Source organism: Myxococcus sp. CA056, assembly GCF_013336715.1.
GTDB classification, from domain to species: Bacteria; Myxococcota; Myxococcia; order Myxococcales; family Myxococcaceae; genus Myxococcus; species Myxococcus llanfairpwllgwyngyllgogerychwyrndrobwllllantysiliogogogochensis.
Genome location: NZ_JABUMT010000001.1, coordinates 1,306,429 through 1,767,801, shown reverse-complemented (window position 1 = coordinate 1,767,801; position 461,373 = coordinate 1,306,429). Strand labels below are relative to the sequence as shown.

The 461,373-nt window shown below is 69.4% G+C and carries 374 protein-coding genes, 1 tRNA gene and 1 pseudogene; 203 read left to right on the top strand and 173 right to left on the bottom strand.

Annotated elements, in window-relative coordinates:
- Positions 1–252 precede the first annotated feature (252 nt).
- The 4 genes from HUA76_RS07245 to HUA76_RS07230 all read left to right on the top strand — a co-directional run bounded on the left by HUA76_RS07245 (position 253) and on the right by HUA76_RS07230 (position 5,024).
- A complete protein-coding gene (locus tag HUA76_RS07245; protein WP_174460372.1) occupies positions 253–891 on the top strand; it encodes a hypothetical protein in 639 nt (212 codons plus the stop codon).
- A gap of 99 nt (positions 892–990) precedes the next feature.
- Positions 991–1,632: a metallophosphatase domain-containing protein gene (locus HUA76_RS07240; RefSeq protein WP_174460371.1), complete on the top strand. Its 642-nt coding sequence runs from the start codon at positions 991–993 to the stop codon at positions 1,630–1,632.
- A gap of 217 nt (positions 1,633–1,849) precedes the next feature.
- The gene (sppA, locus tag HUA76_RS07235) at positions 1,850–3,640 is read left to right on the top strand and encodes a signal peptide peptidase SppA (protein WP_174456110.1); all 1,791 of its coding nucleotides are present in this window, start codon (positions 1,850–1,852) and stop codon (positions 3,638–3,640) included.
- Positions 3,641–3,980: 340 nt separating this feature from the next.
- Positions 3,981–5,024, top strand: coding sequence for a general secretion pathway protein GspE (locus tag HUA76_RS07230; RefSeq protein ID WP_174460370.1), 1,044 nt, complete (start codon positions 3,981–3,983; stop codon positions 5,022–5,024).
- 15 nt (positions 5,025–5,039) lie between these two features.
- Here the strand turns inward: HUA76_RS07230 and HUA76_RS07225 are convergent, their stop codons facing one another.
- The 8 genes from HUA76_RS07225 to rpmH all read right to left on the bottom strand — a co-directional run bounded on the left by HUA76_RS07225 (position 5,040) and on the right by rpmH (position 11,062).
- Positions 5,040–5,651, bottom strand: a complete 612-nt coding sequence (locus tag HUA76_RS07225) for a Uma2 family endonuclease (protein ID WP_174456108.1) — start codon at positions 5,649–5,651, stop codon at positions 5,040–5,042.
- Positions 5,652–5,728: 77 nt separating this feature from the next.
- A complete protein-coding gene (locus tag HUA76_RS07220) occupies positions 5,729–7,285 on the bottom strand; it encodes a tRNA modification GTPase (protein WP_174456107.1) in 1,557 nt (518 codons plus the stop codon).
- Between the two features lie 39 nt (positions 7,286–7,324).
- Entirely contained in the window at positions 7,325–7,552 is a 228-nt protein-coding gene (locus HUA76_RS07215; protein WP_141648817.1) for a hypothetical protein, read from the bottom strand.
- A gap of 11 nt (positions 7,553–7,563) precedes the next feature.
- Positions 7,564–8,394: a hypothetical protein gene (locus HUA76_RS07210; RefSeq protein WP_174460369.1), complete on the bottom strand. Its 831-nt coding sequence runs from the start codon at positions 8,392–8,394 to the stop codon at positions 7,564–7,566.
- On the bottom strand, positions 8,391–10,211 hold the full coding sequence (gene yidC, locus HUA76_RS07205; RefSeq protein ID WP_174460368.1) for a membrane protein insertase YidC: 1,821 nt from the start codon (positions 10,209–10,211) through the stop codon (positions 8,391–8,393). Before yidC ends, HUA76_RS07210 begins: the two co-directional genes overlap by 4 nt.
- A gap of 48 nt (positions 10,212–10,259) precedes the next feature.
- A complete protein-coding gene (gene yidD, locus HUA76_RS07200) occupies positions 10,260–10,478 on the bottom strand; it encodes a membrane protein insertion efficiency factor YidD (protein WP_141648954.1) in 219 nt (72 codons plus the stop codon).
- Positions 10,475–10,897, bottom strand: a complete 423-nt coding sequence (gene rnpA / locus HUA76_RS07195; protein WP_141648953.1) for a ribonuclease P protein component — start codon at positions 10,895–10,897, stop codon at positions 10,475–10,477. The genes yidD and rnpA overlap by 4 nt, the downstream gene beginning before the upstream one ends.
- 12 nt (positions 10,898–10,909) lie before the next feature.
- Positions 10,910–11,062, bottom strand: a complete 153-nt coding sequence (gene rpmH / locus HUA76_RS07190; RefSeq protein ID WP_141648952.1) for a 50S ribosomal protein L34 — start codon at positions 11,060–11,062, stop codon at positions 10,910–10,912.
- Between the two features lie 305 nt (positions 11,063–11,367).
- On the opposite strand from rpmH, the gene HUA76_RS07185 reads away from it, so the two are divergent.
- The 9 genes and pseudogenes from HUA76_RS07185 to HUA76_RS07150 all read left to right on the top strand — a co-directional run bounded on the left by HUA76_RS07185 (position 11,368) and on the right by HUA76_RS07150 (position 21,603).
- Complete coding sequence (locus HUA76_RS07185) at positions 11,368–12,033, top strand: LysM domain-containing protein (protein ID WP_174460367.1); 666 nt, start codon at positions 11,368–11,370, stop codon at positions 12,031–12,033.
- 36 nt (positions 12,034–12,069) lie between these two features.
- Positions 12,070–15,366, top strand: coding sequence for a DUF3626 domain-containing protein (locus HUA76_RS07180; protein WP_174460366.1), 3,297 nt, complete (start codon positions 12,070–12,072; stop codon positions 15,364–15,366).
- Between the two features lie 15 nt (positions 15,367–15,381).
- Positions 15,382–15,786 carry a hypothetical protein gene (locus tag HUA76_RS07175; RefSeq protein ID WP_174460365.1) on the top strand — a complete coding sequence of 135 codons (405 nt, stop codon included), beginning with the start codon at positions 15,382–15,384 and terminating at the stop codon, positions 15,784–15,786.
- Positions 15,787–15,789: 3 nt separating this feature from the next.
- Positions 15,790–16,074: a hypothetical protein gene (locus HUA76_RS07170; RefSeq protein ID WP_174456102.1), complete on the top strand. Its 285-nt coding sequence runs from the start codon at positions 15,790–15,792 to the stop codon at positions 16,072–16,074.
- Positions 16,075–16,332: 258 nt separating this feature from the next.
- A complete protein-coding gene (gene dnaA, locus HUA76_RS07165; RefSeq protein ID WP_141648947.1) occupies positions 16,333–17,685 on the top strand; it encodes a chromosomal replication initiator protein DnaA in 1,353 nt (450 codons plus the stop codon).
- Between the two features lie 90 nt (positions 17,686–17,775).
- On the top strand, positions 17,776–19,710 hold the full coding sequence (locus HUA76_RS07160; protein WP_371823435.1) for a HEAT repeat domain-containing protein: 1,935 nt from the start codon (positions 17,776–17,778) through the stop codon (positions 19,708–19,710).
- A gap of 148 nt (positions 19,711–19,858) precedes the next feature.
- A pseudogene (locus HUA76_RS46400) lies at positions 19,859–19,966 on the top strand (AAA family ATPase); the annotation flags it as partial.
- 12 nt (positions 19,967–19,978) lie between these two features.
- Positions 19,979–20,986: an ATP-binding protein gene (locus HUA76_RS46395; protein ID WP_217439478.1), complete on the top strand. Its 1,008-nt coding sequence runs from the start codon at positions 19,979–19,981 to the stop codon at positions 20,984–20,986.
- An 11-nt stretch (positions 20,987–20,997) separates the two neighbouring features.
- Positions 20,998–21,603, top strand: coding sequence for a hypothetical protein (locus HUA76_RS07150; protein WP_174460364.1), 606 nt, complete (start codon positions 20,998–21,000; stop codon positions 21,601–21,603).
- Here HUA76_RS07150 and HUA76_RS07145 read toward each other — a convergent pair.
- The 3 genes from HUA76_RS07145 to HUA76_RS07135 form a co-directional block, all read right to left on the bottom strand.
- Positions 21,591–22,175 carry a hypothetical protein gene (locus HUA76_RS07145; protein WP_174460363.1) on the bottom strand — a complete coding sequence of 195 codons (585 nt, stop codon included), beginning with the start codon at positions 22,173–22,175 and terminating at the stop codon, positions 21,591–21,593. The genes HUA76_RS07150 and HUA76_RS07145 overlap by 13 nt on opposite strands.
- Positions 22,176–22,301: 126 nt before the next feature.
- Complete coding sequence (locus tag HUA76_RS07140) at positions 22,302–22,787, bottom strand: DUF2267 domain-containing protein (protein WP_141648609.1); 486 nt, start codon at positions 22,785–22,787, stop codon at positions 22,302–22,304.
- Positions 22,788–22,901: 114 nt separating this feature from the next.
- Entirely contained in the window at positions 22,902–23,690 is a 789-nt protein-coding gene (locus tag HUA76_RS07135; RefSeq protein ID WP_174460362.1) for a DUF4190 domain-containing protein, read from the bottom strand.
- Positions 23,691–23,887: 197 nt separating this feature from the next.
- Here HUA76_RS07135 and HUA76_RS07130 point away from each other — a divergent pair, with 197 nt between their 5' ends.
- Together HUA76_RS07130 and HUA76_RS07125 are read left to right on the top strand one after the other, a co-directional pair.
- Positions 23,888–25,294 carry a pitrilysin family protein gene (locus tag HUA76_RS07130; RefSeq protein WP_141648616.1) on the top strand — a complete coding sequence of 469 codons (1,407 nt, stop codon included), beginning with the start codon at positions 23,888–23,890 and terminating at the stop codon, positions 25,292–25,294.
- Positions 25,294–26,811: an insulinase family protein gene (locus tag HUA76_RS07125; protein WP_174460361.1), complete on the top strand. Its 1,518-nt coding sequence runs from the start codon at positions 25,294–25,296 to the stop codon at positions 26,809–26,811. The genes HUA76_RS07130 and HUA76_RS07125 overlap by 1 nt, the downstream gene beginning before the upstream one ends.
- A 65-nt stretch (positions 26,812–26,876) precedes the next feature.
- Here HUA76_RS07125 and HUA76_RS07120 read toward each other — a convergent pair whose 3' ends face one another.
- The 5 genes from HUA76_RS07120 to HUA76_RS07100 form a co-directional block, all read right to left on the bottom strand.
- Entirely contained in the window at positions 26,877–27,176 is a 300-nt protein-coding gene (locus HUA76_RS07120) for a hypothetical protein (RefSeq protein ID WP_141648617.1), read from the bottom strand.
- 148 nt (positions 27,177–27,324) lie between these two features.
- Positions 27,325–29,043, bottom strand: a complete 1,719-nt coding sequence (locus tag HUA76_RS07115; RefSeq protein ID WP_174460360.1) for an alkaline phosphatase D family protein — start codon at positions 29,041–29,043, stop codon at positions 27,325–27,327.
- Between the two features lie 141 nt (positions 29,044–29,184).
- Positions 29,185–30,189, bottom strand: coding sequence for an alpha/beta fold hydrolase (locus HUA76_RS07110; protein ID WP_174460359.1), 1,005 nt, complete (start codon positions 30,187–30,189; stop codon positions 29,185–29,187).
- A 168-nt stretch (positions 30,190–30,357) separates the two neighbouring features.
- Positions 30,358–31,593, bottom strand: coding sequence for an MFS transporter (locus HUA76_RS07105; protein WP_174460358.1), 1,236 nt, complete (start codon positions 31,591–31,593; stop codon positions 30,358–30,360).
- A gap of 310 nt (positions 31,594–31,903) precedes the next feature.
- Complete coding sequence (locus tag HUA76_RS07100) at positions 31,904–33,331, bottom strand: CapA family protein (RefSeq protein ID WP_371823434.1); 1,428 nt, start codon at positions 33,329–33,331, stop codon at positions 31,904–31,906.
- A gap of 94 nt (positions 33,332–33,425) precedes the next feature.
- Between HUA76_RS07100 and HUA76_RS46390 the strand changes: the two genes are divergently transcribed.
- Positions 33,426–33,593, top strand: coding sequence for a hypothetical protein (locus tag HUA76_RS46390; protein ID WP_174459645.1), 168 nt, complete (start codon positions 33,426–33,428; stop codon positions 33,591–33,593).
- A gap of 437 nt (positions 33,594–34,030) precedes the next feature.
- On the opposite strand, the gene HUA76_RS07090 is transcribed toward HUA76_RS46390, so the two are convergent.
- Positions 34,031–34,537, bottom strand: a complete 507-nt coding sequence (locus tag HUA76_RS07090) for a DoxX family protein (RefSeq protein WP_141648268.1) — start codon at positions 34,535–34,537, stop codon at positions 34,031–34,033.
- 205 nt (positions 34,538–34,742) lie between these two features.
- On the opposite strand from HUA76_RS07090, the gene HUA76_RS07085 reads away from it, so the two are divergent.
- The 5 genes from HUA76_RS07085 (at position 34,743) to arsN2 (ending at position 38,080) form a co-directional block, all read left to right on the top strand.
- Complete coding sequence (locus HUA76_RS07085; protein WP_174460357.1) at positions 34,743–35,699, top strand: hypothetical protein; 957 nt, start codon at positions 34,743–34,745, stop codon at positions 35,697–35,699.
- Positions 35,700–35,795: 96 nt separating this feature from the next.
- The gene (locus tag HUA76_RS07080) at positions 35,796–36,161 is read left to right on the top strand and encodes a metalloregulator ArsR/SmtB family transcription factor (protein WP_141648269.1); all 366 of its coding nucleotides are present in this window, start codon (positions 35,796–35,798) and stop codon (positions 36,159–36,161) included.
- Between the two features lie 7 nt (positions 36,162–36,168).
- Complete coding sequence (gene arsB / locus HUA76_RS07075) at positions 36,169–37,239, top strand: ACR3 family arsenite efflux transporter (protein ID WP_217439252.1); 1,071 nt, start codon at positions 36,169–36,171, stop codon at positions 37,237–37,239.
- Positions 37,236–37,637: an arsenate reductase ArsC gene (locus HUA76_RS07070; RefSeq protein ID WP_141648265.1), complete on the top strand. Its 402-nt coding sequence runs from the start codon at positions 37,236–37,238 to the stop codon at positions 37,635–37,637. Before arsB ends, HUA76_RS07070 begins: the two co-directional genes overlap by 4 nt.
- Positions 37,634–38,080, top strand: coding sequence for an arsenic resistance N-acetyltransferase ArsN2 (gene arsN2 / locus HUA76_RS07065; protein ID WP_174460355.1), 447 nt, complete (start codon positions 37,634–37,636; stop codon positions 38,078–38,080). Before HUA76_RS07070 ends, arsN2 begins: the two co-directional genes overlap by 4 nt.
- 4 nt (positions 38,081–38,084) lie before the next feature.
- Here arsN2 and HUA76_RS07060 read toward each other — a convergent pair whose 3' ends face one another.
- Complete coding sequence (locus tag HUA76_RS07060; RefSeq protein ID WP_174460354.1) at positions 38,085–38,909, bottom strand: tRNA1(Val) (adenine(37)-N6)-methyltransferase; 825 nt, start codon at positions 38,907–38,909, stop codon at positions 38,085–38,087.
- A 75-nt stretch (positions 38,910–38,984) separates the two neighbouring features.
- Between HUA76_RS07060 and HUA76_RS07055 the strand changes: the two genes are divergently transcribed.
- The gene (locus tag HUA76_RS07055) at positions 38,985–40,049 is read left to right on the top strand and encodes a DUF2169 domain-containing protein (RefSeq protein ID WP_174460353.1); all 1,065 of its coding nucleotides are present in this window, start codon (positions 38,985–38,987) and stop codon (positions 40,047–40,049) included.
- A gap of 268 nt (positions 40,050–40,317) precedes the next feature.
- Here the strand turns inward: HUA76_RS07055 and HUA76_RS07050 are convergent, their stop codons facing one another.
- Positions 40,318–41,112 (bottom strand): hypothetical protein, encoded by a 795-nt coding sequence (locus tag HUA76_RS07050; RefSeq protein ID WP_174460352.1) that lies wholly within the window; start codon positions 41,110–41,112, stop codon positions 40,318–40,320.
- Between the two features lie 102 nt (positions 41,113–41,214).
- Between HUA76_RS07050 and HUA76_RS07045 the strand changes: the two genes are divergently transcribed.
- From HUA76_RS07045 to HUA76_RS07020, 6 genes are read left to right on the top strand one after another with little or no spacing between them, the layout of a single operon-like run.
- On the top strand, positions 41,215–42,087 hold the full coding sequence (locus HUA76_RS07045; protein WP_174460351.1) for an AHH domain-containing protein: 873 nt from the start codon (positions 41,215–41,217) through the stop codon (positions 42,085–42,087).
- Between the two features lie 17 nt (positions 42,088–42,104).
- Complete coding sequence (locus HUA76_RS07040; RefSeq protein ID WP_141648259.1) at positions 42,105–42,689, top strand: imm11 family protein; 585 nt, start codon at positions 42,105–42,107, stop codon at positions 42,687–42,689.
- Positions 42,690–42,718: 29 nt separating this feature from the next.
- Positions 42,719–43,303, top strand: coding sequence for an imm11 family protein (locus tag HUA76_RS07035; RefSeq protein ID WP_141648258.1), 585 nt, complete (start codon positions 42,719–42,721; stop codon positions 43,301–43,303).
- 29 nt (positions 43,304–43,332) lie between these two features.
- Positions 43,333–43,917, top strand: coding sequence for an imm11 family protein (locus tag HUA76_RS07030; protein ID WP_174460350.1), 585 nt, complete (start codon positions 43,333–43,335; stop codon positions 43,915–43,917).
- Positions 43,918–43,923: 6 nt separating this feature from the next.
- Positions 43,924–44,271 (top strand): hypothetical protein, encoded by a 348-nt coding sequence (locus HUA76_RS07025; RefSeq protein WP_174460349.1) that lies wholly within the window; start codon positions 43,924–43,926, stop codon positions 44,269–44,271.
- Positions 44,272–44,296: 25 nt separating this feature from the next.
- Positions 44,297–44,881, top strand: coding sequence for an imm11 family protein (locus HUA76_RS07020; RefSeq protein WP_174460348.1), 585 nt, complete (start codon positions 44,297–44,299; stop codon positions 44,879–44,881).
- 7 nt (positions 44,882–44,888) lie between these two features.
- On the opposite strand, the gene HUA76_RS07015 is transcribed toward HUA76_RS07020, so the two are convergent.
- A complete protein-coding gene (locus HUA76_RS07015; protein WP_174460347.1) occupies positions 44,889–45,995 on the bottom strand; it encodes a hypothetical protein in 1,107 nt (368 codons plus the stop codon).
- A 145-nt stretch (positions 45,996–46,140) separates the two neighbouring features.
- Here HUA76_RS07015 and HUA76_RS07010 point away from each other — a divergent pair, with 145 nt between their 5' ends.
- Together HUA76_RS07010 and HUA76_RS07005 are read left to right on the top strand one after the other, a co-directional pair.
- Positions 46,141–46,605: a DUF4150 domain-containing protein gene (locus tag HUA76_RS07010; protein WP_174456084.1), complete on the top strand. Its 465-nt coding sequence runs from the start codon at positions 46,141–46,143 to the stop codon at positions 46,603–46,605.
- Positions 46,602–47,915, top strand: coding sequence for a TIGR02270 family protein (locus tag HUA76_RS07005; protein WP_174460346.1), 1,314 nt, complete (start codon positions 46,602–46,604; stop codon positions 47,913–47,915). Before HUA76_RS07010 ends, HUA76_RS07005 begins: the two co-directional genes overlap by 4 nt.
- 53 nt (positions 47,916–47,968) lie before the next feature.
- Here HUA76_RS07005 and HUA76_RS07000 read toward each other — a convergent pair whose 3' ends face one another.
- The 3 genes from HUA76_RS07000 to HUA76_RS06990 form a co-directional block, all read right to left on the bottom strand.
- Positions 47,969–49,849, bottom strand: coding sequence for a PHB depolymerase family esterase (locus HUA76_RS07000; RefSeq protein ID WP_174460345.1), 1,881 nt, complete (start codon positions 49,847–49,849; stop codon positions 47,969–47,971).
- A gap of 424 nt (positions 49,850–50,273) precedes the next feature.
- Complete coding sequence (gshB, locus tag HUA76_RS06995; RefSeq protein ID WP_174460344.1) at positions 50,274–51,239, bottom strand: glutathione synthase; 966 nt, start codon at positions 51,237–51,239, stop codon at positions 50,274–50,276.
- Positions 51,240–51,335: 96 nt separating this feature from the next.
- Positions 51,336–53,072: a serine/threonine protein kinase gene (locus HUA76_RS06990; protein WP_371823433.1), complete on the bottom strand. Its 1,737-nt coding sequence runs from the start codon at positions 53,070–53,072 to the stop codon at positions 51,336–51,338.
- Positions 53,073–53,434: 362 nt separating this feature from the next.
- Between HUA76_RS06990 and HUA76_RS46225 the strand changes: the two genes are divergently transcribed.
- A complete protein-coding gene (locus HUA76_RS46225; protein WP_174460343.1) occupies positions 53,435–54,253 on the top strand; it encodes a hypothetical protein in 819 nt (272 codons plus the stop codon).
- Positions 54,250–55,146: a hypothetical protein gene (locus tag HUA76_RS06980; RefSeq protein ID WP_174460342.1), complete on the top strand. Its 897-nt coding sequence runs from the start codon at positions 54,250–54,252 to the stop codon at positions 55,144–55,146. Before HUA76_RS46225 ends, HUA76_RS06980 begins: the two co-directional genes overlap by 4 nt.
- Before the next feature lie 10 nt (positions 55,147–55,156).
- Here HUA76_RS06980 and HUA76_RS06975 read toward each other — a convergent pair whose 3' ends face one another.
- From HUA76_RS06975 to HUA76_RS06965, 3 genes are all read right to left on the bottom strand, one after another.
- Positions 55,157–55,453, bottom strand: a complete 297-nt coding sequence (locus HUA76_RS06975) for a hypothetical protein (protein WP_141647154.1) — start codon at positions 55,451–55,453, stop codon at positions 55,157–55,159.
- Positions 55,454–55,475: 22 nt separating this feature from the next.
- The gene (locus HUA76_RS06970; RefSeq protein ID WP_141647153.1) at positions 55,476–55,766 is read right to left on the bottom strand and encodes a hypothetical protein; all 291 of its coding nucleotides are present in this window, start codon (positions 55,764–55,766) and stop codon (positions 55,476–55,478) included.
- Between the two features lie 279 nt (positions 55,767–56,045).
- On the bottom strand, positions 56,046–56,960 hold the full coding sequence (locus HUA76_RS06965) for a hypothetical protein (RefSeq protein WP_174456078.1): 915 nt from the start codon (positions 56,958–56,960) through the stop codon (positions 56,046–56,048).
- Between the two features lie 179 nt (positions 56,961–57,139).
- Between HUA76_RS06965 and HUA76_RS06960 the strand changes: the two genes are divergently transcribed.
- Entirely contained in the window at positions 57,140–59,329 is a 2,190-nt protein-coding gene (locus tag HUA76_RS06960) for a tenascin-X (protein ID WP_174460341.1), read from the top strand.
- A 124-nt stretch (positions 59,330–59,453) separates the two neighbouring features.
- Positions 59,454–59,912, top strand: coding sequence for a VOC family protein (locus HUA76_RS06955; RefSeq protein WP_141647150.1), 459 nt, complete (start codon positions 59,454–59,456; stop codon positions 59,910–59,912).
- Positions 59,913–59,919: 7 nt separating this feature from the next.
- Here HUA76_RS06955 and HUA76_RS46220 read toward each other — a convergent pair whose 3' ends face one another.
- From HUA76_RS46220 to HUA76_RS06925, 6 genes are all read right to left on the bottom strand, one after another.
- A complete protein-coding gene (locus HUA76_RS46220; RefSeq protein WP_174460340.1) occupies positions 59,920–61,560 on the bottom strand; it encodes a DUF4166 domain-containing protein in 1,641 nt (546 codons plus the stop codon).
- Positions 61,557–62,738 (bottom strand): SRPBCC family protein, encoded by a 1,182-nt coding sequence (locus tag HUA76_RS06945; RefSeq protein ID WP_174460339.1) that lies wholly within the window; start codon positions 62,736–62,738, stop codon positions 61,557–61,559. Before HUA76_RS06945 ends, HUA76_RS46220 begins: the two co-directional genes overlap by 4 nt.
- Positions 62,739–63,379: 641 nt before the next feature.
- Complete coding sequence (locus HUA76_RS06940) at positions 63,380–64,816, bottom strand: lipopolysaccharide assembly protein LapB (RefSeq protein ID WP_174460338.1); 1,437 nt, start codon at positions 64,814–64,816, stop codon at positions 63,380–63,382.
- A 152-nt stretch (positions 64,817–64,968) separates the two neighbouring features.
- On the bottom strand, positions 64,969–65,682 hold the full coding sequence (locus HUA76_RS06935; RefSeq protein ID WP_141647146.1) for a head GIN domain-containing protein: 714 nt from the start codon (positions 65,680–65,682) through the stop codon (positions 64,969–64,971).
- Positions 65,683–65,769: 87 nt separating this feature from the next.
- Entirely contained in the window at positions 65,770–68,166 is a 2,397-nt protein-coding gene (locus tag HUA76_RS06930) for a protein kinase (RefSeq protein ID WP_254614004.1), read from the bottom strand.
- 198 nt (positions 68,167–68,364) lie between these two features.
- Positions 68,365–68,763 (bottom strand): helix-turn-helix transcriptional regulator, encoded by a 399-nt coding sequence (locus HUA76_RS06925; RefSeq protein ID WP_174456071.1) that lies wholly within the window; start codon positions 68,761–68,763, stop codon positions 68,365–68,367.
- A 195-nt stretch (positions 68,764–68,958) separates the two neighbouring features.
- On the opposite strand from HUA76_RS06925, the gene HUA76_RS06920 reads away from it, so the two are divergent.
- The 3 genes from HUA76_RS06920 to HUA76_RS06910 all read left to right on the top strand — a co-directional run bounded on the left by HUA76_RS06920 (position 68,959) and on the right by HUA76_RS06910 (position 73,463).
- Complete coding sequence (locus HUA76_RS06920; RefSeq protein WP_174456070.1) at positions 68,959–69,369, top strand: hypothetical protein; 411 nt, start codon at positions 68,959–68,961, stop codon at positions 69,367–69,369.
- A 184-nt stretch (positions 69,370–69,553) separates the two neighbouring features.
- Positions 69,554–71,449 (top strand): ribonuclease R family protein, encoded by a 1,896-nt coding sequence (locus tag HUA76_RS06915; RefSeq protein WP_174456069.1) that lies wholly within the window; start codon positions 69,554–69,556, stop codon positions 71,447–71,449.
- Between the two features lie 85 nt (positions 71,450–71,534).
- On the top strand, positions 71,535–73,463 hold the full coding sequence (locus HUA76_RS06910; RefSeq protein ID WP_174460336.1) for a tetratricopeptide repeat protein: 1,929 nt from the start codon (positions 71,535–71,537) through the stop codon (positions 73,461–73,463).
- A 6-nt stretch (positions 73,464–73,469) separates the two neighbouring features.
- Here HUA76_RS06910 and HUA76_RS06905 read toward each other — a convergent pair whose 3' ends face one another.
- Both HUA76_RS06905 and HUA76_RS06900 read right to left on the bottom strand, forming a co-directional pair.
- On the bottom strand, positions 73,470–74,204 hold the full coding sequence (locus tag HUA76_RS06905; protein ID WP_174460335.1) for a hypothetical protein: 735 nt from the start codon (positions 74,202–74,204) through the stop codon (positions 73,470–73,472).
- Between the two features lie 121 nt (positions 74,205–74,325).
- Positions 74,326–74,820, bottom strand: a complete 495-nt coding sequence (locus HUA76_RS06900) for a YkgJ family cysteine cluster protein (RefSeq protein WP_141641849.1) — start codon at positions 74,818–74,820, stop codon at positions 74,326–74,328.
- 356 nt (positions 74,821–75,176) lie between these two features.
- On the opposite strand from HUA76_RS06900, the gene HUA76_RS06895 reads away from it, so the two are divergent.
- Positions 75,177–76,742, top strand: a complete 1,566-nt coding sequence (locus HUA76_RS06895) for a hypothetical protein (protein ID WP_174460334.1) — start codon at positions 75,177–75,179, stop codon at positions 76,740–76,742.
- Positions 76,743–76,925: 183 nt separating this feature from the next.
- Positions 76,926–78,968, top strand: a complete 2,043-nt coding sequence (locus tag HUA76_RS06890; protein WP_141641851.1) for a PilZ domain-containing protein — start codon at positions 76,926–76,928, stop codon at positions 78,966–78,968.
- A 109-nt stretch (positions 78,969–79,077) separates the two neighbouring features.
- Here the strand turns inward: HUA76_RS06890 and HUA76_RS06885 are convergent, their stop codons facing one another.
- Both HUA76_RS06885 and HUA76_RS06880 read right to left on the bottom strand, forming a co-directional pair.
- Positions 79,078–82,041, bottom strand: coding sequence for a M36 family metallopeptidase (locus HUA76_RS06885; RefSeq protein ID WP_254614003.1), 2,964 nt, complete (start codon positions 82,039–82,041; stop codon positions 79,078–79,080).
- A gap of 388 nt (positions 82,042–82,429) precedes the next feature.
- Positions 82,430–83,407, bottom strand: a complete 978-nt coding sequence (locus HUA76_RS06880; protein WP_174460333.1) for an NYN domain-containing protein — start codon at positions 83,405–83,407, stop codon at positions 82,430–82,432.
- A 289-nt stretch (positions 83,408–83,696) separates the two neighbouring features.
- Here HUA76_RS06880 and HUA76_RS06875 point away from each other — a divergent pair, with 289 nt between their 5' ends.
- On the top strand, positions 83,697–84,182 hold the full coding sequence (locus HUA76_RS06875) for a hypothetical protein (RefSeq protein ID WP_174456065.1): 486 nt from the start codon (positions 83,697–83,699) through the stop codon (positions 84,180–84,182).
- Between the two features lie 78 nt (positions 84,183–84,260).
- Here HUA76_RS06875 and fba read toward each other — a convergent pair whose 3' ends face one another.
- Both fba and HUA76_RS06865 read right to left on the bottom strand, forming a co-directional pair.
- The gene (fba, locus tag HUA76_RS06870; RefSeq protein WP_174456064.1) at positions 84,261–85,355 is read right to left on the bottom strand and encodes a class II fructose-bisphosphate aldolase; all 1,095 of its coding nucleotides are present in this window, start codon (positions 85,353–85,355) and stop codon (positions 84,261–84,263) included.
- 112 nt (positions 85,356–85,467) lie between these two features.
- Entirely contained in the window at positions 85,468–86,244 is a 777-nt protein-coding gene (locus HUA76_RS06865) for an HAD family phosphatase (RefSeq protein WP_174460332.1), read from the bottom strand.
- A gap of 144 nt (positions 86,245–86,388) precedes the next feature.
- On the opposite strand from HUA76_RS06865, the gene HUA76_RS06860 reads away from it, so the two are divergent.
- The 6 genes from HUA76_RS06860 to HUA76_RS06835 are packed head-to-tail and all read left to right on the top strand — an operon-like array spanning position 86,389 to position 92,361.
- The gene (locus HUA76_RS06860; RefSeq protein WP_217439248.1) at positions 86,389–87,702 is read left to right on the top strand and encodes an aspartate aminotransferase family protein; all 1,314 of its coding nucleotides are present in this window, start codon (positions 86,389–86,391) and stop codon (positions 87,700–87,702) included.
- Positions 87,703–87,724: 22 nt separating this feature from the next.
- Positions 87,725–88,762, top strand: coding sequence for a zinc-binding dehydrogenase (locus HUA76_RS06855; RefSeq protein ID WP_141641857.1), 1,038 nt, complete (start codon positions 87,725–87,727; stop codon positions 88,760–88,762).
- 18 nt (positions 88,763–88,780) lie between these two features.
- Complete coding sequence (locus tag HUA76_RS06850) at positions 88,781–89,425, top strand: hypothetical protein (protein WP_174460331.1); 645 nt, start codon at positions 88,781–88,783, stop codon at positions 89,423–89,425.
- A gap of 45 nt (positions 89,426–89,470) precedes the next feature.
- Entirely contained in the window at positions 89,471–90,409 is a 939-nt protein-coding gene (locus tag HUA76_RS06845) for a carbohydrate kinase family protein (RefSeq protein ID WP_174456061.1), read from the top strand.
- A gap of 27 nt (positions 90,410–90,436) precedes the next feature.
- Positions 90,437–91,312 carry an SDR family oxidoreductase gene (locus HUA76_RS06840; protein WP_174456060.1) on the top strand — a complete coding sequence of 292 codons (876 nt, stop codon included), beginning with the start codon at positions 90,437–90,439 and terminating at the stop codon, positions 91,310–91,312.
- Positions 91,309–92,361 (top strand): phosphotransferase, encoded by a 1,053-nt coding sequence (locus HUA76_RS06835; protein WP_174460330.1) that lies wholly within the window; start codon positions 91,309–91,311, stop codon positions 92,359–92,361. The genes HUA76_RS06840 and HUA76_RS06835 overlap by 4 nt, the downstream gene beginning before the upstream one ends.
- A 20-nt stretch (positions 92,362–92,381) precedes the next feature.
- Here HUA76_RS06835 and HUA76_RS06830 read toward each other — a convergent pair whose 3' ends face one another.
- Positions 92,382–93,134: a pyridoxine 5'-phosphate synthase gene (locus HUA76_RS06830; RefSeq protein WP_174460329.1), complete on the bottom strand. Its 753-nt coding sequence runs from the start codon at positions 93,132–93,134 to the stop codon at positions 92,382–92,384.
- Between the two features lie 153 nt (positions 93,135–93,287).
- On the opposite strand from HUA76_RS06830, the gene HUA76_RS06825 reads away from it, so the two are divergent.
- From HUA76_RS06825 to HUA76_RS06800, 6 genes are all read left to right on the top strand, one after another.
- Positions 93,288–93,458 carry a hypothetical protein gene (locus HUA76_RS06825; protein WP_174456057.1) on the top strand — a complete coding sequence of 57 codons (171 nt, stop codon included), beginning with the start codon at positions 93,288–93,290 and terminating at the stop codon, positions 93,456–93,458.
- A 114-nt stretch (positions 93,459–93,572) separates the two neighbouring features.
- Positions 93,573–94,394 carry a hypothetical protein gene (locus HUA76_RS06820; RefSeq protein ID WP_174456056.1) on the top strand — a complete coding sequence of 274 codons (822 nt, stop codon included), beginning with the start codon at positions 93,573–93,575 and terminating at the stop codon, positions 94,392–94,394.
- Positions 94,395–94,399: 5 nt separating this feature from the next.
- Positions 94,400–94,717: a hypothetical protein gene (locus HUA76_RS06815; protein WP_174456055.1), complete on the top strand. Its 318-nt coding sequence runs from the start codon at positions 94,400–94,402 to the stop codon at positions 94,715–94,717.
- Positions 94,710–95,771: a hypothetical protein gene (locus HUA76_RS06810; protein WP_141641865.1), complete on the top strand. Its 1,062-nt coding sequence runs from the start codon at positions 94,710–94,712 to the stop codon at positions 95,769–95,771. Before HUA76_RS06815 ends, HUA76_RS06810 begins: the two co-directional genes overlap by 8 nt.
- 11 nt (positions 95,772–95,782) lie before the next feature.
- On the top strand, positions 95,783–98,887 hold the full coding sequence (locus HUA76_RS06805) for an ABC transporter transmembrane domain-containing protein (protein WP_174460327.1): 3,105 nt from the start codon (positions 95,783–95,785) through the stop codon (positions 98,885–98,887).
- Positions 98,888–98,990: 103 nt separating this feature from the next.
- Positions 98,991–100,235, top strand: a complete 1,245-nt coding sequence (locus tag HUA76_RS06800) for an HlyD family efflux transporter periplasmic adaptor subunit (protein ID WP_174460326.1) — start codon at positions 98,991–98,993, stop codon at positions 100,233–100,235.
- Between the two features lie 4 nt (positions 100,236–100,239).
- On the opposite strand, the gene HUA76_RS06795 is transcribed toward HUA76_RS06800, so the two are convergent.
- On the bottom strand, positions 100,240–100,659 hold the full coding sequence (locus HUA76_RS06795; RefSeq protein WP_174460325.1) for a hypothetical protein: 420 nt from the start codon (positions 100,657–100,659) through the stop codon (positions 100,240–100,242).
- Between the two features lie 62 nt (positions 100,660–100,721).
- Complete coding sequence (locus tag HUA76_RS06790) at positions 100,722–101,165, bottom strand: hypothetical protein (protein WP_254614002.1); 444 nt, start codon at positions 101,163–101,165, stop codon at positions 100,722–100,724.
- Positions 101,166–101,502: 337 nt separating this feature from the next.
- Between HUA76_RS06790 and HUA76_RS06785 the strand changes: the two genes are divergently transcribed.
- Positions 101,503–101,955, top strand: a complete 453-nt coding sequence (locus HUA76_RS06785) for a macro domain-containing protein (protein ID WP_174460323.1) — start codon at positions 101,503–101,505, stop codon at positions 101,953–101,955.
- Positions 101,956–102,010: 55 nt separating this feature from the next.
- Here the strand turns inward: HUA76_RS06785 and HUA76_RS06780 are convergent, their stop codons facing one another.
- From HUA76_RS06780 to HUA76_RS06770, 3 genes are all read right to left on the bottom strand, one after another.
- Entirely contained in the window at positions 102,011–103,027 is a 1,017-nt protein-coding gene (locus HUA76_RS06780) for an ABC transporter substrate-binding protein (protein WP_174456050.1), read from the bottom strand.
- Positions 103,028–103,107: 80 nt separating this feature from the next.
- On the bottom strand, positions 103,108–103,887 hold the full coding sequence (locus tag HUA76_RS06775) for an ABC transporter permease (RefSeq protein WP_371745670.1): 780 nt from the start codon (positions 103,885–103,887) through the stop codon (positions 103,108–103,110).
- Positions 103,888–103,890: 3 nt separating this feature from the next.
- A complete protein-coding gene (locus tag HUA76_RS06770) occupies positions 103,891–104,802 on the bottom strand; it encodes an ABC transporter ATP-binding protein (RefSeq protein ID WP_254614001.1) in 912 nt (303 codons plus the stop codon).
- A gap of 255 nt (positions 104,803–105,057) precedes the next feature.
- Here HUA76_RS06770 and HUA76_RS06765 point away from each other — a divergent pair, with 255 nt between their 5' ends.
- Complete coding sequence (locus HUA76_RS06765) at positions 105,058–106,743, top strand: serine/threonine-protein kinase (protein WP_174456049.1); 1,686 nt, start codon at positions 105,058–105,060, stop codon at positions 106,741–106,743.
- A 41-nt stretch (positions 106,744–106,784) separates the two neighbouring features.
- Here HUA76_RS06765 and HUA76_RS06760 read toward each other — a convergent pair whose 3' ends face one another.
- Complete coding sequence (locus HUA76_RS06760; RefSeq protein WP_174456048.1) at positions 106,785–107,492, bottom strand: tetratricopeptide repeat protein; 708 nt, start codon at positions 107,490–107,492, stop codon at positions 106,785–106,787.
- A gap of 111 nt (positions 107,493–107,603) precedes the next feature.
- Positions 107,604–108,179 carry a hypothetical protein gene (locus tag HUA76_RS06755; RefSeq protein ID WP_174456047.1) on the bottom strand — a complete coding sequence of 192 codons (576 nt, stop codon included), beginning with the start codon at positions 108,177–108,179 and terminating at the stop codon, positions 107,604–107,606.
- A 179-nt stretch (positions 108,180–108,358) separates the two neighbouring features.
- Between HUA76_RS06755 and HUA76_RS06750 the strand changes: the two genes are divergently transcribed.
- From HUA76_RS06750 to HUA76_RS06735, 4 genes are all read left to right on the top strand, one after another.
- On the top strand, positions 108,359–109,447 hold the full coding sequence (locus HUA76_RS06750; RefSeq protein ID WP_174456046.1) for a glucose 1-dehydrogenase: 1,089 nt from the start codon (positions 108,359–108,361) through the stop codon (positions 109,445–109,447).
- Between the two features lie 13 nt (positions 109,448–109,460).
- Positions 109,461–111,317 (top strand): glycoside hydrolase family 15 protein, encoded by a 1,857-nt coding sequence (locus HUA76_RS06745; RefSeq protein ID WP_174456045.1) that lies wholly within the window; start codon positions 109,461–109,463, stop codon positions 111,315–111,317.
- Between the two features lie 117 nt (positions 111,318–111,434).
- Positions 111,435–112,595, top strand: a complete 1,161-nt coding sequence (locus tag HUA76_RS06740; RefSeq protein WP_174460322.1) for an L-dopachrome tautomerase-related protein — start codon at positions 111,435–111,437, stop codon at positions 112,593–112,595.
- Between the two features lie 81 nt (positions 112,596–112,676).
- Positions 112,677–113,195, top strand: a complete 519-nt coding sequence (locus tag HUA76_RS06735; protein WP_174456044.1) for a hypothetical protein — start codon at positions 112,677–112,679, stop codon at positions 113,193–113,195.
- A 46-nt stretch (positions 113,196–113,241) separates the two neighbouring features.
- Here HUA76_RS06735 and HUA76_RS06730 read toward each other — a convergent pair whose 3' ends face one another.
- Complete coding sequence (locus tag HUA76_RS06730; RefSeq protein ID WP_174460321.1) at positions 113,242–113,676, bottom strand: DUF6209 family protein; 435 nt, start codon at positions 113,674–113,676, stop codon at positions 113,242–113,244.
- Positions 113,677–113,824: 148 nt separating this feature from the next.
- Between HUA76_RS06730 and HUA76_RS06725 the strand changes: the two genes are divergently transcribed.
- On the top strand, positions 113,825–114,958 hold the full coding sequence (locus HUA76_RS06725) for an App1 family protein (RefSeq protein ID WP_141641880.1): 1,134 nt from the start codon (positions 113,825–113,827) through the stop codon (positions 114,956–114,958).
- A gap of 365 nt (positions 114,959–115,323) precedes the next feature.
- Here HUA76_RS06725 and ppk1 read toward each other — a convergent pair whose 3' ends face one another.
- Positions 115,324–117,486 carry a polyphosphate kinase 1 gene (gene ppk1, locus HUA76_RS06720; protein ID WP_174456042.1) on the bottom strand — a complete coding sequence of 721 codons (2,163 nt, stop codon included), beginning with the start codon at positions 117,484–117,486 and terminating at the stop codon, positions 115,324–115,326.
- 192 nt (positions 117,487–117,678) lie between these two features.
- Between ppk1 and HUA76_RS06715 the strand changes: the two genes are divergently transcribed.
- On the top strand, positions 117,679–118,212 hold the full coding sequence (locus tag HUA76_RS06715; RefSeq protein ID WP_371823432.1) for a hypothetical protein: 534 nt from the start codon (positions 117,679–117,681) through the stop codon (positions 118,210–118,212).
- A gap of 161 nt (positions 118,213–118,373) precedes the next feature.
- A complete protein-coding gene (locus HUA76_RS46215) occupies positions 118,374–120,662 on the top strand; it encodes an ATP-binding protein (RefSeq protein WP_174460320.1) in 2,289 nt (762 codons plus the stop codon).
- A gap of 1 nt (position 120,663) precedes the next feature.
- Here HUA76_RS46215 and HUA76_RS06705 read toward each other — a convergent pair whose 3' ends face one another.
- The 3 genes from HUA76_RS06705 to HUA76_RS06695 form a co-directional block, all read right to left on the bottom strand.
- The gene (locus HUA76_RS06705) at positions 120,664–121,038 is read right to left on the bottom strand and encodes a cupin domain-containing protein (protein ID WP_174465237.1); all 375 of its coding nucleotides are present in this window, start codon (positions 121,036–121,038) and stop codon (positions 120,664–120,666) included.
- Between the two features lie 265 nt (positions 121,039–121,303).
- Complete coding sequence (locus tag HUA76_RS06700; RefSeq protein WP_174460318.1) at positions 121,304–122,245, bottom strand: TIGR02266 family protein; 942 nt, start codon at positions 122,243–122,245, stop codon at positions 121,304–121,306.
- Between the two features lie 69 nt (positions 122,246–122,314).
- The gene (locus HUA76_RS06695; RefSeq protein WP_141641885.1) at positions 122,315–123,667 is read right to left on the bottom strand and encodes an RtcB family protein; all 1,353 of its coding nucleotides are present in this window, start codon (positions 123,665–123,667) and stop codon (positions 122,315–122,317) included.
- Between the two features lie 419 nt (positions 123,668–124,086).
- On the opposite strand from HUA76_RS06695, the gene HUA76_RS06690 reads away from it, so the two are divergent.
- On the top strand, positions 124,087–124,428 hold the full coding sequence (locus tag HUA76_RS06690; RefSeq protein ID WP_174456037.1) for a hypothetical protein: 342 nt from the start codon (positions 124,087–124,089) through the stop codon (positions 124,426–124,428).
- A gap of 77 nt (positions 124,429–124,505) precedes the next feature.
- On the opposite strand, the gene HUA76_RS06685 is transcribed toward HUA76_RS06690, so the two are convergent.
- Together HUA76_RS06685 and HUA76_RS06680 are read right to left on the bottom strand one after the other, a co-directional pair.
- Positions 124,506–125,252, bottom strand: coding sequence for a trans-aconitate 2-methyltransferase (locus HUA76_RS06685; RefSeq protein WP_217439244.1), 747 nt, complete (start codon positions 125,250–125,252; stop codon positions 124,506–124,508).
- A gap of 150 nt (positions 125,253–125,402) precedes the next feature.
- The gene (locus HUA76_RS06680) at positions 125,403–127,178 is read right to left on the bottom strand and encodes a bacterial transcriptional activator domain-containing protein (protein WP_174460316.1); all 1,776 of its coding nucleotides are present in this window, start codon (positions 127,176–127,178) and stop codon (positions 125,403–125,405) included.
- Between the two features lie 268 nt (positions 127,179–127,446).
- Here HUA76_RS06680 and HUA76_RS06675 point away from each other — a divergent pair, with 268 nt between their 5' ends.
- From HUA76_RS06675 to HUA76_RS06665, 3 genes are all read left to right on the top strand, one after another.
- Entirely contained in the window at positions 127,447–128,367 is a 921-nt protein-coding gene (locus tag HUA76_RS06675; protein ID WP_174460315.1) for a sigma-70 family RNA polymerase sigma factor, read from the top strand.
- Between the two features lie 118 nt (positions 128,368–128,485).
- Complete coding sequence (locus HUA76_RS06670) at positions 128,486–128,776, top strand: pilus assembly protein N-terminal domain-containing protein (RefSeq protein ID WP_174460314.1); 291 nt, start codon at positions 128,486–128,488, stop codon at positions 128,774–128,776.
- Between the two features lie 89 nt (positions 128,777–128,865).
- Entirely contained in the window at positions 128,866–130,374 is a 1,509-nt protein-coding gene (locus HUA76_RS06665) for a protein kinase (protein ID WP_371823431.1), read from the top strand.
- 79 nt (positions 130,375–130,453) lie between these two features.
- On the opposite strand, the gene HUA76_RS06660 is transcribed toward HUA76_RS06665, so the two are convergent.
- The 4 genes from HUA76_RS06660 to HUA76_RS06645 form a co-directional block, all read right to left on the bottom strand.
- Positions 130,454–132,400, bottom strand: a complete 1,947-nt coding sequence (locus tag HUA76_RS06660; RefSeq protein WP_174460312.1) for a sulfatase-like hydrolase/transferase — start codon at positions 132,398–132,400, stop codon at positions 130,454–130,456.
- Between the two features lie 270 nt (positions 132,401–132,670).
- Entirely contained in the window at positions 132,671–133,444 is a 774-nt protein-coding gene (locus tag HUA76_RS06655) for a DUF4142 domain-containing protein (RefSeq protein WP_174460311.1), read from the bottom strand.
- Between the two features lie 115 nt (positions 133,445–133,559).
- Complete coding sequence (locus HUA76_RS06650; protein ID WP_141641894.1) at positions 133,560–134,018, bottom strand: PaaI family thioesterase; 459 nt, start codon at positions 134,016–134,018, stop codon at positions 133,560–133,562.
- Position 134,019: 1 nt separating this feature from the next.
- The gene (locus HUA76_RS06645) at positions 134,020–134,469 is read right to left on the bottom strand and encodes a PaaI family thioesterase (RefSeq protein WP_141641895.1); all 450 of its coding nucleotides are present in this window, start codon (positions 134,467–134,469) and stop codon (positions 134,020–134,022) included.
- A 187-nt stretch (positions 134,470–134,656) separates the two neighbouring features.
- Between HUA76_RS06645 and HUA76_RS06640 the strand changes: the two genes are divergently transcribed.
- The 3 genes from HUA76_RS06640 to HUA76_RS06630 all read left to right on the top strand — a co-directional run bounded on the left by HUA76_RS06640 (position 134,657) and on the right by HUA76_RS06630 (position 139,584).
- A complete protein-coding gene (locus tag HUA76_RS06640) occupies positions 134,657–138,052 on the top strand; it encodes an amidohydrolase family protein (RefSeq protein WP_174460310.1) in 3,396 nt (1,131 codons plus the stop codon).
- Positions 138,053–138,256: 204 nt separating this feature from the next.
- Positions 138,257–139,018 (top strand): hypothetical protein, encoded by a 762-nt coding sequence (locus HUA76_RS06635; RefSeq protein WP_371823430.1) that lies wholly within the window; start codon positions 138,257–138,259, stop codon positions 139,016–139,018.
- Positions 139,015–139,584, top strand: coding sequence for a hypothetical protein (locus tag HUA76_RS06630; protein WP_174460308.1), 570 nt, complete (start codon positions 139,015–139,017; stop codon positions 139,582–139,584). Before HUA76_RS06635 ends, HUA76_RS06630 begins: the two co-directional genes overlap by 4 nt.
- A 59-nt stretch (positions 139,585–139,643) precedes the next feature.
- Here the strand turns inward: HUA76_RS06630 and HUA76_RS06625 are convergent, their stop codons facing one another.
- The 3 genes from HUA76_RS06625 to HUA76_RS06615 all read right to left on the bottom strand — a co-directional run bounded on the left by HUA76_RS06625 (position 139,644) and on the right by HUA76_RS06615 (position 141,527).
- Positions 139,644–140,279 (bottom strand): hypothetical protein, encoded by a 636-nt coding sequence (locus tag HUA76_RS06625; protein WP_174460307.1) that lies wholly within the window; start codon positions 140,277–140,279, stop codon positions 139,644–139,646.
- Positions 140,280–140,382: 103 nt separating this feature from the next.
- Positions 140,383–140,925 carry a DoxX family protein gene (locus HUA76_RS06620; protein ID WP_174460306.1) on the bottom strand — a complete coding sequence of 181 codons (543 nt, stop codon included), beginning with the start codon at positions 140,923–140,925 and terminating at the stop codon, positions 140,383–140,385.
- Positions 140,922–141,527, bottom strand: coding sequence for a TetR/AcrR family transcriptional regulator (locus HUA76_RS06615; RefSeq protein ID WP_174460305.1), 606 nt, complete (start codon positions 141,525–141,527; stop codon positions 140,922–140,924). Before HUA76_RS06615 ends, HUA76_RS06620 begins: the two co-directional genes overlap by 4 nt.
- A gap of 186 nt (positions 141,528–141,713) precedes the next feature.
- On the opposite strand from HUA76_RS06615, the gene HUA76_RS06610 reads away from it, so the two are divergent.
- On the top strand, positions 141,714–141,965 hold the full coding sequence (locus HUA76_RS06610; RefSeq protein WP_174460304.1) for a hypothetical protein: 252 nt from the start codon (positions 141,714–141,716) through the stop codon (positions 141,963–141,965).
- 10 nt (positions 141,966–141,975) lie between these two features.
- On the opposite strand, the gene HUA76_RS06605 is transcribed toward HUA76_RS06610, so the two are convergent.
- The 5 genes from HUA76_RS06605 to HUA76_RS06585 all read right to left on the bottom strand — a co-directional run bounded on the left by HUA76_RS06605 (position 141,976) and on the right by HUA76_RS06585 (position 145,960).
- Entirely contained in the window at positions 141,976–142,464 is a 489-nt protein-coding gene (locus HUA76_RS06605) for a hypothetical protein (RefSeq protein WP_141643945.1), read from the bottom strand.
- Positions 142,448–142,654: a hypothetical protein gene (locus HUA76_RS06600; protein WP_141643946.1), complete on the bottom strand. Its 207-nt coding sequence runs from the start codon at positions 142,652–142,654 to the stop codon at positions 142,448–142,450. The genes HUA76_RS06605 and HUA76_RS06600 overlap by 17 nt, the downstream gene beginning before the upstream one ends.
- A 194-nt stretch (positions 142,655–142,848) precedes the next feature.
- Positions 142,849–144,333: a DUF1570 domain-containing protein gene (locus HUA76_RS06595; protein WP_174456024.1), complete on the bottom strand. Its 1,485-nt coding sequence runs from the start codon at positions 144,331–144,333 to the stop codon at positions 142,849–142,851.
- Positions 144,334–144,448: 115 nt separating this feature from the next.
- Positions 144,449–145,327, bottom strand: a complete 879-nt coding sequence (locus HUA76_RS06590; protein ID WP_141643948.1) for an SDR family oxidoreductase — start codon at positions 145,325–145,327, stop codon at positions 144,449–144,451.
- Between the two features lie 66 nt (positions 145,328–145,393).
- Positions 145,394–145,960 carry a TetR/AcrR family transcriptional regulator gene (locus HUA76_RS06585; RefSeq protein ID WP_217439456.1) on the bottom strand — a complete coding sequence of 189 codons (567 nt, stop codon included), beginning with the start codon at positions 145,958–145,960 and terminating at the stop codon, positions 145,394–145,396.
- Between the two features lie 166 nt (positions 145,961–146,126).
- Between HUA76_RS06585 and HUA76_RS06580 the strand changes: the two genes are divergently transcribed.
- From HUA76_RS06580 to HUA76_RS06565, 4 genes are all read left to right on the top strand, one after another.
- Entirely contained in the window at positions 146,127–147,836 is a 1,710-nt protein-coding gene (locus HUA76_RS06580; protein WP_174460303.1) for an acyclic terpene utilization AtuA family protein, read from the top strand.
- A gap of 5 nt (positions 147,837–147,841) precedes the next feature.
- Positions 147,842–149,458, top strand: a complete 1,617-nt coding sequence (locus tag HUA76_RS06575) for an acyl-CoA carboxylase subunit beta (RefSeq protein ID WP_174460302.1) — start codon at positions 147,842–147,844, stop codon at positions 149,456–149,458.
- A 14-nt stretch (positions 149,459–149,472) separates the two neighbouring features.
- Positions 149,473–151,482, top strand: coding sequence for an acetyl-CoA carboxylase biotin carboxylase subunit (locus tag HUA76_RS06570; protein WP_174460301.1), 2,010 nt, complete (start codon positions 149,473–149,475; stop codon positions 151,480–151,482).
- 215 nt (positions 151,483–151,697) lie between these two features.
- Entirely contained in the window at positions 151,698–152,774 is a 1,077-nt protein-coding gene (locus tag HUA76_RS06565; RefSeq protein ID WP_174460300.1) for a terpene synthase, read from the top strand.
- Here the strand turns inward: HUA76_RS06565 and HUA76_RS06560 are convergent.
- Complete coding sequence (locus HUA76_RS06560; protein WP_371823429.1) at positions 152,738–153,898, bottom strand: MFS transporter; 1,161 nt, start codon at positions 153,896–153,898, stop codon at positions 152,738–152,740. The two genes, HUA76_RS06565 and HUA76_RS06560, sit on opposite strands and share 37 nt — an antisense overlap.
- Before the next feature lie 411 nt (positions 153,899–154,309).
- Here HUA76_RS06560 and HUA76_RS06555 point away from each other — a divergent pair, with 411 nt between their 5' ends.
- Positions 154,310–155,332 (top strand): isopenicillin N synthase family oxygenase, encoded by a 1,023-nt coding sequence (locus HUA76_RS06555; protein WP_174460298.1) that lies wholly within the window; start codon positions 154,310–154,312, stop codon positions 155,330–155,332.
- 93 nt (positions 155,333–155,425) lie between these two features.
- Here the strand turns inward: HUA76_RS06555 and HUA76_RS06550 are convergent, their stop codons facing one another.
- Genes HUA76_RS06550 through HUA76_RS06540 form a run of 3 tightly spaced genes read right to left on the bottom strand, consistent with a single transcriptional unit; the run spans position 155,426 to position 159,274 of the window.
- Positions 155,426–155,797 carry a metal-sulfur cluster assembly factor gene (locus tag HUA76_RS06550; protein ID WP_141643972.1) on the bottom strand — a complete coding sequence of 124 codons (372 nt, stop codon included), beginning with the start codon at positions 155,795–155,797 and terminating at the stop codon, positions 155,426–155,428.
- Positions 155,798–155,799: 2 nt separating this feature from the next.
- A complete protein-coding gene (locus HUA76_RS06545; protein WP_371745667.1) occupies positions 155,800–156,900 on the bottom strand; it encodes an amidohydrolase family protein in 1,101 nt (366 codons plus the stop codon).
- A 52-nt stretch (positions 156,901–156,952) separates the two neighbouring features.
- On the bottom strand, positions 156,953–159,274 hold the full coding sequence (locus tag HUA76_RS06540) for a PAS domain S-box protein (RefSeq protein ID WP_254613999.1): 2,322 nt from the start codon (positions 159,272–159,274) through the stop codon (positions 156,953–156,955).
- A gap of 814 nt (positions 159,275–160,088) precedes the next feature.
- On the opposite strand from HUA76_RS06540, the gene HUA76_RS06535 reads away from it, so the two are divergent.
- The 5 genes from HUA76_RS06535 to HUA76_RS06515 all read left to right on the top strand — a co-directional run bounded on the left by HUA76_RS06535 (position 160,089) and on the right by HUA76_RS06515 (position 165,624).
- Positions 160,089–161,576 carry a M20/M25/M40 family metallo-hydrolase gene (locus HUA76_RS06535; protein WP_174460296.1) on the top strand — a complete coding sequence of 496 codons (1,488 nt, stop codon included), beginning with the start codon at positions 160,089–160,091 and terminating at the stop codon, positions 161,574–161,576.
- Between the two features lie 205 nt (positions 161,577–161,781).
- The gene (locus HUA76_RS06530; protein WP_254613998.1) at positions 161,782–162,804 is read left to right on the top strand and encodes a hypothetical protein; all 1,023 of its coding nucleotides are present in this window, start codon (positions 161,782–161,784) and stop codon (positions 162,802–162,804) included.
- A gap of 8 nt (positions 162,805–162,812) precedes the next feature.
- Entirely contained in the window at positions 162,813–163,589 is a 777-nt protein-coding gene (locus HUA76_RS06525; protein WP_174460294.1) for a hypothetical protein, read from the top strand.
- Between the two features lie 113 nt (positions 163,590–163,702).
- On the top strand, positions 163,703–164,269 hold the full coding sequence (locus HUA76_RS06520) for a hypothetical protein (protein ID WP_174460293.1): 567 nt from the start codon (positions 163,703–163,705) through the stop codon (positions 164,267–164,269).
- Between the two features lie 185 nt (positions 164,270–164,454).
- Complete coding sequence (locus HUA76_RS06515; protein ID WP_174460292.1) at positions 164,455–165,624, top strand: adenylate/guanylate cyclase domain-containing protein; 1,170 nt, start codon at positions 164,455–164,457, stop codon at positions 165,622–165,624.
- 7 nt (positions 165,625–165,631) lie between these two features.
- On the opposite strand, the gene HUA76_RS06510 is transcribed toward HUA76_RS06515, so the two are convergent.
- On the bottom strand, positions 165,632–167,377 hold the full coding sequence (locus HUA76_RS06510) for a DHA2 family efflux MFS transporter permease subunit (RefSeq protein ID WP_174460291.1): 1,746 nt from the start codon (positions 167,375–167,377) through the stop codon (positions 165,632–165,634).
- Between the two features lie 261 nt (positions 167,378–167,638).
- On the opposite strand from HUA76_RS06510, the gene HUA76_RS06505 reads away from it, so the two are divergent.
- The 4 genes from HUA76_RS06505 (at position 167,639) to HUA76_RS06490 (ending at position 173,318) form a co-directional block, all read left to right on the top strand.
- On the top strand, positions 167,639–169,594 hold the full coding sequence (locus tag HUA76_RS06505) for a lysyl oxidase family protein (protein WP_174460290.1): 1,956 nt from the start codon (positions 167,639–167,641) through the stop codon (positions 169,592–169,594).
- A 12-nt stretch (positions 169,595–169,606) separates the two neighbouring features.
- Positions 169,607–170,758 carry a cysteine desulfurase family protein gene (locus HUA76_RS06500; RefSeq protein ID WP_174456013.1) on the top strand — a complete coding sequence of 384 codons (1,152 nt, stop codon included), beginning with the start codon at positions 169,607–169,609 and terminating at the stop codon, positions 170,756–170,758.
- Between the two features lie 97 nt (positions 170,759–170,855).
- Positions 170,856–172,082 carry an ABC transporter permease gene (locus HUA76_RS06495; RefSeq protein WP_174456012.1) on the top strand — a complete coding sequence of 409 codons (1,227 nt, stop codon included), beginning with the start codon at positions 170,856–170,858 and terminating at the stop codon, positions 172,080–172,082.
- Between the two features lie 12 nt (positions 172,083–172,094).
- Positions 172,095–173,318 carry an ABC transporter permease gene (locus HUA76_RS06490; protein WP_141643964.1) on the top strand — a complete coding sequence of 408 codons (1,224 nt, stop codon included), beginning with the start codon at positions 172,095–172,097 and terminating at the stop codon, positions 173,316–173,318.
- A 91-nt stretch (positions 173,319–173,409) separates the two neighbouring features.
- Here HUA76_RS06490 and HUA76_RS06485 read toward each other — a convergent pair whose 3' ends face one another.
- Both HUA76_RS06485 and HUA76_RS06480 read right to left on the bottom strand, forming a co-directional pair.
- On the bottom strand, positions 173,410–173,577 hold the full coding sequence (locus tag HUA76_RS06485) for a hypothetical protein (protein WP_174456011.1): 168 nt from the start codon (positions 173,575–173,577) through the stop codon (positions 173,410–173,412).
- 176 nt (positions 173,578–173,753) lie between these two features.
- Positions 173,754–174,311, bottom strand: a complete 558-nt coding sequence (locus tag HUA76_RS06480; RefSeq protein WP_254613997.1) for a hypothetical protein — start codon at positions 174,309–174,311, stop codon at positions 173,754–173,756.
- A gap of 425 nt (positions 174,312–174,736) precedes the next feature.
- Here HUA76_RS06480 and HUA76_RS06475 point away from each other — a divergent pair, with 425 nt between their 5' ends.
- A complete protein-coding gene (locus tag HUA76_RS06475) occupies positions 174,737–175,984 on the top strand; it encodes a phospholipase D-like domain-containing protein (RefSeq protein WP_174460289.1) in 1,248 nt (415 codons plus the stop codon).
- 28 nt (positions 175,985–176,012) lie between these two features.
- Here HUA76_RS06475 and HUA76_RS06470 read toward each other — a convergent pair whose 3' ends face one another.
- A complete protein-coding gene (locus HUA76_RS06470; RefSeq protein WP_174460288.1) occupies positions 176,013–176,642 on the bottom strand; it encodes a DUF3575 domain-containing protein in 630 nt (209 codons plus the stop codon).
- 285 nt (positions 176,643–176,927) lie between these two features.
- On the opposite strand from HUA76_RS06470, the gene HUA76_RS06465 reads away from it, so the two are divergent.
- From HUA76_RS06465 to HUA76_RS06455, 3 genes are all read left to right on the top strand, one after another.
- Positions 176,928–177,464: a GNAT family N-acetyltransferase gene (locus HUA76_RS06465; RefSeq protein WP_141643967.1), complete on the top strand. Its 537-nt coding sequence runs from the start codon at positions 176,928–176,930 to the stop codon at positions 177,462–177,464.
- Positions 177,465–177,807: 343 nt separating this feature from the next.
- Positions 177,808–179,082 (top strand): hypothetical protein, encoded by a 1,275-nt coding sequence (locus HUA76_RS45140; RefSeq protein WP_254613996.1) that lies wholly within the window; start codon positions 177,808–177,810, stop codon positions 179,080–179,082.
- A gap of 37 nt (positions 179,083–179,119) precedes the next feature.
- Positions 179,120–180,340 carry a hypothetical protein gene (locus tag HUA76_RS06455; RefSeq protein WP_174460287.1) on the top strand — a complete coding sequence of 407 codons (1,221 nt, stop codon included), beginning with the start codon at positions 179,120–179,122 and terminating at the stop codon, positions 180,338–180,340.
- Between the two features lie 112 nt (positions 180,341–180,452).
- Here the strand turns inward: HUA76_RS06455 and HUA76_RS06450 are convergent, their stop codons facing one another.
- From HUA76_RS06450 to HUA76_RS06435, 4 genes are all read right to left on the bottom strand, one after another.
- The gene (locus HUA76_RS06450; protein ID WP_174460286.1) at positions 180,453–181,373 is read right to left on the bottom strand and encodes a hypothetical protein; all 921 of its coding nucleotides are present in this window, start codon (positions 181,371–181,373) and stop codon (positions 180,453–180,455) included.
- A 61-nt stretch (positions 181,374–181,434) separates the two neighbouring features.
- A complete protein-coding gene (locus HUA76_RS06445; protein ID WP_174456007.1) occupies positions 181,435–182,745 on the bottom strand; it encodes a sigma 54-interacting transcriptional regulator in 1,311 nt (436 codons plus the stop codon).
- Positions 182,746–182,824: 79 nt separating this feature from the next.
- Positions 182,825–185,647 (bottom strand): serine/threonine-protein kinase, encoded by a 2,823-nt coding sequence (locus HUA76_RS06440; RefSeq protein WP_174460285.1) that lies wholly within the window; start codon positions 185,645–185,647, stop codon positions 182,825–182,827.
- Positions 185,648–185,741: 94 nt separating this feature from the next.
- Complete coding sequence (locus HUA76_RS06435; protein WP_174460284.1) at positions 185,742–187,385, bottom strand: type VI secretion system contractile sheath domain-containing protein; 1,644 nt, start codon at positions 187,383–187,385, stop codon at positions 185,742–185,744.
- Positions 187,386–187,676: 291 nt separating this feature from the next.
- On the opposite strand from HUA76_RS06435, the gene HUA76_RS06430 reads away from it, so the two are divergent.
- The 10 genes from HUA76_RS06430 to HUA76_RS06385 all read left to right on the top strand — a co-directional run bounded on the left by HUA76_RS06430 (position 187,677) and on the right by HUA76_RS06385 (position 199,458).
- Positions 187,677–188,087, top strand: a complete 411-nt coding sequence (locus tag HUA76_RS06430) for a hypothetical protein (protein WP_141646703.1) — start codon at positions 187,677–187,679, stop codon at positions 188,085–188,087.
- Between the two features lie 252 nt (positions 188,088–188,339).
- Positions 188,340–189,824, top strand: a complete 1,485-nt coding sequence (locus HUA76_RS06425; protein WP_174460283.1) for a CoA-acylating methylmalonate-semialdehyde dehydrogenase — start codon at positions 188,340–188,342, stop codon at positions 189,822–189,824.
- A 65-nt stretch (positions 189,825–189,889) separates the two neighbouring features.
- Positions 189,890–191,137 carry a GTP cyclohydrolase II gene (locus tag HUA76_RS06420; protein WP_141646701.1) on the top strand — a complete coding sequence of 416 codons (1,248 nt, stop codon included), beginning with the start codon at positions 189,890–189,892 and terminating at the stop codon, positions 191,135–191,137.
- Complete coding sequence (locus HUA76_RS06415; protein WP_141646700.1) at positions 191,130–192,341, top strand: URC4/urg3 family protein; 1,212 nt, start codon at positions 191,130–191,132, stop codon at positions 192,339–192,341. The genes HUA76_RS06420 and HUA76_RS06415 overlap by 8 nt, the downstream gene beginning before the upstream one ends.
- Positions 192,342–192,368: 27 nt before the next feature.
- Positions 192,369–193,004: a uracil phosphoribosyltransferase gene (gene upp / locus HUA76_RS06410; protein ID WP_141646699.1), complete on the top strand. Its 636-nt coding sequence runs from the start codon at positions 192,369–192,371 to the stop codon at positions 193,002–193,004.
- A 107-nt stretch (positions 193,005–193,111) separates the two neighbouring features.
- Positions 193,112–193,651 (top strand): MXAN_0125 family MYXO-CTERM protein, encoded by a 540-nt coding sequence (locus HUA76_RS06405; protein WP_174460282.1) that lies wholly within the window; start codon positions 193,112–193,114, stop codon positions 193,649–193,651.
- 152 nt (positions 193,652–193,803) lie between these two features.
- Complete coding sequence (locus tag HUA76_RS06400; RefSeq protein ID WP_254613995.1) at positions 193,804–194,532, top strand: DUF4215 domain-containing protein; 729 nt, start codon at positions 193,804–193,806, stop codon at positions 194,530–194,532.
- A gap of 135 nt (positions 194,533–194,667) precedes the next feature.
- The gene (locus tag HUA76_RS06395) at positions 194,668–195,954 is read left to right on the top strand and encodes a DUF4215 domain-containing protein (protein WP_254613994.1); all 1,287 of its coding nucleotides are present in this window, start codon (positions 194,668–194,670) and stop codon (positions 195,952–195,954) included.
- 378 nt (positions 195,955–196,332) lie between these two features.
- The gene (locus tag HUA76_RS46385; protein WP_174460281.1) at positions 196,333–197,619 is read left to right on the top strand and encodes a DUF4215 domain-containing protein; all 1,287 of its coding nucleotides are present in this window, start codon (positions 196,333–196,335) and stop codon (positions 197,617–197,619) included.
- Positions 197,620–198,003: 384 nt separating this feature from the next.
- A complete protein-coding gene (locus tag HUA76_RS06385) occupies positions 198,004–199,458 on the top strand; it encodes an EGF domain-containing protein (RefSeq protein WP_254613993.1) in 1,455 nt (484 codons plus the stop codon).
- Positions 199,459–199,594: 136 nt separating this feature from the next.
- On the opposite strand, the gene HUA76_RS06380 is transcribed toward HUA76_RS06385, so the two are convergent.
- The gene (locus HUA76_RS06380) at positions 199,595–201,106 is read right to left on the bottom strand and encodes an ABC transporter substrate-binding protein (RefSeq protein ID WP_174455998.1); all 1,512 of its coding nucleotides are present in this window, start codon (positions 201,104–201,106) and stop codon (positions 199,595–199,597) included.
- A gap of 220 nt (positions 201,107–201,326) precedes the next feature.
- On the opposite strand from HUA76_RS06380, the gene HUA76_RS06375 reads away from it, so the two are divergent.
- The 7 genes from HUA76_RS06375 (at position 201,327) to HUA76_RS06345 (ending at position 212,200) form a co-directional block, all read left to right on the top strand.
- Positions 201,327–201,752, top strand: coding sequence for a hypothetical protein (locus HUA76_RS06375; protein ID WP_174460279.1), 426 nt, complete (start codon positions 201,327–201,329; stop codon positions 201,750–201,752).
- 282 nt (positions 201,753–202,034) lie between these two features.
- Positions 202,035–202,400, top strand: a complete 366-nt coding sequence (locus HUA76_RS06370; protein ID WP_174455996.1) for a VOC family protein — start codon at positions 202,035–202,037, stop codon at positions 202,398–202,400.
- Between the two features lie 194 nt (positions 202,401–202,594).
- Positions 202,595–203,935, top strand: coding sequence for a CapA family protein (locus HUA76_RS06365; RefSeq protein ID WP_174460278.1), 1,341 nt, complete (start codon positions 202,595–202,597; stop codon positions 203,933–203,935).
- A gap of 120 nt (positions 203,936–204,055) precedes the next feature.
- On the top strand, positions 204,056–206,353 hold the full coding sequence (locus HUA76_RS06360; RefSeq protein ID WP_174460277.1) for a membrane dipeptidase: 2,298 nt from the start codon (positions 204,056–204,058) through the stop codon (positions 206,351–206,353).
- Positions 206,354–206,562: 209 nt separating this feature from the next.
- Positions 206,563–208,926 carry a putative metal-binding motif-containing protein gene (locus tag HUA76_RS06355; protein WP_174460276.1) on the top strand — a complete coding sequence of 788 codons (2,364 nt, stop codon included), beginning with the start codon at positions 206,563–206,565 and terminating at the stop codon, positions 208,924–208,926.
- A gap of 116 nt (positions 208,927–209,042) precedes the next feature.
- Positions 209,043–209,912, top strand: a complete 870-nt coding sequence (locus HUA76_RS06350; RefSeq protein ID WP_174460275.1) for a tetratricopeptide repeat protein — start codon at positions 209,043–209,045, stop codon at positions 209,910–209,912.
- On the top strand, positions 209,909–212,200 hold the full coding sequence (locus HUA76_RS06345; RefSeq protein ID WP_174460274.1) for a putative metal-binding motif-containing protein: 2,292 nt from the start codon (positions 209,909–209,911) through the stop codon (positions 212,198–212,200). The genes HUA76_RS06350 and HUA76_RS06345 overlap by 4 nt, the downstream gene beginning before the upstream one ends.
- Here the strand turns inward: HUA76_RS06345 and HUA76_RS06340 are convergent.
- Positions 212,185–213,492: a chloride channel protein gene (locus tag HUA76_RS06340; RefSeq protein WP_174460273.1), complete on the bottom strand. Its 1,308-nt coding sequence runs from the start codon at positions 213,490–213,492 to the stop codon at positions 212,185–212,187. The genes HUA76_RS06345 and HUA76_RS06340 overlap by 16 nt on opposite strands.
- Before the next feature lie 221 nt (positions 213,493–213,713).
- On the opposite strand from HUA76_RS06340, the gene HUA76_RS06335 reads away from it, so the two are divergent.
- Positions 213,714–214,802, top strand: coding sequence for an SGNH/GDSL hydrolase family protein (locus HUA76_RS06335; protein WP_141644499.1), 1,089 nt, complete (start codon positions 213,714–213,716; stop codon positions 214,800–214,802).
- 93 nt (positions 214,803–214,895) lie between these two features.
- On the opposite strand, the gene HUA76_RS06330 is transcribed toward HUA76_RS06335, so the two are convergent.
- Positions 214,896–215,819, bottom strand: coding sequence for a hypothetical protein (locus tag HUA76_RS06330; RefSeq protein ID WP_174460272.1), 924 nt, complete (start codon positions 215,817–215,819; stop codon positions 214,896–214,898).
- Between the two features lie 95 nt (positions 215,820–215,914).
- Between HUA76_RS06330 and HUA76_RS06325 the strand changes: the two genes are divergently transcribed.
- The 5 genes from HUA76_RS06325 (at position 215,915) to HUA76_RS06305 (ending at position 220,570) form a co-directional block, all read left to right on the top strand.
- Positions 215,915–216,571: a hypothetical protein gene (locus tag HUA76_RS06325; protein ID WP_174460271.1), complete on the top strand. Its 657-nt coding sequence runs from the start codon at positions 215,915–215,917 to the stop codon at positions 216,569–216,571.
- A gap of 2 nt (positions 216,572–216,573) precedes the next feature.
- Positions 216,574–218,202: an apolipoprotein N-acyltransferase gene (lnt, locus tag HUA76_RS06320; RefSeq protein WP_174460459.1), complete on the top strand. Its 1,629-nt coding sequence runs from the start codon at positions 216,574–216,576 to the stop codon at positions 218,200–218,202.
- Positions 218,203–218,551: 349 nt separating this feature from the next.
- Positions 218,552–219,715, top strand: coding sequence for a bestrophin family protein (locus tag HUA76_RS06315; RefSeq protein WP_174455987.1), 1,164 nt, complete (start codon positions 218,552–218,554; stop codon positions 219,713–219,715).
- A gap of 98 nt (positions 219,716–219,813) precedes the next feature.
- Positions 219,814–220,224 carry a hypothetical protein gene (locus tag HUA76_RS06310; protein ID WP_246137334.1) on the top strand — a complete coding sequence of 137 codons (411 nt, stop codon included), beginning with the start codon at positions 219,814–219,816 and terminating at the stop codon, positions 220,222–220,224.
- A 202-nt stretch (positions 220,225–220,426) separates the two neighbouring features.
- Entirely contained in the window at positions 220,427–220,570 is a 144-nt protein-coding gene (locus HUA76_RS06305; protein WP_174455985.1) for a hypothetical protein, read from the top strand.
- 60 nt (positions 220,571–220,630) lie between these two features.
- Here the strand turns inward: HUA76_RS06305 and HUA76_RS06300 are convergent, their stop codons facing one another.
- Positions 220,631–222,157 carry a GMC family oxidoreductase gene (locus HUA76_RS06300; protein WP_174455984.1) on the bottom strand — a complete coding sequence of 509 codons (1,527 nt, stop codon included), beginning with the start codon at positions 222,155–222,157 and terminating at the stop codon, positions 220,631–220,633.
- Between the two features lie 166 nt (positions 222,158–222,323).
- Between HUA76_RS06300 and HUA76_RS06295 the strand changes: the two genes are divergently transcribed.
- Complete coding sequence (locus HUA76_RS06295; RefSeq protein ID WP_174455983.1) at positions 222,324–223,229, top strand: alpha/beta hydrolase; 906 nt, start codon at positions 222,324–222,326, stop codon at positions 223,227–223,229.
- A gap of 9 nt (positions 223,230–223,238) precedes the next feature.
- Here HUA76_RS06295 and HUA76_RS06290 read toward each other — a convergent pair whose 3' ends face one another.
- The 20 genes from HUA76_RS06290 to HUA76_RS06195 form a co-directional block, all read right to left on the bottom strand.
- Positions 223,239–224,696 carry a reverse transcriptase family protein gene (locus HUA76_RS06290; RefSeq protein WP_174455982.1) on the bottom strand — a complete coding sequence of 486 codons (1,458 nt, stop codon included), beginning with the start codon at positions 224,694–224,696 and terminating at the stop codon, positions 223,239–223,241.
- Positions 224,697–225,104: 408 nt separating this feature from the next.
- Positions 225,105–226,949 carry an SWIM zinc finger family protein gene (locus HUA76_RS06285; protein ID WP_174455981.1) on the bottom strand — a complete coding sequence of 615 codons (1,845 nt, stop codon included), beginning with the start codon at positions 226,947–226,949 and terminating at the stop codon, positions 225,105–225,107.
- Positions 226,946–233,476 (bottom strand): HEAT repeat domain-containing protein, encoded by a 6,531-nt coding sequence (locus tag HUA76_RS06280; protein ID WP_174460270.1) that lies wholly within the window; start codon positions 233,474–233,476, stop codon positions 226,946–226,948. Before HUA76_RS06280 ends, HUA76_RS06285 begins: the two co-directional genes overlap by 4 nt.
- Positions 233,477–233,517: 41 nt before the next feature.
- Positions 233,518–236,247, bottom strand: coding sequence for a hypothetical protein (locus HUA76_RS06275; protein ID WP_174460269.1), 2,730 nt, complete (start codon positions 236,245–236,247; stop codon positions 233,518–233,520).
- A 108-nt stretch (positions 236,248–236,355) separates the two neighbouring features.
- A complete protein-coding gene (locus HUA76_RS06270; RefSeq protein WP_174460268.1) occupies positions 236,356–237,174 on the bottom strand; it encodes a phospholipid scramblase-related protein in 819 nt (272 codons plus the stop codon).
- Positions 237,175–237,228: 54 nt separating this feature from the next.
- Positions 237,229–240,573: a carboxypeptidase-like regulatory domain-containing protein gene (locus tag HUA76_RS06265; RefSeq protein WP_174460267.1), complete on the bottom strand. Its 3,345-nt coding sequence runs from the start codon at positions 240,571–240,573 to the stop codon at positions 237,229–237,231.
- 59 nt (positions 240,574–240,632) lie between these two features.
- Positions 240,633–241,319 carry a 1-acyl-sn-glycerol-3-phosphate acyltransferase gene (locus HUA76_RS06260; RefSeq protein WP_141644511.1) on the bottom strand — a complete coding sequence of 229 codons (687 nt, stop codon included), beginning with the start codon at positions 241,317–241,319 and terminating at the stop codon, positions 240,633–240,635.
- 111 nt (positions 241,320–241,430) lie between these two features.
- A complete protein-coding gene (locus tag HUA76_RS06255; protein ID WP_174460266.1) occupies positions 241,431–242,987 on the bottom strand; it encodes a cyclic nucleotide-binding domain-containing protein in 1,557 nt (518 codons plus the stop codon).
- Positions 242,988–243,201: 214 nt separating this feature from the next.
- Entirely contained in the window at positions 243,202–246,426 is a 3,225-nt protein-coding gene (locus HUA76_RS06250; protein WP_174460265.1) for a carboxypeptidase regulatory-like domain-containing protein, read from the bottom strand.
- 141 nt (positions 246,427–246,567) lie between these two features.
- Complete coding sequence (locus HUA76_RS06245; RefSeq protein ID WP_174460264.1) at positions 246,568–249,633, bottom strand: carboxypeptidase-like regulatory domain-containing protein; 3,066 nt, start codon at positions 249,631–249,633, stop codon at positions 246,568–246,570.
- A 267-nt stretch (positions 249,634–249,900) separates the two neighbouring features.
- Positions 249,901–253,149: a carboxypeptidase regulatory-like domain-containing protein gene (locus tag HUA76_RS06240; protein ID WP_174460263.1), complete on the bottom strand. Its 3,249-nt coding sequence runs from the start codon at positions 253,147–253,149 to the stop codon at positions 249,901–249,903.
- Between the two features lie 127 nt (positions 253,150–253,276).
- On the bottom strand, positions 253,277–256,483 hold the full coding sequence (locus tag HUA76_RS06235) for a carboxypeptidase-like regulatory domain-containing protein (protein WP_174460262.1): 3,207 nt from the start codon (positions 256,481–256,483) through the stop codon (positions 253,277–253,279).
- A 72-nt stretch (positions 256,484–256,555) separates the two neighbouring features.
- Positions 256,556–259,774 carry an AAA family ATPase gene (locus tag HUA76_RS06230; RefSeq protein WP_174460261.1) on the bottom strand — a complete coding sequence of 1,073 codons (3,219 nt, stop codon included), beginning with the start codon at positions 259,772–259,774 and terminating at the stop codon, positions 256,556–256,558.
- Positions 259,771–261,027 (bottom strand): DNA repair exonuclease, encoded by a 1,257-nt coding sequence (locus tag HUA76_RS06225; protein WP_174460260.1) that lies wholly within the window; start codon positions 261,025–261,027, stop codon positions 259,771–259,773. Before HUA76_RS06225 ends, HUA76_RS06230 begins: the two co-directional genes overlap by 4 nt.
- Positions 261,028–261,114: 87 nt before the next feature.
- Positions 261,115–264,372: a carboxypeptidase-like regulatory domain-containing protein gene (locus tag HUA76_RS06220; RefSeq protein WP_174460259.1), complete on the bottom strand. Its 3,258-nt coding sequence runs from the start codon at positions 264,370–264,372 to the stop codon at positions 261,115–261,117.
- A gap of 71 nt (positions 264,373–264,443) precedes the next feature.
- A complete protein-coding gene (locus HUA76_RS06215; RefSeq protein WP_174455969.1) occupies positions 264,444–264,641 on the bottom strand; it encodes a hypothetical protein in 198 nt (65 codons plus the stop codon).
- A 118-nt stretch (positions 264,642–264,759) separates the two neighbouring features.
- A complete protein-coding gene (locus HUA76_RS06210; protein ID WP_174460258.1) occupies positions 264,760–265,629 on the bottom strand; it encodes a cyclopropane-fatty-acyl-phospholipid synthase family protein in 870 nt (289 codons plus the stop codon).
- The gene (locus HUA76_RS06205; RefSeq protein ID WP_174460257.1) at positions 265,626–266,363 is read right to left on the bottom strand and encodes a hypothetical protein; all 738 of its coding nucleotides are present in this window, start codon (positions 266,361–266,363) and stop codon (positions 265,626–265,628) included. The genes HUA76_RS06210 and HUA76_RS06205 overlap by 4 nt, the downstream gene beginning before the upstream one ends.
- The gene (locus HUA76_RS06200) at positions 266,360–267,715 is read right to left on the bottom strand and encodes a HAMP domain-containing sensor histidine kinase (protein ID WP_174455966.1); all 1,356 of its coding nucleotides are present in this window, start codon (positions 267,713–267,715) and stop codon (positions 266,360–266,362) included. The genes HUA76_RS06205 and HUA76_RS06200 overlap by 4 nt, the downstream gene beginning before the upstream one ends.
- Positions 267,712–268,029, bottom strand: a complete 318-nt coding sequence (locus HUA76_RS06195) for a hypothetical protein (RefSeq protein WP_217439477.1) — start codon at positions 268,027–268,029, stop codon at positions 267,712–267,714. Before HUA76_RS06195 ends, HUA76_RS06200 begins: the two co-directional genes overlap by 4 nt.
- Positions 268,030–268,454: 425 nt before the next feature.
- On the opposite strand from HUA76_RS06195, the gene HUA76_RS06190 reads away from it, so the two are divergent.
- The 3 genes from HUA76_RS06190 to HUA76_RS06180 all read left to right on the top strand — a co-directional run bounded on the left by HUA76_RS06190 (position 268,455) and on the right by HUA76_RS06180 (position 271,014).
- Positions 268,455–269,354: a halocarboxylic acid dehydrogenase DehI family protein gene (locus HUA76_RS06190; RefSeq protein WP_174460256.1), complete on the top strand. Its 900-nt coding sequence runs from the start codon at positions 268,455–268,457 to the stop codon at positions 269,352–269,354.
- The gene (locus HUA76_RS06185) at positions 269,351–270,256 is read left to right on the top strand and encodes an alpha/beta fold hydrolase (RefSeq protein ID WP_174460255.1); all 906 of its coding nucleotides are present in this window, start codon (positions 269,351–269,353) and stop codon (positions 270,254–270,256) included. The genes HUA76_RS06190 and HUA76_RS06185 overlap by 4 nt, the downstream gene beginning before the upstream one ends.
- An 80-nt stretch (positions 270,257–270,336) precedes the next feature.
- On the top strand, positions 270,337–271,014 hold the full coding sequence (locus HUA76_RS06180; protein WP_174460254.1) for a hypothetical protein: 678 nt from the start codon (positions 270,337–270,339) through the stop codon (positions 271,012–271,014).
- 19 nt (positions 271,015–271,033) lie between these two features.
- Here the strand turns inward: HUA76_RS06180 and HUA76_RS06175 are convergent, their stop codons facing one another.
- Positions 271,034–271,768: an SAM-dependent methyltransferase gene (locus HUA76_RS06175; RefSeq protein ID WP_174455962.1), complete on the bottom strand. Its 735-nt coding sequence runs from the start codon at positions 271,766–271,768 to the stop codon at positions 271,034–271,036.
- 192 nt (positions 271,769–271,960) lie between these two features.
- Here HUA76_RS06175 and HUA76_RS06170 point away from each other — a divergent pair, with 192 nt between their 5' ends.
- Together HUA76_RS06170 and HUA76_RS06165 are read left to right on the top strand one after the other, a co-directional pair.
- Positions 271,961–272,746: an alpha/beta fold hydrolase gene (locus HUA76_RS06170; protein WP_174460253.1), complete on the top strand. Its 786-nt coding sequence runs from the start codon at positions 271,961–271,963 to the stop codon at positions 272,744–272,746.
- A gap of 24 nt (positions 272,747–272,770) precedes the next feature.
- Positions 272,771–273,211, top strand: a complete 441-nt coding sequence (locus HUA76_RS06165; RefSeq protein ID WP_141646985.1) for a hypothetical protein — start codon at positions 272,771–272,773, stop codon at positions 273,209–273,211.
- 37 nt (positions 273,212–273,248) lie between these two features.
- Here the strand turns inward: HUA76_RS06165 and HUA76_RS06160 are convergent, their stop codons facing one another.
- The 4 genes from HUA76_RS06160 to HUA76_RS06145 form a co-directional block, all read right to left on the bottom strand.
- Positions 273,249–273,830, bottom strand: a complete 582-nt coding sequence (locus HUA76_RS06160) for a GNAT family N-acetyltransferase (protein ID WP_174460252.1) — start codon at positions 273,828–273,830, stop codon at positions 273,249–273,251.
- 24 nt (positions 273,831–273,854) lie between these two features.
- Positions 273,855–274,220, bottom strand: a complete 366-nt coding sequence (locus HUA76_RS06155) for a hypothetical protein (RefSeq protein ID WP_174460251.1) — start codon at positions 274,218–274,220, stop codon at positions 273,855–273,857.
- A gap of 144 nt (positions 274,221–274,364) precedes the next feature.
- Entirely contained in the window at positions 274,365–275,084 is a 720-nt protein-coding gene (locus HUA76_RS06150; protein WP_174460250.1) for a molybdopterin-dependent oxidoreductase, read from the bottom strand.
- Positions 275,077–275,736 carry a cytochrome b/b6 domain-containing protein gene (locus HUA76_RS06145; RefSeq protein WP_174455958.1) on the bottom strand — a complete coding sequence of 220 codons (660 nt, stop codon included), beginning with the start codon at positions 275,734–275,736 and terminating at the stop codon, positions 275,077–275,079. Before HUA76_RS06145 ends, HUA76_RS06150 begins: the two co-directional genes overlap by 8 nt.
- A gap of 221 nt (positions 275,737–275,957) precedes the next feature.
- Between HUA76_RS06145 and HUA76_RS06140 the strand changes: the two genes are divergently transcribed.
- Positions 275,958–278,567, top strand: coding sequence for a right-handed parallel beta-helix repeat-containing protein (locus HUA76_RS06140; protein WP_174460249.1), 2,610 nt, complete (start codon positions 275,958–275,960; stop codon positions 278,565–278,567).
- 33 nt (positions 278,568–278,600) lie between these two features.
- Here HUA76_RS06140 and HUA76_RS06135 read toward each other — a convergent pair whose 3' ends face one another.
- Complete coding sequence (locus HUA76_RS06135) at positions 278,601–279,446, bottom strand: class I SAM-dependent methyltransferase (RefSeq protein ID WP_174455956.1); 846 nt, start codon at positions 279,444–279,446, stop codon at positions 278,601–278,603.
- A gap of 75 nt (positions 279,447–279,521) precedes the next feature.
- Between HUA76_RS06135 and HUA76_RS06130 the strand changes: the two genes are divergently transcribed.
- Positions 279,522–280,646, top strand: coding sequence for a serine hydrolase (locus tag HUA76_RS06130; RefSeq protein ID WP_174460248.1), 1,125 nt, complete (start codon positions 279,522–279,524; stop codon positions 280,644–280,646).
- On the opposite strand, the gene HUA76_RS06125 is transcribed toward HUA76_RS06130, so the two are convergent.
- Both HUA76_RS06125 and HUA76_RS06120 read right to left on the bottom strand, forming a co-directional pair.
- Positions 280,627–281,532 carry an SRPBCC family protein gene (locus HUA76_RS06125; protein ID WP_174455954.1) on the bottom strand — a complete coding sequence of 302 codons (906 nt, stop codon included), beginning with the start codon at positions 281,530–281,532 and terminating at the stop codon, positions 280,627–280,629. The genes HUA76_RS06130 and HUA76_RS06125 overlap by 20 nt on opposite strands.
- Positions 281,529–281,888, bottom strand: coding sequence for a helix-turn-helix transcriptional regulator (locus tag HUA76_RS06120; RefSeq protein WP_141641724.1), 360 nt, complete (start codon positions 281,886–281,888; stop codon positions 281,529–281,531). The genes HUA76_RS06125 and HUA76_RS06120 overlap by 4 nt, the downstream gene beginning before the upstream one ends.
- Before the next feature lie 106 nt (positions 281,889–281,994).
- Here HUA76_RS06120 and HUA76_RS06115 point away from each other — a divergent pair, with 106 nt between their 5' ends.
- The 8 genes from HUA76_RS06115 (at position 281,995) to HUA76_RS06080 (ending at position 292,831) form a co-directional block, all read left to right on the top strand.
- On the top strand, positions 281,995–283,473 hold the full coding sequence (locus tag HUA76_RS06115) for a TIGR02996 domain-containing protein (protein WP_174460247.1): 1,479 nt from the start codon (positions 281,995–281,997) through the stop codon (positions 283,471–283,473).
- A 400-nt stretch (positions 283,474–283,873) separates the two neighbouring features.
- Positions 283,874–285,010, top strand: a complete 1,137-nt coding sequence (locus tag HUA76_RS06110; RefSeq protein WP_174460246.1) for a porin — start codon at positions 283,874–283,876, stop codon at positions 285,008–285,010.
- A 106-nt stretch (positions 285,011–285,116) separates the two neighbouring features.
- The gene (gene kdpF, locus HUA76_RS06105; protein WP_141641721.1) at positions 285,117–285,206 is read left to right on the top strand and encodes a K(+)-transporting ATPase subunit F; all 90 of its coding nucleotides are present in this window, start codon (positions 285,117–285,119) and stop codon (positions 285,204–285,206) included.
- Positions 285,207–285,216: 10 nt separating this feature from the next.
- Positions 285,217–286,935 carry a potassium-transporting ATPase subunit KdpA gene (gene kdpA, locus HUA76_RS06100; protein ID WP_174460245.1) on the top strand — a complete coding sequence of 573 codons (1,719 nt, stop codon included), beginning with the start codon at positions 285,217–285,219 and terminating at the stop codon, positions 286,933–286,935.
- Positions 286,936–286,938: 3 nt separating this feature from the next.
- Positions 286,939–288,999: a potassium-transporting ATPase subunit KdpB gene (gene kdpB / locus HUA76_RS06095; RefSeq protein WP_141641719.1), complete on the top strand. Its 2,061-nt coding sequence runs from the start codon at positions 286,939–286,941 to the stop codon at positions 288,997–288,999.
- A gap of 20 nt (positions 289,000–289,019) precedes the next feature.
- Entirely contained in the window at positions 289,020–289,664 is a 645-nt protein-coding gene (kdpC, locus tag HUA76_RS06090; protein ID WP_174460244.1) for a potassium-transporting ATPase subunit KdpC, read from the top strand.
- Positions 289,665–289,826: 162 nt separating this feature from the next.
- Complete coding sequence (locus HUA76_RS06085) at positions 289,827–290,990, top strand: sensor protein KdpD (RefSeq protein WP_141641717.1); 1,164 nt, start codon at positions 289,827–289,829, stop codon at positions 290,988–290,990.
- Complete coding sequence (locus HUA76_RS06080) at positions 290,987–292,831, top strand: ATP-binding protein (protein ID WP_174460243.1); 1,845 nt, start codon at positions 290,987–290,989, stop codon at positions 292,829–292,831. The genes HUA76_RS06085 and HUA76_RS06080 overlap by 4 nt, the downstream gene beginning before the upstream one ends.
- Positions 292,832–292,893: 62 nt before the next feature.
- Here HUA76_RS06080 and HUA76_RS06075 read toward each other — a convergent pair whose 3' ends face one another.
- Both HUA76_RS06075 and HUA76_RS06070 read right to left on the bottom strand, forming a co-directional pair.
- Positions 292,894–293,358: a hemerythrin domain-containing protein gene (locus HUA76_RS06075; protein ID WP_174460242.1), complete on the bottom strand. Its 465-nt coding sequence runs from the start codon at positions 293,356–293,358 to the stop codon at positions 292,894–292,896.
- A gap of 171 nt (positions 293,359–293,529) precedes the next feature.
- Positions 293,530–295,260, bottom strand: a complete 1,731-nt coding sequence (locus tag HUA76_RS06070; RefSeq protein WP_174460241.1) for a hypothetical protein — start codon at positions 295,258–295,260, stop codon at positions 293,530–293,532.
- Between the two features lie 146 nt (positions 295,261–295,406).
- Here HUA76_RS06070 and HUA76_RS06065 point away from each other — a divergent pair, with 146 nt between their 5' ends.
- On the top strand, positions 295,407–299,189 hold the full coding sequence (locus tag HUA76_RS06065) for a DUF4157 domain-containing protein (RefSeq protein ID WP_174460240.1): 3,783 nt from the start codon (positions 295,407–295,409) through the stop codon (positions 299,187–299,189).
- A 19-nt stretch (positions 299,190–299,208) separates the two neighbouring features.
- Here the strand turns inward: HUA76_RS06065 and HUA76_RS06060 are convergent, their stop codons facing one another.
- Positions 299,209–300,561, bottom strand: a complete 1,353-nt coding sequence (locus HUA76_RS06060) for a sigma-54 dependent transcriptional regulator (RefSeq protein ID WP_141641731.1) — start codon at positions 300,559–300,561, stop codon at positions 299,209–299,211.
- Positions 300,562–300,803: 242 nt separating this feature from the next.
- Here HUA76_RS06060 and HUA76_RS06055 point away from each other — a divergent pair, with 242 nt between their 5' ends.
- A complete protein-coding gene (locus HUA76_RS06055) occupies positions 300,804–301,169 on the top strand; it encodes a hypothetical protein (RefSeq protein ID WP_174455943.1) in 366 nt (121 codons plus the stop codon).
- Between the two features lie 158 nt (positions 301,170–301,327).
- Positions 301,328–301,693 (top strand): hypothetical protein, encoded by a 366-nt coding sequence (locus HUA76_RS06050; protein WP_174460239.1) that lies wholly within the window; start codon positions 301,328–301,330, stop codon positions 301,691–301,693.
- Here HUA76_RS06050 and HUA76_RS06045 read toward each other — a convergent pair.
- Both HUA76_RS06045 and HUA76_RS06040 read right to left on the bottom strand, forming a co-directional pair.
- Complete coding sequence (locus HUA76_RS06045) at positions 301,690–302,874, bottom strand: hypothetical protein (protein WP_174460238.1); 1,185 nt, start codon at positions 302,872–302,874, stop codon at positions 301,690–301,692. The two genes, HUA76_RS06050 and HUA76_RS06045, sit on opposite strands and share 4 nt — an antisense overlap.
- Positions 302,874–303,767: a YncE family protein gene (locus tag HUA76_RS06040; protein WP_174460237.1), complete on the bottom strand. Its 894-nt coding sequence runs from the start codon at positions 303,765–303,767 to the stop codon at positions 302,874–302,876. The genes HUA76_RS06045 and HUA76_RS06040 overlap by 1 nt, the downstream gene beginning before the upstream one ends.
- A 238-nt stretch (positions 303,768–304,005) precedes the next feature.
- Here HUA76_RS06040 and HUA76_RS06035 point away from each other — a divergent pair, with 238 nt between their 5' ends.
- From HUA76_RS06035 to HUA76_RS06015, 5 genes are all read left to right on the top strand, one after another.
- Positions 304,006–304,362, top strand: coding sequence for a hypothetical protein (locus HUA76_RS06035; protein WP_174460236.1), 357 nt, complete (start codon positions 304,006–304,008; stop codon positions 304,360–304,362).
- An 82-nt stretch (positions 304,363–304,444) separates the two neighbouring features.
- On the top strand, positions 304,445–304,939 hold the full coding sequence (locus tag HUA76_RS06030; RefSeq protein WP_174455938.1) for a PTS sugar transporter subunit IIA: 495 nt from the start codon (positions 304,445–304,447) through the stop codon (positions 304,937–304,939).
- A gap of 339 nt (positions 304,940–305,278) precedes the next feature.
- Positions 305,279–305,773 (top strand): PTS sugar transporter subunit IIA, encoded by a 495-nt coding sequence (locus HUA76_RS06025; RefSeq protein WP_141641705.1) that lies wholly within the window; start codon positions 305,279–305,281, stop codon positions 305,771–305,773.
- 95 nt (positions 305,774–305,868) lie between these two features.
- Positions 305,869–306,945, top strand: coding sequence for a saccharopine dehydrogenase NADP-binding domain-containing protein (locus HUA76_RS06020; protein WP_174460235.1), 1,077 nt, complete (start codon positions 305,869–305,871; stop codon positions 306,943–306,945).
- Between the two features lie 297 nt (positions 306,946–307,242).
- Positions 307,243–308,403, top strand: coding sequence for a methyl-accepting chemotaxis protein (locus tag HUA76_RS06015; RefSeq protein ID WP_371745647.1), 1,161 nt, complete (start codon positions 307,243–307,245; stop codon positions 308,401–308,403).
- A gap of 57 nt (positions 308,404–308,460) precedes the next feature.
- Here HUA76_RS06015 and HUA76_RS06010 read toward each other — a convergent pair whose 3' ends face one another.
- The 9 genes from HUA76_RS06010 to HUA76_RS05970 all read right to left on the bottom strand — a co-directional run bounded on the left by HUA76_RS06010 (position 308,461) and on the right by HUA76_RS05970 (position 320,866).
- Positions 308,461–310,116: a formate--tetrahydrofolate ligase gene (locus HUA76_RS06010; protein ID WP_174460234.1), complete on the bottom strand. Its 1,656-nt coding sequence runs from the start codon at positions 310,114–310,116 to the stop codon at positions 308,461–308,463.
- Positions 310,117–310,183: 67 nt separating this feature from the next.
- Positions 310,184–311,077: a sulfite exporter TauE/SafE family protein gene (locus HUA76_RS06005; RefSeq protein WP_174460233.1), complete on the bottom strand. Its 894-nt coding sequence runs from the start codon at positions 311,075–311,077 to the stop codon at positions 310,184–310,186.
- Positions 311,074–311,667 (bottom strand): rhodanese-like domain-containing protein, encoded by a 594-nt coding sequence (locus HUA76_RS06000; protein ID WP_174460232.1) that lies wholly within the window; start codon positions 311,665–311,667, stop codon positions 311,074–311,076. The genes HUA76_RS06005 and HUA76_RS06000 overlap by 4 nt, the downstream gene beginning before the upstream one ends.
- A gap of 132 nt (positions 311,668–311,799) precedes the next feature.
- Positions 311,800–312,507 carry an MBL fold metallo-hydrolase gene (locus tag HUA76_RS05995; RefSeq protein WP_174455932.1) on the bottom strand — a complete coding sequence of 236 codons (708 nt, stop codon included), beginning with the start codon at positions 312,505–312,507 and terminating at the stop codon, positions 311,800–311,802.
- 169 nt (positions 312,508–312,676) lie between these two features.
- Positions 312,677–313,975 carry a sigma-54-dependent Fis family transcriptional regulator gene (locus HUA76_RS05990; RefSeq protein WP_174460231.1) on the bottom strand — a complete coding sequence of 433 codons (1,299 nt, stop codon included), beginning with the start codon at positions 313,973–313,975 and terminating at the stop codon, positions 312,677–312,679.
- A 46-nt stretch (positions 313,976–314,021) separates the two neighbouring features.
- Positions 314,022–315,293: an FAD/NAD(P)-binding oxidoreductase gene (locus tag HUA76_RS05985; RefSeq protein ID WP_174455930.1), complete on the bottom strand. Its 1,272-nt coding sequence runs from the start codon at positions 315,291–315,293 to the stop codon at positions 314,022–314,024.
- A gap of 159 nt (positions 315,294–315,452) precedes the next feature.
- Positions 315,453–316,028: a hypothetical protein gene (locus HUA76_RS05980; protein WP_174460230.1), complete on the bottom strand. Its 576-nt coding sequence runs from the start codon at positions 316,026–316,028 to the stop codon at positions 315,453–315,455.
- Positions 316,029–316,192: 164 nt separating this feature from the next.
- Positions 316,193–318,913, bottom strand: coding sequence for an AsmA family protein (locus tag HUA76_RS05975; protein WP_174460229.1), 2,721 nt, complete (start codon positions 318,911–318,913; stop codon positions 316,193–316,195).
- 348 nt (positions 318,914–319,261) lie between these two features.
- On the bottom strand, positions 319,262–320,866 hold the full coding sequence (locus tag HUA76_RS05970; RefSeq protein ID WP_174460228.1) for a hypothetical protein: 1,605 nt from the start codon (positions 320,864–320,866) through the stop codon (positions 319,262–319,264).
- A 337-nt stretch (positions 320,867–321,203) separates the two neighbouring features.
- On the opposite strand from HUA76_RS05970, the gene HUA76_RS05965 reads away from it, so the two are divergent.
- Positions 321,204–322,892 (top strand): DUF885 domain-containing protein, encoded by a 1,689-nt coding sequence (locus HUA76_RS05965; protein WP_254613992.1) that lies wholly within the window; start codon positions 321,204–321,206, stop codon positions 322,890–322,892.
- A gap of 21 nt (positions 322,893–322,913) precedes the next feature.
- Here HUA76_RS05965 and HUA76_RS05960 read toward each other — a convergent pair whose 3' ends face one another.
- A complete protein-coding gene (locus tag HUA76_RS05960; RefSeq protein ID WP_254613991.1) occupies positions 322,914–323,372 on the bottom strand; it encodes a fibril protein in 459 nt (152 codons plus the stop codon).
- A gap of 348 nt (positions 323,373–323,720) precedes the next feature.
- Here HUA76_RS05960 and HUA76_RS05955 point away from each other — a divergent pair, with 348 nt between their 5' ends.
- Positions 323,721–324,149 carry a hypothetical protein gene (locus tag HUA76_RS05955; RefSeq protein WP_174460227.1) on the top strand — a complete coding sequence of 143 codons (429 nt, stop codon included), beginning with the start codon at positions 323,721–323,723 and terminating at the stop codon, positions 324,147–324,149.
- 12 nt (positions 324,150–324,161) lie between these two features.
- Here the strand turns inward: HUA76_RS05955 and HUA76_RS05950 are convergent, their stop codons facing one another.
- From HUA76_RS05950 to HUA76_RS05935, 4 genes are all read right to left on the bottom strand, one after another.
- Positions 324,162–326,738, bottom strand: a complete 2,577-nt coding sequence (locus tag HUA76_RS05950; RefSeq protein WP_174455924.1) for a carbohydrate binding family 9 domain-containing protein — start codon at positions 326,736–326,738, stop codon at positions 324,162–324,164.
- 93 nt (positions 326,739–326,831) lie between these two features.
- Entirely contained in the window at positions 326,832–328,001 is a 1,170-nt protein-coding gene (locus tag HUA76_RS05945; protein ID WP_254613990.1) for a 4-hydroxy-3-methylbut-2-enyl diphosphate reductase, read from the bottom strand.
- A 161-nt stretch (positions 328,002–328,162) separates the two neighbouring features.
- Positions 328,163–330,226 carry a M56 family metallopeptidase gene (locus HUA76_RS05940; protein WP_174460226.1) on the bottom strand — a complete coding sequence of 688 codons (2,064 nt, stop codon included), beginning with the start codon at positions 330,224–330,226 and terminating at the stop codon, positions 328,163–328,165.
- Complete coding sequence (locus HUA76_RS05935; protein ID WP_141641690.1) at positions 330,223–330,621, bottom strand: BlaI/MecI/CopY family transcriptional regulator; 399 nt, start codon at positions 330,619–330,621, stop codon at positions 330,223–330,225. The genes HUA76_RS05940 and HUA76_RS05935 overlap by 4 nt, the downstream gene beginning before the upstream one ends.
- Before the next feature lie 402 nt (positions 330,622–331,023).
- Between HUA76_RS05935 and HUA76_RS05930 the strand changes: the two genes are divergently transcribed.
- Positions 331,024–331,947, top strand: a complete 924-nt coding sequence (locus tag HUA76_RS05930) for a hypothetical protein (protein ID WP_174460225.1) — start codon at positions 331,024–331,026, stop codon at positions 331,945–331,947.
- Between the two features lie 62 nt (positions 331,948–332,009).
- Positions 332,010–332,657: a hypothetical protein gene (locus HUA76_RS05925; protein WP_174460224.1), complete on the top strand. Its 648-nt coding sequence runs from the start codon at positions 332,010–332,012 to the stop codon at positions 332,655–332,657.
- A gap of 62 nt (positions 332,658–332,719) precedes the next feature.
- Here the strand turns inward: HUA76_RS05925 and HUA76_RS05920 are convergent, their stop codons facing one another.
- Positions 332,720–333,544: a sterol desaturase family protein gene (locus HUA76_RS05920; protein WP_141641687.1), complete on the bottom strand. Its 825-nt coding sequence runs from the start codon at positions 333,542–333,544 to the stop codon at positions 332,720–332,722.
- 254 nt (positions 333,545–333,798) lie between these two features.
- Here HUA76_RS05920 and HUA76_RS05915 point away from each other — a divergent pair, with 254 nt between their 5' ends.
- On the top strand, positions 333,799–334,131 hold the full coding sequence (locus HUA76_RS05915) for a hypothetical protein (protein WP_246137061.1): 333 nt from the start codon (positions 333,799–333,801) through the stop codon (positions 334,129–334,131).
- A 10-nt stretch (positions 334,132–334,141) separates the two neighbouring features.
- On the opposite strand, the gene HUA76_RS05910 is transcribed toward HUA76_RS05915, so the two are convergent.
- Both HUA76_RS05910 and HUA76_RS05905 read right to left on the bottom strand, forming a co-directional pair.
- Positions 334,142–335,284 (bottom strand): hypothetical protein, encoded by a 1,143-nt coding sequence (locus tag HUA76_RS05910; RefSeq protein WP_174455919.1) that lies wholly within the window; start codon positions 335,282–335,284, stop codon positions 334,142–334,144.
- A 19-nt stretch (positions 335,285–335,303) separates the two neighbouring features.
- The gene (locus tag HUA76_RS05905) at positions 335,304–336,731 is read right to left on the bottom strand and encodes a VWA domain-containing protein (protein ID WP_174455918.1); all 1,428 of its coding nucleotides are present in this window, start codon (positions 336,729–336,731) and stop codon (positions 335,304–335,306) included.
- Between the two features lie 342 nt (positions 336,732–337,073).
- Between HUA76_RS05905 and HUA76_RS05900 the strand changes: the two genes are divergently transcribed.
- The 3 genes from HUA76_RS05900 (at position 337,074) to HUA76_RS05890 (ending at position 341,191) form a co-directional block, all read left to right on the top strand.
- Entirely contained in the window at positions 337,074–338,585 is a 1,512-nt protein-coding gene (locus HUA76_RS05900) for a M91 family zinc metallopeptidase (RefSeq protein ID WP_174460223.1), read from the top strand.
- Between the two features lie 434 nt (positions 338,586–339,019).
- Positions 339,020–340,534, top strand: coding sequence for a M91 family zinc metallopeptidase (locus tag HUA76_RS05895; RefSeq protein ID WP_174460222.1), 1,515 nt, complete (start codon positions 339,020–339,022; stop codon positions 340,532–340,534).
- 12 nt (positions 340,535–340,546) lie between these two features.
- Complete coding sequence (locus HUA76_RS05890; protein WP_174460221.1) at positions 340,547–341,191, top strand: hypothetical protein; 645 nt, start codon at positions 340,547–340,549, stop codon at positions 341,189–341,191.
- A gap of 7 nt (positions 341,192–341,198) precedes the next feature.
- Here HUA76_RS05890 and HUA76_RS05885 read toward each other — a convergent pair whose 3' ends face one another.
- Positions 341,199–341,855, bottom strand: a complete 657-nt coding sequence (locus HUA76_RS05885; protein ID WP_174460220.1) for a hypothetical protein — start codon at positions 341,853–341,855, stop codon at positions 341,199–341,201.
- A gap of 6 nt (positions 341,856–341,861) precedes the next feature.
- Entirely contained in the window at positions 341,862–344,723 is a 2,862-nt protein-coding gene (locus HUA76_RS05880) for a PAS domain S-box protein (protein WP_174455913.1), read from the bottom strand.
- Positions 344,724–344,949: 226 nt separating this feature from the next.
- On the opposite strand from HUA76_RS05880, the gene HUA76_RS05875 reads away from it, so the two are divergent.
- A complete protein-coding gene (locus tag HUA76_RS05875) occupies positions 344,950–346,695 on the top strand; it encodes a HAMP domain-containing sensor histidine kinase (protein WP_174460219.1) in 1,746 nt (581 codons plus the stop codon).
- Positions 346,696–346,713: 18 nt separating this feature from the next.
- Here HUA76_RS05875 and HUA76_RS05870 read toward each other — a convergent pair whose 3' ends face one another.
- Both HUA76_RS05870 and HUA76_RS05865 read right to left on the bottom strand, forming a co-directional pair.
- Positions 346,714–349,236: a sensor histidine kinase gene (locus HUA76_RS05870; protein WP_254613989.1), complete on the bottom strand. Its 2,523-nt coding sequence runs from the start codon at positions 349,234–349,236 to the stop codon at positions 346,714–346,716.
- Between the two features lie 100 nt (positions 349,237–349,336).
- The gene (locus HUA76_RS05865) at positions 349,337–349,852 is read right to left on the bottom strand and encodes a GreA/GreB family elongation factor (RefSeq protein ID WP_141641679.1); all 516 of its coding nucleotides are present in this window, start codon (positions 349,850–349,852) and stop codon (positions 349,337–349,339) included.
- A 191-nt stretch (positions 349,853–350,043) separates the two neighbouring features.
- Between HUA76_RS05865 and HUA76_RS05860 the strand changes: the two genes are divergently transcribed.
- The 3 genes from HUA76_RS05860 (at position 350,044) to HUA76_RS05850 (ending at position 352,899) form a co-directional block, all read left to right on the top strand.
- Positions 350,044–351,546 (top strand): hypothetical protein, encoded by a 1,503-nt coding sequence (locus HUA76_RS05860; RefSeq protein WP_174460218.1) that lies wholly within the window; start codon positions 350,044–350,046, stop codon positions 351,544–351,546.
- Between the two features lie 81 nt (positions 351,547–351,627).
- Positions 351,628–351,909, top strand: a complete 282-nt coding sequence (locus HUA76_RS05855) for a rhodanese-like domain-containing protein (protein ID WP_174456228.1) — start codon at positions 351,628–351,630, stop codon at positions 351,907–351,909.
- A gap of 81 nt (positions 351,910–351,990) precedes the next feature.
- On the top strand, positions 351,991–352,899 hold the full coding sequence (locus tag HUA76_RS05850) for a DMT family transporter (RefSeq protein ID WP_174456227.1): 909 nt from the start codon (positions 351,991–351,993) through the stop codon (positions 352,897–352,899).
- A 13-nt stretch (positions 352,900–352,912) separates the two neighbouring features.
- Here the strand turns inward: HUA76_RS05850 and HUA76_RS05845 are convergent, their stop codons facing one another.
- The 3 genes from HUA76_RS05845 to HUA76_RS05835 all read right to left on the bottom strand — a co-directional run bounded on the left by HUA76_RS05845 (position 352,913) and on the right by HUA76_RS05835 (position 354,851).
- The gene (locus HUA76_RS05845) at positions 352,913–353,848 is read right to left on the bottom strand and encodes an alpha/beta fold hydrolase (RefSeq protein ID WP_174455909.1); all 936 of its coding nucleotides are present in this window, start codon (positions 353,846–353,848) and stop codon (positions 352,913–352,915) included.
- 201 nt (positions 353,849–354,049) lie between these two features.
- Positions 354,050–354,529 (bottom strand): peroxiredoxin, encoded by a 480-nt coding sequence (locus tag HUA76_RS05840; RefSeq protein ID WP_174460217.1) that lies wholly within the window; start codon positions 354,527–354,529, stop codon positions 354,050–354,052.
- Between the two features lie 76 nt (positions 354,530–354,605).
- Positions 354,606–354,851 carry a hypothetical protein gene (locus HUA76_RS05835; RefSeq protein ID WP_174460216.1) on the bottom strand — a complete coding sequence of 82 codons (246 nt, stop codon included), beginning with the start codon at positions 354,849–354,851 and terminating at the stop codon, positions 354,606–354,608.
- A 266-nt stretch (positions 354,852–355,117) separates the two neighbouring features.
- On the opposite strand from HUA76_RS05835, the gene HUA76_RS05830 reads away from it, so the two are divergent.
- On the top strand, positions 355,118–356,419 hold the full coding sequence (locus HUA76_RS05830) for an NAD(P)/FAD-dependent oxidoreductase (RefSeq protein ID WP_174460215.1): 1,302 nt from the start codon (positions 355,118–355,120) through the stop codon (positions 356,417–356,419).
- 3 nt (positions 356,420–356,422) lie between these two features.
- A complete protein-coding gene (locus HUA76_RS05825) occupies positions 356,423–357,382 on the top strand; it encodes a sigma-70 family RNA polymerase sigma factor (protein ID WP_174455905.1) in 960 nt (319 codons plus the stop codon).
- 96 nt (positions 357,383–357,478) lie between these two features.
- Here the strand turns inward: HUA76_RS05825 and HUA76_RS05820 are convergent, their stop codons facing one another.
- Complete coding sequence (locus tag HUA76_RS05820; RefSeq protein ID WP_174455904.1) at positions 357,479–358,273, bottom strand: prolipoprotein diacylglyceryl transferase family protein; 795 nt, start codon at positions 358,271–358,273, stop codon at positions 357,479–357,481.
- Between the two features lie 634 nt (positions 358,274–358,907).
- Here HUA76_RS05820 and HUA76_RS05815 point away from each other — a divergent pair.
- The 4 genes from HUA76_RS05815 (at position 358,908) to HUA76_RS05800 (ending at position 364,230) form a co-directional block, all read left to right on the top strand.
- Entirely contained in the window at positions 358,908–360,335 is a 1,428-nt protein-coding gene (locus HUA76_RS05815) for a S8 family serine peptidase (RefSeq protein WP_141646416.1), read from the top strand.
- Positions 360,336–360,398: 63 nt separating this feature from the next.
- Positions 360,399–360,812 (top strand): hypothetical protein, encoded by a 414-nt coding sequence (locus HUA76_RS05810; protein ID WP_174460214.1) that lies wholly within the window; start codon positions 360,399–360,401, stop codon positions 360,810–360,812.
- 317 nt (positions 360,813–361,129) lie between these two features.
- The gene (locus tag HUA76_RS05805; RefSeq protein WP_174460213.1) at positions 361,130–361,588 is read left to right on the top strand and encodes an SRPBCC domain-containing protein; all 459 of its coding nucleotides are present in this window, start codon (positions 361,130–361,132) and stop codon (positions 361,586–361,588) included.
- 287 nt (positions 361,589–361,875) lie between these two features.
- Positions 361,876–364,230, top strand: a complete 2,355-nt coding sequence (locus tag HUA76_RS05800; RefSeq protein WP_174460212.1) for a transglycosylase SLT domain-containing protein — start codon at positions 361,876–361,878, stop codon at positions 364,228–364,230.
- 223 nt (positions 364,231–364,453) lie between these two features.
- Here the strand turns inward: HUA76_RS05800 and HUA76_RS05795 are convergent, their stop codons facing one another.
- The 6 genes from HUA76_RS05795 to HUA76_RS05770 form a co-directional block, all read right to left on the bottom strand.
- On the bottom strand, positions 364,454–365,200 hold the full coding sequence (locus HUA76_RS05795) for an SDR family oxidoreductase (RefSeq protein WP_141646412.1): 747 nt from the start codon (positions 365,198–365,200) through the stop codon (positions 364,454–364,456).
- A 213-nt stretch (positions 365,201–365,413) separates the two neighbouring features.
- On the bottom strand, positions 365,414–366,631 hold the full coding sequence (locus tag HUA76_RS05790; protein ID WP_141646411.1) for a PLP-dependent aminotransferase family protein: 1,218 nt from the start codon (positions 366,629–366,631) through the stop codon (positions 365,414–365,416).
- The gene (locus tag HUA76_RS05785; protein WP_141646410.1) at positions 366,628–367,110 is read right to left on the bottom strand and encodes an Lrp/AsnC family transcriptional regulator; all 483 of its coding nucleotides are present in this window, start codon (positions 367,108–367,110) and stop codon (positions 366,628–366,630) included. Before HUA76_RS05785 ends, HUA76_RS05790 begins: the two co-directional genes overlap by 4 nt.
- Before the next feature lie 297 nt (positions 367,111–367,407).
- Complete coding sequence (locus HUA76_RS05780) at positions 367,408–367,677, bottom strand: hypothetical protein (RefSeq protein WP_174460211.1); 270 nt, start codon at positions 367,675–367,677, stop codon at positions 367,408–367,410.
- A 184-nt stretch (positions 367,678–367,861) separates the two neighbouring features.
- Complete coding sequence (locus HUA76_RS05775; RefSeq protein ID WP_254613988.1) at positions 367,862–368,800, bottom strand: TraB/GumN family protein; 939 nt, start codon at positions 368,798–368,800, stop codon at positions 367,862–367,864.
- 75 nt (positions 368,801–368,875) lie between these two features.
- On the bottom strand, positions 368,876–369,286 hold the full coding sequence (locus tag HUA76_RS05770) for a hypothetical protein (protein ID WP_174460209.1): 411 nt from the start codon (positions 369,284–369,286) through the stop codon (positions 368,876–368,878).
- 692 nt (positions 369,287–369,978) lie between these two features.
- Between HUA76_RS05770 and HUA76_RS05765 the strand changes: the two genes are divergently transcribed.
- From HUA76_RS05765 to HUA76_RS05740, 6 genes are all read left to right on the top strand, one after another.
- Positions 369,979–370,716 carry a TetR/AcrR family transcriptional regulator gene (locus tag HUA76_RS05765; protein WP_141646404.1) on the top strand — a complete coding sequence of 246 codons (738 nt, stop codon included), beginning with the start codon at positions 369,979–369,981 and terminating at the stop codon, positions 370,714–370,716.
- 11 nt (positions 370,717–370,727) lie between these two features.
- On the top strand, positions 370,728–371,723 hold the full coding sequence (locus tag HUA76_RS05760) for a 3-oxoacyl-ACP synthase III family protein (protein ID WP_174459402.1): 996 nt from the start codon (positions 370,728–370,730) through the stop codon (positions 371,721–371,723).
- 15 nt (positions 371,724–371,738) lie between these two features.
- Positions 371,739–373,292, top strand: coding sequence for a long-chain fatty acid--CoA ligase (locus tag HUA76_RS05755; protein WP_174460208.1), 1,554 nt, complete (start codon positions 371,739–371,741; stop codon positions 373,290–373,292).
- A gap of 121 nt (positions 373,293–373,413) precedes the next feature.
- Entirely contained in the window at positions 373,414–374,013 is a 600-nt protein-coding gene (locus tag HUA76_RS05750) for a hypothetical protein (RefSeq protein WP_174459404.1), read from the top strand.
- 176 nt (positions 374,014–374,189) lie between these two features.
- Positions 374,190–375,848, top strand: a complete 1,659-nt coding sequence (locus HUA76_RS05745) for a hypothetical protein (RefSeq protein WP_174459405.1) — start codon at positions 374,190–374,192, stop codon at positions 375,846–375,848.
- Positions 375,849–375,850: 2 nt separating this feature from the next.
- On the top strand, positions 375,851–377,032 hold the full coding sequence (locus HUA76_RS05740) for an alpha/beta fold hydrolase (RefSeq protein WP_174459406.1): 1,182 nt from the start codon (positions 375,851–375,853) through the stop codon (positions 377,030–377,032).
- A gap of 377 nt (positions 377,033–377,409) precedes the next feature.
- On the opposite strand, the gene HUA76_RS05735 is transcribed toward HUA76_RS05740, so the two are convergent.
- Positions 377,410–378,432 carry a lipase gene (locus tag HUA76_RS05735; RefSeq protein WP_174459407.1) on the bottom strand — a complete coding sequence of 341 codons (1,023 nt, stop codon included), beginning with the start codon at positions 378,430–378,432 and terminating at the stop codon, positions 377,410–377,412.
- Positions 378,433–378,584: 152 nt separating this feature from the next.
- On the opposite strand from HUA76_RS05735, the gene HUA76_RS05730 reads away from it, so the two are divergent.
- The 7 genes from HUA76_RS05730 (at position 378,585) to HUA76_RS05700 (ending at position 388,118) form a co-directional block, all read left to right on the top strand.
- Positions 378,585–379,622 carry a medium chain dehydrogenase/reductase family protein gene (locus HUA76_RS05730; RefSeq protein WP_174460207.1) on the top strand — a complete coding sequence of 346 codons (1,038 nt, stop codon included), beginning with the start codon at positions 378,585–378,587 and terminating at the stop codon, positions 379,620–379,622.
- Positions 379,623–380,562: 940 nt separating this feature from the next.
- Complete coding sequence (locus tag HUA76_RS05725) at positions 380,563–381,246, top strand: hypothetical protein (RefSeq protein ID WP_174460206.1); 684 nt, start codon at positions 380,563–380,565, stop codon at positions 381,244–381,246.
- 153 nt (positions 381,247–381,399) lie between these two features.
- Positions 381,400–382,389, top strand: coding sequence for an LVIVD repeat-containing protein (locus tag HUA76_RS05720; RefSeq protein WP_371823445.1), 990 nt, complete (start codon positions 381,400–381,402; stop codon positions 382,387–382,389).
- 52 nt (positions 382,390–382,441) lie between these two features.
- Positions 382,442–383,962 (top strand): long-chain fatty acid--CoA ligase, encoded by a 1,521-nt coding sequence (locus tag HUA76_RS05715; RefSeq protein ID WP_174460204.1) that lies wholly within the window; start codon positions 382,442–382,444, stop codon positions 383,960–383,962.
- A 224-nt stretch (positions 383,963–384,186) separates the two neighbouring features.
- Positions 384,187–385,719, top strand: coding sequence for a S1 family peptidase (locus HUA76_RS05710; RefSeq protein ID WP_174460203.1), 1,533 nt, complete (start codon positions 384,187–384,189; stop codon positions 385,717–385,719).
- Positions 385,720–386,004: 285 nt separating this feature from the next.
- Positions 386,005–386,733 carry a response regulator transcription factor gene (locus tag HUA76_RS05705; RefSeq protein ID WP_174459413.1) on the top strand — a complete coding sequence of 243 codons (729 nt, stop codon included), beginning with the start codon at positions 386,005–386,007 and terminating at the stop codon, positions 386,731–386,733.
- Positions 386,730–388,118: a cell wall metabolism sensor histidine kinase WalK gene (locus HUA76_RS05700; protein WP_141642025.1), complete on the top strand. Its 1,389-nt coding sequence runs from the start codon at positions 386,730–386,732 to the stop codon at positions 388,116–388,118. The genes HUA76_RS05705 and HUA76_RS05700 overlap by 4 nt, the downstream gene beginning before the upstream one ends.
- Positions 388,119–388,145: 27 nt before the next feature.
- On the opposite strand, the gene HUA76_RS05695 is transcribed toward HUA76_RS05700, so the two are convergent.
- Positions 388,146–388,748: a DUF2378 family protein gene (locus HUA76_RS05695; protein WP_174460202.1), complete on the bottom strand. Its 603-nt coding sequence runs from the start codon at positions 388,746–388,748 to the stop codon at positions 388,146–388,148.
- 105 nt (positions 388,749–388,853) lie between these two features.
- Positions 388,854–390,494 (bottom strand): methyl-accepting chemotaxis protein, encoded by a 1,641-nt coding sequence (locus HUA76_RS05690; protein WP_174460201.1) that lies wholly within the window; start codon positions 390,492–390,494, stop codon positions 388,854–388,856.
- A 614-nt stretch (positions 390,495–391,108) separates the two neighbouring features.
- Here HUA76_RS05690 and HUA76_RS05685 point away from each other — a divergent pair.
- A complete protein-coding gene (locus HUA76_RS05685; protein ID WP_141642028.1) occupies positions 391,109–391,474 on the top strand; it encodes a helix-turn-helix transcriptional regulator in 366 nt (121 codons plus the stop codon).
- A 48-nt stretch (positions 391,475–391,522) separates the two neighbouring features.
- On the opposite strand, the gene HUA76_RS05680 is transcribed toward HUA76_RS05685, so the two are convergent.
- From HUA76_RS05680 to HUA76_RS05665, 4 genes are read right to left on the bottom strand one after another with little or no spacing between them, the layout of a single operon-like run.
- Entirely contained in the window at positions 391,523–393,049 is a 1,527-nt protein-coding gene (locus HUA76_RS05680) for a response regulator (protein WP_141642029.1), read from the bottom strand.
- Complete coding sequence (locus HUA76_RS05675) at positions 393,042–395,087, bottom strand: hybrid sensor histidine kinase/response regulator (RefSeq protein WP_174460200.1); 2,046 nt, start codon at positions 395,085–395,087, stop codon at positions 393,042–393,044. Before HUA76_RS05675 ends, HUA76_RS05680 begins: the two co-directional genes overlap by 8 nt.
- Positions 395,084–395,788: a hypothetical protein gene (locus HUA76_RS05670; RefSeq protein ID WP_174460199.1), complete on the bottom strand. Its 705-nt coding sequence runs from the start codon at positions 395,786–395,788 to the stop codon at positions 395,084–395,086. The genes HUA76_RS05675 and HUA76_RS05670 overlap by 4 nt, the downstream gene beginning before the upstream one ends.
- A 9-nt stretch (positions 395,789–395,797) precedes the next feature.
- On the bottom strand, positions 395,798–396,457 hold the full coding sequence (locus HUA76_RS05665) for a B12-binding domain-containing protein (protein ID WP_371823428.1): 660 nt from the start codon (positions 396,455–396,457) through the stop codon (positions 395,798–395,800).
- 291 nt (positions 396,458–396,748) lie between these two features.
- Here HUA76_RS05665 and HUA76_RS05660 point away from each other — a divergent pair, with 291 nt between their 5' ends.
- The 3 genes from HUA76_RS05660 to HUA76_RS05650 are packed head-to-tail and all read left to right on the top strand — an operon-like array spanning position 396,749 to position 398,661.
- Positions 396,749–397,234: an RNA polymerase sigma factor gene (locus HUA76_RS05660; RefSeq protein ID WP_141642033.1), complete on the top strand. Its 486-nt coding sequence runs from the start codon at positions 396,749–396,751 to the stop codon at positions 397,232–397,234.
- The gene (locus HUA76_RS05655; RefSeq protein WP_174460197.1) at positions 397,231–398,040 is read left to right on the top strand and encodes an ActD-like protein; all 810 of its coding nucleotides are present in this window, start codon (positions 397,231–397,233) and stop codon (positions 398,038–398,040) included. Before HUA76_RS05660 ends, HUA76_RS05655 begins: the two co-directional genes overlap by 4 nt.
- A gap of 6 nt (positions 398,041–398,046) precedes the next feature.
- Positions 398,047–398,661, top strand: a complete 615-nt coding sequence (locus tag HUA76_RS05650; protein ID WP_174460196.1) for a peptidase — start codon at positions 398,047–398,049, stop codon at positions 398,659–398,661.
- 7 nt (positions 398,662–398,668) lie between these two features.
- On the opposite strand, the gene HUA76_RS05645 is transcribed toward HUA76_RS05650, so the two are convergent.
- Positions 398,669–399,172: a DUF6748 domain-containing protein gene (locus HUA76_RS05645; RefSeq protein ID WP_141642036.1), complete on the bottom strand. Its 504-nt coding sequence runs from the start codon at positions 399,170–399,172 to the stop codon at positions 398,669–398,671.
- A gap of 266 nt (positions 399,173–399,438) precedes the next feature.
- Between HUA76_RS05645 and dnaN the strand changes: the two genes are divergently transcribed.
- Positions 399,439–400,545, top strand: a complete 1,107-nt coding sequence (gene dnaN / locus HUA76_RS05640) for a DNA polymerase III subunit beta (protein ID WP_141642037.1) — start codon at positions 399,439–399,441, stop codon at positions 400,543–400,545.
- A gap of 308 nt (positions 400,546–400,853) precedes the next feature.
- Positions 400,854–402,071 (top strand): hypothetical protein, encoded by a 1,218-nt coding sequence (locus HUA76_RS05635; protein WP_174460195.1) that lies wholly within the window; start codon positions 400,854–400,856, stop codon positions 402,069–402,071.
- A 24-nt stretch (positions 402,072–402,095) separates the two neighbouring features.
- Here HUA76_RS05635 and HUA76_RS05630 read toward each other — a convergent pair whose 3' ends face one another.
- Positions 402,096–403,358 (bottom strand): DUF1990 family protein, encoded by a 1,263-nt coding sequence (locus tag HUA76_RS05630; RefSeq protein ID WP_174460194.1) that lies wholly within the window; start codon positions 403,356–403,358, stop codon positions 402,096–402,098.
- Positions 403,351–404,049, bottom strand: coding sequence for a DUF1990 family protein (locus tag HUA76_RS05625; protein WP_254613987.1), 699 nt, complete (start codon positions 404,047–404,049; stop codon positions 403,351–403,353). Before HUA76_RS05625 ends, HUA76_RS05630 begins: the two co-directional genes overlap by 8 nt.
- Positions 404,050–404,115: 66 nt before the next feature.
- Between HUA76_RS05625 and HUA76_RS05620 the strand changes: the two genes are divergently transcribed.
- Positions 404,116–404,406: a hypothetical protein gene (locus HUA76_RS05620; RefSeq protein ID WP_141642040.1), complete on the top strand. Its 291-nt coding sequence runs from the start codon at positions 404,116–404,118 to the stop codon at positions 404,404–404,406.
- Between the two features lie 21 nt (positions 404,407–404,427).
- Here HUA76_RS05620 and HUA76_RS05615 read toward each other — a convergent pair whose 3' ends face one another.
- Positions 404,428–405,540 (bottom strand): DNA alkylation repair protein, encoded by a 1,113-nt coding sequence (locus HUA76_RS05615; protein ID WP_174460193.1) that lies wholly within the window; start codon positions 405,538–405,540, stop codon positions 404,428–404,430.
- A gap of 177 nt (positions 405,541–405,717) precedes the next feature.
- On the opposite strand from HUA76_RS05615, the gene HUA76_RS05610 reads away from it, so the two are divergent.
- Both HUA76_RS05610 and HUA76_RS05605 read left to right on the top strand, forming a co-directional pair.
- Positions 405,718–407,688 (top strand): ATP-binding protein, encoded by a 1,971-nt coding sequence (locus HUA76_RS05610; RefSeq protein WP_371823427.1) that lies wholly within the window; start codon positions 405,718–405,720, stop codon positions 407,686–407,688.
- A gap of 61 nt (positions 407,689–407,749) precedes the next feature.
- Complete coding sequence (locus HUA76_RS05605; RefSeq protein ID WP_174460192.1) at positions 407,750–408,892, top strand: DNA replication/repair protein RecF; 1,143 nt, start codon at positions 407,750–407,752, stop codon at positions 408,890–408,892.
- Position 408,893: 1 nt separating this feature from the next.
- Here HUA76_RS05605 and HUA76_RS05600 read toward each other — a convergent pair whose 3' ends face one another.
- On the bottom strand, positions 408,894–409,292 hold the full coding sequence (locus tag HUA76_RS05600) for a hypothetical protein (protein ID WP_174459021.1): 399 nt from the start codon (positions 409,290–409,292) through the stop codon (positions 408,894–408,896).
- Between the two features lie 395 nt (positions 409,293–409,687).
- Between HUA76_RS05600 and HUA76_RS05595 the strand changes: the two genes are divergently transcribed.
- From HUA76_RS05595 to HUA76_RS05570, 6 genes are all read left to right on the top strand, one after another.
- Positions 409,688–410,188, top strand: coding sequence for a hypothetical protein (locus HUA76_RS05595; protein ID WP_141642044.1), 501 nt, complete (start codon positions 409,688–409,690; stop codon positions 410,186–410,188).
- Positions 410,185–410,997 (top strand): ABC transporter permease, encoded by an 813-nt coding sequence (locus HUA76_RS05590; protein ID WP_141642045.1) that lies wholly within the window; start codon positions 410,185–410,187, stop codon positions 410,995–410,997. Before HUA76_RS05595 ends, HUA76_RS05590 begins: the two co-directional genes overlap by 4 nt.
- Positions 410,998–411,003: 6 nt before the next feature.
- Positions 411,004–411,825 (top strand): ABC transporter ATP-binding protein, encoded by an 822-nt coding sequence (locus HUA76_RS05585; protein WP_141642046.1) that lies wholly within the window; start codon positions 411,004–411,006, stop codon positions 411,823–411,825.
- The gene (locus HUA76_RS05580) at positions 411,822–413,051 is read left to right on the top strand and encodes an MlaD family protein (protein ID WP_174460191.1); all 1,230 of its coding nucleotides are present in this window, start codon (positions 411,822–411,824) and stop codon (positions 413,049–413,051) included. Before HUA76_RS05585 ends, HUA76_RS05580 begins: the two co-directional genes overlap by 4 nt.
- Positions 413,052–413,152: 101 nt before the next feature.
- On the top strand, positions 413,153–415,372 hold the full coding sequence (locus HUA76_RS05575; RefSeq protein WP_174460190.1) for a peptidase domain-containing ABC transporter: 2,220 nt from the start codon (positions 413,153–413,155) through the stop codon (positions 415,370–415,372).
- Positions 415,369–415,554: a hypothetical protein gene (locus HUA76_RS05570; RefSeq protein ID WP_141642049.1), complete on the top strand. Its 186-nt coding sequence runs from the start codon at positions 415,369–415,371 to the stop codon at positions 415,552–415,554. The genes HUA76_RS05575 and HUA76_RS05570 overlap by 4 nt, the downstream gene beginning before the upstream one ends.
- 72 nt (positions 415,555–415,626) lie before the next feature.
- Here the strand turns inward: HUA76_RS05570 and HUA76_RS05565 are convergent, their stop codons facing one another.
- A complete protein-coding gene (locus tag HUA76_RS05565) occupies positions 415,627–416,580 on the bottom strand; it encodes a RimK family alpha-L-glutamate ligase (RefSeq protein WP_174459024.1) in 954 nt (317 codons plus the stop codon).
- Positions 416,581–416,632: 52 nt separating this feature from the next.
- Positions 416,633–416,797, bottom strand: a complete 165-nt coding sequence (locus tag HUA76_RS05560; RefSeq protein WP_174459025.1) for a hypothetical protein — start codon at positions 416,795–416,797, stop codon at positions 416,633–416,635.
- Between the two features lie 159 nt (positions 416,798–416,956).
- Here HUA76_RS05560 and HUA76_RS05555 point away from each other — a divergent pair, with 159 nt between their 5' ends.
- The 4 genes from HUA76_RS05555 to HUA76_RS05540 all read left to right on the top strand — a co-directional run bounded on the left by HUA76_RS05555 (position 416,957) and on the right by HUA76_RS05540 (position 421,428).
- The gene (locus HUA76_RS05555) at positions 416,957–417,868 is read left to right on the top strand and encodes a zinc metalloprotease (RefSeq protein ID WP_174459026.1); all 912 of its coding nucleotides are present in this window, start codon (positions 416,957–416,959) and stop codon (positions 417,866–417,868) included.
- A gap of 113 nt (positions 417,869–417,981) precedes the next feature.
- Positions 417,982–419,277 carry a M20/M25/M40 family metallo-hydrolase gene (locus tag HUA76_RS05550; protein ID WP_174459027.1) on the top strand — a complete coding sequence of 432 codons (1,296 nt, stop codon included), beginning with the start codon at positions 417,982–417,984 and terminating at the stop codon, positions 419,275–419,277.
- Between the two features lie 109 nt (positions 419,278–419,386).
- Positions 419,387–420,547 (top strand): alanine--glyoxylate aminotransferase family protein, encoded by a 1,161-nt coding sequence (locus HUA76_RS05545; RefSeq protein ID WP_174460189.1) that lies wholly within the window; start codon positions 419,387–419,389, stop codon positions 420,545–420,547.
- A gap of 269 nt (positions 420,548–420,816) precedes the next feature.
- Complete coding sequence (locus HUA76_RS05540; RefSeq protein ID WP_141642054.1) at positions 420,817–421,428, top strand: TIGR02265 family protein; 612 nt, start codon at positions 420,817–420,819, stop codon at positions 421,426–421,428.
- A gap of 51 nt (positions 421,429–421,479) precedes the next feature.
- Here HUA76_RS05540 and HUA76_RS05535 read toward each other — a convergent pair whose 3' ends face one another.
- Both HUA76_RS05535 and HUA76_RS05530 read right to left on the bottom strand, forming a co-directional pair.
- A complete protein-coding gene (locus HUA76_RS05535) occupies positions 421,480–422,205 on the bottom strand; it encodes a ferritin-like domain-containing protein (protein WP_174460188.1) in 726 nt (241 codons plus the stop codon).
- 14 nt (positions 422,206–422,219) lie between these two features.
- Entirely contained in the window at positions 422,220–422,921 is a 702-nt protein-coding gene (locus tag HUA76_RS05530) for a ferritin-like domain-containing protein (RefSeq protein WP_174460187.1), read from the bottom strand.
- A 606-nt stretch (positions 422,922–423,527) separates the two neighbouring features.
- On the opposite strand from HUA76_RS05530, the gene HUA76_RS05525 reads away from it, so the two are divergent.
- From HUA76_RS05525 to HUA76_RS05515, 3 genes are all read left to right on the top strand, one after another.
- Positions 423,528–423,896, top strand: a complete 369-nt coding sequence (locus HUA76_RS05525; protein WP_141642057.1) for a response regulator — start codon at positions 423,528–423,530, stop codon at positions 423,894–423,896.
- Positions 423,897–424,027: 131 nt separating this feature from the next.
- On the top strand, positions 424,028–426,172 hold the full coding sequence (locus tag HUA76_RS05520; RefSeq protein WP_174460186.1) for a cation:proton antiporter: 2,145 nt from the start codon (positions 424,028–424,030) through the stop codon (positions 426,170–426,172).
- Positions 426,173–426,177: 5 nt separating this feature from the next.
- A complete protein-coding gene (locus tag HUA76_RS05515) occupies positions 426,178–426,996 on the top strand; it encodes a helix-turn-helix domain-containing protein (protein ID WP_141642059.1) in 819 nt (272 codons plus the stop codon).
- A 10-nt stretch (positions 426,997–427,006) separates the two neighbouring features.
- Here the strand turns inward: HUA76_RS05515 and HUA76_RS05510 are convergent, their stop codons facing one another.
- Positions 427,007–427,759 carry a GNAT family N-acetyltransferase gene (locus HUA76_RS05510; protein WP_174460185.1) on the bottom strand — a complete coding sequence of 251 codons (753 nt, stop codon included), beginning with the start codon at positions 427,757–427,759 and terminating at the stop codon, positions 427,007–427,009.
- 100 nt (positions 427,760–427,859) lie between these two features.
- Between HUA76_RS05510 and HUA76_RS05505 the strand changes: the two genes are divergently transcribed.
- A complete protein-coding gene (locus tag HUA76_RS05505) occupies positions 427,860–428,318 on the top strand; it encodes a hypothetical protein (protein WP_141642060.1) in 459 nt (152 codons plus the stop codon).
- Between the two features lie 157 nt (positions 428,319–428,475).
- Positions 428,476–430,929, top strand: a complete 2,454-nt coding sequence (gyrB, locus tag HUA76_RS05500) for a DNA topoisomerase (ATP-hydrolyzing) subunit B (protein ID WP_141642061.1) — start codon at positions 428,476–428,478, stop codon at positions 430,927–430,929.
- Between the two features lie 139 nt (positions 430,930–431,068).
- On the opposite strand, the gene HUA76_RS05495 is transcribed toward gyrB, so the two are convergent.
- Complete coding sequence (locus HUA76_RS05495; RefSeq protein ID WP_174460184.1) at positions 431,069–432,103, bottom strand: hypothetical protein; 1,035 nt, start codon at positions 432,101–432,103, stop codon at positions 431,069–431,071.
- A 134-nt stretch (positions 432,104–432,237) separates the two neighbouring features.
- Between HUA76_RS05495 and HUA76_RS05490 the strand changes: the two genes are divergently transcribed.
- The gene (locus HUA76_RS05490) at positions 432,238–432,867 is read left to right on the top strand and encodes an FMN-binding negative transcriptional regulator (RefSeq protein ID WP_141642063.1); all 630 of its coding nucleotides are present in this window, start codon (positions 432,238–432,240) and stop codon (positions 432,865–432,867) included.
- A 763-nt stretch (positions 432,868–433,630) separates the two neighbouring features.
- On the opposite strand, the gene HUA76_RS05485 is transcribed toward HUA76_RS05490, so the two are convergent.
- A complete protein-coding gene (locus HUA76_RS05485) occupies positions 433,631–436,516 on the bottom strand; it encodes a serine/threonine-protein kinase (RefSeq protein WP_174460183.1) in 2,886 nt (961 codons plus the stop codon).
- A gap of 438 nt (positions 436,517–436,954) precedes the next feature.
- Here HUA76_RS05485 and HUA76_RS05480 point away from each other — a divergent pair, with 438 nt between their 5' ends.
- The 3 genes from HUA76_RS05480 to HUA76_RS05470 all read left to right on the top strand — a co-directional run bounded on the left by HUA76_RS05480 (position 436,955) and on the right by HUA76_RS05470 (position 440,194).
- Entirely contained in the window at positions 436,955–438,412 is a 1,458-nt protein-coding gene (locus tag HUA76_RS05480; protein WP_174460182.1) for a hypothetical protein, read from the top strand.
- Complete coding sequence (locus HUA76_RS05475; protein ID WP_174459040.1) at positions 438,409–439,518, top strand: metallophosphoesterase; 1,110 nt, start codon at positions 438,409–438,411, stop codon at positions 439,516–439,518. The genes HUA76_RS05480 and HUA76_RS05475 overlap by 4 nt, the downstream gene beginning before the upstream one ends.
- A 157-nt stretch (positions 439,519–439,675) precedes the next feature.
- Positions 439,676–440,194: a hypothetical protein gene (locus HUA76_RS05470; protein WP_174460181.1), complete on the top strand. Its 519-nt coding sequence runs from the start codon at positions 439,676–439,678 to the stop codon at positions 440,192–440,194.
- Positions 440,195–440,344: 150 nt separating this feature from the next.
- Here the strand turns inward: HUA76_RS05470 and HUA76_RS05465 are convergent, their stop codons facing one another.
- The 8 genes from HUA76_RS05465 to HUA76_RS05430 all read right to left on the bottom strand — a co-directional run bounded on the left by HUA76_RS05465 (position 440,345) and on the right by HUA76_RS05430 (position 450,846).
- The gene (locus tag HUA76_RS05465) at positions 440,345–441,724 is read right to left on the bottom strand and encodes a hypothetical protein (RefSeq protein WP_174460180.1); all 1,380 of its coding nucleotides are present in this window, start codon (positions 441,722–441,724) and stop codon (positions 440,345–440,347) included.
- Between the two features lie 26 nt (positions 441,725–441,750).
- Positions 441,751–444,897 (bottom strand): TonB-dependent receptor domain-containing protein, encoded by a 3,147-nt coding sequence (locus HUA76_RS05460; protein WP_371823444.1) that lies wholly within the window; start codon positions 444,895–444,897, stop codon positions 441,751–441,753.
- 323 nt (positions 444,898–445,220) lie between these two features.
- Complete coding sequence (locus tag HUA76_RS05455; protein WP_174460178.1) at positions 445,221–445,652, bottom strand: biopolymer transporter ExbD; 432 nt, start codon at positions 445,650–445,652, stop codon at positions 445,221–445,223.
- Positions 445,653–445,661: 9 nt separating this feature from the next.
- Positions 445,662–446,066, bottom strand: a complete 405-nt coding sequence (locus tag HUA76_RS05450; protein ID WP_174459044.1) for a biopolymer transporter ExbD — start codon at positions 446,064–446,066, stop codon at positions 445,662–445,664.
- The gene (locus HUA76_RS05445; protein WP_141642072.1) at positions 446,050–446,802 is read right to left on the bottom strand and encodes a MotA/TolQ/ExbB proton channel family protein; all 753 of its coding nucleotides are present in this window, start codon (positions 446,800–446,802) and stop codon (positions 446,050–446,052) included. The genes HUA76_RS05450 and HUA76_RS05445 overlap by 17 nt, the downstream gene beginning before the upstream one ends.
- Positions 446,803–446,845: 43 nt before the next feature.
- Positions 446,846–447,619 (bottom strand): energy transducer TonB, encoded by a 774-nt coding sequence (locus HUA76_RS05440; RefSeq protein ID WP_174459045.1) that lies wholly within the window; start codon positions 447,617–447,619, stop codon positions 446,846–446,848.
- A gap of 82 nt (positions 447,620–447,701) precedes the next feature.
- Positions 447,702–448,964, bottom strand: a complete 1,263-nt coding sequence (locus HUA76_RS05435) for a glycosyltransferase family 87 protein (RefSeq protein WP_174460177.1) — start codon at positions 448,962–448,964, stop codon at positions 447,702–447,704.
- A gap of 490 nt (positions 448,965–449,454) precedes the next feature.
- Complete coding sequence (locus tag HUA76_RS05430; RefSeq protein ID WP_174460176.1) at positions 449,455–450,846, bottom strand: NAD(P)/FAD-dependent oxidoreductase; 1,392 nt, start codon at positions 450,844–450,846, stop codon at positions 449,455–449,457.
- Between the two features lie 645 nt (positions 450,847–451,491).
- Between HUA76_RS05430 and HUA76_RS05425 the strand changes: the two genes are divergently transcribed.
- From HUA76_RS05425 to HUA76_RS05395, 7 genes are all read left to right on the top strand, one after another.
- The gene (locus HUA76_RS05425; protein WP_254613986.1) at positions 451,492–451,917 is read left to right on the top strand and encodes a ribosome-binding factor A; all 426 of its coding nucleotides are present in this window, start codon (positions 451,492–451,494) and stop codon (positions 451,915–451,917) included.
- Positions 451,914–453,071: an RtcB family protein gene (locus tag HUA76_RS05420; RefSeq protein ID WP_174460174.1), complete on the top strand. Its 1,158-nt coding sequence runs from the start codon at positions 451,914–451,916 to the stop codon at positions 453,069–453,071. The genes HUA76_RS05425 and HUA76_RS05420 overlap by 4 nt, the downstream gene beginning before the upstream one ends.
- 222 nt (positions 453,072–453,293) lie before the next feature.
- Positions 453,294–453,364 (top strand) — tRNA-Gln (locus tag HUA76_RS05415).
- A gap of 66 nt (positions 453,365–453,430) precedes the next feature.
- Positions 453,431–453,958, top strand: coding sequence for a non-proteolytic archaemetzincin-like protein (locus HUA76_RS05410; RefSeq protein WP_141641118.1), 528 nt, complete (start codon positions 453,431–453,433; stop codon positions 453,956–453,958).
- Positions 453,959–454,068: 110 nt separating this feature from the next.
- On the top strand, positions 454,069–455,043 hold the full coding sequence (locus tag HUA76_RS05405; RefSeq protein WP_141641119.1) for a PD40 domain-containing protein: 975 nt from the start codon (positions 454,069–454,071) through the stop codon (positions 455,041–455,043).
- 72 nt (positions 455,044–455,115) lie between these two features.
- Complete coding sequence (locus HUA76_RS05400) at positions 455,116–455,592, top strand: ankyrin repeat domain-containing protein (protein ID WP_174460173.1); 477 nt, start codon at positions 455,116–455,118, stop codon at positions 455,590–455,592.
- Positions 455,593–455,708: 116 nt separating this feature from the next.
- Positions 455,709–456,263 carry a DUF2378 family protein gene (locus tag HUA76_RS05395; protein ID WP_174460172.1) on the top strand — a complete coding sequence of 185 codons (555 nt, stop codon included), beginning with the start codon at positions 455,709–455,711 and terminating at the stop codon, positions 456,261–456,263.
- A gap of 73 nt (positions 456,264–456,336) precedes the next feature.
- On the opposite strand, the gene HUA76_RS05390 is transcribed toward HUA76_RS05395, so the two are convergent.
- Entirely contained in the window at positions 456,337–458,550 is a 2,214-nt protein-coding gene (locus HUA76_RS05390; RefSeq protein ID WP_174460171.1) for a (Fe-S)-binding protein, read from the bottom strand.
- Between the two features lie 575 nt (positions 458,551–459,125).
- Between HUA76_RS05390 and HUA76_RS05385 the strand changes: the two genes are divergently transcribed.
- The 3 genes from HUA76_RS05385 (at position 459,126) to HUA76_RS05375 (ending at position 461,314) form a co-directional block, all read left to right on the top strand.
- Positions 459,126–459,290, top strand: coding sequence for a hypothetical protein (locus tag HUA76_RS05385; RefSeq protein WP_174460170.1), 165 nt, complete (start codon positions 459,126–459,128; stop codon positions 459,288–459,290).
- Positions 459,291–459,516: 226 nt separating this feature from the next.
- Positions 459,517–459,840: a hypothetical protein gene (locus HUA76_RS05380; RefSeq protein WP_174460169.1), complete on the top strand. Its 324-nt coding sequence runs from the start codon at positions 459,517–459,519 to the stop codon at positions 459,838–459,840.
- 220 nt (positions 459,841–460,060) lie between these two features.
- Positions 460,061–461,314, top strand: a complete 1,254-nt coding sequence (locus HUA76_RS05375; protein ID WP_174459053.1) for a VWA domain-containing protein — start codon at positions 460,061–460,063, stop codon at positions 461,312–461,314.
- The last annotated feature ends 59 nt before the right edge of the window (positions 461,315–461,373 follow it).

Below are 461,373 nucleotides of genomic sequence, written 5' to 3'. Positions count from 1 at the left end.
CACGGCGCTTCTAACCCGGTACGGGTCATCCGCCATCCCGGAAGCCAGCACTTCCTCCTGGCGGGCGTCCACCGTGAGACAGGGGAGGGAGCGCCCGGACCCGCCCCTCGGCCCCTCGACACACGGGTTCGTCTGGATTTCCCATGACAACCTCATGGGTTGTTTGTCTGATTGCCACCGTGTCAGATTGGTTTGGTAGGGTGTCTTCAACCTTGGAAGCGGCATGGGGCCGCTCGGAGGGAGGCAGGCGGGATGGCGAGATATGACGGTGGGGGAGTGGACGCGGCGCTCAAGGACCTCTCGAAGGTCATGGAGCGCACTCGAGTGCGTCTGGATGCGCTCGACCGGAGCCACATGGAGCTCAAGGAGGCCATCCGGGACGGACGGAGGGCCTCCCAAGAGGCCACGGTTGCAGTCGGGGAGCTGCGACGAGAGGTCACGGAGTTCAGGCAGGACGTCACGGAGGTCAGGCAGGACGTCCGTGAGTTGAAACATGAGGTGAGTGCGCTCAAGCAGAAGGTGGAGGTCCTGGACAGCAAGGTGGATGCCCTGGACAGCAAGGTGGATGCCCTGGACAGCAAGGTGCATACCTTGGACAACAGGGTCCACACGCTGGAAGACAAGTCGAAGGCCTCGGACCATCGGCTCCTGGTCGTCGAGGAGAAGGTCGACGTGTTCTCCCGTGACCTCCAGGTGGTCCGAGCGGGCTTCGAGCAAGCCGTCGAGTCCCTCGCGAAGTTGAGCGAACACGTGGGTGCCTCGACCTCGGAGCTGCGTCGGGGACTGTTCCACGTCAACGGGAAGGTCGCCCGGCTCACCGTCGACCGGGAAGACACCGAGCGGCGGCTGCAAGCCCACGAGAGCATCTTGAACAAGCTGCTCAAGAACTGAGTCACTGACTCCCGAGCGAAGTGCCGCGAGGAAGGCCCTCGTGCCGGTGTAGCGTCCCCTCCAGCCTCGGACTTCCACGCCCGAAGCGAAGGGATTCGTATGAGGCTGGTGCTCATCTCCGACACCCATCGACGGCACGAGGAGCTGGAGGTCCCCGCGTGTGACGTGCTCATCCACGCGGGTGACTTCTCTCGCCGGGGAAAGCAGCCGGAGCTGGAGTCCTTCCTCGCCTGGTTCGCCAGCCGCCCGGCCCGCGAGAAGGTGTTCGTCGCGGGCAACCACGACTTCATCTGCGAGACGCAGCCCGAGCTGACCCGGACCCTGGCGCGAGATGCGGGCGTGCACTACCTCGAAGACGAGGAGGTGCTCGTCGGGGGGCTTCGCCTCTGGGGCTCCCCGGTGACGCCACGCTTCGGAGGCATGGCCTTCAACCGCGAGCGGGGCGCCGACATCCTCACCCACTGGAACCGCATCCCCGAGGGCCTGGATGTGCTCATCACCCACGGTCCCCCCAAGGGCCTCGGGGACCGCACGTTCCTCGGGGCGCACGTGGGCTGCGCGGATTTGCTCGCGCGCGTGCGGCAGGTCCTCCCGCGCCTCCACGTCTTCGGCCACATCCACGAGTCACCGGGCGAGCACGCGCTTCCCGACGTGCCCACCCGCTTCCTCAACGTGGCCAACTGTCACCTCCACCCGTTCGGGATGCGGCCTCCCGTGGTGGTGGAGCTGGACGCGCGCTGAGCCGGGTGGCTCCACCCGCGCCAGGGGGGAACGAGCGCCCCGTCCCCCGGCGAGGGGCCAGGAAGACCCGTGCGTCCAGTCTTCATCCTCCGGAATGTCGCTCGGGCGGCGGGGAGGCGTGGGGAGACGTGCAAGCATCGGCACCCTGGCCCGTTAAGTAGTAAGGACCGCGTGCCGGATTCGTGGCCCGTCTCCCAGGTACCAGGAGCTTCTTCGGATGAAACGATTTCTCATCGGCGCGCTCGCCTTCATTGGCGCGATGTCCGTCCTCTTCATGCTGGGCCTCATCGCCCTCATCGTGATGGCCTCCACGAGCCGCCCGAGCGTGCCGTCCAACCTCGTGCTGGAAATGGACCTGTCGCAGCCGCTGCCGGAGCACGTGTCGGGCGACTCGCTGGCCGGGGCCTTCGGTGAGGACCCGCTCACGGTGCGCGACGTGGTGGATGCGCTGGAGAAGGCCGGAGAGGACTCGCGGGTGAAGTCGCTGGTGGTGCGCGTGGGCACCAGCCCCGGCACTCCCGCGACGACGCAGGAGCTGCGCGACGCGGTGAAGGCGTTCCGGGCCAAGGGCAAGCAGGCCATCGCCTTCACCGACTCCTTCGGCGAGGAGGCCAACGGCACCAGCGCGTACTACTTCGCCTCGGCCTTCGATGAAATCTACATGCAGCCGTCCGGCGCGGTGAACATCATCGGCCTCGCGTTCGAGACGCCGTTCGCTCGGGATGCGCTGGCGAAGCTGGGCGTGAAGCCCCAGTTCGACAAGCGCTACGAGTTCAAGAACGCGGTCAACAGCTACACCGAGCAGGGCTACACCGGGCCGCACCTGGAGGCCACCGAGCGCTTCGCGGGCAGCCTCTTCGGGCAGATGGTGCGTGGCATCGCCGAAGGGCGCGGGCTGACGGAGGACGCGGTGCGCGCGCTCATCGACCGGGCGCCGCTGCTCGCGCCGGAGGCGGTGGACGGCAAGCTGCTGAACGGCCTGCGCTACCGCGACGAGGTCTACGCCGAGCAGAAGAAGGCGGCGGGCGACGGCGCGGAGCTGCTGTACGTGAAGAAGTACCTGGAGCGCGCGGGCCGGCCGCACACCACGGGGGAGACCATTGCCCTCGTGTACGGGGTGGGCGAGGTGGCGCGCGGCAAGAGCGGAGGCAGCCCATTCGGCGAGGGGGCCATGGGCGGTGACACCGTGGCGGCGGCGCTGCGCAAGGCCTCCGACGACTCGCGCGTGAAGGCCATCATCTTCCGCGTGGACAGCCCCGGCGGCAGCTACGTGGCCAGCGACACGGTGCGCCGCGAGGTGCAGCGCGCTCGCGAGGCGGGCAAGCCCGTCATCGCCACCATGGGTTCGTACGCCGCCAGCGGCGGGTACTACTTCGCCATGGAGGCGGACAAGATTGTCGCCCAGCCCGGCACGCTGACGGGCAGCATCGGCGTGTACACCGGCAAGTTCGTCACCAACGGCTTCTGGGAGAAGCTGGGCGTCAACTTCGACACCGTGGCGCTGGGGCGCAACGCCACGCTCGCCAGCTCGGACGCGGACTACACGCCGGAGCAGCAGGCGCGGGTGGACGCGGAGCTGGACCGCATCTACACGGACTTCACCACGCGCGCCGCGAGCAGCCGGAAGATGCCGCTGGAGAAGCTGCAGGGCCTGGCCAAGGGCCGCGTCTGGACGGGTGAGGACGCGCTGGAGAACGGACTGGTGGACGCGCTGGGCGGCTATGCCAAGGCGCTCGAGTTGGCGAAGGAAGCGGCGAAGCTCCCCGCGGATGCCCGGGTGCGCATCGAGGAGTATCCGCGCAAGAAGAGCCCCGCCGAGGTGCTCTCCTCCGTGCTGGGCGAGACCGGGGACAACAGCGAGGACACCTCCGCCACGACGGCGGTCGTCACGCCCTGGGCGCCGCTGGTGGAGGCCACGCGTGTGGTGCATGGCCTGGGGGTGCGGCTGGGTGTCTTCGCACCCGAGCGCGGCTCGCTGTACGCGCCCATGCCCCAGACGCGCTGGTAGCGGGGCTTCCGTTTTACGCGGCCCCGCGTGCCTTCCGGACGCAGGGGCGTGATGTCGGAACGCCGTGGATCCAAGGGCTTCGGGGCTCGCTGCACGCCTCGAAGCCCTTTTCGCGCCGTCACAACCCTGGACGCGCTCCGTCTCCCAGAGGAGACGTGACGACGCGGCACGGTGGGTGGGCGCCCCTGGGCCCCTGCCTTGCAGATGTCGTGGACGCGGAACCGTCTGTCGTCGGCGAGGAAGCCGAAACGGCCGGTGCGAGCGTAGAACTGTTTCAATTTTCCGGGACGAGTGCGTTCCCAGGGGTAGTGGCCGCCGTGGGGGGCCGGAGGAGCCGGGTATGAAGAAGCGACTGGGGGACATCTTGCTGGCGCGCGGCGTGATTGATGAGCTGCAGCTCCACTCCGCGCTGGCGTATCAGCGCAAGTGGGGGGTGCCGTTGGGGCAGGTGGTCGTGGATCAACGCTTCTGCTCGGCGGATCAGGTGCTGGAGGCGCTGGCGGAGCAGGTGGGAATGCAGACGGTGGACCTGTCGGCGCAGGCGCCCGAGCCCGGCCTGGCGCGGCTGATTCCGGAGCGGGTGGCGGAGGCGCACCGGGTGGTGCCCCTGCGGCTGGAAGGACACGCGCCCAAGGACACGCTCGTGGTGGCCATGGCCGCTCCGGCGAGCCTCGCGTCGCTGGACGCGGTGAAGAGCGTGACGGGGCGGACGCGGGTGGTGGCGAAGCTGGCCACGGATGCGTCCATCCGCCGAGCCATTGGCCGGATGTACCGGGGCGAGACGGACGTCGTCGCCCGGCGGCCCGGCATGGAGGGGTTCTCCCTGCCCGAGGCGGACGAGCAGATGACCATGGTGCTCGGCGCCAGCATGGTGGAGCTGACGAACATGGAGGCGCCGCCCGAGGAGGCGCTGCCGCTCCTGTCCTCGCTGGAGGAAGAGGCGGCGCGGCCCCAGCCCGCGGTGAAGGTGCCCGCGCCGAGGGCGCCCTTGCGCTCGAAGCTGCCCACGCTGACGGCGGCCCGTCCGGAGCCCATGGCCCAGGTGCTGGTGTACGGCTGGGGCGTGGACGCGGCTGCGGGGCTGGTGAAGGTGCTGGCGGGCGCGGGACTCACCTCCCGCGTGGCGAGCACCGAGGAGCTGCTGGCTTCGAGCGAGATGCAGGTGGTGGTGACGCCGCTGCCGTCGCTGGAGGCCCTGGGGTGCAAGGTGCCCGCGCAGGTGGTGGTTGCGGGCAAGACGCCCGAGGTGGACCTGCCTCGCGCGCAGGCGGTGGGGGCCCGAGGCTTCCTGGCCGCCCCGGTGGATCCGGACCTCTTGCTGCGTGCGGTGCGCAGGATGGTGCATCCCGCGGGTGATGCCACGTTTCTCCGCCGCGCCAGCTGAAGGGCGCGACGGGAGTCAGGGCACGGCGGAGAGCAGTGAGGTCTCCCCGCACAGCGAGGACTCGGGGAGCCACAGCGTCTCGAGTTCCACCGGTGCGGAGGTGAAGGGCTCGGCGCGCACCAGCGCGTCGGACTCGTAGCAGCCGGTGAGGAGCCAGCCTCGCTTGACGCGCTGGTACGTCTCCAGCGTGCGCGCGAGGGGGTCCACCAGCCAGACATGGGAGACGCCCTGGCGCGCGTAGACGGGCAGCTTGCGCGTGCGGTCCAGCGCGGCGGTGGAGGGCGCAAGCACTTCGCACACCCAATCCGGGGCCAGCGTGAGGAAGGGCACGTCCGGGTCGATGGGGGAGGCGACGCGGTCTCGACGCCAGCCGGCCACGTCCGGGACGAGCACGTCGTGACCGAGCCGAAGCTCGGGGGCGCGCAGGAAGCACCAGCGGCCACTGCCACCCCGGCGTCGGTCGAGCTGTTCGCCCAGTTCCACCCCCAGCATGAAGGCGGCGCGAGTCTGCGCGGGAGTCAGCCTGGGTGAAGCGACGAACTCCTCGTCGAGGACTTCTCCCACCCAGCCCGAGGGCAGGGCCGAGAGCATCGAGTGGTTCGCCAGGTGGATGATGCCTTCCGTCACAGCGCCTCCGAAGGTGCGGCGGTTGAGGGCGGCATTCTAGGAGGGGGTCTGACACGTCCCCGACTGCTCGGAACGCGTCACTTTCCGATGCAGAATCGCTGGAAGATTGCGTCGATGAGTGCCTCGGAAGCGGAGGTTCCGGACAGTTCGCCGAGCGCCTCCAGGGCGAGGGCCAGCTCACCGGAGACGACTTCCAGGGTGGACAGGCGCGACGCGGACTCCGCGCGAGAAAGTGCCTCGGCGGCGCGACGCAGGGCATCGGCGTGGCGCTCGGACACGAGGGCTACCGCGGAGGGCGTACCGCCACCCCACAGCCGGGAGAGGAGGGACTCGCGCAGGGCGTCAACGCCTTCGCCCGTGAGCCCGCTGACACGCGGGCGGGGTGGGGAAGCCGACGAGGGTGCTTCGACGCCGAGCCTGCTATCGCCCTCGCCGGTCAGCCCGCTGACACGCGGGCGCGGTGGGGAATCCAACGAGGGTGCTTCGACGCCGAGCCCTCCATCGCCTTCACCGGTCAGCCCGCTGATGCGGCGACGCGGCGGGAGTGTCCCTCCCGCCGTCGTCTCAGCATCGGATGCTGCCTCGGCTTCGCTGACACGGGGGAGCGGCGCACCGAGGGTCTCCGGCCCCACGTCGCACTTGCCGTCGATGACCAGCACGTCCGTCGCGCCCGCCTCGGCCCGCCAGCGCTCCGCGTCAGACTCGGAAGTCCCTGGAGGCAGCACGAGCACCGTCAGGTCCACGCCCGCCAGCAGCTCGCGCGTCCGGGCGATACCCAGCGCCTCCACGCGGCCCGGCGTCTCGCGCAGTCCCGCCGTGTCGAACAGCGTGACGCCCAGGCCGTTCCACTCGACACGGGCCTCCAGTGCATCGCGCGTCGTCCCAGGCTCGTCGTCCACCAGCGCGCGCGCCTCGCCCACCAGTCGGTTGAACAGCGTGGACTTGCCCGCGTTGACCGGGCCAAACAACGCCACGCGCGCGCCCCGGCGCACCAGTCGACCCTGTCCCGCCTCGGAGAGCAGCACCTCCGCCCGAGCCCGCAGCACCTGGACTCGCGCCTCCGAATCCTCGTCCGCGCCCTCCGCCTCGTCGGGGAAGTTGAGCACTCCCTCCAGGTCCGCATGCAGCGAGCGCAGCGGCTCCTCCAGCGCACGCACCCGCTCCGTGAGCGCACCCGAGAGCCCCGCCGCGGCGGCACGCACCGCGGACTCCGAGTCGGCCGCCACCAGGTCCGCCACCGCCTCCGCGCGCGTCAGGTCGATGCGGCCATTCAGGAAGGCGCGCCGGGTGAACTCACCGGGCGCCGCGGGACGCGCGAGCCCGTCCTCCAGCGCACGCGCCAGCAACAACTGAAGCAATCGCGGACTGCCGTGCGCCTGGAGCTCCACCACGTCCTCGCCCGTGAAGGAGGAGGGCGCGCGGAAGTAGAGGAAGAGGCCCTCGTCCAGCGCCCGGCCCTGCGCATCCACGAAGCCCGCGAGGTACGCGTGGCGAGGCGTGGGCTCCACGGGAATGCTCGGCGCCAGGCGGCGACCCACCTCCAGCGCGGCGGGGCCCGACAGCCGGAGGATGCCCACGGCCCCAGCGGTGGGTGCCGTGGCCAGCGCGACGATGGTGGAAGTGGCTGAAGTCATCTCGGCTGGGGAGCGATGCTCCCCTCCGCGCGGGAGAGACTACCGGGGCCCCATGGGGGGCGTGGAACCACGGGCGGCCTTCTCGACGGCCTCGCGATTCTCCTCGATGTACTTCTCGACCGCTCCGTCTTCGATTTCCAGGTCCCGGAGCACTCCCGGGTAGACGAAGCGGAAGGCGGGAGACTCCTCATCCCCGCGCAGGCGGAAGCTCATCTTCAGCACCGCCGCGCCGTACAGCTTGTCCTTGAGACCCTTCGCCTTGCCCATGCACCGCCCTCTCACTCGTCGAAATCGTCCTCGTCATCATCCGGGAGCAAGCTCCGCTTGGGCAGCGGCGCCGGCTTCTCCGGAGTGAACACGACACGGCGGTTGCGACCCTCGCCCTCGGCCGTCACCTTCAACCCCGCCACACCTTCTACCGCCTTCAAGACGCGCGCGCGGTCATCCTGTTTCATCGCGGCGAGCGCGTAGAAGCGCCCCAGGCTGGCGGACTTCTCCGCGAGCCGGCGGACCGCCTCTCGCAGCGCCGCATCCTCTTCCACGGCCACCGAGCGCTCATCCGACTCGCCGCCCGCCCGCGCGGGCGCCGCCGCGCTCCGAGGCGCCGCGGCCTGAGCCGTCCCTCGCTGCGCCTGCTTCCCGGGAGCCTGCGACTGAGCCACGGGAGCAGGCGCACGGGGCGCCACCGCGGGAGCGGGAGCCGTGGCCGCCGCCGCGCCGGCCACGGGGGCGGGCGCCTGCGCGGGGGCCTGCTGCTGCGGCTCGCGACGCTGACGGGGCTCCGGGTGCGCGCCACAGCCCAGCACCACCCAGCGCCGCTCGACGCCGGGACGGTGCAGCATCTTGTTGAGCAGGAACTGGAGCGAATCCAGCACCTGACTGCGGCGGCCCTGCTCCACGCCGGGAGGAGGGCCCGCCTCGAAGTGCAGCGCGACGGACAGGCTGCCATCCGCCGCGTCCTGCATGTCCAGGCGCGCGGGGAAGCCCATCAGCCCGAGGATGTCCCCGAGGAGCTTCTCCACGCGCGGCCGGAAGTCCGGGGCCGGAGTCCCGCCCGAGGCGGGAGTGCCGCCCACGGGGGCCTGCTGAGGAACCTGCTGCTCGCTCACTTGCGTTTTCCTCCCGCTGTCGCCACCGCGGGCGTTCCGCCCCCTGCCTGGGGCTTGTTCTTCCGGTCCAGCCACTTCCGGAGCCCGTACTGCTGCGCGATGGAGAGGATGTTGTTGGTGAAGATGTAGAGCGACAGGCCCGCCGGGTACTGGAGCAGCGTCAGCGTGAAGATGCCGGGCACGAACCAGGTCATGATCTTCGCCTGGGTCGCATCCATCATCTGAGGCTGCATCTTCTGGGTGATGATCATCGAAATGCCCAGCGCCAGGGGCAGCAGGTACGTGGGGTCCTTGTAGGTCAGGTCCCTCCAGATGGGACCGAAGAAGGGCTCACCGTACAGGTCGAAGCTGTTGCGCAGCGCCGTGAAGAGGGCAATCCAGACCGGCATCTGGATGAGCAGCGGGAGGCAGCCGCCGAGCGGATTGACCTTCGCCTCCTGGTACAGCTTCATGATTTCCACGTTCTGCTGCTCGCGGTTGTCCGCGAACTTCTTGCGAATCTCCTCCATGCGCGGCTGGAGCTTCTTCACCTCTTCCATGCTGACCATGGAGCGGTAGGTGAGCGGCAGCAGCACCAGCTTCACCACGACGGTGAGCAGGATGATGGCCACGCCCCAGTTGCCGGTGAGGCCGTGGAAGAACTTCATGATGCCCAGGAGAATCTTGCAGATGACCGCCCAGATGCCGAAGTCGACGGTGTCCTCGAGCTTCGGGTGGAACACGGCCTCGCCCAGGCCCGCGGCCTGACGCAGCTCCGGACCGGGCACCACGGCCATCAGGTCCGGGTCCTTGGGGCCCAGGTAGCCGCCGAGCCGCAGCGTCACCGTCTCGCCCGCGCCCACGCTCAGCGGGAAGGCCGCCGTCACCTGCCGCGCGGTGGGCGTGGCGGTGAGGATGCAGTGGCCGGGGCGCGGCCCGTCCAGCGGGTAGAGCGCGGACAGGAAGTACTGCTGGTTGATGCCGAAGAAGTGGATCTGCCCCTTGGTGTCCTCGGGCTTGTCGTCGCCCGGGTTCATGTTGTGGAGCTTCTCGTCCACCCAGCACGCGGAGCGGCTCAGGTTGCCCACGCCGCCGAAGAAGGACGGCGCGTGCTCGAAGTTCGGGTCGATGGCGCGGCCGTAGTGAACTTGAAGCTCGCCGTTCTGAGGCTGGCCGGAGGTGTTCTTCACCTGGATGGTGTACGTGAGCTCGAAGCCCTCGTGCGGCCACTGGAGCACCTTCACGACTTCCCACGGGCCCTGGCGGCCGGTGAAGGTGACGGACTCAGCGCCGCCGCCCTTCTTCTCCTCCACCGTGTAGGGCACGTTCTTCGGCAGGGGGCTTGAGCCCTCGATGGTGACGGACAGGGGCAGCGGCTCGTTGGGCACCGGCTGCGCCAGGTTCATCTGCGGCGCGGGAGGCACCTCCTTGCCCACCAGCAACTGCCAGCCCTGGGCCAACGTGAGCGAGTGCTGCTCACGCAGCTTCACGCCCTGCAACTGGGCCTCCGTCAGGCCCGCCCCCAGCGAGGAGAAGCGGTAGACGGAGTCCTTGCGCATCATCTCCACCTGCCGCGCGGGCGGGGGAGGAGTGGCGTCCGAGGGAGTTCCGGTGGGCGGCGGCGTGCCCTCACCGGACGGCGGAAGGGCGGCCTGGGCCGTGGTGCCCGCATCCTGCGTCGTGCCGGTGGTCGTCGCACCCGCGTCGTCGGCGCCGGGGGCGGCCGGCGGGGGCGGGAAGAGGAACATCCATCCGGCGGTGACGGCGAAGGAGAGCAGCAGGGCGACCAGCAGCCGCTTCTGGGAGTCGTTCGACTGGGGCGAAAGCGGATCGTTCATAGAGGTCCCTCCCCTCGGGGGAGGGTGCGGCAAGGGGTGGAAGCCCCGTCACGGCACCGGGTCGATGCCACCGGGGTGGAAAGGCTGGCAGCGCATCAAGCGCCACAGGGTGAGCCAGGAGCCCTTGAGGCCTCCGTGCTTTTCCAGCGCCTCCATGGCGTAGGTGGAGCAGGAGGGGTGGAAGCGGCACACCTTCGGCAAGAGCGGCCCGAGGAACTTCCGGTAGAACCGGATGGGCAGCGAGATGGCGAAGGCGAGCGGGCTCATCTGGGAGGCTCCTTCGGCTTCGGCTCGGCGGCCGGCGGGAGCCGCTGCAGCTTACGGGTGACACCGTCGAAGGCGCGGGACAGAGCCACGAAGGAGGCTTCCTTCGCGGACGAGCGCGCCACCAACACAACGTCCAGGCCCGGGGGCCATTGCATGCGGCGCTTGCGGAACAACTCCCGCAGCACCCGCCTCAGGCGCGCCCGTACCACCGCGTTTCCCACCTTGCTCGACACGGTGAGGCCAACACGGGAGTACGTCCGGCCATTGCGCTTGTAGAGAGCGAGGAGACAGTCGGAGGGGAGCTTCTGCCCACCGTCCTGTACCTCGAGGAACTCACGCCTGCTGAGCAGGCGAAGGGCCTTGGGGAAGCGCTGGTCTGCCGGGCCCTGCTGCCCCGGCGTCGCACCCTCGGCCCTCACACGCGGACTCGCTTACTTCTTCGCAGCCGACACGACCAGCCGCTTGCGGCCCTTCGCGCGGCGGCGCTTGAGGACATCCCGGCCGGACTTGGTGGCGTTGCGCTTGCGGAACCCGTGGGTGCGGTTGCGGCGCAGCTTCGACGGCTGGTACGTGCGCTTGGACACGGCTCGAACTCCTTGATGATGAAGGCGGCGCCTCCTGCTGCTCCGGCGCGACCTGAACTAGGGAAAGGGCCGGGGGCATACCCCATTTCCAGGGTAAGTCAACGGAGGATCACCTCCACCCGCCCCATTTTCCCGATCCTGGGAACGAAACCGTCGCCCCCTGCCCACAGAGGGGGCGCCTGCCTGCCTACATGGGTCCGGAAACGGAAGTCCAGGCCGCCGGGCCGATCACCCCGGGGCTCGGAACTTCCGCCAAGCCCTGCAATGCGCTCAAACGACCTTTCGCGCCGCGTTAGAGTCGGGCGATGCCCCAGGTGCATGTCGCCCAGGAACATGAGTGCTTGAATGACATCGCGGCTCGCTACGGCCTGCTCCCCGAGGCCATCTGGAATGACCCGGGTAACGCTGAACTCCGTGAGCTGCGCCAGGACCCCAATGTGCTCCTGGCCGGCGATGTCCTGACGATTCCCGCCCTCCAGCAGGTCCGCCACGCCGCCCAGACGGGCAAACGCTACCGCTTCCGCCGCAAGGGCGTGCCCGTGCAGGTCCAGGTGCGGCTCCTGAGCGGCTCGGAGCCCCGAAAGGACGCCCGGTACCTCCTGGAGGTCGACGGTGAGGCCCTCTCCGGCACCACCGGGCCCGCCGGGGACGTCACGTTCTGGGTCATGCCGGGCAGCCAGCAGGCCACGCTCGAGCTGGAAGGGGAGGAGCGCTACGAGTTGAAGCTGAGCCGGTTGGACCCGGCCACGGAGGCCAGCGGCGTGCGCCAGCGGCTCATCAACCTGGGCTACCTGGACGTCGAAGGGGACGAGGACGAGCTCGCCGTCGCCGTCATCGCCTTCAAACGCGAGCACTGCGGCCTGGAGCTGACGCCGGAGGACCTGCTCGCGTGTGACGACGACGCGTACGAGCGCGTCACCACCGTCGACGACCGCACGCGCACCCAGCTCATCGCCATCCACGGCTCCTGACCTTCACCGTCCAACATCGCGCCCGCGAAAGCCCTCATGGCCCACGAGTGGATTCTCTACATCGACAGTGACGCAACCGTTCTGCGCGCCACGCGGAACCTCCTGAGCCGCTACGACCTCTTCCAACTGCGTGAAGACACCGGCTGGATGACGGACACCCTCATCGACCACGGCGTCACCGGCTACGACGACGGGCTGGGGGCGCTGAACGCCCACCAGGTGATGTGGATTTCCCCCTCCGTGGTCAAGGCGGGCAAGGACGGGGATGACGAGGCCTTCGGCAACTCCCTGGGCGCGGAGCTGGGCGCCGCGCGGCACCTGGACCTGGCGACCACCCGGCTGCCGAAGGACGCGCCGGTGCTCCTCTTTCCCGTCAACACCGAGGAGACCCACTGGAGCCTGCTCGTCTTCTCCGCGGCGACCCGCGCCTTCGTGCACTACGACTCCCTGGGGGAGAGCAACGCGGGCGCGGCCCGGGCCCTCATCCAGAAGCTCCACGCGAAGGGCTATCTCTCCCGGGCGCTCGACTTCACGACCTCCGCGGACGTCGAGCGGCAGGAGGATGGCTACAACTGCGGCCTCTACGTCATCCAGTTCGCCCGGGCCCTGATGCGCGCGGGGCAGACGCTCTCCGCGGACCCGCTCGGCCTCATCACCAGCGCGAGCTGCGACCTGCTGCGGGGACAGATGTTGAGGGCGCTCGAGCCCCTCTTTCCGCCCGCGCCCCTGGCCCAGCCACCGCCTCCGCTCGGGGGCGAGTCGTCTGCCCGGAAGGAGCGCAAGTCTCCCGAGCCCACGAAGAAGAGCGACTCGGACGTCATCCTCAAGAAGTCGCTGATGAGCACGAAGAGCAGCCGGAAGAAGAAGCTCAAGACGGCCCTGCTGCTCGCGACGAACAACGACCGGGACTTCACCAAGTGCTTCATCCACACCAGCCCGAGCGCGCTGACGGTCATCAACGGCGAGCGCGCCGAGAGCCTGATGACCCTGGTGGACGAAGGACGGACCCTCTGGGAGGTGCTCGGTGAGTCGTCGAGCGTCCCCTCACCTCGGAAGCCCAAGGGGGGCGGGTTCGTCTCCAAGTACTCCACCTATGTGGAGAAGGGCGGCTTCACGCTGGAGCCCCGACTCCATCCAGACGACTCCGAGGCCATCCAGACGGACCGGACGCAGAGCCTCCTCAAGCGCGTGCCCGCGGAGGGCTTCCAGCCCACCTTCTTCCAGTTCCAGCGCCAGGACATGAACACGCTCCTGGCGCACTACGAGCAGAACGTTCCCGACTTCCACCACAACCACCAGCACATCGCGCGCAGCCTGATACTCGGCATGGCCATGGCGAACTTCTACCTGCGCCATGGCCAGCCGCGCTTCCTGCCCGGGGACACGCGACCGGAGAGCTTGCGCACCAAACCAGCCAATGACGACGGGCAACGCGACGAAGCCCTCGCGCGGATGCCCGAGCCCGAGCTGGATGAGGTGGACATCTCCGCCATCGCCTACGGCATCGGCATGCATGACTGCGCCCGCGCCAGCTCAGGCAAGGACGTCTGGGAGCACGAGAGCGCGCGCAACTGCTTCTACTACCTGCGCGAGTCCGGCTACGGGAACGAGTACGCCGCCTACGTCGCGAGGATGATCGTCAAGAACGAGCAGAACGACGACGAGCGAAAGGAGAAGCCGAAGCCCCCGGAGGAGAAGGGCGTCTCCGTCGCGAAGGTCCTCACCGTGAGCAAGGTGGACAGCCGCTCCGCGAAGAAGGGCGACGCGAAGAACACCGCGCGCACGGATGAGCCCAAGCCTCCGAGGCTGGGGGACCTCAACGAGCAGATTGTCCACGACGCGGACACGCTCGAAATCCACCGCGTCCTCAACAACAAGAAGTTCCTGCCAGAGCGACTGCTGTTCCTGACCGATGAGCGGCTGGACAGGGTGAAGCTGGCGGAGGGACGCAAGCAGGAGTTCCGCGAGCAGCTCATCGCGGACGCGGCCTGGTTCGTCCACATCACCGAGAAGATCGCCGTGCCGCCCGAAGACGGAGACGACGGCAAGCCCGGAGGGCCAGGGAGGGTCCACTTCGAGGAAGGGCTCAAGTCCTTCCGGGGCGTGACGAAGCAGTTCGGCGGCTACTTCGAGGCCCACGAGTCGGTGCTCATCGAGGCCATCGTCCAGAAGCCTCGGTCCTTCCCCTTCTTCTACCAGTACTACTTCCACGCCTGCTTCGACCCGAAGGACGCCCAGTTCCTGAAGCTCACGCCCGAGGAGCGCCTGGTGCTGGTCCGCGCGCGCATCAACACCATCGAGCGCGTGACGCGCGACCACGCCCTCGCCACCGAGGCCCTGACGGCCTTCAACACCACGGGCTCCACGGACTACACCGTCGAGAACTTCGGCCGGGATTTGGTGCAGTTCCAGCTCACGGCGAACCTCAACTGCGATGACCTGGAGAAGGTCATCGACGCGGTGGACCGGGGCACGAAGCTGCCGGCGCACCTGGCCCAGTACTGGGAGATCTTCTTCAAGACGGGCAAGCAGCGCGTGGGCGCGAGCACGGACTCGGTGCCTCGCGACAACGCCGAGCGCTTCAAGGTCCAGTACCAGACCCCCTGCGAGTCCCCTGGCTTCGACCGCGCGCGCCGGCCCAAGTACGCCGCCATCAACCTGGCGCAGACGACGTCCGGCGCGTGCCCCAAGTACGGCGACGCGGCCTACATCCTCAAGCCCCACCTCTGGCGGCGCATCACCCTCACGCACAACGACACCTTCAGCGTGGGCGTGTTCCCCGACGACCTCTGCACGCCCACCCACCCGTTCACCCTCTTGAAGCAGATCAGCGGCCTGCGCTTCCAGGAGGACCACCTGAAGCTCTACGCCGCCGGGCGGGGACAGAACGACGGCCTGCGCAGGGCGGCCCAGAAGAAGGCCGCCATCCCCTACATCGAGGCCCACATCCACGGGCTCGTCGAGTGGGCCCACGACGTGGAGGAGATCCGCATCAGCGTGAACCCGGCGAGCCGCGACGCGTACAAGAGCGAGGAGAAGGTCTGGGACTGGGGCGCCTTCGACGCGAAGCTGCTCGCCTTCGCTCAACTGTGGGCCACCGACGAGCGCCCCGGCGGCATCCCCGTGCGCTACGTGAGCGACGAGAGCTTCGAGGTCTTCGCCACTCGGGACGACGCGATGAAACAACAGAACCCCCTCGGCGCGCGGACCGTCACCGGAAAGCTCTCCGGCGCGCAGCACCACAAGGCGCCTCCAAAGCCGAAGCTCCCCGTGTCCGACTCGAAGCCTCCCGACTCGAAGTTCCCCAGCTCCGAAGCGGAGTCCACGCTCTAACGGATGCCCTCGCCCATGCTGACCATTCGAAAGAACCAGCTGAGCGCGCTCGGCGCCGTCTCGGAGCAGCGCTTCGAAGCGGACTTGCGCGAGCACTTGCGGCGCCACTTCCCCGAAGAGCTGCGAGCCTTGGACGACGCGGCGCTCGCGGCGCACGTGAGAGAGGGCATGAGTCAGGCGAAGGCGCGCTCGCTCACGTCCAGGCAGGGCCTCACCTGGTACCTGGAGGTGACGGCGCTGCACGGGCTCGACTTCGAGTCACGTCCCGAGCTGCGCTGGGCCGCACAGATGCTCGATGACGCGGACGTCACCGAGCCGCACGAGCGGATGCGCCGCCTGCACCTGGAGGCGACGCGTAGGAAGCAGCGCGAAGAACGCAACGCCCAGACACGACAGCGCTTCAGGAACGGAGGGACCTAGGACATGGGCCTCGAAGACAACAGTGCCGCGGTGCAGGCGTGCCCCCTGGAAGAGGGCTGGGTGGAGCTCGAACTCGTGGGAGAGAACGACATGCCCATCGCCAACGAGCGCTTCATCGTCATCCTCGCGGACGGCACCCAGCGAAAGGGACGCACGGATGCGCGGGGCTTCGCGCGCGTCGGCGGACTGCCCCCAGGGCCGTGTCACCTCTGCTTCCCGGAGCTGGATGCCCAGAGCCACGAAGCGCTGGGCGTGGTGCCCTCCAGCGGATCCACCGGGAGCCCCTGAGGGCGCGTGCGCGCGAAGCCGCGCCCTTTTGCATTCCGTACCCACAGTCAAGTCGGGACAGGGGAACCCCAGCGGTTGGGGGGCGTCGGGCGGATCTCCACAATCGCGCCGGGGCGGCATGGCCGTTGCCGATCATCCGGACCCGGAAAAGATCCTTCAACGGCGCCGCTTTGGGTCGGTAGCTTGATCCACCCGGAAGCGTCTGTTAGCACCGCCAGACGCTCGCAACTCCCTCCGCTTTGCACGGTTGAGACACACTTGAACGCCCTCGCTCAGGCCGCACCCTCCATTCCAAGTGCTGGAATTCTCTGGAACAAGATGCTGGAGGCCATCCGTCAGGAAGGCCGTCAGTACGCGCTCCAGTGGTTGGACCGGGTTCGCGCGCTGGAGGTCCGTGACGGGGCGCTCGTCCTCGGTGTTCCGGATCGCTTCTTCCGCGACTGGGTGGATGACCACTACCGCGGATTGCTCGAAGGACACCTGGCCCGGTTGGGTGACGGACTCGTCTCCGTCGCCTACGAAGTGGTGGAGGGACTTGTCCCGGAGGGCTTCTTCCCGCCCACACCCACCGTGAAGGTGAGCATTGGCCGTCCTTCGAGGCTGAACAGCCGCTTCACGTTCAACACCTTCGTGGTGGCGGACAGCAACCAGCTCCCCGCCGCGGCGGCGCAGGCCGTGTCCGACAAGCCGGGCCACCACTACAACCCGCTCTACATCTACGGCGGCACCGGCCTGGGGAAGACGCACCTGCTGCAGGCGGTGGGCAATCACATCTGGGAGAAGGACCCCACGCAGCGGGTGGTGTTCCTGTCGAGCGAGCAGTTCACCAACGAGTACGTGGAGAGCGTTCGCGAGCACCGCATGACGGACTTCCGGCGGAAGTTCCGGGAAGAGTGCGACGTGCTGCTCATCGACGACATCCAGTTCCTGGGCAAGCGCGAGGAGACGCAGAAGGAGTTCTTCTACACCTTCAACACGCTCTACGAGCTGGGCAAGGCCATCATCCTCACCAGCGACACGGTGCCCGCGGAGATTCCGGGCCTGGAGGAGCGGCTGCGCAGTCGCTTCACCATGGGGTTGATGACAGACATCCGCGAGCCCACGTACGAGACGCGGGTGGCCATCCTCCAGAAGAAGGCCCTGACGGAGAACCTGGACCTGCCGGACTCGGTGGCGCACTTCATCGCCAAGCACATCCAGAAGAACGTGCGTGAGCTCGAAGGCGCGCTGGTGAAGCTGTCCGCGGTGCACAGCCTGACGCGCCAGCCGGTGACGGAGGAGTTCGCCGCGGAGGTGCTGCGCGACATCCTCCCCGCGCAGAACGTGGTGGACGTGGAAGCCATCCAGCGCGAGGTGGCCCGCTTCTACAAAGTCACGGTGGAGTCGTTGAAGGAAGACCGCCGTCACAAGGCCCTGGCGCATGCGCGGCAGGTGGCCATGTACCTGAGCCGCAAGCTGACCAAGAGCTCCTACCCGGAGATTGCGTCCCGCTTCAGCAAGGACCACTCCACCGTCATCTCCGCCGTGCGCAAGGTGGAGGGGCTGCGGGAGTCGGACCCCACCGTGAAGCGGGAGCTGGCGGAGCTGGAGCTGCGGCTCGGCGGTCAGTGAGCGTTCGGTCTTCCTCCTCCCCGGGTTGAGGCACCGCGTCACGCCGGGCCGACGACCAGGAATGGGGGGTGGCTCCGTATCTCAGGTGCCGTGTCCCCTCGCCTGAAGAGCCTGGTGCCCCTCATCGTCTTGCTGGCGGTGATGGCCCTGTGGAGCTTCGAGGCGCAGCGAGGCTGGAAGCCGTCCGCGCCCACCCAGGTCATCTCGGTGAGCCACCCCGCACCGCGCTCCGACGAGCCCCTTCCCACCGCTGTCCCAAAGACAGTCCCACCCGGGAAGCGAGGCCGCCAACGCGTGCTGACGCCCGGACTGGAGCACCGGTACTCGTTCGACCTGGATGCGCGTTCGGCCGAGCAGCTCCCCGGCGCGGAGACGGGACGCACCTGGCGGCACACCGGCTGGAGCGGAGTGCTGGAGCTGACGTATCTGGGCGAGGAGGGAGGACAGCACTTCTTCTCCGCTCGGGTGGAGCCCTCGCGGGTGGAGGAGGAAGAGCCACTCGGCGAGGACGAGCTGCGCGCCTTTCGTTCGCGCTTCGAGCGGCCCGTGTACGTGGCCCAGGACCCCCGTGGACGCGTGCTCTCGGTGCACTTCGACGGGGAGCTGGCCGCGCGGGAGAGGCGGTTCGTGCGCTTGCTGCTGGCGGCCACCCAGTTCGTGGCGGAGGACGGGCGGAGCTGGAGCACGGAGGAGACGGACACCACTGGGGACTACGAGTCGGAGTACCGCACGGGGGGCAGCGCGAACACGTACGTGAAGACGAAGCGGCGCTACCTGCGGACGGCGCTGCCGTTGTGGGCGCCGACGGGGCCTCGGGGTCCGGGCCTGGTGGTGCCTCGGCTGCGGGGGCACCTGGACTTCATGCTCGACGAGGACGGGCTCTTGCGAGAGGTGACGGGCTCGGACGTGGTGGAGCTGGGAGGCGGCGCGACGGGACTGCCCCAGACGCGCGCGGAGACCCGGGTGGCGCTGACACGACTGGAGACGCCGCGTCGGACATCGCTGTCGATGCGAGTGTTTCGAGAGTCCCGGAGCCGGCTGCACGCGGAGCCCCTGTCGGCGATGGAGTCCGCGCGCATGGGGGCGGCGACGGTGGAGGGGGACCGTCGGCTGGTGGGGGATGCGACGCTGGAGGTCCTGCTCGGCGTGTTGGAGACGGAGACGCGGGAGCAGGAGTTGCTTCAGGCCCGGGATCGACTGGCGGCGCTGTTCCGACTGCTGCCCACGAAGGCGGTGCTGGCGGCGCGGCGCGTGCGGCGGGTGGCAGCGGCTCAAGGCAGCGGGGTGGCGCAGGTGCTGGACGCGCTGGGGAGCGCGGGGACTCCGGAGGCACAGCGGGAGCTGGCCCGGCTGCTGGGGGAATCACGGCTGAGGGTGACGACACGGGCGTTGGTGGCCACGGCGGCGGGGAAGGTGGCGCGGCCGTCGGCGGAGTTGACGCAAGCGCTGGCTCGGGCCGTGGGAGCGACGAAGGAAGGCGAGCTGAAGCGCGCGGTGGTGCTCGCGCTCGGTTCGGTGGCGAAGGGGTTGGAGCGCTCGGAGCCCGGACGTGCGCTCGGGGTGCTCGATGGGTTGATGGGGCGCTGCGAGGCGAAGCGGCTGGATGTGGAGACGTGCTTGCGGGCGCTGGCGCGGACGGGCTCGGCGCGGGGGTTGGAGTATGCGCGCGCGGCGCTGGCTCACCGCTCGGCGGAGGTGCGCGTGGTGGCCACGGAGGCGCTGGGGGCGATGGCGGGTGCGGACGTGGATGTGTTGTTGGACACGGTGCTGCTGGAGGACCCGGAGGCACGGGTGCGCGTGCAGGCGGCGGTGATGATTTCGCGGCGTGTGGCTGGTCCTCACCTGCGCGCGGTGGCGCAGGTGTTGCGAGCGGAGCCCGAGCCCCAGGTCCGCGCCGAGGTGGTGCGGATGCTGGGGACACTGCTCACCGTGGAGCACCTGGCCGGTGAGCTCTTGCGCGACGTGGTCGCCCGCGATGACTCCGAGGACGTGAGACGTCTGGCTTCATCACTCCTCGCGGAGTAGGGCGTCTCTCGAGGAAGTGACGTGACAGGTTGTTTGTGATATGAGGACCTGGCGCATCAGTAGTGTCGCAACCTGGTCGGACTTTCACTCACCCGTTCACGGCACGGCAACCGCCCGCTCACGGGAGGACCCGGCCTAGACTGGCTTCATGATTCGGTCCATCACGCTCCAGAACTTCAAGAGTTTCGGCACTCTGCAGAGGGTTCCCCTGGAGCCCATCACCGTGCTGGTCGGTCCCAACAACTCGGGCAAGTCCAGCTTCATGACCGTGGGCCGGTTCGTGTCCAATCTGGTCGTCGGTCAGGGACAAGATGCCGTGATGCAGGAAGGAGACTCTCACTTCCTCTTCCATCGCCCATACATCCACGCTCCCAAGCACGGCGAAAACCTTGCCCTGGGCTGGGAGACGGATCTCGGGAGCACTTACATCCTTGAGCTATCACGATCATCCCGCGTCGGAGCCATTCCCTCCTTTGAGGAAATCAGCGCATCGGAAGCCGACCTGACCATTCGGTTCCGGTACCCCAACGACTTCATCGTCCGAGGAGTCCAGACCCAAAACTCCACTGGGGACCTCGCACCAGCTCTCAGATTCGTTGTCGCGGGCGAAGACAGAAGGATGCTGAGTTTCTGGCAGCCCCTCGCTCACTCACGGATGGTCAAGCTGTCGCTCCGGGCTCTGCGCGCGGACTCCGAGGTCGTCCCCGAGCCAAAACTCACTCCCGAGGGAGCAGGGCTCGCGGCGGTGCTTGGACTCTGGCGTGGCTCCCGCCCAGAGAAGGTCGAGGAGCTGGAGTCCTTTCTCCAGAAGTGCCTCCCTGAAGTCCGCAATGCGCTCGTGCGCCCAGCGCCTACGCCCGGACACCAGCGCCTCTGGCTGCGTCAACGCGACGGAGAGGAGTTCGACGCCGAGCACCTCTCCGACGGTGTGCTCTGCTTCACCGCGCTCACCATGCACGCCATCGAGGCAGGCCCCGGACAAATCATCTTCATCGAGGAACCCGAGCACTCCATCCACCCACGTCGCCTGCGCGAGCTGGTGGACCTGCTCAAGGAACTCACCCTCGCGAAAAAGTGCCAGTTCGTCATCGCGACCCACTCCCCCGTGCTGCTCAATGCCTTCCGTGACGAGCCAGAGGCCATCGTCCTCTTCCGCCGCTCGGAAACAGGGACACGTGTGAACCGCCTTCAGGACATCCCCCTCCTGCGTGAAGCCCTGACAAGTGCGCCTCCAGGCGAACTGCTGGAGAGCGGTTTCTTCAACCAGGACTTCTAGGCCACCACGACATGCTCACTGTCGCCATCGCTAGCGAGAACGATGAGATGGACGCGGAGGTCTATCGCGTCCTTCTCGCCCGAATGCTCAGTGTCGAAGTCCAGCGCTGGTCCACCCAGATCAGCTTCCACGGCGGCGGATTCCGGCGGGTCCGCAAACTCTCGGAGGCATTCCTGGAAACCGCTGCCTCGAACGGTGTCAATCGCGCACTCGTAGCCGTCGACAACGACGGTGGGAGCAAAAAGTGCCCGGAGCATGAGCACTCCCACACGCCCGAACAGCACGGTGCCAAGGAGGACGACTGTCGGGTCTGCTGGCTCTCCCAGGCCGTCCCGCCATCCTGGAAGGGAACGTCTCACCGAGCATGCATCGTGGTGCCCATCCAGACGCTCGAAACCTGGTTGCTCCAGCTCCGCGGTGACGATTTCGGGGGACGGCCTCCCGAGACGCGCTACCACCGGTCTCAGCTCAAGAAGCAGTTCTACGGACATCCTCTCCCGCCCAATGCCCGCTGCACCCAACTGGCACTGGAGCAATTGGCGCGTCCCGATGCACTCGACCGCCTCCGCGAGCGCAAGAGCTTCCAGCACTTCGCCGCTCAGCTTCAGGACTGGTGAGGCGAGGGCACGCTCACGAAGCGCTCCAGCACCGCGTCGAGAGTCCCCGCCACCTGTGCCTCGTCGTACTTGAGCCCGGTGCCCAGGTCCTTCACGAGCGTGGTGATGACCCCTTCCACCGTGCGCATCGCCTGAAGGCGAGCCCGCCCCTCGGACAGACTGTGTACCTGACGACCCGAGAGGCTCGCTTGAGCCTTCGGTGGTCCCAGCTCCCGCACAACCTCGACGAGCACTCCCTGAAGAGAGCTCCGTCCCAGCTCCGCCTCCACCACCTGGAGCCGCTCTCGCAACAGCAGGGTGAACCGAGCCACCTCGTCCTCGAGCGTGGCCATGCGCACCCCGGCCTCCAGTGACCAGCGGGTGAAGCTCTCGGAATGAGGAACCCGCAGCTCCGAGAGCTGCCGGTCCAGGGACAACACGACCCGATAGCTGGGACCTGGTCCCGAGTCCTCGAAGTGAACCCGGACGACCTGTCCCCCCGAGCGCAGCCGCTCGCGGAGCATCCGCACGTGCGGGTCGTCGGCCACACCCTCCAGCGCTTGATGGATGAAGTGCCGCCAGCCCTGTCTCACGGAGCCACCCTGCCGCGCGTTCAGTTCCAGGTCAACGATGCCACCCCTGAATCCTCGGACACCCGAGCCTCAGCGTCGAGTGTCCGACCGGGTCCCTGTTCCATCACCGACGGTAGCTCCCACCCCTCATGCCTCCGGAACCCACAGCGCGCGCAGGTCCGCGGGGAGCTGGCCAATCACATCCTCGGCCTCTCCCTCGGAAATATGCGCTCGCACCGTGGCGAACACTGCGCGCGTGAGGCGCTCCGCTTCGTTCGGCGTCGTGTCCAGGTCGTCGGAGACCATCTGGAGGAACTCCAGCATCTTGAACTTGCGGGGAGGCAGGCCCTCGTGTCGCGGGCAGCGCTGCAACAAGTCCCTCACCTTCTGCGGCAACTGCGCCTCCAGGTGCTCCACCTCCTGGCCCATCAACCGCTGCTCCAGCGTGCAGAGCACCGACTCCGCGGCCCGCTCCGCGAGCGGACGGTCGACTCCCGCCTTCGCCTCCAGGTCCCTCAAGAAGAGCGTGTACGTCCGCGACGTCCTCGACTCGCGCCGCTTCGCTCGCAGCTCCTCCGTCGACGTGCTCGGGCGCTCGCCTGCCTCTGGTCGTCCCTCGTTTTCATTCGCCATGTCGTGGCCCTCCCCTGTCCGGGTGTGGTGGCTGACTCCCACCCACTCACCGTGGACACCTCCCTCCCAGAAGACAGCATGCCCCCGCCGCGCGCCGGGGCGGCGGGCCGGCACTCAGGCGGGAAGCCGCTCCAGGAAGCCCTTCACGAGCGGCCCGAAGAGCAGCAACCACAGCACCGTGCCCCCGACCCCCAGCAGGATGCCCGCCACCGCCTGCCACCCCTTACCGATGGGAGGCCGCGCTCGCGAATCCACCTTCCGCAAGGCGATGAGGCCGAAGACCACCGCCACGGGCCCCAGCACCGGAAAGATGAACGTCGTGAACCCCAACGACAGCGCATGTCTCGCCATCGGGTTGTTGACCCGCAAATCCCACAACCGTCGCAGCTCCTTCTCCGACACGTCCACGCGGAAGAAGAGCCGGTTCCTCGTGTCGAGGAAGATTTGCAACGCGGTGACGAAAAGCAGGAACCCGCCCACGAGCAGCGCGGGGCCGAACATCGCCGCGCCCGCCACGCCCGCGACCACCGGCGTGAAGACCAGGGCCGTCCTCGCCCAGCGCTTTCCCAGGTAGAACGCCCCACCCACGACCGCGGCGCCGAGCAGCACCAGCGCCATGGGCCAGACGCCTTGCAACAAGGCCGTCAGCACGCCCGCGAGCACCGCCAGCGTCCCGACTCCCACCAGCCACGCATTCGTGTCGCGCCGCCCCCAGAGCTTCAGCCGGAAGGTCTCCAGGTAGTTCACTTCCGGGCGGAGGGAGCAGGACGCGCAATACAGCACGCCCATCACCCACGTGGAGCACTCCTCACAGACGAAGCCGCCGCAGCGCTGACACGTCCCCCCCGCCTCCACCTCCGGGTGGAGAGCGCAACGAGGCGTGACACCGACCAAGGAAACCATGCGCTCCAGTGTCTCATGGAGCGCCGCGCGCTTGGGACGCGAGTCAACGGACACCTCATCCCGCTCGGAGCCGGCCCTCAACAGTTGCCACCCGCCGCCCATTCCGCTTGTCATTCCTTGCCCACCCGGCGAGGGACGCGTGCTAAGCGCGAGAGGTGAGTCCCTGGCACGGAAGCCCCGGAGGAACCTTGTCCCGAATGAAGGCCCTCGTCGCCGCAGCCCTCGTCGTCTTCGGGCTCCCGGCACTCGCCCTCTCAGCACAAGAGGCGAAGCCGCTGGAGCCCGGTCGCGAAGCGGTCGCCATCCCCTACGAGAAGTACACGCTGCCCAACGGCTTGGAGGTCATCCTCTCCGTCGACCGCAAGCTGCCCGTCGTCTCCGTCAACGTCTGGTACCACGTCGGCGCCTACCACGAGCAGCCCGGCCGCACCGGCTTCGCCCACCTCTTCGAGCACATGATGTTCCAGGGCTCGCGCAACGTGGCCGATGACGTGCACATCTCCATGCTCGAACAACTGGGCGCCACCGACCTCAACGGCACCACCAGCTTCGACCGCACCAACTACTTCGAGACGGTGCCCACCCACCACCTGGAGACCGCCCTCTGGCTGGAGAGTGACCGCATGGGCTTCCTGCTCGACGCGCTCTCCCCGGAGAAGCTCGCCACCCAGCGCGAGGTGGTGAAGAACGAGCGCCGCCAGGGCACCGAGACGGCGCCCTATGGCCTCGCCCGCGAGGCGGCCTGGCACGCCCTGTTCCCGCTGCCGCACCCGTACCACGGTGACGTCATCGGCTCGATGAAGGACCTGGACGCGGCCACGCCGGAGGACGTGAAGGACTTCTTCCGCAAGTGGTACGCGCCGTCCAACGCCACGCTCGCCGTCGTCGGTGACTTCGACGTGGCGAAGACGAAGGCCCTCATCGAGAAGTACTTCGGCTCGCTGCCCAGCCACCCCAAGCCGACGAAGCCCGAGGTCGCCTCGGTGAAGCTCGCGCAGCCCGTGGTCATCCGCCACGAGGAGCGCGTGGCCACGCTGCCCCTGCTGTCCATCCAGTGGCTGTCGCCCGGGTACTTCGAGGACGGGGACGCCACCGCGGACGTGCTGGCCACGGCGCTCGGCACCGGCAAGGCCAGCCGCCTCTACCGCCGGCTGGTGTTGGACAAGCAGCTGGCCCAGAGCGTCAACGTCACCCAGCAGAGCCAGGGCGCGCAGTCGGTCTTCACGCTCGACGTGGTGGCCCGGCCCGGCGTCTCCACGGACGCGCTGCTCAAGGAAGTGGACGCGGTGCTGGAAGACATCCGCCGCAACGGCATCACCCCGGAGGAAATCCAGCGCGCCCGCACCCGCTATGACACGCGCACGCTGGCGGGCCTCCAGTCCATCGGCGGCTTCGGTGGCAAGGCGGACGTGCTGCAGAACTACAACCACTTCGTCGGTGAGCCCAGCTACGTGGCGCAGGACCTGGCGCGCTACGAGACGGTGACGCCCGAGTCCGTGAAGCTGTTCGCCCGCGACACGCTGCGCCCCGATGCTCGCGTCATCCTCCACGCCGTGCCTCCCGCCCGGAAGCAGGCACCCGTCGAACCGAAGGAGCGCCACTGATGCGCCGCCTCATCACCGCCCTCGTCGCCGTCTCGCTCGCCGGCTGTGCCAGCCAGCAGAAGCCCGCCTCCAGCGAGCCCCAGGGCACCGCCGCGCCCCAATCCCCGAACCCCGCGACGCCCGCCGACGCGGAGGCCTTCCGCGCGACGCCGCCCCAGCCGGGCAAGCCTCCGGAGCTGGTGCTGCCCACCTTCCAGAAGGCGACGCTCGACAACGGGCTGACCGTGCTGGTGAGCACCCGGCGTGAGCTGCCGCTCGTCTTCGCGGGTGTCACCTTCGCCGCGGGCAGCGCGCAGGACCCGGTGGGCAAGAAGGGCCTCGCCGACCTGACGTACCGCATGCTGCTGGAGGGCGCGGGCACCCGCGACACGGTGGCGTTGGACAACGCCTTCTCGGACCTGGGCGTGTCCGCCTTCCAGGAGGTGTCTCCGGATGGCGCGCAGGTGGGCGTGCGCGTGCTGACGCGCAACGTGGATGCCGCGCTGGCCCTGCTGGCGGACGTCACCCTGCGGCCCACCTTCGCTCCCAAGGCCTTCGAGCGGCGCAAGAAGCAGCAGCTCGCGGACCTGGTGCGCCGGCTGGGTCAGCCCAGCGCGCTGGGGCAGATTGTCTTCCTGTCCTCCGTCTTCGGGAGCACGCACCCGTATGGGCACACGTCCGCGGGCATGCCCGACACCGTGCAGGCGCTCTCGCTGGAGGACATCCAGGGCTTCTACAAGAAGCACGTGGGTCCGGCCGCCGCGGCGCTCGTGCTGACGGGTGACATCTCGCTGGACGAGGCCGTGGCCTTCGCGAAGCAGCACTTCGGTGCATGGAAGGCGCCCGCGACCCCGCCCGCCGCGCCGCCCGCGCCGTCCACTCCCGCGCGCCAGATGGTGTACGTGGTGCCCAAGCCCGGCCTGGACCAGACGGTGATGATGCTGGGCCGTCCCGCCATCGCCGCGGGCAATCCGGACGAGTACTCGCTGGAGCTGGCCACCACCGTGTTCGGCGGCTTCTTCGGCAGCCGGCTCAACATGAACCTGCGCGAGGCCAAGGGCTACAGCTACGGCGCGGGGGCGAGCACGGATGCGCGCCTGGGCGTCGGTCCGCTCACGGCCTATACGTCGGTGCGCGCGGACGTGACGGGCCCCGCGCTCAACGAGACGATGGGCGAGTTGAATGGCCTGAAGTCGAAGCCCATCACCGAGAAGGAGCTGGCGGCGGCGCGCGAGGGCCTCATCCGCGCCTTCCCCGGCGCCTTCGAGTCGGTGGAGGGGCTGGGCTCCAGCGCGTCGCAGTTGTACCGCAAGCGCCGGCCGCTGGATGAGTTCAACCGCACCGTGGAGGGGCTGCGCACCGCCACGGCGGCCGACGTGCAGCGCGCGGCCGAGAAGTACCTGGACCCGGCCACGCTGCAAATCATCCTCGTGGGAGATCCGCTGCTCATCCAGGAGCAGGTGTCTCCGCTCAACCTGGGCAAGCTGATGCCGGTGGAGCCGGACACGCAGCCGGGCAGCGCGAGCGCGCGCCCGTAGTCGTCAGTCCAGCAGCGAGCCCGGCGCGTCGACGAAGGACGCGTCGGGCCTCTTCAGCGAGGGCATCAGTCCTCTTCCTCGACCTGACGCTCCAGGGCCCGTTCGCGTCCCTGCCGCTCGCGCTCCAGTTCGTCCGCCTCATCGATGGGGCTGCGGATGTCAGGCACGTCGCCGCCGACGGGGCCGTCGCTGTCGAGCGCGAACTTCTGCTCCCGCGTGCTGCGGATGGAGTCCGCGGCGTAGAGGGGCAGGGTGTCATCCGCCTCCAGACCTCGCTCCACGCGGTCCTTCGCGAAGGTCGGCTTGTGGTGGCCCCCAGCCCCGCCACCCTTCGAGGGGTCGTTCTTCTTGTTGCCCGTGCCCATGTCGCGCTCCTCGTCGAAGGGCGCGGAGTGCATCCCCACGCCGACTCCACACAGGGCTCAATGTCGGAGCGACAACCACGGGCACCAAGCTCCGTGCGACGACAGCGGGGCCCGCCCGCCTGGGTGGTGGGCGAGGTGGCCCGGGTCGCTAGGTCTGCGTCGAGACGAGCGGCGGCGGCTCCACCACCACCTGCATGGAGAGCGAGGTGTGCTCGGCCTCCCAGCGCAGCCACAGCTTCGGACGCGAGACTTTCGAGCGCGCGGGCTCCACCTTCAATGACAACCAATTGCGCTCGCGCAGATAGCGGCTCTTGCCCACCGGGAGCATCTCCGTCTGCATGTACGACGGCAGGTCATCCACCGACTCCTCCGACAACAGCCGCATGCCCATGAACTGGAGAATGTTGGGCGGCGGGTGGACGATGCCCGAGGACGTCACCTGCTCAATCGCGGCCTCCGCGAGCCCCGCCGGGATGTGCTCCGGATTGCGCGAGCGGATGAGCCCCCGCGCCCCCACGTGAACGTCCCCGGACACCACCGTCACCGCGCAGTGCGACACCTTCGCCAGTTGGAGCAGGTCCACCATCAACCGGATGCGCTCGCCTCGATGCGCGACGGACTCCCACTGGTCCAGCATGTCGTCGTGCAGCGCCGTGTCGCCGCCCAGCGTCTCCACCGAGGGACCGAAGCGCAGGTGCACCAACGGAATGGAAGACAGCACGATGACGTGCCTGGACTTCTTCCCCGCGTCCTTCCCGTGCTCCTGTCGCCACGCATCCAACGTGTCCCATTGCCCGGCGCTCATCACCTCGTGCGCCATCTTCCCGTTGACCTGCTTGCGGTACGTGCGCCCGCTGCGCAGGTCCAACGCCACCAGGTCCACGTCGCACTCCATGCCCACGAAATGCAGCGTCTGGAGATAGTGCGCGTCACAGGGCCTGCGCTTCGCGGGCTTCTTCTCCGCCGTCTTCAGCTCGCCCAGTTGGAAGGCCTCGAAGGCGAGCGCGGCGGCGCTGTAGATGGACTCGAACCACTCGCAGGACTGCAGCGATTCGTGCGAGCCCCAGCCGTCGAAGATGTCGTGGTCATCCCAGGTGAACAGGCCTGGCACCCGCGCGAGCATGGGCGCGAGTCCCGCCGAGCCGCTCCACCGCTCGCAGTACAGCTCCACGTAGCGCGCCAGCATCTCCTCGTGGAAACCCGGAGGCGGCCCGAAGTCCCGGTTGAGCTTCTGCTCCAGCTCCCGCTTGCGGAACTCCACCAGCGGCTCATGGTCCAGGAGCGAGTCCGCGTACACCTGGTCTCCACCGCCGAGCAACAACTCGAAGCCGCCTTCTCTTGGCTCCTCGTGCTGGGCCAACATGTCCGCCCAGCAGCCGAAGGGACGCTTCATCCGCATCACCGAGCCCCACGTCTTCGCGTCGCTGGCTCCGTTGCAGGAGAAGAAGGCCGCGCGAGGCAGGGCACCCTTCGCGGGCACCACCACCGTCTTCACGTCCTCCTCGCCCCAGGGCTTCACCGGATGGCCCCGCGAGGAGAAGTCCACCTGCTCCAGCGCGGCACAGCCCTCCCCGGGCTCGAAGCGGTACGTCACCCGCCGGGGCGTGGCCTCGCGAGTGAGCGTCACCTCCCACCGCCACAACACACCTGCGGCCGGGCTGTTCAGCGAGGAGAAGTCCGCGACCGACGTCGGCGGAGTGGAGACAGCACCCGCCACCTCCACGCCGTCGAGCCCCTGGAAGCGAAGCCGCAACGGAGGCGGCCTCGTGGGGTCCGAGTCAGAGAGGTACAGGTTCACGAAGAACGACCACGTGTCCTCGGATGGCTGGTTCCTCGCGTACAGCATCGGCCCGAGCAGCTTCTTCATGTGCTCCCCCCGGTCTGCACCAGGGCCGTAAGCCCCGGATTCACGGACTCTAGTCCGGAACCCGGTAGCCGGGAGCCCATGCGGGGAGTGTGTCCTGCGTCCCCAAGTTGCCCACAGGCTCGGAGGAGGGGCGAGGCGGGCCTACTTCGCGAGGAAGTCGAGCACGGCGGCGTGGAACTTCTCGGGGGCCTCGAAGTGGGGGATGTGGCCCACGGCGGGCAGCTCCACCAGGGTGGCCTGGGGAATGGCCTGGGCGGTCTTCTTCCCCAACTGGGGATACTGGCCGAGCGTCGCGGCGACGTCGGCGGGCACCTTGCCCCGGCCAATGAAGGTGCGGTCCTCCTGGCCGATGACGACGAGCGTGCGCGGCTTCACGAGCGGGAACTCGTGGGACACGGGCTGCTCGTAAATCATCTGCGACGTCTCGGCGGCCACTCGGGCCAGGCGGGGATAGTCGCCGCTGAGCGTCTGGCGATAGAGCACCTGGACCCAGACGTCATACTCGGGCTTCCACTTCACGTAGTACGTCTGGTGGTACTTGCGCGTGGACGCCTCCGTCACGGCGAGCTGCTCGCGGTAGTACGCCTCCGTCGGCTGCCAGGGGACCTTCTCGCGGTAGTCCTCCAGGCCGATGGGGTTCTCGAGGATGAGCCGCTCGGTGGTCTCCGGGTACATGAGGGCGAAGCGCGTGGCCAGCATGCCGCCCATGGAGTGGCCCAGGATGACGGCCTGCTTCACGCCCAACGTGTCGAGCAACTGCTTCGTCAGCGAGGCGAGCGTGTGGAAGCTGTAGTGGATGTCCGGCTTGGACGAGCGGCCGAAGCCGAGCTGGTCCGGCGCGACGACGCGATAGCCCGCGGCGGTGAGGGCGCGGATGGTGGCCTCCCAGTACGCGCCGAAGAAGTTCTTGCCGTGCAGCAGCACCACGGTGCGCCCGTTGGCGCGCGCGGTGGGCTTCACGTCGAGGTAGGCCATGCGCACGTCCTGGCCCTCCACCGTCAGGGGCAGTTTCTGCACGGGAAAGGCGGAGGGAAGGCCCTCCAGCGCGGTGCCGAGCGGCTCGACGGCGCCCTTCGTCTGGGCGAAGGCGGGCGGGGCCGACAGCAGCAGGGCGGTCAGGGCCAGGAGGGACGGACGGAAGGACATGAAGCGGGCTCCTCGCAAGGGGTCGGTGTCTCGCGGCGACAGCGTCCGTGTGTAGCGCGAGGGGCGCGAGGACGCAGGGCCTTCGACACCTGAACCGGCCTTCATGTCCGGAGGTGGACCGGGGCACGCCCTCATCGTGGAGGGCGTGGGCACCCCGGGTGCGGGAGGTCAGTTGGGGGAGCGCTCGAAGCTGCGCGGGCTGAGCAGCCGCAGCGTCAGCACCATGGCGAAGAACAGGACGCTGGCGCTGATGGTGACGAAGCGCACGCCCACGCGGTCCGCGAGCGCGCCCAGGGCCCAGACACCCACCGCGTACCCGCTGCCGAGCACCATGCTGTACAGGCTGCTCACGCGCGCCTGGAGTTCACGGGGGACGCGCGAGGTGGCGAAGGCGTGCAGGCCGCTCATCAGCGTGAGGTAGTTGGCGCCGAGCACGAAGATGGCCGCGGCGGCCACCGTCAGCGTGGGCGACATCCAGTAGAGCGCGGACACCACGCCAATGGACATGGCGGCGAAGCCCAGGAGCTTGCGATGACCGAGCGCGTCCGCGAGCGTGCCCACGACGACGGCGGCCACCACCGCGCCCGCGCCCTGACAGGCGACGAGCAGCGACGTGGCGGCGGCGCCCTGACCGAAGACGTTGATGGCGAAGACGGGCACCAGGCCGATGAAGGGCGCCACCAGCGCGGCGACGAACAGCGTGCCCCACAGCACCAGGGAGATGTCCTCGTCCCCGCGCGCCACGGAGACGCCTCGGGTGATGCCGGCCCAGAGGCTCTCCTTCGTGCGAGAGGCTTCTCGCGTGGGCATGCGCACGCGCGACAGCGCCACGAGCACCGCGACGAAGGACAGCGTGTTGACGAACAGCGCCCACGGCGCGCCGCCCATCTGGAGCACCAGCGCCGCGAGCAGCGGGCCCATGATGCGACCCAGGTTGAACTGCGCCGAGTTGAGGCTCATGGCGCTGTGCAAGTCACGGGGCGGAACGAGCTCCGCGAGCATCGCGGAGAAGGCCGGGTTGGTGAGCGTGCTCGCGCAGCCGTTGAGCAGCGTGACGACGCCGACGATGGGCACGCTGAGGTGGCCGGTGAAGGCGAGCACCGTGAGCACCGCGGCCAGCGCGAGCTGCACGCCGGTGCCCAGCGCCACGTAGGCGCGCCGGTCGAAGCGGTCCGCGAGCGCGCCGCCCAGGGGCGACAGCACGACGGAGGGAAGGAAGGCGAGGGCGACGATGCCGCCAGTCCACTCGGCGCGGCCCGTCTCCTGCGTGACGTACACGCCCATCGCCACCGTCTCCATCCAGGTGCCGATGTTGGAGATGAGTGCGCCCAGCCAGACAGCGAGATAGCCGGGGTGTTCGAAGGCGCGAAGCGAGGAGAGATGGGGCAGTCGAAGTGCGCGCACGGCGAAACCCTTGTACCGCACGCGTCTGCGATGCGCTTCCACGAGACGCGTCATGCTTGGTGCCGCAATCACGAGAGGCGCAGTGGGCCCAGCAGTCAGCCTTCAGCGTGCGATGGATGACGACGACACGGACGATTCGCTCGACAGGGCTGTGACACAGCTCACGCGCGCGGCGTACGGCACAGTCGCTCAGGCATGTCCTGATACGACGCATTTCATGAAAGCCCTGCGAGGAATTGCGTGGGCGCGGGTGTGTGATTGTCGGGGCATCGGTGCGCGCGTGCGGATTCGAGCGCGCGCCCGGGTGACGTCAGCGTGAGGAGACGGGGCCCTTGCCGGCGGGTCGGAGGGTGCCGTCGTCGGAGATGCGGGCGCCGGAGTCGGGGAAGTCCACGGCGGTGAGGTCCTTCAGCAGTTGGATGACGGCGCCCTTCTCGTCGGGGACGGCGATGCCCTTGTCCACCTGCTTCGTGGCGAGGACGCGGCCGGAGGTGAAGTCACCCGCGTTGTTCAACTCCACCTCCAGCACCATGCCGAGCCCCTGCGGACCCTTGAGGTTGAAGCGGCCGTAGGTGGCGAAGTTGCCCAGCGAGTACGCGATGAGGCGGCCCTTGTAGAACTCCAGGCCGCGCACGACGTGGGGCCCGTGGCCGATGACGACGTGGGCGCCGGCGTCCACCACCGCGTGGGTGAAGGCGCGCAAGTCACCGCGGTCCTCGCCGAAGAACATCTCCCGGCCGTTGGGGACGTGGAGCGCCTTGCCGCCCTCGGCGCCGCCGTGGAAGGAGACGAGGACGATGTCGTGTTCGGCCGCCGCCGCGCGCACCAGCGCCGTGGCCGTGGCCAGGTTGTTGAGGTGGTTGCACGAGGGCGACGTGTGGAAGGCCACCATGCCGATGCGCAGGCCGTTGCGGTCCACGGTCGCCACGGAGCCCGGAGGTCCGCTCCAGGCGATGCCGAGCGCATCGAGCGTGGCCTCCGTCTCGCGACGGCACAGCTCGCCGAAGTCACCCGAGTGGTTGTTGGCGGTGGAGGCCAGGTCCACGCCCGCGTCCTTGAAGAACTGGCCGTAGGCGGTGGGCGAGCGGAACGCGTAGCAGTTGCCGGACGAGCGGCACTTGGTGGTCTTCCCGTTGTCGCAGAGGGGGCCCTCGACGTTCGCGAAGGTGAGGTCCGCGTCCTGCATCAAGGGGAGCACACCCGCAATCACGCTACCGCCGCCATCGGGTGGCAGGTTGTCTTCGGGGATGGTGGTGCCGAGCATCATGTCGCCCACGGCGCGGATGCGCACCTTGGCGTCGGCGGGCGGGGGCGGGCGATTGCTGGCCAGGGGGGACTGGGAGAGCCGGGCCTGGAGGGCGGCCTGGCCTCGGGCCTGGGCGAGCGCGGTTTCCAAATCAGGGTGCTCGGGCGCGAGCTTCTGGACCTCGGTCCACTGCGCGAGCGAGTCCGCCCAGCGGCCTTCGACGGAGTAGGCCCAGCCCAGCTCCCAGCGGCAGTCCACGCGGGAGGGAAGGCCCTTCACGCAGGAGGAGAGCTCGGTGATGGCGGTGGCGGTGTCCTTCGACTTGAGGGCTTCGAGGCCTCGGGCGTAGTGGGCCTCGGCTTCGGCGGGGGAGGGGATGGCCGAGGAGCCCGAGCCTAGGGCGAAGGCCGCGGCACGGAGGGCGCCTGCGCCGGCTCGGGCCGCCGCGCTGCCCAGGTCGGTGACGGTGCCCTGCGCGGGAGCGGGTTGCACGGTGGGCGGGGTGTCTGACGAAGAAGCCAGGGCCGGCTGCACCGTGGCGACGGGAGTGTTCCGGACCAGCGCGGTGCTGACGGCCTGAGTCCCCGTGCGGAGCGCGGCGGAGGCCACACTGGATGGGGACTGGCTCGCGACGGCGCTCACGGACCCCGAGCCCGTGCTCAGCATGGCGGTGGCCACGCTCGACGGAGACTGGCTCGCGACGGAGCGCACGGAACCCAAGCCCGCGCTCAGCATGGCGGTGGCCACGCTCTGATGATCCGCGCTCATCACCGCTCGCGCGGATCCATCTCCCGCACTCATCGCGGCTGAGGCCACGCTCATCACCGCTCGCGCGGATCCATCTCCTGCGCGTTTCGCGACCGCATCCATGGATGCCTCGGCACCCATCGCGGCGCGCACGGACCGTGAGCCCGCCGAGGACAGCAGGTCGGCGCTCTCGGTGACGGACGCTGTGGAGAACTTGTGGGCGGGGGCGGGCTCGTGCGCCGGGGAGGTACCCGGCGAGGTGGCGAGCGCCAGCAGGACGAAGGCGGACGGAAGCATGGGCCCGCGCATCTTACGAGGCTCCGGGCCCTCCAGGGACAACCCACATGTGCCCGGCCCATCAGCAGCCGGGCAGGCGACACACGCCCCCCACCCCCGGCGCTGGCATGTGCGTCACCGGGCACCCTCACTCCCCCCACGGGCCCCCTAGCCGAGCAGGTCCAGGAGCCAGGAACGACGGCGCTGGCGAGGCAGCAGCCTCAGCCGACGCAGCTCCTTGCGCTTCACCCGCCCCTCCACGGCGCTGTGCACCGACAGTTGCCCTGGTCCACGCAGCAGCAACCCGAGGGCGATGGCACACAGCGCGACGTTGAACTCGTACCCGCCCTTGGTGTTGTCGAAGCCCTTGGAGCCATGCACCTTGGCGATGGCGAAAGCCTGGGTGACGAGCACCGCCAACGCGGCGGGCCGGGTGGCGAAGCCCAGGATGGCGCTCACACCCGCGAGCACCTCCGTCACGCCCGTGGCCAGCACCAGGGGCCGGGCGGGAGTGAGTCCGAGCTGCTCGAAGAAGCCCGCGTGCTGCTCGGTGCCTTCCTTGCGCAGCTTGGCCAGCCCATGGACCACCATCGTCGAGCCAAGTGACAGGCGCGGAGGCAGCAAGGCCGCCGCCTTGAGGATGTCGGGTTGCTCGGTCAGCATCACCGCGTTCATGCCCTGTTCTCCTTGCTGGAGGGCCATGCATGGGCCCATCCGGGAAACCTGGGTACGTTGGGAACGGACCGCGCGCGTCGCACGGGTGGCCCCCTTCCCCTCCCTCGGAGGGCAGGCGGACCCACGGCCGCTCCGCTCCGCCCTTCACGGCCACCAGTCAAGGCGGCTCGACCCGGAGCACGGCCGGCGCCAGACTGGCGAGTCCATGGCCCTCCGCGACGTGTTCCTGTCCCTGGCGTTGTCGCTGTCCGCTCCGGCCCTCGCGCAAGAAGGCGTCACCGTGAGCGTGCGCTGCACGGAGACGTGCACGGTGGTCTTCGACGGGAAGCGAGGGCGTCGAGTGAACGAGGCCCTCTGGGAGTTCCAGGGCATCGCCCCGGGAGCGCGGCGAGTGGAGGCCACGGGTGTGCTGGGCCGGCCCCTGGCGAGCGGCTTCGCGGACATCCCCGACACGGCCCTGGCGACCGTCTATCTCGTCAGCAACCAGCGCATCGTCGTGCGGAAGGAGAGCACCTCCTCACCCGGCACGCCTGAATGGGTGGAGGGAAGCTCGCGAGTCACACGTGTCTCCGAACACACCCCGAGCCCGCCGCCTCCTCCACCTGCCACCGCGAAGAGCGTGGCCATCGTGCGCTGTCTGGAAGACTGCGCGGTGATGCTCGACGGGCGCAGGGGAACGCGTCGAGACGAGCGGACCTGGGAGTTCCGGAACGTGGAGCCCGGCAAGCGCCGCGTGGAGGGCACGGCCGAGTTGCTCCAGCGGAAGCTCTTCGCCAGCTACATCGACGTGCCCGCGGGCACGGAGGCCAGGTATCAGGGTGACTCCAAGGGCCGGGTCATCCTCACGGAGCACTGGGCGCTCGCGGACGTCGAAGAGGCCCGTGAGAAGGCGGGACTCGCGGACGCCTCGCGTCTCCATGTCCGCTGTCTCAAGTCCTGTGATGTGTCACTGGACGGCGCTCGCAAGGGTGACGAAGGAGGCTCGGGTGGAGTCATCCAGGACGTGAAACCAGGGCGGCGTGAATTGAAGGTGATGTTCACCCTGGGCAAGCAGCAGCGCCGCCTGACACTCGACGTGCCGGCGAGGAGCGAGGTGTTCATCACCGCGTCGGAGGGTGGCGGCCTCCAGGTGACGAACACGAAGCCCCTGGGCGCCGAATAGCCAAGTCACCTGTCCGAGCACCCAGGCACGCCTCCCCCGCCTGACACGGGAGTTTCGATTGCCGACATGACGATATTCGAATATTATCATGTCATCATGCCAGTCACAGCCTCGACTCTCGAAGTCCGTCCACTGAGTCGGACCCTCAAGGCGCTGGGGGACGAGACGCGCCTGCGCATCATCGCGCTCCTGTCGCATTCGGAGCTGTGCGTCTGTCACCTCGAGCGCGCGCTCGACCTCCCGCAGTCCAACACCTCTCGGCAGCTCGCCGTCCTCAAGGCCGCGGGCCTCGTCGAGTCACGACGGGAAGGAAGCTGGGTGTACTACCGGCTCTCGCCTCAACTGGATGCGCTGTGCGACTCCCAGGTGAAGGCGCTCGTCGCGGCCTTCGCTTCACGGGAGGCGATTCGCCGTGAAGTGGCGCGACTGCTCAAGGCGTGTGGCCCCGATGCATGCACCTGAGGCCCCCATGAGTTCGCCGACAGTCCCCGTCGGTGTCGCCAGAAAGCTCTCCCTTCTCGACCGGCTGCTGCCCGTATGGATTATCGCGGCCATGGTCCTGGGCATCGGCCTGGGCCGAGCATTCCCGGACCTGGGCACGCGGCTCGACACGGTGAAGCTGGACACCGTCTCACTGCCCATCGCCCTGGGGCTGCTGTGGATGATGTACCCGGTGCTGGCGAAGGTGCGCTACGGCGAGCTCGGGCAACTGAAGACGCGGGGCAAGCTCTTCGCCACCTCGCTGGTGCTCAACTGGGTCGTGGGCCCGGTGCTGATGTTCGCCCTGGCGTGGTTGTTCCTCCCGGACCTGCCCCACTATCGCAACGGCCTCATCCTCATCGGACTGGCTCGCTGCATCGCCATGGTCCTCATCTGGAACATGCTCGCCTGTGGAAGCAACGAGGTGGCCGCCGTCCTGGTGGCGCTCAACTCGGTGTTCCAGATTCTCTTCTACTCGGTGCTCGGCTGGCTCTTCCTCACCGTCATCCCGGGGTGGTTCGGCCAGACGGGAGCGGTGTTCGACGTGTCGATGTGGAGCATCGCCCGGAGCGTGCTCATCTTCCTCGGGGTGCCACTCATGGCGGGCGCGCTGACTCGCGGGGTGCTCACGAAGTGGAAGGGCGAGGCGTGGTACGAGCAGCGCTTCCTCCCGCGACTGGGGCCCACGGCGCTGCTGGGGCTGCTGTACACCATCGTCCTCATGTTCGCGATGCAGGGCGAGAAGATGACGCGCCTTCCCCTGGACGTCGTTCGCATCTCCCTGCCGCTGCTCGTCTACTTCGCCGTCATGTTCACGAGCGCCTTCTTCGTCTCGCGAAAGCTGGGCTTCAACTACGAGGAGACGACCTCGCTCGCCTTCACCGCGGCGGGCAACAACTTCGAGCTGGCCATCGCCGTCGCGGTGGGTGTCTTCGGCATGGCCTCGGGCGAAGCGCTCGCGGGCGTGGTGGGGCCCTTGATTGAAGTGCCCGCGCTCATCTCCCTCGTCTATCTGTCGCTGTGGCTCCGGCGCGGATTCTTTCCAGAGGCCTCGACATGAACCTCGTCATCTTCGCCTGTGTCCACAACGCGGGGCGCTCGCAGATGGCGGCGGCCTTCTTCAACGCGATGGCGGACCCCACCAAGGCACGGGCCCTCTCGGCGGGAACGAACCCGGGAACGCAGGTCCATCCCGAGGTGCGCGCCGCCATGGCGGAGGTAGGCATCGACCTGTCGACGGCTCGGCCCCAGCTCCTCACGGACGCGCTGGCGCAAGACGCCCAGTGGCTCGTCACCATGGGGTGTGGCGATGCGTGTCCTGTCGTCCCGGGGTTGAAGCGAGGCGACTGGCCGCTGGAAGACCCCAAGGGCAAGCCCGTCGAGCGGGTGCGCGAGATTCGAGACGAAGTCCGTGCCCGTGTGGTCGACTTCCTGTCCCGAGAGGAGTGGTCACGATGACTGTCACGCTGCGGCCTGCCCGACCCGAGGACCTGGGCCCTGTCGAAGCCCTGTTGACCTCGGCGGGACTTCCGCTCCAGGGAGTCGCACGCCACCTGCCCGCGTTCCTTGTCGCCGAACACGAGGGAGCCATCGTCGGGGCCGCCGGTCTCGAGGTGTACGCCACCGGCGCCTTGCTCCGCTCCGTCGTCATCGCCCCCGCGCGGAAGGGACAGGGGCTGGGCGCAAAGCTGATTCACCGGCTGGTCCAGAAGGCGGAGGCAGAGGGAATCGGCACGGTGTTCCTGCTCACCACGACGGCGGAGGACTACTTCCCGCGCTTCGGGTTCACTCGCATCGAGCGAGCCAACCTCCCTCCCGAGTTCCAGGCCTCCGAAGAGCTTCGAGGCGCGTGTCCCGCCAGCGCCGTGGTGATGCGCCGCACCGCACCTCCGGTCGGGTAGCCGCTCAGTCGCTCTCGTTCGGAGGCGGTGCCTGCTCCGCGAGGGGCGGGTCCATCAGCGCGGCGACCTCGGGGGCGTAGCCTCCGGGTCCTTCACCGTGGACGACGAGCGGTGGGCGCACGGTGAGTCCCCTGTCCCTGTCACGCACGGCCTGCACGAGAAACCGCGTCGCGGGGGCATCCACGCGCGAGTGGACGAAGCGCAGGACGCGAGGATGCAGCTTCGCCTGGGCCAGGAACCCAAGGACCTCGGCCGCGCGCGCCGCGGGATACACCAGGCTCACCAGGCCCCCGGGAGCGAGTGCGTAGCGTGCCGCCGTGATGACGGCCTGGGCATCACAGGCCACCTCGGACTTGGAGATGGCGCGCTCGTCATCCGGGCTGCGGACTCCCGCGTCGGCGACTCGGAAGGGAGGGTTCGACACGACATGGCCGTAGGCACCACCGGTGACGAACTCTCGGATGCGACACAGGTCTCCGAGCATCGGCCGCACCCGGGCCTCACAGGCATTGAGCGCCACCGCGCGCGTGAGCCGAGCGAACACGGCGGGCTGGAGTTCGAGGGCATCCACGGGCCCCAGGCCGAATTGTTTCACCAGGAGCAATGACACCACACCGCTGCCCGCGCCCAGTTCGAGGACAGGACTCGCGGGGCTCGGGGTAGACTCGGTGGCCGCGAAGTGCGCGAGCAACACGGCATCCAGCGTGAAGCGGTAGCCATTGCGTCGTTGAAACACGCGCACGCCCGCCGTACCGATGGAGTCGAGCGTCTCGTCCGGGCCGGGCTGGAGGTGGGAGGGTGTCACGGGGTGAGTCCCCCAAGCTTGCATCCGCGTCGCACACGCGTCCACTGGGGTGGCGCGGGTGTCCTGTCACGGGCTCACGAGGACTGATAGAGATGAAACATGGGGCACCCGTCCACCGAGAATCGCACCCCCTTCATCTTCGAGCCCCTGTTCCTCACCGATGAGGTGTTGCGGCCCCTGTTCGTGCCCGTGGTGAAGGCCACGTTCGACTTGAAGCCTCGCGGTGCGCCGGTGCTCGCGGAGGAGCAGGCGCCCTTGATGGTCGCGGGCGAGCGCTGGGACGGAGCAGCGACCTCCAGTCCGCGCCTGGAGCCCGAGAGCGCGTTCACCAAGGTCGGCACGGACGTGGTGCTGCTGGGACACGCGCATGCGCCCAAGGTGGGGACGCGCGAATTGCTCGCGGAGTTGCATGTCGGGCCCATCCACAAGCAGGTGCGCGTGGTGGGAGACAGGACGTGGTTCAAGAGCCTGGGTGGCATCGGCATCACCCAGCCGCTGGCGTTCGAGCGCATCCCCCTGCGCTACGAGCGGTCCTTCGGGGGTTGGGACAAGAGCGCGCAGGACGCCGCGAAACACACGTTCGAGCCTCGTAATCCACTGGGCACGGGCTTTCGAGCCAAGGGGAGTCGGTTCGAGGAAGGGCTCCGGCTGCCGAATCTGGAGTCGCCCACGGATGTGTTGAAGATGTGGGGCCAGTGCCCGACGCCCACGGGGTTCGGCTTCATCGAGCCGCACTGGCAACCGCGCGCGTCCTATGCGGGGACGTATGACGACGCGTGGCGCAAGTCGCGCAGCCCGCTGTTGCCGAAGAACTTCGACCGGCGATTCTTGAATGGGGCGCCCAAGGACCAACTCGTCACGGAGTACCTGCGGGGCGGTGAGTCCGTGTTGCTCGCGCACGTAGCGCCCGGAGGGGTGATGGGCTTCAAGCTGCCCGCTCTGTCACCGCCACGGGTGCTGGCACCGCGAGCGCGGGGACTGGATGACGCGGACCTGGAGTTGAAGTTGGACACGGTCGTCATCGACACGGATGCGATGAAGCTGTTCCTCGTGTGGCGAGGGACGTTCACCTTGCAGCGCGAGCCGACAGAGCTGCGTTCCATCCAGGTGACGTGTGACGGCGCGGAGGGGCTCGTTCCCGGACAAGCCGTCGGGCCGGGGTGACGTCCGAGGGCGCGGCGGGGCTCGTTCCCGCGCGACCCGTCGGACTGGGGTGGTGTGCGACGCGCGGCGAGGGCTCGTTCCCGAGAACCCGTCGGACTGGGATGACGTGAGACGCGCGGCGAGGCCTCCCTCGCAGTCAATCTGTTGGGCTGGGGCGACGCGCGACGGCGCGGCGGGGCTCGTTTACGCCATCACGTCTGCCCGGGGTGACCACCGAGGGCGGGGTGCGGCGCGGCGCCGGGCAGCCCATCGCCCGAGATGACGCGGGCTACCCAGCCGGAGTGGTCTGGAGGGCCCAGTCGCCGGTGTAGCTCACCGTCATGGGGACTCGGGCGAGGGGAGGGCAGTAACGGAAGCTGGTGTCCTCGGGAGCGATGCCGGCGCGCTCGGCCAGCCGCAGCAGGGCGAGTCCTTCCAGCCAGATGAACCGATGTGGCGCGAAGGACGTCACGGGCGTCGACAGTGAGCGGGCACGCTTCTCGGTGGAGAGGCCGTACTCGAGACACGCGGTGGCGAAGGCCTCGGCGAAGGCGGTCCGGTCCGTGGAGGCCAGGGCCCGAGCGACGGCGACGCGGCTGGCGTAGGGCTCCTTGCCCACCTTCTCCAGGGGAACGAGCACGCGCTCCAGGGCGACGGACGGGGCGGGTGGGGTGCGCGCGAGGAGTTGGAGGGTGGAGGCCCAGAGAAACTCGTCCTCGTACTCGGCGCCCTGTTGCCACTGGGTGCTGGAGCTGGCGGCGACGGCCTCCGCGAGGGGGAAGTGGCCTGCGGCGAGGGCACCCAACAGGGGGGTATTGCGCCGGGCGGGGGGATGAGGGAGTCCGCGAGTCTCGAGGAGGAGGTGGAGGCGGCGAGCGTTCTCGGCCATCCGGCAGAGGTTGAGGAAGAACCCCTGGGGGTTGCCGTCGACGAGCAGGGTGGCGACGGCGATGAGGTGCAGGTCGAGGGTGATGCCATCGAGCCGGGTAATGAGACTGGGGCGGTCGGCACCGGGGTCGAACCGGCTCAGTTTTTCACCCAGTGAGTCAGCCGCGTCAGCGCGAAGGGAAATCAGGCGAGCCATGGGAGAAGTGCGGGCAAGCGTAGCCTGGAAACGAGCCTTCGGGCAGCATTGACGTCAAGAGGTGGCGACCTTGCGCCAGCCTCGCTCCAGGTGGGTGTGCGCATGAGCAACCTCAGTGCGAACGAGATGAACACGGCGCTGTCGCAGCGACTCTTGTCCATCTTCGAGCGAAGCCGGGACCGGAAGTACGCAGCGGCCAAGGAAGCGAAGAAGAAGAAGCCGAAGCCAGCGGAGGAGTCCGCGGACGACGCCGACCATGTCGACAGCAACGCGCCACCGCGCGGGGTGCTCGGCAAGGATAATTACTATGCGCAGAACGGCTCGAACTACATCGCGTCGTTGGACGGGCGCGGCGTGTACCGAGTGTTCGACCATCCGCACCTGGATGAAATCCGGGACATGGTGCGCGAGACAGCGGAGTTCCCGGGAGGACCGCCGGAGAACTTCAATCCAGGGGCGAAGGACAAGGAGAAGAAGCCCGCGCTCCAGAAGTACCCGTATGCATGGGAGGCCCACCACATCCTCCCGGGCTCGGCGTTCTATTACGAGTTGGAGGATGGGACGGTCTTCACGTACCAGCAGCTCCGGCTGATTCTCCAGTCCGAGTACAACCTCAATCACGGCCACAACATCATCATGCTGCCAGACCAGGCCTGGGCGGTGCCAGTCCATGCACTCCTGCAACACCCGGGCGACCATCCCAATTACACGCAGCAGGTGATGCGACAAATGAAGGTCATCGCTAAGGATATCCAAGCAAAGATTGATTCAAAACAAGCCCACGAAGCCTTACTGGAAGACATCTTCAAACAGTTACAGCAACTCGAGAACAGGTACTGGATCCTTCTCGTAAAGCTGAGTAGGGCAGTGGTGGCGTCTGTCACCCAAGGCAAAGAATATAAACACGCCCTCGTTCGCTATGCGCCCAAAGACTTAAAAGCCAAAAGTCGCTACGAGTGGGGCGCCCTTTACTAATAAAAGGATTTAAGACTATGAAATACTTCGTACTTAAAGTCATGGCAGAAGAAGCTGGCTTCATCGAGAAGTATCCTCGTGGCAGTCCTACCGATTGGAAATTCGATAGAGGAATCAGTCTCGCCAAAGAGTTCCCCTCGGGCGGCGAGGTCTCCTTCTCAAAAAATTACCCCGACGACCGGAACCTCTACGACTTCCAGCCCAACCTGATGAGCGATCTCCTGGTTTCAGGGCGAGCACGCAAGCTCATCGACTCGCTGGAGGTCACCAACGCCGAGTGGCTCCCCGTCGTGGTCAAGGATCACAAGGGCAATGTCGTGGGTCCCGACTATGCCTTCCTCAACTTGCAGGGTGCCGAGCCGGCCATCGACATGGACCGCTCCGTCTACGAGATAAATCATCTAGCAAAAGACCAGATTGGCCTCATCGAGAAGCTGGTACTCAAACCCGATGCCATCAGCCCTCGGGCCAAGATATTCCGCTGCACCACGGAAACCCGCCTCACTCTCATCCGAGAAGACGTCCTTGCTGCCTTCGAAGAAGCTGGGCTAACAGGCTTCAGGGTCTATGATGCCGAAGGTTGGGACGGCGTGGAGATCTGAGTCTTCTCAAGCAGAAGGCTAACAGTTCCATGAACTACTTCGTCTTCAAGATCAGGGCAACAGAAGCGGGCTACATCGAGGAATACCCTCGTGGCAGTCCTGCGGACTGGAAGTTCGACAAAGGCATCAGTCTCGCCAAGGAGTTTCCCATGGGTGGCGAGGTTTCTTTCTCAGACAATTATCCCGACGACCGGAATCTCTATGACTTCCAGCCCAACATGATGAGCGACCTCCTGGTTTCAGGACGGGCTCGCAAGCTCATCGAGTCGCTGGAGGTCACCAATGCCGAGTGGCTCCCCGTCGTCGTCAAGGACCACAAGGGGAATGTCGTGGGCCCTGACTACGCCTTCCTCAATTTGCAGGGCGCCGAAGATGCCATCGACATGGAGCGTTCCGATTACAGAATGGATGCCATTGCCAAGGACCAGATTGATCGCATCAACAATCTTGTCCTCAAGCCTGGAACCATCAGCCCTCAGGCCAAGATGTTCCGCTGCAAAGGATATCTCCGCCTCATCCTCATCCGTGAGGATGTCCACGCTGCCTTTGAGCAAGCAGGATTGACTGGCTTCAAAGTCTATGAAGCCGAGGGCTGGGACGGTTTCGAGCTCTGAGCCGCTCAAGACCTACGGCCATTACCCCCATGAAATACTTCGTCTTCAAGGTCATGGCGGTAGAAGCAGGGTTCATCGACGAGTATCCCAAAGGGAGCCCTACTGACTGGAAGTTCGATGAAGGCATCAGCCTCGCCAAAGAGTTTCCCATGGGTGGCGAGGTCTCCTTCTCCAAGAACTATCCTGATGACCGGAACCTCTACGACTTCCAGCCCAATCTGATGAGCGATCTCCTGGTCTCAGGGCGGGCTCGCAAACTCATCGAATCGCTGGAGGTCACCAACGCCGAGTGGCTGCCTGTCGTCGTCAAGGACCACAAGGGAAATGTCGTGGGTCCCGACTACGCCTTCCTCAATTTGCAGGGCGCCGAGCCCGCTATCGACATGGAGCGCTCGGTCTACAGGATGGATTCCCTGGAGAAAGACCAGATCGGCCGCGTCAAGAATCTGGTGCTCAAGTACGACGCCATCAGTCCTCAGGCCAAGATGTTCCGCTGCACCATGGAGCGCCGCCTCATCCTTATTCGCGAGGATGTCCATACCGCCTTCGTCGAGGCGGGACTGACTGGTTTCAAGGTCTACAACGCTGAAGGCTGGAACGGCCTGGAGCTCTGAATCTATATGTTCGAAGCCAACTGCATCGAAGAACAGCCCGCTGACATCGTCGCTCGCATCCTCGAGGAACAGGTGCCGTGCTTCGTCACAGCGCGCGAGGGAGTCCGTGGGGTTCTGCTCCCCCTGGACGAGGTCTACACCGAGGTCCTGGAACTGCATTCTCGCGTCATCGACGCGCGGATGAAGGACCTGGTCCGACCCGGCAAGGACATGGCCATGTACTGCATTCAGGTCAGCCTGTCGGACGAACATGACGCCATCCGCTTCAGTGATGAAGAGGGGGAACCCGTCCTCGCACTGGTGGGCGCCATGCGCTTCCTGCGTTGGATGGAAGAGTCCGAAGAGGAAGCATGAAGCGCGCTCAACCACGGGACCTGCTGTGAAATACTTCGCCTTCGCCGTCATGGCCGAGGAAGCAGGATTCGTCGACGAGTACCCTCGTGGCAGCCCGACGGATTGGAAGTTCGACAAGGGCATCAGCCTCGCCAGGGCGTTCCCGATGGGCGGGGAGGTTTCCTTCTCCCGTAACTACCCCGACGACCGGAACCTCTACGACTTCCAGCCCAACCTGATGAGCGGCCTCCTGGTTTCAGGGCGGGCACGCAAGCTCATCGAGTCGCTGGAGGTCACCAACGCAGAGTGGCTCCCCGTCGTGCTCAAGGACCAAGAGGGCAACGTCGTCGGTCCTGACTATGCCTTCCTCAATCTGCTCGGCGCCGAAGATGCCATCGACATGGACCGCTCGGTCTACAGGATGAATGCCATCGCCAAGGACCAGGTCGGCCGCGTCAAGAATCTGGTGCTCAAGTACGACGCCATCAACCCTCAGGCCAAGATGTTCCGCTGCACCACGTATCTCCGCCTCATCCTCATTCGCGAAGACGTCCTCGCCGCCTTCGAACAGGCGGGGCTGACGGGCTTCAGGACCTATGAGGCCGAAGGCTGGGATGGCCTGGAGCTCTGAGCCCCGCCTACGTGCCCCGCTTGCGCCCCGCCGTCAGGTGGATGACGGCTCGCTCTCCCGCATCCGCCGAGGAGAGCACCAGCACCATCGGCGCCGGCGCGTAACCCCGCTCCAGTGCCCGAAACGTCAGCGCCGTCGCCACGGCCCCTGATGCCACTCCCGTGTGCCCGAAGCTCTTCGCCGGCATCCACACCGCGCTTCGCTCGAAGCGGGCATCCGTGTCCCTCAGGCGCACCTGGAGCATCCCCCACTCGAACGCCCTCGCGTACTGGCCATCATGGTCCGACACGAGCAACGGCGCGGACACCTCCGCCCCCCATGGCCCCAGCGCCGCGAGCACCTGCCGCGTCAGCTCCTGACCGTCCGGCGGCTGTTCTCCATCCAGCGTCGCCGCATCACGCCCCTGCGTCACCCTCACGACGGCCAGGCTCGGCTCCACCGGCGCCTCACGCACCAGCAACAGCGCCACCGCGGCCTCTCCCGCCATCAGCCCCGTGGCCATCCCCGGCGTCTTGAGCCGCTCCCGCTGGTGCAACGACGTCAGCGTCTCCGGCGAGACGAAGCTGTCCACCGCGCACAAGAGCGCACGCTCCACCTTCGAACCTCGCAGGTCCTCTCCCGCCGCCGCCAACGCCTGCGCGAAGGCCACGTTCCCCGCGTGGAACGCCTTCACGGAGCCCCTCCACGCCGGCAGGCCCAACGCCTGCCATGTCCCCTTCACCAGCCGGTCCACCAGCAACGCGATGCGCTCCGATGCCTCGTCCGGGTCCTCCTCGAACGGGTCCTTCTGGGTCGTGAAACCCCGAGCCTCCGGATCCGGCAACACCAGGTAGAGCCCCACGTGCGGCCCCAGCGCCCGGAGGTCCTCCCGCGCTCCCAGGTCCACCAGCGCCTCCGCCAGCAACGCCACCAGTCGCCCCACTCCGGAGAAACCCAGGGTGGCATCTCCCGCCGCGTGCACCGTGACGGGGCTCGGCTCCTCGTCACCCTTCAGGAAGACCTCGAAGTCGGGCGCCGCCGATGGCCAGGCCATCCCCGCTCGAAACGCCGCCGAGGCGGGCACCAGCCCCCCCAACGACGACGACATTCCCATCACCTGGACCCATCCCACCATGCGCGCCTCGGCCTCCGTCGCCTGAAAACAGAGTCTTCCACGAGGCGTCACCACGAACCACCACCCCCGCTCGTACCAGCGCTCCGGGAGCGATACACTCGGCTTGAGACACACGAGGCCCCGGCCTCGTCAGGAGTCACCCGTCATGAGCGCGACCGTCGGTGTCAACAAGCTGTCCGTCGTCCACAAGGATACCAACGGGAACACCATCGCCTTCCCGGACGTGTGCAAGACGCCCAGCCCCGCCGGCCCCGTCCCCATCCCGTACCCCAACATCGCCATGTCCTCCGACACCGCGAAGGGCACGAAGAAGGTCTCCGTGGACGGCAAGCCCGTCTGCGTCGAGGACTCCAACTTCAGCACCAGCAGCGGTGACGAGGCTGGCTCCGCAGGCGGCGGCGTCGCCTCCAGCAAGACCAAGGGCAAGGCCGAGTTCGTCAACTACTCCTTCGACGTGAAGTTCGAAGGCAAGAGCGTGGCCCGGACCTTCGACCTCATGCTCCACAACGACAAGAACACCCCGCCCGCGCCGCTGCTCCAGGGGCCTGTCGTCGCGCTCGGCCAGGACGAGATGAAGGCCAAGTGCCTGGTCTGCGAAAAGGAGCTGTGAAGATTCGCCGGCCCACCGTTCGCTGGGAGCTGCTCGAACATCACCTCGAAGAGGCCGAGTTCCTCTGGACGCAGTGGGAACAGGCCCTCTGGAGTCCGGAGTTCACCCTCTCGGAAGTCTCGGACGGAGACGAGGGGCGCCTGCTCGCCCATCTGGATGCGCTCGTCCTGGGCGGTCCTCCCGCGGCCCGACGCTTCCTCGTGCCCGCCCTCGCCTCCGAGGAGCCCGCTCGCATCGCCGTGGCCACCTGGGTGCTGCTCTCCTCCGAAGACCCGAGCGGGCACGACGCTGTCTTCAAGTCCCTCGAAGCCACTCCCGATGAAGCGGGTCCAGGCATCCTTCGCGCGCTGGAGCTGCTCGCGCGTGATGACCTCCACGCGGCCTTCCTGAAGCGACTGCCGGGACTTCCCCCCGAGGTCCAGGCGGGAATCGTCCGAGCGAGACGACTCCAGCGGCTCGCCTTGCCCGACACGTTGAACGGGGATGACGCCCTTCAGGCCGAGGTCCTCCGCGCCCTGCCTTACGTGCCTCGGACCGCCCTGGGCGACACCCAGGTGAAGCGCGCGCTAGGCCACGACAGCGCCCTGGTGCGAGACGCCGCGCTGGAGGTGGGCCTGCTGTTCGGTTCACGTGACGCCTGGACCGTGGCTCGTGAGCGGGCCGCGTCCCAGGAGCCCACTCCGCGCGCGGGGCTGCTCTCGCTGGCCGTGGCGGGAGACTCGAAGGACCTCGCGGACCTCGTGGGTCGGCTCGCGGATGAGCAGGTCCGCGAGGAGGTCATCTGGGCACTGGGCTTCAGCGGCAAGCCCGCCGCGGCGGAGGCCTTGCTCCCCCTGCTTCATGACGAAGACTGGGGACTGCTCGCCGCCTCGTCGTTCGCGGCCATCACCGGCCTTCCGCTCGCACCGCCCTTCATCCTGGAAGAACTCTCCGAGGAAGACGCGTCCGAGGAGGAAGAGGACGCCGAGGCTCCCGCGCCAGATGACCTGCGCGAGACGCTGCCCGGGCCCCGAGTCCTCCCTGGGCGCGTGGATGCGCACGCCGTGGAGCACTGGTGGGCGGGGCGACGTGCGAGCCTGATTCAGACGGAGCGCTACCTGCGGGGTACTCGTCTCACGGCGGAGGGACTGGCCACGGCCCTGGAGACAGAGCCGATGCGACGCCGTCCCGCGCTCGCCTGGGAGGTCGCCCTGCGCAGCGGCGGTGCGCTGTTCATCGAGCCCCGACTGTGGAGCCTCTCGCAGCGACAGCAGGCGCGGACGCTGGTGGCACAGCTCACACGCGGCTGGAACCGGCTGCAGAGCCGCTGAATCCACGGCGGAAGAGGGGACAGTGGGCACACCACCGTCCCCTCCGTTTCACGCTACGGCGTGTACACGACGGTGAGCACGGCGTTCGTCGAGTCCTTCACGAACAGGTACTGCGTCGCCGTCTGCTCCAGGCTGAAGCGCAGCCGAAGCTGCGTCCTCCCCGTCCGGTTGATGGAGGCCAGGCCCGCGCCGCTGAAGTCCGCCGAGGCCTTCGCCCCACTCGCGAACTTGTCGATGCTCGCCACTGCGGTCGCATCGGCCGCCGCCGCCCAGTCCGTGACTTCCGTGGACGCGGCGTTGAACGTCCCCGCCTTCACGTCGATGACCACCGTGTTCCCCGCCGGCGTCGACCACGCGTCGCCCGAGCCCGACGAGTAGCTCACCGTGAGATACGCCCGCGTCACCGTCGCCCCATCCGGCAGGCTCGACGTGTCGAATGAGACGAAGGAGCGGTTGTACTTCCCATCCGTCCCACGCCCCAGCGCCAGGTTCGTCAGCGTCCCCAGCACCGCCGCGCTGCCGTCCGCGTTCGCCTTCAGGTAGCCATCCTCCGCCGCGATGCTCGTGAAGCTCGCCGTCGTGGGCGTCGGCGTCCCCGTGTTGTTCACCGTGACGCTGGTATCGCTGTCCGTCGCCTGGTTCCCCGCGGCGTCATACGCCCGAGCCCCCAGCGTGTGCGCCCCGTTCCCCACGCCCTGGCTGTTCCATGTGAATTCGTACGGCGCCGCCGAGGCCGTCGCCACCGGGCTGCCATCCACCAGCAGCTCCACCCGCGCGACACCCACCGCGTCCGAGGCACTCACCACCACCTTCACCGCGCCGCTCACCGTCGTCCCACTCGCCGGAGACGTCACGTTCACCGTGGGCGGCGTGGTGTCACCGCTCGGCTCGCCACCGCCTCCGGTGAGGCCGAAGAACTTCGCCTGGTGATACACGGCGCAGATGTTCGCGTCCGTCACGTACGCGCCCGTGGAGCCACACGCCGTGGTGCTCCCGGGGAAGTTGTACTGCGCGTCGAACGCCACCGCGTGACCCATGCCGGTGATTTCCCACGTCTCGACGAGCGCCCGGCCCGCGCCGTCGCGGTAGACCTTGTGCGGGAAGCCAGACACCGTCTCCGTCGTGTCCGGCGTCTGGTCGATGCCGTGAACGTTGGTCCACTGCTCCATCGCCTCCGTGCCGTTCATCGGCCGGACGGTGAAGTCGCTCGTCCCGTACCAGATGGACACCGGCGGACGCGGCCCCGTGTAGCCCGCGTAGCCACTCCGCGCCAAATCCCCCCACGCCGCGGGCGTCTTGTCCGTGCCCGGGCTCATGCACGAGAACGCCGCGTTCATCGACGTGGCGCACTTGTACGGCCCTCCCGCGTTGATGGCCCCCGCGGAGAAGACGTCCGGATACACGGAGAGCAGCGCCGGAGCCATGTACCCACCGGCCGAGAAGCCGACGACGTACACCCGCGACGCGTCGATGGAGTACGCCGCCTTCATCGCGTCCACCATCTGCTTGATGGACAGCGCCTCGCCCGAGCCACGCGCGATGTCACCCGGCTCGAACCAGTTGAAACAACTGGTCGCGTTGTTGCCGCTCGCCTGCTGCGGATACACCACGTAGAACTTGTAGACGTTGGCCGCCGCCGTCCAACCACTCAGCTCCATGCCCGTCGCGTTCTGCGTGCAGCCGTGGAGCACCACCACCAGCGGCGCGTTCGCCGCCACACCCGTCGGCACGTGGCGATACATCGCCAGGTTGCCCGGGTTGCTGCCAAAGCCCGTCACCTGCGTCAGCCCCAGCTCGGACTGTCCCAGCTCCGGCTCGGCCTGCACGGAGGGCTCGGCGTCGAGCCCACCACAGCCCACAGCCCCCGCGAACAACCACGCGGCGAGGGTGAATCGAGAACACGTCGAAGTGAAGCGGGAACGCTGCGAGGACATGGTGCCTCCCGGGCCGCCGGGGGGAAGAGACGGCCACGGGCCGCAACGTGACTCCCCCGCATCTCCCGGGTTCAAGGCGCGCCGCGTCGCCTCGACGGTGAAATATGAACCAGGATTCATTTTATGCACTGCGTCGAATTTCCATGAAACATGAACCATTCTTCAGTTCACGTTCCGCTCGGGAATCCGACCCTGGCCGCCGTCACCCGCGAAACACCGAGACAACGTCCTCCGTCAGGCTCACGGCAGCCGACCTCCACCAGGACGACTCCGGGGCCTCTCGGCGCGCCACCCGGTGACAGGACCGCCTTTCCCCAGCCGAGCGCGGACCTCTGGGGTCCACGGTCCGGCGGGGCAGGGCACCTCATGCCCTGTGCTCTTCGTCAGAGCACCAGGCGCCGAGCGCCGAGCACCGAGCTCGGACTCAGGACGCGGGGCGCTCGGCGGCGAGGCGTTCGGCCACGTCGATGACTCGGGCCTCCACGCACACGCCATCCAGGTGGTTGGCTTCCACCAGGCCCGTGGGGCTCGTCACGTTCACCTCGGTGAGGTAGTCGCCGAGCACGTCGATGCCCACGAGCAGGAGGCCGCGCTTGCGCAGCTCGGGCTTGAGCCGCTCGCAGATTTCCAAGTCGCGCGCCGTGAGCACCGCCTTGTGCGGCGTCCCACCGGCGGCCATGTTCCCGCGGTGGTCATCTCCGGACGGCACTCGCAAGACGCCGCCCACCGGCTCGCCATCCACCAGGAGGATGCGCTTGTCGCCCAGGCGGCTCTCCGGGATGTACGCCTGCGCGACGACGGCCTCGCGGCCTCCCTGGGTGAGCAGCTCCACGGCCGAACGCGCGTTCCTGTCACCCCGCGACAGGAAGAGGATGCCCTTGCCGCCAAAGCCGTCGATGGGCTTGAGGATGGTGCCCGCCTCGTTGCGCGCGATGAAGTCCAGCAGCACCGGCAGCTCGCGGGTGATGCGGGTGTCCGGCATCAGGTCCGGATAGCGCAGGGCGAAGAGCTTCTCATTCGCATCCCGGATGCCCGCCGGGTCGTTGATGTAGACGGGCTTGCGGCCCTGACATAGCTCCACCAGCTGTGTCGCATGGAGAAATTCAGAGTCGACGGGCGGGTCCTTGCGCAGGAAGAGCACGTCCAGGTTCGACAGCGGATGCGTCGCCTCGTCGAGCACGTCGAAGTGCCGGCCCAGCTCCCGGCGCACGGTGACATGGCGCATGCGCGCCTCCGCGCAGCGCCCGTTGAACCGCAGCCAGCCCTGCTCGAAGTAGAGCACCCGGTGGCCGCGCTTCTGGGCCTCCAGCATCAGCGCGAAGGTGGAGTCATGGTCCACTCGCACGGTCTCGAGCGGGTCCATCAGGAAGCCAATGGTGAGCGCGGCCATAGTCTCGTCGAAGGTGATTGAAAGGGTGCGCGAAGATAACAGGACCGCGTGTCACATCCCCAGCTTCATGGGGGGCGCGAGCGAGCCCGCGTCGCCCTACGGCAAATCCTGCCAGCTATCGAATCTGCGGGTCGTCGCTTCTCCCGCGACGATGTCCACCCTGAGGGTGCGCCACTTCCCCTGAGGGTCGCGAACCTTCAGGGTGCGCGTGCCCGCCGGCAGGGACAGACCCAACACGGGGATTTCTCCCGCATCCTTGCCGTCCACCTTGAGGGGCGCCTTGTCGCCATGCACGCTGAACGTCAGCTTGCCCATCCCCCGCGAGGACTTCACGACGGCGGGCTCCGGCTTCCTGTCCTCGTCTTCGTCCTCACGCGATGAGGTCGTCCGGACCTTCTCCGGCTTCTTCACCGGCTCCGGCTTCTTCACCGGCTCCGGCGCCTTCGCCAGCGCGCCCCCATCTCCCGGCTCCGGAAAGATGGGCAGCCCCGAGTTGTACGGCTTCAGCTCCACGACGGGCTCCATCGTCGCGTCCAGCGCGCTGCTCAAGCGCAGGGCGCCGTAGCCACCGCCCCCGAGGATGCCGAGCAGCACCAGGCCCCACAGGATGTTCGAGCCCCGGCGTTGTCCAGGCGTGAGGTCCGTGTCCGCCGGGGGCTGACCTGCCCGGGGCTTCACCGTCGACACCTTGCGAGAGACCTTCTTGGCTCCCGGCACGGAGGGGTTGCCCGTCCTCGGCGTGGCCTGGTTCTCGCGCACCGGCAGGTACGGCCCGTCGTCCCCACGCAGGGCGCGCTTGGCGGCCTCCAGCATGAGGCTGTTGGCGGTACCGTCCGCGCTCTCCAGCAGGGCGCGCGTGGCCGCCATCCGCTCCGTGAACAGCTCCTTCATCAGCGAGCCGCGGTGGTCCGCGTCCTGAATCAGCGAGCCCGCCGCCGCTTCAATCGCCCGCGCCATGTCCCGGCCGTTGGCGAAGCGCTTCTCACGGCTGCGCTCCAGGGACTGCATCACCACCTTGGAGACCTGCTCGGACACGTGCGGCGTAACGTGCGAGGGCCAGGGGATGGGCGCCTCGAGAATCTTCATCATCTCGTCGCGCTCCGTCTTGCCCGCGAACAGGCGCGCGCCGGTGAGCATCTCGTGCATCATCACGCCCACCGAGAACAGGTCGCTGCGGCCATCCAGCTTGTCGCCGCGCACCTGCTCCGGGGACATGTACCCGGTGGTGCCCTTCACCGTGCCCGCGTGCGTGCGCTCCAGGCTGCCCTTCGCCTTGGCGATGCCGAAGTCGAGCAGCTTCACCATGCCGTCGTACGTCACCATGATGTTCTTCTGGGCGACGTCGCGGTGGATGACGGGGCTGGGCTCGCCCGAGGGCGCGGTGAAGGTGTGCGCGTAGTGCAGCGCCATGCAGACGTCGCGCGCCACCGACAGCGTGAAGCCCAGCGGCACCGGCTGCTGGCTGCGCAGACACGCGCTCGTAATCTGGTTCAGGTTCTGCCCGGCGATGAACTCCATCGCCAGGTAGAGGCCGTCCTCCTCCTGCCCCAGGTCGAACACCTGCGCGATGTTCGGGTGGTTGAAGGCCGCGGTGATGCGCGCCTCGTCCAGGAACATCCGCTCGAACTGCTCGTTGTCCCGAGCGTCCGGCAGGATGCGCTTGACGACGACGTATTTACGGAAGCCACCCGGACCCGAGGTGAAGCCGAGGAACAGCTCGGCCATGCCACCCACGGACAGTTGTGTGACGACCTCGTACTTCCCGATGCGCTCGCCCCGATAGAAATCGATGGGTGCAACCTCCACGACAGCGCCCCGACACCGGAGCAGCACCGCAACGGAGGATAACAGGCTTGTAGGGCGCGGACGTGCGGTGAGAATGCGCCGTCACGCACGGTCGCCCCCTCATCCACCGGCGACCTGTGGATGGCCTGTGGATAGCGGGGGGTGGGTTGTGGAGAAACGGTGGCGTGGATCAGCGCCTGTGGGAAGCCGGGGGAAACCGCCAGTTTACCCACATGTAGCATCGGCCGAATTCGTCAGTCATCCCGCGAGCTTGCTGACTTATCCCCAAATCCGAGCCCTCTACTGCTTCCACTATTTGATCAATACCTACATAAAGCTTTTCTAGAAGCAGCAGGCCGCTGGGGACAACACCTGTGGACGGGTGCAACACGGTTGTAGACTGATGGGCCGTGCGCGCGTGGACCTTCATGTTCTGGCTGTTCGCCTCCCAGGCCTGGGGCGCGGAGCCGCCGCTGGTGCGCGCCGAACAACAATTCGACGCCCTGGAGTTCGATGCCGCGGCCACGTCCTTCCTGGAGGCCCTGGAGGGCCCTGGGACGCGCGTGGAGCGTCTGCGGGCATGGCGGGGGCTGGCCATGGCTCGCGCCTTCATGGGACAGCGCCAGGAGGCTCAGGCGGCCTTCGAGTCCTTGCTCGTCCTGGAGCCCTCCGCCCAGGTGAAGGACTCGCTGGGGCCCAAGGTCCAGGTGCCGTTCCTCGCGGCGCGGGCGGCGGTGGAGGGCCAGCGGCCCACACTCACGGTGACGCGGCTGGCGGATGGCCGGGTGGTGGCCGTGCTGGAGCAGCCCCGGAAGGTGGCCACGGAGGTGATGGTGGCGGTGCGCCTGCCGGGCGCGGCGGGCTTCTCCGCGGCGGTGGGCCCGCCTTCGGGGCCCGTGGCGGTGAAGGCGCCCGCGGCGCGGGCCGTGGAGGCCTATGCGCTGGCTCGGGATGCCGGAGGCTTCGTCCTCTTCGAGCAGGGCAGTCCGCGCGCGCCGCTGCGGCTGGAGGCCACCGAGCACCTGCCGCCGGCGGTGGCCTCGGCGCGTGACGCGGCGACGTCCCCCGCGGCCGAGCCGTCGTTGGAGGAGGCTCCCCGGCGCGCGTTCTGGCCCTATGTCGTGGGGGGCGTGGGACTGGCGGCGGCCGGGGTGGTGCTGGGCGTGGTGCTGACGCGGCCGGAGTCCCTGGCGCTGCCGGCGGCGGACCGCACGGAGCGTTTGCCATGAGCCTGGGGACGTCGCGGTGGGGGCTTCTCCTCGTGGTGCTGGGCGCGCTCGTCATGCCAGGCGGCTGCGAGCAGAGCACCCCACTGGTGCCGCCCGAGTTGTGCACAAGCGTGGTGTGCCCGGACAGCCAGGCCTGCGTGGAGGGCCGGTGTCTGGCCACCACATGTCAGGGCGTGGCCTGTGGCGCGGGGCGCGTGTGCGAGCGCGGCGCGTGCGTGGATCCGTCGTGTCTGGGGACGAGCTGCGCGGCGGGCGAGGTGTGTCGCGAGGGCACGTGCCGGCGCGTGAGCTGTGGTGGCACCGCGACGTGTTTCCCCACGGAGCGCTGTGTGGGCTCGGAGTGCGTGAGGGACGGATGTCTCGGCGTCGCCTGTCCCCAAGGCACGGTGTGCCGGTCCGGAGGGCAGTGCCGGAGTGTCGCGTGCTCGGCGGACTTCGCCTGCGCGTCCGATGAGCGCTGTGGCCCAGAAGGCCGCTGTGTGTCGAGCGCGGGTTGCGCCGCGGTGAGTTGCCCCGCGCAGCGCGTGTGTCGCGAGGGCGCGTGCCTGGCGCTGTCCTGCACCACCGGGGAGCAGTGCGGCCCGGGCGAGGTGTGCCGCGCCGGTGGATGCCTGTCCGCCACGGAGGCCTGCGCGGCGGTGGGCCCGTGTGCCTCCGGACAGGTGTGCCGCGCGGGCGTGTGTCAGGCGGTGGTGTGTGGCGCGGGCAAGCCGTGTCAGGGGCTGGAGGGTTGTCGCGCGGGGGTCTGCGAAGGCCCGGTGCGCGCCGAGCTGGGAAACCTGGTGCCCGCGGGAGGCGTGCTTCCTCCCGGGCCTGGCTCGGTGGGAATGGGCCTGGGGGGCACTCCCGCGCGGGGGCCCACGCACACGCTCTATCCAGGGGCCACGCCGTAGGGCGGACGGCTCAGGCGTGCGCTTCGCGCAGGCGTTCGAGGAGTGCTGGTAGTCCCGCGAGCAGCTCGCGGTCCGTGCGCTCCAACGCGTTGCGGAGGATTTCGAGGTCCTCCGCGTCACGCTCCGCGTTCACCATGCGCTGCAGTCCCCGCAGACGCTGGTTGCGCAGGACGAGCCGGGCCAGGGTGTCCTCCAGCTCCTCCGCGAGCGCCTCATCCAGTTGGAGGTCGCGACTGATGAGCTCGCGCAACTGCTCCACCAGGTAGGTGAGGTCCCAGGATTCTTCGTAGCCGGCCCGTCGAGACATCGCTTTTCACGTATCGCCGGGCTCAGCCCAGCGCTCGAGCGCGCGTGAGCCCCGAGAGGGTCAGCCGCGAGCGGGATGGATCCATCTCCACGACGACGTGGCATCCATCCAGGTCCAGGTTCAACGCGTAGGGCTCCGACATGGGCAGCAGGCCGCGCTCCTGATGCGCCAGCGAGGCCATGCGAAACAGCTCCGAGAGCAGGGCCTGCCGTGTCTCCGGAGACAGTCCATCCACGCTGCCCTGCAGGCTGCGTGGGATGAGCACGGTGAAGGCCTGGGATGATGGTGAGCCCGCGGTGGAGACGGAGGTCATGCCGTTTCCGACTGCTAGAACCGTACCCTTCTCGGATCCAACCATTCCGCGCGGTTGCAGTGGGTCCGAAGAGACCGTCTGAAAAAATCACAGGGTTTCGTCACCCGACGCCTGAAGGGTTCGCGAGGAGGCGAGGGCTTCGTGTGCTCGTTTGGCTCACTTACCCGAGCGGATGGGGATTCCGTTCGACGTTCAGCTCTCTGACGAGACTGCGATTTCGCGCGGGTGGATGAGGTCAAACGCGCCGTCGTGTTCGACGTGCTGACGCTCGGCTTGTCATCAGGGGATGCGACAACAGATGGCGTAGGCGGTGGGGGCGGTGCTGCTGGTGAGGTGGCCTCGGCAGCGATAGCCGGGCACGCCCGGGGTCTGCGTGAGGCCGTTCTCGAAAGTGACGCCCGCGGGCTGGAAGGCGACGCTCACGGGCGCGGGTCCGTCCTCGAGTCCACTGCAGCCGCCGCCCATCAGCGTCTCCCCCATGCCGCACCACGCGGTGGCGGCGCGAGGGTCGAGCGTATCGTTGCCCGTGGCACTCTTGTAACTACATGTCAGTGGGGGCCTCGCGTGGGTGTGGTCGGAGCGGGCCGCGATGCGCGCCGAGCCATTGGTGCCGCCCGCCGTCGGGAAGCTGACGCGCACGGCGAGGGGCGTGCCGGAGGCGATGAGCCCGTCTCCATACGTGGGCGCGGGCGCGTCCAGCTTCACCTTGTCGGCCGCGGACATGAAGCCGGGGGCCGTGGTGGTGGCGTTTGTATGGGTGTGGCTCGTGGGCGCGAAGGTGGAGGCGGCGCGGCCCTCCAGTCGGATGCTGTCGCTGGCGCGCAGGGCGAAGGGCACCGAGGCCAGTCGGAAGCGCGGCGTCAGCTCCGACTGGCTGGCGAGCGCGACGCCCAGGTGCATCTCCGAGCGTCGCACCAGGTCGTCCCCCAGCGGCGCCGAGGAGCCCAGCACCACCGCGTAGTACCCATTCGTCACCGGCACGGCCAGGTGGTTCTCCTGCCACAGCGGGGAGCCGCCGGTGGGCGTGGCGTAGAGGGCGAAGGCGAGGTCCTGGGGAGAGTTCTCGGGCGTGCCGTCCGCGCGCACCAGGCGCCCCTGGAAGGTCATCGTGCGCGGCACGTCCTGCGCGGCTGCGGGGAGGGCCCACTGCGCGAGCACGGCCAGGACGAGCACGAAGGTGGGACGCGGGGACATGGAGGACTCCAGTGGAGAACGGACGCCGGGAGTCTACAGGCGCGAGCGTTCAGCAGCCGAAACGCAAGCATTCCCGGAGGGTCTTGGGAGGGAGGGTGGCCGACAGCGCGGTGAGGTGCACCCCTCGCATCCTCCGGGCGCGAGGACTATACGCCAGGGCTGGAGCACGGGAGGCACCCATGGCACGCGCGACGAGAGCAGGCGGGGTGGGGTGGGCATTCATCCTGTGGGCGACGGTGCTCGGCGCCTGTCTGACGGCGTGCCGCGAGGACCCTCCCCTGGTGGGTGCCGAGGGCCGACTGAGGTTGTCGCTGTCGCGGCTGGATTTCCCCCCTGCCTTCCCGGGCGGTGTCCGCGAGGCGGAGGTGCGGGTGCTCAACGCGGGGCGCGCTCCGCTGGACGTCACCTGGACGTCGGTGGAAGCGCCCTTCTCGCTGGTGGATGCGTTGCCCTCGCGCGTGGGCGCGGGCGAGGTGCCGGTGCGGCTGCGCTTCAGCCCCCAGGCCATGGGCACGTACGAGGCCCGTCTCATCGGCACCGCGTCGGATGGAGGTCGCGCGGAGCTGGTGCTCGCGGGTGAGGCGCGGCAAACGCCGGAGTGTCAGGCGGTGACGTGCTCCACCGCGGTGTTCGACCCCGTGTCCGAGCGCTGTGTGGAGACGGTGCTCCCGGATGGCACCGGGTGTGACCCAGGCAATGCCTGTCTCACCACGGCCATGTGTCAGCAGGGACGGTGCAAGGGACTGGAGCGTCCCTGTGACGACGCCAACGCCTGCACCACGGACGTGTGCCATGCGCTGGACGGCTGTCGCGCCGTGCCCGCGCCGCCGTGTCCCGGAGCGGGGGCTTGTCAGGTGGGCACGTGCGACCCGAAGCTCGGCTGCGGCCTGGCGGATGCGCCCGATGGCACCTTCTGTGGAACGGAGCGCGGCTGTGATGCCGCCGACGTGTGCGTGGAAGGCGCGTGCGCGCGGCGCAACCTGCCGGATGGCTTCGTCTGCGCGGCGGCCAGCCCGTGTCAGGCGGAGGGACGCTGCAAGGGGCCCGTGTGCGAGCGGCCCGACGCGGTGTCGCTCGCGCCGGACTGGGTGCTGGACGCGCGGGTGCGGAGCATGAACCTGCATGACCTGCTGGTGGGGCCGGAAGGTGACGTGACGCTGGCGGGCTTCTACGAGTCAGCCCTGCTGGACGCCGCGGCGCCCGTGCCCATGCTCAGCGGTGACGCGGCCCGGCGCTGCATGCTGTGGAACGACAGGCTGCTGTGCATGGACCTGCCGGATGACGGCACGGTGTCCCTGGTGGAGCGCTACACGGGCGCGCCCCGGTGGACTTTCACCCTGGCGAGCGCGCGGCCGGATATCGCGCAGCGCACGTCCAGCCTCTTCCTGGCGCGGCTGGCGGTGATGGCCCCGGACCGACTGGCGGCCCTCTTCGAGGCCTACCCCGTGGGGCTGAACCGCGAGACGTTGTGTCGCATGTATTTCCTGGTGGTGCTGGATGCGTATGGACAGATGGTGTCCGCGCAGGAGCTCACGGACCCCCTGCTGTCCGAGTGCAACCACCCGCACCCCTTCGGAGTCGTCTCCGACGCGGTGGGGGATTTGTATGTCTCCTTCTCGCAGACGTTGAACGTGGGGGCTCCGCTCCAGGCGGGGGCCCCTTCGCTGCTGATGGCCTTCTCGTCGGACGGCGTGCCGCGCTGGCGCAAGTCACAGGCGCAGCGCGCCGGTGAGCTGGCAGTGGTGAACGGGCTTTTGTTCCCGGAGCGGGGCACGCAGGCGCTGAGCACGGCGGACGGCTCGGTGGCTGGGACTCTTCCCCAGCAGTTCGGCCGCGCGGTGGCCACGCGCGAGTGGCTGGTGCCCAGCGCACCGGGGACCACGGTGAACGTGAACGAGGGCGGCGTGCTGCCCGTGGCCACGGAGCTGAAGGGCTACGGCCTGCCCGCGCTGAGTCCCGCGTGGACGTACTCCCTGCGCTCGGGACAGCTCCTCACCTCGAAGGAGCTGCGGCTCGCGTCCTGGCCGGATGCGCCCGGGTTTCCTCCCCGGACGCTGGTGCTCACGACGGCCACGGATGGCGACGACAGGCAGTTGCTGGTGGGCGTGCGCATGACGGACGGCGGCGAGGCGTTCCAGTGCGAGCTCGACTACGCGCCCCGCTCGATTCCGCAGTTGCTGGAGCTGGCACCCGGGGCCCTGCTGCTGATGGACGGGGCCACCACCTGTGGCGAGTGTGACCCACCGTTTGCCTACAGCCAGTCGCGATTCCAGCGCTTCCCCATGCCGGGCCTGTTGCCCGCGAAGGAGCCGTGGCCGGGGACTTTCGGCGGGCCGGGCCATGACCACCACGAGGGGGCCGACCACTGAGGTTGGGACGGGGAGCGCCCTTTTCTTGAAGAAAACACGGGGGGCGTGTCGAAGTGCCGGGCGCGGTTCCGACGTAGGGCAAGGCCGGCGCCATCCAGGTGTCGCACCCACCAAGGACTTCCCCATGCAGAAAATCACCCCGTTCCTGATGTTCAACAACCAGGCGGAAGAGGCGGCGAAGCTCTACACGTCGGTGTTCAAGAACTCGAAAATCACCTCGGTTGCGCGGGGCCCTGACGGCGCGGCCATGTCCGTCACCTTCGAACTGGAAGGTCAGCCGTTCATGGCGTTCAACGGCGGGCCGCGGTTCAAGTTCACCGAGGCGATTTCGCTGTTCGTCAGTTGTGAGACGCAGCCTGAGGTGGACTCGCTCTGGGAACAGCTCACGGCGGGGGGCGGAAAGGACAGCAAGTGCGGCTGGCTGGAGGACCGGTTCGGGGTGTCCTGGCAGATCATCCCCACCACGTTGATGCGACTGATGGGAGACAAGGACCCGGCGAAGGCGGGACGCGTGGTGCAGGCGATGCTCGGGATGCAGAAGATTGACATCGCCGCCCTGGAGCGCGCCTACCAGGGAAGCTGAGCGGTCCTCAATCCGTCGTCACCGGAGGCACGGCGTCGCTGTGCCTCCAGGCCTCGTAGTGGATGCGGCCCAGGGGGGCTCCAGCCGTGGGTCCCCCGCCAAACGTGCCGATGATGTCCACGCGCTCGGTGGCATCCGAGGTGGGATGGATGCGGAACTCCACGCCTCGGCCGAACGGTGGCAGCACCAGGCCGTGCCAGCGCAGCGTCCCACCTCGCAAGCGGATGCCGCCGTCCTCGAGGACGGACACGTCCAGCTCCAGGTCCAGGCCGTGCTCGACGAAGACCTCGTGGAGTCGGCCGTCGCGCAGGATGAAGTCCGAGTCGAACCTGCGCAGCACGCCGTCGCAGTACAGCTCCCGGACGAAGTGCATGGAGCCATCCGCGCGGCGGAAGGTGAGGAAGCGTCCGGGGAAGGTGCGTGCCCCGTGCTCGGAGAGGCCCTGGCCGGACAGGCGCGTGGCCATCCAGGCCAGCAGCCGGGCCGTGCGCGAGGCGAAGGTGACGGAGGCTCGGGCGCTCCATGCACCGGGGTTCGCGTAGAAGCGCATGACGCGCGGGTCCACGCGGGACATGTCCGGGCCCAGCACGGTGGCGAGCAGGGGCCAGACATCCGAGGGCCTCGCGCGCTGGCCCCGGTGCACGGCCTTCACACCGCGACGGTAGACACTGGCCGCCGTCCACGCGGTGATGAAGCTCGTGAGCAGCAGCCACGCCGTGCGCCGTTCGTCGACGAGGCCGGTGTCGTGGCGCCAGCGCGGCAGGCACAGCGCGCGCACGGTGGCGAAGGCGTAGTGGCGCAGCAGGCTCCAACTGGCGCTCAGCATGCGTGACAGGGACAGCGCCAGGCCGTGGGCGATGGCCGTCTCACCCGGCACGGCGCCCGCGAGGGCGGGCTGGTCGAAGAGGCGCGCGCCGAGCGTCATCTCCACGTGCTGCACCAGCAGGCGCCACAGCGGCTCGTTCCCGTGGACGCGGGCCTCTTCGAGAAAGGCGGCCTCGTACCCGACGTCACGGGCCCGGGCCACGTCTCGCATGTGGGCTTCAATCCAGCGCTCGTCCCGGACTTCGAGCGGGAGCTGGTCCTCGCAGGCGCGCGCGTAGGACGCCCACTCCCGGGTGCGGGGAAATCCACGCTCATCCACTGGCATCACCGCGGCGCCCAGTCGCGCGAAGGGCTCCGACACCCCCCAGAAGCGGCCGAGTGTCACCGCGCTCGCGGCCAGCAGGTGCACCTTCGCCATGCGGCACGGATGCGCGCGGTAGAAGTCCGCGAGCAGGCCCAGGGAGAGTCGGCAGGCGCGGTGACGGATGGCGAAGTCCCGCAGCTCCCCGAGTGGCGCATCAGGCAGGGCCGTCCGCGCTTCGTCGAGCTCCTCCGGGTGGAGCCGGGCCTCCCGCTTCGCGTCCATCGGGAGCAGGGCCTCCAATTGGGAGTCCCCCGGATGCAGCTCTCCCGACCGCCGCAGGGCCTCCAACTGCGCGTCCGCCAGCGGGGAGCCTTCCGAACGGAGCAAGGCCTCCAGTCGCGCATCCTGGTGCGGTGATGCCATCGAGTTCAGTTGGAACACGGTGTTCTCCACTCGCGTCTCGAAGCGGGTCCGCGGCGGCTTCCGTCGCGGATACGTCTCCACGGCTTCGGCGCTCATGAAGAGACCTCCACAAGTTCTCCACAGGGATACGCCATGGCGGACTCATGGTCCTCGACGCCTCGGCCGAGCCAGCTCCTCGCCGCACCCGGCGCTGGCGCCCTTCCGAGCACCCGCGCGAGGATGAACAGCCCGAAGCGCCACCGCGAGCGCCCTCGCGTCGGAGCGTGTTCATCCCCGGCGCACCACTGGCGCAACGTCTCGAAGCCCCACTCCGTGCCCAACCGCATGACGGGACGGAACAGCACCGCGTCGAGCACCTCCCCCACCACCCCATACCGGGCGCGGTAGTCGAACACCGTCTTGAAGAACGTCCCCCCGGGCCGCTGCTCGTAGAGCCATACGCCGCGACCGCGCAGGATGATGCTCCGCCAGTCCTCCGAGCCGAACTCGAACGTCGAGCGCAGGTGCGGCGTGTTCGCCAGGTAGCGACCCCAGCCGATGATTTCGAGCCCGAAGCCCAGGTGCGTCCGGTAGTCCATCAGGTGGAACCCCCGGGCATCGGCCTCCGGCAGGTAGCGGATGGACGTGAAGCGCACGTCCCACGCCGTGTGCAGCGCTGGGTCCTGCGTGCGCTCCCACACCACCTCGACGGGCGCGGGGATGAACACCTCCGCGACAATCCTTTGGAGCCGGGGTTGTCGGAATGGAGTGGCCACCGGCCGCCGCCGGAACGCGAACCACCGCGCCAGGTCCTTCGCGAAGACGATGAGCGCCGTCACGCCCATCACCGTCATCAGCGCGCGCAAGGCCACGGGCACCAAGGGCGGGTCCACGCGAAGCCCCGTGGGCAGCAGCCTGTCCGCCCACACCGCGTGGAAGGTCGCCATGAGGTAGAGCCCCACCAGCACGCTCAGCACCACATGCATGAAGTACTCACCCCGGGGAACACCGCCCTGGGACGCTCGGCTGTCGCGCTCCTCCCAGACATCCGCGAGGGCGACGAAGACATCCGCGGCGTACAACACCCCGAGCAACCCCAGCGCCCACCCCTGGAAGCGCACGTGCGGCACCCAGAGGAACTGGAGCGCGTAGATGAGGTGGCGCGCGGTGTGCCAGAGCACCTCGCGCTGACACTCGGGGCGCTCGTGGAGCCGGCCGCGCCAGAGGTGGAAGTAGAGGACGTCGAAGGCCCCCAGGAGGCCGATGGCGAGCAACAGGTAGAAGGCGACGTGCATGGCCGGGCCTCAGTGCAACGGCACGGCCAGCGCCTCCCGGGGATGCAAGCCTTTGGAACGCCAGGGATTCAGCGGATTCGACGCGAGCCTCCCGTCAACTCCGTGGACAGCGCCGACAACCCGGGTTGTCGTCCCCAACTTCTCCACAGGGCTTCTGCGTGCGGGTGGGTTTCACCGGGCCTCTGAGTCGGCGGCCTCGGTGCGTCATGAATCACGCGTCAGGTGTCATGACGGGTGTCGCGCACGGGCCGAAAACGGCGCTCGGGCGCGCTGTCAATCGGTCGTCCTCGAATTTTCCTGAAAGATTTCCAGGACGGGTGGTGAACGGGACCCGCCCTGGAACCTGGAGAAACCCGGCCTGACACGGCACACCCCGCGTCACCGACCCTGCGGGTGGACATGCCCCGCGTACCCGATATTCTTCGGCCATCGTTGCGTTGAAAGACGTAGACGTGTTCCACATTGCCCACGCGAGGCCTGCCCGGGATGCACCCCTTGGTCCCGGCGCTTGTGTGGAAGGAGTGCGGTTGCCCGGACGACCTTGGAGGTCCGGCGTGCGGCGGCTCCGTTGCATCGTGGGGGGCCCGCTCGGGCCCCGGGGAGATGCGCGTTCCCTGGGGCCCGAGTCACCTCGTCACTGACTAGGGCCCCATCCGGGCCGCGCCCGCGGGCGCCTTCGCCCCGAAGGATTGCAGGTAGCGCAGCTCGTCCCGGGTGCTCTCCTCCAGCAGCTCCTCCGTGAGCGAGTTCAGCGGCCACCGCTCCATCGCCGTCTGCTGGAACACGGCGATGGCCTGCTCCAGCTCCTTGATTTGATTCATCGCCAGCGTCCGGCCCGCGTCGTCCTCCAGGTCCTGCGAGCCGCCACGCACCAACTGCAGGCCCGTCATCCGCTCCACCACGGTGGTCTGCTGGACCAGGCTGGCGCCGATGTCCCGGGTGATGCGACCCAGGCGCTGACGTCCCTCCGGAGAGAGCGCGCCGCGCGTGGCCACGTTGCGCGTGCGCAGAATCCACGTCCCCCGCTCGTTGATGCCTCGCAGGGACACCGCCATCGCCAGCGCGCTGGCGTCCGGCACGCCTGCTTCCTTCAAGAGCCGGCGAGTCTCCCGGTAGCCATCGTGAAACGAGGTCTCTCGCCACGCGGGCAACGTGGCCACGCGCTCCAGCGCGTCGATTTCCGCGGCCGTCAGCTCCGTACCGGACTCGGTGTCACCCAGTAGCAGGAGCAACTGGAGCTGCATCGAGCGCGGGTGCGCCGCGGCCAGCGACTCCAGCTTCTGGCGGAACGTCTTGCGCGCCCGCTCGTGCTCGGACTCCGGCAGGGACTCGCCCCTCAGCGCGTCCCGCACCGCGAGGTAGAGGTCCGGGTTCTCCAGTCGGGGCACCTGCGCCAGCAGGAAGAGTGACTTGTCCGCGTCCAGCTTGCGAGAGGCGAGCGCGAGCCTCAGCTTGACGTCGTCCGAGGGGGCCCGCTCCCACGCGAGCTTCTCCCAGTCGGAGGCGGTGGGGTCCGGCGGCAGGGGCGTGGCGCCTGGAAGCAGCTCGCTCTTGCCGAGGTTGGGGCGGCCCAGCGTCACCCACGCGTCCCGGAAGGCCTGCTGCCAGGAGACACCCGGCGCGCGCCGCAGCTCGCGCAGCGTCTCCAGCAACTTCAGCTCCGGACTCCCCGGCGCCACGGCCTCGAGCTGGCCCAGCACGGTGGCGGCCTCCGCGTCGTTGCCTTCCTCGAGCGCCAGACAGGCGTGCACGAGCAGGGCGGGTGCGTGCCTGGGCGCCAGCATCAGCGCCTCGCCGAGCGACTCGCGGGCCTTCTTCAACTCACCCGTGGCGGCGGCGCGCGCGGCGCGGTCCGTGTGGCGCAGCACCTCCGGGGACACGGTGGGCTTCGCGGCGCCCTGTTTCTTGGGGGAGTGCTCGCCGTGGTCATGCGCGTCATGGCCTGGAGGCGACTGCCTGCCCCGGAAGAACAGGGCACCTCCGGCGACCAGGGCCACCACCAGTCCCACGCCACTCCACAGTGCTGCCTTGCGTCCCGATGAGCCCTGCGTGGAAGGAGGAGGAATCGGGTCCGTCATGGTGTGGCGTCTCCGGCGGGTGGGGGAGCCGCATTCCAATCGTCCGCGACGACTGGAGCAAGGTGGCCCGCGCCCTGGGGACAGTGTCCGTCCCTACCCAGGGGGGCCCCCACCCGCGTCCGGGACGTGCCCGGACGCCTGGGGCGCCGCGCTCAGTCCTTCAGGTAGACGACGCGGGTGCCACCGCGCGCCTTCACCTCGGTGCGGGGAGGACGGGAGACGCACTGGACGGTGGTGCCGCCCGTCGCGTTGACGGAGAGGCTCTCCGAGGGGTCCGCTTCCACGTGGACTCCGCCGCTGGCTTCGACCTCCAGGGACTTCACGCCCTTGAGGTCCATGGCCTTGATGACGGCGCCGCCGCTGGCCTCGATGTCCAGCTCCTGGGCGCGACCCGCCAGGTTGACGGCGGCCCCGCCGCTGGCCTCGACCTCCACCTTCTTCGTGTCCACGCCCCGGACCGTGAGGGCCGCGCCGCCGCTGGCCTCGGCGGAGAATTCGTCCCCGGAGGGGGAGACTTCCGCCTCGACATTCCCGCCGCCGCTGACGTCCACGCCGTCCAGGTGGGGGTTGGAGACGTACAGGCGCACCTTGCCGCCCTGGAATTGGCTGAAGAGGCCGTCGCGCTCCACCTGGGTGGTGAGCTGTCCGTCCTTCACCACGAGTCGCAGGCGGGACAGCAGCTCCGAGGGCCCTTCGACGCGGACCGACTTGGGGCCGACCTTCACCTGGGCCTTGATGCCGTGGCCCACCGCGAGGCTCTCGAAGTCGGGGACATCTCGCGCCTCACCCTTCTGGGCGCCCTCCGCGAAGGAGGTTCCCGCGAACATCAGCAGCGGGACGAGCAGGGACATCCGGGCGGTCTTCATGGCGCGCTCCCAAGGCATGGGACCCGGCAGGGGCCCCGTCATGGCGGCTACGCGCGGCGCTCCGAGCGATTGCCACCCCTGGGGCAACTACTGGCGGGAGAGCATCTCCAGCGGGACTCGCACGGCGGTGGTGTCGCCGGGCTTGATGTCGACCGACAGCTTGAGTGCCTTCCCATCGCCGTCCACGAGCTTCAGCGTGTGCTTGCCGGAGGGCAGGCTCACCTTGAAGAGCGGCGTATCACCCAGGGACTGTCCGCCCAGATACACCTTGGCGTAGGGCTCGGTGACCAGGGTGAGGAAGCCCGGCTCTCCGGTGGGCGTGGCCGCACTGTCCTCACCCGAGTCGAACGTCGCGCGCTTGCCGTTCCGGGTCGTCGACTCCTTGGTGGTCCGCTTGCCCGTGGAGCGACCCGGCTTGCGCGCGGGCTTGTCCTCCACCTCGTCCAGGGTGGGAGGGGCGTTGGAGGGCTCCGGGTCGGGGTCGACGGTCTCCGCCAGCACTTCGGGTGGGGGCGGGACCTTCTCCACGACGACGGGTGGGACGATGACGGGTGGGGCCTTCGTCTGCTCCCGAGGGAGCGGGACGCGTTGCCTGGCCGTGTCTCCGAGAGGCGCCGGCGGCGGCGGCTTCTGCTCGAGCCCCAGCAGGGGAGCGGCCCAGGCGGACACCACGCCTCCATCGAGCCCCAGTCCCACCACCGCGGCGGCCACCGCGACGAGGACGAGCACGCCGGCGAGGACCTTGCGCCCGCCTCGGGATTCGGAGCCCACGGCGGGGACTCCGCGCAGGGTGTGGACGTGGGAGTCCTCGTCGTCGGGGACCTCGTCCTCGGGTTTGCGGCGGTTCTCCTGGAAGCCGCGCGAGGGTCGGGTGGTGACCTCGGCGTCGGGGAAGGCGGCGGGAAGCTGGGGCTGGGGCCGGCGACGGGCGGGTCCGGCGGCGCGTCGGGAGGGAACACCCGCGTGGCTGCCGGGCTCGGCGGAGAGCGAGGGCACGCGGACCATCGCCGTCTCCTCGTTGCGCTCGGGAGGCTGCGGGGGAGGGGCCACGGCGCGCAGCGTGTCCACGGTGCGGCCGGTGCGAGGGCGTGCCTCGCTCCGGGGCACGGGCTCCTCCGACACGGGCACGGCGCGCGGGGCCGGCGCGGGAGCGCGGACGGTGTGCCCCGAAGGAGGAAGCGCGGGCCGCCCCGGCAGGGTGCGGGCCAGGTGCGGCGCTTCCTGCGGCGGCGGCGGGGGCAGGGCGTCCGGTGGGGGCGGCGGTGGTGGACGCGCGGACTCCGAGGGGGCGCCGCGTCCCGCCAGTCGCTTGTGGGGCGGCGCCTGGAGCACGGCCTTGCGCGGCTGCGGGTCGGGGGGCGGCGGCGGGGGAGGCGTCGTCGCCGGTTGCATGCTGGTGGCGCGCCGAGGCGTCGCCGCCGGAGCGGGCTGCTTCGCCGCCGTCGCCACGGCGGAGCGACGGGATGGCGGGGAGTCCGGGGGGCCGGAGTTGGTGTTGACGGTGGGCGGCTCGGGGGCCTCGGGGACGCTGTTGGAGCCGCCCATGGCCAGCATCGCCGCCACGCTCGTCTCGCCCGTGGTGTCGCCCGTGGGGCCCGCGATGAGCAGCTGGCGCGTCTGCTCGCGCCGGTCGGCGAAGAGGCGGCGCATCACCTCGCTGCTCTGCTCGGGGTGCCAGATGAGCGGGCCCACCGCGCGCTCCAGGGCGCGGGCGAACTCCAGCGTGGAGGCGTAGCGGTCCTCACGGCGCTTCGACAGCGCGCGCAGGACGATGGCGTCCAGCTCCGGCGGTATCTGCTTGTTGGCGCGTGAAGGCGGCGTCACCTCGCACTTCAGCACCGCGTTCATCATCGCCTCGGCCTGCTTCGCGTAGAACAACCGCATGCCGGTGAGCAGCTCGTGCAGCACCACGCCCAGGCTGAACAAGTCGCTGCGGGCATCCAGGGGCTCGCCCATGATCTGCTCGGGCGACATGTAGCCGCTGGTGCCCTTCACCATGCCCACTGCGGTGCGGCTGGCGCGCGCCAGGCTCTTGGCGATGCCGAAGTCCAACAGCTTGGTGACGCCCTCGTACGTCACCATGATGTTCTTCTCGGCCACGTCCCGGTGGATGACGGGCGAGGGGTGGCCGAGCGGGTCCGTGAAGGTGTGCGCGTAGTGCAGCGCCACGGCCGTGTCCCGCACCGCCATCAGGCTGAAGCCCACGGGGATGGGGTGGCTGGCCTGCCGACACGCGCGCGCCACCTCCACCAACGTGGCTCCCGGCACGAACTCCATGGCCAGGAACAGCTCGCCCTCGGCGATGTCCAGGTCGAACACCTGGGCGATGTGCGGGTGGTTGAACGCGGCCGTCACCTTGGCCTCGTCCAGGAACATCCGGATGAACTCTTCCTCGCCTCGGATGTCCGGCAGAATCTGCTTGAGCACCACCAACTTGCGGAAGCCGGCGAGTCCCCGCTGCGACGCTAGGAAGATCTCCGCCATCCCGCCCGTGGATAGGCGGCTGAGAACCTCATACTTACCCAGCGACCGGCCCTTGGAGGCATCCGGCGCGAGCGGCAGCGTCGTCCCACTCATCGGAAGGTGCCCAATCTACACTGGCACCCGGACGGACGCGAAAGTCAGGGTCGAAGAAAAGTCCACGAATATCGACATCTCTGACTTTTCTGTGAATTCGCGATGTCACTCCTCGGGTGGGGAGCGGCGGCGTGCGGGGGAGGCGGGGAGGGTGACGGCGAGGGCGTTGAGGAGGCGCAAGTCGGAGCGGGACAGGCCGCGCAGGTTCTTGCGGAGGTCGACCAGGGCGGTGGGCTCGGTGCGGGCGGGTTGGGGTGGGCGCTTGCGGCCGGGGGGCGTTTCGATGGTGGCGTCCAGGGCGAGCAGCGCGTGGGGTGGGACGTGGAGCACGGTGCACAGGCCGCGCAGGGTGTGGATGCTCGGGAGCATGTGGCCGCGCTCCAGGCGGGCGTACACCTCACGGGCCACACCGAGGCGCTCGGCGACGGCGGCCTGGGTCAGTCCCAGGTTCCTTCGGGCCATCCGCGCGGACAGGCCCAGGTGGACTCCAAGCTCGGTCTTCATTCGTCGCCCGTCGGGAAGGACGCGGGGCTCGCTCGCCACCGCAAAAGGGCACCCTACTCCGCGCTCCTCGCGGGACGCACCCTCCGTGAAGACTCTGTCGCGGCGCCATGTGTGACGGAGGTGTACCCGTGAGGCCGTGGACGAGGGCCGGGGCTCGTGGTCCGAGGCCTGGGTGGCACCTCGGAGAACACCTGTGTGAGAACGGACCGACGGCCGCTGGAGGGAGTGGCCCGGGAAGAGGGCTCGGCGATGGGTGTGAAGACGGTGCGGTTCGACTTCGAGAACACGCGGGACACGTCGGTCGACGTCTGGTTCGAGCCCTCGGGGATGCCGTTCAAAATCCCGCCGGGAGGCCGCCTCGACGTCATCTGCGAGGGACCGGAGGAGGGAGAGCTCGAGGTGGAGCGTCACCCCGAGGGCCACGTCACCCTGTACGCCTGGTGGGGCGCGTGGTTCCGGGTCGTCGAGGAGGGACGCGTGGTCTACACGGAGGAGGGGATGCGCGCCCCGCCCCTTCCTCGGGGTGTCTCCATGAAGCAGATGGTGGAGACGCTGTTCGGCCCGCTCGAGAATCGACAGGCGATGCTCGACAAGCCCAAGGAGTAGGGGCGTCAGGAGAGACGGTGGCCGCGCGTCCTGGCCGGCGTTCATCTCAGGTTTCCGCGCCCCGGCGAGCACAGGCTCCTTACGAGAGTCGGCCCCGGAGCTGCCCCCCTTTCACTTCACACTCCGCGCGTCCCTCCTGCCCGTCCCTCGGTGGACCTGGGCTAAGACGCGCTCCCAAGGTTCCATGGATACTTCTGTTTCTCCCCGCGCTGTCACCGGCCGTATCGACGTTCACCCCCGGGGCTTCGGCTTCCTCACCGTGCAGGCGCCCGGCACGCAAGAGGTGCTGTCCGCCTTCATTCCTCCCCCCGACCTCAACCCGCTGCTGGCCGGAGACATCGTCACCGGCACCGTGACGGCGGGCGCGGACGGGCGCTGGACGGCCAGCGGGCTGACGCTGGTGGAGCGGCCCCGCACCCGCGTCTACGGTGAAGTCGTCGCCCGCAAGGGAGCGTTCTTCCTGCGCATCGACCGCGAGGTGGGCAACGCGGACTGGGTGCTCGACCCGGGCACCACCCGCGTCCAGCACGGCGACGCGGTGGTGGCGAGCATCACCGACGGCAAGCTCTCGCTGCTCTACCGCATCGAGCCTGGAGAGGACCGCTCGCTGGAGCGCATCATCGCCCGGCACGCGCTGAGCAAGGACTTCTCCCCCGAGTCGCTGGAGGACGCGCGAGTCGCCCGCGAGGTGCCGCACGAGGTGGGCGCGCGACGTGACTTGCGCGACGTGCCGACGGTGACGGTGGATGCGCCGTCCACGCGAGACATCGACGACGCGATTTCCGTGCTGCCCGCGGGGCCGGATGGAGCGCTGCGACTGCTGGTGTCCATCGCGGACGTGAGCGAGCTGGTGAAGGAGGGCACCGCGCTGGATTCGCAGGCGCGCGAGCGGGCCACCAGTGTGTACATGGCGGGGCGCGTGCTGCCGATGTTGCCGGAGTCGCTGTCCTCGGACTGGCTGAGCCTGGTGCCGGGCAAGGAGCGACGCTGCCTCACGGTGGAGCTGCGCATCGACCCGCAGGGCCGGGTGACGGCGGCGGACGTGTACGAGAGCGTCATCCGCTCCTGGGCGCGGCTGAACTACGAAGAAGTCGCGGCCTTCCTGGACCGGGGCGAGGTGTCCGCGCCCATGGAGCCGGTGCGGGACGTCATGCCGTGGTTCCGGCTGGCGGCGGCGCGACTGGCCGTGGCGCGCGGCGCTCGTGGCGGCATGGAGTTCGCGCGAGATGAAGCGCGGTTCACCTTCGACGCGGCGACGGGCGAACTCTCCGGACTGGTGAACGAGCAGCCCACGTCCGCGCACGGGATGATTGAGCGCTTCATGGTGGCGGCGAACGAGGCCATCGCCATGTGGATGCTGGTGCGCGGCCTGCCGGGCGTGTTCCGCGTGCATGAGCAGCCGGACCCGCTGCGCGTGGCGGACCTGAATGCGTTCGCGGAACACTCGGGCTTCGCGGCGGGCTTCGGACGCGAGCTGACGCCGCTGGCGCTGACGGCGTTCGACCGGCAAATCGCGGGTGCGGCGGCGGAGCCCGCGCTGCGCTCGGTGTTGCGGCGCTCGCTGGGCCCGTCTCGCTACACGGTGAAGCCGGGGCCGCACTTCGGACTGGCGGCGCCGCTGTACCTGCACTTCACGTCGCCCATCCGTCGGTACGCGGACCTCGCGGTGCATCGCACGCTGAAGGGCTACCTGCACGGCCGCCGCGACTACCTGGACGAGGACCCGGAGATGGAGGCGCTGGCGGTGCACATCAACGCGCGCGCCCGCGCCGCGAATCGCGCCGAGGCGGACCGGCACCACGTGCTGGAAGCGCGGTGGTTGGCGGGGCACGTGGGCAGGGAGTTCTCCGCGCGCCTCGTCCGGGTGCGGCCTTTCGGGCTGGTGGCACAGCTGGACGGCATGTTGGTCGAGGGGATGTTGCCGGCGGAAGGACTGCCGGGCGGCCCCTTCCGTCCGGATGCGCGCGAGCTGTCCCTCGTCGGCAAGACGCGGACCTTCACCGTGGGCATGCCGGTGAAGGTGAAGGTGGCCGCCACCGACGAGCAGCTTGGCCGCGTGGAGCTGTCCCTGGTCGAGTAGGCGGACGCACGGCGGGCTTCCCGCTCGCCCCCCGAGGGAAGGTCGCCGCCCTTCGAGCGGGGGGCGATAGACTCCCGCCCTCTTCATGAGCGAACCCTCCCCTCCCGTCGTCGAGGACGCGCGCGCCCGCTTGCGGCGCCGGGCCGTGCTGCTGCCGTTGCTGCTGGTGGTGCTCGCGTACGGCAACGCGGTGCGAGGCGGCTTCGTCTGGGACGACCACTCGCTCATCGAGGAGCAGGAGGTGGTGCGCGAACTGGCGCCGCTGCCGGACTACTTCACGCGGATGTTCTGGAGCGACCCGATGGGCGTCTCTCGCGGCTACTACCGGCCGCTGGTGACGCTCGGCTACGCGGTGGAGTACGCGCTCTTTGGAGGCGCGCCCGAGGGCTTCCACCTGATGAACCTGCTCTTCCACCTGGTGGTGGTGGCGTGGGTGTTCCTGCTGTGCCGGCGTACGGGTGCCTCGCCCTGGGGCGCGGCGGTGGGCGCCGCGGCGTTTGGTGTCTTCCCCCGGTTGACGGAGTCGGTGGCGTGGATTGCCGGACGCACGGATGTGCTGGCGGCGGTCTTCACGTTGGGGGCGCTGCTCGTGTACCGCGCGGACACGGCCTCACGGCGATGGGGCGCGGCGGCGCTGGTGCTGACGGGCCTGCTCTGCAAGGAGGTGGCGGTGGCCGGCGTGGTGGGGCTCGTCGTGCTGGAGCTCACCGCCGTGCGCGCGCGGGAGCGCCGCTTCGGACAGGCCGTGCGAAACCTGCTGCCCATGGGCGTGGCGCTCGCGCTGTATGGCGGCCTGCGGCTGAACGCGCTGCGCTCGGACGTGCGGGAGCTGGACGCGGGGACCTCGTCGGGGCTGTCCCTGCTCGAGCGCGCCGAGGCGGGGCTCGCCGCGCTGGGGCACTACGCGGTGATGCTCGTGGATGCGCTGCGCCCGCGTCTCCAGCAGGGAGTCCTGGGCGAGCATCCCCTCGCCTGGGTCCTCTTGGGCGCGGGGGTCCTCGTCGCGCTGGGGCTGTCCCTGTGGAAGTGGGGAGGCCGGCTCACGCCGCTGGAGAAGGCCGCGTTGGCGACGGCCGCGTGCGCGCTGGCGCTGGTGCTCCATGCCATTCCCCTGGGCCTGCACACGTTGGCCTCGGACCGCTTCCTCTACGTGCCCGTGGCGATGGGCGTGGTGGCGCTGGTGGCACCGCTCGAGCGAGCCGCCCGGTTGCGTCCGAGGGCGGGGCTGGCCGTGGCCGTCGTGACGCTCACGGCCTTCGCCGGTGCGACGCACCTGCGCAACCGCGATTGGATGGACGAGCTTCGGCTGTGGCGGGTGGCGGAGCAGGTGTCTGGCCCCGATGACGCCTTCGTCCAGCAGCAACTGGGCGGGCTCTACATGGAAGCGCACCGATACGAGGAGGCGCTCGGACACCTGCGCCAGTCGGTGCGCCAGAAGAGTCGCTTCACGGGCATCAAGGGCTACAACAACCTGGCGCTGTGCCTGACGAAGCTGGGTCAGCACGCGGAGGCCATCACCCTTTTTGAAGACATGGTGCGACAGCAGCCCGGTTACCGGAGAGGGCATCTCAATCTGGCCATGGCCTTCGCGCGCGCGGGGCGCTTCGACTCCGCGCTCACACAGCTTCAGCGCCTGGAGTCGATGTCCCCGGGTGACACCGTCATCCCGGAGCTGCGCGCGTTGTTCGAGCGCTCGCGTGACACCCTGGCCCGGCTCCCGCGCGGGACGCCGGGTGGGGTGGAGGCCGCGTCGGTGGCGGAGACACGGGCGAAGTTGTTCCAGGAGCTGGGCGCGCCCCATGAGGCGGCGCTGAGCTGGGAGGCGGTGCTGGGCGCGAAGGATGCGACGGCCGAGCAGCGCTTGCAGGCGACGGGCTTCCTCGTGTTCGAGGGAGACCTGGGCCGGGCGAAGCGCGCGCTGGAGTGGCTGCGTCAGGCCCGGCCCGAGGATGAGCGCCTGCCCTTGCTGGAAGAAGCCCTGCTCGCGCGCGCGTCGCTCGACGCGTCACGGTGAGCGGGACTACCCGGCGACCGTCAGTCCCTCGGTCTTCGCCAGCAGCGTGTCGTGGCTCACCCAGCCGAGCAGCCCGGTGGAGGACTTCACGAGGTAGACGAACGACGTGGAGCGTCCGCCCTGCACGGAGACGGGCGCGGCGGCGAGCACGAGAATCTTCGATGCCGCCGCGAGGGTGGCCACGGGCTTCTTGTCGGTGCGCGAGTGGGTGATGGGGAAGCCCTCTCGCACGGTGGCTTCCTGGCCGACGTAGTACAGCTCCTGCGGCACCAGGGAGAGCTTGCCGGCCTTGGCATCCAGGGCGAACTTGTCGCGCCGGTTCCAGAACTGCTCCCAGCTGTCGGAGAGGATGATGCCGTTGCCCTTCACCTCGGTGAGGGCGTGGACGCTGCCCAGTGCCTTGAGGCTCTTGCCATCGAAGGCGTAGACGGTGGTGAGCCGGTCGTTGTCCGTCATGCCCGTGTGCACGGCGACTTCCTTGCGCTTGTCGCCGCTGTCCACGTCGATGATGGAGAGGCCGAGGACCTCCGAGTCCGTCTTGCCGCGGAGCGTGGCGGTGCCGGCGGTGAGGACGAACTCCTCGTCGCCCTCCTTCCACTTCACGGCGATGGCCTCCGGCTTGCCGTCGCCATTCAGGTCGGCGGACGCGGACTGCGTGGGGAGCTCGTCACCGGCCTGGGCCAGCGGCGCGCCGAGCAGCGCGAAGGTCGTCACGGCGAGGGCGGGAAGCTGCGTCTTCATGAAAGGGACCTCGTGAGGGCGCGGGTGCCGCGTGCATGCGAGCGCGTGACAGTCCCGGGCGCGGAAGCGGATGCGCATCGTATCCACGCGGGCCCACCAGGCACCTGGATTCCCACCGACGTCAGCCGCGACGGCCGAAGCGTCCGCGGAAGTGCTTGTCGAGGTAGTACTCGGCGCTCGCGTAGGCGTCCTGGGCCTTGGAGGACAGGGGTTGCTCTGGGTGGGCCTTGGCGGCGCGGCGGGCTCGCTGCATCACCGAGCGAGGCTCGCCTTCGGTGGCGGGAGGCAGCTCGCGAGCGATGGCGTCCACCCATGCGTGTGCCTGGTCGACGATACCGAGCGCCTCGTCGAGCGTGACTTCCTTCTCCGACAGCGCGGCGAAGAGCTGGCAGTGGTAGCGGCGGCAGCTCCCCGGGCGGTCCGCATAGACGGTGCACGTGCGCCCATCCAGCGCGGAGCAGTGCTGCGCGAGCGCGGGAACTCCGTCCTCGCGCCGGTCGAGGGGCACTCCGCGCCGCTCCAGTGCCTGGGCTTCCTCTGGTTGGAGCGAGACGTGGGTGAAGAGGGTTCCGTCGCAGCACATGCCGCAGCGCAGGCAGAGGGTGGACAGGGGCATGGGGCCTCGGAACGGGAAGGAATCCCTCCACTAACCCGTCGCGCGACGACGTTCCATCGCGGCGAGGCGGGGAAGGCACGCACGCTCCCTCGTCCGCGAGGCGCCCGCACGTCAGATGAGTCGTACCGGGTTCGAGGGCGGCACTCTCGTGGGGGCCGGTCCGGTCCTGGCTCGAGGAGGCAGATGCTTTGTCGAGAGAAGTCGAACCGGGTTCGAGGGCGGCACTTTCGCGGGGGCCAGCTACCAGACCGAGGAGGCAGATGCTCTCGTGAGAGAGCCTGTGCTGTCCCGAGGGGCACAACCCTCTCGCGAGGGGGGCCCTCGCTCGCGCGCCGTGCTGCACTACAGTGGGGCAAATGCGTGCCGCGTTCCGAGTCCTGACGCTCGCTCTGCTGTCGACGCTGCTCGCGTGCGAGAAGACGCCCGGTGGCGTCCATGTGGTGGTCGACGGTCCGCTGACGCCTGTCGTGGACTTCGACCGTCTGTCCGTCATCGCCTCCCTTCCAGATGGCACGCCCCTCGCCGTGGCCACGCTGGAGGGCGCCGCACTCCGCCTCCCCGCCACCTTCAACTTCGAGTCCGGCCCCGCCACGCCGGAAGGCACCCGCGTCTTCGTGCGCGCCACCGCCGAGCGCTCCGGCATCATCCAGTCCACCGCCTCTGGCGAAGCCGCGCTCACTCCCGGCTCCGGCGCCAGGCTGTCGCTCACCCTGCCCGCCGTCCCCGAGCCGCCAGACGCCGGTCCTCCCGTGGAGTCCTGCGACAACGGCGTGGACGACGACGGTGACGGGCTCGGTGACTGCGCGGACCCCGACTGTGTCGGCGCCAGCTGTCAGCCCGGAGGACTCGTCTGCGCGAACAGCGTGTGCGCCTGTCCCGGTGGCGTCACGGGCGTCATCACCGAACGCCCGGGCTTCGCGCGTCGCTCGGACCCCCTGGTCGTCGCGCCCTCCACGGGCCCCCATGCTGGAGCGCTGGTGATGCTGGGAGGCCGCGATGGCGCGGGCAAGCCCGTCTCCACCGTGGAGATCTTCTTCCCCGAAACCGGCCGCTTCATCGCGAGCGACCTCGCCGTGGGCCGCGCGGAGGCCGCCGCGCTGGTGCTGGATGACGGCGCCGTGGTGGTGCTCGGCGGCGTGCGAGAGGGAGACGTGCTCGAGCCGAGCGCCGAGTGGCTCGACACCGATGGCGGCACCACCCTCATCCCCTTCTCCCCACCCCTGGGCTTTCGCCGCGTGCTCGCGGGCCGGCTCGGAGCGGATGGGGTGATCGCCGGAGGAGAGCTCACCGCGGGGCTCGGCAGGCCCACGACGGACTCGGCGATCCGCATGACGCTGCGCGGCGAGAACGCGGGGGCCTGGGAGAGTCTGGGCAGGCTCTCCCTGAAATGCCCCACGGGAGGCGCGGTGCTGGGAGACGCCTTCGTGCTCGCGGGAGGCTGTACCAGCCTCACCCCCTCCGAGCGGACGGATGTCGTGGCACCCCCAGGACTGCTCGGCGCCGGGCCGCTCCTGCCCACCTCGCTGATGTCGCCCGCGGTGGTGGAGCTGAAGTCGGGACGGGCGCTCATCCTCGGCGGACGCGAAGGCGGCATCGTCCCGTCCTCGCGCGCATTCCTCCTGGAGCGGAATGCCGGGGTGGTGAGGGCGCGGGAGCTGTCCTCCATGGACGCACCTCGCGCCGCGCCGCGTGCGGTTCTCGCGGGCAACGGTTGGGTGTACGTCGAGGACAGGGAAGGGGCTTCTGCCGCATGGTTCGACCCCGCGTCGGAGCGCTTTACTCCTGCTGCGTCAATGTCGACGCCCCGTCTGGGCCATACCCTCGTGGGAGGCGCCGACGGACGCGTTTATGCCGTGGGTGGAAGCAGACCCGACGCCGGTCCGGACGGTCTGTCCTCGTTCATCGAGCCGCGCTGTCCTTGAATCCCAGGGGTGGCCCGCACCCAATGTGGTTCCGCCACGCCTGTACCGAGGAACAAGTTTCCGGCCTGTTGAGAATGGTCAGGCTATATGAACCCCGGTTCACCCTGGTGGTACCCATACCGGGGGACTGCTTCCTTTCGCCCGAAGTCGTACACTCGTCTCCATTCACACAACGGAGCTGGCATGCAGGCGGACACACGGGACGGGACGCGCGGCCGGGAGTCGGTGCTCGGCTACCGGGTGGGGACGGAGCTGACTGCGGTGGCTTCGTTCGGCAACAGCGACACGCCGGGCCGGCTGATTCAGCTCTCGCTGGAGCACCTGACGCTGCACCTGGACTCGAACGCGCTGCCGCGTCCGGGGCAGGCCGCGTCGGTGGTGCTGGGCCAGGGTGAGCGCTGGGCGACGTCGCTGGACGCGGAGGTGATGGAGGTGCGCGGCACAAGGCCGGAGGTCAGCCTTCGCTTCGTGTCGCCGCCGCTGGACGCGGGCCGTCGCATCGTCACGGTGCTGGAGGCGCTGCGCGACAACGGCCTCTTGTTGCCGCCGGAGACGCGGCCGGTGTGGAAGGAGCGCATCGACCGCAAGGAGCGCGTCGCGCGCATCTGCGAGGCGCTCGCGGGTCGTCAGGCGCGAGGCATGGCGCGCACCGCGGACGGGCAGAAGGTCTCCGTCACGGCGGTCTTCTTCGACGCGCTCAACAACCGCATGGGCTGGCGCTTCGATGGCCCCATGCTCCAGGGCCCCTTCGTGCTGGAGGCGTTCGGCTACAGCAGCGTGGTGCACCTGGACGTGAGCGAGGCGCGCGAGGAGGACGGCTGGGTGGTGATGCCGGTGCCCTCGGAGCTGGTGCGCTACCGCCACCGCTGGCTGCGTCGCGCGCCGCCGAGCAGCCCGTGCACGCTGTCCTTCAACCACCCCATGTGGCCGCAAGTGCATGTGAAGCGGCCCGTGCTCGACTTGTCCTACGAGGGCCTGGCCTTCATGACGGAGCCGGGCGAGGACCTGCTGTACCCGGGCCTGCGTCAGCCGGTGCTCGAGGTGGCCATGGAGGGCCTGGCGCCGGTGCGGCTGCGCGCGGAGGTGCGCAACATCTCCGGCACCGCGGCGGGACGTCGGTGCGGCATGTCCGTGCGGCCGCTGGACGCGGAAGGTGCTCGGGCGTGGCGCGCGCTGGTGGAGGCGCAGATGCACCCGTCCACCCGCGTGGAGGGCGACTGGGGCGACGCGACGTGGAAGCTCTTCCAGGGCTCCGGCTACTTCGGCCTGCCGGGCAAGTCGCCCGAGGACTTCGTGGAGGAGCGTCCCTGGTTCGACGCCACGCAGGAGCGGCTCGAAGGCCGCACCAAGCTGGGCTACCGGGTGGTGCGCCCGTCGGGTGACTCGCTGGAGGCCACGCTGTCGGTGGTGAAGCCGTACGAGGGGACGTGGATGGCGCATCAGCTCGCGCGCCAGGCCGTGCCCGGTCAGCGCTCCTCGGCGCGCGAGGCGCTGCGCGACATCTACCTGCGCGGCTACGAGCCCACGCAGGTGGACCCGGACGTGAAGTGGTTCATCGCCTTCTGCGAGGCGAACGTGCGCTGGGTGCGCTTCACCAAGTTCGACTTCGCCCACTGGTACGAGCACACCGGCCAGGCGTCCCTCACGCCCTTCCGGCTGATGGAGGCGGAGGTGGAGCGCCAGTGGGAGGTGCCCGCGGACGTCGACGTCGGAGTGCCCACCGACGCCGAGCGCGCGCGCTTCTTCCAGGAAGTGGAGCGCACCCGTCCGGTGGCCTACCGCGAGGCGCTCGATTTGGTGGAGGAGCGCTTCGACCTGTCGCGCGCGCGGACGAAGTGGGGCGAGGCGGGCCTGGGCCGTGAGCGCGAGCTGCGCGTGGCCCGTGTCGACGGCCGCGCGGTGGCGCTGGCGGTGCTGGAGTCCGCGCAGCCGGGCCTCAACCTCTTCAACGTGCTGGACGGCGTGCGCCTGTTCCCGCTGGTGGATGACGCGCTGCCGGAGGCGCAGCGGGCCATGCTGGCGCTCCTGGCTCACGCGGCGGAGTGGTACCGGCCGCGCGGCCGCCGCGTGTTCGTCCACTACGTGGAGTCCACGTGCGTGGAGTACGTCGAGCGCGCCGCCCTGGCCGACCTGGGCGAGGGCAAGCTGTGGATCATCTCCTCCGCCCTGCTGCCCGAGTTCCTGGAGCACCTGTGCGAGGCGACCACGCCCCGCGCCGCGTCCTGAGCGGGCCGACGGAACGCTGACCGCGGGCCTGGGTCGGCGGACATGAAAAGGCCGGGTGGCCCGAACGGCTCCACCCGGCCTCATTCATTTCAAGCGGCTGGCGAGGCGCCTACTGCTTCGCCACGCGCAGGTAGTACGTCACGCCGCCGATATCGCGGGTCTTCCCCTCGGCCGCCGGGTCTTCCAGCACCGCCGCGAAGTCGAACTGCTCGAAGTCCTCCGTCTGCTTGCCGGTGAACTCGTTGTCCTTGAACTCCAGGCCGACGTTGAACTCCTGCAGCGGCTGCAGGGGAATCTGGAACACCGCGCGGGTCGGGTCGGCGACGCGGAACTGCGTCTCACCCACGCGCTCGATGCCCTCGGCCTTGCCGCCGTTCTTCTCCCACAGCGCCGTCAGCTCCTGGCCCAGGTCCACGACGATGGTGCCGCGCCCGATGAACGGCCGCTTCACGTCCACGTTCAGCTCACGGAAGCGCACGTTGAACTGGCGCGCCTCGCGCAGCGTGTTGCGCAGGATGAACGTGGCGTTGGAGAAGCCGAACGGCACCATGTTCACCACGTTGGTGTTGCGCCAGATGATGTTGTTGTTCTGGCGGGTGTTGTAGTCCGGGTTGCCAATCTCCACGGTCGTCATCGGGTCCGCCGGCGTCACCAGCCGCGCCAGCAGGCAGTAGTGGCCCTGGACGGCCGGGTTCCACTCGACGACGACTTCGTCATCCGCGCCGCCCGGCAGGTACACCACCGTCGCCTGGCCCAGCTCCGTCCAACCGGCCGGCCACGAGGTGCTGGTGGCCGCGTTGGTGCCGTACACCTTCACCACCACGTTGTGCGCGGCCACCGTGCTGCGGTTGCGCACCTTCACGTGGACGTAGTTCGTCTGACCGAACTCCGGGTTCTCGTGCGGACCGTTGGTGGTCGAGTTGCGGACCCAGATGTCCTCGCTCTCCCACATGCCGTTGGACGCGGTGGCGGCATCCGGCTCGTTGCCCGTGTCCCACGGCTTGTCCTTGCCCCACACGTCCGTCTCGCAGGCGGCGGGCACGGCGAAGCCGTTGGTGGGCGAGGTGCTGTTGGCGGTGCCCGACACCGCGTTCGAGCCGAGTCCGAAGCCAGCGAAGGCCGTCCACAGCCGGCACACGTCCTCGCCGCCGTGCAGCGTCGTCGCCGCGGCGATGATGCCGTCGCGCACCTGGGTGAAGGTGGGGCTGCAGGGCGTGTTCTTCAGGCCCTCGGTCAGGTACAGCATCATGCGCTGGTTACCGGCGCTGCCCGTCGCGTTGTAGAGGTTGCTGTTGAAGCCCCAGCGGTCCACCAGGGCCCAGTACGCCTCCCACGCCGCCTGGGCGAAGACGGAGCCCACGCCGTGCGGAACGGCCATGCCGCTGATGCTCGCGTACGTCCAGTTGTTCACCGTCTGGTTCGTGCTGTAGCGCTTCGCGCGGATGCCCAGGCCGGTGGTGGGCTGGCCCAGCGCGTAGGTGCCCATGCCGCGCCCCTGGGGGCCCGTGTGCGTGGGGCGCGCGGTGTAGACGAGCGCGAGGAAGTCGCTGATGCCCTCGCCCGGCGCCTGGTTGTTGTTGAGGCAGGACACGTTGCTGGGGCCGCCGACCAGGCGGTTGGAGATGCCGTGGCCGGCCTCGTGGACGATGATGCCGCTGTCCAAATCACCATCCCGACCCGGGGAGGTGGTGGTCCACGTGTACATCTGCATGCGCGGACGCTGGCCATCCGGCGGGGTGTAGAAGTTGGCGTTGTTGACGTCCTCGCCGTCCTGCGCCTCGGCGCGCACGTAGTCGTTGCCCAGGCCGGGGTTGCCGTAGTTGTTGACCTGGAAGTTGCCGCCCGCCTCGTCGAAGCCGTACTGGTACTGGATGTCGTGGATGATGTTGTTCCAGTAGAACAGGTTGGTGACGGCCGCCGACGTGTACGCGCTCGGGCCGAGGCTCAAGTCCAACAGGAAGCTGCAGGTGAGCGCCGTCCCGCAGTCGGGCTCCACGGCGGGCGGCAGGTTGTTGTCGTCGATGTCGTCGTAGGCATGGACGTTGTTGCCGCGGTGGAGGGTGTACTCGGCGCCGACGACGCCGTCGGTGTCATGCCAGCCGAACGGCGACGCGGTGGTGTTGGCGGGATTGAGGAGGCTGAGCCGCGCGTCCATGGGCGGCAGCGGCGTGGTGTGGATGGGGCTCTCCACGGGGCGCGGATAGACGGAGTAGGCGTCCGAGGCAATCCAGTCGAAGCGCGTCCACACCTCGCCCGTGGTGGCGTCCACCGTGAGGTCGTAGACGTGGCGCCGGTCGGGCGTGTGCACCTGGAAGTTCCACACCAGCCGGGCGTCGCCCTGGTTGACGGGCAGGAGCGCCAGTTGCGCTTCGATGGGCTCGGTGGACACACCGGACTGCTCCACGCGGGTGCGCTGGCGCGGGCCTGTGTCCTTCTCCAGCGCGCGAGGCGCCGTCAGCGGCTTCAGACCCAGGTGACGCGCGGCCCCGGAGACGGCGGCGGCGGCGTCCAGGCGGGGCTGGGTGCTCGGCACGGCGCGAGCCAGCGAGGGCAGGAAGTCGCTGTGCACGCTGACCACGCGGCCTTCGCCGTCCACGTTGATTTGCAGCTGGCCGTTGTAGAGCGGCAGGCCCTGGTGCGTCTGGCGCAGGTACAGGTGGGTGACACCGCTCTGCCGCGAGTAGACGCGGTCGGTGACCTCCAGGTTCGCCAGGTCCGTCAGCTCCAGACCCAGGAGCTCCCGCTGCGACTGGACGAAGGAGAGGCCGATGGCGAGCGCGTCACCGCTGCTGCGGCCGGACAGCGCGCCCACCGGGTTGACGAGCGAGCGGACCAGACCCGTGGAGGCGTCATGCTCCACTCGCAGCTCGGGCACGTTGCGGCGCAGCGAGGCTTCCCGGTCCTTCTGCAGCGCGCTCACGGCCTTCTTCACGCCGACGTTGTGGGCGATGCGGGCGTCGTGGTTGCGAGCGCCGTGAGAGTCCTGCACGACGGCGAAGGCGGAGGGAGCGCTCAGCGCTCCCATCAGCACCAACGCCTGGGTGAGGCGGCGGCGGAAATAACCCTGTGACATGTGTACTCCTGCTCTGGGGATGAAGCCGGCGGGGGACAGAGAACCGGCTACCCCGCACAGAGCAGTGGACGTGCCAATGAAGTCTTCCGAGCAAGAGTCGGAAGCGCTGTAGCGCCCGCCGTTACAACAGCGGGGCGCTTGTAGCGTCGCGTGTTACAGACGACGTCAGGAACGTCGCCGTAACTTCTTGGATTTCTTCAGCTCCTTGAAGAGCTCCTCGGAGACCTCAATCAGCCGCCGCTGGGTGAGCACGGGACAGTGCCAGTCCTGGGCCCGCATGTGCTCCAGCAGGTCCTGGGGCAGCGCGGGCCCGACCTTTGCCCTGGGCTCACACCTCCCCGAGGTTCTACTCAGGGGAGGCGGAGCGGGAGCGACGAAGCAACGACGACTAGAGCCCGTCGTCCTCTTCGGGGTCCGGGTACGACTCGAGCTCGTCTTCCTCCTCGGTGCGGCCCCGGCCGTGCTTCTTGCCCTTGCCTTCGCTCTTGGCCTCGCTGCCACCGGCGAGGTCCGCGTCCGGACCGACGACGTACCACTGGCGGCCCTGCTGGATGCGGCGCAGCACGCCCTCCGTCTCCAGCGCGGCGAGCAGCTTGGCGAACGTGGGGAAGCCGTGCTCGCGCTCGTCGAAGTCCGGCTCCTTGCGGACGATGGTCTCCTTGATGAGCGAGGGATTGACCGGGCCGGTGGCGCGGGCAATCAGGTTCTGCACCACCTCGCGGGCAATCTCCGGGACCTCCGTCTTGGAGTGGCCCTTGCCACCCGAGGGCGCGGCCTTCTCCACCTCGGCCTTGCCGGCCTTGCCCGTCGCGTCGCGGCCATGGCGGCCCCGCTTGCCATGCCCCGCTTCCTCGGCCGCCGCGCCATGACGGCCCTTGTCGCCCTTCTCCGAGCGCTGGCGCGTGGTGCGCAGGTAGATGAACTCGTCGCACGCGTTGACGAAGAGGGGGGAGGTGGACTCCTTCACCGCCAACCCGATGACGGTGCGCCCGTTCTCACGCAGCTTGTAGGCGAGCGGGCAGAAGTCGCTGTCGCCGGAGGCGATGACGAACGTGTCGATGCTCTCTCGCGCGTAGCACAGCTCCAGCGCGTCGATGACCAGGCGCATGTCCGCGCCGTTCTTCCCCGCGCGGGTGGAGGGGGGCACGTCGATGAGCTCCACGCCGAACCGGTGCAGGCCCATCTTCGCTTCGTTGAAGCGGGACCAGTCGCAGTAGGCGCGACGGAAGACCACCTTCCCCTTCTCCAGCAGCCGGTCGAGCGAGGGCTGGAGGTCGAAGTTGGAAGCGCTGATACCGGTGTTGGTGACGAGGTTCTCGAAGTCGAGAAAAAGGGCGATGCGGTGCTCGTTGGTGCGACCGTTCACGTGCGGCCTCTGCGATAGGCGCCGGTGTACGGCGCGATAGGGCGCCGATGTGCGGCGCGGATGGAGCCCCGGCGCTTCCTCCGTCAGGAGGGCGCCCGCCGGGCCCTGCGGGTGCACCCTAGCCTGTTCCCGGCCCCCTGGGGCGGTGGCGTTCGACGGCTGAACACTCGGCGGGAGCGGTGGCCCGCCTCGCTGGGAGGTGGCCGGGGCACGGTCCAGGCGTGAGCGTCACGTCGTGGCCTACCTTCGGGGGAGACGGGTCCAAGGACCCCCAGCCGGAGTACGAGTCATGACGCGAAAAACGATGTCCAGTCGGTGGAAGCGCATCGCCCTGGCCGCCCCGGTGTTGGCGGCACTGGCGGCGCCCACCGCGGGTCTGGCGAGGGACCCCCAGCAGAACACGGCGGAACAGGAGCAGTTGGAGATAGATTTGGACCGCACGGGCAACCTCGCCGGCAACGTCCCCCCGCTCAACGTGGGCGGCATGATTGGCGCCGACGTCACGCCCACCCAGGGCATGACCCGCATCGTCCAGGGGCCCGACGTGGACCTGACGCCAGACCCCAAGCGCACCCGTCAGATTGAGGGCGACGTCGTGGCGCTGGAGGGCAGCGTCCTCTACGTCCAACCCGACGAGGGCGCGGTGGTGCCCCTGAGCCTGGAGGCACTCAGGCTGAAGCAGACTCCCGAGGAGGGCCGGCGTGTGATTGCCGACTACCAGGTGGAGAACGAGACGCAGAACATGGCGACGGCGCTCGCGGGCGAGAAGAAGTGAGCCACGGTCGCCTCATGAAGCAGTTCGGGGGAGCCGCCACGGCAGGCGGTCCTCCCCCGAAGCTCCCGACGCGTTGAACTACTTCTTCTGGGCGCCGACGACGGTGTCGGGCCGCGCGTTCTCGCCGAACTTGCCGGCCGTGTAGTCGCGCGCCATCTGCTCCAGCGTGACGTGCGGCACCTTCTTCGCGTGGCCGGCCTGACCGAACTGCTTCATCCGCTCCTCGCAGATGGCCTGCATGGCCGCGCGCGCGGGCGTCAGGTAGTAGCGCGGGTCGAACTCCTCCGGCTTGGCGAAGAAGGCCTTGCGGATGGCGCCGGTGATGGCGAGCCGGTTGTCGGTGTCGACGTTGATTTTGCGCACGCCCGCGCGGATGCCGCGCTGAATCTCCTCCACCGGCACGCCGTAGGTCTCCTTGATGCGACCGCCGTTGGCGTTGATGATGTCGCACAGCTCCTTGGGCACGGAGCTGGAGCCGTGCATCACCAGGTGGCAGTTGGGGATCTTCTTGTGGATCTCCTCGATGCGGCTCATGGCGAGCACATCACCACTGGGCTTGCGGGAGAACTTGTAGGCGCCGTGGCTGGTGCCCATGGCGACGGCGAGCGCGTCGATGCCCGTGCGGTTGACGAAGTCCACCGCCTGGTCCGGGTCCGTGAGGAGCTGCTCCAGCGTGAGCTTGCCCTCGGCGCCGTGGCCGTCCTCCTTCTCGCCCATGCCGCTCTCGAGCGAGCCCAGCACGCCCAGCTCACCTTCCACCGACACGCCGAAGCGGTGGGCCACGTTGACGACTTCGCGCGTGACGGCGACGTTGTACTCGTAGGTGGAGGGCGACTTGCCGTCCTCTTCCAGCGAGCCGTCCATCATCACGCTGGTGAAGCCCATGCGGATGGCGCTGATGCAGGTCTCCGGCGAGTTGCCGTGGTCCTGGTGCATGACCACCGGAATCTCCGGGTAGAGCTCCACCGCGGCCTGCATCAGGTTCCGGAGGAACAAGTCATTGGTGTACTTCCGCGCCCCGCGCGACGCCTGGATGATGGCCGGGCTCTGGGTGGCGCGAGCGGCCTCCATGATGGCCTGGATCTGCTCCATGTTGTTGACGTTGAGCGCGGCGACCCCGAAGTTGTTGGCGGCGGCGTAGTCGAGCAGGGGACGCAGGGCGATGAGCGGCATGACTGTGTCTCTCCGTGGCGGTTGTTTCGAGTAAGTGCGGCGCCTGAGTTAGCACGGACGCGCCCGAGGGCGCCGCCAAAAGCTCGCCGGACGCGTTCCCCAGCCGACGCTGTCAGCGGGTGGTCACTGGGTGCAATTGGACCAGCGGGGGCAGGCGGTCCGCGCGCTCCAGCAGGCGGGGCTTGGGACGCACCGCGACAGGCACCCGGGACTCGGTGAGCAGCTCCAAATCGAACACGTTGTCCCCGAAGGCGGCGTACAAGGGCCGCTCGGTGCGCGCTCTCAGACACGTCACCTTCCCGGGGCCGTAGGGGATGGGGGCGATGACGTCCGGCAGCACCGTGCCGCCCGAGGACTGGGGGGTGCTGGCGATGACGTGCTCGGAGGGGATGCCCACCACGCGCGCGGCGGCCTCCACGACGGCGAGCGGCGAGGCGCTCACCACGTAACAGGGGACGTCATTCTCACGGGCCCAGTCCACCACGCGGCGCACCTCCGGGTGGACGCGCTCGGCCACGCCGTGTGACTCCACCACGCCGCGAGCGAAGGCGCGCAGCTCCTCCACCTCCCAGCCGGCGAACAGCCACGTCGCCATCTCGCAGATGTCGTGCTCGGCGATGCGGCCGGCCTGGAAGGCGGTGAACAGCCTGCGGGCCAGCGTGCTGTTGCTGCCCTCCAGCTCCAGGCCGTGCGCGGCGGCCACCTGCTCCATCCGGGGGCGGGCCGCGTCGCGCACGGCGTCGCGCCCCGTCACGGCCATGAACAAGTCGTCCCCGACGTCACCGCTCCACAGCGTGCCGTCTCCGTCGAACGCCAGGAGGCCCCCCGGCGTGGCCCGCGCCTCGCGAGCGATGCGCTCCAGCGTCTGCTCCACGTGCTCCATCTTCATGGCGTGACATCCTGGCCGGACGCCTTCGCGTGGCCAACCCCCGTTGATTCACCGAAGGATTTTTCGAGGCTCCGTTCACTCTCCAGCAGCGCGGGGAATTGAAACGTCCAAGGGGGGACGTTTCACGCCGTTGGGGGAACACGCTTGTCCAATCTCAACCTGAAGGTCCTTTCTGGGGAAGGGCCGGATGTACGAGAGGGTGCGTCCGAAGTCGCGTCAGGAGGGGCTCGCTCGGGGGAGGAGTTCGTCCGGGGGCGGGGCATCCGGTTGATCCGCGAGGATGGCACGGCCTTCCTCGACGCGGCTTCCGGCACCTTCAACGTGCCTCTGGGGTACGACCATCCGGAGGTGACGAACGCCGTGATGGAGCAGCTGCGGCGCATGGCGCACGCCAGCTCTTCGCTGATGGCGGGGCAGGCGAAGCAGGTGCTCTCGGAGCTGCTCGCGCATGCGCCCGCGCACCTGACGGCCGGGTGGATGCGAGACATCACCGGCTCCACCGCCAACGAGTGCGCGGTGCAGGTGGCGCAGAAGGCCACGGGGAAGACGGACATCCTCAGCCTCTTTCTCTCCCACCATGGACAGACGCAGTTCACCACGGCGATTTCGGGCAACGCGTTTCGTCGCAAGGGCTTCCCGGAGTCGGTGTCACCGCACTCGGTGAAGGTGCCGGCACCGTACTGTTATCGCTGCTTCTACAAGGCGAAGTACCCCGGCTGCGGGATGCTGTGCGTGGAGCGCATCAGCGACTTCGTCGAGTACGCGAGCAGCGGCTCGGTGGCGTGCATGCTGGTGGAGCCCGTGCTGGGCAACGGCGGCAACGTGGTGCCTCCCCCTGGCTACTTCCAGGCGCTCAACAAGCTCTGTGAAGAGAAGGGCATCCTCCTCATCGCGGACGAGGTGCAGACGGGGATGGGGCGCACCGGGCACCTGTTCGCCTCGGAGGCGCTCGGCTTCAAGCCGAACATCGTCACCCTGGCCAAGGGCCTGGGCGGCATCGGCATCCCGGTGGCGGCGGTGCTCTTCGAGGGCGCGCTGGATGTGATGGAGAGCCACGAGCATTCCTTCACCTCGGGGTGCAATCCGCTGGCGCTCACCGCGGCGTCCGCGACGTTGAAGGCGATGACGTCCGGCCACCTGCTGGCCAACGTGCGGCGCAACGGAATCGTGTTGGGAGAGCTGCTGGGGCAGCTCGCCACGCGCTATCCGTGCATCGGCGACGTGCGGGGCCTCGGGTACATGTGGGGCCTGGAAATCGTGCGCGCGGATGGCTCGCCGGACGTGGAGAAGACGCTGGCGCTCATCCGCGTGGCGGGTGAGCGACACCAACTGGTGCTGCGTGGCTCCCGCTACAGCTTCGGCAACGTGGTGAAGGTGCGGCCTCCGCTCATCGCGACGCAGGACGACCTGGAAGAAATCGTCGCGCGGCTGTCACGCGCGCTCGCGGACGTGGGCTGAGTCGGGACTCGAGGGGGAGCACATGAGGGCAGTGGTGTACACGACAGCCTGGGAGCTGGAGCTGCGCGAGCGTGCCGAGCCGTCCGCGCCCGTGCACGACGAGGTGATGGTGCGCGTTCGCGCCACCGGCATCTGCGGCACGGACCTGGGCATCATTGGCGGCGAGTACGCGGCGAAGCCCGGTGTGGTGCTGGGCCACGAGTCCGCGGGCGAAGTCGTCGCCGTGGGCCCCTCCGTGCGCCACGTCCAGGTGGGGGACCGCGTCGTCATCGACCCGACCTTCCACTGCGGCCAGTGCCGGCTGTGCCGCACCGGACGGCAGAACCACTGCCAGCGCAAGGGTGAGACGGAGACGGGCGTCAGCGCTGACGGCACCATGGCGCCGCTGCACAAGACGACGGAGCGCTTCCTCTACACGCTGCCCGCGCACGTGGGCTTCGAGGAGGCCAGCCTCACCGAGCCGCTGAGCTGCGCCGTCACGGGCGCCAACCAGCTGCGCCTGCGTCCGTCGCTGCGCACGGTGGTGCTCGGCGGTGGGCCCATGGGCGTGTTGTACGCGTGGGTGCTGGCGGGCCTGGGGTTGACGGGCACGTTGGTGGAGCGCTCGGCCGCGCGGCGGGAGCTGTGCCGCGAAGTGGTGGACCGGCGCTGGACGGTGGCGGAGTCCCTGGACGAGGTCTGCGCACGCCACGCCTCGGATGCGACGCCGCTGGACGTGGTGGTGGACACCACGGGGCGACTGGCGGGTGAGGCGCTGACGAAGCTGTCTCGCGGCGGGCAGCTGTTGCTGGTGGGCCTCAAGCGACACGAGGTGGCGCTGGACGTGGGTGGTATCGCGGACCGCAGCCTGTCCGTGCAGGGCTCCATCGATTCGCTGGATGGCAGCTTCGCCACCGCGCTGCACCTCATCGCCTCGGGCGTGGTGCCCGCACGCCGACTGGTGTCGCACCGCCTGCCGCTGGCGTCGTTCCGCGAGGGACTGGCGCTGGTGGGCTGTGACGTGGGCGCCCGGCGTCAGGGCCCTCCCGCCGGCGCGCTGAAGGTCGTCCTCCAACCCTGAAGCCCGAGCGAGGCGCACATGATTCACGGACTGCTGATTGAAGGCACGGACTACGCGGGCAAGACGACGGTATGCAAGCTGTTGGGCGCGCGCCTGTCGGCGGCGGGACTGCCGGCGCGGCTGGGGCATTGCTACGTGTTCGACATGCCCATCCTCGACCACTTCCTGGCCGAGGCGAAGCGCACGCCGGACCTGCTTGAGATTGACTGGTTCTACTCGGCGAACATCCTGCTCGACCTGGCGCGCTGTCACCGCGGGTTGCCGTCGGGCTTCCTCGTCCAGGACAGACACTGGCTCAGCCAGGTGGGGCGCAACCGCTTCTTCCACCCGGATGTGTCGGGGCTGCCCAGCCAGCTCATCTGGGATGAGCACCTGCCGTTCGCGTTCAACTACTACCTGACGTCCACGCCGAAGGCGAAGCGGGAGCGGGCGCTGCTGCGTCCCTCCAAGTCGGTGCGTGACACGTACCTGCGCGACAACCCGGAGCGGCACCAGGCCTACGACGAGTACCTCGTGTCGCTGCTGCCCGCCGAGGAGCGCTGGACGGTGGTGGACACCAGCGAGCTGCGGCCGGAGCAGGTGGCGGAGCGCATCGCGACGGACGTGCTGCGCCGACTGCATGCGGAGGCCCCGGCGCAGGTGCGGCCGGTGGTGGCTCGCTAGGTGGCCAGGGCGGGGGAGCGGCGCAGCGCCAGGAAAGGGCAGGCAATGCAGGCACGGGAAGGCACCATGGAAGTGCTCGTCATCGGCAACAACACGGTGGACATCGTCTTCTCCACGCGCGACGCGCTGGTGACGGACGGCAAGGTGCAGGCGGACGGGCTGCGCTTCTTCGGCGGCGGGCAGGGCGCCAACGTCGCGGCGATGCTGGGCGCGCTGGGCGTGCGCACGCGCTACTTCGGCGTCTTCGGGGGCGGGGACTTCGGACGGCTGGCGCGCGGCTCGCTGGTGGAGTCCGGCGTGGTGGTGGAGGGCAGCCTCACGGTGGCGGACTGTCCGCAGCACTCGGCCGCCATCATCGTGGACACCACGCACGGCACGCGCTCGCTGGTGATGCACAAGGACGCGCGGCTGCGCATGGACGGCATCCCCGCGGACGCCGCGCCGCTGGAGCAATGCGGGCTGGTGTACCTGGACGGGCACGAGCCCGCCTTCTCGCGGGCGCTGGCGAGGCGCGCGCGGGCCCAGGGACTGCCGGTGCTGGCGGACGCGGAGGTCGCGGAGGAGGCACGGCCGCTCTTGCCGTACCTCACGAGCCTGGTCGCGCCGGGCAAGGTGCTGCGCGAGCTGACGGGGGAGCGCGAGCTGTCCGCCGCCGCGCGCACGCTGCTGGCCGGGGGACTGCGCGTGGTGGTGGGGACGCTGGGCGCGGAGGGCTGCGAGGGGTGGACGGCGCAGGGTGAGCACCACCGCGTCGCGGCGGAGCGCTGCGAGGTGGTGGACACGACGGGAGCGGGGGACGCGTTCCACGCGGGCTACATCGCGGCGGTGCAGGCGGGGCATGGCTTTGGTGAGGCGCTGCGCTTCGCGACGAAGGTGGCGGCGGTGAAGTGCGGCGTCCCGGGGCCGCGCGCGGGAGTGGACCGGCTGGCGCTGCTGGGTGTGGGACTGGGCACGAGCGGGGGCGCGTCTCTGTCGCTGCTCTAGCGGCGGCGGGGACACGGGGGGCTGGCCATGAAGGTCATCGTCACGGGGGCGAGCGGATTTCTGGGGCGCAGGGTGATGCGCGCGCTGTTGATGGAGGGCGTCCAGGCCCAGGGGACCTGGAGCACGACGCCGCGCCAGGGGCTCATGCGCCTGGACATCACCGACGCACGCGCCGTGGACGCGGCCTTCGTGGAGGGCGGCTTCGACGTGTGCATCCACGCGGCGGCGCGCTGCAACCTGGACGACTGCGAGCGTCACCGGTCCGCCGCGACGAGCATCAACGTGGGAGGCACGGGCCACGTGGTGGAGGCGTGCCGACGCACGCGCACGCGGCTGCTCTACGTGTCCACCGACCATGTCTTCGATGGTGCCCCCGCCCGCACGTACGTGGAGACGGACGCACCCCGGCCGCTCCAGCACTACGGCGTCACCAAGCGCGAGGGGGAATTGCTGGCGCTGACGCTGGAGGACGCGCTGGTGCTGCGCGTGCCGTTGCTCTACGGCCTCACCGGCCCGGACGAGAAGTCCACCTTCGTCACGTCCACGCTGGAGCACTTGTCCACGGGCCTGCCCGTGTACGTGGACGGCGAGCAGGTGCGCTACCCGGTGCTGGTGGACGAGGTGGCGGGACTGCTGGCGCGGCTCGCGGGCGGCGGCGTGCGCGGCGTGCTGCACTTCAGTGGCGCCGAGGCCACCACCAAGTACGCGTGGGCGCGGCGGCTGGCCCATGCCTTCAACCTGGATGTGTCGCTGGTGCGCGCGCGCAAGGAGTCGTCGCTCGCGGTGCGGCCTCGGGACAACCGCCTGGTGTCCACGCGACTGACGGCGCTGGGACTGAAGACGCCATTCTCTCTCTCCGAGGGACTGGATGTCCTCCGGCACCAGCGGGAGGCGGGCCTGTGAGCGGCGCGCGAGCAGAGGGCGACTGGCGCGGGGTGGTGCGCGACGTGCGCGTGTCGGGCAGTCGCGTCACCAAGCGCGCCACGCATGGGCGCGACAAGCTGCTGCGTGAGGTGGCGTGGCTGCGCGAGCTGCCTCCGCGCGCGGCAGAGCGCTTCCCTCGAGTGCTGGAGGTGCGCACCGGCGCGGACTGGGCCGAATACGACATGGACTTCTGTCCGTGGCCGGAGCTGTCGCGCGTGCTGGTGGACGGCACGCTGACGGTGGGTGAGGCCGTGAGCGGCACGCGGAGCATCGTGTCCTTCGCCTTCGACACGCTCTATGCGGACCACCACCGTCCCGCGCCCGAGGGCTTCTTCCACGCCAGCTATGTGGACAAGTACTGGCGTCGCGCGAGCGCGGGCCGGGGGCTGTCCGCCCGCTTCGACCGGCTGTGCGCCGCGGGGAGCCTGGACCTCAACGGCCGGCTTCACCGGAGCGCGGCCGAGCTGGTGCGTGAGCTGGAGCGAGACACGGCGCTGCTCGCGCGATTGCATCCTCCCCGGGTGGGACGGTTCCACGGCGACTTCAAGTTCGACAACGTCCTGCTGGAGCCGGCCACGGGTCGCTTCCTGTTGTTGGACCCGAGGGGCTCGACCGCCACGGGGGACTCCGACAGCGACTACCTGGAGGACCTGGCCAAGCTGCGCACGTGCACGAGCGGCCTCTACGATTTGGCGCGCGCTGGCGCGGCCCGGGTGTCCGAGGAGGAAGGGCGCCTGTCGTGGGAGTGGGCCTTGTGGGCGCGTCCCGCCCTGGAGCGCTTCGCCGCGCTGGATGTGTGGCTGGGTGAAGAGCTGCCCGCGCGGGCACTGGCGCGAGGGGACACGGATTGGCGCGTGCGGTGGGACTTCGTCACGCCGCTGCTGCTTTTGGCCAACGCGCCGTTCCAACTGGCGCCGGTGACTCCTCGCACCGAGGACATCGCGCAGGTGCTGCATGCCACGGGCGTGCGGCTGCTCGCGGAGGCGCTGGAGCGTCACGGCACCCGGGGTGCGGAGGTGTCGCGATGACGCGCGTCGCGAAGAAGCGCTCAGTCCTGCGAGGCCGCGTGGAGGAAGCCGGGCAGCACCGCCCGCAGGCCCGCGATGACGGCGGCGGCCACGAAGGCGTGCCCCACGGAGACGAGCGTGGGGCGCACGGCGCGAATCAGCGGAGACAGGTGGCGGCGGTCCAGGTCATGCGCCGCATTGACGTCCAGGCCGTGCTCGCGTGCGCGGTCCGCGGCGCGCGACAGGGCCTCCAGCGCGCGCTCCTGCGTGGGCGTGCCGAAGCCCTCCACATAGTCGCGACAGTTCAGTTCCACGGCGGCGACGCCGGCACGCGCGACCAGGTCCACGGCCTCTGGCTCCGGGTCCACGAACACGGAGATGCGCGTGCGGCCTCGCAGCGTCTGGGCCCAGTGCGCCAGCCGGGGCTGGTCGTCCTCGGGGCGCCAGCCGCGCTGGGTGGTGAGGTGTTGGGCCTCGAAGGGTGTCACCACCCAGCAGCCGACGCCGGGGGTGCGCTCCAGCAGCGCGCCGAGGTCCTCGCGCAGGTCTCCGCCGACATGCAGCGTGGCGTGGCCTTCGCGCACGGCGTCCAGGGCGGCGAGCGCGGTGATGTCGTGGGGCTTCACGTGCCGGTGGTCGGACCACTGGTGGACCATCAGCGCGCGGCAGCCGCCTTCGATGAGCGTGCGCGCGGCCTCCGTCAAATCAGGCACGGCGCCGCCGCGCGACGAGCGCAGCAGGGCGACCTTGTTGAGACCCACGCGCAGCAGGGGTGTCGGCACAGGGGCACGCATCGACGGACCTCCGGGTTCCAGGGGCCCATCCTCGCATGGCCGCCGTGTCGTGTGTCTCCCACGTCTCTTCCGATTCAAGCGGCCCGAGTCCTGGCCGCGCCAGGTGCAGCACGCAGCACGTAGTGAAACGCAGACACCTCAAGGAGCAACACCATGAACAAGCCCCGTAGCGTTGCCATCAAGCTGTCCGCCGACACCATGAAGTGCGTCGTCGGTGGTTCCATCTCCACCATCCCGGGTCCCGTCGTCACGCTGCCCGGCCCCATCGTCACGCTGCCCGGTCCCATCGTCATCGGGCCGGGCCGCGTCTTCCCGGTGCTGTGATTGCCGGGTGAAGGCTGACCGCGTGAGCCGTTGAGGCTCATGCAGGGGAGGCGCGGGCCACTGAACCCGGCTCGCGCCTTCCTTCCTCTTCTCGCTTCTGGTGTCGCCGCCCTCATGACTCAGCCCTCGCGTGACGAACTGATGAACCTGCTTGGCGTGGACCTTGGCCACCTGCTGGCGCTGGAGTCGCTGACGCCCGCAATCGAGGCCGCCGTGTTCCTGTCCGGCTCCCTGGTGGAGGGCATGGGCAATGCCTTCTCCGACATCGACGTGTTCGTCGTCGGCGGAGGCGAACCGACGGGCACCAGCCTGCACAAGGCCGGGGACGCGCTCTTCTCCGTGCACATGCTCGGCAAGCGCCGCGTGGACTTCGAGTACTGGAGCGAGGCGTCGGTGGAGGTGCTCGCCGCGAAGCTCGCCGCGTTGGACCTGAAAGAAGGCGGGCGGGACAACGTGATGATGGAGCGGCGGATGACGGAGGACGAAATCGTCTTCCTGCACCGTGTGCGCACGGGGGTGGCGCTGATGCATGACGGCCGGCTGGACAGGCTGCGCTCGCGCTTCGACTTCCGTCGCCTGTCGCGGTGGCTCTTGGAGGTGAAGATTCGCGAGGTCGACGACGCGCTCGAGGACCTCTACGGGATGATGGAGCAGCCGGACGTGGCGCTGATGCGCGCGCGGGAGTTGCTCAACTCCACCTGCGACGCCTTCTGTCACTACCGGGGTAGCACGAACATCCGGCGCAAGTGGCGCACACGCATCCTGGGGCAGTTCGTCGCGAGTGGAGACGAAGAGGCGCGCAAGTTCGAGCAGCGCTTCTGGGAACTCCAGTTCCCGGATGGCGCGCGGCTGCGTCAGCGTCCGGAGGATTTGAAGACCTATCTGGAGACATGCATCCGGCTGTGCAACCAGCTCACGGATGTCATCGAGGAATGAGCGCCATGGATTTGGACACGCTCGTTCCCGTCACGCACCTGCGTGTGCGGCGCCGTCGAGCCGAGGGGCAGGTGCACCTCATCCTCGACAACTACTACTTCGATTTGGACGAAGGCACCGACGCCGTCTGGCGCGCCTGTGACGGCGTGAGGACGGTGGCCCAGGTGGCGGAGGCGCTGCACAGCGAGCGGGGCTGGGCGCTGGAGCTGGCCCGGTCCATCACCCGCGACACGCTGAGTGCCTTCGCCGAGCAGGAACTCGTCTCGCTCGTCGCCCACCCTTCCACAAGCAACCCATCCGCAGGCGGTGAAACCCATGAGTGACAACAACGGCCACCTTCCCATCATCGGACGTGCCTGGCATCCCTCTACCCGTGAGCCGGGGCCGCTCTTGCCGGCGACTCGACTTGCCCTGGCGAACTGGGTGCGCCCGGAGGGACTGGCGCGGCGCGAGCTGGTGCTCGGCGCGGCGGAGGGTGAGCCCTGGGAGGTGATGACCATCGACAGCGAGAGCGCCGACCAGGCGTGGCGCGTGATTCAGTTGTTGGATGGCAAGCGGACCCTGGCGGACATCGCGAAGGAGACGCGGCTGGGGCTTGAGCTGGTGTCGTCGGTGGCGCAGGACCTGTATCACCGCGCGGTGCTGGTGCAGACGAGCGGGCTGGAGGTGGATGCGCTGACGTACTACGAGCACCTGCGCTCGCTGGCGGGCATCGCGCAGCAGCGCTGGGGGCCGTCGTCGATGCTGCGACGGTTCTGGACGGGGCCGGTGTCGCGTCGTCTGGCGGTGGGCTACCTGCTGGAGAACTACCACTTCGCGGCGGCGGCCTCGTCGCACCAGAGCGCGGCGGTGGCGTCACAGCCGACGGAGCGGCTGAAGACCATCCTGAGCGAGCACCTGTCGTTCGAGTACTGGCACCACGCGTGGTTGAAGCGCGGGTTGCTCGCGGCGGGGTTGACGGAGGCGGACCTGGAGCGCGCGTCGCCGCTCATCGCGATGCAGGCGCTCATCAACCACCTGCGCTGGCTGGGGATGGCGGACCCGCTGTCGTATTCGGCCTGCATCGGCGTGGGTGAGGGAGACCCGACGGCGCTGGCCACGGTGGGGAAGTTCTGGGAGCGCTTCACGGAGCACGCGGTGTTGCCGGTGGAGGCGTTCGGGCCGTTCAGGGACCACGACGTGGGGGATTGCAGCGACGACCATGACCAGTTCGGTCGCGAGCCCTTCGCGGACGCGGGCCCTCTCACCGCGGCGGACCAGGCGCGCATCCGGCGACGGCTCATCACCTTCTGCCGGCTGACGATGGCCTATCACCGCGAGCTGCTCGACTTCTACGGCCCGGAGGAAGGGCCGACGGTCTTCACCGTGGAGGACTGAGTCCACCCGAGATGAGTGTGCTCGCGGACTCCGTTGAGGTCTCCCCGCTGGACGCGCGCCGCGTGTCCGGCGTGCTGCGCATTCTGCCGGATGAGGTGCGCCGACACTTGATGAAGACGGGCCGCGTGCGTGAGTACGTGTCGCAGGAACTCGTCGCGAATCGGGGTCAGCCTTGCGACACGGTGCGCCTGGTCCTTGAGGGCATGTTGGTGATGGGGCACCTGGGTGCCAATCACGGGGCCTTCCTCCGGGTGACGCATGTGGCGGCGGGCGAGCTGTATGGCGCGCATGCGCGTGAAGACGGAGCGACGCACGGCTTCGACGTCGTGACGGGTGGAGGGACGCGCGTGCTGGAGGTGCCCGGCGCGGACTTCCGGGAGGCGTTGGCGCTGGACGAGACGGGTGGGCTGACGGCGCTGCTGTGTCCCGCGTTGCGCCGGGCGCTGCTCGACTTGTTCGGGGACGATGTGGAGCCGGAGGGTGTGTTGCGGCTCGCGGCGTGCTTCCGGGAGGGCGCGGTTCCGGAGGGCACGGTGTTGATGCCGGCGGGAGCGACGGCGGCGGAGTGGTGGGTGTTGAGGCAGGGCTCGGTGCGCTATGGCGAGCGGGCGCTGGGGCCGGGCGAGGACTTCGCGTTGGATGCGCTGCTGCTGGACGCACCCGTCTTCGCGGCGGCGACAGCGCTGGAGACCAGCACCCTGCTGTCCGCTCCCAGAGGCGCCGCGGCGGAGGTGTTGCTGCGCTTCCCGGGCGTGCGACGCGCGCTGGGTCGGCGTGTGGCGAGGAGCAGCGCGCAGTTCAATCGCTGGCCGCACGTGGTCCTCACGGACGTGAATGCTCCACCCGAGGCACCTCCCGAAGAGGAGTCCTCGATGGAGCTGCCGGAGCGCCCCACGGCCGCGTCGCCGTGGAAACAGGTGCCGTTCTATCGACAGCAGGAGCACATGGACTGTGGTGCCGCGTGCCTGCGGATGGTGGCGCGGTACTACGGGCACGAGCTGGACTACCCGTCGCTGATGAAGCTCGCGGGTGTGAGCCGGTATGGCACCAGCCTGTTGGACTTGTCGCGCACGGGTGAGCAGCTCGGGTTCATCACCACGGGCGTCCAGGCGGACTGGGAGCTGTTGCGCTCGGTGGACCTGCCGGCCATCGCGCATCTTCAAGACCGGCACCACTTCGTCGTCGTGTGGCGAGTCACCCGGAAGGGTGTCGTCGTGGGTGACCCGTCGTTCTCCACGCGCTTCATTCCGAGGGAGGAGTTCCTGCGCTCCTGGCGTGGGGTGCTGTTGTTGCTCAAGCCGTCGGACCGGATGGCGACGGCGGTGGCGGCGCTTCCGCCGAAGCAGCAGGAGAAGTCCGCGCTGGCGCGCTTCTCCGTGTTGCTGCGACCGTACCGAGGGGTCATCGCGGAGTTGGTGGGTCTGTCGTTGTTGTTGCAGGTGCTGGCGTTGGCGTTTCCGCTGGGAAGTCAGGTGGTCATCGACCGGGTGTTGATGCGGGCGGATGCGCAGCTGCTCGATGTGTTGTTGGCGGGGTTGGTGGGCACGGCGCTGTTGTCGGGAGTGCTGGCCTTCGCGCGGAGCTATCTGGTGCTGGAGGTGTCCACGCGAATCGAACGCGACGTGGTGGAGACGCTCTATCGACGGGTGCTGGATGGGGCGTCGGGGTTGTTCCAGCGCTTCACGACGAGCGACATCCTGAACCGGTTCATGGAGGTGGGGCTGATTCGAGGCTTCATCGTGGACAACGCCATCGCCATCACCATCGATGTGGCGCTGGTGTTGAGCACGGCGGGGGTGTTGATGATGTACTCGCCCACGCTGGCGGTGCTCGCGCTGGGGTTGATGCCGCTGCACCTCTTGGTGTCGGCCGTGGTGGGCCGCTGGGTGCGGAACCACACGGTGGCGTACCTGTCACAGCATGACCTGTACCAGACGCACCTGATGGACTCGTTCAAGGGCTTCGAGTCGCTCAAGGCGCATGCGCTGGAGTTGCCGTTCCTGCGCACGATGCAGCGCTTGCTGGCGCCGTCGCTGCAGCATGGCTTCAAGGCCTCGATGCACGGGGCGATTGGCGCGAGTGTGTCGCAGACGTTGGACCTGGTGGGCAGTGCGTTGGTGTTGTGGGTGGGCTCGCGCGCGGTGTTGCGGGGGGAGCTGACGGTGGGAGCGCTCATCGCGGCGACCTTGTTCGCAAGGCAGATGAGTGGGCCGGTGGTGCGACTGGCGACGCAGTGGCGGGACTACCAGCGGGTGCAGGCGCATCTGGAGCGAGTGGGTGCGGTGCAGGACGTGGCGGGGGAGGGGGACAAGCGGGCGTCGGCGGTGCTGGAGCTGCCGCAGGTGAAGGGGCACATCCGCTTCCGGGGGGTGAGCTTCCGCTATGGGCTTGGCCGTGAGTCCAACACATTGGAGCGGCTGGACCTGGAGTTCGCGCCAGGGGAAGTGGTGGCGCTGGTGGGGCCGTCGGGGTGTGGAAAGAGCACGCTGGTGCGGCTGCTGCTGAGGTTGCATGACCCGAGCGAGGGGACGGTCTCGATTGATGGGTACAACCTGCGGGACGTGACTCCGGAGTCGGTGCGTGGGCAGATAGGGATGGTGACGCAGGAGACGCAGCTGTTCTCCGGAACGGTGTTCGACAACATCGCCTGTGGGCGTCCGGTGACGGAGGAAGCGGTGGTGCGGGCGGCGAGGCTCGCGGGGGCGTATGACTTCGTCACGGAGCTGCCGTATGGGTTCCAGACGCTGGTGGGGGAGCGTGGGTTGACGTTGTCGGGGGGACAGCGTCAGCGGGTCATCATCGCTCGAGCGTTGGTGACGGACCCGCGCATCCTCATCTTCGACGAGGCGACGGCGGCGCTGGACCCGCTGGCGGAGCAGGCGATTCATGACCGGCTGCGCGACATCGTCCGAGGGCGCACCACGCTCATCATCAGTCACCGGCTCCAGACGTTGCAGCACGCGGACCGCATCGTGGTGATGAACGAGGGACATATCTCCCAGATGGGGACGCACGAGTCGCTCATGTCCGCGCAGGGCAAGTTGTACAGCGCGCTCGCGCAGGCGACACCGAACTGGAAGCGCCATGGAGCGGAGGGTGCTCATGGCGGTGATTGAGAATGGGGCAGGGACGCGCCATGGAGCGGAGGGTGCTCATGGTTCTGACTGAGAACGCGGCGGGGAAGCGGCGCGGGGAAGCTCCATGGAGCGGAGGATGCTCATGGCGGTGATTGAGGACACCTATCGGGAGTTGTTGCCGGTCCTCGACTTTCCTCGGACGCGCCGCGTGCTGCGTGGGTTGTATGCGGTGTGCGCGGGGCTGGCGCTGCTGGGTTTCGGTGCGCTGTTCTTCGTCGAGATGGATGTGGTGGTCCGGGGCCAGGCCGTGGTGGCTCCCGTGGGGGAGACGGCGCGAGTGCAGGCGCCGCGCTCCGGTGTGGTGCTGGACATCGCGGTGCGCGAGGGACAGCAGGTGGAGCAGGGCGCTGTCCTGTTGCGCCTGGATGACGCGCAGGTGCGCTCTCGGGTGAGGTTGCTGGAGCAGCAGGTGGTGGAAGCGCGCTCGCGGGTGGTGATGCTGGAGGCGCTGGTGGCGTCGCGGACGGAGTCGTTCGGGATGCAGGTTCGCGTGCGCAAGGCGACGGCGTTGGAGACAGCGGCTCGGCTGGAAGCCGCGCGAGCGCTCATCCACGCGAAGGAGCGTGAGGCGGAGGCGCGCTCAAGGGATGCTCGGAACGCTGAACACCTGCGGGAGAAGGAGTTCGTCGCCTTGGTGGAAGCGGAGAACGCGTCCGTGCAAGCGGAGGTGGCGCGCTCGCAGGTGGTGGCGGCGCAGGCCTCCGTGCGCGAGCTGGAAGCGAGCCTGGGGCGATTGGAGTTGGAGCAGCGTGGGCTGGAGGGTGACTCGCGCGTGGCTTCGCTCTCGGATGGAGCTGCGCTGTCGGCGGCGAAGGTGGAGTTGGAGCGCTACACGGGGGAACTGGAGGAGACGCGATTGGAGGCCGCGCGGCTGGAGGTGGTGGCGCCGCGAGCGGGCACGGTGCAGGGGTTGACGGTGTTCGACCGAGGGGACGTGGTGCAGGCGGGGACTGTGCTTGCGCTGGTGGTGCCATCGGAGGATGGGCTCGTGCTGCGCACGGTGGTGGCATCGGAGGGCATCGCCTTCCTGCGAGACGGGCAGCCGGTGCGCATCAAGCTGGACGCGTATCCCTTCCAGGACTTCGGCGTTCTGTTGGGGGAGCTGTCGCGAATCGCGGGGGACACGACGCGGCGGCAGGAGGACACGCTGGGCGCCGCGCCCTATCGCGTCGACGTGAAAGTCCCCGGTGAGCCCCGCTCCACGGCGGGAGTGCCCGTGCGGCTGCGTCCGGGGATGACGGGCACTGCGGAATTCGTCGTGCGACGCGAGCGGCTCATCTCCGCGCTGATGCGCCCACTGCGCGGCGTGGACAGCCTGGGTCACTGAGTCGCTACTGCTGTACAGAGAGGATCCGCCAGCCAGTGACATCAATGGCGTAGGTGGCGCCGATGTCCAGCAGCGGAGGGCCGCCGACGTCGCAGACCTCCGGGTTGGGAACGATGCTGACGAACACGACACCGTGAGGACCCGGTGCGGCCACGACATCGTAGGCCTCGCGGCGAGCGAGGCACTGCTGAAGAGGAGTCGCCGTTCCGGGGAGTTTGTAGTCCCAGGGCAGGTAGTCCTCCATCGCGAGCTGGATGGCCCTCAGCGTTGTTCCGGGGATGATCTGACGCCCCTCTTCAGGAAACGCGAGCGGGATCTCGACCTTTGCTGCCTCTGCCTGGGACGCGTGAACAGGGCGAGGAGGGCGTTGGAAGAGAGCGCAGGCGGGCAGGAGGAATAGAAGAATCATCAACGCGCGCGTCATGGGGTCCTCGTGGCTGCGGTGCCTCTTGTGTCACGAACCTGGGTCGTCCGCACGGTACGCCTTCAGTTCTGGTCTACCGCGGTGACGATGCCATACCGCTTGTCGGCGGGCCTGATGATGCCGACCAGACTCCACTGCTTCTCCGTCCGCACGTAGACTTCTCCTGGCAGCGAACTGCCCAGATGAGGAACCAGCTTCATGACGGTGCATGCATTGTCGAATTGGATGCGGATGCTCCAGACCTGAGTCGCGGCAATCCGGTCTGTCGCAGACATGGGAGAGGGTGCCCAGGGATGGCTGTGGAAGTCCGCGAGGACGACGGGGCGGCCTCGCGCATCGACAACGTAGCGAGGGGGAATGCACTTCTTCTGTTTCGAGGGACCGACAGGAACGGGCTCTCCCAAGGGAGAAGGCATGCTCGCGTAGTACTGGCCATCGCTCAGAGAGTAGATGACGCCGCAGTACTCCTGGCCGTAGTCACGGTCCCGTGCGCGTGGTTGCGACATGATGGCCGGGCAGAGTTGGTCGATGACCTCATCTACGTCCGTCGATGGGGTAACAGCGGTCCAGGGCCCACGAACATGCACATGGGGGCCTTCTCTCCAGTAGTCGCGTTCTCCACCAGGAACGGGCGTGCTCGTGGAGCAGGCCAGGAATACACAGAACGCTGCGGCACATCCGAGTCGAACGCTCATGAACGTTCCGTTGAAGGGGCTTCGGTAGTGCTCCCTCTTCGATGGCAGGAGTCGTACTTCTAGCATCGCTGACGCCAGAGGCATGCGAGTGGTGCGCCCGACAGGAAGGTGTCGCTCCCGCCGCGAAAACCCATCAAGAGGAACACCCATGATTGAACTCGCCGAAGGCAATCTCCTTCAAGCGGACGTCCAGGCGCTCATCAACGCCGTCAACACGGAAGGAGTGATGGGCAAGGGCATCGCACTCCAGTTCAAGCGAGCCTTCCCCGCGATGTTCAAGGAGTACGAACGCGAGGCGAAGGCGGGTCGCCTCGAGACGGGCCGCGTCCATGTCTTCGACCTGGGAGCGCTGAAGGGCCCGCGGTGGATCATCAACTTCCCGACGAAGCGGAGCTGGCGCCAGCCTTCGCGCCTGGAGTGGATTCGCACGGGCCTCGAGTCCCTCGTCGAGGAGGTCCAACGCCGGGGGATTCAATCACTGGCCGTTCCCGCCCTGGGCTGCGGAAATGGAGGCCTGGCGTGGACGGAGGTCTTCCCCTTCATCCAGGAGTCCTTCGCGCGAATCTCCTCCGTTCGGGTGCTCGTCTATCCCCCCGGCTGACGCACCCGTTCCCTGAGGTCCCGCGCGGCCCTTCGTGTCGGACCAGAGCAGTCCCTCAGTTCTTCGCCCCGCTCCCGCGCGCCTCATTCAGTGCGCTCAAATCCACCAGCCCGTTGATGTCCGAGGTGGGGATGAAGCCCAGCTCCTGCGCATGCTTCGCGGCGGTGCTCAGCGCAGTGGGCACCGGGTCCAGACTCGGCTCCAGTCGTGAGAACGCACCCTGCAGAATCGCCGGCTGCAATGGCTTCTGCGTCAGCTTCCCGAACGCCTGGTTCACCTCCGCCGTGAAGCCCTTCGGGTTCTGCTGCCACCGCTCGGTCAGCTTCACGTGCGCGCGCAGCAGCGCCACGATGCGCGGACGCTGCGTCTCCAACACCTTGCGCGTCGTCACTATCACCGTGGTGGGAAAGCGCCCCTCCGGCCACAGCGTCTTCTCATCCACGAGAATCTGCCCGCCGCCCTCCGGCTCCAGCAGCATCCGCGTGCCCCAGGGCTCCGGCACCCACGCGCCCTCGATTCCTCCCCGCAGGTACTGCACCAGGATGTCCGAGTTCGTCAGCGGCACAATCTGCACGTCACCCTGTCCATCCAGGTTCGTGCTCAAGCCCTGTTGCTTCAGCCAGTGGCGCAGCGCGATGTCCTGCGTGTTGCCAAGCTGGGGCGTCGCGATTTTCTTCCCCTTCAGCTCCGCCGCCGACTTCGCCGTGCGCGTCACCAGCACCGCCCCGCCATTCACCGCGCCCGCGATGATGCGCAGGTCCTTGCCCGCCTTGAGGTACGTGTTGATGGCGGGCCCCGTGCCCACGTACGACACGTCCAGCGAGCCGCCCACCAGCGCCTCCATGGCCGCGGGCCCCGCGTTGAACTGCTTCACCTCCAGCTTCCCCACGCCAGGCTCCGCCGCGAAGGCGCCCTCGGCGTTGCCCACCAGCGCCTGCGCATGCGTGATGTTGGGGAAGAACCCCATGCGCAAGGGCGCGTCGGCACCGCCAGACGCGTCACGCTTGCAACCGACCCCCAGCCCCATGAGGCCAGCGAGCACGAGGACAGCCAGGGAACGAAACGCGCGCATAGGCACCCAGAAGAGGGACGGCGGGACGGGTTGGCAACGGGTGTCGAAGCACAAGCGTCGGGCGCTTCACGTCCCACGCCTCACAGCGTGCCTTCCAGCCCCCACCGACGCCGCAACCGCCCCTCCACCGTCTGGAAGAAGACACGGTCCACGGTGATGCCAATGAGGATGATGGCCACCATCACCGCCATCACTTGAGGAACATCCATCAACTCACGCCCCACCGTGAGCAGTTGTCCCAGGCCCCCCGAGACGAACAGCAGCTCGCCAGCCAGCAACGCGCGCCACGCGAAGCTCCACCCCAGCTTGAGCCCCGTGACGATGCCCGGCAGCGCCGCCGGCAACAACACGCCGAACTGGAAGCGCAGGCCGCGAACGCCCAGCGTGCTGGCCACTCGCAACAACTGCGGGTCCACGCCCTGCACGCTGTCCTCCGTGGCGATGGCGATGCCCAGCACACTGCCCATCACCACGACGAAGAGGATGGACGTGTCCGTCAGCCCGAACCACAGGAGCGCCAGCGGCAGCCAGCAGATGGACGGCAGCGCCTGCAACCCCATCACCACCGGCTTCACCGCGTTGCGGAAGAATGCCAGCCGCGCCATCAGCAGGCCCAGGGGAACGCCGATGGCCACCGACATCAGATAGGCACGGCCCAGTCGCCCCAGGGAGCGCAGCGTGGCATCCAACAGCCGCCCGTCGACCGCCATGCTCCACAGGCTCTTGGCCACCGTCACTGGCCCGGGGAAGAGGTACGGAGACCAGATGCCCAGCCGGGACAGGCCCTCCCAGGCGCCCAGCAGCAACAGCATCAGGCCCAGCTTCTGCCCGTAGTTCTTCAAGGGGGCATCGCGCTTCATGGCTCACCTCACGGGCCGAGGCAGTCCCGACGCGGGCAGCGTGTGGGTCGACGCCGTCGTGGACGAGGTTGCCCTCGGCGGTGTCGCTTCCGGCAGGGCGTTTCGCTCCACCTCGCGCAAGAGGCCCTGGACATGGCGGACCATCTCCGTGAGCGCCGCGTCCTCCGGGTGGCGCGGCATGGGCAGGTGGACCTCCAAATCCCTCACGATGCGTCCCGGCCTCGGCGCCATCAGGACGACGCGGGTGCCCAGCATCAGCGCCTCGTGCACGTCGTGCGTGACGAACACAATCGTCTTGTGGGTGCGCATCCAGATGGACTGAAGCATCTCCTGCATGTGGATGCGCGTCTGCGCGTCCAGCGAGCCGAAGGGCTCGTCCATGAGCAGCACCGTCGGGTCCACCGCGAGCGCCCGCGCCAGGCTGGCGCGCATCTTCATCCCGCCGGAGAGCTGGTGCGGCAGCGTCTCCTCGAAGCCCTGGAGCTGCACGCGTCGGATGTACTGGTCCGCGCGCTCCTTGCGTTGGGAGCGCGGCACGCCTCGCGCGGCCAGGGCGAAGGTGATGTTTCCGCGCACCGTGAGCCACGGGAAGAGGGCCGCCTCCTGGAACATCAGGAGCCTGTCCGGCCCGGGGCCTCGGATGCGTTGTCCATCAATGGACACCGTGCCGCCGGTGGGCTGCACATGGCCGGCCAGCGCGTAGAGCAGCGTGGACTTGCCGCAGCCCGAAGGACCCAGAAGGCAGACGAGCTCCCCCGAGCGGACGTTCAGGTCCACGTCCTGGAGCGCCACGACCTTGTTGGCGTAGCGGTGGCCCAGCTGGGTGACGGAGATTTTCGCGTGGTCGGCCTCCACGTGCGCTGGCCGGAGCAGGCGCAGCGAGCTTCGCCATCGGCCAAGGAGGGCACGCAGCATCGGCCACAAACTAGGCACATGTGGGCAGGGCGGAAGGGGGTGGCGAGCCGCTTCGAGAGCGCTCGCCATCCTGCTTCCTCGTCCAGCAACCAGGGAGGCCCGGTGCTTGGACGTGGGTACAAGCACTTCGTGACCTCGGCTTCTGAAACGTAGGGACTCCGGAGGCGCTTGCTTCCGGTGCCCGCCCGGCTGTCCCGGACCGGAGGGCAGGTGTGGGGGTTCCCTTGGAGAGAGACCTGGGGGAATCTCCCGCCAATGCACCTGGGGAAATACGAACTCGTCCGCAAGCTGGCGACCGGAGGCATGGCGGAGGTGTTCCTGGCGAAGGCGGCCGGGCCCGGGGGCTTCGAGAAGACGCTGGTGCTCAAGCGCATCCTCCCGCATCTGGCGGAGGACCCGTCCTTCGTGGAGATGTTCCTCGGCGAAGCGCGGCTCGTCGCGGGGCTCAACCACCCGAACGTCGTCCAGATTTTCGACTTCGGTGAAGCCGAGGGCAGCTACTTCCTGACGATGGAGCTCATCGACGGGCCCAACCTGCGGCGCTGGCAGCGACAGGCCGCGACGCGAGGGCAGCCGCTGGCCCCCGGCATCTGCGCCAAGGTCGTGGCGCAGGCGGCGGAGGGCCTCGCCTTCGCGCATGAGTTCGCGGACCCGACGACGGGCCAGCCGCTCGGGTTGATTCACCGCGACGTGAGCCCGGACAACATCCTGGTGTCCCGGCAGGGCGCGGTGAAGGTGGTGGACTTCGGCATCGCCAAGGTGGCGGGACAAAAGCACCGCACGCAGACCGGCATCGTGAAGGGCAAGGTCGCGTACATGCCGCCCGAGCAGGTGCGGGCGGACCCGCTGGACCGGCGCGTGGATGTGTATGCGCTCGGCGTGGTGCTGTACGAGCTGCTCACGGGACGTCTGCCCTTCGATGGGCCCTCGGAGCTGGCGATGATGCAGGCCATCGTCTCGAGCGAACCGGTGCCCGTGAGCCGTCATCGCAAGGATGTTCCCAGCGCCCTTCAAGCCATCATCACCCGGGCGCTGCACAAGGACCGCGAGGACCGCTACGCGGACTGTCGCGCGCTTCATGCGGACCTGGAGCGCTTCGTGTTGTCCCTGGGCGAGCCGGTGGGCGCGTATCAGATTGCCCAGGCCGTCGGGCAGGTGGTGGAGGAGCGCCTCGTTCCGACGCCCGCGCCGATGTCGTCTCGGCCCGAGCTGCGGGACGCTCGGGTGGAGACGCCCGAGCGCACGGTGCCCTCCGGCCCCTCACGAAGGCAGCACCCCGAGACACAGGACCCGCCCGCTCCCTCGGTGTTCGAACAGGACACGGAGCAGCGTCCTCGCTCGGAGGCGGGCGCCGCGCGGAAGAAGAGGCTCGTGCCGGTGGCGCTCGTGGGTGCGGCGCTGCTCGTCGCGGGGGGTGGTTACGCGCTGCTCGGAGGAACTCCGTCCCCTGTGCCCCAGGCTCAGCCGGGAGCGGCGACGCAGGCACCAGGGGCTACCGCGCTCGTGGCCGCCGCGCCCACGGTCCCCGCGGACACGAAGGACACGAAGGGCGTGGAGGAGAAGCCGGACGAGGCCGAGTTGGAGGCCCAGCTCGCGGTGAAGCGGGAGCAGGACGAAGGGCCCCCCGACACAGACGACTTCGACCTGCTCGCGCCCGTGGTGCCTCCCGCGAGTGACAATCATGTGGAGAGCAAGGAGCCCGCGTCACCAGCGGTGAAGCGCGCGCTGGGCTCGGTGGAGTTTCGCATCCGCCCCTATGCCGTCGTGTATCTCGACAAAAGGCTGCTGGGCGAAACACCGCTCGCCGTCATCGACGTCCCGGCGGGCATCCATACCGTGACGGCCTCCAACCCGCGATTGGGGAAGAAGGTGACGCGCAGCTTCGAGGTGAAGGCGGGCGTGGCCAATGTCTTCAAGCTCAATCTGTTGCAGGAGGACTGAGCCGAGATTCATCCCGCGTGGCGGGCGGCGGGACGGAGCGCTTACGGCTCATCTTTCGCGGCGGCGGCGGGCTGCTCGGATGGTGGCGGAGTCGCGGGCTTGTCTTTCGGGCCCATCACCGTATCCAGCGCGGAGCCCAGCGCCGAGCCGACATTCTTTCCCAGCGAGGAGCCCGCGGCGCCCAGGCGCGAACGCAAGCCTGGCTTCGACTCGTGGATGGGCAGCGGCTTCGGCTCGGGCGTGGCGTCCGCCTGCTTCTCCACGGGCGCGGGCGCGACGGCCTTCGGCTCCTCGACGACGGGAGGAGGGGCCTCCACGGGCGCGGCCTTCGCGGACTCGGTGCCCTGCTTGAGCTGCACCTGCTTGCGCACCGACTCGAAGTCCCGCTCCACCTTGGGCGCCGCCGCGACAGGCAGCTTCGCCAGGGGCCGCAGTGTGAGGCCGGTGCGGAACTCCTCCAGCGCCTGCTTCCTGCGGCCCAGGTCCGCGAGCACCAGCCCCCGATAGAGCGCCACCTCCACCTGCTCGTCGGTGGTGGACGCGACCTGCTTCGCCTGCGTCAGCCAGTTGAGCGCCTTCTCGTACTCCAGCGACTCGTACAGCGTCCCCGCGCGCTCGATGCGGTGGCGGAAGAGCCCTGAAGAGTTCTCTGCGTCGGGGGGATTCGCGGTGGCCAGTCCCGGCGCGAGCCAGGCCCACAGCACCACCACCCAGGCCCCCCAGCTTCTCGGGTTCGTCGAAGCTTCCATGTCTGGCAAAGCTAGCACGGAGGCCGTGGACAGGAATCCACCCCCCTGGGGCGGCGAGCCCACGGGACACGCGCTGGATGTCTGGGGTTGACCGGGTGCGGAGTGACCGTGTCAGGCCGCTGAAGCCTGAGCGGCCCGCTCGACGCGGCGGTGGGTCCGCGTGCGCCACGCCAGCCACAGGCTGAAGATGAACAGCGCCACGCCCACGCCGGTGAAGGCGCCGCCCACGCGCAGGGACGCGCGCCGGTCATCCCGGGTCACCTCCAGCGGTCCCGCGCCCGGCGCGGCGAGGTAGCGCTCCACCTGCTCCTTCACGGCGGTGGCCTCGGCCTCCTCGGTGGCCCACTGCGCGAAGAGGGGCAGCTTGCCCTGCGTCGTCTCCAGTTGGGGTCGGAAGATGGGCACGGACGCGCGGCGGGCGCTGCGGCTGCGCTCCACCTTGACGGCCTGAATCGCGTCCAGCGGCAGCGTGGCCAAAGGCTCGCGCGTGAGCCACCCGGAGCGAGTGAGGGTGCAGGGCCCACCCGGCTCACAGCGGAGGTCCATCCGCGACTTTCCGTCCAGGAGCCACAGGCCGAACACCAGGAAGGGCAGGGCGAGGAGGAGGAAGGCCGCGGTGCCAATGGCCGTGGAGCGGCTGGCGAGGGGCGTGTCGTCGGTGGGGGCAGCGGGAAGGGGCTCGCTCACGGTCACCACTCATAGACCGGGAGCCTCCGGCTGGCAGCGGTTTCGTGCACTCGTCGACAGCCGCCCCCGGTCAGCGGGCGACCGGGCGCTGTGTACCCCCCAACCCTTGACCCTGGTGTCCCAGCCGCGCGGTGAACACCTCAACCAGGATTCGGCACTCGAATGGGCAGGAGCCGCGCATGAAGGCCGTCGCCGTCTTTCCCGGGAAGAAAGAGGTGCGCGTCATCGACGCGCCAGAGCCCCAGCTCCAGTCTCCCACTCAGGTGAAGGTGCGCACCCGCGAGGTGGGCGTGTGCGGCACGGACAAGGACATCGTCTCGTTCACCTACGGCTCGCCGCCTCCGGGCTCGGACTTCCTCATCCTCGGCCACGAGTGTCTGGGCGAGGTGGTGGAGGTGGGCTCGGCCGTGAAGGGGCTTCAAGTCGGGGACCTCGTCGTCCCGCGCGTGCGCAGGCCGTGTCCTCACGCCACCTGTCCCGCGTGTCGCGGCGGTCATCCCGATTTCTGCATCACCGGGGACTTCACCGAGCGCGGCATCAAGGAGGCCCATGGCTTCTGCTCGGAGCACTTCGTGGAGGACGTGGCGTATGTGCACCGAGTGCCCACGGAGCTGCGCGAGGTCGCCGTGCTCACCGAGCCGCTGACCATCGCCGAGAAGGGCCTGCGCCAGTGGGAGCACATCCAGGAGCGCCTGCCGTGGCGGCCCGCACCGGGGCGCGCGGTGGTGCTGGGCGCGGGTCCGGTGGGACAGCTCGCGGTGCTGACGCTGCTGCGGCGGGGCTTCGCCACCACGGTGTACTCGCACAGCCGCAAGCCGAACCCGAAGGCGGACGCGGCGGAGGCGGTGGGCGCGCCCTACCTCTCCACCCAGGACGTGTCCCCGGCTGAGCTGGTCCGCCGCGTGGGTCCCGCGGACGTCATCTACGAGGCCACCGGCGTGGTGAAGCCGGCGTTCGACGCGCTCGAGGCGCTGGCGAACAATGGCGTCCTCATCTTCACGGGGGTGCCGTCGGACAAACAGCCGCTGACGCTCGAGGGCGCGGAGTTCCTCAAGCAGGTGGTGCTGCGCAACCAGGTGCTGCTGGGCACGGTGAACGCGGCGGCCACGGACTTCGACGCGGCGCTGGAGGACCTGGCTCGCTTCCGTGCGCGCTGGCCGGGGGGGCTGGAGCGGCTCATCACCTCGCGCCATCCGCCGGAGGCCTTCCTCGACGTGGTGACGGGCAAGGCGGGCAAGGGAATCAAGCAGGTCATCACCTTCAGCTGAGGGCGAGGTGCGTATGCAGGGAGGCAGACATTCGGTGGCGGGGGGCTCGGTGCCCATCGAGGACCACGGCGTCATTGGCGACCTGCGCACGGTGGCGCTGATAGGCAACGAGGGCACCATCGACTGGATGTGCTACCCGCACTTCGACAGTCCCAGTGTCTTCGCCGCGCTGCTGGACCCGGAGAAGGGTGGCCACTGGCGCCTCCATCCCCAGCCGGACGGAGTGATGTGCAAGCAGTTCTACTGGCCGGACACCAACGTGCTGGTGACGCGCTTCTACACGCCGGACGGCGTGGGGGAGCTCATCGACTTCATGCCCATGGGGCGGGATGACGAGAAGGACGTGCGCGAGGTGCTCCGGCGCGTGCGCGTGGTGCGCGGAGAGATGGCGTTCGAGATGGAGTGCTTCCCGGCCTTCAACTACGCGCGGGACACGCACACGACGCACCTCATCGCCGGCGGGGCCGCCTTCGAGTCGGAGAAGCTCCAGCTCACCCTGGCGTCCTCCGTGCCCATGCGGCGCGCGGAGCGGGGTGTCACGGCGAGCTTCGTGCTGCGGGAGAACGAGTCCGCCGTCTTCACGCTGCGCGAGGGGATGCGGGTGTCGTGCGAGGAGCTGGTGCACAGCCACGACTCGGCGGAGAAGGTCTTTCGCGCCACGGTGGAGTACTGGCGCCACTGGCTGTCGGGCTGTCAGTACACGGGGCGCTGGAGGGAGACGGTGCAGCGCTCGGCGCTGGCGCTGAAGCTGATGACGTTCGCCCCGACGGGCGCGATTGTCGCGGCGCCCACGTGCAGTCTGCCCGAGTCACCCGGTGGCACCCGCAACTGGGACTACCGTTACTGCTGGCTGCGGGACGCGGCCTTCACCGTCTATGCGTTCCTGCGCATCGGCTTCAAGAAGGAGGCGGCGGCCTTCATGCGGTGGGTGGAGGCGCGGTGCGCGGAGCAGGGGGACGGGCCGCTGCCGCTGATGTTCTCGTTGGATGGCAGCCGGGTGCCGGACGAGGTGGAGCTGCCGCACCTGGCGGGCTATGGCGGCGCGAAGCCGGTGCGCATCGGCAACGGGGCCGCGGACCAGCTCCAGCTCGACATCTATGGCGAGCTGATGGACTCGGTGTACCTGTTCAACAAGTACGCGGCGCCCATCTCCTACGACTTCTGGCGGCACCTGCGGAGGCTGGTGGATTGGGTGTGCGAGCACTGGAACCAGCCGGACGAGGGCATCTGGGAGGTGCGCGGAGGGCGGCGGCACTTCGTGTATTCGAAGCTGATGTGCTGGGTGGCGGTGGACCGGGCCATCCGGCTGGCGGACAAGCGCAGCTTCCCGGCGGACCGACCCCGGTGGCTCGCGACGCGCGACGCCATCTTCGAGGACATCATGGCGCGGGGCTGGAGCGAGGAGCGCGGCTCCTTCATCCAGGCGTATGGGAAGGACACGCTGGATGCGGCGAATCTGCTGATGCCGCTGGTGTTCTTCCTGTCGCCGGTGGACCCGCGGATGATCTCCACGCTGGACCACATGCGCCAGCCGCCATCGAAGGGCGGGCTGACGTCGGACGGGCTGGTGTTCCGCTACGACGTGGAGGCCACGCTGGACGGCATCGCCGGCAGCGAGGGCACCTTCAACCTGTGCAGCTTCTGGTTGGTGGAGGCGATGACGCGAGCGAACCCGGTGCGGCCGGATTTGCTGGAGGAGGCGCGGCTCACCTTCGAGCGGATGCTGGGCTACGCCAACCACGTGGGGCTGTACGCGGAGCAGACGGGCATGTCGGGCGAGTCGCTTGGCAACTTCCCGCAGGCGCTCACCCACCTGTCGCTCATCAGCGCCGCGTACAACCTGGACCGGACGCTGGGGCGCAAGGACTGACGGGACGCAGAACCACTCGTCGTCGGCCTCCGTATTGAGGGAGAGTGAGGCTCCACCGCGTCAGGTGGGCTCACCTCTCCGGTTCCCTTCATGGCCGCTCCGCTTCCGTCCGTCCCCGTGTCCTCCCCCGCACCCGGCGCTCGTGTCCTCCGCGTCCTCAAGGGCGTTGTCGCCGTCGTGGGGTTGCTGGTGCTCGCGACCCTCGGCGTGCGCCTTCGCTACGGGGGAGGCGAACCGTACCCGGACGTGACGGGCATGCCCCTGTTGCCGGACAGCGCGCTCGAAGAGGTGGTGCGCAGCGCGGAGCCCATCGGCAACGTGGCGGTGTCCTCGACGGGGCGCCTGTTCTACACGCTCCACCCGGAGAGTCGGCCGGAGGGCGCGAAGCTGTGGGAGTGGGTGGACGGCAAGGCCGTGCCGTTCCCCGCGGAGGCGCTCCAGAAGAGGCTCTTCGACACGGTGCTCGGCATCACCATCGACCGGCGTGACTGGCTGTGGACCATCGACCATGGCAATCACGGCCTCGGCGTGCCGCGACTGCTCGCCTTCGACCTGGCCAACGGGCACCTCGCGCACGAGTTCGACTTCCCGCCGCAAGTCGCGCCGCCAGGCTCCTTCCTCCAGGACCTGCGGGTCGATGCCCAGGGCGGCACGGTGTTCATCGCGGACGTGGGCTTCTGGCGCCGCTCGCCCGCGCTCATCGTCTACGACGTGGCCGCGAAGCAGGCGCGCCGCGTGCTGGAGAAACACGAGTCCGTCTTCCCGCGCGACTTCGTCATCCGCAATCCCATCAAGGAGATGGTGTTCTTCGGCGGGCTCGCCGCGCTGAAGTGCGGCGTGGACGGCATCGCCCTGGACCCGAGCGACGAGTGGCTGTGGTTCGCCGCGATGAACCACGACACCATGTACCGGGTGCGCACCCAGGACCTGCGCGACGCCAGCCTGGATGACGAGGCGCTCGCCCAGCGGCTCCAGGCCGTGGGCCGCAAGCCGCTCAACGACGGGCTCAGCGCGGACGCGCAAGGCAACGTGCTGATGACCGACGTGGAGCACGGGGCCGTGCTGCGGATGAGTCCGGAGGGACGGCTGGAGACGCTGGTGAAGTCCCCGCGCATCCGCTGGGCGGACGCGCTCAACCACGGGCCGGACGGCTGGCTCTACGTGGCCGACAGCGCCATTCCCCACCACATGCTCCAGTCCAAGGCGCACATCGCGGCGAACGGCCCCTACTTCATCTGGCGCTTCAAGCCCGGCATCGGCGGCATCGCCGGCATGTGAGGCCCGGCGCCCGGCGCGTCTCCACCCGTGTCAGCCGCCCTTGTCCGCCCGCGTCCGGCCGGCGCACGAAAGGACACGGCCATGGGAGACCCACGCAATCCGAAGCGGGCGAACGAGCCCTGGAACCCCGAGCGACTGCGCGTCAGCGAGGAGGAAGTGCTCGCGCTGGCGCCGTGGGTGACGGTGTCCGGCGGTTGGGCGTGGCACTTCATGGCGCCCCCGCATGAGGAGCTGAAGCTCTACCACGACCACAAGGACGTGGACCTCTTCGTGGAGCCCTCGCGCTTCCCGGAGGTCGTCCCGGTGCTCACCGCCCGGGGCTACCACCGCATCTGGACGCGCTTCGACGCGACGAGCACGCACTTCTACCGCTACGCGCGGCATGACGCGGGCGGCAAGGTCATCCTCGACGTCTTCGTCCGGAGCGTCCCGTCGGTGGAGGCGCGCGGCGTGCGCGTGGTGGACCCGGCCACGCTGCTCACCTTCTACGGCGACATCCACAGCACGGAGGATTGCGTGTCCGTGCTCGCCGCCCGCGCGCTGCTCGCCAAGGGAGAGAGCCCCATCGGCCGCGCGGAGCTCGTCACCCGGCCCTCATGACTTTGGAGCGCGCGAGGCCCGTGAAGCCTCGCGCGCTCGAGTCACGTCACTGCACGTTGAAGTGGTAGTTGTTGCCGAAGTTGGAGTCCCACGCCTGGCAGCCCCAGCGGCTGGTGTTCTCGAACCAGATGGCCAGGTCGCCGCGCGTGTTGAGCGGAATCGACGGCGCGGGCGGGTTGGGCGTGGACGAGAAGCCCGCCACCCAGAAGCTCTGCACCGGGCCGTTGTTGAACTGGTAGTGGCCGGTAATCGTCCACCCCGGCGTGTTGGCGTTGATGTTGCCCCGGCACTGCGTCAATCGCGAGGCGTCGTAGACGATGCTCACGGCGCCGCCGAAGGGCAGCGGGTTGGAGGAGGCGAAGACATTCCAGCCCTGGGACGGGGACTGGAAGGTGATGCTCGGCGCCGTTTGAGACACGGCCACCGAGGCGACGAGCACGGAGACAGCGGCCAGCAACCACCGGAAGTGACGACGCAGCAAGGCAGGACTCCTTGTCGAAAGAGGCACGGCACCAGGGATACGCGGGCCGACGGCTCCACGGGCCACGGCGACTTCCTCGCGGCTTTGCCCCGCGAGCCGCCCCGGAGTCTTCTACAGTCGGGCTCCCCCACTCCTTACGCTCCGCGCCATGGCCGACCCAAGACTCGCCTTCTACCGACTCGCCGTCCGCGTCGACGCCCACTATGACGCGATGAGCCGGAGCTTGCGCCGCTCGCTGGGCATCGCCCCGCCGCTGCGCATCCTCCCCTACCGGGGCCATGGCACCTCCGAGCGCGCCGTCATCAAGGCCCGCGTCCTGGAGGACCGCCACATCCGCCCGCAGAAGCAGCGCCACACGCTGTGGAGCAGCGCGGTGGCCTCCTACAAGCGCTACATGACGCGCGAAATCGCGGGCGCCCACGTGGCGGTGCGCTGGGGCGACAAGCGCTGGGAGGGCACCACCGACGAGGAGGGCTTCCTGGAGCTGTGGGTGACCCCTCCGGAGGGCGTGCGCTCCGGCTGGCACATGGTGGAGCTGGAGCTGTTGTCGCCGGAGCCGGAAGGAGTGCCTCGCGTGGCGGCCCCCGTGCGAGTGGCCGGCGCGAGCGCGAGCTACGGCGTCATCAGCGACATCGACGACACCGTCATCGTCACTGGCGTGACGGACCCGCTCAAGCGCGCCTGGGCCCTGTTCCTCACCGAGCACCGCGTGCGCCTGCCCTTCCCGGGCGTGGACGCCTTCTACGCCGCGCTCCAGGCGGGCGCCGAGGGGACGGGCGACAACCCCATCTTCTACGTCTCCAGCAGCCCGTGGAATCTGTACGAGCACCTGGACGAGTTCCTCGCGCTGCACCACATCCCCACCGGCCCGCTGCTGCTGCGCGACTGGGGCCTGTCCAGCCAGGGCTTCGCGCCCGGCGGCGGCCACGGCCACAAGCTGGACAAGATGCGCGGGCTGCTTGGCGACTTGGAGCACCTGCCCTTCATCCTCATCGGCGACAGCGGCCAGGAGGACGCGGAGCACTACCGCACCATCGTCCGCGAGTTCCCCGGCCGCGTCCTCTGCGTCTACATCCGCAACGTGCCCGGCCACCCCGACCGCGCACGCGAGCTGGAGCGCATCGCCGCCGACATCCGCGACGCCGGCAGCCAGCTGCTCGTCGTGGACGACACCACGACGGCTGCCCGCCACGCGGCCCGCTCCGGGTGGATTCAGTGGAAGGAGGTCCTCGAGGTGGAGGCCCATCGTCGTGAGGAGGTCTCCAGGGACCTCGGAGGCTGACTTACGAAATTACAGCGTCGGCATCATTTTATGAGTAATGCTTGAATTCCAACCTTCAGTTGTGGCACAGGCGCACCTGATTATCCGGTCTGTCCGTTGTTTCCACATCCCTGAGGGAAGCGAGTTCTCGCGTGGCCACCTGGTGCATCCGTTTTGCTGGTCACTCACCGCGCTGGTCCCAGGCGCGTGGGGTCTGGCGGTGTTCGAGGACGCCCAAGCAGGTGTGTGCGCCGAGGGCGCGTCAGCGTCCGCCCCTGCGCACCCCGCGCCGCAAGGCGAAGTGCTCGTGGTGGACGACGCGGCGGCCCTCGTCGGCGCGCTGAAGCGGGCTGTCGGTGGGGCTCCGGACGTCGGGGCCCCGTGGTTCAAGGCAGGGGACGGCCGCCCTGGAACTGGGCCAGGCGGGTGGCGCGCTCCATGACTTCGCCCTGGGCCCAGCGCTTCTCCGCGCCCGCGGGAGGCGTCAGCCGGCGCCAGGCGCCGTCGGCCTGCAGCTCCCACGCGTGGGTGTTGTCCGCGAGGCTGCGCTCCAGCGAGTCACGCACCTGCGCGGCCAGCGTGGTGTCCTCCACCGGCGCGAGGATTTCCACACGGTGGTCCAGGTTGCGAGGCATCAGGTCCGCGGAGCCGATGTAGCAGCGCAGCTCCGTGCCGCGCTCGAAGATGTAGACGCGCGCGTGCTCCAGGAAGCGGCCCAGCGTGGACACGACGCGGATGTTCTCCGAAATGCCGGGGACGCCGGGGCGCAGGCAGCAGATGCCTCGCACGTTGAGTTCGACCTTCACTCCGGCGCGCGACGCGTCGTAGAGGGCGCGGATGATGCCCGGGTCCACCAGCGCGTTCATCTTCATCTGGATGCGCGAGGGGCGCTCCAGCGTGTGGGCGACGACGGTGCGTTTGATGTGCTCCAGCAGGCCCTCGCGCATGGTGAGGGGCGCCACCAGCAGCTTGCGGAAGCTCTTGGGGCGTCCGAAGCCGGTGAGGTAGTTGAACAGGTCCGCCACGTCCGCGCCGATGTCCGGGTCCGTGGTGAACAGGCCCATGTCCGTGTAGAGGCGCGCCGTCTTCGGATTGTAGTTGCCGGTGCCGATGTGCACGTAGTGCCGCACCCGCTCGCCCTCGCGCCGGACGATGAGGATGGCCTTCGCGTGTGTCTTCAGCGAGGGGATGCCGTACACGACGTGCACGCCCGCCTCTTCCAGCGCGTTGGCCCACTTGATGTTGGTGCGCTCGTCGAAGCGGGCCTTCAGCTCCACCATGCACACCGCCTGCTTGCCGTTCTCCGTGGCGGTAATCAGCGCGGGCACCAGCGGCGAGCTGTCGGACGTGCGGTAGACGGTCTGCTTGATGGCCAGGACATCCGGGTCCGCCACCGCCTCCGTGACGAAGCGCTCCACCGACGAGGCGAACGAGTCGTAGGGGTGGTGGACGAGCAGGTCCCCGCGCCGCATCGCCGCCATCACCGTGACGCCCTCGGGCGAGTCCGTGTCCGGACGCAGCCGGGGCTGGGTGACGGACACCCACGGCGGGTCCTTCAGCTCCGGGAAGCCGGGCGCGAAGGCGATGGCCTGCACGTCCCCCAGGCCCAAGAGGCCCTGCTCCTCGTACACCTGCCGCGACTCCAGCCCCAGCGCCTCCACCAGCGGCTCCAGCAGCTTGGGGCTCATGCCCGCCTGCACCTCCAGGCGGATGACGTCGCCGAACCGCCGCTGCCGCAGCTCCGTCTCCACCGCCTTGAGCAGGTCCTCCGCGTCCTCGGACACGGTGAAGTCCGCGTCGCGGGTGACTCGGAACAGGCTCCAGCTGAGCACCTCCATGCCGGGGAACAGGTCTCCCAGGTGCTGGGCGATGACCTCCTCCAGCGGCACGAAGACGTTGTTCTTCAGGGGCAGGAAGCGGGGGAGCAGCTCCTTGGGCACCTTCACCCGGGCCACGCTCTCCTCGCCGGCCTCCGGGTCTCTCAGCAGCACCGCCAGGCTGAGCGACAGGTTGGAGATGTAGGGGAAGTGCCGGCCCAGGCCGATGGCCAGCGGGGTGAGCACGGGGAAGATTTGCTCGCGGAAGCGCTGATCCACCTGGGCGCGCTGGTCGGCGTCCAGCTCCTTCGCGTTGAGGATGCGCAGGCCCTTCTCCGCGAGCGCGGGCCGCAGGAGCTTCTCGAAGATGGCGCTGTGGCGCTTGCTCTGCTCGAAGATGCCCTCGTGCAGCTTGTCGAGCGTGTTGCCCGGGGCCGCGCCGTCCGGCACCAGCCGAGCCACGTTGGCGCGCACCTGTTCGTGCAGGCGCGCGACGCGAATCATGAAGAATTCGTCCAGGTTGCGCGCGTAGATGGCCACGAACTTGAGCCGCTCCAGCAGCGGCTCGTCCGCGGACTCCGCCAGCTGGAGCACCCTGTCGTTGAAGGCCAGCCAGGACAGCTCGCGATTGAAGAAGAGCCCCTCATCCATCTCCGCCCCCGCTGGCAGGGCATCCCGCTCCAAGGACTTCTGGGGGGGGACGCTGCGTCCGGCGGCGCCTCGCTTCGCCATCTTTCACGACTCCTGGTTCCTACCTCGGCGGGGATGTAGCAGGCCGGCCTCCCACCGATTGTGAACTTCGATGTCACGAAAGGAAGCCCTCCAGCGCACGGTACACGCCCGGGAAGTTGCCGGGCGGGCGTTACCGGAAGGCCCGCGTGGAGTTTCTTGCATCCGCGCTGTTGGAACGGCATGTCAGTCGACGTGAGCCCGACAGAGAACCCCTTGAATGCCTCCCTGGTCTCCGCGCCGACGGACGCTGGCAACCTCTTCACGGCCTATGACAAGGAGGACCGCAAGGCGTCCCGAGGCCGCTGGGCGCTGGCGCTCCTGGCCGCCCTGGTGCCGGTGGTGCTCGCGGTGGTGTTCTGGACGATGGTGCGCGAGCAGCGCCCGACGTTCCAGGTCGTCACGCCCCATGGCTTCAAGTCCATGCACGGTGGCATGACGACGGACCAGGTGATGGCGCTTTTGGGCCGCCCCATGACGCGCGAGCGCGACGCGACGGGCGCGGACTGCTACCGCCACGGCGCGCCGTCGGTGGAGAAGGAGTTCTTCCTCGTCTATTCGGTCTGTTACGAGGACGGGAAGCTGAGGGACGTGAAGCAGCAGAAGTTCTCCGCGTGGTCCGTGGAGCCGGAGACGGGCAGCTTCAAGGCCCCGTCCGGCGACGTGGCGCCCGCGCCCACCGGCGCCCCGGAAGCGGCGGCCCCGTCGTCCACCGCGGGCTCGCGGTAGTCCCTCCGCTCCAGGCACTCCCCTGACTCGCGGCGGGCCCGACTGCCCGCCACCCGACGCCAAGCCGTCCCATGGGCGGGGGTGTGGGCTCATGGCCGGCAGCGCCACCTTGTGGGCTGGGTGAGGTTCGGGCTGGAGGCTGATGTCCGGAGGGGGGCGGCGTGGGGCGGCCGTGGACGTTCTCACAGCGCGTCGGCGCTGGCTTCATCGCGTCCCTGCTCGTGGCGCTGGCGCTGGCGGTGACGTCGGCGGTGGCGCTGCTGTCGGTGCGCTCCGGCCACAAGGCGAGCCTGCTCGAGTTGTCCATGGACCTGCTGGAGGTGGAGCGCCTGCGCCGGGCCTTCAGCGACAAGGTGTCCAGCGAGCGGGGCTATGCGCTGTCGGGTGACGCGCTCTTCGCCGAGGAGATGGTGGCGTCGCGCGAGCGCTTCATCGCCACCTATGAGCGGCTGAAGCCCCGGCTGGGCACGGAGCCCTCGGCGTCGCTCCTGGAGTCCGTGATGCGCGCGGAGCAGGAGCATGAGCAGGCCGTGCGGGAGCTGGTGGTGGCGCATGCCAGCCAGGTGCCCCGCTCTCGGTTGGAGACCCTCTTCGAGGAGCGGGTGGGGGACACGCGCCTGCGCGCCTATGAATCGCTCCAGCAGCTCTCCGCGAGCGTGGAGGAGCGGCTCGCGCTGGGCATCCAGGCGGCGGTGGAGGTGGACGAGCGGGTGCTGGTGCTCACCCTGGTGGCGGCGAGCCTGGGCCTGGCCCTGGCCGGGGTGCTGGCGTGGGTGTTGTTGCGGCGGCTGCGTCCCTTGCGGGAGGAGGCCGAGGCCAGCACGAAGCGCTTCCAACTGCTCGTCGAGGGGGTGCAGGACTACGCGCTGCTGCTGCTGGACGAGCGGGGCCGGGTGGCGAGCTGGAACCCGGGCGCCACGCGCATCACCGGCTATCAGGCGGCGGAGGTCGTGGGCGAGTCGGTGGACCGCTTCTACCCTCCGGACGAGGTGGCGCTGGGGCTTCCGGAGAAAGATTTGGCGCGCGCGCGGCGGGACGGGCGGCTGCGCACGGAGGGGTGGCGCACGCGCAAGGACGGCACGCACTTCTTCGCGGAGGCCCTCATCAACACGCTGCTCGACGACGACGGCGAGGTGCGGGGCTACGCGGCGGTGACGCGCGACATCACCGAGCGACAGCGCGCCGAGCGCACGCAGCGATTGTTCGCGGAGGCCGGCCGCGTCTTCCAGCAGTACCTGGACCCGGACCTGATGGTGGCGGAGCTGGCGCGGATGATGGTGCCGGAGGTGGCGGATGTCTGTCTGCTGTACATGCTGACCCCGTCCGGACAGCTGCGGCCCCGGGCGGTGAAGCATGTGGTGGCGCAGAAGGAGCCCTCGCTGTGGGAGGCGGTGCGGCGCTATCAACCTCCGCCGGATGTCCCCCAGGGCCTCTGGCAGGTGGTGCGCACGGGGCGCTCCCAGTGGGTGCCGGACGTGTCGCCGGAGATGCTGACGCAGGGAGCGCAGGACGCGGAGCACTTGAGACTGATGGAGCAGGTGGGCGTGCGCTCGTACCTGGCGGTACCGCTGCGCGCCGGAGAGCGGACGCAGGGGGTGCTGGTGCTGCTGATGTCCCTGCCGGAGCGGCGGCTGACGCTGTCGGACCAGGTCTTCATGGAGGAGCTGGCCGGGCGCGCGGCGCTGGCGCTGGACAACGCGCGGCTCTTGCGCGAGGCGCGTGAGGCGGTGGAGCTCATCGGCGTGGCGGCGCATGACCTGGGCAATCCGCTCAACACGCTCCAGTTGCTCTTGCGCAGGCTGCTGCGCACGGACCAGGCGGTGGAGCGGGAGAAGGTGCGTGACGGCCTGGGCACGGCGCTGAAGCAGACGCAGCGGCTGGGGCAATTGCTGCTCAACCTGCTGGACTTGTCGCGACTGTCCTCGGGGCGACTGGTGCTGGACGTGGCGCCGGTGGACCTGGCGGACCTGGCGCACGAGGTGGTGGAGCGCTTCGCCGCGCACGCCGCGGAGGTGGGCAGCAAGTTTGTCTTCGACGCGGAGCTGGGGCTGGTGGGCCAGTGGGACCGGCTGCGATTGGACCGCGTGGTGACGAACCTGGTGTCAAACGCGCTGAAGTTCGGCGCGGGACATCCGGTGGTGGTGCGGGTGGAGCGCGCGGGGCTGGCGCGGGCGCGACTGGTGGTGCGCGACTTCGGCGAGGGCATCGCCCTGGAGTCGCAGCGGCGCATCTTCGACCGCTTCGAGCGGGTGCCCTCGGCGGGCCGCCACGCGGGCTTCGGACTGGGGCTCTACATCGTCCGGCAACTGGTGGACGCGCACGCGGGCTCCGTCCACGTGGACAGCACGCCGGGCGAGGGCTCCACCTTCACGGTGGAGCTGCCATTGATGGAGCTGGGCGCGGAGCTGGAGGACGACGCCATGGAGCCGGCGCCGCCCGGGGCGACCTAGGCTAGAGCTTCTCCATCGTGTCCGCGGTGCGCTCCTCGCGGACGTTGCCGGTGTTGAGGGTGGTGGCCGGCTCGAAGAGGAGGACATGGACCTCCTCCTCCGCGACGGGCCGGTGCTCCACGCCCCGGGGGATGATGATGAACTCGCCGGGCTCCACCTCCACGGTGCGCTCGCGCAGCTCCATGCGCAGCCGGCCGTGGAGGACCAGGAACAGCTCGTCCTCGTGCTCGTGGTGGTGCCAGGTGAAGGGGCCCATCAGCTTCGCCAGCCGGACGTGTTGTCCGTTCAGCTCACCCACCACTTTGGGGGACCAGTGCTCGGAGAACAGGGTCAGCTTCTGGGCAAGGTTGACCTTGTCCACGCTCGGCGATGCCATGTGTGTGCTCACTTCATTCGTTTCCGCCTCCGCGGTGTCGGACTCGACGCGGCGGCGGGAGTCCCAGCGGGGCGGGCGCGCGCAACTGGTGCTGGGGCTTCGGGGAGGTGCGCTCATTCCGGGGTCTCTCCTATCAGGACGCGGAGTCTTGAATCCACCATGCACGAGGCCCGGGACGGATGTCTGTCTTTCCATCCAGACACCGCCGCTCATGGACACCTCGCGCGAGGTTGGGTCGACTACCCGACGAAGGGTGAGGCCTGACTCAGTCTGGATAGAACATCGGGTCCCGCGTGATGACGAACGAGGAGATGACGGAGGCCACCTCGTGCGGCAGTCCGGTGAACTGCACGCCCACCCCGGGCATCAGCTCCGGCATGCGGGGATTGGACTCGCGCACCCAGCGCACCACGCCCGTCACCTTCATGGGCCGGCCACCCGGCAGCGTGAAGTCCAGCTCCACCTGTGTGCCGCGAGGCACCGCGTCCACCGTGGCGATGAAGACGCCGCCCTCGCTGATGTCCATCGAGAAGCCGGTGAAGAAGTTGGAGTCGCTGCGCATGTCGATGGACGTGTGCATCCGCACGCGCCCGTTGCGCCGGGCCTCCTGGCCGTCCGCGCTCGCCGCTCCCCGCGCCGGAGGGGAGGGTAGCGCCAGTCCCTGGGACTTCACCGTGGCGGCGGCCTGCGCCAGCTCCGCCTGACGCACGCGAGCGGCCTCCTGCTGCGCGCGCGTGGCGGCCTCCTGTCGGGCCCGGGTCCGCGCGGCGCTGGCCTCCACCTGCTGCTTCAGCGCGGCCTCCGCGTCCGCCACGGCGCGTGACACCTGCGCGGTCTGCTCCTGCTGGATGCGCAGCGCGGCCTGCACCTCCGTCCCCATCCGCTTGCGCGCCTCCAGGGCCTTCTCGCGCGCCTCCAGCGCCTTCGCGCGCGCGGCCTCCACGTCCAGGGACGGCACGCGAGCGGCCTGGAGCCTGGCCGCCTGCTCGCCCACCTGCGGGTCGGCGTCGGGTTCCTGGTGGGCACGGGCCAGCGCGGCGCGCACGCCGTCGAGTCGGGAGGTGAGGGCGGCGGCGTCGGCGAGGGAGCGCGTCACCTGCTCCGCGAGGCGGGACTCCTGGGCGGACAGCTCGCTCTCGGCGCGAGCCAGCTCGGCCTCACGGGGGCCCGACGGGGGGACGCGGGCGGCAGGGGACGGCGAGGTCATTCTTGGGACTCCAGAGGGCCGGCACTGTAGCAGGCTCCCCGGGAAGTCCACGCGCCCCTCGCGTGTGGGTCAATCCGCGCCCTTGATGCAGGCGACGGGCTTGAGGCGCCGGGCGACTCGGGCGAGCCCCGCCATCTCCACCGTCTCCAGCACGTCGTCCAGGTTCTTGTAGCAGGGGCCGGACTCGTCGAGCGGCGTCTGGCGGGTGTTGAGGATGATGCCGGACTCCGCCATGCGCGCGTCGGTGGCGCCCTGGTCCAGCACGCGCCGGGCCTCGCCTCGGGACAGGCGCCGGCCGGAGCCGTGGTTCACCGAGTAGATGGACTTGGACGCGCCCTCTTCCGCGAAGAGGATGGCGCTGCCGGTCTCCATGGAGCCTGGAATCAGGATGGGGTGGCCGGTGTCCTCCCACGTGGTGCGCTTGAGCGCGGGGTGGCCCGCGGGGAACGCGCGCGTGGCGCCCTTGCGGGCGACGAACTTCCCGGCCTCCTTCTGGATGAGGTTGTGGGAGATTTCGTAATAGACGCTCGCGGTGCCGCCGAAGACGTCCTCCAGCGCGGCGCACACGGCCTCACCGATGATGAGCCGGTTGGCCACGGCGAAGTTGGCCGCCATGTTGTGCAGGTTCCAGTACTCGCGGCCCATCGGGCTGTCGGCGTCGAGCCAGACGAAGTCCTCGCTGCGGCTCTTCAGGCCCAACTGGGCGGCGCCCTTGACGAAGAACGTCTTGGCGATGTTCCACCCGAAGCCCCGGCTGCCGGTGTGGAGCATCACCCAGACGCGGCCCTCTTCATCCACCTGCATCTCGGTGAAGTGGTTGCCACCGCCCAGGCTGCCCAACTGGCCGCGCTTCTCGTAGGCCCGGTCGGGGATGTCCACCCGGTCGTCTTCCACGGGGATGAAGTCGCGCTCGGTGATGGCGGAGCCTCGGCCCAGGGCCTTGGCGCCGTGGCGGACGACTTCCGCGAAGGCTCGGTCGGACACCTTGCGCTGCGCCTGCACGCGACTGGCGCCCACGCCCACGGCGATGCGGCGGGTGACCTGCTCAATCCACTGGCGGCGCTTCGCCGGATCCGCCACGTCCTCCGCGTTGAGGGACGTCTGGAGCTGCACCATGCCGCAGCCGATGTCGTAGCCGGCGGCGGTGGGCAGGAGGATGCCGTCGGTCTCCACCACGGTGCCGATGGGGACGCCGTAGCCCACGTGACAGTCGGGGGTGACGGCGACGCGGGTGACGCCGGGGAAGGACGCGGCGTTGACCACCTGGTCGAAGACGGCGTCCTCCATGCCGGGAAAGTCGGGGCCTTCTCCCCACAGGAGCTTGTCGGAGAGGAACAGGTCCGCGTCGACCTTCATGGTCTTGGTCTTCGGCAGGACGTAATGGCCTTCGGCGGCCTTTTCCAAACGCTGCTTCCAACTCATGGCTTTGCCTCCCCTGACGCCCCTGGACAGGGGTGAACACGCGCGAGGGACGGGAGCGTCCGAAAGAAGCTGACCCTGGCGCCCGGGTTTCTCCGTGCCTCCGAGGATGCTGGGAGAGCGGGCGGGAAAGCGAGCGAATTTCCGGGGTTTTCCCTCGGAGAACGGGGGAGGGCGCCAGGGCGCGACGCGGTGCGTGGGTGGCGCCTGCCCCGGACCTTGGGACGATGAAGAAGGGCGGGTGCTGTTGCCGTCTCGACGTCGGCAACGCATCCTCGTGGTGGCCCCGAGGCCTGGTTCGCACACCCGGACAGTCGACCGAAAGTCGGCTCGCGTGCGAAGCGCGGGAATTGGATCGGCCGAGGACTTGCCGCATTCCGGCTCCAGGCCCATCCATCTCCCATCCAGGCAGGGGGTGGGCGATGGGTTTCCTCGGTGGGATGTTCCTGGCGGTGGCGTTGCAGGCGGTGCCGGCGGATACGTTGGCGGGGCCGGTGTTCAATCCGTCGATCTGCGCGAAGAAGCGCGTCGATGCGTGCGGTTGTCACCACGTGTATGGGATTCGGCACTGCCATCCCAACCGGAAGGGTGAGCACTGCGAGGCGCCGGTGAAGGCGCAGGTGTCGGAGGAGAAGGCGGAGGCTCCGGTGCTGGAGAGCCGCGAGTCGGAGCCGGCGAAGACGACGGAGCAGGAGAAGGCCCCGCAGCCTCCGGCGACGCACGAGAAGAAGCGCTTCGACCCGAAGAAGTCCGTGCCGATGTAGTCCGCGCGCGCGGCGCAAGTCCTGGTGTGAAGGCTGGATGCGCCTCCGTGTCGTGGAGGCGCTCCGCCAGACGCGTGTCAGCGACGGTGGGCGAGGATGCGCAGGCCCACGGGCTGGAGCGAGTGCTCGTCCAGACGACGTTGCTCGACGGTGAGCAGGTGCTCGGCTACGCGCTCACCGGAGACGGTGTTGTCGTGGGCCTCGATGGCGCCTCTCGCCAGATAACGGAACAGATAGGGACCGCGAGTCACCTGGGAAACCTCGAAGCCCCCGTCGCGGAGCGCGGTGAGCATCGCGGCTCCGGTGTGGAGTGGCTCGTCGTGGTGCTCGTGCTCGTGGTGCCAGCGCTCCAGGGGTGGCTCGGAGGGGGCGCCGTGGACGGCCTCGGCGGGAAAGCGTCCGGCGACGGCCAGCAGGTCCTGGGTGTCGTAGTACCAGCGCGCGGTGGTCTCGTCCGGCGCGGCCAGGTCGAAGTCATCCACGACGAGCACACCTCCGGGGACGAGCAGCTCGCGCAGCCTCGCCACATTCGCGTCGAGCGGAGTGAGGTGGTGGAGGACGGTCACCGCGACGACGGCGTCGAAGGGCTGCTCGGAGGTGAAGCGCAGCAGGTCTGTTTCCTCGAAGCGGACGCGCGGTGAGCGTGGCGTGTCGCGCAGGCGAGTGTCGATGGCGACGACGTCATGGGCCTGGGCGGCGAGCTGGCCCGCGAGGGAGCCGTCACCGCAGCCGACTTCCAGGACACGGCGCCGAGTGGAGAGGGCGGGAGCGACGAAGGCGAGCGTCTCGCGAAGGGTGAGGGGCGTCATGGCGGTGACGTGCATCGTGGTCGGCGGGGACCGCGAGGGGCAAGCGTCAGCGCCAGGAGTCACGGCTGGGACCGGCGCACCGTGGAGTCGCGAGCGCGAGGGCAGGTCGGTTGCCAGGAGAGGTCGCCGAACCCGTTCGTGCTGCGCGGGTTGGCGGTGTCCGTGTCAGTGCGCGATGAGCGGCGTGCCGTCCGAGATGGGTTCGTCGCGGGGGTGTGAGGACACATCTCGAGGGGGCAACGGGAGGGACTCCGCGCGGCTCAACGACAGCGGTCCCTCGGCACGGATGATGACCCAGTGGGACTGAGGCGAGACTCTCATCGCCACGCTGTTGGGGCTCAGCCATCGAAGCTCGGGCCGATAGGTTGCCACGGGCGTCACCGTCACGGGGCCCCCGGTGGTCCAGAGACTCGCGCTCACCTCGACCTTGGGTGTCTCGCGAGGCACGGGAGCCGACGCGCTCACGGTGGTGTGTAGCGCCTGGGCGGGAGACATGGACGCGCTCGCGGTGGTGTGCAGCACTGTCGTGCGAGACAGGGGCGGGCTCGCGGTGGCGTGCAGCGCCTGGGCGGGAGACCGGAGTGCGTTCGCGGTGGCCGTTGCTGCCTGCGCGGGAGACAGGGGCGCGATTGTAGTGGTGCGTGGTGCCTGGGCGAGAGAAAGGGGCACGCTGCCGGTGGTGTGCAGTGCCTGAGCGGGAGACAGGGGCGCGATTGTAGTGGCGCGTGGTGCCTGGGCGGGAGACAGGGGCACGCTGCCGGTGGCGTGCAGTATCTGAGCGGGAGACAGGGGCGCGATCGTAGTGGTGCGTGGTGCCTGAGCCGGAGACACGGCCGCGCTCATGGTGGCAGTTGCTGCCTGCGCGGGAGACAGGGGCGCGATCGTACTGGCGCGTGGTGTCTGAGCCGGAGACACGGCTGCGCTCATGGTGGCAGTTGCTGCCTGCGCAGGAGACAGGGGCGCGACTGTAGTGGTGCGTGGTGCCTGGGCAGGAGCCCGAGGTGCGCTCGCGGTGGCAGGCAGTGTCTGAGCGGGAGACAGGGGCGCGATCGTAGTGGCGCGTGGTGCCTGAGCGGGAGACAGAGACGTGCTTGCGGTGGCGTGAGGTGCCTGCGTGGGAGACACGGCCGCGCGCATAGGTGTCGTTGATGCCTGCGCGGGAGACAGGGGCGCAATCGTAGTGGCGCGTGGTGCCTGAGCGGGAGTCGGGAGCACGCCTGTCCGCGGAGCCGTGGTGTCCCGTGCCGCGACGAGCGTCCCGCGCACCACGGGCACGGCGATTTCACGCGGCGCCTCCACCTGTCGTGGCGCGACCGCACCGCGCGGCGGAAACGAACTCGGCATCGTCGGTGCGGAGGGCACGGGTGCCCGAGTCGCGGGCCCAGGAGGCTTCACCTTCACGGGCGCAATGGCCGGCGCCGAGGGCAGCGGCCCCGGCACTCGAGTCTCTTCCGCGGCTCGCAGCACGAAAGGAGGCGGCGGAGGAGGCGGTGTCTTCACTCGCGCGTCCGTGGTGCGCGGAGCCACCGCCACCGGGGCCTCGCTCACTGTGACGAGCCCCGCCGCGTGACTGTAGAGCCGCTCGTCCTCCAGCGCCGTCGAGGGCGGCAGCGACGCCTGTCCCATGCGCGTGAAGTCCGACAGGAGCACCGGGTCCCTCGGGTCCAGCTCCAGCGCCGCGCGAAGCGACGCGCGGGCCCGCGCCTCACAGCCCTGCGCGAGCAACAGCTCCGCCGCCGTGCGATACGACGCGATGGCGGCCTGCCGGTCCCCTGTGCGGCGACAGATTTCCGCGTGACGTACCCGAGCGTTCGGGTCCTTGGGCACCATCCGAAGGATGCGCGAATGGACCTCCGCGCATTCGGCGTACCGCTCCTGGACGAACAACAACTGCGCGGCTTCCTTCAACGCTCTCAACTGGGCCTGTGCGCGCTCGCTCATCGTCCTGTCCTCCGGAACGGATGCCCTGCGGGGGAAAGCAGGCGGCATGCCGTGGCGCCCGCGCACGCTCGAACGGTCCACTGTCCACCGGAGACACTGGCTCATGGCGCGAAAGCCCGTCTTCGAGCGAGCATCCACCGGAGACTCCAGGGCGAGGCGAGACGCGCATCGAGGCTCGCGACCTAAGGGAGAGCCTGTAGAAAAGGCGCCCCGCGCTGTAACAATGAAAGCCCGGTGTGTACCGGCGGTGGCCCGTTCCGAGGTGTGCATGTCGAAGCAGCACAGCCGCTCGCACCTCTTCGTCCAGCACCTGCCACCCGCCGCCCGTCGCTGCGCGGAGGTGCCCGGACTGGAGGCCCTGCTGGAGTCGTGGGTGTCCACCGGACGACACACGTGGCCGGACGTGGTGCTTCCCGAAGAGGACTTCCTCCGCCATGTCGCCCAGCGGCTCGTGCCGGGCCAGGAGCCCGTGGACACGCTCGCCGCCGTGCCCGTGTCGGACCTCTATCTGGCCTGTGCCTGCGCGCGAGGACTGCCCGCGGCCCACGCGGCCCTGGAGCGGCACTTCTTCCCCAAGGTGGCCAGTGCCATCTCTCGGGTGCGGGGTGGCGGCGTGGACGCGAAGGAAGTGCTCCAGCAACTGCGTCAGCGACTCCTGGTCCCCGCCCAGGACGGCGCCGAGCCGAGAATCGCCGAGTACCAGGGAGGAGGTCCGCTGGCGGCCTGGCTGCGCGCGGCGGCGGTGCGGACGGCGCTCAACCTCCAACGCGCGGAGGGCCGGCGTGCGCGCGCGGAGGAGGACGGGGACGGGACGATGTTCGAGCGGGTGGGCGAGGCCGGCCGGGACATCGAGCTGGACTACCTCCGCCGACGTCACCAGCAGGACTTCCGTGACGCCCTGTCGGGAGCGCTGGCGACCCTGTCCGCCCGGGAGCGCACCGTGCTGCGGCTGCACGTCGTGGACGGGGTGAGCCTGGAGTCCATTGGCGTCATGTACCGGGCGCACAAGTCCACGGTGTCGCGCTGGATGTCGCAAGCGAGGCAGACGGTGCTGGTGGGCGTGCGGGAGCGGCTCGCGGAGCGCCTCCAGTTGTCGTCGGGCGAGCTGCACAGTCTGATGCACGCGGTGCGCAGCCAGCTCGACATGAGCCTGTCGGGGTTGCTGCGCGGCGAGCCCGGGACCGGATAGACCCAGAGGCCCTCTCCACTTTTTTCGCGGTCCGCGTGCAACACGCCACGGGGAGCGGTGTCACCGGAATGAAGGCGGGGCAAACGCGCCTCGGTTCACTCAAGGAAGGACACACCTCATGCGGAACGGACTGGTGGGATTCACGTTGATGGCGCTGGTGGGCACGAGCGCGGCGGCGGAAGAGCGCATCGAACTCAAGCCGGGCGAGCAGCGAGTGCTCGACCTGAAGGACCTGACGCGGGTGGCGCTGGGAAACGTCAATACGGCGGAGGTGAAGACGCTGGGCAAGGGGCAGCTTGAAGTCACCGGCAGGGAGGCGGGCACCACGAAGCTGCTGGTGTGGAAGAAGAGCGGCGAGCGGCTGGAGTATTCCATCGTCGTGACGGACGGCGCCGCGAAGGAGAAGTAGGCCGCGCGGCGGGTGTGTCGTGGCGCATGGGGAGGAGGGCCCGAGTCCTTGCCGGGCCCCTCTCTCCTTCCTTCTAGGGGGGCGAGGTGGTGAAGTTGCGACGCACGCACATGAGCCCGCTGCCCACTTCCGCGTCCCCGGCGTGTCCGGATGAGAACGCGCTCGCCGGCTTCGCGAGTGGCGTGTTGCCTCCGGCGGATGTCCCGGGGATGGCCGCGCACCTGGACGTCTGCGAGGACTGTCGAGCGCTGGTCGCCGCGGTGGCGGCCGAAGCCTCCGCGCCGAATCCAGGCGGGCTGTCCCAGGGGCCCACGCGGCTGGACTCGAGGGTGCCATCCCTGGAAGGGGAGAAGCCGGGCGCCGCGGGAGAACTCCTGCTCGAAGGGACGCGACTGGGGCCCTATGTCCTGCGCGAGCTGCTGGGCGTGGGAGGCATGGGCGTGGTGTACGCGGCGGAGGACCCGAGGCTGGAGCGAAGGGTCGCGGTGAAGCTGCTGCGTCCCCTCCGCGAGGGCATCGAGGGTGAGAATCGGGTGCGCCTGTCGCGAGAGGCGCAGGCGATGGCGCGCCTGTCCCATCCCAACGTGCTGCCTGTCTTCGAGCTGGGCTCGGTGGATGGACGGGACTACCTGGCGATGGAGTGGGTGGAGGGAACGACGCTCGCGGGCTGGCTGCGCGAGCGGGAACGTCCCTGGCGTGACGTGCTGGAGTTGTTCCTCGCGGCCGGAGCGGGGCTGGTTGCCGCGCATCAACAGGGGCTGGTCCACCGCGACTTCAAGCCGGCCAACGTGCTGGTGGGCAGGGATGGACGTCCTCGTGTGACGGACTTCGGTCTCGCCCGTCGGTGGCGGCGCGAAGACAGTGATGCACGCGCCGCCGCCGAGGTCTCCACGACGACGCTGCCGCTCGCGACGGACCAGGAGGAGACGGCGCTCACGCGAGAGGGCACCACGCCGGGCACGCCCGCGTACATGTCACCCGAGCAGCGCCAGGGCAGGACCGTGGACGCGCGAAGTGACCAGTACAGCTTCTGTGTCGCGCTCTACGAAGCCCTCCACGGCGAGCGTCCCGTCAGGTTGTCGAAGCGGACTTCCGTCGAGGCTCGCGGCAAGAAGGGCCCCAGGTTGCCGGCGCACGTGCGGGCCGCGCTGGCGCGAGGGCTCGCGAGTGAACCGGAGGCACGCCACCCCTCGATGGAGGCCTTGCTCCAGGCGCTCTCCGGGCCCTCGTCCGTGAGCAAGAAGTGGCTGGGGGGCATGGCGCTCGTGCTGGTGGTGCTCCTCGGAGCGGGCACGTGGGCGCGGGCGTGGCTCCAGCCGGAGTTCGCTCCGAAAGAGAGCGAGGCCTTCCTGTCGGAGGTGGAGTCCGTGCGGAAGGCCAGCGGCAACGTCTTCTTCCCGATGCTGCTTGGGGAAGCGCGCAAGCTGGAGCTGCCCGGACTCAGTCGCGTCGCCATCGGGCGCTCGGACCTCGTCGAAATCCAGTCCGTGGAGAACGGGTTGTTGCTCGCGCCGCTCTCCACCGGCGCCACCCACCTGCTGGTCTGGACCCGCGATGGGAAGAGGGGGCTCTACACCGTGTCTGTCACGAGCCCCTGACCCACGCTTTCAAGGTCACGCGGTGACACGGGCCCGACGGGAACACCGTCGGGCCGCATCGTCACAGCCTTCGCGGAAGCTACGCGGGCCACGGTGACAGCATCTGCGTCTCGTACTTCCCGAGCAGGGCGTGCGTCGCGCGCGCCGCGGCTTCGACCTCGGCGTGGCCGAGTCCCTTGGGCAGCGTCGAGCTGACCGTGGGGAACGGCCCGTCGAACACGAGCAGGTTCTCCAGCTCCAGCGGGTCGTTCTGGAGGTCGTAGAGCTCCCACTGGTCGGCGTGCTCGCCCGACGGGTCCCACGTTCGAGAGAGCTTCCAGCGCGGCGTGCGCACGCACCGGACGTGGTTGGGCTGGCACACCGCGCCGGGCTTGAGGTCCGGCACCTTGCCCGTCTTCGTGGTGCCTTCGCGCAGGGCGTCGACGGAGCGCGTGAACACGGCGAACAGCGCATCATCGTGCGCCTGGTGCGGGTCGCCGGTGTGCGGCAGCGTCTCCGTAATCTCGTCGTCGGTGATGAAGAGCACTCCGGCGCGAGGCGTGCCATCGGGCTCCGTCACGGTGTCGGTCTCTCCGCGCGCCAGCGGGCTCAGGTCCGCGCCGACGAAGGGAGGCACCGGGCGGTGGAGGCGCAGGTCGGTGCGAATCGCGTCGAGCGCGGCGCCTTCGATGCCCGCGAGCCCCAGGAGCGTGGGCAGCACGTCCACGTGGCTGCTGAGCGCTTCAATCTGCCGCGTCTCCGGAGCGACGTCCTTCTCCACGGGGAACTGGACGACGAGGGGCACGTGCAGCGCCTCCTGATAGGCGGTGTGCCACTTCTCCATCATGTAGCCGTGCGAGCCGGCGTACTCGCCATGGTCGGAGAGGAACATCACGAGGGTGTTCTCGCGCAGGCCGCTCTCGTCCAGCGTCCGCAGCACCTGGGCGATGTGCGCGTCCACCACGTGGATGAGCCACGTGTAGTACTGGTTGAAGCGCAGCGTGGACACGTCCGGGGCGGCCGTGAGCTGGAAGGGGATGCCCGAGTTGAGGGTGACGGCGACAGGGTCGATGTTCTCGTTCGCCTGATGCAGGACGAGCCCCGTCTTGGCCGCGAGCGCCAGGCCCATCTTGTATGCGTAGTCGCGCTGACAGCTCGGCTTGTTGACGAGCGAGTCGTGCACGTTGGGAGGCAGGTGCGCGTTCTCCTGCGGAAAGTCCTGGGGATTGAGGAAGAAGGAGAGGCTCCCCGAGACAGGAGTCACGGAGCGCGCCGTCTGTGTCGGCACGTGCAGCGGGCCCAGCGGGCGCGATTCGGAGTCCAACTGCCGGGGCAGGATGGGATACGTCGCGATGTCGTGGGGGTTGGTGAAGGACGCGACGGCGAGCCACGGCTGCGGCTCGGTGGAGGGCGCTTCGCCGAGCGGGGCCGTATAGGACTGCTGGGCGAGCGCGCGGTTGTAGGGCTGACCCAGCGCCATCCTGCGCAGGAAGGTGCAGGCCAGGTCCGCGAAGCCGATGTCGCGGAAGGTGCCCAGGTTGTTGACGGAGGAGCCGTGCGGCTCCGGATACGACAGCTCCCAGTCATCGAAGCCGTACTGCTTCAGCGAGTGGTCCGGTGGATTGCTGACGTGCCACTTGCCGAAGTAGTGCGTGTGGTAGCCGGCCTTCTGGAACCAGTGGCCGATGGTGGGAATCCCATCGGGCTCCAGCCAGGGGAACGCCGAGGCGTCGCCGCTCTTGAACAGGCCGTCCGTCTGCGTGACGCCGGTGCGCGTGCCGTACTGGCCCGTGTAGATGGCGGCGCGGCTGGGGATGCAGGCCGAGGTCGCGATGGTGTGGTTGCGGAAGACAGCGGCGTTCTTCCGCAGCGCGGTGAAGCCGGGGAAGTACTTCCGGTAGGGATTGTCCTCACCGCCCTCGTCGATGAAGCCGAGGATGTCCTTGATGCCGGGAAGGAAGCCTCCCTCCGGGCCATAGGCGAACCGGGGGAACATCAGCTGGTCCACCGTCAGCAGGAGGATGTTGGGGCGCGAGGCTTGGGTCATGGGTTCTCCGGGACGCCAGGAGGGAGCAAGGCTGGCGCCCGGAGTTGCACCCACCGTGCCCGTGCGCGCGGAGCGGCTTGCTGTCCAAGGTCCGGGGGCCTCACCCGACGCGCGGCGTAGCGATGGAACGCGGCTGCGTTCGCCTCGGACGCGGCGCGCGGGAGAGGAGGGGACTCACGCCGTCGAAGCCTCGGTGCGGCGGTGGCCCGCGAACGGAAGCTCGGCCCGGTGACACGTCGTCCGTTCGCGGTCTTCGAGCCCGTGGTGCGGTCAGCGTCCGCCGCGCGGAGCCTGTCGCGCCTGACGCGGCGTCTCCTGGCCCAGCAGGCGGTATGCGCTCTGGCGGTGTTGCTGGAGCTGGGGCAGCAGGTTGTCGAGCATCGTCTTCAGCGCGGTGTTGTCGACGAACTGCTGTTGTCCGGCCATCACCTTGGCGATGACCACGTCATGGTCGCTCACCATGGCCGCGAGGAACGCGCGGTCGAACGCGGGGCCCTGGAGCGCCTGGAGCTTCTCCATCGTCGCGTGCTCCGCGCCCTGCATCGCCTTGGCGAGCGACGAGTCCGCCTTCGGCTCTCCCAACTGGAGCTTCTTCGTCTTCGCGAACGCGAGCAGGTTCTCATCGGCCTGTCCGTGCTCGCGCTCCATGCGGGCACCAAAGTCCTTCACCGCCTGGGAGCCGCCGTTCTTCTGCGCGAGCTTCCCCATCTGGACTTCCATCTGGTTCGCGTGGTGCAGCTCCTCCAGGAAGGCCTTCTCCTCGGTGGGGATGGGCAGCAGGCCCTCGCGCATCCACTTCGCGGCCTGCGCGTCGGGCTGCCCGGAGCCGCCCGTGCCGGGCCAGGCGCTCGGGTCCTTCTGGATGTCTTCTCCATGGTCGATGGCGTCCGCCTCGCCCATGCGAATCATGCCCTGGCTGTCACCGGTGCCATTGTTCTGCGTCGTCGGTGTGTCCGACGCCTTCGCGTCCTGGTTGTCCTGCGCCCCCGCGGTGCCACCCAGCACCAGCGAACCCACGAGCATCCAACCGTGCCATCGCATCATCGCCAGCCTCCCGAGAGTGGAACTCCAGGAGGCAAGGTGGCGATGGGGAAGCGCCGGTGGCCAGGGAACACCAGGGGAGCGGACAGGGGCTCCGTCCCCGGAAGGGCCCCGAGCCTCAGGGCTCCGCGAGCAGGAACAGGGCGTGCGCGCTGGCGATGGGACGGGTGCGGTCGTCCTGCCAGGCCTCGACGCGGACGTTGGCCACGCGGCGGCCCTGGCGGGTGATGAAGGCGCGCGCGAAGGTGTCCTGCGCCTTGCCCGAGCGCAGGAAGTCCACGGTGATGGAGATGACCTTGGGCACGCGCGGCGTCTCCGTCTGGAGCAGCAGCTCGAAGATGGCGGACGACTCCAGGAGCGCGCCCAGCGTGCCGCCGTGCAGCGCGGGGATGAAGCTGTTGCCGATGAGCTTGGGCGTGTAGCGCATCCGGCAGAGCATCTCCCCGGCCAGGTTCTCCACGCCGATGCCCATGAAGCGCGTGTAGGGGATGGCGTCGGTGAGCTGGCCGTACTCGCGCGTCTTGCGCACGTGGTGCACCAGCTCGGCGAGGGCGGAGGGGGACTTGGCGTCACTCACGTCATTCCTCCAGCCGCATGAAGGTGCCCTGCGCGGAGGCCACCGGATTGCTCTTGTCACCCTGGTGTACGAGCGCGCGGACGAAGGCAATCTGTCGCGTGCTGCGATAGCACTCGGCCACGGCGATGAGGGAGACGTGGGGGCGGGCGGGGCGCAGGTAGTCGATGCGCAAATCCAACGTGACGAGCGGCTGGATGCGACCCAGCTTGAGGATGACGGCGGAGCCGCAGGCCGCGTCGATGAGCGTCGTGACGGCGCCGCCGGCGATGACGCCCGTCTCCGGGTTGCCGACGAGGAAGTCCGCGTAGGGCAGCTCGACGGTGGCCTCGGCGGGGCCGATGTCCAGGAGCTTCAGGCCCAGCGCGTGGTTGTGGGGGACGATGTCCGAGTAGAACAGGGCGGCGCGTTCCATCCGCTCGGCCTTGTCTTCGGGAAGGGTGAAGTCCGACATGGGGAGCGGATAACAGAATCAGGTCCGGATGGCGCGTGACGTTTCGCGTCGAGCCTTTGTCGGCCGCTCAGGAAGAGGGCTGCCCGGTCCCCTGTTCACGCTCGTCGAGCCTGTCTGCCCTGGGCCGGGTAGTCTCCCCGCCCCGCACGGCCGTGTCTCGCGCAGTCCCCCATCACGAGGACCTCCGGTGAAACGACTGACCTCCGCCCTCTGCGTCGCCCTGCTGGTACCGGGCACGCTCTTCGCCGCGCAGCCCGTGGCGACCCCTCCCTCCGCTCGGCAGGATCCGCTGCCTGCTCCCCAGAAGAAGGACGAGGCCGCGCGCGAAGCCGGCCGCGCCGTGGAGGTGGACCCCAACGCGCCGTCCGCCGAGCCGGGTGCGAAGGAGGACAAGGAGAAGGACGCCTGGAAGGTGGACGCTCCCGGCTTCCCCGCGAGGCAGGTGGACATCGACGTCACCGAGGGGACGTGGATGAACGTGGATGTGAGCCCGAGCGGGGACGAGCTCGTCTTCGACCTCCTGGGCGACATCTACGTGTTGCCGCTGGCGGGCGGCGAGGCGCGCGCGCTCACCTCCGGTGTCGCGTGGGACATGCAGCCGCGCTTCAGCCCGGACGGCAAGTCCATCGCCTTCACCAGCGACAGGGGTGGCGGCGACAACATCTGGGTGATGAAGCGGGATGGCTCGGACGCGAAGCCGGTGACGCAGGAGAAGTTCCGCCTGCTCAACAGCCCCGCGTGGAGCCCGGACGGACAGTTCCTCATCGCGCGCAAGCACTTCACCTCGCGGCGCTCGCTGGGCGCGGGTGAGGTGTGGATGTATCACCGCTCCGGCGGCGAGGGCGTGCAGCTCACCGAGCGCGCCAACGAGCAGAAGGACCTGGGCGAGCCGGTGTTCTCTCCCGACGGCCGCTACGTCTACTTCAGCCAGGACGTCACGCCGGGCAAGACGTTCGAATACAACAAGGACCCCAACGGCGAGATTTACGCCATCCAGCGGTTGGATGTGGAGACGAAGGAGATTGACCCGTTCGTCTCCGGGCCGGGTGGCTCCATCCGTCCGACGCCGTCGCGGGATGGCAAGCAGCTGGCGTTCATCCGCCGGGTGCGGACGAAGTCGGTGCTCTACGTCACGGACGTGGCCTCCGGCGCGGAGCGCCCGCTGTACGACGGGCTGGACAGGGACATGCAGGAGACGTGGGCCATCCACGGCGTGTATCCGACGCTGGCGTGGACGCGGGACGACAAGGCGATTGTCTTCTGGGCGGGCGGCAAGCTGCAGCGCCTGGATGTGGCGACGAAGAAGCTGACGCCCATCCCCTTCCACGTGAAGGGCACGCGGACGATTTTCGAGGCGGTGCGCTCGCCGCAGGCCGTCGCGCCGGAGCGCTTCGCCACGAAGATGCTGCGCTGGGTGCAGGTGTCTCCGAAGGGAGACCGCGTGGTGTACCAGTCGCTGGGCAAGCTCTACGTGAAGGAGCTTCCGGGCGGCGCGCCGAAGCGGCTGACGAAGCAGGAGGACCACCTGGAGTTCTATCCGTCGTTCTCTCGCGACGGGCGCTCCATCGTCTACACGACGTGGGATGACGAGAAGCTGGGCGCCATCCGCGTGGTGTCCGCGACGGGCGGCGAGGGCAAGGTGGTGACGTCGAAGCCGGGCTACTACGTGGAGCCGTCACTGAGCCCGGATGGCAAGTCGCTGGTGTACCGCGCGACGGGAGATGGCTACCTGATGCCGGGGCAGTGGAGCCGGGAGACGGGCCTCTTCGTGCAGCCCGCGTCGGGTGGCACGCCGCGCAGGCTGGCGCGGGATGGCGAGCAGCCGCACTTCGGGGCGCGCTCGGACCGCGTGTACTTCCTGCATGTGGAGCACAAGGAGAAGGAGGACGTGCGCTCGCTGAAGAGCGTGGGCCTGGATGGCGGCGAGGAGCGCACGCACGTGACGAGCGCGGAGGCGACGGAGCTGCGCGTCTCGCCGGATGAGCGGTGGGTGGCGTTCCGGGAGAACTTCAACGCCTTCGTCACGCCCTTCCCGAAGGGCGCCAAGGCGGCGACGGTGGGGCCCGAGGCGAAGGCGCTGCCGGTGGCGAAGGTGAGCCGCGACGCGGGTGAGTACCTGCACTGGTCCGGCGACAGCAAGAGCCTGCACTGGGCGCTGGGGCCGGAGCTCTTCACGCGGGAGCTGAAGCAGTCCTTCTCCTTCGTGGACGGCGCGCCGGAGAAGCTGCCCGCGGTGCCGGAGAAGGGCGTGGACCTGTCCTTCCAGGTGAAGGCGGACGCGCCGGAGGGCACGCTGGCGCTGGTGGGCGGCCGGGTCATCACCATGAAGGGTGACGAGGTCATCGAGCAGGGCGTGGTGGTGGTGCGCGGCAACCGCATCATCGCGGTGGGACCGGTGGGCAAGGTGCAGGTGCCCGCGGGTGCGAAGGTCGTGGACGTGAAGGGCAAGACGCTGATGCCGGGGCTGGTGGATGTGCACTGGCACGGGGCCATGGGCGTGGAAGGCCTGATGCCCGAGCAGAGCTGGGTGCAGGCGGCGTCGCTGGCCTTCGGGGTGACGACGCTGCATGACCCGTCGAACTCCTCGGAGGAGGTCTTCGCGGCGAGTGAGCTGGGCCGGGCCGGAGCGCTCATCTCTCCGCGCATCTTCTCCACGGGCACGATTCTGTATGGCGCGGCGGGGGTGGGGTACCGCACGCCGATTGAAACGCTGGACGACGCGCGCTCGCACCTGCGGCGGATGAAGGCGATGGGGGCCTTCAGCGTGAAGAGCTACAACCAGCCTCGGAGAGACCAGCGGCAGAAGGTGCTCCAGGCGGCGCGGGAGCTGAACATGTTGGTGGTGCCGGAGGGCGGCTCGCTGCTCCAGCACAACCTGACGATGGTGGTGGATGGGCACACGGGCGTGGAGCACGCGATTCCGGTGGCGCGCATCTACGCGGACGTGAAGCAGCTCTGGGGCAAGAGCGGCACGGGCTACACGCCGACGCTCGGCGTGGCGTACGGCGGCAACTGGGGCGAGAACTACTGGTACCAGAAGACGAACGTCTGGCAGGACGAGCGACTGTTGTCCTTCGTGCCGCGCCGGGTGGTGGACTCGCGCAGCCGTCGGCGGACGATGGTGCCGGATGACGAGCTCAACCACGTGGACGCGGCGAGGACGGCGCGCGAGCTGAACGACGCGGGCGTCAACGTGCAGTTGGGCGCGCATGGTCAGCGCGAGGGCCTGGCGGCGCACTGGGAGCTGTCGATGTTCGGTCAGGGCGGGATGAAGCCCTTGCAGGCGCTGCGCGCGGGGAGCCTGGGCGGAGCGCGCTACCTGGGCATGGATGGGGAATTGGGCTCGCTGGAGGAGGGCAAGCTCGCGGACCTCATCGTGCTGGACAAGAACCCGCTGGAGGACCTGATGAACAGCCGCTCGGTGCGCTTCACCATGGTGAACGGCCGGCTGTTCGACGCGGCCACGCTCAACGAGGTGGGGACGCGGCAGCGGCAGCGCGCGAAGTTCTACTTCGAGAAGGACGGCAACGAGGGCTGGAGCCCCAAGGCCACCGCGCACACGCACACGCACGAGTGCGACTGAGCGTCGGGTGATGTGACTCGGGCTCCGGGGGCGAGAGTGTCCCTGGAGCCCGAGACCGCTCCGGCCGGAAAAGGCCACCCGCGAGCGCTCCCGTGCTTTCCGTCTATTCGCGGTTTGTCGGCTTTGTCTTGAAGATAGGTGTAGTCCTTCCTAGATTGCCCGAGCACCGTCGGTGGGCACCTGGGGAGGCCGTGGAAGATGTGGGTGAACGCGCAAGGGCCAGGGGTCGCGCTGGCCATCGCCGCCCTGGGGGTGTGCGGGTGCTCGTCGCCGCAAGTGGCTGACCCCGACATCGTGCGTCCCGCGCCGGGAGCGCCGTTCCTGGACAAGCTCCCGGGGCCAATGCTGGGGCCGTTCAGCTCGCCCTCCAGCGCCCTGCTCGCGGCCTGCCGGAAGATTCTCACGAAGCCCCACTCGAGCGCGGGTGCTCGGGACCACCAGGACTTCGATATCCGGTGGCGTGTCTCCAGTGAGTACTGCGCCTGGATGTATTACACGCCGGACCAGCAATACGTCGTGAGCAAGCTGACGGACCAGTCGCGAGTCGACCCGTTGCAGCGGAGCAAGAGCTGTCTGCTCCCCTCCTGGGTGGATGACCCCCGCTATCCGCCCGACGCCATCCGATACATCTACGCCCTGCACAACCATCCCTATGGCAGCAGCCTGACGGAGAACGACATCCGGTTCATTGTCTCGGAGGGGCTCGCGCATGGCTTCGAGAGCGAGACGAAGGATGGGCGCTTGCGGCTCTCCGTCGTCGCCTTCTTCTCCCGGAACGCAGCGGAGCCTTCGTGTGACGGCTTCCACCAGTACATCCCGCTGACCGGGCAGTTGTTGAAGTGGTCTCGCAGTGGGGCGAACTGGCAGTGCGAACAGACGGGCTCGGTGCGCTGGTCGGACGCTGATACACGAACGTTCTCGGTCCAGAAAGGAAGCGCGCCGTGCGAAAGGAGCCATACACCATGAAACATCTGCTCCTTCCGCTGCTGGTGCTCCTGTCGAGCTGCGTCCGGCATGCGGGCGCGCGCACCGCGAATCCGCCTGAGGACCCGTCCATCCAGTTCCCGGAGGCGCTGGGACAGGACGCCATCTCCCTGGGCGCGGAGGGACAGGCCTATGTCCTGGATGGCGCGATGCTGGGCGCGCTCTCGATTGCCGCCGAGGACCTCCTGCCGTTGGAGTCGCGCGGGCGCTCGTGCTGGAACCGGCAGGAGTCGTACCTCTATCGCGTGCTCCGACAGGGGGACGTGTTCTTCGTGAGCATCTCCGCGAACCCCTCCGCGTGCGGAGCGGAGCCCCGGATGTTGGATGGCGGCGCCGCGTACGCCATTGGAATGGATGGGCGCATCCTCCGACGCCGCTTCGACGGAGCGCAGGAGCCGTTGTCGCCGGATGCGGGAACGGAGCCTGATTCGGGCATGTCCCCGGACGCCGGTATCCCCGTGGGCGATACGACGTGGGGCAAGCCGCTCCAGCCTGTTCCCTCCTGGTGGACGGATGGCGGCACGGATGCGGGAGCGGCGCCCCGCTGAATCGGGCGTGACGGCCCCGGGGAGGCGTGTGGCCCCCGGAGCCGGTGTGCTGCCGCGAGTCAGGGGATGAGGGTCAGCGCCAGCGTCTGGAGGGCCGTGTACTGAGGAAGCCCCTCAGGGGAGGCGCAGGCATTCTCCAGGTCGGCGGTGACGAAGGTCAGGGTGCGCACGGCGGTGGCTCCCGCGTACTTGCCGGAGACGACCGTGCCAATCTGGGCTGTCTCCTTCACGGAGGAACCTCCGCTGATGACGACCTGGGTGAGCGAGAGCTGAGACGTCTCTCCGGTGTTCCAGACGATGTTCACCGTGCCGCCGCGGATGCCGAGCAGGTCATCGCAGGCGAGGCCCGGTCGGAGCGCGGCGGGGAAGTTCGTGGTGCCGGACGTCACGGGGCTGGTCAGCAGGGAGATGCAGTTGGTGAGGCTGCCGACGCCTGAGACAGTCGTGTCCTGCGGGGTGTTGGTGAGGGGCGGTGAGAAGGAGATGGTCGTCGTCCCAAGCAGACATGTCACGGTGCCGAGGAGCGGCGCCTCGCTGGACTCCAGCGTGGATTCGAGCGGAGGCGTCGGTGGGGCGTCGGTGCCACAAGCAGAGAGGGTGCTGGAGATCAGGAAGAACGTCGTGAGCCACAGCCAGGATTGTCGTGCGAGCATGTCCGCCTCGGGGTTGGAGGTGGAGACACCGTAACGGTGCATCGCACGGCGGTCGCACGGGGCTTGGGGACCCTATCGGTTGTGAGTCATCGCGCTTGTACATTCGTCCAACGCGCGGAGCCCGCAGCGTACCCCGCAGGGTGTTTCACGCGGTGGCGCGGGCCGCGAGCTTTCGGGACAGCAGCGCATCGAGCGAGAAGCGCCCGGGCCCCGCGGAGAGCAGCAGTACGGAGACGGCGATGTACAGCGTCGCCAGCTCTGAGGAGCCGGAGCCTCCCGCGCTGCGTCCTCCCGCGCGGACGAGCCAGGTGGGCAGTCCACCGAACGGCTCACCGGGGCCCGTGGTGAGTCCCATCACGCTGAGCCGGATGAACGGGTCGCCAAAGGGAATGTGCGCGATGACGATGCCCACGAGCATCGTCACGGCGACGCCGAGCGTGGCCAGCGGTGTCGCGACTCCCACCATCCACGCCAGGCCTCCGAAGAACTCGGCGGCGGCGCCGAGGAACTGGAGCACGCCGGGCACGGGCGCGCCTTCGCCCATCCACGTGAAGGGTGTCACCATCTTCCCCGCGCCATGCAGGGCCATGAGTCCACCGGTGAGGACCCGCAGCACGAGCAGGCCGGTGGAGAGAGCGCGGTCCGCGGTGCGCGGGTCGACGAGGATGCGAGACAGGGTGTGGGTCATCGGGACTTCTCCGGGGAATCGTTTTCCAGCAGCGACAGGGCGAAGCGCAGGGAGGAGCGGACGAGCGCGGAGTCGGGCTCCGTCTTGCCCACCACGCTCATCCCCTGCACGAGCACGACGAGGTGCGCGGCCAGCTCCCGCGCGTCATGCCGTCGACTGAGGAGTCCCTGCTCCTGGGCTTCCAGGATGGCGGGCACCAGCGCGGCGGCGAGCTTGGCGAAGGATTGTCCGACCACGGCACGAACCTCGGGGTCATGCGGCGCGACCTCCGCCGCGGTGTTGGCGAGCAGGCAGCCACGCGTCCGTCCTGGCCCTGTGCAGCCCTTGCCGCGCACGCGCAGGTAGTGCTCCAGGCCGGCGCGAGGGTCGGCGCCGTGGGACAGCAGCTCTCGAATCTGCACGGCGCTCTGGTCCGCGTAGCGGCGCAGCGAGGCGAGGAACAGCGCGCGCTTGTCACCGAAGGCTGCGTAGAGGCTGCCCTTCAGGACACCTGTTCCCGCCTCGAGGTCTCGGACCGACACGGCGTGGTAGCCGGTCGTCCAGAATTGCTCGATGGCGCGGTCCAGCACCGCGTCCTCGTCGAAAGTCTTGGGTCGCCCCATGCCTGCTCCTCGCGAGACCCGGAGGCCCCGCGCGTTCTTGGACGCTCGTTCAAATAATGATTGTTGGACGAGTGGTCAAGTTCAAGTGGAGTCGGATGGAAGGCAAACGGACTCACGGGGGGGAGGTGTCGAAACAGCCCACCCTGGATGTGGGCATGTCCGAGAGGGGTTTACACATGTGGGTGGGTGGGCCCGGAGGGGCACGGCACGAGCTGCCTGCTGCCGTGGAGGCTGGATGACCCGCGCTATCCGCCAGGGTCATCCAGGAGCACGACGGTCCTGTACAGCGGTGTCCATGGACGTGAGTTGTCGGAGGACGTGCTCTACTTCATGGTGTTGGAAGGGGAGCGCCACGGCATCGAGACCGAGCCAATCCGTGCGAGTGCGTGGCTCTCCATCACGCTCACCATCGCGAGGAATGCCAGGACGCTCTCGTGAAGTGGTGGAGTCAGCGCGGCTTCGTTGCCTGACGGTCACGGAGCGCTAGTAACTCACGTGCAACCATGCGGTCCTTGTCGCGACCCACGTGCTGCTTGATGGCGATGAGATCATCCAGACCGATGATTCGGCACGGATGCCCGTACAGCTCCATGGACACGGCTTTGGATGCCACGTCGTCATACGTGCCAACAGGCTGCGCCGTGGAGAGGATGTCGAGCCTCCCCAGGTCCGTCAGCAGGTAGAGGTTCTGGTAGGTCGCAAGCTCCGTGGGTGGCTCCGTCACAGGGCGCTTGGGAACGGCCAGGGCATAGCGAGGATGGTACGGAGCCAACGCATCGAACAGCTTCGTGAAGTTGTGCTCGGTGAATGGCGCGACGATGTCGAGGTCCAGGGTAAAGGTGGCCGACCCGTGGGCAACCGCCGCGACGCCTCCGATGATGACGAACTGAACCTGTGCATCGAGCAACAGCGTCAGAATCTCAGGAGTCCGCTGCATCGCTGCTCGCATCCTTGGGGCGGAGTGCTTCGTACAGCTCCGTCATGCGCTGTAACTGCTCGATGCGCTCCGTCGGAGTGAGCTCGAGGTTCTGTAGCAGAAGGGACACGTCCACGCCCGCATCGATGGCGGCGTCCCAGTGAGGGCCATAGCTGGGAAAAGACTGCCGGAGCAGGTCCCGCATATCCATGGCCCTACTCTAGGTCGGGAGCGTTTTGTCTGCAGCACTCCTCGACTCTCTGCTGGCCACCTCACAGGAGGACCTGGCGGGCCATTGCTCAGAGGGCCCGCTTCTCTCCTCGCTGTCCGAGACGCTACTTCTTGGATGCGAGGCGCCGCCGCGCGGTGGAAGTGAAATACGAAGGACGGCCGCGCTTGTCGTGCTCAGGGCGCAGCGCCGCGGGTGTTGGTCCCGCACTTCGCTTCGAAGAGCTGGAGCCTGTCGCGCAGTTGCTTGCGGTAGGAGTCCGGGGTGGACTCGTGCAGCATGTCCAGCGCGCGACGCTGGAGTCCGAGCGCCTCCTTGCAGCGGTCCAGTTGGAAGGACATCGCCGCCTGGAGCGTCAGCGCGTAGGGGTCTCCCGGTGCGAGCTCCACCGCGCGACGGGCCACGGGGAGGCCCTTCTCCGGCTGCTGGGTCTGCTGGTAGTGCGCCGCGAGGCTGGCGAGGATGCGTGAGTCGTTGGGCAGCAGCTCGGCGGCGCGCTGTCGGGCCTGCTCCAGCGCCTGGCGTTCGCTGTTCATGTCCAGGTGCTCCGCAAGCAGGTCCCAGGCGCGACCATCGTCGGGGTGTGCCTGCACCAGCGTGCGGGCGCGAGCCAGGTGCTCCTGGGGGTTCTGCTGGAGCTGCGCGGCGAGCACGGCGACGCTCACGCTGACAGGGTCCTCCTTCAGGCCCTGCTCCACCTCGGCGCGCGCCTTCTGGATTCGCTCTTCCTGGGGCCGCGCGCCAATGCCATGCAGGTGCAAGCGCCCGCGCAGAGCGTGGACGTCCGCGGAGTCCAGCTCGCGCACGGTGACGTCTCGGGGCACGGGGGGCAGGGGCAGGGTGAGGATGGCGGAGCGCCCGCTCCAGACAAACGTGCGCAGGTCCCCTCGCAGGTCCCCCGCGTCCTTGAAGGCGATGTCCCAGGCGGTGCGCGGGTCCTCGGCGCGGGCCAGCCGGGTTTGAAGCTCGTCGAAGCGCTCGGTGTGCATGTTGATGAGGTAGTGAACCCAGACCCAGGCAGAGGCGTAGTGCTGCTGCGTCTCCGCCGCGCTCATCGACTCCTTCTGGTCCCAGGCCCAGAGGTCGTCGACGTCGAGCCAGCCGTGCTGCCGCACATAGGCGAGGCTGTTCTTGTTCGCGCGGCCGAGCACGGCCTCCTGGGTGCTGACCTTGACGTGGGTGGTCTGCAGGTACTGGGCGAGCCCCTCCGCCAGCCACCGGGACTGGCGCAGCAGCACGTGCCGGCTCAGCTCATGCGCCAGCTCGTGCGTCTGCAGCTCCTGCTCGGGCCCGTCGTCCAGCACGTAGCCCTCGCCCGACATGACGAGCAGCGTGCCCTGCTGCGTCGGCGCCACGAAGCCCACGTAGTCGCCCTGGATGAACTCCTTCAGCTCGTTGGTGTTGCGCAGGAGGATGACGTCCACGGAGCCGGGGGGATTGAAGTCCGTTCCCCACGCCAGCAGCAGGGCGCGGCGGAGCTTCTCCAGCTCGAGCGCCGTCGTGGTGGCCGACTGGGGCGTCAGGTTCGTCTGGATGCGGAAGTGCTCGCTCTGGACTTCGGACCAGGTCCGCCCGCCTTCACGGGGACACAGCGCGCGGGAGCCCGCGCAGCCGGTGGAGAGCGCCAGGACCAGACTCATCAAGACAACGTGGAATTTCATGCGCGGGGTTCTGGCATGAACGCCAAGAGAAGGAGAAGAGACGCGCCGAGGGGGGACGCGTGAGTCCTCCCCGTGAAGTTCGGCATCCCCGCGGGAAGTCCCGAGGTCTCCGCCGCTACTTCTTCTCGTCGCCCGCCAGGATGCGAGGCGCCGCCGCGCGGTGGAAGCCCTCGTACGGCTTGGACGCGGAGGTCTCCTCCAGCGGGAAAATCTTGGTGTTGCACGACGCGCCACCGTCAATCTTGATGACCTCGCCGGTGATGAACGCCGCCACGTCCGTGAGCAGGAACACGATGGCGCCGCTCACCTCCGCCTCCGTGGCCAGTCGCTGCAACGGCACTTCCTTCTTCAACAGCGGGATGAGCGCCTTGACGCCCTCGTCCTGGTAGCTGTCCATGCCACTGGACGCGACCCAGCCCGGCGCCACCGCGTTGACGCGCACGCCCGTCGCCGCCCACTCCACCGCCGCCGTCTGCGTCAGGTTGAGCATGCCCATGCGCGCCGCGCCCGAGTGCCCCATCCCCGGCATCCCGCCCCACGCGTCCGCGAGCATGTTGACGATGGACCCGCCGTGGTTGCTCATCGACTGGAGATACACCTCGCGCGCCATCAGGAAGCCGCCCGTGAGGTTGGTGGCGACCACCGCCTCGAAGCCCTTCTTGGAGATGGCCGCGAGCGGTGACGGGAACTGTCCGCCCGCGTTGTTCACCAGGCCGTGGATGCGCCCGCGTGCCGCGACGATGCGTGCCACCGTGGCCTTCACGCCCTCCTCGTCACGGATGTCCACCGTCTCCAGTGAGCACTCGCCGCCGTCCTCGCGCAGCTCCGCGGCGACCTTCTCCAGCTTGTCCAGCTTGCGGCCCACCAGGACGACGTGCGCGCCGAGCGCCGCCAGCTCGTGCGCGGTGCAGCGCCCGATTCCGCTGCCGCCTCCCGTCACGACGATGTTCTGTCCCTTGAAACAACCCGGTGCGAATACAGAGCGGTAACCCATGTCGTCTCCCGAAGTGGCCCCGTGCGTGGCGAGAGGGCCCGTGGTGTCCGTGGTCGCCTCGCGGCGTCAGTCTCCCGCTTTCCGCCCGCGCCGGGAACGCAGCGCGTCCTCCAGCGTGAGCGCCCAGCGGTGGAGAATCTTCTTCCTGCGCGCGCTGTCGTCCCGCAGCAGGTTGGCGAGCCCCAGGCCCCGGATGAGGTCCAGCGTCGCCTGCACCAGCTCGCGCGTCTCCGGCTCGCGGTCATCCACGCCGAGCAGCGCCACCGTGAGCCGGTGTACCTCCCGCCCCACCTTCGCCTCCACCGGCAACAACTGCGCGCGCAGCTCCGCGTCCGCGCTCGCCGCCACCCAGAGCTGCGCTGCCGCGGCGAAGAGCGGCTGCGTGTAGAAGCCCGCCAGCATGTGCAGGATGCTCTCGGTCCGCCGCACGTCCGCTGGCAGGCGGGCCGCTCTCCGACTGAGCTCCTCCACCTGCTGGTGCCCGACGTACTCCACCGCCGCCGCGACCAGGTCGCCTCGCGTGGGGAAGTGGTGCTGGCACGCGCCGCGAGACACGCCTGCTCGCTCGGCGATGACCGTCATCGTGGAGCCAGCCCACCCCAGCTCCGACAGGGCGCCAATGGCGGCCTCCATCAAGCGCTGCCGTGTCACGCGGCTGCGCTCCTGTTCCTGTCTGCCCGGCGGCGGTGCGTCGCTCACGAAGTCAGCTTGAAAGGCACCCTCGAAAAAAGCAAGCGCGCTTGCTTTTTTAGGCATGGGCTCCCAGACTGCCCGCATTCAGGCTGGACGTGGAGAGCGCATGAGCGAGTCCCCCCTCCGTATCGGCAATGCCTCGGGCTTCTATGGAGACCGGTTCTCGGCCGTCCGGGAGATGCTCGAAGGCGGCCAGTTGGACGTCCTCACGGGCGACTACCTGGCGGAGCTGACGATGTTGATTCTTGGCCGGGACCGGATGAAGGACCCGTCCACCGGCTACGCCAAGACGTTCCTCCGGCAGATGGAGCAGTGCCTGGGGCTCGCGCTGGACAAGAAGGTGAAGGTCGTCGTGAACGCGGGCGGGTTGAACCCGTCCGGCCTCGCGACGGCGCTGCGCGAGCTGAACGACAAGCTGGGCCTCAAGGCGCGCATCGCGCACGTGGAGGGGGATGACCTCTCCGGCAGCGCGGACGAGCTGGGCCTCGGCTCTCCCATCACCGCGAACGCGTACCTGGGCGGCTGGGGCATCGCCGAGAGCCTGCGCGCGGGCGCGGACGTCGTCGTCACCGGTCGCGTGACGGATGCCTCGCTGGTGGTGGGCCCGGCCGCCGCGCACTTCGGCTGGAAGCGGGACGACTGGGACAAGCTCGCCGGGGCCATGGTGGCCGGCCACGTCCTGGAGTGCGGCACGCAGGCGACGGGCGGCAACTACTCCTTCTTCAAGGAGCTGGATGTCCGCCGGCCCGGCTTCCCCCTGGCGGAGCTGTTCGCGGATGGCTCGTCCGTCATCTCCAAGCACGCGGGCACGGGCGGCGCGGTGACGGTGGACACGGTGCTCGCGCAGCTCCTCTATGAAATCACCGGGGCCCGGTACGCGGGGCCTGACGCGACGGCGAGGTTCGACTCCATCACCCTGGCGGCGGAGGGGAAGGACCGCGTGCGCATCTCGGGCGTGAAGGGTGAGCCGCCTCCGCCCACCGTGAAGGTCTGTCTCAACCACCTGGGTGGCTACAAGAACGAGGCGACGTTCATCCTGGTGGGGCTCGACATCGAGGAGAAGGCGGCGCTCATCCGAGGACAGATGGAAGCGGCGCTCACGCGCAAGCCGAAGGAGACGCACTGGACGTTGGTGCGCACGGACCGCGAGGACGCCGCCACGGAGGAGCAGGCCGCGGCCTTCCTGCGCGTCGTGGTGAAGGACGCGGACCAGAAGCTCGTGGGTCGCTCCTTCAGTGGCGCCGCCGTGGAGCTGGCGCTGGGCACCTATCCTGGCTTCACCATGACGGCGCCGCCGTCGGATGGCGCGCCTTACGGTGTCTACACGCCGGCCTATGTCGATGCGACGCGCGTGGAGCACGTCGCCGTCCTGCCGGATGGCGCGCGCACGGTCATCGCGCCCACGGAGCAGTCGCTGAAGCTGGCTCCTGTCGAGAAGCCCGCGTTGCCGGAGGCGCTGCCTTCGGGTCCCACGCGGCGGGCACCGCTGGGGCGCATCGTCGCGGCGCGCAGTGGGGACAAGGGCGGCACGGCGAACATCGGCGTGTGGGCGCGGACGGACGCGGCCTGGCGGTGGCTTGCGCACTTCCTCACGGCGGAGAAGCTGCGCGAGCTGCTACCGGAGACGGCGGCCTTCGCGATTGAGCGGCACGACTTCCCCCAGCTCCGAGGGGTGAACTTCGTGGTCGACGGGATTCTGGGCGAGGGCGTGTCGTCGTCGACGCGCTTCGACCCGCAGGGCAAGGCGCTGGGGGAGTGGCTCCGCTCGCGCCACGTGGACATCCCCGAGTCGCTGCTGCGTGAAGGAGAGGGTTGAGGCCGATGCCAAGAATCACATCGCGGGTGAACACGGGCTCGGAGTCGTTTCAGGCACAGCGCACGGACATGCTCGGGCGCCTCGCTGAGCTGCGGAGTGTGGAGGCGAAGGTCCGCGCCACCGAGAACAAGGCGACCGAGAAGTTCCACAAGCGCGGCCAACTGCTGCCTCGCGAGCGACTGATGATGCTGCTGGACAGGGGCTCGCCGTTCCTGGAGCTGTCCACGCTGTGCGGGTACGGCTACCACGACGACAGTGACGGCTCGCTGGCGGGCGGCAACAGCATCGCGGGCATCGGCTACGTGTCCGGCGTGCGGTGCTTCGTCTTCGTCAACAACTCCGCCATCAAGGGTGGCACCGCGTCTCCCTGGGGTGTGCAGAAGGCGCTGCGCGGGCAGGCCATCGCGCTGCAGAACAAGCTGCCCATGGTGTCGCTGGTGGAGAGCGGCGGCGCGAATCTCATGTACCAGCAGGAGATCTTCATCCCGGGCGGGGAGACCTTCTACAACCAGGCGCGGATGTCGGCGGCGGGCATTCCGCAAATCACCGTGGTCCACGGCTCCAGCACGGCGGGTGGTGCATACCTGCCGGGCCTGTCCGATTACGTGGTGATGGTGAAGAAGAAGGCGAAGGTGTTCCTCGCGGGCCCGCCGCTGCTCAAGGCGGCGACGGGCGAGGTCGCCACCGACGAGGACCTGGGTGGCGCGGAGATGCACGCCACCGTCGCGGGCACCGCGGACTATCTGGCCGAGGACGACGCCGACGCCATCCGCATGGCGCGGGAAATCGTGTCCAAGCTCGGCTGGAACGAGCGACTGGCGGCGGCCGCGCCCACGCTCTACGAGGAGCCGCGCTACTCGCCAGATGAGCTGTGCGGCGCCATCCCGGCGGACTACCGCAAGCCCTACGACTGCCGCGAAATCATCGCGCGCTTCGTGGACGGCTCCGACTTCACGGGCTTCAAGGACGCCTATGACGCGCACACCGTCTGCGGGTGGGCGAACCTCTTCGGCGCGCCCATTGGCATCATTGGCAACAACGGCCCCATCAGCCCGAAGGGCGCGACGAAGGCGGCGCAGTTCATCCAGCTCTGCTGCCAGTCGGGCACGCCCATCATCTACCTCCAGAACACCACGGGGTATCTGGTGGGGACGCAGCCGGAGCAGGGCGGCATCGTCAAGCACGGCGCGAAGATGATTCAGGCGGTGGCGAACGCCACGGTGCCGCAGGTGACGCTGCTGGTGGGCGGTTCGTTCGGCGCTGGCAACTATGGAATGTGCGGCCGACCGTTCCATCCGCGCTTCATCTTCGCGTGGCCCAACGCGCGCACGGCCGTCATGGGCGGCGAGCAGGCGGCGAAGGTGATGTCGATTGTCTTCGGCGAGAAGCTCGCGCGCGGCGGTGAGGTGGTGGACGAGGAGGCCATCCGCGCCTTCACGCAGCCCATCGTCGACCAGTTCGACAAGGAGTCGCACCCCTTCAACGCCTCGGCGCGGCTGTTCGACGACGGCATCATCGACCCGCGCGATACGCGACGGGTGCTCGGGTTCGTCCTGTCCATCTGCCGCGAGGCGGGGCGACGCGAGGTCAATCCCAACAGCTTCGGAGTCGCACGCCTGTGAGAGGAGCGAACGGGATGGAGCGTTTCAGCAAGGTCCTCGTCGCGAACCGGGGCGAAATCGCCGTGCGGGTGATTCGCACGTGCAAGCGGCTGGGCTATCGGACGGTGGCGGTGTTCTCCGAGGCGGACCGGGGTGCGCCGCACGTTCTCGCGGCGGACGAGGCGGTGCCGATTGGCGCGTCGCCCGCGAAGGAGTCCTACCTCGTCATCGACAAGCTCATTGGCGCGGCGAAGGCGTCGGGGGCCCAGGCGATTCATCCGGGCTACGGCTTCCTCTCCGAGAACGCGGCCTTCTCTCGCGCGTGCAAGGAGGCGGGGCTCGTCTTCATCGGCCCGGACGCCGAGGCCATCACCCTGATGGGCAACAAGCGTCAGGCGAAGCTGCGGATGATTGCCGCCGGCGTGCCGTGCATTCCCGGCTACGAGGCATCGGATGCGGACGACGAGGCGCTGGCGGTGGAGGGCGAGCGCATCGGCTTCCCGCTGATGGTGAAGGCGGCGGCCGGTGGTGGTGGGCGCGGCATGCGACTGGTGCACGAGGCGTCGCAGCTCCGCGCCGCGCTGCGCGGGGCACGCTCGGAGTCCACCAACGCCTTCGGCAGCGGTGAGCTCATCCTGGAGCGGGCCGTCATCAACGCGCGGCACGTGGAGATTCAGGTCTTCGCGGACGAGCACGGCAACGTGGTGCATCTGGGTGAGCGCGACTGCTCGGTTCAGCGCCGTCACCAGAAGATTGTCGAGGAGAGCCCGTCCCCCGCCGTCAGCGCGGAGCTGCGAGAGCGGATGGGACAGGTGGCCGTCACCGCGGCCCAGGCGATTGCCTACAAGGGCGCGGGCACCATCGAGTTCCTCCTCGCGCCGAGCGGCGAGTTCTACTTCATGGAGATGAACACCCGTCTCCAGGTGGAGCACCCCGTCACCGAGGAGATTACCGGCCTGGACCTGGTGGAGTGGCAGCTCCGCGTGGCCTCGGGCGAGGTGCTGCCGCGCGAGCAGAAGGACATCACGTGGAAGGGGCACGCCATCGAGGTGCGCCTGTGCGCCGAGGACCCGGCGAAACAATACGCACCGCAGGCGGGGAGGCTGTTGACGTGGCGGCTGCCCTCGCGCGAGGGCGTGCGAATCGACCATGGCGTGCGCGAGGGGCAGGACATTCCGCCCTTCTACGACTCCATGCAGGCGAAGGTGATTGCGTACGGCTCGGACCGGGAGCAGGCGCGGCGGCGACTGGTGGAGGCGCTGCACGAGCTCACCGTATTCGGTGTCACCACGAACAAGGCCCTGCTGCTCCACGTGCTGCAGGACGGGACATTCCGCTCCGGCGTCTACGACACGGGCTTCATCGGGAAGCACGCGGACGGCGCGACGCTGGCGCGGCTGTACGAGACGACTCCCCGTGAGCGGGCGCTGGCGGCGACGGCCCTCTTCCACGATGAGGCGCAGGTCCTCGCGAAGAGGAGCGGGCTGGATGGCTCGCTGGTGAACTGGAACACGGCGTACACGCATCCGGTGGCGATGACGCTGGAGGACCGGAGCGGTGAGTCGAAGGTCTCCGTGCGGCCGGTGTCTCCATCGCAGTACGAGGTGAGCGCAGGCGGCGAGTCGCTCGAAGTCGGCGTGTTGGGGTTGGCGGACAGCGTGTTCGACTACTCCGTTGGCGGGGCGCGAGGCCGTGCGCGCTATCTCCGGAGCGGGGACTCGCTCTGGTTGGATTTGGGCGTCGGGGCACGCCGCCTCACGGACGTGACGTTTCGTCCGGCGAAGTCGTCGGAGGGGGCGGGCACAGGCCGACTGCTCGCGCCGATGGACGGACGCATCCTGCGCGTGGATGCGAAGCCGGGCGACGTGGTGAAGCCGGGTGACGTCCTCCTCGTGCTGGAGGCGATGAAGATGGAGTTCCAGCTCGCGGCGGACATTCCTGGCGTCGTCGAGGCGGTGAATGCCTCGGTGGGCGGACAGGTGTCCGCGAAGCAGTTGCTCGTGGTGCTCACGCCGGAGGCGAAGCCGAAGGAGCCGCCGGCCTGAAGGTGCGGGCAACATCGCGCCCCGCATATCGCTTGTCCCGGAGTGCGTGGGGAATGTCCGTGACGGGACTCCCACCTGTTCTGGGGTCCATGACGTTCGTGGACTGATGAGCAGGTGCGGGCGCCCCGCGGGACGGTGCGACCTTCCGGTTTCGGAACGAGGTGCTTTCTCTTGGGGCCATCGTCGTCAGGAGACGGTGGACCCGGAGTCGTGACGTGGACCCCTCGGAAGCGCGTGAGAAACTGTCGCTGTACTGCCCCATCTCCCCGGAGCTCCATCCTCGCGCGGAGGAGGTGGAGGCGCGGAGCGTGGAGTGGATGACGCGTCAGGGCATCTACCCCGATGAGCAGGAGCGGCTGCGCCTCTCCCGGATTCGTGTGGGGGAATTCGTCGCGCGCATCATGCCTTCAGGCACGGAGGCATCGCTCCAGGCCGCCGCCGACTTCGTCATGTGGCTCTTCGCGTTCGATGACGCCTTCTGCGACGAGGGCCGCTTCGGACAGCGGCCTCACGGGATGGCTGTGTATGCCGGTTGGTTGGGGCATCTGCTGGACTCGCCCCACGCGGAGGTGCTTCCCGACGACCCGTATGCCCAAAGCCTGCGGGACTTGCGGCTGCGGATGGAGGTCCATGCGAGCCCGGTGCAACTGCGTCGCTGGTCCGACGCGGTCCGCTCCTATCTGTACTCGCAGGTCTGGGAGGCGGCCAACCGAGACGACCAGCGCGTCTGCGACGTCGACAGCTACACGGTGCTCAGGCTCTACAGCGGCGCGGCGATGGTGTGTCCCACGCTCATCGACATCGTCAACCAGCACGAGGTGTCCACCGAGGAGCTGGCGCGTCCCCTGGTGCGCGCGGCGGGCGAGGTGGCGGGGACGATTGTCGTCTGGGACAACGACCTCATCTCCCACGGGAAGGAATCGCGCCGTGGCGAGGACCAGCACAACCTCCTCTCGGTGTTGATGCACGAGCGCGGCTGCTCGATGGAGGAGGCCACTCGCGAGGCGGTGAGGATGCGGGACGCGGTGATGGCGCTGTTCCTGCGATTGCTGGCGCAGGGACAGTCCAGTGCGAGTCTGGAACTGTCGCTGTACCTGAAGGGGCTGGGGAACTTCGTGCGCGCGAACATCGACTGGAGCAACCGGTCCGGTCGCTACTTCGAGCGAGAGGTGCGCTCCTCCGCGGAAGGCGTCGTGGCGCTCGAGATGCCTCTCGTGGACGTCACGACGCTGGAGCCGCTGCCCGTTCGCTCGATTCAGTGGTGGTGGGGCTGTGTGTCGTCGGAGGGCTGAGCGTTGTTTCGGCTCAGTCCGAGCACGGCGAGTCCCACGAGGCACAGGGCCGCGCCCGACGCGCATACGCCCGCCCAGCCCCAGTGGGTCCACGCGGTGGTGCCCAGCCAGGAGCCGCCCGCGCCGCCCGCGAAGTACGTCACCATGTAGAGGGTGTTGAGGCGGCTGCGAGCCTCCGGGCGCAGGGCGTAGACGCGCGTCTGGTTGGAGATGTGGTTGCCCTGGGCGCCCAGGTCGAGCAGCACGACACCCAGCGCGATGCCCCACAGCCATTGGCCCAGCGGCCACATCAGCACGAAGGACAGGAGCAGCACGCCGATGGCCAGCATGTTGATGCGCCGTCCCCCGTGCGAGTCCGCGTAGCGGCCCACGAGGGGGGCGATCAACGCGCCCACGACGCCGACGACTCCGAAGAGACCGGCGACCTGGGGTCCGTAGTGCTGGGGGAGGCTCTGGAGGTACAGGGCGAGCGTGGACCAGAAGACGCTGAAGGCGCCGAAGGTGAGCGCGCCGAGGACGGAGTGGATGCGCAGCACGGGCTCGGTGCGAGCCAGATGGACCAGCGAGCGCATCAGCTCCGGGTAGGGCATGGCGGCCACGGCCGGCTGCGAGGGAAGGGTGAAGCGCAGCAGCAGCGCGAGCAGGAGCATCATCCCGGCGGCGATCCAGAACATGGAGCGCCAGCCCAGGTGGGTGCCCACGAAGCCGGCGGCGGTGCGCGACAGGAGGATGCCGATGAGCAGGCCGCTCATGACGGTTCCGACGACACGGCCGCGCTGTGCGGCGGGGGCCAGGTGCGCGGCGAAGGGCACGAGGAGCTGCGGGACGATGGTGGTGGCGCCCACGATGAAGCTGGCGAGCACGAGCCACGGAAGGGTGGGCGCGAGCGCGACGCCGACGAGGGCCAGGCTCACCAGCGCGGACATGGTGACGATGACGCGCCGTCGCTCCAGGCTGTCACCGAGCGGGACGATGAGCAGCATGCCCGCCGCATAGCCGACCTGGGTCAGCGTGGGCACGAGGCCGAGCGAGCTGCCGGAGGCGTTCAGCTCCCTGCCGATGTCTCCGAGCAGGGGCTGGTTGTAATAGAGGTTCGCGGCGGTGGCGCCGGAGGCGGCGGCCATGAGCCACACCAGCCCGGAGCTGAGGGTGGTGTGAGACGGTTCCGAGGGTGCTCGTGTCGACATGGGAGGCGCGGCGCACTCTCTTCCTGGAGTGCGCTCAGGTCCAGCGGCGTGTGAGGCGCGTCACGCCTGCTTGCTGGTGGGCACGGAGTGCGTGGGAGCACTGCGCGCGTGGATGCCGTGAGGTGGAGGGGGTTCCTGGAGTGCGCCCGGGTTCAACAGCACGTGAGGCTTTAGTCAGCCTGTTTGTCCTGGTGGTCGAGGGGAAAGCGGGAGCACCGCACGCGTGGAAGCCGCGAGGTAGATGGGTGCGAGGGAAGTAACGCCGGGCCAGGGAGTGCGCAGGGGTTCTCGTGGAGGACAGGTGTGAGGTCGGGCTCCACGAGTGCGGGTCGGTGTAGGCTTCCGGGTATGGCTGGAGTCACCACCGCGCCGGAGCGTCTGCCCGTCATCGACATGTCCCCGCTGTTCGACGCGTCCCCTTCCGAGGCACGGAAGCGGGTGGCGCGTGAAATCGAGCAGGCGTGTCGTGACACCGGCTTCTTCTATGTCTCCGGCCACGGGGTCTCGGACGAGGTTCTCGCGCGGCTGGAGGATGAGAGTCACCGTTTCTTCGCGCTGCCGCGTGAGGCGAAGGAGGCCATCGCCATGGCGCACGGCGGGCCTGCGTGGCGTGGCTGGTTCCCGCTGGGAGGCGAGCTGACGTCGGGGAAGCCGGACCGCAAGGAAGGGCTCTATCTGGGCACGGAGCTGGGGCCCGAGCATCCTCGAGTGAGGGCGGGCTGGCCGCTGCACGGTGCGAATCTGTGGCCGCCGGAGGTGCCGGGGCTGCGCGCGGTGGTGCTCGACTACATGGCCGGTGTCACTCGCGCGGCGCATGCGCTGATGGAGGGCGTGGCGGAGAGCCTGGGGTTGGAGCGGGACTACTTCCACCGGACGTACACGGCGGACCCCACGGTGCTGTTCCGTGTCTTCCACTACCCCGCGGAGCCGGAGCCCGCGGATGGCGAAGAGCGCTGGGGCGTGGGGGAGCACACGGACTATGGGTTGCTGACGTTGCTCGCGCAGGACTCGAATGGTGGGCTGCAGGTGAAGTCGCGACGCGGGTGGGTGGAGGCGCCGCCGCTGCAGGGGACGCTGGTGTGCAACATCGGCGACATGCTCGACCGGCTGACGGGTGGTTGGTATCGCTCCACGCCGCATCGGGTGAAGAACGTGAGTGGGCGAGACAGGCTCTCGTTCCCGCTCTTCTTCGACCCGGACTTCGCGGCGGAGGTCCAGCCGCTGCCGAATGTGGCTTCGGCGGATGTGGACGAGGACCGGGCTCGGCGTTGGGACGGAGCGAGCGTCCACGCGTTCGAGGGCACCTACGGTGACTATCTGCTGGGGAAGGTGTCGAAGGTGTTCCCGCAGCTCGTGCGGCGGGTGCTGTAGTTCACGCGTGGCGTCGAGGCGAAAGCCTCTCGCCTCGACCTCACCGCGCGCCGCGACGAGCGGACCCTCGGGCCCGCCGCGCGTCCGCGTCGCTCAGCTCCCGCTTGTCGCCGGTGCTTCCGTGCGCGGCAACAGGCGCCCACCCAGCATGGTGATGCGCCGAGCCGCCAGTCGCTCACGCGCCTCGGGCTGGATGTCCTGCGGCGTCCACTTCAGGTCGTGGTCGAACTCCACGTGCACCGACTCGACGCCCTCCTGACCCGTGAGGCGCTGCTCGATTTCCCGCATGAAGTACGCCGCCATCATGCACATGGGAGACGTGATGTGCAGCCGCACCGTCACCTTGCCGTCGCGGTGCTCCACGCTCTGGATGAGCCCCATCTCTCCAATGCCCAGCGGCACCCCCGTCGCCAGGCTGCACGGGTCCGGAATCGACTGGATGCGCTCGCGCAGCGCCGCTTCCATCGTCACGGCCGCGCCTCCTGCTGGTAGCTGTAGGGCTTGATGTCGCCCCTGGCGCGCTTGCGCGAGAACGCATCGTTCTCGATGCGCTTCTTCACCGCCTCGATGTCCACCCCGGCGTAGCGCGCGTAGTTGTCGCAGAGAATCATCCGCTTCACCTCTGGCGTCACCTGCATGCCCGCCATCTGCACCAGTTCCTCGGGCAGTTGGAAGTCGTGCCAGAACTTGTGCAGCGCCGGCTGCGGGTGGCTGAACACCGTCCCGGAGCCCCACATGATTTTCGACGGGCCCGCCCACTTGAGCAGCGCGGCCAGCGACTCCGCGAACCAGCGCTCCCGCTTCACCAGCAACGCGCCCGTCACCTCCAGGTTGACGTACACGTTGGGGAACAGCGACAGCTGCATGCCCGTCTCGTCCAGGAACGCCATGCCGCCGTGGACGATTTCGAAGTTCAGGTCCGGGAACGCATCCGCCGCGCCGCCGATGTCGTCGACCTTGTACGGCTCCAGCGGCACCGCCCCCATCGGCAGGCCCTTGTGCACCGCGATGTTCTTGATGCCCAGCTTGCGCGCCCGCTCGAACAGGGGGAACGCGATGCTCGGGTCATCCATCCGCCAGCCGGTGTGCTTGAACGAGTCTCCCAGCCACGCGGCCGGATAGAGCTTCAGGCCCGTGGGCTTGAGCTCCTCCGCCTGCCGCTCCAGGTCCTCCAGCGCCGCCGTGCCCCGCAGCGGGTCCACGCCCGCGTAGACGAGGAAGCGGTCCGGGAAGCGCCGCTTGATGTCCACCGTCTTCTCGTACGAACACAGCCCATCCGTGTAGAGCGTCTGGAGCGGCAGCACGTGGTGCACCGCCAGGTCGATGTCGCTCTCCACGAAGAGGATGTGCGCCAGCTCGTCCACGGACCAGTCCTTCATGAACTGGTCGGCCTGCGGGACGCGGTGCGAGTCGTTGGACAACCCGCTGTGCAGTCCGAAGATGAGCTGTGCCAGGGACTCGGCGTACTTCCCCGCGCGCCAGTTGGACGGGTGCAGGTTGTACGCATGCGTAACCGCATCGATGACGAAACCGCCGCCAATCACCAGGAACTCCCTTCGGATGCGCACCGGGAAATCCGGCGCGGTGAAGTCTCACTCATTCGTGGCAAGCCCGGCGACGTCAGGCGTCGACCGCCAGCACTTCTCCGACGATTTGTTGAATCATCTGCGCATCGAAGGGCTTCTCGATGCGCGGGTTCGGAATGCGCTCCAGGAACTGGCGCGCCCGGGTGGTGTACGAGCCACCGGTGATGAAGATGAAGCGCAGGCTCAGCCCGGGCTCCCGCTCCCGCACCCGCTCGTAGACATCCATGCCGGTGATGCCCGGCATCATCAGGTCACAGAAGATGGCGTCGAACGGGCCGCCGGAGGTCAGCTTCGTCAGCGCCTCCTCGCCACTTCCCACCACCGTCACCTGGTGCCGCTTTCCGATGATGCGCGCCAGTGAGCGGCCCACCGCGGGCTCGTCGTCAATCACCAGCAGCCGGCCGCTGCGCTCCGAGGACGGCGCGGCCACGGAAGGCACCTCGCGAGGCGCCGCGTCCGCGGGCGCGGGTGGCAGCTGCACCGTGAACGTGGTTCCTCGCCCCGGCTCGCTGCGCACGGTGATTTCACCGCCCAGCCCCTGGATGATGCCGTGGCAGATCGACAGCCCCAGCCCCGTGCCCGAGCCCACCGCCTTCGTCGTGAAGAACGGGTCGAAGATGCGCGCGAGCACGCTGGGTGGCATGCCGGAGCCGGTGTCGCTCACGTCCACCGCCACGCCGCCATTCACGCCGGGGCGAACCCAGAGCGTCACCTGCTGGTTCGCCGGGTCTCCCTCGGGGATGGCCTGCGCCGCGTTCACGACGAGGTTGAGGAAGACCTGCCCCAGCCGGGACGCATCCGCGTGGACGAGCGGCACGTCCTCGTAGCGCTTGACGATTTGGGCTCGGGGCTTCAGCTCGCTGGAGGCCAGCTTGAGGGAGAACTCCAGCGACTCCCTCACGTCCAGCAGCTCCCGCCGCTCCTCCTCCTGGCGGGAGATGTACTTCAAGTCCCGGACGATGTTGCGCACGCGCGTGGCGCCCTCGAGCGCCTCCTTGAGCAGCTCCCCGGTGTCCTTCAGGGACACGGACCAGCCCGGCGCGAGCGCCCCATCCGGCAGCATCCGCCCCAGCTCCCCACCCAGCCGCACCATGGACTCCATGGCCGACTCCAGATTGGCCATGACGTAGGTGAGCGGGTTGTTGATTTCGTGCCCCACGCCCGCCGCCAGCGTGCCGGCGAGCACCATGCGGTCCGACTGGAGGAGCTGGGCCTGCATGCGCTTGCGCTCGGTGATGTCGCGCGCCATGACGACCACCGCGCCCACGCCGTCGAAGTCGACGGGCAGGCCCGCGCTCTCCGCGTCGAACCAGGTGCCGTCGCGGCGCATGTACCGAATCTCGCGCAGCGGAGCCAGCTCACCCCGGGCCACCACGGCGTGCACGCGCTGGCGCACCACGTCCAGGTCATCCGGGTGGACGATGGTCCAGATGGGCCGGCCCATCAGCTCGCTGGCGTGGTCGTACCTCAGCGCGCGCAGCAGCGTCGGGTTGACGTAGATGAAGCGCTGGTCCCGGTGGACGAAGATGGCCTCGGGCGCCGTCTCGATGAGCTTGCGGAAGCTCTGCTCGGAGCGGTGCAATGCTTCCTCCGTGCGCTTGCGCTCGGTGACGTCCTCGAAGGCGAACAACCGGTAGCGCGACTCGTCGCCGCTGGCGCCCATGGGCGTGGAGAGCCGACGCAGCATCCGGCCGTTGGCGAGCACCGCCTCGTCCCCGTGCAGCGGTGGCGGGGCGTCCGACTCCGCGGTGGTGGGGTTGAGGCGCAGGAAGGCCGCGGCCTCACCCGCGCGCAGGCAGTGGCCCAGCACGTCCTCGTGGGAGACCTGGCCCTTGCGCATCGCGCCTTCCAGCGACTCGATGCCCCACAGCTGGCAGAAGCGGTGGTTGGCGTAGAGGACGGTGCCGGAGCGGACCTCCACCACGTACAGACCCAGCGGCAGGCTGTCGCTCATCGCCCACGGTGGCACCGGGCCATTCGCCTCCGCGACGGCGCCGCGCTCCTTGTCGAGCGCGGGAGGCGACTCCAGCCTTCTCACCGTGCAGTACAGCGGCCCACCCGCCGCGGAGCAGGCCGCGCTCCACACGAGCCACGCCCACGTGCCGTCCCGACACCGCCACCGACAGGAGAAGCGCATGGTGCCCGTGGTACGCGCCAGCGACTCCAGCCGCGCCTCCACCGCCGAGAGGTCCTCCGGGTGGATGAAGCCCCGGGAGCCTTCGAGTCGCAGCTCCGTGGGAGACCAACCCACCGTCACGTTCCAGGCCGGATTGGCTTCCAGAATCCGACCCTGCGCGCCCAGCACCACGAACAACTCGGTGGAGAGCTCGAAGAAGCGGTGAGCCCACTGCTCCATCAACATTGCGTTCCTTCAACGCCCAGGGGCGCGAGACGCCACGGCCCTGGGGGGAGGGGGCCGTACGTCGCTTGGTGCATGACGGGGATAAACGAGTCTTCACGGACATAGACACCATTTCAGGAAAAAATGCATGTCCGTAATTCGTTGGGCCGAGCGCGCGGACGTGTGCCCGGGTGCTGGGCAACCACGGAGCCGAGCGGTGACGGCGCGTGCCAATTCCTGTCGCATTGTCGAAGCGCTGTTCAGGTTGCCAAGGGGGGTGCGAATCCACCGCAGGCTGGGTGCGCAGGGCTTCAGTGCGCACCACGTCTGTCTTCCAGGACGGCAACCCATATCCACCACGTCAGGGAAGGGTGGAGGTTTGGGCAGACGTCGTGGGGCGGAGGCGCGCGTCCGGATGGCAGGCTTTGATCTCCCCGCCAGCCCAGAACACACTTCCACACCCTCTTTTTGTCAGCGGTGCTGTAAAAGTGAACCTTCACCCGGGAAATTATGTCCGCTTGTACGCTGAGTGAGGTACCGGGCTTGACGTCGTTGAGAATGATCTTCAACATGCCCGCCACGTTTCCTCCCAAAGAGTGAGACGCAGCGGCGGTAATCGCCTCCCCCAAAAGCGATATCGCCGTATGAAGTCCCAGTTGAGCCCCGCGCGCCGCGTTCCCCCTCTCGGCGCGCGGTGGCCCCTGGGATTCCCGGCAAGCTCCTCGAAATCACCAGGCAGGCACGCCTCGCTCGCACCCCGCGTGGAGCGCATCTCGCTTGCGAGCCCCCAGGGCCGGGCGGAGAGTGGGCGCCTCTTTCGGAGGTCCTCTTGCCCGTCTCCACGTTCATCCTGTCTTCATCCCTCGCGCTGCAACTCGTCTCGGGGGCCGCGCAGGTTGCCACGAAGTCCGCGCCCACGAAGCCCGCCCAGACGGCGAAGGCTTTCACGCCGCCCCTGGCCGTCGCGGAGAAGCTGGTGGGGCCCGCGCTGACGGAAGGCCATTCCTATGCGCGGCTCGCGGAGCTGACGGATGGGATTGGACCGCGCCTGTCGGGCTCCGAGGGCGCGGCGGCCGCGGTGCAGTGGGCGCTGCGGAGCTTCAAGGCGGACGGCGTGAAGGCGTGGACGGAGCCCGTGAAGGTGCCGCGCTGGGTGCGAGGGGAGGAGCGGGGTGAGGTGCTCGCGTCCGAGCGCACGCGTGGCCATCCGCTGTTCCTGCTCGCGCTGGGCGGCAGTCCTCCCACCGCGCCGGAGGGGCTCACGGCGGAGGTGGTGGAGGTGACGTCGCTGGAGTCGCTCGCCGCGCTGGGCGACGGGGTGAAGGGGAAGATTGTCTTCTTCAATCACACGATGTCGGTGGCCGCGGACTACGGCCGCTTCGCCGGGTTGCGTGGCCGAGGCCCCGCGCTGGCGGCGAAGGCGGGCGCGGCCGGAGCGCTGGTGCGCTCGCTGGCGACGGCGTCCCTGCGCACGCCGCACACGGGGTCCACGCGCTTCGAGGACGAGGGCCCGCGCATCCCCGCGGCGTCCATCACGACGGAGGACGCGGATCTGCTGCACCGCCAGCTCGAGAAGGGAGCGGTGCGCGTGAAGCTGGTGCTGGGGTGCTCGGAGCTGCCGGACGCGGACTCGCACAACGTCGTCGCGGAGATTCGGGGCCGGGAGAAGCCGCAGGAAATCGTGCTCATCAGCGCGCACCTGGACTCGTGGGACGTGGGCACGGGGGCGCATGACGATGGCGCGGGGGTGGTGATGGTGATGGAGGCCGCGCGGCTCATCGCGAAGCTGCCGCAGGCGCCTCGGCGCACGGTGCGGGTGGTGCTCTACATGAACGAGGAGAACGGGCTGCGCGGTGGGCGCGCGTACGCGGAGGCGCACGCGGCGGAGCTGTCCCGGCACGTGGCGGCCATGGAGATGGACGCGGGCGGTGGGCGTCCGGTGGGCGTGAGCCTGCGCGCGGGCGCGGGTGGGCAGGAACTGCTCAAGCCCTGGCTGTCGCCGCTGGTGGCGCTGGGCGCGGCCAACTTCTCCACGCGTGAGGCGGGGGGCGCGGACATCAGCCCGCTCTTGCCGGCGCGGGTGCCGTTCTTCGGCGTGGAGGTGGACTCCAGCCGCTACTTCGACGTGCACCACACGCATGCGGACACGCTGGACAAGGTGGACCCACAGGACCTGGCGCGCAGCACCGCCGCCACCGCGTGGGTGACGTACGCCCTGGCCGAGTCCCCGGACACGCTCGTCCGCCCGGAGGCACCCGCCGCGCCGCCCGGCTCTGCGCCCGTGGCCGCGCCCCAGAAGGCCAGCGCGGGGCACTGAGGAGCGGACTCGCGGTTCGCTGCGCGTGGAAGCGCTCAATTTTGTCGATATCGGGCGGTTTGCTGTCAATCTGCTGCCAGATTGCTGTCAAAACCGCCAATATCGACAAAATTGAATGAAGCCTGAGCGACCTCATTTCAGGGAAGAATTCTGGGAAAATCCGCCCGCACTTCCACGAGGCGTGGAGCTGGTCCGCCAGGAGGCGTTGGTCGTTCCCCGAACGGGGCCGGGCGGCGAGTCCACCTATGACCTCGCGGAGGTCCGGTTGCCGGAGGCCCGGGTGCCGGTGCTGTTGAGCTACCGGGCACCGCTGTTCCCCGTGGATGTGCTGGCGCAGCGGGAGAAGCTGGCGGATCTGCGCGAGCAGCTCCGGCGAAGAGAATCCGAGGCTCACGGACTGCCCGCCTTCCGCTTGCCGATGCTCGTCACGGACTCGGCGTCTCCCCGTGTGCTGGATGCGTGCGCGGAAGCGGAGATGGCGCTGGTCGACTCACGGGGAACCTTCTTCCTGCGCACCGGGAGCACCTTTGTCCGAGTCCAAGGGCGAGGAGTCTCGAGTCGTGTTCCCCGGGAGCCCGTGTTCCACGGCAAGGGGAGCCGCATCGTGCGCGTCCTGCTCCAGTCGCCCGAGGAGACGTGGACGGTGCGCGCTCTCTCCGAGCGGACGCAGACGAGCTACGCGTATGCCCATGGCGTCATCAAAAAGCTCATCCAGTCCGGATATGTGGAGGGAGGCCGAGGCGTCGGCTTCCGGCTGAGAGAGCCGGCGGGATTGCTGAAGGAGTGGAAGAACAGCGGTCGGCCAACGGCCATCTCGAAGGAGGGGTTCAACGCACCGTCCACGACGCCGGACCGGCTCCACGATGGGTACTTCAAGCTGGCGTCCCAGGGCATTCGCGCCGTCTTCACACTGGCCAGTGCATTGGCGCCGGAGGAGCGGTTCGTCTCGGGCGTACCCCATGGGCTCTACCTCTCCGGCTCACTGGATGCCGCCATTAGCGCCTTCGGCCTGCGCAGGATGACGCCGCACAACTTCTTGATTCATCGCGCGGACCCCGCCGCGGAGACAGAAGAGGGGGGCATCTACTTCGCCCAGCGACACCTGCGGCACGGCCCTGGTGTTGCACTGCCCCAACTGACGGTGGACTTCCATCACAGTGGTGGAAGGGGACCCGAGCAGGCGGAGGAACTCCTCAAACGCTTCGCGCGGGCGCTGCCTGTCTCCTAAGAGGCACGGTGACGGACGAAGAGCGCTTCGATGAAATCCTGGAGGAGTTGAGAGAACTGCTGCTCGACCTGGGGGACCTCTCCTTCAGTGTGATGCTTATTGGAGGGCAGGTGCTCGCGATGGAGTCTCGTCTGCGAGGTGGCACCGGAGTCATCTCTGTCGAGACGGACACCGGTACGGTGGTCGAGCGAGGTTTCTCTTTCGAGCCAGACCTGTTGTTCGACTTGGATGGGTCGGAGTTCATGGCGGGGCGGCTTCTGGAGGTCCTCAGGGAGCGGGGCTTCAAGAGGGAAGCGCGAGACTTCCGCTGGTCGAAGACCATGCCGAGTGGACAAACCATGGACCTGGACCTCTTCGCGCCTGACGGCAGCGAGGTCTCGGAGCTCCTCACGCGGATGACGCCGCTTCCAGATGCACGTATCGCGCTGGGTCGGCGTCGGCTCGTATCGCTCAAGGTGGGTGGCAAGTCCTTGTCGATTCTATTGCCCGACGCCGCGGGCTTCCTCTCGATGAAGGAGCGCGCCAAACGCGAGCTTCGACCCGAAAAGGCCAAGGACAGCTTCGACATGTTCGTATACGTCAAGCTGGTGGGGACCGAGGCTGTCCGTGCTTCGCTCCAGGCTGCTGGAGAGGACGGGCGAGCACTTCGCGACAGGTTGCTGACGCTCTTCTGGAATGCTCACTCGAAGGGTGTCCAGGATGTCCTCACGTATGCCGCCAGCCATGAAGACGAGGAGCGCGCCTTGCTGGCCCAGGCCGTCGTCGACCTGTTCGCGGAGCTCTGACCCTGAGGCTCGTTCGCGCGGGTTCTCTCGAATGCTGTGTTACTTGCTTTTGTATCCAGGTGGCAATCGTGACCTAGGATGCCGCCCCTGCTGACTCATCCCGGAAGGGGCTCATGTCCGAGGCGTTCTACGTTCGAGTGGGGAAGGTCGAGGAGCGGACGGTCACGTTCCAGTGTCTGACGGGGTTCGCGGGAGGTCTGGCGGACTACGCCAACACCCGGTCCTTCGCGCTGATGCTGCTCCTCGATGCGAAGGAGCGCGCGGGGGACACCCGCTATCTGGTGAGGAGCGCGCCGCCCGCCGTGGCTAACGCGCACCTCGCGTTGGCGGAGAAGACCGCCAAGGCGCCCTCGTCGCTCCACAAGGACGCGGGCAATGCCAACGTCTTCGAGGCGAAGTGGCATGCCCGGCATACGCCCCGCTTCGTGGAGCGCACCTCCGTCCTGGAGCGGTACAACGACGTCGGCGAGGAGAAGCTCCGGGAGACCTTCGAGGAAATCTCTCCCCTCCAGGACCAGGGGCGGTGGCTGTTCCTGGAGGCCGCCTGGGCGCGCATGCACCGCTTCGACCTGGCCGTCGAGGTGACGGACGCGAAGTACCTGGAGCACCTCGCGGAAGGTCATCTCTTCGCGACGACCGCCTTCGACGTGTGGCTCGAATCGAGGCCCCTTCCTTCCTGAGTCCGGGATGGGGCGAGGACGGGCACCTGTCTGCCCGCTCCCCTGGCACGTCGTTGACGCCCTGGTGACGTCATGGTTCCGTGACGCTTCTCCCGGCACGGCCCCGCCGGGGAAGTGGTGAGTGCTTCGTGACTGTGACTGCTGGAGACTCGCGGCCTCGCCGTGATACCCCTGCCGGGGAAGTGATGGACTGGCTCACCTCGGAGGCGAGGCGGCTGGCGAGTCCCGCCCCGCTGCTGGAAGGCCTGTGTGAGCGCCTGTTCGCGCTTGGCGTGCCGCTGTCCCGGGTGTCCATCGTCCTCTTCACGCTGCACCCCCTCCTCCACGCGAAGAGCTTCCGCTGGCGCCCCGGTCAACACGGCACCACGGAGGTCCACCCCCACGGCCTCCAGCACCTGCCCGCCTTCTCGCGCAGCCCCTTCAAGGCCCTGCAAGAAGGTCTGCCCATCATCGACCGTCGGCTGGAGGCGCCTCTGGGCGAGGACGACTTCCCCATGTTCGCCGAGCTGCGCGCGGAGGGCCTCACCGAGTACCTCGCGCTGCCCGTCTGCTTCAGCGACGGCTCGCGCCACGCGGTCTCCTGGTCCACGTCCGTGCCCGGAGGTTTCACCGACGCACACCGCGCCATGCTCCAGGCGCTGCATCCGCTGCTCGAACTGGTGCTGGAGGTCATCGCTCGCAGGGACATGACGGGCGTGCTGCTCGACACGTACCTGGGCCGCGACACCGGCCGACGCATCCTCCAGGGACAGATTCGACGCGGTGACGGAGAGACCACGTCCGCCGTCATCTGTCTGAGTGACTTGCGCAGCTTCACCGCGCTGTCGGACGCGCTGCCTCGCGATGCGCTGCTGGAGCTGCTCAACGCCTACTTCGAGACGATGGTCAGCGCCTTCCATTCGCACGGCGCGGAGGTGCTCAAGTTCATGGGCGACGCGGTGCTGGCCATCTATCGCATCGACGAGAACTCGCCGGTGGAGGAACGGTGCGAGGCCGCCGCGCGCACCATCCATCAGGCGGTGGCCGTCTGCGCGCGCGACAACGCCAACCGCCGCCGCGAGGGCCTGACGCCCTACGAGTTCGGCGCGTCGCTCCACGTGGGCGACGTGATGTACGGGAACATTGGTGCCTCGGACCGGCTCGACTTCACCGTCATTGGCCCCGCGGTGAACCTGGCCAGCCGCATCGCTGGCCTGTGCGCGGGGCACAACGTGCCCGTGCTGCTCTCCGAATCCTTCGTCGCCCACTACCGCGGCGGCGTGAAGGACCTGGGCCACCAGCCCGTCAAGGGCGTGCCCCACCCCGTGCACATCTACACGCTCGAGTCGGAGTCCTCCGCGCGCACCTTCGCGTGAGCGCGCTTCACTTCGCCGGTGTCCGCACCCTCCCGCGTTGCAGCGGCTGCTCCGGCAGTCGCAGCGTCACCAGGAACGCGAGCAACGCGACGAGGATGGCGCAGCGGTACACCGCCTTCACCGCGCGCGTGAAGGACTCCTTCAGCGCCCGGTCCGTCCGGTCCACGGCCTCCAGCGCGCGCTGCTCCTGGGCATCCACACCCGCCACGGCGCTGTCCGACGCCTTCACCCGTTGACGCTCGGCTTCCAGCTCCGCGCGCACCCGCTGCTTCACCTCCTCCGCGTGGAAGGCCGTTCGCGCCGCGCCCCCTTCGCCTCCCGCGCCAGGCACCTCGGACACCAGCTCCGCGCGGAGATGGGGTGGAAGTCCCTCGGTGGCGCTGGCCACGCGGGTCCCCAGTTCATGGGACAGCGTCGTCGCGAACACCGCGCCCATCAGCGCCACGCCCAGCGTCATCCCGAGCTGTCGGAAGAACGTCGCCGCCGACGTGGCCACGCCAATCTGTTGCGGTGACACCGAGTTCTGGATGGCCAGGGTGTAGAGCGGAATCGACGGCCCCAGGCCCACGCCCACGAGGACCATCTTCACCGTGACTTCCGCCTGCGTGGAGTCCGGCGTCAGCGTGAAGCCCATCACCGTGAAGCCCACCATCAGCAACACGAGCGAGCCGAGCATCAGCCCCTTGTAACGGCCGAGGCGCGACACGAGCTGTCCACTCAGCACGTTGCCCGCCACCACGCCCAACGTCAGCGGCGTCAGCGTCAGCCCCGAGTGTGTCGCCGACAGCCCCACCACGTTCACCATGAACAGCGGCAGGAACACGACGCCCGAGAGGAACACCGCGCCGATGATGAACACCGCCGCGTTCCCCAGGCCGAACGTCCTCTGCCGGAACAGCTTCAAGTCCAACAGGGGTTCCCGCGCGCGTCGCTCCTCGCGGATGAAGAGCGCCGTGCCCGCCGCCGCCAGCGCGAACATCCCCAGCACCTGCCATGAGCCCCACGCCCAGCCGCCCCCATGGGCCACCTGGTCCGAGCCCCGTCCCAGGCTGAGCGCGAGCAGCAGCGGCACCACCGCCAGCGCGAGCAGCACCGCGCCTGTCACGTCGAGCTTCCCCCGGGACACGCCCTCCGGCCGCAGCTTCGGCATGCGCAGCAGCACGAGCGCGAGCGCCACCGTGCCCACCGGCAGGTTGATGAAGAACACCCAGTGCCAGCCCAGCCGGTCCGTGATGAAGCCACCGGCGAGCGGGCCCACCACGCTCGACAGGCCGAACATCGCGCCGAACAGGCCCTGGTACTTGCCGCGCTCGCGGGGCGGGAAGAGGTCGGCGACGACCGACAGTGCGCCGGTGAACAGCGCCGCGCTGCCCAGCCCCTGCACCGCGCGGAACAGGACGAGCGACACCGTGGAGCGCGACACGCCACACAGGAAGCTGCCGAGCAGGAAGACGACGATGCCCGCGGCCAGCACCGCGCGGCGGCCGAGCAGGTCAGACAGCTTCCCCCACACGGGCACCATCATCGTCGAGGCGACGAGGTACGACGTGGTGAGCCACGGGTAGAGCGCCGGAGAAATCCCCAGGTCCGCCTGGATGGCCGGGCCCGCGGTGGCGACAATCGTCTGGTCCAGCGCCGCGAGCAGCAGCCCGAGCAGCGCGCCCAGCATCGTGAAGACCTTCTGTGCGCGGGTGAACGCGGGGAACGCGGCGGGCGCTGCATCCGGAGACGTGGGCGCGGCGGACGGAGCCATGTTCGCGAGAAGGCCCTTCGGTGCGAAGGGTTCGCGCGAACTTGGGCGCTGTCCGCGTGATGTGCCAGCGCTCCCACAGGTCGCGTTGGCGAGATGACAGACGCCTGGCGCGTGGAGAGATGCTGGTCATGGGACAAGCATCTGGCAGCAGTCGCGGGGCCGCGGGAATAGCCTTGGGCCCCTCTACCCCCCCGGCGCTCGAGAGGAACGCCCGCGATGCGTCTGCCTTCAATCCTGTTCCTGGTCACAGAGGAGTCGCTCATGCGTGTGTCCTCGAGGTCGCTGGTCGTCGTGTGCCTGCTGTCGTCGCTGGTGGGTTGCAAGGACGAGGAGCCGCCTCCTGTGCCGAAGCCCACGCTCTCCGAGACGCCGCTGTGGCAGGTGAAGGCGGACCCAAGCTTCCCCGACGAGTGCTTCGGCAGCTCCGTGGCCCTCGCGGACTTCGATGGAGATGGTCGCAAGGATCTGGCGGTGAGCTCGCAGGCTTGTCAGGAGCTGCTCGTCAGCTCACGCAACCCGGGACGCCTGTCCATCTTCGTGGGGCAGGAGAAGTTCTTCTCCACGCAGGCCGTGTCCGCCGCGCTGAGCTGGCAGAACACGCACCCGAACGCCTCCGGACAACAGCTCCGCGTGGAGTCCGGCGAAGTGAATGGAGATGCCTACGCGGACCTGCTCGTGTATGGCCGCTACGGCGTCTCCGTCTTCCTGGGCCAGGCGGACCTGGCGGCGATGCTGTCCGCGCCGTCCTTTCGCGTGCCAGGCAATGGCACCTTCCAGAACAGCCTGTTCGTGGACCTGAATGGCGACGGGCTCGACGACCTCGTCGCCAATCACAGCGCCTCGCAGCGCTTCTACCTGTCCACGCCAGGGGCGGGAGGAGAGGGCGGTCTGTTCACTCTCGCTCGCACGCGCACGGGGTACTTGAGGGCCTCGTTCGTGGGAGACCTGAACAAAGACGGGGCCGAGGACGTGTCGCTGGGGTTTGGCGGTGGCAACCTGGGCTACTTCCTGGGCTGCAAGCCCGGGAGCGCCTTCGCGTGCGACGGCCCCATCTCCGCCGAACCCTGGCGAATCGAGACCCTGGTCGGACGCGGCAACCTCCACCCGGACCTGAATGGCGACGGACATCCGGAGACCTTCGCGTTCTCGGAGTCGGGCCCGTTCCAGTTCCACTTCTCCCAGCCGGACGGCACCTTCTCCCCCACGCCCGCCTGGTCCACCCAGGGCGACCCCGCGTTCCCCTACGTCAGCAGCTTCGCCGGTCTGGCCTCCGTGGGGGACATGGATGGGGACGGCGTGCGCAACGACTTCGTGCTGCACTCCTCGGGACGGCTGTACCTCTTCTCACCGAAGGACGGCATCTCCCAGTCGATGCACCCCGTCTGGGCCTGGCCGCGCGCGGACGCGGTCCCCAGCGGCTATGGGACCTACCGGCGCTACTCCATCGCGGTGCCCGGGGACCTGAACGGCGACGGTTACGATGACCTGGTGGTGGCCACCACCGAGTTCGGGGACATCCTCGACGTGCCCATGGGAGAGGTGTCCATCCATGCCGGAGGGCAGGTGCCCGCGACGCCCGCCACGCCACCGCACCTGCCGTCGCCCCAGGCCTGTGGACTCCAGGTGGACGAGGTGAACGGCAAGCCGGACCTCACCGTGGACCAGGACGTGCTCGAGCGCACGGTGCATGTGGTGTGGAGGAACTTCGAGGAGGAGGATTGCGAGGTGAAGGAGCAGTGCGTGCTCGCGCCGGGTCGCCGCAAGCTCCTGCGCTTCAGCACCTCCATCCAGAACCTGGGCAACAAGGCCGCGGTCCTCCCGCCCATCGAGGAGAACCCGGACCTTTACGTCTTCGACGAGTGCCACGGGCATGACCACCTCACCAACTTCGCCGCGTACGAGCTGCGCGACTCGGCGGGCAACGCGGTGATGACGGGGCGCAAGCAGGGTTACTATCTGGTGGACGTCCAGAGCTACTGCTCGGACGCGGCGGCCTCGACCTTCCACGAGCCCATGGGCATCTCCGCGGGCTGGTCGGACATCTACACGCTCGACACCCCGTGCCAGTGGGTGGACATCACCGACGTGGCGGACGGCACGTACTCGTTCCAGGTCAGCGTGGACACCCGGGACATCGTCGAGGAGGGAACGGTCCACCCCAACACCGTGGCCTTCCCGGTGCGGTTGGAGGGAGACACCGTCACGGTGCTGCCGTAATCCTGCGGGGCCATGAGCCCCGAGCGCCCGCTGTACCTGGACCACAACGCCACCACCCCCGTGGACCCGGAGGTGGTGGACGCCATGCTGCCGTACCTCCGCGAGCACTTCGGCAACCCGTCCAGCGCGCACCCGTATGGACGCCGCGCCCATGAGGCACTGGAGATGGCGCGCGCGCAGGTGGCCGCGCTCATCGGCGCGAAGCCCTCCGAAATCCTCTTCACCTCCGGCGGCACGGAGGCCAACAACCTGGCCATCCGGGGCACCGCCGAGGCCCGCGCGGAGCGGCGCCACCTGCTCACCTCCACCATCGAACACCCGGCCACGACGCTGCCCTGCGACGCGCTGGAATGGCGCGGCTGGCGCGTGACCTGGCTGCCGGTGGACGCCGAGGGCCGCGTGCGCGTGGAGGACGCCGAGCGCGCGCTCGCCGCCGAGGGCGAAGAGACCGCACTCGTGTCACTGATGTATGCCAATAACGAAACGGGCGTGTTGCAGCCGGTGGCGGATGTCGCCGCGCGGGCCCACCGTCACGGCGCCACCGTGCACACGGACGCGGCGCAGTCGGTGGGGAAGGTGCCGGTGGACGTCAATGCGCTCGGCGTGGACCTGCTCACGCTGGTGGGGCACAAGCTGCGAGCCCCCAAGGGCGTGGGCGCGCTGTACGTGCGCGAGGGCACGCCGCTGCGCGCGGTGACGCTCGGCGGAGGACAGGAGCGCGGGCTGCGGCCGGGGACCCAGAACGTGCCGTACGCGGTGGGGCTGGGCGTCGCATGTGAGCTGGCGGGCAGGCGGCTGGCGCGGGGTGGGAGCGCGGCGCTCGGGGCCCTGCGGGAGCGGCTGTGGACGGGGCTTCGCGAGGCGGTGCCGGGCATCGTCTTGAGCGGGCAGGGGGCCGAGCGGCTGCCCAACACGCTCCATGTGCGCTTCCCAGGGGTGCGGGGTGGAGCGGTGCTGGCGGCGACGCCGGAGGTGGCCGCGTCGACGGGGTCGGCGTGTCACGACGGGGGTGAGTCCGCCTCGCCTGTCCTGCGGGCGATGGGAATCCCGGAAGCGGACGCCCTGGGCGCGGTGCGCCTTTCCCTGGGGCCCGACACTTCCCCGGAAGAAGTGGATCAGGCGGTGGTTGTACTGGCGCGCGGGTGGAGACAGGTGGCGGGCTGAAATCTCCGTGCAATCATCGCCCCGCTTCCGGCGTAGGGCGTGGTACCGGAGCGTGCCGCCGGTGCGGCGCCACCGCCGACGCGAGAGGGTGTTTCACGTGAGCATCAGGGTCGACGTGTGGGAGGGCGGGCGCATCGCGCTGTTTTCGCTGCGAGCCAACCGCCTGCGAACGGTGCTGACGACGGTGGGGATTGGCGTGGGTGTCTGCACGTTGCTGGCCATCGTCGGCATCATCCAGGGCATCAACCAGTCCTTCGCGGACCAGCTCGCGCAAATCGGCGCCAACACCATCCAGGTGTCCAAGTTCCCCTGGGCCATGGGCGGTGACTGGTGGGAGTACCGCAACCGGAAGAACCTGACCGTGGACATGATACCCGCCATCCTCCAGTCCTCGGAGCACGTGGTGGCGGCGGCGCCCATCTTCTACGACAGGGCGGAGGTGCGCTTCCTGGACCGGCGCATGACGGGCGTGCTGGCCGCGGGCACCACGGCGGACTACTCCATCATCTCCTCCTACACCGTGGACAAGGGTCGCTTCCTCACCGACGCGGATGTGAACACGCGCTCGCCGGTGGTCGTCATTGGCGCGGAGCTGACGCGCACGCTGTTCCCCGGGCTGGACCCCGTGGGCCACCGCATCCTCCTGGCGGGCAGGCCCTACCGCGTGGTGGGCACGCTGGAGCCCAAGGGCACCGTGCTCGGTGAGAATCAGGACATGACGGTGCTGATTCCGTACCGCACCTTCCAGGAGCACTTCGGCAAGCGCAACTCGCCCAACATCATGGTGTCGGTGGACTCGCCCGAAAACACGCTCGACGTGGTGGACGATATGACCGCGGCGCTGCGTCGCGCACGCGGGACGCCGCCCGGGGTGAAGGACGACTTCGCCATCAACCGGCCCGAGCAGCTCGCCAACATGTACGCCAAGCTCACCGGTGCGCTGTACGGCGCGGCGACGGGCGTGGGGCTCATCACGCTGCTGGTGGGTGGCATCGGCATCATGAACATCATGCTGGTGTCGGTGCGCGAGCGGACGCGGGAGATTGGCGTGCGCCGCGCGCTGGGGGCGAAGAAGCGCACCATCATCATCCAGTTCCTGCTGGAGGCCTCCAGCGTGTCCGCCGTGGGCGGCACCCTGGGGACGCTGGTGGGGCTGGGGCTGGCGAAGACGGTGTCGTTCATCACGCCGCTGGCGGCGGCGGTGGAGCCGCTGACGGTGGTGGCGGGCGTGGGCTTCGCCGCCACGGTGGGCCTGCTGTTCGGCATCTGGCCCGCGGCGCGCGCGGCGAACCTGGACCCCGTGGAAGCGCTCCGCCATGACTGAGGAGACACCGCGATGATGGCCTTGCTGGACACGTTGCGGCTGGCGTTCGGGACGTTCGTCTCCAACCCGCTGCGCTCCTTCCTGACGCTCTTGGGCATCGTCATCGGCGCCACCACGGTGGTGGCGATGATGGGGCTCATCGAGGGCCTGCGGAACCAGGTGAACGAGAACCTGTCCGAGCTGGGCGCCAACTGCTTCCAGGTGCAGCGGCTGCCCTTCGGCGCGGGCAACCTGTCCCTGGCGGAGCTGTCGCGCCGGCCCCGGTTCACCTTCGAGGACCTGGACGCCATCCGCGAGCTGCCCTCGGTGCTGACGGCGGCGGGGGAGGACTCCAAGGGTGGACAGAAGCTGTCCACGCAGCAGCGCGAGACGCGCGCCAACATCGGCGTGTGGTCCGGGACGCCGGAGTACTTCCAGACGAACTCCGTGGTGGTGGCCACCGGCCGCGCCTTCACGGACACCGAGTACCTGGATGGCCGGCGCGTCGCGGTCATCGGGCCGGATTTGGCGGACACGCTGTGGCCGGGGATGGAGCCGTTGGGGCAGACGTTCCGCCTGCAGGGCCGCAACTTCACGGTGGTGGGGACGACGAAGCGCAAGGGCAGCTTCCTGGGCGGTGGCGGCCAGGACAACACGGTGATGATGCCGCTGACGGCGTTCCGTCCGCTGTACGGCCTGAACAACTTCCGGGTGAGCGTGCAGGCGCACTCGGCGGAGGTGCTGAAGCGGGCGCAGGACGAGGTGACGGTGCTGATGCGGCGGCGTCACGGGCTGAAGCCGCTGGAGGCGGACGACTTCTTCGTGTTCTCCAACGAGAGCTCCACGGAGATGTTCAACAACATCTCCCAGGTGATTTCCGTGGCCAGCTTCGGCGTGTGCCTGCTGTCGCTCCTGGTGGGCGGCATCGGCATCCTGAACATCATGTTGGTGGCGGTGACGGAGCGGACCCGGGAGATTGGAATCCGCAAGGCGCTGGGCGCGAAGAAGCGGCGCATCCTCGCGCAGTTCGCCACGGAGGCGGTGGTGCTGTCGCTGACCGGCGGAGTGCTGGGAGTCGCCCTGGGTGTGGGGCTGGCGCACCTGGCGCGCTGGGTGCTCGGCCTGCCCACCGAGGTGCCGGGTTGGGCGGTGGGCGTGGCCCTGGCGATGAGCAGCGGCGTGGGGCTGGGGTTCGGAATCTATCCGGCCGCTCGCGCCGCGAAGCTGGACCCCGTGGAGGCGATGCGCACGGAGTAATGCGCCACCCGCAGTCCCGCCGTGTCCCACGAAAAGGGGCCCCGCCCGCGTACAGCGGACAGGGCCCCTTTGAACGTCTAGACCCCGGGAATTACGGGCAGGGGCCGGTGCAGATGAGCTGGCCGGTGATGGGGTGCTTGTAACAGAACGGAGCGCACTCGGACTTGGGGGCCTCGGTCGTGAAACCGGTGGTCACACCAAAGACAGCGACGAGCGCGGTGAGGGCGGCAGCAACACGGAGGTTCTTGAGAGCCGACATGGGGGTGTGTCTCCAGACTGCGTGTCTGTACGGCCCGGCAAGCATGGTATTGAACGCAATTGATAACAACTAAGAAATCAAGAATAGCTCTGGGCGTGTGGCTTTGCCGGAAAGACTCGCACGCAGCGAGCCGGTGAGACATCGCTGCTCAAAGCGGTGGTGTGGCGCGCTTGTAACTATCGAGTGTGTTGGTTGGAGCGAGGCCCACCGCCGGCCCATTGGTAGCCGAGGGTCGCACCCGCGCCGATGAGGGCGAGGCCGATGAGGGCGCGTGCGCTCTTGAGGCGGGTGCTGGGCTCGGCCAGCTTGGACAGCAGGCCGTCGACAGCGGCGGCGAGCAGGGTGCCCGCGGCCGCGCCGCCGAGTGCTCCGAGGTAGGCGTCGGTCTGGTCCTGGCTGCGTCCGAAGGCGAGCTCGCCCATTCCCCAGGTGCCGAGCGCGGCGAGGGGCGGGGTGAACAGGAGTCCTCCGCCGAATGCGGCGACTTCCAGGTCCGCCCAGCGTCCTCCGCCCGGCGTGGTGGGTCGGAGGAAGAGCAGGCGTGAGGGCAGGTATCCCGCGAGCATTCCAGCGGCGGTCTCCGACGCGGTGGCGCCCAGGCGCGTGTCACCGCCGACGCGCGTCGCGCCCCACACGCCACTGAGTGGCAGCAGGGCCAGTCCTCCGTGGGCGACCCATGCGCCCGTGGACAGCGGGAGGTCTTCTGGGGCCGAGGGGACGGGGACACCGCTCATGCCGGGCAGGCGCGTTCCGTCGGGGCTTGCCGCGGAGGTGGTGTCGTCACGGCGGGAGAGGGCGCTTCGTGGGTCGTGCGGCGCGCGCGGCCCCTCGGCGTTCGTATCGCGCGGATCCGTTCGTCGCAGCGGTGCGTCCGCGGCGAAGTGGCCTGGTGACGCGGACGCGGAGGGGGTTCCGAGCAGGAGCGCGAGGAGCCAGGTGCTCAGGAGGAAAGGTGCTCTCGGAGGCGGTCTTGGCATGGGGCTCGCGGGCCGGGTGCGGACGAGGAGGGTGCTCACTCGCGGGCCCTGGCTCCACCGGGCCCATGGCCCGAGTGCCCTGCGTCGCACACTGTGCTCGTCCCGAGGTGTTGGCGGCTGGACGGCCCGGGGTGTGTCCGTTGGCAGGTGCCGACCGGGCGGGGAGCCACTAGCTTCGGACGGTGAAGCTGGCCTGCTCCGTGCTCGTCGCGTTGCTCGTCGCCGGGTGCCCTGCTCCGAACCATCGGCATGACCTCCGGCTGCGCTCTCTGCCCACCGGAGCGGGAGAGACGCGCTCGCTCGCGTTCTTCCAGTCGCTCGGTGTTCCGCTGGCCCCCGGGCATGGCGTGGAGCTGGTGGAGAACGGGCACGTGTTCGACGTGCTCGAGGCGGAGATTCGCGCCGCGCGCTCCAGCATCCACATCGCCAGCTACATCTGGCGTCCGGGAGAGCCGTCGGAGCAGTTGGTGCGCGCGATTCGCGAGCGGCATCCCGGCGTGGCGTGTCGCGTGCTGGTGGACCCGCTGGGCAGCGTCAACTTCGAGCCTGTGGGGATGGAGCTGTCGAACGCGGGCTGCGAGGTGCGCGTCTTCCGGCCGATGCAGGGGGCACTGCCGTCACTCGATGCGGCGCGCATCAAGACGCGCATGCACCGCAAGCTGGTGGTGCGTGATGGCGAGGTGGGTATCACCGGGGGCTTTGGCATCTGGAAGAGCTGGCTCGGTGATGCGGAGGGGGAGGAGTTCTGGCGGGACATGAGCGTGCGTGTCGAAGGGCCTGTCGTGCGGGACATGCAGGTGGCCTTCGCCCAGAACTGGCAGGAGGCGGGTGGGGACTTCCTTCCGGTGGAGGCGTTTCCGGAGCTCGCCGTGCGCGGTGGGGCTCGCGCGGGCTTCGTCGCGAGCACGCAGAACCGGTTCCTCTCCGACGCGCGGCGGATGACGTTGCTCACCATCGCGGCGGCGCGGCGGCGGCTGTGGATCGCCAACTCGTACTTCATCCCGTCCGAGGCCATCAGCGACATGCTGCTGGAGAAGGTGAAGCAGGGCGTGGACGTGCGCGTGGTGGTTCCCGGGCGTCATCACGACATCGCGCCCGTGCACGCGGCGCAGCGCGCGACGTATGCGCGGCTCCTGGAGGGCGGCGTGCGCATCTGGGAGTACGAGCTGTCGATGATGCACTCGAAGACGATGCTCGTGGACGAGGACCTGTCCGTGGTGGGCTCGACGAACCTGGACCCGCTGGCGCTGAGTACGTCGGACGAGTGCTCGCTGGTGGTGGAGGACGAGGCGCTGGCTGCACGGCTCGCCGCCGCGTTCGAGAAGGACCTGCGTCACTCGCGGGAGATTCACTGGGATGGGTGGCGCCGCCGCGGCCTGCTGCAGCGCCTGGGCGAACAGCTCCCTGGCTTCATCGGCGACTATCTCTGACGAACCCAGGGTGAGCGGTTTGCCCCGGTCAGAAGCGGAAGGTGGCCGCCATCTGGACGAGGGGCTCCACTGCTTCCTGCTCCTCGACCTTCTCCATCACGTCCGTGGTCTCGCAGATCATGAGGAAGCAGCGGGTGACCTCGCGCGTGGTCTCCGTCCGGGTATGCGTGGTCTGGGCTCCCGCGCTGACCGACAAGTGCCACCGGTCCCCGAATGGATGGGCGTAGCCCACGAGTCCACTCAGCGAGGTGCGAGTCCCCTCCGTGTTTTCGTCCAGGTCGAAGAGGGTGTGGCTCGCCTGCGCCGACACGAAGGCGCCCAGGAAGGACTGCTGACTGAAGTAGATGCGGCTGCCGAGCTGAAGGCCCACGGCGTTGATGTCGAGCCCCAAGTGCGTGCCGCCGAACACCGTCAAGGCCGGCTGCAACTGCTGCTCCATGTTCACCATGAACACGGGCGTCCGCGTGGGGCCCTCATCCATTTCGAAGGAGTGGCCGTGAAACCCGAAGTGGAGCGCCGTGCCCCACGACGCGGTGTCCTGTCTCGTGTCTTCGATGAGCAGGGGCTGACCGGGGGTGTCGTTCTCCTGGGCGAAGGTCGAGCCCGGCATGACGAAGAGCACCGTGAGGATGACGAGTCGACGGGTGTGGAAAATCATGGCGCCGCCCCAAGGCAAGCGGTGTGCCGGATGCAACCGCGCGAGATGACAACACCGGGGGTGCGCGGATTGCGCAGCGCTCTGCACAAGCGCGAAAGCCACCTCGCCCTGCCGCGCTGGCCCGGTGGCAGGCACGGCCCCACCCGAGTCTTCGCTCAGCGTGAAGCCGCGTCGTCGGTGTCGCATGACTCGCTCACGTGCGCTTCAACCTCCGCTTAAGGGGCGGACTGGAGCGGGACGCGGGACGGAGGCGCGTCACACGTGCGCGTGGTAATGGCTGCGCGCATGAGCATCCGGGACTTGGTGGGTAGGGCCGTCATCCGCGAGGCACGGCCCGAGGATGACGTGGCGGTGGGTGACTTGTTGATTGAAGCCTTCACCTCGCAGTACGCGAAGAAGCTCCCCGACGTCGTCTACACCGACGAGCGAAAGCGGGAGCTGCGGGACGTGGCCGCCCGTCGGAAAATCGCCACGTTGCTGGTGGCCGAAGTGGAGGGCGAAATCGTGGGCACCGTGGCCCTCTTTCCCCCGGATGCTCCTGGCTCCGAAGCCTGGCTGCCTCGCGCAGTGGACCTGCGAGGACTGGCCACCGCCGTGAAGTTCCATGGCTCCGGGCTGGCGCAGCTCCTGCTCGACTCCGCCGAGGCGATGGCTCGACGCTGGGATGTCGACGCCGTGTGCCTGCATGTCCGTCGCGGCGCGACCGGGGTTGTTCGTATGTACATGGCCCGTGGCTATCTGCGTGAGCCCTCGGGCGACCTCGACCTGCCCAGCGTGTACCTGGAGGCGTATGTGATGCGCTTCAAGGAGACCACGCACTAGCGAGCGCACCTTCGGGCTCGGAGCCGCGCGCTCGCTGCTTCGCGCCCGAGGGAGCCTGCTCCTCGCTGTATCGACTCTGGGACTCGTGCCGCGCTCACTGCTGGAGCGCGTTCGCCCAAGCCCCGTTGAGTCGCCGCCCTGATGACCACGGTCATCAGCCCCCCGACGTCTGTCATCAGGCCCGCCCCTGTTTCGGGCTCGGCGTCTCGTGCTTCCTCCGTGTTTCCGGGGGCTTGGCCCATGCGGCCCTGGGTGGAGACCCTGGCACACCATGTGCTCAAGGGTCCTGCATCGGCTGACCTCACCCGGTCCCTTCGCCACCCATCCCCCGAGGAACATCGTCATGGCGCTCTCCCCCATCTCCCGCCCCGTTGGTTCCCTCTCCGCTCCTTCGCTCCCTGCCCGCACGGAGCTGTCGTCGCAGGCGATTCCCCCGCGCACGAAGGAGTCCTCGGTCCAGTCGCTCTTCCAGAAGGATGGCTTCGAGTCTTCGGGTGGCCTCAAGAGCGCCGAGGGTCTCCAGCAGCTCGTGAAGATGCTCGCCGCGCAGGTGCAGTCCCTGGGCGAGCTGGCGCAGGCGCTCGGTGGCGACAAGGGCGGCCCGGGTAAGCTCGGCGACTCCGCTCCCCTGGGCCGGGTGGGCGGAGTGCGCAACCCTGGCTCGATGGGTGAGGGCGCGCCGCGCATGGGCGGGCTGGCGGATCAGGCTGTCGCGGGCGCTCAGCCGGCCGGGCTCGATTCCTTCGGCGGCATCCCGGACCTCGGTGGTGAGGGCTCGCAGTTCGGCGGTGTGCCGGACCTCGGTGGTGAGGGCTCGCAGTTCGGCGGCGTGCCCGACCTCGGTGGTGAAGGCTCGCAGTTCGGCGGTGTGCCGGACCTCGGTGGTGAGGGCTCGCAGTTCGGCGGTGTGCCCGACCTGGGCGCGGAGACGGGCATTCCGGACAGCATGCTGCCCCCGATGCCGGGCGCGCCCGTCCCCCAGCAGAAGGCCCTTGCCAGCACGCCCACCGAGCAGCCCGCAGCGGGCGCCACGCCGGTCGACGCGAGCCAGAAGGCCGCGCAGCCCAACGGCGTGAAGAAGGACGGCAACACGCTCACGCTCAACAACGACGGCGACAAGCCGATGACCGTGAACTTCACCCCCAACGCGGGCGAGAAGGCCGTCGACTCCGTCACCCTCCAGCCCGGCGAGAGCCGCACCGTGAAGTTCCCCGAGGGCTGGTCCGGCAACTTCCGCAGCGACGCCGGTGACGGCAAGAACGCCACGCTCGGTGAGGTGAAGTTCAACGGCGGAATGGGTCAGACCTACTACGACGTCAGCTACATCGAGGGCCACAACACCTCCATGACGATGCAGCCGGAGAGTGGTGGCCGGAAGTCGGGAACCCTCGACAACCTGCTCTCCTCCGCCCCCGACGCCGTGAAGGCGAAGGGACCGGACGGCTCCGCGTACGGCATCAAGAAGACCACCACCTCGGATGTGCAGGACTCGTCGGTGGTAGACTTCTTCCGCAAGCACGTCGGCGCGGACCAGGGCTACGTCATCCCCAAGGACGACGCGAGCACGCTGGGAAGTGGTGACAGCAACCTCGTCGTCCACCTGAAGAACCTGACCTGAGCCACCTCGACGCCCCCGCGTCGGCCCCCTCGCCCTCATGAGTGTCCGCTGGCCCCAGAATGTCCCCCGACCCGGGGTCCCCGCCCGGCAGGCCAGGGAAGAGGCCGCTCGCGAGCAGTCCAAGCCCGCTGAAGCCAGGCCCTCGAACAAGTCCGCCGCGAAGGGACCCACCGGGAAGCCAGCGACCGGAGGACGCGCCGGCGCCCGCCCCACCGAGGGCGACAAGGACAGCGCGCAGGGTGGCGTCCACCGCGATGGGATGGAGTCCGGCACCCAGCGCGGCTCCGCGGAGGGATTGGCCGGGGGCTCTCCTCGAGGGACTCCGGAAGGGCTGGCACCCGGCACCGCCCGAGGCACCACCCCCTCCGCGCCCAACCTTCCGAATCCCTCACAGGCGCCGCGACTCCCGGAAGAGAAGCTCGCGCGTCAGGCCCCTGCCGTCCCCACCGAGTCCCCGCGAGAGCGCGACGTCGCGGAAGAAGGAACCCGCGAGGACGCACGCGGCGCGCTCGAAGGCCGCGCCATGCTCCGCGGCGCCGTGCTGGAACGGCTGGTCCGAGGACTCACCGAGGTCGAACAGAAGCTGGCCACGTTCCTGGAGAACCCCGGCCGCCAGGGCGTCGTCACCCTCCCGGTGGTCCTCAGCGAGAGCTCCGTCACGTACGAGTTCTGGAGGCTCGTCAGCGTCCAGTCCGATGACCGGAACTTCCTGGCCCAGTCGCTCGGCTTGCCCGTCACCGCCGACGACGCGCTGCTGCTCCAGACGCTCCGCCAGGAAATCCACGCGGCCTTCGACGAGTTCCAGCGCGCACCTTCCGGCAAGCAGGTCCGCGTGCGCTACGAAGAGGTGCTGACCCGCTACGAGGCCGCGCGAATCCAGCCCGTCATCTCCGGCCACGACACCGGACCGCTCGCGGCCGAATGCGCCCGCCTCCAGCTCCCCTGCGAGCCGGAGTTCACCCGCTCGCTCCTGCTGTCGCCGCTGCAGCTCGCCGTCGCGCTGTCTCCCGAGGAGGGCACCGCGACGCAGGTCATGGTCGCCGGCCTGACGCTGACGCAGCTCGGCGCGCTGGTGGGCCACCTGCGCCGCCTCAATCCGATGCTCGGCAACGCGCAGGTGCGGCAGTTCCTTTTGCGCGCCGCCACGGACCTCAAGAACGCGCTGCGCAAGCCGCTCGGTGACGCGGAAGTGGAGCGCGTGCAGGAGCTGGCGAAACAGCTCCTGCGCCTCCAGGCCGTGGCGATGCTCCACGTCTGAAGCGACTCCCGCGCTCAGGCGCGGAACAGCGAGGGACGCAGCGCCAGGTCCGCCACCGGGTCGAACCGCACGGAGGTGAACAGCGCCTCGGCCTCCGCTCGCGACCTCTCCGTCAGGAGGATTCGCGGGCGAAGTTCGACTTGGACCGGGAGCCACCGCCCTCGGTGTTGCCGAGCGCCGCGACCTTGTGGCCACCCTGCTCCGCGCGCTGCGCTTCGGTGGTGCCCTCGGCCTTGTCGATGACGAGCATTCCGCCGCCCTGGTGCTCGCGCCAGCTGGTGCCCACCGCGTCTTCCAGCTCGCCCGCATCCAGGGAGACCGTCTTGCCGGTGCCAGGGTCCTTCACCTTGTACTTGCCCTGGTCGTCCTTGCCATCCACGGTGACCCAGTGCGCGCGGCCCTTGCCGGCGTCCTTCAGCGACGGGTCCACCTTGTTGGAGTCCACCAGCACGGCGGCCTTGCCGTCGCGCTTCAGGGCCTCGTCCATCAGCCCCCGGTCGAACGTGGAGGCGCTCTGCGTCACCTGCGCGCCCTCGTGGGCAATCATGTTCGACAGCTCGTGCGCCGTCGTCCCGTTGCCGTCGGTGAAGCGCGACTCCAGGGCGTCCATGGTCTGCTGGTCCGACGCGGCGGCCGTCGTCCCGGTGCCCTTCGCCTTGCCCAGCATCACCGCCACCGCGGAGCCGCAGTTGACGTCCTTGGTCTGCTCCAGGACCGACGGGTCCTTGTCCTCATCCCAGCCACCCAGCGCCGGCGCGGCCTCGGCCATGTCCTTCACGCAGCTGACAATCCGGGCCGTTGCGGGGGAGACCTCGCCCGCGGCGGTGGGAGCGGTGAAGCGCTGGGACCAGGCCTGCCGGGAGGCTTCCTGCGCGCCGTACGCGTCAGCGGGCTGCTCTTCCAGCTTCGCGACGGGGGCGGCGGGCTGCGTCTCTGTCTCCGCCGAGGGGCCGGCGACGGGCACGCGCACGACTCCGGTGCGCGACTGCTCGACGGGGGGCCTCGCCAGGTTCGGGGGCAGGGTGACACTCACGGGGGGCTCCTGGGCACAGGGAGAGCGTGGAAGGCCAACCTACCCGGAAACCGGCCGGGCGTTAAGTCTCCCGCCCCGCATCCAGCTCGTGTTTGCGCAGCAGTTTCTTCAAGTAGACACGGTCGATGTCCGCCTCGCGGGAAGCGCGGGAGATATTGCCCTCGCAGCGCTCCAGGAGGTTCTTCAGGTAGTCGCGCTCGAACCCCTCGATGAGCCGCTCCTTGGCCTCCTTGAAGGGCAGGTCCAGCTCGACCTTGGTGCTCCCCTCGCCGGAGGACTCCAAATCCGGCAGGGCCTCCTCGCCCAGGTTCATCACCTGCTCCACCACGTTGCGCAGCTCGCGCACGTTGCCGGGCCAGGGGTACTGGGCGAGCAGCGCGCGCGTCTGGTCCGACAGCGCGCTGGGCGGACGGCCCGTCGTCTGGAGCATGTGGTCGATGAGCACCGGGATGTCCTCCGGGCGCTCGCGCAGGGGCGGCAGGCTCACGCGCAGCACGGCGAGCCGGTGGAACAAGTCCCGGCGGAACTTCCCCTGCGTCACCGCCTGCTCCAGATTCACGTGCGTGGCGGCCACCACGCGCATGTTCACCGTCTGGTAGTCGTTGGCGCCCACGCGCTTCACCTGTCGGCGCTCCAACACTCGCAACAGGCGAGGCTGAAGCTCCAGCGGCAGCTCGCCGACCTCGTCCAGGAAGACGGTGCCATTCTGCGCGCGCTCGAAGGCGCCCGCGCGGTCTCCCTGCGCGCTGGTGAAGGCGCCCTTCACGTGGCCGAACAGCTCGCTCTCGATGAGCGTGGGCGGCACGCCCGCCAGGTCCACGATGACGAAGGGGCCCTTCTTGCGCGGGCTCTGCTGGTGGATGGCCTCCGCGCACAAGTCCTTGCCCGTGCCCGTCTCGCCCTGGATGAGCACGTCCGCGCCGCCGGGGGCCAGCCGCTCCAGCAGCGTGAAGGCCTCGCGCATCTTCCGGCTGTTGCCCACCAGCGCGCCGAAGCGGTCCTTCGAGGACAGCAGCACCGAGCGCTCGCGGGTGTCCTCCGGAATCAGCTTCAGCTCGGTGGTGCCCAGGGTGATGACGATGCCGGGGCGCAGCTCCAGGGACGTGAAGCGCAGCCGCTCGCAGAAGGAGCCGTTGTGCGAGTCCAGGTCCGTGGCCACCACGTGCTCGTCATGCACCTCCAGGCGGAGGTGCTGGCGCGACACGGCCTTGTCATCCAGGACGATGTCGCACGTGGGGGCCTTGCCCACGGTGTACACGCCCTGCTTGAGCGGATGCACCTTGCCGGAGTCAGGGCCCGAGAGGACCTTGAGCACCATCTTCACCTGGCCGGCCCGGCCCCGCGTCAACGTGGCCGTGGCATCCAGGTTCATCTCGTCGTCATCCGGCGGCACTGACACCCCATGGACGGTAGCACGGCCCGGAGAGGCCGCCACCCGTCAGTCGCGTGCCTCATTTCCCGCGAGGGCGAGCAGGCTTCACACGGGCGGGCTTCACACGGGCGGGCTTCACGGGTGCGGGCACGGGCAGGGCCGCGAGGAAGGTGTCCACGTCCCCCACGCGTGTGTCCAGGCCCGCTTCCGTGAACCAGCCCCGGGCGCGCGTGGCCTCGCCCCGTGCCTCCGGGGACTGACCCGATTGGACCAGGGCCTTCGCCAGCGCGAAGCCGGACTCCGCCAGCGCATCTGGCGGCGCGGAAGCGAACGTCACCGCCAGACGCAGGGGCTCCACCGACTCACCCACGCGGCCCAGGCCCAGCAGGGCCTGCCCCACGCCGTCGTAGGACGGCTGGAGCTTCTCGTCGTCCGCGGGCAGTGTCTTGCGCTTGAGCGCGAGCGAACGCTCATACGTCTTCAGCGCGTCCTCGAAGCGGCCCATGCCGAGCTGGCACATGCCCACCTCGTCGAGCGCCTCCGCGAACTTCGGGCTGTCCGCGCCGTAGATGGCCTGGAAGATGTCCGCCACGGCCTGGGCATGTGGCAGCGCCTGGGCATCCTGCTTCAGCTCGCGCAGCGTCATGGACAAGAGGCCATGGCGCCGGGCCACGTCCGGGTGCTGGGGGCCCATGGCGGCGGTGGTCTTCTGGAGCGCGTCCTCCATCAGCGCCAGCGCGCGCGTGGAGTCTCCGAGCGAGTGCACCACGTGCGCGAGGAGGAACGTCGTCCGCGCGCGCTTGGGGTGCTCGGCGGGCAGGGACTTCTCGTAGAGGACCTGGGCCTCCTCCACGCGGGTCTTCGCCTCCTCGTACAAGTCCTGGGAGATGGCGAGGTTGGCCTGGTTGACGCGCACGTCGCCCAGCAGCACCGGGTCTCCGCCCATCCGCTCCAGCGTGGCCTCCGCGAGGGAGCCCCAGCGGGCCGCGGGCTCGTAGTGCTTCAGCCCGTCCTCCACGAAGAGCAGCTTGTTGAGGGCGGTGACTTTCAGCCGGTCCGCGTGCCCTGCCTCCGCGTCGAACACGGCGCTCGACAGGAGCTTGGCGGCCTCGGGCGACTCGCCCACCTGCTCCAGCAGCCAGCCATTCAAGAAGCGCGTCTCCGCGCGCAGCGGCAGATAGCCCGTGGCCTCCACCGGCGCGACGAGCGCCTTCACCGCCTCCAGCGCCTGCGGATGCTTGCCGGCATCCATCCGCGCGCGGACGTGGGAGAGCTTCTCCTCCAGCAGTTCGATATCCGCGCGGCGCAGCGGGTCCGTGGGCATGCGCTGCCGCTCGGCCAGGGCCTCCGTGTCCTCGCATTCCCACAACGAGGGCAGGGCGAGCGCGGCGTCCAGGGACTTCTCCACCAGGGCCGCGTCCGCGCTCGACAGCAGCTCCACCGTGGCGCTGAAGTCCTTGCGGCGGCGCTCCAGACACACGAGCTGCCGGTCCAACTGCTCCTCGGGTTTGACGCCCTGCACGCGCGTGGCCTCGCACGCCTGCACGCGCTGGTGCTTCCACATGTCCGCGTAGTCACCGAGCGCCCGCGACACGCTCCGCGCCATGCCTTCCGCGAAGGGCCTGCCCGTGGCCTGGAACGCGGTGGAGAGCTTCGCTTGTGTCGTGGGCGACCACACGTCGTCCATCCGCGCCCCGGCATCCACGCATACGCGCGACTGCTGCCACGCCGCGCCGCCCGTCAGCGCGAGCGTCGCGCCCAGCGCGCTGGCGGCCGTTACCCACCGACGCCGCAGCGTCCGGCGATGCTCCTGAGACAGCGCCTCCAGCAACACGGCCATGGAGGCGAAGCGAGCGTCCGGCTCCAGTGACAGTCCGCGCAGCACGGCGTCGCGCACCCAGCCGGGCACCTTGGAGTCGCGCGGTGGCTCGCGCACGGCGGGGACCGGAATCGTCGCGGGCGAAGAGGGCGCCGCCGAGGGCCGCTGCGCGCCCAGCGACTCCGTGCGCTCCGACTCGGCGCTGACGCTGGTGCTGGAGAAGGCATACGCCCGCAGGCTGCCGGGCTCGAAGGGGCGCGCGCCGAAGAGGGCGCCATAGAGCGCGGCGCAGAAGCTGAACTGGTCCGTGCGCCCGTCCAGCGTCGTTCCCCGGAACTGCTCCGGGGACATGTAGTTGGGCGTGCCCACCAGCAGGCCGTCCTCGGTGAGCGTCGTCTCCAACATGCGACGACCGGCCGAGGACGCCAGCGCCTCCCGCGTCTCCTCGGTCAGGGGCTCCTCGTCCTGGGGAAGGTCTCCCATCGTCCGCGCGAGGCCGAAGTCCGTCACGTAGACGCGGCCCGCGCGGCTCACCAGCACGTTGGCCGGCTTGAAGTCGCGGTGCACCAGCCCCGCGGCGTGCGCGGCCTCCAGGCCCCGGCCCGCCTCCACATAACGCGTCACGATTTCGCGCCAGGAGCGCGGCGACGCCTTCAGCCACGAGGCCAGCGTGCCGCCATCCACCAGCTCCATGGCCACGAAGACCTGGTCGCCCCACATGCCCACGTCGAAGACGGGGATGACGTTGGGGTGGGAGACGCGCGCCATGGCCTGCGCCTCGCGCAAGAGCCGGGAGCGCGCCTCCTCCGAGTGGTCATGGCGACCGTCCGGATGCAGCAGCTTGAGCGCCACCTTGCGGTCCAGGTCCGGGTCATAGGCGGCGTACACCACGCCCATGCCGCCCTGGCCCAGCCGCCGCAGCAGCAGATACCGCCCAATCTGGGAGAAGGGCGGCGCGGCGCGACGTGCCTCGTCGGGCCCCGTCCCGGAGAGGTCCTGCTTGGGGCCGGTGCCCAGGTCTTGCGTACCGGTGCCCTCCGGACCCGTGCCCGCGTCCCGTCCGCCTGTGTCTTTCCTCGTCATGTCTGGCGCACCTCGGGGCGGAGTGTAGCGAAGCTCTCGCTACAACCCGAGTTCTCCTCCGCCATGCGTCAGCGCTGCCTGGCTGCCTGAACGCTCAGGCGCGCAGCGGCAGGGTGAAGGCGAGCTGGAAGCGGGTGCCGGCGTGCTCGGGCCGGACGGTGGCGGTGACGTGGACGCCGTGGCCGTTGCCGGTGGAGACGACCTCGCCCTTGAGCTGGCCGTCCTCGGTGGCGCCCCGGAAGAGGAACACCTCCGCGGCCTGCGAGAAGATGGAGGAGACCTCCGCGCTGCCGGAGCCGGGCGGGAGCTGGTCCCTTACCCATGTCGCGAAGCGGACGATTCGGCCGGTGAGCACCTGCGCGGGCAGGGGCACCGCGTAGCCGCCGCCGAACACCGTGGGGGCCCCGGCCAGCAGCACCGCGTCCGCGTTGCGCCCGCTGCCCAGGCCCAGCACGCCGTGCTCCTCCAGCTTCGCCTGCGCGCGGATGGGCAGGAAGACCTCGGTGGGGATGGACAGGCCCTTCTCGCGACCGGAGGGAATCTCCCACGTCGTCGGGGCGCGCACACCTCCGGCCTGGCCGAAGATGCGCGCGAAGGCGCTGGTGTCGCGGAAGCTGGACGCGAGCATCGCCGCCACCGCGAGCGCGGGGCTGGTGAAGGCCGCGCGCTTCGCCCGGGCCTCGCTGGCCACGACGACGCGGTTGACGACAGCGCACAGCCACCGCGAGGACTCGTCCTGACGCAGCTCCGTCCACGACTCGGAGACCTGCTCCCGGCCCTCCTCCAGGCCCAGGGACAGCTCGTCCGGGGACAGGCCCAACAGCGACGGCGCCACGGCGACGACGATGGGCAACTGCGCGCGCTCGCCCATCGCGGCCAGCCGGGCCAGCACCGCCACGTCATCGTTCGTGTCCACCACGAAGACGGCGTCGGGCCGGTCGAAGGGCTCGCTGGAGAGCGCGCCGTCCAGGACGCCGAGCAGGTCGCCGCGGCTCACGTCCAGCACCTCCACAGCCATGCCCGCGGCCGTGGGGCACTGGTCCACCAGCCACTTGAGGCCGCGCCACGCGGACTCCAGTCGGGCCACGGGCTCCGCGATGAGCACGTCCGTCGCGCAGCGCAGCACCGTCTCGTCCAGCAAATCCCTCACGGACTTGCGCGCGGCGGTGGCGGGGGTGGACGTCGACGACGCGGAGGCCGGCGCGCGCGGGTTGAGGGCCTTCAAGAACGCATCGACGGCGCGGGACGCGGTGGCCGGCGAGCCGGGCTCGGACGCGGTGAGCAGCGTCTCCATCAGGGCCACGTCATCGGGCGTGGGCGTGGGCACGGGGGCGGGAGGGGGCGGAGGCGCGGCGTCACGCAGGGCCGCGGCGACGGCTTCGGGCAGGCGGCCCGGGCCGGTGATGGCCTCCACGCGCTTCGCCGCCTCCTCCGGCGACAGGGCGGGGGTGAGCTTGTCGCGCAGCGCGTGCAGGTCACGAAGCGCGGGGATGCGGGTGAGCACGTCGGCGACGCCGAAGTCGCGCAGCCGTTCGAACGACAGCTCCAGGGCGCAGGTGTCCTCGGCGCCGAGCCGGTCCGGGACGATGAAGCGCACGTGGCTGGCGGCCTTGGCGAGCTCGCTGGCGAAGGTGTCCGAGGTCACGTGGAAGCGACGACCCGAGGGCGTGGAGGAGAAGGCCCCGGCCACCAGCCACCGCACGCGCGCACCCTCTGCACTGCTTCCGCTCTGACTCATGCACCGCCCCATCCGTGAGTAAGGCGCCGCACGTTAGCGCGAGGCAGGTGTTCTTCGCGAAGGCCCGGCGGGGCACGGGCTTATGCGAGGTCTTCGGACCCGGGGGCAGGTTGCGGGGCTTCCCTGTCATGGGGGGCCAGCGTCACGAGGCCGTGCCGCATCGGTCCTCGGGGCATGTGGGCTTCGCCACGACCTCCCGGGTGGGGCGCTCCCCTCGGCGACGGGCCCCGCCGAGTGGGCGCGCCCGTACCGCTTGCGTCGCCTCCACCCAGGCCTCAGCCTTCACCTCCCATGTCCATCCGCAAGGACTACATCGAGCGCCTCGTCGAGCAGTTCGCCGCCGCCCTGGCCCGGCTCCTCAAGGCCCGTCAGGAGAAGCGTTTCGCGGACGCGGCCCAACTCATGCGCTCCACCGCGCTCGACACGCTGGGCATGGAGTACGACGCGCTGCTGATGGTGGACGCCGCCTCCACCTCGCGGATGCTCGGAGACCCCTTGCGAGTGAAGGTGCTGGCCCGGCTCGTGGCCGAGGACGGCGAGCTGCACCAGGACCAGGGCGACACGCGGACCGCCACCGCGCGCTTCCACTACGCGCTCGCGCTGTATGCCGAATCACGCGCCCTGGGACGTCCCCACGACGACGAGGACACCGCCGTCCTCACCCGGTTGCGCGCCTGGCTCGGGCCCTCGGCTCGCGCTTGAAAGACGGCCCTCCCACCTGAGTCCACTCTCACCCTTGTTCAATTCATGACGCGTCGCGGCCTTCATGACGCCATGCATTGAAGTCCGGTGAAGCCTCGCGAGAGGCGGTCCTGTTTCCGACAGGAGAAGTGCTGGGGTGCCGGACACTCGGCCGCCGCGCTGACAGGCTTTCTGGGGGGTGGGTTGCCGATCTGTCTGCATTCCCGGATACGATGAGGTGCACGTCCTCACCTGAATTTTTTGGGGGTGCGCTTGTCGTTCGTAGAGCTTCCCGAGAGCGTCGTTCCGTGTCGAAACCTGGTGGGAGGCGAGTGGCAGCTGCCTCAAGGCTCGCCGCTGCTGGACGTACGCAGTCCGTACACCGGCACCGTCATTGGCCGAGTTCCACTCACCTCCGCCGCGGGTGTATCCCAGGTGGTGGAGGCCGCGCGTTCCGCCGCCGATTCGTGGGCCGCCACGCCGCTGCGCGAGCGCACCCAACTGCTCTTCCGCTTCCGGCACCTGCTGGAGCAGAACCTCGCGCGGCTGGCGAACCTGGCCGCGAGCGAGGCGGGCAAGACGGTGGCGGAGGCGCGCGCCGGGCTGCTCAAGGGCATCGAGGTGTGCGAGTTCGCGCTGTCGCTGCAGAACCTGGACAGCGGCGCGCACATGGAGGTCAGCCGGGGCGTCACGTGTGAGCTGCGCCGCGAGCCGCTGGGCGTCGTCGCGGGAATCACGCCCTTCAACTTCCCGGCGATGGTGCCCATGTGGATGTTCCCCATCGCGGTGACGCTGGGCAACGTCTTCATCCACAAGCCGTCGGAGAAGGTCCCCCTCACCGCGTGCGCGCTCGGCGAATTGATGCGCGAGGCGGGTTATCCCGCCGGGGTCTTCTCCATCGTGCACGGTGGCAAGGAGGCGGTGGACGCGCTGGTGGCGCACCCGGACGTGAAGGCGCTGGCCTTCGTCGGCTCGTCCGCGGTGGCGCGGCACCTCTATGCGGAGGGCAGCAAGCGCGGCAAGCGCGTGCTCGCGCTGGGTGGCGCGAAGAACCACCTCATCGTCGCGCCGGACGCGGACCCGGAGCTCACCGCGCAGGCCGTGGTGGACTCGTTCACCGGCTGCGCGGGGCAGCGCTGCATGGCCGGCAGCGTGGTGCTCGCGGTGGGCAACGTGGAGTCGCTGCTGGCGGATATCGTCCGCCGCGCGGGCAGCATCGAGATGGGCCCGGGCATGGGCGCCATCATCGACAAGGGCGCGGTGGAGCGGCTGGAGACGGCCATCGACCAGGCCTCGTCGGAGGGCGCGAAGCTGGTGCTCGACGGGCGCGGTCGTCGTCCCAAGGGCGACGCGTGGGCCCAGGGCAACTGGCTGGGGCCGTCCATCCTGGACCACGTGCGGCCGGACATGGAGGCCGCGCGGCGCGAGCTGTTCGGCCCGGTGCTGTCCATCATCCGCGTGCCCACGCTGTCCGCGGCGCTCGCGGTGGAGAACGCGTCGTCCTACGGCAACGCGGCGTCCATCTTCACCACCAGCGGCGTGGTGGCGCAGACGGTGGTGGAGGGCGTGCGCGCGGGCATGGTGGGCGTCAACGTGGGCGTCCCCGTCCCGCGTGAGCCGTTCTCCTTCGGCGGCACCGGCGAGTCGCGCTTCGGCCACGGGGATATCACCGGGCCGTCCGGCCTCGACTTCTGGACGCAGCTCAAGAAGGTCACCCGCAAGTGGTCGGCGCGCACCGACGGCTCCTGGATGAGCTGAGCCCGCGCGCCCCTCTCGTCCGCTTCGCTCGAGCTCCAAAACGCGCCCGCAAGGAGGGCGCTCCCATGGCAGACAAGAAGCCCGTCAATCACATCCGCCTCACCTCGCATCCAGATGGGGACGCCGTCTCCATCCGTTGGGGTGACCCGGACCCGACGCGCCGCGGCCCCGTGGTGGCCACGCTCACCGAGCCCGCGCATCGCAACGTCATCGGCACGCACGCCGGCTCCTACGCCGTGTATCGCGCGCTCGCCGTGGCCGCCGGCATGTTGCCGCAGGACCACCGCGCGGACCTGAAGGACACCTCGCCGGCCGCGCGGATTGGCCCGCACCCGTCCTGGAGCAACCCGGACCGGATTGTGTCGTTGGACCCGTGGGGCGCCGTCGCGCCGCAGGCGTTCAGCGCGCAGTCCGAGCAGGGCATCGACTTCCGTCCCACCATCGCCGTCACGCGCGCGCACATCAACCTGCCGGAGCTGCGCGACGCGGTGGTGGCTGGCCGCCTCAAGCCGGACGGGGACCTGCTCACCGCCAACGGCGACATCAAGGTGGTGAAGGCCGCGGTGGACCCGGTGTGGCACCTGCCGGGCATCGCCAAGCGCTTCGGCATGACGGAGAACGCGCTGCGCCGGGGCCTCTTCGAGCAGACCGGTGGCATGTTCCCGGAGCTGATTACGCGCCCGGACCTGCACGTCTTCCTGCCGCCCATCGGCGGGCTCACGCTGTACGCCTTCGGGGACATCAACTCGGTGTCCAACAAGGACATCCCCCTGGCCGTGCGCGTGCACGACGAGTGCAACGGCTCCGACGTGTTCGGCAGCGACATCTGCACCTGTCGTCCGTACCTGGCCCACGGCATCGAGGAGTGCGTGCGCACGGCGCAGGCGGGCGGCGCGGGCGTCATCGTCTACCTGCGCAAGGAGGGCCGCGCGCTGGGCGAGGTGACGAAGTTCCTCGTCTACAACGCGCGCAAGCGGCAGGAGGGCGGCGACTCCGCGGCCACCTACTTCCAGCGCACCGAGTGCGTGGCGGGCGTGCAGGACATGCGCTTCCAGGAGCTGATGCCGGACGTGCTGCACTGGCTGGGCATCACCCGCATCCACCGCTTCGTGTCGATGAGCGACATGAAGCACGACGCGATTGTCCGCTCGGGCATTGAAATCCTGGAGCGCGTGCCCATCCCCGAGGAGCTGGTCCCCGCCGACGCGAAGGTGGAGATGGAGGCGAAGAAGGCGGCGGGCTACTTCACGAAGGGGCCCGTGGCGGACGCCGCGGCGCTGACCCAGGTGAAGGGACGGGGCCTCGATGTCTGAGCGGCCGTTGGCGAGGGCGGACGTGTCCCCGGCGGTGGCGTGGCTGCGCACGCCGGCCGCCATCCGCGAGCGCTGCCATCAACTGCTGGACCTGGGACTGGCCGGCAAGCTGTCGCACTTCCGGGTGGAGCCCTCGCGGCTGCCGACGGTGGTGGACACGGTGCTGGAGGTGACGCGCGAGGCGTACCCCACGCTGGACATCCCGCTGCACAGCCGCTGGCGCCACTTCGACGCGGGCGGCGTCCAGCGCGTGGCGGAGCTGGAGGCTCGGCTCAAGGACGTCACGCCGCAGGAGCGCGCGCGGGCGAAGCTGGACCTCGCCGTGGTGAGCGTGCTGCTGGACGCGGGCAGCGGCCCCAAGTGGAGCTACCGCGAGCAGGGCGGCACGACGTGGGCGCGCTCGGAGGGGCTGGCCGTGGCCAGCTTCCGCATGTTCATGGACGGCGTGTTCTCCTCGGACCCGGACCGGCCGCTGCGCGCGGACGCGGAGGCGCTGGGCCGGCTGTCGCGCGAGTCGCTGGCGCGCGGGCTCCAGGTCTCCGACACGAATCCCCTGGACGGGCTGGAGGGACGGCTGCACCTGATGCACGGCCTGTCGCGCGTGCTGCCCCGACCCGGCGCGATACACGACATCGTCGCCGCGCAGGGCAGGAGCGTGCGCGGCTCGGAGCTGTTGGGCGTGGTGCTGGAGTCGCTGGGCCCCATCTGGCCGGGCCGCGTCATGGTGGACGCGGTGAACCTGGGCGACGTGTGGCCGCACTCGGCGCTGGGCCCGGTGGAGAGCGTGGACGCGCTGGTGCCCTTCCACAAGCTGTCGCAGTGGCTGACGTACTCGCTGGTGGAGCCGCTGGCGGAGGCGGGACTCCGGGTGGTGGAGCTGGACGGCCTCACCGGCCTGCCCGAGTACCGCAACGGCGGCCTCTTCGTGGACCTGGGCGTGCTGGTGCCCAGGGACGCGCGGCTCACCCAGGAGGCGCTGCACCCGAGCGAGGAGCCCATCGTCGAGTGGCGCGCGCTGACGGTGGCGCTGCTGGACCGCGTGGCGGCGCTGGTGCGTGGCCGGCTGGGGATGAGCGCGGAGGAGCTGCCGCTGGCGAAGGTGCTGCAGGGCGGGACGTGGACGGCGGGGCGCAAGGTGGCCGCCGAGCGACGCCCCGGAGGCGTGCCGCCGATTCGCGTGGAGAGCGACGGAACGGTGTTCTGACAACCGCTGACCAAGAGGGAGGACGCAATGGAGTTCCCCAACTGCACCGTGGTGGACCATCCGCTGGTGAAGCACAAGCTGACGTTGATGCGCCGCGCGGAGACGAGCACCGCCTCCTTCCGGGCCCTGCTCCAGGAAATCTCCCTGCTGCTGGCCTACGAGGCGCTGCGGGACTTGAAGGTCCGTGACGAGGAAATCCAGACGCCCATGGCGCCCATGACGGCGCCGGTGCTGGAGGGCAAGAAGCTGGTGCTGGTGGCCATCATGCGCGCGGGCCAGGGCATCCTGGACGGGATGCTCCAGCTGGTGCCCTCCGCGCGCGTGGGCCACATCGGCCTGTATCGGGACCCGGAGACGCTCACGCCGGTGGAGTACTACTACCGGGTGCCGGGGCAGCTCGCGGACCGCGACGTGGTGGTGTGTGACCCGATGCTCGCCACGGGCAACTCCGCGGTGGCGGCGCTCCAGCGGGTGAAGAAGAGCAAGCCCGGCTCGCTGCGCTTCGTCTGTCTATTGGCGTGTCCGGAGGGCCTGGCCAACCTGAGGGAGCACCACCCGGACGTGCATGTCTATACCGGCGCGGTGGACGAGCGCCTCAACGAGCACGGCTACATCCTGCCTGGACTGGGTGACGCGGGGGACCGCCTCTTCGGCACCAAGTAGCCGCCCCGGGTAGTTGCCTCCGGCAACGATGACTTGGCGTTGATTCCCGTCGAGCGGCAGGATGCGCGCCTCAGGGGGGCCAGGACTTCGAGACGGAGGTAGACAGGATGCGAGCGAGGACTTTCAGGCCCCGCGTTGGGGCCGCGTGGTTCGGATGGATGCTGCTGGCGGGAGTGGGTGGCGCGCTTTCGGCCCACGCCAGGAGCGAGCAGTGTGAGTGCATCACCGAGCGCCAGAGCGTGGTGTCGGAGATGCCGTGCCTCGTCATCTCCTCGCGTGCGACCTGTGGCGCGAGCACCGTCCGCAATGCCTGTGACGAGCCCGTGACGCTGAAGGGCTGGCCGCTCGTCCAGTGCGAAGGCGGGCGGTGTGACGAGGAGCTGCTGCCGGAGGAGGAGGCCTCCTTCTACTTCTCCGACGGGCGCGGGTTGTCCCTGCCCATGAAGGTGCAGCCGGAGGAGCGCTTCGAGGAGGAGACCTTCATCGTCTCCGTCGATGGAGAGGAGCGCGACCTGGTCCTCTCCGCCACCGTGTCGTGTGTGACGAAGGACGCCTCCGCGAAGGGCTGTTCCTCGTCTCCGGGAGGGATTGCGCTCGCGGGCGTGCTGGCGCTCCTGGGAGGCTGGCGCCGCTCCAGACACCGCTGACTGTTGGCGGGCCAACACTGGCTTGGACATGCGGGCTTGAACAGACGAGAGCAGGAAATCCAGGAATAGTCTGCCGCCCCACTTCGCCGGGGGAGTGAGGGCTCATGCCGAGCTCTCTCCCGCCTCGGGGATGGGGGGCTTCAATGATGCGCATGGGAAGTGGCTCTGCGTGGGTGGTGCTTTCGTGTCTGCTGTTGGGCGCGTGTGGCGTCGAGCAGGTCGCGGAGGAAGACGTCACGGGCACGGTGACGTCTTCGTTGGAGGACCCGAACTACGCGAACGCGGTGGGTGAGGGCACGACGGCGCTGGTGCTCAATCCGCAGGCGGCGGTGGGCGCGCCGGACGGCGTCTTCGCGACGCTCCCGAGCGAGGCCGGCGAAGGGTTGATGCTGGACCTGGGTGAAGGGCAGGAGTCCAGCGGCATCCTGGAAGTCTACACCCAGGGCCCCGTGGGCTCGTCCGCCCAGGCGACGGTGCAATTCCTGACGGCGGACGGGGGCTACTTCTCGAGCGGCGTGCTGTACCTGCGGAGCCGGTGGGAGGGGGTGGACATGCAGTATGTCTGGTATTCGCAGACCATTCCCTATCGCTACGTCGTCATCCGGAGCGTGGCCGGAAAGCCCTTCAACGTGGACGCCGTGGTGGCACGCCGCCGGGCCATCTGCGGTGACGGCGTGATTTACGGCACCGGGGAGCTGTGTGACGACGGCAACCAGCTCTCCGGGGATGGCTGCAACAGCATCTGCCGGGTGGAGACGGGCTACACCTGCTCGGGAGAACCGAGTGTCTGTGTGGACCGCGACGAGTGCGCGCTGGGGACTCACGCGTGCCCCGCGAACACTGTGTGTGTGAATACGCCGGGCAGCTACGTCTGCCAATAGGCCCAGGACTGGCGCGGGGCCGGATTGAAGGCCCCGCGTCGTGAGCAGCAGCAAGTCGTCAGCAGTGGTGCGATTCATTCCATGAGGGGGATGGCCCATTCCGGGTTTCATCCCATCCCTCTGGGGAGACATTTAATGAGAAGCCGTACAGGTGCGCTGTTGTCGTGGGGCTTGGGTGCGACGTTGGCGTTGTTGCTGGGCTCTTGCGGTGTGGAGTCCCTCGATGCCGGGGGAAGTGACGGTGCGTTGACGTACACGAGCGAGGAGTCCTCGCTGACGTGGGACCCGTACGCGGACGCGGTGGCATCGGGCACCACGGGGACGGTGCTCAACGCGCAGGCGGCGGTGGGTGCGCCGGACGGGCAGGCGGCGACGCTGCTGAGCCTGCTGAACACGGCGCTGGTGCTGGACTTGGGTCAGGGTGAGGAAGGCACCGGCGACCTGCGCGTCTACTACCAGGGCCTGTCGGTGGCGCTGGTGGCGCAGGTGGACTTCCTGAAGGCGGATGGGACGCTCATCGGCTCCAGCCCGCTGCACCTGGTGGAGCTGGGCCTGGGGACGCATGTGGCGGTGGCGACGTACCCGGGGAGCGTGCCCTACCGCTACGTGCGCCTGCGGGGCGCGGTGCTCGCGCTCTACCTGGTGGACGCGGTGGAGACGTCGCTGCGGCCCATCTGTGGTGACGGCGTGCCGGGTGGCGTGGAGGTCTGTGACGACGGCAATCCGCTCTCCGGGGACGGCTGCAACAGCGTCTGTCAGGTGGAGACGGGCTACACCTGCGCGGGAGCGCCGAGCGTCTGCACGGACATTGACGAGTGCGCCCTGGGGACGGACACGTGCGCGCCGGAGGAGGTGTGCGTCAACACGCCCGGAGGCTTCGAGTGCGAGGAGCCCTCGTGCAATCCGCCGCGCCTCGTCTGTGGCGAGGCCTGCGTGGACCCGAACACCGACAACAACCACTGTGGCGGCTGCGGCAACGTCTGCGGCGAGGAGAAGGCATGCGCCGCGGGCGTGTGCGTGGGAACGGGCAACCTCCAGTTCACCGCGACCTGGAGCCGGGATGGGGATGCGGACATCTATGTGAAGACGCCCACCGGGCGGATGATCTACGTCGAAAACCGAGGTCCCAACGTAGGGACAGACTTCGGCGCGCTGGACGTGGATGACACAGGTGGGGATGGGCCCGAGAACGTCTTCTGGGCTCCGAACCGGACGCCGCCGAGCGGCACCTACCATGTCTGCCTGATGGCGTTCCTCTTCAGCCCGGAGCCCACTCCAGAGGCTCCCGTGCACTACAATGTCCGGGTGCGGCGCCCCGGTCAGCCGGACGTCGACTTCTCCGGCTCAATCACCCAAGCGGTGTTCATCGAGGAGTGCATCCCAGGAGACCCCACCTACGTCGGCTCGGTTGCCTATCCATGAGACCCGAGAAATGACAGACGCCGGTCCGCGAGGGAATGGTGTCCCGCGCGGGCCGGTGGTGGATGGACGGAGCATCGCTCGTCTCGCGGAGCCATTGAGCTGCTGGAGGCAGGCGCTGGCGAGAAGTCGCGCCTGCGGGCTCGCTGGCGCTGCTCGGAGGCTGGCGACGTGCCCCGCACCGCTGATGCATGAATCATGAAACACACGGGGTTGGGTTCCCGTCCATTGTCCCTTCGCACATGTCTGCTGCTGGCCGGAGGACGTTGCCAGCCAGCATGTCGCGTGTGTGAGCTGTGGGGCGCGAGCGGTCATGAGATTCATTCCGCGAGGAAGAGTGGCCCATTCCGGGTCTCATTCAGTTCCTCGGGGAGTCATCCCATGAGTATCCGTACAAGCGCGCTGTGGTCGTGGGGACTGAGCGCGACGTTGGCGTTGTTGCTGGGTTCTTGCGGCGTGGAATCTCTCGATGGAGCGGAGCGTCCCGGAGGTGATGGGGAGGTGACGCAAACGAGCCAGGAGTTGGCGTGGGACCCGTACGCGGACGCGGTGGCGTCTGGCACGACGGGGACGGTGCTCAACGCGAGCGCGGCGCTGGGGGCTCCGGACGGGCAGGCGGCGACGCTGCTGAGCCTGCTGAACACGGCGCTGGTGCTGGATTTGGGGGCGGGTGAGGAAGGTACGGGAGACTTGCGAGTGTATTACCAGGGCCTGTCGCTGGCGCTGGTGGCGCAGGTGGACTTCCTGAGGGCGAATGGGACGCTCATTGGCTCCAGCCCGGTGCACCTGGTGGAGCTGGGCGTGGGGACACATGTGGCGGTGGCGACGTACCCTGGGAGTGAGCCCTACCGGTACGTGCGCCTGAGGGGCGCGCTGCTCGCGCTCTACCTGGTGGACGCGGTGGAGACGTCCATCCGTCCCTTCTGTGGTGACGGGGTGCTGGGAGGCGTCGAAGTCTGTGATGACGGCAATCAGCTCTCCGGAGACGGCTGTAGCAGCGTCTGTCAGGTGGAGCCGGGCTACACCTGCGCGGGGCAGCCGAGCGTGTGCACGGACATCGACGAGTGCGCGCTGGGCACGGACACGTGCGCGCCGGGAGAGGTGTGCGTCAACACGCCCGGAGGCTTCGAGTGTGAGGAGCCCGTTTGCGAGCCGCCCCGTATCGTCTGCGGCGAGGTCTGCGTCGACCCGCGCACGGACAATAACAACTGCGGCGCTTGCGGCAACGTCTGTGGCGAGGGGAATGCCTGTGCCGCGGGCGTGTGCGTGGGCTCGGGCAATCTCCAGTTCACCGCGACCTGGAGCCGGGACGGAGACGCGGACATCGCCGTGAGGACGCCCACGGGCAAGGTCATCTACTATCTCAACATAGGCCCCAACGCGGGGACGGACTTTGGACGACTGGACGTGGATTCAAGAGGGAGGGGACCCGAGAACATCTTCTGGGCCACGGGCCGGACACCGCCGAGCGGCACCTACGACGTCTGCCTGCTGACGCAGTTTTTCTTCCCCGGACCCTCGCCCGCGGCCCCCCTGGGCTACGCCATCAAGGTGCGGCGCCCGGGCCAGCCGGATGTCGACTTCACTGGCACGTTCACGGCGCGCTCGTTTGAGGAAGATTGCGCGCCTGGCCTCGCCAGCTACGTCGGCTCCATTACCTATCCTTGAGACACGAGAAATGACAGACACCGGCCCGCGAGAGGGTGTCGCCCCGCGCGGGCTGGTGGAGAGTCCAACGGGAACCCTGTCTCGCAGTGCTGGGTGGAGACCGACGCATGGCTTGTCCAGGCCCCGGGGCGCTAAGGACACCCACGTACTTCGTGTCATGCTTTGGGCGGGAAGGGTGTCGCCTGGCTTGCTCCGCGCGGCCATTCTCCGTCTGGCTTGTCGAGTGGAACACGGGTAAAGCAGGTAAATTAGGGGGCGGAACTCACGGAAAAACCTTTCATGCGTTCCATACGCAAGGCGGGTGCTCGAGGTGGATGGTTTCACCGGAGCGCTTCGTCCCTTCAGCCGGATGGAATGGAGCAGAACATGAAAGTCAGTCGCGGTATGTCTATGACGCGCTGGTTGAGCGCGGCCCTGGCGTTCGTCGTTGTCGGTGCGTTCGGTGCGTGTGGCGCCAGCTCCGATGAAGAAGTGCTCTTCGATGCTGAGACTTCGAGCGAGGTGTCCGCGTTCGCGGGCGACCCGTATGCCGATGCGGTGGTGCAGGACGGCCTGCTCGGTGTGAACAACCCCCAGAACGCGGTGGGCGCGCCGAATGGGACCACGGCCAGCTTCCTGGGGCTGCTGGGGGCCTCGCTCACGCTGGACATGGGCGCGGGCGAAGAGGGGACCGGGCCGCTGCGCATCTATTACCGGGGGCTGAATCTGGCGGTCATCGCGCAGGTGGAGTTCCTGGGGACGAACATGCAGGTCATCTCCACGGGACAGGCGCAGTTGCTGGACCTGGGGCTGGGGACGCACTCGACGGTTGTGTCCTTCAACAACCCCACGCCCTACCGCTATGTGAGGCTGCGCGCCGGGTTGCTGGCGATCTTCCAGGTGGACGCGGTGGAGGCGACGAGCATCGTGAACACGGTCGTCTGTGGCGACGGCATGGTGGGCACGGGCGAGGGATGTGACGACGGCAACCGCGCTGCGGGGGACGGCTGTAGCGCCAACTGCGCGGTGGAGCCGGGTTACACCTGTCAGGGCCAGCCCAGCGTCTGCCACGACGTGAACGAGTGCACCAACGGCACGGCGCAGTGCTCGCCGAACGCCTACTGCACGAACACGCCGGGCAGCTACACCTGCACGTGCAAGCCGGGCTACTCGGGGGATGGCTGGACGTGCAATGACATCAATGAGTGCACCAACGGGACGGCCCACTGCCCGCCGGGCCAGCAGTGCGTGAACACGCCGGGGAGCTACTACTGCCAGCCGGCGACCTGCGCGCCGCCTCGGGTCCAGTGTGGCTCGCAGTGCGTGGACGTGTGGTCGGACGAGCAAAACTGCGGCTCTTGCGGCAACGTCTGCGCGGCGGGGAAGACCTGCAACGCGGGGGTGTGCACGGGCGGTGGTGGGGGCATCGCGCTGCAGGTCACCGCGATGTGGGGCCGTGACGGGGATGCGGACCTGGTGGTCCGGACGCCGACGGGGAAGATCATCTTCTACGACAACCGCGGGCCTGGGCCGAGCACGGATGGGGGCGAGCTGGACCAGGACGCGTCGAGTGGGCGGGGGCCGGAGAACGTCGTCTGGAACCCGGGCTTCACGCCGCCGAACGGCACGTATGACATCTGCCTCAAGGCGGCGGGCTTCTCGCCGACCGCGTCGTCGGAGAACCCCGTGCCCTACTCGGTGACGGTGAAGCGCGCGGGGCAGGCGGACCAGGTCTTCACGGGCGCTGCCACCAGCGCCGACGTGGGGGCCGCGTGCTACCCGTGCCACCCGTCGTACGTCGGGTCCATCACGTACCCGTCCGGTGTCAGCGGCGGCGGCGAGCCGAACTGCCCGCTGTGAGCTGACGGTGGTTTCACGGTGGGCGCGAAGGGCAGTGCTTCGCGCCCACCGTGGTCAGTCGTACTCGAAACCCGCGGAGTCGAACGCTCGCTCGATGGATTTGAGCGGGCTCCCTTTCTCCCCAGAACTTCAGCGTCTACGGGCTGAACATGCCGGTGAGCACGCTGGCGCGGCCTCGAGGCAGCGAGCGCTTGTACGGGCTCGTCGCGAGGTCCGAGCCGGGCTGGTGCCAGCTCTGGATCTCCGCGAAGTACGTCTGGCCTGCCTGCAGCACGTCCGGGGGCAGGTACACGCTCTGGAGATCCGTGTGCAGCACCGCCACGCGCGTCGCGGTGGTGGAGCCGTTGCTCGTGCCCAGCCGGTAGATGTTCACCACGTAGTTCGTGGCCGTGCCGACCAGCGGCTTCGACCAGCGCAGCGAGGCGTCAGTCCCCACGCCCGTGAGGTTCTGGAACGCGCCGCGCGTGTTCACCAGGGGTGCCTGCACCGGCCCGACAAGGGGCTGCACGGGCGCGGCGGTGAACGCGCTCGCCTCCTGGTCCATGCGGATGTCCACGCTCATGGTGTAGGGCGTCGCGGTCCCCAGCGCGTAGCTCTTCGTGAAGCCCGCGGCGGCGAGCGCCACCTTCTGCCACGTCGCCGGGAGCGGGTTGTTGTAGGTCATGCTCCCCGTGACGATGTCGGTCCGCTGCGAGTCAGGATTGAGCTTCACGAGCACGGGCGACCCGCTGATGGACCCGAGCGCCGAGCTCAGCGCGGCCGGCCGGGCGGACATCCAGATCTCGCTGTACGTGCTGACCGCGCCCGGGTTCACCTGGGTGCGCATGGCTTCGAAGGCCGAGCGTCTCCAGTCCACCGCGAAGGTGCCTGTCGCGACGGGCTGGGTGAAGGTTCCGCTGACGGTGACGGGCTGGCCCTCCACCTGCGTCACGCTCGCGTCGAGCACCTTGTGCATCGCGCGGTAGGGCACTCCATTCGCGCTCGACTGCAACCGCATCTGCGCCAGCGAGAACACATCCCCCTGGCCGCTGTCGAGCAGCACCGGGTTGATCATGTTGGCGTAATCGAAGCTCAGCCCGGAGAGCGACGTGGCGCCCGACAGGGGGAACCCCGTGGCGTTGCCGTTGATGTGGCCGAACGCCCCCGGGTTCAACGAATACATGTCCAGGAAGTCCGCCGGCTGCCAGGGAGACAGGCCGGTGGCGGACACCATCACGGGAGTGGGCAGCGAGACGAAGGTGCCATCGCGGCCCCACTCCGTGGAGCCCAGGTCGAACGCGCGGCCGGTGCTCACCAGGTAGCGCGAGCCCAGCTTCAGGTAGATGCGGCCGGAAGGGACGTTCGGCACGGAGATGGTGCCGTCCGCGGAGCCCGTGCCCGGATAGGCCGTGAACGCCCCGGTCGTCGAGTCCCGCATGTATGCCACCACCGACGTGGCGGACTGGTTGTATGGCTTCGTCTCGTTGCCCGACATGGTGACGAAGGTGACCGGGCTGGTGCCGGTGACATGGGTGACCAGGGCATGGGTGACCTGGGAGGTCTCGTCCGTCGACACGGAGGAGTCCACCGCCTCGGCATCGTCGAGACCCGCGCAGCCGACCCCTGTCATTCCGACCAGAAGCCCGAGGGAAATCAATGACATATTCATTGTGAAGGCAATCCTTCTGGCGACGCCCTGAATGGCGCCGCGCGGGGAGATTCATACCGGGTCGGTCTGACATTTCCGGGAACGCTCCAAGTCCAATTTTCCCTCGGGGCTGTGAAGGCAAACACGCTTGTCGGCAGGTGGGCTCGGCAACGGACTCCGTGATGACTGGCGCCATCCTCACGTCCGTGGGGGTTCGTCACCTCGAGCAGGAGCAGTCGTCATGAAGTCCACCATCCTCTTCAAGTCCGTGTCTGGGTTGTTCGTGGTGTTGTCCCTGTTCGCCACGATGGAGGCGCAAGCGCAGACCGTCCTCCTCGCGTGTCTGGGTTCGGAAGTCACCGAATTCGAGCCGGGTCTGACCAACGATGCCAGGCAGACCCATGTCTCCGCCCTCGGCACCGACGGGTGCGCGGGGTTGCCGCTGAGTCTGCCCTCCGCCATCGTCACCACGGAGGGGGATGGCCTCCTCGGCTGTGGGTTCGGCCAGGGAACTTCCACGATTCACACCCAGTGGAGTGATGACACCGTGAGCGTCGCGTCGGGCACCACCGCGATGAACGTGAAGCCGGCGGGTGAGGTCGTTGTCGTCCTCACCGGGACGGTGGTGAGCGGTCGGTTCGTGGCGCGACGGTGGTGCGCACGCTGACGCTGCTCAACACGGACGTGTTGGGGTGTTTCACGGCGGAGGGCGTCACGGACGTCGCGGGCGTCGTCTCGCTGGTGCTCTGACCGACGGGGTGCGTGCCGGGGCGGGTGGTGAGGCTTGCCTCGCCTTGGTGCGCGGTCCTGTCCTATACTCGCGCCCGGTCGAAAAACGGCGGACCGGTTCGGTGAGCCCCGGTCACTCCCATGGTGGGAGCGCTTGTTCCTCCTTCACGGATGAGAACCCCCGGCCTTGTGGGCATCGCCATGCCCCGAGGGTCTCACCATGAAGCTGAACCACATCGACCTGCAGGTCCCCGACGTCCAGTGCACCGCGACGTTCTTCGAGCACTTCTTCGACTTCGAGCACACCAGCAACCGCGCCTCCCCGGCCATCGCCATCCTCACGGACCGCGAGGGCCTGGTGCTCGTGCTCCAGCGCCTCAAGTCGCCCACGGAGAAGTACCCGGAGGGCTTCCACATCGGCTTCCTCGTCGACGACGAGGCCACCGTGCTCGGGTTCCAGGAGCGGGCTCGCGCCGAGGGGCTCGAGGTCAGTGACGTCATCCGCAACAACCGGGGCACGATGGTCTACTGCAAGGCGCCCGGTGAGCTGCTCGTCGAGGTGAACGCCAGCCCACGAGCACGCTGACCGGAGGATGGCGCCGTGCGCGAAGGCACGGCGCTTCCCCTGGATGGGGCGCGCTGCATGCGACGAGCGCGAGACGCGGTGCGTGGCGGTGTCGAGACGTCACCGTGCCGGAGTCCACGGGGCGGGGCCTGTAGCACCCGGGTCAACGGCCAGGGATTCCGCGTCCGTGGAGAGGGTGGACTAAGGTGGCGGGCGTGCCTTCGCCCGCGCTGTTGCTCATCCCGCTGTTGTTCGCCGCCGCGCCCGCCACTCATGTCGAGCTCGTGTTCGGCGGGGATGTGATTCCGCACGGCGAAGTGAAGACGGTGGCGAAGCTGCACGCGCGCACCGGGTCGGTGCCACCGACGGGCGGCGTGGCGCCGTCGCTCAACAACGAAGGCTGGGACCATGTCTTCGGTCCCATCGCGGACGTGCTGCGCACCGCGGACGTGGGCGTCATCAATCTGGAGACGCCCGTCACGGACAACAAGAAGGCGGTGACGCGGGAGCTGCTCTTCAACGCGCCGTCGGCCATGGCTCGAGCACTCGCCGCCTCGGGCGTGAAGCTCGTCTCCACTGGCAACAACCACGCGAGGGACCAGCTCCCCACGGGGCTGGTGGAGACGCTGCGGCACCTGGATGCGACAGGGCTGCGCCACACGGGCACGGGTGCGACGAAGGCCGCGGCCTGGGAGCCTGTCTTCATGGACGTGCGAGGGATGAAGGTGGGCTTCCTGTCCTTCACGCGCCTGCTCAATGGCTTCAGCAATCCCAAGGACGCGCAGGCTCCGCACGTGGCCTTCGTGCCGTATCCCATTCACCGCCTGCACCGGGGGCTCACCACCGACGAGGCGGTGGAGCAGGTCCGAGCCGTGGCCGCGCGCTGTGACGCGCTCGTGGTCCTGGTGCACTGGGGAACCGAGTACGCCGACACCCCGAACCCCCAGGACCGCGAGCTGGGTCGCGCGCTGCTGGACGCCGGGGCGCTGGCCGTCATCGGTCACCATCCGCACGTGCTCCAGCCGCTGGAGGGCTACACGACGGCGGACGGGCGGCGAGGGCTCATCGCCTTCTCCCTGGGCAACCTGGTGGCGAACCAGGACCGCTTCTACCGCCACGCGCCGGGGAAGAAGGGCGAGGCGGGGGACAAGCGGGACTCCATGCTGCTGCGAGTCTCACTGGCGCGCTCCTCGCCCGGAGCGCCCGTGGTGCTGGGAGACGTGGCGGTGCTGCCGGTGTGGATTGAGAACAACGCGGTGGGGCGCAAGGCCCGGGAGCGACGAAACATCCAGCCGGTGCTCATCGACCGGGAGCTGGAGGCGGTGAGGGAGCGACTCGCGGCGCTGGCGGCCCGGCCCGCGCCGCTGGACAAGGCGACGCTCGCGGAGAAGGCACTTCTGGAGAAGCGTCTCGTCGGCTCCCAGCACCGGCGGGAGCGAATCCTCCGCATGCTGCCCGAGGGCTTCGCCGTGGCCTCCTCCGAGCTGCGCCAGCGCACGGCCTTCGTGCCGCCCGCTCCCGGGACTCGGAGCCTGGCGACCCAGACGCCGCCGTAGCCCCCAGATTTCGCGACGCGGTGCAGCACCGTTGCGTCAGTCACGGCATGGCGACGTCCGGCTTGAACTTGGGGTGTGGGCTGGCGCTAAGTGGGGGTTTCCACTTGCAGGGAGTCCCCCATGTCCCTTTCGCGTCGTCTTCGATGGTGTTCCACCTGGGTACTGGCCATGGCGTTGTCGTGCGTGCCGGTGGAGGAGGAGGGACAAGCGCCCGCCGAGCCCGTGGGCGCCCAGCAGCAGGAGCTGGGCGTACCGGGCTTCGCGGAGCTGCATCACCACATGTTCGCGGAGGAGGCGTTTGGCGGGGGCTGGTTCCACGGCACCGTCACGGACGCGCTCACGCGGTGTGACGGCGGGTGGCCGGAGAGCGACCATGCTCGGGTGCGGATGGACCTGAGCCATCTGCTCAACCTGTGTCCGAACTCGAGCAACATCGACCTGCGCGGGGTGCCGGTGTTGTCGCAGTTGTTCGGCGTCGCGGGGGCGGTGGGTTCGGAGTTCCTGGGGAAGATTGAAGGCACGCAGGGCGACACGGGCCTGCACGACGGGCGGCGCAACCCGAACACGGAGTGGCCGCGCTGGGACACGATTGCGCACCAGCAGTCGTGGGAGGGGTGGCTGCGGCAGGCGCACCAGGGCGGCATGTCGCTGGTGGTGGTGTCGGCGGTGAGCAACGGCTTCTTGTGTGAGGCGCTGCCGCCGCAGAACCGCACGCGGCCGTGTGACGAGATGATGGATGTGGAGGTGCAGTTGCAGAAGGCGCGCGAGTTCGCGGCGACTCGCGACTGGGTGGACCTGGCGCTGACGCCGGCGGACGCGCGGCGCATCATCTCCGAGGGGAAGCTGGCGATGGTGCTCTCCATCGAGACGAGCAAGCTCTTTGGCGCGAAGGACTGGCGCGCGGAGCTGGAGCGCTTCCACGGGCTGGGCGTGCGCACGTTGCAGCCGGTGCACCAGTTGGACAACCGGTTTGGTGGCGCGGCGCCGCACAACGCCATCTTCCAGGCGGCGCAGTTCCTCGAGAACTGTCACATCGACACGGACTGTGGGCTGACGGTGGGCGGGATGACGCTGGGCTTCGACGTGGACGGCAGCTGCCGCAACGTGAAGGGCCTGACGGCGGAGGGGCAGTCGCTGATGCAGGCGATGATGGACAAGGGGATGCTCATCGACCTGGCGCACCTGTCGGAGAAGAGCGTGCGGGATGCGTACTCGGTGGCGGAGCGCAACAAGTACTACCCGCTCTATGTGAGCCACGGGCACTTTCGCGAGGTGATGAACGGGAAGCTGGCGGAGAACGAGAAGACGACGCCGGCGTGGGTGGTGCAGATGTTGCGGCGCACGGGCGGCATGTTTGGTCTGCGCACGGCGCATGACGAGACGCGGACGTATACGAAGTCCGGCGTGGCGAACAACTGCCAGGGGTCCACGCGTTCGTTCGCGCAGGCGTACGAGTTCGGTCGTCAGGGCCTCAAGGTTCCGATGGCGTTTGGCGCGGACTTCAACGGGTTCATCCAGCAGACGCGGCCGCGGTTTGGAGATGACGGGGCGTGTTCGGCGGGGTTCCAGGCGGAGGCGGACGCGCAGGCGCGGCAACAGACCTTGCAGGGGCCTGGGCGGTTGGGGACGGCGTTCGACGAGCAGGGCCTGGCGCACGTGGGCCTGTTGCCGGACATGGTGAAGGATTTGCGCAACCTGGGGGTGAACACGGCGGGGCTGACGGGCTCGGCGGAGACGTTCATCCGGATGTGGGAGCGCACGGCGGTGACTCGCACGGGGATGGCGGACGCGGCGCTGGATATCGACACGACGGGTGTGGCGGCGTGGGTGAAGCCGGAGGACCGGGAGGCGGCGTACCCGACGGTGTGTGGGAAGGCCTATTCGCCGGACAGCAAGGAGATGAACCAGGAGTGCCGGTTCGACGACGAGTGCTTGAGCGAGCAGTGCACGTCGGTGTTGTGCAGCACGTTCGATGGACGGTGCGTGTGCAACGGGGACGAGGACTGCGGCGGGGTGGGGTACTGCCAGAAGGACACGCCGGGGAATCCGGCGGACAACGACTGCGTGCCGAAGAAGACGGACTGGACGTCGTGCAGTCGGGATGGGCAGTGCCAGTCGGGGTCGTGTGGTGGGTGCGCGGACGCGGTGGGGTGGTGCTTCACGCCGAGGTCGAAGGCGTACGGGCAGACGTGCAAGTCGGATAACGAGTGCACGACGGACCGGTGCAGCGCGGACTGCTATCTGAATCCGACGGGGAGTTGCCTGTGTGACAGCGACTCGCACTGTGGTGCGAGCCAGTACTGTGGCTGGGGGTTGAACTCCGGCAAGTGCCAGAACAAGAAGGGCCGAGGGGCGGCGTGCGGCTCCGGGCGCGAGTGCCAGTCGGGGACGTGTCGCTGGTCCTTCACCTGTAAGTAGGCGTCAGCCTTGGGGATGCCGGGGGCGAGGAGCCCCTGGCGTCCCGGGTGCGGGTGGGTGGGCTCGGAATCTTGGAATGCTGGGAGAGGGGGGCAGGGGCCTGTGTGCCTGGACGGCCGGGCCGGAGTTTTCCGAGAGGGGTGAGGGCGAGGGGGCGGGAAGCAAGAGGGGAGCGCGAGCGGGGGGGAGGCTGCGGTAGAGTGCGCCCCATGCGTCGCCTTGCCTTGTGCCTGCTCCCTTTGCTGGTCCTCGCGTGCTCCAAGTCGAAGGAGCAGGCGGCGGTCCGAATCCCCGTCCAGTACACCTCTGGATTCCAGAAGGGGTGTTTCAAAGTCGTCGTCCAGGATGATTCGAACCCGGACTTGAAGCTGGAGGAGGTCGTTGCTCCGAAGCAGCGGGCGACGCCCACTTCGGAAGTTCCGTCCCCCATCTTGACGGTGGCCGTGGTCAAGAAGGACGGCTGGAGTAACAAGTTCAAGGTGACAGTCACCGCGTACGAGAGACCGTGCGCCGGGTCCGGCGAGACGTTGGCCGTCGCTGGCCAGCAGGTCGATAGCGCTGAGAACGTGTTCGAATTCCCCAGCGAAGACGTCAAGGACGTGGCTGCGTTGACGCTTGTGACCGTCGATGCGGACGACGACGGTTTCGTTTCCATGGCCGGCGACAAGAAGGGAACGGACTGCGACGACACCAACCCCATGAGGAACCCCGGGCAGGCGGAGCTCTGCGACGACAAGGACAACAACTGCGTCGGTCTGGTTGAGGGTCGAGAGGCTGACGAGGGGCTCCCCAAAGTGCCCATGTTCCTTGATGGGGACAAAGATGGGGTTGGTCGCGAGGCCACCACGCACTGCGTGCCGGAAGCCGGTGTCACCGGTTATGCGGATGTTGGCGGGGACTGCAAGGACGATGATGCGAACATCGCCCCGAACAAGCCGGAAGTTTGCGACAACTTCGACAACAACTGCGACGGCAACACTGACGAGGGCCACGACAAGAACTGGTACAAAGACGTCGACCAGGATGGCGTGGTGGGTGCGAACTCGGTCGTGACCCAGTGTGATCGGCCTGACGACTCCTATCGCAACCGGCTTCAGAACGAGGTATTCGATTGCAACGACGCTGATGGCAACAACACGCCGGGCAAGGTGGAGTTGTGCGACAACGCCGATAACAACTGCGACCAGAACGTGGATGAGCTGTTCCCGACGAAGAACACGGTGTGCAACATCTCCGGTGTGAGCTGCACTGGGACGTGGGTCTGCAATGCGGCCCAGTCGGCGGTGGAGTGCAACGCGAGGGCGCCGAGGTTGTTCTACCCCGACCGTGACGGAGACGGAGACGGAGACCAGAACGCGACGGTGGACGAAGTCTGCGCGAACGAGACGCCCCAACTGGGCCACGTGGAGAACCTCCACGGAGACTGCGATGACGTGGACCCCGCAGCGAGGTCGGGCCTCGCGGAGGTGTGTGACGCCATCGACAACAACTGCAGTGGGGGCGTGAGCGACGAGCCGCTGTCGTGTGGTGGCACGCTGAGGGATGTGGTCAGCTATCACCTGACTTCAGACAGCCAGGACTGGAGGACGGTGGCGGTGGGGCAGAGTGGATATCCTGTCTGGGTCGCGGGTCACGGCGGCAAGCTGGCGGTGCGCAAGGCGGCCAACCAGAAGTTTGAGAGCTTCAGCTTCGGAGACACCCCGAATTCGTCGCCCCCTGACGGGAGCCCTCCGCTCAACACGAACCACTGTGATAACCACAACTGGACGGTCTCCTGGGTGGACTCCAGCGGCGCTGTGCTCTTGGGCGGCGAGCAAGGATGGCTGGCCAAGCATGATGGGACGACGAGTGGCGACTGTCAGCCGGGGACCTTGCCTCCCCCTCCTTCCGGGCCCACCCCCAACATCACAGGAATGGTGGGCTTCGAGTCCGGAGGGGAAACGACCATCTATGTCAGCGACACGGGCGGGCGTCTGTTCAGGTGGGTGCCGGGTGCCTCTACCCCATTCACGCTATTGAACGACAACACTCTCAACTACTACGGCCTGCATGCGCTGCGAGAGGACTTCATGCTCGCGGTGGGAGGCAGCACGGGGCCCGACAGGCAGCGGTTCGTGTCCTACGCCGTGACGACTGGGACGACCCCGACTGGGACCCCAACAACGCACACGTCCAATCCCACCAACGTGGATGGCAAGGTCATCGCGGTGTGGATGGGAGACGCGGACAAAGCCTGTGCAGTGGGTGATGACGGGGCCGTGTGGCGTTGGAACGGCGCGACGACATGGGACAAGACAGACGCCCCGTCGGAGTTCGACTTCACCAGCGTGGTGATGCGTTATGACACGCTGAACGCACAGAACCCGCTGAACGAGCAGTGCTACATGGTGGACAAGCGCACGGGCGGAACTGGCGGCAAGCTGCACCGGCTGACGCCGTATGGCTGGGCCAAGGGGCCGGACCTGACCGGAAGCCTGGCGAATGTGCAGTTGAACGACATCGCCATCACGGAAGCCGGACACCTGTGGATCGTCGGTGAGGACGGCCGGGTGTTCCACTACCCCGAGCCGTAGTCGTCTCTCGCGGTCTCCACCACGCTTCGGACTTGGACTGCCGGAGCGTGGTGACCTGGACATGAAAGTCCCGCTCGGATTTTCCGCTGGTTCCTGGTTGGACTTAGAGTCCGGGCATGTCCAAGTCATGCCTGTGGGGGGAATGCCTGGTGGTCTTCGTTTGCGTGTCAGTGGCGATGCCGCTGAGCGCGTACGGGGCCGAAGGTGAGGTCCAACGTCAAATCACAGAGGCCATCCGTCTCTACGAGGACCTCGAATACGAGCGAGCGCTGGAGCGACTGAAGCACGCCAGTCGCCTGCCGCATGGTCCTGACGAAGCGGTCTCCCTCTCCCTGCTGCGAGGCATTGTCCAAGCGGACATGGGAAGGTGGGAGGCGGCGCGCAAGGACTTCCGCGAGGCGCTCCAACGCCAGCTCGATATCCAGCTTCCCTTGCACGTCTCGCCCAAGGTGAGTCGTGAGTTCGAGACGCAGCGCACCAAGGTCCGCGCGTCAGTGGCCGGTCGACGCGCGGATTCGCCGACAGCGCCCCCGGCATCGGCGGTGGAGGTCGCGCCAGTGGACGCGAAGCTCCCGTCCAAGGAGACCGAGGTCGCCGTGACTCACCTGGTTCCTCCCAGCAAGGAGGACGGAGTCCCGGAAGCGTGGGCACCAGGCGTCGTGGAAGAAGAGTTGGCGCGAGCCTCCCAGGGGGTGAGCGTCGCAGGACGACGGGTGCCAGTGGTGAGCTGGGCGTTGCTGGGCGCGGGAGTCGCGGCAGGTGGAGTGGGCACGGTGTTCGGCCTGTCGTCGCGCAGTCAGATCGACGATGCGCGGTCTGCTCAACTCCAGGAGGACCTTGAGTCCCACCATTCACGGGCACAGAGCAGTGCGCAGACAGCGAACATCCTCTTCGGCGCGGCGACGGCTGCAGCGGTGGGCGCGCTGGCGACGTGGCTCTTGATGGACTCCTCCGAAGCGACCGTGGCCGAGGGAGGTGCGCGATGAGCCGCATGGGAAGACTGGTCGTCGTGAGCCTGCTGGTGCTCGGAGGCTGTTCCGTGCCGAGCCTCGAGGACCTCGAGGCCGAGAGGGGCGTTCGCATCACGGTCGACTACTCGCCGAGCTTCAAGACCGGGTGCATCGTGATGCGAACCCAGGATGAAGCGAATCCGGCGAACTTCACGGAGCAGACCGTCGAGAGCAGCGCGCTCTCTCGTCAGACGCCGCCATTGGAGCTGAGGGCACTCCGCAGGGGGGATTGGAGCAAGAAGGTGCGGGTGACCCTCACCGCGCACGAGCAGACCTGCGCGGGCAAGGCAGTGGACCGGGTGGAACTGGTGGGGGAGGTCGGCAGGTCACTCGCGGCGGTGCTCGCCACTCCTGATGTGGACGGTGACGGGTACGTTGCCACGCTGGGGGGGAGTAGAGGGGGGACGGACTGTGATGACGGCGACGTCAGGACGAACCCCTCACTGCCGGAGATCTGCGACGACAAGGATAACAACTGCGTCGGTGGGGCTGATGAGGGCCTGACCCGAATTGCCATGTTCCGTGATGCAGACGGCGACGGGGTTGGTGGGGAGGCCATTCAGCACTGCGTGCCGACGAGCGGTGTGTGGGGGTACGCGACCACTGGCGGGGACTGCAGGGACGATGATCCGGCCGTAATCCCAGGCAAGACAGATGTTTGCGATGACAAGGACAACAACTGCGACGGGGCCACTGACGAGGGCAGCGACAAGAACTGGTACCAAGACGGCGACCAGGATGGTTCGCTTAGTGTGGCCACGGTCAAGGTCCAGTGTGGTCAGCCTGACGCCTCCTATCGTCAACGGTTTCAGAGCGAGGCCTTCGATTGCAATGACCATGACGGCAACAACACGCCGGGCAGGGTGGAGTCGTGCGACAACGCCGACAACAACTGCGACGGGAATGCGGATGAGGTGTTTCCAACGAAGGGCACGTCGTGCAACCTCCCCAGCGTGAGCTGCGCTGGGACGTGGGCCTGCACGGGGGACCAGGTGGCCGTCGAGTGCAACGCGAGGGCGCCGAGGTTGTTCTATCCCGACCGTGACGGAGACGGAGACGGAGACCAGAACGCGACGGTGGACGAAGTCTGCGCGAACGAGACGCCCCAAGTCGGCCACGTGGAGAACGTCCACGGAGACTGCGATGACGTGGACCCTGCGGCGAGGTCGGGACTCGCGGAGGTGTGTGACGCCATCGACAACAACTGCAACGCGGGCGTGAGCGACGAGCCGCTGTCATGTGGTGGCACGCTGAGGGATGTGGTCAGCTATCACCTGAGTTCAGACAGCCAGGACTGGAGGACGGTGGCGGTGGGGCAGGGGGGATATCCCGTCTGGGTGGCGGGCCGAGCCGGCAAGCTGGCGGTGCGCAAGGCGCCCAATCTGAAGTTCGAGAGCTTCAGCTACGGGGACACCGCGAATCCGTCGCCCCCTGACGGGAGCCCTCCGCTCAACACGAACCACTGCGGGGACCACAACTGGACGGTCTCCTGGGTGGACTCCGCAGGCAGTGTGTACTTGGGCGGGGAGGGAGGATGGGTGACCAAGCATTCTGGGACGAGTGTGGTCTGCGCTCCTGGGACTTTGCCCACCACGGATAACATCACGGGAATGGTGGGCTTCGAGTCTGGTGGGGTGACGACTCTCTATGTCAGCAACTCGGGCGGGCACTTGTACAGGTGGGTGCCGGGTCCGAATCCGTTCACCGAGTTGCATAACAACAATCTCAACTACTACGGCTTCCATGCTCTGCGTGAGGAGTTCCTGCTCGCGGTGGGGGGAGGAACGGGAGGGGGCAGTGGGCAGAAGATCGTGTCTTACGCCGTGACGGCTGGGGGGCCTGCCACTCCTAGCACGCACACGCTCATTCCCAACAACGTGGGCGGTTATGCCACTGCGGTGTGGATGGGAGACGCGGACAAAGCCTGTGCAGTGGGTGATGACGGGGCCGTGTGGCGCTGGGACGGCGCGACGACGTGGGACAAGACAGATGCCCCCTCGGCGTTCGACTTCACCAGCGTGGTGATGCGCTATGACACGCAGAACCCACAGAACCCGTTGAATGAGCAGTGCTACATGGTGGACAAGCGCACGGGCGGAACTGGCGGCAGGCTGCACCGGCTGACACCGTATGGCTGGGCCAAGGGCCCGGACCTGACCGGAAGCCTGGCGAACGTGCCATTGAACGACATTGCCATCACAGCAGCAGGAGACCTGTGGATCGTCGGTGAGGACGGTCGCGTGTTCCACTACCCGGAGCCGTGACCTCCCGGTCCTGAATCCCCGGGCCCACGGGGCCCGGGGGCCTCCAGCTCCCGCAGCGGCACCCACCGCTCCAGCAGCGGCCCGCCGTGCTTCCTCCGCCCAATCCGCTGCGACGGATAAATCCCCCGGTGGCCCGTCAGCAGATACGCCACCGTCGACACAATCATCACGTGCGGCAGCACCCCCGCGCCCACCAGCTCCACCGCCATGATGGACAGCGCCAGCGGGGTATTCGCCGCCGCCGCGAACAGCGCCGCCATCCCCACCGCGGCCCCCAGGTCCACTGGCAATCCCAACACCCGCGCCAGCACGTTCCCCAGGCTCGCGCCAATGAAGAACAGCGGCGTCACCTCTCCGCCCAGGAACCCCGAGCCCAGCGTCACCACCGTGAACGCAAGCTTCCACGCGAACGCTGATACCGGCAGCGCCGGGTCCTCGAACGCTCGGATGATTCCCGGCACCCCCAACCCCAGATACGCATCCGTCCCCACCCACAACCAAAGCAACACCACCGCCGTCCCACCCATCGCCATCCGCAAAGGCAACCACCGCACCCGCCGCTCCAACAGCGCCTTCAGCCGGTGCAGCCCCTCCACGAACACCACCGCCACCAGCGCCACCCCCACCGCGAACACCAACCACTTCCCCAACACCTGCGCCGTCAGCGGCAACACCCCCGGCACCGGATACACCGTGTGGTGGATGCCCAGCCCCCGCGTCACCAAATCCCCCACCACCGAAGCCACCAGCGCCGGCAGCAGCGCCTCGTAGCCGAGCCGCCCCACCACCACGACCTCCAACCCGAACACCGCCCCCGCCACCGGCGTCCCGAACACCGAACCAAATCCCCCCGCGATTCCCGCCGCCAAGAGCTCCCGCCGCAAATCCACCCCCGCACGGAACCGGTGCGCCACCCAGTCCGCCAGGCTCCCGCCCATCTGCACCGCGGTGCCCTCGCGCCCCGCACTGCCGCCAAACAGGTGCGTCAGCACCGTCCCCACCAACACCATCGGCGCCATCCGCAGCGGCACCTGCGCATCCCCCGTGTGCACCGTGTCGAGCACCAGGTTGTTCCCCCCGCGCACCGGCCCGCCCCACTTCGCGTACACCGCCCCCAACACCCACCCCGCCAACGGCAGCGCGTACACCAGCGCGCCCTGTCGCTCCCGCAGCTGCGTCGCCGCGTCCAGCAGCCACAGGAACCCCGCAGACGCCACGCCGCACACCACCCCCACCAACGCCCCGAGCACCAACCACTGCCCCAGCACTCGCGCTCCTCCCGTCCACCTCACCGCGCCTCCCTCCGAGACTGTTGAAACATCGTGAAACACCGCGTCATACGTCGCGGCGCGTCAGGAATCAGACAACCCAAGGGCGCGACACTTTGGGTTCCATGCAATCCGCGAATTCTGACTGCTCGCGTTATTCTAGTTTGCGGGTGATTCGCGAATCGACGGCGTGTAGCGTTCGGTTTCCCCCTACATTCCCCCAGCGGGAAGAAAAGAGAGCGGGCATGTCCTTCCGTCGCAATGGGCTGTCCTTCGTCGCCGTTGTCGCGGCCGCCACGGTGAGTGGTAGCGCGATGGCGAGCACCATCAACCAGAACACGTCGTGGACCATCGACCGGTCCACGTCCACGACGAAGTATCGCGTCGTGGCTTACGGCGACTCCATCTATGCGGGCTACAACGGTGGCATCGGTGGCGTTGCGCGCCGCGCGGCCCCCGTCGTCCAGGGCGAGTACCTGGCGAAGCTGTGGAACACGGACATCGAGGTCATCCGCCGCACGAAGTCCGGCGCGCGGGCCGACGACATCTACAACAACAAGATTGTCTCCGAGCGCTCGTACATGCAGACGGCCAACACGCGCGCCGTGATGTTCGAGATGTGCGGCAACGACTACCTGCAGGCGCGCAGCGCCTTCACGGACCAGACGGGCACCTGTAACTACAGCGGCCTGGAGGCGGCGCTGGCGGCCTGCACCACGTACACGGAGAGGGCCATGCAGGCCATCAACCAGTACGCGACCTCCGCCAAGGTCAAGATTGTCTCCAACATCTACTACCCGGGCTTCGCCGCGGACAACGTCCAGACGGCCTGCAAGGACTCGGCGACGGGTGCCACCATCAACAAGCAGGTGAAGTTCCTCCCCCTGCTGGCCCGCAGCAACTGGCGCACCTGCAACCTGGCGGCGCGGTACGGCTTCCAGTGCGCGGACTCCTTCGCGGAGATGATGGGCGCGGACTACGACTCGAACGGCGACGGCCAGGTGGACTCGGCCGCCCTGCGCTACGTCGCGGGTGAGACGGAGGATGCGTATGTCGCTCGCATCACCGGCGCGCTGCGCTCCACGCTGCGCGACGCGAACACGCACTTCGTCAACGCCAGCACCAGCTACGACTACATCCAGTCGGACAACACCCACCCGACGTACTTCGGCACCACCATCAGCGTGAGCATCTTCTCCGGCTCGGGCTCCGGCACGGGCGCGCCCCAGTTCACGGACGCGCAGGTGGTCGACGGCAAGAACCCCGAGTGGAACAAGACGGGCCACGAGCGCATGGGCTGGGAGAGCGCGCGCTTCAACCCCACCGCTCCCTGATGCTCGCACCCGCGTCGGGCGGGTGAGCTTCACCTCGAGGCCTCCGACTCTCGCGAAGAGTCGGGGGCTTCGTCGTTTCCGGCGCCGCTCATGTCACATCAGGAAGCGCGACGCGGTGAAGGCCATGATGCCCGCGTAGTACACGAGCCGGCAGAGCCACTCGACGCCCCTGCGCACGCCCCGCGTCCACGACGGCGTGAAGCGCGCCGCGGCCAACGACACCAGCTCCGCCACGCCCCGCCAGAAGCACGCGATGAGCAGCAGGCTCAGCGTCACCGGCGCGTAGTAGCGACCGAACGAGAGCAGATAGGCCTTCAGCCCGTTGAGCTGGTACTCGCCGAACGGACCGCCGAAGGCGATGTACTGGTGCGCCCGGAAGAAGATGCCCGCGGGCACGAGCGGGAAGACGACGAGCTTGAGCACCAGGTGATACCAGCGCTTGCGCCACAGCTCCCGGCGCGCCCGCCCATAGCGGACCAGCGGATGTGTCACCGCCGCGCCCAGCGAGCCCTCGCGTCGAGCGAGCGCCTCCAGGAGCGGCACTGCGTCCTCGGCCTCCAGGCCGTAGCCGAGCGCGCGCCCTGACTTCAGGCGCAGCGTCAGCCCGGGCCCGGGGAGTGGCAGGCGCCAGGGACGCACGGACTCCACGGCGTCGAGCGGAATCTCCAGCCGGGCGCCGTCGCGCAGCGTGAGCGTCAGGGTGCTGGCGCCCACCTCCAGCGTGGCGCGGGCGCGCGAGCGCAGCACGGCCACCAGGGCCACGGGCAGACCTCCGCCCAGGACGAGGCTCCAGACGAGGGGCTCGGCCTTGAGCGTCTCCGCGCCCTCGAGGATGTCCCACAGCAACCAGGCGGTGAAGAAGAGCAGGCTACCCACGGTGACGAAGCGGGCCGACATCGCCACGCCGCGTCGCGCGGTCGTCCAGGCGTGGAGCGTGAAGCGCTCGGGCTCGACGGTGGGCGAAGCCGTGGGCGGCGGCGCGCTGACAGGGAGGGTGTCGACGGAAGGGGAGCTCATGGCGCGAGGGGCGGGGAGTGGTCGCCGGGAGTGGCCACATTGCCTCGGCGAGAGGGTGTCCGTAGCATACGCAGCGCGGAGGTCTCACGGCGAGCATGCGGCCGCAGCACCCATCCCCTGAACGGCGTGTCGACCGTGACGGCGTCACCCATGTCGCCCCGACTCGCGCTTCCCCTGGAGGCGGTGTCGCGCGGTGGCTGGTGGGCGGCGCGCTCGTCTTCACCGTGCTGTGCATCGCGCTGAGCGCGTGGCTGAGCGCCTCCGACGTGGAGGTGGAGGACACGCCCTATGTCGAAGCCCCGCCGCCGCCCGTCACCGCGCCTGAGCCCGTGGTGGCGCGCGCGCCCGTGCGCAGGCCGCCGGCGAAGGAGCCGCTGCTGGGGGATGCCACGCCCGTCATGGGGGAGCCCACCGCCCCGCCCGCGCCCGCCACGGAGCCCGACGTGCCCACTTCCGGCCCCACGGGGATTCAGCTCTATCGCCCTGGCACCAAGCCGCTCAAGCGTGGCCTCGTCGTGCCCGAGGGTTTCGAGCTGCCTCCCGGCTACGTGCGCCACTACCAGTCCACGGACGAGGGTGAGCGCGTGGAGGCCATCCTGATGTTCCACCCGGACCACCAGCCCGTGGATGCGAACGGGCAGCCGCTGGAGATTCCAGAGAATCGCGTGGTGCCCGCGGAGCTGGCGCCCCCAGGCATGCCCGTGCGCATGCTGGAGCTGCCGAAGTCCGACGAGTCCAAGGACACGCCTTGAAGATGCTGGGGCGTGAGGAGGCGTCATCCGGCCGGCGCTTCGTCGGGGGCCTGGGCGCCGTCCTCGCCACCACCCTGGCGTTGTGGGTGTTCTCGCTGCTCCGGATGCCGTGGACCCTGCTTGGCTGGGTGGCGCTGGTGCCGTGGCTGGTGGTGGTGGACCGGGCCCGCTCCTCGCGCGAGGCCCTGTTGCTGGGCGCGGGGCTCAGCGTCACCTTCAGCGCCGCCGTCCTCGGGTGGTTTCCGGGCGCGCTGCAGTCGTATTCGGGCGCGCCGCTGTGGCTGTGCTGGCTGTTGATGCTGCTCCTGGCGCCGGTGTTCCAGCTCCAGTTCCCTGTCACGGCGCTGGCGCGGCAGCTGGCGCGGCGCGCGGTGGGGAATCGGGCCGGGTGGTTGCCGCCCATGGTGAGCGTGCTGGTGTACGTGGGCGTGGAGTGGCTCGCGCCCAAGCCCTTCGCGGACACGCTGGGGCAGGGCTTCGTCTACTCGGAGCGACTGCGGCAGTTCGCGGACGTCGCGGGCGCGCCCGGACTCACGCTGGCGCTGCTGTTCGTCAATGAGTGCGTGTTCGCGATGGGGCGCGCGTTCAGGACGCGCGGGGCTCCGGGCGCGCTGAAGCCCCTGGTGGCGGCGGTGGCGCTGGTGGTGGTGATGCTGGGCTATGGCTCCTTCCGCCTCGCCCAGTATGTGGTGGAGCGGAGCTCGCAGACGGCGCTGGTGGTGGGCGCGGTGCAGGCCAACATCATCAACTACGAGAAGCTCAAGGCGGAGCACGGCACCTACGAAGTGGTGCGGATGATTCTCGACACGCACTACGCGCTGTCGGACTCGCTGCTGCGCGAGGCTCCGCTGGATGTGCTCATCTGGCCGGAGACGGTGTACCCGACGCCCTTCGGCGTGCCCAAGAGCGAGGCGGGCGCGGAGCTGGACGCCGAGATTTCCGCCTATGTCGCCGCGCGGAACGTGCCGCTCATCTTCGGCTCGTATGACGTGGAGGGCGGAAAGGAGTTCAACGCCGCCATGTTCCTGTCACCGGGAGACAAAGAAGGAGAGGCCCCGACGCGCAAGGTGTACCGCAAGTCGAAGCTCTTCCCGTTGACGGAGTGGGTGCCGGAGCTCATCGACTCTCCGGGCCTGCGCGAGTGGCTGCCGTGGACGGGACGCTGGTCGCCGGGCGCGGGGCCGCGAACGGTGCTGCTGAAGCGGCGCGACGGGCGGATACTCAGGGTGGCGCCGCTCATCTGCTACGACACCCTCTTCCCCTCCTATGTCGCGGACGAGGCGACTGCCACCGCGGACCTGCTGCTCACGCTGTCGAATGACTCGTGGTTCGGGGGCACGCCCGGGCCCAGGCTGCACCTCACGCACGCGGTCTTCCGCAGCATCGAGACGCGCCGGCCCCAGGTGCGGGTGACGAACTCGGGCGTCTCCGCGCTCATCGACGACACGGGCGAAATCCTGACGGAGATTGGCGATGGCCAGCGCGGCACCGCCGTCATGCGCGTGCCCTGGCACACCGCGGGTTATTTCCTGGCGCGGAGGTGGGGCAACTGGCTGGGGCCCGTGGCGCTGGTGATGGCGGTGGCGCTGCTCGGCGGCGCGGTGCTCGGTGGACGGGGCGAGCGGTACTGACGCGGTGGTGCGGTGCTCGGTGGACGGGGCGAGCGGTACTGACGCGGCGGCGCGGTGCTCGGTGGACGGGGCGAGCGGTACTGACGCGGCGGCGCGCGGGTCATCGGAGGTGTTGCTCGCGACGACGCTCGCGGACTGCATGGGTGCCCATCGCGGGCCGTGACGGGGTGAGGACGTCGCGGAGAGGGGCCACCGCCGAAGCGGCTCTGCTCGCTCCAGGACAGTGCGCCACCCGACAGCGCGTCTGCGTGACACATCCTCGCGGCGGTGCGCGGCTGGCCGTTGTCGGCCCGCACCTCCGGAATTAGACGCTCCGGGCAGGCAGTTCTCACCCTGGAGCGCTCGCGCAATGATTGTCGGCCGGAGGCTCTCCTGGCACATCATCCTCCGCTACACGGGCATCCCCGTGGCCGTGCATGTCTTCTTCGCCCTGGCCATCGTCGTGGGCTATCGCGTGTTCGGCGCGTCCTGGATGGCGGTGCCCACGATGCCCATCTCCGTGCTCGCCGCGGCGCTGGGTGTGCTGCTCGCCTTCCGCAACAACTCCGCCTACGACCGTTGGTGGGAGGCCCGCACGCTGTGGGGCGGCGTGGTGAATTGGTCTCGGACCTTCGCTCGTCAGGTGCTCACGCTGCTTCCCCGGCCCGGACGCCAGCCGGGGGACGAGCTCACGGAGCTGGAGCTGGCCGCGGTGCCCTCGCGCCTGCTGCGCAGCGCGGTGGACCGCCCCAGTGCCCTGCTGACGGTGCGCGGCACGCGGGCGAGCGACGGCGCGGTCCGAGACAGGTTCGGTCAGGCACGGGTGCCCTCCGGGGCGCGCGACACATCGGGCGAGGTCGCGGTGCTCGGCACTCCGCTTCAGGCCCAGGGCGAGCCGCGCGGCGTCATCACCCGCATGGTCGAAGACATCACCGAGGACGCACGCGAGCTGGTCTACGCGCAGATGGGCTTCGTACATGCGCTGCGCTGTCATCTGCGCCGTCAGGACCCGCTGCCGGAGATTGTCGCCTTCTTCCGGCCCGACGTCATCGACGCCCTGCGCGAGGAGCACAACGTCCCCTCCGCGATTCTGCTGTGGATGGCGACGCGCCTTCGCCGCATCTACGGCCAGGTGTCAGACCCGCAGAAGGTGCTGTTCCTCCACGTGACGATGGACCGGACACTGACCGAGATGACCAACCTGCTGGGCGCCTGTGAGCGCATCAAGAACACGCCGCTGCCGCGCCAGTACGACAGCCTGCTGTTCGCGATGACGCGCGCCTACCTGGTGCTGCTGCCGCTCGGTGTCGTGGAGGAGCTGGGCTGGCTCACTCCGGCCGTCACCGCCATCATCGCGTTCCTGTTCATCGGCCTGGACGCCGTCGGGCGGGATATCGAGACACCGTTCGAGGACGACCTCAGCGACACGCCGATGACGGCCCTCAGCCGGACCATCGAAATCAACCTGAGACAGATGCTCGGGGAGACGGAGCTTCCCCAGCCCGTGCAACCCAAGGACGGGCTGCTCTACTGAGGCCGCGAGCTTCTCGAATGGGCCCTGTCAGTGTGGCGCGGTCCGCTCCGGGCGCGCGCGTTGCGGAGGGTGCTGGCGGGGCGTATACCCGAGGCATCGTGTCTGGACTGTCGCGTCTCCTCACGCTCGTGCTGCTCCTCGGCTGGCAGGTCGCCGCCAGCGGTGTGGCGGGGCTGGGGCACTACTGCGAGAAGCAGGTCCAGACGCGCGCTTCCAAGTGCCGCTGCCATGAGCACTCGAAAGCGGACTCCTCCCACGCGGACTCCCACGGTCAGCCGACGCTCCAGTGGGACTGCTGCGAGGAGCCGCACTGGGACCTGCCTGCTCCCACCGAGGGCAGTGTCTCCAGTGCCAGTCCCTTCGTCGCGCCGCCCGTCGCCGTGCCGCCGGTCGCCTGGCTGCCGCTCAAGGCGCCCGAGTGGGGCTCGCAACGCTCCCTGTCCCTCTGGAACATGCCCCCGTCACAGGGGCCTCCTGTCTTCCTCCGCATCCGCACGCTGCTCCTCTGAGCGCTCCGGCGCACGGGGCTGGCTCGTGGTGTGTCCTCGGTTCCTGTCGAGGCCCACGACTTGCGGCTCCGTGCCCTGGGCGAGGTCGCGTCCCCGTGTCTTGGGGCAAGCGCGCCCTCGCCCCCGGAATGCATTCAGGAGCCGTGTGCGAGAGGTCTGTCGCTCCGGCATGCCGTCAGCCCGCCTTCAGTAGAGCGAGACCATGGACATGATTTGGGAGTTGATGATTGGCACCGTGCTGTTGACGCTGCTCATCGTGGTGATGACGCCCGCGATGTGGAGCTCGAGAATCAGCCTGCGCGAGAAGCCCAAGGAGCACGAGAAGCACACCAAGCCCGACGCGTGAGGCTTGCTTCGAGGACGCGGCCACGTGGAGCGAAGTGGCCGCGTCCCTCGCGTCAGGGCCCTAGAGCTTGCCGGCCTTCAGCTCGTCGACCAGGTGCGCGCTGGCTCGCACGGCGAGGGCCATCATCGTCAGCGTGGGGTTCTGCGGCCCCTGCGAGGGGAAGCTCGCGCCGTCCATGACGAGGAGGTTGGGTACGTCCCAGCTCTGGCTCCACGGATTGAGCACGGACGTCTTCGCGTCAGTGCCCATGCGGGCGGTGCCCACCTCGTGGATGGCCATGCCCGGCGTGGACAGGGTGTCGTTCACCTTCTCCACCGTGAAGCCCGCTTCCTTCATCATCTCCTGACACGCCGCCACGGCGTCCTTGCACATCCGCAGCTCGTTCTCCGAGTGGCGGCAGTCGATGTGCGCCGCCGGAATCCCCCAGCGGTCCTTCACCGTGGCGCTCAACGTCACGCGGTTGCCCGCGCGCGGCACCATCTCCCCGAAGGGGACGAAGTGACAGCTGTCCGCGAAGGTGAAGACCTGCACGCCATAGCCTCGCGCGAAGCCCTCCTCGCGGGACGTGACGTTGCGGAACTGCGGAATGTACGCCCAGCTCTGCTCGGCGCGCTGCTGCTCGGGCGGCAGGTTCATCTTCGCTTCGATGCCGAGCAGGTACGTGTGGTCCATCAGGTTGCGGCCGAGCTGCCCCGAGGAGTTGCCCAGCCCGTCCGGGAACGCCGCGCTCTTCGAGTGCAACAGCAGCCGCGTCGTCTCGATGGTCCCCGCAGCCAGAATCACCACGCGGCCGTGCGCCTCGTGCGTCTTGCCGGATTCGGTGTCGACGTAGGTGACGCCGGTGACTCGGCCCGTCTTCGCGTCGTGCAGCACCTGGTTCACCACGGCGTGGGTGCGCAGGGTGAGGCGGCCCGTCTTCATCGCGGCGGGGAGGGTGATGGGGGCGCCCGCGGTACGACGGACGACGACGCGGCGCTCGGGCCAGCGGCGCTCCACGTGTTGCTTGAGGTGCTGCTCGGCGGGGTTCATCGCGATGGAGGAGGCGAAGACGGAGTCGGGCAGCGTGTCCAGCCCGTCCGTGTTGCCGGAGAGGCCCATCCACCGCTCCACCGTCTCGTAGTGCGGCGCCAGCTCCGCCAGCGTCAGGGGCCAGTCCGGACCCTGGCCGTCGAGCCCGCCTGCCTTGAAGTTGAAGTCAGACAGCCGGTAGAACTGGCGGCCGTGCGCCTTCACCGACGTGCGCCCGCCGACCTGCCGTGCGCGAATCCACGTGAAGGGCGCGTCGCCCGGCGTCGTGTAGGGATTGTCGACGTCATCCACGAACGCGTGCGGATGGAAGGGCCACGCGAAGGTGGTGGACTGCACCGACTGGCGCTGCTTGCGCGTGGTGTCCGTCTCCGCCTGGTAGCCGAGCAGCTTCTGACGGAGGCGGTGCCACACCCAGAGCAGGCGGTCCGCCCGGTCGCTCCGCCCGGCCTCCAGCACCAGCACGTTCAACCCTGCTTCCGTGAGCTGCTTGGCTGCCCAGCCGCCACACGCTCCGGAGCCCACCACCACCGCATCGAAAGTCTTCTTGGACGTGCTCACAGCATCCCTGCGAGTGCAAAGGTGATGCGCGGTATGCGTCACCGCGAGTTGAATCACGCCAGTGTAAGCTGGCACGCGCGAGGTTGACCATGGACGCCCCCCTGTGTCGCGGGTGACTCGCGTGAAGCTGGACGGGCAGCCGGGCATGACCCGGGGAAGGTGTTTCATGAAGGGCTGGAGGGTTGTCGCGGGCGTGCTGGTGTTGGGGGTGCTCGTCGCCCTGGCCCTCTTCGGACGGGCCCTGCGCCACTCGGAGGCGTACTTCCACTATCCCCGCACGCCTCCCACGCGGCCCGCTGATTTCGCGCAGGCGCAAGACGTGCGTTTGTTCACCGAGGATGGGCTGGAATTGCGTGGCTGGTATGTGCCCTCGCGCAACCGCGCCGCCGTGGTGATGGCGCATGGGTTATCCCAGACACGCGCGGACCTGTTGCCAGAGGCGCGCATCCTGCGCGACGCGGGCTACGGCGTGCTGCTGTTCGATTTGCGCGCCCATGGCGAGAGCCAGGGTGAGACATCCACGTGGGGTGACAAGGAGCGGCTGGACGTGCGCGCCGCGCTGGCCTTCGTGCGAGCTCGCCCTGACGTGGACCCCGGGAAGGTGGCGGCCCTCGGTTTTTCAATTGGCTCGGCCGCCGTGGCGGAGGTCGCCGCGAAGGACACGGGCGTGCGCGCGGTGGTGCTGCTGTCTCCGTTCAACACGTTGTGGCTGGCGGCGGCGTATGACTTTCGCCGCTTCGGCTTCGTGTCCCAGTCCGGCGCGCTGGTGCCCTTCTGGCGCCGGGGAATCGCGCTCGACGAGGTGCGCACCATCGACGCGGTGGACCACATCCGTCCCCGGCCGCTGCTCATCGTCATGGGCACGGAGGAGTCCGGCCAGCCGCTCGCGGACGAGCTGTTCGCCCACGTGCGCGAGTACGCCCAGACATGGCGCATCCAGGGCGCGAGTCATGGAGGCTTCAGCGACGTGGAGCCCCAGGAGTATCCCCGCCGACTGCGCGCCTTCTTCGATGCGGCGCTGCTGTCGGGCGGGGAGGGTGCCGCCGGAAGCGCGGCCCCGGCGGTGCCCTGACGACGACGGTCAGGCGACCTTCGGGGTTTCCTTCTCGCGGGCCTCGAGCGCTTCCACGTCCTTGAGGAAGGCGCGGCCCTTGTCCGCGTCCGTCATGTAGACGAAGGCGGCCATGCCCTTGAGCTGCTCCAGGGACTCGCCCTCTCGGCCGGGCTTGCCCTTCTGGCGGTTGTGGATGGCGGCGCGCAGGCGGCGCACCACGTCGCGCGGGACTCGCGCGGACGCCACGCCGTCCCGGGCCTTGTTCACCACCAGCCCCGTGACTTGCTGACGCGTGCCCTTGCGGCTCACCCGCGTCTTGTTCGGGTGAACATGGAAGCCCTCGTCCTCGACGACTTCCTTCACGCGCGCGAGCAGCACCGACACCGCGGGGCCCTGCGCCCGCTTCGCCTTGGGCTGCTTCGTCTTCGTCCAGGAGAAGGTGAGGTCGTCCGCGTAGCGCGTGTAGATGAAGCCCAGGCGCTTCGACAGCGCGGACAGGCGCTTGTCCAGCTTGAGGCACAGCGCGTTGGTGATGCCGGGAGACGTGGGCGCGCCCTGCGGCAGCGCGCGGGGACCCTTGGCGACGTAGAGCGTCTTGCCGCGGAACTGCACCGTCTCGCGAGGCGCCTCGGTGGCCATCAGCGACAGCAGCGTGGCGGTGTTCTCCTGCAAGCCGCCCTTGCGCAGCAGGCCCTTCACCCGCCGCCACGTCACGGTGGGGAAGAAGTCCTTCAAGTCCACCTTCACCACCACGTCCGCGCCGTGGTGGGCGAGCGCGTTGGTGAGGATGGAGCGTCCCGCGACGAAGCCGTGCGCCGCGCCGTGCACGGGCAGCCGCTCCACCACGTTGGACAGCACCCAGCGCTGGGCCTGCTTCAGCTCCGGCTTGGGGGACGTAATCGTGCGCGTGCCGCCGTCGCGCTTGGGGATGCCCCAGCTGATGTAGTGCGAGCCGGTGTCCACCTCGCGGTGGAACGCGAACCAGCGCAGCTTGGAGACGCTGAGTCCGAGCGCCTTGGCGAGCGCGTCCACGGTGCCCAGCTCCGGCAGACCGTTGGACTTCGCGCGCTCCTCGCGGTGGGCGACGTCGAACTTGTCGGAGCCGGCGTCTTCCTTCCAGTGCACGCCAGCGCCCAGATGGCTGATGTGCGTGGCCTTCCAGGCCTCATGGGCCTGGCGGCCCAGGGCGCGGAGCTCGGCGGCCTCGGCCTTCTTCTTCTCCTTCCAGGCGGTCTTCTCCTTCTCGGAGGCGCCGGAGAAGTCCAGGTCCGCCACGGCGAGGCCGCGCGAGACGAGCTGGCCCTGGGCCCACGACTCGGCGCCGCCTGCTTCGACGATGGCCTTCCAGCGGATGAGCAGGGCTTCATGCGCGGCGCGGCGGGCCTCGCGCTGGGCGACCGCGTTGGCGGCGGGAGCCTGGGGCGCAGGGGTGGCAACGGCCTGCGGCGCTGCTGCGGGGACGAACGACTCCAGCCTGGCGGTCATGTCAGAACCTCGAGGGGGCGCGTCGGCGTCGGACGAGGCGGGCAATCATCACGAGCAGTCGAGGGAGGCCAGGAAAGCACCACCATCTTACCTGGTGCACGGTAGCCTCACCGGCTCTCCCCTCCTAGGCACTACGGCCTGCGGGGGCAAACGGCGATCGCGTCGTTGGCTCAGCTGCCCCCGCAGGCCGTAGTGCCTAGGAGGGAGAGAGCCAAGAACAGGCTACCTTGCGGAGAGTGTCCTGCATTCCAACCGGAGCGGCGCAACGCCGCTCCCGCGCTCGAGGCGCTCAGGCTGATGCACTCCAGACCTCTCTCGGCTGCTCGCGCGTGAAGCGCGTCTCATCGTGTCTTCCGTCGCACCTGCCCTTTTGGCCGCTGCGTGAGCGGCCGAGCCGTGAATGGGGGTTTACACCAAGGCTGACGCCGCGTCGATGTAGCCTTCAGCCGAAAGCTTCTCCAGGCGCGTGAAATACGCGGTCCGCGCCTCCGTGTCCGTGTCGAACCAGAGCCGCTGATGACGCGCCTCGCCAGTGCGAGGGCCCCATTCCACGGCGACGACCTGACCGTCCAGAGACACGCGATACACCATCTCCTGTCCGCTCTCCGCGTCGCGCCGCACGTACGAGCGCGTCTCCGCGCGGATGAGCTTTCGCCCCTCGGGCGTCTTGCGCAGGGCCTCTTCCTCGGTGCGGCGGCGCGCGTAGGCCAGGCGCAGCGCGAGCTGGTGCTCGCAGGGGCCTTCGCGCATGCCGGAGCGGCGGAAGTGCGGACACCCGCAGGACGCGTCCTTCACGCGGCCTTCCAGGTCCAACGTGAAGCTCGGGAAGAAGCTGCGCACCGCCTCGCGGTCCACGACTTCGCCGTGGATGCGGGTGCCCTCTCCGACGATGTCGTGAACCTTCGTCAGCTTCACCTCGCCCGCGCCCGGGCCGCCATCACCCAGCAGGCGGTGGGCCCGCGCCTCGCGCTCGCTGCCGAAGCGGATGACGGACTCGTCCACCGGCGTGGCCATCAGCTCGCGGGGGCGGTACTGGCCCTTGGCGACGTCGAAGAGGATTCTGCCGCGCAGGCACTCCAGTTGGAGCGCGGCGCGCACGTGCTCCTTCGACGCGCCACCCGCCGCGGCGACGAGGGTGTCGAAGGGCAGGGGCCCGTCCGCGCGCAGCTTGCCGCGCAGCTTCTCCGCGAGCCCGTCCGGCACCGCGCGGGGCATGAGGACATCGAAGGCCGCCGCGGAGGACCAGCCGCTCTCCGTCCAGCCCGTGAGGCCCAACGTCAGCGTGGCCGCGCCCATGTCGATGACCCAGAACACCGGCAGCCCGGGGCCCATGAGCTGCAGGCGCACCGACTTCGCGTGGGGCAACAGTCGGGCGAGCGCCACCAGACGCTGACGGCCGAACGTCCGCACCACGGCGGGCGCGGTGCCGGTGTACGTGCCGCCATGGCACTCCAGCACCAGCTCCCACGGCTCCAGCACCAGACGCGGCGGGGCGCCGGGGACCAGTTCGAAGCGCAGCGCGCGCGGGGCCTTCTTCGCCTTGCGGGTGCGCAGCGCGAAGAGGAGGTTGTAGAGGTCGATGGGCGCCAGCACGCAGGAGTTCGCCGGCAGCGTGGCGGCGGACTGCACCTGGAGGAAGCCGCGCAGCCACGCGTGAGGCACCTCCACGTTGCGAGGCTCGCGGGTTGCCTTCGCGGGCAGGGCGACGTGGGCCTCCAGCGACACGGGCAGGTAGGTGCGCAGCCGGTCCATCCGCGAGGAGAGGTTCGCGGGGACGTCCAGGAAGGTGGAGCCGTGCGCGGCCTCGCGGCCCTCGAAGAGGCTGTTGTCGAAGGACAGGCGCGCGTAGGCGCTCTCGTCGCGGGAGAAGACCTCCAGGGACACGCTGTCCGGGTCCACGGTGAGGACGGGGTCCAGCACCTCGTCCTGCTTCTCCTCACCGTCGAGCGCGTTGTCGAGGAACGCCTTCTGCGCCTCCCAGATTTGCGCGCTCGCCCGCTTCCCCTTCGACATGAGGTAGGCGAGGTACGCGGTGCGGTCCTTGCCCCGGTAGCGCAAGTCGCTGGAGAGGATGCCGAAGGCGGCGGTGAGCGCGTCGCGGAAGAGGGCGGGGTCCTTCAGCCGTCCACGCACGCCCACGGTGCCGCGCGAGCCCTCCAGGGCCAGCAGCACGCGGGAGGCGTCCGACGTGGACTCCACGTCGCTCGCGGTGGCGTAGCGAAGCTCGACGGGGTGTCGGGTGGCGGTCGTCACGACGGGGTTCCTTCCTTCCGGTTGCGCGCGCGCTCCACGGCGCGACGTGCACGTTTGTGGGCGCGCCACGCGGCCTTGCGCAGCTCCACGGACTGAGACTTGTCGAAGGCGGCCTCGTGCAGCAGCTTCGCCGCCTCTTCACCGCCGAGCCTACCCAGACCGGCCCACGCTTCCTGCTTCAATTCCGGCTTCGCATTCTCCGCCAGGGCCTTCAGCGGAGCGATGTTCCCGTGGGCCAGCAGCGCGGGCTCGGCGAGGCGACGGCCCTCGGACGTCGTGAATGCCTCCGCCGGCACCTTCGCGCCCGTGGGGCCCAGGGCCACCGGGTCGAAGGGCTTCACCTCCAGCGCCCACGCCGAGGCCTTCTCGGGCGCCAGTCGCGCCAGCGCGTCCGCCGCCGCCGAGCGCACCTGCGCGTCCGGGTCCACCAGCGCGCCCTTCAGCGCCTCCGCCGACGCCGCGAGTTCCTTGGCGTTGGTCAGCACGGGACCGGTGTCCTGGCCCACGAGCTTGAGCGTCGCACCCGCCGTGCCCAGTCGCGACAACACGCGCGCCGCCTCCTGGCGCACGGTGGCCGGAGACGCCAACTCGCCACCCTGGAGGATGGCGCGCGCGGAGTCCGCGAGGCTGGCCGCGCCCAGTCGAGAGCCCGCCCACAAGAGCCGCTCCCACGCGGTGGCCAGTGACTCGCGCTTCTTGCCCGGGGGCGAGGCCGTCCAGTCTGCCGCCGTCTTCCGCTCGGCCGACACCAGCGCGCGAGCCAGCGCCGCGACATCCACCTGATCGGCCTGACGCGCCTCACCGGTCCACGTGCCCACCAGCAGCGCGGCTTCCTGTCGCGCCTCCGGCTTGTCGTGGGCCAGCAGGGCCACCGTCTCCGTCACGGGCAGCGCGCCACGACGGGCGAGTCCCCGGCGCAGTCGCAGCCGCAGCTCCTCGTTGGTCAGCGTGGCCAGGCGGGGCACGAGCAGCACCGGGTCACCCTCGCGCGACAGGTACGCCGCGGCGGGCTCGGAGATGTCCTCGTTGATGCTGGCCACGGCGAGGAACTCGACGCGGGTGCGCTCCTTCGGGAAGAGCGCGTCCAGCGCCTTGCGCGCTTCCTGGCGCAGGTCGTCGTCGCCGTCGTCGAGGATGGTGGCCAGCGTGGCCTCCGCCTCCACGTCCTTGAGCTTGCCCAGCTCCTGCGCCGTGGTGATGCGCACCTCGTCGCGGGTGCCCGTGTCGAGCAGCAGCGCCTCCAGCTTCACTCGGGCGCGCTCGCCGCCGATGGCGCGCAGGCCCTTCACGCCCGCCTGCTGCAGCTCCGTGGTGGAGCCCTCCACCGCGGCGGCCTCCACCTTCTCCTCGACGCGACGGCGCTCCTCGCCCTCGGGCAGGCGACCGGCGAGGCGGCCCAGGCCCTCCAGCGCCGCCCACACCATGGACGGCTCCGTGGGAGCCTCGGGCGTGCCACCCGCGGCCACCGTCTCCAGCTCGCTCAAGGCGCGCGGGTCACCCAGCGTGCCCAGGGCGAGCAGGGCGCGCTCGCGCTGTCCATCCTCACCCGCGCGGGAGTACAGCAAGAGGGGCCGCAGCGCGCTGATGCCGCGCAGGTGCGCCACGCCCTCGGCGGCCGGGAGCATCAGCTCACGCGCCCCACCGCGCAGCACGTCCTCCAGCGGACCCACGGGGATGCCGTGCTCGATGACGCGCTTGGAGTACAGCGCCACCGCCTCCGCGCGCACCGCCAGGTCCCGGTCAGAGAACAGGCCCACCAGCAGCTCGGCCTGACCGGCCTCCGCGCCGTGCTCCAGCTCCTTCAGGGCCGCCAGTCGCACCGCCACGTCGTTGGACTTCACCGGCGAGCGGAGGAAGCGCACCGCGAGCGCCGCGTCCCGCTTCTTCACGTCCGTGCCCGCGATGTTCATCGCGGCGGCGACACACGCGACGCGCACCGCGCTCGCGTCGTCCTCCGTGCTTCGTCGCGCGAGCACGTCCAGCGCCTCCGCGCGCTTCGTCTGTCCGAGCGCGGCCACCAATCGCAGCCGCTCGTTCGCCTCCGTGGCGACGGCCACGCGCGCGGCCAGGGCACTCACCGCGGAGGGCGTGGCCAGCCGGGCCAGCGCCTCCGAGGCGCGCTTCGCCACGGCGGACGTCTCCGAGCGCAGGAAGGAGGCCAGCACCTCCACCGCCCGGTCATCTCCGCGCCACGCCAGGAGCTCCGAGGCGCGCAGGCGCAGGTCCTCGTGCTCGCTGGCCATGGCCCGACCGAGCGCCTCGGTGACGCGCGAGTCGTTGGCACCGGCCAGCCGCTCAATCACTCCCACGCGCAGGTCCGCGTGCTCGCTGCCGAGCGCGGCCAGCAGCGGCTCCAGGCTTCCGGCCGGGCTGAGCTTCTCCAGCAGCTCGAAGGCGTAGCGACGCACGTCCGCCAGGGGCGAGTTGAGCGCGGCGGTGATGCGCGGCTTCGCGGCGTCACCGCGCTCCGCCAGTTCGTCCAGCGCGGCGCGAGCCACGTCCGGCGCCAGCGACGCGAGGGCCAACGACAACGGCTCATCGCTGCCCGCGGGGAACAGCTCCTTGAGGCCGGTGAGGGCCGCCTTGCGCACCAGTTGGTGCGGATCTTCCAGCGCGCGCAGCAGCGCGGCGACGGCGGCGGGAGTCCCGGCGAAGCCCTCCAGCGTGAGCTTCACCACGCGGTCCACGGCATCGCGGCGGACGCGGTGGCTCTCATCGTCACCCGCGGACACCTGTCGCAGCAGGCCCACGTACGCGCCGAAGGCGAGCCGGCGCAGGTGCTGTCGCTCCGCGCTGGCGCTGGCCTCCGGCGAAGTGCCCGGCGTCCCCGGCTTCACCGCCGAGAAGAGCCGCCGCAGCCAGCTCTTGGCGGGCGTGGCCTGCACGGGCGAGGTGCCAGGGGCCGTCTCCGGCTTCCACGGGGCCTCCAGCGTGCGCGGGCGGGCGACCTTCTGGGCCTCGCGGAAGTAGTCGAGCGGCTTGTTGCGCAGCAGCAGCACCTGGGCCGCCGCGTAGCGCTGCTCGGGCTGCTCGCTGGAGAGGGCCTCGGCGAGTCCCACCATGCGCCGGGCGCGCTCGTCCTCGGCGGGCCACTCCTTCATGTCGCCGACCTTCTCCGGACGCGGCGGCAACAGGCCTTCGACGAGGTTTGTGCGGTACGCGTCCGTCTCCGTGCGCAGCTCCAGCGCGCGGGCCGCCGCGTAGCGCACCTCCGGCCTGCCGCTGGACAGGGCGCTGGCGAGCAGGTCGGGCGGCTCGCCCCGACGGCTGGCGCGCAAGTCACGGGCGAGGACGATGGCGAACACCATCTCCTGCACCTCGCGGGCGCGGTCTTCCAGGCCGTGCAAGAGGCCACCGTCGCCCTCGGGGCCCAGGGCCGCGAAGGAGAGGATGGCGCCCAGGCGGATGGGCAGGTGGTCATTGCGCAGGTTGCCGGTGAGCACGGGCAGCGCGCGCGCGTCACCCAGGCGCGACAGGCCGTCCGCGCCCCACGAGCGCACCGCCACGTTGGCGTGGCCCAGCGTGTCCAGCAGGTAGCCCTCGTCGCCCCGACGGCCCGCGGTGGCGAGGCCGCGCGCGCCCTGCTCCTGGAGGTCGCCCAGCTCGCTGGGCACCAGCACGGTGGCGAAGAACGACAGCAGCCGCCGCGAGCCCAGCGACGCCAGCGCGCGAGCGGCGCGGATGCGCAGCGGGATGAGGTACGCCGGAGTGTAGAGCCGCTCCAGGTCCTTGTCGGTGATGAGCCCGCGCATCGGCTCGATGATGTCCTCGGCGCCGCGCGGGGCGAGCAGCTCCGCGGCCCTCACGCGCACCTGCAGCTCTCCGGCGGCGATGCCCGCGAGCAGCGGCCCGTTCTCCCCGGGCACCAGCTTGTCCAGCGCCTCCAGCGCGGCGACGGCCACGACGACTTCCTCGTCCTGCACGCGCTTGAGCAGCGGCGAGCGCAGCGTCTCCACCGGGGCATGCACGGAGCCCTTGGCGCCCAGCACGCGCACCGATGGATGCGTGGAAGCGAGGGCCGCCAGGTGCGGCTCCGGCTTCTCCTTGCCGACCAGCTTCACCCACGCCTCGTACGCGGCGGTGGCCACGCCCGCGTCGCGGTCCTCCACGGACTTCTTCAGGCGCTCCTGCGCCCAGCCTTCGGTGCCGCGCTGCGAGAGGACTTCCACCGCGCGGTTGCGCAGGTCCGGGAAGCGGCCGGCGAGCGCGCGGTCCAACGCCTTCTCCGGCACCTTCTCGTTCCACGCCCACAGCGTGCGGAACGCCTCGCCGCGCACCTTGGCGGACTCGTCCTCCAGCGCGTCGCCGAGCAGCGGCTCCGCGCCCTGCGTCGCCGCGCCCAGCTTCACCAGCCGGTCCAGGCCGCGCACGCGCACGTCCTCGTGGCCGGAGCGCAGCGCCGCCTCGGCGGAGGACAGGGGCGCCTCCACGTCCAGCGTCACCACCGCGTCCAGCGCGGCGGCGCGCACGTCCGCGTCCTCGTCGTCCAGCATCCACACCAGTCGCTCGCGGGCGCGGGCATCCTGGAGCGCCTGGAGGGCGGCGGCGGCCTGACGGCGGATGGGGGCTTCCGGCTCGCGGGAGAGCTGGAGCAGCGCGCCCAGCGCCCGCGCGTCACCCAGTTGCGCGAGGCCGCGAGCACCGCGCACGGCGGTGTCCGGCGTGCGGCAGGCCATGGCGGCCAGCAGCGGCTCCAAATCACTCTCCGCCAGCGCGCCACCGACGGCGCCCTGCGCGGGCATGGTGTCGCGAGCGGCCTGGAGGTCCGCGTCAGTGATGGCCAGGGCGGCGCCGCTCGGGCCGCGCGTGCGCGCGACCAGTCGTCGGGCCACGTCCTTGACGGAGCGGGCGAAGTCCTCGTCGCGGGCTTCCAGGGCGTGGGCCAGGGCCCGGCGCTCCATCACGCGGATGGTGAAGGCCACGCGGCGCACGTCAGCGTCCGCGTCGTCCAGCGCCCGAGCCACCAGCGGCTGGAGCTGCGCATGACCCAACAGTCCCGCTCCGGCGGCGCGGATGAGCACCTCCACGCGGAGGCGCGCGGGGCCGCGCTCGAAGGCGGTGCGCAGGGGCTCGGTGTCACCGCCCGGCGTCACCTCGCAGAGCGCGTCCAGCGCGGCCAGACCCACCGCGGCCTCGGTCTCGCTCAGCTTGCCGGCGATGAGGCCGGGCACCAGCGGGGACGTGCCCCCCAGCTTCGCGAGCCGGCGCAGACCCGCCACGCGCATGTCCACGAAGCGCGAGTCCAGCGCGGCGCGGGGCGCGGCCAGGGGCGACTCCGTCTCCAGCACGTCGAGCGCCTTGAGGGCGTCCTCGCGCACCTGCGGATGGTCGTCATTGAGCCGCTCGCGCAGCTTCGGCCGCGCGGCGGTGCGACCCCTGGCGCCCAGTTCGCGGGCGGCGAGGCGACGCACCTCCGCCTCCTTGTCCGTGCCGAGCACCTGGAGCACGAACTCCAGCGCCTCCGGCTCGTCCAGCGCGGCGGCCTCGCGCACGGCGGCCTCGCGCTTGGGGCGGCCCGCCTTCACCGACTCCGTCAGGAGGTCCAGGCCGTGCTGCGAGGTGTCCTGGTCATTGCCCGGCTTGCCGTCCAGTTCGATGCCGAAGCGCAGCACGCGCCGGTCGTCGCTCGCGGTGAAGACGGAGCCGAGCGCCGTGCGCGCCGCGCGCGGGTTCGCGGGTGGCAGGAAGACCAGCGCGTTCGTGGGCTTGCTGCCGCAGTCGAACGTGCGCGGCTTGCGGCGCTCGTCCAGTCGCCACGCCTTCACCTTGCCGTCGCTGCCCGCGGACCAGACGCGGTCCGACGGCTCCTCGTCATCCTTCGCGGCGGGCGTGGGCGGGAAGAGCAGGGCGAGCACGGAGCCGGCATGGCCGGAGTCCTTGTCGCCGCGCACCTCGAACTCCACCGCGCCCACCAGGTACCAGAGGCGCAGCTTGCCGTCGTCGCCGCCGGACACGAGCCGACCGTCCCGAGGCGTGAAGGCCAGCGCGCGCACCGCGCCCTCATGGCCCACCATGTCCCGGCGCTCACCGGAGGCGCGCGTGAAGGAGCGCACCACGCCGTCGTCACCCGCGGTCGCGACATACGTCCCGGACGGGTCCACCGCCACGGCGCGCAGCGACTGGGGCGACGCCTTCCACTCGTGCAGCTTGCGCGTGGAGTCCCACTCCCAGCCGCGCACGATGCCGTCCGCGCCCGCGCTGAAGAGGACCTTGCCGTCCGGGCTGGAGGCGAGCGCGGTGACACCGCCGGGGTGCGCGCCCTCGAGCTGCCACTGCACGTTGCCGTCGGCGTGGGTGCCGAAGCGCAGCGTGCCGTCCGCGCAGGCGGCGGCGAAGCGCTCGCCCGACAGGGCCAGGGCATTCACCGCGGAGGGGAGCTCGGTGCTCCACAGCACCTTGTTGGTGCCCGGCTCATACGCGGTGACGCGGCTGGAGACGGAAGCGCGAGCGCCGCCGAGCAGCAGCACCCGGGGGCTGGCCGCGAGGGCCCGGAGCTTCTCGATGTTGCCGATGGAAAGGACGGACATGGTGTTCTTTCGAAACTCGTTGGAGGCGAGTGACGCGAGGCTCAGAGGCCCCCGAGCTGCGCGCTCGGATGCGCCGTGCGCAGCTGGACCAGGGATGCGAGACAGCTCTGCCATTCACCCTTCGCCATCGAGCCGGTGAACTCCCCCAGCACGGGCGACACGACGCGGGCGAAGTTCTCGTCATCCAGGCCCAGGTCCCTCACCAGCTCAATCACGCGGCGCTTGGCGACGCTGGCCGACAGGCGCTTCTGCACCTCGCCCTCGCGCGCTTCCTTCGCCCGGCCCGGAGGCAGACCGAAGAGCATCTTGCGCAGGAAGTCCCGCAGCGCCGCGACATCCGCGAAGCGCTCGCCGCCACCCGCCGACGGAGCCTCCTTCGCGCCCGCCGGCTTCCAGCCCTCCGGCAGGTGCGTGGGACGGTGCTTCTCCCAGAGCAGACGCACTGCGAACAGGCCCACTTCACGGTCCGCGCTCTGCATCAGCCACGCGAGCCGCTCCGCGCCGCCCAGCCGCGCGTAGTGCCGGCGGATGAGCTCCACGGCGACCTCGCGCGTGCTGCGCTTGGTGCTCTCCGTGAGGGAGAAGACCTTCACGGCGTCCAGTTCCTCCGGGTGCAGCACGTAGCGAGCGTCCGCGCCGTCCTCGCCCGCGCGCAACAGCGCGTCATAGGCCAGGTTGCGAATCTCCTTCGCCTCGGCCTCGGCCAGCTCGTACACCCGCGTGTGCCAGCCCCAGGCGCGCAGCTCCGCGCGGGTGATGGCCAGGGCGAAGCGGCGCACGTCGTCGCGCGCGTCGAACAGCGCGGGCCACAGCTTCTCCGGCGTGTACGCCTTGCGAGGCGCCTTCGGCTTGAGCTCGTACGACTTCGACTCCGGCTGCTCCGGGCCGATGACGGGGTGGTGGCAGCGCAGGTACGTCTGGGCGAACGTGCGCACGGGCACCGGCTGCTTGGCCCCCAGCGCCAGCTCGAACAGGCGCTCCAGGCCCGCCGCCGCGTCACCCGTGTCGCTGAAGTCCGCCGGCACCACGTACTCCAGCAGGTAGCGGTGGGCGAAGTCGTGCAGCGTCGGGTCCGCCCGGCGCGCCAGAGCCAGCAGCCAGGGCACCGTGAGCTGCCGCGCGGTGAACAGCTTGCGGTTGCCCAGGATGGCCAGCGCCACTTCCCGGTGCTTCGCGCTGAAGACCAGCCCCTTCACCTTCTCCACGTCCAGCCCGGGCAGGCTGTCCGCGCGCTTCAGCCACGTCGCCATCTGGTCGCCGAAGTTCGGGTTCGCCGCCTTGTCCAGCATCCACTCCGGACCGATGACCGCGGGCGTGTAGGCCGACAGCGCCTTCACCACCAACCCCTCCACCGGGTAGCGCTTCTTCTTCAGGCGCGGGTCCTCGAGCAGCTCCTTCCAGAAGGCCACCGGCATCTCGCCAGCGGCGTACTTGGAGGAGACGAAGCCCTTGGCCCAGTTGAGCTGCTCGGAGGTGCCCAGGTACATGTCCCGCAGGAAGCCCGACGTCAGCTCCGCGCGGTCGAACGACTGCTCCAGGGACTTGGCCGCGAAGGCCGCCGTGGACTTGTACGACAACAGCCGCCCCAGCAGCTCCAGCCCCAGCTCGCGTGGGTTGCGCTTCTCCAGCACCGCCGCGGCGAACGACTTCACGTCGCTTTCGCCCTGGGCCACCAGCTCCGCCAGCCGGTCCGCCGCCAGGTCCTGCGCGTGCGCCCGCGCGTACTCAATCGCGTACGTGCGCGCCTTGCCACTGGGAGACAAGAGCAACGCGAGCACCGCTTCGTGCAGGCCGAGCGCGCGCAGCTTGCCCTGGTGGAACTCCGGCGAGCCCTGCAGCGTTTCCACGAGGAAGTCGTGCGCGCTGCCCAGCGGCCGGCGGGCGAGCCTGTCCAACCACGCGGGCGTCACCTTGCGCAGCGCCTCCGGGAAGTCCTTGCGCAGGCCCTGGATGGCGAAACGCGCGGCCGGGTCCGACAGGCACGTGTCCAACAGCCGCATCAGCGCGTCCGGCGAGCGCTTCCACGCGTCGGGGAACGCGCGGTGCTTCAGCGTGTCGTTCGGTGGCTGGATGGGGAAGGCGCTGGCGGTGTAGTTGCCGCTTTCAGTGGCCCAGATGTGGTGGGCCACCCAGACGGAGTGCCAGGACGTGTCCTCGTCGTAGTGACGCAGCACCTCCACGGCGAACTGCGGGTACAGCTCCGGGACGGCGGCGCCCAGGTGGCGCAGGTAGCGCCACGCGCGGCGGCGCAGGTACTGGAGCGTGCCGCCGGAGACCTCGTGCCGGTACGACTGGCGGCGCTCCACGTCGAAGCGCCAGGCGAGCACGCCGAACAGCTCCGCGTCGTGGTTGGCCTCGGCCAGCTTGTAGATGCGCTTGAGGCCGCCCCACAGGCCGAACTTCAAGTCCGCCTTGCGCGCCAGCTCCAGGATGATGGCGCGGGAGGCGTCGGTGTTCTTCGCGTAGAGCGAGACGAGCAGGTCCGCCAGCGCGAGCCGCGCGGGCTGGGGCACGTCCTTCTGCGCCTTGAAGCGCTGCCACGCCTCGGAGGAGGCCTCGCGGCGGCTCTCGGAGCTGTACCGGGCCTGTGCCTGGGAGAGCGAGCGCAGCAGCTTCTCGAAGGTGAAGGCGTCCTTGGGCGGGGCCTTGCCTTCCTCGGGCTCCGGCTCCGACTGCTCGAGGAGGGCGAGCACGGCATCGGCCAGGTCCGGCGACTCCGCCTGGGCCAACCGCTCGAGGTCTGCTGCGTTCAGCGCATCGCTCGTCGACATGGGCCTGAGGACTTACCACAAGCCGACTGCCTGGACAGCGGGGGAGCGATGGGGTCCGGGAGTTCTCGGTTTCGGCTGTTCCGCGAGGCCACCGAGCCTGGCGCCCGGTTACGAGCCCAGGTCCACGCCCCCGCCGGAGCTGTTCTTCCGGTTGTCGAAGTACGTCAGGTCCACGAGCAGCGCGGCGGCCAGCACCATTTGACGCAGCCTGCCGTCGTTGCACGCGGGCTGGAAGTCGAGGCTGAAGTTGTCCGCGTCGCTGAAGGTCTCCTGCAAGAGTCCGCTCCACCTCTTGCGGATGACGGCGACCTCTTCACCCCGCTGGAGGATGCGGAACGTCCAGGGTTTGAAGAAGGGCCCCTCCACGGTGGCCATCACCACGCCCGCGGGCGAGAGGATGTCGAACCGGCGGCTGAAGAAGCGGAAGCGCTGGACGATGGTGCCCATGGGCCGGTCGTCCCACGCCATCACCTCCGCTCGCGCGAAGAAGATGTGCCAGGGCAGCTCCACCGCCAGGGCCAGCGTGCCGCCCACGGTCATGCACTCCAGCCGCGCGCGGTAGAAGGGCCAGAAGTTGCGCAGGAGCTGTGACGCCCAGCCATCGCCCGTCTCGCCCACGTACACGGTGTTGCGGCCCTCCGCGTCGCAGACCTCGTAGCGGTTCTTCCCCTCCCAGCCGATGAGGATTTCGAGCGCCTCCCGGAACTGGCGCATGCGCACCTGGGCCGCCGTCAGCACGGCCTCCAACGACAGGCGCAGCTCCACGCTCATGTAGCGCAGGTCTCCCGGAGGGCCCTTTCCGGCGAGCATCTCCTGGGGCGGGTCTTCCTGGGGAACACCCTGCTCGTCGGCCGTGGGACGCGGCGCGCGCGCGCCCCAGTCCAGCTCCAGCTCCGCGTCGTTTCCCGCCCAAGGCTTGTTGCCCATGTCGCGGAGCCTTAAGTGGCACCCTCGCGGGATGCAAACGGGGCGCGTCGGACCTCAGGGGTCGCTGCTCGACAGGGGAAGCCAGGTGGGCTGGATGTCCGGAGTGACAACCCCCTGCGCGGGGAGGTCCACCTCCGCGCGGTGTATCACCCAGTGCGGGGTCAGGTGGTTCCTGCCCATCAGGACGTAGGTGTAGCGGCCCGCGGGCAGGTGCTCGAACGTGGAGGTGGTGTCCGACGCGGTGGGAATCCCCAGCGTCTCCGCGAGGTGCTCCAGCTCTTCCCAACTGCCTGGCGCCGGCACGGTGCCGGCGAACAGGTGGTAGCGGATGACCGTCACGGCATGCGTCGGGTTCGTGGCGAGGGGCGAAGGTCGCAGCTTCAGCGTGGCGCCGCCGTCCAGCTCCTGGAGGTGGATCACCTTGCGCTCGCCTGGCCCCAGCTTCACGCGCAGGGGCATGAAGCGGACGGTGTCTCCCTGCTGCGTCGTCGTCTCCCTGGCGATGAGGGTGTATTCCCCGGGCGCCAGTCCCGTCGCGTGGAAGTCGCCGCCGTCCTCCTCCAACATGACGGCCTCCGCGCCAGCCGGAGACAGGGGATGCAGGTAGAGGAAGGTGCTCACGGGCCGGCCCTCGCGGTCCTTCACCGTGCCATCCAGCCGGGCGCCCGTGGACACGCGCAGCTCCAGCGTCGTCTCTCCCGGGCCCACCTGCCGGCTCAGTGGCAGGTAGTCCGGATGGGAGGCCTCCAGGCGGAAGGAGGCGCCCGACTCCATGGGAGGCAGCTCGAAGGCGCCATCGGCGGCGGTGCGCGCGTGCGCCAGGGATTGCTCCTCGGGGTCCTCCTCCCCCGCGGACGGGGTGAGGGGGAGGTACGCCTGCACTTCCACGCCAACCACCGGCGCGGACGTCGCCGCGTCCAGCACCCGGCCGCGCAGCCGACGCCCCGCCTTGAGGACCACGTCACCCAGGTCCGTGTCCTGGCCCGGCTCCACGTGGACCTCCCGCAGCACGCGCGCGAGGCCCGGCGCCTCCAGCGTCAACCACGTGCGGCCCGGCTCCTCCACGGGGATGTGGAAGGTGCCGTCCGGCTCGCGAAAGAACTCCTCGTTGACCTCGAAGCGGGTGATGGGCGTGCGGTCCTCGCGCACCAGCCGGCCCCGGATGCCCCCCTGATAGCGCAGCACCAGCTTCACGTTCGTCGACCCGGCCGCCGCGATGACCTGGGGAGTTCGCGAGCGGGCCGACTCGTCTCCCTGAAGCGGCTCCGCTATCAACTGATAGCCCTCCTTCCTGACGCTGAGCCTGCACGGGGTCGGCGACAGGTGTTCGAGCGTGAAGCGGCCCTGCTCATCCGTGATGGCGCTGGAGGCGTCATGGAAGGGAGAGCGGCCGTGGTGGAAGAATCGCGGGCGAGCGCCATCCTCGCTGGGGACGTAGGCGTGAATCTCCGCGCCGGGCATCGGCTTGCCGGCTTCGTCCACGACGAGCCCTGACAGCGACAGCCCCGGCTCCAGGCGCAGCGTCACCGTCTTCGTCTCCGCGCCCACGAGCACGACGGAGAGCGAGGCGCGGGGCGGGCCGCCCCGGTTGCGGATGGCGCGGAGGGAGTACCGGCCCGGAGCGATTCCCCGCAAGCTGAAGGAGCCGCGCGCGTCGGTCACGGCCTCGGTGGTGCCGGCGGAGTCCTTGCCGTCTTCCACCAGGGAGACCTGGATGGCGGGCAGCGGAGCGCCGTCGGTGGTCTCCACGGTGCCCTCCACGCTCGCGCCGCGTTTCATGACCAGGCGCACGTCCTGGGAGGGCACCTGGGCCTGCTGCCACTCCGTGTCCAGGAAGCCCAGGGCCTGCGCCTTGAGGCGGTGGAGTCCCGGCTCGGCCAGGTTGTGCACGAAGCGCCCATTCTCGTCAGTCGACGTGTAGACGCTCTCCGCGTTGTTGAAGGGGTCGTCCACGTCCCCTGCCTCGAAGGAGGCGGGCGTGCCGTCGCGCCGGAGCTTCGAGTCGTGGCGCGACGGCATGGCGATGACCTCCGCCTCCGTCAGCGGGTTGCCCTCCGTGTCGGTGACGAGCCCCTCCATGACGAACGCGCGCTTCAGGGTGAAGTCCAGGGGCGCCGGCGTCGCCGTCACCACCACGTCGCTCACCGAGAGGAACTGGTGGCCCACGGCGGACACCGTGAAGTCGTTGTGGCCCAGCGTCGCCGAATTGAACACGAAGCGCCCATCCGCCTCCGTGGTGACATCGGTGCTCGTGGACACGTCGCCGTGGGTGTTCAGCGTCACCAGCGCGTCCGGGATGGGCTGTCCCGCCTCGTCGCGCACCTGGCCCACCACCTTGACGACGGTGCCCAGATGCAGCGTCACCTCCACGTCGGCCTGCTCCTCCGCGAGCGTGGTCTCCGTCTCTCCCTGCTGGTCGCCCCGCCGCGCCCGCAGCACGTAGCTGCCCGGCGCCATGTCCTCCAGGATGAAGCGCCCGTCCGCGTCGGTGATGGAAGTGAGGGGGTCCTCGGAGTCGCTCTCGGGCTCGTAGTCGGAATCGTGGGCGCGGACCTGGACCCCCGGGACGGGACGTTCGTCCAGGAGCACCTGACCCAGGATGCGCCGGGGCCGGTGCAGCACCAGGTCCTCGGCCGAAAGCTCCTCCGGAACGAGGTTCGTCTGGTGCGCGGTCAAGAACCCCGGACTGGAGACGACCAGCGCGTAGTCGCTCTCGGGCAGCGGTCCGATGCGGAAGCGGCCCTCGGCGTCGGTGCGGGTCTCGAAGTAGCGCGAGTGCTCGGCGTGGAAGAGCGTCACGCTGGCATCCACCACGGGCCTCACGGCCTCGTCCACGACGCGGCTGGAGAACACGGCGCTCGGCTGGAGGAGCAGCTCCACGTCCTGCGCGTGGGTCTCCACGTCCAGCTCCAGCGCGGAGCCCTGGGGCCCCACGGCCCACAGCGCGACGCTGCCCTCGGGCAGTCCCTCCAGCACGAAGGTGCCGTCCTGGGCCGTGGTGGCGCGCGTCAGCAGGGGGGCCGTGCCCCGGCCTTCGTCGATGAGTCCTCGCAAGTCATGCAGGGCCCTCGGGTCCTCGCAGGCGGAGGAGGACAGGGGCGTCTCGACATCCTTGCCGCAGGGGAGGGCGGACAGGGACTCGCCGGGCAGGGCCCGCGACGCGGAGACCTCCACCCCCGGGGCGGGCGCTCCGTCCTCGGTGAGCACGCGGCCTCGGAGGGACAGCGAGCCGCGCGGCGGAGGCGTGGGTTCGCTGGGGCCGGGCAGCTCCCGGGAGGAGGGCTTGGAGACGGTGGGCGTGGCGTCGCCATCGTCGGGGGCGCGGAAGGTGACGACGGCGATGACCGAACTCAGGCCAATCACCCCGAGCATGAGCGCCACCACGGCTGGCCTTCGCATGGTCCCCTCCCGTCGGGGGCCCACGCTAGCAGGGCGCTCGGGGCGAAGTCGCCGGGGGCTCAGGCGCGGGCGGGGAGCGACTCCAGGCGGGCCTTCTCCGCGACGATGAGGTCCCGGACGTGGTCGCGCAGGACGGCGACGTCGTCGAACCCGCTGACGTCCACCGGGGGCATGACCTGGACGTGGCAGTGGGCGGAGGTCTGCATCACCAGTCCATGCTTGGGCAGGACGCGCGCCGTGCCGGTGAGGACGATGGGGATGATGGGGCAGCGCATCTTCAGGGCGAGCGCGAAGGCGCCATCCTTGAAGGGCTTGAGCTGGCCGTCCGCGGAGCGCGTGCCCTCCGGGAACATGAGGATGGGGACGCCGCGCTCCAGCCAGCGCTCACTCAGCCGCATCATCTTGATGATGCTCGGCTTGTCGCCGCGCACCAGGGGCACGTAGCGGTTGAGGCTCATGTTCCAGCCGATGAGCGGCAGCCGGAAGTTGGCCTGCTTGGAGACCCACTTGAAGGGGCGGTACAGGCCGAAGAGGACGAGGATGTCGCCGAGCGACTCGTGGTTGGACACGAGCACGGCGGGCCCGTGCCACGGCAGGTGCTCGCGGCCGTCCACCCGCAGGTGCCACAGCGGGTTGACGTAGAAATACAACTGCGCCCAGAAGCACGAGTACAGGTGCAGCACCCGGCCGTTGCGGTCGAACGGCGTGGTGACAGCCCACACCACGATGGCGCCCAGGAAGAGCACCAGGCTGGAGAGCGCGAGGAACGTCCAGAAGAGGATGGAGAACAGGAGTCGAATGGCGCCCGCAGTGTGCCACAGGCCCGCGAGCGGAGGGCAAGGGAGTTGGGCGAGGTGTCACGCCCGCACGTGGATGGCCACTGGCGCGGCGGGGAGCGGCAGGTGCGTCGGAAAATCAGAAGCGAGCTGATACTCCGATGACGCCAGTCGTGGCAGCACGACGAGCCGCGTGGCTTCGAGCGCCACCAGGGGCAGCGGCCGCTCCACTTCCAGGAACAGGACGCCTCGCGCCGTCAGCCGGGGTGGCGCGTGGGTCAACTCCACCGCGCCCGCCACCATGAACAGATGGGAGCCCGGCGCCATCAGCAGCTCCTGTCCTGGCGCGAGGACATGCTCCTCTCCGCGCAGCAGCCACGCGCGTCGCTCCTTCCGGGCCAGGTGCGCATAGCGGCGCTGCCCCCGCAGCATGTCGTCGAAGAGGCGCTCCGCCAGGGTGCCCCAGACCTTCCTGCTCAGGCCCGCGTCCTGCTCCAACAGCAGACGCAGCGCGGCGCCCGGAATCCGCACCACGGTGGAGGTCGCCGCCGTGCGCACCGTCGCCGAGCGCCGACCTCCCACGAGCGTGGAGAGCTCCCCGAACACCGTGCCGCTGCCGAGCTGATTCACCAGGTCTTCATCGGTGCCGTTCCGGGCGAGCACGTACGCCGCGCCCCGTGCGAGCAGGTACAGCTCGTCGCTCACTTCTCCCTGGCGGAAGACATCGTGGCCCGCGGGCAGCTCCTGTATCTGGGCCCGAGCGGCGAGCGCCTTCAGTGCGCGCGTGTCGAAGTGGGCGAACAGCGGCGACGACTTGAGCTGCCGCGCCACCTTCCCGCGCAGCAGGCGGGAGCCTCCTGGCAGCCGGTACGCCCACTTCATCGCCGTTTCCATGGGCTTGCGCAGGCCGCGCCCGCACATGACGCGCAGCACACCGACGATGTTGGCCCGAGTCACCGGAGCGAGCGTCAGCAGCCCGTGCCCCTGCGCGTAGCCGGGGTTGGCTTCGATGAAGTAGCGCGCGGAGAGCTTGTCGCACTGTCGCCAGTAGTCGCGCTCCACCTCGGAGTCGCGGGTGCACCAGCCCACCTGTCGCAAGAGCGGGTTCGTCGGGTCCACGCGGGCGAGCCCGAACTCCGAGCCGAGCTCGTCGAGGAAGGCGCGCAGTGGGGAGGGAATGGGCTGCTCGCGGCGAGGCCACAGCTCGGTGCAGTACTTGGCGAACAGGGCGTAGCTGGAGGGGTGGACCAGCGCGCCCAGGTAGTACGCGGGGCGGCCCGGGTGACGCAGCAGGTACTTCAGCATGTGGAACAGCCCGAAGCGCGTGTTGGTGTTGCCGCCCCGGTACGCCCGCAGCGAGCCGGCTTCCGCGCGGAACACCGCCGTCGTCACGCCGCCCAGCTGCTTTTCGAAGACGTGCAACGCGAAGTAGCCGACGAGCGCGCCCTCTTCGTTGCGGTGGAGCTGAATCCAGGTGTGCTCGGCGGTGGATTCCACCACGTACCTGGCGAAGCCCTCTTTCGTGACGCCCTCGAAGATTTCTTGATGCACGGCGTAGAGCGCGTCCGTCAGGTGTCGTCGCTGCTCGGCGGACAGGGACTGGGGGATGACGACCTCGGTGCTCGCAATGCGGGACATGGTGGAGCGGTTCTCCGTTCTTCTGGCAGCGGGCCTGCGCGGCGCCGTTGCCAAGTAAGTCCGGACATGACGAGCGAGGATGCCCACCAGGGGTGGATGCCGAGTCCTCAACGTCGACCGCGTTTCAGGGCACGCGCGCGCGTTCGAAGATGATGCGAGCCCTTGTACGAAGGTCTTGCTCGCGTCCACGCACGGGTGAGCGCGGGCAGGGCGCTTACGGCTTGATGGGCGTCCAGACGGGTGTCACCTCGCGCACCACCATGCCCGTCTCGGGGAGGTCGATGACCTCGCGGTAGACGCCCCGCCAGTCGTCGGTCACCAGGAAGAGCGTCGCCTTGCCGGGCGGAAGGTTCCGGAAGGTCATCGTTCCCTTCTTGCTGCCTTCGTGAGGTAGCGAGCGTTCACGCAGTTCGACGATGTCGTGGGTGAAGACCAGGAGAGGGACCTCGCCCGCGAGCAGGGCCGTCACGCGGCGAGAAGGGCCGTTCACGCGCAGCTCCAGGGTGGCTCCCGCGGAGCGGGCCTTCAAGGTGACGGAAACGTCACCGCTCGAGGGAATCTGGACGTGTTGGGGCGCGTAGGTTTCGAAACTCCCTTCAGGGGGGCTGGCTCGCGCCTGGTAGTGGCCTGGAGGGAGGTCTCGCACGACGCGCGGGCCGTTTGGTGAGACATCGACCCTCGTACGGGACAGTCTCCCGCCTTCGCGGTCCATGAAGACGGAAGCCTCGGCGGGCTGACCTCGTGAGTCCATGACGGAGATCTCCACGCGCGCGCCTTTCTCAAGGAGCACCGTGAGGTTTTCCTGGGGACCCGGGGCGAGCATCAACCGCTTCGTGGGGTACCCATGGGCCCAGACGTCCAGCGAGGTGGAGCGCTCGTCCACGTGAGGGATTGAGAACGAACCATCCTTAAGGGTGTGCTGCTCGGTCCAGTGCGGCTCCAGCGGTTCGCCTCGCAGTGTCTCCGGGTTGATTGAGAACATGGCGCCCTCCAGCGGAGCGGAGGTTTCCGCATCCAGCACATGTCCGGCCACCCTGCGCCCTGGGCTCATCCGGACCTCGCCCAGGTTCACCACCTCCGTGTCATGATGCACCTCGACCTCGCGGACCACGGGCGCCAGGTCTTTCGCCTGGAGCACGACAGTCCACGAGCCCGCGCCCTCCACGTCGAGGGAGAACTCGCCGCGGGGATGTTCCACTGTGTGATGCAGGAGCTGGAATCGGGTGAGCGGTTGACCGTCTGGGCCCACCAGTCGTCCGTGGATGCGTCCCTGTCGCGACATGACGAGGCGGACGGGCGGTCCACCCTCTCGGGCATGAACTGAGTCGAGGCCAGGCTTGCCTCCAGTGGACAGGTGGGGGGCGAGGTGGAAGGACTCCTTCATCACTCTCAACTCCACTTCCTGGCTCGGCAGGTTCCGCAGCGTGAAGCGACCATCCACCTGGGTTTGCGTGAAGGGCTCCGTGGAGCGGTGATGGCCCTCTCGCCACGCGGGAGCGGAGTCCGGAGTCCCATGGATGAAGACCCCCGCACCGGAGAGAGGTTGTCCGCCGCCGTCCTCGACCCGGCCTGACAACGTCCAGCCGGCCGCGAGGCGCAGATCCACGTGGGCCGCTTGCTGGTCGCGCAGCTCCACGTGCTGGGTGGCGAAGCGCTGCACGGCTCCGGATTCGTGGGCGGCTTCGAGCACGAAGCGTCCCTGCCGCATTCCGCCGAACGCATAGTGGCCCCGCGCGTCCGTCCGGGTCTCTCCCAGTGTGTAGTCCATCCACGGCTCACTCGTCGTGCCTTCGGGAGGCACGGTCGACAAGCGCACGAGGAGCCCGGCCATGGGCGTGTCCAGCTCATTGAAGACCGTGCCGGAGACCGTCGCTCCCCGTTTCAAGACCCAGCGGACCTTCGCATCCGGGGCTCGGACCTGGAGCTCTTCCATACTGAAGCGAGGGTCGTCCTTGATTTTGAGGAGGAAGGTTCCGGGCTCGGGGAGGTTCAGGTGGAACCGGCCCTGCTCATCCGACCGGGTCTCGTAGGGTGCGAGGAGATGTGAGTCATAGGTGTCGGACATGGCGGCGGTGTCGACATCGATGAGGACGTCTGGCACGGGGTGCCCTGTTTCATCGACGAGGACGCCATCAACCCAGCGGGGGAAGCGGAGCACGAAGTCGAGCCGCTTCGTGCCGGGGCCCAGCTTCTTGAGTGATGAGCTGGCCGGAAAATGCCGAGGCGTGGTGGCTGCGATGTTGTGGGGGATGGGGGGCAGCGGGCCGAGCCGGTAGTGGCCCATGGCATCCGTGGAGAACTCCGTGCGCCACTTGGGTTCAACAAGCTCCAGGAGGGTGATGGTGGCGCCTTCGATGGAGGCTCCGGACTCGTCGCGCACGGTTCCCTCCAGGAAGGTCGCACGACTCAACTCCAGGATGACCTCGGATGCGGGGACATGGGTTGCCATGTCGACCAGGGTCCTGGCTTGGGACTCGCCCTGGCTGGCCTCGAGATGAAGCAGATGCGAGGGGAGCGCCTCGAAGGCGAAGCGTCCTTGTTCATCCGTGGTGTCAGTTGTCCCGGGACCACGGGGGGCCAGACTCTCCCCCTTGAGGGTGAGGTCCCACAGGTGGACTGTCGCGTTGGGGACGGGGGTGCCTTGGAGCATCACTCGGCCGACGATGCGCCGGGGCCGCACGAGCTTCACGGGCTGTTCCATCCCATCGGCTCGGAGGGAGGGAAGCCACCCGTCCTTGGCGAAGGCGAGGACATGATCGTCTCCGACGAGGAGGGGCCCGATGCGATAGCGCCCGCCCGCGTCCGTTTCCCCGTCGAAGAAGCGCGTGGACCCTTTATTCACGACGGTCACCTGGACCTGGGGCAGGGGCGCGAGGTCCTCGTCGATGACCTGTCCCTCCAGGAACACGCCCTCCTCGAGCCGGAGCAGGAGCCCCTGTGTTCCCGCCGGGATTCCCGGTTGCAGGTGTGCTCCTCGCGGGCCGATGGCCCAGAGCGTGAAATCTCCCTCGGGGAGGTTGTCGAGGCTGAAGCGACCGTCCTCCGTGGTGAAGCTCTCCGCGTACACGGGCGCTTCTCCCTGACGAGAGAGGAGCAGCTCCAGGGTGAGACCCGGGTCGCGGAGGAAACACAGCGGAAATCGGCGGTGGTCTCCGCGACGGTGAGGCAGCACCTGCTCACAGGTCAGCTCGGAGAGTGTTTGACCTGCCTCGGGACGCGTGGCCGTGACGCGGACTCCGGCGAGCGGGCCTTCATCTCCGAGCACGACGCCCTGGATGCTCAGTGTTCCTTCGGGACGTGGCGCGGGAGGAGGCAGCACAATGCCCGTTCCCGTTCGAGGCGCGAATGCGCGCTGGGTGGCGGTAGGCGCTTCGGGCTTCGGGAGGAGAAGCCCACCCAGGATGCCCGCCAGCGCGAGAACTCCGATTGCGCTCGTCACCCGTCGCCGCACCCGCATACCGCCTCCGCTCGCCACGCTCGCGAATTCAGCCGCGGCTGTGTCCGGGGCACTGACACCCAGGCTGGGATTTGGTTCGCGCGGTGATGGCTTTGTCGCGAGACGTGCGCGTATGCGGGGCGCTTACGGCCTGAGGGCCTGCCAGACGGGCGTCACGTCGCGCACCACCGTGCCCGCTTCGGGAATGTCGATGAGTTCCCAATGGATGTAATCCTGGTTCGGCCTCATCAGGACGAGCGTCACCTTGCCAGGAGGCAGGTCTCGAAAAATCCTGGCTCCGGCGTCGCTGGGCTTACTGTGCAGTCCGCGGCTTTCCAACTCACTGACGTCACCGGCGCTCTTCGGCGGAGGGATTTCACCCGCGAGGAGGATGGGGCTCAGGTTGTCATCGGTCTTCACCCTCAGCTTCAAGGCAGCCCCTTCGGGCTGGGCCTTCAGGGTGATGGCCACCCTCCCGCTCGCAGGAATCTGGACGCGTTGGGGCGCGTAGGTGGCGGGGCGCTCGAAGGGAGAGATGGCTCGCACCTGGTAGTCGCCGGGCCCCAGGTCTCGCACGACGTACTGGCCGCTCTCAGGGACGAGGATGGGGTCAGCGGCCATGGCCTCGCCATCGCGGTCCAAGTAGACGGTGGCGTCAGTGGGCTGCCCCCGCGCATCCACGACGGAGAATGCCACGCTCGCACCTCGCTCGAGGAGCACCGTGAGACCTTCATGAGGACCGGGTGCCAGCGTCAGTTGCTTCAATGGGTAGCCAGGGGCTTCGACGAACAGCGTGAGGAGCTGCTCCTCCACGTTGGGAAACGAGAAGGAGCCATCCCGACTCGTCGTCACATGCCTCCCGAGCCGTTTGAGTGGCTCTCCGCGCATCTGGCCTGGAGCGACGCGAAGGCTGGCGCCCTCGACGGGGGCGGATGTTTCCGCGTCCAGCACGCGCCCAGCCACCTGTCGTCCGGGACTCATCCGCAGCTCGCCCAGGTCCACGACTTCAGACCCGTCATGCAGCTCGACGCCGCGAGACACCGGCGCCATTCCCCGTGCGCTGATGTTGATGCGGAGCGAGCCCGGACCGTCCACGTCCACGGAGAACTCGCCGCGTGGGTGCTTGACCTCCCAGGGCATTGTGAAGTGCGTGATGGGCTTTCCGTCGGGGCCCACGACGCGCCCCACGACGCGCCCCTCCCTCTTCATGACCAGACGCACCTGGGTGTCACCCTCGCGCACGAGAAAATCCCCGAAGTCGTGGTGACCACCCGTGGAGAGGTGGGGTGCGAAGCGGAAGCCCGTACTCCATACGCCCAGCTCCAATTCCGGGTGCTGGAGGTACCGCAGCGTGAAGCGCCCATCGGCCCCCGTGCTAGCGGCGGGCGGCTCGCCACAGCTCCTCCGGCGACGTCGCCACTCAGGCACCTGCTTCGAGGTCTCGAAGATGCCGACCGCGGCATCCGTGATGGGCTGGCCGGCGGTGTCCTCGACGATTCCCGACAGCATCCAACCCGCCACCAGTCGCAGGTCCACTTTCGCTTCTTCCTGGTCGCGCAACTCCACCGACTGGGAAGCGCTGCGCTCCAGGGCTTTGGATTCGTGGAGGGCTTCGAGCATGTACCGCCCCGACTTGAGTCCGCCGAGCGTGTAATGACCTTGTGGGTCCGTCGTGGTTTCGCTCACCGGGAACGCATCGGATTCCTTGCTCCACAGGCTCACCCTGACCTTGGGCAAGGGCGTTCCCAGTTCATCCCAGACCGTCCCCGAAACACTCGCCCCCTGTTTCAGGACCCAACGGACATTCGTGTCGGGAGCCTGGACCTGGAGGTGGTCCTCCACGAAGCGCTTTGACCGAGACTTCAGGGTGAAGGTGCCAGGCCGGGCGAAGTCCAGGTGGAACCGTCCCTCTTCATCCGACCGGGTCTGGAGGCTGCCGATGGCGAGTGATTCATCGACGGGCTCTTGCTCCTCCTCGTGAAGCTCGATGCTGACGTCTGGAATCGGGCGGTCTGCCTCATCGAGGACGACGCCATCGACCCAGACGGCGGTGCGGAGCGTGAAGTCGAGTTGCTTCGTGCTGGGACCCGGCTCGGGGATGGCTTGCTTGATGCGGAAGTAGCGACTCGCCTGAACCTCGACCTCATGGGGCCTGAGGGGCAGAGGGCCCGTCCGATAGTGGCCCGCGGCGTCGGTCCTTGCGCTCGCTGCTTCGTGCTGATTGACGCCACGGACGGAGATGGTGGCTCCTTCGATGCCAGCTCCAGCCTCGTCCCGCACGCTTCCGTCGAGAAGCGCCGCACTGCCCAGCTCCAGGGTGACCTCGGACGAGGTCCCGGGGACCGTCAAGTCGACCTCGGCCAGTGCGTGTTGCTCGCTCTGGCTGGCACTGAGCTGAAAGGAACGGGGAGGGAGAGCCTCGAAGGTGAAGCGCCCCTGTTTGTCCGTGATGCGCATCGCGGAGGGCGGGCTCCTGTACCACCGCAGGGTTACGTCATGCAGGGAGACCGTCACGTCGGGGACGGGTGAGCCCTGGCTCAACACCTGGCCGGTGATGCGCCTGGGGCGATGGAGTGTCAGGGGCTCCGAGAGTTCCTGGCTCACCAACGTGGGAAGCCAGCCGTCTTTCGCGAAGGAGAGGGCATATCTTCCGGAAGGAAGCGGACCGATGCGGAAGCTGCCGTCCGTTCCCGTTTCCCCGTCGAAGAAGCGGGTGAAGCCTTGATGCACGGCCATCACCCGGACCTGGGCCAGGGCCGCGAGGTCCTCGTCAATGACCTGTCCCTCCAGGAACAAGGCTTCTTCGAGCCGGAGCTGAAGTCCCTCCGTGCCCGCTGCGACTTCCTGCTGGATTCGTGCGTCGCGCGCTCCGATGGCCCAGAGGGTGAAGCGACCTTCGGGCAGGCTGTCGAGGGTGAAGCGACCCTCTTCCCCGGTGAGTGCCTCCGCGTACACGGGTGCCTCGCCCTGGCGTGAGAGGAGCAACTCCAGCGTGGTGTCTATCTCATCGAAGAAGCACTCTGAAAACTTCGAATGACTCCCGCCGGTGTAACTCCGCAGCACCTGCGAGCAGGGCAGCTCGGAGAGTGTATGACCTGCCTCGGGACGCGTGGCCGTGACGCGGACTCCGGCGAGCGGGCCTTCATCTCCGTGTACGACGCCCTGGATGCTCAGGGTGCCTTCGGGACGCGGCGCGGGAGGAGGCAGCACGATGCCCGTTCCCGTTCGAGGTGCGGATGCGCGAGGCGCAGAGGTGGCGGTAGGGGCTCCGGGCTTGAGGAGGAGAAGTCCACCCAGGATGCCCATCAGGGCGAGAACTCCGAATGCGCTCGTTGCCCGTCGCTGCACCCGCATGCCGCCTCCGCTCGCCACGCCCGCGAATGCAGCCGCGGCTGTGTCCGGAGCACTGACACCTGGGCTGGGATTTGGTTCGCGCGGTGATGACTTTATCGCGAGACGTGCGCGTATGCGGGGCGCCTACCGCCGGATGGCCTGCCAGACGGGCGTCACGTCGCGCACCACCGTGCCCGCCTCGGGAATGTCGATGACCTCGCGATAGCTGCCCCGCCAGTCGTTGGAGATCAGGATGAGTGTCAGTTTGCCGGGTGGGAGGTTCCGGAAGGTCATCGTTCCCTCCTTGCTGACTTCATGAGGAAGGGAACGTTCGCGCAGTCGCGAGAAGTCGTAGCCCTCGCGTGACCAGGAGTCTTCGCCGGAGACGAGCACCAGGGTGAAGCGCGGTGGGCTGCGCACGCGCAGCTCCAGGGTGGCGCCTTCGGACCGCGCCTTCAGCATGATGGAGACTCCGCCGCTCGCGGGAATCTGGACGCGCCGCGAGTCGTAGCTTTCCAGCCTCCCTTCGCCAGCAGCGGCGTGCATCCAGTAGGCGCCTGGCGCGAGGTCTCGCATGACGAAGAGTCCCTCGGCGGGGACCTCGATGGTGTAGGGGGACGACTCCCTGCCTTCACGGTCCAGGAAGACGGTTGCGCTCGTGGGCTGACCCCGCGCGTCCAGGACGGAGAACTCCACCCGCGCGCCCTTCTCCAGGCGCACCGTGAGGTCTTCCTGGGAACCTGGGGCCAGGTTCAGTTTCCTGGAGAGATAGCCGCGGGCCCGGACGTTCAGTGCGGAGGAGCGCTCGTCCACGCGAGCGATGGAGAAGCTTCCATCCTTCGCGGTGTACGCCTGGGTCCAGTATGTGTAGGGGTGGAGCGTCACGCTGTCGAAGTGTTCCACGTCGGGGACGAGCAGAGCGCCCTCCACCGGGGCGGAGGTCTCCGCGTCCAGTACACGTCCGGCCACCTTGCGTCCCGCGCTCATCCGAAGCTCGCCCAGGTCCACCACCGCCGTGTCGTGAGGCACCTCGACCTGACGGAATACCGGCGCCAGGCCCTCGGCCTTAAGGATGACGGGCCACGAGCCCGCGCTCCCCACGTCCAGCGAGAACTCGCCTTGGGGATGCTCCACGTCCTCTCTCATGAGCTGGAAGCGCGTGAGGGGCTTGCCGTCCGGGCCCACCACGCGTCCGTGGATGCGGGCCCGTCGCGACATGACGAGGCGGACAGGCGGTCCGCCCTCATGGGCATGCAGTGAGTCGAGTCCGGGTCTGCCGCCGGTGGACAGGTGAGGCGCGAGGCGGAAGGACTGCTTCGTCACGCTCAGTTCCACGTCCTGGCTCGGCAGGTTTCGCAGCGTGAAGTGCCCGTCTGACCGGGTGCGCGTGACGGGGTCCGCGGCGTGGTGGCGATGTCCCACGCGCCACTTGGGAGTGGAGTCCGGCGGAGACTGGATGAGGATGTCGGCTCCGGAGAGCGGTTGTCCTTGGGTGTCCACCACGGTGCCTGACAGCGTCCAGCCCGCCTCGAGGCGCAGGTCCACTTGGGCCTCCTGCCGCGCTCCCAGCTCCAGGTGTCGGGTGACGAAGCGCTCCACGGCGCCGGATTCGTGGACGGCTTCGAGCACGTACCGTCCTGGCTTCATGCCCCCGAATGCATAGTGGCCTCGCGTGTCCGTCCGGGTCTCGCTCAGCACCTCCGGCCACGGGCTGCTCGTCGTTCCTTCTTCGGGCGGCTCGGTCGACAGGCGCACGAGGAGCCCAGGCATGGGCGTTTCCAGCTCGTCGAAGACGGTGCCGGAGACAGTGGCTCCTCGCTTCAAGACCCAGCGGACCTTCGTGTCCGGTGCCTGGACCTGGAGTTCTTCCATCCGGAAGCGAGGCTCGTCGAGGAGCTTCAGGAGGAAGGACCCCGGCGCGGGGAAGTTCAGGTGGAACCGGCCCTGCTCATCCGACCGGGCCTCGTAGGGCGCGAGGAGGAGCGTGTCGTCGGTGTCCTCGGAAGGAGGATTGTCGACGGTGACGTACACGTCCGGGACGGGGCTCCCTGCTTCATCGACGAGGACCCCGTCGACCCATAGCGGGGTGCGCAGCGTGAAGTCGAGCCGCTTCGTGCCAGGACTCAGCTCCGCGAAGGATTCGCCGGTGGGAAAGTGTCGAGGGGAGGTGAGCTCCAGTTCATGGGGCGCGAGGGACAGCGGGCCGAGCCGGTAGTGGCCCATGGCGTCCGTGGTGGTCTCCACGGACTGGCGCTGTGCTCGACGTTCCTGGATGAGGAGGCGTGCGCCTTCGATGGCGGCTCCGGCTTCGTCCGTCACGGTGCCTTCCAGCATGGCTCCGGGGCCCAGCTCCACGACGACCTCTTTCTGGGTGTCGTGGGTCTTCATGTCGACCAGGGCCCTGCCGTGGTGCTCGCCCTGGGTGGCGTCGAGCTGGATGTGATGCGAGGCGAGCGGCTCGAAGGTGAAGCGTCCCTGGGCGTCCGTGGTCTGCTGCTTCGCGGACCCTGGGGGCATGATGCCCCGCTCGTTGAGGGTGATGTCTCGCAGTTGGACTGTGGCCTGGGGGACGGGGGCGCCCTGTTTCGTCACTCGACCGACGAGGCGGCGGGGGCGCAGGAGCTTCACGGACTCGGCGAACCAGGAGCCCTTGAGGTCCGGAATCCAGCCGTCTCTTGTGAAGGCGAGGGCGTAGTCTCCGGCGGGGAGCGGGCCGATGCGAAAGCGCCCGTCCGCGTCCGTCTCCACGTCGAAGAAGCGGGTGAAGCCTTGATGCACGGCCATCACCTGGACCTGGGGCAGGGCCGCGAGGGCCTCGTCGATGACCGTGCCCTCCAGGAACACGCCCCCTTCGAGCCGGAGCTGGAGTCCCTCCGTTCCCGCGAGGACTCCCGGTTGCAGCCGTGCACCTCGCGGGTCGATGGCCCAGAGGGTGAACGCTCCCTCGGGGAGCTGTTCGAGGGTGAAGCGGCCGTCTTCGTCCGTGACGGTCTCCGCGTACAGGGGCGCTTCTCCTTGACGGGAGAGCAGAAGCTCCAGCGTGGTGGCGGGTTCCGTGTAGAAGCACTGGGTGAAATCGCGACGGTCTCCGCGACGGTGGGGCAGCACTTCCTCACACGTCAGCTCGGAGAGTGTCTGATGTGCTTCGGAGCGGGTGGCGGTGATGCGGACTCCCGCGAGGGGGCCCTGGTCTCCGTGCACGACACCTTGGATGCGCAGGGAGCCTTCGGCCCGTGGCGCGGGCGCGGGGAGGACCAGGCCCGTGCTCTTTCGAGGCGCGGGGGCTCGGCGGGGGGCGGGCACATCCTCGGACTTCAGGAGGTACGGCACTCCCAGCGCGCCCACCAGCGTGAGCACCGCGAGGGTGAGTGCCACCCGTCGCGACTTCCGCATGTCGTGTCCACTCGCCACGTCCGGGAATGTAGCAGTGGAGGACCCCGGGGCGCTGACGCGAACCTCGCGTGCTCGTCACCCACGTGCGTGTCGTGCGTCGACGCGGTTCGTGAGACTCGACAATCCTCTACGGGGTGTGGCGCTTGAGTCGCCGCCATGCAGGCGTCACGTCGCGCACCACCGTGCCTTCCTCGGGGATGTCGATGAGTTCCCAGTGAATGTATTCCTGGTTCGGCCTCATCAGGAAGAGCGTCACCTTGCCAGGAGGAAGGTTTCGAAAAACCCTGGCTCCGGAATCGCTGAGCTGGCTGGGCAGTCCACGGCTATCCAGCTCACTCACGTCATTGGTGCGCTCCGGCAGGGGGACTTCACCCACGAGGAGGATGGGGCTCAAGCTGTCATCGGTCTTCACCCCCAGCTTCAGGGTTGCCCCTTCGTGCCGGGCCTTGAGGGTGATGGCAACCCTCCCGCTCGCTGGAATCTGGACGCGCTGGAGTGCGTAGGTGGCGGGGCGGTCCCAGGAAGAAATGGCTCGCACCTGGTAGTCGCCGGGCCCCAGGGTTCGCACGACGAGCAGGCCGCTCTTTGGGACCTCGATGTAGCGAGAGTTCATGACCTCGCCATCGCGGTCCACGTAGACGGTGGCGTTGGTGGGCTGCCCCCGCGCATCAAGGACGGAGAACTCCACTTTCGCACCGTGCTCGAGGAGCACCGCGAGACCTTCCTGAGGTCCAGGTGCCAAGGTCAGTTGCTTCAAGGGGTAGCCACCGGCCTCAATGAACAACGTGAGGGAACGCTCCTCCACGTTGGGAAGCGAGAAGGAACCATCCCGGGCTGTCTCCACCTGCTCCGCGAGACGGTGGAGTGGCTCTCCGCGCATCCGGTCTGGAGCAATGCGAAGTGTGGCACCCGCGACGGGCGCGGACGTCTCCGCGTCCAGCACGCGCCCGGCCACCTGACGTCCAGGGCTCATCCGCAGCTCGCCCAGGTCCATGACCTCGGACTCGTCATGCAGCTCGACCGCTCGGGATATCGGCGCCATTCCCCGTGCGCTGATGTTGAGGCGGAATGAGCCCGGGCTGTCCACGTTCACGGAGAACTCGCCGCGCGGGTGCTTGACCTCCCAGGGCATGTTGAAGTGCGTGATGGGCTTTCCGTCGGGGCCCACGACGCGCCCCTGGACGCGTCCCTCCCGCTTCATGACCAGGCGCACGTGGGTGTCACCCTCGCGGACGAGAAAGTCCCCGGAGTCATGGTGGCCGCCCGTGGAGAGGTGGGGCGCGAAGCTGACGCCCGTGGTCCATGCGCCCAGCTTCAGTTTCGGTTGCTGGAGGTTCCGCAGCGTGAAGCGTCCATCGGCTTGTGTGATGGTAACGGGTGGCCCTTCACAGGTCCTCTGATGACGTCGCCACTCCGGCGCCGACTCTGAAGTCTCGAGGAGGCCGACCGCGGCTCCCGCGATGGGGTTGCCGGCGGTGTCCTCGACGATTCCCGACAGCGTCCAGCCCGCGGCGAGGCGCAGGTCCGCTTGCGCTTCTTCCTGGTCGCGCAGCTCCATCGATTGGGATGCGCTGCGCTCCACGGCTCCGGAGGTGTGTATGGCTTCGAGCACGTATCGCCCCGACTTGAGCCCCCCGAGCGTGTAGTGGCCTTGTGGGTCCGTCGTGGTTTCGCTCATGTGGGGCGCATCGGGCTCCTGGCTCCACAGGCTCACGCTGACCTCGGGCAAGGGCGTTCCCAGTTCATCCCGGACCGTCCCCGAAACACTCGCCCCCTGTTTCAGGACCCAGCGGATATTCGTGTCGGGAGCCTGGACCTGGCGTTGGTCCTCCGCGAAGCGCTCTGACCGAGACTTCAGGGTGAAGGTGCCAGGCAAGGCGAGGTCCAGGTGGAATCGTCCTGCTCCATCTGACTGGGTCCTGGCGATAACGAATGATCCACCGCTGGGCGCTTGCGGCTTCTCATGAATCTCGATGCTGACGTCCGGAATCGGGCGACCTGCCTCATCGAGAACAACGCCATCGACCCAGACGGTGGGGCGGAGCGTGAAGTCGAGTCGCTTCGTGCCGGGACCCAGCTCAGGGATGGCTTGCTTGATACGAAGGTAGCGACTCGCCGAGACCTCGACCTCATGGGGCTCGAGGAGCAGAGGGCTCGCCCGATAGTGGCCAGCGGCGTCGGTTCTCGCACTCGCGGCTTCGTGGTTGTCGACGTCACGGACGGTGATGGTGGCTCCTTCGATGCCAGCTCCAGCCTCGTCTTGCACGCGTCCTTCGAGAAGGGCCGCATGGCCCAGCACCAGCGTGACCTCCGACGAGGTCCCAGGGACCGTCAAGTCGACCTCGGCCAGCGCGTGTTGCTCACCCTGGCTGGCACTGAGCTGAAAGGACTGGGGCGGAAGCTCCTCGAAGGTGAAGCGCCCCTGCTTGTCCGTGATGCGCATCGCGGAGGGAGGGCTCCTGTACCGCCGCTGGGTGACGTCATTCAGGGAGACCGTCACGTTGGGGGCGGGCGAGCCCTGGTTCAACACCTGGCCGGTGATGCGCCTGGGGCGAAGGAGTGTCAGGGGGTTGTCGGGCCTCTGGTTCGCCAACGTGGGAAGCCAGCCGTCTTTCGCGAAGGTGATGGCATACCTTCCGGAGGGAAGCGGACCCATGCGGTAGCTGCCGTCCGTTCCGGTTTCCCCGTCGAAGAAGCGGGTCGACCCTTGATGCACGGCCATCACCCGGACCTGGGCCAGGGGCACGAGGTCCTCGTCGATGAGCTGTCCCTTCAGGAAAAAGGCTTCTCCGAGTCGGAGCTGAAGTCCCTCCGTACCCGCCGCGACTTCCGGCTGGAGTCGTGCGTCGCGCGCTCCGATGGCCCAGAGCGTGAAACGACCTTCGGGCAGGTTGTCGAGGGTGAATCGACCGTCTTCCGTGGTGAGCGCCTCCGCGTACACGGGGGCCTCTCCCTGGCGTGCGAGGAGCAACTCCAGGGTGGTGTCTTCCTCATCGAAGAAGCACTCTGGAAACTTCGCGTGACTCCCGCCGGTGTGCCGCCGCAGCACTTGCGAGCAAGGCAGCTCGGAGAGTGTTCGACCTGGCTCAGGGAGCGTGGCCGTGACGCGGACTCCGGCCAGGGGACCCTCGTCTCCGACGACGATGCCTTGGATGCGCAGGGTGCCTTCGGCCTTTGGCGCGGGTGCGGGCAGGATGAGGCCCGTGCTCCCGCGAGGCGCGGATGCTCGGGGAACAGACGGGGCATCCCCAGGCTTCGGGAGGTGCCACATGCCCAGCGCGCCCACCAGCGTGAGCGCTCCGAGAGTGACCGCCATCTTTCGCGACGTCCGCATGCCGCCTCCGCTCGCCACGCTCGCGAGTGTAGCAGCGGACGTCCCGAGAGCCCCGAGACCCGGAGTCTCGATTCAGCCAGCTTGGAGCGCGGCGGTGGAGTCTCGGGACTCCAGCGTTTGTGTCTGCGCGCCCTCGGCCTCGAACAGCTCGCGCAGCCAGGGGTGACAGGTGAAGGCAATCACCTGCTGGTGCTCGGCGAGACGGGCCAGGAGATGGATGGCGCTGCGGGCCCGGCCGGGGTCGAAGTTCACCAGCACGTCGTCCACGATGAGCGGCAGCGCGCCTCGGGTCTCTCCGAAGTCGCGCACCACCGCGAGGCGGAAGGCGAGGTAGAGCTGCTCGCGGGTTCCCCGTGAGAGCTGGGCCGCGCTCCAGTCCCGCTCGCCGTCGCTCACGCGCAGCTCGCGCTCGTCACCTGCGGGGATGAACACGCGGCGATAGCGGCCCTCCGTCAGCAGGGCGAAGTGCTCCGAGGCGAGCTGCACCACGCGCGGCTGCTGCTCCTCCTCGAAGCGTCGACGCGCGCGTCCCAGCAGGGCCAGCGCCAGCTTGTCCTCCGCGTAGCGCGTGGCGAGCTCCGCCACCTTCGCGCGCAGGGTCTCCTCCTGGATGCGCAGGCGCGCGAGCAGGTCGTCGTTCTCCCACTGCTCGAGCTGGTTCTGCGTGGCGCCCTGCTCGGTGAGCACCTCCTTCGACTTCTCCTGCGCCTCCGCATGTCGCGCGCGCAGCTGGCTCAGCACCGTGCGCAGACCTTCTTCTCCGCCCAGGGCGCGCAGGGCTTCGCGGGCCTCGGTGTCGGACAGTCCCGTGCGAGCCTCGATGCGGTGGGCCAGCTCTCGCGCATGGCGGGTGAGCTCCGCGTGGCGGTGTGCCTGCACGGCGCGCCGACGGAAGGTCTCCTCGTCACCGCCACCGCCCTCGGAGAGCAACGCCGCGAGAGCGGCTTCTTCCGTGCGGCACAGTTCATCGAGGCGGGCCTTCTCCTCGCGCAGTTCGCGACGCCGCTCCTCCGCCGCGCGTCGCTCCGTCTCCTGCTCGCGTGCTGCCTCCAGGGCCGCGTTCACGCGCAGGACCACCAGGTCCATGGAACCTGATGACTGGGACACGGGCGCTTCAGCTTCAGGGAGGAGGCCTTCCATTGCCAACGCACGCAGCCGAGAGACCACGTCCGCGCAGGCCGCTTCATCGGCGGACAGCGCCGCCTCGTCCGCGACCAGGTCCTGCCACCGCTGCCGCAGCGCCGAGGCATCGCGCCACAGGGCCAGCGCCGCCTGCGCGGGGAGCCCCGCCGGGAAACGTCGCGCCGACAGACACGCCGTCAGCTCCGTGCTCAGTGCCGCGTGCCGTACCTCGTGCCCGCGCAGCAGTTCATCAGCCTGTCGTTTGTCGCGCAGGGCCAGGTCATGCGTGGCGCGCAGCGTGTCCCGTTCGCGTGACAGCGCCTCGCGTCGCCCCGCGTGCTCCAGTGCCTCCGCTAGCACGCTCTCGCGGGCCGTCATGTCCGAGGATGTCGCCGCCGGAGACAGCCCCGCCTCCGTCGCGGAGGCGAGCAGCTCCCGACGCGCCAGCTCCTCGCGAGCCACGTACCCAGCGAGCTCCACACGCAGCCGCTCCTCCTCCTGCTTTCGCGACTGCTGCCGAGCCTCCCGCGCCCCACGCTCCGCATCCCGCGCGGACTCCACCCGCCGCCGCGCCAGCTCCAGCAGGCCCGTCAACATCAGCCCACCCGCGAGCCCCAGCACTCCCACCACCGTGCCCCCGAGCAGCCACGCCGCCACCGCGAGCGTCACCGCCACGGCCGCCGCCACCGGCACCCACCACACTGGAATCACCGGGCTCGATGCAGTCGGAGGCTCCGTCACCAGCCCCCGCAGTTCTTCAATCCGCCGCCGGGCCACCATCTTCTGCTCACCCAGCCGCTCCAGGTCCAGGCGCGCGTCGCGCATCCGCGCCAGCCCCGTCTGCTGCTGTCGCACCTGCGCCGGACGGACGTCTGGAAGCTCCGCGAGCTCCGACTCCGCGCGCGCCAGCACCCCCTCCAGCCGCTCCCGCTCCGAGCGAGCCCGAGCCAGCGCGCCACCCACCTCGCGCCGCCCCGTCTCCTCCACGTCCAGCCGGGATGACAGCGCCTCCAACCCCGCGCGAGCCCCCGCGCTCAAATCCAGCGCCACCAGCCCCGGACCATCCACACCAAGCCCCAGCTCCTCCAGCGCCGACTCCACCTGTCGCCGCTTCATCCCCAGCGCCGCGCGCCGCGCCGGCAACGCCCGCACCAGCTCCGAGCGCTCCGAGTACGCCGCCACCGCGGCCCTCAGCGCGTCCTCCCGCCCTCGCACCGGCGAAGGAGCGGACAGCCGCGCCAGCTCCGCCTCCGTGAAGCTCAACTGCTCCGCGAGCCGGGCCACGTTCCCGCGATGCGTCCTGCTTTGATTCAGCGCTGCCTCCAGCCGCGCCTCGCCGCCCTGGGGGAACGTCTCCAGCGCGGGGAGGGACTCCAGCTCCGTGCGGGCGGTCGCCAGCGCGGCGACATCTCCCAGCGCCGACTCCAGCCGCGCCAGTCGCTCCAACTCGCGGCCGTCCTCGTGCACGCGCGACTCCAGGCCGCCCAGCTCGACGCCGAGTGACTCCAGCCGCTCCCGCTTCGCGAAGTAGAGCGCGGGCCGGTTGCCCACGTCGCGGAGCTGCTCCTGCACCTCCTCCAGCTCGCGCAGCTTCACGTTCAACTCGGACTTCGAGCCGGTGGGCTTGTAGAGCTGCTCGGCGCTCTTGCTCAGCTCGGACATGGCGACGGGCAATCGTCGCGCGCCCTGCATGCTCGCGGCGACGAGGGCCTCGGACACTCCGCGCTCCTTCGCGAACTGCTCGAACCCCGTCAGCTCCTCCAGCCGGAAGGCGAAGACATCGAAGAACAGCTCGCGTGTGACGTGGCCGCGCGCGGCGTGCAGGCGCTCCTCGGACACGGGCTCGCCCTCGGACCCGAGCACGGTCAGCGTCTCCGACTTCTTGCCCCGAGGCGCGGCCATGCGGCGCACGAGCAGCGGCCCCGATGCCGTGAAGAGTCGAAGCTCACCGCCGATGGTCGTGTCCTCGTCCAGGGCGGCATACCGCTCCGGGTTCCCCCGGCGCTCGAACCCGAACAACACGGCGCGCAGGAAGGCGAGCAGCGTGCTCTTGCCCGCCTCGTTGGGTCCGTAGAGCAGATGCAGCCCGGGCCCCAGCTCCAGCGTCAGGTCCGAGAAGTGTCCGAAGCGCCGCACCCGCAGCGTGTCGATGCGCAACCCTGGCTTCATGCCCCCTCCTCCTCTTCGTGAAGCGCCTCCACGCCGAGCAGGCTCGCGCGGGATACCCACTCCATCCGTGGCATCTCCAGCACATCCACCCCCAGGCGCTTCAGCCGCTGGCCCAGGCTGCCCAGCGCTTCCTGCTCCCACAGTCGCGCCAGCGCGACCGGGTCTTCTTCCAGCAAGCGCGCCTCTTCCAGCAAGGTGCGCGCGAAGCCGCCCTCCGTCTGGAGCGCTTCCCAGTCCAGTTCCGGACGACTTCCATCCCGCAGTGACTCCAACAGCACCGGCGGATGCCCCCGCGCCAGTCGCGCGCGCAAGTCCTCTTCCAACTGCGCCAGCGCTCCGGGCCGCGTGAGCTCGCGATGCAGCGGCCCGCGCCCCGTGAGCACCAGGCGCACCGCGTGGCCGTCCAGCTCCCGCGCGCACGCGGCGTCCACCACCTCACCCACCGTGCCCAGCAGCGCGTCCAGCGTGGCCACGCCCGTCAGCGGCACCTCCAGCCGATGCCAGCGCACCGTGTCCACCGGCACGAAGCGCCGCCGCATGCCCCCGTCCTCCACCTCGACCAGCACGCAGCCGCGCTCCCCTGTCTCCAGCGCGTGCCGTCCCTGCGGATTGCCCGGGTACACCGCCATGCCGCCACCGGGCAGCATCAGCTCGCTGCGCGTGTGCACGTGTCCCAGCGCCCAGTAGTCCAGCCCGCGCGCGCCCAGGCCCGCGGGGGTGCAGGGCGCGTAGTTGGCGTGTCCCTCCGCGCCGCCCAGGTTCGCGTGCAGCAGGCCCACGCTGAAGCCGTCCCCGGTGCGACGGAAGCGCGCGGACAAGTCGTCGCGCACCTCCACGTCCGGATAGGAGATGCCCTGCACGCGGCACAGCCGACGTCCCTCGCGCCGCACCTCCGCCTCTTCCCAGTCCGGGCCGAACACCTTCACCGACGAAGGCAGCCCCAGCGTCCCGGTGTCGCCGCTGAGCGGATCATGATTGCCGTGGACGATGAAGGACTCGATGCCCGCGTCGTGCAGCCGGCCCAGCTCGCGCCGCAGCGCCAGTCGCGCGCGCACCGAGCGGTCCTTCACCTCGAACAAGTCCCCGGCCAGGAGCAGGAAGGCGACGCGCTCGCGCAGGCACAGGTCGACGATGCGCGACAGCGCGCGAAAGGTGGACTCCTGGAAGCGTCCCAGCAGGGGTCCTTGTGCGGCCACGCCACGGAAGGGAGTGTCCAGGTGCAGGTCGGCGGCGTGGACGAACTTGAAGTGCATGTCGGGCCCCGCACCGTACCCGAAGCACGGCGAGGAGCCTGCTTTCCACCCGTGGCTCCCGCGCGCTGTCAGGCAGGCGAGAGGCGCTCACTTCTCCGCGACGTCGAGCCTCCGCCAGGACGGCTGTAGGGTGAGTGACACCGTCCCTCCCGCCGGGATGTCCAGCTCCTCGGTGTGGAACTGACCGGGCACGTCGGACGTGTGGAAGAAGACGGTGACCCTGCCCTCGGGGACATGGGTGAAGACGACCTCCGGGTTGTCCTCCCTGTACTGCCAGGGCAGGCCCTGGAATATCAGGTGGCGCAGCGCCGATGAGGTGCTGGGAGGCGGCACCACGCCGGGTACCAGCCCCAGGCCCACGCCCACTTGCGAGGGCAGGCGCAGCTTCACCGTGGCCCCTCCCGTCGCGGGCAGGAAGGCCACCGTCAGCGCTCCGCGCTCGGGCAGGTCCACGCTCAACGGCTGGAAGTCCGGCAGTGACTCGTTGCGGTGCCGCGCAATCAACTTGAGCGCATAGCGGCCGGGCTCCAGGCCGCGCAGCGTGCTCACGCCCTTGCCCATCTCGACCAGGCCTTCGTCGCCCGCTCCCTGGTAGCTGATGAACGCGTCCACCGGACGGCCCTGGCGGTCCCTGGCCGTCACCTTCACGCGAGCGCCGGACTCCATCCGCGCCGTCACCTTCTCCTGCGTGGCGGCCACTGGAACGAGCAGCTCGCGGTAGTTGCCCGGGTGGCTCATCCGGAGGGTGTGGGGACCGGAGGCCACCTTGTCCAGATAGAACTCGCCGTCGCTGTTCGTGCGCGCGCCCGCGAGCTGGCCCCGCTCACCGTCCTCGTCAGGCTCGGCGTCGAGTTCGACCGTGGCGCCCTTCACCGGCGCGCCTGTCTCCGCGTCGAGCACCAGCCCCTGGATGTAGCGCCCCTCCTCCAGCCGGATGTCCCCCAGGTCGACATCCGCCACGTCCACGCCGCCCTTCACCGCGCGCGTCGCCGTGGGCATCTCGTACACGCTGAAGAGGTACTGACGGGTGATGGGCTCTTCGTGGAGGGGGACGGCGAAGGTGCCGTCCTCGCTCTGGACCCGCGTGTGTCCCACGGTGAAGGAGTGCTGGGGCGCGCCGTCTGGTCCGAGGAGCCGTCCCCGGACGTGGGGGTGGCGCCGGAACACCAGCCGCACCTGCTTCGTGTCCGCCGTGAAGTGGACGTCCTCGCCGCTGCGCACGACTCCCGAGCAACGCTCCGGCAGCAGCTCATGGCCTGGCTTGATGGCGAACAGCGCATGGTCGAGGGGGCCCAGGCCGCGAAGGACGAAGCGCCCCTCCGCGTCCGTGAGGACACCGCGCGGTCTCTCGTGCCGGTCCCCGTGGATTTCGATGAACTTGGGGCCATCGACCCTGGCCAGGGACTGGGCTCGCACGGAGAGGCCCTGGACGGGCTGGCCGGCGGTGTCGACGGCGATGCCCTCCAGCGAGTGCTCCTCCTGGAGCCGCAGCTCCACCTTCGTCACCGTGTCCGGCAGCAGCTCCACGTCGGCCCAGACCCTCCGGTCCACGCTGGACGCCCATTGCTTGGCCTCCACGCGATAGCGCCCCGGGTAGATGCCCTTGCGGCGGAAGTGGCCCTGGTCGTCCGTGCCCTCGGTCTCCAGCAGGCGTTCCTGCTCGTCGTCGTGGTCCAGCGGGAGCACGTTCACCATGAACCGCGCCACCGGCAGGCCGCGCGCATCCGTCAGCGTCCCCTCCACCGTCGCGCCCGCGCGCAAGGTGAGCGTCACCTCGGGGCCAGGGGCTGTCGCCACCACGGTCTCATGGACGTAGTCGTCGCTGCGCGCCGTGATTTCGTAGGAGCCGCCGGCGCGCGTGGCATCCATCACGAAGCGTCCGTCCCGGTCGGAGAAGGCCAGCTCCTGCGCCTCGTACTCCTCGGGGCCTTCGGTCCCCATCAGCTCCATCGCCAGGGGCACGCCCGATATCGGCTGGCCCGCGCCGTCCACGACGCGACCGGTGATGGTCTGCGTGCGCTTCAGCGTGAAGTCCCGAGGGCCCATGCCAGCGGCCAGCTCGTGCTCCTGGCCCACCGTCAGGTCCACATGGCCTTTCGCCTCGACGGTGAACTCCCACGGGCCGGGCTCCACGGGGCCCAGGCGGTAGTGGCCGTTCGCCGCGGTGACTGCCTCCAGGGACTCCCGTCCGCCCTGTCTGAAGTGCGCCTTCACACGCGCGCCCTCCACCGCGCCGTGCGCATCATCGAACACCGTGCCCTCGACCTGGAGCGCCTCGCCCAGCTTCAACACCACCTCGGGAGGAGGCGCTGAACCCAGCACCACCCGTGCGAAGGCGTACCGGCCCCCTTGCTCGACTGTGAGCGCGTACCTGCCCGTGCTCAGCTCCAGCGTGAAGCGTCCCTCCGCGTCCGTCTTCGTCCGGGGAACCGGCGCCCCGTCGTCCAGGTCGGCGCGTGCCGCTCGGACCTCCACTCCTGGCACGGGCGCTCCGTCGGACAACACCCGGCCATGGAGCGCGCGGGGCCGATACAGCGTCACCTCCCGGAACTGGTCGCTGTACCGCTCCGGCGCGAGCGTCGGCAGCCAGCCCTCCTTCGTCGCGAGCACCTGATAACTCTGGCGGGGAAGGGGCCCCAGCCTGAAGCGGCCCTGGTCATCCGTGCTCGTGTCGAAGAAGCGGGTGTGGTGCATGCTGACCGCCGTCACCGCGACGCCCGCCAATGGCTCGCCGTCCCCGTGGACCTGGCCCGCCACGAACCACGGCGGCTCCAGCAGCAGCTCCACGTCCTGGCTGCCAGAAGGAACGGCGGGGCGCAGCGCGGTGCCCCGCTCGGAGAGCGCGAGGAGGGCTTGAGGGCCCTCGGGCAGTCCCTCCAATACGAAGGCGCCGTCGTCGCCCGACACGGTCTCCGCGTGGATGGGAGCTTCACCCTGCCGCGCGAGCAGCAGCGCGGTGAGCGTGTCCTCCACCTGCGGCAGACACCACGGGAGCTTGCGCCGACCCTGGGACGCATCGACCAGCGCCTCCCAGGAGGGAAGCACCTCCTCCGGACAGGGGAGCTCCGACAGCGTCTCGCCCGCCTCCGGCCACGACGCGGAGACGCGCGCGCCCGCCACGGGTCGACCCAGCGAGTCCACCACGGTGCCGCGAATGGACAGTCCCGCTCCCGCCTGCTCCGCCCGCGTGGGCGCGGACGTGCGCGGAAGCGAATCCCCCGAGGCGCGCCGGGGCGCTGGAGCGACTTCGCGCGCGGGCGCCATGGGCTCGGTGCTTCCGAGCATCCACCACGCCAGGAGCGCGAGCACCCCCGCGATGACGCTCCCCCACTTCCACCCGCGCATGATGTGCTCCGGCTGTCCGACGACGTCGAGTCGTCACGATAACAGCCGGAGCCCACCTGGCGCGGTTGGCGCTACCGCACGGTGCCCGCGTCCGTGCCCTTCGTCGGCTTGCCGGACCCGCCCGTGCCCTGGTGGTCCAGGGCGCCCTTGTTGTCGCCAGAGCCACCCATGGCCCCGGAGTTGTCCTCACGGCTCCGCTCACGGCACCCCGTCATCGTCAGGGCCGCCGCCACCGCCGCCACCGTCAGCCATCGCGTGAAAGTCCTCATCGCGCGCTCCTCCCTTTTTTAAGGCTCGCCCAAGGCTGGGGCCGCACCGCGCGCGGGGCATGGTGTCCCAGGGTGCTTGCTTGCTCGTCAGCCCCGGGCCGGAGGACAGGCGCGGTGCTCAGTCCTCGCGGCGCAGCACGAGCAGCGCGTACTCCAGTCCGCCATCCATCAACGCCTGCTGGAGTCGCAGGTGCTCGCGGCGGGACTCCCCTCGGGCGAGGACGCGCGCCGGAGGCTGACCGGGGGACGTGAAGCGCTCGTGAGCGAGCAGCTCCAGCGTGAGAGACCAGAAGCCCACCACGCGCGCGGACACATCGTCGCGGACCTCCAGCTCCAGTCCGGCGGCGTGCGCGGCGGACAGGTATTCGTCCAGGGAGCCGATGCGCGTGCGCCAGTACCGGTCGAAGGGCGCGGCCAGCTCGGGGCGGCCCAGGAAGCAGTCCGCGATGGCCACCACGCCTCCGGGCCTCAAGAGCGCACGCACGCGGCGGAACCACTCCGCGCGCGGCAGGTAGCTGCTGCTCTCCACCGCCACCACGGCGTCAAAGCAGGCGCGGCCCGGGACCGCGAGCGCGTCACAGTGCAGGGGCTTCACGCGCGCGCCCACGCCCTCGATTTCGGCGAACGTGCGCACCAGCTCCACGTGCGAGGGCACGTTCGTCACCGCCGTCACCCAGGCCTGATGCTCGGCGGCCCAGTACAGCGAACCGCCGCCCAGGCCGCAGCCCACGTCCAGCACGTCGGCTCCGCGAGGGAACGAGCCCACCGCGCGCGCCAGCTCCGCGAGCAGGGCCTCCTGGGAGGCGTGGACGCGCTCGCGCACGAGCGGCTCCGGCTCGCCCGGTGGAGGCACGTCGTCCACCAGCCCCACGTGGAAGTGGATGCGGGGGCCGGGCCCGTAGCGACGGAGGATGCGCTCCGTCTTCTCCTCGTAGTAGGCGGCCACCGCGTCATGGCGGGCTTCACACCGTGGGGGTTCCGCCCTCATGGCTCCACCTCCGGAAGTATCGGTTCGATGCGGCGCAGCGCCGCGTCCAGGCAGCGCAAGTCTTGTCCGCGCAGCGCCTCCGCGGCCTGCCTGCCCCACGTCACCACGGTGAGCCGGTCGCTCGGGGGCATGGAGGTGAAGCGCGGGTCCTTGGAGCGGATGTCCTCCGCCACATGGGCGGCCACACCCAGGCTCAGGCCCACCGACACCGCGCGCTCCTCCAGCCACGTCCCCGCCCAGAGCACGCGCAGGTACGCGGCCCACTGTCGCCCGGCGATGCCCTCCGCCACCCGGCGGAACAAGGGCTCGCTCCACGCCTGGGCGCGCACCTCCAGGGCCTGCGGTCCCGCGGCTTGCGCCAACAGCCGTGCGCTCTCCTCCATGGCGTTCGGGAGCACGCGGGCGCGAGGCTCCGCCAGCGTGGCCCAGGCGAGGTTCTGCAGGAGGAACTGCGCGCACGGGCCCATGCGCAGGGGCGTGTCGTAGTAGGTGCAGTCGCCGTCGATGAGGTCGTCGGCGAGGTTGCCCGCGCAGAAGATGAAGAAGAGGCCCACGCCGCGCGCCGTGAGCACGGGGCGCTCCAGTCCGGCCTCCGCGCCGGCTTCGTAGAAGAGGGGCAGGGGGCCCGGCTGGGCGGCCTCCAACGCGGCGAGCACGTCGTGCTCCGACTCCTCGGGCAGCTCCAGTCGCCGCAGCACCCGCAGGGCCTCTTGGTAAAGGGCTCCACCGCTCATCGGTACTCCCTGGGCAGAAACAGGCGCAGCAGGGCTCCGCCGTCCGGGGCGTTGCGTCGGTACAGCATTCCGCCGCTGGCGCGCAGCAGGCACTCACTGGTGTACAGGCCCAGGCCGGTGCCCTCGGGCTTGGACGTGTAGAGCTCCTCCGCGGGGACGTCGAGGAGCGCGGCCGGGAAGCCCGGCCCGTCATCCGCGATGACCACTTCCAGCCGGCCGCTGAGCGGCTCCACCCGGGCCTGGATGCGCACGCGCGAGGCGCCCTGCTTGCCGTCTCCCTCGCAGGCGTTGAGCACCAGGTTCTCCACCACCCGTCGCAGCGTGGTGGCCCCGCCTCTCATCAGCGCGCGCAGCGGCTGCCCCGGCTCCACCGCCACCTCGAAGTCCACGTCCGGGAAGCGCAGGCCCATGCTGGTGCGCACGCCCTCCAGGAGCGGCGTCAGCTCCACCGGCTCCGGCTCCGAGCCGACATAACGCCGGCCCTTCGCGCGAATCTCACCGACCATGTTCCGAATCTGGGTGAGGCTGTCGTTGAGCGTCTTGACCAGGTCCTCGAAGTCGCCTCGGGCCAGCGCGTTGCGCTGCACCCCCATCACCGCCAGCATGTCCGCCGCGGTGCCCGCCGACATGAGCGCGCTGTCCAACTCGTGGTGGTAGCCGAGGATTTCCCCCAGCGCGCGCGACAGCCGGCCCACGTCCTGTTCCTGCTGTTCCAGCAATTGCGCCTGCACGGCGGCGCGCAGGCGCTCGGCTTCCGCGCGGGCCTGGTCGTGCTGCACGGCGAAGGTGCCCAGGTACAGCTCCGCGGTGAGGGCGGCGGGGCCGATGACGCCGAACAACACCAGGTGCTCTGGGCTCTCGAGCAAAGGCAGCGCGGCCACCAGCGCCAGCGCCGTGCCCAGGGCGAGGAAGGGCTGCCGGGGCGTCACGCGGTGCAGCCGGCCGTGGAACGCGGTGGTGAAGAGGAAGAGGGAGGTGATGACGGTGGCGCCCTGCAGCTCCGACATCGCCATCAGCGCGGCGAGGAAGAAGTGCAGCGACGTCACGCCGAGCAGCAGCCACAGCCAGCCCCACGTCTCGATATGGCGCCGCTTCCGGTGGACCGCGGAGAAGAGCAGGCCGCTGACGAGCATGGGCGCCGCGCACAGCAGCCCGTCGACGAAGGAGATGCCGAAGAGGGTGCTCGCGCCCGGCGCCCACGCGACGGCGGCGAGCACCGCCAGCACGACGGTGGTGAGCGCCCACCAGGCCCCCACGCCGGCGGCGGCGAGCACCTCCGCGGTGTCCTGGGCACGCGTCCAGCGCCGGAACGAGGCCGTGACGGCGGCGCCGCCGGCGAAGCGTGTCTTCATACGGTGGTGGACAGGGTGCAGCCCGCCACTCGTTGGAGCTCGTTCACCTCGCGCGTGGCGTCCTCGACGCGCTGACGCAGCTCCTGGACGAGCCGGGAGTGTCCGCGCCGCGTGACGCGGACCTCCACCTCTCCACCGGCCAGCAGGTGGTGCAGCGCCTCCATCACCGGCTCCAGCGCGGGGTTGAGTCCCACCGCGCCACCGGGGCCTTCCACGGCGCCCAGGTCCTGGATGCGCTGCAGGTAATCGCTCACCGCGCCGACCAGGGGGACGCTGACCAGCCGGGGTCCCCAGGTGTCGTTGTCGCTGCTCATGTCGTCTCTCCCCCGGGCGCCCGCTGGCGTCCCTCGCTGCGGTGGTGGTGGTGGCGCGCGGGGCCAGACGCCTCACGCGGGGCGTCCGCCTCTCGCCGCGCACCTGGGGGGCTGCTTCGAAATGGCTTTCGATGCGACACGTGTCGAAGCCACATGCTGGTTGCCCCCCGCGAACCAGGCAGGCACGACTCCTTCGTCGCGCGAACGGAAGCAAAGCGAGCCGTCAAGGACGGAGTCAAACCGCCGGGGCCGCGAGTGTTCTTTAGTGTCCGGCGACACCGCCCCGGAGGGTGGCGAGGTGGTGGAGAGCCGACGTGATGTCCGCGAGGCGACTGCCCTGGGAGCGGGGCCTTCCAGGCGGCCGGGTGCGCTGAGGGAGGTGTCCACCGCGCCCCGCCGTTCCCACCGTTGCCGGGGGTGCCGGCATGGCCAGGGTGAGACAGGTGAGCGAGCACGGGGCGGAGGGCGGTGTCGAGCGCGTCTACCACGAGCTGCGGCGGACGATGCGCGTGACGGGCGTGGACGTGTCCTTGCGCACGTGGGCCGCATACCCGCGCTTCTTCGTGGCGATGTGGGAAGCGCTGGGGCCGAACGTGGAGACGCGCGCCTTCGAGGAGTCCGCGCTGGGCCTGTGGCAGGAGGTCCTGGACTCGACGGTGCAGTGGGAGGCGCTGGGCGCGTGGGGCGCGACGAGGCTGGGGCCCAGCCAGCGCTTCCACGCGCGCGGAGCCCTGGAGCTGTTCGAGACGATGCAGCCTCGGGTGATGTTGATGGTGTCCGCGGTGCGGATGGCGCTGGAGGGCCAGCCGGTGGGACAGCAGGGCGCCCTGGGGACGTCGGAGCGGCTGGAGCGTGGCGTCCCCTCGCGCATGGCTGCGATGGACTGGGTGGCGGAGAAGCCGGGCGACGCTGTGCTGCGGACGTTGTTCGCGGACATCGTGAAGACGGTGGGGCCGCCGGGAGTGCCGGGTGAGTACCGCGCGCTGGGCTGCTGGCCCTCGTATCTGGAGACCGCGTGGCGACGGCTGAAGCCGCGCATGAAGGACGAGGCCTTCCAGCGCGCATCGGAGCAACTGTTGGAGTCCGCGCGACGGCGGGCGCGGGCGCTGCCGTACCCGGTGGCGTTGAGTCGCGAGCGGGTGTCGGCGTTGGGGGAGAACGCGGAGGCGGTGCTGAAGGTGACGCAGGCGCTGGAGCGGCGCTCGCCGGCCTTGCTGTTGAACCTGTCGCGGCTGGTGCAGGACGTGCCGGACATGCTGCGTCAGCCGATGCCGGGAGCGTCCCGGCTGGTGCCGGACTGGGTGGCGGCGGAGGAGCTGCGATGAACTGGCGCGAGTGGCAGGGGCGACAAGAGGTGATGGAGCTGGGCAGTCGGTTCGTGAGCTACGTGGACTGGGGCTCGGGGCCGCCGGTGGTGCTGCTGCACGGCATTCCGAACTGGGGCTACCTGTGGAGCGGGATTGCGCCGGGGCTGGCCGAGTCGTACCGCGTGCTGGCGCCGGACCTGCTGGGCTACGGGTTCTCCGACCGGCGCGACAGGTTCGACCGTTCGATATCGCGGCAGGCGGAGGCGCTGGAGGCGTGGATGGACCGCCTGGGCGTGGTGGACGCGACGGTGGTGGGGCACGACGTGGGCGGCGGCGTGGCGCAGCAGCTCGCGGTGCGCTTTCCCCAGCGGGTGGGGCGGCTGTGTCTGATGGACAGCGTCTGTTACGACGCGTGGCCCAAGGGGTTGATGGCGCAGCTGGGCACGCCCGCGATGGCGCGCAGGCTGACGCCGGAGCGCCTGACGCGCTTCTTGACGCAGGCACTCAAGCGCAAGGGCTTCGCGACGCCGCAGACCGCGGAAATGCTGGAGGGGTTGCTGGCGCCGTACGCGACGGAGGTGGGGATGGTGTCGCTGTCACGCGACGCGGTGGCGCTGAACACCAACCAGACGCTGGAGCTGGCGTCGAAGCTGGGGCACCTGGTCGTGCCGGTGCTGGTGTTGTGGGGGGAGAAGGACGGCATCCTGCCCGCGAAGTACGGCGAGCGACTGGCGTGGGACATCCCCGGTGCGCGGTGGATGAAGGTCCCGAATGCGGGGCACTTCGTCATGTGGGACGCGCCGCACGCGGTGGCGATGGAGCTGTTCCGCTTCCTGGAAGGGGTGTCGCCGGTGAGTCACGCGACGACGCGCTCGGTGGCGGAGGAACTCTGGGGCTCGGAGGCGCCCGCGCCCGCATGACGGGCGCCGCGTATTGGTGCCTTGGCGGGGGCGGCGTCTTGGTGCTCGCTCCCGGGCCGTCCTCGCGCTAGAGGCGCGGTATGCGTGACCGAATCCAGGCGGTGCTTCGTCAGTTGGCCCAGGCTCCCGAGCTCGAGGCTCGCTGGCTGCACACCCTGTCCCTCATGGAGTTCATCGGGGCGCGGAAGATTTCGCGCACGGTGGCGGACCGTCATCCTTCGCTGGAAGTGCTCGGACATCTGTCCGACGAGACGCGCCACGCGTTCGCCTTCAAGCGCCTGTCTGCCGAGGTGGCCGGGAGTGAAATCACCACCTTCCTCTGTCCGGAGGCGGCGGGCCGCTACTTCCAGGGGCTGGACCACGAGCTGGCCACCTGGGCCACCGCGCACACCGGCCAGCCCGACGTGTACCTGCACTACCTGCTCACCACGACGGCCATCGAGCGCCGCGCCATGGTGCTCTACCCGCTCTACAAGGCGGCCTCGCGCAACACGAGCGTCCGTGAGGAACTGGGGCGCGTCGTCACCGAGGAGCAGAGCCACCGCCGCACCATCGAGGACGCGTGCGTGGCGCGCCTCACCGCCGTGGGTGCTTCGTTGGAGGAAGCGCTGGCCCTGGAGGAGCGCCTCTTCGGAGCGTTCCTCGCGGAGCTGGAGCCCGCCGTGGAGAGGGAGCTGGCGGCGCTGCCGTCACCCTCGGCCCTCGCGGCTTCCGACGTGGGCACCCCCGCGGTGCGGGCATCGTCCTCAGTGAAGTAGGGGCGACGCGGACCGTGGACTACGACAAGGGCTGCGCGAGGTAGTCGCTCGCCACCAGCACGAGCTTCCCCTCGCGCCACTCCGCGCGCAGGTTGCGGGCCTTGCGCGCGCGCTTGCGACTGAGCTCCACGCCCACCGCGTCCAGGCCCATGGCGTTGGCCACGGCCAGCGCGGTGCCGTGGCCACAGAACGGGTCCACCACGGTGCGCGTGGACGTGTTCTCCAGGATGAAGCGGCAGGCGAGCTGACACGCGTCGACACCCATGCCGCGCGTCCAGGTGACTTCGCCCGCGTCCGCGAGGACATCCGCGGTGGACTTCGCCAGGTCCGGGCGCACGCCGCGCGAGAAGCACAGGAAGTGGGAGTACGCGGGCCGGCCGTACGTCACCGTCCCGGGGGCGCGGCGACAGACGACCTTGTGCCAGAGCAGGCCCAGGCCTGTCTCCTCGGCGGCGCGTGAGACGAGGTAGCCCTTGTCGACCCAGAGGCCTTCGTCCTTCACGTCCGTCTGGTAGAAGATGGCGACACCGTCGTCGGGCACGCGCGTCATCACCAGCGCCGCCGCGCGGATGAACCACGCCTTCCACTCGGGCAGGGACAGCGAGGGGAACTCCGACGCGTCCGGCAGCGACGCCACCGCCGAGCACCCCGCGAGCACCGGCTGGGCCGCCAGCCACGTCAGCGCGTCCTCGCAGTGCACCGTGCGCCGAGCTTCGTGCCGCGCGCCGCCCGTCCCATCCCGTTCGTCCGCCATGAGGCGGCGGACTCTGCCAGAGCGGAACGCCGCCCGTGAGACAACCCACCACCTCCGCTCCCCGCCAACCCGACTCATACCCACCGCGAACGCCTACATGCGCCCCCTGGAACTCTCCTGAGTGTCATGGCTTGCTTTCGCTTCTGCACATTTCTTCAATACTGCTTTATCCTTTTCGTCTGAGGAGACGACATGAGCACGATTTCCGCATCTGACGGGACCTCGCTTCACTATCGCGTCATCGGCGAAGGACCGCGCACGGTGGTGTTGGTGCATGGGTGGATGGTGTCGGGTGCGGTGTGGGACTCGATGGTGGAGCGGCTGGACCTGACGGGGCTGCGGCTGGTGGTTCCGGACGCGCGCGGCACGGGTCAGTCGGGGAAGCCGGCGGGTGGGCATTCGTTGGAGGGGCTGGCGAAGGACGTGCTGGCGGTGGTGGACGCGGTGGGTGCCCAGCGCTTCTCGGTGGTGGGGCACAGCATGGGTGGGCAGTTGGCGCAGTGGATTGCGTCGCACGTGCCGGAGCGGGTGGAGGCGTTGCTCTTGCTCAACTCGGTGCCCGCGTCGGGGCTGCCGTTGCCGCCGGATGCCGCGGGGTTGTTCCGGACGTCGGCGGGAGACCGCGAGAAGCAGAAGATGATTCTGGGCCTGGCCTGCAAGAAGCTGTCGCCGGAGTCGCTGGAGTCGCTGTTGAAGGACTCGGGGTCGGTGAGCGCGGCGTCGATTGAGCAGGCGTTCGACGCGTGGACGCAGGGTGGCTTCGCGGACCGGCTGTCGAAAATCGCGGCGCCGACGTTGGTGGTGTCGACGGACGACGCCTTCCTGCCGCCGGCCTTCTTGCGGCAGGCGGTGGTGGAGCCCATCAAGCGCGCGCGCATGGCTCACATTCCGGGCCCTGGACACTATCCGCAGGTGGAGAGCCCCCAGGAGACCGCGGCGGTGTTGTCCGCCTTTCTGGCGGGCTCCGCGCCCGCCTGATTCCGGCTTCGAGGAGGCAGCACGATGGCCTGGAACATGTCCTTCGAGTACGACGCGCAGAACGACGTCGTGACGGCCTACTTCACCGACTGCGTCCTGGTGAATGAGGAGGACGTCCTGCGTTGGCGGCGGGAGGTGGAGGTGCACCTGTCGCGCTACGCGGGGTCTGGCAAGGTGGACCTGCTCATCAACCTGGATGGGTTGGTGGTGAAGTTCACGGCGGGGCGAGTGTTCGGCAAGGAGCGGCGTGAGGTGCTGGAGCGTTTCACGCATCGCTCGTACCGGTTTGGTGGGGACGACATGACGCAGATGTTCGTGCTCACCAGCGGGGCCATCAACGGCGCGGCGGTGAATCACTACGCCACGCGCGACGAGGCCCTGGCCGCGCTGAAGGCCGAGCGCGAGGCCCTGCGTCAGCGCGGGCCGTCTCCGTTCGGTGGAGGCTTCGCCGGCAGCAAGGCGTGAGGGTGGGGCCTGTGCTCGGCCCCCTCGCGCGGGTGTGTCAGGACGCCTCGGAATACGCGGCGCGGATTTCGGCCATGGGCAGGAAGAGCCGCAGGGGCCAGGGCGAGGTCGGAGGCTCGCTCTCGGCGAGCAGCGGCTCGTAGCCGAACCTCTTGTAGAAGTCGCGAGCGTGGGCGTCCTTGGCGTCCACGATGACCGCCACGGCGCCACTCTGGGCGTTGATGGTGAGCGCGCGAAGGTGGGCGTCTCCGAGGAGGTCTTCGCCATGGCCCCGGCCTCTCACGCGAGAGTCCCGTGCGAGGCGCGCGATGAGGACCGCCGGGAGCGGGTAGTGCGGCAGTCTCTTGCCCAGGTCGGGCGGAAGCGTCTCCCGTTTGAGGGTGGTCAGCGAGAGCGTGTAGTAGCCCAGGACCAGCGGTAGAGCGGGGTCGTCGGACGCGGTGCGCCGAAGGACCCAGGTCCGACTGATGTCTCGCTCCTGGTTCTGCCGGGCGGACTCACGGAAGAAGCGATTCAGGGCTTCGTGCTCACACGTGAAGCCACTGCCCGTGTCGCTCCGGGTCACCGCTTGAGTGATGGGGGCGGGAAGGACGATGTCGGACGAGGAGGGTGGTGGCATGAATCCCAGGCAAGTCCACGCGGGTTAGCGACGGCGTTGCTTGCGAACAAGTGCGCGGAGCGCGGCGGTGGGCTTCGCGGGCTTCTCGAGTCGCTTCACCACCCGGTCGAAGTCCGCATCCGGAAGGACAATCTCGACGGGGTCCTTCTGTGAGGCCTGCTCCATGTGCGTGAGCAGGGGCGTGCTGAACTCCCGCACGGTGCCCTGGGGCGTCCGTGGGAGGAACGCGAGCCGGGACCCTCGCCTGGCTTCCAGGGCGGCCTTCGTGAAGAGGGAGAGGGCCTCCTGGACCACGGTGCTCTTGTCGACCCCCAGCTCCTTGCTCAGGCGGGTGAGTTCCTTCATCGAGAAGGACGGCAGGGACGCCTGGAGACGTTCGGTCTGGGGCACGACGGGCTCCGTTCTCTTGGGGTTGCTGTGTACTGAGGTCATTAATACTCAGTTTCTACTCAGTTCAGGGTAATAGCCGAGGAGGACCGCCGCAAGAGACGGCCTGGATAGCAGGCGGGGCCGACATTGCTTGAAGGGGTGGGGCTACACGCCCGCGTACCACTCGTAGCCGCGCTCCTCCCAGTAGCCGCCGGTGGGCTCGGGGAGGAAGTTCACCTCGGTGAGGTACTTCACCATCTTGTAGCCGAGCTTCACCGCCGAGTAGAGGCGCAGCGGCGCGCCGTGCGCCGGTGACAGCGGCTGCCCGTTCATCCCGTAGGCGAGAATCGTCTGTGCGTGGAAGGCGCTCGGCCTGTCCCACGAGGACCAGTAGCCCGCATCGAACGAGCGCAGCTCCACGTAGCCAGCCCTCGGGTCCGCGCCCACGTACCTGGCGACGTCACTCACGCGCACGCCATGCCACGACGCCACCGCGCTCCAGCCCTCCACGCAGTGGTGCCGGATGCGGTACTCCGTGCGCGGCAGCCGCTGCAGGTCCGCGAGTGACAGCATCCCAGGCCGCTCGACGAGCCCACCCACCTTGAGCGCCCAACCTTGAGGCACGAGCGGCATGGACTCGGAGACGAAGTACTGGGGGAAGTCACCAGGCGGCGTGGCCTCTTCGGGCGGCAGCTCCGGAGCGAGCTGGTCCTCGTCGAAGAGAGCCCCCTGGAGCCGCTGATTGATGCGCTCCATGGCCCCGAGGAAACCCTCGCGAGGACGCGCGCTGTCACAGGCGGACGTCGTGAGCGCCGCCGCCCCGAGCAGGACGGAGCGACGCGTGAGGAGCAGAGGACGTCGCGACGGAACGAGGAGCCTAGGCATCCGGCTTCCTCCCGCCCGTCACCATCTCCCCGAACGAGCGCGGATGCAGCAACACCATGACCACGTGCCCCACCGTGAAGAGCACGAACGAGGCGAGCACGAGCAGATGGATGGCGCGCGCGGAGTCATAGCCGCCGAGCAGCGTTGCCAGCGCACCGAGCTGCACGGGCTTGTAGAGCGCGAGCCCCGAGAGCACGGCGAGGATGCCCAGTATCAGCGCGCCCGTGTACGCCAGCCGTTGCAGGCCGTTGTACAGCCCCTGGTCGGGAGGCTGTTTGCGCAGGCGCAGATAGAACGCGAGCGTGCTCACGGCGTTGCGCGTGTCGCGACGCGGGAAGAAGAGCCGCCGCCGCCACTCGCCGCTGAGGGCGAGATAGAGCAGATACACGAAGCCATTGAGCGCGAGGAACCCGCCGAAGGCGAAGTGCCAGCCTCGTGCGCCCGCGAGCCAGTCGCCGATTCGGGCCCACTCGGGAGGTGGCGTGCCCTGGAAGGGATACCAGCCATAGGGCCGCCCCTGCGTGCCGAGCATGGGATAGGCCGCGAGAATCTGCAGCCCGCTGCCCGCCATGATGACGAGCAGTGGCACGTTGACCCAGTGGGCCACGCGGATGGGCCAGGGCTGTGGGCGACGTGATTCAGGGGCTCGCACGACGCGGCAGGAGAACACCGTGCGTCAACGCCGCGCCGCCGCTCCTGACGCACTGCCCGCTTCCGAACCGCGCTGTTCACCCGATGTCGTCCGCTCGACGCGGCGCTGCCTTGCGGGGCGGCGCGAGCAGGCGGGCTTCCGGGCTGGCTCGGCCGGTTGCTTGGGCGCATGGCCGCTTGCCGGTATCGTGAGACACCGGACATCGCCGAGAGGACGTCACCATGAACCGAGCGAACGCGATGCGACTGGCCCTGCTTGCCAGCGCGCTGGTGCTGGCCACGGGGTGTCATCAGGAGGAACCGCTGGGCGTGCGGGTGGAGCCCGCGGGCTCGCTGCGGGTGGTCACCGTGCTGCCGCGCTCACTGCCGCTCGACACCGTGGCTCGCGTGGAGGTGTCCGCGACGCCGGCTCGGGGTGCTGTCGTCACCGCGGCCCTGAGCAGCTCCGAGGCGCCGCTGTGGCAGGGACTGCTGCGGAGCCTGCCTTCGGGGGCGGGAACCTCGGTGGGGGCGCGGGTGCTCGATGCGACGGGCGCTGTGCTGGGACAGGTGGACGTCCCGGGCGTGGAGTTGTTGAAACACCATGACGCGCTCGTCGTGCTGGTGCCTCGCGCGACGGACTCGGAGGCGCCCCTCACGGCGCCCGTCATCGATGCGGTGGTGGGCTCGCGGGCATCGGTGTCTCCAGGAGCCGCGCTGAAGCTCCGTGCGCTGGCGCATGCCGTCGATGCGTCGGAGGTGCTGACGTATGCGTGGAGCGCGACCTCTGGCACCTTCGACGATGCGACGGCTGTCGACGCGGAGTGGACGGCGCCGCTGCGGCGTGGCGCGGTGAACCTCACGCTCGCGGTGACGAGCGCGCGAGGCGCGGTGAGCACGCTGCGCTTCTCGGTGGACGTGGAGCTGGCGGGCGGCGGGGACCTGGTGCACACGGCCTCGCTCAATCACGCGCCTGTCCTGACGGAGCTGGGGGCCCAGCCCGTGTCCCAGGCGCGCGTGGGGCTTCCGGTGACGCTCCAGGCGGTGGGCGTGGATGACGACGGAGACGCCCTGACCTTCGCCTGGACCGCGACGTGTGAAGGGACTTTTGAGAACGCGGCGGCGGCGGCGACTCGCTTCACGCCGAGCGCCGCGCCTCAGGCCGCGTGTGACAACTGTCGGCTGACGTTGCGAGCGAGTGATGGCTTCGGGGCGCATCGTGAGCGCTCGTTGGACTTGTGTGTGACGAACCCGCTGCCGCCGAGCATCATCGACGCCTCGCAGTCGGAGACGGACGTGTCGGCGGGGAGGCCGGTGCGACTGACGGCGATGGCGGCGGACCCTCAGGGGGAGCCGCTGACCTTCGCGTGGACGACGAACACGGGCCTGCTGGGGAACGCGGTGCGCGAGAGGGACTCGGGTTCGGTGGACTGGGTGGTGCTGTCCTGTATTCCCGTGGACACGCCTCCGACCATCACGCTGACCGTCACGAACCTTTCGGGCCTGAGCGCGACGCGGGAGTTCACGGTGGAGTGGGGGGACTTGCTGTGCGGCGAGTTCCCGCCGTGCGCCGCGACGCTGGAGGACTCGAGGGTGACGCTGGCGGCGGACTGCACCACGGAGCAGACGGTGTGGATTCCCGATGGATACACGTTCGATGGAGCGGGGCATGTGCTCACGGCGGTGGACCCGCGGGGACGGCGCTTCCGAGGTGCGGTGTTGAGCAGCCTGGGAACGACGGCGCACGTGCGAGCCGTGACGGTGGCGGCGCGAGGCCTGTCGGAGCTGGCGTGTGACGGTGGCGCCGCGCGGCTGCGGGGCATCCTGTTCGAAGGGGCGAGTGGCTCCATCGTCGACAGCGAGGTGCTCGACGTGAACCAGAAGGAGGGCGAGGGCGGCTGCCAGGAGGGCGTGGCCATCGAGGTGCGGAACGCGCGTGACGCCGAGACGGTGACGAGGGTGGAGGTGCTGCGCAACCGGGTGGCGCGCTACCAGAAGGCGGGCATCTCCGGCACGGGGCGAGTGGAGCTGAACGTGGAGGACAACCAGGTGGAGGGCGGGGGACCGGTGCCCTTCATCGCGAGAAATGGAATCCAGTTCAGCGATGGTGCGACGGGGCGGGCGACGGGGAACCGGGTGACGGGGAATGCGTACTCGGGAGGAGAGACGACGGGCTCGGGCATCCTCGTCGCGGGCGGGGCCTACTACGACATGGCGCTGTGTGAGGACGTCGTCATCTTCGAGAACACGCTGGTGGACAACGACGTCGGCATCAACCTGTCCCAGGCGGAGGAGGACGGTGGACCCTTGTCTGTGTCGACGCGGCTCCGGGTGACGCGGAACACGGTGACGCATGATGGGCCGGTGGTGACGAACGGCTATCCCTATCAGGCGGGCATCTCCGACCTGGGAGGTGCCAACCTCATCAGCCAGAACCACGTCAGCGGGCCGGGGTACGCGCGCGAGACCGAGCCCGATGTGACGTTCGACGTGGACGTGGTGGCAGGGACGGCGTCTCGCCTGGATTTCCTCACACCTGACCGGGAGACAGGAGTGGGGCAGTGCTCGGAGGAGTTGGTGGTTCAGAGTCAGGACACGCTGGGGAACCTGTCCGCGCTGACGGCGCCGTCACTGGTGCTGGAGGTGGCGGGCACGGCGGCGCCGGGAGCGGTGCTCTACTCCGACGCGACTTGCACCCAGGCCCTGGCCACTTCGGGAACGGGCTGGGCACTGGCGCTGGAAGGGCCGCAGCAGGAGGCGACGTTCTACTTCCGCGCGACACAGGCAGGAGCGCTGACGCTCACGGCCACGGGCGACGGCGCGAGCGGGACGCAAGCCCACACCGTCCGGTGAAGCCATGTCGTGAACGCGGCATCTGCGCGCGGCTCACTCCGTGCGACGCCGCCCCGTGGCCGTCACCTGCCGCATGCCCCACCGCATGGGGATGGTGCCGTCGGTGCGACGCAAGGGCTCCACGGCCTGGACAAAGGCGTGCTTGAGCGAGGCTCGCGCCGCCGTGGAGAGCCGGTCCGCGTCATAGGTCGTGCTGAGCGACTCCCACGCGTGCTCCGGAGTCGCATCGCCCTGGACCTCGAGCCGGCGGATGTCCACGTGCGTGAAGCCGCCGAACAGCCCCGTCAGTCCTTCCACGGAGCGCACTCGCGCATCCCCCAGCGGAACGGGGACCCGCGCCTCCGCGGCCAGCATGGGCTTGAGCAACCCCAGATACACCTCGAACGCCTCGCCTCGCACCAGGTCGCCACCGACAACGACGGACACCCGCCCCGTCGGCTTCAGCACCCGCTGCATCTCCGTGAGCACCGTCTCCACGTCGTCCATCAACATCAGCGCCAGGTGGCTCAGCACCACGTCGACACTCGCCTCCGCGAGCGGCAGTGACTGCGCTCGCCCCTGATGCAACGTCGCCGCGCCGTTCAGCCGCGCCCGCGCCACCGCGAGCTCGTGCTCACTCATGTCGAGCCCCACCAGCGCGAGCCCGGGCTGGTTCCTCCGCGCGAGCAGCTCCAGCAGATACCCATCACCACACGCCAGGTCGAGCACCACCCGGGGCCCGTCCTCCTTCGGCACCGCCGCCTCCAGGAGCGCATAGGTGGACGGGAACACCTCACCGTCGCGCAGCACCGGAGCACCTCCGAACTCACGCGAAGTCACCCCGGCGAGGCGACGATGGAAGTCCAGCAGGTAGGACTCGGCGGGGGAGGGCGAGGACATGCCGAAATAAACCCACGTTCGCCGCATCCCTGCCACCTTCCGCAACTTCCGGAGCTGACGCGTGTTGCTACTCCCATGCCCCTGCGCGCCCTGTTTCTCTCTCTCGTCTGTGTCGTCCTCGCCTGTGCTCCTCCTGCTCCTGAGGAAGGGGCCACCGAGACGCCCACCTCTCAACCCGAAGCCACCGTGGCGTCCCCCCGGGACGTCCCGCACGGTCTGATCGCCCCCCTCGTCTTCCCCACGGATGACGCGAGCTGGCCCACGGTGAGTCCAGCCAGCGCGGGCTGGGACGTGGCGAAGCTCAACGCCGCGCTCGACTTCGCGGGCTCCCGCGACACCCGGGCCATCGTCATCCTCCAGGATGGGAAGCTGCTCGCCGAGCGCTACTGGCTGGCGAACTCGAACTTCATGCGCGACATCGCCTCCGCGCAGAAGAGCGTCGTCTCCGTGCTCGTCGGCATCGCGGTGGACAAGCAAGTGCTCTCGCTCGACGAGCGCGTCACTCCCATTCTCGGCGCCGGCTGGTCCAACACGGGCGCGCTGGCCGAGGCCCGCATCACCGTGCGCCACCTGCTGACGATGACCAGCGGCCTGAACACGTCACTCGGACTTCAGGCGGCCCCCGGAACGACGTGGCTGTACAACAACGACGCCTATCACCGGCTGCGCATGATTCTGGAGCGGCGCACGGGCCTGGGCATCGACGCGCTCTCCCACGCCTGGTTGTTCAACACGCTGGGCGCGACGCGCAGCCAGTGGGAGCAGCGCTCCGATACCGACAGCAAGGGCCTGCCCCTGTGGGGCCTGACGATGAGCGCGCGTGACCTGGCGCGCTTCGGCCTGCTGCTGCTCGCGGACGGCGCGTGGGCGGGAACCCGGGTCGTCTCCTCGGCGTACCTCAACACCGCGACCAATTCCTCGCAGACGCTCAACCCCGCCTATGGCCACCTGTTCTGGCTCAATGGCAAGGCCTTCACCCTGATACCGCCGCTGAGCGCGCGCATCGACGGCCCGCTCATCCCCAGCGCGCCACAGGACGTCTTCGCCGGACTGGGCAAGGACGACCAGAAGGTCTACGTCAGCCGCTCACTGGGCCTCGTGGTGACGCGGCTGGGCGCGCAGGCGGGGACTCGCTCGGCGGAGACGCTGTCCGACTTCGACGAGGAGCTGTGGGCCCGAATCATGGCCGCGCGGCTCTGACCCGCGAGGCGAGGTGGGCCGCGAGCCGGTCGAAGTTCTGCTCGTTCGCGGCCTCCACGAACCCGCGCACCTTCTCGACCTCGTCCTTCGATTCGAACCGCATGCGCCAGGTGAGCCGCGTCCGCGCTCCTTCGTCCGCGAAGTCCATCCGCATCTCGAAGTGATGCGTCTGCTGGTGGTGCTGGATGACGATGCGCTCGGCCGGCACCACCTCGATGAACTCCTTGTCCATCGCGTAGCGCGCGCCCTCCGCGCTCTGCATCGTGAAGCGCCACTTGCCGCCGGGGCGCAGCTCGAACTGCTCGAACGTGTTCGTCGAGCCTTGCGGCCCCCACCACAGCGTCAGCTGCTCCGGGTCGCTGAACGCCGCATAGACCTGCTCACGGGGCGCATCGATGAGCCGGGACGAGATGATGTCGCGCGAGGACTCCAGGATGAGCGCCAGCCGGTCGAAGTGCGCCGCCGTGCCCTCCTCGCGAGAGCGGGTGCCGTCTTCCCCGTCGAGGAACGCGGCCTGCTCGGTGAAGACCATCCGCGTCCCCCCGGTCTTCGTGGCGTGGAGCTCCACCGTGGCCAGGGACACGGAGAGGTGCTTGTCGCCCACGCTCATGTCGTAGGCGTAGACCATCCGCTCGTTCGGGATGATGTCGTGATAGCGCGCGGTGAAGACAGTGGAGTGCTTGCCGCCGAACTGCCCATGCAGCAGCTCCTGGCCGCCCACGCGGAAATCCAGCTCGCGCTTCACGAGCGTCCAGCGGTCCGGCGGACCGATGAACCACTGAGCCTTCGTCTCCACGTCCGACCATGCGGCGAAGACGCGAGCGGGTGACGCCTTGTAGGTGCGCTCGATGGTGAACGAGCCATGCACGACGGGAGGGGTCTTCATGTCTTGGTCTTCTTTCGAGGGGTGGGGTTCGGGCGCTCGGGCCCATCGAGCAGCTCGCCGAGTCGGTCGAAGCGGCGCTCCCAGAGTCCGCGTCGGTTCGACAGCCAGTCCTCGGCCACGCGCAGTCCACCAGGCTCGAGCTGACACGAGCGGACGCGTCCGATTTTCTCGGTACGCACCAGCCCGCTCTCCTCGAGCACCTGGAGGTGCTGCACGACGGCGGCGAGCGTGATGTCGAGCGGCTTCGCCAGGTCGCTGACCGACATGGTTCCCCGACTCAGCCGCTCGACGATGGCGCGCCGATTGGAATCGCCCAGGGCATGGAAGATACGGTCGACGGCGCCATGGTTAAGCATGGACTTGAGTATTGGCGAGGGGTCGCCGGATAGTCAAGTCGCGACTTGAGTATGGGTCGGGCCTGAATCGAAGCCGGGTTGCGGTGGCCTCGGCTATCCTGTCCGGGTGAGCCACCTGCTGAAGGAGTTGCTGGGACGCACGGAGGAGGCGCTCGCTCGGCGGGAGGATGATGCGGCCCTCACGCTCCTGTTGGAGGCGTGGAATGAGTGCCGAGCCGAGCCCGTCATCGCGCTCATCCAGCGGCTCTCGGACCACCTCGCCACGGGGCTCCCTTTCTTCGGGGTGCCCGTCCGTTGGGTCCTCGAGGAGGTCCGCAGGCATCCCACGGACCTTCCCCGGGCGCTGGGATGGCTGCGGGAACGCGCGGCGAGTCTTTCGCGCTGTGCGTTCTCCACGGACCTCGACCGGCTGCGACGATGGTGGCCCGCGGATCCGCGCATCATTCCGCTCCTGCTCACCCTCGTCCGTCTTCCGGGAGCGGAGACTCCAGGCGAGCTGAAGATGCTTTGCAGCCTCTTCATGTACGTGGGTGCGCCCTATGACGTGGAGCCCCTGCGCGAGCTGAAGGCCCGGCTCCCTTCAACGCAAGGGGAGGAGGTCGAGCGGTTCGACCTCGTCATCCGGCTGGGAGCTCGTTGGGTTCCTCCCGTGCTCGATGCGGAGACCCTGGCGCGGTGTGACGCGCTGAAGGAGGTCATCGAGGAGCGGGTGGAGAGTGCGCGCCTCGACGCGGCGACTCGGGAGGCGCTGTTCGCCCGCGTCTATGAGGCGCCGGAGGATGACTCCGCCCGGCAGGTGTTGGCCGACCAGTTGATCGAGCAGGGCGACCCACTGGGGGAGTTCATCATGCTCCAGTATGCGAAGGCGCCGGATGAGGAGCACATCGCTCGACTGCTCGTGGCGAACCGGGAGCGGTGGCAGGCGCCGTTGGGGCCTTACGTCGAGCGAGACTACACCCGCTTCGAGCGGGGCTTTCCCGTCGCGGTCCGCCCGATAAAGGGGGACCACTTCCCCAAGTCCTTTCCCAAGCCGGAGCCCGGCTGGAACACGGTGGAGGAACTCCACTGGAATCCGGAGCACCACAGCGACGGCAATGACGTCGCGCAGTGGGGGCGCATGCTCCGGCACCCCGCGTTGCGCCGTGTAACGAGGCTGCTGAATGTTCCAGGCGAGCTGGTGAGCTTGCTGTCCGCGAACAGCTCCGTGAGGCGGCTGGAGTTGAAGAGCTCATTTGAGAGCGGCCTGGCCGATGCGCTGATGGCCCTGCCCCACCTGACGTGGCTGACCATCCCCTATGCCTCGACGGACCTCTTCATCCGGTGTGCCCACTCCCGTCTGGCTTCCCAGTTGGAGTACTTCAAGGCCTCTGGGGAAGATGGATTCTGGAGGCTCGAGGTGACCCGAGGCGCGGAGGTTCCCATCCGGGCCACCGTCACGGGACCGCGCACGCGGGAGTTCGCGCCCGTCCTCCTTGCCGCCGCGAGGTTCAGCTCCCAGGGGCTCCGGATTGAATTGCGAGACGGAGCCGAGGGGGCGCCGCTGCGTGAGGCGCTTGCCGCCTACGCACGGGTCATCCGGGAGTGAGCGGAGGACTCCCGCGCATGCTCAGCGCCTGAAGTTCGCGACGATGAGCAGCAGGGGCTGCTCACGGCGTGAGTCCACGGTGAAGCCCTCGTGCCGCCTCCACGAAAGGCACGACTCCCAGTAAGCGCGACCCCTTGGAACAATCCGCGCCGTCATCGTCGCGCCGTACATCAGGCGGGATGCGAGAAGTCTTCCCCGGCTTCGTGCGAAACGCGCGGTGCTTCCAGGTGTCAGTGCGCCCGGCCTTGTCCCCACCCGCGCGGCCTCAACCTGCACGATGCCTGGAGACCTGTCGTGCAGGTTGCAATCCTGCCCCACGGGGCATGTCCGCAACCCCTCGGAACACCTAGGGTCCTCGGGGGACGGGGTTGGTACGGGCGGTGCTCAATGGGGCACACCTATGTGGCCTCTCACCACGCCTCCATTGCTGCTCTCCCTGCTGCTCCAGCAGGCCGACGCCTCCTCGCCACCACTTCAAGGACCCACGGATACCCAGGCCGAGGCGGAGGCCCCGGGCTTGCTCTCCCGCCTGAAGCCCGAGGGAGGCGTCGACGTGTACTTCGGCCACAACTTCAACCGGCCCGCGAACGCGGCGAACTTCATCCCAGGCACCGGCACGTCCGCGAAGCGCGACAGCGAAGTGGCCATCAACCTGGCCTCCATCGGCGTGAGCCTGGCCCCGGAGCCAGTGGGCTTCAAGGTGCTCCTCGGCTTCGGCACGGGCGCGGAGGTGGTCCACGCGGCCGAGCCCGAGGGCGTCGCCTCCGGGCCGGACTTGTGGCGCTACGTGCAGCAGGCCTCGCTGTCCTTCGCCACCGGCCCGCTGACGTTGGAGGCCGGGCTCTATCCGAGCCACATCGGGCTGGAGTCCTTCCAGTCACAGCTCAACTGGACGTACACGCGCTCGTGGATGGGCGAGCTGTCGCCCTACTACCAGACGGGCCTCAAGGGCACGTACGCGCTGGATGACGCGTGGAGCGTGCAGCTCCAGCTCCTCAATGGCTGGCAGACCATTGGCGACAACAACCGGGGCCTCGCGCTGGGCACCCAGGTGGCCTACGCGGGCAAGCGCCTGTCCGCGTCCTTCAACACCTTCATTGGAAACGAAGGCACCGAGGGCAGCGACGGCCTGCGGCTCTTCGCGGACGCGGTGGCGACGTACGCGGTGACGGAGTCGTTCAAGCTCGCGGCCACCGCGGATGTGGGCACCCAGCGGATTCCAGGCGCGGACCGCGCGGTCTGGTACGCGGCGGGACTCAATGCCCGCGTCCAGCTCTCCGAGCCCGTGGCGTTGGCCGCGCGCGTGGAAGCGTATCGCGACGCCGACGGGCTCATGACGGGCGTGGAGCAGACGCTGACGGGGGGCACGCTCACCCTGGAGGTGAAGCCCGCCGAGCAGCTCACGCTCAAGCTGGAGGCGCGGCATGACCGGTCAACGGCGGACGTCTTCGCCAGCCGCGCCACCACCGACGAAGGCACCCCCATTCCCAAGGACTCCGAGACGCTCGTCGTCCTCGGAGCCACCGCCTACTTCTGAACCTGGAGTCCGTCCATGGACGTCGTCCTCATCCTCGCCACCCTTGGTTTCTTCGCGCTCGCGTGGGGCTACTCCCACGGCTGCGAGCGCCTGTGAGGTCCTCCCGATGACTTTCGAATACGCCGCTGGCGCCGTGCTCGCCGTGCTGCTCACCGCCTACCTCGTCTACGCCCTGCTCCGTCCCGAGCGCTTCTAGGGACTCCGCCATGACCCTCATTGGTTGGTTGCAGATTGTGTTGTTCTTCGCCCTCCTGCTCGCGCTGACGAAGCCGCTGGGCACCTATCTCTTCCGCGTCTTCGAAGGGGAGACGCAGCCGTTGCCGCGCGTGCTCGGCCCCGTGGAGCGCGTCCTCCTACGCCTGACGGGTGCCAGCGCGCGTCGCGAGCAGACGTGGGTGGAGTACTGCGGCGCGCTCCTGGCCTTCAGCGTCGTCGGCATGCTCATCCTCTACGGGCTCCAGCGCGCGCAGCACGTGCTGCCGCTCAACCCGCAAGGCCTGGGCGCGGTGGGACCGGAGCTGTCGTTCAACACGGCGGCCAGCTTCGTCGCCAACACCAACTGGCAGTCGTACGCCGGTGAGTCCACCATGAGCTACCTCACGCAGATGGTGGGGCTGGCGTGGCAGAACTTCGTCTCCGCGGCGGCGGGGCTCGGCGTGGCGTTGGCGCTGGCGCGCGGCTTCACGCGCCGCCCGGGGCCGGAAGGAGCCAAGACGCTGGGCAACTTCTGGGTGGATGTGGTGCGCGGCACGCTCTATGTGCTGCTGCCGCTGTGCTTCGTCGTGGCGCTGTTCTTCGTCTCGCAGGGCATGTTGCAGAACTTCGCGCCGTACCACGAGCTGACCACGCTGGAGGGCGCGAAGCAGACGCTCGCCATGGGTCCGGTGGCCTCGCAGGAGGTCATCAAGATGCTGGGCACCAACGGCGGTGGCTTCTTCAACGCCAACAGCGCGCACCCCTTCGAGAACCCGACGCCGCTCACCAACCTGGTGCAGATGCTGCTCATCTTCTCCATCCCCTCCGCCCTCACGTACACGTACGGGAAGATGACGGGGGACACGAAGCAGGGCTGGGCCCTCTTCGCGGCCATGTCCATCCTCTTCTTCGCGGGCGTCACCGCCGCCTACGCCGCCGAGTCCCAGCCCAACGCCGCCGTGGCCTCCGCGCAGGTGGCGCAGGTGGGCAACCTGGAGGGCAAGGAGGTGCGCTACGGCATCACCGCGTCCGCCCTCTTCGCCACCGTCACCACGGACGCGTCGTGCGGCGCCGTCAACTCCATGCACGACAGCTTCAATCCGCTGGGCGGTCTGGTGCCGCTGGTCAACATGCAGCTGGGCGAGGTCATCTTCGGCGGAGTGGGGGCGGGCCTCTACGGCATCCTCATCATGGTGGTGCTCTCCGTCTTCATCGCCGGCCTGATGGTGGGTCGCACGCCCGAGTACCTGGGCAAGAAGATTGAGGCGAAGGAGATGAAGCTCGCGATGCTCTACGTGCTCATCTTCCCGCTGTTCATCCTGGGGATGTCCGCGGTGGCGGCGGTGATTCCGCAGGGCGTGTCCTCGCTGAACAACGCGGGACCGCACGGCCTGACGGAAATCCTCTACGCGTTCACCAGCGCCACGGCGAACAACGGCAGCGCGTTCGCGGGCCTCAACGCGAACACGCCCTTCTGGAACATCGCCCTGGGGCTGGCCATGCTCGGCGGGCGCTTCCTGATGATTGTCCCCGCGCTGGCCATCGCCGGCTCCATGGTGGGCAAGAAGGTGGTGCCGGCGGGTCCGGGCACCTTCCCGACGAATGGCGCCCTGTTCACCGGCCTGCTGGTGAGCATCGTGGTCATCGTCGGTGCGCTCACCTTCTTCCCCGCGCTCTCCCTGAGCCCCATCGTCGAGCACTTCCTCGCCGGGGCCGGAAAGGTCTACTGAGCCATGAGCTCCGCATCCTCGAAGCCGGCGTCGCTGTTCGACGTGTCTCTCCTCAAACCCGCGCTGCTGGACAGCCTGAAGAAGCTCCACCCGCGTGACGTGGCGCGCAACCCCGTCATGTTCGTGGTGTGGGCGGGCAGCCTGCTCACCACGGTGCTGGTGGTGAAGGACCTGGTCTCCCCGCGCACCGACGGCGCGCCCTTGTGGTTCACCGTCTGGGTGGCGGTGTGGCTGTGGTTCACCGTGTTGTTCGCGAACTTCGCGGAGGCCGTGGCGGAAGGGCGCGGCAAGGCCCAGGCCGGCGCGCTGCGAAAGATGCGCAAGGACACCACCGCGCGGCGACTGGTGGACGGGCGCGAGGAGCGTGTGCCCGCGCCGAACCTGCGCAAGGGCGACCTCGTCGTCTGCGAGGCGGGTGACCTCATCCCGGGTGACGGTGAAGTGGTGGAGGGCATCGCCAGCGTGGACGAGTCCGCGATTACCGGCGAGTCCGCGCCGGTGATTCGCGAGTCCGGTGGAGACCGCTCGGCGGTGACGGGTGGAACCAAGGTGCTGTCGGACCGGATTGTCGTGCGCATCGCCGTCAACCCGGGTGAGTCCTTCCTGGACCGGATGATTGGCCTGGTGGAGGGCGCGGCCCGGCAGAAGACGCCGAACGAGATAGCGCTGCACATCCTGCTGGTGGGCCTGACGGTGGTCTTCCTGCTGGCGTGTGTGTCGCTGGTGCCGCTGGCGCTCTACTCCGGTGTGCCGCTGTCGGGTACGGCCGTCGTGGCGCTGCTGGTGTGTCTCATCCCCACGACGATTGGCGGCCTGTTGAGCGCCATCGGCATCGCCGGCATGGACCGGCTCTTGCGCAAGAACGTGCTGGCCATGAGCGGCCGTGCGGTGGAGGCGGCGGGAGACGTGGACACGCTGCTGCTCGACAAGACGGGCACGATTACGCTGGGCAACCGCATGGCCACGGAGCTGCTGCCCATGCCGGGTGTCCGCATGGAGGACCTGGCGGAGGCGGCGCAGCTGGCGAGCCTGGCGGACGAGACGCCCGAGGGGCGCTCCATCGTCACGCTGGTGAAGGACACGTACAAGATGCGTCCGCGCGAGCTGCTGGCGCACCACGCGACGTTCGTCCCGTTCACCGCGCAGACGCGCATGAGCGGGTGCGACCTGGTGGACCCGCACCCGCGTAGCATCCGCAAGGGCGCGGTGGATGCCATCGTCAAGCACGTGCAGGCCCAGGGCGGCGCGGTGCCGGCGGAGCTGACCGTGGCGGCGGGCCGCATTGGTGACGCGGGCGGCACGCCGCTGGCGGTGGCGGATGGCTCGCGGCTGCTCGGCATCATCCACCTGAAGGACGTGGTGAAGGGCGGCATCAAGGAGCGCTTCGACCGCTTCCGGGCCATGGGCATCCGCACGGTGATGATTACCGGCGACAACCCGCGCACCGCCGCGGCGATTGCTCGTGAGGCGGGCGTGGATGACTTCCTCGCGGAGGCGACGCCCGAGGCGAAGCTGGCGCTCATCCGCACCGAGCAGGGCAAGGGCAAGCTGGTGGCGATGACGGGTGACGGCACCAACGACGCGCCCGCGCTCGCCCAGGCCGACGTCGGCGTGGCGATGAACACCGGCACGCAGGCGGCGAAGGAGGCGGGGAACATGGTGGACCTCGACTCGAACCCCACCAAGCTGTTGGAGGTGGTGGAGGTGGGCAAGCAGCTCCTGATGACGCGCGGGACGCTGACGACGTTCTCCATCGCCAACGATGTGGCGAAGTACTTCGCCATCCTCCCGGCGCTGTTCATGGGGGTGTTTCCCCAGATTGCTCCGCTCAACGTGATGGGCTTGTCGTCGCCGTACAGCGCGATTCTGGCGGCGGTCATCTTCAACGCGCTCATCATCATCGCGCTGATTCCCCTGGCGCTGCGCGGTGTGCGTTACCGCCCGCTGGGCGCGGCGGCCCTGCTGCGGCGCAGCCTGCTCGTCTACGGAGTCGGCGGCGTCATCGTTCCCTTTGTCGGCATCAAGGCCCTGGACGTGTTGCTCACGGCCGTGGGCCTGTCCTGAAAGTGAAAGGGCTCCTCATCATGGTCTCCACTCTTGTCACCGCCCTGCGCGCCTGTGTCGTCACCCTGGTGCTCACGGGTGTGCTGTATCCGCTCGCCGTCACCGGCGTGGCGCAGCTGTTGTTCCCCTCCCAGGCCCAGGGCTCGCTCGTGAAGGACGAGCAGGGCCGCGTGGTGGGCAGCGCGTTGATTGGTCAGGGCTTCACCCGAGGCGGCTACTTCCAGCCGCGCCCGTCGGCGGCGGGGGCGGGCTACGACGCGGCGGCGTCCTCGGGCAGCAATCTGGGGCCGACGTCCCAGAAGCTTCGGGACCGGGTGACGGCGGAGGTCGAGCGCCTGCGCCAGGAGAACCCGGACACGCCAGGGCTGGTGCCCGGTGAGCTGGTCACCACGTCGGCGTCCGGCCTGGACCCGCACCTGTCGCCGGAGGCGGTGCGCTGGCAGGCGCCGCGCGTGGCGAAGGCGCGAGGCGTGGCGCCGGAGCGCGTACTCGCGGTGGTGAACTCGCACGTCGAGGGACGGACGCTCGGCGTGCTGGGCGAGCCGCGCGTCAACGTGCTGCTGCTGAACCTGGCGCTGGACCGGCAGTTCGGTCGGCTCGCCTCGGAGCCCGCGCAGCCGATGGGCGCGGTGACTCCGGCGGTGGCACCCACGGGAACTCCGTGAGTCAACGCGCGCACCGGCGCTGTTTCCCAGGGGGCGGCGCGCGCCGTCTCGTGCTCGTACCGTGCGACGGTCCCTCATGACGGAGTCCATTCTCCCCATGCATTCGTGCGGAGGCGCGGGCATTGTCGCTCGCGCCTCCGCTGTGGAGGTCCGAGGGTGACGATGACGCGACGTTCGCGTGCGGAGGACTTTCTGGAGCTGGTGGAGCGGGGCCGGCGAGGTCGGCTCAAGCTCTACATCGGCTTCGCGGCTGGCGTGGGGAAGACGTACCGGATGCTCGAGGAGGCGCACGCCCTCAAGCGCCGGGGCGTGGACGTGGTGCTCGGCTTCGTGGAGACCCACGGTCGCAAGGAGACAGAGGCCCTGGTGGAGGGGCTGGAGGTGGTGCCACGCAAGGAGCACACCTACCGCGACGTCACGGTGGAGGAGATGGACCTGGACGCGGTGCTCGCGCGCAGGCCCCAGGTCGCGGTGGTGGATGAGCTGGCCCACACCAACCTTCCGGTGTGTCGACACCGCAAGCGCTACCAGGACGTGCAGGAACTGCTCGACGCGGGCATCAACGTCATCGGCGCCTTCAACGTGCAGCACCTGGAGAGCCTCAATGACCTGGTGGAGCGCACCACCGGCGTCATCGTGCGCGAGACGCTCCCCGACAGCTTCCTGAAGGGCGCCGACCAGGTGGTGAACCTGGACCTGGCGGTGGAGGACCTCCACGAGCGGCTGAAAGCGGGGAAGATCTACGCGGAGGACAAGGTGCCACGTGCCCTGGAGAGCTTCTTCAAGGGGGAGAACCTGTCCACGCTGCGCGAGCTGGCGCTGCGAGAGGTGGCGGAGAGCCTGGACCGCGCCACCGCCGGGCTGCCGTCGCGCGCGGGAGACGAGGGACAGCAGAAGGGCGCGTCCTGGGGCCGGGTGCTGGTGGCGCTGTCGAGCTACCCTCCGCGCGCGGCCACCCTGCTGCGGCGAGGCTCGCGCATGGCGGGGCGGCTGAACACGGACTGGTTCGTGGTGTACGTGGAGACGCCGCGCGAGGCCCCGCACCTCATCGACGCGGAGGCGCAGCGGCACCTGCTGGCCAACATCGAGAAGGCGAAGGAGCTGGGCGCGGAGGTGGTGCGGCTGCGCTCGAAGGACCCGGTGGAGGCGATTCTCGACTTCGCGCGCTCGCACGGCGTGGGCCACATCATGGTGGGCCGCTCGCATCAGCCCTGGTGGAGGCGGGCCCTGGGCCGCGCGGCGGACGTGCGGCTGCTGCGCGAAGGCGAGGGCTTCGACATCCATGTCGTGGCCTTCGACCCCGCGCCCGAGGAGAAGCGTTCATGACGCTGAGGCTGAGGTTGCTGCTGGCCCAGGCTCCCCTGGCCCTGGCCCTGGCCCTGGTGGGCGTGGTCGCCGTCGTCACGTTGGCCCGGCTGGGGCGCTCCGGGCAGCGCATCCTCCAGGACAACTACCGCAGCGTGCTCGCGACGCAGCGGATGACCGAGCAACTGGAGCGGATGGACAGCGCCGCCCTGTTCATCGTCGCGGGGGAGCTGGAGCGGGGTGAGGCACAGCAGTCCGCGCAGCGTCAGGTGTTGGAGTCGGAGCTGCGCCTTCAAGAAGGCAACGTCACCGAGCCTGGCGAGGCCGAGGCCACGCGCAGGCTGCGCGCGGGTTGGTCGCGCTACCAGGTGGCGTATGACGCGTTCCTCCTGTTGTCCTCGGAGGCGGAGCGGAAGGTGGTGTACTTCCGAAGCATCGAGCCCGCCTTCCGTGAGGTGAAGGAGGCGGCGGCATCCATCCTGGCGCTCAACCAGGACGCGATGGTGCACAAGAGCGAGGAGCTGCGGCGACAGAGCGACCAGGTGAACACGCTGATGGTGCTGGCGGTGCTGGCGGCCTTCGGTGTGGGGTTGTTCGCCTCCACGTCCCTCACGCATCGCGCGCTGCGGCCCGTGTCGGTGCTGTCGCAGGCGGTGCGGCGATTGGGCCGAGGTGACTACGCGGTGCGCGCGGTGGTGGAGGGGACGGACGAAATCGCGCAGCTCGGGCAGGACTTCAACTCGATGGCGGAGGCGCTCCAGCAGTATCGCCAGAGCAGCCTGGGCGAACTGCTCCAGGCGCAGTCCGCCTCGCAGGCGGCCATCGACAGCCTGCCGGACCCGGTGGTGGTGTTCGGCTCGGATGGGGTGTTGCTCAACGTCAACCGCTCGGCGGAGGACGTGCTGAAGCTGTCGCTGGAAGGCGGCGGGGACGTGCTGGGCCGCGTGGTGCCGGAGGCGCGCGAGGTGCTGGAGCGGGTGCGCGGCCATGTGCTGGGCGGCAAGGGCGCGTATCAGCCTCGCGGCTACGAGGAGGCGGTGCGGGTGGAGCTGGCGGATGGAGACCGGTGGCTCCTGCCGCGTGGGAGTCCCGTGTACGGGGAGACGGGCGAGGTGGTGGGCGCCACGGTGATTCTCCAGGACGTGACGCGGCTGCGTCGCTTCGACGAGCTGAAGAACGACCTGGTGGCCACGGTGGCGCATGAGTTCCGCACGCCGCTGACGTCGCTGCGCATGGCGGTGCACCTGGTGGCCGAGGGCATGGTGGGCGCGGTGACGGAGAAGCAGGCGGACCTGCTGTTCGCGGCGCGCGAGGACTGCGAGCGTTTGCAGGGCATCGTCGATGACCTGCTGGACTTGTCTCGCATCCAGGCGGGGCAGCTCCGGCTGGAGGTGCGGCGGGTGCCGGCGGAGGAGCTGGTGGAGGCGGCGCTGGACTCACAGCGCTCGGCGGCGGCGGAGCGCGGGGTGCGACTGTCGAGGCAGGTGGGGCTGGAGGTGGAGTCAGTGGACGTGGACCCGGACCGGCTGGGCCTGGTGTTGGGGAACCTGGTGGGCAACGGGGTGAAACACACGCCGGCGGGGGGCGAGGTGGAGGTGCGAGTGGCTCGTGAGGGGACGCACGTGCGCTTCGAGGTGCGGGATACGGGTGAGGGCATCGCACCGGAGCAGCAGGGCCGCATCTTCGAGAAGTTCTACCGCGCGCCCGGGGCCCCGGTGGGTGGCGCGGGGTTGGGGTTGTCCATCGCGAAGGAAATCGTCCAGGCGCACGGCGGAGAGCTGGGCGTGGTGAGCGCTCCGGGGCGGGGGAGCACGTTCTGGTTCACGCTGCCGCAGCAGGCGGCGGCGGTGGAGCCGACGTGACACTCCCGCCCGTGCTCCTTGTCGGAGGCACGGGCGGGAGCTCGTTCACCAGGAGGACTTCGTCACACGGAGGCTTCGCCCCAGTCCTTCATCTCCTCGCGGCGAATCTTGGAGGCCTCGCGGACGAGGTCCTTGCAGGACATTCCGATTTCCTTCTCGGTGACGTTCTTGGTGACCTGCGGGAGGATGTTCTGCTCCTCGTCGGCGATGTGGCGCTTCACCACTCGCTCGAGTGAGTCGACCCGGGCCTTCACGGCGTTCATGTCGTCGCGCATCCGGACGATTTCGCCCAGGAGCTTCGTCATCTCCTGATGGTCTTCTTCCGCGTGCTCGATTTTCTCGTCGCCCACCACGCGGGTGGCCTTCGGATAGACCCAGCGCTCCTCGATGGTGGTGTGCAGCATCAGCGCCTCCGCGAGCTGGATGCAGAGCTCCTTCCGGCTCGTGTCGTCCGGGGCGCGGCGGAATGCCTGGAACAAGGCGTCGACTTCGCGGTGCTGTTGAATCAAGAGGTCGATGACGTCCACGGGTGCGCTCCTTGTGTCGTTGGGGTCGCCGCACAACGGTCCGCATGCATGCGGGTCGTGGCAATCACAGGCATGGGCGCGCAAGCTCCCTCGCCATGTCCCACGTGGGGGAGTGGGCAGGGGAGCGCTCCCTCCGGGCACAAGGCGTCGAGTGCTTGAAACCGTGCGGGGCTACACCGGGGACAGCGGAAATCGCCGGAGGATGCGTGGCTCCTGTCCCACTTCGAGCAGGAACAGGGAGTCCTCGCTGGCGATGAGCAGTCGCTCGCCGGTGATATCGAAGGCGCCCGCCGAGCCCTGGAACGCGAGCCTGCGAACGGGTGCGCCATCCACCACGAGCAACCCCAGGTCCAGGAAGCGCCACCGGCCATCCGCTCCCAACGTGAATGCGGAGTCCGTTCGGCCGCCGTGCTCCTTGGCGAAGTGCTCCAGGTCCTCGGTGAAGTCCTCCTCCGTGGGCGCCGGTGTCACCGTGCCATCCGCTTGCAGCTTCGGGACGGGGGTGTCGAGCCGCCAGCCACCTCGGTCCACCCACCGCAGGCCCGTGTCCACCGAGTACACCCCGCCACGTCCCGAGCGGTCCTCCGCCCAGAGCAGCTTCCCATCCGGCGACGTGGCCTGCCGCTGGAGGTACTTGCGCACCTCGACCAGCTCCACCGTCGAGTCCACCCGTGCATTCACGAGATAGACGCTCCCCGCGCGCTCCACCGCCGCGGCGAGCGACATGCCCGGCGCATCCGTCACCCACGTCCCGTCGCGCAAATCCAACACATGCAGCTCACCATCGAAGGTGAACAGCGCATGCGCACCCTCCGGCGACACCGTGACGAGCCGCACCGGTGAAGGAAGCTCGTGCGTCGCTCGGACCTGTCCATCGTCGAGCCCGAGGATGACCGCGACCGAAGGGAAGCACACGAGCGCGGCGTCCTGACCGAGGAACGCGCAGCCCGTCGGCCTCTGCGTCTCCGCTTCCCCCTCGAACTGCGGCGGCGGGAACAGCTCCACGTCCATCCGGTCATCCCGCAGCCAGTACCGGGCCTCGCGAGAGAACGTCATCCCTGGCCGGACCGAGCGCTCCTCAGGTGGTGGCCCTCCGGGCTCCGCGCCGAGCTGCACACACAGGGCATCGAACGCGGTCTGGAGCGCGAGGTGCTCGAAGTCCGAGTACACATCCTCGCGGCCAGCCTCGCGCATCGCACGCAGCCGTCCATTGGACGCCAACAGCTCCTGATAGCGCACACTGTCGAGGCCCGGCATCCGCGCACCACCGGGCATCTGGTTCAACGGACGCTGTGCGGGCGGTGTCACGGGGACCTCATCCAGAATCAGCTCGCGCGGCGAGAAGCCCGCGGCCGACAGCTCCGCCGGCCAGTCGGCGCCCACGTCCTTCTCCGAGAGCAGTCGGCGGAGCATCGCCGGTCCGCTGTCCGCCATGCGCGGGTCACCTCCCGGCATCAGCGGAACCACTTCGCCCTCCTCGACACAGGCCTGGAAGAAGGCGACCTGCCACACATGCTCTTCCGTCCAGCCCAGACATCGAGCCACCAGTCTCCCCAACGCGCGGTGGACAAGTCCCCCCGAGGCCGCGACATGTCCCCACCGCTCCGCTCTCGCCGAGGAGGCAATGCACTCGACGTGGCAGAGGGGACACCGCGCACCCGCATGCTCCGGGCCTACGAGTTTCCCGCATGCGCACCGGAAGTCCCGCACCGGGCCGAACACGACTTCCGACAGCGCGCCTTGTGGACTCGGTGTGCCCTCGTTGTCCTCGGTCAGGAGGACACCGGTGATTTCGCCCGACGAGCGGCCTCGCAGCGCGCGCGCGGCCTCCAGGATGGCGAGCTCCGGCGAAGTGCGTGGCGGGCGGAAGAACGCGGTGGGCTCTGGGACCTGGGTCGGCATGGCAGACCTCACGGGTGGGATGTGCCCGCGCCAGTCACGCCCCCCTGGGCGCTGGCGGTTGGCACCCCGCTCCACGGTTGCGCTAGCTTATGTCGCTGCGGCGCGAGCGGGGTGTTGAAAGCTGTCATCGAAGCGGGGGACGCACGATGGCCCAGGCGAAAGCGAAGGCGCTCCAGACGCCAGCTCCATCCCGTCCGCCCCCCGCACCTGCGCGCTCCACGCAGAATACGCACGACTTCCAACCGGCCTCCGCGCGGTCAGAACTCTTTCTCGGTGCGCTCGCGGGCGGAGGCGCCACGGAGCAGGACGCTGACGCGCTGTCCCTGTCGGGTGGAGGCGCCACCTTCGACTTCGCCTCAATCCCTCTCTTCCCACCGTCACGGCCGCCCACCGCGACGGGATGGGGCATCCAGCGCAAGGCGGCGGTGGGCCCGGAAGACGACCCCTTCGAGCGCGAAGCCGACGCCATCGCCATGGAGGTCCTGGGCCTGCGCGGCGCATCGCCCGGTGGCTCGGAGGCCCTTCCCTCCGCGCCCTCGAACGCGCCTGTCCCGCCTGCCGCCAGCGTCGCGGCTGCTCCGGGCATCGCGCTTGCCGCCACTCCGCAGGCGGCACTCGAAGGTCCCTCGAATGAACCGGACGAGCGTGCGAGCGGGGCCCTCGAGTGGGAGCACGGGCTGGCTCCTCCGAGCACGCCCCCTGCGGACAGCGCGCTCCCTCCGCCTCCTGCTCCACCCCCGGCGGGTGCCGCGCCGTCCGGTGGCGACGAGGCGGGCCTCACCCTGGGCGGCAGTCCCATGCCCCAGCGGGTGCGGCGCTTCTTCGAGGAGCGCTTCGGGCATGACCTGTCCTCGGTGCGCATCCACGCCGATGGCGAGTCGGTCCGACGCAACGAGGCGCTCCAGTCCTACGCCTTCACCTATGGAAGCCATGTCTGGTTGGGCGCGGGCCAGCGCGCGGAGCCGTCCTTCATCCTCGCCCACGAGCTGGCGCACGTGCTCCAGCAGACGCAGCCGCGCGCACTCGGCGGCGAGGGCGCGGGCGGCGCACCCCAGCGCATCCAGCGTGTCCCGTATTGGGAGCCCGCCCACGAGACGGGCACCACCGCGCACCGACGGCTCATCCCCGCCATGGCGAATGCCTCCGGTGTGTTCGGCGAGGCGCCCGTGCCCGAGCGTGGCACTGGCGCGGGCGGCCTGGGGACGCGCGGTGAGGCGGACTTCTACCGGGCCTCCGGGCCCGGCGGGAACAACACCGTGGCCGTGCGCTTCAACGCCCACGACGACCCGAGGTGGTTGGGTGCGCCCGGCGACCTCGTGGCTCCCGGCGGGTATGACCATGCCGTGGGCAGTGCGCCGCAGGGCCCTCGGACGCGCGGCGGGGCCATCACGCGCGTCGACCAGGCGCCGACGCAAATCACCCTCGGCGAGATGAAGCCCGCCTTCGGCGCGGACCCCGAGCCCCAGCTCACCCGCTACGAGGAGGCCTTCCGCGCGGCGGCGGGCCACACCAACGACTACGCCAACCGGCAGCCCTCGGGGACCAACTGGAACCCGAGCATCAACCGCTTCGCTCAAGCGGACCTCACCATTCCCCCCGAGTACCAGCCCGGCAACACCAGTCAGGTGTCCCAGGACCTCATCATCAAGGAGTTCGACCTGGAGAAGCGCTCCGTCCGGCGCTACCTCCGGGAGCAGGGCTACGTCTCCGTCCCAGGACGTCTGCGCGTGAGGTTCGAGGGCAACCCGGGCTCGTGGGTCTACGCCTGGGTGCCGGACAGCATCCCCACCAATCCCCGGCTCCCCCGGAGCATCCAGGCGCTGGGGCCGCAGATCATCACCCATCTGAGAGATCCGCTGTTCCAGTTCCCCATCCGGCGCAGGACGCCTGGGCGACAACCCAAGCTGCGTCCCGCCCGGCTCGCACGTGTGCTCGGGGCTCCGCCCAAGGCGCTCAAGAAGAAGTTCGGAAAGGACTTTGGCCGAGCCATCCGGCGCCGAGGCCCGCCGCAGCTCGACCCGTTCCGCGCGCAGTATCCGCAGTGGACGCAGGCGCTCACGCGCTACTCGCAGCAGTACCGGCAGGTGTCTCGCGCGGACAAGCAGAACGCCGACGCCGCCACGGACCTGGTGAGTGCCCACCAGCGACTGTTGCGCGACGGCTGGACGACGACCCCGCTGTCCGCGGTCGAGCTGGAGTCGCGCAACACGAACAGCGCCGTGAAGATGTGGACGGGGGCGAGTGCGCGCACGTTCGGCTTCTTCCGCTACCACTTCGGCTGGCTCTTCGAGAAGGTCGCCAATGCCTACGAGTGGCTGAGAGACCGCATCCAGGGCGCGCTGAGTGCGCGCTCCACCCGCGCGACGGGCGACGGCCTCACTCGCGCTGTCATCAACGCCGCGTTCCAGCTCTTGAAGGTGGCGGGACGCATCCTGGTGGACCGCACCTTCGACCAGCTCATCCAGTCGCTCGTCGGAGGCGTGGAGGACAAGATTCAGGAGTGGACGGGCGTCGACACCGAGGAGGCGATGGACGCGCTCGCGGGTCGGATGAACGAAATCAAGGACCAGGTCCAGCGGGCCGCGATGGAGAACCTGGAGCAGTTGCTCGGAGAGTCGGTCATCAACGGTGTCATCACCGTGCTGGACCAGCTCAACGAGTTCCAGACCATGGTGGCCGACATCGGCCGGCTGGTGAGCTACGCGCGGTGGGGGCTTCGGCTCCTCGAGTGTCTGTCTCCGCCCGGCTGGGGCTGTCTGTGGATTCTCGCGCAGGCGGTGGGCGAGGCGCTGCTCGCGGAGGTGGTGGCGTCCTGCTGGTTCCAGACGAAGGCCGCGCCGTATGTCACCGCGATACCGTGGCTCGGGCGCCTCCCCACGCAATTGGCGAGCAGCGTCGTCACGTTCACCAACGCCCAGTTGCCCGGCTGGCTGAGCGGCATCCTCCGCCCCATCACCGTCTCCACGCAGGTCGCCGCCAGCGAGGTGGCTTGCCAGCCCGGAAGCGGTGGTGGTGGCGGCGGCGGTGGTGCTGGTGGTGGGCGCTCGATGCCGGACCCGGCGTTGGCGGATGCGATGATTGGGCTGGCCGAGCGCGTGGGCGAGGAGCGTCTCCGGGCCTTCGCTCGCATGTCGCGACGCATGGGCATCCCCGCGGGCCGGCCGCTCACGGCGGAGGACCTGCGCACGATAGGCGACCGCATCATCGCCAGTGGTGCGACGGCCGCGGACATGGAGCGCTTCGCGGCGCAGAGCAATCCCACCGCGACGGGAGGGCTGCTGGACCTGGCCACGTATCTGCTGGAGGTGCGGCGCACGGACCCGTCAGCGCCGGTGGACACCACGCAGCAGTGGGGCGTCACGGCATCGGACCGGGAGCGCCAGCGCCGTGAGCAGGCGGCTCGCGGCACGGGCACGCAACCCGGTGACGCAACGGCACCGAATCCTCCGGGGCCTGGAGGCGGAACGACGGCGTCGCGGCCCGAGGCACCTCGTGGAGGCACGGGACCGGAAACGGTCCCGGTGCCACAGCCGGGTGCTGGCGGCGCGCCTGACACGGGAGAGGATGACCTCGTCATCGATGCGCGGACGGGACCCGCCGTGGTGGATGCGGCGACGCGGCCGTATCCGGGACGTGGCTCGGGCAGACAGGTCGAGGATGCCCGGGTGCAGGTGCGCAACGGGAGTCCCGACCATCAGTTGAACACGGAGGTGCTGCTCTGGATTTCGGGCTTCCGTCCGCCGACCGAGGAGCAGATCGCGCTCTACAACGTCCGAGCCCGCGTCGTGGTCCGCGAGCAGCAGACGGACCGGTGGCTGCTGACCTATGAGCTCATCGAGGGCGTCTCGCTGTCTCCTGAGATTCCCAGCGGTGTGTTGCCCGCGGGCTTCCGAATCAGCGCGCATCCTCGTGTGGCGACGCCGCGTTGAGTGAGGGCGCGGGCAGAACTCAGCCTTCCCCCTTGCCTCCGGATTCGTACTTCTTGCGCTTGCGCCACAGCGTGGACGCGTCGATGCCGAGTACCTTCGCCGCCTCGTCCAACGTCGGCGCGGAGGTCATCACGCGCAGGGTGTGCTCGCGCTCCACTTCCTCCAACGTGTGCGGCCCGCCCAGCGTCACCACCGAACCCGCCGCCGCGGCGATTCGCTCCGGAAACGCCTGCGGCTCCAGCACACCCGCCGGCCATACGATGAGCGCTCGCTCCACCGCGTTGCGCAGCTCGCGCACGTTGCCCGGCCACGGATACGCCAGCAGCATCTTCTCCGTCGCGGGCGACAACTCCGGCGTCGTCGGCCGCTGCGCCGCCTTCGCGAAGAACGCCACGAACCGCCTCGCCAGCGGCAACAGGTCCTCCGGCCGCTCCCGCAGCGATGGCAGCTTCACCTCGATGACGTTGAGCCGGTAGAGCAGGTCCTCGCGGAACCGTCCCTCCGCTACGTCCTTCTCCAAGTCGCGATTCGTCGCCGCCACCACGCGAACGTCCGCCTTGCGCGTGCGGCCCTCGCCCAGTCGCTCGAACTGCTTCTCCTGGAGGAACCGCAACAACTGCGCCTGGAGCGCGGGGCTCATCTCCGCGATTTCATCCAGGAACAGCGTGCCCCCTTCCGCCTGCTCCACCCGCCCCGGCTGGTCCTTCACCGCCCCCGTGAATGCCCCGCGCACGTGGCCGAACAACTCACTCGCCAGGAGTTGCTCCGACAGCGTCGGACAGTTCACCGTGACGAAGGGCCGCCGCCGCCGGGCACTCATCGAATGCAGCGCCCTCGCGAGCACGCCCTTGCCCGTGCCGCTCTCTCCCCGCAGCAGCACCGCCGCGTCGGACGTCGCCGCGCGGGAGACCAGTCCAATCGCCGCATGCATCACCGGCGACGTCGTCTCCAGCGTCGCTTCCGGCACCGCCTGCGCCAGCTGCCCCTCCAGGCTCTCCAACTGCGACGACAGCGCCCGGTGCTCGCGCGAGCGGTCCAGCACATGCCGAATCTGCGCCGGCGTGAAGGGCTTGGGCAGGTAGTCGCGCGCGCCCCTCCGCACAGCCTCCACCGCCGTGTCGAACGTCGCGTACGCGGTGATGAGCACCACGTCCAGGTTGGGTGACTCGGCGAGCAACCGGGGCAGCAAATCCAATCCGCTCGAGGTGCCCAGCCGCAGGTCGACGAAGGCCAGGTCGGCCGGCCCCTGGGCGAGCGCGGCCAGCGCCGCCTCCGGAGTGGCCGCCTCCCGCACCTCGCAGCCGAACCCCTCCAGACACACCCTCAAGGTGTGCCGGATGTTGCGCTCGTCATCCACCACCAGCACCCGCATCGGGCGCTCCCCGGAAACGGGGGCCTGCTCCAGCCGTGCATCCATGCGTGGATTCTAATTGCATCGCCCGAGCCCGGCCGTGCGACCTGCACGACGTGAGTCCTCACGGGGACTTCCACGGCGCCCGACTCGCTCCCGCCGTGCGGTTCGCAACCCGGGCCCCGCCCTTTCGTGCAGGCTGCAACACACCCCCAGCAACCAATGCTGGCGTTGGTCCCCGGATTGCGGTGGAACAGGGGCCTATGGGTTTGAATGGGAACAACGAGGGTGGCGACGACAACATCTTCACCCGAGACAGGCCCCCCACCCGCAACGAGAAGCGCGTCCGCCAGGGAGTGACACTGGGCATCGTGCTGTTGGTGCTCGCCGGCGTGTGGGCCTATCTCCAGGGCGGAGAGAACCGCGCCATCAACGCCATGTCCCCCGCCCAGCGCGAGGCCCTCTTCGAGGAGACGCGCGACAGCTTCGACCTCATGTGCCTGGGCGACGCCGGCCCCCGCCTCCTCCGGCGCTGCCAGAAGCAGGCGGAGTTCATCCAGCGCTTCCCGGAGTGTGACGAGGCCTGCCGCCAGGAGCTCGCCCCCGTGCTGCGCAACGCCGTGCGCTGAGCACTCCGTCGCGGACTCGACGGTGGAGGCCTTGCGCGATGCACGGCCTCCCACGCGCACGCTTGCCGAATGCAACGGCCACGGGACTTCGAGGGACACGGCCCCTCGGAGGACCGACGACGCCGCGCGGCACGGGGCTTGCCCCTGGAGTCGCCGTCATGCGTCCCAATCCGCACCTGTCCGTCGTGTCGTCCTCCCCTGACTCCGCTGTCGAGCGCGAGCCCATCACCCTGGCGCGTCCGTGGTGGAAGGACCTGCTGTGGGTGCTCGCGCTGGGAGGGGCCCTGGCGGCCATGGTCGGCTGGTTGGCCTCGGAGCGCCGCGCGGTGCTGTCCCTGGAGCCCGACGCGCGCGCCGCCGTGTTCGACGATGCGTGGGCGGGCTTCCAGCGCCTCTGCTCGACCCCCATGCACACGGGGTTGGTGCCGCGCTGCCGTGAGCAGGCCCGCTTCCTGTTGCTCTTCCCCGAGTGCCAGGGCACCTGTCAGGAGCAGGCCCGGCTCCACGGCCGCGCGCTGCGCTAGTTGAAGTTCACCGTCGTGCGCGCCAGCACCAGCCAGGAGGTGCGTCGGTCCGGCTCCTCGAGCGGCGCCGTGTCGTAGCGCTGGACGTATCCCGCGACGCCGACCCCCAGGAAGGACGTGGTCCACCAGCGCACGGCGAGGGCGCCGCTCGTCCCGCCACCGGATTGCACGTCGGAGGCACCACGGCCCAGCCACAGTCGCTCGACGCGCGCGGCCACTTCCAGCGCACCCAGGGGGAGATGCCCCTCGCGCAGCGCCTGGAGTGCCTGGGCGGAGTCCTCGTTCGCTCGGGGCCAGGAAGGTCCGTCGTCGCGAGGCGTGCCCCAGGCCACCCAGGACACCTCCAGCGAGGCGCCCTGGCTCTTGAGTTCGGGCAGGGCCTCGCGCGGCGTCTCCGGGTTTCCATCCGTGTCGCGCGAGCGCCGCTCCCATGCGGCGGCGGCCTCCGCGGCCACTCGCACCGGCCCCACGTCCAGGCGCGCGTGCGCCTCCGTCACGGTGCGCGTCCCACTCACGGGAGGCGGCCGGTAGTAGACGAAGCCCTGCGGGCCGATGCCGCCGATGCCCGCGCGGTCATAGGCGCTCTCCACATGCGCCCCCGCGCCCACGCGCACGCCCCAGAAGGACTCTGGCACGCCCGCCGAGCGACCCCACCGACCATCGACCCGGGCATCCAGCGCGGGCAGTTGGTTGTCATTGCCCAGGGGGCTGCGTGAGCCGTTGCCCACGCGCACCCAGGTCTCCACGGGCAGGTTCATCGGCGACCACCGAGCCTCGAGTCCCAGGTCTCTCCGGGGCCAGAAGGACTGCGCCAGGCCCGACAGTTCGGGGATGGCGCGGGCCTGCAGGTTCTCGTCGTGCGCGCTGGGGAACAGCGGCGTCTTCGTGTAGCCGAGCGACAGGCGCACGTCGCGCAGCACCGTCACCGCGACGAAGGCGTCGATGAGGGCGGGCTTCTCCTGGGCCCACTCCGCCACGCCGCGCGCCACCAGCCAGGGGAGGGGACGGGCCTCCGCGCCCAGCCGCAGGCGCGCGAGGGTGAAGCCGTCGAAGCCCTCCACGTCCGAGGCGTGCTGGCGGTAGTCCAGCTCCCCCACGAGCGTCGGCTTCAGCCACGCCTCGTCCGCGAGCGCCGGCGCGGAGGCCAGGGCCCAGAGCAAAAACCACGGAGTGTGTCGCATCAGTCGACCGGGATGATTTGGAGGAAGTGCGTGGTGCCGTTGGTCTCGTCGTCGTCGTGGTCCGCGGCGAAGAGCCGGCGGTTGGCGGCGTCGTACGCGAGCCCGCGCACCTGCTGGAAGCCCGTGGCCAGCGCGGACGTCGAGCCGTCCGTGGTGGAGATGCGCAGCACCGAGCCCTGGCGCGTGCCGGTGAGCAGCGAGCCCCCAGGCCCGAGGGCCAGCAGGTCCGGCTCGGCGATGGTGGCGAGCGTCGTGAGCGACGACGGGTTGGACAGCGGGGAGCGGTACACCTTCCCGGCGATCTGGTCGGCGATGTAGAGCGTGTCTTCCACGGCCAGCACACCCACGGGCTTCTGGAGCGCGCCCACCAGCTCCGTCTCGGTGCCCTCCAGCGTGACGTGCGCCACCGAGCCCACGTTCACGTTGTTGTTGCGCACGAAGTAGCTGTCGAGCAGTCGCCCGTCCTTCGTCACCGTGAGGCCGATGCGGCGGCGGTTGACGGGGAGTCCCGGCACGGTGCCCGGGGTGCCATCCGGGCGCACGAACAACACCGCGCCCGCGTTGCCGAATCCGAAGCGCACGGTGACGAGGGTGCCGTCCTGGAGCCGGACGACCTCGCCCAGGTTGGGGCTGTTGGCGGGCGCGTCCGGAAGCGTGGCCGCCACCGAGACGCCTTCTCCATCGCGGTACTTGAGGAGCCGGTGGTTCTGGTCGTCGGCGATGTAGAGCGTCTGCGTGGCGGCGTCCCAGAACAGGCCGTTGGGGTCGCCTTCGAGAGGAATCGCGCGAGGGCCGCGCTCCACCTGGGTGCCCGAGTCCGGGGAGCCCGGGTCGGAGTCGTCACAGGCGCAGAGCAGCGCGCAGAAGAGGAGTGCGGAGGAGAGGGGCTTCATGGGGCGCGCATGCTGCCACACCGGGTCGGTGGGCAGGCGAGCGTGCGCGGCTTGGGACACGCGGGAGCGTCGCAACGTGCCGTGCCGCGCGGGGCTCCAGGTTGCGGTCTGCAAGGTGCCGACGCGAGCCCCTGGAAAAAGGCTCCGGATTCCGAGCGTCTGGCGCGAGCGCGGTCGGCACGGCGGATGCGATGGGGAGGGGCGTGCGCGGGCCATGAAGGCCCGGCACGGAGGACCCATGCGGCTGCCCCGATTCGTGAAGTCACTGTCGTTGTTCCACTCGCGGGCCACGCGGGAGGTCGGTCCGTCGCCTGGTGAGGCGCCGCTCAAGGCGGTGCGTGTGCTCGGCGTGGAGCGACTGGTGGAGGCGCGAGTGCGTGCGGAACATGCATTGGATGGTGCTCGGCGGTGCTCGTGCTGCCGAGGCCTGCTGGAGCACGTGTATGACCGGCTGGGCTCCACGCTGTTCCTGGATGACGACCCCGAGCTGCTCGCACGGGCGTTCGACGACGACGAGCGGGATGCCTTCACGGCGCGGGTGCTGGCCGCGTGCATCGTCCTGTCCGGGCGCGAGCGTGTGGCGGCGGCGGTTTGAGGGTCCTCGAGTCGGGCGAGTTCGTGGCGGAGCCTCGGTGCTCCGCCGTGCGGGTGGTGATGTGCCGCCCTGGGAGGAAGGCATGTTGAGGTGGACCGAGTTCCTGGACGTGGAGGCCATCCGCCCGTCGCTCGTGGCGAGAGACAGGGGGGCGGTGTTGCACGAGCTGGCGGGGCTGATGTCGGCCCGGGCCGGGGTGTCGCAGCGAGAGCTCGCGGTGCACCTGCTGGCGCGAGAGCAGCTGGGGTCGACGGTCATGGAGGGAGGCGTGGCGGTGCCGCACTGTCGCCATGCCGGCGTGGAGCGCATCGTCACCTGTCTGGGCATCCACCGGGGTGGGCTGGCGTTCGGCGCGCCCGAGGATGGGCTGGTGCGCATCTACGTGGGCATGGTGTCGCCGCCGGACACGGCGGGGCTGCATCTCAATGTGCTCTCGCGCATCGCGACGCTGCTGCATGACCCCGAATTGCGCGCGGAGTTGATGGCCGCGCCGTCGGCTGGAGTGATGCGCGCGCTGCTCGTTCGCGCGGAGGAGGCGTGCCTGCCGCTTCGCAACGAGATGTCTCTCTCTCGCTGAGTGCCGTGCGCGGATGGGCCGCCCTGGAGGGCGAGGCGGATGTCGGGCACGGAGCATCTGGCGGAGCCGGTCCAAGGGCGACGAGGCGTGGACCGGGCCGCTCCGGAGGGCGTGTCCTGGGGCGCTCGACGTTCTCGCTCGATGACGCGACGGTCCGTGGGCTCGCCTTCGACGAGGTTGAGAAGCCGAGAGGGGCGGGGTCGAAACGACTGAGCCCGAAAAACCGGAGAGAAGTGTGTAGTGGGCTCGAAGAAAGACAGCGGAGGGATGCGGAATCGCGGCGGTGGACACATCTCTGCGCCGACTCGGGAGGCAGCCGGGCGCCCGAGGAGGTGAGGCATGCTGAGGTGGACTGATTTCCTGGACGTAGAAGCTGTCCGCCTGTCGTTGGAGGCGCGCGAGCGGGTGGGGGTGGTGCACGAGCTGGCGGGGCTGATGTCGGCTCGGGCGCGGGTGTCGCCGAAGGAGTTGGCGGCGCATCTGCTGGCGCGTGAGCAGCTGGGTTCGACGGCGATGGTGGGGGGCGTGGCGGTGCCGCATTGTCGGCTCGCCGGCGTGTCGCGCATCGTCACCTGCGTGGGAGTCCATTCCCAGGGCGTGGACTTCGGCGAGGCCGACGGAGGGCGCGTGCACGTCTTCGTGGGCATGGTGTCGCCGCCGGACACGGCGGGCCTGCATCTCAACGTGCTCGCGCGCATCGGCGCGCTGTTGCGCAACGCGCGGCTGCGCGAGGCACTCCTGACGGCGCCGTCACCCTCGGCCCTGCGCGCGCTGCTCGTCTGCGTCGAGGACGCGCACGTGAATCACCGGTCCGAAGTCGCATTGGCCCGGTGAGGGCAGGGCGGCTTGCGCACGGTCGCTGACAGATAGCGAGCACAGTCCGAACCCGGGCCATCCCGCGCCCGGTGCTCCTGGTAGCGTCGCCGGCCGTGACGACGACTTCGAGCTCGACCCCCCGCTGGTTGCTGTATGGCGCCTCTGGCTACACCGGCCGCCTCATCGCCGAGGAGGCCGTGCGTCGGGGCCACCGGCCCGTGCTGTCCGGCCGCTCCCGCGAGAAGCTGGCCCCGCTGGCCGACGCGCTCGGCCTGGAGGTCCGTCCCGCCGCGCTGGACGACGCACGCCAGCTCGCCGCCGCGATGGAGGGCCTGCCCCTGGTGCTCCACGCCGCCGGCCCCTTCGTCCACACCAGCGAGCCCATGCGCCAGGCCTGCCTCGCCTCGCGCACCCACTACCTGGACATCACCGGCGAGATTCCCGTCTTCGAGGGCTCCTTCCGCCATGACGCCGAAGCCAGGGAGCGCGGCGTCTCGCTGATGTCCGGCGTCGGCTTCGACGTCGTCCCCACCGACTGCCTCGCCCGCTACGTCGCCGAACAGGTCCCCGGCGCCACCGAGCTCGACATCGCCATCTCCGCCGGCTCCCAGGCCAGCGCCGGCACCACCAAGTCCGCCCTCCTCCAACTCCCCGAGGGCGGCAAGGTCCGCCGCGACGGCGTCCTCCAACCCTTCCCCATGGGCCAGGGCGCCCGCCGCCAGCGCTTCATCGACCGCGAGCGCACCGTGATGCCCATCCCCTGGGGCGACCTCTCCACCGCGTACCGCACCACCGGCATCCCCAACATCACCACGTACATGGCCTTCCCCTCGTCCTCCGCTCGCGCCCTGCGGTGGACCTATCCCGTGCTCAGCCAGGTCCTGAAGGTCGGCCTCGTGCGCGACGGATTGATGAAGCTCGTCGAGTCCCGCGTGAAGGGCCCCGACGCCGACATGCGCCTGTCCAGCCGCTCCCAGGTCTGGGCCCAGGCCCGCGCCCCGGATGGCCGCTCCGCCCAGGCCTGGCTGGAAGTGCCAGAGGGCTACGCCTTCACCGCCCGCGCCTCCATCCACGCCGTGGAAGAGCTGCTCGCCCAGCCCTCTCCCGGCGCCCTCACCCCCGCCGGTGCCTTCGGCGCCGACTTCGTCCTCCGCGTCGACGGCTGCCGCCGCCTCGACTCCCTGGAATGATCCTTCCAGTGCGGGGGTCTATTTCCACCCAGACTGGTGGAAACCCCTCGGGTGACACTGTGGGATGACCTTCGGGGGGAGGCTTAGCAGCAAGTGTTCAGTTGGCTATCCTGCGCTTCGGCGGATCACCGGTCCGTCCGAGCTTCAGGGGGTCCTCGGGGCCCCTCGGAAGGATGGCGACATGAGCTGGCGCAGCAGGCTCCCCAGGGAGCCGCGCTTCAACTGCCGGAGCCTGGCCGGGTGGGACGGCGGCATGACGCCGGAGGGCTCCGTGGTCGCGGAGAGGGAGGGGGCTCGGTGCGTTTGAAGCTGAAGCAGAAAGTGATGCTGTCTCCGGCTGTCGCCGCGGTGTTCCTGGCGGTCATCTTCACGGTGGTGCTGGCGGGCGGGGCCTCGTGGCTGGTGGGGGCGCTGTCGCTGGTGTGTCTGGCGCTGATGGTGGCGCTGTCCTTCTGGCTGCACCGGGAAGTGGCGGTGCCCATGGCGCGGCTGTCGGCGGTGGCGCAGAAAATCGCCCAAGAGGGGGATTTGACGCAGCCCATCGACACGGCCGGGCAGGACGAAGTGGGGGACCTGGGCCGCAGCCTCCAGGTGATGGTCAACCGGCTGCGCGAGGTGCCCGCCACGCTGCGGTCCGTGGTGATGGAGCTGTCCTCGGCGGCCGCGCAACTGACGCAGGCGAGCCAGGACCAGGTGAACTTCCTCACCAACCAGTCCCGCAGCCTCACCGAGGCGAGCACCACCATCGCCGAAATCGCGCAGACCTCCAGCATGGCGGCCAGCCGCGCGGAGATGGTGCTGAAGGTGGCGGCGCAGGCGGACGCGTTCAGTTCGTCCGGCCAGCAGTCGATTGAGCAGAGCGCGGAGGGCATGCAGCAGATTCGTCAGCGGGTGGGCACGCTGGTGGGCAGCATCGCGCACCTGAGCGACCAGGCCGTGCACGCCGGGGAAATCATCAGCAGCGTGAAGGACCTGGCGGACCAGTCCAACGTGCTGGCGCTCAACGCGGCGATTGAAGCCGCGCGCGCGGGCGAGGAGGGCCGGGGCTTCGCGGTGGTGGCGCGGGAGATGCGCGCGCTCAGCGGCCAGTCCCTCCAGAGCACGCAGCGCATCGGCAAGATTCTGCTCGAAATCAATCAGGCCATCCGCCAGACGACCTCCATCGCGGAGGGCGACAGCGAGAAGATGGAGGAGAACATCGAGCAGGTGCTGGCCTCGGCCGACTCGCTGAAGGAAATCACCACGGTGGTGCAGGAGAGCAGTCAGGCGGCGCGCCAGATTGTCGCTTCCGTCACCCAGCAGAACGCGGGCATCGCGCAGATGACCGAGGTGATGACGCAACTGTCCTCGATGATGGCGGACGTGGTGACCTCCACCATGACGGCCGAGGAAGCGGTGACGCAGATCAACGCCACGCTCGGCCGGCTCCAGGAGTTGTCCACGTCGTTCCGCGTGTGAGCGCGAGAGCGGCCCGATGTCCGGGCCGCCCGTGCTCGTCGATGCACCGGGCGACGGCTACTCGCCCTGCATCAACCCGGTGATGCGGCCGTCGTCGTGGACGGTGATGCGCTTCGCCGCCGGCTCGCGAGGCAGGCCCGGCATGGTGAGGATGTCGCCCGTGAGCGCCACCATGAAGCCCGCGCCCGCGGACAGGCGCACCTCGCGCACCGTGAGCGTGAAGCCGCGCGGCCGGCCCTGCTTCGTCGCGTCATCCGACAGCGACAGGTGCGTCTTCGCCATGCACACCGGCAGCTCCGAGCCTCCCAGCTCGCGCACCATCTCCAAATCCTTGCGCGCCGACGCCGTGAAGGCCACGTCCTCCGCGCCGTACACCGTGCGGGCAATGGCGCGGACCTTCTCCTCGGGGGACTGCTTCAACTCGTAGAGGAAGCGCGGAGCGGGCGGCGCCTCATCCGTCGCGTCCAGCATCGCGAGAACCCGGTCCGCCAGCTCCAGCGCGCCCTCGCCGCCGCGCGTGAAGCCCTCGCACACGGCCATCTCCACGCCGCGCTCCTTGCCGAAGGCGCGCAGTTCGTCGAGCTCCGACTCCGTGTCCTGCGGGAAGCGGTTGACGCACAGCACGGCCGGCAGGCCGAAGGCGCGCACCGATTCCAGGTGCTTCTCCAGATGCGCGAAGCCACGCGCCAGGGCGGCGCTGTCCGGCTCGGCCACGCGCGCGAGCGGTGCTCCTCCGTGGTACTTCAGCGCGCGCAGCGTCACCACCAGTACGACGCCCCGAGGCCACAGGCCGGTGTTGCGGCACTTGATGTCGAGGAACTTCTCCGCGCCCAAATCGAACCCGAAGCCCGCCTCCGTCACGACCTCGTCCGCGTAGGCCAGGCCCATCCGCGTACCCACCACGGAGCTGCAGCCGTGGGCGATGTTGCCGAAGGGGCCGGCGTGCACCAGCGCGGGGCCGCCCTCGCGCGTCTGCACCAGGTTGGGCATCAGCGCGTCCTTCAGCACCGCCACCATGGCCGCCGCCGCGTCCACATCGCGCGCGCGCACGGGCTTGCCGTCCGGCGAGTGGCCCACCACGACGCGGCCCAGCCGCTCCTCCAAATCCTTGAGGTTCTCCGACAGCGCGAGGATGGCCATCACCTCGCTGGCGGCGGTGATGTCGAACGCGGCCTCTCGCGGGACGCCGTGAGCCTTGCCGCCCAGGCCGATGATGACGTTGCGCAGGAACCGGTCGTTCATGTCCATCGCGCGCCGCCACCGCACCCGCGTGGAGTCGATGGCCACGGGCTGGCCGTAATACACGGCGTTGTCGACCAGCGCGGCGAGCAGGTTGTTGGCGCTGGTAATCGCGTGCAGGTCACCGGTGAAGTGCAGGTTGATGTCCGCCGCGGGCTCCAGGCTGGACTGTCCGCCGCCGGTGCCTCCGCCCTTCACGCCGAAGACGGGACCGAGGGACGGCTCTCGCAGCGCGGCGACGGCCTTGCGTCCGCGACGGCGCAGGCCCATGGCCAGGGCCACGGACATGGTGGTCTTCCCCTCGCCAGGAGGCGTGGGGTTGATGGCGGAGACGAGCACGAGCCGTCCCTGCCGGTCGCCCTGCTTGCCGAGCGCGTCGAGTGACACCTTGGCGCGATTCGTTCCCCAGGGATGCACGTCGTCGGGAGCCAGGCCCAGCTCGGCGCCCACTTCTGCGATGGGTCTCAGCTTCATGCCGAGGACTCTCGATGCGGCGGCGTCACGGGTCAACGGGGGAAGTGTACGGGACGCGCGCCTGTGGTCAGTGTCCTCTTGTCGCGCGTTGTCGGACGACACGCAGCCGCCACAGGACAATGGGGAGGCCCACGCCCGTGGCCACCGCCACCCAGGGCCAGGCGCCCGCGCTGGCCAGCCCCTGTCCCAGCCGCGCGCGCAGTCCGAGGGGAAGCTGGGCCCATAGCAAGAAGGTGGCCGTGGCGAGCACGAAGACCGCGAAGCCCTTGCGCAGCGAGCCCGGCGCCACATGTCCCGCGAGCTTTCCTCCAAGCAGGCTCCCCGCCAGTGCCACCGCGAGGACCTCGCCCGTGAGCTTCCACGGCAATTCCACATGACCCAGATGTCCCACCAGGCCCGCGGCGCACTGGAGCGCGATGACCACCAGCGAGGTGGCGGTGGCCATCGGCGTGGACAGGCCCACCAGCGCGAGCGCGGGGACGATGAGGAACCCTCCGCCCGCGCCCACGAGGCCGGACAGGATTCCCACGCCCAGGCCTTGAAGGAGTATCCGCCCCACGCGGGTTGGCGCGCGCGGAGTGACCTCGGTGGACACCCGCGCGGCCTCCGTGCGCAGCAGCATGGCGATGGCCGCGGCCACCATGACCCCCGCGAAGAACAACATCAGCGTGCTCGCGGAGAAGAGGGGATTGAGCTTCCCTCCCAGGAACGCGCCCACCATCCCGCCCGCGCCGAACACGAAGGCCGTGCGCCACCGCACCCGACCTGCCCGCGCATGAAAGAGCGCTCCGCTCGCGCTGGTGACCCCCACCACCACCAGCGACATGGCGATGGCCGTGCGGGGCTCCACACCCAGCACGTACACCAGCAAGGGCACCGTGAGGATGGAACCGCCGCCACCCAACAACCCCAACAACACGCCCACGAGCAACGCGCCCGCGAGGCCCACGTACAACATCATCGCGATGCGCCCCCAGTCCGCGCGACGGCGAGCAGGTCCCGGACCTCGCGCAGCGTCCGCTCGAAGCTCGCGGTGTCCACCAGCCCCGAGGGAGTCGTGGCCTGGAGCGCGTCCAGCACGGCGCCAAGCTCCGCGCGCGAAGGCTCTCGGGGCAGCGCCTCCACGTCGGAGACACCGGGGAGCCGGGCTCGCAAGGTGTCGCGGACCTCCGCCAGGGTCGGCGTCGCACTGGAGGGCAGCCGCACCACGGGCAGCGCCTCCGTGTTCCACGCGAGCATTCCCCCGCGCAGGTTCATCACCCGCGTGAAGCCCAGCTCCACCAACTGCGTGGCGGCCCGCGCCGACCGTGCTCCCGAGCGACAGATGAGCAGCACCTCCGTGTCCCTGGGCCACAAGGCCGCCGCCTCGCGCACCGTGGCCAGCGGTGCCGCACGCACGCCATCGAGGTGTCCCAGAATCCCATCCAGCTCGGACGGCTCGCGCACGTCGACCAGGTGCAGCCCCGAGGGGCGCTCCGCCGCGAGCTGTCGTACGTCCACGTCGCGGTATCCGGCGGGCTGGGGATGGGCGCTGTCGAAGAGGTGACTCAAGACGGTGACTCCTTCTCTCGTCCTCCCAATGAGGGAAGGACGCGGGCAATAGGGTGCCGTCCCGTTTCTCGGGGTCGGACACCAGGGTTCTGGGATGACGGCGCGGACGCCCGTGCCCGAGGGCACGTCACGTCATGCGGAGGACGGTGACAGGGGCTCGGGGTCCAGACCGCAGGCGCGGTTGGCGGGGACGGCCACGTCCAGCTTGCGCGGGGGTGGAATCCGCCGCTCGTTCATGAAGGTGATGAAGTCCTCGCGAGACTTGCCCGCCAGTCGCGGATTGTGTCGCTTCTCCTCGCCCACGGAGGACGCGGTGAAGCCCGCGTAGTCGTGGCCGGGATACAGCTCCGTCGCATCGGGCAGCGTGAAGAGCTCGCGGGTGATGGAGTCGTAGAGCTGCCCCGAGTCGCCGTTCTGGAAGTCGGTGCGGCCCGTGCCGCGAACGAGCAGCGCGTCGCCCGTGAAGAGCCGCCCGTCACACAGGAAGCTGAGGCTGTCATCCGTGTGCCCGGGGGTCTCCAGCACGCGCAGCTCCAACCCGCCCACGCGCACCTGGTCCCCATGCACCAGTTGTCGGTCCACACAGGGCGCCCCTCGGGCGGAGGCCATCACCTGGGCACCCGTGCGCGCGCGCAGGAGTCCCGCCGAGGTGATGTGGTCCGCGTGGACGTGGGTCTCCATCACCACCGTCAGCTTCAGCCCGAGCTCCGTCAGCAGCCGCAGGTCACGCTCCACCTGCTCCAGCACCGGGTCGATGAGCACGGCCTCTCGCGTCGCCGGGTCCGCCAGCAGGTACGTATAGGTCGAGGACTCCGCGTCGAAGAGCTGTCGGAAGAGCATCGCCCGTTTCCCTGAAGAGATGACCGCCATGCGCCCCCGACGATATTGCGAGTGCCGTGCCAGTGCCCCTTCTCCGAGCAGGGCCCGGGTCCATTTCGGAGGGGCCGCCGTCCCCGGGGAAACATCTGAAACACCCTGGTGAAACAGTTGTCGCCCCAGTGGAACAGGTTCAGTGCCCGGCTTCGCCCAGGGCGCGCAGGCGGCGCCACAGTGTCACGCGACTGACGCCGAGCAGGCGTGCGGCCTCGGAGCGGTTGCCGCCTGCTCGGGTCAGGGCCGCTCGCACCTTCTGTTCGTCGAGCAGGACACCTGTCGTCGGCGAGAGGGCGACACCGGGGGATGAAGCAGTCCTCCCTTCGGAGAACTCCGGGGGCAGGTCCACCTCGCGCAGCACCGCGCCCTCGCCGATGACGTAGGCGTACTCCATGACGTTGCGCAGCTCGCGCACGTTGCCGGGCCAGGTGTGGGCCTCCAGCAGTCGGCGCGCGCCCGGGGCGATTCGCTCCACGCGCCGCGTCCCGCGCTGGTGCAGCTCGCCCAGGAAGCGCAGGGCGAGCGGGAGGATGTCCCCGCGGCGCTCCCGGAGCGTGGGCAGGAAGATGGGCACCACGCGCAGGCGGTACATCAGGTCCGCGCGGAAGCGGCCCGCCTCCACCTCACGTCGCAGGGCCCGGTGCGTGGCGGCGATGATGCGCACGTCCACCGGCACCGGCTCCCGGCCTCCCACGGGGATGACGGTGCGCGTCTCCAGCACGCGCAACATCTTCGCCTGGAGGTCCAGCGGCAGCTCCGCCACTTCGTCCAGGAACAGCGAGCCCCCGTGGGCCAGCCGGAAGTGTCCCGGACTGTCGCGCACCGCGCCGGTGAAGGCCCCGCGCACGTGGCCGAACAGCTCGCTCTCCAGCAGGTTCGGCGGCAGCGCCGCGCAGTTGATGGCGCGGAAGGGCCCCTTGCCACGCGCGGACAGCGCATGCAGCGCGTGGGCGATGTTCTCCTTGCCCGTGCCCGACTCGCCGCGCACCAGCACGCTCGACTCCGCGCGCGCCACCTTCTCGACGATGCGGAAGACCCGTCGCAGCTCGGCGTCCTGGGTCCACAGGCCGTGGAACACCTCGACGCCCTCGGCGCTTCGCGCGGTGGGCTCCCGGGTGACGGTGAGCGCCCAGCCCTCTTTCTCCAGGGCCACCGCGCGCACGCGCACCGCCTGTGTCTCCGCCCCCGCGCGCAGCCGCGCCGTCGTCTCCCGCCCCGTGGTGAGCACGGCCTCCAGTCGCTCGACGCCGCCCTGCGGGATGAGTACCTCCGAGAGCAAAGTCCCCTCGCGCACCGGGGCGCCGAGCTGCGCCTCCAGCGCGGAGGTCAGGCCCACCACGCGCCGACTCGCATCCACGAGCAGCACGGCGCCCGCGAGTGCATCGAGCGCGGACAGGGCGAGCTGGGACGAGCGCGGAGTTCGGGACGTGGGCATCTGTCGCTGCATAGCCCGGTGCGCGGCGGCTCGCACCTGGCCCGGCTCAGGCCCGGCCGCGCATCATCAACTTCCAGTACAACTGGGGCAGGCCGTACTTCTTCATCAGCCACATGTCCCGCCGCTCCTGGAGCGTGTCGATGAGGGGGAAGCTGGGCGTGGGCTTGCCGTCGTAGTCGAACTCGGCCAGCAGCAGCTTGCCGTAGCCCGTGGTGAGGGGACAGGACGCGTAGCCGTCATACCGCGCGGTGGGGATGCGGCCGGCCATGACGGCCCGGAGGTTCTCGACGAGCACGGGCGCCTGCTTGCGGATGGCCGCGCCCGTGCGGCTGGTGGGCAGGTCGGAGGCGTCTCCGAGCGCGAAGACGTTGGGGAAGCCCGGGTGCTGGAGCGTGTGCTTGTCCGCGCGCACCCAGCCGACACACGCGCCGTCGCGCGATGACAGCGGGCTGTTCTTGATGAAGTCCGGCGCGCTCTGGGGCGGGGTGACGTGGAGCAGGTCGTAGCGAAGGGTGACGCGGTTCTTCTGTCCGTCCCGCGTCGTCTCGAAGGTGGCCTCGCGGCGGGCGCCGTCCACCGCGACCAGGTTGTGTTCGAAGTGGGTGTGGATGCCGTAGCGCTTCACCACGTCTTCCAGCACGCGGGCATAGGGCTGCACGCCGAAGATGGTTTTGGCGCCCGAGCCGAACACCACCTCCGAGCGCTCCATCACTCCCGTGCGGCGGAAGTGGTCGGCGGCCAGGTACATGATTTTCTGCGGCGCGCCCGCGCACTTCACCGGTGTGGCCGGGTGGGTGAAGAGGGCGGTGCCTCCCTGGAAGCGCTGGAGCATGCGCCACGTCTTGGGGGCGAGCTTCACGTCGTAGTTGCTGCTGACGTGTTCGGTCTCCAGCGCGTCGCGAAGGCCTGCCACCTTGTCCCAGTCGAGCTGGATGCCGGGCGCGACGACGAGGAAGTCGTAGCCCACGCGCAGCCCGCCCCGGGTGCGCACTTCACGGCGGACGGGGTCGACCTCCTCGGCGGCGTCCTTCAGCCACTTCACGCCCCGGGGGATGAAGTCGGCCTCGTCGCGCACGGTGTCCTCGATGCGCGCTTCACCCGCGCCCACCAGCGTCCAGAGCGGCTGGTAGTAGTGCCGCTCGGAGGGCTCCAGAATCGCGACGCCCTTCTGACCCAGCCGAGCCAGGCGCGCCGCCACGCAGATGCCGGCCGTGCCTCCGCCGATGATGAGGATTCGGTGGCGCTCGCTTACCGGAGCCACGTGGGGCATGGGCGTGGTCGCCGGGTCCGTGCAGCCGCAGTCCTCGCTCGGGTTCATCGCGCGCTCGCTTCCTGTCTGACGTGGGACGTCGACAGGGGGCCTTAGCAGGGCGCGTGCCACCATCGTCCCCGAGGGTGACACGGGTGTCGCTCGGGGACGAGAGCTGTTTCACATCGTTTCAGGCCGTTTCATGTAACAGGGGCCCGGGGATGTGGCTCAGAGCAGTCCGAGGAGGGTGATGGTCATCGGTCCGGAGATGCTCGTGAGTCCCTCGGGAGAGTCACAAGCGGCGAGGTCGGTCGCGAGCAGGGTGACGGTGCGCACGAAGGTCGCTCCCACGAACTTGCCGGAGAGGACCGTTCCGGTCTGCGTGACGACGATGGCGTTGCCATTGACGGCCGTGGTGGTCTGCGTCTGCCGCACCGTCGAACTCTCACCGGTGTTCCAGGTGAGCAGCGTGGTTCCAGAGCTGATGTCGAGCAGGTCCGTGCAGGAGTAGCCCTTCATGAGGAATGAGACAAACGACGTCGCGGACGTCACGCTGGAGCCCAGCAGGGAGTAGCAATTGCTCGCCTGCCCCGTGGACGTGAAGACGACGTCCTGAGGCTGGGTCCGCAGCGGCGGCGAATACGTGACGTGGGTGGCTCCAACGGGACAGGTGACGAGCGCCAGCAACCGCTGCTCCGACTGGCCCACCTCTTCCGGTACCGCGGGCGACGACTCCGGCGCGCCACATCCCGCGAGCCCCACCGCCACGAGAATGACCCACGACTTCGACGAGAAACCAGACATGAGACCTCCCTTGCTGACAGGGAGCGTCTCCAGGCCCGACACTTGAGACAACGGCCCGGCTTCAGGCCGGGCTCATTGCAAACACTGTCATCGGACCAACGTACAACCAGACAGGCAATCCCGGACGCGAGCCAGGGAAGCTCCCTGGCCCGCACGCGACGGGACTACTTGCCGAAGATGCCGCGCAGGCGCTTCTTCGCCTCATCCTCGGCGCGCTTCTTCGCCTCGGCCTCCAGCCGCGACTTCTCCTCGGCGGCCTTGGCCTCCAGCTCCTTGCGCTTGGCCTCGGCGTCGGCGCGCAGCTTCTCCTCGCCGCCTTCGATGACCTGCTGCACCTGCTCGCCGCGCTTGCCGCCAATGAGGTTGCCCGCGAGCGACGAGGCCGCGAGCTTCGCGAGCGTCGTCACCGCCGGCTTCACGTCCACGCCCGTCACTTCGGGCTTCCACGCCGGACCCGTCAGCTTCAGGCCCACGGGGATATCCGAAGGCGGCGTCACCTTGCCCAGGGTCAGCGTCTTCACCGTCGACGGCGTCAGCGCCACCGAGCCGATGAGGTCCAGCGTGCCGTCAAGCTTGATGCCACCGTCGAAGCTCATCGCGGCTTCCGGCCGCGTCCAGGTGATGGGCTTGGACAACTGCGCGACGCCGTTCTTGATTTGAACGCCGAAGGGCAGGTTCTCACTCAGCGACGTCACCTCGCCGCTCTTGAGCGCCTTGGAGGCGAAGGGCAGGGCCTTGGCGAGCGGCTCGGAGACGGACGCCACCAGGTCCTTGCCCAGCAGCGTGCCGCCCAGGATGTTGCCGCTGATGCCGCCCAGCAGCGTCTCCTTGAGCTTCTCCGGCGTGTAGCCGATGCCCTTCACGTCCACGTTCCCGTTGAACGTCCCCGTCATCACCTTCTGCGGCGTGGCCTGGGCCAGCGCCTGCGCCACCTGCACGCCGTCCACCTTCACCTTCGCCTCGAAGGGCCGCTGCGCGGCGGCGGGGCCCAGACGAATCGTCGTCCCGTCCGCCGCCACCTTGCCGCCGAAGACGCCCGAGGAGAACTTCTCCACGGAGATGAGGTCGTCCGTCATCTTGATGACGCCCGTCACGTTGCTCAGGTCCATCTCGCTGTAGCGCAGCGCTCCCACCGCGAAGCGGATGTCACCCCGGTAGCCGTTGAAGCGCGCCGGGTCCTCGGGAGGAAGCTCCGCTGACTCCGGCGCCGGCACCGTGCCGCCGTTGCGCGCCGCCAGCTCCTTCTCGTCGAACAACAGCGCGTCCGCGTCCAGCTTGTTCGCCTTCACATCCGCGGAGAACGTCGTCGTCTGCTTCTTGCCCTGACCCGCGAGCGCGAAGGACGCGCTGCCCGTCACCGTGTCCTCCAGGACGTGCGCGGTCATCTTCGGCACCTCCACCTTCATGCCGGCGCCGCCCTTGCCGGGCGCGTAGGTGCCGGCGACGGCGAAGTCCATCCGCTGGCCGGGCGACTTGTCCACCAGCAGGCCGGGCCGCAGGTCCACGCCAGACAGGTCCGCGTTCGCGTCGAACTTCAGCGCACCGCCGCTGGCCGCCGCCCCCGCCACGCGCGCGGTGAGCTTCATGGCGCCGCCCGCGTTCTTCGTGAGCTGCGCCGGCACGCGCAGGCGCACCGGCGTCAGGTCCACGTCCACGTTGATGGCCTGCGCGTCCTGCGTGCCGCTGCCGCGCACCTCCAGGCCGATGGGGCCGGCAATCATGCCGTTCAGCTGCTTCTTCAGCGGCGGGTAGTACTCGGCGAGCACGGCGGGGTCCAGGTTGCGGCCCACCAGCTCGAAGCCCTGCACCGACGGCTTCTCCGACAGCAGGCCCTTCACCTGGCCCTTGCCGGTGATGTTCGCGGGGCCCAGGTCCAGCTTCAGCTTGTCGAGCGACAAGTCACCCGTGGCGATGTCACCCGCGACGTCCGTGTCGAGCACCACGTCCAGCGCCTTGCCACCCTCGGAGCCCGCGAAGCGCAGGCCCAGCGCGGAGATGACACCCACGAGCCGCGTGGGGCCCTTGCCACCGGGCACCGCGCCGCCCAGCTCCGCCTTCCAGTCCGCGTCCACCGTGCCGGCCTGGAGGCCCACGTCGGGAGGCAGGAAGGGACCCAGCGGAGACAGGTCGATTTTCTGCGCCTTGAGCGTCACGCGCTCCGGCGTGGGAATCAGCGTGGGCGGCAGCGGCGCGGCGTGCAGCGACAGTTGGAGGTTCTGCTTGTCCGCGAGCACCGCGGCGGCCAGGTCCACCACCAGCGGCTTGCCGGCGCGCAGGTCCTTCACCTCGATGTCCAAATCCTTCACCGCCAGCTCCCGCGCGGCCTGTCCCCCCGAGCGGTCCACGAAGCGGATGGTGCCGTCGGTGAGCGCGGCGCGCTCGACATGGACGCCGGAGAGGTCCGTGGGCCGCGACTCGTCCTCGGACGGCTTCTCTTCCTCCTTCGGGGTCTGCTCCTCCAACCGCTGCAGCAGGCGCTGCACGTTGGTGGTGCCGTCGGCCAGCCGCACCACGTTGACGGTGAGGCCGGACAGCTCGGCGTTCTTCACCTGGATGTCCTTGCCTCGCGAGGACAACAGGGGGCCGGCCGCGACGCTGATGTCCAGCGAGGCCATCTGCGCGAGGGGCAGCTCCTCACCCTCGGCGGCGCCGATGGAGACGTTCTCCACCTCCACGCCCACGGTGGGGAAGAGCTGGGTGGAGATGTCCCCGATTTCAATCGGGCGACCCAGCTTCTGCGAATACGTGGCGGCCTGCTCGCGCGCTGTCTTCAGCAGGATGGCGTCGAGCCGCCAGAGGACCCCGAGCACGACGACGACGAGGAGCGCGAAGACTCCTCCGAGCACGTAGGGCCAGCGGCGCTTCTTCTTCACGACGTCAGACATTGCTTGGTACCTCCTCCAGCGAGCGGGCCCCGGGGCTCGGCCCGGCGCGGGGCCAGGACCGCGGTGAGACGCTTAGCCCAGCCAGGACCTTGCCGCACGCGTCAGGCGCAAGAACCCCCCTGCATGCGGCGGAAGACCTCATCGCATCCCGGGACGGGCGAGGGGCGTGGAAATGCACGCGACCCGCGCGGTGGGGTCGTCCGGCCGTCCCAGGGGCGAGAAACGGAGGCGCCAGCCGGCCCTCTGGCGCCTCCAGCCACCCAACACGCTCCATGTGCGCACGGAGCAGGCGAGAGGGAAGGGGCCTTCACCTCCGTGGTCGCTATCAACCCCCGGAAAACGCGCGGCTCAGGGGCCGCTCGGAGAGGGAGCGGCGGAGGTATTCCCGGGTGGGCTCGTGGGTTTCACGGAGGGATTCACCGCGGGCTCCCACTTCACGGGGCCCAGGGGCACGGTCTTCTCGGGCTTGGGGTCGGCCCATGCGGGGGCGGCATGCGTGTAGCGCAGCGCTCCGCCCCGCGTGTCGATGGCCAGGGGCGCTTCGGTGACGGGACCCAGCACCTGGCCGGTGCCCAGGTCCATCAGCCATCCCATGTAGAGCACTCGCTCTCCCGCCCTCTCCTGGAAGTCTCCACTGGCCTCGCCGACCAGACGCTTCTCGCCGGTGTCCGCGTTCCACAGCCACAGTCGAGGCCTCCCACGCTCTCCGCCGTCTCCCGTGGGGTCCTCCCGCAGCAGCGCATGGGAACCCTGTGCATGAACCCAGGTGCTGGCGGGGATGGGAGGAGGCACGAGCGTGTGGCGCTCCATGTCCAGGATGAAGACGGCATAGGTGCGCTCGGTGTCCTTGCTGGTGAGGACGAAGGTGGGCAGCAGTCGAGGACGCTCTTCGTTGGAGGACCTCCTCACCGGTGCGTACGGAGACACCTCGCGCTCCAGGGACAGGTGCAGCTCGGGGCCGTGCAGCTCCAGCATCGTCCCCAACGGGTCCCTCGTCTTGCAGCCGACGACGAGCAGTCGACGGGGCTCGTCCACGGCGTACAGCCGGGCCCGGCAGCTCTCGGGCACCCACGTCTGCTGGTTGCCCCGCGCGTCCTCGAAGGCGATGGCGCCATGCGGCAGGGTGCGAAGCAGGCCGTCACCCAGCGGCTGGAGGATGTCCCTGCCCTCGACGAGCGTGCCGCCGTCCACGCGCAGGAAGCGGCGCACGGGACTGTCGCCCTTCCGCTCGCCCTGGGAGGCGGAGCTGACCGGTCCCCGGCATCGCGCCGGAGCGAGGGACGTCTGTTGATGAGGCCAGGTCAGCGTGCCGTCCTCGTCGGTGTCCTGCGCCACCACGTCGAAGACGGCCCAGAGTCCGTTCTCATGCAGCCTCGCCTGTCCGAGCAACCCCGGGCCCGCGTCCAGCACGCGCTCCTCGCCACGCGCGACGTCCCGCAGCACCGCGACCTTCTTCCCAGCCTCGGTCTTCAGATAGAGCAGGCGCTGGCCGTCGCGCGAGAAGCTGGCGCGCACGGGCGGCTGGGACGCGTTCGTGCCCACGTCGTCGGTGGTCCAGGTCGCGAGCACCTGCTCCGTGCCCGTCACGGTGTCGAGGAGTCGGAGCGCGCCCTCGCGCACCAGGACGATGTGTCGTGCCAGGGAGTCCACGGCGAGCACGTCGTCGACGGCGAGGCCCGCTCCTGGCTCCCGGAAGAGATACAGCCGCGCCTCGTCACCGCCGAGATCTCCATGGCTGCCCACCTTGACCGCGATGGTTCCATCCTTGTTGGTGTCCTCGCGCGCCTGACACGCGAGCAGCCACCGGCCATCGGGCGCGGCGGCCTGGAGGAGGAAGGGGTGCGGAGTTCCGTACTCCGCTGGAGGAGGTGGGGTGCTCGGGAGGTGCCCACGCGAGGCACACGCACTGGACAGCCACACCAGGGACCACAGGACACAGGCGCGCGGAGTCATGTCGTCCCAGCCTGCGTCACGTCGTCATCGGTGAGCAAGCAGGCGTTGCGCGCGCGTCATGAGCGTCCGACTCAGGACGGACCCACGGGGGCGTTCGCGCAACGGTGAGTCAGCGCACGTCAAGGGTGTCCTCCGGGGCGACCCGACGGGTTGAGCGCACGACGGCGTCTTGCGAGCGCGCTTGTTTCCGCCTACCCCTTGCCCACACGAGTGCCGAGACTTCGGCCCGTCATCCTTGAAGAGAGCCCTCATGCGCATTCGTGTCGCAGTCATTTTGCTGGCCAGTCTCTCCGCGTGCGCGTCGCGCTCGAAGGACGGGTCGGAGTCCTCCTCCTCCTTGCCAACGCCCTCTCGCGCCGCCACCGCTTCCTACTCGCACTTCATCCGCGAGTATCTGGACTGGTTCTCCGCGGCCAACCCCGTGCGCGCGACGCGGCTGGGCTTCCACGCGCACGACGCGCACCTGCAGGACGTCTCCAAGGAAGCGCTGCAACGCAAGGCGGAGGCGCTGCGCGGCTGGCTCACCCGGCTGGAGCAGGTGAACTGCTCCGCGCTCTCCGGTGACGACGCCGTCGACGGCGTGGTGCTGCAGAACGCCATTCGCGCGGAGCTGCTGGAGCTGGAGGAGGAGCGCATCTGGGAGAAGAACCCCGGCGCCTACGTGGGCCTCGTCTCCGGGGGGCTGTCGAGTTTGTCCTCGCGAGACTTCGCGCCGCTGAACGAGCGGATGCGGGACATGCGCTCGCGCATGGCGCGCATCCCTCAAGTCCTGGAGGCGGCGAAGGCGAACCTCACGGGTGTGCCCCGGCTGTGGGCGGAGCAGGCCATCCGCGATGCGCGCGGCACGCAGGTGTACCTGCGCTTGGACCTGCCGCGCGCCCTGGAGGCCCAGGGCCTGGACAAGGTGCCTCCGGCGGAGCGCGAGGCCTTCCACGCCGCGCGCGCGGACGCCCTGCGGCAGATGGAGGGCTTCACCGAGTGGCTGGAGGAGGAGCTGCTGCCCCAGGCCAACGGCGACTTCCGGCTGGGCCGCGAGTTGTTCGAGAAGAAGCTGGCGCTGGAGGAGCACATCTCGCTGAGCGCGGACCAGCTGCGCGACATCAACGAGCGGGCCATCCGTGAGTACAAGGCGTGGGTGGCGCGCGAGACGGCGAAGGTGGACCCATCGAAGACGCCGGAGCAGGTGATGGCGGTCCTGGTGAAGGACCACCCCACCTCCGAGGAGCTGATTCCCCTGGCGCGCACCCAGCTGGTGGAGTTGCAGCGCTTCGTGCGCGAGAAGGACATCCTCACGCTGCCCTCGGACGCGCTGCCGTCCGTGCGCGAGACGCCGCCGTACGAGCGGCTGGGCTTCGCGTCCATGGACACGCCGGGCCCCTTCGAGAGCAAGGCCAAGGAGGCGTACTACAACATCACCAACGTGGAGGCGGAGTGGTCCACCGAGGAGAAGTCGCAGCACCTGACGTACTTCAACCGCGCGGGCCTGTTGGGCATCACCGTGCATGAGGCCATGCCGGGCCACTTCGTGCAGCTGCTCTACGGGTCCAAGATTCCCACGGACGTGCGCAAGGTCTTCACCCCCGCCTCCGTGGTGGAGGGCTGGGCCCACTACGCCGAGCAGATGATGGTGGACGAGGGCCTGGGGCAGGGTGACCCGTCGGTGCGCCTGGGCCAGTTGCGGCGCGCGCTCCAGCGGCACGCGCGGTGGTACGCGGCGCTGGCGCTGCACGTGTACAACGAGCCGGTGGACGTGGTGGCGAAGCGCTACGCGGAGATTGCGTACTTCGAGCCCTTCCCCGCGATGCGCGAGGTGGAGCGCGGCACGTCCAACCCCACGTACCTGTACTACGCGGCCGGCCGCATGCAGATTCTGAAGCTGCGCGAGGACTACCGGAAGCACCTGGAGGCGAGCGGGAAGAAGTTCGTCCTGAAGGACTTCCACGACCGCTTCCTGCAACTGGGCCTGCCCGTGTCGCTCGCGCGCAAGGTGCTCATCCCCAACGACGAGTCACCGTCGCTGGAGTGAGCACCCCGCGCGCGCGCCTGGCTACAGCTCGATGACGTCCGACGGAGTCGTCGGCGTCTCGCGGGACGTCAGCCCCTCGATGGTGAAGCCCCGGGGCGCGCGGATGGCGGCCCCGTGGTTCGGGTCGATGAACAGGCGCACGGGGAGCTCCAGCCCCTCGTAGCCCACCTCGAACACCTCCAGCCCCGCGTACTCGAGCGAGGGCGTGGGGCCGGTGTCACAACACGGGCCCAGACGCTTCCACGCCACGCGCTGACCCTGGGGGCCGCGCAGCAGCTCGAAGAAGGCCATGACGCCCGGGTTGCCCCAGCCCACGCGCACCGGGTCCTCCGCGCGGTAGCCGTAGGTGCCGCCCTCCTCCTGGAGGCCCACCACCGGAGGCGCCTCCTCGCGGGGGGCCCTCACCACGGCCGGATTCGACGAGGCACACGCCGACAGTGCCATCAGCAGTCCGAGACAGGCGATTCGAAGCGAAACCATTGCACCCTCCTCCTCCACGCCACCCGCGGCGAAACTGGGACCTGCCTTTCTCGCGTGCACGCACTCGCCTGCCCGAGTCGTTCGCCAGCCGACGCTCCCAAGCCCTCGCGGCGGGCCCCCGCCTGCCCGTGCCTCTAGGACCGCCGTGCGCGCGTCTTTTCAGAACCGCGCATTTGCGCGTCGCGACCCCCGGAAGAGCCGCCCCGCGCGCCCGGGCTTTTCGCCCCGCGACACCGGCTCCCGGCTGGAATTGACAGCCCCGGGTTGCACGCCGAGCGTGGGTGCGTGCGCCTGTCTCCACGCCCATGTCGCGCCAGGTGGCCTCGGCTCTCGGGGCCGGGTCGCCGTGTGCTCGTGTGGGGGCTGGCGGCGGGGCTCGTGGGCCTGTCCGCGTGCCAGACGCGCAAGAAGGAGACCTGTGCCTCCGTGCAGGCCCTGGTGCTGGAGGAGCTGCGCGTGACGGATGGCTTCCGAGACAGGCAGCACAACTCCCACTCGCTGGCCTTGAACGCGAGCCAGCTCGAGGAGCTGTCCTCGCGGGTGAAGTCCCTGGAGGTTCGTGACGCCCAGCTGCGCGAGGCCGTGCGGCGCTACGGCGCGGACCTGGATGTCCTCGCGCGCGCCTATGCGCATCATGCGCGTGCGCGTGCGCGGCCGGCGCTGGAGCCCGCCGAGTCGGATGACGGGCACGTGGGGCCCGGCCTCTCGCTGGCCACGCATGAGGGCGTGGTGAACGAGGCGCGCTCCGCCGTCTCGCGCCTGTGCGCCCTGCCGTGAGGCCCCGTCACCTCACACGCCCCAGTAGTAGCTCCACTTGAGCATCACCGCGTCGTTGGCCGGACCCGCCAGCAACTGTCGCGGACGCAGCGTCGCGGAGGGCCGCTCACCTTCCGGCTCCGGCAGCCCCTGCTGCGAGCGTGAGTAGATGAGGAAGAGCGTGGAGCCCAGTTGGTACTCCCACCGCGCGACGACATTCACGTTCAGCGCGGTGTCGTAGAAGCTGCTGTCGTCGTCGTGCGCGACGGCGGTCAGCGAGTCGAGCCGGATGCGCGACCGCCGCGCGTCGGACGTCGCCGTGAAGAAGGGGCCGTAGGTGCCGTGCGCGGTGAAGAGCTGCGCGTAACCCTGCAAGGTGAGCCGGGGCGTCAGCACCCACTGCTGTCTCAGCGTGAGCGACAGGAAGCGCGAGTCCAGCGAGCCCAACAGGAAGCGGCCCTCGTCCAGCGTCTCCACGTAGCGCGGCCCATGGTCCGTCTTGTCGTTGCCCACGGAGAGCTCCGTCTGGAGCGAAGGGTGCGGCCTCGCGGACAAGGTGACCTCCCCACCCCAGTCCCAGGCCGGAGCGCTCGGTCCGCCCTGGAAGCGGTGGCCGAGCGCGACGTACCCCTCCACCGACACCTTGCGGTTGGGGTTCGTCTCGCCGCTGAGGCTCACGAACATCCGGTCCGGTCGCTCCAGCGGGATGCCTGTGTTCGCCAGCTCCCGCACGTCGTAGCCGTTGAGGTCCAGGCCCGTCTCCACGCTCAGCGTGTCGAAGCTGGGCAGGGTGGCGCTCGCGTAGAGGTTGAACCAGGTGACCCGGTGCTCGCTCCGGTCATCCGCCGTCCACTTTCCACCGGCGTGGGCATTGGCGAACAGCGCCTTGAACGGGCCCAGGCCGTTGGGCCGCGCGTAGCGCAGCGAGGCTCGGGGGGCCACCTCGTTCTGCGAGCGCTGGAAGCCCGTGGCCACCAGCGACAGCTTCGGCGTGGCGACATCCACGCCGACCTCCGGACGCAGGCCCTCGCCACCGAAGCGTCCCGCGCGCAGATAGCCGCCCACGCCCGAGTCCCCGGTTTGCAACCGCGTGCCATCCGCGAGCACCCGCTCCGGCGGGCCGCCATCCACGCGTGAGGCCACCATCATCCCGTACACGCCCCAGGTGCTGTCCGCCGTCTTCAGGTCGAAGTCGAGCGCGCCCGCGAGCCCGCCGCGTCCCCGACACGACGCCGGTTGCTGTGAGTCTTCCAGGGCCGCGTCCTCGGCGGTGCAGGTGCCCGACAGCGGGTTGGCCATGGCCACCGCGCCGCCCACGCGCGAGCCCGCGCCCACCTTCCCTCGTGCCACCGCCACCAGGTAGTGCGTCGTCGCGGAGGGCTCGTCCGGCAGCTCCAGCCCCGCGCCCAGGTGCAGCGGCCTGCGCCAGTCGAAGCGCAGGTTCCGGTCCGGGCTCGCCTCGTCGCGCGCCTGCCAGGGGCCGGTGACGAGCGCGTCCAGCACGCCCACCTGCACGCCGCCCACCGAGCCCGTCACCTTCGCCGCGCCGAGCAGCGGCGTATCCAGGCCGATGCGCCGCGAATAGAAGAGCGCCAGCGGCGCGCCGCCCACGTCCATGCCCACCGGTTGGAACAGCTCCATGCCCTGCGTGAAGAAGGGGCGCCGCTCCGGGAAGTACGCCTCGAAGGTGCTCAGGTTGAGCAGCAGCTCATCCGCCTCCACCTCGCCGAAGTCCGGATTGAACGTCGCCGCCAGCGCCAGTTGGCTGGTGAGCGCGGCGCGCACGTCCAGGCCCACGTCCATGGACGGGCTGAGCAGACGCGGCGCGGGCCGTGACGCGTCCGAGAACTGGGGCCGCGCCAGGCCCCGTGCCGCCAGGTACGGCATCAGCTCCCACCGCCCGCGCGGCTGGAGGTTCTCCAGGCCCGTCAGGTGTCCCAGCCGCGACACGTTGGCGTTGTGGTTGCGCGGGTTGTCCACCGACTCCAGCTCCTCGTTCTTGCGCGCGATGTCCCGCCGCACCGAGAAGCCCCACGTCTGCACCGGCGCCTCCGGGAAGCGCAGCAGCGAGAGGGGAATGGCGAACTCCGCCACCCAGCCGTCCTCCACGCCGTCCGAGGCGCCCGCCCAGATGCCGCTCCAGTCCTCCGTGTAGTAGCGGTCGTCGTAGTAGAGCCCGTCGCTCTGCACGCCGCCGGCGGTGACGGAGAAGCTGTACGCCGTGCGGTGGTCATGCGTCGGGTCGATGAGGACGTGAATCGTGTCCGAGTAAGGCGCGCTGTCCCGCCGCCCCAACCGCCGGTCGATGCGCGAAGGCTCCGAGTCGCGCGCCACCACGCCCACGTACAGCATGTCTCCGTCGTAGAGGATGCGCAGCTCCGTCTTCTCCGACGGCGTCCGGCCCGCCGCCGGATAGCGCTCCACGAAGCCGTCGAACACCGGCGCGCGCGCCCAGTCGTCCTCGTTCAGCTTCCCATCCACCTGAATCGAGCCCGTGGCCCGCGCCGCCTGGAGAAACTGCTCCTTCCCTGGCCCCTCCACCGCCGCGCTCGTCGCCAGACTCCACAGCGACACTCCGAGCGCGACGGCCCCTCTGATACCGGATGACATGACCCATTTCCCTCGTGTCCCGCGAAGCGGGGACACCGGGCTCCCTCGGTAAAGAACGTGAGTAGGCGGAGTTTCCTGAATGACCCTGGAGTGCTACTTGCCGCCCGCGTCGCCCTTGCCGCCGCGAGACATGGAACGCATGAACGTCTCGTCGATTCCATGGATGCGCAGGCGCACCAGCTCGTCCGGGGTGATGTTCTTGTAGCCCGCGTCGCGCAGCTTCTTCACGAAGTCGGACGTCACGCCGTGGATGCGGAAGGAGACCAGTTCTTCCTGCGTGATTTCCTTGAAGCCCAGCTCTCGCATCTCCTTCACGAAGGGCATGGTGACGCCGTGGATGCGCATGGCGACGAAGTCGTCCGAGTCCAGGTCCTTGAAGCCCAGCTCGCGCATCTCCTTCACGAAGGGCGTGGAGACGCCGTGGATGCGCATGGCGACCAGCTCGTCGGCGTCCAGGTCCTTGAAGCCCAGGCCGCGCATCTCCCGGGCGAACTCGGTGGTGATGCCGTGGATGCGGAAGGCGACGATTTTCTCGGCGTCCAGGCCGCCGTAGCCCATGGCGCGCACGTCGCGGATGTACTCCGCGGTGACGCCGTGGATGGACATGGCGAGCAGGTCCTCCCAGGACAGCTTGGGGAAGCCCGCGGAGCCCAGGTCCTTCACGCGCTGGGACGTGACGCCGTGGATGCGGCCCTGCACCAACTGCTCCAGCGTCAGCTTCTCGTACCCCAGCTTCGCCAGCTCGCGGATGTACTCGGGTGACACGTTGAAGATGCCCACCGTGAGCAGCTGCTCCAGCGGGATGTCCTTGTAGCCGAGCGCCCCCAGCTCCTTCACCCGCTGGGTGGTGACGTTCGTCGCGGCGAGCTGGAACTGTTGAAGCTCGGTGAGCTTCGGGTAGCCGAGCGTGGCCATGGACTTCGCGTAGGTGTCGCTCGGCGCGAAGCGGTAGTGGCCCGCGCCGTCTCCGGCCTGGAAGGTGCCGGTGAAGGTGAAGACGCCGGCCTCGCGGGAGAGCGTGAAGGTGGCCGGGCCGTCCGCCGTGGGCAGGCCCTGGAAGGCCGCGCGGGGCTCGGAGAAGCCCATCTGCCCGTTGCCGCCGTCCTCGTCGTCGGGGTGGATGAGGCTGATGTGGAAGTTCTCGGCGGACTTCTCCCGGGAGGAGGACGTCCAGGTGCCTCGCAGCTCCTTCGCGGCGGAGGCGGTGGTGGCCACCAGCAACAGGGCACAGCAGGTCAACAGCGACGACACGCGACGCATCATGGTGAGGCTCCTTCGGTTCTGGACGGAGCCCTGCCGTCCGGCTCGCGTCCGGTGTGGACGCGTCCGAGGGGAAGGGCGTGAGAGGGGCGGGGTGTCACGGGGCCGGGGAGCGAGCGATGCTCCCCGGGCCACTCTGTGACAGGTGTTTCGGTGTGACGGTGTTACTTGGAGTCGCGCAGGCGCCGGACGAAGTCGGCGTCCACGCCGCCGGCGCGCAGGCGCACCAGCTCATCGGGGGAGAGGTTCTTCAGGCCCGCGGCGTTCAGCTCGCGCAGGAAGTCCGGGGTGATGCCCAGGGCGCGCAGCTCGGTGAGCTCCTTCGGGTCCTTGGTCTCCACGCCGGCCGAGCGCATCTGCTCCATCCACTCCGGCGTGACACCCACCGCGCGCAGCTCCTGGAGGTCATTCACGGAGAGCTTGGGTAGGCCCATCTTGCCCAGCGCGCCGATGTACGCCGGGTCCACGCCCACCGCGCGCAGCTCGGAGATGTCCTCCAGCGACATGCCGGAGTAGCCCGCGGCCTTCAGTCCGCGCACGTACTCCGGGTCCACGCCCACCGCGCGCGCCTCCACCACGTCGTCCGGGTTCGTCGTGTCGAAGCCCGCGTCCTTGAGCGCCGCCACGTACTCCGGAGTGATTCCCAGGGCGCGCAGCTCCACGAGCGCGTTGGCCTCCAGCTTGCGGCCGAAGCTCGCGGTCATCTGCTTCATGTACTCGGAGGTGACGCCCATGTGGCCCATCTCGACGAGGTTGGCGACGGTGGGCTCGTAGCCCATCGACTCCAGCTCCCGCACCCGCTCCGGCGTCACGCCCGCCGTCTTCAGCGCCACCAACTGGTCGACGGAGAGCGACTGACCGGCGCCCACCTTCGTGCGCTCGTCGAGGTCCGAGTCCTCGTTGTCCTGGCGCGTGGACACCTTCACGTTGGGCGCCGCGGCCAGCTTCATCGGGAGGGCCACCTTGACGTCTCCGGGCGGCCTCGGCGCCGTGGGGAGGCGGGGGAGGGCCCGCGGGCTCGGCGGCGCGGGAGGCTCGGAAGCCTCGGGCGGCGCGGGGACGGCGGCGTTCGCGACGCCCGGCCTGGACACGTCGGAGGTGGGGGCCTGGCCCAGCACCAGCGACGTCAGGGGCGCGGCCACCGCGAGGCTGCTCACGAGCGTCAGCACCGACGCCCCCGCGACCCAGCGGGAGGAGCAGCGCGGCGCGGGCGGAGAGACCAGGCGGCGCACGCGCTCGGGCAGCGAGCCGCCCAGCGCGGACATCGCGTGGCTCGGCTCCGACGAGGGCAGCACCCGCAGGGACTCCAGCGCCGTGAGGGCCCGAGCGTAGGAGACGGAGTTGCCGCTGGCGCTCACCGCCACGTCGTCGCAGCAGTGCTCGCGCTCCACGCGGATGACGTTGGACATCCACCGCACGGCCGGGTGGTAGAAGAAGAGCGTCTCCACCACCACCTGCGCCAGGTTCACCGCGAAGTCATGCCGGCGGATGTGGGCCAGCTCGTGCGCCAGCACCATCTCCAACTGACGGGTGGGCAGGCCGGAGAGAGCGGACACCGGCAGCAGCACCACCGGAGACAGCCAGCCCACCGTCGAGGGCACGTCCACCTCGGTCGTCTGGAGCAGCCGCACCGCGCGAGAAAGGCCCAGGCGACGCGACAGCGTGTCGAGCCGCTCCTGCCACTCGTGGGGCGCGGGCAGGGCACGGCGCGCGAGCCGGCGCAACTGCACCCACTCCGCCGTCAGCCGTCCGGAGCTCAGGCCCACGCCCGCCACCCACGCGAGCACCACCCAGCGCAACAGGTCCGCCAGTGACTCGCGCACCCGCTCCACCACCAGCGTCAGCAGGCCCGCGGGCTCCATGCGGGTCCAGTCGGAAGTCGCGGCCCGCGCGGGCTCGCGCTCGGAGACCCCGGTGTGAGCGGAGCGGTCCCACCGCGCCATGGCCCGGGTCCGCGCCGCGACGAGCGACTCCTGGCGGAGGTCCCGCGTGGACACGGCGTGCTCGGCCGCCCGCGTGGCGCGTGCTTGCGTCGCGTGCCGCCACCCCGTGGCCACTGGCAGCACCACGGTCAGCACCAGCGCGCCACACGCCAGCGCATACCGCGCGTTGGCCGCGCGCCGGCCCACCGTCATCAGCGCGACCGCCAACCCCAGCGCCACCAGCGTGCCCTGCCAGAGCGAGTGCACCAGCGCCCATCCCATCGACTCCATCACCAGGCTGCTCATTCGTCCGCTCCTTCCATGGAATCGAGCAACTGGCGCAACTGGGCCAGCTCCTCCGGGCTCGTCTTGCGCGAGGACAACGCCTGCATGGCCAGCCGGGCCGGAGAGCCGCCGAAGGCGCGCTCCACCAGGTCCGTCACCAACTGCCGCTGCGTGCGCTGCTCCGTCGCATGGGCCCGGTACACGTGCGCGCGCTGGGACTCGTCGCGCGCCACCAGGCCCTTGTCCGTCATGATTTGCATCAGCTTCAGCACCGTCGTGTAGCCCGTGGCCTCCGCCGGCTCTCGCCGGTGAAGCGCCTCGTGCACCTCTCGCACCGTGCTGTCACCGCGCTCCCACAGCACCCTCAGGATGGCCAGCTCGCCATCCGTGGGGCGCGGCAGCTTCGACTCGCTCATGGCTTCCTCGCATCCAGCATCCACGAACTCATCATACGAATGGGTTCGTAGATGTCAACGAAGGTCTTCGTAGATGCTCCCCGTGACGTCGGATTCGCTCGGGAAGTGCGGGCCAGTCCTCAGCCTGGGAACGAGAGGCCTCACTTCCGTGCCTGCCTGCTCCCGGGATTTTCCCAGGAGGAGAAGTCATCGCCTTTTCGAGTCGGAAGCGTCGTTCCCACCGAGGGGAACGCGAGTTCCACGCAAGGGGCCCTCGCGTCGCGCCTGCTCGGCCTCCAGGGAGGTGGGTTCGTCGGCGTGGAGGCGACCTGACACGTCCCTCGCGTGGCACATCCGGTGAAAAAGGTCCCCCCGACACGAGTCATCCCGGCTCGAGAAGACGAAGCAGGACGGGGCAAGAAAATGAAGGCGTTGAGCGGTTGGATGGGTGCGGCGTGTGCCGCCGTGGTGGGGTTGGCGGGTGTGGCGGAAGCGCATGATTTGACGTGTTCGAAGCTGGTGAACGGGCAGGCCTCCGTGGAGGTCTCGACGTATCCCTTCACTGCGAACTTCAGCTTCCAGGTCAACAACGTCCACCCGACGTTGCCGTCCATTCTGTTGACGGCCGCGGACCCGCTGCTGGTGTTGGAGGGCTTCTCCTTCATCCCGCCGCCGCCGGTGGTGATTCCGGTGGGCCAGTCGGTGACGTCGAACTTCGCGCTGACGATCAACAGCTACGACGACTGCCGGACGCTGGCGCTGCTCGATGGGCTGGTGGACGACCACATCGACAACGTGTTCACCTCCGGGTTCGACCTGGGCTCCTCGCTGTGCACCGCGCGCATCACCTGCGTGCAGCCGCCGCCGGAAGTGTGCACCGCGACGCGGACGCTGGGCTTCTACAAGAGCCACATCTCCGCGGTGCAGCAGTGCCTGGCTGGCGGCCCCATTCCCCTGGGCAGCATCGGCATCGTCGCCACGCTGCCGGGCGCGGAGGGCCTCCTGTGGGGTGACCCGGCGAAGTATCCCATCACCGGCCTGCCGCGCAGCCAACTGGACCGCATCCGCTTCCTGGTCGCCCGTCAGATGCTGGTGGCCACCTGCAACCAGCGCCTGTTCGGCGGCCTCACCGTCCCGCCCAACCTGCTCGCGCTCGTGCTGACCGCGCTGGGCTCCGTCGACTGCACCACGCTCGAAACCCTCAACACGCAGTTGGACGCGTACAACAACTCCTGTGACGCCGGTGCGTTCCCCGGGGGCTTCGACCCGGGCCCCGCGACGCCCCAGGCCGCCCAGGCGCTCGCCGTCGACTTCACCATTCCCACGGGCCTCATCTGCATTCCCTGAGCCCCGTTTCACACACACCTTCCAGACATCGATTCACTCAAAAGCTTTCGAGGAGACACGTCATGAAGAAGTTCCTGCTGTCCACGCTGGGGGCCTCGGCCCTCGTGCTCGCCGCCTGCAGCGGTGATGACTCCGTCCCGTTCCCGGGCGACGACCCGGGTGTGGAGACGCCCGTGCCTGGTGGTGAAGACCCCGCTCCGGGTGGTCAGGACCCGGGCCCCGTTCCCGGCGGTGAAAACCCCGGCCCCACCCCCGGCGGCGGGCAGGGTCCCGGCACTCCCTCCACGCAGAGCTTCGAGCTGCGGGTGAGGGGCGAGGGCCTGACGGACTACACCTCGCTGAAGGTGCCCGTCTCCGACGTGCTCATCACCACCGCCGAGGGCAAGCCCGTGCCGGTGCAGGTGATGTCGAACATGCTGGAGCTGGCGACGCCGGGCCACTCGCCGCTGGCCGCGCGCTTCACGGTGCCGCCGGGCGTCGACAAGGTCAAAATCACCGTGCACTTCAACGCGCTGGGTGACTTCGCCCGGAATGGCGCTCAGGCGTCGGAGCTGGACGCGCGGGTGGCGCCGGTGACGTTCGAGGCTCGCGTGAGGGACTTGTCCGTGCGTGGCCGCGCGGTGCTCGTGCTGGACATGGCGCGCTCCATGGTGGCGCTGCAGAAGTCCAACTCGACGCTGATGCTGCCCAACGGCTCGGTGAAGTACTAGCCGCGTCGGGCGGGTGAGCTCTTCCGGCGAGCCTCTTCAGGAGGCTCGCCGCTTCCCTTCGTCTACGGCTCGCCGCCCACTCGCGCCGAAGCGTCTTCCGGCTGCGTGCCCTGGCCTTCCTTGCCCTGCCAGAAGCGGCGCGGGTGGTCATCACCGCGCGTGCCGTTGGAGAGCTTGTCCACCCACGGGTAGCGCTTGGCCTCCTCGGCGGTGTAGCCCAGGTTGAAGACGGTGGGGCTCTTGGGCTTCTCACCGGCCTTCGAATAGAAGGTCCCGAAGAGGCGGTCCCAGAAGTAGTTGGTGATGCCGTAGTTGCCCTGCTCGTTGTGGTAGTGGTGAGACAGGTGCAGGCGCTTGATTTCCTTCAGGAAGCCCAGCTTCGGCGTGTAGTTCAGGTGCTGGATGCAGTGGCAGAACTCATAGAAACACGTAACCACCATCGCCCAGCCCAGCGCCGCCGCCGCTCCTGACTTCCCGCCGATGAGATAGCCGATGGGCGCGATGACTCCGCCCACCGTCGGCAGCACGTTGGCCAGCGCGCCGAAGAGCACGCGCAAGTCATTGGGGTCCTGGTGGTGGTCGAAGTGGATGCGCTTCCACGTCGCCGCGGTGAAGGGCGTCTTGTAGAGGAAGCGGCTGTGCAGGATGTTCTTGTGGACCAGGTACCAGCCGAACGGGAACACCACGCTCGCGGCCAGCATGGCCAGCAGCATGCGCACCGGGTTGTCGAACCACTTCACCGCGTACACGAGGCTGACGATGCCCACGGTGATGTAGGCCAGGACCGCGTAGTACGTGAAGAACGAGTAGACGAGGTCGCCCAGCGTCATCCGGTCCAGGTTGTGCTTCCGGTGCTTCAGAAATGAAAAGGGTTCGCTGACCGCCACGGTATCCCTCGCAATTGGACGCTGCCCGCCCATGCGGCGTCGCTGTGAGTAGCAGGGGCCCGGCACCCTTGCGCCACAATCATCCGGCCTGCTTTTACGTTTTTCTGCGATGCAAGAGAAGCACCGCTGCTTGCCGGTCCGCCGGCTGGGTGCCTGCCCTCCCGCCTGGATGGGGGCCGAGTTGAGCGGCGGACTTCCCCGACAGGAGACCACGGCCCACTTTCGACGGTAGGGATCAGCGCGTGGAGGCTCCCATGGCGGAAAAGGCAGGGGAAGACAAGTCGCGAGGGAGCAGGGCCCGGGGGCAGGCAGCGGTGGCGCGGAGCGTGGAGCCGGCGGACCGAGGGACACTGGCCCTACGTCGGACCACCTCGGAGTACCGAGCCGCGGCGGAGGAGCAGGCGGCGCGGGTGCGCGAGGAAATCGAGGCGGCGCTCATCGTCGCGCGAGACACGCGAGAAGCCATCGAGCGGAGAATCGCCGACGAGCTGCACGCGCCCCCCGGCAGCTTCCGGGCGAAGACCCAGCGCAAGCAGCCGGCCCGCGTCGCCGTGCGCAAGACGCGGAGCAAGGCCAAGAAGAACTAGGGGCGCGGTGTCAGCTCCGCAGGCGCGTGGCCTCGGAGGTGGGACGCGGCGTGTCCTGCGCGTCCTCGGGGGCGGGAGGTTGGGTGGAGTCGTCACCCAGGCCCTTGAGTCGTCGCGCGAGCTGCGCGGCCTGCTCGCCCTTGGAGCCCAGCTCATGGCCCTGCACGCCGATGAAGGACACGCGGGCGCGCTCCAGCAGCGCCACCTGCGCGTGGAGCTGGGCGAACAGCCGCTCGCGCTTGCGGCTCAGGGCATCCAGGTGGTTGAGCTCCTCGCCCAGTGAGGACGCGGCGAGCTCCAACTGGCGCCGGGCGATGGTGTCCTGGATGGCGGCGGCGCGTGCTCGCAGCTCCTTCACCTGCGCGTCCACGTCATGGGCGACGACGGAGTCCAGCTGCGCGGTGAGCGCCGCGTGGGCCTCCGCGAGCGAGAAGCTCTCCGACGCCATCTTCTCCAGCACGCCCACCAGCTCCTGCCGCCCGGTGCTCGCGGGCATGCGCAGCACCGCCGTCTTGCACTGCTGGTACAGCCCGAGCGCGCGCGCGGCCAGCTCCCGCGCCTCGCCCTTGAGCGTGTCGCCGAGCGCCAGGCCCCGGGCCTCCACCGTGTCGGTGTGCAGCACCAGGTGCGAGGGCAGCGTGCCGATGCTCCAGAAGAGGGCCACGCAGGCGAAGCCGACCACCAGGGACACCAGGTTCATGTCGCCCAGGAAGCGGGCATCCAGCACCTGCTGCACGTACAGGCCCACCGGGGCGAGGATGCCGGCGGCGGCGGCGCTCGCGGCGACGGCGGTGGAGCTTCCCGCGGCGTCACGGCCGTTGCCGAGCCACGTCACCAGCGCCGCGGCGATGCAGGCCGCCAGGCTCTGGGGCAACGGGTGGGGCGCGGAGAAGAGGAAGGGGAAGACGGGCAGGACGGTGAGCGCCGCGCGCAGGCCCAGCCCGTAGCCTTTCAGGGGCCTCGCGGCGGCGAGCGCGGCGGCCACCACCGCGAAGTAGCCCGGCTCCAGCGTCAGCCGGACGATGGGCGTGAAGGGCTCCCAGACGCGCAGCGCGAGCGCCGCGAAGATGCCCATGCAGGCTCCTCCCCCCAGCGCGCGAAAGGTGCGGGATTCAAACTCCTCGCGGTGGAGGAACTGCAGGGAGAGGGCCATGGGGGCTGCACCGTCCTGACTAATAGGCGTTGTTCTCGCCGAAGTTCTTCATCGTCTTCTTGTAGAGGTTCAGCGACTCGCGGCGAACGTCACCGTCATTCGACGCCCGCCCATAGGCTGCCTCTGTCTGGTCCAGCTCCGCAAGCTCCCCCGACAGCGCGGAGGGGGACGAGCCAAAAAGCTTCTTGGCGTTGCCCAGCAGACCGACGGCGGCCTTCCGGTTGCCCCGCTTCATCTCCTCCACGGCGGCGCGCATCTGCTGGGTACCCAACGCTCGCACCGCGTGCACGCGCACGTCCCGGTCCAGGTGGGCGCGCACCAGGGCGGCGTCCTCGGTGACCTGGGCGGTCAGGGGCAGCGTCGCCTCCGCCGTCGCGTCGCGGGCCACGTCCAAGTAGCGCACGGTGGCGTCGAGCAGCCGCACGGGCTCGGTGGAGGCTGTCGCTCGCAGCGTCAGCTTCACGACGACACGCACGGACTGCGCGCTGGCCAGGTCGTACAGCGGCACCTTCACGACGTTGCCCTCGCGGGTGGTGGGCAGGCCCATGACCTCCACGTCGCGAACGCCCGGGGGCAGGGTCAGCCGCAGCTCCACGCGGCGGGCGACGGTGCTGGTGGCCTGGTCCAGCTCGCGGGAGAAGACCTCGGCCAGCCGGGCGGAGTTGTCGATGAAGCCGGAGAACCCGCCGCCCTGCTCGGCCATGCCGCGCATGAGGCTGGCCTGGAAGTCCTCGCCCACGCCGAGCGCGCTGACGGTGATGCCCTCGTCGCGCAGGCTGCGCGTGAGGTTGAAGAGCTCCGGCTCCGTCACGAAGCCCGTCGTCGGCTGGCCGTCACTCAGCAGGATGGCGCGGCTGACGCGGTACTGGGCGAGGTGGCCGCGCAGCGCGGTGGCCGCATCGGAGAGTCCGCCGCTGATGTTGGTGGAGCCATCCGCGCGGATGGCGCTGATGGCGGCGAGCAGCTCCTCGCGGAAGGCGTCCGTGACGAGCCGGCTGGCGATGACCTTCGTGTCGGTGCCGTAGTGGATCAACGCCAGACGGTCCTCGGGGGTGAGGCGGCTCACCAGCTCGGCGGCGGCGCGCTTGGCGTCCGTGAGCTTCTGCCCCTCCATGGAGCCGGAGCGGTCCACCACCAGGGCCATGTTCACCGGGACGCGGCGTCCGCTCTCCACGGGGCGGGCCTTGATTTCCATCCACGCGAAGGCCTCGCTGGCGCCCGGCTGGACATAGGCGCCGGACAGCTTTCCGGAGAGGGTGAGGGCGCCATCGGAGGGCTGGGCGACGATGAGCGGCAGCACGGCGGTGGCCGGCTGCTCATCCGGCTGGGCCACGGTGTGGCTGGTGTCGGTGACGGGCGGCGGAGGGGGAGGCGGAGGCCTGCCCAGCGAGAGCGCGCCCAGGGCGAGCAATCCAGCGGCGGACAGCAGCAGCAGGGTGCGGTTCATGCGGTTCCTCGGGGTGTGAGGGCTGACGTGGACGGCACAGTCTCCCGTCCGCTCCCGGGCCGCATCGGTCACCGGGAGGAGGGTCCCCCCGATGACCGATGGAGCGATGTCAGGCGTTGCGGTGGCGGGCGCTGGAGGGTGGAAGTAAACCCAGACGTCTGTCCTTGCGCGGGGGGCTTGCGCCGGCCTCGGCCACGCGGATCCACCGATTCGCTCCCAGGATTCAAGAAACGAAGCAACTCCGACCTGGGGACCCCGATAATCGGGGAGGTCGGCGTTCGTCCGCCCCGGCATTGGCCGCTGGGACTGTACCGGGTGCCTCGTTCTCAGGGAGAAGTCGTCATGACCACGATTGGCAAGTCCGGTTCGCGTCCCACCACGTCCGTGAAGCCCGAGCCGAAGCCGGAGCCGGTGAAGCAGCCCGCCCAGGCCCAGCGTCCCGACGCGGTGAAGACGGCCGTCGCGCAGCGGATGCAGGACGGCTTCGAGGCGGCCCCGCGCACGGGTTCGGCGTCCCGTCCGGTGCTCTCGGAGATTCGTGGCGAGGGTGCGCCGGTGGGTCCGGGGTCGGCCGTGGGCAAGGCCGTGGCCAAGGTCGCCGAGAAGATCAAGGACGCGGCTGCTGCCGCGGGTCCCCAGGTGAGCACCAACGCCAGCGGCCAGACGGTGGTGGACCTGGGAACGGGGAACAACACCGCGACGGTGTCGCAGGGCAAGGACGGTTCGCTGACCGTCACGTCGGGCAAGGACTCGGTGACGTTGACGGCGGAGCAGGCCAAGGGCGCCATCATCCAGGGCGGCGATGGAAACGACAGCATCACCCTGGACGCGAGCGTCACGCAGGACGTCACGGTGGACGGCGGCGCGGGCAACGACAAGCTGACGGGCGGCGCGGGCAACGACACGCTCATCGGCGGCGCGGGCAACGACGCGGTGCTGGGTGGCGCGGGCACCGACACCGTGTCGGGTGACGACGGCGACGACTACGTCGAGGGTGGCGCGGGCGACGACCTGGTGAACGGTGGCGCGGGTCGCGACGTGCTCTACGGCCTGGACGGCAATGACCTGGTGAACGGCGGCGAGGGCCGCGACTACATCGACGCGGGCGCGGGTGACGACACCGCCACGGGTGGCGCGGGTGACGACCAGGTCATCGGCGGCCGGGGCGATGACTCTCTGAGTGGTGGCGAGGGCAACGACGCGGTGGCCGGTGGCGCGGGCAAGGACACGGTTAACGGCAACGGCGGGACGGACAAGCTCTACGTCGAGGAGGGCGAGGAGAGCGCCGACTCGGCCGGAGATACGCGGACCATCGTCGACATGACGGACGCGGACAAGCGGGGCAGCTCCGTGTCGGTGAAGGGCACTCCGGAGTTCCAGGCGCGCGTGCAGTCGGACCTGGACGCGATGCGCTCGCTGCCGTCGGGTCAGGACCTGCTGCGCTCGCTGGATGGCAGCGGAAAGACGACGACCATCTCGGAGACGTCCGGTGGCAACACGGCGTCCGGCACGGCCTTCAACGACGGCTTCTTCAACAAGGACGGCACGCCGGGCAAGGGCACGGACGCGACGGTGAACTACAACACCTCGCGCATCTCCCTGGGCGCTGACGAGTGGATGAACCGTCCTCCGATTGTCGGCCTGTTCCACGAGCTGGTGCACGCGTCCGACATGAACAACGGCACGCTGGCGAACGGTTCGAAGGACGGCACGCGCAACCTGGAGACGTCCGCGGTGGGTCTGCCCGTCGACCTGGACCAGAACCCGGCCACGCCGGACGTGGTGCAGGGTGGCCGCCCCGGTGAGAACGTCCTCCGCGACGACCTGAACCTGCCCACCCGGCCGCACTACTAGCCGCTGCGTAGCAGGTGAGTGCCGCCGGCCGCTCCGCCACAGCGGAGCGTTGCCGGCTGCGTCGCCGCATCCGAGCCGCACGGGCCGCTCCGTCACATCCGCGCGTTGCCGGACGCTTCGTCACATCCGCGCGTTGCCGGCTGCTTCGCCGCATCCGAGCCGCACGGGCCGCTCCGTCACAGTGGAGCTGTGCCCGGCGTGCGGCTGCACGGAGCCCTGCACCGTCGTACCAGTCAGCCGAAGCTGGTCAGAGAGGACCCGCCAGCAGGTGCTGCCCGTGGTCCCGTCCCTGAGCGGATGATCCGCTCCCGGCTTTCGAGAAGCGACGCAACTCCCACCTAGGAGCCCCGATAATCGGGAAGGTCGGCGTTCGTCCGCCCCGGCATTGGCCGCTGGGACTGTACCGGGTGCCTCGTTCTCAGGGAGAAGTCGTCATGACCACGATTGGAAAGCCCGGTTCGCGCCCCACCACGTACGTCAAGCCCGAGCCGAAGCCGGAGCCGGTGAAGCAGCCCGCCCAGGCCCAGCGTCCCGACGCGGTGAAGACGGCCGTCGCGCAGCGGATGCAGGACGGCTTCGACGCGGCCCCGCGCACGGCGTCCCGCCCGGCGGCGTCCGCGCAGGGCAGCGACTTCGAAGGCGCCCCCCCGAGCACCCCCGGCTCCGCGGTCGGCAAGGCCGTGGCCAACGTCGCCAACAAGATCAAGGACGCGGCGGCGGCCTCCGGTCCCCAGGTGAGCACCAACGCCAGTGGCCAGACGGTGGTGGACCTGGGAACGGGGAACAACACCGCGACGGTGTCGCAGGGCACGGATGGTTCGCTGACCGTCACGTCGGGCAAGGACTCGGTGACGCTGACGGCGGAGCAGGCCAAGGGCGCCATCATCCAGGGCGGCGATGGAAACGACAGCATCACGCTGGATGCGAGCGTCACGCAGGACCTCACCGTGGACGGCGGCGCGGGCAACGACAAGCTGACGGGCGGCAAGGGCAACGACACGCTCATCGGCGGCGCGGGCAACGACTCCCTCATCGCGGGCGAGGGCAACGACTCCGTCTCCGGTGACGACGGCGACGACTACATCGAGGCCGGCGCGGGCGACGACCTGGTGAACGGTGGCGCGGGTCGCGACGTGCTCTACGGCCTGGACGGCAATGACCTGCTGAACGGCGGCGAGGGCCGCGACTACATCGACGCTGGCGCGGGGAATGACACCGCGACGGGCGGCGCGGGCGACGACCAGGTCATCGGTGGCCGGGGCGATGACTCGCTGACGGGTGGCGAGGGCAACGACGCGGTGGCGGGTGGCGCGGGCAAGGACACCGTCAATGGCAACGGAGGGACGGACAAGCTCTACGTCGAGGAGGGCGAAGAGACCGCTGACGCGGCCGAGGGCGAGCGGACCATCGTCGACATGACGGACGCGGAGAAGCGCGGCCGCTCGGTGACGGTGGAAGGCAGCCCGGAGTTCCAGGCGCGCGTGCAGTCGGACCTGGACGCGATGCGCTCGCTGCCGTCGGGTCAGGACCTGCTGCGCACGCTGGACGACAGCGGCCACTCGACGACCATCAAGGAGACGACGGGTGGCAACTCGGCGTCCGCCAAGAACAAGGATGACGCCTGGTTCAACGCGGACGGCACGCCGGGCAAGGGCACCGACGGCACGGTGAACTACAACACCTCGCGCATCTCCCTGGGGAGCGAGGAGTGGATGAACCGCCCGCCGGTGGTGGCGCTGTTCCACGAGCTGGTGCACGCGTCCGACTACGCCAACGGCACGCTGGCGGTCGGCGAGAAGAACGGCACCAACAACCGCGAGACGTCCGCGGTGGGCCTGCCCATCGACCTGGACCAGAACCCGGCCACGCCGGACGTGGTGCAGGGCGGACGCCCCGGCGAGAATGTTCTCCGCGACGACCTGAACCTGCCGACCCGGCCGCGCTACTAACAGCCCTCTCTCATGAGAGCCCTGCTCCAAGCTGGCGCCTGCTGCATGGCGCTGGCGATAATCGTGGGCTGCACGCGGGCTTCGAATCAGCCCGCGCATCCGGGAGGACGCGTGGCCCAGGCGGAAGTGGAGCTGAAGGTGGAGTCGGTGACGAGCGGGCCCGAGGGGCTCGCCGTCGCGTACGCGGTGCGCAACGCCTCTTCCCACGCGGTGCTGCTGGTGGACGGGCTGCCGGAGTGGGGCCCCACGGGCTACGTGGGCCTCGCGCCCGAGCGCGCCTATGTGGACCTCTCCGGTGACGGCGCGGTGCTGCTGCGTCAGCTCGTGCCCGTGCCGGAGAACCTGGACGTGGAGGCCCCCGAGGTCCCCGCCCTGAGCCGCGTGGAGCCCGGAGCCACCGCGTCCCGCCGCCTGCTCGTGCCCCTGCCGCTGCGCACGTCGATGCCCTATGCCACGGGCCCCGAGGTGACGCGCGAGCTGTCCGCCGTGCGCGAGCTGCGTCTGCGCGTGGGCTACCTGCCCGCCGCGGACGACGTGCGCCTGCACGGGACGACGGAGTCCGGAGGCACCGCGTACAGGACGGCCGAGTACGGCCAGGTGGTGACCCGCCAGCAAGTCCTGGACAGCGGGCCGCTGCCGCTGGACGGCGTGAAGTAGGACGCGCTCAGGGCTCGTGGGGCAGCACGAAGGACGGCTCGTCGTGTCCTGGCGTGGCGAAGAATCGGAACGACTCCTCGTGAGGCAGCTCGCGGAAGGCCTCTGACTTCACGGCCTTGCGCACGGCCGCGTGTGCGCACTGGAGCGTGCGCACCAGCAGCAGTTTCTTGAGCGGGACGAACACCTCCAGCTCGTTCAGCGCTTCGTCCTCGGCCAGCTCCACCAGCGTCGCTCCGGGCGCGCCCAGGTCGAAGCCGCCAGAGGAGTCGAAGTTCGTCGCGCCGAACTCCAGCACGTTCTCCGACGCCGTCTCCTCGTAGTGGTGGCCGACGAGTCCCGTGCCCCACACCACCTGCGGCACGTAGGGGCTCACGTCCCCGCCCGCCCAGTAGAGGAGCAGGGCGGACAGCGGCCGGATGCGCGCCGTGCGCACGCCGTCCCGCTCCTCCCAGGCATATGCCTCCGGACGCAGGTAGCGAGGCTGGCGGTACATCCCGAAGCTCTTCACCAGGCCCGCCGTCATCTCGGTGACGAGCCCTTCGTCCACGGCCTCGGCTTCGGCCGCCTGTTCGCGAACGAAGGCGAACCCGTCCGCCCGGCGCACCTCGTCCAGCAGCCGCGCCGCGCACGCCGGAAGGTCTCTCAGCTCCACGTCATTCCACATGGGTTCTCACGCCTCCGCGGTGGGACGTCGCAGCCGGACCAGGTCTTCCACCACGCGCCGCACGCGGCCCTCGTCGAAGGGCTTCTCCAGCAGGAGGTTCGGGATGCTGGCGAGGAACTCCCGGGCGCCGGTGGTGAAGGCCCCGCCCGACACGAAGACGAAGCGTCCCTCCAGGCCCGCGTGCTCGCGCCGCACGGACTCGTAGACGTCGCGGCCGGTCAGGTCCGGCATCATCACGTCACACAGCACCGCGTCCGGCTCCATGCCCTGCTCCAGCAGCTCCAGCGCCTGGCGTCCGCTGCAGGCGACCTCCACCTCGTGGCCCCGGAGGATGCGCTGCAACACGCGTCCCACCGCGGGCTCGTCGTCCACCACGAGCACACGTCCACGGGGCTGGACCAGGGGCCGGGGCGTCACGTCGAGCGCCGCCGCCACCGCGCGCGTGTCCTGCTCCATGGTGGGCAGGCTGACGCGGAAGATGGTGCCCTTGCCCGGCTCGCTCTCCACGGTGATGTCACCGCCCAGCCCGTGGATGATGCTGTGACAGATGGACAGGCCCAGGCCCGTGCCCACGCCCACCGGCTTCGTGGTGAAGAACGGGTCGAAGATGCGGTCGATGACCTCGCGCGGAATCCCCACGCCCGTGTCCTGCACCTCCACCACCACCCGCGAGCGTCCGTCACGCCGCGTCGCCAGCCGGATTTCATGCCGGTGCGCGGAGCCCTCCGGAATCGCCTGCGCCGCGTTCACCACGAGGTTCAGGAACACCTGACTCAGCTTCCCCTCGTTGGCCATCACCGAGGGAATGTCGCCGTACTCGCGCCGCAGCTGCGCGCGGTGGCGAATCTCGTTCGCCGCCATCATCGCCACCGACTCCAGCACCCCGTGCACGTCCAGCGGCGACACATTCTCCTCGTCGGGTCGGGAGAATGTCTTGAGCTGACGGACAATCTGCCGCACCCGCTCCGCGCCCTCGCAGGCCTCGTGCAGCACCTCCACCCATTCGCCCAAATCAGGCTCGCCCCGCAGCCGGGCCTGGAGCGCCGTCGCGCCGTCGCCCGGAGGCAGGTTGCGGCGGAACTCGTCCGACATGAAGCTCAGGTTGGACAGCACGAAGGCCAGCGGGTTGTTGATTTCGTGCGCGATGCCCGCGGCCAGCGTACCCACCGACGCCAGCCGGTCCGCCAGCGTCAGCCTCGCCTGGAGCTGCCGCTGCTCCGTCACGTCGCGCGCGATGGACACCACCGCGGGCTGGCCGTCGAAGCGCAGGGGCAGGGACACGACCTCCGCCACACGCGTGCGTCCGTCGCGCCGCACCAGCCGCCGCTCACCGGTGAGCGCGCCCGCCCTCACCGCCTCCGTGCCGCGCATGTCCTTCACGAACTCAGACAACTGGCGGCCCACCAGTTGCTCCGCGCGCTCGAAGCCCAGTGTGCCCACCAGCGCCGCGTTCGCGTAGACGATGTGCCCGTCCCGCTCAATCGCCGCCGCGTCCGGCACGCCCTCCAGCAGCGCGCGGAAGCTGGCCTCGGACAGGCGCAGCGCTTCCTCGGCCTGACGTCGCTCGGTGATGTCGCGCGCCAGACCCTCCACCGCCACCATGCGCCCCATCGGGTCCGTCACCGGGACGACGACGTGCTCCAGCCACAGCGTGCGCCCATCCGGATGCAGGTAGCGCACCGTCACCGGCGCACCGGCCGAGGCGCGCGGGGCCTCCAGCAGTCGCTCCAGCGCGTCCCGGTCCTCTGGATGCACGCGCCGGTACCACAGGTCCGCGTCGCCGTAGTGCGCCACCGGCCCGTAGCCCAGCTTCGCGTGCGCCACGCGGCTGACGTAGACGAAGCCCCTGGGCGCCTCGCAGCGGTACAGGTACAGCACGTCCGACGCGTTCTCCGCCAGCTGCCGGAAGCGCCGCTCCCGCTCGCGCAGCGCGCGCTCGGATTCCTTACGCTCCAGCGCCACGGAGATGGCGCCCGCCGCCGCGGACAACAGGTCCACCTCCAGCCGGTCCCACCGCCGCGCCTCCGCGCAGTTGTCGAAGCCCACGAAGCCCGTCAGCACCCCCTGCACGCGCAGCGGCAGCACCAGGATGGAGAGGATGCCCTGCGGCTCCAGCAGCTCGCGCTCCACGGGGGGGAAGGTTTCGACCAGCCCTTCGATGACGTCCCCGCGCGACAGCGTCTTCGCCCACCGCTCCAGGTTCGGCTCCATCGGCAGGTTCTGGAGCTCCGGGTTGTCTATTTCCGCGCGCACTCCGGGCGCGCACCACTCCGCGCGTTGACTGCACCAGCGCTCTCCCGCGGGGCCTGGGTGCAGCTCGAAGACGTACACACGACTGGCGCCCGACGACTGGCCCAGGGGCTCCAGCACCGGCCCGTACAAATCTCCGCCGTCACGCACCGCCAGCAGCCGCTGCTGCATCTCCACCAGCGCCGTGAGGTAGCGCTCTCGCCGCGCCAGCGCGCCGTCGGAGGCCTTGCGCTCGGTGATGTCGTTGAGCGTCCCGGACGTGCCCAGCACCGCGCCGTCCTCGCCCACCATCAGTCGCCCGTAGACCTCCACCCACCGGAAGCCGCCGCCGCGATTCACGTAGCGCACCTCTGTGCGCACGTACTCCAGCTCCTTCGTCACCAGCCGCCGCAAGCCCTCCAGGCTGCGCCGCTGGTCCTCCTCGTAGACGAACTCCGAGAAGGGCTTGCCGAGCGAGTCCTCCACCGTGTGGCCCGTGATTTCCGTCCACGCCGGGTTGAGGAACGTCCACGCACCCTGCGCGTCCGTCTGGAAGACGACCTCCTTCAGGCTGTCGATGACGAGCCGGTACCGGCGCTCGTGGGGAGTCCAATCAGGCCTGGCGGGCGGCGTCTGCATGTTGAGGCTCGAGGAAGTGGACGCGTCGCACGAACGAGGAGTCCGGGCGATGTACAACTATCCAACGATTCAGGATTTCCTGCAGTACAGGCAAGGGGGCTGACCTGACCCCAGGAAGGTTGGGATTCAGACCGCGCCCTCTCAGGTGTTGAGCGAGGGCGGGGAGCTGTCTTCCTTCGGGCGGGTCGGGATGCCACCATGCCACGAGCAGAAATCCCCTGAACTCATGTCCTCTGGCCGCGCCCAGCTTTCGAAGATTCGTCAGGTGCTCGTGGAACGGGCGGAAGCCCGGCTGAGCGACGAGGCCCTTCGTCTGCTCGTCGAGCAGACGGGCGAAGCGCTCCTGCTGATGGATGCCGCGGGCCATGTCCTGGCCTTCAACGCCGAGGCGGCGCACCAGTTCCGCATCCCCGCCCCCGAGCGCCTGGAACAAGGCTGCCTGCCTGGGTGCGACTGGGTGCGCCCGGAGAACGCGTCCGTGCCACTGGAAGTTTCTCCGCTGACGCGTGCGCTCGCGGGAGAAGGGGTTCGCGAGGAGCGCTGGGGACTGCGCCGGCCGGATGGCACGGTGGTGGTGCTCCGAGGCAGCGTGTTCCCGATATCGCCCGCCGGGGGCACGGAGGAGGCTCCGTCGGGGGTCCTCCTGCGTGCGCGGGAGGAGCTGCTGCCCCGCCTGGACGCGACGCGGGCCGCGAGGCTTCTGGCCGAGGCGGGCGCGCTGCTGGGCGCCGAACTGGAGACCGAGGCGCAGATGGAGCCGCTGCTGCGGCTGCTGGTGCCCTCGCTGGCGGACGCGGGCATGCTCTTCCTGGGCTCGTCGGGCGAATCGGTGCGCGCCGTGGCCGCGGTGCACGCGGAGCCGGAGCGGCACGTGCTGCTCGTGGAGATGTTGTGCCGGTATCCGCCGGACACGCTGGACCCTCGGGGCCTGCCCTCCTTGTTCCTCACGGGCCGGACGGAGCGGACGGCGGAGCTGACAGAGGAGCATCAGGTGGCCCTCACGCGGGACATGGAGCACGCGCGGCTCCTGCTCTCGCTGGGGCTGAGCAGCTACCTGGGCGTGCCGCTGGTGGCGCGCGGGCGCATCATCGGCGCGCTGGCGCTGTTCCGCACGGACGGGGCGCCGGCCTTCGGCGACGAGGACGAGCGACTGGCGGAGGAACTCTCGCGGCGCACGGCGCTGTCGCTGGACAACGCGCGGCTCTTGCGTGAGGCGCGCGAGGCGGTGCGCCTGCGCGACGAGTTCCTGGGCATCGCGAGTCACGAGCTGAAGACGCCGCTGACGCCGCTGCACCTCAAGGTGCAACTGCTCCAGAAGCAGGTGGACCTGCTGGCGGCGAATGGCAAGCCCGTGTCCGCGGAGCGCGTCTCCGAGACGCTGGACGTGGTGCAGCGCCAGGTGCGCAAGCTGACGAGCCTGGTGGACAACCTGCTGGACGTGTCGCGCATCACCGCCGGCCGCTTGAAGCTGGAGCTGGAGGAGATGGACCTGGCGAGCGTGGCGGCGGAAATCCTCTACCGCTTCGCGCCCTCCGCGGCCCAACTGCACTGCTCGCTGGAGATGCACGCGCCGGTGCCGGTGCTGGGCCGGTGGGACCGGCTGCGGCTGGAGCAGGTGGTGACCAACCTGCTCTCCAACGCGCTGAAGTACGGCGCGGGCCAGCCCGTGCTCCTGCGCGTGGAGGCGGACGGGCGCACCGCGCGCCTCATCGTGGAGGACGGGGGCATCGGCATCTCCGCGCGAGACCTGCCGCGCATCTTCGAGCGTTTCGAGCGCGCGGTGAGCGACAGGCACTACGGCGGCCTGGGCCTGGGGCTCTACATCACCCGGCAGATTGTCGAGGCCTTCGGCGGCACGGTGAAGGCCACCAGCGAGCTGGGGCGCGGCTCCACCTTCGTGCTGGAGCTGCCGCGCGGTGACATCCCGGAGGAGTGGCTGTCGGTGCCGGGCGCGCCCGAACCCAAGCCTTGAGGCGAGGGCCGTGGATGCTCAGGCCGCCACGTCGGTGACCTGGGGCTCGACGAGGCGAGGCAGGCGCACGTGGAAGGCGCTGCCCTGCTGTGGCCCCGGGCTCTCCGCCCAGATGGTGCCGCCGTGGCGGTCCACGATTTCGCGGCAGATGAAGAGGCCCAGGCCCAGGCCGCCGTAGTGCCGCGCGGTGGCGTTGGACGCGCGAGCGAATGGGCGGAACAGGCCCGCCAGGCTCTCCGGGGGAATGCCGATGCCCTGGTCCTTCACGTGGATGAGGACGTGGTCCGCCGCCTCCTCCAGCGTCACGCACACCGCGCCGCCCTGGGGCGAGTAGCGCACGGCGTTGCTCACCAGGTTGGTGATGACCTGGTCCAGCCGGGGCGCGTCCCAGTCGCCCTCCACGGGATGTTCGGGCACGCGCAGCTCGAAGGTGATGCCGCCCTCGCCGCGCAGCTCGAAGCGCTCCATCACCTCGCGCAGCACCGGCGTCAGGTCCACGCGCTGGCGTTCCAGCTCGAAGCGTCCGCCCTGGATGCGCGCGGTGTCGAGCAGGTCATCCACCAGTCGCGCCAGCCGCTCCGTCTGCCGGGCCATGGAGCGCAGCGCCTTGAGCAGCCGCTCGCGCTCCGGGAAGTCGCCGCTCTTCTCCAGGCGCTGGAGCGTGAGCGCGGCGAAGCCCTTGAGTGGCGTCAGCGGCGTGCGCAGCTCGTGGCTGGCCACGCTGAGGAACTCCTCGCGCGTGCGCACCGCTTCCTTCAGCTCCTGCTGCGCCGCGCCCGTGCGGTCCGCCATCTCGTTGAAGCCGCGCGCCAGCTCCCCCAGCTCGTCGTCCTCCTCCACCTCCACGCGTCGGGCCAGGTCACCCGCGGCCAGGGCGGCGGTGGCCTCGCGCAGCGTGTCGAGTCGGCGGATGACGTCGCGCGCGACCAGCTGGGAGAGGCCCAGGGCCATCAGCACGCCCATCAGCACCAGGCCCACCACCGCCGCGCTCATGCGCGTAATCGCCGCGTACGCGACGCCCAGCTCCTGCGTCACGACGACGCTCCACGGCGAGCCCTCCACCGGGGCTTCGGCCGCGAGCACGCGCCGGTCCGCCGCGTCGAAGGCCTCCAGCACGCCCCCGCCTGGACGCTCCAGTTCCTCGCGCAGCGCCTCCGGCAGGTGGGCTTCGCCCAACAACTGCGCGCCCTCCGCGGTGTCTCGAAGCACCTTCTGGCCGCGCCTATCCAACACCTGCACGCGGAAGCGCTGGGACGCGGGCGTGGCGGCCTCGCTCAGTCGCTCCAGGGACAAGAGGCCCACCAGCACTCCGCGCCGGGAGCCCTCCAGCTCGAACGGCAGGGCCACCGCCACCAGCGGATGGTTGTGCGGACGGATGAAGGGCAGCGACAGGGGCAGCTCGCCGGGCGCGGGGGGCTCGGGGAAGTACCCCTGGATGTTGAAGCCCCAGCCCTCCGGCCCCTCGGACGTGGCCAGCACCTGGGCGTTCTCGTCCATGGTCAACGCGGCGTGGAAGGTGCGCTCGCGCGCGGCGAGGTTCGCCAGGTACGGCTCCAACCGCTCCCGCTCTCCGCTGGCGAGCGCCGCGCGGAAGCCCGGGGACTCCAGCAGCAGGTGCAGCGACTCGCGCGAGTCGTCCAGGTAGCGCCGCAGGAAGTCCGCCTCGCCCGCGGCGGCGTAGCGCGTGTCGTCGCGCACCTGCTTCTCGATGGCCCGCTGTGCCATGTACGCGGCGAGCCCGCCCAGCGCGAGCAGCGGCACCAGTCCGGCGAAGGCCAGCCCTCGCAGGAGCTTCCAGCCCACGGTGCGCGGCGCGCGCGGTCGCCAGTTCATCGCCTGGGCCACGCACGCGAGGGCCAGCACGGTGTACACGCTCGCGCCCAGCCACGCGGAGCCCCGGGCCAGCGCATAGGCCAACAGCCCGTAGGGCACCGCCAGCGCGCCCATCAGCAGCGAGGGCATGCGCGGGTGCAGCCAGCGCGCGGGCAAGAGCAGCCCCACGCCACCCACGGTGAACAGCAGCCCCACCACCGGGCGCAACGGGGACAGGTGCGCGTAGACGGACAAGGGGAAGCGCTCGGGCGCGGTGAGCAGCGCCACGCCGAAGGCGGTACCGGTGAGGGCCGCCAGCATGCGCAGGGTGGGCCGCTGACGCATGGACGGCCATGCCTCCAGCAGCAGCCCGATGAAGAACAGCGGATACAGCACGATGCCCGTGAGGCTGCCGGGCATGACATTCAGCACCCACCAGTACAGGCCGATGGCCGCGCCGAGCAGCACGCGTCCGCCCACGTCCAGCCAGCGCGGGGCGCGCGGATACAGGAGCGCGCCCATCAAGCAGATGCTGCCGGTGAGGTAGGTGAGTCCCAGCAGGCGAACGTATGGGTAGAGCGGCCGGAACGCGGCCACGCGGAACTCGTACGGCACATACGTCATCAGCACGCCGAACAGCAGGCCGATGAGGGCGGCGGGCCACGTGAGTGGCAGCAGCGTCGAGTTGGAGGGCGCCTGGAGTGAACGCGGTGCGGGAAGTGGGAACATCTTCCTGGATTCACGCGTGTCAGGGCCCATGGGTTCTAGTGCTCGCTGACGTTTCGTCGGGGGCAGGACACCCCGGACGACAGGGGTGGGACACCCGGGCTCAGGCGACCTCGAGCACCGTCCACTCGCGCACCTCGCCCGCCAGGGTGACTTCGATGGTGTCGCCCGCCTTGCGGCCCATGAGCGCGCGGCCCACGGGGGAGGCGGGGGTGATGACGGACAGGAAGCCGTCGCCGCCGGGGCCGGTGAGCTCCGTGCCCGCGCCCACGGGCAGCACGAAGAAGGTGCGCTCGGCGAAGCCCTCTTCGTCCTCGGTGCTCACATCCACCAGCGCGCCCAGGCCCACGGGCCCCTGACGCGGGAAGCGCGGCACCGGCCCCTGGCCGAAGTTGGAGAGCGCCTTGAGCTCCTCCTGCACGCGACGGGCGCGATTCGCCTGTCCCGTGGCCAGGCTGCCGAACTCCAGCGCGGCGCGGCCGTCCTCTCGCTTCTCCGACTCGGTGGCCAGACTGCGGGCCGCCTCGCGGGCCTCGGCCTCGGCCCGGTGGGCCAGCCTGTCGCTCTGCTGGAGGCGCTCGGCGAGCTGGAGCATCAATGCCTGCTTGTCGAGTGACATGATGGCACAGAACTGTAGCGCCCCTCCGTGACACCTCCAGTTTTTGGCCTCTCGCCTGCGATGGAGTGCGGGCCGTGGATGCGGGCATGTGCGTGAAGGCCGGCGCGATGCGACATCCCCTGGGGCCTCCCGTTCTCCTGCCGGTACGTGGCCCGCGTCTTCGCGATGCTCTCAACAAGTAGGAGCCCGGTGTGAACGAGGAAGAACTGAGGGCGCGGGTGCGCGCCATCTCCGACGAGGTGATGGCCGGTGTGGCGAATGTGAATGTCGCGACGTATCCGACCTCCCGCACCGCGTTCGTGGGCATCGACTTGATTGATGAGAGAGTGGGACTCGTCATCACGCGTTTCCTCGCGTCGACGCGGGGCGAGGTGAGGTTTCCGCTGTGGGCCCGGCAGCGCGGGCTGTTCGAGCGGGCGACCGAGCTGGCGCGGCGGCTGGGGGCCCTGGACACCGGGCCGAACCCGGCCGACGACGTGCTGGAGCTGGAGGCGCTCGCGCTCGGCCAGGAGCTGCTCGAGCCCGCGGGGCAGGACGCGGCGACGGAGTGGCTCGATGACGGGCACCTCGCGGTGGGAATCGAGACGTTCGACGAGGAGGACTGGAGCTTCCGCTTCGAGGTGCTCGCCACGACACGCGGTGACGTGCCGATGCCAGGGCGGGCGCGGCGCTTGGGGTTGGAGTCGCAGGCGGAGGCGCTGGCGAAGCGACTGGGGGCTCTGGGCTTCGTGCCCGAGGTGGTGCTGCCCGAGGATGAGGTGGCGCTGGTGCCCGGCGTGGTGGAAGGCGTGATTCGGGTCTTCGAATACGGCCATCACCCGCTGGACAGGGTCTTCGACTACACGGGCAGCTCTGACTGGGACGACGTGGTGGATGTCCGGGTCCAGCGGAGGGTGATGGAGCAATTCCTCGCGTTCATCCGGGCTCGGGCGGAGGAGGAGAAGACGTGGCCGGAGGTCATTGACTCCGACCGGTTGGAGGCGGCCTTCCAGGAGCTGCGGCGCGAGGGCTTCGTCGCGGAGATGTCGGCCTCCACCACGATGAGCGGCGGGTGGGAGGTGTCCCGGGGCGTGGCGGATGAGCGCCGGGCGAAGGGGGAGAAGATTCGGGGCACGGTGTTCTTCCACGAGCAGGACACGGACTCCGCGCTGGAGGGGCATCCGCTGCACCTGGCCTACGGCCTGGTGAACGACGTGGAGGACGACGACAGGGAAGGCGAGCTGTCGGAGGAAGAGGACGCGAAGGTGTCCGCGCAGGCGGAGGAGGTGGGCCGCGTCATCGTGGAGACCCTGCGCAAGCATGGCTTCGAGCCGGAGTGGAGTGGCCACGCGCACTCACGCATCGTCCTCATGCCCGCCCTCACCTGGCGGCGCAGGCGTGTGCATGTCGACACCACGGAGACGCTGAGGCTCGGCGCCCGGCAGTTCGCCATGAGCCTGCTGGTGGAGTTCCTTCCCCGGTTGCGCAGCCTCACGTTGGAGATGGACGGAGGGATGAAGCTGGAGGACGTGCGCTCGGACAGCGTGACGGAGCTCACCCTCGAGTACACGCGGGAGGATGACGCCCGCGACAGGCTGGACGGGCTCGTCGCCCTGGTGAAGCCGCGCTTCCCCAGTCTTCAGATGCTCATCGTCCGGTCGGAGGAGGACTTCTCGGAGACGGTGGACCTCCACGCGGGAGGGGCGGAGGAGTGAGTGGCGCGTTTCGCCGTGAAGGCAACACGGGCTCGTGTGAAGCGCGAGCCACTGCTGCCTGAATCAGGCATGCTGCCGCGCATGACGCCCCAGGAACTGTCCCAGAAGGCCCGGCAGCTCGTCGCGGATGGCGCGGTGCTGCTGGACGTGCGCACCCCCCAGGAGTTTCAGCAAGGCCACCCCGACGCCGCGCGCAACATCCCCGTGCAGGAACTCGCCCAGCGTGTCGCCGAGGTGGGCCCGCCCGGTACCCCCGTGGTGGTGTATTGCGCCGCCGGTGGTCGCAGCGCGGTGGCCTCACAAATTTTGCGCGCCAATGGTTTCCCGGACGTGTTCGACCTGCGGTCCGTGAACAACTGGTAACCCCCTGTCCGGGCTGGAGGGGCCGGACGCGTGGCGCGTGACATGGGGCGCGGCTTGGAGCAGCGTGCCGCCGCTCCCGTCATGAATCGCACCGCTGGCTTCCTCATCGTGGCCCTGTCCGGAGCGTGCTTCGGCGCGCTCGGACTCTTCGGCCGCCTCGCCTATGCGGCGGGCGCGGACGTCTTCACGCTGCTCTTCCTGCGCTTCACGTTCGCCGGAGCGGTGCTGGCCGCCTTCATGGTGGCCATGCGCCAGCCGTTGCCGAAGGGCCGCCTGCTGGTGGGGCTCATCCTGCTGGGCGCGGTGGGCTATGTGAGCGAGGCGGGCGTGTACTTCGCCGCGCTCCAGTTTGCTCCCGCGGGGCTGGTGGCCCTGCTGCTGTATTCGTTCCCCGCGCTGGTGGCGCTTCTTCAAGTCCTGGTGTTCCGCGAGCGCCTGGGCCGGCTCAAGTGGGTGGCGGTGGTGCTGGCCCTGTGTGGCACGGGGCTGACGGCGGACCTGCGGCAGGGCGCGGTGACGCCGACGGGCGTCTTCCTGGGCCTGCTGTCCGCGCTGCTCTACGCGGTGTACGTCGTCACCAGCGCGAGGGTGGCGGGCAAGGCGGGGCCGCTGGTCTCCAGCACCGTCATCCTCTCGTCCGCGGGCCTCGTCTTCGGCCTGGCCATGCTGGTGAAGGGGCCGTCCTTTCCCACCACGGGCCTGGGCTGGGGCGCGGTGGTGGGGCTGTCGCTCATCTCCACCGTGGCCGCTGTCTTCCTCTTCTTCCTCGGCATGGCGCGCATCGGCCCGGTGAACACCTCGCTGGTGTCCAACATGGAGCCGCTGACGGCGGTGGTGCTGAGCGCGCTCTTCCTCGACGAGCGGCTCAGCCTGCGTCAGGTGTTTGGCGGCGCGCTCATCCTCACCGCCGCCGTGCTGCTGGCCCGCTCGGACACGCCGGGGGCGAACCTGAAGCCCCCCGAGGAAGCGACGGCCGAGGGGTCCGCGTAGCCCGCGCCGAGCGTTACCGGGACACGCGCCGCAGGAACTGGCTCACGTCGCGCACGAACGTCTGGGGAAGCTCCGCGTGGGGCGCGTGGCCGGTGTTCGGGTAGAGGATGAAGCGCGCATCGGGCAGCGCGTTGACGAGCGCCTGCTGCTGCGCGACGGGGAAGAAGCCGTCCTGGTCGCCGCCCACCACGAGCACGGGCACGCGGATGGAGCGCAGGCGCGAGGAGTGGTCCTCCGCGAGCATCCCGTCGAGCGTGTCCTGCCACACGCGCGCGGGGACCTTCAGGCTCTCCGAGATGAGCGTGTCCAGGTACGAGGCGGGGACGGGGCGTACGAAGGTGCTCGACTGGAACTCGCGGACGAAGTCCGGGTCCACGGTGCCCACCTGCTCGTCGACGACGGACTTGAGGAACAGCGCCACCTCGTTGCCGGCGACGGTGGGCGCCGAGCCGACCAGCACCAGGGCCTCCACGCGGCGCGGGAAGTCGAGCGCCACCTGCTGCGCGATGAAGCTGCCCATGGAGTGGCCGACGATGATGGCGCGCCGCTCGCCGACGGCGTCGAGGAAGGCGGCCACGTCCGCGGCGAAGAACTGCTGCGTGTAGCAACACACCGGGCGCGAGGAGTCCCCGTGTCCGCGCTGGTCCAGCGCGTAGATGTGGAAGTCACGGGAGAAGAGGGACAGGTTCAAGTCCCAGGTGTGGTGCGAGTCCGTGTAGCCATGAAGGAAGACCACGGCGGGGCCGTGGCGCGAGCCCTGCTCCACGTAGCGCAGCGTGACGCCGGTGCGCAGGCGGATGGAGCGCTCGCGGGGCGCGGAGGAGGACAGCTCGCTGGACTGCTCGGACAGTGCCTCGGATTGCGAAGGCGTCTCGGAAGGCGCGGGCTCGGAGGCGGGGCCACAGGCGAGAAGGGGCAGCGTGAGCAGGGCGGCGAGGAGCATCTTCATGGGTGCGTGCCTTGTTCAGAGCCGGCGGGAAATCCGCCGTGACGTCCATCATTCTACGACTACCTCTGACATTGCCTCCTCTGGCATGACGTCTGGGGTCGTATCCACTCAGGGACGAGGTGAACCAGACCCGGAAGCTGTGTTTGTCATCAGCCAGGGCGGAAGGTTTCCGTCCGAGCGAAATCAAGTATCAGACATGTCTCAGCGCAGGAGTTGGAGGGCGTCGAGGAGGCTCGCGTCGGCGGGGCGGTCCGCGCGGTCGTCGCCGAGGTAGCGCCAGACGATGTGGCCCTGGGCATCGACGAGGAAGGTGGCGGGCCGGGCGATGTGGATGCCGTCGAGGCCGAGCGCCTTGTAGACGTCATAGGCCTTGGCGACGGTGCGTTGTTCGTCGACGAGGAGGGGGAAGGGGAGGGCGTTGAGGGTGAGCCAGCTCTTCACCCAGTGGCGGCCCTGGCAGACGACGCCGACGAGGTCCACGCCGCGCGACTGCAGGGTGGTGTGCAGTGGGGAGAGGCGCTCCAGGAAGGCCTGGCAGGACGAGCACCAGGTGCCGCGCAGGAAGGTGATGAGGGTGGGGCGGCCGTGACGGAGCAGGGGGCGCTCGACGTCGTGGGCGGGGTCCAGCAGGAAGAATGACGGAGCGCGGAGCGGCTGAGTCGGGGCGGCGAGCTGCGGCATGGGGGCACGTCCTGGGGTGGCGCGAGCGTGCGCGCCATGTGACGAACCCTGGTACGTGCGACCCTTCCGGGAGGTTTCAGGAGGCTTCGTCGGCGTCCTTGGACTCTTCTTTTTCAGCGTCCGGTGCATCCGAGGAAGGGGCAGGTCCGTACACGGGCTCGCTGGAGGGGGCGGGGGGCGGCTCCCTGTAGACGGGCTGGGTGTTGGACCGGGTGCTCGGGTGGTCGAAGCGGTCGATGGGGAGCAGTGGGGCAACCCACCAATAGTTGCTGCAGCCCGTGAGAAGCAGACTCGCGACGACGGCGATGGTGACGTGGCGCATGCGTGACTCCAACCGGCCCTGAGTGCCCGCACCATAACCGGGATTTCCGTGCAGGCGACTCGCGATGAATTCGCGGGGAAAAAGGGCTCGCGAGGGGATGACACCTGGCTCGCGGAATTTGCGCATCCAGGCTGCCCGTACGGTGCGTTGCCCGGCACGACGCGCCGCGTCCTGGTGGTGAGCCTCCTGTAACCTTTCGCCCCCCATTTTCGTGGAGTCGTCGAGTGCTCGGGATTTTCCCGGGCATGACTCGACGGAGGGCGGACATGGAAGCGAAGAAGGTGGCGGTGGTGGGCGGCGGGCTGGGTGGGCTGGCGGCGGCGGCCCTGCTGGCGCGCGGCGGCTGCGCGGTGACGCTGTACGAACGCTCCAAGCACCTGGGAGGACGCGCGCAGACGTCGGACGTGGAGGGCTTCCGCTTCAACCTGGGGCCGCACGCCCTCTACCGCGCGGGAGCCGCCATGCGGGTGCTCGGCCGCCTCGGGGTGAAGCCCCAGGGCGGAATCCCAGGCCAATCGGGCGCGGCCTACGCCCTGCGCGCGGGCCGGCTGCACACCCTGCCGCGTGGCCCCGTGTCGCTGATGACCACGGACGTGCTGAGCCTGCCCGGCAAGCTGGAGATGGCCCGGCTCCTCGCGAGCCTCCCCCGAATCGACCCGGACACCCTGGCGCACGTGTCCCTGCGCGAGTGGTTGAACACGCGCCTGTCTCGCGATGACGTGCGCGCCGTCATCGCCACGCTGGCTCGCGTGGCCACCTACTGCGGAGACCTGGACGCGATGAGCGCACAGGTCGCTGTGACGCAGCTCCAGCTCGCGCTCGAGGCGAACGTGCTCTACCTCGACGACGGCTGGGCCGCGCTCGTGTCGTCGGTGGAGGCCGTCGCCCGCGACGCCGGAGTCACGCTGGAACTCTCCGCGCGAGTCGACGGTGTCGTCCTCGAGTCGGGCCAGGTCCAGGGCCTGCGAATGGGCGACGGCACGGTGCGCGCCGCGGACGCGGTGGTGCTGGCCGGCAGCCCGGGTGACGTGTCCAACCTCTTGCCCGAAGACACCGTGCTCGCGCGAGAGGCCGCCGAGTCGACGCCGGTGAAGGCCGCCACGCTGGAGCTCGGCCTGTCGCGCCTGCCCAGGCCCGAGGCGCTGTTCGCGCTCGGCATCGATGGTCCGTGGTACGTCTCCGTGCACTCGGCCGTCGCGAAGCTGGGGCCGGAGGGAGGCGCCATGGTGCACGTCATGAAGTACCTCGCGACGCCCGACACCGAGGCGACCGAAGCCGAGCTGGAGGCGGTGATGGACGTGCTGCAACCCGGCTGGCGCGCGCACCTCGTCGCCCGGCGCTTCCGACCCTCGCTGGTGGTGAGCCACCGGATTCCCACGGCGAAGTCGGGAGGACTCGCGGGCCGCCCGCCGTCGGAGGTGCCTCACGTGCGCGGCCTCTACCGCGTGGGAGACTGGGTGGGCGACGAGGGCATGCTGGTGGACGCGTCCTTCGCCAGCGCGGAGTCGGTGGAGCGAGCCCTGCTGCGCCATCGCCACGAGGAGCCGCGCCTCGCGGTGGGAGCCTGAGACATGGCGGACCAGGAGCACGGCGCGTTGGCGCGGGCGGCACGGGAGCACGAGCGCTACCTCTGGGGGCTGTGCTACCGCATGACCGGCGTGGCCGCGGACGCGGACGAACTGGTGCAGGAGACCTTCGCCCGCGCGCTGACCTCCCCTCCGGAGCGTCACGAGGAGCTGCGCCCCTGGCTGACGCGCGTGGCGGTGAACCTCTCGCGAGACGCCCTGCGCCGCCGCCGACGCGAGGGCTACATCGGCCCCTGGCTGCCCTCGCCGCTGGAGACTGGTGACGAAGAGGTGCCGCCCGCGGTGGAGGCGCGGCTGCCGGGCGGCGGCTCGACGGAGGGCCGCTACGAACTGCTGGAGAGTGTCTCCTTCGCGTTCCTGCTGTCGCTGGAGGCCCTGACCCCCAAGCAGCGCGCCGTGCTGCTCCTGCGCGACGTGTTCGACTCCACCGTGCACGAGGTGGCCGAGGCGCTGGGCATGACCGAGTCCAACGTGAAGGTCGTGCATCACCGCGCCCGAGCGGCCATGGCGGCCTATGACGGCGCGCGCTGCCTGCCGACGAAGGACCTCCAACAACGCACCCGCGCGGCGCTCGAAGGCTTCCTCGGCGCGCTATTGGCCGGAGACGTGGCGGCGGCCGAGGCGCTGCTCGCCCACGACGTGCTGACCCTGACGGACGGGAGGGGCGAGGTGCGCGCGGCCCACGTGCCCCTGGTGGGCCCCAAGCGCGTGCTGACGTTCCTGACGCGGCTGATGGAGCAGCGCGGGACTCCCCTCGCGGTGGAACTCCAGTGGCTCAATGGCCTGCCCGCGCTGGTGCTGGTGTACCCGCCCGGAAAGGACCCGCTGCTCGCCACGCGCGCGGTGGTCCGCGTGGAGCTGGGAGCGGACGGCCGCATCGCGCACATCCACTCGGTGCTCACCCAGCGCAAGCTCTCCGCCGTGCGCATGCCCACGCCCGCGTGAGTCGAGCGGAGCACCCGGGCGCGGCGACGTCACCCGGCCCGGACAGCAGAAGGCCCTCGCGAACCACCGCGAGGGCCTCGGGGAACGACGTCCTGCCTACCGTGCCGCGCCCAGTGTGTTCCCGGGGGGCGCTGAAGGCGCGCGCGACTCGCGGCGGCGCAACAGCCCCCACACTCCATAGGCCACCAGCGCGAAGCAGCCATATTGCGCGGGCGTCAGGCCGAAGTAGCGCGCGTCCACGTAGTTCATGTCCGTGGCGCGCAGGAAGTCGAAGCTGAACCGGCACGCTGCGTACAGCAGCGAGAGCAGCGGCAGCAGCCGTCCCTTCATCTTCTCCACGTCGCGCAGCGCGTACAGCAGGCCGGAGATGAGGAAGAGGGCAATGGCGTCGTACATGCCCAGGTCGTGCCGGGCCCCGTTGGGGAACGCCACCGCGAGGAAGAAGTCGGTGCGCACGCCCGGATGGTCATGCACCGCGAAGCAGCCCAGCCGCGCCACCGCCCAGCCCGGCGCCACGCCCAGGGCGAACGCGTCCGCGTAGTCGTTGAAGCGCAGCTTCCGGTGCCGGAAGAAGAAGATGGCCGCGATGATGCCGCCCACCAGGCCGCCGAAGGACGACAGCCCGTCCCACACCTTCAGAATCTGGAGCGGCCCCTTGGCCAGCTCCTCCGGGTGGTAGAAGAACAGGTGCACCCAGTGGCCCACCAGCACGCCCACGCCCACGCCCCAGGGGGCGTAGTCGGCGAGCGGCGTCGGGTCCAACCCTTGGCGCTGCGCCTGGCGACCGAGCAACCGCGCGGCCAGCAGGATGCCCACGGCGACGAAGATGCCGAAGGGCTCGATGGTGAGGGGCCCCAGCTTCAGCGAAGGGGCATGCCAGTAGGGAATCACGTCGATGGCTCCAGGGGGCGTACCGTCCCACCCACTTAATCCGTCGTGGGGGACGTAGGCGAACAATTGTGGGGGCGCGAACTTCCCCCTCCCTCCCCGCCTCCTCCGACACCCCAGGTCGGCTGGCGGACACCGCTCGTGTGACGCTCCGAGCAGTCAGGGGGGCCTCCTTCATACTTCCCGACGCTCCGGAAAGTCCCGTTAGGACCGATTCAGGGGGGCTCGTGCGTCTACAGCATGGAATCCCTGGTTTAATTGTCAGGCCCGTCCTGTCCAATCTCACAATGGGTTCAGGGATTCCTGGAGGAGGGCGCGAAGCCATGGAAGGGCGAACCCCAGCCACCGCAGGTCGGGCGCCAGTGACGGCGACGGGCCGGGGTGTGCGCGGGCTCGCACGCGAGGGCGCGGTGGCGTCCTTGAAGTCCTGGGGAGTCGGGGGCCGGAGGGCTGCCCCACGCAGCGAGGAGGTCTCATGCGCCGGGGTGGAGGACCCGGCTGTTCGGCGCCGCTCAGCGCGCGCCATCCACATCCGCCGGGCTCGCGAGGCTCCGGGCGCGGCGGACGCAGCTTGGGTGCCGGTGGCCCTTGCCTCACGCCGCCAGCGTTGCACGGTCGTTCAAGGAGTAGACAACCCATGAAGTCCTACCTGTTGGTTCCCAAGGAGTCCATCGAAACGCAGGCCCGCGTCGGGCCTCGCGGTACGCAGCAAGGCGAGCGCGTGCTGCCGCGCACCACGGCACTTCGCTTCGCGGTCGCCAACCGCGCACCGGACACCCTGTCGTCGCTGGGCCTGCGCTCGGCCACGCTGCCCGGCCCGCGTCCGGCCGTCAGCGGCCAGGAAGAGCGCAAGCGCGTGGCGAAGGGGTCCAAAATCAAGCGCCCCACCACGCGCGGCGCCGACGCCTCGACGACGCCGCTGCCGGGCTCGCCCGTGACGGAGCAGACCGGCAGCGAGGCGGGCAGCTTCCGCTTCATGCCGCTCATCGGCGCCACCATGGCCCACTTCTACTCGGAGGCCACGGAGGCCGAAGCGCGCGGCGAGCTGTCCGCGGACTTCGAGTTCATCCCCGACGTCGTGCCCCTGTCCTTCCCCGGCCCCGTGTCGGCGGGACAGTCCGGTCCGCGCAACCGGGGCATGAGCTCGCTGGCCGAACGCGAGTGGCCCGAGGAGAGCGGTGTGCCCCTGGCCCACGCCCAGGGCATCCGCGGCGCCGGAGTGTTGCTCGGCGTGCTCGACACCGGCGTGGACGCCGACCACCCCGAGCACGCCGCCAAGGTCATCCAGTTCCGCTACGTGTCGCTGTTCCCCAACTCGCCGCACAATCCGGCACGCGACATCCGCGGCTTCGACCCGGATGGCCACGGCACCCACGTGTGCGGCATCGCCGCGGGCACGCACCACGGCGTCGCTCCGGAGGTCGACCTCTACGTCGCGTCCGTCATCGAATCGGAGACCATCCGCACCAGCCTGGGCCGCGTGGCCGCCGGCATGGAGTGGCTGCTGCACCAGTTCAGCAGTCCGCAGAACGTCACCCGTCCCGCCGTCGTCAATCTCTCGCTGGGCTTCCCGCTCAAGCCACCTCCGGGCATCTCCGAGGCGGACTACAAGCTCAACCAGCGCGCGCTCCAGACGATGATTCGTCGGCTGCTCGACAGCAACGTCCTGCCTGTTGTCGCGGCAGGCAACAGTGGACCCGACACGGTTGGTTATCCAGCCGCCTTTGACGAGTCCCTGGCCGTTGGTGCAGTCGACTTCGAGCGCAACGTGGCTCATTTCTCCGCCAGCGGTGTCGTGGAGCGCCGCGTCGTGCCCGACATCATGGGTTACGGAGTCAACGTGTATTCCAGCACTGAAAGGCGCTGCAACAATCAGGCGTTCTACGAGCGAATGAGTGGCACGAGCATGGCGGCGCCTTATGTAGCGGGTATCGCGGCGCTCTATCGGTGTCGTGCCCCTGACTTGACGGCGCTCGAGGTGCGGGATTTGATTTTGGCCAATGCGGTCAAACTTCCTCGCTCAAGCGGACACCGGACAGGCAAGGGCCTGGCTGTATTCAGGTGACGGCGGTGGGTTGAAGCCGGGGTCGGCGCCAGTGGAGCGCCGGGCCCGGGGGAGGATGAGGCCATGAGCAGAAAGATTGGCGAGCCGGGGGACGGCTTCGCTGCGGGCATGCCCCGCGTCTCCTCGGCGGTCCGTCCGCTGCCCGGTCTGGCCGGGGCGAGGACGCAGCCGGAGTGGATAGACATCACGGTGATGCCTCGCGAGGAGCCCAAGGCGCCTCGAGGGCACACCCCTGTCCGTCCTCCGCCCTTGTCACGGGCGGAGGTCCAACGGGCCGGGCTGGCGGAGAGCGCTCGCTTCCACGAGAGCTTCATGCGCTGGCTCGAGGCGCACCACCTCCTGGGCTCCGTGCGTTCGGTGAGCGAGCCGGGCTCGTTGCCCATGCTCCACCTGCGCTGCGCGCCGCGCGTGCTGGACCAGCTGCGGCGTGCTCCGGAGTTCGAGGCGGGCGCGATGATGCCCGTCGACCTCTACTAGCGGTGGGTGCCCCTCGCCGTGCACCCCTGGTCTGGGCTCCCCATCCGATGCTGCGGAGGGCGGCCCGCGGTGGCTTGTCCCACCATGCGCGATGCCCGTGGGCTGCTCGCGTGGGAGAAGGGGAGGGGACGCCGTCTCCTTTCCGGGAAACGCACGGGCTCTCCGCTTCTTCCTGATTAACGTAGAAAGTCGCGATTCTCATGTCATCCCGCAATCGCCCCGCGGGGCATGTGGGCGTCGTGGGGCGGTCGAAAGAGGACACCGGACGGGCTGGGGGTGGCTTCCAGTCGCCAGTGGCGAGGGGAGCGGGGAGAAAGATGTTTCGACTGAGGACCGAGGCCTTCATCGATGCGCCGCCCGAGGCGGTGTGGGCGGTGCTGGGAGACTTCGCCCGCTATCCCACGTGGAACCCGTTGATGGTGGAGGCGCGAGGGCGGGTGGAGCGCGGGGCGCACGTGAAGATGAAGGTCCGCCCGCCGGGGGGACTGGGGCAGGTGTATGGCTTCACGGCGACGCTGACGCGCGTGGAGCGGCCGGGGGCGCTCGAATGGACGGGCGGCATTCCGGGCGTGATGCATGGGCGACACTTCTTCCTGTTGTCCGCCGAGGGCACGGGGACGCGGCTGGTCCACGGTGAGGACTTCAGCGGCGTGGTGACGTGGGTGGCGGGGCGCATGCTGAAGACGCTCCAGTCCTCCTATGAGGCGCTGAACCGCGCGCTGGCGGAGCGGGTGAAGGCGGAGCTGGCGAACCCCTCCGTGTCCACGTCGGCCTGAGCGCGTTCGTCCGCGTCCACGGTGGCGCGCTCCTCAAGAGGTGACGTGAGCGGCTCTGGTGGGTCCGCCGGTGCGTGAGGCTCCGCGGGTGGTCTTCCGCCCCACTCGCGCGCGGACGCGCCCACGCGTGGCGCCGTGCTCCGTCGTGTTTCGTGCAGTGACGCGTGGACACAGCGCGCGCGTGTATCGCCTGGACGACGCGTGCGCGTTCGACGCGCGTGTCACCCGGTCCCAAGTCCGCCCGGCGTGCAAATCCTCAGTGGCCCGATTCGCGGAAGAGGGCATGCATGGATGGACGACGTCGGCTGCGCGTAGGTGCCATGGCGATGTGCGTGGCCTGTGCGGGCCTGGTGGGCGGCGCGGGTTCCGCTCGGGCGCAGTCGCCCGAGGATGACGGGCCGGGTGAGGTGCTGTCGGAGGAGCAGTTGGAGCAGTTGCTCGACACGTCGGCGGAGCAGCCGTCGGGCGCGGAGCTGTCGGTGGTGTCCTTCGGGCCCGAGCAGCTCGCGCCCTACTTCGCGGAAGGCGTGCTCGCCAAGGCGCGGGCCGAGCTGCGCCGGGGTCGTCATGCTCGCGCGCGTGCGCTGCTCGAGGACGAGGAACCCACGCTGCCGGTCCGCTTCCTGCGTGCGCAGAGCTCGATGTTCGCTCGGGACTACGCCACCGCCGCGGACGAGTTCGCCGCGCTGGCCGTCGACTACGTCCCGCTGAAGGACCACTGCCTGCTGTGGGCGGCGCAGGCGAATGAGAAGCTGCGTCGGCTGGAGCTGGCGGCGTCCCAGTACCGCGAGGTGAGCGCGGGCTCGCCGCTCTACGCGGAGGCGCGCTTCAGTCTGTCGCGCGTCCTGCAGCGTCGGAAGGACATCCCCGGCGCGCTGCAGGCGCTTCAAGAACTCATCGACAGCCGGCAGGCGCGTGGGCCGGATGCGCTGCGGATGAAGGCGCTGCTGGCCATCTGTGATTTGGCGCGCGTCCAGGGGCTCTACAACGTCGAGCACCGCGCGCTCCTGGAGGTGTGGGCCACCAATCCCCTGTCGCGCGAGGCGCAGCGTGCCCGGCAGCGGTTGCAGGGCCTGCCGTTGCCCACCAAGTGGAAGGTGCGCCGGGGTGAGGCGCTGGTGGAGCTGCACCGCCACGCCGCCGCGATGGACATGCTGTGGGGCGTGATGTCCTCGGTGGACCTGCCCGACGAGCTGTCCTGTCGCGCGCACCTCGCCTACGGGCGCTCGTTGCGCAAGGACCGGCAGCACCGCCGCGCCATCCAGCTCCTCTCGCCCGTGGCGGAGAAGTGCATGTCCGCCGAGCAGCGGCCCCAGGCCCTCTATGTGCTGGGCTACTCGCAGTCGGTGGTGGACCCCAAGGCCGCCATCAACACCTATGCGACGCTCGCGCGTGACTATCCCGAGCACGGCTATGCCGATGACGCCCTGTTCTTCGAGGCGTGGCTCCTCCAACGTACGGGCCAGCTCGACAACGCCTTGGCGCGTTACGAGGAGACGGCGCGTCGCTACCCGGGAGGCAACTTCGCGTCGGAGGCGCTCTTCCGGGCCTTCTGGCTGCACTCCAGGCGCGAGGCTCCCGCCGAGGCGCTGGCCGCCCTGGAGGCCGTGGAGAAACTGCCTGCGGCGTCGCGCACGGACGAGGCGCTGTGGCGCTCCCGCTACTGGCGCGCGCGTGTGCGGGAGCCCGTGCCCCTGACGAACGCGACGGCGCTCGACGACTACGAGCAACTGGCCACCGAGCGACCCGCGACCTGGTACGGGATGCTGGCGCGCTCGCGGCTGGCGTTGCTGGCGCCGGAGCGACTGACACGCCTGGCTCCGCCTCCCGGGGCCGGTGGTGACGTGCCGCCGCCGGACGAGGTGTGGCCGTTGCCGCCCGGGCCGCTGCGCCATGACGCGCGCTTCGCGGCGGGCGTGGAGCTGATTCGTCTGGGGCAGCCAGGGGCGGCGGAGGAGCTGCTCGCGGTGAACTCGCGGGGACTGGCCGAGGCGCCCGCGCGCCTGCTCTACCAGACGGTGCTGCGCACGGGGCGCAAGCGGGCCGCGCGGCAGGTGGCTCGCGAGTCACTGCGTCAGGAGGTTCAGGGGCCCCTGAGCGCGGCGTCGCGTCCCGTGTGGGAGGCGACGTGGCCGCTGGCGTTCCGGAATGTCATCCAGCGCTACGCTCGCGCCTCCAAGGTGGACCCGGACCTGATGCAGGGCCTCATCCGCGAGGAGAGCCGTTTCCGTCCGCAGGCGCGCTCGGCCACGGGGGCGCTGGGGCTCGCGCAGCTCATGCCCGCGACGGCGAGGCAGGTGGCCAGCTCGCTGAAGCTGGGCGAGGTGGGAGAGGCGGCGCTGCTCCAGCCCGCGCAGAACGTCCGGCTGGGCTCGGCCTACCTGGGGCAGTTGCTCAACCGCTTCGGCGGGAACATGGCGTACGCGGTGGCCGCCTACAACGCGGGGCCCGGCGCGGTGGACCGCTGGCGTCACGCGCTGCCGCAAGCGGAGCTGGATGAGTGGGTGGAGCACATCGCCTTCGACGAGACGCGCGAGTACGTGAAGCACGTGCTCGGCAGCTACGGCGCCTACAAGCTGCTCTACAAGGGCGAGCCCGTGCTGCTGCACCAGACGCGCGTGGGCGACGTCAGCCGAAGGTAGAGGGCGAGGGCCTGTCGCGTCCGCATGTCGCGGGCGCGTGCTCCGCCAGTCCTGGCGAAGGAGCCGCGCCGTCGCGAGGTACCCGTCTGGTCGAGCTCGGCCAAGAGCACGAGTTGCCCAGCCCGAGCGCGAAGCGTCTGCTCTGTGTGGAGCACGACGCGTGCGTCGGGCGACCCGTGCGAGCCGCGTCCCCACGCCCGGTGGGGACACGGTCCGGAGCGGCCTAGAAGTTGAGGCCGCCGTCCACGTCGATGGTGCGGCCGTTGAAGTAGTCGCACTCGAGGATGAACTTCACGGCCAGCCAGATATCCTCGGGCAGGCCGATGCGGCCCACGGGAATCGAGGCCACCAGCGCGTCGCGGGCCTTCTGGTTCATGCCCTGCGTCATCGGCGTCTCAATCATGCCCGGGGCCACCGCGCCCACGCGGATGCCGAAGGGGCCGAACTCGCGCGACCACGTCACCGTGTTCGCCGCGAGCGCCGCCTTGGCGGACACGTAGTTGGACTGACCGCGGTTGCCGTGCCGGGCGATGGACGACATGTTGACGACGACGCCGTTGCCCTGGTCCGTCTCCACCATCTTCGCCACCACCTCGCGCACCATCAGCGTGGCGCCCGTGAGGTTGACGCCGATGACGGTGTTCCAGTCGGCGGTGGACAGCTTCTTCACCTGGCCCGTGGTCCGGTCCTTCTTCACCAGCAGCGCGTCGCGCAGGATGCCCGCGTTGTTGATGAGGCCGTTGAGCCCACCCATCGCGCCGTGCGCCCAGCTCACGAAGGAGACGATGTCGTCCTCCGAGGACACATCCAGCTTGCGGCGGTGGATGCCCGCGGGCAGCGCCGCCAGCTTCTCCTCGTTGACGTCGCCCACGGCCACCTGCGCGCCCGCCTCCACCAGCCGCTGCGCGAAGTGCGCGCCCATGCCCTGGGCACCGCCCGTCACCACCACCTTCAGGTCCTTGAGCTGCATGTGTCTGTCTCTCCGGTGTGTTGGGAGCGGCTGGGGAACCCGTGGGCGCCGTGCCGCCGTTGAAACCCGCCGCGCAGGCTACGCAACCCGGCCCTCCCTGGCCAGCGCCGAAGAAGTTGAAACCTGAATCGGTATTCAACTCAGGCGGGAATGAAAACGCCGCGTCGGGAACTCCGACGCGGCGCGGCACGGCCTTGGTGTGTCAGCGCGGGGCTAGAGGGCGCCGGAGATGACGGCGCCCAGCCGGCGCATGCCCTCGACAATCAGGTCGGGCGGCCGGTTGGAGTAGTTGAGGCGGATGAACTCCGAGCGCGGGTTCATGGCGAAGAAGGGGCTGCCCGGGACGAAGGCGACCTTCTGTTCGACGGCTCGGGGCAGCAGGGTGTCGCCGCTGATGCCGGGGGGCAGCTTCGCCCACAGGAACATGCCGCCGTCGGGGTGCGTCCAGCTCATGCCCTCGGGCATGTGGGCCTTGAGCGCGTCCAGCATGGTGTTGGCGCGCTCGCCGTAGACCGGGCGCAGCGAGTCCAGGTGCTTGTAGTAGTCGAAGTTCTGCAACAGCTTCACCACGGCGCGCTGGGCGACGGTGGCGGTGTGCAGGTCCGTGGACTGCTTGGCGATGGTGAGGCTGCGCACGAAGTCGCGCGGGCCGGCCACCCAGCCGATGCGCAGGCCCGGGGCCAGCGTCTTGGAGAAGGTGCCCAGCGACACGACGACGCCCTGGTCGTCGAAGGCGGCCAGCGACGGCAGGTGCTCGCCCCGGAAGCGCAGCTCGCCGTACGGGTCGTCCTCGAGGATGAGGAAGCGGTGCTGCTGCGCCAGCCGCACCAGGGCCTTGCGGCGCTCCAGCGCCAGCGTGGTGCCCTTGGGGTTCTGGAAGTTGGCGACGACGTACAGCATCTTGGGCTTGTGCGTGGCCAGCACGCGCTCCAGGTCGTCGATGCGCATGCCGTCGTCGTCGCTCTCGACGGTGGCGAACTTCGCCTCGTAGCCGCCGAACGTCTGCAGCGCCGCGAGGTAGCTGGGGTTCTCCACGATGACCAGGTCACCCGGGTCCAGGAGCACCTTGGCCACCAGGTCGATGCCCTGCTGCGAGCCGTTGGTGATGAGAATCTGGTCCGCGTCGCACACGCGGCCCGCGCGGGCCAGGTGCGTGCAGATCCACTCGCGCAGCGGGGCGTAGCCCTCCGTGGTGCTGTACTGGAGCGCGGCGCGGCCTTCCTGGGCCATGACCTGGGCGTGCGCCTCGGCGATGGCCTCCAGGGGGAAGAGCTCCGGGGCGGGCAGACCGCCGGCGAAGGAGAGGATGTCCGGGCGCTCGGCCACCTTGAGGATTTCGCGCACCGCGGACGTCTTGATGCGCGACATGCGTTGGGCGAGTCGCCAGACCGGTGGCGGGGGAAGGGGTGCGCTCATGGCGTCGGCGCTCATCTTTCACTCTCCTTGGCGAGCTCGGGAGGCACGCGGACATGCGTGTCCTCCTTGATGGAAGACAGGACGATGGTGGTCTGGGTACGGGTGACGCCCGCGATGGTGCGCAGCGTCTCCACGAGGAGCGAGTCGAGCGTCCGCGTGTTCGCCGTCTTGACCTTCACGAGGTACGAGTCCTGCCCGGCGACGCGGTGGCACTCCAACACGTCCGGCAGCGCGAGGACCTTCTTGGCGAAGCCCTCGAAGTACTTCGGATGCTCGATGCTCACCCCGATGAAGGCGGTGATGTCCTTGCCCAGCTTCGTCGCGTCGACGCGCGCCGCGTAGCCGGTGATGACGCCCCGCTCCTCCAGCTTGCGGATGCGCTCGGCCACCGCTGGCTGGGACAGCCCCACCGCGCGGGACAGCTCCAACTGCGTCGCGCGGCCGTCGCGCTGCAGCAGGTCCACCAGGCGGAAGTCGAGTTCATCCAAGGGCATGGGCGGGATGGACCTTATTTTTATAAGTGCCTTGAGGTTTCGACAGCTAAATTAAATTTGGCATGCAAAATAAGCAAGTGGGGCGAAATCGCAAGTCCGAATGACGTGGGAGGTCGCTCGGAGGGCAGATTGCTCACGGGGAGTCAGGGGCGCGGGGGGTTGTCTGCACGCGGGGTCTGGTGCGGGCATGCGCCTCGCGGGTGATGTGTGGAGCGCGGCCTCGACGGGCGGACCCGGAGGCGGGCGTCACACGTGCGGCGAGGCCCCTTCCCTTGAGGAGGAGCCCCTGGACCGCGGTCAGCCGTTGTAGCTGCAGAGCCACTTGTTGAACGGCGTGCGCTGACACTCGCACTCGCCTTCCGCGCCGTCGTTCCAGGTGCAGTTGGTGACCGCTCCAGGGCGACAGAAGGTGCCGACGAGGGACTCGCAGACGCCGGCGAGTTCGGAGGACACCTGCTCCGTCTGCACGCTGTTCTCGGCGCCTTCCGAAAGCGCCTCGTCACCCGCCTCCATTCCACCGCACGCCGACAGACTGAAGGCCAGGACCACCATCCAGATTGCTCGCATGACTACCTCCATGGTTTCGCGCGGAATGCTCGAAACGCAGGGTTAGCTTATCTGGAGGGGACAGGACTGGGCAGGGGGCGCTGGGGCGCCGCGCGGATGGGGAGGGCCGAGCGACGCGGTGCACTGGCCCGAAGAGAGTCATTCGAAACGAATGACCGAATCACTGGGGATGCTCTTCACGAAGTCAGTCGAGGGGTGTTTCGCGGGGGAGCTGGCGCACGGAGTGGCCCTTCTTCTGGAGGAGGGCGACGATGCCCTCGGGGCCGACGACGTGGCCGGCGCCCACGACGACCAGGTGCACGCGGGGCTCGGTGAGCAGGGCTTCCAGGCGTGAGGCCATCTGCACGTTGCGCTCGAAGAAGACGCGCTCGTAGACGGGGCGGTAGGTGGTGTCCTTGGCGCCTTCGAGGAGGAGGCCCGCCATGCCGTCCGCGTCGCCGGCCTTCCATGCGGAGGTGAGCGCCTCGACGATTTCACCGGGGCCCTGTTCGCGGCGGAGCTGGTCTCGGAGCATGAGGTCCTGGAGGTTGTCGGGGGTGCCGGAGAGCATGCGGAACTGAGCTTCGGCGGTCTCCAGCTCCAGCACCTGCTTGTGGGCGGCGTGGGCGCGGTCGAGGAAGGCGCGGTCCACGCCGTGGCCCTGCTCGTAGCCTGCGGCCTTGAACTCCAGGTTGTTGAGGACGATGCCGGCGAGCCAGGGGCGCAGGCGCTCCAGTCCCTGGGGTTGCACGCCCAGGCGCGTGGCGGCGCGGCTCAAGAGGTCGCGGGTGCTGGGGTCCAGGCGCTGGGAGAGGCTCTGTCCTTCGGGGAAGGTGCCCAGCTCGCGCACGAGCTTCTGCATGGCGGCCTCGTCCGTTCGGGTGGTGTCCACCTCGACGGCGAGGACGTGGGCCTTGGTGAAGGCGGACTCCATGGAGGAGGGCAGGGTGAGGGCGCCGGCCTTGCCCATGTGGATGGAGCCGACGAGGTACGCGGTGCCGCCGCGCGGGTCCTTCACTTCCCACAGGAAGGCGTTGCCCGTGTCGACCGGGACGTACTTCCGCGCGGCGGGCGTGGAGGCACAGCCAGCGCCGAGCAGGGCGACGACGAGCAGCGACAGCGGCAGGGACGACGGGCGCTTCATGGCGTGGGCTTCCCCTTGCGTTTCCACGCATCGAACCATCCGGGCACCTGTCGCGTCGAGGTGCGATGTCCCGGGTCAGTCCCGCTTCAAGATGACGCCGTCGTCACTGATGGCGTAGCTCGCGCCGGGGTCCATGACCTCGGGCTTGAGGCCGCAGCGCTCTGCTTCGTTGGGCGTGAAGTGGACGAAGGTCATCCGCTCTCCGCGCACCAACCAGGCGTCATAGGTGTCGAGCGAGTGCAGGCACCGGGTCATGGCATCGGCGTCCTTGGGCGGAGCCGTTCCCGGATGCAGGTAGTCCTCCAGGGCGATCTGGAGCGCCTTGAGTTGGTGGCCCTCCACGATGATGGATGCGTCCTTGGCCCAGGAGGGGAACTGGATGCTGTCCGCGACCTCGGGAGGCGCGAGTGGTGCTTGAGGACGTGCGCGCGAGAGATGGCAGCCCCCCAGCGAGAGCGCGAGCACACAGAGACTGAGTCGCTTCATCCGGAGGAACCTCGAACGGGTAGGAGTGGGTTCCGCCGACATGGTCCCTCGGGGTTGAGTGTATCCACGGGGGGGCTTGCCCGTCAGAACCTCACTCCATCGAGTGTTTGCAGGACAGCGCGGAGTGCCTCCTCCGTGGTGCCGGTGCGCTTGGCGACGGCGGGCGCCGAATAGGTCACGGCCGCGGTTTCCGGAGGTGAATCCAGCATGGCCTCCACGGTGATGCGGCTGGTGCCGGGCCAGGGTGCCGCGAGCAGCTCTTGTCGTCTGCGAGTCGGGTCCAGGAAGGTGAAGCATGGCCAGGACGGGAGCTTCAGCGTGTCGACGCCTCGGTTGTTCCATCGAGACCGTACGCGGGGCCTGCGCCGTCCCACAGGCCGTCAGCAATGCGAGCAGGAGGGCACCAGCCCGACGGAGCACCATGCGTCTCTCTTCAGCGGCGAGGACCTCCGACGCTACGAGGAACCCATTTCCACCACGAGGACGTTGCGCGTCGCGCCACCTCGCCAGAACGGATGTTCTTACAGGGCGGTGAGCACCCCGCTGACCCCCGCGCCATTCGGGGTACGCTCCGCCGAGTGGAGACATGAGGTCTCCAGGTGACGCCCTGCGTCGCCCACAGTCCATGACGCGCGGAGCCATTCTCCGCGCTTTGACAACCCCGTCGAGCGGGTGCTACCGCTAGGTGAAACATGAATCGGCCTTCAACTTCTCCAGACCGCTCCGGACCCGTCACGCCGCGAGGACAGCGGACGCGTGCGAAGCTGCTGAAGGCCGCCGAGTCGGTCTTCGGAGAGAAGGGCTACGAGCGCGCCTCCATCGCGGACATCACCCGCAAGGGCGGCGTGGCGCTCGGCACGTTCTACGTCTACTTCCCGGACAAGCAGTCCATCTTCGTCGAGGTCGTCGACGACCTGGGCACCCGCCTGCGGCGCCTCATCGGTGAGTCCACCGCCGCCTGTGACAGCCGCATGGACGTGGAGCGCGAGGGCCTGCGCACCTTCTTCCAGTTCGTCCGCCAGCACCCCAACCTCTACCGCGTCGTGCGCCAGGCCGAGTTCGTCGACGCCGACTGCTACCGCCGCTACTACGACCGCTTCGCCAAGGGCTACGTCAACGGCCTGTCCATCGCCATGGACGCGGGCGAAGTGCGCCGCATGGACCCGGAGGCACTCGCCTACTGCCTGATGGGCATCGCCGACTTCCTCGGCATGCGCTGGGTCCTCTGGGAAGAAGACCCGGGCCTGGAGCGCGTGCTCGACACCGCCATGGGCCTCATCCGCCACGGACTGGATGCCCGCTCGGCCGCTCCCGCGCGCAACAGCGTCAAGTCCACACCCTCCAAGGCGAGCCCCGCGAAGGCCGCCCCCGCCAAGAAGAAGAACACCCTGCGTCCCGCGCGCCGTCCGGCGCGGAGCGCCCGGAGCTGAGAAGACCGCACATGCGATACGCGCAGATCCTCGCCACTGGCCGTTACGTCCCCGAGAAGGTCCTCACCAACGCGGACGTCGAGAAGATTCTCGGCGAGCCAGTGGACGAGTGGCTCCAGCAGAACGTGGGCATCAAGGAACGCCACGTCATGGCCGACACCGAGGCCACCAGTGACCTCTGTGTCGCCGCCGCCCGTCAGGCCCTGGAGCGCTCCGGGACGAAGCCCGAGGAGCTGGACCTCATCATCGTCGCCACCGACACACCCGACTACCTGAGCCCCGCCACCTCCTCCGTGGTGCAGGCCAAGCTGGGCGCCGCCAACGCCGGCACCTACGACCTCAACTGCGCGTGCGCTGGGTGGGTGACGGCGCTGGACGTGGGCTCGAAGACCATCGCCGCGGATGACGGCTACCACCGCATCCTCGTGGTCGGCGCGTACGGCATGACGCGCTACGTGAACTGGAAGGACAAGAAGACCTGCACCCTGTTCGCGGACGGCGCGGGCGCGGTGGTGCTCGGCGCGGGAGACAAGCCCGGCTTCATGGGCGCGCGGCTCCTGGCCAACGGCGAGTATCACGACGCGCTCGGCATCTACACCGGTGGCACCCACCGCCCCGCCACCGCGGAGACGCTGCCCCTCACCGGTGGCAAGCCCGCCGTCCAGTTCGTCCGCAAGTTCCCCGCCACGTTCAACACCGAGCGCTGGCCCATGCTGTTGGACCAGCTCCTCAAGAAGCAGTCGCAGACGCTGGACGACGTGAAGCTCTTCGTCTTCACCCAGCTCAACCTGCGCACCATCGAGGCCACCATGAAGGTGCTCGGCCAGCCCATGGCCAAGGCGCACTACACGATGGACAAGTGGGGTTACACCGGCTCGGCCTGCATCCCGATGACGCTCGATGACGCCGTCGTCCAGGGCAAGGTGCGACGGGGCGACCTGGTGGCCTTCTGTGCCAGCGGCGGTGGTCTCGCCATGGCCTCCGCTCTCTACCGCTGGACGGCCTGAGTCTTGGAGGCGCGCATGTTCATCGGCGACTGGATGGGGCGGGGCGCCCTGTACTGGCCCGAGCACGTCGCGGTGGTGGACACGGCCAAGGGTGACGCCGGCCGCTTCACCTACCGTGCCCTGAACACGCGCGCCGAGGCGCTCGGCGGCTGGCTGCGCGACGTGGCCGGCGTGAAGCGCGGCGACCGCGTGGGCATCGTCGCCCACAACGGCGTCGAGTACCTGGATGCGCTCTACGCCTGCGGCAAGCTGGGCGCCATCTTCGTCCCCTACAACTGGCGCCTGCACGCGACCGAGCTGACGGACCTGGTCCGCGCCATCCGCCCGCGCGTGCTCCTCTTCGGCGACGACTTCCGCGACGCCGTGGCCCAGGTGCGCGAGAGCATCGGCGACTCGCTGCGCCTGGTCTCCCTGGAGTCGCAGGGGCTGCCCGGCGCGGCCCCATACGCGGACGTCCTCGCGCACCGCTCCGCCGAGCCCGTGAAGAACGACGCGGTGTCCGAGGAGGACACCCTGTGTCTGCTCTTCACCGGGGGCACCACGGGCCGCTCGAAGGGCGCGTGCATCAGCTACCGCATGGTGGCGTGGAACACGCTCAACACGCTGGTACACGAGCTGCGCCCCGGCGACGTCACGGTGACACACACGCCCATGTTCCACACGGGCGGGCTGCTCGTGTACTCGGTGCCGTTGCTCACCGCGGGCGGCACCATCGTCATCATGCGCCGGTGGGACCCGGAGGAGCTGCTCACGCTCATCCCGCGCGAGAAGGTGTCGCTCTTCTTCGCGGTGCCCACGCAATACCAGCAACTGCTCGACTCGCCGCGCTTCGCCACGACGGACTTCTCCACCGTGCGCTTCATGACCAGCGGCGGCGCGGCGCTGCCCGTGCCGCTGATTCAAGCGTGGCAGGCCGTGCACGCGGTGCCCTTCAAGCAGGGCTTCGGGATGACGGAGTTCGGCCCGGGAATCTTCAGCATGGGGCCCGAGTTCGCGGTGTCGAAGGCGGGCTCCATCGGCCGCCCCAACTACTTCATCGCCGCGAAGCTGGTGGACGACGACGGCCGCGAGGTGCCCACGGGCGACGTGGGTGAACTCCTCCTCAAGGGCCCCTCCATGTGCTCGGGCTACTTCGAGGACGAGGCCGCCACGCGCGAGGCCATCGACCCGGATGGCTGGTTCCACACCGGCGACCTGGCTCGCAAGGACGCGGACGGCTTCTTCACCATCGCGGGTCGCAAGAAGGACATGTTCATCTCCGGCGGAGAGAACGTGTACCCGCTGGAGCTGGAGTCGGTCCTCTACGAGCACCCCGCCGTGCAGCAGTGCTCGGTCATCGGCATGCCCGATGCGAAGTGGGGCGAGGTCGGCCGGGCCTTCGTGGTGCTCAAGCCCGGAGAGGCCTGCTCCACGGAGGTGTTGATGGAGCACCTGCGCGGGAGGCTCGCGCGCTTCAAGGTGCCCAAGCGGGTGGAATTGGTGGAGCGCCTGCCCATCTCCGCGGCGGGAAAGATTCTCAAGCGCGAGCTGCGCGAGGCGGCCATCGCCGCCGATGCGGAGGGCCAATGACACCCTCCGTGTCCGACGCGCCGCGCTGAGCCATTCACGGAGGGCCCTGGAGTCAGGCCCTTCGCATTGACGACTGTCGTCACATCCCGGCGGTGACGCCGGAGGGAAGAGGAGCACTCACATGAAGAAGAAGCTGCTGTCCGCGGTCATGGTTTGCGCGCTGGGCCTCGTAGGCTGCGGAGATGATGACGACAAGGACCCGCCCGTCGAGGCGCCCAAGCTGAACAGCTCCGCCAACATCCTCGCGTTCCTCGAGGGCAAGACGCTGCTGATGGAGGGGGCCAACATCCCCAGCCACCCCAACGGCTTCAGCGAAGATGTCGACTTTGGCGCGTCGTCCCAGTGTTACCAGAAGGTCACCATGTCGGTGGCGGGTGGCAACTTCAAGGTCGACAGCGTCCCGGGCACCATCACCGATGGCGTCTGCAACCATGACGCGCCGAAGAACCCGCTCTCCTTCACCTCCAACACCGTCCTCATCGAGAACGTGACGTCCGACGGAAGCTGCTTCGACGTGACGTTCACCTTCCCGGGTGGCCTGGTGCAGGAAGGCCGCGGTGGCTTCACCGCCGACCAGAAGACGCTCAAGCTGGAGATCTTCTTCAAGAACCAGTCGACGGGCAGCCGCTGCGCCAACGGCGCGGTGGGCGCGGCCGGTACCGTGACGCTCAACGGCCAGTCCTTCGCGGGCAACGCCGTGCAGACGTACGCCGTCCGGTAGGCCGCCGCACCTCGTGCCGGAGGGAGGGTGCGCTCCCGCCCTCTCTCTGGACGAAGGACGGGACGCGGGCGCTCGCCGCCCCGTCCCAGGAGCACGGCCGTACGCAGCGCCAGCGACAGTGGTGACATCCGAGCCCGGTGCACCGGGAGTGCCCCGCGCGCGGGGCCGAGGTGGATATGACGGGAAGTGGGTTTGAAGCACGCGAGACGCTGCGGCGAGGCGCGAGGATGCTCGCGGCGCTGGGGCTCGTGGGACTGGCGACGCCGGCCGCCGCGCAGAGCACTCCGGTGCCAGGGTTGTACGCCGAGTGGCTGGAGGCGAAGGACCGCGAGGAGGACGCCGAGCCTCGTGAGCTCACCCTCATCAACTACTTCTTCACCCGCGTCTCCATGACGAACCAGGTCGGTGACCCGGCGGGCCTGCGCGGCGTGTCGCTGGGGCCCATCGGCTCGCCGGTGGGCAGCGCGGTGAGCACCGAGTCGGGCCGCTCCGCGTACTTCATCGAGCAGCGCTGGATTCCCGTCATCGAGTACAGCCCCTTCTTCGTCGACGGGCTGGCGTCCTTCCGCGCGCAGTTCGAGGTGGACTTCCTCTGGGGTCGCTCGGCCAACACCATTGGCCAGAACGAGGGCGGCGGCTTCAACGCCGACCAGGTGAACATCCAGACGAAGAACGTCAACGTCGCCATCTACCCGACGCGCAATCCCAGCCAGCTCACGCTGCTCGTCGGCACGCAGCCCGTCTACGACAACGCCCATGACCCGACGCGCACGCCGCTGTCGGACCTCACGCGCACCGGCTACAAGCTGGCCTTCCTCGGCAGCGACGCGACGGGCCTCTCCATCTTCAGCGGAATCAAGGGCAACGCGCGCGTCAGCCTGATGCCGCTGGGCACCGCGCAGGCGGACCGCGCCACGAAGAACGACCCGCGCCTGAAGTACATCTGGCTGGCGATGGCGGACTACGTCTACCCGGTGCGCCCCAACACCAACGTGGGCGCGTCGTTCTGGTACCTGAACGACGACACCAAGGGTGACGCGTACGCCTTCGAGGGTCTGGTGAAGAGCGGCCCGTCGTCCTCGGGCCTGCCCGGCTTCACCGGCACCGCGCGCTTCAACATCAACCGGCCCACCGGCAGCGTCTTCTGGGCGGGTGCGCACTTCAATCACAACATCGACTTCCGCAACGGCCGGCTCGGGGCCTCTGGCTTCGTCATGTACAACGGCGGCAAGTACGAGAGCGACGACCCGGAAAACTCGGTGCTCGACGAGCTGGACATCTCCGGCGTGTCCGCCAACCTGGAGGTCATGTACCAGTGGGGCCGTGGCCCCGGCGACGTCATCACCGTGGAGGGCATGTTCTCCTCGGGTGACTCCAATCTGGAGGATGAGAAGTACACGGGCGCCTTCACGCTCAACCAGTACGGCCTGCCGGGCGCGGTGTGGTTCAACCACAAGATGCTCATCCTGTTCCCCTTCACCAGCACGGTGAACAACTACACGGGCGCGGTGACGGACATCTCCAACCAGGGTTACGGCCTGCGCGCGGGCATCGCCTCGGCGGCGTGGGACATCATCCCCAACAAGCTCAACCTCAAGGTGGCCACGGGCCTGGCCAACGCGGGGGCGGACCCGGCGCGCTGGGTGGCTGATGTGCGGCGCGGCCGGTTCATCGGCGCGGAGGTCAACGCGGAGCTTCGCTACCACCTCCGCTACCTGATGACCGTGGGTCTCCACGGCGGCTACCTCTTCCGCGGCAGCTTCTACGACGGTGCGACCACCGTGCGGAGCGACCCGTGGGCGGCCTTCACCACCTTCACCTGGTACGCGTTCTGACCATGAGCTCCTCCCGCGCTTTCACCGCGTTGCTCCTCGCGGCGGGGCTGTCCTCCGCCGGTTGCGTGCGCTCGTATGCTGGCGAGTCCGCGCTGTCCTTCCAGGACCTCGACTACTCCACCGAGGGCACCAAGCAGCCCTGGCCCGTGCACCGCGCCGCGCTGCCGGACGTCACGGCCCGCTACAAGCTGGCCACCGAGCTGCACGTCGCCTACGTGGACCTGCCGGCCTCGTCGCCGGACGCGAAGACGGTGGTCTTCGTGCACGGCCTTGGCTCCTATCTGAAGTTCTGGCGGGCGCAGTTGGATGTGTTCCAGGCGCAGGGCTATCGCGTCATCGCGGTGGACCTGCCGGGCTTCGGCAAGTCCGACAAGCCGGCGACCTTCCCGTACACCATGGAGGCGATGGCCGACGTGGTGCACGAGCTGACGCGAGGACTGGGCGTGGACAAGCCCATCCTCGCGGGACACTCGATGGGTGGGCAGACGTCGCTGTCGTACGCCATCCGCTATCCGGAGTCGCTCAGCGCGCTGGTGCTGGTGTCGCCGGCCGGGTTCGAGAAGTTCAGCTGGAAGGAGAAGGCGTGGTTCGCGCGGGTGATGAGCGCGGACTTCATCAAGTACGCGCCCGAGGCGAACATCTGGGGCAGCGTGCGCCAGGGCAACTTCATGCACTGGGGGCCACAGCTCGACTGGCTGGTTGAGGAGCGCGTGCGGCTGGCGAAGTCGCCCGAGTTCGACTCGTACGCCTACGCCAACGTCCGCACGGTGCGAGGGCTGGCGCACAACGACTTCGTGCGTGAGGGCCTCCAGCACGTCACGGTGCCCACGCTCATCGTCTACGGCACGGATGACCGGCTGATTCCCAACCCGTTCCTCCACGGCGGCGACGCGCGCGACATCATGGAGTACGGCGCGTCCCGAATCCCTGGTGCCGCGCTGGCGCCGATGCAGGGCTGTGGCCACACGGTGCAGCTCGACTGCCCGGCGCCGTTCAACGAGACGGTGCTCGCGTTCCTGAAGGACCCGGCGGCGGCGAAGCCCTTTGTTCCGAAGGAGGAGCCGAAGGACAAGGCACCGAAGCCGGGTGAGCCCGCGCCGGTACCGGGGGCACCAGGGAGCCAGCCCTCGCCCACGCCCGCGCAGAACGATGCGCCGGCTCCGTCGCATGGCCCGAGGCCGTGAGCATTGGCTCCGCCGCGTCCTGAGTGGGATGCGGCGGCGCGGGTGGTGCTCGCGAAGAGACGCGTCGTGCTGGATGCGTGACGGTGTTGGCGTGGATGCGAGGTCGTCGTCCGGTGCTCGCGACATGGGGACGGCCTCATCCTCGGTGTGGATGAGGCGCGTCGCCCCGGCCCGTGACGCGAGGACGGCCGCATCCACTCCCCCACGGCGTGGATGGGCCGTCGACCGGCGCCCTCGGTGACGAAGGTGCCGGAGCTCGCTGTCACGGTGCTGTCGAAGGACGAGGCGCTTCCGTCCTTCCTGGTGTGATGCCGAACCGGCCCGTGTCTCCCGGCGGCGCCTGGACGTCGGCGTGCCGGGAGCCCGTGGCGCGTGCCTTACGGAATGGTGTGGTTGCGCACCATGCTGTACTGCACCGCCGCGGTCAGGTCCTTCGAGTTGAAGTGCCCGTAGGGATAGGCCGAGTAGACCTTCTCCCCATTCTGACCGGGGATGCGGGAGGTGTACTCGCCGTAGACGATGCCTCCGTAGTTGATGATTTCATCGGCCGTGGAATAGATGCTGTAGCGGTAGGCACCCTCGTAGCCGCTCGTGGAGCGCAGGTTGTCCAGGTACGCGGAGCGCCCCATCACCAGGCCGAAGTAGAGGTAGCCCGGATACAGGCCGTTGGTGGAGCCACACGTCGGAGTCGACGGGCCCGTCTGGTAGCAGGACGTGAGGCCCAGGTTCGCGCCGGCGATTCCGACGAAGGTGTCCACCGAGCCGGTGAGCGCCGCGCCGACGTTGTACGCGCCGCCGTTGGCCGAGTCATTCGCCGAGCCGCCGAGGATGGCCTTGCGCGCGAGCGTCACGCCCATGGAGTGGGTGATGATGTCCACCTTCGTCGCGCCGGTGTACGCCTTCACCGCCTCGATGAACTTGCGCACCTTCATGACGTTCGTCTTCGAGTGGTACTGGACCGCGGTCTGCATGATTTCCGCGGGGCCCCACGTCGTCGCGTACAGCTCGCTCGGCTTGTAGCCGTTGGCGAGGAAGTACTCGATGGAGGCGTTCCAGCCCGACTGGCCGGCGGTGCCGGTGCCCACGGCCTTGTCGGAGTTGCCGTGGATGAAGATGACGGGCGTGTTCACCACGGTGTCGGTGCCGCTCGCCTTGCCGCCGAAGCTGCCGCCGACGAGGTCGGCGCGGGGGAAGTCGTAGCTGTCGTAGCCGTTGGCGGAGAGCCACTGACGGAAGTGCGTGGTGAGGCCGGCGGTGGAGACGGCGGCGGACTCGGTGGTGCCGAGCTGCTCGGCGGCGGGGGCTTCGGGAGCGAGTGACTCCTCGTGCTCGGGTCCGCAGCCAGTGAGGGCGCCGACGAGCAGCGGGGCCATGAGGAACAGCGAATGCCGCAATCGCATGGAGGACTCCTTCTGTTGTGGGGGATGCGCGCCCGGACCAATGAAAGTCATCGAGCGCGAGACACAGTGTAGAGACATCTCGTGCGCGCGTCGCCCGCCACGTGAACGTGCATTCACGTTGTCGCGCTGCGTCGCGTGATACTCACGGGGACATGAGCGCACGCAAGGTCGTCATTCCGAAAGCCGGTGGATATGGGCAGCTCCGACTTGAAAACCTGAATCAACTTTCACCTGGGCCGGGGGAGGTGGTGGTGGCCACCGAGGCCATCGGGGTGAACTATGCGGACTGCGTCATTCGCATGGGCCTGTACGCCTCCGCGAAGGAGTATGTGGGGTGGCCGATTACCCCCGGCTTCGAGTTCGCGGGCACGGTGCAGGCGGTGGGTTCCGGTGTGGAGGACCTGTCGCCCGGGGCGCGGGTGTTCGGGGTGACGCGGTTCGGCGGGTATGCGACGCACGTCGCGGTGCCTCGGCACCAGGTGTTCGCGCTGCCGTCGAAGCTGACGATGGAGCAGGCGGCGGGATTTCCGGCGGTGTTCCTGACGGCGTACTACGCGCTGTTCGAGCTGGCGCATCCGAGGCCGGGGACGAACGTGCTGGTGCACTCGGCTGCGGGCGGGGTGGGCAGCGCGCTGTTGCAGTTGGGGCGCATCGCGGGGTGCCGGATGGTGGGCGTGGTGGGTGGGACGCACAAGGTGGAGGCGGCGCGTGCGTTGGGCGCGGACGTGGTCATCGACAAGAGCCGCGAGGACTTGTGGAAGGCGGCGGAGGCGGCGTCGCCGAAGGGGTACGAGGTGGTGCTGGATGCGAACGGGCCCTCCACGCTGCGCGACAGCTACCGCCATCTGGCGTCACCGGGGAAGCTGGTCATCTACGGGTTTCATTCAATGTTGCCGCGCACGGGTGGGCGACCGAACTACGCGAAGCTGGCGTGGGATTGGATGCGGACACCGCGCTTCGACCCGCTGACCTTGACGAATGACAACACGAGCGTGCTGGCGTTCAACCTGTCGTACCTGTTCGAGCAGCGCTTCGTGTTGGAGGACAGCATGGCGAAGCTGCTGGCGTGGGTGGAGGAGGGGAAGCTGGTGTCGCCGCAGGTGACGAAGTTCCCGTTGGACTCCGTCGCGGAGGCGCACAAGGCGCTGGAGTCCGGGACGACGGTGGGCAAGCTGGTGCTGGTACCCTGAGCGCGGGTGGGGCTCACGGTGTCGTGCGAGAATCGTGAGCCTTCCGTGAGGATTGTTGGAGCGGTGCTCCTCAGAGTGCCGCCATGTCTTCGCCCTCGGTTCGCAGTGGCACCTCCGCGAGTGGGATGTGGCGGGTCGTCATCTTCTGTCTGGCCATGATGCCCGTGGGATGTGCTCCGCGAGGAAAGGTGGATCAGGCTCGGAGGGGAGAAACATCTGGTTCCACTGAGGTCCCGGTGGAACGTGAAGCGCATTGTGTGCGGGGGCCCGAAGAGCGGTCGCAGTGGCCTGTCCTCATGCCGGCGGGCGCCCTGGCCGTCACCTTCAACTCTGAATTCGAGCCAGACGCCCAAAGTGGCGAGCACGAGAAGTCGTCGCGCTGTATGTGCTCTGAGTTCCTTCATCAACTAGGCGAGAGACCTCTTTGGCCCGCGGCATCAGGGACGGAGGTCTACCGGTTCACCTGGGTGCACTCCTTTCCCAAGCCCGTGAGCGTCCGGGTCGAGCGCTTCGGAGATATCCATCGACTCCAGGTGAGCTGGGAGCGCAGAGAGGCTGATATCCATGCCTCTGAGCCCACGCTCCATCGCACCCGCTTTCTACTGCCCAGCGAGTGGTCCGAGGTTCTGCGCAGGTTGGACGACTTTGGTTTCTGGAAGTACAGGACGCGAAAGACGCGTGGGGAGGTGATTGATCTGGATGCCTCCATCTGGTTGCTCGAAGGTGTCCGGCAAGGGCGCTATCGGGCATATCAGGTGTGGTCACCCAATGACGAAGGAGAGGGCAGGGCTTTTCGCGACGTGTGTCTCTATCTGTTGGACCTCTCAGGCCTGTCTGTTTCTCCCGACGAAATCGGCCGGTCACGTGGTCCGACGGACAGCCCAGATGCGGGTGCCGTGAATTGGACAGGCCCACGGGCCGGTGAAAGGCTTTCATCACGATGAAGAAATCGTTGCCTGTGGTGACGGGAGTCCTGGGCCTTGTCCTGGGTGCTTGGGGAAGCGTGGTGGTTCTGTCCAGCCGTCACAACCAGGCGCCACCTCCGCCCGAACCCGCTTCGGTCGCCCAGGCGGTCGTGGACGACCGTTGCCCGCGAGAGCAGGCACTCGACGGGCGTGTCGCCACGCTCGAGCGTCAGTTGAAGGAGGCCCAGGACGCACGGCGCTCGGCCGAGACGCGCCTTCAGGCTGTCGCGCCTTCGCCCTCACCCGCGCCACCGGCTCCCGCGCCCGTGCCGCCCTCCGAGGACAGTCTCCCATTGCCCTTCCCCGCCAACGCGCCCCCTGCCTTCACGCCCAAGGGCTTCCAGGCCCTCGTGGAGCGCTCCATCCAGGAGTGCGGCCTGAAGATGAAGCTGGAGGCCATGGACTGCTCCGAATACCCCTGCATCGCCTGGACGGACTCCCAACAGGAGCGCATCAACATGGCCGAATGCGCCCCCTGGGCCGAGGCGTTCGGCCACAAGACGTCCGTGGTGGTGCAGAACGTGATCGGCGCGGACGGAGGCACCCGCGCCCTCGTCGGACTGATGGCCGTGCCCGAGGACCCCACGGAGCGACGCGTGGCCTTCCGACGCTCCAGAGAGCGGACGAGCTCCCTGCTGCAGACCTACGTCCAGCCCTGAGCCGCGCCGTCCAGGGCCTCGGTGCGCCTCACCCCTGAAGGCGTGTGGGTGTCTGGAATTGAATGGCACCCCATTTCGTCACGATATGGAAAAGGCCCGCGGCCGTTTGGCGAAAGCTATCCGGGCCGGTCTCTCTCGGGAGGCTTGCGACTGGTGGGCGAGGGCGGTCTGCAATCCGGCCGGGGCGTGGATGTCTTTGTCTCCAAGGGACATGCCTACGTCGTGTCCATCGACGACTACTTCATGGGGCTTGGCGGTCTTCACGTCTATGACCTCCAGGACCGGAAGGTTCCCCGACTGGTGAAGTTCATCCAGTTCCCCGAGGCGAGCTACTGGAACGGCGTGTGGGCCAAGGACGACGCCCTCCATGTCGCGAGCGCCGACCGGGGTGTCCTCGTGTTCGACCTCACCCAGCCCGCGGACCCTCGCTTCCTGCGCGACTTGTCCGGAGGGAGTCGCAGCAATGTCCATACGCTCTTCGTGGATGGCTCCCGGCTGTACGCCATGGCCGTGGGGCCCGCTGGCGAGGTGCATGCCTATGACGTGAACAACGCACGGGAGCCGGTGCTGCTCGGTCGCTACCTCGACCCCAGCATCGGCACCGAACCGGGCTCCTACCCGCACGACGCCACGACCCTGAACTCCACGCTCTTCATCAGTCACTGGCGCGCGGGACTCGTCATCGTCGACATGAGTGACCCGGCGAACCCGAAGCGATTGGGCGCATACAAGTATCCGCGAGCCAGCAGCCACACCTCTCGCGTGGCGTACTTCCACAACAACCGCATCGCCTTCGAGGCAGGAGAGGACTGGGGTGCCCACCTGCGCGTGCTCAACCTCAATGACCCCGCGAATCCCACGCTCATCGGCGAGTACCGTCTGCCGGGCTGGGCCTCCATCCACAACCTGGAGCTCAAGGGCAACCGTCTCTACATCGCCCACTACCAGCACGGCGTGCGCGTCCTCGACGTGTCCATCCCCAAGAGTCCCCGGGAGATCGCCTACTTCAACACCTGGCGCGCGACGGACCCCCTCCGAGGCACGTCCTCGTGGGACGGAGCCATCGGCATCCGCGTGCCGGGCGACGGCTACGTCTACACCGTCGACGGGGTGCGCGGCCTGCTCATCCTCCCGGAGCTCTGAGGCGTGCCGGGAGCCGGGCACATCTCCCGGCGCTCGGCTAGCGTGCGGGACCATGCCCATCGTCCATGACTGGCTGGCCCGCCGCGCCGCACTGGACCCCGACCACGCCGCCCTCGTCGACTCCACCCGGGGCAGCCGCCGCATCACCTATCGCGAGTGGGACGGCGCCGCCTCGCGCACCGCCGTGTACCTGCACCACGTGCTCGGCGTCCAGCGCGGAGACCGCGTCGCCGTGCTCGCGCACAACTGTGTGGAGACGCTGGACCTCCTCTTCGCCTGCGCGAAGCTGGGCGCCATCCTCCAGCCGCTCAACTGGCGCCTCAGCACCACGGAGCTCGTCGGCATCCTCGCGGACGCGGAGCCCGCTGTCCTCGTGTATGGCCCGGAGTTACGCGCCCAGGTGGACACCGTGCGCGCCCGCGCGCCCTTCGTGCGCCACTGGCTGGGCCTCGCCGAGCCCGACCCGGCTGAGCGCTCCTTCATCACGGAGCGGGACGCGGCACCTGCCTCCTCGCTCCCCGTGCTGGAGCTGGAGGCCGAGTCGCCGTGGGTGCTCTGCTACACGGGCGGCAGCACCGGCGTGCCCAAGGCCGCGGTGCTCACCCATGGCTCCGTGACGGCCAATGCCGTGAACACCGTGGTGAGCTGGGGCCTGACGTCGGACGACGTGGCCGTGCTCAACGCGCCGCTGTTCCACACCGGGGGCCTCAACGTCTTCACGCTGCCGCTGGTGTACGTGGGCGGCGCCTCCGTGATGTGCAAGGGTTTCGACGTGGAGCAGGTGTTCGAGCTCATCCACCAGCGCGAGGTGAGCCTCGTCTTCGGAGTGCCCACCATGTTCATCGAGATGCAGCGCCACGCGCGCTTCGAGTCGGCGGACTTCTCCCACCTCAAGCTGCTCGTCAGCGGGGGCGCGCCGTGTCCGCTGTCCGTGTTCGAGCGCTTCTTCACCAAGGGCGTGGCCTTCAAGACGGGCTACGGCCTCACGGAGGCGGGCCCCAACAACTTCTGGCTCCCTCCGTCGGACGTGCGCCGCAAGCCGGGCTTCGTCGGGGTGCCGCTCTTCCACGTGGAGGCGCGCATCGAGGACGAGCGACAGCCAGGGGACGTGGGTGAGTTGCTGCTGCGCGGCCCCCACGTGTGCGCCGGCTACTGGCGCCGTCCCGAGGAGACGGCGCGCACCTTCGTCGGCGGCTGGCTGCGCACCGGAGACCTGGCCCTGCGTGACGGGGACGGCTGCTTCCGCATCGTGGGCCGCAGCAAGGACCTCATCATCTCCGGCGGGGAGAACATCTATCCCTCCGAGGTCGAGAGCGTCCTGTCCGGCCATCCCGACGTCGCCGAGGTCGCCGTCATCGGCGTGCCCGACGCGAAGTGGGGCGAGACGCCGCGCGCGCTCGTGGTGCTCCGTGGGGGCGCGTCGCTTACCGCCGAGTCCCTGCTGGCCTTCTGCGATGGCCGGCTGGCCCGCTACAAGATGCCGCGCTCCGTGCGCTTCGTGGAGGCCCTGCCCCGGACCTCCGCCGGCAAGGTGGACCGCCGCGCGCTGGCCTCCGCACACGGCCTGGCCTGAGAGGGATTCGTCTTCGTCCATGTATTGGAGAAATGTCCGCGCAGCGGAAATGACTCCGCGCGTCCAATGTGTCGACGACTTTATTCTCCGTCCGATAAAAGTGACGTGATTTTCTAGGAATGCTTGAATTGTTTGACTTGGCTCCTGAATCCCGCTTCCGTGGATGCGCGGACCGGCCCGTTCGCCGGTGCGCTTTCCCCGTGTCGAGTCGAAAGGAAGCCCCCATGAACCGAAGACTCCAGGCGCTCTCCACCGCGACGGCGCTGTTCGCTGGTGCCGCCGTCATCCCCATGTCCGCGCTGGCGGCCCCCACCGAGGAGGCTTCGCTCGCGCAGGAGGTGTCTCCCGAGGTGCTCCAGGCGATGCAGCGAGACCTGGGGCTGACGGCCGTGCAGGCGCGTCAGCGACTGGCCACGGAGGCGCTCGCGGTGCGCACGGAAGCGTCGCTGCGCGGGGAGCTGGGCGAGTCTTTCGGTGGCGCGTGGCTGAGCGAGGAGGGGGACCGGCTCATCGTCGGTGTCACCACCGCCGAGGGTGCCGAGGCCGCGCGCAGGGCGGGCGCGGAGCCGCGCTGGGTGACGCGCACGGAGCGCGAGCTGGACGCGCTGAAGGCCGCGTTGGACAGGGGCGCGGACGTGGCCAGCAAGGACATCCATGGCTGGTACGTGGACGTCATCACCAACAGCGTGGTGGTGCTCGCCAAGGACGCAGCGGTGGTGAACGCCGAGCGCTTCATCGCGGAGAGTGGCGCGGCGGACCGCGCGGTGCGCGTGGAGGTCTCCTCCGAGCAGCCCAGGCCCATGTATGACCTGCGCGGGGGTGACGCCTATTACATCAACGGCAACGTGCGCTGCTCCGTCGGCTTCTCCGTCGCGGGAGGCTTCGTCACCGCGGGCCACTGCGGTGGGGTGAACTCCAGCACGGCCGGCTTCAACGGCGTGGCGCAGGGCACCGTGCGCGGCTCATCCTTCCCGAACAACGACTATGGCTGGGTCCAGGTCAACGGCTCGTGGGCCTCGCAACCGTGGGTCTACAACTACGCGGGCGGCAACGTCATCGTCTCGGGCTCCGCCGAGGCGGGCATCAACGCGTCCGTGTGTCGCTCTGGCTCCACCACCGGCTGGCGCTGTGGCGTCATCGAGGCGAAGAACGTCACCGTCAACTACAGCGTCGGCCCCGTGTATGGCCTCACGCGGAGCAACGCGTGCGCGGAGGGTGGCGACTCGGGTGGCTCGTGGATGTCGGGCAACCAGGCGCAGGGCGTGACGTCTGGCGGCGTGGGCAACTGCTCCACCGGCGGCACCATGTACTACCAGCCGGTGAACGAGATTCTCTCCGTCTACGGCCTGTCGCTCACGACCAACGGCGGTGGCGGCGGGGGGCGCGCCATCGTCGGGCTCAACGGCCGGTGCATCGACGTGGACCACTCCAACACCGCCAATGGCACGCCCATCCAGCTCTGGGATTGCAACGGCAGCGCCGCGCAGAGCTGGACGTTCCACGGCGACGGCACGCTGCGCGCCTTCGGCAAGTGCATGGACGTCACCTGGGGCTCCACGGCGAACGGCGCGCTCATCCAGCTCCACGACTGCAACGGCAACGCGGCCCAACAGTTCGTGCTCAGCGGCGCGGGGGACCTGGTCAACCCGCAGGCCAACAAGTGCATCGACGTGAAGGACTGGAACCCCAACAACGGCGCGCGGCTGCAAATCTGGGAGTGCGCCGGCACCGCGAACCAGAAGTGGACCCTGCGCTGAGGTCAGGCGCCTGCCTCGCGGGGTGAGGGGACCCGACGGGGCTCCGCCCGGCTGTCCGGTGGCCGGGCGGGCCCTGTTGCTCGCTGTAACAAACCGTCATGCGAGGGACGCATCCCGGACACATCCCGGTGCCACCTTCACGGTGTGGCCCGGGAGCATGATTGCCCTCGGTGGACCCGGCCGGAGTCCCATGGGGCGCCAGACTCCTCCCTGCTTGCTCCTGGGCCACGGCTCCGCTGTTACTTTCCGTCTGGAAGGTCCGCGGAAGGCAGGAGGAGCACGCGCATGGAGCAGCTCAATCGTCCCCACCTGGAGGAAGCCACCATCCAGGTCCTGCTCGTCGAAGATGACGAGCGACTGGCCCGGCTCACCGCCCGCTACCTCCAGGAGCATGGTGTCGTCGTCACCCTGGCCCACACGGGCAACGACGCGCTGGTGGAGTCCAGTCGCCATGTGTTCGACGTCGTCTTGTTGGACCTGATGCTGCCCGGACGGGACGGGCTGGAGGTCTGCCGGGATTTGAGGGGCCGCACCGACGTGCCCATCATCATGGTCACCGCGCGCGGCGAGGAGGCGGACCGCGTGCTCGGCCTGGAGACGGGCGCGGATGACTATCTGCCCAAGCCCTACTCGTCGCGCGAGCTGCTCGCCCGCATTCGCGCCCAGGTGCGCCGGGCCCGGGGCAAGGCGGGTCCCTCCACGCAGCCCGTGCAGGCGGGGCGACTGCTGCTGGACCCTCGCAGCCTCCGCGCGACGCTGGATGGGCGGCCGTTGCAGCTCACCACGTACGAGTTCAGCCTGCTGCGCGTACTGGCCGAGCGCGCGGGCCGCGTCCTCAGTCGTGAGCAGCTGCTCGACCTGGTGAAGGGAAGCGCGGACGAGGTGTTCGACCGCTCCGTGGACGTGCACATCTTCCGGCTCCGTCAGAAGCTGGAGGTGGACCCGCGCAATCCCCTGTTGCTGAAGACGGTGCGCGGCGCCGGCTACATGCTCGCCACCGGAGAGGAAACGTGAGTCGTCTGCGGACGCCTGGCCGGCTGCTGCTGCGCATCTATCTGGTGGGAATCGCCCAGCTGGTGCTGGTCGTCGCCACCCTCTACATCGCCCGCTTCTTCATCCTGGACAAGCCACTGCGGCACGGCTTCGCGCGCAATGCCGCGTACAACATCCGGGAGTGGGAGGAGCTGCTGGGAGACCCGGTGGCCCTCCAGGCGTCGCTGGACCGCGCCGCGCGGCTGCTCGAAGCCCGGGTGACGCTGCGAGATGTGTCCGGGCGGCTCATCGCCACGAACTCCGCGGCACCGTCCCCCGCCCTGGGGCCCGTGGAGCTGGAGCAACTGGCCGCGCGGGGTCAGCGGTTCTCGGGAGGGCCTCCTCCGCACTCGCTCACGTTGCCCATTCCCGAGGAAGGGCCGGTGGAGGCCTACGCCACCATCATCACCCGTCCCCCCGAGCCTCCTCCGGGCAACACCGCGCTCGTGCTCGGCGCGGTGCTGCTGTGTACGGCCATCACCTCGCTGGCCTTCGCTCGCACCCTGGCCGGTCCGCTCCAGCGACTGGCGGAGGTGGCGCGCGCGCTGGGCGAGGGGAAGCTGGACACGCGCACGGGCATCCGCCGGCGTGACGAATTGGGACAGGTGGCGGAGGCCTTCGACGAGATGGCGGGGCGAATCACGAATCTCTTGCGCTCGCAGAAGGAGCTGCTGGCCAACGTGTCGCACGAGCTGCGCACGCCGCTGGCGCGCATCCGCGTGGCGTTGGACCTGGCGGAAGAGGGTGACGCGGCCACCGCGCGGGAGATGCTGACGGACATCACCGGAGACCTGTCGGAGCTGGAGCGGTTGGTGGACGACGTGCTCACCACCGCGAAGCTGGACCTGGCCTCGGAGGGCGCGAGCACGGGGACTCCGCATCTGCGGCCCGAGCAGGTGGAGATTCAAGGACTGGTGGAGAAGGCGGCCTCTCGCTTCCGCTCCGCGCGTCCGGAGCGCGTGTTGGAGGTGAGCGTCGATGGCACGATGCCCACGCTGGAGGCGGACCCCGTGTTGCTGCGGCGCGCGCTGGACAACCTGCTCGACAACGCGGGGAAGTACTCCGAGTCTCCGACGCCGGTGCGCCTGCGCGCCCAGGCGGACACGTTGGGGGCGCTGTCGTTGGAGGTCTGCGACGAGGGCATCGGCATCGAGCCGGAGGACCTGTCCCGCGTCGGCACGCCGTTCTTCCGCACGGACCGCAGCCGCGCGCGCCGTACGGGAGGCGTGGGCATGGGCCTGGCGCTGGCCCGCCGCATCGTCGATGCGCATGGCGGGACGTTGACGCTGGAGAGCCAGCCGGGCGTGGGCACCACGGCCCGCATCCTGCTGCCCGTCCCGTACGCCGAGTCGCGCATCGAGGGGTAGCTCGCCTCCCCTCCGCCGCGGCCGTGACTAGAGGCCGACGTGAAACGTCGTCACTGCCTGGGCCTCGTCGTGCTTCAAGAGGGTCACCCGGGCCGTGGGCGCGCCGCTGTGCTGGAACGCGAAGGTGAGCAGGCCGCGCATGAAGTGCGGCGGGTCCGCCTGCCGGCGGGGATGATCCAGGAACTCCCGCACCGGATACAGGCTCAGCTCCCAGCCGCCGTCATCGCCCCGAGGCGTCACCGAGACGTCGAGGAAGTTGTTGATGGAGCGCAGGTTGCGCGCCATGCGCAGCAGCATCTTCTCCGGGCCCACCACCTGGGCGAAGTCCACGAGCGCCGTGCCCATGCGCGCCTGGATGAACCGCTCAGCGAAGCGCAGGCCCAGCGCGTACTCCGCCGCCTCTCGGTCCGTGTGGGGCGGGCTGCTCGCCGCCGCCAGCAGTTGGATGGCCTTGGGCCATACCGCGCACGGGTAGGCGGTGTGCAGGGGGCGGTGCGCGAAGAGGCCCTGTCGCTCCAGCGCCTTCAAGGTGAGCGGTGTCAGGGGCGCCGCCGTCGACAGCAGCGTCTCCAGCGCGTATCCGAACACCACGGGCTCGCGCCCGGGGGCCCGCGTCAATGCCAGCGCCATGTGTCCTACCTCCGAATGAGGGGACGGCGAGAAGCCGCGTCCCCGTGAGGAGGTGGAGACTGCCCCCCGCCGCTGTCCTGGGCGTTGCGCGGGTGTGAAGAAAGGTTAACGAGGCCCGGGCGTGGTGAAACGCGCGGCGAGCTCCTGCAGCCGCGAGGCCCTGGCCCGCAGGTCCTCCACCGAGCGGGCGATCTGCTCCACGCCCGACACGGACTCCGCCGAGCGCACCGAGAGCGCCTGGATGCGCCCCGCGATGGACTCGCCCGACGCGGACTGGCGCGCGTTCTGCTCCGCCATCGTCTCCACGCGCTCGCCCAGCTCCTTCACCCCGGACAACAGCCGCGCCAGCGCCTCGCCCGCGGCCGAGGACAGGCCCATGCCCTCGTTCACCTTCGACGTGCCCTTGCGCATCAACTCCGCGGCCGCCGCCGTGTCCGCCTCGTTCTTCGTCAGCAGCACGCGCACCTGGCTGGCGGCCTCGTGGGTGCGCTCCGCCAGCTTGCGCACCTCGCCCGCCACCACGGAGAAGCCCTTGCCGTGCTGCCCCGCGCGCACGGCTTCAATCGCCGTGTTCACCGCCAGCATCCGCGTCTCGTCCGCCACCGCCTGGATGAGCTGGAGCATCCGCTCCGTGGCCCGGCCAGATGACTGGAGCTGCTCCACCGTGCGCGACGAGCGCTCCACCACGTCGACGATTTCCACCATCTTCCGCGACGCCTGGTCCACCGCCACGCCGCCCGCGCGCGCCACCTGCCCGTGGCCCGCCGCCGCTTCCGCCGCGTCTCGCGCCGCCGCCGCGCCCCGCGAGACATGCAGGCTCATGTCCTGCACCGACTCGGCCGCGCGCTGGAGCGACTCCGACTGCTCGCGCGTCGTGCGCGACAGGCCGTCCGTGGAGACGCGGATGCGCTCGGCGTCCGCCGCCGTGGCGCCCGCCGCCTCCACCAGCGCATCCACCACTTCGCGCAGGCCCGTCACCATGCCGTTGAAGGCCAGGGTGAGTTCGCCCACCTCGTCCGCGGTGCGCACCTCCACCCGCACGGACAAGTCACCCTTTGCCACCTGGCGTGCCGCCGCCGCGAGCGCGCGCACCGGCCGCACCACCCGCCGCGACACATAGGCGCCCGCCAGCACCGCCAGCACCAGCGCGCCGCCCACCGCGACGAGGATGCGCTGTCGCACCGCCGCGACCTCCCGGTCGATGTCCTCCACGTACACGCCCGTGCCCAGCACCCAGCCCCACGGCTCGAAGAGCTTCACGTAGCTCTCCTTGGGGATGGGCTCCGGCGAGCCCGGCCGCGTCGCCTCGTAGCCCAGCGAGCCCTCCCCGTGCGCGCGCACCAGGGTGACGATGTCGACGAACACCGGCCGCCCGCGCACGTCGCGGTAGCCCTTCATGTCCTTGCCCACCATCGTCGGCAGGTGCGGATGCATGATCAGCCGCGTCTCCAGGTCGTTCACCCAGAAGTACTCCACGCTCGAGTAGCGCAGGGACTGGAGCAGGGCGGAGGCCTGCTGTTGCGCCGCTTCGCGCGTCAGCGCTCCGGAGCGCTCGCGTGCCTCGTACTCCCGCAGGACTCCGTAGGCCGTCTCCACCGCCTGCCGCAGCCCGCGAACCCGGTCCGCGTGGAGCTGCGCGCGAAGCTGCGGCAGCACGTAGCCCAGGATGGCGACGAGCAGCGGCAGGGCCACCACGCCCATCGCCACGCAGAGCTTCACCAGCAGGTTGCGCCGTCCGAGCGCCATCGCCGCCGCAGCCTAGTCCCCCCGCCCCCGGCGCGCGCGACTCCCAAGGTCGTCCTCCGCTCGAATGCCACCGGTTGTCGCAGGTCCTGCCTCCCGCTGCGTACCCCGCGTGCGGCAGGGCGAGCTCAAGAGGCGCGCGGTCCGTCGTCCTCCTTGCCCGCTCGCGGACGGCCTCGGGCACTCATCGAACGGACCCGACATGCGCCCGCGAAGCCACTCCCACGTCGCCGACGCGCGAGCCCGATATGCCACGCTCGACGTGGCGGGCGCACCCTCGCGGACTCATGACGTGGCGATGCTCCGGACTGGGGATACAACCTTGGGGGGAGGCCCTCGCGGCAGGACTCTCCGGCACCGTAGGAAAATTGCCGCCCGACGTCACAGGTCGTCCGAAAAGGGGGCCTCTCCCTCTGTATTCAGGGGGCCGGGGTGCCCCTGGAAGACCGGTCTTCCGTCGAGGAAAAGGGGCGGGTATGGAGGCACTCCGAACCCCGAAAGTCTCCCTCTGGGACGGTAACCCGCTGGGTGAACAACCTGAGGCTGACCCGACAAGTTCTGTCTGTCTGCCTCTATACGTCCTATGCCAGCGGCCAAACGTTTCGGGTCGGTAAGGCATGGACAAGAAACTGGCAACCACCATCGGAGCGGCTGCGCGAGTCGCGCGGAACCGGCTGGAGCTCACACAAGCTGACGTGGCCGAACGCATCGACGTGGCCACCGAGGTTTATGGGCGTCTGGAGCGCGGCGGCATGCTTCCCAGCGTGCAGACGCTGCTGAAGCTGTGTCACGAGCTTCATGTCTCCGCGGACGAGCTGCTGGGGCTCGTCTCGCACGGCACCGCGTCCGCGCGCACCAGCGAGCCGTCGTCAGCACCTCCCGAGCGACCGGAAGTCCGTCGCTTGCTTCGCACCGTGCGTCAGCTCGAAGCCCCCCACGTGAAGCTGCTGGGGCTGGTGGCCAACGCCCTGGGCCGGCGCTAGCGCGCCGCCCATTTCAGGGCGCCGGCCCGCGCCCACCTCCCGCCTCACTCACAGACTCGACAACAGGCGATCCAACTCGTCCGGCTTCACGGGCTTGACGATGTGCAGGTCGAAGCCCGCCTTGAGCGCCCGGTCGTGTCCCTCTGGCCCGCCGTAGCCCGTAATCGCGACGAGGCGGATGTCGCGGCCCACGCGCGAGCGCAGCTCCTGAGCCACCCGGTAGCCGTCCAGCCCTGGCAGGCCAATGTCCACCAGCGCCAGCTCCGGCCGCCGTTGCACCGCCAGCTCCACGCCCCGCAAGCCGTCCGGTGCCTCTTCCACCTGGTGGCCCCACAGCTCCAACAGCTCCCGCATGGCCTGACGCGCGTCCGGGTTGTCCTCCACCAGCAGGATGTGCCGCCCCGCGCGCGTGCGCCGGGGGAGCGGCGCGGGCGCTGTCTCCTCCATGAAGTGCAGGAGCGGCAGCCTCACCTCGAACTCGGAGCCCTTGCCGGTGCCGTGGCTGCGCGCGGTGACCTGACCCCCGTGCAACTGCACCAACTGGCGCACCAGCGTCAGGCCAATGCCCAGGCCCCCGCGCGTGCGCTCCAGGGATGTGTCCGCCTGGGCGAACAGGTCGAAGATGCGGGGCAGCACGTCCTGGGGGATGCCAATGCCCGTGTCGCGCACGCGCACCACCGCCTGCGCGCTCCCATTCACGCCCTCTTGCTCCACGCGCAGGGTGATGTGGCCGGTGTCGGTGTACTTGGCGGCGTTGTCCAGGAGGTTGGTGAAGATCTGCTCCAGCCGCGTGGCGTCGCCCGTCAGCCACAGGGGGCTGTCCGGCAGCGACACCTCCAGCCCCAGGCCGCGTGCCTCGGTGCCGGGGCGGATGACCTGGATGACCTGGAGCAGCACCGCGCGCAAATCCAACCGGCCCGTGCGCAGCTCCACCTTGCCGCGCGTAATCCGGCTCACGTCCAGCAGGTCATCCACCAGGCGCGCCAGGTGGTGCGTCTGACGGTGGATGATGCCGCGCATCCGCGCTTCCTTGAGGTTGTCGGTCGGGTTGCGCTCCAGGATGCCGATGGACGTCATGATGGCGGCCAGGGGATTGCGCAGCTCGTGCGCCAGCATGGCGAGGAACTCGTCCTTGCGCCGGTCCATCTCCGCCAGCTCGTTGGCGCGCCTGCGGGCCGCCTGCTCCGCGTGACGCAGCCGCTGGAGCGAGCGCACCGTGGCGACCAGCTCCGAGGCGTCGAAGGGCTGGGTGAGGTATGCGTCCGCGCCGGCGTCCAGGCCCCGCGCCTTCTTGTCGGAGGTGACGAAGGTGGCGGACGTGTGCATCACCGCGATGGACGCGGTGTCCGGGTTGGCGCGCAGCCTCGCGCAGACCTCGTAGCCACTGATGTCCGGCAGCTTCACGTCGAGGACGATGACGTCCGGCCGGTGCTGCTCGGCCATGAGCAGCGCGGCCATGCCGGTGGCGGCCTCCAGCACGGTGTAGCCCGCCATCTCCAGGATGCGGTTGACCAGGTAGCGGTTGGCGTCGTCGTCGTTGACGTTGAGCACGGTGGCCAGTCGAGGTTCAACCACGTCTTCCCTCCTGTGGCGTGTGGGAGCCGAGGCCCGCCTTGGCCAGGGCATCGCGGATGCGGCTGATGGCCACCTCGCGACTGAGCGTGTGCTTGGAGAGGATGGCGGACGTTTCGTTCGCCAGTCGGGCGCGCTCGTCCTCGCGCAGCTCGTGCGAGGTGTGGAGGATGATGGGAATCTCGCGCGTGCGTGGATCCGCCTTCAGCGCGTCCAGCACGTCGAAGGCGGTGATGTCCGGCAGGATGAAGTCCAGGAAGATGAGCTGCGGCACCTGCTCGCGCGCCAGCCGGACACCGTCGACGCCGCCCGCGGCCTCCAGCAGCGCGTAGGGCATGTCCTTGAGCAGCTGCTTGAGCAGGTAGCGGTGCACGTCGTCGTCATCGATGATGAGGATGCGCTCCACCGGCCCGCTGCGCGCCAGCTCCTGGAGCTTTCGCTGCAGGCGGCCCTCGTCCACCGGCTTGAGCCAGAACTCGTCTGCGCCCAGCGCGCGCGCCTTCTGCTCGCGGTCCGTCACCGTGACGACGAGGATGGGGATGTCCCGCGTGGCCTCGCCGTTCTTCATCTCCGCGAGGAAGTTCCAGCTCGTCTCGCCCTCCAACATGACGTCCAGCACCATGGCGGCGGGACGCACGCGCTGGAGCACCCGGCGCGCCTCGTCCGTGCTGCGCACCGGCAGCACCTGGAAGCCCGAGCGCGCCAGGTACTTCTCGTAGAGGAACAGCGTCTGCCGGTCGTCCTCCAGCACCAGCACCGGCGCGCGGCCCGGCTCCAGGTGCTGGCTGCGCTCGGCCAGCCCCGTCATCTCCGAGACCTCCATGTGGACGCGGGGAATGGTGACGGTGAACGTGGAGCCCTCGCCCGGCTGGCTCTGGAGGGTGAGCGTTCCGCCCAACAGCTCCACCAGCCGGCGCGCCAGCGGCAGGCCCAGGCCCGTGCCCTTCACCTTGCGCTGGATGTGGCTGTCTATCTGCGTGAACTCCTCGAAGACGCGCTCGTGGTTCTCCGGAGCGATGCCGATGCCCGTGTCGCGCACGGTGAAGATGACCGTGTCTCGTGGACCCGGGGCCGCGGACACGGTGACGTGGCCGGACTCGGTGAACTTCACCGCGTTGGACACCAGGTTGCGCAGCACCTGGCTCAGCCGCGTCTCGTCCGTCTCCAGCTCCAGCGGTTCGGCCGGCTCCACCAGCCGCAGCTCCACGGGGGCGTCGGCGGGCACCAGCGGACGCATCATTCCGCGCAGCGCGCCGAGCAGGTCGCGCACCACGAAGTGGCTGTGGCGCAGCGTGGCCTTGCCCGCCTCCACCTTGGACAAATCCAACAGGTCGTTGACCAGCTCGAAGAGCGACTCGGCGGAGTTGCGGATGAAGGTGACCTGCTTCTCCTGCTCGGAGGACAGCGGGCCGTTGATGGGATTGAGCAGCACCTTGGACAGGCCGAGGATGGAGTGCAGCGGCGTGCGGAACTCGTGGCTGACGTTGGCGACGACGCGGTTCTTGATTTCGGCCGCGCGATGCAGCCCCTCCGCCTTCTCGTCCAGCGCGGCGTGCAGGCTGCGCATGCCCCGGTTGGATTCGCTCAGCTCCTGGTTGAGCCGTGCCAGTTCGTCCGCGCGGCGCTTGAGTTCGCGGCGCTGCCCCTCCGTCTCGCGGTGCAGAGCGGACAGCTCGCTCATCGAGGAGCTGATCTGCTCCAGCGCGTGGCCGTAGTCCTCCGGCACCAGGCTGCCCACCAGCAGCACCCCGCCGTCGTGTGGGCGCGCGCGGAAGGCGAACGTGCAAGGCACGTCGTCGCGACAGAGGATGAGCTCCCAGCCGTCCACGCGCTCGTCGCGGGCCTGCACCAGCAGCTTGTCGACCTTGTCCTCGGTGCCCTGGGCGGCGAGCGCCCGCAGCGCCTTGCCGGGCTTCGCGTCGAGCACGTCCCGCGCGCGGGCATCCACCCAGGTGAGCGTCCCCTGCGCGTCACACACCAGGGCGACCTCGCGGCTCAGGTCGTCGAAGGTGGGGCGGTCCTCGGGCGTGGCGCCGCTCATGAGCGCGTCTCGTCCCAGGAGACACCGGCGGTGGCGAGCAGCGCCCGGGCCTGGGGATGCCGGCCCCCGAGGACCAGCTTCAGCATCCCGAGCACGGAGGGAAACGCCAGCAGGCCGAAGCCACGCCGAGGCCAGAAGCCCAGGTACCAGCGCACGTGGTCCGCCATCAACGCGGGCTTGCCGGCGTCGAGTGCGTCCGCGAGATATGACAGCTGGAGTCGCAGTTCATCCTCCAAACGAGGCCGGTCCTCCGGCGTGAGGTAGAGGGCCAGGCGTGCAGTGGCGGCTCGGGACAGCTCCGAGGCGTCATCTTGCAGCGCACGCGAGGGCCCTTCCGGATAGCGCAGGGCTTCCCGGGCGGCGCGTACATGCTCGTACGGCTCGGTGCCGGGGCCCCAACCCTCGGCCTCCAACGCGGTGGCCAGCCCGGCGAAATTCAGGTCGAGGTGGAGGGTGGCCATTCCTCTCGACACCAGCAAGGTGCGAAGCCACCGCGCATAGCCCTCCATGACGGAGGGACGGTGCTCGTCGAGGGATTGCACAAGGTAGCGCACATGGAAGCGGGCATCCTCGTCGCCGAAGCGGCGGGCCCGCTCGGCGCCGTAGCGCGCCTCCCAGAAGGGGTCCTGATACATCGCCTCGACGGAGGCGTGTGCGAGGGCATCGGCGCGCGCTTCGACCAGGCGGCTCGGTGTCTCCATGTGGGTTCCTCAAACTCCCAGGGTGCGGCAGGCGGCGGAGACCAGCTCACGCGCGTCCTTGCCGTGAAAGCTCACGTCCAGTTCCTTCTCCAGCCCTGGCGCCCAGCGGAACGCGTGCCCGCCCACGGCGATGGGCACGTCGGGCAGGGCTTCGCGCGCGTGCTCCACCGCTCGGCGCAGGGCCGGCAGGTGGTAGGACATGGTCACGGAGAGCGCGAGCAGGTCGGGCCTCACCTCGCGCAGCATGCGCGCCAGGTGCTCGGGCGGCACGTTGGCCCCCAGGAAGCGCACCTCGAAGCCCGCCATCTCCAGGAAGTCGCTGGCCATGCGCGCGCCCATCTCGTGCAGCTCGCCCTCCACGCAGGACATCATGACGAGCTTGCCGTTGGGCGGGTCCCTGGGGAGGTGGCGGTAGAGGTGCGCGAGCGCGAGCTGGGAGATGGCGGTGGCCAGGTGCTCCTGCGCGACGGAGATGATGTTCTCCTGCCACAGCCGGCCAATCTCGTACTGGGCCTGCTGGATGACGTCCAGGTGCAGCACCTGGAGCGGGACGCCCACGAGCAGCCCCTCATCCACGAGCAGGCGAAGGGCTTCCCTCCGGTTGCCAGCGAGCTGGGCGGTCAGGTACCGCGCCCGAAGGTGGGAAAGGGTGTCTTCGGTCTCAATCACGGATGTCACGAGCTCGGAGGGAGGTCGAGTACCGGAAAGTAGTGACGGGGTCGCGTTTCGTTACAGTCGAGTACAGCGGAGCCCGGGCGTTTTCATCGACAACCCGACACTCGACGGGGGCGAAGCCGAGCGGCTGCCGCCCCGGCGGCCCTGTAGATTTTGCAGACGGCGCCGGCGGATGGGTTTTGCCTCCTGGGTGAATCGGGGTAGGGACGAATTCGCGAGGAGGCCGGTGACAGTTTCGCGAGGCACCGGTGTTCCCTTCACCGAAACGAGGGAGGCGCGACTCCGGTGTCAATCGATGTGGAGGCCTATTACCGCCGCTACGGCCCCCAGGTGCTCCGGCGCTGCCGCTTCCTCCTGCGTGACGAGGAGAAGGCCGTGGACGCCATGCACGATGTGTTCGTGCAGCTGCTGCGCTACCAGGGGGCGTTGAAGGACGCCGCTCCGTCCAGCCTGCTGCACCGCATCTCCACCACCGTGTGCCTCAACCGGCTGCGAGGGGCGAAGCGCAGGCCCGAGGACCGGGAGGATGAGCTGGTGTTGCAGATCGCCTCGGCGGACGACACCGAGTCGCGCGCCAGTGCCCGAGGGATGTTGGACAAACTCTTCGGCCGCGTGCCGGCGTCCAGCCGGGACATCGCCGTGCTGCACCTGGTGGATGGGATGACGCTGGAGGAGACGGCCGCCGAGGTGGGCCTGTCCGTGTCGGGCGTGCGCAAGCGCCTGCGCGCGCTGACGTCGGCGCTGCACGAGCTGGAGCTGGAGGCCGCATGAATTCCCCCTCACGCATTCCGGACTGGCTGTTGGAGCGAATCGCGCTGGGCGAGCTGCCGCCCGAGGAGCTCGCCGCCGCGCGCGCCCGGCTCGCGCAGGAGCCCGGGGGCCCGGAGCGGCTCGCCGCGCTGGAGGCCGACTCGCGCGTCACCCTGGAGCGGCTGTCGCCCGAGCGCGTGGCCCGCGAGGTGGACACCCGCTTTCGCCGCGGCGCTCCCGCGCGCGGCGCTCCGGCTCGTTCCCCGTGGCTGACGTCGGCCATGGGCCTGGTGCCGGTGCTCGCGGCGCTCGCGCTCTTCGTCGTCGTGCAACCCGAGTCCGGCTCACCGACGCAGGATCCGACGACGGGGGCGCTCGCGGGCCTGGAGCCGGAGCCCACGCGCTCCAAGGGACTGACGCCCCGGCTGGAGGTCCACCGCCAGCGTGCCCAGGCGGACGAACTGCTCGCCGAGGGCGCCGTGGCCGTCGCGGGTGACGTGGTGCAGCTGGCGTACGTGGCGGCGGGACAGACCCACGGCGTCATCCTCTCCGTGGACGGACGCGGCTCGGTGACGCTGCACGCGCCGGAGCACGGGGCCCAGGCCGCGACGCTCGCGCCCTCCGGCACCCAGCGGCTCGCCGGGGCCTACGAGCTGGATGACGCACCGCGCTTCGAACGCTTCTTCCTGGTGACGTCGGGCCAGCCCTTCGACGTGGCGCCGGTGCTGGAGGCGGCCCGGACGCTGGCGGCGTCTGCCGACGCGCACACCGCGTCCCTCTTATTGCCCGAGGGCTTGACGCAGGTGTCCTTCACGCTTCAAAAGTAAGGGGTGATGAAACCCTGCGCCCTTCTCGCACTGTGGCTGTGGGCGGGGGCGGCGGCCGCGGAAGTCGGCGCGGCACGCCCCCTCGCGCTGGTGGAGGGTGAAGGTGCGTTCGCGCAGAGCGCGGCGGAGCCAGGGCTGACACCGGGCCGCCGGGGGCTGCGCAAGGGCAACGTCCACATGGAGCTGTGGGCCAGCGACATCCAGCTCGCCAACCTCGCGGTGAAGGTGGGCGGAGGGCCCGTCTACCTGACGCTGCTCGCCGGCATCGAGCCGGGCAGCCGCAACGAGGCCCGTTTCAGCTTCGGCCTGGGTGTGGGCGGCCACGTGGTGATGTCGCACCGCTTCTGGCTGGACCTGGACGTGACGGGCGGCGCGGTGCAGCCGGTGCAGAAGCCGCTGGAGGGCGACGGCGGCAACGTGCTGGGCCAGGCCCGGGTGATGCTGGGGGTCCAGGTGCTGCCTCGCCTGGCCGTGTTCGTCGGCCCCACCTACAACCTGTGGTTCGTGTGGGGACAGCCGGACTTCGCGTCGGTGACGCGCATGTCCGTGAGCCAGAGCCAGCCGAAGGCGGACCAGCGCCTCCAGCACTGGCCCGGACTCCAGCTCGGCCTGCACTTCTGAGCGGCGCCTACTCCAGCTTGCTGGCGCGCAGCACGGTGGCGTCGCCCGCGGGGCCCGCCTTGGGACGCGTCTCCAGCGAGCCGCGGAGCTTGAGGCCGCCCGCCGTGGTGCGCTGCATCAGCGACTCCATCTGCTGCTCGTTGCCCCCCGTCACCGCCGACAGGTCCAGCTCGTGGATGGGAATCGCGTCCATGTCCGGCTTGTCCGCCAGCACGGCGTTGTAGGTGGGGCAGGGCGGGGCGAAGCAGCGCACGCCGCTGTCCTTGACGATGTAGACGGCGCTCTCACCCGCCTTGGCCTCGCCGCCGTTGCCCGGGGTGGGCGGAGGCGCGACGGGGGTGCCGCTCTGGTCTCCACTGGGGGCGGCGGCCGTCTCCGCGGAGGGCTGCCGGGAGTCGCCGCTGGGCGTGCCGGGCTCGTTCGAGGGCGTCGAAGAGGAGGCGGACGGCTTGCTACAGCCGGCGGCGAAGCCCAGCGCGAGGGCGGCGAGCAACAGCGGGCGGACGTTCATGGGAAGCTCCGGAAGGCGAGTAGACAGGGAGTGTCCATCGCCCAGGCGGCAAGGGCCAGCCCCCTGTCTGGCCGGCTGACCGCCAGTCAGTTGAACTGGGGGTGACTGAATGCCCGTGCAGCGCGACTGGGAGTCTCATGAGGGGCGTCGAGGACCTGTCGGGCGCGAAGACGGGGGCTCGCGCGTCGTTGACGCTCCCTATGCCACGGGCTACATCGGCCCCCTGATCGGCCCCTCGGGGCCGAGACCTTTAAGGACGCCCTCCGATGGAATTCCGCATCGCCGCCGACGAGCTGAAGAAGGCCCTCTACCGCGCTCAGGGCATCGTGGAGCGCAAGACGACGATGCCCATCCTCGCGAACGTGCTCGTCAACGCGACGAAGGGGGGCATCACCGTCACCGCCTTCGACCTGGACATCGGCATCGTCTCCGAGCACCCCGCCGAGGTCATCAAGCCGGGCGCCGTCACGCTCAGCGCCAAGTACGTCTTCGACATCGTCCAGAACCTGCCCGACGCGCAGGTGACGCTGAAGAAGCTGGCCAACAACTACGTGGACATCTCCAGCGGCTCGGCCCACTTCAAGATTGTCGGCATGGCCGCCGAGGAGTACCCGAAGCTGCCCAAGGAGGAGAGCGCTCCGCTGGTGCAGGTGGGTGGCAACACCCTGCTGGAGATGATCAAGAAGACCCAGTTCGCCATCTCCAGCGACGAGACGCGCTACATCCTGAACGGCGTCTTCTTCGAGCCGCAGCCCTCCGGCAAGGTCCGCATGGTGGCCACGGACGGCCACCGGCTGTCGCTCATCGAGCGCGAGCTGACGGGTGACTTCAAGCTCAAGAGCGGCGTCATCATCCCGCGCAAGGGCCTGATGGAGCTCAAGCGCCTGTTGGACGAGGCCCCGGATGCGGAGTGCCACCTGGGCTTCGCGGAGAACTCCGCCCTGTTCAAGAAGCCCGGCCTCACCATGGTGATGCGGCTCATCGACGGGCAGTTCCCCGAGTACCAGCGCGTCATCCCCAAGGAGGGCGAGAAGGTCGTCCTCGTGCCCAAGGTTCGCTTCCTGGAGGGGCTCAAGCGCATCGCGCTGTTGTCCGCGGACAAGAGCAACGCGGTGCGCATCGGCCTGGAGGAGAACAAGCTGGTCATCACCGCGAGCAACCCGGACCTGGGTGAAGCGCGCGACGTGGTGGAGCTGGCGTACCGGGGCAATGACATCACCGTGGGCTTCAACGCGCGCTACCTCACGGACGTGCTCGCCGTCACGGACACGGACGAGGTGAGCTTCGAGCTGGGTGACGAGCACAGCCCTGGCGTGCTGCACGCGCCCGGTGACCGCACGTTCACCGCGGTCGTCATGCCCATGCGCGTCTGAGTCGCTTCACGGCCGGGAGCCCCGCGCTCCCCAAGTCGTCCCGCGCCCATGCGAGTCCGCGCCGAGTCCTGGCCGGGTCGCATGGGCTTTTTGTTGCCGGGCGGCGCGGGCGCCGTCGAGTGCGCGTGCCGTGAGGTCGCGGGAGACGGGCTGGCGCCAGCGGGATGCCGCCTTCTGGACGGGAAGGGTGACGTTGGAGCGGGGCGCCTGTCGGGTGGAACAGTCATGGGCGACCCATCGTTCACTCTCGCGAGGGGGCGTGGGCTCGGGGGCCTGCCGGAAGCCGGGGCCGCTTTTATAGTGAGGCCGTGGCCACGCACCCGGACAACCTGCGCGCACGACTCGAGGACCGCGCGGACCTCCTGGAGGCCACGCGCCTGCGCTACCAGGCCCTGCGAGGGATGCTGGAGGCCTTCTTCTGGAAGGACCGCGTCCGCGCCCACTTCGAGCTGTTGCGCGAGGTGGCGCAGGTGCAGCCGGAGGTGGATGCCACGCTCGCCGCGCTGAAGCGTCGCGCCGCCGCCGAGGCGTGGCCCCTCGACGCCGCGCCCATGAAGCTGATGGCGGAGGTGGAGCGCCTGCGGGCGGCCGTCCAGCACGCGGCCCTGCGCAGGCTGCCGGAGGCGGAGCGCTCGGTGTCGCTGGGCGAGGCGCTGCTGCGGCTGGAGGAGGTCGTGCTGGAGGCGGGGCCGCTGCTGGGCGGGCGCACCTGGGCCCGCGCCGTGGAGCTGTTGCCCCGCAACCTCCCGGAGCTGCGCGCCGCGTGCGCCGCCGCCGAGGTGTGTGAGCGCGTCTTCAAGCGCCCCACGCCCCAGGGGGTGCTGCCCTTCAACGAGGCGGAGGCCGATGAGCTGCGCCGCGCCCTGCCGCTCGCCGATTCGGCGCTGGCCGCGCTGTGGCAGCGCCTGGAGCACTTCGACACCAGCGGGCGGGTGAAGGACTTCCTGGCGCGCCGGGCTTCTCGCGTGCCGCTGCACGTGCCGCGAAGTGGACCGGAGCTGGTGCTGCACGCGGCCTTCTGGCACGGCGTGGCGCGGGCGCGGTTGCGCGCGCTGCTGGACGACCGGCTGGCCCCCGTCATACCGCTCGAGCAGGAGGTCCCGGAGCTGCTGCCGTGGCTGGCCGCGCGAGAAGGGGCCGCGACGAGCGGACGGGGTGAGGCGAGGCTCGCCGCGGGCGAGGTCTTCGACGAAGGACGCGCGGGCCTGTTCGAGCTGGCCGCGGAGCTGGCCTCCCTGTCGCGCGAGCGTCCCACCGGGGCCTGGAGCGAGGAGTCCGCGTGGGCCCGGTTGTGGAGCGCGGCGCAGCGGGCCCGCGACGAGGGCGGCACCGACGTGGAGCGCCTGCGCGATGCCCTGCGCCTGTTCATCATCCTGCACGGCAAGGCGCAGACACCGGCCCGGCTGTTCTCACCCTCGCGCGCCCAGCCGCGTGCGTCCGAGGACGGGGGGCCGGACATGACGCACGTCAAGGACCTGCCCGCGCTGGTGCAGGCCGCGAGGAACGCGGCCTCCCGCCCGGGTTGAGCGGGAGGTAAGGGCCGTCCCGCTTCAGCCCGTCGCGGGCGTGTCGTCCACGAGCGGCATCAACCGCGAGGCGAGCGCCGCCAGCAGGGCATCCTCCGCGAAGGCCGCCGCCAGGGCGGGGACGTGGAGCTTCCCCGTGGCCAGCTTCCTCAGTGAGTAGAAGGCCCAGGTGGAGGCCATGGCCGCGAGGCCGCCCAGCGTCGCCGCGAGCACGACGCGCCGCCGCGTCTGCCCCGACACCGACGACGCCGCCGCCACGGTGCCCATGAAGATGCGGCCCGTCATGGGCACCCACTTCACGCGCGCGGGCGTCTTCGGCAGCTTGTCCGCCACCAGTTCGCCCAGCGCGAGCACCTCCAGCACCCGGGGCACCCACGGCTTCGACAGGGCGACGGACAGCGGGTCCGTCCTCGCGTCTGGAGACTGGGCCAGCCTGCGACTCACCAGCGTGGGCGCGCTCAGACTTCGCATGCCCGCGAGCACTCCCAGCCCCACGGGGGTCAACCAATGTCCTCGTTCCACGGCCTCCACCTCCTCTTCCACGTGTGACTTCAGTCGTCCTGGCGCGCGCTGCGCGAAGATGCGCACCGGGCCCAGCTCTTCCAGCGCATGTCCCGAATGGGCCATCGTGCCCTGGTGCTCCGGCAGGCCCGCGAACTCCGGGTGGTGCCACGTCAGCTCGCGCAGGCGCGCATGTGTCAGCCGATGCCAGGCGCGTTGATAACGCTTGCCCACGAGCGCGAAGCCCAGGCGGCTCCACGCGTTGGGGAACTTCCCGGGCCGCCAGCTCGCCTCGATTTCGAAGCGCACCTCGCCGGTGTCGTGGTGCTTGCGCAAGAGGAACCACTCGCGCCCCTCCTCGATGTGGCCCTCCAGCGTCTCGAAGCTGAAGCCATACACGCTGCACGTCTCGCCAATCTCCAGCCGCGTGTCACCCACGCGCACCGCGCACAGGAAGCGCAGCCGCTCGGCCAGGGACTTCAGCTCCAACAGCACCGTGCGCCCATGCAGCGGCGTGTCGGAGGAGAAGTGCCAGCGGACGATGCGAGGGTCGGAGAAGTCGAAGGTCTCCAGCACGCCTCGGGCGCGCTCGAAGAGGCCCGTGGGAGACGGCGGGCCCGGCTGCTCGCGGCCCAGCGTGGACACCGAGTGCACCTGGTTCCAGCCCGCCTCCAGCGTCATCTCTCCCGACGCGGCCGTGAAGTTGCGCGCCAGCGCTCGCGCCTGCGCCAGAAGGGGGGCCAGCTCGTCGTCCGTCCAGCCGGAGAACCAGCGCCACTCAATCATCGGCGTCGTCTCCTCGCGCGAGGAACGTGGGCCCCGACATCACATCGCCACCCTCCGGCTCCTCGCCCAGCTCCCGGGTGTCCGCGTGGATGCCACCCACCACGCCCTCGCCCGCGGAGAGGGCCACGCGCAGCACGAACTCCGTCCAGGTGTTGGTCTGCATCGCCTCGCCCGCGGTGACGAAGCCCCAGTGGTGCATGTGCGAGCCGGAGCGCGCGCGGCTGCGGATGTGGAAGAGCACGTCCCCGTACTCGTTGCGGTACGCGCCGAAGGTGATGCGCCCCGCCTCCGGGTGGCCCGGCAGCGTGGCGAGCGTCAGGCTCTGACGGTCCTTGTGGATGACGCGCACGCCGAACGTCCCCGCGCCGTGGATGCGCACCGTGAGCAGCTCTCCCGGCTCCAGCGGCTGGTCCTCGCGGGACGGGGACTCGCGCTCGAATACACACAACTCCTCCGGCGCGAACTCGGAGAACCTCCGCGCCACCCAGTCCAGGAGGTCGGCGGGCCGGTGGCGACAGTGCCGGATGAGGGCCCAGTAATCGCGTTGCAACAGGGGGCCCGCGCCCGCCTCGGGGAGCTGGAGTCCTCCTGCTTCGCCGCCCGCCGTGTCCGGTGTCGTGTGGTGGTTCACCCTCTCGCCCTTCGCGTGGTCCGGTCCCACCATGATGGGGACCGCGACGCCGGGAGGCATGGGGCTTTCCCGTGAGTGCGGGAGGGCGTCCGGCCGACCTGTCCGGCCGCTCGGGGAGCAAGCGCGATGAGCCTGGACGTCAACCCCGCGAGCGCCGAGTCGAAGCGCGAGTACGAGCTGCCCCCCGTGTTACGGGCGGAACACGCGGACAGCTCGTTCACCCGCTTGCTGGAGCAGCAGGCGGCCAAGATTCCCTCTCACATGTTCCTCTTCGCCAGCCTGTGCTCGATGGGCGTGTCGCTGAGCCTGGAGCTGATGGGCCGCACCCAGCCCGCCCGCTTCATCGGCTCATGGGTGTCGCCGCTCCTGGTGATGGGCGTCTACAACAAGCTGGTGAAGCTGCTCGGGCCTCGCTGAAGGAAGGACGCGCCCCTTGAGTCACTCCACCACTTCCACCTCGCCCAGCGGCAGGTCCACGCCATTCACCCGCGCCTCGAAGCGGTGCGGGCCCGGGTAGTGGCGGCGCGTGGTGAGCTGCGCCAGGGACACGCGCTTGCCCAGCGTCTCCTCCTGTCCGGGCGACAGCGTCAGCGCGCGCACCTTGAAGACCTTGGGCTTGGGCGCCTCGCCGCGCGCCTTGAAGAAGTGCACCGCCAGGTCCACCACGAGCGACTGGGTGCGCTTGGAGCGATTGGCCACCACGAAGCGCACGTCCACCGCGCCGCCCAGCTTCGCGCGACGGGGCAGCTCCGTGGCGCGGGCTTCAATTCCGGTGGGCTTGCCCGCGCCCAGCACCTCCAGGGCGGCGGGCTCTCCCCGTTTGACGGCGGAGCGCAGCGCGTGACGCACCAGCCACTCCCGCTCCGGTGAGGTGTCCTTCAGCCACGCCTTCGCCACCTTCACCAGCACGTCGGGGTGGTCCTTGCCGATGTCGTTGAGGTTGTTGGCCACCGAGCGGCGCACGTACAGGTCCACGTCGTCCTTGAGCAGCTCCAACAGCTCCAGCACCGGACGCGGGTCCTGCTGGAAGGCGCGCAGGCGGGAGGCCCACGGCAGGCGCGGACGCGTGCCCTCCGAGACGAGCCTTCGCACATGGACGCTCTCGTCCTTCGTCCACTCGCGCAGCCGCTTCAGCGTCTTCTCCGGATGCCGCTCCAGGAAGGGGCGGATGGAGAACTCCGCCGTGAAGCGCTGGGTGAGCGCGTGCTGCGCCCGCATGGACTCCTCGAAGTGTTCCAGGCCGTGCTCGGACACGAACATCGTGTGGGGGAGGTAGAAGAAGACCTCCATGCCCCCCACCCGGTCCGTCTCCCGGAGCGGGCCGAGCGAGCGCACCACCACCTCCACCGCCTTCGCGTAGTCGCGGGGGAGCGCGCGGTGCATGGCCTGGGAGATGTGCCGCGCGCGGCCAATGAGCTCGTGTCCGTCCAGACCCAGGCGGGCCTCGCGCAGGAAGGTGTCGAGCGGGAAGGTCGGGTGCGCGCGGTGCAGCGTGGTGCCCAGTCGCTCCACCAGCCGGGCATCGAAGAAGGTCTTGAGGGGCTCCGCCATGGGGCCGGACCAAAGCCTGTCGCGAGGGGACCCACAAGGCATGTCCTACCTTTCCGCGCTGCCAGTAATGCCTGTCTTCTGCTAGTCGTGCGGGTTGTGGCGACACGCAAGGGCCAGGGCCCTCGGGGCGGGAAACCAAGCGCGAAAGGAAGCCAGGGTTCCGGCGCGGCTCGGAGCGTGCGCGCGTCGCCGGAAGCGCTCGCGTTGCGCGAGCAGCTGGCCTCGGTGACGGACCCGTTGGTGTTGCTGGAGGGGTTGTTCCTCCACTCGCCGGTGCCGTACGCCATCTTCGACGCGCAAGGCCACTGCCGGCTGCACAACCCGGCCTATGCGGCGATGTTCGGCTCGGTGCCGCCGCCCGAGTACAGCCTCTTCCGCGACGAGCTGGTCGCGAAGCTGGGGCTCGACGTGCTGCTGCGCCGGGCCTTCGCGGGCGAGACGGTCCAGACGCCGGTCATCTGGTACGACGTGAAGGAGCTGCGGCACGTCGACGTGAAAGAGGCGCACCGCATCGCCATCGCCTGCACCTGCTTCCCGCTCGCATCCTCCGGGGGCGAGGTGAGCCACATCGCCCTGGCCTACAAGGACGTGACGGCGGAGCTGGCCGCGCGCGAGGCGGAGCAGTTGGAGCGACGGCGGCTCTATCAACTGCTCACGCAGGCGCCGGTGGCCATCAACCTCTTGCGTGGCCCGGATTTGCGCTTCGAGTTCGCCAACCCGCTGCTCCAGACGTTGATGGGCGGCCGGGAGCTGGTGGGGCGCACGTTGCTGGAGGCGATTCCGGACATCGCTCCGGAGCTGGTGAGCCTGTACCGGGGCGTGCTGGAGACGGGGGAGCGGGTGGTGGCCCACGAGTACCCGATGGTGCTCGACTACGCGGGGCGGGGCCAGGTGGAGACGCGGTACTGGAACCTCCTCTACGAGCCGCTGCGCGACGAGCGGGGCCGCGTGGATGGGCTGGTGACGTTCGCCTTCGAGGTGACGGAGCAGGTGCTCGCGCGTCAGGCGGTGGAGAGCCAGCACCGGTGGTTGGAGGCGGTGCTGGACTTGATGCCCATGCCGGTGGTGATGGCGGACCCCGGCACCGGAGACCTCACCTTCTCCAACGCGGCGGCGGACCGGCTGCATGGTGTGAGCATCCCCACGCGGGTGCCGGCCTCGGACTACGGCGAGCTGTTCCACATCACGGACCTGGCGGGCCAGCGACTGAGGGCGGAGGAGCTCCCCTCCGCTCGCGCGGCGCGGGGCGAGAAGCTGGAGGGCCTGGAGGTCGTCTGGCACACGCACGGCGGGGAGTTCGTGCTCAGCATCTCCTCGGAGATGTTGCCCGCGATGCACGGGCACCCGGCGGTGACGGTGCTGCCCTTCCTGGACATCACCCGCCTGAAGACGGTGGAGCAGCGGCTCCAGGACGCCATCCGCGTGCGCGACGAGTTCCTGTCGGTGGCGAGCCATGAGCTGAAGACGCCGCTGACGGTGCTGGGCCTGAGGCTGCAGGCCTTCGCGCGCGCGGCGCTGGCGGACCCGGGCTCCGCGTGGGCGCTGCGCCACGGCCGCGAGGTGCAGGGCATGTTGCGGCAGGTGATGCGGCTGGCGGACCTGGTGAACGGGCTGCTGGACGTGTCGCGCATCGGCACGGGGCGGCTGCGGTTGGAGTACGAGCAGGTGGACCTGCTCGCGCTGGTGCAGGAGGTGGTGGCGCGCTTCCAGCCGGAAGCGGAGCGGGCGGAGTGCGAGGTGGAGGTCTCCGGCGTGGAGTTCGCGACGGGGCTGTGGGACCGGATGCGACTGGAGCAGGTGGTCACCAACCTGGTGTCCAACGCGCTCAAGTACGGCGCGGGCCGGCCCGTGCGGGTGCTCGTGGAGCGGGATGAAACGCGGGCCCGGCTGGTGGTGCGCGACGAGGGCATCGGCATCAGCGCGGAGGCGCAGGCGCGCATCTTCCACAAGTTCGAGCGCGCCGTGTCCGAGCGCAACTACGGGGGCCTGGGGCTGGGCCTGTATGTCGCGCGCACGCTCGTGGAGGCGATGGAGGGCGTCATCCGCGTGGACAGCCAGCCGGGCGAAGGGGCCACCTTCACCATGGAACTGCCGCTGCGTCCCTCCGAGCCCGCCGTCGCCGTCGCCGCCAAGAGCCTGGCGTCCTGACGGACTCCCGCTCTAGATAACCTCCCCGCGACGCCACGGACGCGGGTATACGGTGGGGGCCGTGCGCCTCCTCGCACTCCACGTCCAAGACTTCCGCAATCTCGCGCAGGTGACGCTCACGCCCAGCGCCCATGCCACCATCGCCGTGGGGCAGAACGGGCAGGGCAAGACGAACCTGTTGGAGGGGCTCTACTTCCTCGCCACGCTCAAGCCGCTGCGCGCCGGGCGGCTGTCGGAGCTGGTGCGCTGGGGCACTCAGACGGCGCGCGTGTCCGGCCGCTTCCTCCTCAAGGGGGCCGAGCGCGAAATCGCCGTGGAGGTGGGAGGCGGCACCCGGCAGGCCTTCGTGGACGGAAAGAAGGCGGCCAGCCTGGAGGAGTACTTCGGCGGCGTCTCCGTCGTGGCCTTCACCCCGGATGACCTGGAGGTGGTGAAGGGCGGGCCGGACTCACGGCGTGGCTTCCTGGACCGGGCGGTGTTCAACCGCTTCCCCGCCTACCTGCGGGAGAGCCGCGAGTACGCGCGCGCGCTGAAGAACCGCAACCGGCTCCTGCGCGAGGGCGGCGCGGTGGACCCGGCCTACCTGGACGCCTACGACGAGACGCTGGCGAAGGCGGGGGCCCGCATCTACGCGCGGCGACGGGCGCTGATGGCGGAGCTGTCGCCCCGCGCTCAGGCGACCTTCGCCTCGATTGGCCGCACGGTGGAGCCGGCCTCGTACGGCTATCACCCGGCGCACCTGGGCGGAGACTTCGCCACGGCGGACGAGGCCGCGCTGGCCCTGGCGCTGCGGGAGTCCCTGGGCGAGCGCCTGCGCCGCGATTTGGACCGGGGCTTCACGTCGGTGGGGCCCCACTCGGACGACGTGACGGTGACGCTGGGAGGGCGCAGCGCGCGGGCCTACGCGAGTCAGGGACAGCAGCGGGCGCTGGTGCTCGGCTGGAAGATCGCCGAAATCGAGAACCTGGAAACGAGCATGGGGTTCCTGCCGCTGCTCATGCTGGACGACGTGTCGAGCGAGCTGGACCCGGAGCGCAACGCCTACCTGATGGACTACCTGGCGAGGAGCGGTGCGCAGGTGTTCCTCTCCACCACGGACGGCTCGCTGGTGCGCGGGGCGGCGGCGGCGGACACGCTGTGGCTCTCCGTGCACGCGGGACAGGTGGCGACGCGGGACGCGGAGACGCCCCCCGTCGCGAGCTGACTCACGGCACCGGGCGACGCCGGTGCCAGGGCCAGTGCACGTTCATCCGCCGGGCGTGGTGTTGATGCCGTGGCGGCAGGTCCTCCTGGCGGACGTGCTCGAAGAAGGCGAAGCGGTACTCGGCCCAGAGTACGGCGAAGGCCACCGCGAACAGGAAGGTCCCCAGCGTGAGCCACCACACGGTGCCCGTGGCCAGGGCGATGGTGGCCACCGCCAGGAGCCCGAGGCTCAGGCCCAGGGAGATTTCCCTCAGCTTCTTCGACTCGCTGAAGGCCATGCCCATGGACACGAGCGACATCACCAGCAGGGCCACGGCCACGCCGTAGGCCGTGCGTGCGTACAGGCTCGCAATCGACAGCAGGAAGAGACCGAAGCCGAACACCGCGAGTCCGCCGTCCATGTGTCTCCTCCTCGCGCCGTGTCCTCTCCCTGAAGAGGGAGGAGGGGGACGGGCGGATGCCTCGCAGGGCTTCCGTGTCCCGGTGGGGTGCTGGAAGGAACATGCGAACCGAGGGGGCGCACGGGGACTCCCCGCGTGCGCGCGCCGGGTGAGATTGATTGTGGGCGGGGCGGACGGCCTGCCCCTTTCCACGCCGGGAATGCGACGCCGGACGCGCGAAACGGGGTGTGTCGAGCATGTAACCTGGAAGGTTCAGTGGCGAGCATCCACCGTCCAGGGGTGGAGGTAGGGCTGGGTAGTGGACGTTTTATCGCGCGGAATTTCTTGCGGCGCCGCCCCCGGTGTCGCATGACTCGCCCGCAGGGCCGGAAGTGCTGACCGCGAAGAACGGTGCCATGCCGAGGATGACGCTGCTGCTCGTGTTGCTCGCATCCCTCGGGGGCTGCCGCCGCGTGAGCTTCGAGGACTCCGTGCTGTCCAAGCCAGAGGTGCGCTACCGCGTGGGCGAGCTGCCCAAGCACTGGCGCCGTGTCTGGTTGGAGGACAACGACCTGGCCTTCGCCGAGACGGGCACGGGCCGCGCGCTCTCCGTCAACGCGACGTGCAAGGGGCACGACGACCCGCCGCTCCCGGTCCTCACGCGGCATTTGTTGATGGGCTTCACCGAGCGCCAGGAGGTGTCCCAGCACCTCATCGCCATGGACGGGCGGGAGGCGCTGCGCAGCCGCTTCCTGGCGAAGATGGATGGCGTGCCGGTGGAGCTGGAGCTGGTGGTGTTGAAGAAGGACAACTGCGTCTTCGACTTCTCCTACGTCGCGCCGCCCGGGCTGGCCGCGGAGCGGATGGCGGACTTCGACGCGCTCCTGGCGGGCTTCAAGTCGGAGCACTTCGGATGAGTCCCTCGGCGGAAGCGGAGGTGCCGGCGGCGCCGGTGCCGGAGCGCCCCGGGGTGGTGGAGCGCACGAAGCAGCGGCTGGAGTCGCTGGGCGCGATGACCCAGATGACGGGGCAGGTGCTCAGCCGCGCGGTGCGGCCGCCCTTCGACGGCGCCTCGTTCATCTTCCAGGTGGAGACGCTGGGGGTGCGCTCGCTGCCCATCGCGCTGCTCACGGCGACGTTCGCCGGGCTCGTCATCTCGTTGCAGTTTGGCTACTTCCTGGCGCGCTTCGGGGTGCAGTACACGGTGGGGCGCGTGGTCGTCCTCACGTTGTTCCGCGAGCTGGCGCCGGTGTTGACGGCGCTCACGGTGGGCGCGCGCCTGGGCAGCGGCATGGCGGCGGAGCTGGGGGCCATGACGGTGACGGAGCAGGTGGACGCCATCCGCGCGCTGGGGGCGGACCCGCTGCGCAAGCTGGTGGTGCCGCGCGTGCTCGCGTGCCTGCTGGTGATGCCGGTGCTCACGGTGTTCGCGGACGTGGTGGGCCTGGTGGCGGGCGCGCTGGTGGTGAACGCGCAGTACGCCATCTCGTTGGACCTGTTCTTCCAGGGCGCGCTGGACGCGGTGTTCATGATGGACTTCCTGTCCGGCGTGTTCAAAGGCGCGGTGTTCGGCTTCATCATCGGGCTGGTGGGGTGCTTCAAGGGCCTGACGGTGGAGGGCGGCACGGAGGGTGTGGGGCGCGCGACGACGCAGACGGTGGCGATTACCTCCGTGGCGGTGTGTCTGGCGGACTTCTTCATCACCAAGGTGACGTTGTACCTGTGACGCGACATGCCCTTCGCCCACCGAAAGGAAGCGCCCACGTTCGAGTTCCACCGGCCCACGCCGGGTGAGCAGCTCATCCACTTCGAGCACCTCCAGAAGTCCTTCGGCGCCAAGCGCGTCTATGACGACCTGGAGCTGGACGTGCGGGCGGGGGAGACGCTGGTGGTGCTGGGGGGCTCGGGCACGGGCAAGAGCGTGCTGCTCAAGTGCCTCATCGGGCTGCAGCGGCCGGACGCGGGGCGCATCCTCTTCCAGGGGCGCGAGGTGACGGGCTTCTCGGAAGAGGAGTTCATCCCCGTGCGGCGGCACGTCGCGATGGTGTTCCAGGGCGCGGCGCTCTTCGACTCGCTGAGCGTGGGGGAGAACGTGGCGTATCCGCTGCGGGAGCACTTCCCGGAGATGCCGCTGGACGAGGTGCGGCAGCGGGTGGCTGAGAAGCTGGCGTTGGTGAACCTGCCGGGGACGGAGCGGCTGATGCCGTCGGACTTGTCGGGCGGCATGAAGAAGCGCGTGGGGTTGGCGCGAGCCATCGCCACGGACCCGGAGGTCATCCTCTGGGACGAGCCCACGACGGGGCTGGACCCCGTCACCACGCAGTCCATCAACTCGATGATCAACTCGATGAAGACCAAGCTCGGCAGCACGTCCATCGTCGTGACGCATGACCTGGTGAGTGCGTTCGCGGTGGGTGACCGGATGGCGATGCTGGCCAACCGGCGCATCGTCCAGGTGGGGACGCGAGACGAGTTCCGGCGCTCCACGGTGCCGGAGGTGCGGGCGTTCCTGGACGCGCGTCGTGTCGAGCTGGAGCCCGGAGGCGTGTCATGAGCCTGTTCACGTCCGCGGCGGGCGAGAAACGGCTGGCGTTGCGCGCGGGGCTGTTCGTGGCCATCGGCCTGGCGGTGGCGGGCGTGGTGGTGTTCTTCATCGGCCAGGAGTCGCGGCTGTTCCAGCGGCAGCACACGTACCGGACGTACTTCGCCAACGTGCAGGGGTTGAGTGACCAGTCCCCGGTGTGGCTGGGGGGCCTGGAGGTGGGGAAGGTGACGGGCATCTACTTCTCCGAAAACCCGAACGACCCCAAGCTGGAGGTCCGGCTGCAGGTGGCGTCGAAGTACGGGGACCGCGTGAAGCAGGACTCGCTGGCGCAACTGACGAGCATGGGCGTGCTGGGGGACAAGGCGGTGGACATCTCGCTGGGCAGTCCCACGTCGCCGCCGGTGGAGCCGGGTGGGGTGCTCTCGTCGTCCACGAGTGGAGACCTGACCAACCTGCTCAAGAGCGCCAGCGAGGTGATGGACAACTCGGTGGCCATCAGCAAGTCGTTGCTCAAGACGGTGGATGCGTATGGAGATCCCCAGCTCGCCAGGGACGTGCAGCGGAGCATGGCGTCCCTGCGGGGGGTGCTGGAGCAGGTGCAGAACGGGGACGGGATGTTGCACGCGCTCATCTACGACAAGGATGGCGGGCGCGAGGTGCGCAGGCTGATGGCGAGCGCGTCGAGCGCGGCGCAGCGGGTGGATGGGGCGGTGGGGCACGTGGAGGCGCTGCTGCGCGAGGTGCGCACGGGTGACGGCACGGCGCACGCGCTCATCTACGGGGACGAGGGAGCGATTGCGCTGAGGGAGCTGGGTGAGGCGGCGGGGCAGTTGGCGGGGCTGATTGAGGACGCGAAGAAGAGCCCGAACGGGGCGGTGCATCAGCTGGTGTATGGCGATGCGAGCGGGATGTTCGCGGACCTGGGCAGCGCGGCGGAGGACCTGAAGAAAATCACGGCGACGGTGGCGAAGGGGGAGGGCACGTTGGGTGGGCTCATCAGCGACCCCACGGTCTACGAGGACCTGCGCGAGGTGCTGGGCAACGTGAAGCGCAACCGCATCCTGCGGGCGCTGGTGCGCTTCTCGTTGGATAACAGGAAGGACCTGGAGCAGATGGGCAAGGTGCAGCGCGTGGAGCCCAAGGCCGAGGCGCCGAAGCGGGCCGAGCCCCCGCAGCCCGTGGCGGCGCCTCCGCCCGCGGATGCGGCGCCTGCCTCCGTACCCGAGGCGGAGTGAGGTCGGTCCGCTGAGCCGGGCCCCGAGTCCCTGGCAGGTCTGCCTGCGTCGTGCCGGGCGGTGGCTGGTTGCCACCTCGACTCCGTGATAGCGATTTGTCCGTGCCACGCTCCCGGCTCGCCGTTGCCCTGGAACCGTATCCACTGCGCCACCAGCTCGAGGAGGCTGACTGTGGCCCCGCGTGTCTGGAGATGGTTTCGGCGTATCACGGCGCCGCGCACTCGCTGGGCGCGCTGAAGGAACTCGCGCACGTCCAGGTCGTGGGCACCTCCCTGCCAGACCTCGCCAGTGCCGCCGAGAAGGTGGGCTTCAAGGTCCGCGCCTTCCATGTCGAGGACCCCTCCGAACTGGAGGACGAAGAAGGCCAGGCGCTCCTCCCCGGCATCGCCCACTGGGAGGACAACCACTTCGTCGTCCTCTACGCCGTCACCTCCAAGGAGGCCGTCATCGGAGACCCCGCGCAGGGCCTCCGGCGCATCCCTCGCGCGAAGCTCGCTGAGCACTGGGACGGAATCCTCCTCTCCCTGGAGCCCACCGAGGCCCTCTTCCGTCCTGTCGTGCTCCCGGTCACCCCCACCCCCTCGCGTCGACTCGGCGCGCTGCGACGCTTTGGCCGGGGACTGCTGCGCTACCGCCTGCTGCTGTTCCAGGTGTTCGTCACCACCGTGCTCCTCCAGGCCCTGGCGCTCGCGCAGCCCCTGCTCATCCAGGGGCTCGTCGACAAGGCCGTGGGCGGCAGGAACGTGTCCCTGCTCACCGCCGTCGGCGTGGGCCTGGGCGTGCTGCTCGTCGCGCAGGTCGCCGTCGCCATTGCTCGCGGCACAGGGCTCTTCCTCCTGTCCCGAGGCTTCTCCGCCCTCCTGCTCGCGCAGTTCTGGAAGCGCCTGCTGTCCTTGCCCGTGACGTTCTTCGCCCGGCGCCACCGGGGCGACCTGCTCAAGCGCATCGAGGACCACCAGCGCATCCGTCGCATCCTCCAGGGTGCCTCGGTGTCCGTGCTGCTCGACCTGGTGATGCTCGTGGGCTACGGCGTGGTGCTCTTCCTCTACGACGCCACCGTCTTCGGCATCTTCGCCGCCTGCGCCGCGCTGTACTCACTGTGGACGCTGGTGCTCATGCCCCGGCGCACCGTGCTGGACCACCAGCGCTTCCGGGTCGCCGCCGAGGCGAGTCGCCTGGAATTGCAGATGCTCAGCGGCATCCAGACGCTCAAGGCGTGTGGTGCCGAGCGTCAGGCGCGCACCCGCTGGGAGAAGCTCCAGGCGCGCGAGGCCGAGGCCGCCCGCCGCATCTGGCTGCACGACACCGTCCACACCTCCGGCGCGCAGCTCGTCAATCAAGCGATGTACGTGGGCATCCTCGTCTACGAGGCCCACCTCGTGCTGGAGGGCCAGCTCACGCTGGGGCAGATGGTGGCCACGCTCGCCATCCTCGGCCTCGCGCTGGCCCCGATGCAGAACCTGGTGATGTTCATCCACCAGCTCCAGGACGTCGTCATCTCCCTGCGCCGCGTGGACATCGTCTACGAGTCCCAGCCCGAGCTGCGCGATGACTCCGGGCCCGTCACCGGCGCGCTCACCCAGGCCCCGGAGCTCCGACTGGACGGCGTCACCTTCCGCTACGGCTCTCCCAACGAGCCGCCCGTGCTGGATGGCGTGAGCTTCACCCTGCCGGCGGGAAAGATGACGGCGATTGTCGGCCGCTCGGGCGCGGGCAAGACGACGCTCACCCAGGTGCTCTATGGCCTGTATCGCCCCGAGCAGGGACGCGTCCTCTACGACGGCCAGCCCCTGGAGGCATTCGACCCCGTCGCGCTGCGTCGCTCGGTGGCCTTCGTCTTCCAAAAGACGGACATCTTTGACGGTACGTTGGCGGACAACATCGCCCTGGGCGACGACGCGCCGGACCCGGAGCGACTGCTGCACGCCGCGCGCACCGCGTGCCTGGACGAACTGCTCGCGCTGCCCAACGGGCTGAAGACCCGGATTGGCGAGGCGGGCGTGCGCCTGTCCGGAGGCGAGGAGCAGCGGCTCCAGCTCGCGCGCGCCATCTATCGGGACCCGCGGGTGCTGTTCCTCGACGAGGCCACCAGCCACCTGGACGCGGCGCTGGAGCGCGCGATTACCGAGGCCCTCCAGCGCGAGGCCGCCGGACGCACGCTCGTCGTCGTGGCCCACCGGCTGTCCACGGTGCGCCGCGCGGACAAGATTGTCGTGCTCGACAAGGGCCGCGTCGTCGAGGAAGGCACCCATGACGAGCTGGTGGCCCTGCCCCAAGGCCGCTATCGCGCCCTCGTCGAGAACCAGATGGAGCAGCGATGAAGCCCGCGCAACGGCCTGACGAGGACGACGTGGACGCGGACCCCGCGATGACGGAGGAGCTGCGCGCGGTGATGCATCCGCGCCCCCACCGTGCCCTGCTGTTCACCGCGGTGCTCGTGGTGGTGCTCGGCGCGGTGGCGTGGCTCGCGTCCCGCACGGTGCTCGCCTCGCTGTGGCGATGAGGTGAGCGGCGCCCTCCGTGCTCGGATGATGCCCGTGTCGTCCAGACGCTTCGAGCGCCGGCCCTGTCCCTGCTACCCGCGCCGCGCATGACGGACCAGGGCCCGCGCGAAGTGCCCCGCCACGTCCGTGCCCGCGGCCGCGTCGAAGCCGAGGAACATGGGTGAGCCGTTCAGCTCCAGGAACTTCAGCTCCCCATCCAGCCCGCGCTTGAGGTCCAGCCCCGTCCAGCGCAGGCCGAGCACCTCGCACGCCTTCACGCACTGCCGAGCCACCTCGTCCGGCAGCACCATCTGCTCAATCCGCTCCTCGTTCTGCCGGAAGTCCAACGCGGAGGTGACGATGCGCAGGGAGGCGATGATTTCGCCATCCAGCACGTACACGCGGAGGTCCTCGCCCGGCAGCAGCTCCTGGAAGGTGACGGGCGCGGCGGCCAGCGCGGCGAGCCGCTCGTCGGTGAGGTCCTCCGGCAGCAGCTCCCGCGTGGCGGCGCCCCCCATGACGGGCTTGTAGGCCACGCGCCCGCTCGCGGCGAAGCGGCGCACCGCCTCCGCGTCATTCGTCCACAGCGTCCGCGGCACCGGCAGACCCGCGGCCTTCAAGGCGCTGAGCTGCACCGGCTTGTGCAACAGCCAGTCCGCCGAGGGCGGGTTGTACAGCGGCACGCCGAGCTGCTCCCACCGGCCGATGAGCCCCAACAGCAGCGTGCCCTTCTCGCGGAACGCGGTGAGCGTGGTGCGCCAGTCCTCCGCCATGGCCTCCTCGGCGTCCACCATGAAGGCCAGCGGGTGCGAGTGCAGTCCGCGCAGATACGCGGCGGCGGGGCGGCCCACCTCGCGCCCGTCCACGACGATTCCGTCCAGTCCCTCCGTGAGAGACATCCGCGTCTCGTCCGGGAAGGTCAGCGTGTCCACGATGACGCTGTCCACGCCCTCCGCACCCAGCCGTCGCGCCACGTCCTGGATGTGGACGTCCTCGCGAGAACCCACCAGCGCCACCACGCCTGTCCGCGTCGCTTCTTGCGTCATGGTCCGGCAGCGAAACAGATGCGCGGGTGCGCATCCAGCGCCGTGCACCGCGTCATGCGCGCGAGCCCGGGTCCCCGTCCTTCGTCTCCTCACCCACCATCATCGTGGTCACCTGTCGGGGCCCCGGTGCCTGGGCCTTCTCCTCGGGCACAAGCCCTTTCACGAACAGCCCGCGTGAAGCTTTCGGCCCGCGCGGCGATGTTTCATTCGTCTTCATGCGACCTCCTGCGTCGAAGAGTGTGTCCGCCCGCGGCAGGACGCCACTTCAACCCCAGACACGCACCGCCCGGAGAGGAGGGGCCCGGGTGACCCGTTTGACGTAAGGGAAACCATTCATGAATATTCTGGTTCCCCAGCATTTTCCGAGGAGTCGGGAATGTCCCGTATCATCGTTCGTCGCAGCGGCCGTTTCGCGGTTCTTGTTGGCACCCTCGCCGCGCTCGCCGGTTGTTCCACTCCTCCCCCGGAGGGGCAGGCCGAGCCCACGCCTCCCCCGGCGGAGGAGCAGCCCACGCAGCAGGTGCTCAACGCCCGTGGCTGTGGCGTGAATCCGTCCGCCGAGGAGATGGCGGAGATGGAAGGCCGCTTCGCGATGGAGCGCGCGGTGTCTGACTTCGCGCGGCCGAACGGCTCGGTGACCATCCCCACCTACTTCCATGTCATCAACAAGGGCACGGGCGTGGCGAACGGCGACATCACCGCCGCCATGATTACCAACCAGATGAACGTGCTGAACGCCGCGTACGCGAACACGCCGTTCAAGTTCACGCTGACGGCGACGGACCGCACCACGAACACCACCTGGTACAACCTGTCCTCGGGCTCGTCCGCCGAGCGCGCCATGAAGACGGCGCTGCGCAAGGGCGGCAAGAACGCGCTCAACATCTACAGCGCGAACCTGAGCGGCGGCCTGCTGGGCTGGGCGACGTTCCCCTCCAGCTACGCCAGCAACCCGTCGATGGACGGCGTGGTGATTCTGTTCTCCAGCGTCCCGGGCGGCACCGCGTCGCCGTACAACCTGGGCGACACGGGCACGCACGAGGTCGGCCACTGGCTGGGCCTGTACCACACGTTCCAGGGCGGCTGCTCCGGCTCGGGTGACTCGGTCAGCGACACGCCGGCGGAGGCCTCTCCCGCCTACGGCTGCCCCACGGGCCGCAACACCTGCTCGACGGCTGGCAACGACCCCATCACCAACTTCATGGACTACTCCGACGACTCCTGCATGAACACGTTCACCACGGGTCAGTCGGCCCGCATGGACTCGCAGGCCCTCACCTACCGCTGACGCGGGGTGTTGGACAGCCGTTGACGCGGAAGGCGACGCCGGGGCGCTCATCACGCTCCGGCGTCGTCGTTTTCAGTGACTTCCTCCGGAGACTCGGGCTCCAATCCGCGCCCATGCAAGCGTTCGCCCTCCGTGAGGACCGTTTCCTGGATGTGCTCCGGCGTCTCATCGCCCTGACTCCGAAGCTGCAGAACAATCCGAGCGCGGGGCTGGTGCCCGAGGAGCGGCTCGCCGCGCAGGTGGTGCTGGACGTGCTCGCGCCGCACATCGCCAGTGGCTTCATCCATGCGGAGTCGCTGGCCTCCAAGGGCAACGAGTCCCGTCCCAGCCTGGTGCTCACCGTGAAGGGCACGGGCGAGGGCGCAGTGGGCTTCGTGGGCGCGCACTTCGACGTGGTCCCCGCCGACGAGCAGGCCGAGGGCTGGGAGCACAGTCCCTTCAAGCTTCACGAGGGGCCGGACGGGCTGCTCTACGGGCGAGGCGTCACCGACTGCCTGGGCCACGTCGCGGTGGCGACGGACCTGCTCGCGCAGCTGGCGGAGTCGGGCGTGCGTCCGCGCCGCACGTTGAAGGTGGTGCTCATCGCGAACGAGGAGTCGTCGGACCTGCCGGGCCTGGGCCTGGGCTACGTCGCGGAGCAGGGGCGGCTCAAGGACCTGGCGGGGCAGCCGGTGTTCTGGCTGGACAGCGCGAACTTCGGCCCCACGCTGGGCACCGCGGGCATCAGCCTGTGGGCGCTGAAGGCCACGGGCGTGGGCGGCCACTCGGGCATGCCGCAGAACTGCGTCAACGCGCTGGAATTGAGCATGGCCGCGTCGCTGGAACTGTCCCGCTGGTTCCATGCGCGCTACCCGCCCTCGGACGACGAGAAGCGCTGGGGCTTCCTGGCCACCTCCAGCCTGAAGGCCACGGTGGTGGAGGCCACCAACACCAAGGAGACGAAGATTCCCGCCGACGTCACCGTGCGCGGCGACATCCGCCTCACGCCGTTCCACGACCTGGCCGACGTGCGGCGGGCCACCGAGGACTTCGTGAAGGCGCTGGACGCGCGGCTGGAGCGCGACGACGTGCCGCCGGGCTTCCCCCGCACGCGCACCGCGGATGGCCGGCGCGGCACGGTGTCGCTGCGCTTCGACGGAGGAGGCACCGAGGGCATCGCCTGCCGGCTGGACTCGCCCGGCCTGCAAGCGTTGAAGGACGCGATGAAGACGGTGCGGGGCGTGGACGCGGAGCCCTTCTCGCTCACCGGCTCGCTGCCGCTGGTGAGGGACCTGCAGCGTCAGGGCTGCGACGTGCAAATCACGGGCTTCGGGGAGATGAAGTACTACCATGCGCCCAACGAGCAGGCGCACCTCCAGGACTTCCGCCAGGGCTTCGCCATCCTGCGCGAGCTGCTCGAGCGGCTGTGAGTGGAGCAGGGCCGCGCGCTCTCGCGGGGGCCCCTGTGTATATACAGTGAGACCTGGACCCTGCTTCAGCCCGCGTCGGGCCGGAGCGCTGCCGAGGAGCGGTGACGCCGTGAGAGACCTGCTGATGATTCCGGGGCCGGTGGAGTTCGAGCAGGAGGTGCTTCAGGCGCTGGGGGCGCCCTCCTACGGCCACACGGACCCGGCCTTCATCGCCATCTTCGGCCGGGCGCTGAAGCGGCTTCGCGACGTGAGCCTCGCGCCCGGCGCGCAGCCCTTCGTGGTGTCCGGCTCCGGCACGCTGGCCATGGAGCTGGCGGTGGCGAACCTCGTCGAGCCCGGTGACGCCGCCCTGGTGGTGAATACGGGTTACTTCAGTGACCGGATGGCGAAAATCCTGGAGCGGCACGGCGCGAAGGTGACGCACGTGCGCGCCCCTCCTGGTGACGCGCCGACGGTGGAGGAGGTGGAGACGCACCTGAAGCGCGGCGGCTTCAAGGTGATGACTGTCACGCACGTGGACACGTCCACCGGCGTGCTCACGCCCGTGGAGGGCCTGTCGCGGGTGGCGCGCGAGTTGGGCGTGCTGTCGGTGGTGGACGGCGTGTGCGCCACGGCGGGCGAGTCGTTCCACCAGGACGCGTGGGGCGCGGACGTGTACCTCACCGCGAGCCAGAAGGCCGTGGGCGTGCCGCCGGGGCTGGCGCTGCTCACCGTGGGGCCGCGCGCGCTGGAGGCGTGGAAGAAGCGCCGCGTGCCGGTGGCCAGCGTGTACTCCGACTGGGCGGAGTGGCTGCCCATCATGGAGGCGTACGAGGCGGGCAAGCCGGCCTACTTCGCCACGCCGCCCGTCAACCTGGTGTGCGCGCTGGACGTGAGCCTGGGACAGATTCTCGCCGAGGGCCTGGAGGCCCGCTTCGCGCGGCACCAGCGCCTGGCTCGCGCCTTCCGCGCCGCGTGGAGTGGGTTGGGCCTGCGCATGCTGCCGGTGTCCGAGGCGGTGACGGCGAACACACTGAGCGCCGTCTACTACCCGGAGGGCGTGGACGCGTCGCTGGTGGGCCGCGTGAAGGCCGAGGGCGTGGTGGTGGCCGGTGGACTCCACCCGGACCTCAAGGCGCGCTACTTCCGCGTGGGCCACATGAACCGCGTGGGCCCCGCGGATTTGCTGACCACCGTGGGGGCCGTGGAGCGCGCGCTGATGGCCGCCGGCCACCGCTGTGAGCCCGGTGCGGGCCTCGCCGCCGCCGAGGCCTCCCTCACCGCCCGCTGAAGCCCTCGGGCGGGGTCACCCGCACCCCGGCCCCGCCCGTTCTCCTGGGCCTCAAGAATGAAATGTGCCCGAAATCCAAGGGGTTCGTGTGGTGGGTGAACCCTTCCATGGACCCTGGGGCGTGCCGGAATCATTCGACAGGGGTAGAAAAATATGGGATGGTTGGTAACTAGGAAGTGGGGGGAAGCCGGCGAATCCTGAAAAACCATTGGAAGCGCCGGACGTGTCCCCTGAGTCGAGGCAGTGCGAGCCCCCTCGGGGAGACGACCATGTACGTGGGCACCGAAGCGAGCAGTGGGGGTGGGGCGGCGTGGGAGCTGGAGCAGCGGCGTCTGGCCGCGACGGACGAGGACCAGGCGCGGGGCATGTTCTTCCAGGGGGCGCTGAGCGTCATCGCGAACCTGGGAGGAGAAGGCGCGGTGGCGCGGTGCAAGGGCGTGGCGGGGGTGTGGGAAATCAACCCGTTCCACCTGTACTCGGTGTCGCGTTACCTGCGGATGGTGTCCACGGCGGCGCGGCTGCTCGGCCCGCAGCTCAATGGCTTCGACGGGGTGCTGCACCGGATGGGTTCGCAGGCGACGGTGGACTTCCTGGCGTCGCTGTTTGGCCGGGAGCTGCTGGCGGAGGCGGCGGGCAGTCCGCGGCTGTTGCTGGAGTCGCTGGGTGACGCGTACCGCATGGCGGTGAGCTACGGAGAGCGGTATCCGCAGTGGACGGGAGAGCGCAGCGCGCGTTTCATCATGCGGCGCGACTTCATGCCGGCGGCGTATCACGAGGGTGTGTTGCGCGGAGCGTTGGAGGCGGTGGGCGCGCGCGACGTGAGGGTGATGGGCCGGCAGGTGGCGCTGCTGGAGAGCGAGTACGAGCTGTCCTGGCGGTAGGGGCCTGACGCGGCGGTGGGGACAGGCCCGCCGCGCCCGGTGTGGAGGACGTCAGCCCTGGTCGTTGACGGCGAGGTCGGGCTGCTCCTCGAGTCCGTTGCCGCCGCCCAGGCTCACGGTGGAGGCGACGAAGGGCTGGGGCACCACCTGCGCGGCATCGAGGGCCGGGGTGACGTCGACCAGGGCTTCGATGAGGGCCTTGAGCACCATGAAGTGCTGCGTGTCCACGCCTTCGATGGAGGCGAGGATGAAGCGGCTGTCGGGTGTCTGGATGCCCTTGAGGACGCGGTTGAAGGAAATCGCGGAGCGGCGCTCCTCGTTGGCGGCGAGCTTGAGGACGTTGCCGACGGAGGGCCTGAAGTTGGGGGGCGGGGTGAACGACACTTCATCCGCGCGGACGGGGGTGGCGCCCAGGCGCGACACGGTCTCCGACAGCAGGGCGGCGTGCGCCGTGTGGTCCTCCTGGAACTGGGTGGCGAGCGCGAGCGCGAGCGCGGCCAGGTCTCGTTCCTCCTGGGGGCGCGAGGTGTCGTCGCGCGCGGCGGTGAGGATGACCGCGCCCTGGGTGTAGGCGTCGACAGTCATGTATTCGGCGGCGACCAGGGTGTTGAGGGCGCCGGCTTCCCGGGCCCGGTCGATGGGGTTGACCTGGTTCTGGGAGTTGGTGCGCTCGTTGAGGCCGCAGGCGGTGAGCGCCGAGGCGGCTGTCACGGTGGCGAGGCCCTGGAGGATTCGGCGGCGCGCGAGGACGGAGTCGGAGGGGTTCTGGGTCTTCATGGTGGTGGGCTTCCTCACTGCGTCACGTCGTAGAAGGGCAGGTCCGTCTCGTCGTCGAGCCCTGGAGCGCCGTCGACGGTGATGGCGAAGGCCCTGGGAACGAACTGGGACGCGACGGTGGTGAGGGCGTCGGCGGGCTGGTTGACGGTGGACGCGGGGGGCGTGACGAAGCCGCGCGCGGCCAGGTTGAGGACGACGAAGTGCTGGGACTCCACCGCGCCGATGGCGGCGGCGAGCTCCGCGTTGTCGGCGAGCACGAGGGACTTCTGGGTGTTCGTGTAGCCGATGGCGGCGGCCTTCTCCGCGTTGGTGGCCAGGTCGATGACGTTCTTGATGCCGGGCATGAAGTCGGTGGGGACTTGCGCCGTGCCCTCGCCCACGTCGTCGACGCCGCCTTGCCGGTCGATGTACCGGGCGAGCTTGTCGGCGTGTTCGGTGTGTTGCTGGCGGAAGTGCAGGGCGATGGCCTTGACGATGCCCTGGAAGGGGAAGAGCGGGTCGGTGCTGGTGGCGGCGTCGAGCACGCTGACCGCGGCGTCGTAGGTCTTGATGGCGTTGCGTTCAGCGGTGAGCAGCGCCTTGAGGGGTGTGAGGTCGGCCTGGGTCGTCAGGGCCTGGGCGGGTGTGCCGCGGGTGAGCAGGCCCGTCGCGAGGCCAAGGCTCGCGGCGGCCGTGGCGCTTCGGAGCGCGGCACGGCGAGAGAGTTCTTCGGTCATGGGTCCATCCGAGGAGGCGGTCGGAAGTGGTGGGTGCCGGGCGCCCCCTGAAGCCCGGCACGGGCTCGGTACGCCGAAGGTGTGGCGGGGGATTTTCCGGCGCGCGGGGGAATTGCTGACGGCGGCGCCTGCGTGACACCCGGCGCGCGGCCCTTAGGTCCCCGGGGCGGCGCTTCGTTCGTCCGTGGACCGTGTCAACGGATTGGAGTCAGCTCCAGGATGCTGGAGTGGGACGCAGTGGCACCTGGACACTGTCGTGTCACGGGTGCGCGGGCATGACTCCAGGGCATGTGGGGCGTCGAGGTCCGAAGCGCTTGCTCCCTCTGTCGCTTCGCTCGAAGTCTCCGAGCCCGAGACAACTCGCGAGTCTCAATCCACCCGGCGCTCCCTGGAATCCAGAGATGCAATCCGGCGCTGAGCCCCATATTGGCCAATGCTCAACACCTCATGGCCACCTGAGCACGGACGTGGGACGGAGCGGCTGTTTCACGAGCGAGGAATGACGCCCACGTCGGGTGCGCGCGCTAGGCTCCGCTCTTGATATCGCGCGGGAGGTGCACCGCGCGGAGCCAGGGTGTGGCGGGGCCGCGACAAGGAGGCGAGTGAGTGACTGGGCCGTTGCTGGTGGTGGATGACGACGCGGACCTGCGCGAGGCGCTGGAAGAGGTCCTGCGCGACGCGGGCTACGAGGTGATGGGCGCCAGCAACGGCAAGCACGCGCTCGATGTGCTCGGAGCCACCCGTGAACTCCCCATCCTGGTGCTGCTCGACATGATGATGCCCGTGCTGGATGGCGCCGGCTTCGCGCGAGCCATGCGACAGGTGCCCGAGTGGCGCGACATTCCCGTGCTCGTCTTCTCCGCGTCCGCCAACGCCCGTCAGGTCGCCGAGGAAATCGGCGCGTGCGGCCACCTGCGCAAACCCGTGGACGTGGACACGCTGCTGGACGCCGTACGCAAGCACCAGGCCGCGTGAGCCGTCCGCGACGTCTGCTCGCTCTCCGACATGCCGCCTCACCCAGGGCAGCCGAGCGCAATGCCCGTTTGACGCTTCGCGAGGGGTGCTGGTAAGTGCCCACTTAACACGCAAGTTTCGACGGAGGTAGGATGCACACCAACGCGCTCACGCTGCTCATGATGCAGCTCATCGTCATCATCGGCGTGTCGAGATTGATAGGGCGTGGAACGCGCTGGTTGGGCCAGCCGCTGGTCATCGCGGAGGTGGTGGCGGGCATCGTCCTGGGCCCCTCGTTGCTCGGGTGGCTGGCGCCAGATTTGATGAACACGCTGTTCCCCACCGACTCCCTGCCCATCCTGAAGATGCTCAGCCAGGTGGGCCTGGTGTTGTTCATGTTCCTGATTGGCCTGGAACTGGACCCCAAGCTGTTGAAGGGACGCGGCCACGCGTCGGTGGCCATCAGCCACACCAGCATCATCGTGCCCTTCGCGCTGGGCGCGGTGGCGGCGGCGCTGTGGCTGTACAAGGACTTTTCGGACCCGAGCGTGCCCTTCTCGTCGTTCGTGCTCTTCATGGGCGTGGCGATGAGCATCACCGCCTTCCCGGTGCTCGCGCGCATCCTCACCGAGCGCGGCCTGTTGCAGTCGCGCATCGGCGCCATCGCGATTGCGTGCGCGGCGGTGGACGACGTCACGGCGTGGTGCCTCCTGGCCTTCGTGGTGTCCATCGTCCGCGCCTCGGACCTGGCGCAGGCGGGGCTCACCACCGTGTTCGCCATGGGCTACATCGCGTTCATGCTGCTGGCGGTCCGGCCCTTCCTCGCGCGGCTGGGCGCCCGGGTGGCCAGCCGCGAGGGCCTGACGCAGAACGTAGTCGCCGGCACGCTGCTGTTGCTCCTGGCGTCCGCGTGGGCCACGGAGCTCATCGGCATCCACGCCCTCTTCGGGGCCTTCCTCTTCGGCGCCGTCATCCCCAAGGAGGGCGGGCTCGCCGAGGCGCTGTCGGAGAAGCTGGAGGACGTGGCGGTGGTGCTGCTGTTGCCCGTCTTCTTCGCCTTCAGCGGCCTGCGCACCCAGATTGGTCTGCTCAACACGCCCGAGGCGTGGCTCACGTGTGGCGCCATCATCCTGCTGGCCTGCGTGGGCAAGTTCGGCGGCAGCGCGGTGGCGGCGCGGATGACGGGCATGCGGTGGCGCGAGGCGGGGGCCATCGGCATCCTGATGAACACGCGCGGGTTGATGGAGCTCATCGTCCTCAACCTGGGCCTGGACCTGGGCGTCATCTCGCCCACGCTGTTCACGATGATGGTGCTGATGGCGCTGGTGACGACGTTCATGACCACGCCGCTCCTGCAACTGTTCTACCCGACGGAGGAGCTGGCCCGGGACAGGCTGGAGCTGGCCCCGCCCGCGGCTCCCGGTTCGACGCCCTACACGGTGTTGATGTGTGTCTCCCATCAGCAGGCGGGCCCCGGGATGGCCAGTCTGGCCAAGGCCCTGGCGGGTGGAGAGGGCGCGCAGTTGCACGCGCTGCATCTGGTCCATCCGGAGCGCGTGTCGCTGCGTGGCGCGGAGTCCGAGCCCCGCGCCTCGGACCAGGATGTGGAGGGAGATGGCGCGCTCGCTCCGCTGCTGGGCCGGGCGAAGAGCCTGGGGCTGGCGGTGAGGCCGCTGTCCTTCGTGTCGACGGAGCCCGCGCAGGACATCCGCCGCACGGCGGAGGCGAAGCGCGCGGACCTGGTGCTGCTGGGCTGGCACAAGCCGCTGTTCAGCCAGACGGTGCTGGGCGGCACGGTGCACGAGGTGATGCAGGCCGCGTCCGGCACCGTGGCGGTGCTGGTGGACCGGGGCCTGTCGGACGTGAAGCGCGTGCTGGTGCCCTTCATCGGCAGCCGGCATGACCGCGCGGCGCTGAAGCTGGCGCGGCGGTTGATGCGGCAGTCCGGCGCGGAAATCACGGTGCTGCACGTGACGTCGCGCGAGAGCAACGGCGCGCGCGCGCAGGTGGACGAGCTGTTCCCGGCGGAGGAGGGCTCGGGCGTGCGGCTGAAGGTGGTCCAGCACGAGTCGCCCGAGGAGGCCGCGCTGGAGGAGGCCCGCCACGGTGGCCATGACCTGGTGGTGGTGGGCGTGGGCGCGCCGTGGGGCCTGGAGGACCGGGTGTTCGGTCTCCAGCGCGAGCGCATCGTCCGTGACGCACCGGGCTCGCTGCTGGTGGTGCACGAGTCGGAGCCGGTGGTGGAGGCCGTCGCCACGTCCCAGGCCGCCGCCTCCGCGGTGGCCTCGAGGAGCTGAGCGACATGCACCTGGGGGCGACGCTGCGGTTGCTGCGGGTGGACGCGGGCCTGTCCTTGCGGGACATGGCCCGCCGCATCGGCGTGTCGAGCGCGTACCTCAGCCGGGTGGAGCACGGCGTGGATGCGCCGCCCACGGCGGAGCGACTGACGGCGATTGCCCGCGAGCTGGACGTGCCCCCCGCGTTGCTGATGGACGTGGCGAACCGGATGAGCCCCTACGTCTCCGAGTACCTGGAGGACGTGCCGGGCGCCGGGACGCTCTTCCTGGAGTTGGCGCGGCGTCGCCTGTCGGGGACGCAGCTGGCCCGGGTGCGAGACTTCCTGGATGCGGAGTTCCCCGTGAGAGGGGGCCACTCGGACGCGCCGGTGCCGGCGCTGGCGCCGCTCCTGGCGCCGGAGCGGGTGGTGCTCCAGCTCTCCTGTGGCGGCTGGGAAGACGTGCTGGACGTGGTGGCGGGGCGACTGGCGGCGACGCTGCCCGGCGTGGACGCGGCGCGACTGGTGGAGGGGCTGCGCCAGCGCGACAGCGAGTCCTCGTGCGCGGTGGGCGGCGAGGTGGCCGTGCCCCACGTCTTCCTGCAGGGCGCCGCGCCCGTGGCCGCGCTGGTGACGCTGGCGAAGGGGTTGAAGGTGGACACCCCGGACGGCCGGCCGCTGCGACTGGTGGTGGCGGCGGTGGACGGCGAGCGGGGCCGCGTGCGGCTGACGCGCATGGCCCACGTGGCCCGGCTGGCGGCGCGCGGGCTGGCGGAGCGGCTCGACGAGTGCCGGCAGCCCGGACAGGTGCTCGCGGTGCTGGAGGAACTGGAAGCGCTGCGCTGACCCGAGGGCCTCAGTCGGCGCGCCGCGTCCAGTTCACCCAGTCCCCCAGCTCGCGGTAGCCCAGCTTGCGGTACACGCTCCGGCCCTGCTCGGTGGCCTGGAGCACGGAGGCCGAAAGGCCGCGTTCCCGGGCGCCCGTGAGCAGCCCTCGCATCACCTCCGCGGCCAGCCCGCGTCCCCGCGCCTCTGGCAGCGTGACGACCATGTACACCCCGGCGGTGTCCTCCACGTCCAGCGCGAAGCCGCACGCCAGGGCCCGGTCCCCCTCGCGCGCCACCAGCGTGTGCACGGGGAGCCGCGGCGGCTGTCTCCACACCGTGAGGATGTCGTCCCACTTCCCCCAGACGCGGATGTTGAGCTCCACCATCTCGTCCTGCGTCCCGGGCTCCACCAGGGGGAACGAGGGCTTGACGTCCGGCGTGTCCGCCAGGGCCAGTCCCATGGCCGGGATTCGCGAGTCAGGCCGGTAGCCGGCGGCGCCCAGCACGCGGGCGCCCTCGTCGTCCCCGGGCAGCACCGCCACGCGCCAGGCGGGGATGTCCAGGCCCCGGTAGAAGGCCTCCAGGGCGGGGAGTCCCTCGACGAGCGCCTGGGGCGTCCGGAAGTACGCCTGCTGGAAGTGGGCCTCGGCGGGGTACTCGGGCAGGGCGAAGGCATCCATGCCCGGGGCGCTCCCGTGGCGCAGCAGTCCGCGCTCCCGCTGGAGGTGCTTGAAGGCGATGACGTTGGTGAGAAGTCGGTCGTTCAGTTCGGCATCGGTCATGGCGCGGGTCCATCGTAGGTGGCGCACGCCGGACGGCGAACAACGGCCTGCTCAAAACCGCGCGCGAGCCCTCCAGGACGGCTAGGGTGCGCTGGCACTCATGAGCAGCCCGCGCTTCTACGCCTTCGACCCTCGCGCCACTCGAATCGGCCTCTTCCTGGGCGCCTGTGTCCTGGCGGTGCTGACCGCCTGGGCCCTGGCCAATGCCCGGGACGGAGGGGGCATCCAGGAGATGGCCCGCGCGGGTGTCACGGCGGGCCTGATGTTCGCCTTCCTCGTGGCCATCCACCGCCTGCGACCCCGTGCCGGCTGGGGCATCTCATTGGACACGCGAGGCGTCCGCGTGGCCCGCCCCTTCAGCTCCCGCGAGCTGGAGCTGCACTGGGGGCAGATTGATTCCGTGCGCCGGCTCGGCAGGAGGGGGAACGTGCTCGGTTTGTTCTTGAAGGAGGAGGGAAGGGTGCTCGTCACCCGGCATCTCTTCGCCCGCAAGGCTGTTTTCGAGGAGTTGATCTCGGCGCTGGAGGATCGCCTCCCGCCGTCCCGATTCGACGCCTGACCCCCCGGTTTCCGCAGGCCGCCTCCCCGAGGGGCGGCCAAGCGATTTTCACGAATATTTACGCAGCTTTGCGCGGGCTCGTTACTCTTGTTCAGTGTGCCTCGAGATGGTAGGCACAGCCCTGTTGCAAGGCTCCTTTTTCCAAGGACAGCATCACATGGAAAAGACCCCCGCTACCGGTGCCTCGGTCGCTCCCCTGCCCATGGAGTATGGGACCGATAGCATCACCAAGCTCGAGGGCCTGGAAGCGGTCCGCAAGCGCCCCGGCATGTACATCGGCGACACGATGACCTACGGGCTCCACAAGCTCGTCTACGAGGTCGTCGACAACGCCGTGGACGAGGCGCTCGCGGGCCACTGCACGGACATCGAGGTCATCATCCACGTGGACGGCTCGCTGAGCGTCCAGGACAACGGGCGCGGCATCCCCGTGGGTCCTCACCCGGACCCCAAGTTCAAGGGCAAGGACACGCTGGAAGTGGTCCTCACGGAGCTGCACGCCGGCAGCAAGTTCGGCAACGGGGCCTACAAGGTCTCCGGCGGCTTGCACGGCGTGGGCGTCACCTGCGTGAACTTCCTGTCGGAGTGGTTCAAGGTCCGCGTCCAGCGCGCCGGCAAGGTGTACGAGCAGTCCTACGCCCGAGGCGTTCCCAACTCGCACCCGCAGGAGGTCGGCACCACCGACAAGCGCGGGACGATGGTGGCGTTCAAGCCCGACACCACCGTGATGGAGACGGTGGACTTCAACTTCGAGACGCTCAGCCAGCGCCTGCGCGAGCTGGCGTTCCTCAACGCGGGGCTGCACATCGTCATCCGCGACGAGCGCACGAACAAGGAGCACGACTTCAAGTTCGAAGGCGGCATCTCCTCGTTCGTGGAGTACCTCAACAAGTCGAAGCAGGTGCTCCACGACAAGCCCATCTCCTTCTCGGGAGACAAGGACGGCGTGGCGCTCGAGCTGGCGATGCAGTGGAACGACGGCTACGACGAGCGCGTCTACACCTTCGCCAACAACATCAACACCCAGGATGGTGGCAGCCACCTGTCCGGCTTCAAGGCGGGCCTGACGCGCACGCTCAACAGCTACGCGGAGAAGAGTGGCATCTGGAAGGACCTCAAGGAGACGCCCACGGGCGAGGACGCCCGCGAGGGCCTGTCCGCCGTCATCTCCGTCAAGGTGTCCAACCCCCAGTTCGAGGGCCAGACGAAGACGAAGCTGGGCAACAGCGAGGTGAAGGGCCTGGTCGAGCAGATGGTGAACGAAATGCTCGGCACCTTCCTGGAAGAGACGCCGCTCATCGGCAAGAAGATCGTCGCGAAGATTGGCGATGCCTGTCGGGCGCGCCTCGCGGCTCGCAAGGCGCGCGAGACGGTGCGCCGCAAGGGCGTGCTGGACGGTGGTGGGCTTCCGGGCAAGCTCGCGGACTGCCAGAGCCGCGATCCGCACGAGAGCGAGCTGTACATCGTCGAGGGTGACTCCGCAGGTGGCTCCGCGAAGCAGGGACGGGACCGGCGCAACCAGGCCATCCTCCCCTTGCGCGGCAAGATTCTGAACGTGGAGAAGGCGCGCTTCGAGAAGATGCTGACGAGCGCCGAAATCGTCACGCTCATCACCGCGCTGGGCACGGGCATTGGTCCGGAGGACTACAACCCGGAGAAGGCGCGCTACCACCGCATCATCCTGATGACGGACGCCGACGTGGACGGCAGCCACATCCGCACGCTGCTGCTGACGTTCTTCTTCCGGCAGATGCCGGAGCTGCTCCAGAAGGGCTACCTCTACATCGCGCAGCCGCCGCTCTACAAAGTCACGCGCAACAAGAAGGACAAGTACGTCAAGGACCAGCGCGCGCTGGACGAGTACCTGCTGGGCATCGCCACGGAGCACGGGCGGGTGCTGACGCCTTCGGGCGAGGTGGGTGGCGCGGACCTGAAGGCCCTCCTGGAGAAGGTGATTACCTACGAGGAGCGGCTGGAGAAGCAGGCGAAGCGGCGCGACGCGCGGGTGGTGGACGCGGTGGTGCAGGGCGCGCGGCTGACGGCGGAGATGCTGGCGGACGACGAGGCGCTGGCGGTGGCGGTGAAGGGTGCTCACTCGGAGTTCGAGCGGCGCATGCCGGACGTGCTGGGCCGGGTGAAGTACGAGGTGGAGACGGACCCCGAGCACCAGACGAAGCGGCTGGTGTTCCGCACGGACGTGAATGGCGCGATGCGGTCGACGGTGTTCGACCACACCTTCCTGTCGTCTCCGGAGTACCAGGAGCTGGTGTCGCTGCGGGATTCCTTCAAGTCGCTGGGTGACGCGCCCTACCGGGTGAAGGTGGACGCCGGCCACGTGACGGCGTTCTCCGTGCAGGAGGTCCACGCGGCGCTGCGCAAGGACGCGCAGAAGGGCCTGGGGATGCAGCGCTACAAGGGTCTGGGCGAGATGAACCCGGAGCAGCTCTGGGACACGACGATGAATCCGCTCACGCGCACGCTGTTGCAGGTGCGGGTGGAGGACGCGGTGGAGAGCGACGAAATCTTCTCGCTGCTGATGGGCGAGGCGGTGGAGCCGCGCCGCGAGTTCATCGAGCGCAACGCGCTGGACGTGCAGAACCTGGACATCTGAGCCATTGAGTCCGCCGGGCTCGCGGGCCTGATGGACGACGAAGTGACGGGGCGCGGCGCCGATTCAGGCACCGCGCCTCGTGTCGTTTCAGGGGCTGGGGCAGCGCGCTCGCTAGCGGGCCGAGAACGAGGCCTGGGACTTAGCGCCCGCCACCACCCGGGCCACCGCGCGGCGGCGGCGGGCCACCGGGGCGCTTGCCGCCGAAGCCACCGTCGCCAGGGCCCATGGGCCGCGAGGGCAGGTCGAGGGTCTCGCCGTCGAGCGTGGCCTGTCCACACTCAGGGCCGAAGACCAGCGTGTGCGTGGTCCCATCGGCGAGGGTGCGCTCCTGCGTGCCGGCGATGGGCCACGCGCAGACGGAGGGCGGCACGCGCACGATGCCGGATTGCGTGACGGTGGAAACGCTGCCGTCCGCGAGCGTCGCGGTGAGTGTGCCGTGGCTGGTCCTCGTGGGCGCGGCGGCGTCCGGGTCGAACGTCTCCTCCAGCGTGCCCGAGAGGTGGACGCTGTCCACCACGGTGCCCTGGGCATCCAGGTTCGTGCGAGTCGTGTCGAAGGTGACGGTGCGGCTGAGCGTCTGCGCGCCGGGCACTCGCACGGAGACGGAGGCGATGCTGCCCGTCATCTTCGTGCTCTGGCCGTCCGTCGCCGTATGCGTGATGTCGTGCGTGGACTGTTGCTCGAAGCGCAGCGGCGCGTTCTCCGCACACTCTTCCTCGGAGGTGATGGCCGTCACCACGTCGACCGAGCCGGATGACACGATGCCAGTGCCTTCCCCGCGCGGGCCCTCTCCGGACGGCGGCTGCGATGTCGGAGTTCCACTGTCGGGAGGAGGCTGGGGGCGGTCCCATCCGCAGCCCCCACGGCCCCGGGTCCGAGCCTGGCAGTCCGTCCAGGAGAGGTGCAGCTCCGAGGGGAAGCTCTGGCCGCAGACCTCCACCTTCGCCGTCTCCGGCTCGGCGTCACACTGATAGCCCTCGTGCTCCCAGCGGCGGACCTCCAGAGGGAGTCCCTCCAGGAAGCGGGAGCCGAGGGGGACGTCCGCGGACTGCGCCTCTCCCACGGCCGATGCCACGGCGAGCTGGGATTGCTGCTCGGTGATGCCTGGGTCCTTCTCCGCGCCACAGCCCACGCCAAACAGCGCCGTCGCCAGCAAACCTGCCTTGAGCTTCATGGATGTGTACTCCCCGAGAGATACTTCGGGGCGCGTGGCCGGCCCTGCGCCCAGCCTTCAAGGTAGGGGGCAAACCTTGAGGAGTTCTTAAGCACCCGTTGACGCGCGCCGTCTCCCCGGGGGACGCAGGGTGCATGTACATCCCTCGCCACTTCGAGGAACGGGACGCACAGCGCCTCCTGGAGTTGATGACGCGACACTCCTTCGCCACGTTGGTGACGGTGGGAGAGGACGGAGCGCCTTTCGCCACGCACCTGCCCTTCCTCACGGAACGGGATGAGGCGGGAGCGCTTCGGCTGCTCGCGCACATGGCGTTGCCCAATCCGCAGTGGCGCGCCTTCGCCGCCGAGCGGGACGCGCTCGTCATCTTCCAGGGCCCGCACGCCTACGTGTCGCCCACCTGGTACGCGACGACGCCCCAGGTGCCGACGTGGAACTACGCCACGGTGCATGCGTATGGACGGCCCAAGGTCATCGACGCGGGTGACGAGGTGCTGCGCATCCTCCGCGAGACGGCGGCGCGCTACGAGTCTGGCAACGAGCGGCCATGGACTCTGGAGCAGTCGGAGGAGTACGTGAACCGGCTGGTGGGTGGAATCGTGGCGTTCGAGCTGCGGGTGACGCGGCTGGAGGGCAAGTTCAAGCTCAGCCAGAACAAGGGTGAGGCGGACCGCAAGGCGGTCATCGCGGCGCTGGAGCGCAGTCCCTTCGCGGGGGATGCCGAGCTCGCGGTGCTGATGCGTGCGCGTGAGGACGCTGGATAGACTCGTGGGCCCGGTGCCCTCCTCGGCTCCGCGCCCACGTGCCTTTCCCGTCTTGTCGAGCCGGGCCGGCGTACGTCGCGGCCCCCGCTAGCCCTTACGGCGGGAAGCTGTCATCCCGTTGCCCCCTCGTTCGCCGGGCGGCGACTTCCCGCACGGCTCCCTGCTTCTCGGGGCCTGGCTTGTTGGCGACTTGTGCTGACGCCATCGCGAAGCCTCCGATGAAGAGGTCGACACCTCGAAATTAGGCACCCCGAAGCGCGCGAGGTCGTGCCCTCCAGGCATGGCTCCCGCGTAGGCTCGGAGGACGAGCGGACTGCGGAAGGCCTGGTTGTCCGTCTACTCTTAGAGAGCAAAGACGCACAGTGCGCCATGCGAGACACTGGGACTTTCGTCCCGGAGCGGGGCGCCGTGCGTGGCACTGCGAGAGGTGGCCGCGTGCGCACCTGTGCGGGGCGGTGGATGCGCCGCATGCGAATGACTGGCGCTTGCGCACCTGCGTTAGGCAGCGGATGCGCGGCATGTGAGTGACTGGGACTTGCGCACCCGAGCGGAGCGGTCGAGGCGCGGCATGCGGGTGATTGGGGCTCGCGCACCTGTACGGGACAGCCGAGGTGCGGCATGTGAGTGACTGCATCTCGCGTGCACTGGACGGGGCGCGATGTGCTGCAACGCACTCGTGCGCGCCGTAGCAGGCCAACTCTACGTGGCGAAGAGGTTCATGCGCGGGGGGATGAGCGTCGCCCGCGCCGCGCCGTGCCGTGCGTCAGCGCTCCGAACGTCGCGAACCGCGAAGCACCGCGGCCCGTTCCTTCCGCGACAGCGTGGTCGCATCGACGATGTCCACTTCGAGCGCGCCCTGGTTGTCGCTCCGCTTCGAGTCAGGAAAGAAGCAGCGCAGGTCCTCGGTGTCGGTGACCTGGTAGCGCTTGCCCGTCTCGAGCATCCGGTGCGAGGTGCGGACGGAGGACGGCGACGTGCCGCGCTCGATGCACAGCACCTGTCGCACACGACCATTGGCGCCCGAGCGCAGCTCCGCGAAGTCGTCCCGCACGGTGAACAGGTAGGTGGAGCGCGGGTTGAGTCCGCGCAGCACGACCTGGTGCTCGGGCTTGAGCTGCACCGCGTGCTCCTTCGCCTCGAAGGCGAGCGAGCGCGGCGGCACGTAGGCGGACTGGCGGATGACGACGCGGATGCTGCCGGTGTTGTCCTCCGGCCCGTTGTCGTCCACCGCGAACACATGCAGCTTCCGAGCGTTCTTGATGGTGCGCGTGGAGGCGCTCAGCAGCCCGAAGCTGCCATCCACGGGACCGTCGCCCTCGGCGAAGTAGACCAGCGTCCCGGAAGCGGTGCCCCGGCCCTCGGCCAATGAAGCGGTGCCCTGCGTCCACACTGAATACGAGGTGCCCGGATTCAGGTCGATGGTGGCCGTCGCGTACTCGGGAATGGGCGCCGCGTTGTACATGGGCCGCAGCACCAGCAGTCGCGTGGGGTAGTCCACCTCATGCAACTCCCGCAGCGCCGCGCTTGGCTCCTTGGGGTCCACCAGCGGCTGTGGATCCTCATCGTCGTCGGTCGTCGTGCCCGTCGCCGTCGCCGCCACCACCACCGGGTCGACCTTCACCGGAATGCCGCCGTCGTCCGGAGCCGTCGCCACGACGGGCTGGGCCTCGCCCACGGGCTTCGGGTCCACGGGCTTTGCCTCCACGGGCGCGGCCACGACAGGCGGCGCATCCGTGGGCGGAGGCGTGGCGAGGAGCTGAAGCTCCGCGTTCATCGGCTCCATCATCATCGACGTCGGCGTGAAGCGCCGCGTCCAGGCGAGATGTCCCGGCAGCGTGAGCACCAGGGTGTTGGCCTCGCCCACGAGGACACCCTCCACCATGAGAGGTGTCTTGCCGGCGATGTCGCGGCCGTTGAGCTTCACCTTGGCGCCCGCAGGCTTGGAGGTGACCCACAGCGTGGCGCTGTTCGACGCCGAGGTGTCGGGCGCGTCCGACTTGATGACGAAGTGGTAGAAGAGCGCGATGAACAGCATGACGATGGCCGAGCCGAAGACGTAGAGCGTCATCTGCTTCACGGCCTTCTGCTGCTTCGCGACGCGCTCGGCTTCTTCCCGCGCCAGCGCCTCGCGCGCTTCGTCCACCGAGGTGCGGTAGCCCGTGCCCGTGTACGTCCGGGCCACGCTGGAGACTCCCGCGGGCTGCGTCGTCATGGACTGGCCGGTGACGGCGGGCGTCTCCACGGGCGTATCCAGCGGCGCGGCCAACGTGGCCAGCGCGGCGGGCACGACGGTGGGCATCATCGTCTTGATGATGTCACTCGAGTCCGTGTCCGGCTCCTCCGGCAACTCCGGCACGGGAGGTCCGGGGCGCTCGCTCGTCACGGGCCTGCGGCCAGCGCCCGTGCTCTCCACGCGAGGCATTCCGGTGTTCGTCGCGCGGCGGATGCTTCCCGCGCTCGTCACCTTGCGCATCCCCGGACTGCTGCCGGCGGGCCGACGAGCGCCGTCGCTCGGGGGCTTCGCACCGCTGTCACTGCCCGGCTTGGAGCGCAGGCCCGGACTGGAGGCGCGCGGACTGCTGCCGACCTGGCCACTGCCGGAGGACAGCGGCCGGGCGCGGCCCGCGGAGGGCTCCACCGTGCCCAACTGCCACTGCGAAATCTGCTCCTTGAAGGCGGTGGACACCTCCGCCTTGCGGCCCTCCGCGATCAGCTCCTCGGCGAAGAGGTAGGCCATGAGCTGCGACAGCAGCGCGGGCGTAAAGCGCGGGTTGTCGCGGTAGAGCAACTCCACCAGCGCCTCGCTCAGCTCCTTCGCCGTCTGGTAGCGCGACTCGCGCTCCATGGCCATCGCGTGGGAGATGACCGTCTCGAGGTCCGGGCTCACCGACGGGTTGTTCGCCGACGGAGGCAGACAGTCGCCCGTGAGGATGCGCGGCAGGACGGTGACGAACTCGCCCTCATAGGGACGCTTGCCGCACACCATCTCGTAGAGGACCACGCCCGCCGCGTACACGTCCGTGCGGGCGTCCAAATCCTGCCGGCCCTGCGCCTGCTCCGGGGAGAAGTATGGGTACTTGCCCTTGAGCGTGCCCGGCGACGTCTTCGCCTCCACCGCGCTGGTGGCCTTGGCGATGCCGAAGTCGATGACCTTGATTTCACCTTCGTACGAGATGAGGACGTTGTCCGGGGAGACGTCCCGGTGCACCAGCCCCATCTCCACGTTGTCCTCGCCCACGTGCCGGTGCGCGTAGTCCAGGCCGTCGCACAGCTTGCTCCCCACGTGCAGCGCCAGGGCCTCGGGGAAGCACGTCATTCCCGCGCGCGCCGCTCGACGCAGGACCTTGGAGAGCGGCTGGCCCTGCACCAGCTCCATGGCGATGAAGTACTGGCCGTCCACCTCGCCGAAGTCGAACACCTGGGCGATGTTGCTGTGGCTCATGCTGGCCACCAGCCGCGCCTCGCCGATGAACATCTCGACGAAGTCCGTATCGTCCACGAAGTGGGGGAGGATCTGCTTGATGACGCAGGGCTTCGTGACGCCCGCCGCTCCGGTCATCCGGGCGCGGTAGGTCACGGCCATGCCTCCCGCGGCAATCTTCGAAAGAAGGACGTATTTGCCGAATTGCTGGGGAGTCGGTTCCGCCACGATTACAAGGCCAGTTCAGGACGTTGTGAGACATCGAGCATACTCTTGTTCTACTGAAAGTCCCGGAACGCGCTCGCGTCGCACGCGAAGTTTTCCGTGGGATGGTTGGATCTGCCGGGTGATCCACGCCCCAGGGCTCGAATCCCGTCCCATTCGAAGCGGCCGCGTCGCTCTCGGACTGAGGGCCGTCGGTTCTCAGAATGATTCGTCGAGGGGATGGATAATCCGGGGTCCGGGAGAATGTCGCGAAGTCTCCCAGTGATTCCAGTGGGTTGTGATTCATCGGAGGCGCCCTCACGCTCCGACTGTCAGCTCGCTTCACATTTCTTCACGCAGGTCCGTGCTGCGGAAGGCCGGGGGGCGGTTATGTAGGCCGGCACGGCCCAGGCCGTTGGATGAGGGCGGTCTGGCTCTCTCCAGAGAAACGAGGCGAAGCCCATGGTGTCCGAGCTGTCCCCCCGCTCGTGGCCCCTTGCCGTGGCGGTGGTGGGTGCGTTCCTCGTCCTTCCCGTCCGAGCCCTGGCCCAGGACGCGGAGGCGGAGCCGCTGACGGCGTTTGATCTGCTTGCCCGGAGCCCCCAACTGGGTGGGACGGACATCCCGAGGGACCTGCCAGGTCGCGCCACGGTGGGCGCGCCGAGGCGACCCCGGATGCCCGACGCCATGGTGCCCATGCCAGACCTGGGGAGGCAGTCACCGCTTCCCGCGCCGGAGCTGCTGCGCGTGGAGTCACCCGTGCCGAGCCCCTCGTCGGAGCTCCTGGCGCCCGCCTCGGCCGAAGCCGCGGCGAGTGTGTCCGAGGTGCCGATGGGACTGCCCGCGCCGCTGACGCCGCAAGGCCGCCCCGACAGCCCGTTGTCCCCGCTGCCCGCGTCGACGACGGCGCTGCTGGATGCGTCCCGCTCGTTCCAGGTGGTGCCCGCGGCGGTGGCGGTGGTGCCGGGGTTGTTGTTCCACGGACTCGCGCCGGCGCTGGCGGGAGACGGGCACACGGCCAAGCGGCTCTTCGCGATGGAGGGCGCGGGGCTGGGGCTCATCGCGCTGGGCGGAGTGCCCATCGCGCTCACGGGGGCGTCGCGGCGCACCATCGCTCCGCTGTACGCGGTGACGTTGGCGGGCTTCAGCGTGTTCGGCATCTCCGCGCTCGCCAATCTCTACTCGGTGGCGTCACCGGCGTTCGACCCGGGAGTGCCCGCGTCCTCGTTGCCGCCGCTGGAGTTCGAGATGGGCTACCAGTACGTGAGCGACACCTCGTTCGACTACGACCACTTCGTGTCGCTGGGCGCGGTGGCGCGCTTCGAGGAGGTGAAGCTGGAGGCCATCGCTCGACTGGCCCCGGACGAAGGCAACACGCAGGTGCGGCTGGGCGGTGCGTATCGACTGCTCGGCGAGCCGGAGCGTCGGCGGGCGGGCTCGGATGGTTCGTCGCTGGACGCGGAGCTGTTCGGCCTGTTCCATCGCTTCCCCACGGAGGGCTTCACCGTCGTCGGTGGCGACATGGGTTTCCGAGGCCGCTACGCCATGTCGCGGGTGAGTCCGTCCCTGGCCGGCTCCTTCGCGGAGGCGAGCATCGGTATGGCGCTCCAGGGCTACAGCTACCCGGGCCCGGTGAGTGACGGAAACCTGCACTCGCAGCTGCTCTTCAGCTTCGGCTACGGCGTGTGGCTGGGGCGCGGCGGTGGGCCGTTCAAGGGCGAGGCGATGCTCTTCTATGACCACCGCAAGGACGGCTTCGCGGGCGGGCTGCGCACGCTGGGCGGAGGCGTGGTGGGCAACTTCGGGCTCCGGGGGCGCGCGCTCCTGACCGAGACGTGGGGTGTCGCCGCGGAGTTTCAAGCGGGTGGCGCGCTCGTGGGGCGGCTGTCCCTCATCTATGCGCTGGGAGGTGAGTCATGAGTCGCATCGGTGCCATGGGCGTGCTGTCGGCGCTGCTGATGACGGGGTGCCTGCGGCCCGCGGAGAACCGCGCGGTGCGTGACTCCAAGGTGGGCCGCGCCGAGGGTGGCGGACTGTCGCTGGAGGTGGCGGACGGGCTCGCGGCGGTGCGGAGTGTCGGCTCGGGCGAGGTGACGCTGTGGGGCAATGCCCCGGTCTTCACGGCGCGGGCGACGCTGGACGCGGAGTCGACGTCGGACTGGGTCCTCACGGTGCGCAACGCGATGCCGGACGCGGAGCTGCTCGCGGAATTGGAGGACGGCGAGGTGCTGGCGGTGGAGCCGGTGCCGCAGGCGCTTCCCACGGTGAAGGCGTGGCGCGTGGGACTGCGTCCGGGCGCGGTGGCCAGGCTTCGAGTCGCGCCTCCGGGTTGGGACTCCACGGCGCCCTTCCGCTTCGCGGCGCTGGCGGACGTGCAGGAGGCATTGCCTCGCGTGGGAGATGTCTACGCGCGGCTGGTGAAGGATGACTCGCTGCGCTTCATCCTGTTCGCGGGAGACCTGACGGAGAACGGCACGCGCGAGCAGCTGCTGGAGTTCCAGGAGCGCCTGGAGGCGGGCTCTCGCATTCCGCTGTACGCGACGCTGGGCAACCACGAGACCTTCTCGAAGGACGCGGAGGAGTACACGACGCTCGTGGGGCGAGGCAGCCAGAGCTTCGTGTTCCAGGGCGTGCGCTTCACGGTGGTGGACTCGAGCAACGGCACGTTGGACCCCATCGTGGAGGAGCAGCTCGACGGGTGGCTGGCGTCGTCACGACAGGGCACGCACGTGGTGGCGATGCACGTGCCGCCGCAGGACCCCGTGGGCCTGCGGGGCGGCGGCTTCGCGAACCGGGGCGAGTCGGCGGGGCTGGTGGGAAAGCTCGCGCGCGAGGGCGTGGACCTCACGCTCTACGGACACATCCACTCGTATTACTCCTTCACCAACGCGGGCATCCCCGCGTTCATCTCCGGGGGCGGCGGCGCGATTCCGGAGACGTTCGACGGAGTGGGGCGGCACTATCTCGCGGTGGACATCGGCGCGAACGAGGGGCTGCGCGAGGCGTCCCTGGTCCGCGTGGACTGAGGCCCGAAGCGCTGGCACTGAACGAAGCGTCAGCCGGCGGTGTGTGGGAGAAAACGCGGACGGGGCCGACTTTCCGGCCCGGCAGCGTACCCTCTTGATCTGACACTGAACACGTGAGCAGATGTCTCCCCCATCGCGAGGAGCCAGGAGGCCCGCCATGTTCGATTCGAACGACAACGACCCTATTTCCCCGGCGCTGCGTGCGCTGCTGGAGCTGTTCACCACGGAGCTGGCGGAGGTGCGCTTCCCGGACATGAGCGGGGAGGTGCTGGAGGACGCGTCGGCGCAGGTGAGGGTGAAGGCGGAAGCGGTGGCAAAGGCGCAGGCGGCGCTGGAGGCCGCGCGGCAGTCGCTCCACGAGAGCCAGGACGCGTTGCTCCAGAAGGGCCAGCGCGCGCTGGCGTACGCGCGGGTGTTCTCCGAGGAGAACCCGGAGCTGAACACGAAGCTGGACTCCATCCACCTGCCGCGTCCGGTGCGCAAGGGCGCGAAGGTGGAGGGTGTCGCGGTGGAGCCGGTGGCCGCGCAGCACGGCAACGAGGAGAACGCGCCGAAGCGCCGGGGTCGTCCGCCCAAGGTGCGTCCGTCCGCGGGTGCGTCCCTGTTCGCGGAAGGCGCCACGGCGGAAGCGCTGGCCGTCGCGCACGAAGGCAACGGCGTGCTGCCCACGGCGTGATGCGCTTGCCTTTAGGGGCCTCCTGAAAAAGCCGAGGCCCGGACGCGAAGCCTCCCCGGAGCCCCCCTCCGGTAGAGACCCGCGGCCGGGCCACGGTGCCGGTCCGCTCCGAGGGCAGCCACGGAGCGGACCGGTTTCAAGCGAGGTGACTCAGTTCTCCGGGAACGCCGTCCAGCCCGCCAGCCAGTTGGTGGTGCCCACCGCGCCGACGAAGCGCGCGCTGGTGTCGAAGCCCGCGCCCGGCGCGGCCGCGTTGTCCGGGTTCAGCAGGGGCGAGCCCGTGCGCGGCGCGAAGTTGGGCGCCGTCAGGTTCGTCGCGTCGGTGAGCTGCGGGTCCTGCGTCTTCACGCCGTTGGCCGCGACCAGAATCCGCTCCGCCTCGTTGAAGCGGCTGACGTCCGCGTCCACCGTCACGCCACCCTCCACCTTCGGGTTCGGCGCGAAGGGGATGGTGTCGTTCAGGTTGGCGTTGTCGAAGAAGAAGGTGTTGCGGATGGACAGCCGAGGGTCGGCCGACTCCTCGGTGAAGAGCGCTGCGGAGGCGGTGCCGTCCACGTCCACGGCCTGGTCCTTGAAGTAGGCGACGACGGCGTTGCGCAGCTTGATGCCCGCGCCGGTGTTGAACACCAGGCCCTCCTGCGAGGGGTTGCCACCCGGGTCCGCGTTGGAGCCGATGAAGCTGGCGTTCCAGATTTCGGGGATGGAGATGGGCTCCTGCGTGGCCGTCGTCTTGTGGCTGGAGGCCTCGATGGCGCGGTCGCCCACGCGAGGGCTCTGCTGCACGACGAGGAACTGGACCTTGCCGGTGTAGCCCAGGTCGTAGTCCAGCGCGTCATCATCCGCCTGGGTGATGACGATGTGCTTGAGCGGCGCGGTGCCGCCGAACATCTCGATGCCGTCGTCCAGGCCCTTGTGGACCTGCACGTAGTCGATGTCCGTCCCCGTGCCGCAGCCGCCCACGGTGAGGCCGTTGAGCTCGTTGTTGGGCGCCAGCTCGAAGCCGGCGAACTCGATGCGCGCGTACTTCAGCGTGCCGCAGTTGTGCGCGTCGTCCGTGCCGCCGTACTTCGTCTGGTCATTGCCGCTGGTGGAGAAGAACCCCTCGATGGTCGTCTCGCCGCCGGACACGTTTAGCTTCGCGCGACCGAGCAGCACCACGCCGCCCCAGTTGCCCGGCTCGCGCTGACCGGCCGCCTTGGAGGACGTGAAGACGATGGGCTTCTCCGCGGTGCCCACCGCGTTGATGCGCGCGTTACGGGTGATGATGAGCGCGCTGCCCTGCTCACCCTTGACGATGGCGCCCGCCTCGATGTTCAGCGTGCCGCTGTTGACGAAGACGTACTTCTTGAGGACGTAGGTGTTGCCCGTCTTCCAGGTCGTGTCCGCGGTGATGTCCTGCGCCACTTCCACCGTCTCGGCATCGGGCGGCGGGGGGGGCTGGTCAATCGGGTCCTTCTTGTCGTCGTCGCCGCAGCCAGTGCCAATGACAAGGCTGGACAGGATGAAGAGGGAGGCAAACAAGCGCTTCATGGCGAGACTTCCTTTCGGGAGGGAAACTACAGGGAGAGGCCGAGCGACGCGGAGAACGCGAGGCCCGGGCGGTACTGGACCAGGGCGATGTCGCCCTGCTGGAAGGTGATGCGGGAGTTGAGGAGGTTGGACGCGGTCAGCTTGAGCTGCATGGCCTCGGTGAGCTTCTGGGTGACGGCCAGGTCCATGCGGTGGAACGGCTGCTCGTAGACGTCGGGCAGGTTGTCGGTGCCCACTTCGTTGATGCGGCGGCCGTAGACGTTGTAGAGCAGCGCCACTTCCGTGCCGCTCTGGGGCCGCTCGTAGCCGAGGTTGACGTTGACGACGTAGGGCGACTGGCCCTGCATCGGACGCTCTGCGTTGGTCTGCAGGCCCTGCAGCGAGCCCAGGTCGATGTTCGACTGGATGAGCGTGAGGTTGACGCCCACCTTGAACGGTTGGAGCGCCGGGGTGACGCGGCCCAGCGAGGTGCGCGCCTCTAGCTCCAGGCCGTAGGTGTTCGCCGCCGGCGTGTTCTCGAAGTTCATGTCGCCGGCGCCCGCGGAGTTGACGACGCGCTCGATGGGATTCAGGAAGCGCTTGTAGAAGATGCTCGCGGCGAGCACCTCGTTGTCCCCGGTGAACCACTCGACGCGGGCGTCCGCGTTGTGGATGCGCGTCTGCACCAGGGCTGGGTTGCCGGAGACGTTCCGGCGGCGCACGAAGTCGTAGAAGGTGAAGGGCGCCAGCTCGCGGAAGGTGGGCCGCGCCAGCGTGTAGCTGTAGCCCGCGCGCAGGTTCACCGTGGGGGTGAGCGCGTAGATGGCGTTGAGCGTGGGCAGCCAGTCCAGGTAGTCGGCGTCGTTCCGGGAGGCCTCCGCGCCGGTGAACTGATTGAGCGCCGTCAGCTTCTGCTGGGTGCTCTCCAGTCGCAGGCCTCCGACGAGGCGCAGCGCCTCCGTGGCCTTGACGTCGGCGGTGACGTAGCCGGAGAAGACGCCGAGCGACGCGTCATACGCGTCCGAGTCCGGACGGGTGCTCTCCTGGATGCGCATGCCGTTGCCCAGGTACTCCGCGCTGAAGAGCGCCTCGGGAGGCAGGAAGCGGTCCACGTCCGAGTTGGGGGAGATGCCGTAGCGGAAGCGGCGGGCGCGGAAGTCGCGGAAGGACAACTGCGTCAGGCCGCCCACCTTCAGGCGCACGTCCGAGAGGGGCACGGTGATGTTGACGCTGCCGCCGAAGGACGTCTCGCCCAGGTCGGCGAAGAAACGCTCGCCGCTGTTGGCCTGGTTGGGGAACGACATGCCGCCGGACGGGTTGCCCAGGTTGTCGCTGTAGAGCGAGTCGCGCGTGTCCGGCTCGTCGCGGTCCACGCGGGACAGGTTGGCCTGCCAGTCCACCTCCGAGTCGCCGAAGAGGCCGATGCGGTGGAAGCCGCGGAGCTGGTTGAAGGAGAGCTGCCGGACGACGAACTGGAGGCGGCTGCCCTCGTACCGGTCACCCTTGAGCGTGTCCACGCCGACGCTGGTGGTGGTGCGCGTCTCGGTGCCTCGGGTGAAGAGGCTGAAGAGGGTCAGCTCGTTGTCGCGGTCCAGTTGGTAGCCGACGCTGGCGAGGCCGCTCAGGTTGGCGACTTCGGTGCCCAGTTGCGTCTGGGCGTCGTCGTAGCTGACGAAGTTGCCCTCCAGGTCGTAGGAGGCCTTGCTGTACTGCGTGAACTGGGTGTTCTCGCGGTGGCCGTAGTTGACGGTGGCCAGGTAGCCCAGGCGCTGGTTGTCGAAGCGCAGTGTGTCGCCGAGCGACGCGCTCAGGCCCATGTTGGGCAGCGCCGTCTTGCTGCGCGCGTTCCACACGTTGTTGAAGCTCTCCCACTGGCGCTCCTGCTCGGCGAGCGACTCGTTGCCGTTGCCGAGCGCGTGGTCCGTGGGGATGGCGGAAGGCAGCCGGCGGCTGCCGCCGGGGAAGCCGAGGAACTCCATGCCGCCACCGCCGGTCTGGGTGTTGCGTGCCTGGCCCGTGGTTTCGGTGTCGCCGCCGAAGGTGAGGCGCGGCTTGAATTCGAACTGGCTGGGATAGGTGTTGGTCTCGATGAGGAGCGCGCCGCCGCCGAAGGAGCCGGGCAGGTCGGCGGTGTAGCTCTTCACCACGTTGAGGTTGGCGAGCAGCGAGGTGGGGAAGAGGTCCAGCGGGACGCTGGGCTCATCGGGTTCGGGGCTGGGCAGCAGCGCGCCATTGAGCAGGGTGGTGATGTAGCGACCGCCCAGGCCGCGCAGGTAGACGTAGCGGCCGTCGACGACGGTGGCGCTGACGACGCGCTTGACGGCATCGGAGGCGCTGGAGTCGGGCGTGCGGGCGATTTCCTGGGCGCTGATGGCGTCGGAGACGGCGGCGGCCTTCTTGCGTTCCTGGAGGAGGGCGCCTTCCGCGCGACGGTCGGCGCGGGCCTCGACAACGACCTCCTGCACGGCGCCCACGTCCGCGCCGAGCGCGACGTCGAGCTTGGTGGCCTTGCCCTCCGTGACGATGACGCCGGTGATGCGGCGGCCCTGATACACGTCGTAGAAGACGCGCAGGTCGTACTTGCCGGGCGGCAGCGCGAGTCGGTAGTTGCCGTCCAGGTCGGTGAGCGTCTGCTTCTGCGCGCCCGTGACGACCTTCACGGTGGCCTCGATGAGGCCCTCCTGGTTGGCCTCGTCGACGACCTTGCCGTGGATGCCCGTGAAGCCCGGGGGCGGCGCGGAGGACTCGGCCAGCATGGCCTCGTCATCGGTGGCCGAGGCGTCGGCGGGCTGCGCGGTGGCGGGATCACCTTCGACAGGCTGCGCGTCCGGCGACTGCACCGTCGCGGGAGCCCCGTCGACAGGCTGCGCGTCCGGCGACTGCACCGTCGCGGGAGCCTGCGTGGCGCCCGGCGTCTGCACCGTCGCGGGAGCCTGCTCGGCGCCCGGCGTCTGCGAGCCGTTCGACTGCGTGGTGGCGGGAGCCTGCGTGGCGCCAGGCGTCTGCACCGTCGCGGGAGCCTGCACGGCGCCCGGCGTCTGCGTGCCGTTCGGCTGCTCGGTGGCGGGAGCCTGCACGGCGCCCGGCGTCTGCGAGCCATTCGGCTGCGTGACGCCCGATTGCCGTGGAGAGGTCGGCGTGGGGGCAGGAGGAGGTGGCTGTGATTGCTTCGTTCCGTCGGCGGCCGGGGCCATGCCGGGAGCGGCGGGGCGCAGTTCCTCGGACGGGGGCGCCTGGTTGTCCGTTACGGGCGGGACGACCTGCGTCTCCGTGCCCGACGGAGTGCTCTCCGGGCCAGGAAGGGAAGGGGTTTGACCGAGGGCGAGCCCGGGCGAGGTGATGAGTATGAGCGCTGCCACGAGGGCGCGCTGAAGGCTTGCGCGAGACAACACGGCTCTCCTTGCCAACGGTCGCGCTGTAAACAACGCGAGTCGCATGGCATTGGAATGGATGGCTTGTGACGATTCAGGCGGCGGATCGAAAACTCGAGGTCACGACCCGCCGCCAGGCGGACACTTCAGTCCGCGAGCTTGTCCGGCAGCACGCCCACGGTGAGATTTCCTCCCCGGGCGAGGTCCAGCACTTCCATGGCGGCGCCGTAAGGCACGTCGTCGCCCGCGTCGAAGAACACGATCTTGTCCGGGCGCGCGTTGAGCATGCGCTGCAGTCGCGCGACGACCTGCTCGCGCGGGACTTCTTCCCGGTTGATGCGCAGCACGCCTGAGCCGTCCACCGTGAGCACCACCGGTGGCAATGCGTCGGGCGGAGGGGGAGGTGGCTCGTCCTGCTTGTCGCTCTTCGCGGGCACCGTCATCCACATCTGCTTGGTCAGCAGCGGGGTGACGACCATGAAGATGATGAGCAGCACGAGCACCACGTCCACCAGTGGCGTCACGTTCATCGTCGGGCGAAGGCCGCCCGCTTTGCCGCCTCCGAGGTCGAATGCCATGGCGCGCTCCTACTTCTTCCTGTCGATGACCTGCAGGTTGATGCCCGGGAAGCCCAGGTCCTGCATGCTCTTGAAGACGCCACGCACCTCGGAGTAGCGCACGCCCCGGTCCGCCTTCAGCACCACCGGCGAGTCCGGCTTCTTCTCGCGCAGCGCCTTCAGCTCCACGAGCAGCGCGTCCTTCTTGAGCTCCTTGCGGTCCATGAAGATGGCGCCGTTGGCGGCCAGGCTCACCGTGGTCGGCTCCAGCTCCTTGTTCTCCTTGTCCGGGTTCGTCGCGGCGGGCAGCTCCACGGACGCGCCCGACTCGATTTGCGGCGTGACGACCATGAAGATGATGAGGAGGACGAGCACCACGTCGACCAGCGGCGTGACGTTCATCTCCGGGGTGATGCTGCTACGCCGGGCGGACATCGAGCCCCTCCCGGCGCGCCACGGTCTCCGGACCGGTGGCCACCGCGCCGTTGTTCACGCCGCCACGCTTGTCGGCCGGCATGTCCTCCAGGTGGTCCATCAGCTCGCTGCGCGCGGCATCCAGCGAGAGCTGGAGCGCGTCCGCGCGAGTGGAGAGGAAGTTGAACATCAGCACCGCGGGGATGGCGACGAGCAGGCCCAGCGCGGTGACGACGAGCGCCTCGGCGATGCCGGCGGACACCGCGCCCAGGCCGCCGGAGCCCTCCTTGGCGATGCCGGCGAAGGCCTCGATGATGCCGACCACGGTGCCGAGCAGTCCGACGAACGGCGCCACCGAGCCCACCGTGGCGAGCAGCGACATGCCGCGCCGCACGTCCGCGCTGACGCGGTCATTGATGCGCACCAGCTCGCGGCGGGTGAGCTCCACCGGGCCCAGCTTGCCCGCGGGCTGCTTCGACTTCGCGAGGAACGCCTTCATGCCGCCGCCGAGCAGCACGGCCAGGTGGCTGCCCTTGGTGCCCTCGGCCTCCTTCACCAGCGCCTCGTGCTGGTGCTGCATGAGGAGCTGACCGGCGCGAGCGGCGAAGGCGCGCGAGGTGGCGCGGGAGCGGAAGAAGACGAACAGCCGCTCGAAGAAGACAGCGAGGGACGCGACGGCGAAGAGCATCAGCGTCCAGGCGATGCCCAGGGCGAACACGCCCATGTGGTTGTAGATGTCGCGAAGATTGAAGTTCATGGCGATGTGCTCCTGGGGGGCAGGTGCGGGTGAGTCAGACGGCCTACGACTTGAGACGGAACGGAACCTTGAAGATGCGGAAGACGGCGGCGGGGCGGCCGTCGACGATGGCGGGCTTGAAGCGCCACGTGCGCACGGCGGAGAGCGCCGCGCTGGCGAAGGGCTCATCACCGCGCATGACCTTGAGCTGGGTGACGCGGCCATCCACCTCGACGACGCCCTTGAGGATGACCATGCCCTCCTGACCCTTGGAGCGGGCCTCGGAGGGGTATTCAGGAATGAGGTTGGACTCGAGCGGCTCCGGCGCGGTGGCCGACTCCGGCAGGTTGATGGGCGCCGCGCGACCACCTCCGGCGGAAAGGCCCTCGCCGCTACCGGTGCCACCCACCCGGCCGCCCGGCACGAGCGCGCCAGTGCCGCCCACGGCGATGGGCGCTGCTGCCACCGTCTCCGTGGCGGCCTCGGGAGGCTTGTCGAGCGGCACCACCGTCGGCGCGACGATGGGCGCGGGCGCGACGAGGGGGGCCGCGGGAGGCGGCGCCTTGGCGAGCGCGGGAGGCGCGGCCTTGGGAGGCAGCTTGGGTTTGGGCGGCGCGGGCGGCGGCGGAGGCGGGGGCTTCACCTCGACGACGGGAGGCGGGGGCGGACGGAAGACGACGTCCGTGCCCTTCTTCTCCTGGATGACCTCGCGCACCTTGCCGGCGAAGGAGACGACGGCGACTCCGATGAGCACGAAGACCGCGACGGACGCCGTGGTGGAGAGCGCGAACCTTCGCGCCGAGGCAACATCGGAGGCGCTGTCGAACGTTTCGAACATGGCTGACGCGCATATAGCGACGCCATGTTTCAGGGGTGTCCGGACCCCGTGACACTTTCAGGCCAGGAAGATGACGGATGCGTCACGGCGCCCGCATGCCACGCAGGGTGCGAGGCAAACGGGCGAGAGTGTCACCGAGCGTCATCGCGCGAGGCGCACCTTGTTGGCGGATCTGCCACAACATGGCGATCAGCAACGCGGAGTACACGAGCGCGAAAGGGCGCATCAGCAGCACGTCGCGAGACCAGTCGAACCCCAATCCCTTGTCGGAGAACATGGTGCCGATGACGGCAATGACTCCGACGAGGGTGAGGTTGGAGCGGAAGCGGCCCTCGGTGGCGGCGCGCACCAGCGGCCAGGCGAGCACGTAGTTGGCGCGCCAGCCCAACGGTGACAGGAGCGTCACGCCCAGGCAGCACAGGGCCAGCAGGTCCGCGGGGCCCGGCCGCGCCCACAGCACGCCCGCGAGGAACAGGGCGATGGCGACGAACTGGGCCAGGGTGATGGCGAACGAGGGCGGCGTGGCGACGGAGCCCGGGTGGAACAGGGTGATGAGCAGTGTGGGCAGGCCCTGCGCATTGGTGCTGAGCACCCAGGGGGGCGTGGTGCGGGCGAGCGTCTCGCTCCACATCTGGAACTGGGTGAGGGTGCCGTCCCAGCCATAGCGCGCCAGGGTGGGCAGCGAGAGCACGACGCCGAAGACGGCGGTGGCGCCGATGACGCGCCAGTGGCGGCGCCAGAGGAAGAACAGACCGATGAGCGCGGCGGGGGGCTTGAGGAGGAAGGCCACCGCGAAGGCCGCGCCCGGACGCCACACCTGGCCGCGCTCGGCGCCGAGCGCGGAGACGACGACGAGCAGCAGCATGACGACGTCGACCTGGCCGTAGAACAGCTCGAAGGTGAAGGCGGGCAGCAGGGCGATGGTGGTGAGCGCGGGGGCCCAGGACCACGGCGCGGCCTCACCAGGGCCGTGCGGCGAGCGGCGGGTGAGGCGGGCCACGGCCACGAGCGCGAGGATGGAGCCGACGTTCCACAGCGCGACGGCCATGCGCGGGGGAAGGAGGCTGAAGGGGATGAAGAGGGGCGTGGTGACGGGCGCGTACTTGAACGGCATGGTGCCGTCGGAGACGCGATAGAGGTCCGTGCCCTCGATGAAGCGCTCGGCGGCGGTGAGATACACGCGGAAGTCCACGCCACGGCGAGGGTGCTGACCGACGGCGACGGCGGCGACGAGCAGCACCGCGAGCACCAACCACCAGAGCCAGCGGGCCCACTTCGTGGAGGTGTACTTCGCGGGGCTGGAAGCGTCGCTCAGCGCACTCGCGGATTGGGACGAGGTCGTCACGGGGCCAGGCTCCCGGGTTCGAGGACAGGGGAGTGGACGGGCCCATTCACGCGGGGTGTGGGCGAAGGGCGGGGAAGGCCGTGGTGTCGGCACGGCCCCGGGGCGTCGACGGGCATCGAGGAGGCGGGGAGGGCGGGGGAGGTGTTCACCATTTCACGCCGGGGCCCTGCCCGGCAACGGCCTCCGTGTGGAGGTGGCGAGGTGGATCTCCCCCTCGGGTTACCTGCCTGCCCGGACATGGCGCGGAGGTCGTCACCTGGAGTGTGCCTGGATGTGTGGTGTCGTCGCGGAGGAAGGTGTTTCACTGACCTGGCGGCACATGCGGGTGTGGCCGTGTCGTGCCGACGTGGAGACATCGTGAGGGGACGCTCGGGCTCCCGGGTCAGCAAGCTTCCCGGGGCCTGTATGGGATTGGGTAATCCCATACAAATGCCGCCATGCGGGTCGGGGCTGGCGAGCCGCACACTCGCCAGCGACCCACGTGCTCGCGCTACAGGCCGTACGTCTCCAGCAAGCGCAGCCACACCTCACTCATCGTGGGGAACGACGGCACGGCATGCCAGAGCGTGTCGAGCGACACCTCACCCGCGACGGCGATGGTGGCCGCGTGAAGCATCTCGCCCACCTCGGGTCCGGTGAAGGTGGCGCCCAGGATGACCCGGCGCTTCTCGTCCACCACCAGCTTCGCCGTGCCACCCAGCTTCTCGCCGAACAGTGACGTACCCGACACCTTGCCCAGGTCGTACTGCACCGTGCGCACGGGCAGCCCCGCTTCACGGGCCTTCGCCTCCGTGAGGCCCACGCTCGCCACCTGTGGGTGCGTGAAGATGACCTGCGGCGTCGCCTTCGTGTCCGCCCACGCGCTCGCCTTCTTGCCCGCGATGACGTCACCCACCAGTCGCGCCTGGTATTTGCCCATGTGCGTCAGCAGGTTGCGGCCATTCACATCGCCGCATGCGTAGAGCCAGCCACCCTCCACGCCCTTCGCGCGGAGCTGGTCATCCACCTGCACCGTCTCGCCGGCCTTCAGCCCCACCGTCTCCAGGCCCAGGGAGTCCGTGCGCGGCACGCGGCCCATGCCCACCAACACCGCATCGCCCTTCAGCTCCTCGCCCGTCGAGAGCTTCACCGTCACCTCGCCCTGGCCTCCCGGGCGACTCACGCCGGTGATGGATGTGCTCAGCATCACCTTCACGCCTTCGTCGCGCAGGGCCTGGGCCACCTGCTCACCCACGAAGGGCTCGAAGCGGGACAGCAGCGCCTTGCCGCGCTCCACCAGCGTCACCTCCGAGCCCAGCGAGCGCCACGCCTGCGCCAGCTCCACCGCCACCACGCCGCCGCCCAGCACCAGCAGCCGCTTGGGCACCTGCTTCGCGCCCGTGCCCTCGCGGTTGTCCCACGGCCTGGCTTCCTTCAGCCCCGGGATGTCCGGGATGCGCGGCCGGCTGCCCGTCGCGAGCACCACCGCGCGCTTCGCCTCCAGCTCGCGCACGGTGCCGTCCTTGGCCTCGACGCGCACCTTGCGTGGGCCGGTGAGCTTGCCGTGGCCGCGCACCACCGTCAGCTTCGCACCCTCCGCCCACTTCACCTGGGAGTCGTCGTTGTAGTAGCCGACCATGGCATCGCGGTGCTCCAACACCGCGCTGGCGACCAGCGGCCCCTTGATGGTCTCTCGCACACCCGGCGAGTGCTTCGCCAACCAGAGCGCCTCCGCTGGACGCAACAGCGCCTTGCTCGGAACGCAGGCCCAGTAGGAGCACTCGCCGCCGAGCAGTTCGTGTTCGACCAGCGCCACGGAAAGACCGGCCGCGGCGGCTCGCGCTCCCGCATTCTCTCCCGTGGGCCCACCACCAATCACCACCACATCGAAGACATCCGCCATGTGTTCGCCCTCGCGCCCTGCTGCGTAGGCAGGGAGGTGCGAAGGGGCCAATCCCACGCGAGGCTTCTCGTCGGATGGTGGAAAGAAGGGGTGGCGACCACCGGACATCCGCCCCCTCTCAAGGAAGGTCGACGGTGCGCGCTGTCCTCCAGGTGACGCCTGCCTTGTCTCGAGAGGAGGGCCCCCCGTCCCCACGTGTCAGGAGTCGCCAGGCATTTTCGTCAGCGTCCGCCGGTGTGCGCGGACAGGCGGTGAGCGCCGTCCGTTCTCCCCATCGAAACCCACGAGTGCCCGTGCCGGAGACTCCGAGCGCGGCGGGAGGTGTGCCATGGGGACTGTATTGAACGGTGTCTCGGGTCGCTTCGCGTCGTGCTCGTCTCACGAGAGCTGAGTTCCTCCCTCACCCGCCTTCGAGGCTGAGTGGGTCGGAGAGGGTTGTGTCCTCGTCGAACCAGCACCGCGCGCAAGCCTTTGTCACCGTGCACTCCGGCCGTCGTGCCGCACGCGTCCTCGTGAGCTGAGTCACGAGGTGTGCGCCGCACGCGCGGCCTGCTGGGAACTCTTCGTCCACTCATGGCTTCTTCCAGGAATCGTCGTCCCCGCGCGTCCCGTCGGCGCGAGGGTGCTGCTGCATCGTCGTTCTCGTTGTCGTCGTCCGAACCTCCCTCCGCGCGTCACCTGCGCGTTCAGTCCACCCTGTTCCAGGAGGTCTCCCTCCTCTTCCGGAGCGAGCTGTCCGACCCTCGACTCGAAGGTGTCTCACCGGCGTCCTTCGAACTCACACCGGATGGTCGGCTCATCCGCATTGGCTACACTCTCACCCCGGCGGCGTCGGCCGCGCGTGAAGTCCAGGAGGCCCTGGCCCGAGCCAGTGGCTACCTGCGCTCGCAGCTCGCCCAGCACCTGGACCTCAAGCGGGTGCCTCAGCTGCGCTTCATCTACATCGGCGTGGCCGAGCACCCGACGGAGGCGTTGTCCGCCGAGCCTCCAGACGCCGCCATTCCCGAAGACGAGGACGAAGTACCCGGGTCCTTCGACGAGGACGGCGATGACGAAGGAGGTGCGCGATGAATCCACGCATCCTCCCGGCGGCGCCCGGCGCAGTGTCCATCCTCGTCTGGGCACGCGCTCTTCCACCCGGCGCGGAGAAACAGCTCCGGCACCTCGCCGCCCAGCCCTACATCGTCGAGCACGTGGCCGCGATGCCGGACGTCCACGTCGCGCACGGCGTCGCGGTGGGCTCCGTCTTCGCCACCGAGCACCACGTCGTCCCCGGTGCCCTCGGTGGAGACCTGGGCTGTGGCGTGAGTGCCTACCGCTTCGCATATCCCGCCGCGTCGCTGGGGCGTGACACGCTGGAGTTGCTGCTCACCCGCTTGTCCCAGGTCATCCCGGTGGGAGACGCGACGCATCGAGGTCGCGGCCTTCCTCTTCCGTCCGCGCTGGAGGCGCCACCGCTGTCGACCCAGAAGCTGCGCCATGCCTGGGAGCGGCTGGCGCCGCGACACCTGGGCACGCTCGGCGGTGGCAACCACTTCCTCGAACTGGACCGGGACGCGGGAGGGGACCTCTGGCTGCTCCTGCACTCCGGCTCTCGCGGCGTGGGCGCGGCCATCGGCGAGCATCACCAGCGTGTCGCGAAGACGCTCGGGGAAGGCAGCCTGCCTGGCCTGAGCCTGCACACGCCCGAGGGAGTCGCCTGCCTCGCGGACCTGGACCTCGCCTGTCGCTTCGCCCGAGCGAACCGCGACGCGCTGGCCGCGAGGGCCCTGGACGTGTTGTCCCGGACACTGGGCATCTCACCGGAGCCGGAATCCACGGTGGATCTCCACCACAACCACGTCGCCAGGGAGACGCACTTCGGCCGCGCGCTGTGGGTCCACCGCAAGGGCGCGGTGGGCCTGGAGGCGGGGCGGCAAGGGCTCATCCCCGGTTCGATGGGCACCGCCTCCTATGTGGTGGAAGGCCGGGCCGAGCCCCGCGCGTTCCGCTCCTGCTCCCACGGCGCCGGCCGGGTCCTCACCCGGACCGAGGCCCGCGCCCGCATCCGTCCCTCGGCCCTGGAGCACGCCCTGCGCAGGGTGGTGCATGACTCCCGCCGGGCCGCGGCGCTCGTGGAGGAGGCGCCCGCCGCCTACCGCGACATCGTCGAGGTCCTCGAGGACGAGGCGGACCTCGTCACTCCCGTCCGGCGCCTGACACCCATCGCCGTCCTCAAGGGCTGAATCCCGCCTCGCGGGGGCCCGGAGCTCCGTCTCCGGGCCCTCGCGCCGATACACGCGGAGCGGTCAATTCACTCCTGGTGGAATTCAGCGCGTCCGGACCCGTACTTTCCGGGGTTGATCCGCGTGGAAGAGGGGGGACGACACATCCCGACGTCAGAGTGGGTTCCCGAGCCCGTCCAGATGCCGTAGAATCGGCCGCCAGAAGTTCACGTGCGAACCTGCTGGGGCGTCGTCTAATGGCAGGACATCAGACTTTGACTCTGAGTATCAAGGTTCGAATCCTTGCGCCCCAGTCATTCCGCTCCGGGGGGACGCGGTAGCCAGCGCGTCCGTCCGTGTGCATGAAGGACGGTGGCCCGATGCCGCAGAAGACGCTCCTGCTGGTCTCCGTGGGAAGCCCAACGGCAACCCTGTTGAAAGACCTCCAGGACCCACTGACCACACAGATGGGCACCGCTTCGGTGGTGGCGAAGACGGCGCTCCCGACGCCGGCCTATGCCTTCAACAAGGACCGTGCCCAGTACCACTGCAACGCCATCATGCGTCGGCTCACGCCGATGATGGAGCCCGGTCAGCACCTGGTGCTCGGCGTGACGGACGTGGACCTCTTCGTCCCGGACTCGCCCTTCGTCTTCGGCGAGGCGGACCGCGAGTCCCGCACGGCGGTGGTGAGCGTGTTCAGGCTTCGCCAGGGCGCTGACGGCGAGCACCTGCGGCGGCGCATCCAGGTGGAGGTCACCCACCAGGCGGGCCACCTGCTCGGGTTGTCCTACTGCGAGGACCCCCGGTGCGTGATGTTCTTCGCGCAGTCCCCGCAGGACTGCGACCGCAAGCAGCTGTCGCTCTGCAACCAGTGTCGCAACGAGCTGGCCAAGCTCAACCGCTGAGCCCCTTCGCGCGGGCTTGCCCGTGAATGCCTTCGCACGCGTTGACGTCCGACCCGGCGCGCCCTGTAGTGCGGGGCGCTGAACCGGGCCGGCAACGTGGAGCGATTGTGATGACGGGCACGCGGTATTTCGTCGGTGGGCTGTTGGTGGTGGGGCTGCTGGGTGGCTGCGAGCCGTTCGAGGATGATGGCGGCGGCGGCGGCGTGGGAGGCGTCCGGTTCAGCAAGGGCTTTGCCTTCGTGCGCGAGGACGACCGCAACGTCTTCGTGGTGGACGACGCGGGAGACCCCAACAGTCCGCAGCGGCTGACCAGCACGGGCGGGGCCTACTGGCCCTCGGTGTCGAAGGATGGTCGCAGCGTCGTCTTCGTCCAGCGCGGTGGCCTTGGCACCTCGCTGCTGACGGTGCCCACCACGGGTGGCACCGTGGCCACGTTGTTCAGCGAGAATGACGCGGCCTGCGCGCGGGGCTGCACCAATTTCCGCACGCCCACCTTCAGTCCGGACGGCCGCGGCGTCGTCTTCGTCTTCTCCCCCGGCAACAGCTCCCTCACGTCGCTCGGGCGGGTGAACACGGACGGCAGCGGCTTCCAGGAGCTCACCCCGAACTCCGTCGTCGCCTATGGGGCGCCGTCCTTCGTCCCCAATGGGACCGCCGTCGTCGCGCCCACGGGCAGCGGGCTCCAGCAGCTCAATCAGGTGGCGTACGTGCCGCTCTCGGGGGGCGCCATCATCGCCTCGTCGCTGGGCAATGACGTCGGGACCGTGGCCAACCGTGTCGCGGTGTCGCCGGACGGCTCGCAGGTGGTGCTGGACGGGCGCGGCTCCTCGAGCAGCGTGCGCACCTATGTGGGAACCCTGAGTGGAGGTCGCCTGGGCGCCTTGCGACGCGTCACCAGCTATGGCGGCGCAAGCGCCCAGGAGACGTGGCCGGTGTGGACGGGCGCGAGCCAGGTCGGCTTCCTCTTCGCCGACTCGGCGGGTGGGGACCCGGGCATCTACCGCTCCACCGTGAGCGCGGCGCCGTCCAACTCCGTCACGCTCGCGGTGCCCAGCGCGGCCGAGCCTTCGTACGGCCCGCTGTAGGCCTGTCCCCAGGCTCCCAGGTCCCTGGCATCCGCGCCCCCGAGGCGCGATGCTGTCGCGCTGGAGGCTGCCATGTCCCTCTTCGATGCCGTGCTCGCGGGAGACCGCGAGTCCTTGAAGTCCCAGCTCGACGAGGGCGCGGACCCCAATCCGTTCGATGATGAGGGCCTCACGCCGCTGATGGTGGCGGCGCGGGAGGGACACGCAGGTCTCGTGGAGCTCTTGCTGAAGGCGGGCGCGGACGCGACGATTACGAACCGCATCGGAGAGTCCGCGGTCATCATCGCCGCCGCCCATGGCCACTCGAACTCCGTGTCGGCGCTCTGGGAGAGCGCGACGGAGGACGAGCGCTCCATGGTGCCCCTGTTGCTGCGCACCGATGCCATCACCGGCCCGGGCACGGCCTCTCCGGCCGCGACACCGCCGAAGGAAGACTTCCGCCGGAAGCTCGCGTCCGCGGGTGCGTACGTCGCGGGCAAGCTCGGGGATGACGGGGCCACGAAGCGGTTGGAGCGAGTGTTGCGTTCGGAAAAGCAACGCAAGCCCTGAGCACGCGTCCGTGTCCGGACACTCGCGGCGTTCACCACCCTCCACGCGCGGGCGGCCCCGCACCGCATGGGAGGCTTCACACGTACGGTCCGCCCCCGTCCGAGAGGAGCCACCGCATGGCGACGTCCGAGCCAAAAATCGTCCACAGCGGGACGGTGCAGGGCCTCTTCCAGATTGCGCTGAAGGACCGTCTGTCCGAGGACGCGTGGCGCCTGCTGCGTGAGGCGGGGTTGGATTTGTCCGTCCCGCTGCAGCCGACGTATCCCCTGGCCTCGTGGCTGCGCTGGCAACACATCGTGCTGGGTGACTTGTGGCCGCACCTTCCGCTCGATGAGGCCTGGCGTCAGTTGGGGCACACGGTGATGGAGGGACTGCTGGCCACGGTGCTCGGCCGGATGCTGGGCGTGGGCGCCCGCGCGTTGGGGCCCCAGTTCATGTTGTTCCAGCTCAACCGGGGCTTTCGCGGCACGGACAACTACGTGGAGACGCTGGTGAAGGCCAGCTCGCCCGGGCGCGCCGAGCTGTGGCTCAGCGACATCAACGACAGGCCCATCTACTACGTCGGCGTCCTGGAGTTCCTGCTCACCCTCTCCGGCGCGAAGGAGCCCCGCGTCTCCGTGCTCGTGCGCGAGGGCTCCTCCTGCACGTACCTGCTGGAGTGGGTGAAGTGAGCGCCTGAAACGACGAAGGCCCGGGGCTTCACGGTGGAAGCCTCCGGGCCCAGGTCTCTTCCGCGTCGCGCCGTTACTCCGGCTTGGCGCTCAGCGTCGCGCCGGGAGCCACGCCACTGGCCGCGCCGCTGCGGACCTCCATCGCGTCGGCGACCAGCTCGGTGATGTCCTTGACCTTGATGTTCCCCTCGCGGCCGGTGTCGTTGACCGCGTCGCCGAGCATCGTCGAGCAGAAGGGACACGCGACGGCGACGATGCCCGTGCCGCCCTTCTCCTTGTAGTCGCCCACCAGGCCCGGCTTCTTCCTGTCCGCGGCGTCGGGGAACGGCGTGGTCGGGTCCTCGGCGTGCTTGAGCGTCAGCGCGACTTCGTTCAACCGGTTGTGGTTGATGCGCGTGCCAATGTGCTCCTCCATCCACATGCGGCCGCCACCGGCGCCGCAGCAGAAGCCCTCGCGCTTGCTGCGCTGCATCTCCACGACTTCCAGCCCGGGGATGGCCTTGAGCACTTCGCGGGGCGCGTCATACACGCCGTTGTGCCGGCCCAGGTAGCAGGGGTCGTGGTACGTCAGCTTGGTGTTCATCACCGCGGACAGCTTGATGCGCTTGTCGCGCAACAGCTCGTTGATGAGCTCCGTGTGATTGATGACGCGGTACTCGCCGCCGAACTCCGGGTACTCGTTCTTGATGGTGTTGAAGCAGTGCGGGCACTGGGTGATGACCGCCTTGACGCCCATCGAGTTCCACGACTCGACGTTCGTCTTCGCCATCGTCTGGTACAGGTACTCGTTGCCCATGCGGCGCGCGGAGTCGCCGTTGCACATCTCCTGCTTGGACAGCGTGGCGAAGCTCACGCCCGCCTCCCGCATGATTTTCACCAGCGAGCGGCTGACCTTCTTCTGCTTGTCGTCGTAGCTGCCCGCGCAGCCCACGAAGAACAGGTACTCGTACGGGCCACCTTCGTCACCCCACGTGGGCAGCGCCAGGTCCTCCGCCCACTCGTCGCGACGGTCCTGGCCCAGGCCCCAGGGGTTGCCCTGGCGCTCCATGCCTTCGAACACGCGCTGGATTTCAGGCGGGAAGTCCGCCTTCACCTGCACCTGGTAGCGGCGCATGTCGATGAGGCGCGGCACGTTCTCGATGAACACCGGACACGCCTGCTCGCACCACCCGCAGCTGGTACAGGCCCAGACCGTCTCGGAGCTCAGCGCGCCGCCGACGATTTCCGGCAGGGGCTCCTTGATGCGGTTGGGGCTGTAGCCCTCCTCCGCCCACTGCTCGTGGTCCCAGATCCAATGCTTCAGGTCCTGGTTGACGGCCTTGTGCGTGAGCGGCTTGCCGGTGATGTACGTGGGGCAGTGCGTCTGGCAGCGACCGCACTCCGTGCAGGAGTACAAATCCAGGCCCTGCTTCCACGTGAGGTCCCTCACCGTGGCGGTGCCGAACTCTTCCTTCTCCAGGTTGGGCGTGGGCAGCTTGCCGGTGGAGTGGGTGCGCTGGAAGAAGACGTTGGGCAGGCCGGTGATGATGTGGAAGTGCTTGCCGATGGGCAGGAAGTTCAGGAACGCCAGGACGATGATGAGGTGGGTCCAGAAGCCTCCAATGCCCAGCACGTGCGCGGCCGTGGAGCCCAGGGGCATCATCGCCATGCCGACCAGGCTGGTGAACGGCTCCCACCACACCAGCGCGGACGGGGCCGCGGGCACCTGCGTGGCGCCCATCGGCACCTGCTGCGCCGCCGCGTGCGCCGCCACCATGTGGCTGCCGCCGAACAGGAACTCGGAGACCATCAACCCGGAGATGAAGCCCAGGATGAGGTACGCCTCCCAGGACTGCGACATGCGGTCCGGCTTCACCTTCCAGCGCGTCCACACGTAGTAGCCGCAGCCCACCAGGGCCAGGGCCGCCACCACGTCCTTGATCAGCAGATAGCCACGGTAGGCGCCCAGCAGCACCGTGTTGTCCAGCCAGAAGGGGTGGCTCAGGTCGGTGAACAGCTCCAGCGCGCCGGACGAGAAGCCCATCGCGAACATCATGATGGTGCGCACCTGCAGCACCATGAACGCCGCGTAGATGAGCACGTGCATCAAGCCCGGGGTGAACTCCTCCGGGTCGACCATGCGCTTCTGCCCGAGCCCGAAGAGCACGAGCCGCTTGATGCGCAGCGGGATGTTGTCGAGCCGCCGCTCCTTCTTCATCGCGAGCAACACGCCCACGCGACCGGACATGGTCATCACGAAGATGGGAACGGCGATGGCAAGCAATAGGCCGGTGATGATGGGACTCATTGGGACTCGGAGGACCTCTGGGGGGACGCGGCGGAAGGCCCGTTGCCGCGACGCGGCAAAACTTGAGTGCCCGTCAACCCTAACAGGGGTGATTCTCGAATCAAGCGCTGAGCGGGCGAGGTGTCCGGGACTGAAGCACGGAGTGGCGCCACGAGCGAGCAAGCTTGCCCGCTACACCGATTTACTGACACCCGCACTGGCAGCCTACCGCCTTGAAAATGGCGAAGTGTTGACTGCTGTGTGGTTCCATCCGACGCCAGGCCGACCTACCTTGTACGACGGCCTCGCACGCTGTCTGTCAGTCAACGCCTTCTCAACCTGCTGAAATAATTGGAGTGAAGGTTGGAGGGCAGGCGAGTAGACGTGGGGTCGAAGCAGGGGTCGGAAGTTTGATTCCCCAAGGGCTTTACAACGCGAAGCGACATGAGCACCATGGTCGGTAAATCGGTCAACGAGTCGTAAGCCGGGTACCGCATCGGGCGGACCCACGCGGACCGAACAGGGGGGCGCCCACAAGGAGGCGAGCCGAAAGGCCGTCCACCTTCCCTGAAGCGGAGCGCCCAAAGGAGTCGGACATGGTTCACGATGACACCACCTACATGGACGATGAAGGGCTGCCGTATGTGGACCTCGCGGAAGATGGTGAGAGCGAGTCCGTGACTCCCGTGGATGGGGCTCCCGGTGGCCGGATGTGGGGCTATGGGGATGAGTCGTGGGGCGGCTGGAGCGCGGCCGAGTGATTCGCGGCCCCCGCGGCCGGTGGATGCGCGGGGGCGCTTCTTTGTAACCGGTGGTTCGGCTCGTGCGGTGGCGCCCTCAGTGGGTGGCTCCCGGGCCGGTGGTCTCTCGGTGACGCCTGGGTGTTCGGGGCGGCCGTCATCTCCTCCTTCTTGCTGACGTCGTTGCGTGCGCCCTGGCGTGGTGCGCGAAGCTGCCGCGTGCGCGCGAGGAGGGCGGGAGGCCCGGATGAAGGTGCTGTGGTGCTGGCGCTGCAAGCTGGATGTGCCGATGCTCGACGAGGAGGAGTTCGCGCGGATCTCCGCGTTGTATCGGGCGGCGTTCTCTCCGCGGACCCCGGTGGATTGGCCGAGCGAGAAGGAGCGCTCCATCAGGGCGCGGTTCCGGCCCGTGCGTGAGGAGTACGAGCGGCTCACCGGGTTCCACGAGACGAACGCCAACGCGGTGATGCACCACCGGCTGAGTCAGTATGGGCCGCCTTGTGCGCACTGCGGCAAACCCCTGCGCACGCCCGAGGCCCGGCACTGCGCGGCGTGTGGCGTGTCCCGGTAATCGCTCCCGACGCGGTCAGGACCTACCCCGCCGCCGGGTGTGGCGGCCTGGCCCCCTCTTGATTCCGGGGTGTGTCTGCCCACATCCTCGACGTGGAAGCCTTTCCGTGAGGATCCATGCCATTGGTGTTGTGGCCCATGAGACTTCCGGTCGTGAGGGACGTCGTCTTTCACGGGGCGGTTCGCGGCAGAATGTCTCGTGAGAGCGCGCGGGAGCACGGATGAAGCAGACGGCCTTGGCAGTGGAGCGCGACGCGGAGCACGGCCGGGAAGTGTTGCTGCTCGTCACGCTGGAAGCGGACGCGGACGCGCCCCGGGCTCCCGTGACGGCGAACCTCGTGTTGGACCGCAGCGCGTCCATGCGCGGCGTCCCGCTGCTCGCCGCGGTGCAGGCCGCGCAATCCCTGGTGGAGCGCGCCAGCCCTCGCGACTACCTGGGCCTCCTCACTTTCGACGCGGAGCCGGAGCAACTGCTGCCCGTGCGCGCGATGGACGCTTCCGCCAAGGCCCAGTTCCTCAAGGCGCTGTCGCGCCTGGAGTCTGGTGAGGGCACCGCGCTGCACGAGGCCATCGAGCGGGGCGCGGAGGCTGTGCGCCGCGTGCTCGTCCCAGGTGCGCGCCCCCAGGTGCTGATGCTCACGGATGGCGAGCCGTCCGTCGGCCCCTCCCAGCTCTCCGATTTCAAGACGCTGGGCGCGCGTGTCGTGGAGTCCGGCGTCGTCCTGCACGCGCTGGGATTGGGCCGGCACTACCTGCCCGACATCCTGGAAGCCCTCACGGGACCGTCCGGTACCGGCTTCGTCCACGTGGATGACCCGGAGGGCCTTCCGCTGGCGGTGGGCACGATGTCCGCGGAGCTGTTCGGCGAGGTGGGCTCGGACGCGCGCGTGTACGTGCTGCCCTCGGGCTTCTCGGAGCTGCGCTGCCGTCACCGCTACTCCTCCCGTGTCGAAGGCGACGCGATGAGTGCGTCGCTCGGCGCGGTGTCGCAGTCCTTCCCGCGTCGGGTCCTCTTCTCCGGCAGGCTGGACGCGGCCGAGTGGAACCTGGGCGTGACGACCTCCTACCTGGAGGGCACGGACACGCGGCGCATGCCCGTCCCCGTGGCGCGCGTGCTGCCCGACAGCGACCAGGGCCGCTTCGTGCGCGCGGTGTCGGCGGAGCTGGAGCTGGTGGCCGCCGAGGCCTCCGCCTGGAAGGCCCTGGGCCGCCGCAACCAGGGGGCCGCGGAGCAGGCGCTGGAGACCGCCGACCTCGCCCTCTACAAGCTCGCGCGACTGGGCTCGCTGGAAGTCCCACCGCAACGCCACATGGAGCGACTGGCGGACCTGCGCCGCATCGTCGAGCGCCGCGCCGCGCAACCCCAGGCGCTGGTGATGCGCCGCGCCCACTCCGAGGTCTCCCGCGTCACCTTGAGCCGCGTGGGTCCGGCGCTCCCGCTGCCCGCCCTGGCCCCCTGGAAGTCGGAGGACTGAGCTGCTCCTGGCCTGGCTGCCCGGTCGCCCGCCCCGACGGAGCGGGTCCTTCTGTCCAC

Coding starts and splice junctions, on each gene's coding strand:
- HUA76_RS06510 (WP_174460291.1), bottom strand. CDS start 167,377: ATGGCTCCGTCCGCCGCGCCCACGTCTCCGGATGCAGCGCCCGCCGCG.
- HUA76_RS05685 (WP_141642028.1), top strand. CDS start 391,109: ATGGACAAGAAACTGGCAACCACCATCGGAGCGGCTGCGCGAGTCGCG.
- HUA76_RS06900 (WP_141641849.1), bottom strand. CDS start 74,820: ATGCCCCTGTCCACCCTCTGCCTGCGCTGCGGCATGTGCTGCGACGGA.
- HUA76_RS06375 (WP_174460279.1), top strand. CDS start 201,327: ATGAAGTCCACCATCCTCTTCAAGTCCGTGTCTGGGTTGTTCGTGGTG.
- HUA76_RS06205 (WP_174460257.1), bottom strand. CDS start 266,363: ATGAGCGGTGGAGCCCTTTACCAAGAGGCCCTGCGGGTGCTGCGGCGA.
- HUA76_RS06890 (WP_141641851.1), top strand. CDS start 76,926: ATGCAGGCGGACACACGGGACGGGACGCGCGGCCGGGAGTCGGTGCTC.
- HUA76_RS06750 (WP_174456046.1), top strand. CDS start 108,359: ATGAAGGCCGTCGCCGTCTTTCCCGGGAAGAAAGAGGTGCGCGTCATC.
- HUA76_RS05645 (WP_141642036.1), bottom strand. CDS start 399,172: ATGAACGTCCGCCCGCTGTTGCTCGCCGCCCTCGCGCTGGGCTTCGCC.
- HUA76_RS06120 (WP_141641724.1), bottom strand. CDS start 281,888: ATGCTTAACCATGGCGCCGTCGACCGTATCTTCCATGCCCTGGGCGAT.
- HUA76_RS05885 (WP_174460220.1), bottom strand. CDS start 341,855: ATGTGGAATGACGTGGAGCTGAGAGACCTTCCGGCGTGCGCGGCGCGG.
- HUA76_RS07245 (WP_174460372.1), top strand. CDS start 253: ATGGCGAGATATGACGGTGGGGGAGTGGACGCGGCGCTCAAGGACCTC.
- gyrB (WP_141642061.1), top strand. CDS start 428,476: ATGGAAAAGACCCCCGCTACCGGTGCCTCGGTCGCTCCCCTGCCCATG.
- HUA76_RS06295 (WP_174455983.1), top strand. CDS start 222,324: ATGAAGGGCTGGAGGGTTGTCGCGGGCGTGCTGGTGTTGGGGGTGCTC.
- HUA76_RS06025 (WP_141641705.1), top strand. CDS start 305,279: ATGCTGAGGTGGACTGATTTCCTGGACGTAGAAGCTGTCCGCCTGTCG.
- HUA76_RS06125 (WP_174455954.1), bottom strand. CDS start 281,532: ATGAAGACCCCTCCCGTCGTGCATGGCTCGTTCACCATCGAGCGCACC.
- HUA76_RS05915 (WP_246137061.1), top strand. CDS start 333,799: ATGGCGGAAAAGGCAGGGGAAGACAAGTCGCGAGGGAGCAGGGCCCGG.
- HUA76_RS05555 (WP_174459026.1), top strand. CDS start 416,957: ATGTCCCGTATCATCGTTCGTCGCAGCGGCCGTTTCGCGGTTCTTGTT.
- HUA76_RS07115 (WP_174460360.1), bottom strand. CDS start 29,043: ATGAAGAAGCTGCTCGGGCCGATGCTGTACGCGAGGAACCAGCCATCC.
- HUA76_RS07125 (WP_174460361.1), top strand. CDS start 25,294: ATGCGCCGCCTCATCACCGCCCTCGTCGCCGTCTCGCTCGCCGGCTGT.
- HUA76_RS06185 (WP_174460255.1), top strand. CDS start 269,351: ATGAACTGGCGCGAGTGGCAGGGGCGACAAGAGGTGATGGAGCTGGGC.
- HUA76_RS06170 (WP_174460253.1), top strand. CDS start 271,961: ATGAGCACGATTTCCGCATCTGACGGGACCTCGCTTCACTATCGCGTC.
- HUA76_RS06500 (WP_174456013.1), top strand. CDS start 169,607: ATGAGCCCCGAGCGCCCGCTGTACCTGGACCACAACGCCACCACCCCC.
- HUA76_RS06515 (WP_174460292.1), top strand. CDS start 164,455: ATGGACTGGCTCACCTCGGAGGCGAGGCGGCTGGCGAGTCCCGCCCCG.
- HUA76_RS06455 (WP_174460287.1), top strand. CDS start 179,120: ATGAGTGTCCGCTGGCCCCAGAATGTCCCCCGACCCGGGGTCCCCGCC.
- HUA76_RS06915 (WP_174456069.1), top strand. CDS start 69,554: ATGGATACTTCTGTTTCTCCCCGCGCTGTCACCGGCCGTATCGACGTT.
- HUA76_RS05405 (WP_141641119.1), top strand. CDS start 454,069: ATGACGGGCACGCGGTATTTCGTCGGTGGGCTGTTGGTGGTGGGGCTG.
- HUA76_RS05410 (WP_141641118.1), top strand. CDS start 453,431: ATGCCGCAGAAGACGCTCCTGCTGGTCTCCGTGGGAAGCCCAACGGCA.
- HUA76_RS06595 (WP_174456024.1), bottom strand. CDS start 144,333: ATGAAATTCCACGTTGTCTTGATGAGTCTGGTCCTGGCGCTCTCCACC.
- HUA76_RS05630 (WP_174460194.1), bottom strand. CDS start 403,358: ATGATTGAGTGGCGCTGGTTCTCCGGCTGGACGGACGACGAGCTGGCC.
- HUA76_RS05650 (WP_174460196.1), top strand. CDS start 398,047: ATGAAACCCTGCGCCCTTCTCGCACTGTGGCTGTGGGCGGGGGCGGCG.
- HUA76_RS06385 (WP_254613993.1), top strand. CDS start 198,004: ATGTCTATGACGCGCTGGTTGAGCGCGGCCCTGGCGTTCGTCGTTGTC.
- HUA76_RS07185 (WP_174460367.1), top strand. CDS start 11,368: ATGCCCCAGGTGCATGTCGCCCAGGAACATGAGTGCTTGAATGACATC.
- HUA76_RS06825 (WP_174456057.1), top strand. CDS start 93,288: ATGAACAAGCCCCGTAGCGTTGCCATCAAGCTGTCCGCCGACACCATG.
- HUA76_RS06960 (WP_174460341.1), top strand. CDS start 57,140: ATGGCACGCGCGACGAGAGCAGGCGGGGTGGGGTGGGCATTCATCCTG.
- HUA76_RS05910 (WP_174455919.1), bottom strand. CDS start 335,284: ATGGCCCTCTCCCTGCAGTTCCTCCACCGCGAGGAGTTTGAATCCCGC.
- HUA76_RS06735 (WP_174456044.1), top strand. CDS start 112,677: ATGGGAGACCCACGCAATCCGAAGCGGGCGAACGAGCCCTGGAACCCC.
- HUA76_RS05970 (WP_174460228.1), bottom strand. CDS start 320,866: ATGACTCCGCGCGCCTGTGTCCTGTGGTCCCTGGTGTGGCTGTCCAGT.
- HUA76_RS05795 (WP_141646412.1), bottom strand. CDS start 365,200: ATGCAGCTCAAGGACCTGAAGGTGGTGGTGACGGGCGGTGCCCAGGGC.
- HUA76_RS06770 (WP_254614001.1), bottom strand. CDS start 104,802: ATGCTGCGTGCCCTCCTTGGCCGATGGCGAAGCTCGCTGCGCCTGCTC.
- HUA76_RS06550 (WP_141643972.1), bottom strand. CDS start 155,797: ATGGAAGCGGCGCTGCGCGAGCGCATCCAGTCGATTCCGGACCCGTGC.
- HUA76_RS05535 (WP_174460188.1), bottom strand. CDS start 422,205: ATGAAGACCCAGAACCCCTCCGACTCCGTCCTCGCGCGCCGCCGAATC.
- HUA76_RS07085 (WP_174460357.1), top strand. CDS start 34,743: ATGGCCCTCCGCGACGTGTTCCTGTCCCTGGCGTTGTCGCTGTCCGCT.
- HUA76_RS05855 (WP_174456228.1), top strand. CDS start 351,628: ATGACGCCCCAGGAACTGTCCCAGAAGGCCCGGCAGCTCGTCGCGGAT.
- HUA76_RS06590 (WP_141643948.1), bottom strand. CDS start 145,327: ATGGGTTACCGCTCTGTATTCGCACCGGGTTGTTTCAAGGGACAGAAC.
- HUA76_RS06040 (WP_174460237.1), bottom strand. CDS start 303,767: ATGAAGCCCCTCTCCTCCGCACTCCTCTTCTGCGCGCTGCTCTGCGCC.
- HUA76_RS05600 (WP_174459021.1), bottom strand. CDS start 409,292: ATGGACGGCGGACTCGCGGTGTTCGGCTTCGGTCTCTTCCTGCTGTCG.
- HUA76_RS06280 (WP_174460270.1), bottom strand. CDS start 233,476: ATGTCCGTCCTTTCCATCGGCAACATCGAGAAGCTCCGGGCCCTCGCG.
- HUA76_RS05570 (WP_141642049.1), top strand. CDS start 415,369: ATGAAGCCCGCGCAACGGCCTGACGAGGACGACGTGGACGCGGACCCC.
- HUA76_RS06725 (WP_141641880.1), top strand. CDS start 113,825: ATGGCCGACCCAAGACTCGCCTTCTACCGACTCGCCGTCCGCGTCGAC.
- HUA76_RS05895 (WP_174460222.1), top strand. CDS start 339,020: ATGACCACGATTGGAAAGCCCGGTTCGCGCCCCACCACGTACGTCAAG.
- HUA76_RS06655 (WP_174460311.1), bottom strand. CDS start 133,444: ATGATGCGATGGCACGGTTGGATGCTCGTGGGTTCGCTGGTGCTGGGT.
- HUA76_RS07180 (WP_174460366.1), top strand. CDS start 12,070: ATGGCCCACGAGTGGATTCTCTACATCGACAGTGACGCAACCGTTCTG.
- HUA76_RS07215 (WP_141648817.1), bottom strand. CDS start 7,552: ATGGGCAAGGCGAAGGGTCTCAAGGACAAGCTGTACGGCGCGGCGGTG.
- HUA76_RS06175 (WP_174455962.1), bottom strand. CDS start 271,768: ATGGCGGACGAACGGGATGGGACGGGCGGCGCGCGGCACGAAGCTCGG.
- HUA76_RS06270 (WP_174460268.1), bottom strand. CDS start 237,174: ATGGGCAACAAGCCTTGGGCGGGAAACGACGCGGAGCTGGAGCTGGAC.
- HUA76_RS06600 (WP_141643946.1), bottom strand. CDS start 142,654: ATGGATATGCGGGACCTGCTCCGGCAGTCTTTTCCCAGCTATGGCCCT.
- HUA76_RS05520 (WP_174460186.1), top strand. CDS start 424,028: ATGCACACCAACGCGCTCACGCTGCTCATGATGCAGCTCATCGTCATC.
- HUA76_RS06785 (WP_174460323.1), top strand. CDS start 101,503: ATGATTGAACTCGCCGAAGGCAATCTCCTTCAAGCGGACGTCCAGGCG.
- HUA76_RS06805 (WP_174460327.1), top strand. CDS start 95,783: ATGAGTGTGCTCGCGGACTCCGTTGAGGTCTCCCCGCTGGACGCGCGC.
- HUA76_RS06540 (WP_254613999.1), bottom strand. CDS start 159,274: ATGGAGCAGTGGGCTCACCGCTTCTTCGAGCTCTCCACCGAGTTGTTC.
- HUA76_RS05760 (WP_174459402.1), top strand. CDS start 370,728: ATGCGATACGCGCAGATCCTCGCCACTGGCCGTTACGTCCCCGAGAAG.
- HUA76_RS06670 (WP_174460314.1), top strand. CDS start 128,486: ATGCGGAACGGACTGGTGGGATTCACGTTGATGGCGCTGGTGGGCACG.
- HUA76_RS06585 (WP_217439456.1), bottom strand. CDS start 145,960: ATGGAGGCCGCCATTGGCGCCCTGTCGGAGCTGGGGTGGGCTGGCTCC.
- HUA76_RS05735 (WP_174459407.1), bottom strand. CDS start 378,432: ATGCGATTGCGGCATTCGCTGTTCCTCATGGCCCCGCTGCTCGTCGGC.
- HUA76_RS05480 (WP_174460182.1), top strand. CDS start 436,955: ATGGTGTCCGAGCTGTCCCCCCGCTCGTGGCCCCTTGCCGTGGCGGTG.
- HUA76_RS46385 (WP_174460281.1), top strand. CDS start 196,333: ATGAGTATCCGTACAAGCGCGCTGTGGTCGTGGGGACTGAGCGCGACG.
- HUA76_RS06400 (WP_254613995.1), top strand. CDS start 193,804: ATGGGAAGTGGCTCTGCGTGGGTGGTGCTTTCGTGTCTGCTGTTGGGC.
- yidC (WP_174460368.1), bottom strand. CDS start 10,211: ATGAACGATCCGCTTTCGCCCCAGTCGAACGACTCCCAGAAGCGGCTG.
- HUA76_RS07010 (WP_174456084.1), top strand. CDS start 46,141: ATGAGCGCGACCGTCGGTGTCAACAAGCTGTCCGTCGTCCACAAGGAT.
- HUA76_RS06845 (WP_174456061.1), top strand. CDS start 89,471: ATGCAGGCACGGGAAGGCACCATGGAAGTGCTCGTCATCGGCAACAAC.
- HUA76_RS06910 (WP_174460336.1), top strand. CDS start 71,535: ATGAGCGAACCCTCCCCTCCCGTCGTCGAGGACGCGCGCGCCCGCTTG.
- HUA76_RS06065 (WP_174460240.1), top strand. CDS start 295,407: ATGGCCCAGGCGAAAGCGAAGGCGCTCCAGACGCCAGCTCCATCCCGT.
- HUA76_RS06965 (WP_174456078.1), bottom strand. CDS start 56,960: ATGTCCCCGCGTCCCACCTTCGTGCTCGTCCTGGCCGTGCTCGCGCAG.
- HUA76_RS06135 (WP_174455956.1), bottom strand. CDS start 279,446: ATGTCCTCGCCCTCCCCCGCCGAGTCCTACCTGCTGGACTTCCATCGT.
- HUA76_RS05620 (WP_141642040.1), top strand. CDS start 404,116: ATGAGCCTGGACGTCAACCCCGCGAGCGCCGAGTCGAAGCGCGAGTAC.
- HUA76_RS07050 (WP_174460352.1), bottom strand. CDS start 41,112: ATGGCTCGCCTGATTTCCCTTCGCGCTGACGCGGCTGACTCACTGGGT.
- HUA76_RS06980 (WP_174460342.1), top strand. CDS start 54,250: ATGAGCCTGGGGACGTCGCGGTGGGGGCTTCTCCTCGTGGTGCTGGGC.
- HUA76_RS06955 (WP_141647150.1), top strand. CDS start 59,454: ATGCAGAAAATCACCCCGTTCCTGATGTTCAACAACCAGGCGGAAGAG.
- HUA76_RS05560 (WP_174459025.1), bottom strand. CDS start 416,797: ATGAAGACGAATGAAACATCGCCGCGCGGGCCGAAAGCTTCACGCGGG.
- HUA76_RS06830 (WP_174460329.1), bottom strand. CDS start 93,134: ATGCGTGCCCCTGTGCCGACACCCCTGCTGCGCGTGGGTCTCAACAAG.
- HUA76_RS46220 (WP_174460340.1), bottom strand. CDS start 61,560: ATGAGCGCCGAAGCCGTGGAGACGTATCCGCGACGGAAGCCGCCGCGG.
- HUA76_RS05790 (WP_141646411.1), bottom strand. CDS start 366,631: ATGAGCGCCGACGCCATGAGCGCACCCCTTCCCCCGCCACCGGTCTGG.
- HUA76_RS06335 (WP_141644499.1), top strand. CDS start 213,714: ATGTCCTTCCGTCGCAATGGGCTGTCCTTCGTCGCCGTTGTCGCGGCC.
- HUA76_RS05890 (WP_174460221.1), top strand. CDS start 340,547: ATGAGAGCCCTGCTCCAAGCTGGCGCCTGCTGCATGGCGCTGGCGATA.
- HUA76_RS07070 (WP_141648265.1), top strand. CDS start 37,236: ATGAACCTCGTCATCTTCGCCTGTGTCCACAACGCGGGGCGCTCGCAG.
- HUA76_RS06850 (WP_174460331.1), top strand. CDS start 88,781: ATGATTCACGGACTGCTGATTGAAGGCACGGACTACGCGGGCAAGACG.
- HUA76_RS06645 (WP_141641895.1), bottom strand. CDS start 134,469: ATGTCGGACTTCACCCTTCCCGAAGACAAGGCCGAGCGGATGGAACGC.
- HUA76_RS06940 (WP_174460338.1), bottom strand. CDS start 64,816: ATGACGGACCCGATTCCTCCTCCTTCCACGCAGGGCTCATCGGGACGC.
- HUA76_RS06110 (WP_174460246.1), top strand. CDS start 283,874: ATGTGGCCTCTCACCACGCCTCCATTGCTGCTCTCCCTGCTGCTCCAG.
- HUA76_RS05380 (WP_174460169.1), top strand. CDS start 459,517: ATGAAGGTGCTGTGGTGCTGGCGCTGCAAGCTGGATGTGCCGATGCTC.
- HUA76_RS05785 (WP_141646410.1), bottom strand. CDS start 367,110: ATGCCCTTGGATGAACTCGACTTCCGCCTGGTGGACCTGCTGCAGCGC.
- HUA76_RS06865 (WP_174460332.1), bottom strand. CDS start 86,244: ATGAAGATGGAGCACGTGGAGCAGACGCTGGAGCGCATCGCTCGCGAG.
- HUA76_RS05455 (WP_174460178.1), bottom strand. CDS start 445,652: ATGGCATTCGACCTCGGAGGCGGCAAAGCGGGCGGCCTTCGCCCGACG.
- HUA76_RS06700 (WP_174460318.1), bottom strand. CDS start 122,245: ATGACCTCGCCGTCCCCTGCCGCCCGCGTCCCCCCGTCGGGCCCCCGT.
- HUA76_RS06230 (WP_174460261.1), bottom strand. CDS start 259,774: ATGAAGCCAGGGTTGCGCATCGACACGCTGCGGGTGCGGCGCTTCGGA.
- kdpF (WP_141641721.1), top strand. CDS start 285,117: ATGACTTTCGAATACGCCGCTGGCGCCGTGCTCGCCGTGCTGCTCACC.
- HUA76_RS06765 (WP_174456049.1), top strand. CDS start 105,058: ATGCACCTGGGGAAATACGAACTCGTCCGCAAGCTGGCGACCGGAGGC.
- HUA76_RS05840 (WP_174460217.1), bottom strand. CDS start 354,529: ATGCCGCAGCTCGCCGCCCCGACTCAGCCGCTCCGCGCTCCGTCATTC.
- HUA76_RS05905 (WP_174455918.1), bottom strand. CDS start 336,731: ATGAACCGCACCCTGCTGCTGCTGTCCGCCGCTGGATTGCTCGCCCTG.
- HUA76_RS06800 (WP_174460326.1), top strand. CDS start 98,991: ATGGCGGTGATTGAGGACACCTATCGGGAGTTGTTGCCGGTCCTCGAC.
- HUA76_RS05615 (WP_174460193.1), bottom strand. CDS start 405,540: ATGGCGGAGCCCCTCAAGACCTTCTTCGATGCCCGGCTGGTGGAGCGA.
- HUA76_RS06070 (WP_174460241.1), bottom strand. CDS start 295,260: ATGCCGACCCAGGTCCCAGAGCCCACCGCGTTCTTCCGCCCGCCACGC.
- gshB (WP_174460344.1), bottom strand. CDS start 51,239: ATGGCCGCGCTCACCATTGGCTTCCTGATGGACCCGCTCGAGACCGTG.
- HUA76_RS05950 (WP_174455924.1), bottom strand. CDS start 326,738: ATGTCATCCGGTATCAGAGGGGCCGTCGCGCTCGGAGTGTCGCTGTGG.
- HUA76_RS06035 (WP_174460236.1), top strand. CDS start 304,006: ATGCGGCTGCCCCGATTCGTGAAGTCACTGTCGTTGTTCCACTCGCGG.
- HUA76_RS07060 (WP_174460354.1), bottom strand. CDS start 38,909: ATGCAAGCTTGGGGGACTCACCCCGTGACACCCTCCCACCTCCAGCCC.
- HUA76_RS05585 (WP_141642046.1), top strand. CDS start 411,004: ATGCCCTTCGCCCACCGAAAGGAAGCGCCCACGTTCGAGTTCCACCGG.
- HUA76_RS05390 (WP_174460171.1), bottom strand. CDS start 458,550: ATGAGTCCCATCATCACCGGCCTATTGCTTGCCATCGCCGTTCCCATC.
- HUA76_RS05670 (WP_174460199.1), bottom strand. CDS start 395,788: ATGGAGACACCGAGCCGCCTGGTCGAAGCGCGCGCCGATGCCCTCGCA.
- HUA76_RS06085 (WP_141641717.1), top strand. CDS start 289,827: ATGACGCGACGTTCGCGTGCGGAGGACTTTCTGGAGCTGGTGGAGCGG.
- HUA76_RS06165 (WP_141646985.1), top strand. CDS start 272,771: ATGGCCTGGAACATGTCCTTCGAGTACGACGCGCAGAACGACGTCGTG.
- HUA76_RS05445 (WP_141642072.1), bottom strand. CDS start 446,802: ATGAACTTCAATCTTCGCGACATCTACAACCACATGGGCGTGTTCGCC.
- HUA76_RS06190 (WP_174460256.1), top strand. CDS start 268,455: ATGGCCAGGGTGAGACAGGTGAGCGAGCACGGGGCGGAGGGCGGTGTC.
- HUA76_RS05995 (WP_174455932.1), bottom strand. CDS start 312,507: ATGCTCTTCCGACAGCTCTTCGACGCGGAGTCCTCGACCTATACGTAC.
- HUA76_RS05825 (WP_174455905.1), top strand. CDS start 356,423: ATGGCGGACCAGGAGCACGGCGCGTTGGCGCGGGCGGCACGGGAGCAC.
- HUA76_RS06225 (WP_174460260.1), bottom strand. CDS start 261,027: ATGCACTTCAAGTTCGTCCACGCCGCCGACCTGCACCTGGACACTCCC.
- HUA76_RS05815 (WP_141646416.1), top strand. CDS start 358,908: ATGAAGTCCTACCTGTTGGTTCCCAAGGAGTCCATCGAAACGCAGGCC.
- HUA76_RS07110 (WP_174460359.1), bottom strand. CDS start 30,189: ATGTCCTTCCGTCCGTCCCTCCTGGCCCTGACCGCCCTGCTGCTGTCG.
- HUA76_RS07130 (WP_141648616.1), top strand. CDS start 23,888: ATGAAGGCCCTCGTCGCCGCAGCCCTCGTCGTCTTCGGGCTCCCGGCA.
- HUA76_RS06690 (WP_174456037.1), top strand. CDS start 124,087: ATGGGTTTCCTCGGTGGGATGTTCCTGGCGGTGGCGTTGCAGGCGGTG.
- HUA76_RS05755 (WP_174460208.1), top strand. CDS start 371,739: ATGTTCATCGGCGACTGGATGGGGCGGGGCGCCCTGTACTGGCCCGAG.
- HUA76_RS06555 (WP_174460298.1), top strand. CDS start 154,310: ATGGCTGGAGTCACCACCGCGCCGGAGCGTCTGCCCGTCATCGACATG.
- HUA76_RS06810 (WP_141641865.1), top strand. CDS start 94,710: ATGAGTGACAACAACGGCCACCTTCCCATCATCGGACGTGCCTGGCAT.
- HUA76_RS07035 (WP_141648258.1), top strand. CDS start 42,719: ATGAACTACTTCGTCTTCAAGATCAGGGCAACAGAAGCGGGCTACATC.
- HUA76_RS06435 (WP_174460284.1), bottom strand. CDS start 187,385: ATGAGTCAGAGCGGAAGCAGTGCAGAGGGTGCGCGCGTGCGGTGGCTG.
- HUA76_RS07240 (WP_174460371.1), top strand. CDS start 991: ATGAGGCTGGTGCTCATCTCCGACACCCATCGACGGCACGAGGAGCTG.
- HUA76_RS06255 (WP_174460266.1), bottom strand. CDS start 242,987: ATGTCCCGCATTGCGAGCACCGAGGTCGTCATCCCCCAGTCCCTGTCC.
- HUA76_RS06935 (WP_141647146.1), bottom strand. CDS start 65,682: ATGAAGACCGCCCGGATGTCCCTGCTCGTCCCGCTGCTGATGTTCGCG.
- HUA76_RS06420 (WP_141646701.1), top strand. CDS start 189,890: ATGGCAGACAAGAAGCCCGTCAATCACATCCGCCTCACCTCGCATCCA.
- HUA76_RS05925 (WP_174460224.1), top strand. CDS start 332,010: ATGAAGAAGTTCCTGCTGTCCACGCTGGGGGCCTCGGCCCTCGTGCTC.
- HUA76_RS06905 (WP_174460335.1), bottom strand. CDS start 74,204: ATGAAGACGCAGCTTCCCGCCCTCGCCGTGACGACCTTCGCGCTGCTC.
- HUA76_RS05865 (WP_141641679.1), bottom strand. CDS start 349,852: ATGTCACTCGACAAGCAGGCATTGATGCTCCAGCTCGCCGAGCGCCTC.
- HUA76_RS06405 (WP_174460282.1), top strand. CDS start 193,112: ATGCGAGCGAGGACTTTCAGGCCCCGCGTTGGGGCCGCGTGGTTCGGA.
- HUA76_RS06975 (WP_141647154.1), bottom strand. CDS start 55,453: ATGTCTCGACGGGCCGGCTACGAAGAATCCTGGGACCTCACCTACCTG.
- HUA76_RS05730 (WP_174460207.1), top strand. CDS start 378,585: ATGAGCGCACGCAAGGTCGTCATTCCGAAAGCCGGTGGATATGGGCAG.
- HUA76_RS05675 (WP_174460200.1), bottom strand. CDS start 395,087: ATGAGCGGCGCCACGCCCGAGGACCGCCCCACCTTCGACGACCTGAGC.
- HUA76_RS06945 (WP_174460339.1), bottom strand. CDS start 62,738: ATGCACGTCGCCTTCTACCTGTTGCTCGCCATCGGCCTCCTGGGGGCC.
- lnt (WP_174460459.1), top strand. CDS start 216,574: ATGCTGGGGCGTGAGGAGGCGTCATCCGGCCGGCGCTTCGTCGGGGGC.
- HUA76_RS06490 (WP_141643964.1), top strand. CDS start 172,095: ATGATGGCCTTGCTGGACACGTTGCGGCTGGCGTTCGGGACGTTCGTC.
- HUA76_RS06325 (WP_174460271.1), top strand. CDS start 215,915: ATGCGGCCGCAGCACCCATCCCCTGAACGGCGTGTCGACCGTGACGGC.
- HUA76_RS05475 (WP_174459040.1), top strand. CDS start 438,409: ATGAGTCGCATCGGTGCCATGGGCGTGCTGTCGGCGCTGCTGATGACG.
- HUA76_RS06305 (WP_174455985.1), top strand. CDS start 220,427: ATGGACATGATTTGGGAGTTGATGATTGGCACCGTGCTGTTGACGCTG.
- HUA76_RS06235 (WP_174460262.1), bottom strand. CDS start 256,483: ATGCGGACGTCGCGAAAGATGGCGGTCACTCTCGGAGCGCTCACGCTG.
- HUA76_RS07000 (WP_174460345.1), bottom strand. CDS start 49,849: ATGTCCTCGCAGCGTTCCCGCTTCACTTCGACGTGTTCTCGATTCACC.
- HUA76_RS06930 (WP_254614004.1), bottom strand. CDS start 68,166: ATGGCGGAGATCTTCCTAGCGTCGCAGCGGGGACTCGCCGGCTTCCGC.
- HUA76_RS07140 (WP_141648609.1), bottom strand. CDS start 22,787: ATGGCGAATGAAAACGAGGGACGACCAGAGGCAGGCGAGCGCCCGAGC.
- HUA76_RS05395 (WP_174460172.1), top strand. CDS start 455,709: ATGGCGACGTCCGAGCCAAAAATCGTCCACAGCGGGACGGTGCAGGGC.
- HUA76_RS05440 (WP_174459045.1), bottom strand. CDS start 447,619: ATGTTCGAAACGTTCGACAGCGCCTCCGATGTTGCCTCGGCGCGAAGG.
- HUA76_RS05835 (WP_174460216.1), bottom strand. CDS start 354,851: ATGCGCCACGTCACCATCGCCGTCGTCGCGAGTCTGCTTCTCACGGGC.
- kdpB (WP_141641719.1), top strand. CDS start 286,939: ATGAGCTCCGCATCCTCGAAGCCGGCGTCGCTGTTCGACGTGTCTCTC.
- HUA76_RS06180 (WP_174460254.1), top strand. CDS start 270,337: ATGCGTGACCGAATCCAGGCGGTGCTTCGTCAGTTGGCCCAGGCTCCC.
- HUA76_RS06660 (WP_174460312.1), bottom strand. CDS start 132,400: ATGACCCAAGCCTCGCGCCCCAACATCCTCCTGCTGACGGTGGACCAG.
- kdpC (WP_174460244.1), top strand. CDS start 289,020: ATGGTCTCCACTCTTGTCACCGCCCTGCGCGCCTGTGTCGTCACCCTG.
- HUA76_RS05845 (WP_174455909.1), bottom strand. CDS start 353,848: ATGAAGATGCTCCTCGCCGCCCTGCTCACGCTGCCCCTTCTCGCCTGT.
- HUA76_RS06195 (WP_217439477.1), bottom strand. CDS start 268,029: ATGAGCAGCGACAACGACACCTGGGGACCCCGGCTGGTCAGCGTCCCC.
- HUA76_RS06130 (WP_174460248.1), top strand. CDS start 279,522: ATGCCCCTGCGCGCCCTGTTTCTCTCTCTCGTCTGTGTCGTCCTCGCC.
- HUA76_RS05770 (WP_174460209.1), bottom strand. CDS start 369,286: ATGAAGCGACTCAGTCTCTGTGTGCTCGCGCTCTCGCTGGGGGGCTGC.
- HUA76_RS07015 (WP_174460347.1), bottom strand. CDS start 45,995: ATGGTGGGATGGGTCCAGGTGATGGGAATGTCGTCGTCGTTGGGGGGG.
- HUA76_RS06215 (WP_174455969.1), bottom strand. CDS start 264,641: ATGAGGACTTTCACGCGATGGCTGACGGTGGCGGCGGTGGCGGCGGCC.
- HUA76_RS05430 (WP_174460176.1), bottom strand. CDS start 450,846: ATGGCGGATGTCTTCGATGTGGTGGTGATTGGTGGTGGGCCCACGGGA.
- HUA76_RS06840 (WP_174456060.1), top strand. CDS start 90,437: ATGAAGGTCATCGTCACGGGGGCGAGCGGATTTCTGGGGCGCAGGGTG.
- HUA76_RS06895 (WP_174460334.1), top strand. CDS start 75,177: ATGCGTGCCGCGTTCCGAGTCCTGACGCTCGCTCTGCTGTCGACGCTG.
- HUA76_RS05565 (WP_174459024.1), bottom strand. CDS start 416,580: ATGACGCAAGAAGCGACGCGGACAGGCGTGGTGGCGCTGGTGGGTTCT.
- HUA76_RS06855 (WP_141641857.1), top strand. CDS start 87,725: ATGAGGGCAGTGGTGTACACGACAGCCTGGGAGCTGGAGCTGCGCGAG.
- HUA76_RS07025 (WP_174460349.1), top strand. CDS start 43,924: ATGTTCGAAGCCAACTGCATCGAAGAACAGCCCGCTGACATCGTCGCT.
- HUA76_RS06360 (WP_174460277.1), top strand. CDS start 204,056: ATGTCCCTTTCGCGTCGTCTTCGATGGTGTTCCACCTGGGTACTGGCC.
- HUA76_RS05830 (WP_174460215.1), top strand. CDS start 355,118: ATGGAAGCGAAGAAGGTGGCGGTGGTGGGCGGCGGGCTGGGTGGGCTG.
- HUA76_RS05960 (WP_254613991.1), bottom strand. CDS start 323,372: ATGGTTTCGCTTCGAATCGCCTGTCTCGGACTGCTGATGGCACTGTCG.
- HUA76_RS06470 (WP_174460288.1), bottom strand. CDS start 176,642: ATGATTTTCCACACCCGTCGACTCGTCATCCTCACGGTGCTCTTCGTC.
- HUA76_RS06485 (WP_174456011.1), bottom strand. CDS start 173,577: ATGTCGGCTCTCAAGAACCTCCGTGTTGCTGCCGCCCTCACCGCGCTC.
- HUA76_RS05980 (WP_174460230.1), bottom strand. CDS start 316,028: ATGTCTGGTTTCTCGTCGAAGTCGTGGGTCATTCTCGTGGCGGTGGGG.
- HUA76_RS06045 (WP_174460238.1), bottom strand. CDS start 302,874: ATGCGACACACTCCGTGGTTTTTGCTCTGGGCCCTGGCCTCCGCGCCG.
- HUA76_RS06315 (WP_174455987.1), top strand. CDS start 218,552: ATGATTGTCGGCCGGAGGCTCTCCTGGCACATCATCCTCCGCTACACG.
- HUA76_RS06345 (WP_174460274.1), top strand. CDS start 209,909: ATGAGCCGCATGGGAAGACTGGTCGTCGTGAGCCTGCTGGTGCTCGGA.
- HUA76_RS05540 (WP_141642054.1), top strand. CDS start 420,817: ATGTACGTGGGCACCGAAGCGAGCAGTGGGGGTGGGGCGGCGTGGGAG.
- yidD (WP_141648954.1), bottom strand. CDS start 10,478: ATGAGCCCGCTCGCCTTCGCCATCTCGCTGCCCATCCGGTTCTACCGG.
- HUA76_RS06560 (WP_371823429.1), bottom strand. CDS start 153,898: ATGGCCGCCGCCTCCGGCGCCACCGCCGCGAACCTCTATTACAACCAG.
- HUA76_RS06680 (WP_174460316.1), bottom strand. CDS start 127,178: ATGAGCGAGCGCGCACAGGCCCAGTTGAGAGCGTTGAAGGAAGCCGCG.
- HUA76_RS05870 (WP_254613989.1), bottom strand. CDS start 349,236: ATGTTCCCACTTCCCGCACCGCGTTCACTCCAGGCGCCCTCCAACTCG.
- HUA76_RS06350 (WP_174460275.1), top strand. CDS start 209,043: ATGTCCAAGTCATGCCTGTGGGGGGAATGCCTGGTGGTCTTCGTTTGC.
- HUA76_RS05880 (WP_174455913.1), bottom strand. CDS start 344,723: ATGCAGACGCCGCCCGCCAGGCCTGATTGGACTCCCCACGAGCGCCGG.
- HUA76_RS05900 (WP_174460223.1), top strand. CDS start 337,074: ATGACCACGATTGGCAAGTCCGGTTCGCGTCCCACCACGTCCGTGAAG.
- HUA76_RS06925 (WP_174456071.1), bottom strand. CDS start 68,763: ATGAAGACCGAGCTTGGAGTCCACCTGGGCCTGTCCGCGCGGATGGCC.
- HUA76_RS05935 (WP_141641690.1), bottom strand. CDS start 330,621: ATGAGCGAGTCGAAGCTGCCGCGCCCCACGGATGGCGAGCTGGCCATC.
- HUA76_RS06355 (WP_174460276.1), top strand. CDS start 206,563: ATGCGTCGCCTTGCCTTGTGCCTGCTCCCTTTGCTGGTCCTCGCGTGC.
- HUA76_RS06210 (WP_174460258.1), bottom strand. CDS start 265,629: ATGAGGGCGGAACCCCCACGGTGTGAAGCCCGCCATGACGCGGTGGCC.
- HUA76_RS06030 (WP_174455938.1), top strand. CDS start 304,445: ATGTTGAGGTGGACCGAGTTCCTGGACGTGGAGGCCATCCGCCCGTCG.
- fba (WP_174456064.1), bottom strand. CDS start 85,355: ATGCCGCTCATCGCCCTGCGTCCCCTGCTCGACTACGCCGCCGCCAAC.
- HUA76_RS07220 (WP_174456107.1), bottom strand. CDS start 7,285: ATGACTTCAGCCACTTCCACCATCGTCGCGCTGGCCACGGCACCCACC.
- HUA76_RS06575 (WP_174460302.1), top strand. CDS start 147,842: ATGCCAAGAATCACATCGCGGGTGAACACGGGCTCGGAGTCGTTTCAG.
- HUA76_RS07080 (WP_141648269.1), top strand. CDS start 35,796: ATGCCAGTCACAGCCTCGACTCTCGAAGTCCGTCCACTGAGTCGGACC.
- ppk1 (WP_174456042.1), bottom strand. CDS start 117,486: ATGGCGAAGCGAGGCGCCGCCGGACGCAGCGTCCCCCCCCAGAAGTCC.
- HUA76_RS05550 (WP_174459027.1), top strand. CDS start 417,982: ATGCAAGCGTTCGCCCTCCGTGAGGACCGTTTCCTGGATGTGCTCCGG.
- HUA76_RS05750 (WP_174459404.1), top strand. CDS start 373,414: ATGAAGAAGAAGCTGCTGTCCGCGGTCATGGTTTGCGCGCTGGGCCTC.
- HUA76_RS05875 (WP_174460219.1), top strand. CDS start 344,950: ATGTCCTCTGGCCGCGCCCAGCTTTCGAAGATTCGTCAGGTGCTCGTG.
- HUA76_RS06790 (WP_254614002.1), bottom strand. CDS start 101,165: ATGTCGCAACCACGCGCACGGGACCGTGACTACGGCCAGGAGTACTGC.
- HUA76_RS06370 (WP_174455996.1), top strand. CDS start 202,035: ATGAAGCTGAACCACATCGACCTGCAGGTCCCCGACGTCCAGTGCACC.
- HUA76_RS05655 (WP_174460197.1), top strand. CDS start 397,231: ATGAATTCCCCCTCACGCATTCCGGACTGGCTGTTGGAGCGAATCGCG.
- HUA76_RS07170 (WP_174456102.1), top strand. CDS start 15,790: ATGGGCCTCGAAGACAACAGTGCCGCGGTGCAGGCGTGCCCCCTGGAA.
- HUA76_RS06605 (WP_141643945.1), bottom strand. CDS start 142,464: ATGCAGCGGACTCCTGAGATTCTGACGCTGTTGCTCGATGCACAGGTT.
- HUA76_RS05710 (WP_174460203.1), top strand. CDS start 384,187: ATGAACCGAAGACTCCAGGCGCTCTCCACCGCGACGGCGCTGTTCGCT.
- HUA76_RS05810 (WP_174460214.1), top strand. CDS start 360,399: ATGAGCAGAAAGATTGGCGAGCCGGGGGACGGCTTCGCTGCGGGCATG.
- HUA76_RS07090 (WP_141648268.1), bottom strand. CDS start 34,537: ATGAACGCGGTGATGCTGACCGAGCAACCCGACATCCTCAAGGCGGCG.
- HUA76_RS07055 (WP_174460353.1), top strand. CDS start 38,985: ATGGGGCACCCGTCCACCGAGAATCGCACCCCCTTCATCTTCGAGCCC.
- HUA76_RS06820 (WP_174456056.1), top strand. CDS start 93,573: ATGACTCAGCCCTCGCGTGACGAACTGATGAACCTGCTTGGCGTGGAC.
- HUA76_RS06705 (WP_174465237.1), bottom strand. CDS start 121,038: ATGGCATCGCCGAGCGTGGACAAGGTCAACCTTGCCCAGAAGCTGACC.
- HUA76_RS06505 (WP_174460290.1), top strand. CDS start 167,639: ATGCGTGTGTCCTCGAGGTCGCTGGTCGTCGTGTGCCTGCTGTCGTCG.
- HUA76_RS05580 (WP_174460191.1), top strand. CDS start 411,822: ATGAGCCTGTTCACGTCCGCGGCGGGCGAGAAACGGCTGGCGTTGCGC.
- HUA76_RS06160 (WP_174460252.1), bottom strand. CDS start 273,830: ATGCCACCACCCTCCTCGTCCGACATCGTCCTTCCCGCCCCCATCACT.
- HUA76_RS05590 (WP_141642045.1), top strand. CDS start 410,185: ATGAGTCCCTCGGCGGAAGCGGAGGTGCCGGCGGCGCCGGTGCCGGAG.
- kdpA (WP_174460245.1), top strand. CDS start 285,217: ATGACCCTCATTGGTTGGTTGCAGATTGTGTTGTTCTTCGCCCTCCTG.
- HUA76_RS06875 (WP_174456065.1), top strand. CDS start 83,697: ATGACGCGAAAAACGATGTCCAGTCGGTGGAAGCGCATCGCCCTGGCC.
- HUA76_RS06795 (WP_174460325.1), bottom strand. CDS start 100,659: ATGACGCGCGCGTTGATGATTCTTCTATTCCTCCTGCCCGCCTGCGCT.
- upp (WP_141646699.1), top strand. CDS start 192,369: ATGGAGTTCCCCAACTGCACCGTGGTGGACCATCCGCTGGTGAAGCAC.
- HUA76_RS06580 (WP_174460303.1), top strand. CDS start 146,127: ATGAGCGAGTCCCCCCTCCGTATCGGCAATGCCTCGGGCTTCTATGGA.
- HUA76_RS05450 (WP_174459044.1), bottom strand. CDS start 446,066: ATGTCCGCCCGGCGTAGCAGCATCACCCCGGAGATGAACGTCACGCCG.
- HUA76_RS06290 (WP_174455982.1), bottom strand. CDS start 224,696: ATGACCGCCAGGCTGGAGTCGTTCGTCCCCGCAGCAGCGCCGCAGGCC.
- HUA76_RS06465 (WP_141643967.1), top strand. CDS start 176,928: ATGAGCATCCGGGACTTGGTGGGTAGGGCCGTCATCCGCGAGGCACGG.
- HUA76_RS07135 (WP_174460362.1), bottom strand. CDS start 23,690: ATGGTTTCCTTGGTCGGTGTCACGCCTCGTTGCGCTCTCCACCCGGAG.
- HUA76_RS07230 (WP_174460370.1), top strand. CDS start 3,981: ATGAAGAAGCGACTGGGGGACATCTTGCTGGCGCGCGGCGTGATTGAT.
- HUA76_RS06060 (WP_141641731.1), bottom strand. CDS start 300,561: ATGCGGGTGCTGGTGGTGGATGACGAGCGCAACATCCGGCACACCTTG.
- HUA76_RS07030 (WP_174460350.1), top strand. CDS start 43,333: ATGAAATACTTCGTCTTCAAGGTCATGGCGGTAGAAGCAGGGTTCATC.
- HUA76_RS06140 (WP_174460249.1), top strand. CDS start 275,958: ATGAACCGAGCGAACGCGATGCGACTGGCCCTGCTTGCCAGCGCGCTG.
- HUA76_RS06695 (WP_141641885.1), bottom strand. CDS start 123,667: ATGAGTTGGAAGCAGCGTTTGGAAAAGGCCGCCGAAGGCCATTACGTC.
- HUA76_RS06745 (WP_174456045.1), top strand. CDS start 109,461: ATGCAGGGAGGCAGACATTCGGTGGCGGGGGGCTCGGTGCCCATCGAG.
- HUA76_RS07045 (WP_174460351.1), top strand. CDS start 41,215: ATGAGCAACCTCAGTGCGAACGAGATGAACACGGCGCTGTCGCAGCGA.
- HUA76_RS05725 (WP_174460206.1), top strand. CDS start 380,563: ATGAAGAAATCGTTGCCTGTGGTGACGGGAGTCCTGGGCCTTGTCCTG.
- HUA76_RS06265 (WP_174460267.1), bottom strand. CDS start 240,573: ATGCGAAGGCCAGCCGTGGTGGCGCTCATGCTCGGGGTGATTGGCCTG.
- HUA76_RS05705 (WP_174459413.1), top strand. CDS start 386,005: ATGGAGCAGCTCAATCGTCCCCACCTGGAGGAAGCCACCATCCAGGTC.
- HUA76_RS06080 (WP_174460243.1), top strand. CDS start 290,987: ATGACGCTGAGGCTGAGGTTGCTGCTGGCCCAGGCTCCCCTGGCCCTG.
- HUA76_RS05800 (WP_174460212.1), top strand. CDS start 361,876: ATGGATGGACGACGTCGGCTGCGCGTAGGTGCCATGGCGATGTGCGTG.
- sppA (WP_174456110.1), top strand. CDS start 1,850: ATGAAACGATTTCTCATCGGCGCGCTCGCCTTCATTGGCGCGATGTCC.
- HUA76_RS06685 (WP_217439244.1), bottom strand. CDS start 125,252: ATGCACGTCACCGCCATGACGCCCCTCACCCTTCGCGAGACGCTCGCC.
- HUA76_RS05595 (WP_141642044.1), top strand. CDS start 409,688: ATGCCGAGGATGACGCTGCTGCTCGTGTTGCTCGCATCCCTCGGGGGC.
- HUA76_RS05990 (WP_174460231.1), bottom strand. CDS start 313,975: ATGCCCACGTCCCGAACTCCGCGCTCGTCCCAGCTCGCCCTGTCCGCG.
- HUA76_RS05460 (WP_371823444.1), bottom strand. CDS start 444,897: ATGGCCCCGGCCGCCGACGGAACGAAGCAATCACAGCCACCTCCTCCT.
- HUA76_RS05495 (WP_174460184.1), bottom strand. CDS start 432,103: ATGAAGCTCAAGGCAGGTTTGCTGGCGACGGCGCTGTTTGGCGTGGGC.
- HUA76_RS06200 (WP_174455966.1), bottom strand. CDS start 267,715: ATGAAGACACGCTTCGCCGGCGGCGCCGCCGTCACGGCCTCGTTCCGG.
- HUA76_RS05505 (WP_141642060.1), top strand. CDS start 427,860: ATGAGCAGCCCGCGCTTCTACGCCTTCGACCCTCGCGCCACTCGAATC.
- HUA76_RS06780 (WP_174456050.1), bottom strand. CDS start 103,027: ATGCGCGCGTTTCGTTCCCTGGCTGTCCTCGTGCTCGCTGGCCTCATG.
- HUA76_RS05695 (WP_174460202.1), bottom strand. CDS start 388,748: ATGGCGCTGGCATTGACGCGGGCCCCCGGGCGCGAGCCCGTGGTGTTC.
- dnaN (WP_141642037.1), top strand. CDS start 399,439: ATGGAATTCCGCATCGCCGCCGACGAGCTGAAGAAGGCCCTCTACCGC.
- HUA76_RS06330 (WP_174460272.1), bottom strand. CDS start 215,819: ATGAGCTCCCCTTCCGTCGACACCCTCCCTGTCAGCGCGCCGCCGCCC.
- HUA76_RS05470 (WP_174460181.1), top strand. CDS start 439,676: ATGTTCGATTCGAACGACAACGACCCTATTTCCCCGGCGCTGCGTGCG.
- HUA76_RS06055 (WP_174455943.1), top strand. CDS start 300,804: ATGGGTTTGAATGGGAACAACGAGGGTGGCGACGACAACATCTTCACC.
- HUA76_RS06395 (WP_254613994.1), top strand. CDS start 194,668: ATGAGAAGCCGTACAGGTGCGCTGTTGTCGTGGGGCTTGGGTGCGACG.
- HUA76_RS05945 (WP_254613990.1), bottom strand. CDS start 328,001: ATGATGCGTCGCGTGTCGTCGCTGTTGACCTGCTGTGCCCTGTTGCTG.
- HUA76_RS05780 (WP_174460211.1), bottom strand. CDS start 367,677: ATGCGAGCAATCTGGATGGTGGTCCTGGCCTTCAGTCTGTCGGCGTGC.
- HUA76_RS06380 (WP_174455998.1), bottom strand. CDS start 201,106: ATGAATATGTCATTGATTTCCCTCGGGCTTCTGGTCGGAATGACAGGG.
- HUA76_RS06970 (WP_141647153.1), bottom strand. CDS start 55,766: ATGACCTCCGTCTCCACCGCGGGCTCACCATCATCCCAGGCCTTCACC.
- HUA76_RS05745 (WP_174459405.1), top strand. CDS start 374,190: ATGACGGGAAGTGGGTTTGAAGCACGCGAGACGCTGCGGCGAGGCGCG.
- HUA76_RS05385 (WP_174460170.1), top strand. CDS start 459,126: ATGGTTCACGATGACACCACCTACATGGACGATGAAGGGCTGCCGTAT.
- HUA76_RS05715 (WP_174460204.1), top strand. CDS start 382,442: ATGCCCATCGTCCATGACTGGCTGGCCCGCCGCGCCGCACTGGACCCC.
- HUA76_RS06885 (WP_254614003.1), bottom strand. CDS start 82,041: ATGTCACAGGGTTATTTCCGCCGCCGCCTCACCCAGGCGTTGGTGCTG.
- HUA76_RS05465 (WP_174460180.1), bottom strand. CDS start 441,724: ATGAAGCGCTTGTTTGCCTCCCTCTTCATCCTGTCCAGCCTTGTCATT.
- HUA76_RS05775 (WP_254613988.1), bottom strand. CDS start 368,800: ATGAAGCGCCCGTCGTCCCTGCCGCTGTCGCTGCTCGTCGTCGCCCTG.
- HUA76_RS06760 (WP_174456048.1), bottom strand. CDS start 107,492: ATGGAAGCTTCGACGAACCCGAGAAGCTGGGGGGCCTGGGTGGTGGTG.
- HUA76_RS05850 (WP_174456227.1), top strand. CDS start 351,991: ATGAATCGCACCGCTGGCTTCCTCATCGTGGCCCTGTCCGGAGCGTGC.
- HUA76_RS05930 (WP_174460225.1), top strand. CDS start 331,024: ATGAAGGCGTTGAGCGGTTGGATGGGTGCGGCGTGTGCCGCCGTGGTG.
- HUA76_RS07175 (WP_174460365.1), top strand. CDS start 15,382: ATGCTGACCATTCGAAAGAACCAGCTGAGCGCGCTCGGCGCCGTCTCG.
- HUA76_RS06240 (WP_174460263.1), bottom strand. CDS start 253,149: ATGCGGAAGTCGCGACGGGTGGCACTCACCCTCGCGGTGCTCACGCTG.
- HUA76_RS06775 (WP_371745670.1), bottom strand. CDS start 103,887: ATGAAGCGCGATGCCCCCTTGAAGAACTACGGGCAGAAGCTGGGCCTG.
- HUA76_RS05515 (WP_141642059.1), top strand. CDS start 426,178: ATGCACCTGGGGGCGACGCTGCGGTTGCTGCGGGTGGACGCGGGCCTG.
- HUA76_RS06570 (WP_174460301.1), top strand. CDS start 149,473: ATGGAGCGTTTCAGCAAGGTCCTCGTCGCGAACCGGGGCGAAATCGCC.
- HUA76_RS05510 (WP_174460185.1), bottom strand. CDS start 427,759: ATGACCGATGCCGAACTGAACGACCGACTTCTCACCAACGTCATCGCC.
- HUA76_RS06050 (WP_174460239.1), top strand. CDS start 301,328: ATGCGTCCCAATCCGCACCTGTCCGTCGTGTCGTCCTCCCCTGACTCC.
- HUA76_RS05975 (WP_174460229.1), bottom strand. CDS start 318,913: ATGTCTGACGTCGTGAAGAAGAAGCGCCGCTGGCCCTACGTGCTCGGA.
- HUA76_RS06415 (WP_141646700.1), top strand. CDS start 191,130: ATGTCTGAGCGGCCGTTGGCGAGGGCGGACGTGTCCCCGGCGGTGGCG.
- HUA76_RS05530 (WP_174460187.1), bottom strand. CDS start 422,921: ATGACCGAAGAACTCTCTCGCCGTGCCGCGCTCCGAAGCGCCACGGCC.
- HUA76_RS07040 (WP_141648259.1), top strand. CDS start 42,105: ATGAAATACTTCGTACTTAAAGTCATGGCAGAAGAAGCTGGCTTCATC.
- HUA76_RS06220 (WP_174460259.1), bottom strand. CDS start 264,372: ATGCGCGGGTGGAAGTGGGGGAGCGTCATCGCGGGGGTGCTCGCGCTC.
- HUA76_RS06440 (WP_174460285.1), bottom strand. CDS start 185,647: ATGACGAGGAAAGACACAGGCGGACGGGACGCGGGCACGGGTCCGGAG.
- HUA76_RS06480 (WP_254613997.1), bottom strand. CDS start 174,311: ATGAGCGGTGTCCCCGTCCCCTCGGCCCCAGAAGACCTCCCGCTGTCC.
- HUA76_RS06625 (WP_174460307.1), bottom strand. CDS start 140,279: ATGCACCGTTACGGTGTCTCCACCTCCAACCCCGAGGCGGACATGCTC.
- HUA76_RS06620 (WP_174460306.1), bottom strand. CDS start 140,925: ATGACCCACACCCTGTCTCGCATCCTCGTCGACCCGCGCACCGCGGAC.
- HUA76_RS06815 (WP_174456055.1), top strand. CDS start 94,400: ATGGATTTGGACACGCTCGTTCCCGTCACGCACCTGCGTGTGCGGCGC.
- arsN2 (WP_174460355.1), top strand. CDS start 37,634: ATGACTGTCACGCTGCGGCCTGCCCGACCCGAGGACCTGGGCCCTGTC.
- HUA76_RS05420 (WP_174460174.1), top strand. CDS start 451,914: ATGAATCCACGCATCCTCCCGGCGGCGCCCGGCGCAGTGTCCATCCTC.
- HUA76_RS05375 (WP_174459053.1), top strand. CDS start 460,061: ATGAAGCAGACGGCCTTGGCAGTGGAGCGCGACGCGGAGCACGGCCGG.
- HUA76_RS06675 (WP_174460315.1), top strand. CDS start 127,447: ATGTCGAAGCAGCACAGCCGCTCGCACCTCTTCGTCCAGCACCTGCCA.
- HUA76_RS05740 (WP_174459406.1), top strand. CDS start 375,851: ATGAGCTCCTCCCGCGCTTTCACCGCGTTGCTCCTCGCGGCGGGGCTG.
- HUA76_RS05690 (WP_174460201.1), bottom strand. CDS start 390,494: ATGGCGCTCGGACGGCGCAACCTGCTGGTGAAGCTCTGCGTGGCGATG.
- HUA76_RS06275 (WP_174460269.1), bottom strand. CDS start 236,247: ATGTCGACGAGCGATGCGCTGAACGCAGCAGACCTCGAGCGGTTGGCC.
- HUA76_RS06630 (WP_174460308.1), top strand. CDS start 139,015: ATGAAACATCTGCTCCTTCCGCTGCTGGTGCTCCTGTCGAGCTGCGTC.
- HUA76_RS06010 (WP_174460234.1), bottom strand. CDS start 310,116: ATGAAGCTGAGACCCATCGCAGAAGTGGGCGCCGAGCTGGGCCTGGCT.
- HUA76_RS06430 (WP_141646703.1), top strand. CDS start 187,677: ATGTCCATCCGCAAGGACTACATCGAGCGCCTCGTCGAGCAGTTCGCC.
- HUA76_RS06445 (WP_174456007.1), bottom strand. CDS start 182,745: ATGAACCTGGATGCCACGGCCACGTTGACGCGGGGCCGGGCCGGCCAG.
- HUA76_RS05985 (WP_174455930.1), bottom strand. CDS start 315,293: ATGAACCCGAGCGAGGACTGCGGCTGCACGGACCCGGCGACCACGCCC.
- HUA76_RS45140 (WP_254613996.1), top strand. CDS start 177,808: ATGGCGCTCTCCCCCATCTCCCGCCCCGTTGGTTCCCTCTCCGCTCCT.
- HUA76_RS05765 (WP_141646404.1), top strand. CDS start 369,979: ATGAATCGGCCTTCAACTTCTCCAGACCGCTCCGGACCCGTCACGCCG.
- HUA76_RS05940 (WP_174460226.1), bottom strand. CDS start 330,226: ATGAGCAGCCTGGTGATGGAGTCGATGGGATGGGCGCTGGTGCACTCG.
- HUA76_RS05400 (WP_174460173.1), top strand. CDS start 455,116: ATGTCCCTCTTCGATGCCGTGCTCGCGGGAGACCGCGAGTCCTTGAAG.
- HUA76_RS06150 (WP_174460250.1), bottom strand. CDS start 275,084: ATGCCTAGGCTCCTCGTTCCGTCGCGACGTCCTCTGCTCCTCACGCGT.
- HUA76_RS05625 (WP_254613987.1), bottom strand. CDS start 404,049: ATGCCTCCCGGCGTCGCGGTCCCCATCATGGTGGGACCGGACCACGCG.
- HUA76_RS06520 (WP_174460293.1), top strand. CDS start 163,703: ATGTCCGAGGCGTTCTACGTTCGAGTGGGGAAGGTCGAGGAGCGGACG.
- HUA76_RS05805 (WP_174460213.1), top strand. CDS start 361,130: ATGTTTCGACTGAGGACCGAGGCCTTCATCGATGCGCCGCCCGAGGCG.
- HUA76_RS06615 (WP_174460305.1), bottom strand. CDS start 141,527: ATGGGGCGACCCAAGACTTTCGACGAGGACGCGGTGCTGGACCGCGCC.
- HUA76_RS05490 (WP_141642063.1), top strand. CDS start 432,238: ATGTACATCCCTCGCCACTTCGAGGAACGGGACGCACAGCGCCTCCTG.
- HUA76_RS07120 (WP_141648617.1), bottom strand. CDS start 27,176: ATGGGCACGGGCAACAAGAAGAACGACCCCTCGAAGGGTGGCGGGGCT.
- arsB (WP_217439252.1), top strand. CDS start 36,169: ATGAGTTCGCCGACAGTCCCCGTCGGTGTCGCCAGAAAGCTCTCCCTT.
- HUA76_RS06005 (WP_174460233.1), bottom strand. CDS start 311,077: ATGATGTTGTACGTGGGCCTCGCGGGCGCGTTGCTCGTGGGCGTGTTG.
- HUA76_RS07150 (WP_174460364.1), top strand. CDS start 20,998: ATGCTCACTGTCGCCATCGCTAGCGAGAACGATGAGATGGACGCGGAG.